Below are 461,373 nucleotides of genomic sequence, written 5' to 3' on the forward strand. Positions count from 1 at the left end.
TGCCACGCGCATGCCCACCATTAAACCAGTTCCATCCAGCGCACCCTGTGCGGCATCCTCGATAACTCCTGCTGCCTCGAGGCCAGGCAATCGGCCTTCAGGCAACTTCTCCGAGGGGTTGGAGCCTTTTGCGGCGATCAACTGGAGATCACCCGGATGAATCACGCTTCTTGCAACTCTGACCAATACTTCGCCTTCGGCGAGCTTATAGTCAAAAGTTGTAGACTCCACCTCAAGAACCTCTTGAGGATCACCGAAGCGATACTGGATGATGCGTTGCCCTTTGCGTGCCATATCATGTCCTCCTTGCAAACAACTCAATTTTTTTATACAGAGTTACGTTAGTAACATGCCAGCTTTCAATCTTCAACTTTAGAAAGGGATATTTGTTTTTTAAAGAATTCCTTATATGTCATTGGTTTTCGGCCAATCAGACGTTCAAGATCCCCAGACGTTTCCGAGAATTCTCCAGTGTTAATTGCTCGCACCCAACCTAATAAGAATTCATTCCTAAAATCAGGCCAGCCCATGGCGTCAATATATTCTTTTTCGCTAATGGCCTCATAGGGGATATTTTGCTCACTAATCTCCGAGAGGGCTTCAGCGATGTCTGCAAAAGAGCTTCCCTCGCTGCCACTTAGATGATATATATTATTTTCGTGCCCGTTTTGGGTGAGAACAGCCACGTTGGCTGCCGCCAAATCATCCAGAGATGCAGCGGCTACTTTACCGGAACCCTCTGGCACTCGCACGCCGCCGACTTTAATCACATCTCCGTAAAACAAATGCATGGCATCAAGATACGGTGGATTCCGCAGGATTGTATAGTCTAATCCGGATGCTTTAAGCGTTTGTTCAGCAAATAAGTCTGACATCGTTACTTCGGGCAAAATTAGATTTGAATTTTCTTTTCGTATGATCGACGTGAAGATGACTTGCTTAACCCCAGCCTGCTTTGCAGCAGCGATGACGTTGAAATGTTGTGTATTGCGATCGGTAAATGCTACCGCGGAAATGAGCATAACTTTTTCAACACCATCAAAAGCTCGTATAAGAGAGTTATAATCAAAATAGTCGCCCTGGTGCGCTTCCACACCTTCTTTAACAAATCTTTCTATTTTTTCAGATTCTGGATCACGTACCAATACAGCGACCTGATTTGACGGAACTTTTTTAAGAAGAAGATCTAGTGTCCTGCTGCCGAGATTACCTGTTGCTCCAGTAATAAGTATTTTGCCCATTTTAATTTCCCCTTTGAATATTTAATGTGTTAATTGCTTTAACCTTACAACCTAAAAAACTAATCGCAATTTTCCGAATCGTTCACCAGTGAAAGACCATATGATCGACTGAAAAGCCCTTTACATTAAATGGCATGATTGTCGAAGACGGTAAGGGTTCGTGATTTACAAGATATTTCAACCGATAACACTTGGTTTACACAGTTGCTGGCGCTAGCAGCCTTAGAATCTATCGTAACTGAAACCGTTACGGTTACACCAAGGTCTAAAAAAAAAGGCTTTTATCTTAATGTGCCTTTTTTAATAGATCATCTACAACATCTTGTATAGTGAAGCTAGCGAGAACATCTTCCATAGATATTTCAACTTTTTTAAATATAATCGCAAGAACATTTTGAATATTAGCTCCAACAATGCAGGACAGTTCTGTATTTTCATGAATCTGAAACAGGTGCCCCTCTTTCACAACATCAACCGCTCGATATACGTCAAGCAAGGTTATCTGGTCAATTGGCTTTAAAAGAGTTGTTCCCCCATAACCTAAACTCACATTGACCAAGCCTGCTTTTTTCAACATACCGGTTACTCGACGAATAACTACCGGATTTGTGTTTACACTGCTCGCAACTAGCTCAGAAGTACAAATAGTATTTTTCCCTATCGATAACATGCTCAGTATATGAATCGCTACAGAGAATCTAGCGCTGATTTTGACTTTGGTCACCCCCTTTATGTAACCATAATAGTTACACAAATGTTATTTGTCAACATTTGAAGACTGAAAATTTCTACAAATCTTTATATAACTGGATGATCAGATGACTTTAAAGGATAGCTACACTGTTTCAATAGTGAATCATGCAATACAGATAACATTTATCCAAGTAAAATAGGATAACCATTTAGAGTAAGCCTGTGATCGGGACAAGCTTCCTCCTTTTTTCGGCTTGTTCAGCTACTGCTGTAGCGCCGTACTCCTTGTCGAATCCTCCAGTAAGTTGGGTTAAAAAGGAGATATCTAAGAATTCTAGAGCCGTTCAGATTAATAATATAGGACAAATAATATTATCAATTACCGAGAAGTTAATGACTTCTAGTGGAACTGGGAAATGGGAGGATATTTCTCTACCCAGTCATCTCGCTCAGTTCCAGCTAATTAAAGGATAATATTATTTGCCTCTTTAAGGACACCTCTTTGGTAATTTACAATACGAATCAAAAAAAATGGAAGGAAGTAGATAATGGAGAAGCGATTAGCTTAATTCTTAAAGATAATGAAAACTTTTACGCGTTTTCTGAAGAACAGGGAGAGGTATCCGTGATTATGAATGAAGGTGATGCTACTGGTTGGTCTTCGGGTATTATCCATAAAATGAGTAAGGGGTATTTAACAAGCGTAAAAAGTTCAGAAGGAAATATCTATTTAGCCTCAATTCCCGCTTATACGAAAATTAAGGGCTATGAAATATACATACATGCGGAACCAAGATGATAGCAACATGAATAGCTTTATAAAGGTACAGTAGCTCAATAATAAATAAAACCTTATTTGTTTGGAGGGAGGAGATCCATATCGAAAGATCTATTAAAGACAAATTTACAAAAGAAATTCTTTTAGAGGCAACAGGTCGGTTTGGCATTAACTTTGCAGATACTATAGAACTTGACGGTTTTCAAAATTTTGTGTTTTTAGGGAAACCTTTTACACCTCTGATGAAAATCTCGATGCTCGTTATAAGTAACCCTGATGAAGAGAACTTAAAGCTACAAAAGTCAGTTGATAAATATGTGAAAGATTAAGTTTTTTATTTGTAGTAATAATAAAATGAAGGGAAGAACAACGACAATCGTCAATGGGTACAAGTTCTTGTACTCAGATATGATACGCGGTAGCACTGATATGTGAGACTCTCCGTACAAATTGTAAGTTTTCAAATGAAAACTCAACAATGTATTGATACAAAGATTCTTTTTTGGATTTTGGGAAAAATTATTATCCAATTTAGTGAGAATTTTTTCAATGCCTGGCTGGAGATAGCAGGGGAGAGAAGTTACGAAATTAGCGCACCTTCTTGGAATGAAATAAATGAGATGGAAATCGGTCTTTTCCAATAATAGCTTTTAAATATAATTTTATTGAGAAAAGCTCATCAAGTTGTGTTGAGTATCACCATTTAGAAAATGAAACTTACCAAAAATCAGTTGACGCTTTGTAGGATTTTGACACAAATGTGGTTACATTATGGAGGAAAGAACATAATCAACCTGAGCTTGATTAAGCTAACGGGCAGGATAGTTGAATAACACAGATTAATAAGCAGGCGCTGATGCCTGCTTATTCTATAATCAAAGTAACAATGTAAATCAAGATAAAGTGATAAATGAAATTGTTGAGATAGATCAGAGATAAAATGTCGGTGGACAAGAACATGGTCCCAGTGAAAGTCGCTATTAGCGGCTTTTTTTGTTTTATCGGTACAAGTTCTTGTCCCGAGCCAAGGACAAGAACATGTTCCGATTACCGATTAGATAAGCATTTAAGTACTGTTCTAATTTTTAAGCTAACGGCAGGGTAGTCCATTAATTTCGCGAATACTCTACATATGGAGTTATTTACGAAATTCGTGAATAAAACGTTATTCGTAATTATTGCTTCAATAATATGAAGACCATTAGTGCAAGAAAGGATTGGATAGATTATGAATAATCCAGAACTAATAACTAATTGGTTTGTTGAAGAATCGGAGTTTGAAACTGTACGTGAGGCGCATGAGTGGGTTTATAGTGATGCATATAACAAGATTGGATATTTATATGATGGGTACAAATCCAAGGATCCTAAATTAGCGTACGCATTACTTTTTGAATTAGTTAGATCAAATACAATTCATGAACATAGACATGATGTACATTGCGATGAAGAGTATTTGAATGGAACAATAATATATAGAGTCTGGGTAAGTAACAAGAAATATGAATCATTAATTTAGCAAATGTGAATGGACGATGATGAAATAAAGGCAATAGGAAATAGTTCTGAAGGTAAGTCTAGAAGCTAGCGTGGCAACATTCAGAAGATCGAAAGATAAGTGGATTTTGAAGTTGCCATCCTTCATACCATGAACTGTCATGAAATAAATCAAGACATACTTCCCTGTCAAATACCACCAAAAGATCTGATACATCTTCATAATGAATTATATTTGTTATTGAGTTTCCAATCAGAGCTTCCAGGCCAATTTTTTGTAGTCTCCACGCCAGGTGGGGGCTACTCATATTGTAAAGAATTTTAGAAATTCGATCTTGATATATCGAGCCAGAACCTGATAATGCGATACGTGTGTATCACAGAGTAGGGTTTCAATTGCTTGGCAATATGTTCGTATGGTGTAAACCTTGTTAGTGAAACTAACAGAGAAAGTGGTGGTATTTGTCCATCGCTCTTTATATAAACAACTCTATTCAATTAACGGGAGACTGCCGGCGAACGATTGGCAGTTTTTTGTGTTTATGTTCAGAACAGTTATAATTTATTTTTCCCAAAAAATAGGAAACTGTATTTGATATAATCATAAAGAACAACAAGGAGGTTATCTGATGGTTGATGTTTTTGCTGTAGCTGACATTATTGTAAAACATATTAAGACCCATTTCCCTCAAGATGTTGCTATTGTCGGATACTACGGATCATATTTACAGGGTCGAGCGACTGAACGATCGGATTTGGATTTCTTTTTCATTCCGGCCACTGCCAAAGGAAGAGAAGTGGAGTGCCAGTTTATTATCGACGGTATAAGTTTTGATTTCTGGCCAATCGCATGGGATCGTGCTGAAAGAATGGCAAAATCTGAGGAGTGGAGCACGACGATTATTGCAGACTGTGAGCTGTTATATGTTCGATCAGAAGATGATCTTGCTAGGTTCATGGGGCTCCGTGAGATAATATCCAACATGGGCAGTGAGTCCAAAGCAGCTGACTTGATCAGCAAAGCCGAATCCGTATTGAAGGATTGCCTGATCAACTTGGCTAAAATGCGGCTTACTGAAGCCTCCAAGGAGTTGGTCTATTGTCGAACCCAGGCTCAAGAGATCGCGGCAAATATTTTTAAGTCGCTTGGCTTCTTGAACCAAATTTACTATAAGCGCAGTTGGGGGCATTATCGCGAGCAAGTCAGAAATCTCCCCATTAAGCCGGATCAACTGGATCAATACCTTGATACCATTATGTTCAGCCGTACGCCAAATGAAATAATGTCAGCGTGTGAGAAACTAACTGGAGATACGCTTCGCCTTATATCGGAGCGACAAAACAGACGAGAAGAAATTCGCTCTTTCAGCGGACGAATGAAGGGGTATTACGAAGAGGAAAGGGGAATGATGAACAAACTGCTAACCGCATGCGACAAAGAACATTACGAAACAGCTTTCTTCGTAGCAATTGGCGTACAAGATGGGCTAGCCCGAATTTTGTACGCCGCGGAAAAGGGACGTTGGCCTAGTCATGTTGACTTGGGTGAGCATCGCGAGTTTTACGCTCGTTATGGGTATCCAGATCTTGTCGCGCTCTTGGATCCAACCGACTTTGAACCGTTGCGAATAGCCGTTCTGCAGCTTATTGAAAAGTTAGAGAATCATCTCAAAGCAGAAGGTGTATCATTAAACCAGTTTGACTCTGTTGGTGAATTCGAGACTTATTATGAAAGTAAAGTCTAGATGTCATAGCGCGTTGGTTTGAGAGCCGGGGGTGGTTTACATCATTTTTATCGTTCATGGGATTTGGGAACAAGCTATGCACATCCTTCGCCCGAATATGACAAAATTTGAAGCGATACGGCAAATTGTGGTGCAATATGGATATTAAACTTATGGGTGGGATAACGAGAAGGAAGGAATTAACCAAAATATGTCGAATACAATTGATTAAGCTAGTGAAAGGGGTATTACATATGTGGTTTTACAGTTACAGAAAACCAATAAGAATCCGTCACCTACCTCAAAATTAAAAAATTGAGGAGGATTAAAATGAAAATAAATGATAATTATTTGAAGGAACAATTAAAGCATGTATATTGGTTAAATGGTGGTTGTTGTGCAGGGAAGACCACAATGACAAAGAAATTTGTTAATGAGTTAGGATTTCAAACACTGGAAGATAATGTGATGAAGTACAGACCATTCACAAATCCAGTTGAATACCCTGCCTTACAGTATCCTCATTCGGGTTTAGATTGGGATAAATGGTTTAATAAACCCAATGATGAACATGTTCATTGGCTCTTTCAAATTGTTGAAGAGATGATGGAATTTTTTGTTGCGGATTTGTTAAAAATGCCTACCGATAAACCAATCATTATAGACTTAGGAATTATGCCTGAGCGTATATTACCGTTTATTCCAAAAGAAAGAATGATTTGCCTTCATACTTCTGACGAAGAAATAGAAAGGCTATATTTCTTTAGAGAAGACCATAAGATGATTTTGGATGTTATTAATCTTACATCAAACCCAGCGGCAACAATCGCAAATGGCAATAAAAACATGGTTAGATTTTCTCATGATGTAAGAAGTGCTTGCATTCGAAATGGCATCAAAACACTGGAAAGAACACCCGAATTGAGTGTTGAAGAACAGTTTAAATTAGTTTGTGAGCATTTCGGATTATGAGATGAAAACAAACAATCGTTGATTTCATTGGTTGGTAACACAATTAGTAGCCTGTTGAACTAACAAAGAACGATAGTGTAATAAAAGGAATGTCCGTTCAAAAACCCACTTCCCGTTAAAGGAGTGGGTTTTTGTTTAAATCGTTATGTAAACCTTGTGGTCAAACTGTACTTTGTGCTTAGATACATTGCGGTGAACCGTATCACAAATAGTGGTAAAGCGGAGAATGGAGTTATTGGTGAAAAGGATAAGACCGAAGCACAATACAGTAATTCGGTCTTGCCATTGCAACAATTATAGACGTTGAATTGAAGAAGGAGGGGCATATACACAGCAAATATTTACAATAAATACCTGTTATTATATGGATTACTCACTGTATAGTTGAGAGGAATATGCTGCCAATATATTATATTATTAGGAGAGGAATTGTTAGATGAATCAGAGGTATAGCAAACGTAATACCGCTGCTTTTACAGGGGCATCTTATTTTGCATTGAGTGCAGGTCTTTTTCTGTTCTGTCTGGGAGTGTATAACGCAGATTGGGAATTGAATGTGAAGGGCTATTATTTACTGTGCATGGTGCTAATTACGATAACATGTATCGTTGTTCAGAAAGTTGTTCGAGACAATACAGAAGATAAAGAAATTCGCTTACACAATCCGAAACATCGTATGAGGAATACAGTAGCTTTTACAGGCATGGCAATGGCAGGCTTGATTATCGGGTTTGCGATGTTCTTTGTTGGCTTGTACAACGCTCCATTCGAGTTAAATGTAAAAGGGTACTACATAGCTGTTATTCTATTGATATCATATAGCTCCATTAGCGTACAGAAAGTAATCAGGGATAATACTGAAGATAGGGAGATCCTTGCAGAGCAAGAATCTGGACGGGACCTTCAAGGATAAAGAGGAATAGGAACAATTAGTTATCTAACGTTAATGTGTTGTGAATGGAGAGCCGTTACCACAAGTAACGGCTCTCACGAACTCCGTGATGAGCTATTGAGATTAATATGATCCTTTTAAAGGCAGCCGGCTTTTTGGTCGGATGCCTTTTTTCTACTACGGGCGCCGTGATCAAATAAGGACAGTAAGAGGAGGCATGGAACGTTGTGCGTTCGTTTAAACAGGGTAATACGGAAGTAATTGTCGGTGGACAAGAACATAGTCCCATTGAAAGTCGCTATTAGCGGCTTTTTTTGTTTTATCGGTACAAGTTCTTGTCCCGAGCCAAGGACAAGAACTTGTACCGATTGCCGAAAAGGGCAAGAACATGTTCCGATTACCGATTAGATAAGCATTTAAGTATTGTTCTAATTTTTAAGCTAACGGCAGGGTAGTCCATGAATTTCGCGAATACTCTACATATGGAGTTATTTACGAAATTCGTGAATAATACGTTATCGGAAATTGCCCAGACATTTGAATAAAGAATGAGAGATGAAGTTTAATGAATATACAAAATGAAATTCATAGAATTTACAATAATAGGTTCATGAGAACTGAACAAGAGATCATTGACTTCGAAGACTCCTTAGAACAAATCCACAATCATTGTGATTACAAGATAATAGGGGATCTATGTAGTGTTTTCGAGGATAGCACTGAACAGCACGAAGTAATGTGGGGTTTATTGCATTTGATTGAAAAGTATGAAGGTAGAGAAGCATTGTTTGAATTAGTTAAATCGATGCCAAAAATGATAGAAAGTGCAAGAGAGTGGTTAGAAATTATTAATTACAGAATATTAAATCATCAAGAATATAGAGAATTGTATGGACAAGTTTTAAAGGAAACAGAAACAACAACGAAGGAAATAATAATTAAATTGCTGGAAGACATAAAAAAAGAGGATCCGATAAAATTCGAAAAATCTGTATTAGAAGTAATAAAGTATATTATGTAAGTATTTCAGTGAAGTGGGCAACATCCGATAACAACTTATTCACGCTGCGGGCCATACGACCCTTGGTCTGCAGAGGCATTCCGTGGAAGTGGATTCAGCAGACAACCTTGCACTGGCTAAGTCCGTCGGACCCGGGGCTAGCGCCCCTTAAGCCAGTGAGGGTTCGTGAATACAACAACGTTATATGAAATACCCTAAATGCATTGAAAACCAACTGTAAATATCTCAAGAGGTGAAATAATGACAAATGATTATAAAGATTTCGATGACCTCTCTTTATATGATTCCGTAATTGAGAGTCTGGAAATTAATCACAAGAATAAAACTATTGTTTTCAGAATTCTCAAAGTAGTAGGGAGACTAGACAGAAATGAAGGTAGAAATTTTACCTACAAGGTGAAGCAAGGAGCATTAATGTTTTATGGAGTTGTTTTTGGAAACACTCCATATAATATTGAGATCGGGGAATGGAGTGAATTTTATAGATCAGCAGTTCTAGATTCATCTCCATTAATAGATAAATTTATAAATAGGTCTGAAAAACCTTTGATTCATGTATACCTTGGAATAGATAATGGAAACGAGCTTAATAAAATAGATATAATTTGTAACACATATAAGTTGGAATTAGAAGATGAAGAATACATATTACATAATGACTTTGAATGGTTATTCGAGGAGTAGGGTACTTCATATAACAACTTATTCACGCTGCGTCGCTGACGCTCCTTGGTCCGGACCGAAGTAGAAGTGCAGAGTGTGGGTTCAGCCGGACAACCCTGCGAGGCTAAGTCTGACGACCCGTTCCCTCTGGTCACTTAAGCCTCTCGGGTTCGTGAATACAATAACGTTATAGGAAATTGAGGCAGCGGATTAATAAAAGAAGGTGATTTTCTTGAATCATAACATACTTATAGAATCGGAAAACCTATTAAAAAGGATTAAAGAAAAATATCCAGTGTATGAGGGTAGAAGAGCAAATAGAGTCGAGCTACAAGAATTACAAAGAAGATTAGACTTCAATTTACCCGACTGGTATTTCGATCTGTATCTCAATCATTCAATTATAGATTCAGAGTTTGGATTTCAAGAAGATGAACCAGAAGAGGATTATGATGGCATTTCTTTTGTGATTTGGGGGGATATAAAGTCAGTTATTCAGGAATCATTTGAGTTTGAACCTGGAATAAGCATGATGCAAATGGATATTTATTTGTTGCAAGTTGCTCTCATGGAAGTGGAGATCCACTGTTCATTAATATTCAATAAAGTTCAGATGATCCGAGCGTATATAGAATTTATCATGATGATTTTCAGACGGTTCAAGTTAGTATAAGATTATCAGAATTCTTTAGAAAGGCAGTAATTTAGTAAAGTCGAAGATGGCCTCAACATCCGATAACAACGTATCTACACTGCGGGCTACGCCCTTGGTTCACAAGATGGATAGCTTAGAAGCGAAATCGGCTCACAACCCTGCGAGGCTAAGTCCGTAGGACCCGGCGCTTACGCGCCTTAAGCCTCTCGGGTTCGTAGATACAAGAACGTTAGGCGAAATCTTCGAGAGATGGAAAAACTAATTTGATTTGGTAAGGTACCGACATGATATTTATGTTGAACCCACTCGATGGTACGCAGATATGATTATCAATGGCTCAGATACGATGCAAAAAGGGAGTCAGATGTTACTTGATTGGATAATAAATAAAGTAAATTGCAGTTGATGGGTTTATTATACTTACGAAGACGAAAAGTTGGACTAACGGGAAACGTTAATTCAAAATAGCATGGAGCAGTCCGCCGGTTGGCAGCTACTCCTTTTTCGTTAGGCTAACGGGCAGTATAGCTCAACAATGGTAGCTGAAGGCAGCCGACTTCTTGTGATCGGCTTCCTTTTCTCAACCAACGGGCAGTATAATTCCAACATATGGTACAATTAGGTAGAAAATATTCATTCTTTCGAAGGGGCTTATTATGAACGTTGTGAATGCTACAAAAGATGATTTGAACAGATGGTTGGAATTGGCTGCTGAAGTAGAATTCTTATTTGGTCCTATGGTAAGCGATCCAAAATTTATTCGTGCAATAGAGAAAAATATTAACCAAGGCAGTGCATTCTGTGTTAGGGAATACGATGGAGCTCCAGGATCTTGCTTACTCGGTGGAATATTATTCTCGTCAGTAGATTCACCAAGCTACAAGATCGGATGGTTAGCTGTTTCCTCTCGAGCGAGAAATAAAGGCATAGCAACTAAACTATTGAAACATGTACTGAAAGATGTTAATGTCCCAGCTGAAATATCAGTTACTACTTTTGGTAATGATATCCCGGATGGGCAGCCTGCAAGACGGTTATATCAAAAATTCGGATTTGTACCTCAAATAGAACCGATTCCGAATGGTCCTGAAGGCGGTAGTCGTCAAAAATTCAAGCTGATAATCACACAACAGGATTAAGCTAACGGGAAACTTTAGTTGAAGAAAATAAAATTGGACCATACATCTTAGACATATCTAATATGTGTGGTCCTTTTAATTTCAACAGTTTAACTTACTTAACCTAAATATAACATTGGTTGTACAAATACATGGATGATCGTGATGGTGACGGTATGGTAGGTGAGTAAGACTAAAATTAATTGAACGGAAGAAACAGAACATAATCCTGTTTGCCCGGTTATATTAAAAAAACAGCAGCTCATCTAAACCATGAGTGTTCAGTAGAGAAATTATAACCGTAAAATGAGGCATCATTAAGCTAACGGGAACGATAATTGACTTATAACACTAGACGTTATAGGGCCCAGATTTACGGATATGAGGTAAAAGACATGAGGCTCGAACGCGTAGTAGCCTAAAACAGAGAAATAAAGGAATTCATCATCATAATACAGAACTAATGATAATAAAGTATATATCATCTGAAGAGAGGGATATCGATATGAGGTATGTTCGTAAAACTATACTTCGTGAATCTTTACCGATGCACGGGTTGAAGACTCGCTCCATGCAAAGTCTATATGACATTAGTGCGGTTGTTTTCATGGAGCCTATTAATCTAACCGCATAACAAGGAATCAATGACAAGGAACCGTTTGTCATATAGGCTTTGCATCTTTCCATCGATATGAGATGAAGGGGCAGAGCCAATGAAATATATTTCAGCTGATGAGATTTTACCAGAAAAATTACTTCGTGAAGTACAATGTTATATCCAAGGTAAGACTTTATATATTCCCGCACCCAAAGGATCTAGAAAAAAGTGGGGACATGATTCAGGGCAACGTGAATTTCTTGTGAACCGAAATGCAGAGATTCGGAAGCTTTTCCAGCAAGGTGAGAATGTGGAAAAGCTCGCAAGTTCCTACTGCCTATCCCATGATAGCATAAAGAAGATCGTTTATACAAAACAGGCATAATAAAGGCTCGTATTGGATAAAACCAATACGAGCTTTTTTTGAAAATAGGGCAATGATAACTATCCGCCATAAATCTCTACAAAGTACGTTTGAATCGGATACATGTTCACCAATTGCTTCATCCAATTTTGTAGTCCTAGTCGGTTGTCTTATGTAATGAATGTATAGACGAATACTCTCCATATTCATGCTGTAATATTCCCTATATACTAACGCTAGAATGAATTATGGTGATTTAAGGGGGATGGCAATGGTATTTATATCGGATGAAGGTATTGAGAAAGCAATTATGCAATATAAGCAAGCAGCTTTGAAGGCGATTCAACATTATGATATAGATTGGGATCGGATTCGGTTTAATCAACTCTCAGATACATGCACTTTTGTTCTTGAAACAAGTAAGAGTGAAACCTTATTACTTCGAATCCACGTTGAAACGAGTGGCGATGAGATAGATTCTGAATTATTCTTGCTAGATTCACTTCATAACAAAATTGATGTTGTTATTCCAAAGGGTATTTTGAATCGTCATGGTTCAAGAACGACAAAAATAGATCTAGAAAATGGTTACCAATGTAATGCTTCATTAATGAGGTGGGTAGAGGGAGAGCATGACAAAGGGGGCCTTACGGATAATCAGATATTTAGAGAGGGAGTTCTCTTGGCAAAACTCCATCAAGCATCACAGAATGTTGAGCTGACTTCAAACTTCAAACGCCCTACTTGGGATGAGCATAGCTTTAGGCTAGCGATTACTCGTTTAACGAAATATTATAATCGCTTCTTGAATGATGCTGAATTCCAATTATATTTATCAGCCGCTGAGCAAATATCCGCATGGATGTCCATGCGTCATAAAGATAGAAATAGTTATGGGCTTATTCATGGTGATCTTCATCAAGGAAATATAATATTTCATCATGGAGAGCCTCGTCCGATCGATTTCGGAAGATGCGGGTTTGGATACTTCATTTATGATATAGCACATACAATTCTAGGGCTTTATCCCGTACAAAGAGAGTTAGTTATCAAGGGTTACGAGAGTATCAGGTATTTTCGTCATACTATGTGAAGTACATATGTACAAAATACGAGTTTTGTGATTATGTATGAAGAAAACCGCATAACCGCGCGGTTTTACCGGTCCATATTGTTCACTGCATTTCTCATCTCTTCATCTGTTAAGTGTGTATAAATCATGGTCGTCTGTATCGATGAATGCCCCAATTGATTTTTTAATCGCGGTACATCGTTATTCTCCAGGTGGTACCGTGTCGCAAAAGAGTGTCTTAAGGAATGCACCGTCAACGCCGGCTTTCCAAAAGCTGCAGCGTACTTTTCAATTAACTTCTCAATTGATCTTGGTGTTAACCGCCGGCTTTTTCCTTTACGACCGATTGGCGCTGCTATAAACAAATAATTTTCGGATTTTTCCGCTTCGTAACGCGTTTCTCTGATCTTCAGGTAATTTTCTAAATCAAGCAATGCTTGTTGGCTAAAATAAACATATTGCTCTTTATTGCCTTTACGCAATACACGAACCAAACCTTTATTCACATCCAAATCTTCAACGTTGATTCCTGCGACTTCAGATAATCTTAGTCCGGATCCCAGGATCAATGATACAATCGCCGTATCCCGTTCACGATTAAATTCATGAAAACGAAATATTCTAAGGTTGGATTGATTCAGCACCCCATAATCATGCGCGACAAATTGTCGGAATAATTCAAAATCGTCTTCACGGAGTATTTTGCCTTCAATGCGGTTAGCGATCGTTTCCTGGGTTTCTTTAACAGAGTTAAATTCGATTTTGGCCATGACATTACGCAGGATATATGGCTTTAAATCCGAAGTTTCCGCTTTATTCTGCAAATAATCAAACAGTGATTTTAACGCAGACAGCTTGCGGTTAATCGTGTATTTGGTATTGCCAAGTTGATATTCCAAAAACGACAAAAAGTTCTCAACCTCACGAACCGTTAAACTTTCTAATGCGCTTAATGAAACTTCTTTACGGGTTGTTGCCGAAAATTTCTCCGAAACGAGCCAATCAAAAAAGATAATGTAATCGTGACAATAATTCAGGAGCGTCGTATGCGATAATTTGCGTTTGCGGCTATCTATGTATTCAGTGACGTACCAAGGTAACCCGGTTAATTTATCGTCAATCCTATTCATGTAATGTGATTTTATGCTTTTATCCATAATCGGAACCCTCCTTATAATAGTATAATAATATATCTATTATTTATTCGTCAAATTATTATTTTACGTAATTATAATGTTGTGATCTGGAACGAATTGTTATTTATCTTGAACATTTAATTCTCGAATGATAATATTTAATGTGTTATTTTGGATAAAATTACACATATATTGAGGTGTCAAATGAAATTCTTAAAGCTTTTTACCATCTGTTTATCAATATTCGCTGTGGTACTCATAGGGGCAGTCCTATACATCAAACTGGTCGATCCGGATATCATAGTAATGAATAACAGATCAAACACTTTGGCATCTCCTCCAGTGACCCATAATAACGTGGATACCACTGTAGAACAGAAGTCATTGGAACCATCTCCGGATCCAGCTGCGGTTCCATCGTCTATGCAACCAGAGCCTTCTAATGTTGTACCAACATCTAATCAACTCGAGCCTTCTGAATCCGTGTCATCGTCATCATCAAAACCTAATAAGGTGCAGCCAACGCCGGATCCACCAAGCACAAGTAATGAATTGAGCATACCGGCTCCAAGTTCTAAGTCTGACCCAAGCAGTCTCATTATCGGTAGATGGAAAGTTGCTACTAAACCGAATGTGCGCATTGAGTTTTTTCAGGACGGCACATTTACAAAGGGACATTACCTTGGCAAAAAAGATTACAATGAATTTTCGGGTACATATTCTTTTAGCAGTAACTCGCGTTTGAAGCTACAGTATGAGAAATGGACAGTAGAACTTCCTTCAGGCTATAAAAATACGCGCCTGGATGATTCAAGTTATGTGTTCGACATTACCATTGAAGGCAATAAACTTGTAATTCCCGATGCCGTAGAAGTATTCGGCGACACCGTATTGGTTAAAGTCAATTAAAAAAAGGCTACTTTCAATGCAATCACAGGTTTTAAATAAAAACCCGCCCCTTTTAACTAGAAAAGGAGCGGGTTTTGTTATCTTTATTCATCGCATTCATTATTTACTTACCTATATGTGTTTCAAACATTATTCTGTTCCCGCTTCCCAAATGTCATGGCTGTTAAAACTTTGGTAATGTCTATTCTGTAGACATAATATCCGCGTAGCCGGAAATTCAGACTCCCCCGTTAATCATTTTTATAAATAAGGCTGCCATCAAGGCATTCATTGATGGAATAATCATTCGAACATTCCGTAATTAATAAATCCAACTCCTCTTCATATCTATCCATCCATTGTTTTGCTGAATCCAGAGATAACATATAATTTATTATGTAAACTTTAAATCCAATTCGTCATCCCCAGTGCTCTTTACAATGATCGAACCAAACAAATCCCGCCACGAACTTCCATGGCAGGACTAATAATCCTTTATATATAAAACGTCCTTCAATCTCCCCAACGTACTGATGGAGCATGCACGGCGTCATATGCTTGAGCCCAGTAGTAGCCCGGAGCCGTGATTCTTCTCGGTAGAAATCCGATTTCCCCTGAGAGCGTTGCGATCGCTTCAGAGCTCGCGCTGTAGCTTCCCGCAGAGGTGGCGGAACCATTGACGTATTTGCCGGCCATGTGCGTGAATCTTCCGGATACGGCAGCTGCGATGCCTTCACCGGAATCCAAGTCGGCGATTTGCAGGGTAACCGTAGCCTTACCCTCCCCATAACCGAGCTGCATTTGCGTCACGACCATGGGCTTCAGATCGGTATATTGCGTCGCCGCCTCGATCGGATCACTTGGAGGACCTTCGTTGCCGGAGGTGTCCACAGCCGTTATTTTATACACATAGGTCGTTCCCGGAAGCAGACCCGTATCCCGAAATTTCAGGTTCTGGGAGATCCCTGCAAGATGAGTGGCATCCGCCGCAAAGGAACCCTCAAGGCCCCGATATATATGATACTCTTCAATGGATGCATTATCCGAAGCAGGGCCATAAGACACATCGATACGCTGATAGTCAATAGCTTCTGCCTGCGGCGTACCGGTAACAGAAGATGGCGCATCGACGTCATTTCCTGGAAACCACCGTACCGCACCCGGTCCCCATTTGGAGGGCAGCGACCGGACCGTAGTGTAATGATGAAGTGCTATTCCGCCGAAAGCAGTATTGCCGGCGAAAGCTTCAGACACCTTATCCAGCTCTGCCTCCATGTACAGCCGCCCCTCATCGTTAAAGGTGATTGTTTCCGGATCTCCTCCGTCTGCTATATCTTTCGTTTCTACGCCGATAAGAACCGAATGCGGCTTCCCGATCGTATTCGCATATTCCATTTCTCCGAGAGCCTGCTGGATTATTCCCGCTCCGCCCTCTGCCTGGTCGCGGTAATCCATGATTGAGATATAATCGACTGTATCCTGGATATGCTGCGACAGCCATTTCACCGTTCCGTTCCAAGGGATTTCGCTGGCGTCTATGGAGGAATCGTACCAGCGCGGAATCGCGGCCCCGACTTGTAAAGTCAGTCCTGAAGCCTGTTTACGTTCCATCAGCTTCTTAAGCATGTCAAGGTATTGCACCTGGACGGACGGCTTACCGCTCTTGAAATCGGGCAAACTGTACGGCTCGGTATCGATATTCACGGCATCGAATCGCTCTTTAGGTTTAGAGGACAGATTATAGTTCAAAATCTGCTCAAATTCGGATAAGGCCTGCGTTTCATAACGGGAATAGGCTCCAAAATAAGGAGGCATGGTTCCACCAGCGATCAAAGCCTGCACACGGTATCCCCGTTTATGAGCCCAATCGATGAAATCCCGCACTTCCGGCCGCTTATCCTCCAGCATTCGAATCCCGTTATACCTTCCAACCGCTAAGTAGAAGGTCTTGATCAAGTCCTGGCCAAACGTCTCTGTATCGGAAGCCATCGCATCCAGCACGGTCCGGGAACCCGGATTCAACACGAGCGGATAGGATTCATTCTCCCAAATCCAGATGGCCCGGCCTTGATTATTAGATTCCTGCAGGTCTGTTTTAATATCCATTCCTTGTTCTGTATTTGCTGACATGGAATCCGTCAGATCCTGAGCTGGAATCTCTTCCGATGTCATGCCAGATTCGGGCGTTACACCTGGTTTCTTCACGACCCTGGCATACAATGACCGGCTGAATCCGGTGTTGCCGTTCACGTCCCGAGCACGGGCTTCCAGGCTGCAGATTCTACCACCATAAGGCTTTGTATCCCATATGAATGTATACGTGCCGTCCGATGGGCCTGCTTCCTGCCACGCGCCTCCATTGATCCTTACCTCTACCGCTGCAATGTCATTCTTGGCGGATACCTCAACCTTAACCGGGACTACTCCATACCATGTTTCCTGTTCCGATGGACTATTGATTCGCACCACGGGTGTGTTGGCAGCTGGATTATTGACTTCAAGATTCAGAAACGGCGACCAGGCTGCATATCGGGTAACGCTGTCCACTCCTCTTGCAATGATCTCCACAGGCCCGTCATACGAGGTTAAGTCAACATCCGTCGACCATGTACCTGTACCGTCGGCATCCGGGTCTTCCATTCGGGCTTCCACCCATAATTCTCCGTTAACCGCTAATGCAATGTCGTAAACACCGCTGAACGTTCCAGTAACATGTACGATCCCAGGTTCAAGAGGAGCGTTAGCATCCGGGTTCTGAATGGTAATTTGCGAGAACGCGCGTGCAGGTGATGGAGGCATGAACGTCAGCAGGAGAAGAGAAACCGCAGCAATGGCTCCAAGGGACCGACAAACTTTAGCGTTCCATAGATATTTCGTCCGATGAGTTTTTACCATAAGCCCTTTTCACTTCCTTACCATGTAATGTGAGCAGCTTAGACATCACAAATGAAAAAGGGAAACGTGAATAAGAATACTGATACTGTTTCATACGAACGAAAAGCGGACGTTAGAACTAAATGTGAAGCAATTGTCAATTTCCAAAGACATATGTTGTTCCATACGTTGTGCCTGCAAACATGCGCGTATGCGCATAGAACCAAAAGAACTCTCCGTCTGATCGGAGAGTTCTTCGGAATTGGTCCTTCGGTTTACCTGGGTAATCTGTTATGGGAATACGCACACATTTATATGAGTTACATTGCCGCTTCGGTTATAATTTCTCTTGTGATCGGCATTTTATGAATGGTACGGAGGAAGCTGATCAGTTGATTTCGGGAATGCATGATCACCGAATGGGTTTCCGCTTTATGATTCGGCAGGATTCGTACACCACTGAGGAAGTCACCGGATGTTACGCCGGTCGCGACGAACAGTACCCCATCACGACCGACCATATCTTCCATTCGAAGCAGCTGATGCGGATCCTGTATACCCATCCGCTTACAGCGTTCGAATTCTTCGATTCCGTCCGGCAGCAAGCGTCCCTGCATTTCACCACCCATGCACTGGAGAGCCGCTGCAGCCAATACGCCCTCGGGAGCGCCGCCTGATCCAATGTACATATCTACATCGCTATCCGATGCTGCATCGATCGCACCCATCACGTCGCCATGACTCAGCAGTTTAATCCGGACTCCGGCTTGGCGAAGCGCAGCGATCTGTGCCTGGTGACGTTCCCTGTCCAGAATCGACACCGTCATATCGGACAATGGTTTATTCAAAATGCTGGATGCTTTGGCGAGCGTCGTTTCGATCGGATCGTTCAAGGATAGATGCCCGGCAAGCGCAGGTCCGACAGCCAGCTTCTCCATGTAGATATCCGGAGCATGCAGCAGATTGCCCTCCGGTGCGGCAGCGATTACCGAGATGGCATCATTGAGACCCGCTGCGACCGTTTCCGTACCCTCCAGGGGATCGACGGCGATATCGATTTTGGGACCTCGGCGGTTGCCGACCTTCTCGCCGATGTACAGCATCGGGGCTTCGTCCATTTCACCTTCCCCGATGACGACCGTTCCATCTATAGCTACGGAGTTTAATTCTCTCCGGATTGCCGTCGTTGCGGCCTGGTCTGCGCTGTTTTTATCGCCTCTTCCCGTCCAGCGGGCCGACTCCATAGCGGCTTTTTCCGTAATACGTACCAACTCCAAAGCTATATGATGTTCCATTTCTTATTTCCCTCCATTTATAATCATTTATGCTACCTATTGATCTCTCTACCGATAATTAAAAATACTGCATGATAAGGCAGGCCGTTTCCTCAATCGCTTTATCCGTGACATCGATCACCGGACAACCCAACGATTCGTATAAGGAGTGCGCGTAATTCAGCTCCGACTTCACCCGTTCCAGCGAAGCGTAATGGTTCTCCACCGGGAGTCCAAGCGCCTTGAGCCGTTCGTAACGAATCTTGACCAGCTGCTGCGCATCTATGGTCAGGCCGAAGATTTTCCCGTTCCTAACCTCCCGCAATTGAGCCGGGGGCGTCAGCTCGGGCACGACCGGATAATTGACGACCTTTTTGCCTTTATGCGCGAGGAAGATCGACAGCGGCGTCTTGGATACCCGTGACACGCCAAGCAGGATTATATCTGCTTTAAGGATCGCTCCGACATCTTTGCCGTCATCGTTATTGACTGCGAATTCTATGGCTTCGATCCGCCGGAAATAATCTTCATCCAGTCTGTGGAGCAGTCCCGGCAGCCGCTTAGGGGTATCATTGAACGTATCGATGACAGCTTGCATCATCGGTCCCATGATATCGACTGTGCGGACGCCCAGCCGAATGGCCTCCTCCTTGATCGCTTCCCGCAGCTCCGGCTGCACGATCGTATAAATGACCATGCCTCCGCGACTCGCCACTTCCTCCATGAGACGCGTAATTTCATCTTCATGCCGAACATTCATAATCCGTTTAATTTCCGTGTTTGTTAACTCAAACTGCCGAAGCGTCGCCAGCGCAACCGCTTCTGCCGTTTCACCAATGGCGTCCGAGCAAATGGCTATCACACGATTTGATGCCTGTTTCATCCCATTCCTCCCATTAATCCTCTGCTAGCATCTCAAGTAATTTTCTGATGATATTGGTTTTGGAGATTCTTCCGACCACATTCACGTCACCCTCATTACCGGAGGGCGCCGGCACTACAACCGGCAAACTGTCGATTTGATGCGATATAATCTTCCGTGCCGCCTCGAGGACCGAATCCTCGGGTGATACCGTCACCACGTTGGCTCTGCGTGTCATGATAAAACTTACAGGCATCGCAGACGCTGCAGCATTGCCGAGGGTGACCTTCAGCATGTCTTTGCGTGACACAATACCCACAAGCTTGCCTTCCTCGTCCGTCACGATCAGATGGCCCACGTTTTCGAGAAACAAGGTCACCACCGCATCATGGATGGTCGTCGTTTCGCGGACAATGACCGGCACGCCATGAATGTCGCCAACCTTCATTTCGAGCAGGCTCTGTTTATCCTCTTCACTACTGGCCTTGCGCGTTCCCGGAAAATAACCTACTTTCGGCTTCGCATCGATATAATCGAGGCTTACCAGGATCGACAAATCCGAACGGATGGTTGGGCGGGTCAGATTCAGCATTTCAGCAATTTGTTCGCTCGTAATGGGAGCATGCTTTTTTACGATATCCAGAATTTCCAATTGCCGAGAAGTCAGCTTAATAAGAAATTCCTCCTCTCCGATGCAATATTACTGTCTGTATAATACGTCATATAAAAGCATTAATCAATATATAATACGTCCTATATATGAATTAATCAAATGAAATTGGTCGTTTACAGCACAATGGCTCTCTAATCGTTACTATATATAACAACAAAACGCCTTTAAATGAACTGCCGCTGTATTCATCGCCGGATATGAATATTTTTGCCGATTACGTAAATCATATGAATTAATCAAAACGATGACAGGGGAGAAATCAAATTGATGTATACAGTATTGATCGCCATTGCTGTAATCGCCTGCGCAATCTCGCTATACATGTCCGTGTCCATCATGCGCAAACAACAAAAACAAAGATACGATCATATCAGTCCCACGGTCGCCAAGCATCCATTGCTCGCCAATCCCATCGTCATCCTCTATCTAGTCTTTCCGATCCTAGTCGTCATCGGCGGATTGGTCTGGTGGTATCTCGAGGTCAAAGGATTAACTTAAATCGTTAGGAGTGTTCGTTGTTGGATAAAAAGACGTACTATATATCGGTACAATCCAGATACATTTCAGAACGCCAGGATGAGGCCCCGTATGAACTGGTCGTCAAAGCTACGCCGGAAGAGATTCAGCAGCTTCGCGATCTGTTCGGCTCCATGTATCATTTCGATATGGAAACCTATTTCCGCATGCACTATCCCGGCATTCCCGAGCATTACGACAACGATAACGATCTGTATGAACGCGATGTAAAAGACATTTACCAAATGCTGTACGACATCGGTACGAAGGAAACAAGAGACCATATCGCTTCCATGAATGTGCTGGACTAGCCAACTTCATAAGCAAAAAAAAGATCTGTCCCCTTCCGTTCCCGGAAAGAAGACAGATCTTTTAGCATTGCTCAGGACTTAAGTTACGATTCAGATGGAACAGCTCCCGCAGGCGCCAACTGCCGCATATAATCGTTCAATTCAATCGCCTGCCCGCCGCTCAGCCGAGAGGTTTCAGCTGCAAAAGCGATCATGTGGCTGCGTACGGAAGCGGATGCCGAAGTCATGCTCTCCTGGCCGCTATAGCCGCGAACCTGGTTCAGGAAATCACGGACGATGCCGCTGTCCCCGCCGCCGTGTCCGCTGGTCTGAACGGGTATATCGATTGTCGTTTTTTGATGCGTCAAAAAATCATACAACGTAATCTTGTCCTCTTCCCCGCGCAGTTCGCCCTGCGTACCCATGATCTGAATTCTCCGTTCCTGCTCATAGGTAAAGCCGCACATGCTGAACATGGCTGTCGCCCCGCCTTCGAATTCCATATTCACGACCTGATGGTCCACGACATTGTTGTCGCTTCGGAATACGCAGCGTCCATAGTCCGTATCCTGCAAGCCTTGAATGATATTTTGCCTCGTCAGTTCCGGTGTAAAATGGCCTGCCCAGCCCTTGTACTGATCGCTAAGATAGAACCGGGGAGCGGAATAGGCGCATGTCGGCTCGACGGCGCAGTCGAGGCAGCGGTCGCCGGACCCTTCCGGCGCATATTCTTCACGGAAGTATTTCAGCGATCCGAATGAGCTGACCCGGAGGCACGGACGGTCCATGAGCCAAGAGAGCACATCCATGTCATGACAGGATTTGGCCAGAATCATCGGACTCGACGTGTTCGAATTGTTCCAGTTTCCGCGCACGAAGCTGTGAGCGATATGCCAGTAACCCACATTCTCGTTTAATTGGATGGACACGACTTCGCCAATGCGTCCTTCCTGTATGACCTGCTTGATCTTGCTCCAAAACGGCGTGTACCGGAGCACATGACAGATGGTGAGCAAACGGTTTTGTTCCCGTGCCATGCGTTCCATATCGATGCATTCTGCAGGAGACGGCGACATCGGCTTTTCCAGCATCACATGGTAATTCTGCTTCAAGGCCTGCATCGTAGGCTCATAATGCATTTGATCCTGCGTGCAAATCATCGCAATCTCGGCAAGCCGCGGCTCCTGAAGCAGCTGCTCCCAGGATGTGAAGCATCGTTCGGGCGGAATGCCGTGGTCTGCGGCGAATCGTTCCCGGCGGATCGGATCAGCTTCCGCGACGGCAACGAACGTCAATTCATGCGGGTAATCCAGCGCGTAGCGGGCATAGCCTTTCGCGCCCCTGGCTCCCGCTCCGACTAATACGGCTGTCATAGGTTTCATCGTTATTTCCTGCCTCTCTGTAGGTGTTCTGATCAATCTGCCTTGGTATAGCGCTCCGCTGCAGACTCATAAATCGCGACATAGCGGTCCATACCCATTTTTTGTAAAGCAGCCACATATTTGTCCCAATTATCAAACGATTCGTTGCCGGTGATGAATTTATCCTTCATTTCAAGTACATAGGCATCGATGTCCGTCTGGATTGTAGTCAATTCGCTTTGCTCATCCTGCGTGAAGTTGAACGGCGGCCAGATGTCTTCCTGCTTCAAGGCATAGGGCTCGGCCTTTTTCGCATTTTCGACCGAAGTCGGCATGCCTTCCGCGCCTTTGAAGTATTTTTGTTTCACGAAGCCCGGATAGTATCCGCCCAGCCATACCAGATACTGTCCAACCGCCTGGTCGAGCGTGAGGCCGTTCGGGTTGTTTTTGATCTCCTCGACATAGTCCACATTGCCGTCCGCATCTTCCACATAGGTCTCGTCCTTCCAGCCCATGAAGAACAGCTTGATGCCTTCGTCGCTGTAGAAGTAGTCCATCCAGCGCATCATCGCCTCCGGATTTTTCGCCTTGTCCGTCAGCACGAACATGCCGATGTTGCCGAGCGGGGAGCCGAAGGCATTGTAGCTCTGATCGCCGTGCGGTCCTTTGAGTACATTCAGCCCCACGTAGCCCTTTTGATTATAAATCGCGACCGGATCCACGCTATCCGAGATGCCGAGCAGACCCTCCATGCCCTTGGCATCCACCTCGGTGCTTTTCACCGATACAATATCCTGCTCCAGCAGACCATCTTTGTACAGCTTGTTGACGAATTGAAGTAGTTCCTTGTATCGGGGATCAGCGGGAATGAAGCGCACCTTGCCGGTTTCCGGGTCCGTATCCACATTGACGTTCGACGTGCCATGTGTGTTCAGCCCGAATGAACCTCGAAGATAATTGACGATGCCGGCTGTTCCAATCCCGCCCCAGCCAATTTCATCCTTTTGGCCATTGCCGTTCGGGTCATTGTTCTTGAAAGCCTTCAGCAGGTTATAAAAATCATCCAGCGTTTCCGGCTGCTTGAGCCCCAGCTTATCCAGCCATTCCTGCTTCACCCATGGCGTACCGTACAGAACCGATTTAAACTCAGGATCATAGATCGTCGGCAGGCCGTAAATGTTGCCGTCCGGCATCGTGATGCCTTTGGCGATGATCGGATACTTTTCCATAAGAGCCTTGAAGTTGGGAGCATACTTGTCAATCAAATCGTTCAGAGGAATGAAAGCACCCTGTTTGCCGTACTTGAGCAAATCGGATCTGGAGAAGGCAGATGCATAAAACAGCTCCGGATAATCGTTGCCAGCGAGCAGCAAATTGCGTTTTTCCTTCAAGGCATCCGTCTGTACCGTATCCCACTGGACGTGAATATTGGTCTTTTTCTCGTAGTCGTTCCAAATCCGGATGTTGTTCCAATCCGCATTCGCGAAAAACTTGGCAGCAAAGGCATTCACCGTCATTTTCTCGTTTACGATCGGAAACCCGGTTTCGTTGATCTGCGCCTCATCGGCCGCTTTGGCCTTGCCGTCTCCCGAGTCTGCCGACTTACCGGAGCTGCATCCCGCCAGAATGGAAACCGAAACGAGGCAGGACAGCAGCATCTTTCCCCTTTTGCTGTTCATCATTTTCATTCCTCCCTTTTGTAAATCCTCATTTATCCATTCAAGGTCTACCCTTTGATGGCTCCAATCATGACGCCTTTCACGAAATACCGCTGCAGGAACGGGTACAGGATGAGCACCGGAATATTGGCCACGACCAGCACGGCGTATTTGATTCCCTCCACCTCGCGCTGCTGCTTGATTGCCGATTCGGTCGACATTTTGACCATATCGCTCGTCTGCCCCTGAATAAGGATTTCTCGCAGAATCAGTTGGAGCGGGAATTTGTTTTTATCAGACAGATACAGAAGGGCATTGAAGAAGGCGTTCCAGTGACTCACGGCATAAAAGAGAATCATAACCGCGATAATCGGCATCGACAGCGGCAAAATAATGCGGCTTAAAATCTGGATGTTGGTGCATCCGTCGATCGTAGCCGCCTCCTGCAGCTCATAGGGAATGGACTGCTGGAAAAACGTCCGCATGATTATGATGTTGTAGATCGATACCGCGTTAGGAATGATCATGACCCAAAAGTTGTTCAGCATGCCGAGGTCCTTGATCAGCAAATAGGTCGGAATCAGTCCGCCTCCGAAGAACATCGTGAAGACGAATATCGCCATAATGGCGTTGCGACCCACGAAATCTTTTCGAGACAGCGGGTAAGCGCCCAGGATCGTCATCACCAGATTGATCAGCGTACCGATGGACGTGTAGAGCAGCGTGTTGGAGTAACCTGTCAGGATGTCATGATTCTGAAATATTTTTGCATAGGAGTTCAGGTTCACGCCCTTGGGCCACAGCAGCATCTCGCCGCGCAGCACGGTCTGCGGATCGCTAAAGGAGGCGCTGAGTACGAACACGAGCGGGTACAGCACAATAAGGGTAATCACACTTAGCACAACATAGATCATGACATTGAATACGCGGTCTCCACGGGATTCCAATAGCATAAGGCTTCCTCCTTACCATAGACTCGTTTCACTCATGCGTTTCGAGACCCAGTTCACGGTGATCAAGAGAATGAAGTTAATGACCGAATTGAATAATCCGATGGCTGCGGAGAAGCTGTATTCGGCTCCCTGAATCCCTGCCCGGTAGACGTATGTCGCGATGATATCCGAGGTTTCCATGTTCAGGTTGTTCTGCATCAGGAGCACCTTCTCGAAGCCGATGCCCATGATGCTGCCGATATTCAGAATAAGCAGGATGATGATGGTCGGCCGAATGCCCGGCAGGTTGATATGCCAAATCCGACGAATTCTGCCCGCTCCGTCCACTCTTGCTGCCTCATGCTGCTGATGGTCAATGCCCGCAAGCGCCGCCAGATAAATAATCGAGCTCCAGCCCATCGTCTGCCATACGTCAGAGAAAACATACAACGATTTGAACCACGCCGGCTCCGCCATGAAATTGATCGGATGGCCGCCGAACATCGTAATAAGGTGATTCGCGATACCGTAACGAGGCGACAAAAATATCATCATCATGCCGACCACGACGACCGTGGATAGAAAATGCGGCGCGTACGTAACGGTTTGCACGAATTTTTTGAACTTGGCCGATTTGGCTTCATTCATGAGCAGTGCCAGGATAATTGGAATCGGAAAGCCTAATGCCAGGCTGTATAGACCGAGTCCCAACGTATTTTTGATCAGCCTCCAGAAAAAATAGCTGTGAAAGAAACGTTCGAAATGCTCTGTACCTACCCATGGGCTGCCGTTTATGCCTTTGGTAGCGATGAAATCCTTAAAAGCAATCTGAATCCCGTACATGGGCACATAATGGAAAAGAACATAGTAAGCGACAACCGGAAAAATGAGCAGATACAGCTGCCAGTTGCGCGTAATGCGGCTCCATTTCAATTTTCTGGAGTCTAGTTTGGCTTCCGGAGCCGTTCGGGCTAGCGCTGAAACCTTGATATTGGACACCAGGATCCCCTCCTTGTTTCGAGCAGAGCATGTGAGCATCGTCAATCATGCAGATCAGTGAATATCGTCGCTCTCGTTCTTTAACGGATCACTCCCTTCACGGAATAAAGGATGATATGGCCAAAGTTCGTAACCAAATTTATGTAAAGATAATTAACAAACAAATCGAAATACAAAAATCATTCTTTTGGCGAATATCGCCGTTATTTTTGGAATAATATTTGGATAGGGTTGAAGTGATAGACTTACATTGAGGAAGAAAATGTATTGGGATGATAGGCTGCAGATAGAGTTCGTCTAATTACATATTCAATATGATCAACTGTGTAAGCGCAATCATTTAGTGAACTAAAATAGAGGACAATTCAGAAATCCAGCGCCAAAAAATTTGGATTTAGCGCCAAGTAATGAATTTTTATCATCATAATATAGAATAATTTGGATTGTCAAACATTATTTTTGGCATAGTTTGGTATCCAACTCTATAAACCAGATGAAATTACAGCAAAAAAACCTGACACCAAATTGGCTGCCAGGCATTATAAAGTAGCTATATTAAAGAGATGTGTGAGTAAACATTACATAATCATCGCACTGGATTTCCCGTCTTCAGAGGGGCTGCCTTTTTTCCGGACGCTCATAATCCGACGATTCCCGGATGATCAATTCATAAGGAAGCAGAATTTTGGGGAGCGCAGGATAGTCTCCATTCAGATAATCTATCATGAATTGTGCGGCCACTTTGCCGATTTCGTATTTGGGAACATGGACGGAAGTTAATGGGGGATTCGTGTACTGTGCAAACGAAATATCATCCATTCCGACAAACGCAATATCCTGTGGAATACGGGCTTTCTGTTCGACGACCGCTCGCATGGCGGGAATCGCCAGCATGTCGCTTGCACACAGAATGGCCGTTGGCCACTCTTCCTTGGGACGATTGCCGAGAAGTTCGGTAAGCCTGCTATAGCTGAGGTTGACATTCCAGCCGGTGTTGATAATCCACTCATCCGGCAGAGGCAGATCCGCTTCCAGCATGGCGAATTTATATCCGACAAAGCGTTCATCGTTGTCCATTTTTCTCGAATAGGCTGGTCCCCCGATAAAACCAATCCGGCGGTGCCCCCGTTCAATCAAATGACGAACAGCGGCCCTGGCGGAGAAGATCCGATCGCAGTCCACCACAGGTACGGTAAGCCGGTCATCGTTCAGGCTGACACCCAGAACCGCAATTTTCTCTTTCTCAAGCAGCTCGATTAGCTCCGGATCGTACCAGCTGATGACCACGATGCCCTTAACCCCGGTCTCCCTGATAAGGTTCTTGATCCGATCGGCATCACTGACTTCATCCGACGTACGTACGATTGCAGGAGGGTGACCCAGCTCGTCCATCCGGTCATGAAACCCGGCCAATACTTCGGTAAAATACGGGTGGTTCTCGATCAACTGCTGCGGAACAACAATAGCGATATGTTTAGGAGTACCGCTGACGGGAGAACTTGGATGAGACTCCTCCTGAATCCGGTACCCGAGCTCTCGTGCCGCATCCCTTATTTTCCGCTTGGTCTCTTCGTTCACCGGCCGGTTCATGTCATTGCTGATTGCGCGGGAAACGGTCGATATGGATACGCCAACCCGCTCGGCAATGTCCTTCAGCTTCGCCATGGCTTACCCTCTCCTCTCTCTTTTGGTTTGTTTGGCGCCAAAAACTATTCTCCGCATGATCATATCATATTTTGTATAAATCTGACATGTGAATTGGTGAACAGACAAAAAAAGAAAGCCGCAAATGCGGCTTTCCTTGACCTTCTTATTAACAAACGAAATCAACTACTCTTCGAATTCGACGTTATGATACACTTGCTGAACGTCTTCCAAGTCTTCCAGCGTATCAATCAGTTTCTCGAACTGTGCCTGGGCATCCTCAGGAATCGTAACATAATTTTGCGCAAGCATCGTCAGCTCCGCAACGGTAAATTCGGTTACGCCTGCTGCTTTGAAGGCATCCTGAACCGCCTGAAATTGGTCCGGCTCGGCATAAACGATCACGGCCTCGTCCTCTTCCACGATGTCACGCACGTCAACGTCCGCTTCCATCATCAGCTCAAGCACTTCGTCGGCCGTTTTGCCTTCGATGCCGATGACCGCCGTTTGGTCGAACATGTAAGCGACGGAGCCGCTGACTCCCAGGTTACCTCCATTTTTGCTGAACGTGGAACGTACTTCGGAAGCCGTCCGGTTCACGTTGTTCGTCAGCGCATCGACGATGACCATCGAGCCGTTTGGCCCGAAGCCTTCGTAACGAAGCTCGTCGTACACTTCATCGGAGTTGCCTCTCGCTTTTTCCAATGCGCGGTCGATAATCGCTTTCGGCACATTGTAGGTTTTGGCGCGTTCCAGAACCACCTTCAGTGCACGGTTGGATTCCGGATCAGGCTCGCCTTGCTTGGCAACCACATAGATTTCGCGGCCAAATTTGGCATATATGCGACTTGTATTTGCATCTTTCGAAGCTTTCTTTTCCTTGATATTATTCCATTTACGACCCATATTTTCCGCTCTCTTTCGCTATTGATTCGATACCTCGGTCTTATAAATACACTGGTATATTATAGCTCGAAACAAGCGGATGGACAAGTTTCTGCCGCCGCATGTCGTCATTTGGCGTTTTTTGAGCGCTGGATAGGCAGCAAAAGCCGCCCTGCATTTTTTGCAAAGCGGCTTTTGGACTGATGCTTATGGAGCCTCTACCCAAGCTTTATTAAAGATGGCAAGAGAGATTTTTTGGGATGCCGGTTTTTCATAGAATACATAAATGGTTTTATTCGAGCTTACACCGATATCCGAGTAACCATTGGAACCTGCATAAATTTCCTTGGATTTGTACCAGGTAGCGCCATCGTCGTTGCTCATACGGATCGTCATATGATTACGGTAGGTAGGATCAGCTGCGTTCGTGAACAATATCGTCGAGTCATCGTAGCGCTGGATGCTGGCCTGGCACACCGGGTCGACCAGAACCTGGTCGGAATGAGGCGTACTCCAAGTCCCGGTAACGCCGCTCGAAGTCGATACCGCGCGGTAATCACTTCCCGGATTTCGCATATTTGCCATCAGGCTGCCATCCGAGAGCTGGACCATCATGTTTTCGTGGATTTTCGTGAACCCGGACGGGTTCGGCACTTTGGTACCCGCCTGCCACGTCAGACCGCCGTCATTGCTGTAAATCGTAGCTACGGTGCTGTTCGTCCAGTTCGGTGTCGTAAAATAGATCGGCACCATCAGCGTTCCGTCCTTCAGCTGAATGCCGTGTCCAGGTCCCATGCCGGCTCCGGACAAATTGGCAAAGTAATTCGGGTTGGCAGGATCCTTGTATGCGTTCAGCACGCTGGTAATGTCCCTTGCCGCATCCCATGTGATGCCGTTATCATGGCTGGTACGGATGAAGAACTGACAGTTGCCCCACTTCCAGCGGCTCCACAGCAGATGGACAGTACTTCCGGTATTCTCCGCGAGCAGCATCGGATTCATTTCCGCAAAGCCCTGTGACTTGCCCGGCGCCAGAATCACGTTGTCCGAGAAGGTCTTGCCGCCGTCCGTACTGCGTCTGAGCACAAGATCTGTTGGCGTTTGATCGCCGCCGGAACGGCCCTCAACAACGGTCAGAACCGTGCCGTCGGCCATGACCGCGATGCTGGGAATCCGGTACTGGGCGTAGCCTTTTCCATCGGCGATATCAAATAATACGGTATCTTGAAACATGCTGCTGATTTGCTTGATTTGAGCATCCGTGAGCGGACTCGAATACAGCTTTACGAAATCCAGCTCACCTTTATAGAACCACTGACTGCCGCCGTTATCGACGTTTTTGCCGACCCACATCCCTTTGAGATTCGTTACATTCGTGAAAAAAGCGGTCGATGGCGATGACACCTTCTCATACCCGTCAACATAAATTTTGGTCCCTGTACTACTCACATTGAGAACTGCCGTATGCCAGTTCCCGTCGTTATAGGTACCTGCGGCACTGATGCGGGTTGCATACGCATTATTTTCCCTGTTCTCGAAGTACACTGTCCCGTTATTCATCGTAAACGAAATATTGCTGGACGGATCCGATGTATCGGAAGCGCTTAGGAAGGTTTTGGCCTGCGCCGTGCTGGTCGTTTTGAATTTAACGGCTACCGAACCTTGGCTTAAGCCGGAAACCGTGCCCAGATCAGCGGTTTTATCAACAAATTCGCTCGTCCCGTTAAAAGAACGGTTCAGCGTGTAATCCAGCACCAGACCATCCGAGAGAGATGCTTTGGCTGTTTGTGCCAAACCGACAATACTGCTTGCCAACAGACTGACACCTAACACGATACGCAATATATGACCAGATTTCATTGGGGGCAGGACTCCTCTACATAATTTATTGGGCCATAAAGCTTTCGAATATAACAGGATCTCCTTTCTTTTCAAATTTTAAAAAAGCGCTTTCAAAACGTAATATAAGCTACTTTATACGATCATTAAATACCTCTTTTTTTACCTTTAAGGTCGTATTTTTACCTTATCGCAAACAAATGATCATCCATAGCACAAAAAAGGGTCTGCGATTGATCGCAAGGCCCCTGCGTGATGATCTGGTCAAACGAGTCATATGGGATGTTTCCTTATCTGGCAGTTAGAGTTAAAAAGCGTGGTCTGGCGATATATTATTCCTCATTCATTTTCTCTGACAAGTGATACTTTCCATCCATTTGAATGACGAGCTTATCAAGAGTTTCATTCATCTTTAATTTATAAATTTTACTGTCCTTGTTGGCACGATTCGATTCTCCATTTTCTTCAGGCATTCCTGCAATCTGATCCGTTATGATTCCAACCTCTTCTCCCGCTTGGGATGGGTCGATTGATGAACTTTCTATCAAATAAATAGCATCATTCCATTTATAACTGGCTGGATAATCGTCCAATGACATAGAACTGTTGCACGATATCAGTATTAGAGCAACCATCAGCATCAAAAGAAAAAGCAGATAGTGAATGTATCTCCTCAACTTCGATCATCTCCTTAAAATCTTCTGAGGTCCCACAAATGCTTTGATAACTTTCCAGCTCTGTATTTTATTACTATTATGTACATCTAGCTTAATGCATGGGATTATATACAGCAAAACGGACAGCCGAAGCTGTCCGTTCATTTATGCTTATTCTTGATCCTGTATCAGACAATCTATTTATAGGTTCTTGTCACCCTTAATGGTGGCATTTCCGGTTTGCTCCAGATGAGCCTCTTCCTTTTTCAGGGTATCACGAACTTCTTCGGTATCTTGAACCTGACGCTTATGAATTTCCACTTCACCAGTCACCACAGGACGTTTGTTGACTTCCACCTGCTCTTCCTTCACGGGAATGCGGATGGTTTCATCGTGGCCGATGGGTTCGCCTGTCGACTGATCCTGAACGGCTTTTTTCTCGATCACCACTTCTTCACGGTTTACCGGAACATTAATGGTCTGTTCATGCTCGACCACTTCCTTGCGGAGATTCACTTCACCGGTCGTTTGCTGTCTTTTCGAAATGTCCAGCTGCTCCTCACGAAGTCGCATCGTACGCTCTTGATCCGTCTCATTGTTCAATGTATCCACCGGGCGATCCATCGTAGCGATTTCCTGGTAGAAAGCAGGCTCTCTCGTATCTGTCGTTTTTTCCATGTCGATGGAGTCGCGCTTCAATTGAGAATCGGCATCGACGTTCGTATCGTTGTAATATTTGGCGTTCAGGGAATTGTGATTCCGGAAAATGGTATACACGCGATTTTCCTGCGTATCATCCGCGTCCACCATAACGAGGATGCGTCCGCTCTTCACGTCAGAGTCGTATTCTTTGGCCTGATCCTCCGGAATTCCGAGACCAACAAGTCCGCCGACAAGACCGCCGGTACCCGCTCCCACTGCAGCTCCTGTAAGGGTCGCAGCAATAGGACCAGCCGCTACGATCGGGCCGATGCCCGGAATCGCCAGCGCACCCAAGCCTGCCAGCAGTCCGGCGACGCCTCCAAGTACCCCTCCGGTAGCAGCACCAGCCGCTACGCCTTCAGGTGCTTTCGTTCCGGTTTCATCATGTATAGCATTCATGTCAGCCTTATTTTTTCCGATAACCGATATATCGTCTGCACGATAACCAATGTCCTTTAAGTTTTGAATCGCATCCGTCGCATCTTGTTCTGAAGCAAAAACACCAACTATTTTTTGAGTCATGTTCGTTACCTCCTAAGTTGTATTGGATTCAAATGATATTTAACCCCCTCTGTGAAGTTTAAACTCATGAATGAGCTGCACTTAGAAAATATTGTTAAACAGATGTTCAATTTATATTAGAGGCAAAAAAGATGGATTATATCTGATTTCTATTGCCGCTAATGAGACTTCACGTCAAAAATCTTTCAATAATTTTGGATGTTTTTACAATTTACTATCCAAAGCACCCTGGGTTATTTTTTAGCTTTATCGATGCGTCTATTGGTGTTTTTTATTTACATAATTATTTTTATGTATACTTTGTGCCAAACTACCTATTTCATTTTTTCAGGACTGATTAAACAAGTTTTAAAAACGTTTTTTTAGAAGTCGAAATCGACTGCTTCCATAAACTTCTTCGCTTCATCTCATGAAATCATCCATAAGTATAGGAAATCGTTGATTAATATAATTGTGGATCGCCATGGAATACGTTATTTTTATAATATCAATACTAATTATTACTATTTATAGATGATTCTGTGTTATTTTAAGTAACGTTCTCCGAATCCCCATCCTCCTAAACATGCAAGAAAAGTTATTGTTACCGCTCTGAATGTAAGCGCTTTTACAAACAAATATATAAGCTCTTCATAGAGTTTATATAAATGAACATCCTTGAGAATTTGCGAGATGTATTCCTCAACCGCTGGGTTCCAAGTCCGGGCAGATTGTTCACAAAGGAGGTGTTGCGGTCGGTCTTTCGGAAGCGATTCTCTCTTGGTAAACATCTTATAAAAATGGAGGAGATTAAAGTATGACAGCACTTCGTTTACCGAATCAGCGCCTGATGAAATGGGTAATTACCGGTGGTATTCTTATGTTTATGATGGCTCTAATGCTGCTCATCGCGGATCGCGCTTCTGCACACGGTTATGTACAATCGCCTGGAAGCCGCGCCTATCTGTGCAAGACGGGGGTCAACACCAACTGCGGTAACATCCAGTATGAGCCTCAAAGTCTTGAAGCCAAAAAAGGATTTCCTGCCGCAGGCCCCGAGGACGGTAAAATTGCCAGCGCGAACGGCGCTTTTCCAACCATGGACGAACAGTCATCCACACGGTGGACGAAAGTCAGCATGTCCCCTGGCACCAACACCTTCACTTGGAATCTGACTGCAAGACATTCCACAACAAGCTGGAAATATTACATCACCAAGCAAAACTGGAATCCGAATGCACCTCTCACTCGCGACTCATTCGATCTGACTCCATTCTGTTCCGTGAACTACACGGGTCAGCCGCCTGCAACCTATTCGGACACCTGCACCGTTCCTAGCAGAACAGGCTACCAAGTCATTCTTGCGGTATGGGAAATCGCGGATACGGCCAATGCTTTCTATAATGTGATTGACGTTGATTTCGGAGGCGGCAGCGGTACGCCTGCAGATACGGCAGCTCCTTCTGCTCCATCGGGTCTTGTGGCTTCCAATGTCTCCGCTAACAGCGCATCGCTCTCTTGGGGCGCTTCCAGCGACAATGTTGGCGTAACTGGATACAAGGTATACAACGGCTCCACCTTGGTCGCAACGACTGGCGGTTCCGCACTCAGCTATAATGTCACAGGTCTTACAGCGAGCACTTCTTATACCTTTACGGTGAAGGCCGTTGATGCAGCCGGTAACATTTCCGCAGCGAGCAATGCAGCCACATTCACCACATCCTCCCTTCCCCCTGTGGATACAACAGCTCCTTCTGCTCCAGCCGGGCTTCAGGTCAGCGGTACGCCCACCTCAACATCAATTTCTCTCATATGGAACGCAGCGACTGACAATGTAGGCGTAACCGGCTACCGCGTATACAAAGGAACAGCGCTGGCAGGTACCGTTGCCGGAACGACGCTGAATTACACCGCTACGGGCTTAACTGCCAATACATCCTATACGTTTACTGTCCGTGCCATCGATGCAGCGGGCAATGAATTCGCAAACAGCAACGCAGTAACTGCGACCACAGCTCAAGCTTCGACAGCAGCACCATGGGCGCCAAACGTCACTTACACAACAGGCACCCTTGTTTCTTATAACGGAGCAACATATGAATGCCGGCAGCCTCATACGTCGCTGCTCGGATGGGAACCACCGAATGTTCCCGCGCTCTGGCAGCTGAAATAACGATAATAAAAAGCGGCATGCCTTCTCTTCTTAAGAGATCGCCTGCCGCTCTTTGGTTTGGATGGAAACGTATTATTCCTCTGCTCTTTTGCCCGCATCCATTCCAGTCTCGGATACGGTCATGACCGGCTTGACCGTTAGATCACTATGTACACGAATCTGACAGGATAAGCGCACGTTTGGTTCAGTAATTCCTTTTTTCTCAAGAATTTCAGATTCCGCTGCTCCCATAGGTCCTGCATCGCCTTCGAGAATCTCTACGCGGCAAGTCGTGCATCTTGCGTTGCCTCCGCAGCGGTGCAAAATATCCACGCCGTTATCTTCAAGCGCAAGCACCAATTTCTTTCCCTCTTCCATCTCGATCGGTCCGCGGCCTTCCACAACGATTGTTGGCATTCTTATTCCTCCTCTGATGTATTCTTCATTTGTTTATAGCTGATCTTATCAACTACTCATTATTACCCGTCCCCGCAAAAAGTTCAAGCTTGGGCACTGTTCCTTTTCAGGAAGAAGTTGAAATGCCTGAACGCTGCGGCTTCTCCTTCGGAAGATAACGTCCGGATATTGCTACCGCAAGGCAAAGCAGGCAGCAAATGCCAAACAGCACCCGAAGCGGCATTCCGAAGCTTTCGCCCGCTTGCGGCTGGCTGCTCATCGTTCCCACCAGCAAGGTTGCAAGCCCGATACCGATAATTTGTCCGAGATAGCGAACCAAAGCCAGCAGACTGCCGGCCAGGCTGCTCTTCTCGGCAGGCGCAGAACTCATGACTTCGGCGTTGTTGGTTGCGTGGAACAGCCCCGTCCCGATACCAAACACGGCGAGATGCAAGCCTATGCTCCAGGCCGAAATGGATGGCATGAACATGACGAACAGCATGGATGCCGCACATAGTACGGCCCCGGCGTTGATGGGGAAATTCCCGCCGTATTTGTCCCTGAACCAGCCTGCGAACGGAGCCACGATGCCCATGACTAGCGGCTGCAGGATCAGCATTGCTCCCGTCCACCAAGCGGAGAATCCCAGCTCGCTCTGCAGATAGAAGGTAACCGGAATCAGTGTTGCCGTCTGTGCGAGGTTGATGATTAACGATGAGGTATTCCCCAGCCATACTTTCCGGTGGCTGAACAGCTCGCGGTCAATGATGCCGTAATCGATTCTTTGGGCTTGAACGATGAGCAGGCACAGCAGCAGAATGCCGCTTCCTCCTTCCAGCCATACCTTCCATGAATGTGATCCGTCCTTAACCGCCTCGGCAGCCAGCATCAGCAGGCACACGCCCGCTCCGAGCAGGATGGTGCCCAGATAATCAAAAGGACTTTTGGCTGCAGCCTGCCCGCTGCGCGGAAACCACCGGAAACCGAGCCAACAGGCCGCAAGAGAAATCGGCACGTTAATCCAGAAGAGCCACGTCCAGTCAACGACCTCCAGCAGCAAGCCGCCGAGCGCCGGGCCCGACAACGTCCCAACCGAGATGACAATGGCGTTATAGCCAAGCGCCCTTCCGCGCTCATGGTCCGGAAAAGCATGCCTGACCATGGCCTGGCTATTGGCCATAATCATAGTCGCTCCAATCCCCTGCAGACAGCGCGAGAGCAGCAGTAGCATGAAACTGTGGGAAAGGGCGATACATAATGAGCCAATCCCGAATATGAAAAATCCGTAGCTGTACACCTTTCTGCGTTCCATTCGGTCTGACATTTTACCCATGAAAGGCAGCAGGATGACCATGGTCAGCAGGTACACCGTGGCCACCCACTGAATTTGGGCAAGCGATACCGAAAATTGGCTCGCCATTACCGGCAGAGAGACGTTCACGATTCCGACGTCGAGCGTAGAAATCAGCGTCCCCATGTTAACGACCTGCAGAATTCCCCATTTGTTGCGAAGACCGGACAATCGTAACCATCCTTTCCTGTTATTCCTTTTTGAATTTATTGTACTGAACCCGGTACGGCTTGAAAAGAATTCAATTCAACGATTATTTGGCACTGCGCTATACACTGGTTTTAAATTTCAGTATAGTTAACTTAAGGTGCATTCTGCTTTATCAGTCATGATTTCCAGTCCAAATCAAGGAATCAAGGAGGCAGCTGCTATGGAGCCATTTTCAGAACATTTGCTGAAGGATAAAGTCGTATTGATTACGGGGGGTGCTACCGGGCTCGGACGCGCCATGGGGGAGAAATTTTTGAAGCTCGGGGCCAAGCTGGCGATAACCGGACGCCGGGAACACGTGCTGAAGCAAACCAGCGAAGAGCTACATGCAAACGGTTACAGCGTATTCTATAAATGCTGCGACGTCCGTGATCCCGCTCAGATCAGTGAACTCGCGGATGCCGTTTATGAACATTACGGAACCATAGATGTCCTTGTGAACAACGCGGCAGGTAACTTCATAAGCCCAACCGAAAGATTATCTCCCCGTGCCGTTGATGCCGTGCTTAACATTGTGCTGCATGGCACCTTCTATGCAACCCTGGAAATAGGAAAGCGCTGGATCGAGCAGAACCGGCCGGGAACCATGCTGAACATCGTGACCACCTACGCATCGAGCGGTTCCGGTTATGTCGTGCCCTCCGCAGCCGCGAAAGCCGGCGTTCTCGCCCTCACGCGCTCGCTGGCTGTCGAATGGGCGCAATACGGCATTCGTCAGGTAGCCATAGCACCGGGGCCTTTTCCAACGGAGGGCGCTTGGTCACGCTTGTCCCCTACCCCCGATCTGGAGGAGAAAATGATGGATCGCATCCCGCTCAAGCGTGTCGGGGATAAGGAGGAACTCGCCAATCTTGCGGCTTTCCTGATTTCGGAATATGCAGCCTATATCAATGGTGAAGTCATCACAATCGATGGCGGGGAATGGCTCCAGGGAGCAGGACAATTCAACGATCTTCGTCAAGTGACGGATGAACAATGGGATGTTCTGGCCCAACTGACCCGGAAAGGAAAATGAATGAGAACAGAACAAGAAATGATGGACTTGATTTTGAATGTCGCTAATCAAGATGAACGCATACGGGCCGTGGCGATGAATGGATCGCGTACGAACCCGAATGCGCCGATCGATCCTTTTCAGGATTACGACATCGTGTATCTGGTGTCGGAAATGGATTCCTTCTTGCAGGATCCCGACTGGGTGGATGTGTTCGGCGAACGAATCATCATGCAGACGCCGGAAAACATGTCCCTCTTTCCGCCTTCACTTGGCGGCCGCTTTACGTATTTGATGCTGTTTGCGGATGGCAACCGGATCGATCTCATGCTCGTTCCGATCAGCGAGAAGGACGCCTATTGCCAAGAAGATCAACTGACCGTTATTTTGCTCGACAAGGATCATGTGATGCCCGAGGTAGCGCCTCCTTCCGATGCGGATTATTGGGTGAAACGTCCTTCAGCCGCATATTATGCCGACTGCTGCAATGAATTTTGGTGGGTATCCACCTATGTTGCCAAGGGATTATGGCGCAGCGAAATTCTGTATGCCATGGACCATCTGAATAAGGTCATGCGACCGATGCTGATTCAAATGCTCGAATGGCAGGTTGGAACTCAGACTGATTTTTCGGTAAGCGCGGGCAAGAACGGCAAGTACCTCCAAAATTACATGTCGGAGCAAAGCTGGGAGGCCCTACTTTTCACGTTTCCGGGTGGTAATTATGATGAAGTATGGAGAGCCTTGTTCACGATCTGCGACTTATTCCGCAGCACCTCCCGTTTCGTAGCCGACCACTTCGGTTTCGAATATCCGAGACAGGAAGATGAGCGGGTATCGGCCTATTTGAAGCATGTAAGCTCCCTCCCTGCCGAGGCAAAGGAGATTTATTGATATTTTTTGAAATCTATTGAATAAATATTTATAGCGTTTATATTTAATGAGATTAATCATTAATCCGACAAAGTACACCGAAAAGCCCGAATTCTCGACCTTTCATGAGAAATCAGGCTTTTTCTTATTTCACATGATGAATTTATCCGGCATATTGCTTCAAGGTTTCCTGCAGCTTCAGAGCAAGACCGATCTTGCCTTCCACCTTAAGCGCCCCTGTCATAAAGGCCATCGTCGTATTGAGGTCGTCTTCGAGCAATTTGCGGAAGTTTTTCTCGGATAAGATCAACGTGCAATCGGCCTGGCTATCTGCTCCCATAGAGACAGCCACCTTGGCATGGTCGAAGGTAACCTGATACGTGCCGCTGTCGCCTAGATTAAACTGGTAAACGGCATGCAGGGATTCGATCGCCTTCGGATTAGCGTTCATCCGGTCCGCGAGCTGTTGGAGCTCTTTGGTAATGGACATACATTCCCTCCTTTTCGTGTTACAACTTCATTTTTATGTGCTCTTCCGATATGCACCTAACAAGCGAAAAGATAACGTCCAATCCACCATATCTGACTCATTCATTGTCTTTAGGTGCCGGAATCGGTTTATCAAGCACTCGGAAGGTGCCCGTGCCGAATGCCAGCAGATCGCCATTTTCTTTGCGTGCATAGGCCTGGGCTGTAATCAGCTTGCGGGAGCTGTGTATCAGTTCAGCCGTGACCAGCACCCTTCCCTCCGTCGTCGGAGCGACATAATTCATATTCAGTCCTACCGTAACGACGCTGGCTTCAGGCCTTGCTAGCATGACGATAATCCCCATCGCTGAATCGATGACGGAGGCATGCATGCCTCCGTGGAGAATACCGATCAGATTCAAGTGATGCGGCAGGATGTCGAAAGCGACGACCACCTGCTTCTCATTGATATCTACCGTTTCACAGCCGATAAATTCCCAGAAGGTATTCTTGGCTGCCCGCTCCAGACGCTCCAGATCGGGAATATTACCGCCGGATGCGTGTTCCATCGGTTAAGCCTCCTTTGTTGAAAGCATGCAAAAAAAGTGGATGAGTCCCATGTCAAATTTCATGTGCACGCATGGTTTTAAAGATCGACCTTCGACTGATTGACCAGCTTTTCATTCTCTTCCTCAATCAGCTTGCGGCGCAGCACTTTTCCGACAAGCGTTTTTGGCAAGGAATCGCGGAACTCGTAAATCTTCGGTACCTTATAGACAGCGAGCCGTTCCTTGCACCAGCTCTTTAGTTCTTGATCCGTCAGGTTCGAGCCTTTGCGCAGGATAATGTAAGCCTTTACATTTTCGCCGCGGTATGGATCGTTGATCCCGGCTACAACCGCTTCCTCCACATCCGGATGCTCGAACAATACCTCTTCCACCTCACGCGGATAAATATTGTAGCCTCCTGCAATAATGAGATCTTTGCGCCGGTCGAGAATGTAGAAGAAGCCTTCGTTGTCCATCCGGGCCAAGTCGCCCGTATACAGCCATCCGTCGCGAAGCGTCCGCTCCGTATCTTCGGGCCTGTTCCAATAGCCTTTCATGACTTGTGGGCCCTTCACGACCAGCTCGCCAATTTCGCCAAGCGGCATCTCTTCCCCCGTCTCAGGATGAACGACGCGAGCGATAGTATCCGGGAACGGTATGCCGATCGAACCGGTCTTACGCTTCTCCCAAATGTTATTGGCATGGGTTACGGGCGAGGCTTCCGTCAAGCCGTATCCTTCGATCAGCTTGCCCCCTGTGATCTTCTCGAAGCGTTCCTGTACCTCGAGCGGCAAAGGAGCTGCGCCGCTGATACAAATCTGGATGGAGGATAAATCAAAGTTTCCGACCTCCGGATGATGAATGACGGCAATATACATCGTCGGAGCCCCCGGGAAAACCGTTGGCTTTTTCTTGTGGATCGTTTTTAATACGTCATCGATTTGGAAACGCGGAATCAATAGCAGCGTACCTGCAATATACATCGCTTGGTTGAGCAGCACCGTCAGCCCAAAGACGTGGAAGAAAGGCAGTGCTGCGAGATACACTTCCTTGGCCACCTGTGACCGGTAGAACCAAAGCTGCGCCTGAATGGTATTGGATACCAGGTTCATGTGCGTCAGCATGACCCCTTTAGCAAATCCGGTCGTTCCTCCCGTGTACTGGATCAAGGCCAAATCGTTTTCAGCATCGACCGGAACCTCGCAAGGCGTTTCGCTGGAGTTTCTAAGAAAATGAACAAATGACAGGACGTGATCATCATATTCGACCGTTGCAGCCATGCCGTCCTTCTTGGCTTTGATCGGATACAGTACATTTTTCGGAAAGGGAAGATAATCCTTTAACGAAGTGACGATCACACGGTCCATCGGGTGATGCTCCATCGCTTTTTGCACCCGGGCGACCAATGCATCCAGAGTTACGATGATTTTCGCTCCCGAGTCTGTCAGCTGGTGCTGGATTTCGCGCGGAACGTACAGCGGATTCGTCATGACCGCTACACCGCCGACAAGGAGTGTGCCATAGTAGGCAATCACTCCTTGAGGGCAGTTCGGCAGCATGACGGCAATCCGGTCCCCTTTGCGAACGCCCAGCTGATTCAGGGCATTCGCAAAACGGTAGACGTCTTTAAGCAGGCTTGCATAAGATATTTTCTTCCCCAGAAAATCGAGCGCGATATGCTGAGGATATAAAGTCGCTGAATCGATGAGAAACCGTGCCAGATTTTGCTTCGGATAATCGTAACTGTGCGGGACCTCTTCCGGATATTGATCTAACCATGGATTACTCGTCATCCAGGCCACCCCATCTCACAAAATTACAAAACGTAAGCTTCTGCGTCGATTACTTTCGCTGCAATTTCACGTTTGATGCCAATCGCGTTAATCGGCGATTTGCGGACCAGCTTTTTCAGAACGGACAGCTGCGTACGCAGTGTATCCCCCGATTCCATGACGGCAAGCACTTCCTTGGCCCAGTTCTCAATTTTCGCGAATTCCTCATGGATAAATACGGTCGTCATTTGGATCGCGAGCTTCGCCTTGTCCTCGCCGGAGCGGTCCATGAGCTTCTGTGTCCGTAGCAGCGCGCTTTCCATTGCAAAGACGGAAATCATCATATCGGCCAAATTGCTCAGGATTTCCTGCTGCTCTTCAAGCTTCATTTGGTACTTCTGCACAGCCTGTGCACCGCACATCAGGAAGATTTTCTTGGACATCTTCAGCAGATGAGCTTCCTGCTCTAGCGTGCCGTCAAACAGCTGGTTCGGAATGGGTTCCATCAACTCGTTCTGCAGCGCCATCGCCTTTTGCATGAGCGGAAGCTCGCCCTTCATCGCTTTCTTCACCAGGGAGCCCGGAATTAGCAGGCGGTTGATCTCGTTCGTGCCTTCGAAAATACGGTTGATACGGGAATCACGATAATTGCGCTCCACGCGGTATTCCTGGGTGAAGCCGTAGCCGCCATGAATTTGCACGCCTTCGTCCACGATGAAATCCAGCACCTCCGAGCCGAACACTTTGTTAATGGAGCATTCAAGCTGGTACTCGGCAATCGCTTTGGCGGATTGATACCCGACCTGCGGGCTGCTGTGACCCACCTCGGCCAGGCCCACATCGAAGAGTCCGGCGGTCCGATATACCATGCTTTCGAGAACGAACGCTTTCGTGTTCATGTCGGCCAGCTTTTTCCCGATCAGCGGGAAGGACGAAATTCGGCGGCCGAACTGGGTCCGTTCGTTGGCATACTCGGCAGCAAGCTCGATCGTGTCTTTGGATGCGCCCACGCAGCCCGCAGCCAGCTTGAAACGTCCGATGTTCAGAATGTTAAACGCGATCAAATGACCCTTGCCAACCTCCCATAACAGGTTCTCTACGGGCACCTTCACGTCTTCCAAGATGAGCTGGCAGGTCGAGGAACCCTTGATGCCCATCTTCTTCTCCTCTGGCCCGATGCTCACGCCTTCCATAGTTCGCTCCACAATGAAGGTGCTGAAATCTTTGCCGTCAACTTTGGCATACACAATGAAGACATCCGCGAAACCGGCATTCGTGATGAACTGCTTCGTTCCGTTCAATACATAATATTCACCGTCATCGGTTAATGTTGCCGTTGTTTTGGCTCCCTGCGCATCGGATCCGGAAGATGGCTCCGTAAGGCAGTATGCGGAGATTTTCTCGCCGGTTGCAAGGAGCGGAAGGTACTTCTGCTTCTGTTCCTCCGTGCCGAAGTACACGATTGGCAGAGTGCCGATGCCGACATGGGCCCCGATGGAGAGCGCGAACGCAGATGCCTTCGTCAGGTTTTCATTAATCAGCGTCGAACTGACTTTATCGAGTCCCAGACCGCCGTAAGCTTCAGGCACATCCGCTCCGAGCAGGCCCAGCTCGCCGGCTTTGCGCATTTTTTCAACCGTAAGTTCGTAGTTCAGCTTCTCGATAGCTTCATCATGCGGCACGATTTCTCCTGCCACGAAGTCGGCTGTCGTCTCCGCAATCATGCGGTGTTCTTCGGTAAAATCCTCCGGCGTCACAATCTGATTGAAATCCGTATCCTCAATGATGTAACTTCCGCCCACCACTTTGTTCATCGTTGTACTCATGCTCTATCTCTCCTTTACGATTGTAATAAGATTCAATTGACATGAATTTTTAACAACATCAAAGCATTACTCCGGATACACCTCGAACACACCCGCGGCTCCCATCCCGCCGCCGATGCACATCGACACGACCCCGTAGCCCCCGCCTTGGCGCCGAAGCTCGCTGATGAGCGTCGTTGTCAGCTTGGTGCCGGTACAGCCCAGCGGATGGCCGAGTGCAATCGCGCCGCCGTTCACGTTGACCTTCTCCTCGTCAATGCCGAGCTCGCGAATGATATGCACGCACTGTGAGGCGAAGGCTTCGTTGATTTCAAACAACTTCACGTCGTCCTGGGAAATCCCTGCCATTTGCAAGGCTTTCGGGATGGCTTTCACCGGACCGACACCCATAATTTCCGGTTCCACGCCGCTAAGGGCGAAGGAACGGAACGCAGCGAGCGGCTTCAAGCCGAGCTCGTCGGCCTTTTCTCTGCTCATGACGACCACCGCGGCGGCACCGTCGCTCGTCTGGGACGAGTTGCCGGCTGTTACCGTGCCGCCGAGCTTGAATGCTGGCCTCAGCCTCGCCAGCACTTCCGGCGTCGTATCTGCGCGCACGCCTTCATCCATTTGAAACGTAAAAGATTTGGCATGAACCTTCCCTTTGTCGTCCACGCTTTTCATTTCAACCTGAACCGGAACGATTTCATCGCTGAATTTGCCTTCGGCGACCGCCTTAGCCGCATTCTTGTGGGAACGGGCTGCAAAACGGTCCTGATCCTCGCGCGAGATGCCGAAGCGTTCTGCAACTTCCTCCGCGGTATGTCCCATCCCCATGTAAACTTCAGGCATTTCCGCAACCAGCCGCGGATTCGGCGATACTTTAAATCCGGTCATCGGCACATGGCTCATGCTCTCCACGCCGCCGGCAATCAACACATCAGCATAGCCCAGCATGACACGTTCAGCCGCGAACGCGATCGACTGCAGACCGGACGAGCAAAATCGGTTGATCGTGAGAGCTGGCACGGTAACCGGAAAACCGGCGTACAGCGACATGATCCGGGCAAAGTTCAGTCCCTGCTCTCCTTCCGGCATCGCGCAGCCAATGATGATATCCTCCACATCTTCCTTCTTCAGGCCTGGCGCACGGTCTACCACCGCTTCCAGGACGGCTTTGCCGAGATCATCCGCCCGGGTTTGGGCCAGGCTGCCTTTTTTGGCTCTGCCGATGGCAGTACGGGCCATAGATACGATTACTGCTTCTCTCATTCGAATTCACCCTCCCCTGGGATCTTAATTTCGCAGTGCTTTGCCTTTGGTCAGCATGTGGTGCATACGCTGCTGGGTCTTCGGTTCTCCGCACAGGCTGAGGAACGCTTCGCGCTCCAGATCGAGCATGTATTGCTCAGTCACAAGCGATCCGGCAGGGACATCGCCACCCGCGAGCACATGCGCTAATTTCTTCGCAATAAGCAGATCATGGTCGCTGATATAGCCGCCGCGTTTCATTTCAATCGCTCCCAGCTGCAGAACGGCTTTGCCTTCAGCGCCTGCTACGCGGATTTTCTCTTCCGGAATCGGCTTATAATCCGTATTGGCGAGTCCGAGTACGGACTGTTTCGCTTCGTAAATTGCAAAGTCCTGATTGGCAACGACACGGTCGGATGGACGCAGGTATCCGAGCTTCTTGGCGTCATAGCCGCTGCTGGATACCGTCGCCGTGCCTACCGTTTGGAACACGTGATTGATGTACGGCTGGAGGTCCACGCCTTCGACGTTCGCCTGCTGGCTGCAGCGGAGCGCGAATTCCTTGCATCCGCCGCCGGCCGGAATCAGTCCGACGCCGACTTCAACCAATCCATAGTAGGTTTCTGCAGAAGCGACGACCTGATCGGCCGGCATGCAGGCTTCGACGCCGCCGCCAAGGCACATCCGGTGAGGCGCGGCCACAACCGGTTTTTCAAACCGTTTGACCTTGTACATCGTATTTTGGAATAAATGAATAATGTCGTTAATTTCATCCCATTCTTCATCCTGGGCTTCCATGAGCAGGAGCATGATGTTGGCCCCTACGCAGAAATTGCGCCCCTGATTGGCGATGACCATGCCTTTATAATTCTTTCTGACCTCATCAAGGCTCTGCGTGATCATGCTCAGGATATCTTCTCCGATCGCGTTGTTCGGCGAATGGAATTCCAGGCAGGTCACGTCATCCCCCAAATCGATCAAGCTGGCTCCGCTGTTGCCCTTGATGACTTTATTCTGTTCCTTCAAGCTGCGCAGATTGATGATTTCCGGCGCGAATTCCACTTCCTTGTAGGCGGACGAGCCGATATGGATGGAGTAGAGCTTTCCTTCTTCATTTTTGTAGAAAGATGTGTTGCCTGCCGCAATCCAATCCTTTACCCAAGCCGGGACACTCAAGCCTTCGGCTTCCATGCGCTCTACCGAACGGGTGAGACCAATAGCATCCCATGTCTCGAACGGTCCAAGCTCCCAGGAGAAGCCCCATTTCATGGCGTCGTCGATTTCCCGAATGGAATCCGAAATTTCGCCGACCTTTTCCGCCGAGTAAATGAGCACCTGCTTCAGAATGTTCCACGCCAAGTCGGAATAACGGTCCTTCGCTCCAAGCAGCGCCTTGGTTTTCTCCCTGGCTCCCTTCGCGAGCTTTGCAGCTTCCAGCGAAGCCGATTTGGGCTTCTTCTGCGGCACATATTCCATCGTCGTCAGATCGAGCGCGAGAATTTCGCTGCCTGCAGCGCTCTTTTTCTTCAAATAAAAGCCCTGACCCGACTTTTCGCCGAGCCATCCCTTCTCCACCATGCTTTTCATCTGAAGCGGAACGGTAAAGATCCTTTGCTCCTGCTCATCCGTTACATTGTTGTATACGTTGTCGGCAACATGTACGAACGTATCCAGCCCGACCAGGTCCAGCGTGCGGAAAGTTGCGCTTTTCGGACGGCCCATCGCCGGACCCGTTACAGCATCCACCTCTTCCACGGTAAAGCCGTTTTCGGTCATCTCCTTCATCGTGACGAGGAGTCCATACGTGCCGATGCGGTTGCCGATGAAGTTCGGCGTGTCCTTGGCGAGCACAACGCCTTTGCCGAGCACTTTTTCGCAGAATCCCTTCATATAGGCCACGAGCTCCGGATCCGTATGTTCCCCTGGAATAATTTCAAGAAGCTTCATATATCGGGGCGGGTTGAAAAAATGCGTCCCCATAAAATGCTTTTGGAATGCCTCGCTGCAATCCGCAGCCATGGCATTGATCGAAATGCCCGACGTGTTGGAGCTGACGATCGTTCCCGGCGTCCACACCTTTTCGATTCTTTGCAGCAGGCCCTTCTTTACGTCCAGATTCTCCACTACGACCTCAATGATCCAGTCCACGTGGGCAAGCTCGGACAGATGATCTTCCAGGTTGCCGGGCGTCATGCGGCTTGCGAACGCGTTATCGAAGAGCGGAGCCGGTTTGGTCTTTGCCAGCTTGGCAATGGCCGTTGATGCAAGCCTGTTCCGTACAGCCGGATTCTCCAAGGTCAAGCCTTTCGCTGTTTCCTCTTCTGTCAGCTGTCTCGGCACCATATCCAGCAGTAAGCACGGAATACCGACGTTAGCCAAGTGGGCCGCAATGCCGGAACCCATGATTCCGGAGCCGATGACGGCCGCTTTGCGAATGGATTTATTCATTTTGTGCTTGCCTCCATTTCTAGTCCTTTATTGTGAGCGGGATGATCGCCGAATACGGAGAGCTCCAGTATTTCCGCGATGTCCTTCGCTTTCACACGGTCTTCGACTTCCTTCATTTTCGTCCCGTCCTCCATCATGGTCAGGCAGTAAGGACAGGCGCTGCTGATGATGCCGGGATTCACTTCGAGGGCCTGCTCGGTGCGCGCCAGATTGACGCGTTTGCCCGAGGTTTCCTCCATCCACATCATCCCGCCGCCGGCGCCGCAGCACATCGCATTCTCCCGCGTTCGCTTCATTTCGACGAGCTCTACGCCGGGGATGGCCTTCAGCACGCTGCGTGGCTGATCGTACACGTTGTTGTACCGGCCAAGGTAGCAGGAATCGTGATACGTAATGCGTTCTTTCACTTCATGATGAGGAGTCAGCCTGCCCTCGCGGATGAGTTGGTCAAGAAGCTGAGTGTGATGCAGTACCTCCACGCCTTCGAGGCCAAATTCCGGATACTCATTCTTGAATGTATTAAAAGTGTGTGGACACGCGGTCACGATTTTTTGGACACCGTATTTTTCGAAAATTTCGATGTTCTCCATGCACAGCTGCTGGAACAGCATTTCATTGCCCATCCGGCGCGGCGTATCGCCCGAGTTCTTCTCTTCGTTGCCGAGAATGGCGTAATTCACGCCCGATTCGTTCAGCAGTCTGGCGAATGCCCGGGAGATCTTGCGGCTGCGAAGATCGTAAGAGCCCATGGAACCGACGAAAAACAAATATTCGAAGGTTGGATTGTCCTTAACCGTAGGCACCCGGATGCCTTCCACCTCCCCGCTCCAATTGGCTCGGTCATTACGGTTCAGACCCCAAGGGTTGCTCTGTCTTTCGATGTTCTGCAGGGCGCGCTGGCCTTCGGCCGGAACGCTGCCTTCCATCAGTACGAGATGCCTGCGCAGATCGATGATTTTGTCGACATGCTCGTTGCCGACAGGACATTGGTCTTCGCAGTTGCGGCACGTTGTGCAGGACCATATTTCTTCTTCGGTCATCACATCGCCGATCAAGTTCAGCTCCTGCGGATTTTTCTTCTGATGAGTCCAGGTGGATTTCTGCCAGGCTAGCGTCGGTTTGATGTCCGTGATGCTGTCTGCGTTCCAATCAGGCTCCGTGCCTGAGGCGGACAATGCATGGGCGCCATCCGTCGCAAAAGCAAATTCGGGCACGTATGGCGATTTACCGGTGATGGAGTTACCTTTTTCCGTTAAGTGGTCACGAAGCTTGACGATCAAATGCATGGGTGACAGCACCTTACCGGTGTTCGAAGCCGGACATACGTTGGTGCACCGGCCGCATTCCACGCAGGCATAGAAGTCGATCATCTGCTTTTGGGTGAAGTCCTCGATTTTGCCGACGCCAAAGGACTCTGCTTCTTCATCCTCCAAATCCAGCTTGCTGAGCTTGCCGACAGGTTCGGAGCGACCAAGGTAAATATTGACCGGAGCGGAAATCAAGTGAAAATGCTTGGATTGAGGGACATACACAAGAAAAGAGAGCAGAATGAGCAAATGTGCCCACCAGAATACGTAGAACATGACTTTCGCTGCCGTGGCGGACATCCCGCCGAACCATGCAGCTAACAGGGAAGAGATTGGTGCGTAACCCGACGCTTCCTGATCCAGCCAGACTCTCTCGAAGCCCAGGGACAGCACAACGGACAGCATGAGGAAGAAAATAAAGAAGACGACCAGGCTCGGCTTCCAGCCCTTTTTCAGCCTGGGAAGCTTCTCGACGTATCTGCGGTATGCGGCATATCCTACGGCAACGAGGATCAGGAACACGGTGATCTCCTGCAGCAGGCTGAACACGTCATAGGCCGGAAGCGGCAGATGGCCGCCATTCGTCAGGCCCTTAATGATCAGATCCAGTGCGCCGAACTGCAGGATGATAAAACCGTAAAAAATAACGAAGTGCATCACGCCGCTTTTCAGATCCTTGAACAGTTTCTTCTGCCCGAAGACCTGCGACAGAAATTCACCCCACTTCCCTTCGCGCTGTTTCCGGAAATCGGCCGGCTTGCCCAGCTTCACGTAGAGGATCCGGTGGTAGACGGCCTTGTAAAAGAGGTAGATGCCGTAACCTGCCACAGCGATAAACAAGAGTAAGTTGACCATTTGCCACACCATTCGCCATCCGTCCTTTCATAGAATAAAAGTAAATTTATTACTTGTTTACAATAGAAAGCGATTACAAATGACTTGTAAAATTAAGATTCTGCAAAAATCGATCCCGTTACCTTGACCTTTACAAAATCCTTCACAACAAATCTTATCTGAATGATTGACAATTGACAGCGTTTACCATAAGATTGAGAAAAAATGAATGAGCATTCATTCAGTCAATTGAATTCTAACACCGGGGTGGCCTGATGACAAGTAGAAAAATGGAAAAATATGAGTTAATTTTGGATGCAGCATTAAAAGTCATAGCGGAAAACGGGTTTCATGGCTCCCAAATTTCCAAGATCGCAAAGGAGGCTGGTGTCGCGGACGGTACGATATATCTATATTTTAAAAACAAGGAAGATATCCTTATTTCCCTGTTCCAGGAACGGCTCGGAAACCTGGTCGCAATGTTCCACAGCAGCGTCAAGGAAACCAATACGGCGGATGACGCGCTGCGCAAAGTATGCGAGATCCATTATACCGAGCTGGAAAATAACGTGAACCTTGCTTACGTGACGCAGGTCGAGCTGAGACAGAGCCAGCTGGAACTCCGTAAAGCCATCGGCCTTGTGGTAAAGCCTTATATTCAGCTGATTGAGCATATTGTGGAAAGAGGCATTGCGGAAGGTTCCTTCCGCAAGGACCTCGATGTCAAATTGACGCGTCATCTGATATTCGGTGCCATGGATGAGGTCGTCACCTCCTGGCTGATCTCGGACCGGAAGTATTCGCTCACCGGCCAGGTCGATAAGACGGTTGAATTTTTCTTGAAAGGCTTGAAATAATCCAATTCATAAATTGAGAGGAGCTTGCCACATGAATATCTTTGTACTGCTGAAGCAAACCTTCGATACTGAGGAAAGAATCGTCATTGAGGGAGGCGAAATCTCCGATGACGGCGTGAAATACGTGATGAACCCTTACGATGAGTATGCTGTCGAGGAGGCACTGCTTCAAAGGGATCAGCACGGCGGATCGATTACCGTCGTGGGCGTTGGACCGGAACGTACGGCCGAAGCCCTGCGGACCGCCCTGGCCATGGGCACGGATGAAGCGGTTCTGATCGGCAGCGAGGGTCTTGCCATCGACGAATATACGGTCTCCCGCCTGCTCGCCGCTTATCTGAGTCAGCAATCTTACGATCTCATTCTTGGCGGCAATTTCTCGGTAGACAGCGGCGGCGGCCAAGTCGCAGTTAGGCTGGCGCAGCTGCTGGATATTCCGCATACCTCTTCCATTACAAAGCTGACGATCAGCGGACAGCAGGCAGCCGCGGAACGCGATGCCGAGGGCGACACAGAAAAGCTGGAGGTCACCCTCCCTGCCGTCTTTACGGCACAGCAAGGCCTCAATGAACCCCGCTATCCATCCTTGCCGGGGATTATAAAAGCCAAGAAGAAGCCCTTCCACCGCATAGCGGCAGCGGATTTGGGCGTCAGTGACAGCGATGCGGCCGCCAAAACGAAACGCATCTCCCTCTCCCTGCCGCCGCAGCGTCAGGCGGGAAGAATCCTGCAAGGCGATTATGCGCAGCAGGCCGCCGAGCTCGTAAGCCTGCTGCGCAACGAAGCCAAGCTGATCTAATCCGGCGCAGGCATCAGGAGTTACCGGCATTCAAACGTCTTACAATTCATGGATCTTCATACCTAAGGAGGAATCTGAAAATGAGTAAAACGGTTGTGGTGATAGCGGAGGTACGCGGCGGAAGCCTGCGTCAGGTCACGCTGGAAGCGCTTCAGGCGGCTTCGATCGTCAAGGAGGACGGCGACAGCACGGCAGCAGTTCTAATAGGCTCCCAAATTACGCCGCTGGCTTCAGAGCTTGCAAAGTACGTGGATGGCCAAGTCTTTTCCGTCGATCATCCCGATCTGGAAATATATAATCCCGAAGCCTATCTCAACGTGATGAAGACGGTATTCGAACGCGTAACACCTGACATCGTTGTTGTTGGGCATACCGCTCAGGGGCGGGACCTGGCGCCGGCGATAGCCGCACATTTGGGTGCAGGACAGATTTCGGATGTGACCACCATTGAGAAGAACGGCGACGATGTTCTCTATACGCGTCCGCTTTATGCCGGCAAGGCATTTGAGCAAAAGCAGTTCAACGGCGGACCTCAGGTCGTCACGGTACGCCCGAACAACATCGAACCCGTGCAAGCCTCTTCCGATCCGGCCGAGATCGTCGAGCTTGAATATGCTCCTGCCGGCTCCCTCCGCTCGGTTGTCAAGGACGTCGTGCGGAAGACCTCCGGCAAGGTCGACCTTACCGAGGCGAAAATCGTCGTCTCCGGCGGACGCGGCGTTAAAAGCGCGGATGGCTTCAAGCCCCTCGAGGAGCTTGCTGACGTGCTGCACGGTGCGGTGGGCGCTTCCCGGGCAGCCTGCGATGCCGGTTACTGCGATTACTCGATGCAGATCGGCCAGACTGGCAAGGTGGTGACCCCTGAGATTTACATTGCGTGCGGCATCAGCGGCGCGATCCAGCATTTGGCGGGCATGAGCCAATCACGGATCATCATCGCGATCAACAAGGATCCGGAAGCTCCGATCTTCAAGGTCGCGGATTACGGCATCGTCGGCGACCTGTTCGAAGTCGTGCCTCTGCTTACGCAGGAGTTCCGGAAGGTTCTGGTCTGATCGGATATATGTAAACTGAACTTTATTTATCGAAACGAAACGCATGCCAAAAAGGTCGGGAATATCCTCCATGCTGGTGGATTAATCCCGACCTTTTCATTTTACTGAAGATTAGGCCTGCTGATAAGCAAGAACGAACTTCTCGATCACCTTCGCCACGCCGTCGTTCATGTTCGTATCCGTGATGTAATCGGCTGCTTCCTTGATTTCATCACGTGCATTGCCCATCGCTACGCCCAGTCCGGCGAACCGGATCATCGCCAGATCGTTGAAGCTGTCGCCCATGGCAATCACTTCTTCCTGCTCGATGCCCAGATGCTGAATCAGCTGATGCAGGCTCGTCCCCTTATCGACCCCGGCTTCCGTGAATTCGAGGAAAAATGGCTTGGAACGCATGACGCTTAGTTCTCCTGCCAGTTCGGACTGAAGCTTCTTCGCCGCGACAGCCAATGTCTCCGGCTCATCCACCATCAATACCTTCACGACCGGCTCCTGCACAGCCTCCACAAAGCTCTCCACCTCGCGAATGCTCATGCCTGTCAGACCCGATTCGATATCCGTGAACTCATTTCGGTCTTCGGTAACGATGTGGTCACCCAAATAAGTCAGCATGGACAAGTTTTCCCGCCGGCTGATCTCGTAAAGTCTACGTACCGTCTCCACGGATAAAGTGCTGGTGAATACCTCGTCACCCGTCTTGCAGTTGATAATCTTGGCCCCGTTAAAAGCCAGGATGAAGCTTCCGAATCTCTCCAGCTCCAATGCCTTGGCAATATCCTTCATTCCGTATGTGGGACGTCCCGATGCCAATACGACCTTAACACCTTTCTCCTGCGCGTTCATCAGTGCTTCTTTTGTGCGGGGAGATATCGATTGGTCGTCGCGGAGCAGCGTATCGTCAAGATCCAGAACGATCATTTTGTATTTCATGTTGATTACACCCTTTTCTATATGTCTAGTACAAGCCGTCTATTTACTATATCATGATTGCAGCGCGAGGAAAAAAAATATCTTAATTTCAAACATTTTGTGAAAGTCATCGCTAAAAAAGCAAAAAAGTAAGTAATTTAGGGTTGCGGAATTTTTGAAAGTTGCTTACAATTCAATATGTAAGTTGAACTGAGAGAAAGTAAATTTCAGTTCATTTTATAAATGCCACATTCATTGTGCAAAATTATATTCGTTAACACAAGGAATTCAAGCTAACCGGATTGACATCTATTTGGTTCCGCATCATCTTTGTGTTCAACCATTGGAGGAAAAATACAGCATGAACGTATTAGTCGTAAAAGCAAATAACCGCCCGGCATCAGAGGCCATTTCGAGCAAGATGTACGAAACATTCATGGAAGCCGTCAAGGATACCAAAAACCTGAATGTGACGACCTATGATGTGTTCGAAGAAGACACACCTTACTTCGGTCAAGACCTGTTCAACGCATTCGGCAAGCTGCAAAGCGGCGCAGAATTGACAGACCTTGAAAGCCGCCTTTTGGCTGCCAAGCAAAAAGCCATGGACGCCCTGACAGCAGCGGACGTTGTCGTATTCGCATTCCCGCTCTGGAATTTGACCATTCCTGCGAAGCTGCAAACCTTCATCGATTATGTGTATGCTGCAGGCTTTGCATTTAAATATGACGCAGAAGGCAACATGGTTTCGCTTATGCCTGAGAAGAAGGCTATCTTCCTGAACGCACGCGGCGGCTTCTACTCCGCTCCGGAAGTAGCTCCGATGGAAATGGCCGTGAACTACATGCGCAACGTATTCGGCGGCGTGTTCGGTATGGAAATCATCGATGAAGTCATCATCGAAGGGCACAACGCACAGCGTGACAAAGCGAACGAGTTCATCGAAGAAGGACTTCGCCAAGTCAAAGAAGTGGCCAACAAATTGGTTCTTCAGCACGCTTAATCTATATTTCATCCAATCCCTTGGACGCGGGCAACAGCCTAGGTCCAAGGGATTTTTGTCTTTGGGTTCCTTGCAAGCAGGAAATACAATACATCCGATGGTTCATCAGCAAGCGGGTATTCACTTCCTTGCAAGTTGTGCTATAATGAGCCCTGCGCCATATGAGCGCAACTGAAGAAAGTCCGGCTGCGGCCTTGATGCCGCCTCCGGGAGAGGTTCGCGAACTCCCTCTATAAAAAACTAAGATGGCTCACCCGGGTTTATTTGGTGCTGGGCCAGGTTTTTCGAGACAGTTCATGAACCCTCTCTCTTCGAAAAGGTATAGACGCATTCACGCGTTTTTACCAACACAATTTGAAGATCGAGAGGTTTTTTTATGCTCAAAAATGAAAAAGCGGTTGTCGTGTTCAGCGGCGGCCAAGACAGCACCACCTGCCTGTTCTGGGCGATGCAGCAATTCGGCGAAGTCGAAACGGTCACGTTTGATTACGGACAGCGCCATCGCCTCGAGATCGAGTGTGCGCAAAGCATTGCGAATGAGCTTGGCGTGAAGAACACCGTGCTCGATATGAGCCTGCTGAATCAGCTTGCTCCGAATGCGCTGACCCGCACCGAAATCGATATTACCCAGGAGGAAGGCGAACTGCCGAGTACGTTCGTTGAAGGACGCAATCATCTCTTCCTTAGCTTTGCTGCCGTTTTTGCCAAAGTTTCCGGCGCAAGGCATCTTGTAACCGGTGTATGCGAGACTGATTTTAGCGGATATCCGGACTGCCGGGATGCCTTCGTCAAATCTCTGAACGTTACCTTGAATTTGGCCATGGACTATAATTTCGTGATCCATACCCCGCTTATGTGGCTGGATAAGGCTGAAACCTGGGCCATGGCGAATGACCATGGCGCCTTTGAGTTCGTTCGCGAGCGCACGCTGACCTGCTATAACGGTATTGTCGGCGACGGCTGCGGTGAATGCCCATCCTGCGAGCTGCGCCGCAAAGGACTGCAAATGTTCCTGGAAAGACAATCCGGGGAAATCCGCCGATGAAGAACAACCCGGGAACCTTTCATATTGTGGATCATCTGCAGCAGCTTGGCACGGATATACAAACCTCAGATTTAAAGTATAAACACTGCCGCGTGATGGTCAGCAAGGAATTCACCTTTGACGCTGCTCATCACCTGCACGCCTATGAAGGCAAATGCAAAAACCTCCACGGTCATACGTATAAAGCCGTTTTTGGCATCAGTGCTTATCCGAATTCGATCGGCATTGCTGCTGATTTCGGCCTCGTCAAAGACATCTGGAAACAAAATATCGAGCCGCATCTGGATCATCGGTATCTGAATGAGACGCTACCGCTCATGAATACAACAGCGGAAAACATGGTGATCTGGCTCTATGAGCAGATGGAAGCAGCGCTCCGTTCTGATGCATATGCCAATCAGATTGATCATGGCCGCACGGAATTTGTGCGATTGTACGAAACACCGACCAGTTATGCCGAATTCCGCCGGGAGTGGGTAGAATGATGAACGCAGAAGCTTCAAATTCCCTCAAGGCGGCGCCTGCCATACCCGTATTGGAAATATTCGGGCCTACCGTGCAGGGCGAAGGCATGGTGATCGGCCAAAAGACGATGTTCGTCCGCACGGCCGGCTGCGATTACCGCTGCTCCTGGTGCGACTCGGCTTTTACCTGGGATGGCAGCGGCATACGAGACATCCGCAAAATGAGTGCAGAAGATATATGGAACGAATTGAAGCGCCTTGGCGGAAACCGCTTTTCCCATGTGACGATTTCTGGAGGAAATCCGCTCCTGCTTCCTCAGCTCTCCTCCCTCGTATCGCTTCTGAAGGCAAACGGTGTCCGGCTGGCTGTCGAAACACAAGGGAGCCGCTGGCAGGACTGGCTGCTGGATATTGATGAAGTGACAATCTCGCCGAAGCCGCCAACTTCAGGAATGCATACGAAATGGGATGCGCTGGATGAAATCGTAAACAAAATCGCGAACCGCCCTGCCGCTTATGCTTACAGCCTGAAGGTTGTCATCTTCGATGACAGCGACTTGCTGTACGCTCAAACGGTTCATCAGCGTTATCCCGCCGCTCCCATGTATTTGCAGGTTGGAAACTCGGACGTGACCCGGATGGACACAACCCATCATGCCGCAGAACTACTGAAGCAGTATGAATTGCTGATCGATAAAGTGATGGCATCCGATTCGTTGAATGAAGTGAGGGTGCTTCCGCAGCTGCACACGCTGGTATGGGGCAACAAACGCGGCGTATAGACCGCCTTAGGAGGAATTTCAAGTGACAGGAAGACAACCTGAAGAAATGGAAGATTTAACGCTGCTCGGCAACCAGGGGACGAAATACGTGTTTCAATATGCCCCTGAAGTGCTGGAGAGCTTCGACAATAAACATGCTTACCGCGATTATTTCGTGAAATTCAATTTCCCTGAATTCACGAGTCTATGCCCGATCACCGGACAGCCGGATTTTGCCACACTGCACATCAGCTACATCCCGGATAAGCGAATGGTCGAAAGCAAGTCGCTGAAGCTCTATCTGTTCAGCTTCCGCAATCACGGCGATTTTCATGAGGACTGCATGAACATCATCTTGAACGATCTCATCAAGCTGATGGAGCCGCGCTACATCGAGGTATGGGGCAAATTCACGCCGCGGGGCGGAATTTCCATCGATCCATACTGCAACTACGGCAAGCCTGGAACGAAATATGAACAAATCGCTGAACATCGCCTGATGAACCACGATTTGTACCCGGAGAAGATCGACAACCGGTAAGCCAGTGCATGCACTGTTAAATAAGGCCGCAGAAATGCGGCTTTTTAATTACTGGCGAAAGAATGCCTTTTCTTCGGGTCATATATAGTTACATTTCGTCCGGTTAAAGTGTCAGTTGGGCAGGTTTCGCATACCTTGTAAAAGTAATTCTCGTTGATGATGCTTAACGCTAGAAAGGAGCCTACATGATTGCTTTTATCGTCTCAGACGGACGCCTTATGAATACGCTCCAGACTGAATGGTCGATTCGGGATATCCTGCCTGATGTGACTGTGGTGCGCTTGGCTGAGGTCGAAACCGGGAAGATGCTGAATGAGACACTGGCTCAATACACAGAGCCGTTTTTTCTCACCTTTCATGCAGGGGATACCGTCCGATTGGGCTTCCAGGAAGTGCTCCAGCAGTGGAAGGCCGGGCTTAATTACGGCTTAGCAGGTGTTATCATCATGCCTAAAGGAATCTCTCGCAAGCATGTTTCTCCATTCGAAAATAAGCATGCTGCTTATTGGCGGACGTCAGCCGTCATGGCGGATCCGGAAGGCGGATTTCGTGAACGAAGTCATCTTCCCTTCGACCATTATGTACTCACAGATAAGCAGCTCCAGCTCTTATCCAATCAAGGGTGGCATTACGCAGAAACAGAATCCTACACCCCATCCAGAGCAGCGGCGATGCCATTAACCCAGGTCGAGCCGCAGGAATTGCTCCCGCTCTTGAAAAATTTCTATTCGCACGAAATCCATCGGCCCCATCCATCCAAGCTGCCCCTCATTTCCATCGTGTTGTGTACGTACAATAACGCCGGCTACCTGCCGTGGGCTGTCCGTTCCGTCATCGCCCAATCGTATCCTGCGTGGGAGCTGATGATCGTGGATGACGGCTCTACGGACGGGACGGCGGCGTATCTGAACACACTCCAGCCCAACCCAAGGATTCGCAGCTTGATCATGGAGAGTAACCAAGGCAAGGCCGTTTGCTTGAATGAAGCCCTGAAGCATGCCAAAGGCGACTGGCTGCTCGAGCTTGACGCCGATGACTGGCTGACCGCCGACAGTCTGCTTAAGCTGGCTGAGCAGGCTCATATGAACGATGAAAAAGGAATCCTATACGCCAACCATTATGAATGGGAGGAACGAAGGAACGGACAGCTGATCTTCCGGGGGGTGAAGCATACGCCGCATATCATTACTCATCGCAGCCTTTTGGAAGAAGGCATGGCGATTGCTCCCCGAATGTATCGCACCGATCTGCTGAACCAAGCCGAAGGCTGGAACACTTCCGTACCCTGGGGAGGAAGATTGTATGAGGATATCGAACTGCTGGTCCGTTTAACCGCGAGTGAAGCTTGGCATCATATCCCCTTCCCCCTGTACAATCGGAGAATACGACAGAACAGCATGACCCATGCCTACGATCAACGCTATGAAGAATGGAAAGCCTGGATGTTGAAGCATCATTCAGAGATGTTGACGTGATTATGCAGTTGCTCCCCGATACAACCTATGGAAGAACGCGGACATAAGTGATATTGTTGCCTATTGCCGTGACTTCCCGGGATGCAGGGATATAATTCGAGCTGACAAGTCCGACGGTAACCAAACCGCCGGCCGCTGCCGTCAGTTGTCCCTGCAAAAACTGCCCGGGCTGGACGATTTCGACCGATCTGCCGACAAAGGTATTCAGCGCCTCTATAAAATCCATAAAATTCGACTCCTCCTTACCTGCTCAAAGTATTCTTTTTCGCCATCAGACAAGGGATAATATGTTTCGCAGCGGCAGAAGCACGATGCTTCCATCCGGCTCCCGCAGTTGAATGAAATCCTCTCCAACATTCGTCAGCGTACCGAATAATGTACCCGCTGGCGTCTCAAGGGTCACTCTCGTTCCCACTCGGCTGATAAGGAATGCTCTGGTTCCCGCTTCGTTGTTAGAAAGGGTGTCCACTTGGTCCTGAAGGGCATTGACATGGGCGGACAGGCGGTTTACGCGTAGTTTGAGTTTTCTGACTTGCTCTGTCAGCCGCTCCAAACTGGTAAGAAAGAGTCTTCTAAGCTCTCTCAGCTTTCTTTTAAATGAGCCTGTCTTCTTGCCTAGGGAGGACGGGTTCTTTTTGCGGACTGCGGTAACGCAACTGGTATCATGCAAACTTTTTCTGTGCAGCTTCACGGCTCTGCCTCCTTTAATTAGTCATGAGTACCATATGTTGCTGTTAAGGAAGCGGCAACCTGTATGCGGAAAGTTGATTATTTTGCCTACCAGACCCGGAATACGGAATGCAAGAATGGGAGAATTTCCTGCTTTTATACTCCGGCATGGTGTTTCACCCAAGCGTATATCCGCTCTCATACATAGTTTGAACATAGACAATGGTTTAGGGAGGAGAATCGCGTTGAACAGGAAGAAAACCCGGAAGCCCATAACAAAATCAGCATCTCCCTCTATTTTGAAGCCCCGAAAAAGAAAAAGGATTATACCTAAAAGACGTCGGCCTGCCCCCGCTCCGCTTCTGAGCCCTGTAATTACGACGCAAGTTTCCGATCCAGGCCCGCCGGCTATAGAAGCCATCGATCCTTTGAATAAAAGAGAAGCGGAGAAGACTTCCCAATGGAATCGCGTATGGGCCGAGGAGCCAACTTCTTATGACGTGTTCCGGTTTCCGGTTATTGACTGGGATTTCAGGTGGCAGCGTCCTCAGCAAATCTCGCAGCAGTTTGCTACCCACGGCCACCGGGTCTTTTATATGATGACGAACGTCTCGGTGCTTCCAAAGCAGCATGCTACCTATGAAGAGGTCTCTCAACACGTCAAAATCAAACGGATCGCCCCGCATATTTGGCTCATTACGCTTTGTGCAAGCCGCAGGCTCAATTTGTACAGAGACCAAATGAACGAGATGGATATTCAATATCTGAACTGGTCGGTTGATTATATCAGAGACCGGTTCCATATCGAGCATCTGGTATCCATCGTCGATCTGCCTTTCTGGACCCCGCTCGTTACGGTCATGGAAAACCATAAACTCATCTACGATTGCATGGATGAACATCACGGATTTTCAACCAATGACACGGCAGTACTTCGGCAGGAAAAGAATTTGGCACAAAGTTCCGACCTCGTTCTGGCTTCCTCCCTGCTCCTGTACGAACGTATGAATGCTCTGCATTCCAACACGCTGCTGCTCCGCAATGCTGCTGACGCTTCTCATTTTGCTGCGTCCGTTTCCGCTGCACCCGAATTGGCAGTTGTTGAAGGTCCCGTCATCGGATATTATGGAGCCATTTCGGACTGGTTCGATGTGAAGCTTGTTGAAGCCTTGGCCAAACGCAGGACGGACTGGACCTTTGTACTGATCGGACACACTTTCGGCTGCGACACCTCGGCGATCGAGCAGCTTCCAAATGTATTGCTGCTTGGCGAAAAGCCTTACGAACAGCTGCCGTCCTATCTCCACCGGTTCGATGCGGCCATCATCCCTTTTCTGCAAAATGACCTGACCCGCGCAACCAATCCTGTGAAGCTTTACGAATACTTGTCTGCCGGCAAGCCAGTTATCTCGACGTATTTGCCGGAGCTTGAGAACGTCGCTGCCGGGCTCACTTCGATCGCCGATACGCCGGAAGCCTTCGAACACGCGATAGATCAGGCACTTCAGGAAGATGATGCCGAAAAAGCGGAGATACGGCAGGCGTATGCGCTGACGCAAACCTGGACCGATCGATACCAAGAGCTGCACCAAACGATATTGAGGCTGCTTTTCCCAAAAGTCAGCGTCATCATCCTTACGTACAATAACTGGTCTTACACCCGCCAGTGCCTGCTAAGCCTGCAAAAGGCAGGACATTACCCCAACATGGAAGTACTCATCATTGACAATGGATCGACGGATGAAACGCTGCATCATCTGGAAGAGCTTGATCCCGAACTGTTCAGGATCATTTATTCCTCAGCGAATCTCGGATTTGCCGCCGGAAATTCCCTCGGCTGCCGCAAGGCGACGGGTGAATATATCATTCTTCTGAATAACGATACGATCGTGCCGGACGGAAGCTGGATCCAGCGACTGATCCGTCCGTTTGAGAATGACCCAACGATCGGCATGACGGGTCCGATGTCTAACTATGTCGGCAACGACCAGGTCGTCGACCATTTTGTAGGTAATCCGGTGGAAGGAGCCAATCCTTATTGGTTGCGCGACTTCTATGATCTATACAAAGGCAGCTACCGGTTTACGGAGCTGCTGGGCTTCTTCTGCGTAGCCATGAGGCGAAGCGTTTTCGATGAGGTCGGCGGATTGGACAGCAAATACGGCATAGGAATGTTCGAGGATGACGACTACTGCGAACGGGTAAAGCGTGCAGGCTACAAGCTGGCCATTATCGAAGACGCCTTTGTCTACCATCATGGCAGCGCCACGATCAAGAAACTGAATCCGGGTGAGTACGAGGAGCTTTGGCGGAGCAATAAAGCCTATTATGAACAGAAATGGAATACAGCCTGGCAGCTCCCGAAGCGGCCGGAGAACCTATTCTTCGAGGCAGATACTCCCGAGAAGGTTGCCGGCAGGCTCGAATCGGACCCGCATCCATGCGTGCTTGTGCTCGGAGGCAGGGATTGGTCCAGAATGAATAGCCGGTTGCAGCAGATCGTCAAGCAGCTTGCAGCCAAGCGGGACCGGGTCGTCGTTGTGCATCTGACGAAATATTATCGTCATGATATCATCGGCATCCGGAAGGCCGGACCGCAGCTCTATCTGACCAACCGTCCCGATTTGCTCAGGGATATTCGGTTCGATCACATCCTGTACTGCGGGGAAACGGAAATCGATTCAACGCTTACTTCAATGCATCCCGTGATAGACGCGCCGTCCTATCATGCCCATCAACTTGCGGTTTTGACATCACAGCTCAAGAATGCAGTTGTTATTGAAGATCATGATGTTCCTTCCCTCATTCAAGCTTTGAAGAACAAGAAAGGGACGACATTCATAGAAAGCTCGCAGTCATAATAAAAAGTCTTCACATCCCGGGCACCATGCTTGCTCAGGATGTAGAAGACTTTTAAATATTCCTTCCAACAGGCTCGAAGCATGCCATCCGGCTAATTCTGGTTTTTCTTCAAATACCGCCGGATCACTTCCGGATGGGTTCCGCTGAACGGGAGGGTCGCGATGCTGTACTCTGTATGCGAATAGCTCCAGTCCGGATTTCCTACGTTATCGGGTACATTCAAGTCGCCGCGACGGTTATCGTTGAATTTCACTTTTCTTCCCAAGGCGTAATGATAATGGTAGATATTCATATCCTCCCTCGCGCGCGGAAAGCTCCAAATGCTTTCGCCTCCGCTGCCTTCCAGGGTGCAGTGATGCCTTTCATCTCGGTAACGAATTCCCTTACTTGATCTCCACATCCGGGTTATGTCATTGGACCAGCGCTCATCACCCGGGCTGTTCACGCGAATCGTCCATGGGTCGCCCCAGAAATTAACGAACGGAAATTGAAAGATGTCCGCGTCTGTTCGCTCCATAAGCGCGGGGAGCCTCTCATGGAAACAATCATCCAATATTTCGTCGATATCCAAATTCATGATCCAGTCTCCGGAAGCCTGTTCGATCAGAAAATTCCGGACCCTGGATTCGTTCCAATCGTCGGAGTATGGCAAACCGGTTTGATGCATATGAAATAAACGGATCGGGAGCGTTTCCTGGTAGGACTCAATCAAGGATACCGTCCGGTCCGTGCTGCCGCCGTCCACGATGACGATTTCATCGGCGTATGCCGCTGCGCTTTCGAGGTAAAGCGGGACGAACGTTTCTTCGTTCAGCACCGGGACGATTAAGGACAATCTCATGGCAGTCATGCTCCTTTCCCTTCTTTGTCCTGTAATAGGCGGCTCATTTGAGCCGGATTTCCAAGCGCCGCCTTGTACGCGCTGTACAAAGCATAGTTCGCCTCGTAGTTCGGATTACCTGATGGTCCGACGAAAGGATGCCAAAAGTGAAGCAAATTCCCTTCCAAGCGAACATGCTTGCCTACCAGCGTATCCAGCGAATAAGCAAAGGCCTCGTCTTCCCCTCCCCATCCCACAAAGCGTTCGTCATATCCCCCGACGGATTCAAAGGCTGCCCTTGACAGTACATTCACCCCGCCGACAAAATAACGGGCTTGATCTGCTCTTGTCTCAAGGGATACAGGAATCGGCCACTGCGCCTCCTGGTCGTAAGCTGTCCGCGAGTTGCTCCGGGTCATGCGTGTAATGCTGCTGAATGGGATCACCCACCGATCCTCTCGAACCTGATTCAATGCTTCTCTCATCAGCTCCGGATCATAGATGATGTCTCCATCGGCGATAATGAACAGGCGGCCCGTCGCGGCCGAAGCCGCTTTGTTAATCGCCTTGGATCTGCTGAACAGCTCATGCTTTAGCTCCCCCACGCACACTTCCGCCTCCGGCAGCAGCTTGTGATAGAATTGCTTGACATAGCGTAAGGCTTCATCCCGCGGGCCGCCATCCGGCTGATACGGAATAAGAACAGAAACATCCCTAGGCATCGGTTTAAACCTCCCACGATAATGGCTTTCGATTATTTCAAAAATACGCCAAGTTCCCTGTATTTCCCCGTTCCTGCCGTATCCGCCAGTTTTTCATAATAGAGAAAACCGGTGTTCGCCATCAGAAGTCTTTTCTCTGCTTCGATTTCGTCTCCCGATTCCCAGAACAGCAGATGTGCAACAGATTCGTCGATTTTACGGAGAAAGGCGCGGCAGTCCTCCTCATCCTTCATGACATGGTAGAGTACCGTCAGCAGCACACCGATATCGAACTTTCCGACTTCCGCCTGCTGAAACGGCTGGGGAATGACATCAAACCAGGTTCGTTCCAGGCGATTTAATTCGTTCAGCATTTCTACATGTTTCGGATCGTGCTCGACCCCGGTAACCTTGGCTCCCTCCCGCGTAAAGCACCTTGCATGATAACCGATGTTACAGCCGATATCGATTACGCGAGTACCGTGCAGCGAGTAAGGGCCCAAATACTGCAGCATCATATCAAGACGAGAGGGAAACGTTTCGTCTCTCTCACTGTCCCAGTCATAGAATGCCGGATTCAGAATTGGCGTGTATATCAGTCGGCGCTGTTGACGCTCGATCAGCATTTGAACAGCAGCTGCCTGCCCATCATTCCTCCACTGCCGGTAATCTGATGCGCTCATCTTCACGAACACACGACGAAGACCGCTACAGTATAAGAAAGCCGCCCGGTGGTGACCGTCTTTAATGTTGAAGTAGCCTGAGGGATTATAGCTTGCCTTGATGGGGTGATCCCGATAAAAAGAGCTTTTGGCGGACAACTCATTGTTCATATTCATGAATTCCATTTTTCGCTGCAGCAATAATTGATCGGGAACCATTGGTGGAGCAAGGCCTCTTGTCGAGTAGATTTTGTCGTACCAGTCCTGATACACGGCTGCGGAAGCGGATTGTCCCAGGAAATACCGGAACAGTTCCCTATGAGGGGTAAAGCGCATGATGGAAATGTTGCTGTATTGAAGGTGGTGTTCGTACCAAGCGTCGGTGAAACATTCGATCAGGTGAACCGTTTGCGAGGAGATGACATCCAGGTCGGTAAAAAGCAGCTCGATCGGTACTTCGCAGATCACATCAGAATCATCCCATTCTCCCCGATCAACCATGCATTCGCCTCCTATCTGGTATCCATATTCTTAGAAAATTGGTATCAACTCAATGAATAATTATGTTGACCCTTGCAGTAATATCGTCGCAAAATCACGTTGGATATAGTCTTTGAACATTCGTTTCTCGGCAACAGGAAAAGCATTGAAATCTTCTTCCGTCCACACGCTTCGGTGAGTTTCGTAGGCATTTCCGTATTCGCTGCCCTGCGGCCAATCCTGTCCAATTGGGATGTTAAGCAGCACGTATCTGCACAGCCCTAGGCAGGACCTGAGAAGCTCCGCTCCCTCCAGCTTGTTGAAGTGTTCCAATACATCGCCCAGGATAATAAGGTCATACTTCGGCAGCGCCTGCCGTTTCACCAGCAATTCGTATGCATCGGCCCGGTAAATGTGGTTGTAGAAGCAGGCATGATAGTCATCGATGCTACGCTCGAACACCTCGATCCCTTCGACGGTCGTCGTCCACTGCTCCCTGAATACCCTTCCCTGCCATACATCGAGGAACTCGCGGCAGAGCATTCCCCAGCGCCCGAACCCCACGCCGACATCCAGTACCCTTGAAGGACCCACCAGGCGAATCAATTCCACGCAGTACGAAATATTTTGCCAATTGGACGTTCCCATCGTTTCACCTCCCTACCTTCCAAACAGATGCCTGGTCCAGTGATGGACGGCCGTGTCTATGCTCCATCGCATTTCCATTTCGGACCGGCATTTCATTCCGATGGCCTCAAGCTCCCCCCTTCGGTTCATCCATGCCTGTATGGTCTCAATAAATGCCCCGGGGTCATCGCTGTCCAGGATCAGGGGGTGCGCATCCCGATGTGCCGCTTCCTTGATGTATCCCACATTCGTCGACAGCACCGGCTTACCGCAGGCAAAAGCTTCAAGTGCCGGCGCGCCGCCGCCTTCGTTCGCGGATGTCATCAGCAGCAGGTCCAAACCATGGTAAAACAACGGCATGTCATCGTATGCGTATTCGCCCGAGGTTTCCAAGAACTGCACACCGGAGTCATGTTTAAAGTACTGTTTGATCGGCTGCAGCAGTGATTCGTAATTTTTCGACTTCTTCGCCTTGTCACCAGCCCAACCGATAACCAAAGGCTGCGATGAATCACGCCTTGAAACGGCCGGAGTGAATTTGTCCGTATCGACAAAATGACCTATGAAATGGACTTCGGCATTTGGAGCAATATCTTTCAGCACGGCTGCCAGCTTGGTGTTCATTGCTCCGATTACGGGTATACGGGAAAGCACCAGACGCAGAAAATCCGGGTCCGGCAGCACCGGGTCCTTCCACTCCCTAAACGTTTCATAATTCCGGCTGAAATAGTAATAAGAAACTGCTGCGGAAGCGTCAATGCGGATATGCTTGAAAATTGCCCATGCGGCAATGCCCAGACACATTGCGCAGATCGAGGAATATCGCCGGTTAACCTCTTCGCTGCCTACTGTCTGAATGAGAGAATCAAGCTCTGCTGCCGAAATCAGCGTCAGATCAGGTTGATGTAGCTGAATGACTTTGGCAGTCTTCCCCAAAATCCACCAGTCAACGTCGTAAATAAGCAGATGCTTTGCCAGGCTGATTCCCCCTTTCATGCTTTCGCGCTTCTTTTGGATTATATTCCAGGGTTCTTCTCCTAGTTACGAGTGGGACAAAATTGATGAATTGGTCTATCCTTCATGCGACTTTGAAGATGTTCTGCGCTTTCGGCACGTTAAAATCAGTCTCTTGTAGGAGACGAGAAAAGGAGGCGCCACTCGCCTAAACGGCCCGTGTATGCCTCCTTTTTTTTACTCCTATTTCAATACCGTATAATGCAGCCTGGCGATGTCGCCGAGTGATTCCATGTGCCGAAGTTCAAAGGCGGCCGGACGGACCCCTTCAGGAAACAGCGGAATTCCTCCGCCGAGAACCTTGGGAATCACCGCGATCACAGCTTCGTCCAGAAGCCCTTCTTTCATGAAATCTTTTGCCAAAAGGCCGCCCCCTACGAGCCACACATCCCCCTCGGTCTGGGCTTTGATCCGAGGCACAAGAACCGATAATGGCTCATCTGTAAAGAAGACATGCGGCTTAAGCTGGAATTTATTCGGCGTACGGGTCGTGACGTAGCATGGCTTACCTTCGTAAGGAAATTCATCGGTTAGGGTCAGCACGACATCATACGTTTTGCTGCCTGTAATCAGAGCGCCGACCGTCTTGTAAAAATCCGCAAAGCCGTTATCTCCGCCATCCCCCTTCACATCGTTTAACCAGTCTACCGAATCATCCTCCCTAGCAATGTAGCCATCCAGACTCATTGCAATGTACAGAACGACCTTGTTTTCCTTCTTACCATTCATTTGTCCATCTCTCCCTTCTATACATTATGTTATAATGCGTTTATGACATTATTTGTCGTAAATATAGAATTGTTATATCTAAAGGAGCCGACTCATGAATGAACGCCGGATTACATTGATGCGCATGCTGGATTCCCGTAAGAAATATACGGCCCGCGAGCTCGCCGAGAGGTTTGACGTTTCCGTACGGACAATCCAGCGGGACCTGGATTATTTGCAGCAGAGCGGATTTCCACTCTATACCGAAACGGGTCCACACGGCGGTTACCGGGCACTGCCTAACAGACTGCTGCCCCCTCTTCAGCTCTCGAGGGACGAAGCCTTAGGCCTCTTTTTGATGCTGAAGCTGCTGGAGCATATCCCGGATATGCCTTTTGGAGCGGTTCGCGAGCATTTATCCGAGCAATATTACGCCGGGCTTCCGCAGGATGTCCAGGAAAGCATCGATCTCCTGAAAAATTACGTTTCCTTCCGCATGATGCCTACCCAGGCAGCGTCGCCCTATACTTCCCTGATTCTGGAGGCAGCCATGAATAAACGGCGTATTCAAATGAAGTATCGCTCCGCCTCCAAAGAGAGAACGACACAGGTGTTTCCCGTCGGCCTGTACTTCGAACAGGGTTACTGGTACATGCCTGCGTTCAGCAGGGACCGGATTCTGCTGTACCGTGCCGACCGCGTCACGGGTCTCGCGCTCATGGAGGAAACGATGCCTGATTTGCCGACGCTCCAGCAGTGGTTATCAACTCCTGAAGATCGGGCTGGAGAACAAGCCCATATCCGATTTACGGCGTTTGGTGCACGGCTTGCCGAGTCCGATCCGTTGTTTCAGCATCTCAGCGATCATCAGTGGCGAGGGAACATTCCGGCGGATGAATTCCCCTTCGTTGCCAGGCTCCTATTGAAATACGGTCCGGATGCCGAAGTCATCTATCCGGGCAGTCTTAGGGAACAAGTAAAGCAGCTGTTTCTGGACAGCCTCCAACCCTATATCACAAGCGAAATTTCAAGCAAAAATGGAGAAAACAAAGAGACCTGACCTTAAACCGGCCATGTCTCCTATTAGATTAATCGATTCTTATGGTAATTTCCGTTCAATTATAGCATCCCAAATCCTTCCGATTTGAAGGGCGCCTTCTGTTTCTAGCTTCTTTGCCTTTTGCAGCAGGGCTATGGCTTGCTCCGCGCACACGGATGATTTTGAAGATGCGTACCAAACAATAAAACCGCGCACCTGCGCGGTTATGTGTAATTAAACATGCATATGCGGCTCTATAAGGAGTCCGTAGGAAAAACCTTGAAACTATCTCCCTCTCTCTTTCCGGGCGAGACCACGTCCATTTGTCCGAATCCCGTAACCGGTGCATATACGCCGTCTTTAACCGGATCGACATATTTGCCGTACCACTCGCCCAAACGCTGGCGCAGTGAATCCCTGATCTCCGTGCAATGGCGCTCATCTATCCTATTCACTTCCTCATCCGGATCATGGACCAAATCATAGAGTTCATGCGGCCCATAAGGATAACGGTGTACATATTTCCACTCATCCGTCCGGATCATGCGAACGGGGCCGTATTCATCAAATACAACAATATCCTCCCGCTTCGAGGCCGGTTCGCCGTGTAACAGATCTGCAAAGCTGATTCCGGGGAGCGTCTTCGCTTCCGGGTTGGCAACTCCCGCATACTCCAGTAATGTAGGGAAAATATCGTATTGGCTCACCAGCTCGCGATTGACATGTCCCTGCGGAATGACTCCCGGGTGGCTGAATATGGCCGGAACCTTCACCGACGTGTCAAACATGTTCAGCGGAAACGTCGCGTTCCCCTTCCCCCACACGCCATGGTGGCCCATATTCATTCCGTTATCGCTCATGAAAATCACGAGGGTATCGTCCCGCACCCCCTTGTCATCAAGCACCTGCAGCAGTTGTCCGATTCCATGATCCATCGCCGATATGGAGGCGTAGTATCCTCTGAGAAGCTCCTTTCGGTGCTCCCCTTCGCCATGAGGCGCCGTATTCACCTGGCTCGGATGAACTGGCAGATCCGGAGCGGAATGGAATGCACAATCCTTGTACATGTCTACATAGTGCTCCGGATGCTCGGAACGATCCCAGGGAGAATGAGGTGCCGTATAATGAACGCCTAAATAAAATGGAGCTGACTCCTCACACAGTTCTTCCAAGAAGCCGACGGCATGCTCCGTGATGAGTTCCGTAATATAGCGATTTTCGATCCGAACCTCGCCATTCTCCACGATATCCGGCTTCATGTATGAACACCCACCCCGGGCAATGGAGAACCAGCGTTCAAATCCCTTTTGCGGAACGCGGCTGTTGCCTAAATGCCATTTCCCGCTTAACGCACAGGAATATCCCGCATCCTTCAAAAGCTCTGTATAGCCGGTTTGCCCTTGCAAATACTCTATGGCTGTCCGTTCGTCCTGAAAGAATGGCTTCGACCGTATATGTTCAGGCAGACTCTGCTTATCCAGATTGCCGGAACGTATCCAATCGTGAACGCCATGCTGTGAGGGGATACGCCCGGTAAGGATCGATGCCCGAGCCGGCGAGCATACCGGTGATGCACAGAAAAAGCTGTCAAACCGCATGCCTTCGGATGCCAACCGGTCCAAATGGGGCGTTCGTATTTCATCGTTGCCCGCGCATCCCAGTGCCCATGCCCCCATATCGTCAGCTAGAACAAACACGATGTTCGGTTTAGTAATGTTACCGTGATTCATAACGTCTCCATCCCTTCGAATTATGGTGTAGTTCGTTTGATCAGGTTCTATTTCAAAAAGCCGGTTGTCTTATGACAACCGGCTTGGCTTGCATTCGATTCAATTGCCGGCATACACAAAGCGTTCGTCTCGTACTTCTTCCTGGAGCCGGTACAATTCCTTTTCCATCACTTCAACGATATGCTCGTAATCCGGATCGTTGTATACGTTAATCATTTCCTGCGGATCCTTTTTGAGATCGAAGAGTTCCCACTCAGGCACCTTCGGTTCATCGACCGAACCGTTCGTACCGAGGGCATCCGCATAATAATAAATCAGCTTATATTGTTCGGAGCGTACGCCGTAATGGGCATATACGCCATGCTCGGACAAGTGCTCCCAATAACGGTAATACATCGATGTACGCCAACTCTGCGGATTCTCGCCCTGCAGAATCGGCCTGAAGCTAACGCCTTGCATGGATTCTGGAATGTCAATTCCGGCATAATCCAGGAACACCGGTGCAAAATCCACGTTCAGTACGATATGCTTATCGACGCTTCCCGCGGCGATTTCGCGCGGATACCGGATGACGAACGGCATGCGCAGCGATTCCTCGTACATGAACCGTTTGTCGTACCATCCATGGTCGCCAAGAAAGAATCCCTGGTCCGACGTGTAAATCACAATCGTGTCCTCGCTCAGCCCCTCCGTATCCAGATAATCCAGGAGCCTTCCCACATTGTCGTCCACCGAAGCGATGCAGCGCAGGTAGTCTTTGATGTAACGCTGGTATTTCCAGCTTTTGAGGGCTGCACCTTCCAGATGCGCCGGCGGGTCTATTTTCAGGTCGCGCTTCGTCAAATCCCGGTCGATCCGCATGATCGCTGCTTCCGCCGCGCTGGCACGCCCCGAATAATCGTCGTTAAACGTTTCCGGCTCCGGAATATCCATATCCTCGTACATCAGAGCATGCTTCTCATCCGGAATCCAAGGCCGATGAGGAGCTTTGTGATGGCACATCAGGAAAAACGGCTTATCTTTATCGCGCTGCTCCAGCCATTGGATGGACTTGTCGGTGATGATATCTGTGGCATATCCCTTTTCGGAAATCGTTTGACCCATTTCAATGAAATTCGGGTCATGATAGTCGCCCTGGCCCGGGAGCACGCTCCAGTAATCGAAGCCTGTAGGATCGCTGTCCCCGCCGTGGCCCAGATGCCATTTGCCAACGATCGCCGTTTGATAACCGTTCTGCTGAAGCAGCTTCGGCATGGTCATTTGACGACCGTCCAGGCGGTCGGACAACGTGCGGACGCCGTTCACATGATTATATGTACCCGTCAGAATGCTTGCGCGGCTCGGCGTGCATATGGCATTTGTGCAGAAGCAGTTATCCATCCGCATGCCTTCATTGGCAATCCGGTCTATATGAGGTGTCTCGTTAATTTTGCTGCCATAACAGCTCATCGCATGAGCCGCATGATCATCACTCATCACAAATACAATGTTAGGACGTTTACCAGGATTCGAATTCATCAGAAAAGATTCCCCTTTGCTAAGTTATTGGGATTGCAGCATTTCTCTCCGGTACTGGTCCGGAGTCTTGCCTGTTGTCTTTCTGAACATGCGTATAAAATAATTCGTTTCCATGCCGACATGTTTAGCGATATCCTTCACCGGCATGCCGGCTTGGCTTTTCATCAGATCCACGGCCCGCCCGAGCCTCATTTTCTGAACATACTGCAGCATGCTGAGGCCGTATGTCTGTCTGAAGAGCCGGTTGAGGTACTGGTGCGAGTAGCCAAGCGATTGCGCGACATTGGATAAGGAGATGTTTTTGGTAAAATGCTCATTCAAGTACTGCGCTGTTTGACGGACGACTGCCCCTGCAGGATCCGTTTCCGCGGGTGCGGCCATTTCCTGTTCCGGCAATTTCGCCAGCTTCATTTTTTCAAGATCCAGCATAAGTCCATATAATACCCTGGCTCCATCCCACTCCACATGCTCCTCATTGGCATCCGCAAGCTCCCACAGCTCATCTAGCGAGCTCCAGACCGTTTCGACATCCGGGCAGTCCGCCGGTTTACAAGGTTGAATGCCGAAGTGGTCCAACAAGGAAGGAATTTGCGTACCTGCAAAGGAGACATAACCGACCCACCAAGGGTCGTTGCCTATTGGCTCATACTCATGAGGCAGCTCTGCCGGAAGGAACAGATACTCCTTCGGGCCCAGCATCATTTCGTCGTACCCGTCTATACTTAGCCGGCCCGTTCCCGATCGCGAGAACAACAGCTGGTGCGTCGAAAAGCCATTCGGCCTTTGAAGCGGGGGCTGCTTGTTGTAGCCAACGGTATGAACGAACATCGGCATCGGCTGCTCCGGAGAGCGGAACAGACGGACAATCCGAACATCGATAGGAATCACCTCTCTTTCTCTACATATTCAATTCGTTATACCATTTTCAAAAAGTCCGCTATCAATAAAATCAAGGTTATTATAATATTTATATAAGTTTTTGACAATCATCAAAAAGGAGTTTATTCAAAATGTTATATGGTTCCTGCTATTATCCCGAACACCGTAACCCTGAAGAGTGGATCGATGATTTGAAGCTGATGGAGGAAGCCGGGCTGAATGCCGCACGCATCGGTGAATTCGCTTGGTCACGCATGGAGCCGCAAGAAAGCTGTTTTGATCTCGATTGGCTGGATTCTTTTCTTGAAGCTGCAGGGCAGTATTCCGTTCGAATGGTGCTGTGTCCCCCGATGCGAACAGTCCCGACATGGCTTGTTGAAAAAGATCCCTCCATCCTGATCGAAACCAGTGCAGGAATCCGCTTAGAGCATGCCAGCCGTTATACGTTCTGCATTAACCACCCGCTGCTGCGAAAGAGAGCAGCTCAGCTTGCATCCGTTTTGGCAGAAAGATACGGTAACCATCCCCTGATCGCAGGCTGGCATCTGGATAACGAAATCGGAGATGAGCCGGATTGCCACTGTTCCTATTGCAAGCAGCATTGGCAGACGTGGCTAAAAGACAAATACAGGGATATTGCAGTCTTGAATGAAGCTTGGGGTACGGTGTTCTGGTCGATGGAATACAATCACTTCGGGCAGATCGCGACCCCCAGAGTATCCAAGACGGTGTACCACCCCGCAATGGTTCAGGCATGGAGGCAATTTCGCAGCGACTGCAACGTCGAGGCTGCAAGCCTGCTGACGTCTGCCCTGAAACCCCATCTCACGAACGGCGCTTATATATCTACCAATCACCAGCTGTTTTGGAACAACCGTACCGATTATTACGATATGGCCGATCTGCTTGATGTTACGGGCACCAATTACTACCCTCCCTACGGAGATAACTGCAGATCGCTCGCATTCGGGCTAGCGGCGAACCGAAGCCTCAAGAAGGCGCCTTTCCATGTTTACGAACTTCGCAACGAAGGACATTCCATTATCGGCGCCAATTCGAATACACCTGATCCGGGGGAAGTGGAACGGCTCACACTCCATACGGTCGCGAACGGCGCGGACGCTGTCTTTTATTTCCCTTGGAAGCGGTTTCGTTATGGAGCCGAGCAAAACCACGGCGCCCTGACCGACTATGGGGGCAATCCTACGCGAATTTACCATGAATGCTGCCGTATCGGACGTAAGCTGCACCGGATTGCCCCTCTGCTTACGGGTTCGATGATCATGAGCGATATCGCGGTTCTGTATGATTTTCCTTCCCGTTGGCATGCCGAAGAAACTTCGCCTTGGACAGGTGATACCGGTCTATACATGAGGCAAACCAATACGCTTTACCATGCTGTCCGGAATCTGGGCTTCAACTGCGATGCGGTTGGGCGAAAAGGCGATTTCGCCGCCTATAAGCTGCTCCTGGTACCCATGCTGCCGCTGGTTGATGACCCGCTTATACGCAAGCTGGAAGCGTTCGTGGAAAGCGGCGGGACGGTCGTCTTCCATCCGTTAACCGGCAGCAAAGACATGGAAGCCAGCTACTATCCGGATCAAATGCATCCAGGACTTCTCAAGCTGCTCGGAACGCGTCTAGTGGAAACAACCACATCTTCTGCACAGCATCCGGTAAGCTTCCATTGGGGGAACGATACCTTTCAAGGCGGGTTGCTCCAGGAATTGATCCGGCCGGATACATGCCGGGTGGAGGGTGTCTTTGCCAGCGAATGGTATGCGGGGTATCCTGCGGTAACCCGCAACGCTTTCGGCAGCGGAGAAGCATGGATGATTACGACATTTGCGGAACCACGCTTTTACACGGAACTGATCGAACAGTTGACAGGCAAGCTTGGCATATTCTCCATTCTGGGGATGACGCCTCCTCCGGAAATTGAGGTTACTATGAGACAGGCAGCTGACGGCAGCCGGTACATTTTCACGCTCAATTGCTCCAAGAAGGAGATGGCGTCCAGCATACAAGGATCGTACCGCGATATTTGGAACGAAGAAGATATAAGCGGGAACGTGGTGTTTGGTCCGCATCAAGTGCGGGTTTTGCTGGAGCTAAACCGATAACCGATACGACAAAGACCCGGACAAATGTCCGGGTCTTCCTTATGTGCGCTTAATACGCAAGCTTCTTCAGGACCTTCGCGGCGGTCTCTTCCCCGTTCGCGATGCAATCCGGAATGCCCACCCCGTAATAGGAGCATCCGGCGAGCAGCACGTTTGGCATCAGGCTCTCCATTTTGGCTTCCAATGATTTAACGATTTTTTGATGCGTAATATGATAATTCGGCATCACCTCATGCCATTTGGTCACATCGTAGGTAAGCGGCTGACTCGTGATCCCGAGGCTCGTTCGAATATCATTCATCCCGACCTGCAGCAGCTGATCCTCGGTCATCGTCACGAGTTCGTCATAATGGGGATTGATGCTCTTGTAAAAGAGTCTGACAAGAAGCCTGCCTTCCGTCGAAGTATGCTCCCATTTGCGGCTTGTCCATGTGCAGGCATTGCATTTGACATCTTCGCTGTTTGACGTGATAAAGCCGGTCCCGTCTGCCGGAAGCTCATGATCCGGCACGTCAAACCCCATATAGACGCTGATCAATGAGCTGTTTCGGAACTGATCGAACTCCTCGTCAAGCGAAGGGGTTGCCAGCAGCTGCTGTGCGGCAGCCGAAAGCGTACTGACCACGACGGCATCTGCTTCGAATACGCGGCCGTCTTTCAACGTTACAGCGTATCCGCCACCTTCCCGCGGCTTAAGCGATTCGGCAGCCGTGCCCTTCACGATATCCGCCCGTGATAAATTCCGTTCCAGGCCGTCGATCAGCTCGGATACGCCTTGCTTGAATGACAGGAACTTCTTCCCGCCTCCGCTTTGGAACTTGGCTTTGTTCTCCGATAAGCCTTGGATAATGCTTCCGTATTCGTTTTTGTAATCGATGAGGTATGGCAGCGTGGATGCGATTGTCAGATCGCCCAGCTGGCCGGAATATACGCCGGAGAGCACGGGAGCGATTTGCTTTTCCACCAATTCTTTGCCGAGAAAGGCTTCGAGGAAGGCGCCGACCGAATCGTCCTTCGTAAAGCGCTCATTGGGCGTGTACAGATCCTTAAGCGCTTCGACCTTGCCTTCGGCCGATACCAGCTCCGTCGTTGCGAGTGACTCAATACTCGTCGGAATGCCAAAGACAGCATCCTTGGGAATCTGCTTCAGCCTGCCATCGGAATAAATATAGGAAATGCCTGTCGCGTTATATACCACTTCGTCCTGGAGTCCAAGTTCCTCGATCAGAACCGCCGCATTGGTCTTGCGGGTAACAATTGAATCCGCGCCGGTCTCCATCGTGAATTCCCCATCGTGAACCGTTCTGATTTTGCCCCCCAGCCGATCACTCGCCTCGACGACCGTAATATGAATGTCAGCGCCCATCTCTTTCGCGCTTTTCTGCAAATAATAAGCGGTGGAAAGACCCGTAATGCCCCCGCCGATGACCACAACCTTTTTCAAATTAAGGCACCTGCTTCCGTCGTAATGTTCAATGATTGTATTATAACACAGCGGTTTTGCCGGTTAAGCATGCTCATATGTGACGGTACTCCGACAAAAAAGAAGAACCGGCACGAACTGCCGTCTGGCAGCCATACCGCTTCCCCTTTAACCCCTCAGATCGCAAGCTTGAGGCTCGCATGAATCGGATGTTGCCTTCACCGTGCCTGCTGGAACCTTGAGCTTTATGCCTTTTCCTTCTTGTCAGGCTTGTCCTTCAAGCCTTTCTTTCCGTTCTTTTCCTTCTCTTCTTCATCTTCCCGTTGACTGCTCTTCACCACACCGTAAGCGATATAACCCATGAGCCCCATGAAGAGGCCCGTGCCGACGACAATATAGATCATGGTAAAGATTTTGCCGAAGGAGGTTTGCGGCACAAAATTCGGATGCCCGACCGTGCTGAGCGTCGAGATGCAGAAATAAAGCGCATCGATGACGGACAGCCCTTCTTCACGGGTATAGAACAAGGTTCCTGACAGCAGCACGAATACGATCACGACAAACAGCACCTGAAAATTCTTATGTTTGAATGCATGAAACAATCCGCCCAGAAGGCGCTTTAACGTCAGCAGAAATGAAATCATCGTTGCCTGTTCACACTCTTTCTTCATAAAATGAACCAAAGCCGCAATCTGGCTTTCATTCAATTTATATGTAGTCTCATTTCAGCAGTAAGAAATGTAAGGAACATTATATCAAAAAAACCATCTTCCATGCACATCCGAACTTAAATCCTAACCGCACCATTGATTCCGGGTCCCGCTCCGCTAGTATGATAAGCGAAACGTCAATTTCTCATTGACGATGACTTTGCCCGTCTCTTGATCCGTAATTTCAATCCTGTCTTCATTTCCGCTTCCCAATAAACGAACCGGTAACAGCGTCCAAAGGACGAGCCGGTTATGATCGGCGACAAAGGTGGTCTCCTCCTCAACATGCCCAACTTTCAGGTTGCTAATCATGCTGCCGAAGAGCACGCCATGATCTTCCTCCCCCATGAATTTGATTTGGACTTTAGGATGCCGAGGCAGGTTAAGATCGAGCACCAGATTGATGGCATGGTTATCCACTCCGTACATGATGGAGCCGATCCATTTACAGCATCAGAACCCAATACAAACCGATCAATGTAATAAACAAGGTCGGAATCGTCAGGATGATGCCTGTTTTAAAATAGGTTCCCCACGATATCTTTACTCCTTTGGATGAAAGAACGTGCAGCCAGAGCAGCGTTGCCAGGGAGCCGATTGGCGTGATCTTCGGTCCCAAATCAGAACCAATTACATTCGCATAGATTAAGGCTTCTTTGACGGCACCCGTGACATGGGCAGCATCGATCGCCAGCGCATCAATCATGACGGTCGGAAGATTGTTCATCATCGAAGACAGGAACGCGGCTATGAAGCCCATGGACAGCGTAGCTGCGAATACCCCGTGCTGCGCGGCACTGCGTATGACATCGGCTAAGAGATCGGTCAAGCCGACATTCCGGAGTCCATACACCACGACGTACATTCCGATAGAGAAGAACACGATGGCCCAAGGCGCTTCGCTAACCACTTTTTTAACCGGAATGGCAGGGCTGCGTCTGGCGATGAGCAGGAACAAGGCCGCAATCACGACCGTTACGATGGATACCGGAATATTCAGAAACTCGCAGACAAAATACCCGACCAGCAGCAGCCCCAGCACAGCCCAGGACAGCTTGAACAATTTCGGATCCTTAATGGCCGCACTGGGGTTCTTGAGCTGGGACGTTTCGAACCTTCCGGGAATGCTGCGGCGAAAATACAGGTACAAGACGGCAACGCTGGCCAGCAACGCCATAAGATCCGGCACGAGCATTTTACCGGCATACTCCATAAAGCTGATGCCAAAAAAGTCGGCGGATACGATATTCACCAGATTGCTCACGACAAGTGGCAACGAGGTGGTGTCGGCAATAAACCCGCTTGCAATGATAAACGGGAACACCTTTTTCTCGTCAAGATTCAGCGCTCTTACCATGGCAAGCACAATAGGCGTCAAGATAAGCGCCGCCCCGTCATTGGCAAAGAATGCCGAGACGATAGCGCCGAGCACGGAAATATAGACGAACATCCGAACGCCGTTCCCTTTCGCGGCTGCAGCCATATGCAGCGCCGCCCACTCGAAAAGCCCGATCCGGTCCATAACAAGCGAGATCAGAATGATCCCTATAAAGGCAAGCGTCGCGTTCCACACGATGCCGGTTACGTCCAGCACATCATGGAAATCCACCACGCCCGCGAGCAGAGCAACGACAGCTCCTCCGCAGGCAGACCACCCGATCGATAATTGCTTGGGCTGCCAGATGACAAGCGTTAATGTAATGATAAAAATAACTACCGAAAGTATGACTGATAGCAAATGATATCCCCCGATTCTGTCTATACCCTATACCCTATATCCGAGCTTACTTACAAATTTGGCCCGGATCGTTTTTGCCCAGCAAATGTAAAGTACCCGATGTGCCAGGCATGCAATCAAGTACGCATTGGATATAGGGCATGTCCTGTACCCGGAGCGAATAATAAACCCATTGCCCTCTTCTCGATTCATTCACGAGACCATGCGACTTCAGCTTCCTCATATGCTGACTGATACCGGGCTGCGAAATGGATAACACTTCTACCAGCTCGCACACGCACCATTCCCGGTCTTTCAACAAGCAAAGAATCGTAAGACGAGTCTTGTCTCCAAGAAGCTTCATTTTCTCCGCGGCCTCGTTAATCTGATCCATGCTCGCACCTCCCTGCAATTTATATAAAAATAGCATATAAGCATATGTTTATATTGTAGGGCTGCTGAGCTAATTACGCAATCCTAAATATCCATAATCGAAGCGTCAGGGGAGGACAAAAAAACCGCCTGGTATGGGCGGTTTCTTTGCTTTATAAGCTATATGTTTACTCGGGCTGTATCCAGTTTACGGCTTCCCTTCCTGCCTGATAATGCATCGGCAACGTTTCGCGTAAATGGATAGAGCATAGACAGATTAAGCGATAACAGCACTGCACAGACGACATTCACGAGCGGGGGCATCGCCATAAACAGAAGGTGGAACAGCGTCGTGAACAGTAAAACGGGCACAATCGCAAGTAACATGATGACCCAGCTTTGGCGAAGCACCGCCGACGGCTCCTTTGCTCCGAGCAGAACGGTCAGCACAATGCCATGCGCCGCAACCGGCAAAGTGAACATATAGCTCGCCCCCGGCATGAGAAAGTTGACGATGAAGATCAGAACAAGAAACATATACGAAGCGGACATCACCATCTCGAGTTCACTGCGGCCCCGGCGCAGCATCAAAGACAATAATACATGGACGATCAGGGTTATGAACAGGAAACTCACGTGGTAAAACTGCATGTTAATATCTTGGTTAACGAGGTTTATCAACTCATAATACCCTAGGCTAACCAGTGCGGATATGATACACCCAAGCACAATCCAGAAGAAACTTACAGCAATTTTCGCAAACCGCGCCTGCTTTCTTCTAACGTATAGTACCGTCAGCAGGATCAGTCCTGCCGCAAGTATAATCGCAAGAGGAAAATTCATTGTTTGTGGGTAATGGATGATTTTCCCGTACAGATTGAAGTATTCCACATCGCCGGACTTCAGGTTGCCGAGATCCATTGATCCGAAATGCCCGGCGACAGCAAGCGCATTTTCACCGTGGTGCTGGAGCGTCGCCCGCGAAACATTGTCCACAGTATCCTCTGCCGTGTGATACTTATTCCAGGAGCCGACATATGCAAAATTGATTCCGGGAACGCCTTCGCGCAGGGAAATGGTCAAGTCTGTGTCATTCGGCATTTTGCTGTAAATATCCGCCAGAAAAGAGTTGCTTACCGGTGCAGGAGCGATTGCCGCAAAATTTCGGATCAATTTACCGTTTTGAGGGCTCGTCTGGAACATCAGCGATGGCCCGCTCGCACCTCTCGCCTCGAAATTCGCGACCATCCCCACGCGTTCCTTGAATGCCGAAGCTTTCCAGAACTCCTTCGCCCCGAGCAGTCCTCCTTCTTCCCCGTCCGTGATGACAAAGAGAATATCATGCTCCGGCTTCCCCTGTGCCTGCAGCACCCTTGCTATTTCGATCAACGAAGCAACCGCTACGCCGTCGTCATTCGCTCCCGGACCCTTTGCGACGGAATCGTAGTGGGCCGACATCATCAGCGCTTGTCCCTCCGTAGACCCTTTGAGCGTAGCGATAATGTTGTTTAGCGTAGCCTCCTCGTTGCCGTTTCCGCGGTCATATTGAATCGGGTACGATTCCACTTCCACGCTTAGGCCTAAACCTTTAAACTGATCCACTATGTATTGGCGAACTTTCTCGTTTTCAGGCATATAAAACGTATGAGGCTCTTGGGCAATATGAGTTAGGTGAGCAAATGCCCGCTCCGATGAAAACGAGAGTTCCGGCTCATCCAACCCTTTGCCTTTTGGCGGGTTTTCAAACCAAAGCACGGAACCGACAAGCAAGACAATAAATACGAATACGGCGGCGATTCCCGTGAGCCTCCGTAGCAAGCTTTGATTCTTATAGGTGTGCGAATGCATTCCTTATCCTCCATGGAACATGATGTGAATAAGCCGGCTGTCTTAGCTTGCAGCCGGCTAATGTGACTTCGAGTTTCAGAAGGTAACTGGCGTATCGACCTTCCCTTGGATATGTGCCAGCAATACAAGGAATTGGGCCGCTTCGGCCTTGGTTACCCCTTTATTCGGTTCGAATTTCCCGTCCTTCGCCGACATGAGGCCCAGCCTCATGACGAACTCCACAGCCCCTTTGTTTGGGATCGATGCGGCATCGGATAAAGTCATTACCGAGGGAGCCGTGTCGTAAAACTTAGCGAGACGGTCATAATGCAGAATATCGACGATCACTTCCGCCAGCTTGCCCCGGGTGAGCTTTTGTTCCGGATGAAGCTCGCCACCTTGTGCATTTCGCAGCCAGCCGCGCTCAACGAACATCTGGACAGCCTCCGCATAAGGGCTATCTGCCTTAACATCAGCAAACTGATTGCCGACTCGGCTCTCATCGTAATACAAACGATCAGGATACACGGCCTTCGACAACATCACCAATAGATCCCCGTAAGTCAGTTCCGCGTCCGGATGAAGCATTCCATCCGTTCCCGGCGAAATGACGTTGTACTCCAGGAGCGTGGCGAGATCCTTGCTCGCGCTGTGCGACGCCGCGTCTGAAGGAAGGCTGGCTTTCGGTTTGTCGGCAGAAACCGTTCCAAGCCGTTCCGTTTCTCCCGAAACTGCATTGATATAAGGAATGCTGCGTTCACCATTGAACGTCGGCACATAGGACAACGTTACTTTGGGTTCAAGATACTCCGCATCCGAATAATATCCTCCGCTACGGGTGTATCTCAGCTCGGCACCGAGTCCGGCCTTCAGCTTGCTGAGCGCGTCTTCCTTCGTAAATTTTGGCGACAGTGCGGCTAAATCCTTTTCAAACTCTTTATCCGGCTGGCCGCTGGTGTAGTATGAATGGACTTTGCCATCAGCGTCCAAGACGAGGTTCACCTGATGATTGAAAATCGGAAGCTCTCCATAAAACCTCTGGAATACGTACCGGAAGGACGTTTTCCCACCTGATTTCACAATGCCCGATTCGCTGGATAGCTTTAACGTCTTCTGGGCATCCGGATAGTAGCGCTCGACGAATTCAATCGCTTTTTCGCGCGCTTTCGCTTCTGTAATTGCCACCGCGTCACTTTTGGAAGTGTTGTCTGCACTGGCCGCCATCGGATAATCAATGTAGTTGAAATTCAAGAGCTGACCCGTTTCGGCTTCCACGTTCATACTCACGCTATCACCAGGCTTGCCTCCGCCGATGTCGCGCTTATTCCAATAGATGTTCCATACCTGCTTGTCGGAATTCATCCATCCCTTCGAAAGATAAGAAGACATCGTGTAATCCTTGCTGGACGGCGCCAGATCATTGTACAGCTGAATCGTTTCTTTGGATGTCAATAGCTTGCCTGTGTGCGGCTTAAAGGAAAGATTGCTTGGAGGCAGTGCCGAATACGTGATGGGGGATGTTGAGATCGGCTCCAGTGCCGGATCGGTCATGATTTTCTTGCCGGTTTTGGCGTCAATCTGCAGTAAATTAGGCTGGACTATGTATGCAAGCTGCCATTTCTTTTTCGTGTTGTTGCGAAGGCCGTTATATTCATCGTTCGAGACGTAGGCCAGCTGGATTGACAGATCCTTTTTGAACGCGAGAGTTGCATCCGAAACTGAAAGGGAGGTCTGTTTGGTAGGATAGTTCTTATCAAAGGATGTTCTGTCATAACTGAATACCCGCCCTTTGCCATCGACTGAGACGTTCAGCATTTCACCGTCGGCCGGTATCCCGTTTACCTTTACGTTATAAGAGAAGTTGTACGTAACGGGTCCGAGCAGCGCCTTGGTCGTACCGTACAGGTAATCGGAAGTGATCAGATCATCGCTTTTAAGGCTGGGGGCTGCTTTCCGGATGAAATCCTGAACGACCTTTTCAGCCTGCTCCCGGGTGATTTCTGCGGGAAAGTATGCGGTTTCGTCACCGGACAAATTCATTGGCTGATTGTAGTTCAGCACCTCGCCAGTTACCGCATCAATGCTCGTGTTGAAGTAGTAGGTGCTGCTTCCTTTGGTGATGGCCCAATTCAACATCCAGGTGGAGCCGCTTCCGGAACCTTGCTCACTCTCCGAATAGCTGACATTGTCCAGCTTGGCGTCTTTTAGAGCAGGGAATAGCAGTCTGATCTTTTGCTCTGCCTGCTCTTTGGTTATTTTAGCATTCTCCTCCGAAGACCGGGCCGCAGCCTGGGACTGGACTTCGGTTGCAGCCTTGTTCACGCCGCTTGCCGGCACTACTACGGTTTCCCTGACTTGGACGTTATTCGCTGATGCCCACATCGGCACTTGAAGCAGACTGAGACCGATCGTACCCGCAATCACGGTTTTGGTGACTGATTGTGCCGGGGTTCCTCTACGGGCTTGTCTGCCCGGTTCTTTCCGCTTTTTCATGTTCCTACCTCCCATTTTCCATATTAAACCAAATTGATTATAGCATACCCTTTCATTTTACGCAGTTCGCTTGAGTTCATGTTAAAAATGTTTTATTCTGGGATAGACCACAGCTTTCAAAAGGGGAGATTTGAGATGAAGAAATCAAAACTAACGCCGACCAAGTCCAATCCGGCAAAGCGTTCCGGAGCACCTGTTCTTGGGGGTCGCAATACCTGGAACCGCAAACCGATGACCCAGGTCGTAGCCAACAAAAAAGCAGAGCAGCGCCGATCATGGTGCCGAAAAGGCACTGATGACGGCGCTATTTTTTTAACGGCGGAATCCTTCCCTCAGCATGTTGCCTAAGCGGCGAACCCCCTCTTCGATTTCTTCACGGCTGATGGACGCATAAGTTAACCGGAGCTTATCACCCGCCTCTCCAAATACCGATCCCGGGTAAAACGTAATCCCATGCCGAATGGCCATCTCAATCCATTTCATATCGGAAATACGCCCCGGCTCATTCTTCAGCTGCAGCCATACATAATATCCTCCCGCAGGTAGAGCTGGCATTAAAACTTCGATGAATTCCCCTGCTTCCTTCTGCAATGCCTCTAGCATAATCGTCCTTTTGAGTTCCAATTCCCCTCTCAATCGGTGTAAGTGCTCATCCAGGCCTGGGTCGTTCAAAAAGGCATCCGCCAGGCGTTCACCCATATGACTTGAGCTATAACCTGAACGGTTTTTGGCCTCTGCCAGTCTGCCGATGATTTGTTCCGGTCCCGCCACGAACCCTATTCTCATTCCAGGCGTAGCGATTTTAGAAAGTGTGCTTAGATAGATGACGTATTGCCCTTGCTGGTCCAAGGAATACATCGCCGGAAGCGTTTGGTCCGTGCCTTTGAAATGTAGCAGACTGTATGGATCGTCCTCGACCAACGGAATTTGCAGCTGTTCGCATATTTCAACAAGCTTTCGCCGGCGGCTTACCGGCATGCTGGTCCCTGTCGGATTTTGATACGTTGGATTGGTGAATACCATCCGGATGCCGAATTGCTGATAGAGTCTTGGAAGTTGCTCGGGAATCAGACCCTCCCGGTTCATCTCGAGCTTAACCATCCGGAGCCCCTCTTCCGCGAACACCTGCATCGAGTACAGATAAGATGGACCTTCAACCGCGATGGCATCTCCCGGATTCAGCAGCGTACGCGCAATCAGAGACAGGGATTGTTTTACGCCGCTAGTAACCAGCATATTCGCTGGATCGCACTTCACGTCCAAGCGTGAGGTAAGGAACGCGGAGAGCGTCGCTCGCAGATTCGCGTCACCTCTCCAATCTTCAAAATAACTATAGGGAATTTCAGGGTTCAGCTTCATCGAAGCTTGCTGAAGCAGCTTTAAAGGCATCAAATCGGGAGAGAGTTCGCCCCGAATCATATGGATGATATCTTTGCTCCCTAGGGATTGGTGAAGCAGACGGCGAACCGGTTCGGAGGGATCATACATCTGCTTGCGGTTGTAACGCTGCCAGTGGGGCAGCTTTACGGGCTTTGTTTCCCACATCAATCCGCTGACGCGCGTGCCGCTCCCCTGCCTTGATTCGATCAAACCTGTGGAACGAAGCTCATCGTACGCCGTCGTCACGGTGCTGCGGTTAACCGACAGCAGACGCGCGAGTTCCCGCTCGGTCGGCAGGCGTGTTCCCGTCTGCAGGCTGCCGCTTCGGATCTGATTCTCAAAATAGTTATATATTTGTATGTAAATCGGTGTTTCACTAGTCATTTCAGGCATCCATTGCATCGTCTCTCCCCCTCAGCACACATTATATATGCAAATGGAATTGGTTGGGGGAATATTCTTCCAATTGGCTGGCTGCGCACGTAAGGAATCATTGTATACTTACAAAAAAAACAAATCCATCACAGTGGATGGGAGCATCTCTTGGGAGGAGTCTTTGTTATGCTGTGGAATGAGAAGAAGTACGCCTGGTTTCTGCTGCTATTTTTATGGTGCTTCGGTTTTGCCGGATCCCTTAGTAGATTTGTCATTTCATATTACCAGGGTGACATTACTGCGAGTCTGGGCGTGGGAAGAAACTTTCTGGGAACAACATGGTCGGCCGCAACCTTTATCGGAGCGCTGTGCGCCCCGCTGGGCGGGGTTCTCGTGGATCGCTTCGGCGTCAAAAAGGTGATGCTACTGGTCAGCAGCTTCCAATTGCTTTCGCTGATTACGGTGCTCACTATACGAAATGAGGCTGGATATTTTATCGGCAATGGATTGTTTGCAGGGTTTGTCGGTCTGGGTGCTTCGACAAGTTATGTCCTGATTACGGGGTGGTTCAGGCATCATCGGGCCAAGGCGCTGGCCGTGCTTGGAAGTTCAACCTCACTCGGATTTGCCGTATTGGTGCCAGTACTCGCCCAATGGGAAGGATTGAACTGGATCCGCGTCTATGAAGCCTTGCTGCTCATCAGCCTGTTGTTTATCCCCTGTATTATATTCATACTTCGCGAACATCAAGAAGCAACCGATCTTGCCGCTCCCGCTGAGGCACCTGAAACAAAACCGGCTTCTACTCCACCCGGCAAAGCTGTGAGAAATGGGCTGGCAGGTGTACGCATGTTCTTCATGATGCTCCGGCATCCGGTATATCTGATCATAGCCTTCGGCATCTTCACATGCGGCATCAGTATGGGAACGGTGGAAATGAATCTTGTCGCCATTCACCAGACGGCTCATGTCTCTACAGGCATGATATCCTCGGCAATGAGTATGCTCGGATTGCTTGAGGTATTTGGCGGCATCACGTTTTCTTTCCTGCTGGACCATACCTCGAGAACCAAGGCACTGGCCGTTTTATATCTGCTTCGGACTGCAGCGTTCATGCTGCTGATTCTTCATTTGCCGGTATCGCCGATATTATTCTCGCTGATCTTCGGGGCGACTTACGTTGGAGCCGTGCCGGGGGCTATCCTCGTTGCGAGGGAATCCATGGCGGACGCGGACAAAAATATGGGACTTCACACAGGCATTCTGCTGCTCGTGCACCAGCTTGGTGGCGTCGCGGCTGCTCTCGCCGGAGGATACAATTTCGATTTGGCCCACAATTATCAGCTGCTGATCGGCATCAACCTGCTGATGAGCCTCACCGTCGGGGCACTTTATTTCAAAGTTCAATCACAGCGCAAAGTGGCTCCGTCTTCCGGAACCCTGACTCAATAATCTTATCATCAAAAAAACAGGGCTTCTTCCTACAGGCTGCGTACAGTCTGTAGAGAAAGAGCCCTGTATTCTATCAAGTATCGTACACGATACTCCTAACCTTATATGATTAATAAGCCGTCCAGCCGGCATCGGCTGTAATAACGGTTCCGTTTACGAAGCTGGAATCGTCGGAAGCCAGGAACAACGCAACTTTGGCAATTTCAGAAGGATGTCCGTTTCTTGGATTCATGCCAGTGCCGGACATTGCCTTTTTCAAACCGCGGCTTTCCAGGTTCATGTCGCTTGCGTCAGCCATAATATTCGTTTCTACGCCGCCCGGAGCGATCGCATTACAGCGAATGCCGGCATCCGCGTATTGAAAGCCGACGTTTTTCGTTAAACCGATGACGGCATGCTTCGATGCCGTATAGGCAGCGCCCGCACGGGAACCGTATAGACCGCCGACGGAAGCGGTGTTCACGATAACGCCTTTGCCCTGCTTTATCATGATTGGCAGTGCTTTACGGATCGCGCGCATCGGACCCGTAGTGTTGATGGAGATCACTCTCTCCCACAGTTCATCCGTTACATCTGTAACCGGTGTCATTTTATCCATAATGCCTGCGTTATTTACCAGCACGTCTAGGGAGCCGTAAGTGTTGACCGCAGTATCGATCATGTTCTGCACGTCTTCTTCTTTGGCAACATTGGCCAGGACGCCTACCGCGTTTCCACCGTTCGCCTTCACTTCGGATACAACCTGATCCAGCGTAGCTTGCGAGATGTCCGCCAGCACCAGCTTGGCTCCCTCTTGCCCGAACAGCAGCGCCATTTCTTTGCCCATACCGGAGCCTGCGCCCGTGATTACTGCAACTTTGTCTTGAAGTTTCATCATTATTACCTCCCAGGCATTTAAATTAGACAACAGAATGTCTATAATAATTGTAAAACTTGTGCTTCGCAGTTACAAACATCATTTTGTCCCGAAATGTCTATTTTAAGAATAAAGATCACAACAAGGAGTTGACATTCATGAATCCGCGGGTGCTGAAAACCAAAAGCTCCATCATGGGCGCTTTCCTCGATCTGATGACCGAGAAAAAATATGAATCTATCACGATTCGCGATATTGTCCAGCGTGCAGGCATCAACCGCTCCACATTTTATCTCCACTTTCTCGACAAGGAGGATTTGATGGACCAAAACTCGGCCTACGTGCTGGATAAGCTGCGTGCGGCGTTCCAATATCCTTCCTTCAATCTCGAAAAAGCAGTGACGGACTATAAGGAACGGCAGCAGCCGATCTCTTCCCTGCTAGCCATTTTTCTGCACATTGAAGAATATTTCAAATTCTATTCCGTGATGCTCAGCGAAAAACAATTTCCGCAGCATCTGGAAGAAATGATCAAAGAGGAGCTATTCAAATTTTCGATCAACAAGATCCGTTGTGCGTATAATGCCGGCGGGCTGCTCGGACTCATCCGGTACTGGGTTTCCTCCGAGATGCAGGAGTCTCCGGAGCACATGGCCAAATGGGTGACTCACGTCATTCTTTTCCCTCACGAGAATGATCCGGAAGAATGAATCCGACATCTATCACCAAGTAAGCACACCGGGACTAAAATGGGAGTTTATTAATGACCTATTGGCTCTTTAGTTGCTGCGTAATATCGTCCGAAAACAACAGAATAAGCCAACAAAAATAAATGGTTGGCTTACTCTTCATAACTCTGTTAATCATCTTCCTCGTTAGCAGAATGGATTATATTTTGTTTGGCAGCCATTCCGTACAAGCGTCTGCACGTAATTGAAGCTCATTATATAGCACGGAGGCGTGGTAACCGTCGCAAACGGCATGATGAAATTGTCCCGATAGTGGCAGCAATATTTTTTCATTTTGACGATCATACTTCCCTATCGTAAAGATCGGCTGCAAATAATTCCCCTCGTTAACCAAGTTCAGGTTAAAACTCGTGAAGCTGACCCACGGGATGCTAGAGATGGGGAACGTGTTTGGTGGTTCCTTTTCTTTAGCGAACAATTGTTTAACACTTCCGTACACTTTCATATCATCAAGATACCGGCTGTAGAACTCATTAAAGTCTTCACTGTACAAAGTCCAGATGCTTGAGAAGGTCTTTTCATCATCATGGAAAATGGTAAAACTAGGCGACAAGCTGTCCCGATAACCTAATCTACCCTCCGCATCCAAACACGTGCGAAATTCACTGTGGCGATTTATCACTGTAGTTATCATATGAATGAGTGCCGGGTACAGCTTCATTCCCTTATCCTTGAGTTTTGACACTAAAATGGTAATTTCAATATTTGCCGTCATACTGTAGGTGCATCTGACATGGTTTAAATAATGCTCAAAATAGGGTTTTCTACTCCAGTTATCCATGTCAATCGGATTGAATTTCATATGTTATAACCTCCAAAAATGATTTATTTTTCGTTTTTGGAGGTTTGATCCACTGCTTTAACCATATCCTCATCCCAATCCCAACATTTTTGTACTACCAATACGAATCCTACCCAAGAACCTTTGTTGTATCAGCCCGCTAGCTTATCGACTGTCGGAATTCATCTTCGAGTATAGACATGGTGATCATATCATGAAATGTTCCATCTATATAAAGAGCATCCCGCTGTAACCCTTCTCGTTTAAAACCAATCTTTTCGTAGACATGGATCGCTCGTGGGTTAAAAGGATAGACTCCTAAATGAATTCGATGCAGTTTTAATGTGTTGAATCCATACCCGAGTGTTTGAATCATTGCTTCCGTGCCATATCCTTTCCCTCGATGCTGTGTTCCTTGAATCCCGATACGGATATTCGCACTCCGGTTAACTAAGTCTATTTCATTCAGCACGACCTCACCAAGCAGCTTGTTTGTTCTTTTCAATATAATCAAAAAATCAACACGATCGTTGTTTACAACACTGATTTTCTTGATCCAAGCAGCAATGTCATCACGGGTGTATTCTCCTTGTGAGCCCGTTAGGCGAGTCATCTCAGGATCATGTAAAAAGGTAAAATAATCATTCAGGTCGGATTCCTTAGCATATCTCAAAAGAATATCACGACCATGGATCTGAATCTCGGTCAATTGACCATTCCCATTGTTGATTGTCATCATGCGATCCCTCCGGAAGATTAAATGAATAAATTTGGTTTATTATACCATGTGAATCGCATGCTTTTTCATTTTCCCGAATTTTTACACTGTATAAATACATGGTAAATGGTATGACTTTAAACTCTAAGTAACGTTGGCTGACCAAGTGCCATATCCGACACTCAAACGAAATGTACATTTTTCTAGTGATCGGGTACGCTCATCTGCAAATCTTTGCCGTTTAGCATCATTTGCCCCCTTATTTATACATATAATTCCTGATATTCTATGAATAGTATAATATAAACCGAAGTGCAGGCCCCAAACATTGATCTTTTCAAAAAAACCTGCATGGTTTCCCTCTCGCCCATCGTCTAAATATATAGACAACGAAAAAGAACCTGTTCCCCGACCTTGGTCCAGCATGAAACCGGACTGCGGTCCGTTTTGAACAATTCGAATCCGTCATACACTTAAACCAATGGAAAACACGGTGCATACATAAGAACGAACTCTCAAGATCATTAACAGGATGAAACTCTCCCGTTAGAACATAAGCTGCCTTCCTGAATGAAGGAGCATCCAATATATAATGAGTGAAGGTGAAACGTAATGCGTAAGAAAAGAGTATTGATCTTGTCCGAAGGTTTCGGAAGCGGACATACCCAGGCTGGCTATGCGCTCGCTGCAGGCATGAAAAAGATGAATCCCGATATTCAAACGAAGGTCATCGAGCTCGGCTCATTCTTGAACCCGACGGTGGCTCCATGGATTCTCTCGGCTTACCGCTTAACCATTCATACCAATCCCGGGCTTGTCGGCATGCTCTATCGCAAGCAGCACGACAAACCGTTAAGCAAATTGACGACGATGGCGCTTCACCGACTTTTTTACCATCATACCGCTGAAGTCATCGAGCAATTGAGACCGGATCTGATCGTGAGCACGCATCCGATTCCGACCAACATTATTTCCAGATTAAAGGCTGCCGGTTTGAATGTACCTTTGTATACCGTCATCACCGATTATGACGCGCACGCCTCCTGGATTAATTCCGAAGTGGACCGTTTCCTTGTCTCAACGGACGCCGTTCGCAAGCTCCTCCTTGAGCGCGGCGTGTATCCGAACCACATTCAGGTCACAGGCATTCCGGTCCATCCGGATTTCTGGTCCAGGGAAGACCAAACATCCGTCAGACAAACGTTGAACATCAAGGATATGCCTACCGCATTCATCATGGGTGGCGGCTGGGGCCTGGTCGCAAGCGACCAACTGATCGAGCAGCTCTTGAGCTGGAAAGAACGCGTTCAGCTCGTATTCTGCCTCGGAAGCAACCGAAAGCTGTTGGATAAGCTGAGAAATGACCCGCGGTTCCAGCATGAACATATCGTCCTCATGGGACATACGCGCGAAATCAGCAAGTGGATGGATGCTTCCGATCTGCTCATTACCAAACCTGGAGGAATGACATGCACAGAAGCTCTCGCCAAAAGTCTGCCGATGCTCTTCTGCGAGTCCCTTCCCGGCCAAGAAGAAATGAACCGTGAATATTTCGTTACCCGCGGCTACGGCGAAGCGCTCCAGAACGAGAATGTGCTCGAAGATTGGCTGGGCAAGCTTGCGCGCGGCGAGAAAATACAGCTACGGAGGGGCTCACAGCTTTCACGCTTCGACTCGCCCGGAAGGGATTACTACAGTCCGAGCCGCTGTGCGACCGAGGTGGTCAGAATGCTGGATTATCCCGAGCAAAAGGCAAGTTTGCTTGCCGCTCACGGTATTCCGGTAGGAATTTGAGATGGATCCGGCCGAATGAACAGCTTGTAAGAATTCAGCTTCGCTGAAAACTTTATCATCTTAAAAAGAAAGAGGAGCGCCTTTAAGGCCTCCTCTTTTTCTCTATCGTTATACGCCGGTCTGCATTGAATGCTCGGCATCATTTCGTTGTATCAATTCATCGATGCGCCGCTCCACGCGTACAACAGCATCTTCTAACGTCTCAAACGCAATCGGGATCGTCTTGGCAAACTCCTCGCCGTAATGGTTGGAGGTATGAGCATATCTCGGGTCATAATAATATTTCAGCAGCAGCTCGACAGCCCTGCCAAATTGCCTGGACAGCAAGCACGCCTCAATTTCCTGGGCGATCGGCGTATGAATGCGACTCTTGATCTGAAGGAAAGCCTGCAGACTTTCCTCGGCATGCTCCTGCGGACGGTAATCGTTCAGAATATTCTCCACGCGCAGCGCTGTCGGGGCTTCCAGCAGAATATGGATCCCCTGTTCCTTTTTGTTGATCAAAAACTCTGGCAGAACCACCTTGCCAATGCGCTTGCTCTCCGCTTCGATCAAGATATAAGGCTCTTCGCGATAACGTAAAACTTCCTCCAGCAGCGTTGAATCAAAGGTCTTTTGATTATGGCTGTCCATGCCGATCGCACCGAAAATCGATCCCCGGTGTCCTGCCAATCCTTCCAGATCCAGAACCGGGTATCCTTTTTCTTTCAAGGACTTCAGAATTTCGGTCTTCCCGGTTCCCGTGTTCCCGTGAAGTACAAAGACCTGCGGAGCGAACTCCAAAGTCTCAAGCGTTTCCACGACCCATTTACGGAAGGAGCGATATCCTCCATCCAAGCGGTACACATGGATCCCCATCAATGAAAGCACGGTTGCGGTCGTACGGCTGCGCATGCCTCCGCGCCAGCAGAACACCGTCTTATTCCCCGGTATTTCCGCGAAGCGTTTGACGAATGTCGGCAGCTTGGCGGACATGATCTCGAGGCCACGCTCCTTGGCTTTCTGCGTGCTGACCTGTTTATACAAGGTTCCGATCTCGGCCCGTTCTTCATCCGTGAAGAACGGGATATTCAAGCTGCCCGGAATCGTCGATTCCGCATATTCGGATGGCGACCGGACATCAATGACGGTCATTTCATTATTGGAACGAAGCTCATTCAGCTTCTCTATAGATATGTCCTGAAACATAAGGCACTCCCTTACTCAATTACAATTTGGCCGCTACCGCTCGCGGTAACCTCGCCGATAATTTGGGCTTCGACGCCGGCATTTACCAGCTCCTGATGCAGCTTATCCGCCTCATCCCCGCTAACGGAGATGAGCAGGCCGCCCGATGTCACCGCATCGCAGAGAATCCAGCGATCGATCTGATCCATCTGCTCAGGAAAACGAACGCTGTCTTCGACATGGGCATAGTTGTTCTTGGAGCCCCCAGGAACCAAGCCTTGTTCAGCCAGCTCGCGAACACGCGGCAGGACAGGTACATCCGACTTGCGGATGCGGATCTCCACGCCGCTGCCTTTGGCCATCTCCAGGGAGTGACCCATGAGACCGAAGCCGGTTACGTCTGTGCAGGCATGCACATCGTACCCTTCCATCACTTCAGCCGCCGTTTTATTCAGCGTGGACATGACCTGGGTAACACGCGTAATTTCTTCCGTTGAAAGCTTGTCGTTTTTAATGGATGTGGTCATGATGCCGACACCAATCGGTTTGGTCAAAATAATTTTGTCCCCTACCTTGGCTCCCGCATTGCTCCGTACTTTATCAGGATGGACAAGTCCGGTCACGGCTAAACCAAATTTAGGCTCCTTGTCATCAATGGAGTGTCCGCCGACAAGCGTGGCTCCCGCTTCCTTGACTTTATCTCCCGCGCCGCGCAGAATCTCCGACAAAATACGCTTATCAAGCGTAGAAATCGGGAAGGCCACAATATTTAATACCGTTAAAGGCTTGGCGCCCATCGCGTAAATATCGCTGATCGCATTCGCCGCGGCGATTTGTCCGAAAGAATACGGATCGTCCACGATCGGCGTAAAAAAGTCAAGTGTCTGTACCAAAGCAAGCTCATCATTCAGCTTGTAAACACCAGCATCGTCGCTTGTGTCCAAACCGACGAGAAGATTGGGATTCGGCTCCGCAGGCGGCAGGTTGCGAAGAACCTGACTCAAATCGGCTGGGCCGATTTTGCATCCGCAGCCTCCTTTGCTTGATAAAGAGGTTAATTTGACATTGAATTCAGAATCCATATATCTGCACGACCTTTCATTTGATAACTTCTTATTTAATGTCGTTAAATTGTAAATATCCGCTTCATAAAGCGTACACACCTACCGGAAAAAAGGCAAATCCATTTATCAGCATTAAGCATGCATGAACAGCAAAGAGCAGGACCACCGGTACTCACGAACGACGCGTGATTCCGATGATCCTGCATATGCTTCCCCATTCTCAAGAAAATGGCGACATCCTAAATGCATTTACTTGGTCACGGGTACCGCGCTTCCGAAATACTGCTCTAGCGTTGTGGAACGGCTCGCCACCGCCTCAGCGACCTTGGTGCCGACATAACGCAAATGCCAAGGCTCATACTTGTAACCTGTGATGGAATCTTTCCCTTCCGGATAACGGATGATAAATCCGTATTCATGGGCGTGCTTGTCCAGCCATTTGGCTTCTTTGGTCCCTGCAAAGCAGCTTTCAGCCGCGCATTTGCCGGTGCTCCCCGATACATCGATCGTCAAACCCGTTTGGTGCTCGCTGTGTCCCGGACGGGCGCTGTACGTATCTGCAGCTTTGACACCGTCTCGTTTGACATAGTTATTATACAAGGTGGTTTGGCGGGACTCCGAGCGGTATCCGGACACGCCAGCCAGGCTGACACCGTCCTTTTTCGCGCCTGCGAACAGCTTCTCAAGCGCCGTGGCTGCCTCTCTGCGCATTTTACGCTTATCGATCTTTTCCGAGAAAGTAAATGGAACGTTAGGGTATACGAGATCCGACGGCACGTAGCCGGCAGGAAGCCTATAGGTTTTGTTCACTAGCACCGTCATGCTTTCCGGATTGGACACGACATGTTCTACCTCGTACGTATTGACGAACTTCGTTTTGCCGCCCGTTTTACTGGAGCCGGCCTTTGATTCTCCCGAATCCTTTTGAGAACCGGAGGATGCTTTTACAGCCGACCCGCCTTTAGAAGTTGAGCTGCTCGGTGGTTTGGCCTCCGTCTTGTCCGGCTTATTCTCTCCTGATGAAGCTCCCGTATTGTTCGGAGCCTGATCTGCTGCGTTGCCATTGTGATCAACCGGATCCCCCTTATCGCCGGGTTTATCCTGATCACCGGTCATCTGACCCGTTGTCGGAGTATCATCCTCGCTGATCTGGCTGTCCGAGGTAATCGGTTGTTCGTCATCCGGGGGATTGCTGCGCTGCGCCAGTGCCGGTGTTTTCTCGATGGTCTCGCCTTCCGATGCTGGCGTGCGATTGTTGTCCCAAGCCCAAAGGGCTCCCCCTACGATGAGAACGGCCACGATAAATGTGACCACATATTTACGCATATGCGTTCACCTCTCTCTCCCATGTTGAAACGCAGCTATCGAATTCTCTGGGTCTATGAATCTTCTAATCTATGAACCTATGATTTCATTATACGACAAAAAAAGACCCGATCAAACCGCGGATCGGATCTTTTGCAAGAAATGATCGATATGTAGATTACTCTACCGATTTCAGGCGCTTCTGCATGAACACAAGCTCAGAAGCGAGACGCTGCATTCTTTCCAGAACATCAAGATCTTTGATTTCCCTGAATTCGTTGAAATGATCGTCATGTACATACACGTAACCGGGTGCCACATAAGATCTGAAGAAGCCAGCTATCGGCTTCAGCTGATTCTCGATGACGAGATAATGTTGGTATGTCCCGCCCGTAGCCACGAATCCGATCACCTTTTGCTGCAAAGCCGAAGGCGGAATAAGGTCAAACAGATTTTTGAGCACTCCTGACATCGATGCTTGATAAATCGGCGTTCCGATCAGGCAAAAATCACTCGATACAACACTGTCGATAACCTTCTTCGTATCTCCCGTGTATGCCGACGGATCGCGTCCGTCACAAAACTGGACATCATAATCCTTCATATCGAGCAGTTCCGTTTCAATTGAAGGATCCAGTTTTTTAACCTCTTCCAATACTTTTTGCACGACGATCGCGGTTTTGCTGCCGATGATCGCACCTGATATTCCAACCAGCTTCATGAAGACAATCTCCTTTTCTGATGTATTTTCCTAGAGTTTGCCGGTAAACGGGAGTGTCCTTCAGCGGTTGTCTGCCATGTCAGTCCGGATGCACGGATATGCATCTGATTCCCTTTTCCGTCAAATTGCAGCTTGTTTAATGCTCTTGAATATTTCGGGATGACTTAGCTTTGCGCTTCGTGTTCATCCGTGTTTACAAAAAAGTAAGCCGTCATGGCCAAACGTTCCATCATCTGCTCGCGCAGCATTTTATCCTCAATGACCTCGTCCATGGCCTGCTGCATGCAGCTGAGCCAAGCTGTCGCACGATCCGGCGTGATCGGAAACCGGATATGCCTAGCCCGCATGCGCGGATGGCCTTCCCGCATCGTATAGAGCTGAGGTCCGCCAAAATACTGCGTTAGAAACAATTCCTGCTTCTCCATCACCGGATAAATGTCTTCCGGAAATAATGGAGCGAGCAGCGGGTGCTCGACAACCTTCGGATAAAAAGCTTCGACGAGCGCACGGATCGTTGGAGCGCCGCCCACCTGCTCGTAATAAGATGTCGGACGTGCCGTGCCCGGGTTGTTATTTTCTGAGTTCAAAACGTTAATGAGCCTCCTCCCGTAATAAACAGCCTGTATTGAATATATGGATGAACGCAGACATTCCAATGGATCTCGTTCCTATTCGTCATTGAATCCGTTCCGATCACCGATTCTCATGAGCGTCCTTATTTCAGTTCCAATTAGTAAACATAAATGTATATTAATTATTATAATCCTGGAAACGCTTTGTCAAGAGTCCGAAGCGAATATTGTTTAACTTTTTATACGTATATGTTGACTATATGCGAAGCGTGTTCTACAATTACCGTGTCATAATTGCGCTGAACCCTGTTATTTATGAAAGCTTAATTGCCTGTATTCACATGGCCATGCCTTCATAAACGTGGTAAAGTCAATTTATTAACTGAAGATTGCACGACAATTATGGCCATACTGTGTTTACAGATAGACAGAGAATTGAAGGTGAACCCCATTGACAAAAGATGAACTGGTCGCAGCCATCGCCCATATCAAAGATGAAGAGCATCAGCTTCCCTTGACAGAAATCGGGCTGATTCGCGACATTACGACGAACAAGGATCGTGCAGCTCTTACCGTGCTGTTGGCACCAGACCTGGCTTCCCGCGAAGGGGAATTCCGGGACCAGATCACCAGCTCGATCCAAAAGACAGGAATTACCGATGTTCATATCCGTTTTAAACATATTTCAAATGAAGAAAAAAATGATATTATAGCTATTAAGCTTAACAAATCGGTGCGCCGTGCTCCAACATTGACGGATTCGCCAATGGTAGCCGGGGACTCCGGCGTGACCTTCATAGCCATCGCAAGCGGAAAAGGCGGTGTCGGCAAATCGACCGTTACCGTCAATCTTGCGGCTGCTTTGGCCAAGCAAGGCAAGCGCGTGGGCATTATCGATGCTGACATTTACGGATACAGCATTCCGGAAATGCTGGGGATCAAGGAACTGCCGCAAAAACAGGGCAACAAGATTGCTCCGGTGGAAAGCTCTGGCATCAAGGTCATTTCGACCGGATTTTTCGTACAAGGCAACAAGCCCGTGGTTTGGCGGGGTCCGATGCTCGGCAAAATGCTCGGTACCTTCCTTAATGAGGTGGAATGGGGTCCTCTCGATTATATGATCCTGGATCTGCCTCCGGGAACAGGCGATATTGCACTCGACGTCCATAACCGGATACCGCAGTGTGCCGAAATTCTGGTGACCACCCCTCATCCGACAGCGAATCATGTTGCGGCTCGGGCCGGTGAGATGGCTGTTCAAACGAACCATCCGATCCTCGGCGTCGTGGAGAACATGTCTTATTTCACGGATCCAACGGGAGAACGCCATTATCTGTTTGGTCGCGGCGGCGGTCAGAAGCTCGCTGACGAGCTGGGCACGAAGCTGCTGGCAGAAGTGCCGATTCAATCGGCGGATGCCTCGGCAGCAGATTCGGTCCCTACCCTGTTTGCGGAAAACAGCGAGCAGTGGGACATTTTTATGAAGCTTGCAGCAAACATCATTACATCACAAAATGCTTAACTAAAATGAAAGGGTGAAACGAACATGTCTTACATTATTACTTCGGCTTGTATCGATGAAAAAGCGGCCGATTGCGTTGACGTTTGTCCAGTAGATTGCATCGAGGAAGGTCCTGACCAATATTTCATCGACACGGACATTTGCATTGAATGCGGCGCTTGCGAGGTTGCTTGCCCGGTTGGTGCGGTGTATTACGATACGGATCTGCCGGAAGAAGAAAAAGGCTTTATCGCAAAAGCAGAGAACTTCTTCAAATCCAAATAATATTTTCGATCCATTTCGAGTGGTTACAGCCTGCCTATATCCATGTCGGCAGGCTGTTTGTTACTCGGCCGGAGCTTAAACAATATAGCGCTCAGAACAGGCGGTGATAATCATGGACCAACAACTGGACATTTCGACCCGGGACAAAATCCTGCAGCTGCTGAAAACCAAAGGCGATCTCAGCGCAAAGGAAATCACCGAATTCATAGGCATTACCAGCATGGCTGTCCGCAGGCATATTAACACCCTGGAAAAAGATGGCCTGATCGAGTCGAAAACCATTCGTCAGCCGATGGGTCGCCCTACCGCCATCTATCATTTAACGGAGCAAGCAGAGACCTTTTTCCCGAATAAATATCATACCCTGACGCTGGATCTGCTCGGTGAGCTTGAGCTTGATGCCGGCTCAGACATGGTTGACCGGTTGTTTGACCGCCGCGGGGAATCCTTGCGGAAGAGCCACGCAGCCAAGATGCAGGGGAAAACCTTTGCCGAGAAAGTCGAAGCGCTGGCTGAAATCCAGAATGAAAACGGCTATATGGTCGAGCTCCAAAAGAACAACGAGCATGAGTACACATTAATGGAATACAACTGCCCGATCTCTCAGATTGCCAAGAAGTATAATCACGCCTGCACCTGTGAAATGAACATGTTCGAATCTTTGCTGGATGCGGAAGTCGGACGCACGGAATGCCTGGCAAAGGGCGATAAGAAATGCGTCTATACGATCAAAAACAAAAAGGAACTCTCGCTTTGATCCGGAAAGCTTTCCGGCATATCAAGTGCGGAGTTCCTTTTTTTGACCTCTTATTCTGTCGATTCATCCGATTTCAGTTCCGATTCCGATTCCGATTCAACCAAGCGCTGCAAGGCTGCCATTTTATTCTCCCAGAAGCGGTCGAAATACGAATACCATTGCTGCAATTCCCGAAGCGGTTCGGGATTAAGCCGAAAACGGTTTTCCCGCCCTACCCTTCTCTCCCTCACCAATCCTGCTTCGGATAAAATCCGAAGATGTTTGGATACTGCGGTCCGGCTCATCGGAAAATGGCTGCTTATCGTCGCGATCGGCATCTCCTCATCGGCAAGCAGCTTCAGCATCCTGCGGCGGCTGGGATCCGCGATGGCCTGGAACACGTCATGCTGCTTCTTGATTAGAGGTTCGCCCATATTCAAGCCTCCACGTATGCGCCCAGCTTACGATGCAGTCCGGCCCATCCCTGGTCCATAACGCCGCGTACGGCTGGATGAGGCTGACCGAACTCCGTAACCGTATTCTCGTTCCAGCCTGAATGGATGATGGTAACCTCCGTTTGGCCATCTACTTCCCTCAGCTCAAATGAAAGCGTCCAGTCTTTTCCCCAGCGAAAAGAAAGATGCCGAGGCGGCTCCACCTCAATAACCCTACACGGCGACATGCCGAATGGGCCAGCATTGATATGAAATTCATATCCGACGATCGGCTCGAAATCATTGGGCATAAACCAGGCTTCCAGTCCATCCGATGTGGCGACGGCATCCCATACTTTGTGGATTGACGCGTTGAAAATTGCTGTATGCCGGATGTCCGGCAGTATACCATGACTTGAAGAACTCATCATTTTTACCTCCTAAATTATGGCCTCGTTATGTAAAAAGCCATTGATGCATCATGAAACCGAATGGTTTTACTTTATTATATACAACCAATTGGTTTCGTTTCAAGCTCCATTTTTTTCTTACTTGGTCCCTTTCATTCGTTCAATTTATACAGACTAATTTGGAGAAAAGGCTCATAGGCTGGGTTGAGGTTATTTTTGGATGTCTGACCTACATTGTGCCGTCTTGCAGCTTTTTTTAGCTAAGGAGGTGAAATTATTCCTCTTATCGTCAGAGCAACCTTCAATGCTACAGGTGCCGTCACGTTTACGGGAAACACGCTGGGTCTGAGCCGTTCGGAAACGGCTGGCGTACCCGGAGCCTTGGACAGTATCGGAGCGTTCATCACAACCAATGCGGCTTCCCAGTACGGTACGTATCCCGCCGGAACCACAAGCGCTTACCTGAATAACAGCTCCTCAGCGCAGCTGGTTCTGCCATCCGGAAGCACCATCTTGTATGCAGAGTTGATCTGGGGCGGTTCTTATATTATTACGGGAACGATTAATCTTAGCAGCTTTATCAACAATCCTGTCACCTTTACGACGCCCGCAGGGACTTTTTCGGTCACGCCCGATTCAGCTACTGCAAACTCTATCGATTTCGGAAATAATATGACAGCCTATGTACGTTCGGCGAACGTAACCTCCCTGGTTCAGCAGGGCGGTGCCGGAACTTATACCACAGGGAACGTAGTGGGTACCATCGTGATCTCCAATGATCCGACAGGCAACCACGCCGGATGGACCCTGGGAGTCATATACCAAAACCCCTCTCTTCCCTTCCGTAACATGTCCATTCGTGCGGGAGCTGTTCTGGTGCAAGCAGATTCGGGTCCAGTGACAACAACGTTAACGGGTTTCGCTACACCTGTCACGGGAGCGCTTGGCGGCAGGGCTTTGTTCAGCGCTCAGGAAGGCGATGCCAACCGAACAGGCGACCAGGCACTATTCGGCCCCACATCCGCCGCAGCGAGTGCATTATCAGGTCCCAACAATTTCGCGAACAACTTCTTTGCCTCACAGATCAATAATGATGCGGGAAGCCTCAACACAACAGGAACGTTCGGTAACCGCAACCAGACGAATGGGGCACCAGGAACCAACATTTCAGGCGGACGGCAGGGCTGGGATATTACCAATGTGGATGTATCGTCGCGTCTGATCAATAACCAATCCTCGGCCGTACTGATCTTAACGACATCCGGGGATGCGTATGCGGTTAATGCCAATGCCATACAAGTGGATATCAACGCTCCCAAAATCAACGTCGTCAAAAGTGCCAGCACCAGCAGTGCTATCGTCGGGGATACGATCACGTATACTGTCACGGTGAGCAATACGGGTACGGCCAGCGCAAACAGCGTTGTCCTGTCCGATGCCCTGCCGACCGGGCTAACGTTCGTTTCAGGGAGTGTAACGGTGGCCGGCATTCCCAGACCCACTTACGACATTGTTGCCGGCGCTCCGCTGGGCACGGTGGCGTTCGGCTCTTCGATCACGGTTTCATACAGGGCAACCATCACGTCCAAACCCTCCACCAATACGCTGGTAAATACCGCTAACGCTGCTTTTGCATTCCAAAGCGTAGCCGGTGGTTCAACGATCACCGGGGTGATTCCTTCCAATGCGGTGACCGTTACGGTCTACGCCCCGAATTTGACGTTAGCCAAAAGCGCGAATAAAGCCAATGCCACGGTAGGCACCTCTCTGATTTATACGATTTTGGTCAGTAATTCGGGTAACATCGGTGCATCCATCACCTTTAGCGATAATATTCCTACAGGCAGCACCTTTATTGCAGGAAGCTTCACGGTTAACGGCACGGCGATCCCGGGAGCGAACCCGGCAACTGGAGTCGCAATCGGAACGGTTGCAGCCGGAGCTTCGATCCCGGTTACTTTCGCTGTAACGGTTAATAATCTGCCTTCTCCTTCGCAGCTCGTCGACACCGCAACGGCGGCTTATACCTTCCAGCCTCCTGATGGACGCACCATTTCCGGTTCAACAAATTCCAATACCTTGACCGTTCCTGTCACGCTGCCGAATGTGACCGTCGTCAAAAGCGCCTCTGTAACGGATGTGGCGGTCGGTGAGACGTTTACTTACACTTCTGTTGTCACGAATAGCGGGTCTGAAGGGATATCGAACGGTATTCTGACGGATATCATTCCGCCTGGAACTGTATTCGTTTCAGGAAGCGTATCCGTTGGCGGCACGGCACTTCCATCGGCTAATCCGGCGAGCGGCATTTCGGTGGGAAGTTTGGCAGCCGGAGGCTTTGTCCCGGTCGTCTTTCAAGTCACGGTGACTTCCCTGCCCAATCCGGCCCAGCTATCCAACAGCTCCAAGGTATCCTACAATTCAGGAACATTTGCCGGCACGTCGTTATCCAATACCGTTATCACGCCCGTCTATCAGCCGGTGGTGGCCATTACAAAAAGTGCTACGACTTCCAAAGCTACCGTAGGAGATACGATCCAATATACCCTTCTTGTCAACAATAGCGGGAATTTGGCCGCACAGGTGACTCTTACAGACAACATTCCGGCAGGAACGTCTTTCGTGGCGGGTAGCGTAACGATCCAAGGCACAGCCATACCGGGCGCTTCTCCGGTCACTGGGATTTCCGTCGGAACGGTAGCGGTCGGAGCAACCCTTACTGTTACTTTTAACGTTGTATTAAACAGCTTGCCCAATCCGGCAACCCTAACCAATACAGCAAGTAGCACATTTTCCTATCAGCTGCCGAGCGGGCGTACACTAACAGGTTCCAGCATCTCTAATACGGTCACCATCCAGGCTTCAGCTCCAAATGTCACGGTTTTAAAAAGCGCGGATACAAGTTCTGCGGCTGTGAACGATGTCGTAACCTATACCCTTACGGTTGTAAATAGCGGCGCCAGTGCAGTGAATAACGTCGTTGTTTCGGACAATATTCCTGCCGGTTCCGTATTCGTTAACGGAAGTGTTAAGCTGAACAACAATCCTGTTGTCAACGCTAACCCGCTTAATGGCGTTCAAATTGGCAGTCTCACCGCATCGGCTTCAGCAACCGTAACCTTCCAGGTTCAGGTGTCTTCGCTACCGAATCCTGCGCAGCTGGTTAATCAGGCCAGCGTGGCGTTCAACTCGGGGACTTTCCTCGGAACGTCATTGTCAAATACAGTTACGATTCCCGTTTATCAAGCAATCATCTCCATCAATAAAAGCGCCAGCACAACGAACGCGACCGTAGGCGACACGCTCACCTACTCTTTTGCAGTCAACAATGCCGGAAACATTCCGGCCGTCGTGACCTTAACGGATAACATTCCAGCAGGCACGGTCTTTGTGGAGAACAGCGTACTCGTGAACAACACCCCGATTCCGGGAGTCACACCCATCTCTGGGATACCCGTAGGGACGGTAGCCGGCGGAGGCACCACAACCGTCAGTTTTGTCGTCACGGTTACCTCTTTGCCTCCATCCAGACAGCTCGTTAATCAAGCCTCAACCGCTTCGGTATTCACGCTTCCCGGCGGCAGGCAGGTTTCCGTTAACAACGTGTCCAACACCGTTACAATTCCGGTGGCAATTCCGAATGTCAGCGTCGTGAAAACCGTATCGGCAATTGATGCCGTGGTTGGCGACACCCTTCTATTCACAAGCGTCGTAACCAACAACGGTGCAGCCAATGTAAACAATGTCATACTAAATGACCCGCTGCCTTCCAATGTCTCATTTATTACCGGAAGCGTAATTGTGAACGGCGCTTTGCGCCCGTCTGCGGTTCCGTCCGCCGGCATTTCAATAGGTACCCTGGCCCCTGGTGCTGCGGCTACCATTACATTCGAGGTGAGGATAACCATGGCGATTCCTTCACAGATTAACAACCAGTCAACCGTCAGTTTTACATCGGGTACATTTTCGGGATCTGCTTCATCCAATATCACGACGACACCCGTCACACAGCCGCAAATCTCATTATTGAAAAGCGCCAGCATCATCAATGCAACCGTGGGTGATTCGGTCACCTACACCGTAACGATCAGTAACAATGGTAATCTGGCGGCAAACGTTATCTTAACAGACAATATTCCAGCCGGTACCACGTTTACACCGAACAGTATCATTATTAACGGCTTTCCGTTCCCGGGCGAATCTCCTGCTGCGGGAATCAGTCTGGGCAGCCTTGCACCCGGAGCGACCACCGTGGTATCTTTCTCCGTCGTCATTACCACACTGCCTAACCCGCAGACGCTGGTTAATCAGGCAACAGCAAATTATACCTTTACGCCCCCGGATGGCAGAACTCTGACGGGATCCGCCGCTTCCAATACGGTGACGATTCAGGTGTCTGCTCCGAATGTTGTCGTCGTGAAAGCTACCCCTTCATCGGCCGCTACCGTTGGCGATACCATTGTTTATGCGGTCACGGTCACGAATGCTGGAATCGAAGCCGTCAACAGTGTGCAGTTGAGCGACCCGATACCCGCAGGCGCTGCGTTCGTGTCCGGGAGTGTGACGATTAACGGCACCCCGGCACCTTCGGCGAATCCTGCCACCGGCATTACCATCGGCTCCATCGCAGCCGGCTCCTCGGTGAATGTGGTCTTCAGCATCCTTGTCACTTCCATACCGACGCCCGCATCGCTGAATAATACCGCGACGGTATCATTCACTTCCGGCGCATTCTCTGGTTTGACCAATTCCAATACGCTCAGTACACCTGTGTATCAGCCTGTCATCACCTTAACCAAAAGCGCCAGCACTACCAACGCGACTGTCGGAGACACGGTAAGCTACACGTTCAACATCGTCAATTCGGGCAATTACGGCTCGCAAGTGACTGTTACTGACAACATCCCGTCAGGCACAACCTTTGTACCGAACAGCGTGCTCGTCAACGGCACCCCGCAACCCGGGTCAAATCCAGTCACCGGCATTAATGCCGGGGTCGTTAATCCGGGCTCGCCTACTATCGTCGTCTTCTCCGTCACGATCGACACACTGCCGTCTCCCCAGCAGCTCGTGAATCAGGGAGCTGGCGCTATTGCATTCACGCTTCCCGATGGAAGGACCATTAACAGATTGGTGTCGTCCAACGTCATCACCATCCCAGTTTCGTCACCGAACGTGGCCGTGGTGAAAAGCACCGCTTCCACTGCCCTCTCTATCGGTGATACCATCACATATACCACGTCCATTACGAATAACGGCATCGCGGCCGTCAGCAATGTTCTGTTCACCGATCCGATTCCTCCGGGAGCCTCGCTCGTGAACGGCTCCGTCACGATCGACGGAACGCCGCGGCCGGGAGCGAACCCGGCAAGCGGCATCATCATCGGAACGATTGCGCCTGGAGGCATCGTTACGGTCGTGTTTAATGCCCTGGTTACTTCCCTGCCGGCATCCGCCTCACTCAGCAACCAGGCGTCCGTAAGCTTTTCATCCGGTGCTTTCTCAAGCGTCACGTTCTCCAATACGGTGACTACACCAATCTATCAGCCGGTCTATACAGCGCTCAAGAGCGCCAACACCGGGAATGCCACCGTGGGAGACACGGTCGTCTATACGATCAGCATCAACAACACCGGCAATTTTGGCGCAGCCGTAACGCTGTCGGATACGATACCTGCCGGAACAACGTTCCAGCCCAATAGTGTGCTGCTGAACGGCCAGCCCCTTCCCGGAGCTGATCCATCAACAGGGATTTCACTGGGCGTCGTGGCTACCAGTGCAGTGGTGGTGTTCTCTGTCGTGGTTAACTCCGTTCCTCCGGGACAGCTACTTAATAACCAGGCATCCGCAGCATATACGTACACGCTTCCGGACGGACGCGTGATTAACGGCTCCTTCACTTCCAATAACGTTAGCATTCCGGTTTCTTCACCTAACGTCACGCTGGTGAAAACAAGCACCTTGTCAGACGCCTCATTAGGGACGGTCATTCCTTATTCCATCACGGTGACCAACAATGGGATTGCGAATGTAACGAATGTCGTGTTCTCAGATAGCATTCCGCTGCAGACCACATTCGTACCGGGAAGTGTAACGCTTAACGGAAGCCCGGCACCTCAGGCGAACCCGTCGACAGGTATTATCCTGGGCACCATTGCACCCGGCGCCACAACGACGGTTGCTTTCAATGTAAAGGTCGTCAGCGTTCCAAGCAACGGCCAACTGGCCAATTCGGCATCCGCAAGCTTTACATCCGGCGCCTTCTCAGGCTCCTCCATCTCCAATGTTCTCATTCTGCCTATTTACCAGGCGGTCATCGGAGCCGTGAAAACAGCCAATGAAACCAATGCCACCGTCGGGGATACGATTGTGTACACCGTTACCCTGACCAACACCGGCAACCTGCCTGCGCAGGCTACTGTCCTTGATCCTGTGCCCCCAGGTGGTGTGTTCGTTCCGAATAGTATTCTTGTCAACGGTGTACCGCAGCCCGGTGCAGATCCTTCGGTAGGAATCAACGCAGGAAGCGTTCCACCGGGTGCGACAGTTACCGTCAGCATAACGATGCAGGTCAGCATCCAATCCCTGCCGCCGCAGCAGCAGCTCGTCAATCAGGCTACGGTAAACTTCACGTTCCAGCATCCCGATGGTGAAATCATTTCTGGATCAACGCTTTCAAATGTGTTAACGATCCCGGTTTCTTCGCCGGATATATCCGTCGTGAAAAGCACGCCATCCATCGATGCGGTTGTCGGCGACATCATCACGTACACGATCGTGGTGACGAACAACGGAATTGCTCCTGTCAACAATGTTGTTCTTGTTGACCAAGTCCCTGCTGGTTCCGTTTTCGTTACCGGCAGCGTGACGGTTGACGGTGTTCCGAGACCGGCGGCGAATCCGAATTCGGGAATCCAGATAGGTACGATTGCCGCAGGCGCGTCCGCGACCGTGACATTCCAAGTGCAGGTCACTGCATTATGAACCAGGATTTAAGGTCTGAATTCATTCTCAGAAACCAAACGATGGTCCGATTTCAGATCGGGGCTGAGGACGGGGTCGCTTATTCGAATGTAGTGGATACTCCTTGGGTAGGTCCCATACTCCAAATAACCAAAGGAGCCAACGAACAGCAGATTACCCTGAACCAGCCCGTCACTTTCTCTTTAACTGTAACTAATCAAGGCAACCGCGATGCGCAGATGACGCTGTTTGACATCCTGCCGGATGGATTGGCTTTTATTCCGAACAGCGTTATCGTAAACGGTGCTCCGCTTCCCGGAGCGAATCCCGCATCAGGCATTCAGGTGGGGCTAGTTCGCAGTCTTACATCGGTTCGAGTCGTCTTCCAAGCAATTCTGGTATCGATCCCTTCCACCTTGACTCTCGTCAACCAGGCAACCGCCAACTATTCATTTCAATCTATGGAGGGGCGAACCGTTACGGGATCGACAACGTCCAATGAATTGACGTTGTCGGTTCTCCCCTTCTATGTCTCGGTCGTGGCCGGTATCAGCACGAATCAAACGTTTGCCGGCGATGTGATCACCTACATGCTGACGATCACCAATCTCGGCAACGTTCCCCTGCAAAACCTGGTTATCTTTATTCCGTTACCTCCTGGCGTCATGTTTGTACCTGGCAGCGTCATGATCGGCGATATCTACTATCCTTCCATAGATCCATCGGCAGGAATCCCGATCGGAACGCTCCTTCCAGGGGTAACCATTGTCATCCGCGTCCAGCTTCGCATCGGAAAAATGACAGGCAGCAACCCATTTACCCTCCAAGGATTGTTGTCCTACTCCATTGACGGCGTCCAGTATAACGAGCCTGCCAATGCGCTGCTGATCACGGTTATTCAACCCGAAGTAAGCATCCGTAAGACTGTCGATAAAGAACGGGCAGCCCCCGGATGCGTGCTCCATTACGTCAACCGGATTGAGAATACCGGCAGCTTCGCCATTGATGTCAGCTTCAAGGATACACTTCCCTCTGAACTTCAGTTCCTGTCAGGCAGCCTACTCGTGGATGGGGTGCCCTATCCAGGTTCCAACCCGGCGGCAGGATTATTTCTTGGCACCGTGAGACCGGGGATAACGACTGAAATATCCTTTGACACGGTGGTTCAGGAGGGCAAAGGGATTTTGCCGGACAGGACCGTCAACCAAGCTTCCGCTTCCTTTACCTTCCGTCTTCCCGACGGACGCATGGTTCAGCAGACGGTTATGTCAGACCCTGTTTTCGTGACCCTGTTTGCGCCGGACATCATTGTAAGTGCCGTTTCTGCTCGGAGTATTGTGGAGGCGGGGGAGACATTGGATTTCGAACTAACACTCACAAATCAGGGCTCGCTCGCTGCTTCCATCAAGCTGGTCGGATGGATTCAGAACAAACCGGTGTTTGGTCAAGGGCTTCTGCACATCAACGGTAAAGCAGTACTGTATGATCATGGATTTGAGATGGGCACGCTGGCTCCTTCCGAGCAGTTAAAGGCGATCTATACATCACAAACGGCAGCCAATTTGCCTCATACGATTGAAGACGTGAGCGGCAGCTTCCTGTTCACCATCCATTCTCAGGTCGATGAATGCAGCTATGATGGCGAGATTAGTTCTGAACGCTTGACCATCATCGTGGATGCAGGCGATGAGTAACAAGCACGAAAAAACAGTGGCCATGTACGGAGGTCAAATTCCGTGAACAAGCCACTGTTTTTGGGTTATTCATCGACTCTTTCTTACAGACCAACCATCATTTTCTTCGCAAGCGCCGACAGTTTTTGATTTTTCAAAAAGTCCTCCATCTTCTCTTCCGCCTCTACCATAACCTTTTGAATCAAGCACTCAGATCCGTGATTCATGTCGCATTCGAATAAAGAGGCCGTTCCTTCAATGGCATGAATCACGTCAAGAAAGGATATTTCCTCCCAATTCCGTTTTAAACGATAGCCGCCATGGGCTCCAGATGTGGATTCAATCATCCCCGCCTTGACGAGCTTGGTAAGGATTTTGGATAAATACGTTGGAGAAACCTCCTGCCTCTCCGCCAATGGCTGTACGCCAATCAGTTTATTCTGCGGGGATGCGGCAAGAAAGAGCATGGTGTGAAGAGCATAGTTTGTCGCTTTTGAAAATTTCATAACGTGATGTTCACCCCCATCATGGACTTTATGTGCCCATGATAACTTTTTACATCAGGGGATGTCAAATTAAGAATAAGGAGTACCTCCGCCAAAAGCAGCGGGGGTACTCCTTATCGAATTTCATTCGGCAAGCTGTGCTGTTACCCTTGAGCAACATACTTCGGACACTATCCTCTGAACTGCTTCAGGAATTGTACGGCTTTTGAAATATCCGCCTCGGGATCTTCGCCTACCTCGCGCTCGATCGTCAGATATCCCGTATACCCGATGTCCTTAAGCGCGTTCAGGTATTGCGTCCAATTTACGCCGCCTTCCCCGAGAGGCACCTCCGCGAAATATTGCCCTTCTCCTGGTACGAACGTGTTGTTCTCATTAGCAGGAGCCTCATATCCCAGAGATTCATATATATAATGCGCGGGAACTTCACGCAGGCGAACGCCGTCCTTCGCGTGCGTATGCACAATGTAATCCTTCAGGTTATATACGCCTTGGGCTGGATCGTCTCCGGTTACCATCACCATGTTGGCCGGGTCAAAGTTAACCGAAACGCCCTTGGAGCCAAGACCATCGAGGAATTCCTTCAGTCTCGCCGAAGGCTCCGGACCCGTCTCGATCGCGAAGAAGGCGTTCATGCTCGTAGCGTAGGAAGCCAGCTCCTCGCAGGCATCATGCATCGTTTGGTAAATTTCACTGTTCGTATCTTCCGGAACGATTCCGATATGGGTCGTTACGACAGGCGTGCCCAGTTCGACGGCCAAATCTAGAATGCGTTTGGATTTCTCGATCTTTGCTGCATTAACGCTCTTGTCCTGAAATCCGTAGCCTCCCAGGTCGCCAACGAGCGCGGAAATCTCCAGCCCAAGCGAAGCGATGTATTCTTTTAGTTCTTTACGCTGCGCGCCAGACAGGTTTGCCGGGTCCATTTCGCCGCTTACCGCGTAGATTTGAACACCATCCGCTCCGACCTTTTTCGCCCGCTGCAGCCCTTCCCTAACGCCGACACGGAAGCTGTCTACGATAACACCGATTTTATTGTTCATGTATGCCTCTCCTCCCTTGTATTATACTTCGTCCCAAAAGCGCTTGACGTTATCCATACCGATTCGGGTTCCCTGGTAAGCATCTTCCATGCCCTCGAATTCAATCGACAGGTAGCCGTCAAATCCGGACTCTTTGATCGCACGGATGGACTCACGCAGATTGATGTCGCCATGACCGGCAATAGCGCCTCTCAGATAATTGCCGCTGGCAGTTTTGAACCAGCCTTCTCCCGGGTTTTGCGCTGCAGGGCGCAGGTAGAAGTCCTTGATATGCACAATCGAAGCAAAAGGCAGATTTTTCTGTACCGCCACCACGGGATCCTCGTCAACGCACATGAAGTTGCCTACGTCGAGCGTCGTTTTGAAATTCGGACGATCTACAGCTTGCACGAGCGTTTGCACGCGATCGCTTGCCTGGATGTAGTAACCGTGATTCTCCACGCTTGTCGTAATGCCGTATTGTACGGCATAGTCCGCGATTTGGCGGCATGCTTCGGCCAGTCGTCCAACCTCACTGTTGAACTGCTTGATCGAAGTATCCTTACGACCAGCCACGTCATGGCGCATCAGCTTTACGCCAAGCCGGGCCGCGATATCGACTTCTTTTTTGACGCGTTTGATTTCATTAGCCATTTCTTCATCCGTATCAACGCCGAAGTTGGCGTAAATGGCATAATTCGAAATCTCAATGCCCACTTCCTTGGCCTTGGCGACAATTTGATCCACTAATTCCGGATTATCCGTTAATGTATACCCGATCGGTACGATTTCAACATGCTCTCCGCCCATTTCTGCGATTCTTTCGATCGCGTCCAGCACCGTAATTTCGCCGGCATGGATCGGACGGAATAGACTGTACGTGCTTACTCCGATTTTCATAGCTGGATTTCCACCCCTTTTTCAGCAGATTCATAAATCGCCGTCAGCATTTTCATGAGCTCGAGACCATCTTCTACAGGACTGATTGGCTCTCTGTTATTTTGGACGTTCAGAATGAACTGGTCGATTTCGTTCTGGAACGCCGCAGCGAAGTTGAACCCTTTATTGTCGATTTGCGGCTCGATATTGAGCATGACGTCGTTCTTCTCCGTGACGATGATCAGAGCAGGATCGATTTCAAAACCGCCCTTCGTTCCGAAAATCTTCACGGCCGTTTCATCCTTCTTGGCATGCAGAGAGAAGCTGACGTCCACCATGAGCGAAGCACCGTTTTCAAACCGGATCAGGGCGTTAGCCAAGTCCTCGACGGTATTCTTGCTGGCATCATAATCCGCTGCTTTATAAAAAGACAGATGCTTGACGTTCGAACGGTTGCCGAGCTTGTTGTATACATTGCCTGAAACCGATTTCACTTTCGGTCTGCCAAGCATATACCAGCACAGGTCGATGACGTGTACACCGATATCGATCAGCGGACCGCCGCCGGAACGTTCCTTGTCCGCGAACCAGCCTCCCGGATTGCCCAAGCGGCGAAGGATCGAAGCTTTGGCGTAGTACAGCTCGCCGAACTCATCCTTGTCGATAAAGCTTTGAAGCAGTCCGATGTTTGGATCGTAACGGCGCACGAAGCCAACCTGAAGCAATTTGTCGCTATCGCGAACGGTTTTTTGAATATGTAACGCTTCCTCTACGCTGCGGCAGAGCGGTTTCTCAACCAATACATGCTTGCCGGCCTGGATGGCGGCGATGCTGATTTCTGCATGCGTATTGTTCCAGGTGCAGATGCTGACCGCATCAATTTCCGGGTTCGCCAGCAGTTCCTTGTAATCGGTATATGTGTGCTTGGCGCCGTATTTCTGTGCTGCCGCCTTCGCTCTATCTTCTTTCAAATCGCAAATGGCCACGATTTCTGCATCCGGGTTGTTCTGATACGAATTCATGTGTGATTCTGAAATGGAGCCTGCTCCGATAATGCCCACTCTAACTTTGCTCATTCGTATTCAACTCTCCTTTGAGTCATCCTTTTGTGTTTCTACATATTGAATTATAATATTTATAAGAAAGTCCGCCATGCAGAGCCTTGCTCTTTATTTAGACAATTGTGCGATTTAGAGGTGACAGTTATGGAAAGACCCCCTTCCCTCCAGGAACCGATGGATATGCCAGATCGCTTCTTTCCCATCAAGGTGCATTATTGTACCTCGAATGAACACGGAAAGACGCTGTTCAACCATCACTGGCATAACCACATGGAATTTTTATATTTTACCAAAGGCTCCGCCATGGTTGAACTGAACTCGGTTCCCTATGAAGTGTCCGAGGGTGATCTCGTGGTCGTGAACAGCAACGATCTCCATTACGGCGTCAGCCGATGCGATGATTTGGTCTATTATGCGATGATCGTGGATATTAAGCTGCTGCACAGCCACTCCCTGGATGCCATCGAAACCAAGTTCATTACGCCGATTACGCAAAACCGGATTCTGTTCGCCAGCAAAATATCCGGGGATGACGAAATTATAAGCTGCATCTCCTCGCTCATCCACGAGCTGAGCCAGCGTGAGCTGGGATATGAGCTGTCGATCAAATCCTACCTGTACCGGATCATTACGATCCTGCTGCGCCGATACGGGACCCATAAAATGACTATGGAGGATCACCAGCTGCGCCTGAAAAACCTGGAAAGGTTCACGCCCGTATTCCAATTCATCGAAGACCATTATCAGGATGATCTGACTATCGACCTTCTGTCAGGACTTGCGGGCCTCAGCCGCTTCCATTTTAGCAGGTTGTTCAAGGAGCTAACTGGGCGTACCGTCATGGACTACATCAATACGCTGCGCATCAACAAATCGGAGTATTTGCTGCGTAATTCACGGATGAACATCTCGGAAATCGCCTTATCTACCGGATTCAAGGATATCTATTACTTCAGCCGTTCTTTTAAGAAGTATAAGCATATTTCGCCTTCCGAGCTGCGCAAAAGCTTTTGAGAATCAGCTTTATCGCATCTTGAAAAGGACGGTATGATGCCTCGTGAAAAAAATGTCGAATTAAAATTGGTTTTTTGCATAGTCAATCTCCTTATTTCTGGGTATAATAATGCTGTATGTTTGATATCTTTTATACATAAAGTATGTTATTTGAGGAGGAACAGACCTTTGGATCCATATTCATCGGGACAACAGTTTAACCAGTTTCAGCAAATGCCGCCTATGCAGCCGCAGAAGACGAACGGAAAGGCCACGGGAGCCCTTGTGCTCGGCATTCTTAGCCTTATCATTCCTTATGTAGGCTTTATTCTCGGTATCATCGCCATTGTGCTCGCGACGCTTGCCTTCAAGGAGATCAAGAGAAGAAATGAAGGCGGACGCGGACTTGCCATCGGCGGCCTGGTATGCGGAATCTGCGGAACAGCCTTATACGGCATCATTATTCTGATCGTAGTCATTGCCCTTGTAGCAGTAGGTGCTTCCGATAGCTATTATGATGTACTCTCCACGATTCCGGATTGGAGAACAGCGTAATTATCCATAACCTTTGAGAAAGGATTGAGGGCCGGTAACGGCTTCAATCCTTTTTTGATCTTCCAAACGCTTAAAAGGCCGGCCGCTCAACAGATGAGCGGCCGGCCTTTTCGTATACCCTTTATATGTGAAGGTTACTCCGTGATGATGCCGTGTACCAGTACTGGTGCTTCGGCATGATCGGCGATGCGGATGTTTTCGTAAATTTTGTTCATCACATCATCCACATTTTCGCGGTTGGCATGAATCGTCACGAGCGAATCGCCCTTTTTCACGGAATCGCCGATTTTTTTGTTGAGCATAAGGCCCACAGCCAAATCGATTTCGGACTCTTTAGTCGCGCGACCGGCGCCAAGCAGCATGGCTGCTGTTCCAATTTCGTCCGCCACGATCTCGGCAACGACGCCATCTTCCTTGGCTGGAACTTCGATGAGGTACTGGGCTTGAGGCAATTTCTCAGGATGATCCACAACATCAGGATTTCCGCCCTGATTCTGAATGAACTCCTTGAATTTCTCAAGCGCCTTGCCGTTGCGGATAACTTCCTTCAGCATGTTCTCCGCTTCTTCGAGGGAGCTTGCTTTGTTCGCCAGGAATACCATTTGGCGTCCAAGCGCCATGCACAGCTCTTCCAGATCCTTCGGTCCCTCGCCTTTTAGCGTGTCGATCGCTTCTTTCACTTCCAGGGAATTGCCGATTGCAAGGCCAAGCGGCTGGCTCATGTCGGAGATCACCGCCATCGTTTTGCGGCCCACGTTGTTGCCGATGCTCACCATGGCATGTGCCAGTTCTTTGGCATCGTCCACGGTTTTCATGAATGCGCCGGCGCCTGTTTTCACGTCAAGCACGATCGCGTCGGAGCCCGCAGCAATTTTCTTGCTCATGATGGAGCTTGCGATCAAGGAAATGGAGTCGACCGTACCCGTTACGTCGCGCAAAGCGTAGAGCTTCTTGTCCGCAGGTGTCAGGTTGCCGGTTTGACCGATGACCGCGATCTTATGTTTATTGACCAGGTTCACGAACTCTTCGCGTTCGATTTCCACGTGGAAGCCTTCGATGGATTCGAGCTTGTCGATCGTTCCGCCGGTGTGGCCCAGGCCGCGGCCGGACATTTTGGCTACCGGGATGTCGAGCGCTGCAACCAGGGGTGCCAGCACCAGAGTTGTCGTATCGCCTACCCCACCCGTCGAGTGCTTATCAACCTTCACGCCCTCGATTTCGGACAAGTCAATCGTATCGCCAGAGTTCACGATGGCCATCGTCAAGTCCGCGCGTTCGCGCTGGGTCATGTCTTTGAAGAATATTGCCATAGCCAAGGCACTGACCTGGTAATCCGGAATATCACCTTTGGTATAGCCTTCTATGATGAAATTGATTTCTTCTGTTGTCAATTCTCCGCCGTCACGTTTCTTTTCAATCAAGTCGACCATTCTCATGGATGCAATGCCTCACTTTCAAAATTTATGGATTCTTTTACAGGGTAATCGCGGTTTCGAGAGCCACTTCCATCATCTCGTTGAATGTGGTTTGACGTTCTTCTGCACTTGTCTCTTCGCCTGTCAGCAAGTGATCACTTACGGTAAGGAGCGTCAGTGCGTTCACGCCGAATTTGGCAGCCAATGTGTACAGGGCTGTCGTTTCCATTTCGATCCCCAAAATGCCGTGCGCCATCAATTTCTCCACAACGGATTTGTCGTCGCGATAGAAAATATCGGAGCTGAATACGTTGCCGACATGCAGCTTCAGGCCTTTTTCCACGCCTTTTTCATAAGCGGTTTTCAGCAGGTTGAAGCTGGCGATTGGCGAGAAGTCGTATCCGCCGAAATAGTGGCGGTTCGAGCCGGAGTCTGTGCAGGCGGCCTGGGCCAGGATCACGTCGCGCACATGCACGTCTTTTTGCATACCGCCGCAAGTACCGACGCGCATCAAATTTTTCACACCGTACTGGCTGATCAATTCATTCACATAAATGCTGGTGGACGGAATACCCATGCCTGTTCCTTGCACAGAAATGCGCTTGCCTTTGTATGTTCCCGTGAAGCCGAGCATGCCTCTGACTTCGTTGTAGCAGGTTACGTCCTGCAAATATGTTTCAGCGATGAATTTTGCCCGAAGCGGATCTCCAGGCAATAGGATCGTTTCCGCGATATCTTCTGCTTTTGCTCCAATATGAGTGCTCATTGATTGTCCTCCTGACAGGTATAAGGTTGATGATAGGTTTTATTTCAAGTCGTTAAGGAAGCTTGTGCCGTATTCAGGCATTTTCACGCCGAAGTTATCGGCTACCGTTGCGCCAAGGTCAGCGAACGTATTGCGAAGCGCCAGCTCGCTGCCGCCCTTCTTGAAGCGTGGAGAATAGACGAGAAGCGGCACGTATTCACGGGTATGGTCGGTTCCGCGATACGTCGGGTCGTTACCGTGATCTGCGGTGATGATCAGAAGATCCTCATCCGTCATTTTTGCGAACACCTCCGGCAGACGCGCATCATAATCTTCCAGTGCCTGCGCATATCCCTGCGGGTCGCGGCGATGACCGTACAAAGCGTCAAAGTCAACCAGGTTGAGGAAGCTGAGACCGGTAAAGTCCTCGTCCATGGTGGAGATCAATTTGTCCATGCCGTCCATGTTGGATGCGGTACGGATCGCTTTGGTGACCCCTTCCCCATCATAAATATCGGAAATTTTGCCGATGGCGATCACGTCGAAGTCCGCATCCTTCAGCTCGCTCATTACCGTGCGGTTGAAAGGCTTCAGGGCGTAGTCATGACGATTCGGCGTGCGTTTGAAAGCCCCTGGCTCACCGACATAAGGGCGGGCAATAATACGTCCCAGCATGTACGGATCTTCCAGCGTGATTTCTCGGCAGAATTCGCAAATTTCATACAGCTCTTTCAGAGGAATGACATCCTCATGAGCTGCAATCTGCAGCACGGAGTCTGCAGACGTGTAGACGATCAGCGCTCCGGTCTTCATCTGCTCTTCGCCCAGCTCATCCAGGATTTCCGTTCCGCTTGCCGGCTTGTTGCCGATCACCTTGCGTCCGGTCTTTTCCTCGATGCGCTGAATCAGCTCGTCAGGGAATCCGTCCGGGAACACGCGGAATGGCGTATCGATGTAGAGGCCCATGATTTCCCAGTGGCCCGTCATCGTATCCTTACCTGCGGATTTCTCCTGCATCTTGGTGTAGTATGCCATCGGCTGAGCCGCCTTCTCGATCCCTTGGATTTCGCGGATGTTGGAAAGTCCCAGCTTGCCCATGTTCGGCATCTTCAGACCTCCGCGCTCTCTTGCGATATGTCCGAATGTATCCACATCAAAATCATCAAACTGAGCGGCATCGGGAGCTTCACCGATACCGACCGAGTCCATCACTATCAAGTGCACACGTTTAAATTCTGCCATTATTTATCACTCCTCCGTTTAGAGTATAACTCATGCTATGCGATTATAGAAACAGGCCGGCGAGCGTTGCGGACAACACGCTGACAAGCGTAGCGCCATAAAGCAGCTTGAGTCCGAAACGGGCAACCACGTTCCCCTGCTTCTCATGCAAACCTTTGACGGCACCGGCGATAATGCCGATGGAGGAGAAGTTCGCGAAAGACACGAGGAAGATCGACACGATTCCTGTCGCACGCGCAGACAAAGCCATTTTGCCAAGATCCAGCATGGCCACAAATTCGTTGGATACCATTTTGGTAGCCATGATGCTGCCTGCATCGACGGCTTCCTTCCATGGCACGCCCATAACGAATGCAAACGGCGCGAAGACGTAACCGAGAAGTTCCTGGAACGAAATACCGAAGATACCGTTGAAGATGCCATTGATCATCGCGATCAACGCAACGAAGCCGATCAGCATGGCCGCAACCGTGATTGCTACCTTGAAGCCGTCCATGATGTACTCGCCGAGCATCTCGAAGAAAGACTGCTTCTCCTGCTCTTCCTGAACCTCCAGCTTATCCTCTTCGGGAGTCACTTTGTAAGGGTTCAGGATCGAAGAAATAATGAAGCCGCCGAACAGGTTCAGTACCAATGCCGTTACGACGTACTTCGGATCGATCATGGTCATGTAAGCGCCGACGATCGACATCGACACGGTGGACATGGCGGAAGCACAAAGCGTGTACAAACGGTGCTTCGGCAGCTGCCCGATTTGTTTCTTTACGGAAATGAACACTTCGGATTGACCCAGGATCGCGGAGGCCACGGCGTTGTATGATTCCAGTTTACCCATGCCGTTGACTTTGCTGAGAACCAATCCAATGAAACGAATGATAATCGGAAGAACCTTGATGTACTGCAGAATCCCGATCAAAGCTGAAATGAAGATAATCGGCAGCAGCACGTTCAGGAAGAACGGAGCCTGCCCTTCGTTCGCAATGCCGCCAAAGACGAAATTAATGCCTTCGGACGCATACGTAAGCAAATTGTTAAATACATCGGAAAATCCCTTGATCAGAACGGTACCGACAACCGTATTCAGGAGAAAATACGCCAGAATAAGCTGCAGGACAATCATTACGATAATCGGGCGATAACGAATACCGCGCTTGTTGTTGCTGGCCACAAAAGACAGTGCAAACACGACGAGTAATCCTAATATCGCAATCAAAAATTTCATGGCTGTCTCCCCAGTTGTATTGTTTTGAAAAGCATTCATGAAGCGCTTCCACGGCTTTCATAGAAAAGCGGAAACTACGAATATGAGTCTCCCGCTTTTGCTGCCGTTTCAGCGCTTCTTATGATTAGTAAGAAGCCGTAGATTGGCCGCCTTCCATAATCTTGACTCCAGAGCTGGCTCCGATTCTTGTTGCTCCTGCTTCGATCATGGCATTCATGTCTTCCAGGCTGCGCACGCCGCCGGAAGCTTTAACGCCGACATTCGGACCAACCGTTTGACGCATCAGGCGAACGTCTTCAGGTGTTGCCCCGCCAGTGGAGAATCCGGTAGACGTTTTCACGAAGTCGGCACCGGCTTGAACCGACAAACGGCTTGCGCGTTCCTTTTCTTCGTCCGTCAACAGGCAAGTTTCAATAATGACTTTCACGAGCGCTTTTCCTTTAGCGGCTTCAACTACTGCTTTAATGTCATTTTCCACCACATCGTCCTGCTTGTCTTTCAAAGCACCGATGTTAATGACCATATCCACCTCAGTTGCGCCATTGGCAATCGCGTCTTTGACTTCAAATGCTTTCACAGCGGAAGTCGTCGCTCCCAGAGGAAAACCGATAACAGTACATACCTTAACTTTGGTGCCGTTCAATTGTTCAGCAGCGTATTTCACCCAAGTTGGGTTCACGCAAACAGAAGCAAACTCGTATTTTTTTGCTTCTTCCGTCAATTTGGCAATTTCACTTTTCGTTGCATCTGCACGCAGCAGCGTATGATCGATCATACCCGCAAGATTTGTCATCATGTCATCTCCTTCGATATTCGGTTACCCTTTATTTATCCAATTTCAATGAATTGAAAAGGTTTACGCGTAGAACGAACGCAAGCATTGTCGAGCTTCACATCATTCTATTTCGCTTTGCAGAAATATCATATCACTCGCTTGAACATATGTAAACACGGTTATGAAATTATGTTCATGAACGATTTGTGAAGCATCGCTCCGGCTATTTTGCACAAAAAAAATCTGCCATATGTGCCTATGACAGATTTTTCTATATTTAAGAAAGCAAGGCCTGCGCCGTAAATTGATCGGTAACGAGGATATTCGCATATTTGCCTGCAAGCGCAGCCTGAATGGCTTCGACCTTACGCTGCCCGCCGGCCACAAGAATGGATTTCTCTTTCTTGCGAAGCTCGTACAGGTCGATCCCTACCGTTCTGTTGTTAATCTCCTCGCTGCAAATGTTCCCGTCCTTATCGAAGAATCTCGAGCAAATATCTCCCGCCCCGTTCTTCTTCAGAAGCTTCTGCTCAGCCTCGTTGAAGTAACCCAGCCGGAACAGCAGCGCGTCCTCCTTCACAGTACCTACCGTGAACACCGCAATGTTGGCCTGTTTTCCGAGTTCGATGATCCGGTTGATGTGCCTGTCCTCTTCCACGATGCGTTTAAGCGCGATATTGTCGAAAATGACGGGCAGCGGCAGGTACCTGGCGACCGTCTGATAAGCTTCTGCGAATAAATTGACGGTATCCGCAGCATACGTATTGACATGAGAATGGCTGACGCCGCCTTTCAGCTGGACGACTTCTACACCTTTGACGCTCTTCGGCTGCAGCTGCATGGCAACCGCATGCATCGTCGTCCCCCAAGTCACGCCTATAATATCTTTATCCTGTATCGTCTCGTACAGGTAATCCGCCGTCAGCTTCGTAATATGCTTCTTGATTTCTTCATACGTGTTCAGCGGCGAATAACATACCAGTACCGTATCCAGTCCGAATTTTTGCTGCAGCTCCCGCGAGAGCACATCCAAATCTTGGTGAGGATCCACGATGTCAATCCTGACATAGCCCTGTTCCTTGGCGAATTGCAGCAATCTGGATACCGTCGGCCGGGAAACGCCAAGCCGCGCGGCGATATCCTGCTGACTGTAATCCGACTGGTAATAGAGTCTGGCCGCTTCAATCGATAATCTTTGCTTTTCAATGTCCATCTACTTTTTTCACCCGTCTCTATGTCTATAATCGGTACTCTTGATGTTAAACATTTCAAGGAACGATTGCCGTTTTCCTGCCGCCTAGCAATCTGTGCTTTTTCCGGCGCGCTTTATTTGATAAGATAGTAACTGCGGAATTTTCCGTTCCTGATCAGTATATAACATAAACGAATGCAGAAAACTCCTATTTCCGGTATTTTATCAAAAACCTGCCGTTTTGCAGCAGGTTATCAGCCCAGGATAGAAAGCGAGCCTATCATGAACAATACATATTCTCCATATTTTGAATTCGACAGAACCGCCTGGGCCTTGTCCCGCGACCTCCCCTCCTTGTCCTTATCAGAAGAAGAATTCGAGAAGCTCAAGGGACTCAACGAAAAGATCGCGATCGAGGAGGTGACGAAGGTCTATCTCCCTCTTGCCCGCCTGCTTCATTTGTACGTCACTGCCTACCAGCAGCTGCAAGCCAAGATGAATTGCTTTCTCAGTGTGCCCGCCCCCAAGGCCCCGTTTGTCATTGGAATCGCGGGCAGCGTAGCCGTCGGCAAAAGCACGACCGCCAGACTGCTGCAGAATCTGTTATCACGCTGGAAAGAGCATGCCAAGGTCGATCTCGTCACCACAGACGGCTTTTTGTATCCGAACCGGGTGCTGGAAGCGAAGGGCATCATGAACAAGAAGGGATTCCCTGAGAGCTACGACATTAACAAGCTCATGCACTTCATCAGCAGCATCAAATCAGGAGAGCCTGCACTTGAAGTGCCTGTGTACTCCCACCTGGCCTACGACATCCTGGATGATCAGACCTTAATCGTGGATCAGCCGGACATCTTGATTGTCGAAGGCATCAACGTACTGCAGGTCAATACGCAGGAGCCGTTCTTCGTCAGCGACTTCTTCGACTTCTCCATCTACATCGATGCCGATGAAGAGGATATCCGGGACTGGTATATCGAACGGTACCAAATGCTTCGCGACACGGCGTTTCAAGACCCGCGCTCGTATTTCCACAAATACGCATCCCTTACGGAAGCGGAGGCCATTGAAACTGCATCGACTATATGGAGGGATATCAATGCCCGTAACCTCCACGAAAACATCATGCCGACCAAGGAGCGCGCCAAGCTGATCATCAAAAAAGGCGCCAACCATATGATCGAGCAAGTGCTGCTTAGAAAATAAATATTCTTATATAAGGAGGCCCGCGACTGGTCGACGGCTTAGCGGCTCGAACGAAGCCAGCGCGGACCCCACCAATTGTAACGCCCCAGAAGCTTCATCAGCGACGGGACCAACAGTAGACGGATCAGTGTAGCATCGATGAATACGGCTGCTGCGATTCCAACCCCCAATTGCCTGACGCCTTCAACCTCTCCAAAAGCAAACGGCAGCGTGACGGCAATCATGATCGCCGCTGCGGAAGAGATCAGCTTTCCGGTGGAAGCCATGCCTTCCCGAATGGCCGTCTCCGGATTTCCGCTTTCTTCATAGGCTTCCGACATACGTGACAGCAAAAACACCCCATAATCCATGCTAACGCCAAACACGAGTCCGAACACAAACACGGGAATCATAACCGCAATGCGCCCGGGTTCCATCCCGAAGATTCCGGTTTGAAATACGAGCACAAGCACCCCGAATGAAGCTGTAATGCTCAGCAAGTTCATGATGATTGCCTTGATAGGGATCAAAATGGATCGAAATGCAATTAACAAAACGACAAAATTGGTCAATACGATAAAAATGATCATTTCGGGCAGGGCATTCGCTACCGAGTCCTTTATTTCCTGCCTAAACTTCGCTTCACCTCCCAGCAAAACGTCAAGCCCCGTCCGGCCTGCAGCCTTTTCCGTGCTTCGCAGCCATTCGTCCACTTCCTCCGATTCCAATGGTCCATTTAATGTCACGGTAAAGACGGCCATATCATCCGCTTCTCCTTGCTTCCGGGCCCGCTCGGGCATGAAGGGCGTCTTTACGCTGAGGACTAGAGGTTCACTCTTCAACTCGCTTAACCACGTATAAATCTTCGTCCGTTCACCTTCCGAAAAGGAATCGTTCACAGAACGGATTACCAGCCAAATGTCCGAAGTGCCTTTTTGCCGAAAATGAGTTTTAAGCGTTTCATCAGCTTGTCTGGACTCATATCCGATGGGCAGCGAGCCTGCATCCGGGACCGATGTGGCGAGCCCGAAAGCAGGGATGAGCATCGCTAATAACCATACCACTGCCGCCATGAACATGCGGAAGGGTCTGCGAATGACCCTCTCCGCCCAGGTAGACCACAACAAGTAACTGGATGTAGGGTATAAACTTTTTCTTTCCTTCGCCTGCAGCCAGGGAGCAGTCAACCGCAGTATGGCGGGCACCAGACTCAAGCTGACCACGGTCGCCAGTGAGACGACAACGATGGACGACAGCGCGGAGGTCACGAACATGGGCATGGGGATAAACGCTACAGCGACGAGCCCGCAGATCACGCAGGCAGCCGAGTAAAAGACCGCTCGTCCCGAAGTCAACAGGGTTGTTCGAACAGCGGTGTCCGCATGGCCTTGCTTGATTTCTTCCTTAAAGCGGCTCGTGAGGATAAATGCGAAATCCAGACTTAACGCAAGTCCGGTCATCGGAATCACATTGAGAATAAAATTGGATAACTCCAGTTCATATGCCCTGCCGATCACCGCCATGATCCCCATTGAAGCCGATACGGTGACAAGCCCTGTCAGAACCGGAATAAGCGCGTAGAGTATTCCGCCGAATGCGATCCACAGGATGAGAAAAGCCACCGGGATTCCGATTCGTTCCACCCGTTTAAAATCCTGCATGCTTGCCCGGTTCACATCCTCTTGAACGATGCCTTTTCCGGTCAATTGGATCGAAACGCTTGGGGATACTGGAAGCAGACTGCGAATGTGCCTGATTGCGGATGCCTGTCCCTCGGAAGATTGTTCGACTTCAACAACCGCATAAGCGGCATTCGCGGATTTCAGATTTGGATGCTTCAGAGGGGAAAGCACGAACTGTAAGCCCTTGACGTCTGACATTCTCTTCAAGGTATCGGAGATCACTTTATCAAATTCGTTCCCGCTCGTGGCATCATTTCGTTCAAAAACGACCCATATCGGTTCTTCCGGTATGCCGGCCCGTTCCTCAAGCAGCTGCTGCACGACAATCGAAGATCCTTCCGGTTTTAAACCCGGACCGCTTACGATGGAGGGCAGCCCTGATGAAAAGGAGCCGAAAATAATAAAAAACGCCGTCCAGCATGCCACAATCACACCCGGATGGCGGTTAATCCAAAAAGCCAGCAATCGGTAGCCCATCATTATTCTTCCCCTTGAAAAAACGGCATCTTTCCGTTCAACCGGGTGGATTGAACCATCCATCCGCCAAGCCGCGGAAATATCTTGGTCCCCGCCGTCCACAAGCGGGGTAGGATTGGCATGCTTGCAGCTGTATGGAGCACTCGTCCCCATCTCAAAATAGAGGCATACTCGGCGTTCACCGCCTGGCTGTAGAATTGTTCCCACGCCTCCATGCTTATCTCGCCGCGAAGAAAGAGATCTCCATAACGGGCGCAAATCCGGGCCGTACGGAGCGCGGCCGACATGCCGTCGCCAAACAAAGGCGGGATCATCGCACATGCATCCCCGATATGCGGGATGTCACTCCAGCCTTGCGGACGATCCGACAAATAAACGGGGGCCGAAGAAACCTGCGAACCCGGGAGAAGCGTTCCCTTCCGAAGCCTTTCCCCCAGCTTCCCGTTCTCTGCTGCGGCCGCGATCAGCAGCTCGTAAATGGACCCTCCGCGCCCCTTAGCCTGATCCAGCGGAAGCAGTCCTGCCACATTCACCAAACCGTTCTCGATCGGAGCCAGACCAACATACCCGCCCCGCGTAAAGTAAAGCTCTACCGTGCGATCAAGATCGACTCCCGACAAATGGGCTTTCAATCCGATGTATGCTCGCTTGCCCCGAGTAGCTTCAGACTTAGGTTTACCGGTAAGTTCCATACGCGGACGGGCTCCCCAAGCTGCATAGGCGGTTCGGGAATGCAGTATTTCGGAAGCCCCCTTTGAGCGGGCTGTGATCCGGAAGTTTTGAGGCTCGGCAGAAATGCTCGTGACGGCCGTCCCGGTCTGAACTTTAACGCCTGCTGCTTCCGCAGCCTCCAGCAAGATGTCGTCCATAGCCCATCGGCTCAAGCCCCATGCCGGTCTATCCAGATTCGCTTCCACGACGCCACCATGCCTGAAAACAAGACGGGTGCATTCAATCGATCCGGGATTCAGAGCCTCCAGCCGGTCATGCACACCGATTTCCTTGAATATGTCGCGGGTTTCCGGTGACAGAAATTCTCCGCAGGCTTTATGCCTGGGAAATATCTGCCGATCCAGCAATATTGTTTCCCAGCCAAGTGCTGCGAGACGGATCGCCAAGCTGCTACCGGCCAGTCCGCCCCCGATCACTACCGCATCAGGCATACGGATACCTCCTTCCCCCGCTTAATACGCGGTTAATCCCCTTTTCTGGAAATCACCACGCTATAACGGAACAGCGGCTTCCAAGCATAATCAAGATCATAACTCCCATGCTGAGCCAACGCTTGTCTCAGCTTGATCCAATCACCTGACGTAAACCCTTTGGCAACGGAGAGCGGCCCGTCATGGCGAATATAACGGTTCGTCGATATCAGATGAGCCGTCAGCCATACAGCCGACCAGGAGATCCAGTGGCGGTGAATGTCACTGATGATGACTCCGTACCGCGAGCTATTCAGCATCTGGCAAGTCACCTGCGAAAGCTGCTCATCCGGAAAATGATGAAGGAATTGAGAGGATATCACCATGTCGGCAGCCTTCTCCCCGATGTCGAACACATTCCGTTTGACGGCCGTCACCCTGGGTTCATTCTTGAATATTCCCCGCGCTTCCATGCAAGCCTCCTCGGTCATATCCACCAAGGTAATCTGCATGTTGATTCCCGTCCGGTCTGCCCAGCGAAGAATATGCTTGTTGATTTCACCCGACCCGGCTCCGATATCCATCAGATGCAGGTCTGCCGGGCATCCGGATTGCAGCCATAATTGGTGAATGCCGCTTACCAGCGGGCCTGCGGCACCGAATATCCGGTTAAGCCTGCGGAGATGCCGAAGCGCTACCGTCAATTCCTCTCCGCCTGAGCTGAAGTCGTCCATGTATTCTTCTTTCACCGCCCGCCGGCTCAGCTGGCTAAACATAAGCAGCTTCGTGTCCTGCAGAGAGCGGTTCTTGGACCCTGTGCGTGTAAGAGAAGCAGAGCAGCTCCGCCGTCAGCCCCGGACCGAATGCAAGGGATACGCCTTCTGCTTGCCCGATCCCCCGCTGCATCAGATCGTCCCTCATTCGCTTCCATACGAATAATATCGTTGCCGACGATAAATTTCCGAAGTGCTGCAAAATATCACGGCTGTATGAAACTTGTGCATCGTCAAGACCAAATATGTCCTGTACGGAGTCCACGATTCCCCTGCCTCCGGGATGGATTGCCCAAAGAGAAGGGAGCGCATCTTCTGCCAGGAGCCGGTTGACCTCTTCGCCCAGAAACGTCCGGAGCAGCTTGGGGATGGCTGGCGATAAATACAAGTCAAATCCATGATCGCCGACCTTCCATATCATTTCGGATTCCGAATCGGGAACAAGTACCGAGTTCCCCTCTCCGAGCTGAATGACATCCCGCTGCCCTGGCGACAACGGGCTGACGATGCAGGCGGAAGCTCCGTCACCGAAAAAGGATGCGCCGAACAGATTCTCCTTGGAGGTCGGAGGCTGAAAATGGATCGTGCACAGCTCGACGCATACGACGAGTACCTGGGAGGCAGCGCTGCTCTCGGCAATGCTTTTAGCCAACTGCACTCCCTTCAGTCCCGCGCTGCAGCCCTGGAACGTAAGCGGAATACGCTGAATTCGCGGTGAAAGATGCAATTCCTTTGTTAATAGGGTGTCTAAGCCGGGTAGAAATTGACCTGTACAACTAACCGTAATCAAATGCGTGATCCCAGAGGGGGCGAGGCCTGCATCCTCCATCGCTTCCCTTGCCGCCCGTGCTGCGAGAGGCACAGATTCCCTCTGATACACCTCCATTCGCTCGGAAGTCGAAGGGACTTCTCGGTCTTCTTGGCCTGGCAAGTAACGGCAGACGCCTGCTGGCAGCAACAAGTCAGGCTCGCAGGTATACCTGGTATCGACGCCGCACTGCCGGAATATTCTTCGGGCCCAGCGCATGATATCTGAATCCTTTTGACAAGATTCCTCGATTCTTTGAAATACGTCGCCCTGCACCAGCTTATATGACGGTATGCTTGTTCCGATTCCGGTGATGCCTGCTTTTCCCCGAAACTTTGAATCCTTCATCCGCTTGCTGCACCTCCCTTGACCGATTCCGTAAAACCATCGTGAGACAAGTCTATTCGGAAGGCTGGGCAATTATTCGATAACATAGAAAAAACGCCTGCCCTTTCGAAGAAGGACAAGCGTTGTCTTATGAATTACAGTTTTGAATCGTCCACTTGATTCAGCCAGCCTTCGATCTCTCCAATGACCGAAGCCACGCAGCCGTCTTCGAATGGAGACTTCAGCCCCGCGTATTGGGCGAGGCCTGTGAAAGACTTGCTGCCTCCGGCCTGGCACAGCTTCAAATAGTCTGCCCATGCGGATTTCCAGTCTTCGTTCATGCGCTTCCAGAACTGGAATGCGCACAACTGGGCCAGCGTGTAGTCGATGTAATAGAATGGCGATTGGAAAATATGCCCCTGCTTCTGCCAGAAGCCTCCGCGCTCCAGGTAATCATTCTCCCCATGGTCACGGTGAGGCAAATATTTCTTCTCGATGTCGCGCCAAGCCTTCTTGCGCTCCGCCGGAGTCGCTTCCGGATTCTCGTACACGAAATGCTGGAACTCGTCAACGGAAACGCCGTAAGGTACGAACAGCAGCGCGCTGCTCAGATGGTCGAATTTATATTTGTCCGTATCTTCCTCGAAGAAGAGATTCATCCACGGCCAGGTGAAGAACTCCATGCTCATCGAATGTATCTCCGCGGATTCATACGTTGGCCAGTGATATTCCGGGATGTCGAAATGACGGCTGGAATATACCTGGAACGCATGACCCGCTTCGTGCGTCAGCACGTCGATATCGCCGGAGGTGCCGTTAAAGTTCGAGAAGATAAACGGAGCTCCGTATTTGCTGATGAACGTGCAGTATCCACCGCCCTGTTTCCCTTTTTTGCTCACCAGATCCATCAGGCCGTTATCGACCATGAACGTGAAGAATTCATTCATCTCAGGAGCCAGTTCGGAATACATTTTGATCCCGCGTTCCAAGATCCAGTCCGGGTCGCCCTTAGGTACGGCATTGCCGGATTTGAAGCTGAAGTTTTCATCGTAAAAGTACAGCTTGTCGACGCCGATCCGGGCGCGCTGTCTTTCTTTGAGCTTCGTGGCGGCAGGAACGATATGTTCGAGAACCTGTTTGCGGAAATTGGCGACCATGTCGGCATTATAATCCGTGCGGTTCATCCGCGCATACGCGAGTTCGACGAAATTTTTGTATCCAAGCTTTTGGGCCATGCGGGTACGCGTTTTGACGAGATCGTCGTAAATGCGGTCAAAGTCCGCTTCATGCTCGGCCATGAACTGGTATCTGGCTTCGGCGGCTCTCTTACGCAGGTCACGGTCCGTCGACAGCTCGAACGGCGTCAGCTGGGTCAGCGTGCGCTCTTCTCCCTCAAACGGGATTTTTGCAGAGGCGATCAGCTGGGTATATTCGGTAGCCAGCTTATTTTCCTGCTGCAGGTCTTCGATAATCTCCGGACTGAAGGCTTTCAAAGCCATTTCCGCCAGCAGGAATATCTGCTTGCCCCACTTTGCTTCCAGCTCGGATCTGAACTTCGAATGGACCAGCGCGCGGTAATAATCGGTTATGTATTCCTGGTATACCGGACGAACCTCGTCCATGTAGTCTTGTTCAGCTTTATAATAAGCATCATTGGTATCGACGGAATGACGGATGGTCACGATCTCGCCCATGGATTCGACTTCGCTGCGAAGATGGTTGATTTCGGCCATCACCTTCTCCTGGTCGGAAAGCTGTTCTGCAGACTCGAATTGCTGCACAAGCTGTTGGAATTGTTCCTTAACCTTCTGGATATCCGGACGCTCATACGTGTATTCGCTGAATTTCATGATATGGCACTTCCTTTCATAACTAAGATCATGCCTATTATACATGGAGAGGGGAAGAATATTCTACCGCCGTTCAAAAAAATTTAACGTTTATTTTATTCGAACGATTAAGCCGCCATCCAAAGGATGATCACTGCAGCAATCTGAATGCAAAAAAATAGGCCAAGCATGAAAAGTACGGCCATCGCCGTCCATTTTCCTACATCCATCCTCATCTTTTTCCATGAACCCCCTGGCATCTGTCCAACCTCCATCATCATACATTAATTACCATTAAAAGCTATGTGCTCCTTATCGTCAAATTCTCCTTTTTCGTCAAATTATGGTTTGTCTTTCGCCTTGGCCTCGGATATAGTTAGGTAGTACATAAATTGTTTAGGCAGCACCTAATATTGTAGGCGAATACCTTAACAGAAAGGTGGCATGACTTGAATGCTGGTCTGGATGCTGAGGCAGGTCATGGCAGAAAAAAACATATGGACGGGAGCTCAGCTTGCCCGTTTATTAAAGGAAAAGGCAGGCTATGAGCTCTCCCCGCCTTCGGTCAGCGCCCTACTGCGCGGCCAGCCCAAACAAATGAAGGCCGAAACGTTGGATGCACTTTGCACCGCGCTTGAATGTACTCCAAGCGATCTGTGGGTTCACACCCCTTCCCGAATACCAGGCGCATAAAATGAGATCAGGAGGCATGACAAGTGGCAGAGAAAGAAATTCTTCCTTTTGGTGATCCGGTGCTCCGCAAAAAAGCGAAGCCCGTTGATGAGCTGACCCCCAAGATGCTGCGAATATTGGATGATATGGCCGAAACGCTTTATGCAGAGCCCGGCCGCGCCGGGCTCGCTGCACCCCAGATCGGCATTTTGCGCCGACTGATCGTGATGGACTGTGGCGAAGGGTTGATTGAACTGATCAACCCGGTGATCTTGAGCTTGAAAGGTGAGCAAACCGGCCCGGAGGCCTGCCTCTCCTATCCGGGTTATACCGGCATCGTAAAGCGTGCCAATGAAGTAAGAATATCGACGCTCACACGAACCGGCGAAACGGTCTACCTGGAAGCTCAGGCCTACCTGGCCCGCTGCATTCAGCATGAAATCGATCATCTGAACGGCATTTTATTCATTGATCATGTTCAAGAAGGCCAGCTGTACCGGGATCAAACCAGACAGAAGGCTGATCTTATGGAAGCTCTCCGGCTGTCGAGAAACCTTCGTTCCTGAAGAAAACCGCCCCGCTGCTGCGGGACGGTTTTCTTCTACTCGCTATTGTTTTATCGATGTACTTTGTAAACATTCGGACGACTGATAGAGCGGATCCATTCCAGTTCTGCTGGCTCCAGCGCGGGCGATGCTGCGGCTTCAACATTATGAACCAGCTGCTCCAGCGAGCTGGCTCCCGGAATTGCTGCGGCAACGGCCGGATGCGACAGGGAATACCGGATCGCGGTTTGCGCCATGCTGCGATCCTCGCGATGCAAAGACGCTAACTTCTCCCGAATCTCCTGCAGCTCATCGGCTGCATAATCCAGATATCCCTTATCCACCTTCCGGGCTCCCGATTCCGCCAGCACGCCGGAAGCTACCGGCCCGCGTGCAATGACGCTGATCCCCTTATCCGCAAGCAGCGGAAGAACTTCCTCTTCCGGCCTGCGATCCAGGATGCTGTATTGGCTCATCACCGACACGATATTCGATCGCTTAACGTACTCGCGGATGACGTTCGGCCGGATCGAAGATATGCCGTAATAGCGGATGAGTCCTTCCTGCTTCAGTTCCTCGAACGCCTCGATCGTTTCGTCAATCGGATCATCCAGTGTCCCGCCATGTAGCTGATACAAATCAATATAATCGGTTTGGAGACGCTTCAGGCTCTCTCGGACAGCCGCTTTGATATGCTTTTTGGAGGGATCCCAGCTTAGGCCTTCCTGCCCGGAAATGCGGCGATTGCCTACCTTCGTCGCTATTACGACCTCATGGCGCCGCCCTTTTACCGCTTTGCCTACAAGCTCTTCATTCCGCCCGGCGTCATAAATATCCGCCGTATCCAGAAACTGAATGCCCCGTTCCAAGGCTTCATGCACGAGCCGTACCGCTGCCTGTTCCTCCGTCCCCAGCGACATGCAGCCAAGTCCGATTTCGCTGACTTGCAAATCGGACGATCCCAATCGATTCCTTCTCATCTTCATGCTCCTCTCCGCAATTACGTTTCACTTTATAAAAACAATATGACCCGATTCAAGCAATAAGCATGTGAATGACCGTCAAAACGAGCCCGATCAAAAAACCACATATGGCGCCGTTCACGCGAATCCACTGCAGATCGCCGCCAACCTTATCCTCGAGCATTTGAACCAAGGATTGGTCATCCAGCTGATCCAGATTTTCGCGAACGAGCAGACCAATACGGTAGTAATTGGCTTCAACCGCTTTGACGATAAGCGAAAGAATGCCCTGCTCCCAGCGGTTCATCATGTCCTCCCTGCCACGCAGCATGTTCGTTGTCCAGCGGAACACCTTAATCACTCCGCGCCCCCCGTTGTCCTGTTCCTTTTCCAGGATCAGAAGGATCCGGGCTCTGAGCTCTTCCAGCTTGCGCAGCATCCACTGCTCCGAACTCGGATCGGCCACTTTCTCGCCGATCATGCCCTTCAAACGCTCCGCTACTTCGGGGTTCCCGGCGAAATCCGACACCTGCTGGCGAACCTCGGATAGGATCCGCTGCCGGAAGGGGCTGAGGTCCTCCTTCATTTCGAGAAGAGAGGACAGAATCAGATTTTTGAGGATGTTACCCAGCTTCTCCTCGCTCATAAAGCCCAGCATCGCCTGCAGCGCGAAGCCCTTCATGCCGCTCAGCTGAATCTCCTGCAGCTTGTTATGTGCAAGCTGTCCCAGCATATACTCGTTCTGGGGATTGCTTACCCATCTGCCGGCAAAATTCAGTACGTAATCCAGCGCCTTCTCGTCTAACCGGCTGCGATAGGCCTGCCGTGAAGCGGCCTCGAGTAGCGGCGATAAATCCTGGCTTTGCAGCAGGTTCACCAATGATTTCTGCACCTGGGGAGTTATCTGCTCCAAGGGGATTTGACGAACCACGTCACTGACCGTGCCGATGAGCTTAAGCCGGTTCTCTTTCCGGCCGATCAGCTTGAGCACTCCCGAGGACAAGCCCTTGAACAGCTTGACTTGGCGCAGCCTTTTGGTAATACTCTCCTTGTTCAGCAGCTCGGTTTCCAATGCGGAAATGAGCGAATTGACGATTTTATTCCGGTTCTTAAGCAGCAAGGAGGTATGGGGAATCGGAATCCCCATCGGATGGCGGAACAAAGCCGTCACCGCGAACCAGTCGGCAAAGCCGCCGACCAGCCCCGCTTCGAATCCTCCCTGAAGCAGCCGTACCGCGATATTCTGCGGCAGGAACAGGGTAATCAGAAATCCTGCTCCCATAACCGCAAGAGAAGTACCTGCCAAATATCTGGTTTTCATGTTGAATCCCTCCGCTATGTATCACTTCCATCGTTACATTTCATATATTTACCCTATTGTATCCATTTTTGACCCGGAATCGACCTTTCGCAACCCTCTATGAATAGAAAAACTCCCGATCAACCGGGAGCTAGAGGTCAAATTTCGGTTCATACACGGTAAATTTCTCTTCTACAGGCGTTCTCGGCTGAGCCGCAGGCGCTTCATCGAAAAAACCGAGATGCAGAAAGCCGGCGATTTTTTCTTCGGGCAGCACGCCAAGCATTTCCTTGACGCTCGGATCGTAAATATGGGGATTGGTTTTCCATACCGAGCCGAGACCACGTTCCCACGCCAGAAGCTGAAAATTCTGGATCATGGAAGCGACGGCCCCGTAATCTTCATCCTGCTGTTTCCGGTTTTCACTGTCCGGCATGACGATAATCAGGTAGGCATCCGGTTCATTGAAATATTTGATGCGGTTCTCGAACATCTCTTCCGGGTAATGCTGCGCCATCTCGAGTGCGAATAATTGCTTGGATCCGGTCGGCACGAAAATGAATCGCCAAGGTTCCCGAAGCTTATGGTTGGGTGCATAGACGGCATCGTTCAGCAGTTCCAGCACAAGCTCCTGCGGAACGGGGATATGCTTATAGCCGGTCTTGACGGACCTTCTCTCCCTGATAATGCCGGCCAACGCCGATGGTTTGCTGTTATTCATCAATTCCTTGTACGCTCCTTGCGAATGAAATATCGAGTATCATTTTATTTGAAGGAATACGAACGCCGCTCGCTCCAGCTGCGCAGAAGGGTGCCCACGATCAGGAGCAGCACGCCGGCATTAATCGCCAGATCCGCGATATTCATGATGCCGGAGCCAGATCCCCAGACGAGAAAATCGGTCACTTTGCCGAATACGAGACGATCGATCGCATTCCCCAAAGCCCCTCCCACCAGGAAGGCTGCCGCCGAATCCAGCACGATGCCGCGGATCGTCCCTTTTTTCCGGTAATATATAATACAGGCAACGACGATCACCGCTAAATAGGCGAACCATTTGCCGTACCCCTGAAAGGAGCTGAAGGCTGCGCCGGTGTTCTGGTAGTATTCAAAGTGAAGATAGGGGTCCAGCACGCCTCGGATCTCTCCTACCGACATATGACCGCGAACCCACCATTTCGAACCTTGATCGATAAGCAAAACGATGAGTGATAATATGTAAAAAAGCATAATTCCCCCTCCTTTCGCCTCTTTAAAGCTGATGCTGCACTGCAGCCTTAGCGGCTCTTAATGAGCAGTTCCACCGCTTCTTTCACCAGCGTGCCGGTATCATTCCCTTTGGCATGTTCTTCGAGTATGCATTGCTCGAGGTTCATCGCCACAATGTACGCCATGGCTTTATCCGTCGCACTGCGTACCGCAGACAGCTGAGCCACGACATCCTTGCAGTTCTTGCCTTCCTCCATCATGTTCAGGACGCCTCGGACCTGACCCTCAAGCCGCTTCAAGCGCCGGACGACATTATCGTCGTATTGCATGCTGTATCATCCTTTCCTTGTGCCTCAGCAGGGCTGGGCATAGCGTTTGGCATTTACTGTTCCATCGAATCCAGGGCAGCGTCCAGGAGAGCGTCGAACAAATCGTCGTCTTCCTCAAGCAGCTCGTCCATCTTCAGGAACTCTTCTTCTAAACCGGATTCTCCGGCGAAATTCAGACTGTAGTCCCACTCTTTGCCTTTCTTGCTGAACAGGGTGATTTCATATTGGGAATGATGACCCGCCAACGTAAAAGTGACATGCCCGATATACTGCTTGTCCTCATCCTGCTTCATATCCGTTTTGATAATTTGCAATTCCATGTAAACATATCTCCTTTAAATGCGTCTCAATGTATCTATAGTATACCATGAGCGGTATTCTTTCCATCCGGAGTGCACATATTTTCAATATGTCGTTCGATTTAGTACAATACGATCAGGGGATTTACTTAAACCCCGGCTGCAACATTAATCATAATTGGAGGGTTTATAATCCATGGCAGATTTTCAGCAAAATTTGAACAAATATGCCGATCTGGCCGTCAGAGTCGGTGCTAATGTCCAAAAGGGACAAATTCTCGTCGTGAACGCCCCTGTCGAATCGGCAGAGTTCGTGCGTATGATTACCGAGAAGGCCTATAAAGCAGGCGCAAGCGATGTCAGAGTCAACTGGAACGATGAAAAGGTTACCCGGTTGAAATACGAGCATGCCGCAGATGAAGTATTCTCCGAAGCTCCCAAATGGTTTGCCGGCGAAATGACCGAGCTTGTGGAAAAAGGAGCCGCTATTCTGCACGTGCTTGCCGAGAACCCGGATTTGCTCAAAGGCATTGAACAAGAGCGGATCGCCGCGAATCAAAAAGCCAAAGGACAGGCAATGGCTAAATATCGCGCGTACCAGCAGGCCGACAAATTCAGCTGGTGCCTCATCGCCGTGCCGTCGCCGGAGTGGGCCGACAAAGTATTCCCGGATGCGCCCAAGGAAGAACGCGTGCAAAAGCTTTGGGATGCCATTTTCCATACAGTACGCGTGGATCAGGACAATCCAGTGGAAGCTTGGACCAAGCATTTGGAAACACTCGATCACAAATCCAAAATCCTGAACGCAAAGAAATATAAAAAGCTGCATTACATAGCACCGGGAACGGATCTGACGATCGAACTGCCTGAAGGGCACATCTGGGCTGCAGGCGAGAGCTTTAACGAAAAAGGCCACAGCTTCGTCGCCAATATGCCTACGGAGGAAGTGTTTACGGCTCCGCTGAAAACCGGGGTAAACGGTTATGTCAGCAGCACGAAGCCCCTCAGCTACGGCGGCAACATCATCGACAACTTCACCGTTACTTTCGAGAACGGCCGCATCGTGGGCGTCGAGGCTGAAGAAGGACAAAAAGTGCTGGAGCGTCTGGTCGAAATGGATGAAGGCTCCCACTACCTTGGCGAGGTAGCCCTTGTTCCGCATCAATCGCCGATTTCGGATTCCAACATTCTCTACTTCAACACGTTGTTCGATGAAAATGCCTCCAATCACCTGGCGATCGGCAGCGCGTATGCCTTCTGCCTCGAAGGCGGCAAGGATATGAATCAGGAGCAGCTTGCGGAGCATGGACTCAATACCAGTGTTACTCACGTTGACTTCATGATCGGGTCCGGGGAAATGGACATTTTCGGCATAACCGCCGATGGAAACGAAGAACCGGTATTTAAAAAAGGAAACTGGGCATTTTAAGCTTTGACTTCAAAAAACCATCAATGCTCGTCATTCATTTCTGCATAAGATGTAGCCTTGGAGTCCGACAGAGCCTTTCCTGCAGCAGCGGGAAAGGCTCTATTTCTGGATGACCGGACGAATTTCCGGACACATACGGGTTCTATTTGACCTTCGGTTGATTTACAATAGAAAAATAACCCATCATTTGAACTATCAACTGATGCACTGATATACAGGAGGGATATCAAGATGTTAACTTTTCAAGACAAATTAAACAACTATGCAGAGCTCGCCGTGAAAATTGGCGCCAACGTGCAGCCTGGACAAACGCTCGTCGTCAGTGCTGCCATCGATGCAGCCGAACTTGTACCCCTCATCGTCAAAAAAGCATACGAGGCCGGAGCCAATCTGGTGAAAGTCAATTATACGGATGAAGTCGTCACCCGTCTTCGATATGACTTGGCGCCGGAAGAGTCCTTCCACATCCCTCCCACCGCCCAAGCCCGGGAATGGACTGAGCTGGCCGAACAGAATGCCGCTTTCCTGACAGTCATCTCCTCGAATCCGGACCTGCTTAAGGGTGTGAGCCCCGAACGCATTGCTAACCATCAGCGTACCTTCGGACAAGCCATGGCGAAATACCGCCAGTATCAGCAGTCCGACAAAATGAGCTGGACGGGCGTCGCCTTCCCGTCACCGGATTGGGCGGCCAAAGTATTCCCTGACGTGCCGAAGGAAGAGCAGGTATCCAAGCTGTGGGATGCTATTTTCCATGCGGTTCGCGCTGATCAGGAGGATCCGATCGGGGCATGGCATAAGCATATTGAGACCCTGCAATCCAAATCCGACGAGCTGAATCATAAGAAATATCAGAAGCTTCACTTTACAGCCCCCGGAACCGATTTGACCATCGAGCTGCCGACAGGTCATATATGGGCGCAAGCCGGAAGCGTCAATGAGCAGGGTACGACGTTCGTAGCCAATATTCCTACCGAGGAAGTGTTCACGGCCCCGCTCAAATCCGGTGTAAACGGCTACGTCACCAGCACGAAACCGCTCAGCTACGGCGGCAATATTATCGATCGTTTCAAGCTTACTTTCGAAAACGGCCGCATCGTGGATTTTCATGCTGAAGAAGGCCAAGATACCTTGGCCCGCTTGATCGGCATGGATGAAGGCTCCCACTATCTCGGCGAAGTGGCGCTCGTTCCTTACCACTCCCCGATCTCGCAAAGCAATATTTTGTTCCTGACGACGTTGTTTGACGAGAATGCCTCCTGCCACTTGGCTATCGGCAGCTCTTATGCATTTAACCTCGAAGGCGGTAAAACGATGTCTGCTGAAGAACTCGCCGCTCACGGCATGAATGCAAGCATCACTCACGTCGATTTCATGATGGGTTCCCCGGAGATGAACATTACCGGCATCACGCATGACGGCAAGGAAGATCCGATATTCGTAAACGGAAACTGGGCTTAAATCCGCCTGGAATCGTTTCAAGCCACATCCGAAGGGTTATGGTACACAACAAAAACCGAGCTTTAAGCTCGGTTTTTTACATGCATTCATTTGACGATTAGGAGAAGCCGGTGTTACCATAAGACCAATTTCATGATGCTAGGAGCTGATCAGATTTGATATCTATTGATTTGGCGGGAAAAACCGCACTTATTACCGGAGCAACCGGCCAGTTGGGCCGTGTGATGGCCCGTACGCTGGCTGAGGCGGGCGCGGATATTATCGTTCACTATCATGGCAACGAAGCCAAGGCGAACGAATTGAAAGCCGAAATCGAAGCGCTTGGCAGAGCCTGCTGTACTGTCCAGGCTGACGTCACCGATTTTGAATCGGTAAAGCTCATGAGTGAAAAAGCGGTAAGCGCTTTAGGCAAAGTGGATATTATCGTAGCCAATGCGGTCATCCAGTATGGATGGAAGAGCATTCTGGAACAGCCGCTTGAAGACTACCAAAGCCAGTTCGATTCTTGCGTTCTTCAAAGCGTACATCTGGCCAAGGCCTTCGCACCCGCGATGATCGGACGTGGACAAGGCCGCTTCATCGGCATCAACACCGAATGCGCCATGCAGAACTTCCCGGGCCAATCCGCCTATACGGCAGGCAAACGCGGCATGGACGGAATTTACCGCGTGCTCGCCAAAGAAATCGGTGAGCACGGCATTACCGTCAATCAGGTCGCGCCAGGCTGGACGATCAGCGAAAGGGACCGCGATAACGACAGCGAAGTCCAGGAATCTTACTCCCAGCACGTCCCGCTGAAACGCCGGGGAACCGATCAGGAGATCGCCAACACGGTTCTGTTCCTGGCTTCGGATTTGGCCAGCTACATCACCGGGGCGTATATCCCGGTATCGGGCGGAAACGTTATGCCTGCGATTTAATCCAATGACAGGCATCCGTACGCCTTCAGGGTCATCAGGCGGTCCAAGGTGATCATACTCCGCCATTCTGCCTGATTTCCTGGACTCAGCGCTGGAAAGCTCATCGTCCATCCGCCGTCATCCTGCTGCTGGCGGACCAGATCAACTAAATGCCTGCGCACTTCTTCTTCATCGATCCATTTCTTTGCATAACAGCCGGGGGCCGGAGCCCATTCCAATACCTTATGTACATATCCCTCCGCCTCCGGATTTCTTTCGATCGTTCCCGGCTGCTGCAGCCATTCGTCCACCCGCCTCCATTCGACCGCAGATCGGTCCGGATCCTTTACATGCTCCAGGAACGAGATGCACTGAACCACATCGTGGTAATCCGTGCCGTCGGCATGCGGGATGCTTTTCCATACGTAATCAACGGCATGTTTAAACCACCCCTCCTCCATTAAATCCGGAAATACCTGCTGCTTAAGCAATAATCCAACGATTCGCCCTGTCGGATTCAGCGATCCGAGACGGTCATTCTCTGTGTTCCACCATGGAGCATGAGGATAGTCGCCCACATCAATCACAGCCCGAGGCAGTCCTCCATCCGCTCTTACGCTATTTGATAGATAACGAAGCACTCCCTGAAGCATTTCGGCATCGAACTCTCCAACCTCATCCATAAGCATCAGGGCATATTCCGTTGCAACCGGCTGGCTGCCCGGCGTGCGCATATCCGGCTCCAGCGCATTCCCGAACCCGCCATCGGGATTCTGATAAGGACGCAGAGCACTCAGAACGGACTCGGCGCTTCCTCCGGTAAAATGAAATTCGAATCTCTTGCGATCCAGCAGTCTTCCATTAGCATACATAAAGTCCCGAGCCTTCCGAAATTGCGTACTGGTTAACTTCATGCGAGTTCCCTCCTAGGGATGAAGTATTTTTCTGAAACTAGTAATGGCCTTGTCACTGCACCGAGGCTGCAATCGGGACAACAGTTCATCCCGAGCTTCACTCTTCGTCCTGCTTATGTCCTTGATCCCGCTTCTCCCCATCCAATGCGCTGTTGTTTCGTATGAGGTGCTGCTCCAGCCATTGATCTCGCCCTGTTCATCCACCTTGGGCTTCACGCCGGATATGACAACCAGCATCGCGCCCTGCAGCTCGGCAACCGCCTGGTCGAAAGCCTTCTTGTCTTCCTTTGCTTTCATCTGCGCCCGATCCCGAAGCACGCGCGTGTCGATGCCCTGCTCGATTTCGATCAATTGATACAGCTGCCACGCCGTAGGGGACAGCAGTCCATTCTTGTAGCATTGGTCGGCATCTTCTCCAAGGCGCAGACAGGCATAGACCCACGGAAACCATTCGGCTGAAATCAAAACCGCCTTCTTCCTGAAAAACTTGCCGTAAGCCGCTTTTCCTTCAAGCGGAAAACGCGTACGCCAGCCCCAAGGATCCCGTTCGGTGCCGCTGTGCCAGCTGTCCTTCGGCGTAATGCGATCCAGGGAGGGGTAATCCGGAATCAGGGATGCCAGCGGCAGAATGCCGATTTTTTCGATATATTCCGCGGCCTCCTCGTAGTGATTGAGCAACACATGCTCTTCCATGTTTTCAATCATGAGTTATCCTCCTTTGCATTGGCATGACTTATGCTTGGTTCATAACGGTTATGAAGCTGTTCAGCCTTATGGCGGATTTCTGTCCTAAGCTGCTCCGGGACGATGACGCGGGCCTCCATGCCCAGTGAAAAAAACAACTGAACGGCCCAGTCCCACTCGCTCTCAGGCAAATGAATATCGACGATCCAGATGTCGTCGTTCACCTGCTCGATGCTTTCACCAATATGCTCGTCCCGTTCCACGCGCAGCATACCTCTATAGGTAAGCTCGGCCCGGATGTGCACCGTTCGGACTTCGCTTTTATGGGCTGCGGGTTCGGTATAATCCATTGGTGCAGCAGAGAGGACCATATCGCTCATCCGGTCTATACGCAGCCTGCGCTTCTCGCCATGGGTAAAGGATAAGCAGTCGCAGTACCAGAAGCCATGGGCCGCAAAAAGCTTCAAGGGCTTGATCAGCAGCCTTCTCCGATGGTTTTGCGATTGATAGAAAACGGTTATCCAGTTACCGCTAGCCGTTATTTCGAGCAGTTCCTCCAGATGGGGAAGATGGTATTTCCGCTTAGGCACCTCGACTTCCATGCTTCCCAGAAGCGGATCAATTTGCCTGGCGGTATCCTGAGGAAGGATGCTCCGAATTTTGTCCATGACGGTCCAGCGCTCCCCGTTAAACGGCGTATCCGTATAGCCGGTCAGCCCCTGAAGGGCAAACAGGACACATAGGGCTTCCCTGGCACTGAGCTGCAGCGGTGGCAGCTGGAAGCCTTCCATCAGCGAGTACCCGCCATGGGGGCCACTCGCCGCGGCAAGAGGCACGCCGATCTCCGAGAGCAACTGAATATCCCTCAATATGGTACGGCGGGATACCTCCAGCCTTTCGGACAGTGACGAAGCCGTCTGGCTGCCCTGCTGCAAAGCGATAATAATAGCCATCAAGCGGTCCATTTTCTTCACTTGCGCCCTGCCCCTTTGCATGTTGGTAAACCCATTATAGCAGTCTATTGGTGACATCATATATGTCACTGATAATCAAACTTCGCAATCTTTAAACGGAATACCCATGGTCCTTAATCGTAAGGTTGGCCTTGTTCGCAACAAGCCGGAGCTTTAAAGCAGCTGATCCCTCGCTGCAGCCCAAAAAAAACGGGTATTTCCCTCTTCCATGTACTCGGTTATAATGCCATAAGATAAGCCATACATTATTACTACTAGAAAGTATCCATGAGTAAGAGAGCCGGGATGGCCTTCGGCCCAGTCCCCCTTTTGCAAATTCCTGTAAAAAGATGGATACAGAAGCGGATGAAGGAGGAGAACCACCGTTATGTCCAACTTTTTAAACAAGCTCAAACAGGGTGTGTCAGATGCGGGCAAAAAAGCCCAGCAAACCGTGGAATCCACAACGCTCAAGTTTCAAGTGTCATCCAAAGAAAAAGATATCGAAAAAAACTATACCGAAATCGGGCGCATCGTATACCGTTCGCTTGAAACGGAGTCCAGCTTCATTCCCAATGCGGAATTCCAGACATACCGGGAAGCCATTCTCGGTTTGGAGCAGGAGATCGAAGAATTGAACCGTAAAATTCAGCATTTGCAAAATCTGAAAGAATGCGGATGCGGTAAAATGCTGCCTGCGGACGCTTCCTACTGCCCTTTCTGCGGTCAGCAGTTCCAGACTCTTGTCGTTCAACCTGCTGCCGTGCAAGTACCCCCAGCGGATAAGGCAGCCTTTTGTCCTCGCTGCGGCGAACCTGCAGCGCATGACGATCATTTCTGCCGCGGCTGCGGATTCCGCTTACATGAATAAGCGCGTCTAATGCCAAAAACCGCCGATCCGGTCCGGATCGGCGGTTTTTGCTATCGATTAGGCATTACTTTGTACGCTTCATGGCATAAAACATGCTGGTTTCTTCCCATTTCTCGCCTGGCGCCAGCCCGATCAATCCGATCTCTTCCGCCGGAAGGCCCTCAATGTTCGGAGCATTCACCAAATTCATTTGCGGTTCAGGACAGAAAAACTTCCCGCCGGCTTCGTTATTCCAGATCATCCAGTGTTTATATGCCGTTCCGACATCATACACGAGAACATCACCGGTACGGTTATCCGTCAGCTCCATCCGGTTGCGTCCATCCTGTGGAGCCGCGGTGTAATGATTATCCATGGAAGCGAAATAAGGACTTGCGCCCGTCGTTTTCATTTGCTCTTCTTCTGTACTGAGCGGCTGGAAATTGCCAGTCGGCAGCATGCGTTCGCTCATTTCCCGGCGCTGTCCGATCGTCACTTTGAACGTATAATCCGACGCTTCGCTTCCCGGTACGAACGGCGCGTTGATCGTCGTATGGAAAGCCAGCAGATTCGGCATGTTCTGCGTGCCGTCATTCGTAACGGAAACCTGCTGCTGCAGGCCGCTCGCATTTAGCGTATAACGAAGCGTAATCGTAAATTCAAACGGGAAAAACTGCTTGTACAAATGGCCTTCCCTAACCCGCTGGGAAAGCACGACCACGCTTTCATATTCGTCTCCCTTTATGTAATCGACATCCCAGGGCAGCTGGTGCATAAAACCGTGCAGATGGTTGCCGCGATCCGTTTCATTAACGGGAAGCTCATACACTTGCCCTTCCCAGGCAAATTTCCCGCCGTCAAAACGGTTCGGCGGAAACAGTACAGGAATCCCGTAAATGCCGGGGTTTTCCAGAAAATCCTTCATACCGTCCGCTTCCGGCTCCCGTAAATAGCGGAAACCGTTCTCGAGATCTCGGAACAGGATCAGGTTCGCTCCCCGTTCCGGCAAAACGGCTGCCTCATAACGGCCATGCTTGAGCCAGACGGCACGCTCACCGTGAAAATCGCCTTCATATGCTGCATATTGTTTATCCATGATTGCTGATTGCCTCCTTCAGGTATCGGAAAATACACTGCTTGTATTAATATACCACGGCAGGCAGTCCAGCGAAAACGCTTATCCATTTCGCTTCAGTACGTATTTTCCGGATTGGATACGAGAAGAACGTCCAGATCCCTCGCCAGCCGGATCAGTTCCCTTACGACCCTCCTGCGCCGGATGGTTTGGCCGCAAACCGCCTGGCCGACGATAATCTGCGTAGCTTGCACGCGGTTAGCCTTATTCATGACCATGGAAGGGATCCCCTTCCAATTATCCACCGTCGTTGCTTCGAACGAGCCGCCAAAGCTCTCAGCCAGCTTTTGGCATGCCTCAATTTTGGCCTGTTCATCTTCTGCGGATTTCACATGAATGTAATTCACGTACCACGTAGCTTTCAGGCGATAAGCGATCCGGAAACCGCGCCGGATCAAACGCTCGCTGTTGGATCCCGGCACGATACAGACATAAATCGCTTCTTCTTTCCGCCATGGACCCCGGAGCGAAAACTGTCTTTCCCAGGCCTCCAGCCGTTCATCGACATCGTCTGCGATCTCGCGGAGGGCGAGCTCGCGCAGCGCGATCAAATTGCCTGTTTTGAAAAATGAACTCAGCGCCTGCTCGACTTTGCTTGCCGCATAAATTTTGCCGTCTCTCATCCGCTGCTGCAGCGATTGCGGGGTGACGTCGATCAATTCAACCTCGTCCGCCATGGAAAGCACGTAATCGGGTACCGTTTCCCTGACGCGTATGCCTGTAATTTGTTCCACAGCGTCGTTCAGGCTTTCCAGATGCTGAACGTTTACCGTGGTAATCACGGAGATGCCATGCTCCAGCAGATCGACGATATCTTCGTACCGTTTCTTGTGAATGCTGCCCGGCATGTTGCTGTGCGGCAGTTCATCTACGAGAACCAGCTCCGGATTTCGCTTCATAATGGCCGTGACATCCATCTCCCTTAATATCGTGCCCTTGTAAGCAATCTCAAGCGCGGGAACCGTCTCCAGATTCTCCACCTGCGAAGCCGTTTCCGCTCGCCCATGAGTTTCCAGCCAGCCAATGACCACGTCCACGCCCTTGCGGAGACTCTCGTTGCCTTCCCGGAGCATCGTGTACGTTTTCCCGACTCCCGGAGCGGCGCCAATGTAAATTTTAAAGCGCCCCCGCTTGATGCGTTCCACTTTCCTCTCCATCTCTTCCTCGCTGAGCCGGTGGTACAATTCGTGATCTCCCTGCTGCTGTCTGCGCGTAGGCAGAATTCTAGGTCCACCTGCTGCCGTACGGTCGGCAACCCAGAAGATATCGATCCCCTTGGCCCGCTTAAGGATGCCATCCGTAACCGAGCCCTGCCATAATTCCTGACGGCGGCTTTTTTTGGAATGGCCTAGAACAATACGCGTAACTTTCTTATCCACGGCGTAACGGATTAACTCCCCTGCGAATTGCCGTGTTGAACGCAGCGGAAGCTCTTCGAACTGCGCATCGGTCTTTTTAGCCATTTTTTGCAGGGAGCGCTTGAATGCCGCAGCTTCCTTCGAAAGCTTGCTCTTTGCCTGCATGAAAATAACGACCAGCAGGTCTCCGTTTAACCGCTTGGCGATCTGCTGCCCCCGCCGGATATAAATCGAGCCGTTCCAGTGATATTGAGCGGAGACGAGAATCCGTTCCGACGCACCGGATGGTCCAAGCAGCCCTTGCTCCTCCCGATGCTTCTCCAGGGTCGTGTTGACATCCTCGGCCACCAGCCGCAGGGACAATTCCCTGAGAACGGCCAAGTCCTTGCGCGTGAACAGCCCCGTATCCATGCTTTGCTCCAGATGACCCTCCTTCAGCCGGTTGATCAGCGTTTCTGGCGTCACGTCAATTAACCGGACCTCATCGGCCAAGCTTAACGTGCCGAGCGGCACGGTCTCCCTTGCTTCCATTCCCGTCCATTTCCGGGCAAGATCATGTACGCCTTCAAGCTCATATACGTTAAGGGTCGTAATGACACTGATTCCTTGACCCAGCAAAAACTCAATATCCTTCAGCCGGTTTGGAAACCTGGCATCCCGCCGGTTTCGATGCGCAAGGCCATCGACCAGAACCACTTCCGGATTGCGTGCAATCAGTCCTTCCAGGTTAAGGTCCTTCGTTTCTTTCCCCTGGTCCAGCCAATGAATGCTGGGCACGCGTTCCAAGTCCGCAAGCTGCTTGACGGTTTCCGGACGCTGCAGCGTCGAGACGGCACATATCACGACATCTATGCCTTGATGCTGTAAGATCTGCCCCTCCCGCAGCATGTGATAGGTTTTTCCGCTTCCGCTAACAGCCCCGATGATGATTTTCAGGTTGCCGCGTTGAAGCCTGCGAATGTCCTCCAAAATTTGCTCCGGTGATTTTCTTTTATATCCATCCATTAACCTGTTCTCCCCGCCTTCTTGGCTTCCTGTTCCGTGAATCGTACGCCGGAATGCCATATAAGTAAAATCCGTCCGGCGTGATTTCCGGCATTCGAGACGGAGAATTCCGGAAAAATGACTCATTCACTTACAAAAGGCATATATTTGAAACGCTATCTTGCCGAAGCTTGGTTTCTCTTATTTTGCTTGGATTAAGCTTAAAAAATATTAATGCCAAAAATTAGGCTAAGCATCCAATAATATTGTAAAATGGGATGTAAGCGAATTACAGGAAGACGGGGGTTTCGGGAGGGGGAATACCATGTCCAACATGATCAGACTGCTCGCCACTTCGGATTTTAGCGCCATCAGTCAGGATATGCAGGAAGAAATATATTATGAATACTATGATTTTGCCTACGGCATGATCCTTTATATCGTCAAAGATCACGCAGCGACCGAGGATATTATACAGGACTCTTTTATTAAAGTAATCAAAAACAAGCCCGTGTTCGAGAATGAAGGCAAACTGCGCGCATGGCTGAAGGTCGTGACCAAAAACACGACAATTAATTATTTGAGAAAAAATAAAAACTACCGTAACCAACTGGATGTTGAAGGTGTTTTTATGTATAAAGAGGAAATTTCCAAGTCACCTGTATCGGTAGAAAACACGGTAGAAACCAAGCTGATCGAAGAATCGATCATGGAATACCTTCAGAAATTAAAGCCGGAGTACAGCGTCCTGATTGAGTACCGCTGGAAACAGGGGCTGACGTATAAGGAAATCTCGAATATGTTGGATCTGAGTGAGGATGTCGTCAAACAGCGTCTATTCAGGGCCAGGGAAAGTATCAAAAAAATGCTGTTTAAAGAGTGGGGGATTAAGGATGAAAAGCGAAAAATATGAAGAGTGGTTTGACGTCGCTTTTGACCGGGCAGTTTCTTCATCCTCGTTGACTACCGAAGAAGATAAAAAAGCTTCCTGGAAAAAGGTTCAAGCCAAGCTGCAGATGGATAACCGGAAGCGCAAACGCAGGCGCCGCATGCAGCTTAGCGGCATCGTCGCCGCTTCATTCGTTGCCGGAGCGTTTCTGTTTAGTCCTCCCGGCATCACCAAAGCCGTCTCCCCGATCGTCAAAACGGTGGTCGACATGGGCAATGGAGTGATGGGTGTCGTGATTCGAAACGGCGAGGTCCCGCCAACAGTAGCCGATCCCCATACGGACACACCAGCGAATTTATATCCGGATGAGAATATTGACTTTAATGAGAAATTGCTCTCGTCCGAGGTCATGGACAGCGTTAGCGGACCTTTAAACTTGGATGAGTTAAAGAGTAAACTTACGTTTGCTTTGCCCAATATAAACCAACTGGGAACCGATTATACCTTCGAGAGTTATACGCTATCGGAGCCGACATCCGATAACAAAAGGTATGATAAGGTAACCTTGAAATACACAGACAAAAATCAGCATCCCCTATGGATATACTTGCTGAACTTGAGGATTTATCAATCCAAAGTAACCCACCTTTCCAAAGACATCGAAATATTCAAAGTAGGTCAGGATGACGTCTATTATCAACCTGGCGTTCACAATGAGCTGCTGGGACTCCAACATGCGTTGACCATTCAAGTCGGCAGCGATCTGCCTAAAGAAGAACTGATTCGTGTGTATAAACTTCTCGTGCAGGAGGATGATTAACACAAAAAAGCGGCAAACCAATAGGTTTGCCGCTTTTTTTTAATAACAGAGGACGTAGTCCGTATACTCGATATTTTGCTCATACACAGCACCTTTGTTGATCGAATGAACGACCTTAAGGCGATAGTAGAATCCTTTTACACCGGTAAAGGTAGCATTACCAGCAACATAATCGGTGCTGCTCTTGGAGAAATTCGTGTTGCTCACATCGACATAGGCCGCGCCGGTATAACGTTGGAGCGTCACGTAAGCCGTGACCGTATCCACTTTCATTGTGGCTGTCGTATCCGCACTTACGCTCATTTGTCCATTGCCGATCGGTGACAGATAAGCGGAGCCATTGGCTAAGTATAGATAATTACCGGTAATGCTTAAAGGATTGACTGTTTGAGGTGGAGCTGCAGTAAGAGCACCCGGCTCTAAGGCTGTAGAAGAAGCTGAAGCATTGTCGGCTGCGATCGATTCGGCTCCTGCTCCGGTAGCCAGCAGCATGCTGAGTGCGGAAACAGCAACGGTCATGGTCAATAGTTTACGAAAATTAGATTTCTTCATTCTCTCACCTTTCCCTTTTTGGGTAATATTGGAATACAAATCATATAACGTTTTAGAACCGGACAAGTTACGACCCTTTTCAAAGTTTTTTTAAAATTTCGATAGGTTTATTTGTCTGTTTATTTTCGATAAACCCTACAACTCTGATATATAATAGATTTAAGCTTTTCTCAGGGGGGATGATTCGTGATTTTACAACAAGAAAAGGACATCATTCGACTGGTGCGGGAAGATGCCTGGATGATGGACATTCTCCGAACCGCCAAAATGCTTCAGCTGCCGGATTGGTGGGTATGCGCAGGATTTGTGCGATCGAAAATTTGGGACCATCTGCATGGATTCGAAGAGCGCACCCCGATGGCGGATGTGGACGTCGTTTATTTTGATCCTTCCTGCTGTGACGAAAGCGTTGAGAAGGAACTTGAGCAAAAACTCTACTCACTCCGTCCTGCCATCCCCTGGTCCGTGAAAAATCAAGCCCGCATGCATGTCATTAATGACATGCCGCCTTTTACCTCCTCCGTGGATGCCATCTCGAATTTTCCTGAAACCGTGACCTCCCTTGGTCTGACGCTGGATAATAACGATGGCCTTGTATTGACGGCACCACATGGCACCCGGGACGTCATCGAAATGGTCGTTAGAGCTACGACCTACTATTTGCAATCCCCGGATCGTGCACAAATTTACGAGAAGCGTATTTCGAAGAAACAATGGCATCTCATCTGGCCGCAAGTACAGATCATCCCTATTCAGGAGGCATCAACCTGAAATCCAAAAGGCATGCTTCGTTAACGACGAAGCATGCTTTTATTCTGCCGGTTGAATTATGCCAAATGGCAAGCAACAAAATGACCTCCGCCCGCATCGCGAAAGATCGGAACTTCCTCCTTGCAGCGGGCTACGGCATAGGGACAGCGAGTATGGAATTTGCAACCGCTGGGCGGATTAGAAGGGCTTGGAATATCCCCCTTAAGCACGATGCGTTCCCTTTTCAGCTTCGGAACCGGAATCGGAACCGCCGACAGCAGCGCCTTGGTATACGGATGAAGCGGATTTTTGAACAATTCATCCCGGGATGCGGTCTCCATCATCGAGCCCAGATACATCACACCAATTCTTGAACAGAGATGCTCCACCACGCTGAGATCATGCGAGATGAACAAATACGTCAAGCTTCGCGTTTCCTGCAGCTTGCGGAACAGATTGATGATCTGTGCCTGAATAGATACGTCCAGGGCGGACACCGGCTCGTCTGCGATGATCAGGTCCGGGTTCAAAACGAGCGCACGCGCGATGCCGATCCGTTGACGCTGTCCGCCTGAGAACTCGTGTGGAAATCGGTCGATATGATAGGATGACAAGCCGCATGACTGCAGCACTTCGAGCACTCTGTCACGGATTTCCTCTTTCGGTACCAGACCATGATCCAGCAGCGCTTCACCGATGGCATCCCCCACCCGAACCCGCGGATTCAGCGAGCTGTACGGATCCTGAAATATCAGCTGCATGCTAGGACGGATCTTGCGAAGTTCTTGGGGAGACAATCCGTATAAATCGATCCCCTTGAACCTGACTTCTCCTTCCGTCTTTTCCGTCAGCCGGATAATCGTTTTGCCGACGGTGCTTTTACCGCTGCCGGATTCGCCGACTAAACCGAACGTTTCACCTTTTTGAATCGTGATGCTGATATCGTCGACTGCTTTTACATGTCCCACCGTACGGTTCAGCAGTCCTTTTTGAATCGGAAAGTACTTCTTTAAATGATTGACTTCCAGCAGTGCATCAGACATGAACCAGCGCCTCCTCATACAGCCAGCAGGCGGTTTTTTGCTGCTCGGCGACTTCTTTCAGCTTCGGCTGCTTCGTTCTGCAAATATCCATGCAGTGCTCGCAGCGGTCATGGAAATAGCAGGATTCGGTCAGCTCCAGCGGATTAGGCACCTGCCCCGGAATGGAGTATAGTTCATCCTGACGCTGATTGATAACCGGTTTGGATTTCAACAACCCTTGGGTGTATGGATGCTTGGGAGATTGGAAAAGCTTGACGACCTCGCCCTCCTCCACGATTTTACCTGCGTACATCACGATGACGTAATCTGCCATTTCTGCGACAACGCCGAGATCATGGGTGATCAGCAGAATGGACATGCTCGACTGCTCTTTAAACTGGCGCAGCATATCCAGGATTTGAGCCTGTATCGTCACATCCAGCGCCGTGGTCGGCTCATCCGCTATCAACAGCTTCGGGCTGCCGGAAATGGCTATCGCTATCATGATCCGCTGCAGCATGCCTCCGCTCAGCTCGTGCGGATAGGAGTCCGCTATTTGTTCGGCACGGGAAATCCCGACCTGCTCAATCAGCTGGATAGCCTTTGCCCGGGCCTCTTTTTTGCCTAGCTTTTGATGTGTAATAAGCGGCTCCATTATCTGCTGTCCGATTTTCAGTACCGGATTCAGAGACGACATCGGCTCCTGAAAAATCATGGATATATCGTTGCCGCGTATGGTACGCAGCTCGTTTTTGCTTAACTGCAGTAGGTCTTTGCCGTCAAATAATATTTGCCCATGCACAACTTTGCCGCCAGGTTCCTCGACGAGTCCCATAATCGACATCGCGGTTACGCTTTTGCCGCAGCCGGATTCCCCTACGATGCATACCGTTTCTCCTTCCCGCACGCGCAGGCTCACGTCGTCCACAGCCTTCACCTGCTCGGTTCCCTGGACGAAATAAGTGCTGAGATGGTCTATTTTCATTAAGTCTTTCATATGGAATCTCCCACCTACCTCTTCTGTTTGGGATCAAGAACGTCCCTGAGTCCATCGCCGAAAATATTAATGGCTATTACGGTAGCGAAAATTGAAAAGCCCGGAGGAATCCATAGCCACGGACGTTCCTGGAAATCGATTAAATTATTCGCCGCATCGATCATGTTGCCCCATGTCGGCGTAGGAGACGTCACCCCCAAACCGAAATAGCTGAGAACCGATTCGCTCAGGATCGATCCGCCGATGTTCAGGGTCGCGATGACGATGAGCAGCGGCACGATGTTCGGCAGCAAATGATTGAACAGCTTTCTCCGGTCACGAAGACCCAGGACGACAGCTGCCTGCATAAATTCACGTTCCCGCAGGCTCAGCATCTGCCCCCGAACCATCCTTGCAAGCCCTGGCCAATTGACGAAACCGAGCATGAACATGACGATGTACATCCGGTATTCTGACGGCACCTTCCATTCGGACAGCAGCGCCCCAAAAATAAAAAGCAGAGGAAGCCCCGGAATCGTCAGCAGCAAATCGGCGATCCGCATAATGATTTGGTCGACGATGCCTCGATAATACCCCGCAATCGCGCCGAGCAAGGCACCGATGAATACGGACAGCACCATGGACGCCAGTCCCACGGTCAAAGAAATACGGCCCGCCTGCAGTACTCTTGTAAGGACATCCCGTCCAAGCGCGTCGGTACCCAGCCAGTGCTTGAAGCTTGGCGCTTTGTTCATCATCGCCATATGGACTTTATTATCAGCGTATGGCGAGAAGAACGGCCCGATAAAGCAGGCTATAAACATCATGACGACGACGATCAATCCCGAAATCGCAAGCTTATTCTTCATCAATCTGCGCATCGACTGCCCGAAGAGGGAAGCGGATTTCGCAGGTGGCTGCTTAGCCAAAGCCGTTCCCGGCAGCGGCGTGCTGTTCAATGACATGAATGACTCCCCCTTCCCTAATGCAGCCGCACGCGCGGATCAGCAATATGATACAGCACGTCGGAAATAAGCGTGCCGATGACCGTCAGCACGGCGATCAGCATCGTGAATCCCATTAGCAGCGGATAATCGCGTTGTCCGAAGGACTGCATATACAATTGACCAATCCCCGGCCAATTGAAAATTTTCTCGATAATGAGCGAACCGCCGAACAAGGCCGGCAGTTCAAAGCCGACAAGCGTGATTGCCGGCAGCAGCGCGTTGCGCAGCGCATGCCGGAACAACACTTTGCTTTCCGTGAGACCCTTCGCTCTTGCAGTCCGGATATAATTCTGCTTAATGACATCGATCATGTTGCTCCGGAAATATCGGGTAAGCGAGCCGACGCCGAGCAGCGTCATGACGACGACGGGCAGCGTCATATGACGTGCGACTTCCTTCAGATAAGCCAAGCCGGCTGCGTTGCTTCCTGTCGTGAGCATGCCTCCCGGTGGAAGCCACTTCAGATCGACCGCGAATATCTTAATCAGGAACAAACCGATGAAAAATGATGGAAGCGACATGGCCGCAAATATGATGATCATCACCAGTGTATCGAACCAGGAATACTGCTTGTAAGCTGATACCACCCCGATAATGACGGCGATCAGCCAGGTCAGAAAGGTCGAAACGATTGCCAGTAGAAAGGAATTCCATATGTATTCATTAAACAGCGTTAGGACCGGTTTCTGCTGAGCGAGCGAGTATCCAAAATCGCCATGCAGCGCATTTTTCATCCATAATCCATACCGTTCAAGCAGCGGCTTGTTCAAGCCGTAGATCTCACGCAGCTCCGCCTTGCGCTCCGGGCTAAGCTTGATGTTGCTGCTGATATAATCTCCTGGCGTTAAGGCATACAGACTAAAGATCAATAGCGAGGCAGCCAGCAAAATAATAAGCATGTAACTGATCCGTTTCGTCAAATAAGCACTCATCGTTAGCCTCCTAATGGCATGGTCCCCCGCTACTGCGGCATGGCCGCTTTCTCGCGAGGGACGCATGTTTAATATGGATTATTCCGCCGGCTTCAGCGACCAGTCTGGCAGACTGTTGGCCAATCCGACGAATGGGCTGACGGCAAGGTTATCAATACGTCCGTTGTAGCCGTAAACGGTTTTCTTATAACTGGTGAAGATGATCGGAAGCTCATCGTTCAGAAGCTGGAACGCTTCCTTGTAAATCTTTTTGCGCTCTTCGATATCCGATGTTGCCAGCCCTTTGTCGTACAGCTCTTTCAGCTTCGGATTGTCATAGGCTTTAATTTCACCATCCATGAACTGCACCAGACCATCCGACGGATCGGTAAGCATCGGCGTTGAGAAGGACACGAGATCATAGTCGCCGCTTTCCATTTTGGACACCAGGGAGTTGAAGTCGGCGAATACCTCCGGTTCGAATTTCACGCCGATCGCCTCGAAGTTCTCTTTGGCAACCGCGATGAAAATATCGGTTTGCTTGCTCTTCGATCCAAGGAAATGGATGCTGAGCGGCTTGCCATCCTTCTCGCGGATGCCTCCCGCCCCTTCTTTCCAGCCGGCTTCTTCCAGAAGCTGCTTCGCTTTGTCCGCATCATATTTGTACGGGTTGATACCCTCTTCGGTATAAGCCCATGAAATCGGCGATGACGGAATGTTCGCTACCGCGCCCGCTCCCTGATTCGCATCGACGTAGATGCTTTGCCGATCCAAACCATAGGTCAGAGCCTGACGCACCCTTTTGTCCTTCAGGGATTCATGCTCCAGATTTACTTGTAAATATCCATAAGTGCTTGGCGTATAAGGAATGATATTGACGAATCCGAGACTTTTCAGCTTATCGATGTTTTCCGTCGTAGCGCTGAAGGAAGCGTAGTCTACCTCTCCCGTTTCAAGGTACTGCCAGGTGTCTCCTTCCGAAGTTTTGTAAATGAAATGCTCCGTTTTCGGCTTCCCTTTGTAGTAATTCTCGTTGGCTACAAACCGGACTTCCTGTCCCGGAATGAACTTTTCTAGCTTATACGGGCCGTTGCCAACGGGCGCCCCATGCAGTTTTTTGATGTATTCCAGCTGTCCGAATTGATAATCCTTCCCGTAGTAAGCTTTGGACAAAACTTTATCTCCCAGCATAACCAGGGCCGTTGCGTTAGGCTTTTCGAGCGTGACGGATATCGTTTGCGGATCGATGACTTTGATGCCCTCAATGGTCTTTGCTTTGCCTTCCTTGTAGGCCTGCGCACCTTTGACTGCCAGTGTCGGTACCATGGAGTCTCCGTCGTAGGATTTATCGAAGAGAATCGTCCATATAAAAAGCCACGTCGTCCGCCGTCATTGTTGAACCGTCGCTGAATTTCAAACCCTTGCGAAGATGATATGTATAAGTCAGTTGATCGTCGGAAACATCCCATTTTTCAGCCAGGTCCGGAATTGGAAGGCCTTTCTCATCAACCGTTACCAATGAACTGAACAACAGCGAATTCACGTTGCCGTCATAACCGCTCTGCGTAAAATATGGCGTGAACGCGCCGCTTGGATCCGTCAATCCGACAATAATGGTATCGGTACGCTGCTTCGCGACAGCCGGAAGCTTCGACATATCTGCCGCGTTATAAGGCTCATTCAAGCCCGAATCTCCGGCTACTGCCTCGACAGGCTTATCATTGGACGCTCCTTGTTCCTGGTTTGTAGCGTTAGTCGGAGCAGCAGTGTCCTTGGAATCTGAACAAGCAGAAAGCACCAAAGAGCCGACGATCAGCAGCGATGTTAACAAATAAACGCCCTTCTTCATAAAACAACCTCCTCATATTTTCCCATACCAATCATCCTTATGTGATAAGTAGGAATTATGGTCGTATTTGTTATTTTTTATTATAGGAAGCATTTGGAGTTCTGTAAATAGAGAACTTAAAAAGTTTTCAGAAAAATATTATTTTCCTTTTTATTGCTTTATTGGATGTATGCATGAAAAAACGTGACAATCAATAAAAACCTCCCTTATGCCAACAGCATCAAGGAGGTTGAAAATAAACTGTTTATCCTTCTTCGATATATTGCATCAGGCGATCCTGCAGCTGAACCAACGCGCGCCTGCGCAGGCTGTATTCGGTCAAATTCTCCCCCTCGAAATGGGCATACAGCACCCCGGCGCTTCGCAGCTTGGAAATGTGGTCGTGGGTGATTCCCTTGGAGAGCTTCAAGTGGCTTACGATTTCCGTAAACGTTCGCGGACCCTGGTGCAAATACCTTAATATTTTGAGACGGTTTCTTTCGCCGAGACTGCGGATCGTCCGCAGGTCATGTGTCGGTATGAGATCCTCGTCCCCTAAATAAATGCGGGCATTATAGTGGCAAATTAATGTATTTCCATATTGCGATACGATATTCAGCGGCTGGAAATGATACTGCGGGACCAAAATCAGATTCGATATGCCTTCTACAGACTTGAACAGCATCCCGTTGGTCGTCTCGTCGATGAATTCCTCGCCTTGGATGCTGCCCAGACGGCTGACTCTTTGCTGCTTTTCCTGTTCGAGCGCGGTCAAAATTTGCGGATCAACCTCTTTAAAATACTGTTCGTACCACTGCTCAAACATGGAGTATGTCTTCTTTTGAAAAACTTCGATATCCTCTTCGGGATATTGGTTGCCGTGTGCCGAGAAAAGCTCGATGAGCTGATGCACGCTTAATTGGCCAAACCAGGAAATGAACTGCCCGACATCTCCGCCTTGCGGTGCAACAAACGCCATGAGGTAAGCAAAGCTCCAATCGCCGCCCACCAGCATATCGTCCAGTGTCCGGGCAAACTCCGGTGTGAGCTTCGCTTTCGTCTCCTGGGCCCAGCTGGGAGCAAGATCTATCTTTTTGTGTGATTTACGGCATATGTAGGAATGCAGGCTATTCATGAATTCATGAACGGGTTCAAACTTTAACTCAATATTGCGAAACAAACTGTGCACCCTCCTCTCCATTAGAATGAATACATTATAGCTTGAACGTTTCAATACATTCCACTATTTTCCGATCCAAATCCTTAGGAATCCGGTAAAAGGACTGGGACTTTCATATCATCTTATCGGCAATGCCATGACTGCCATCATATCAGATGAACCTGATCCGGTACAACCATGCGAAAAGGCACGATGCAAATGCACCGTGCCCTTCTCTATGTTCACACTTTATGCGCCCGCTTCCTCCATCATCAATTGCGGTTTCAGCAGCTTAATCCTTGCTATGCGCTTTTGATCCGTTTCTTCCACTATGAAAATATGACCGTCGAGCTCAGCCGATTGCCCCTTTTGAGGAGGAATGGCCTCGATCCGGGAATACAGCCAGCCGCCAACGGTGTCGTAATCCGTCGTATCGAGTTCAAGACCGAACCGGTCGTTCACTTCATCAATGAGCATCAATCCGTCAATCGAATATTCATTCTCACGAATCTTTTCAATGCCAGGACGCTCTTCATCAAACTCATCCTGGATTTCACCGACGATTTCTTCCATAATGTCTTCCAGGGTTACAAGACCGGATGTACCGCCGTATTCATCTATCAAGATGGCGATCTGGGTCTTGCCCCGCTGCATCAGCTTCAGCAGTGCGCTGATCTGAATGGATTCCGGTACAGCAAGGATGGGACGAATTAAAGCATTATATTCAGTCGCAGTGGAACGCAGCAAATCCTTGATATGAATAAATCCGATAATGTGGTCTTTGTCGCCATCGCATACCGGGTACCTTGTTCTCATGCCTTCATAGGCGATTTCGAGATTCTCTTCCCGGGACATTTGCGTGTTCAGACAAATCATCTCCGTACGTGGGATCATGATCTCGCGTCCGGTCGTTTCGGCAAAATCGAAAATATTGTCAACCAATGCCAGCTCCGTATTATCAATGAGTCCGTTTTTATTGCTTTCCTTCATCAACACCCGAATTTCTTCTTCGGTATGGGCGGAATCGGATTCTGACGCTGGCGCGATGCGCATCATGCGCAGCAGTGCATTAGCGAGTCCGTTAAGCACCCAGATGAAAGGATACATCAGCTTATTAAAATACACCATTGGAGCCGCCGACATCAACACGACGGATTCCGACTTGCGGATCGCCATCGATTTAGGCGCGAGTTCTCCGAGCACAATGTGCAAAATGGTAATCAGGAGGAAAGCGATGACAACGGCTATGCCGTGCACTGCAGCTTCTCCAAAGCCCAAGGCATGTATCAGAGGTCTAACCAGACTTGCTATGGCAGGCTCACCAAGCCATCCAAGTCCGAGCGATGCGAGTGTGATGCCCAGCTGGCAAGCAGACAAATAAGCATCCAGGTTATTTACGATCTTTTGCGCGAACAATGCGCCTTTGCGTCCTTCGTCAACCAAGGTTTCCACCCGGCTGCTCCGAATTTTCACCATGGCGAATTCCGCCGATACAAAAAAGCCGTTCAATATTACCAATACCACTACCCAAATCAAATTTATCAAACTCGGTAAGGGGTCAGCCAATCTTTTTTCCTATTCACCGTACTTCTTAATCGGCAAATAGGTACACCTCCTTCGTATAGTAAAGTTGTAAGTCATGTCATGCATGTATGAAGGAATCAGCGTCAACTTCCCAATGGATCCATCTCCTGTCTCAGTGTATGATTTTGGTACATATCTTTAATTATATATTTATACACTACACAGTCAAACGGCAAGGTATGACTGTATATTACAGCGACCCGCTGTATTTTTAAGCAAACCTCCGGTTAGCAGGCTAAAAGAGCCGTCCTGTGCCATTTATGACAACAGAGACGGCCATTTCGGTTTTTTCCTGTAAAACGAAAGATTACAGATGCGCAGATGAGGTTTATCTGCCTTGTCCAGGGTTTCCGATAACACCAGGATATTGGTATATCAGTGGTTCATTAAATGTAATGTAATCCAGATTAAGCGTCAGCAGGATGATCCGCTGTCCTGTCGTTCTTTCCGAAATGATGATGTGATCACGCCCAGCCGCTTCAATCACGCCTGTGAAGACTTTGGCGTTCCATTGCGAGTTGTTCTCATACGTCATATAGAATGTTCCGGTCTTGCCTAAGTTCAGGCGCAATATGTTCTCGATGTAGGATTGCTCGAATTGCTGTGTCGGAGGGGCTTGCACGACAGTCCCGCCAGGTCCCATCGGACTGCCGCTGGTCACTTGCGGGGGAACCGTTCCCATACTGCCCATCGTCATACCGCCAGGTGAATGCGTTCCTCCGGGCATGCCCATACTGCCCCCTTGCAGGCCGGGATAACCGGACCCCATATTCATGTTATAAGCAGCCGGGCGAAAAGGTTGAGGCATCATTCGTATAAAATCCTCCTTATAAGTACATTTACAATCATGCTTACGTACTGCCGGTCACGCGAGTATAGAGACGTGAACGGCGCTTGTGATGCTGAGCCCTCGGTTAATACACGTTCGGGCAATCCGTGCTAGATGGACTGAAGAAGCAGTGGGCTTTGAACCGTCCAGTATTGGCCTGATTGTACCAGGTCGCCGGGCATTCAGCAGTGGGCCGGAAAAACCATAATGCATTCGAAGCCGGCCAAAACCGTTCGCCATTAATCGCACGCTGGGCAAGCCTGATATCCGAATCTCGGGCCTTTTGATAAAAATACCCCTTCTGAGGAGCTTCAAAACCCCCCGGGCTTTGGTATACCATATCCTGAATACTGCGGATATTGTTGAAATCGAGACAATTCCCGAGTATTCGGTTCACTCCAACGTTGCCGACCATCAGCATGCCTAGATTTCCTTCCCCCTCGGCTTCAGCCCTCATCAAACGAGCGAGCAGCCTGGTTTGCTCCGAGTTCGTTTTGATAACAGCCAAGTCTCTACCTCCCTACTTGATTGATTTTCCTTATAAGTGTATGTGCATCCGCCCAGTTGAGTGACAAAAAATGTTGCCTACTTGTACTTAAATGCGACATATTTTGTCCTTCTGAGACATTTAACAAACAAGAAAAAAGCTTTACATACGCCTGACGCCCCCCTAACAACCGGGCTATATACTGATGTCGACGGGTTGGAATCACATAACCCAAACATCAGAAAGCGAGGTCTTTAATCCCATGGAGAAAGAAATCACACTGGCTCCCCCGCTTCCGAGGGAAGGAATCCGGCGCGATAGGGCAGCTTCGCTTTGGACAAGCCGCTGGAAGGAAAGATCACTGGCCTACTTCTTATTGGCCCCATCCTTGATCCTGTTCGGTATATTCCTGTTTTATCCGCTGCTCAAATCCGTCTATCTGAGCCTGTATTTGACCGATCCGCAGGGCAGGGTCGCTTCCTTCGCAGGACTCGGCAATTTTAAGAGCATCTTGACATCCGACGTTTTCTACAACAGCTTGTGGATCACGGTCAAATTCATTCTTTTGACGGTACCGACGGGTGTTGCCGCTGCGCTGCTGCTGGCCGCCTTATCGATTCCCAAATTAAGGTTCTCCAAGCTGTTCCGGTTCTTCTTCTCGCTTCCGATGGCCGTATCCGTCGGCACCGGTTCGATCATTTGGATGGTGTTGTACCATCCAACCTTAAGCATTCTGAATTATGGCCTGAGTCTGGCGGGAATCAGTCCGATTGCCTGGCTGACAGACCCCAAGTGGGCCCTGCTGTCCATTGCCCTCATGACGGTCTGGCTGAATCTCGGTTTTAATTACATCGTCATGCTGAGCGGCATGCAAAGCGTTCCCGAGGATTTATACGAAAGCGCCAGGATCGACGGATCCGGTTCCTTCCGGACCTTTTTCCGGATTACACTGCCGCTCATTTCTCCCTCGCTCTTCTTTATTAGCGTCGTATCGATGATCAGCGCATTTCAGTCCTTTGCCCAAATTAACATCCTGACAAAAGGCGGACCGATGAACAGTACCGATGTCCTTGTCTACAACATCTATCAGGACGCGTTCATGAATTACCGGTTCGGCATCGGCAGCGCGCAGGCGCTCATCCTGTTTGTTCTCATTACGCTCTTGACGATCGTTCAATTCAAATTCGGCGAAAGGAAGGTGCATTACCAGTGAGCATGCGTTCCTTACATCAAACGACCCTGTATATCCTTCTAAGCATTGCCTCGCTGTTGATTTTGTTTCCGCTGCTTTTTACCCTATCCTCATCGTTCATGAGCAGCGCTGAATCAGCCACCTACCCGCCGCGCCTGCTGCCTTCCGGTCTGCACCCGGATAATTTCCTCCAGGTGCTCAATACCGTGCCGGTGATCCGGTTTATCACGAACAGCTTTGTCGTTTCGACGGCGATTATGCTGGGACAGCTGATCACGGCAAGCATGGCCGCCTATGCATTCGCATTTTTGCGTTTTCCCGGAAAGGCCGTCATTTTCTCGCTGTTCCTCTCCACCATGATGATCCCTTGGGAAGTCACCATGATTCCCAACTATCTCACGGTGAGAAGCTGGCATTGGCTGGATTCGTATCAAGGGCTGATCGTGCCCTTCCTGGCATCGGCGTTCGGCACGTTTCTACTGAGACAGTATTTCCTGCAGCTGCCCAGGGAACTGTTCGAAGCTGCCAGAGTCGATGGCTGTGGACATATCCGTATCTTTATCCGGCTCGTCCTGCCTCTGTCATTGCCTTCGCTCGCAACGCTCGCCGTATATTCGTTCCTAACCAATTGGAGCAATTATTTGTGGCCGCTGCTGATCACGAACCAAGAGAGCATGCGTACCGTCCAGATCGGTATCGGCATGCTCCAATTCGAAGAAGTCACCGCATGGAATGTTGTGATGGCCGGGATCGTGATCATGCTCCTGCCTTCCCTCCTTCTGCTCCTTGTGGGCTTAAAGCCGCTCGTGCGAGGGATAACCGCAGGCGCCTTGAAGGGTTAACTAGCCAAACTATTAATTGTATTAATTAAATAGGTGTCGACATTGTAAGCTCTCGCCGGACACGGCAGAATTTACAATTTCACAATAAATGAACCATTCAAAAGGGAGAGAAGAGAAACATGAAACCATTGAGAAAAAAATCGCTGGCTATGCTTCTGATATCCTGCATGATGCTGGCAGCTTCCGGCTGCGGCTCCAAAGGTGCAGACAAACCGGAAGGCACTGCAGCGGCGGCAGAAGCTCCAGCTAATCAGGCACAACCAGTCAAGGTCGTATGGTGGCATTCCATGAGCGGAGACGTGGGCAAAGCAGCACAAAGTCTCGTGGATAAGTTTAACGCGGAGCACAAGGAGATTGTCGTTCAGGCAGAATATCAAGGCAAGTACGATGAGAGCTTGAACAAGCTCAAAGCCGCGCTCGGTTCCGACAGCGGCCCTTCCCTGATCCAAGTGTACGAAATCGGCAGCCGCTTCATGATCGACAGCAAGGCCATCACGCCGGTACAGCAGTTTATCGATGCCGAATCCTATGATACATCCAGTCTTGAACCAAATATTCTGAACTACTATACCTTCGACAGCAAACTGTATTCCATGCCTTTTAATACGTCTAATCCCATCCTCTATTACAACAAGGATGCTTTCAAAGCAGCAGGGCTGGATCCGGAAAAACCGCCTGCAACCTATCAGGAAGTTGCCGATGCGGCCAAAAAACTGACAAAAGCGGGCCAGACCGGCGGTTCCTTCGCCCTTTACGGCTGGTTTATGGAGCAGCTGTTTGCCAATCAGGGCGCAGAGCTGCTCGACAACGGTAATGGACGTACGAAGCCGGCTACGGCTTCACTGCTCGCCAGTGAAGCGGGCGTGAAGACGCTGGACTGGTGGAAGCAGATGATCGATGATCAAACCATGCTTAACCTGGGACGCAAAACCGACGATACGTCCAAAGCTTTTGCGGCCGGCCAAATTGCCATGACGCTGGATTCCACCGCTTCCCTGCGCAGCATCGTCAAATCGGCCGAAGGCAAGTTTGAAGTCGGCACAGGCTTCCTTCCCAAAGCCGATAGCCAGGTGCAGGGCGGCGTAATCGTCGGCGGGGCGAGCAACTGGATTCTGAATAACCGCCCGGAAGCCGAGCAACAAGCGGCTTGGGAGTTCATCAAGTTTTTGGCAGAGCCGCAGTCACAAGCCGAATGGCACATCAATACGGGATATTTCCCCATCACGCAAAAAGCCTATGACGAGCAGAACGTGAAGGATAACATGACCCAATATCCACAATTCCAGACCGCCGTCGATCAGCTTCACCAAACGACGCCAAGCCTTGCTACGCAGGGCGCCGTGATGGGCGTCTTCCCGGAAGCAAGGCAGCTAACTGAAACCGCGATCGAAGAAGTCTTGAATAACAAAAAAACGTCCAAGCAGGCTCTGGATGACGCAGCCAAATCCATTACGGCTAAAATCGGAGAGTATAATCAAACCGTCGGCAAGTAAACACGGAATTCCCCCTTCAGTATAAGATGAAGGGGGAATTTTATTTCATCATCGTTACGTCGTTTTATTTATAATCATTAATCGTTAGGTATACTGGCTTCGTTCGTCAGGTTCTCCACCTGCTGAATGATTTCGACGACCAGTGCTTTCAAGGCCGCCGGGCCGATGGCTGCATCGTAAGCATTCCAGATCTCATCCCGAAGACGCTTCGCATCCGCCAATAATCCGATCGACTGTTTCATGGAAGCCGTATATCTGGAGCGAATTTCTTCTATTTCATCTGCATAAGCCTCATCCGTCCCAGCTTGAATGGCCAATTCATATACATCAAGGATGCTGTCGCCTTCGCGGCTCGGGAAATGCTCATGCGGTGCCGTGCTATCGAAGATGCCAAGGCTGAGCTCCGGGAAAATAAGCATATCCAGGCTGTTCGGATCAAACCCGCAGTGATAAATCTCTGTATCGATTCCACGCGCTTCGGCTTCCTTGGCCAGCTTCTTGAACATGGTCGATTTGCCTGAACCGGGACGCCCTTTCACAAAAATACGCGTGGCGAGCGAATCCGTCAGGTTCGGCACATAATCCACTGCCCCCTGCCATGTCGCTGCGCCGAGAAAGCGGCGTGTAACCCTGGCTTCTTTGGAACCGGTTGGAATCAGGTATTCCTCGGCCAGGTCCGCCGTCAATTGGTTCGCGCTGTTCCGGTCCAAATGCTCGATGTAGAATTTCTCCCATTCATCATGAATCCGCAGCGTCTTCAAGAAAGATTCATACGCTTGGTTGTATATCGCTGCCATTTCCTGTTTCAATTCTATCGTCTCCGCCTCGGCTTCCTTCATCAGCTCTCCGAGCTGCACCCGGCTAGCATCCAGTACACGAATCTCCGTGCCTTCCAGCACCGGGTCCGCACTCCAGACGTTCCCGTCGAGGATGGCGACTCCCGTTTCCTCGAGCACGATCCCTTCGAGCCGATCCTGATCTAATGCATCATGTATATACTGCTTGCTCCCCCCGGTCTGGCGCCAAGCGTCGGCCAATTCATCCAGCAGCCGTGACGGTCCCGAGCCGGCCAAACCGTTAATTACAATAACCGTATCCAGCCCGTTTAAGACAGAATCGTATAAGGTGTATAAGCCTGCAGCGGTATTGCCACGGGCAAAATAGTGTTTTTCCTGACCTGCCATCCTTGTGTTCACGCTCCTTCTTCATCCTTTGAATGCTCACATCTTCAGGTTATGCACGGCTTCTTTTCTGTGTGAATGCCCATGTCAATCAACCTTTTCCCGCAAGAAAAAAGAGCCCCTGCAGGGCTCGAGCGGAGTGAACAGGGGCTCTTCAATCATTTACGGTTTGGCATTCTTCCAATAATCATAGGCGTGCACAAGATTGCCCGTATACGAAGGAGAATCCTTCAGGAGCTCAGGAAGCTTGGCAAGCTCTTCTTCCATGTAAGAGGAACCTTCCTCGAAGAAGGTAATGTGATTTCCTTCATGGCTCTCCTTCATCTCTACCGAGATCAGGAGCGGCTTGCCCAGTTCGTTAGCGAAGGCCATTTCCTCCTTCGACACGCTGACGATGCCATTCGATCCGCCAGCGGTGTCGCGGAACGCCATTAGAGATACATGGTCCATCCGATTGATCATCCACTTGCTTAAGGAGATGTCCTCGCCCGGAACCTTGTATTTATCCAGCCAAACAGCGAGATCCATGCTGGCCTGCAAATTAGAATCCTTCTTGAGCTCGGTGACGAATGCGTCCAAATTCGAGGTCCACTCTGCGATGACCTCGGCCGAGTCCGTCTTCCAATCCGGCAGTACGTAAGGCTCGATGTCCAAATGTATGCCATGGAAACGTTCGTCTCCTTCGGCCATCCGGTTGTATTCTTTTACATACTTGACCAGCTTCAACATCTTCGCCTGGTTTTCAGAAAGCGCCCAAATCGGGTGTCCGCCCATGGCATGCACTTCGATGCCCGCGGCCGAAGCTTGCTTCACAAAATCTTTGTAAGCACCAAAGGGCTGCTGCAGATCAAGCCGGACGTATAGCCAGTTCAGCTTCTTCTCCTTGGCGAAATCCAGGATTTCCTGTCCGTTCTGCAGAACTTCGTTGGCTTCCCAAATATACGTCCCTCTTACCCGCTGATCCCTGTCGACTGGCGCGGGATCCGGAACCTGATCCCCGTCTCCCGGTTCCGGCTGCTCACCGCCGGGCTCTGATCCTTCCCCGCCGTCAGGCATGTTCTCCCAGTTGCGGAAATCATGAACCGCTATTCCTCCAAACGAAGTATAGGAGCTCAGCTCGCTGGTTAAGTCCTGAAGAGACACATTCATCTGTTCTTTGCTGCGTCCATAAAATGACGTATGGGCTTCTCCGGGCATTTCTTTCGTATTGACTCCGACAAGAACTCGCTTGCCTAAACTGTCCGCCAGTTTGAACTCGTCTTGTGCAAGCGTGACAATCCCATGCTCGGAAGCCACCTCACTGCGGTATGCCAGTACGGTGACATGATCGAAGGCATTCATAAGCCATGCATTCAGGCTTCCGCCTTCGGATGTGGTATAGGAATCGAACCAGAACGGGACATCGACCCCCAGCTCCAGCCCCGTATCCGAAGTCTTGTCGAGAAAAGCCTTCATGTTGTTTTCCCAAGAAGAGATCACTTCGTTCGGTTCGCTGTCCCACTGCGGGAGGACGTAAGGTTCTATATCGAGATGTATGCCGTCGAACCGGTTATCGGGAGCTGCGCCTGCGTTGTAGTCCAACGTCCAATCGGCGAGTCCGAGCATGCGGTCCCTGTGCTCCAGCAATGCCCATCTTGGATCTCCTCCCAGTGCATGAACGGCAATGCCTCCCGCATGCGCATTCTGTATAAACTGCTCATAGGTTCCTTTCGGCAAATCCCGATTGATTTGCAAGTAAATCAGATTGATGCCTTCCTGACCCGCAAAATCAAGCAGGTGCTCCCCACCATCCTCGATTAATTCGGTTTGCCATACCCAAGTCGCTTTGACTCCTTCGGTCGGCGACTTAAAGCCGACCAGCAGCACAGCGGTCAGGAACAGCAGCCCCGCAAGCCATCGAGAATTTTTGACAATCATAATTTCCCTCCATTCCTATGCGAGGACAATATCGATTCGCCCTCAATTCTGAATATGAGCTGCGATTGGTTTCGCCATTTTCTCCAGGTTTTCCGGTTATGTAAGGGACCAAACGGCTTGTCAAAAGCTCATATGATGCAGTAAACGGAGTTATTATAGCATTGATTCCGTAAAAAAAGATGAGCCCATATCCTTATAGGACAGGCTCACCTCCAGGTCCGCAACTTCCATCTGCACAAAAGGAACTATCCCGAATTGGAATTTTTTATCCCTTTTTCTTCCCAAAGTGAAAATATGGAAGGCTTTAGGGCCAACTGCTCAGGAGAAAAGTTACGGTTCGTAAATCATTTTCCGTGTCATACCGCCATCGATCACCAAATGTGTCCCGGTTACAAAGCTGTTGTCCGGATCTGCCAAATACAGGCAGGCTCTCGCAATGTCATCCGGTTGACCTACGCGGCCGGCAGGATGCTGTTCATGATCTTCCTTTCGGAGCGCTTCGTAATCCCCCGTCTCAATCCAGCCGGGACTGATGCAGTTCACGCGGATGCCGTCACCTCCGAGCGACACCGCCATGGCATGCGTCAGTGCCACGATCGCTCCTTTTGAAGCCGCATAGGCTTCGGTATCCGGTTCGCTCATCATGGCTCTGGTAGATGCCATATTGACGACGGCTCCGGTGCCTCCATGCTTTTTCATGTACCGTGCCGCTTCCCGTGTCGCGAGGAAACAGCTTCTCGCATTCGTATTAAGAATGTCGTCCCACTCCGCAACCGACAATTCATAAGGTGACTTCCACCGGGAAACCCCTGCATTGTTAATCAAAATGTCGAGGGTTCCGTATTCTTCTTCAGCCGCTTTCATCAGCTTCCGGATATCGTCCTCTTCGCGGACATCACAAGGTACAAAGACGGCTTGTCCCCCGCCGCTGCGGATGGCTGCCGCTGAAGCAGCTCCTTGCTCCGCGTTATTGTCCCCCAGCACTAACCGGGCACCCCTGTCGGCAAAAGCCTTTGCTACGCCATAACCGATGCCCTGAGCAGCCCCGGTCACGACTACAACGAGATTTTCAAAAGCCATTTCCATTCCTCCTTGTCCTACCTGCTGCTTATACTTTAAATTCACCCGTAGTTTAAATCAAGAAACCCAGCAAATAAACAGAAAGACCGCATCCTAAAGGACACGGTCCAATCTAAACCGTCACGATTCCACATCAATGCTCGTAATCGCGGTACAAAGCAGCGGGCTGTGCTTCCCGGGCTAGCCGCATATTTCGTTCGAAGCCTTTGAACCGCGTTCCCTGAAACGTGAGCCGGCCGTCATCGCCTTCGGCGCATAAGCCGTATTGCTGCCCGTTTACGCCAAATTCCATGCGATCGCCACTGTCCAATTCGAAGGTAATGTAATATGTAGTGTTCGTATGGCTGGATACATGGTCGTTAGGCTCGTGACGGTGGTGCTGGTTAATCTCGGTGCGTTTACTGACAATCCGGGAATCCACGGTGAGTACAGGCTGTTTGTTATTCCGCCCCCACTGAAGCAATCCCCTGCCGGCAGACAAGACGATGATACCGATAATGACGATCAGAAAAATCGGCATGACTTTACCGAAGAAGTCAAACATCCAAAACGTTCCTGGCATGCTTCTCCCCTCCTCTTTTGACTTTAGGCTAAGGCGCTTGCGAAGATCTTTAGCGGGCCTGTTCATAACAAGTATATGCAGCGTGTATGACAAAAAAACCTCCACTTCGCTTTTCAGCCCGTGGAGGTTTCAGGTGGAAGAGTATGCTGTTTTACGCATGAACCTGGTCCAGATAGTAGCGGGTTTCCTCTTGCGGATCTTGGGCAAGAAGTCCCTGGGCTTCCCAGCATGCCTTGCATTTCTCTTCTGTGTCGCAAGTACAAGCATCCTGGCAGGTATAGCAGAACTGAAGCAAATATTCGGTCGTTTTATCCTGAGTAAAGTTTGTCATGGTTCTCACTCCCGTTATTAGGTTCTCCTTACACTCTTAGAGTATCATACAATGGATACAGAGATTGTGATTTAATTCACATATGAATTCAAATTTTAAATATTTTTTCATTCCCCCTTGTTGTTCCTCCTATACTTAACAAAAAAGCTGGAGAACATATCGTTCTCCAACTTTTTATAGGACTCTCCAGTTGAGCCCTCCATCCGTCGTTTGAAGTAAGCGGGAGCTTTTCTGCTCATTGTTCTCAACCAATATCCACCCTACGAGCGGGGAAGAAAACTGCAGCTTGACGACTTCCGGATACTCGGCAAGCTTCTCCTTGATCACCTGGTTGTCAGCTACACTGGACCATGTTTTCCCTTGATCCAGGGTATGGTAAATTGTGCTGCCGAGCAGTGCCCATCCCTCATTTGCGCTGATAAAAACCGGACGGATATCTTGATTCATGCCTTCACTGCTGCCCAGACCGAAATTGACAAAATTCCATGTCGCGCCGCCATCCTGCGTAAAGTACCCGTTATATTTCGTCGAATTCCCATTTTTGCAGCCGATCGGGATGAAGCCTGCTTTGCGGCCGATATCCAAAAATTGCGGACGGTCCGTCGTGTAGGAAACACAGTTCTTGAACTTGTCCCTGTTAAAAAAGGTCGGGCCGGACGCCCACTTGTTTCCCCCGTCCAGCGTCTGATACATCTTAGGCTCGCCAAGCTCCTGCACCATCGTATAGCCGCGCTGCGAATCGACGAAGGTCATGCCCAGCGTATACCCCAAATGCGGAATGGGACTCGTTACGGTCGCTTTCGCAGGGTTGTACTCCGTATTTTGCATGACGACTTTCCACAGTGAGCCTCCGTCGTCCGTCCGGTAGAGGACCTTCATTTCTTTGCCGGTGGTCGAATCCTCCGTCGCCATCAGCCAGCCCCGATCAGGGGAATCAAATGTAATGGCGGAAATTTTGTTTTTTTGCGCAATGGAAGAAATGTCCCAGCTTTCCCCTCCATCACTTGTATGAAGCACGATCGTTTCGGCTAAACCGGAAGGATCGCGGACGATCCAGCCATGATTCGGGTCTGTAAAATAAATATCCTTGCCGTAACGCGGATTCGCCGGAAATTGCACGTTCGCGGACGGAGAAATGTTCACCCAGGTCTGGCCGTTATCATCCGTCAAGTACATGCGCAGCTCATTGCGCGTCAGTCCCCAGGCGATCCCCTTCGTTTCTGTTAGCAGCTGGAAATCCGTGAGCTTGGTTTGGATCTGGTATTTGCCTGTATCCTTCGTATTTTTCTTGGCCGTATCCGGGGCTACAACGGTTAAGGTCTGACCTAGATCAGCGACCGAATCCGTCGTATCCTGAGCGGCAGGAGCTGACTCCGGCAATACGTTCTGTTCATCATGCGATGAGCATGCACTCAACAATACACTGAACAATACCGTAAGCGAAGCGAGCTTTTTGGTCCATTTCATTCAAGTTCCTCCTCTCCCAAAGGACGGCTTGTCCTTCAAAAGAAAACTCCAATCCAAATCATATAACAAGAAGAGGGGTTTGCGCCAGTTTACATCGGGGAAAGGAATGAAATGCTAGAAAGGACAGGTAAACGTCGGTAGATTTCATCGTGTTTCCAATCCATTTATTCTTCGGACTTCCCTGTTGGATGATTTAGTAGGCTGTGCTTTTTGCCGTAAAGAAAATAAATCAGCAAACCTACTGCCATCCAGATCACAAATCCGATCCATGTGATAGCCTGCAAATTGATCATTAAGTAAATACAAGCTGCAGCGCTGAGCAGTGGCAGGAAGGGTACCCAAGGCACGCGGAAGCCGCTCTTGATCCCTTTATTGTTCTTCCGCAAAGCAATAATGCCTAACGACACCACTGCAAATGCGAATAACGTACCGATACTTGTCAAATTGGCCAGCTTGCTTAGCGGCACAAATCCGGTCAAAATCGCGATGAGTGCGCCGGTCAGCCATGTGCTTTGGGCCGGCGTCTGGGCTTTGCCGCTTACGTTGGACAGCTTGCGGCTCAGCAAACCGTCCCGGGAGATGGCAAATAGCAGTCGTGTCATGCCGAACAGCATCACGAGCAATACCGTGGTCATGCCGGCGATCGCACCTACAGACGTCAGCCCCGCAAGCACGTCCTGATTCACGAAACGCAGTGCAAAAGCAACCGGGTCGCCGACATTCAGCGACGCATACGGCACGATTCCCGTCAGCACCAGAGACACGGCTATATACAGCACCGTGCAGATCGCGAGAGAAGCAATGATGCCGATCGGCAGGTCACGCTGAGGTCGCTTAACCTCTTCGGCCGCTGTCGCTACCGCATCAAATCCGATATATGCAAAAAACACCGTCGCCGCACCATTGATCACCCCACCGACTCCAAAAGGAAGAAAAGGCGACCAGTTCTCCGGCTTCACATAAAAGGCGCCTACACCGATGAACAGCAGTACGATGACCAGCTTGACGATGACCATAATTCCATTAAAGCGTGCCGTCTCCTGTACGCCCCGGTTCAGCAAATATGTAATGACGAAAATAATGATCACCGCAGGCAAGTCGATAATGGTTCCTTTGGACGCGTCATAAGCTCCCGCAATGGCCGTCGGAAGATGAATGCCGAAACCGTCAAGCAGCCCCATGAAATAGGATGACCAGCCGCTCGCCACGGCAGCCGCAGCCACGCCGTATTCCAGGATGAGATCCCATCCGAGAATCCATGCGATGATTTCCCCGAACGCCACGTAGCTGTAGGCATAAGCACTGCCAGAAACCGGCACGCTTGAGGCAAATTCGGAGTAACACAGAGCCGATAGGACGCAGGTCAAAGCTGCGATCGCAAAGGAGATGATCAGTCCCGGACCGGCATGCACCGCCGCCGCAACCCCTGTGAGAACGAATATCCCCGTACCGATGATGGCCCCGACTCCTAACGCGGTTAAGTCCAACGCCCCCAAGGTTCTTTTCAGCTGGCCAACCGACTCGTCCATGTTTTCCACCGTTTTTTTACGAAAAATATCCATTTTTTCCTCTCCTCGCTGTCATTTTTTCGTTTTTAACGGTTTAGTTGATGGGTTTTAATTATGAACTCAAAAGTATTTTTCTGTCAATGAGGCATACCATGGAAATCGTTTACACATCATATTTTTTTATGCGAAAAACTCCCAAGGATCCGATTGCCCGCTTCTTGGGGTATCGGAACCTGGGAGTATAGTCGAAGGTCATGCTCCAAATCACTTAAATACTTTTACTCGCTCTTCAATCGGCATGAATTCCTTCTCCCCTGGCTGCGCTGTCGGTTTGCCAAATGGCATTTGGGCGATCAGCTTCCAGGAAGCCGGAAGGCTCCATTCCTTCTGTACCTGTTCGTCTATAAGCGGATTATAGTGCTGCAGGGATGCCCCGAGACCTTCCTGTTCAAGCAGCGTCCACACGATCAGTTGAATCATGCCCGACGTCTGGTTAGCCCATACCGGAAAATTGTCCTTATAAAGCGCAAATTGCTCCTGCAGGTTCTTCACGATATCCATGTCTTCAAAAAACAGCACCGTTCCGTACCCGCTTTTGAACGATTCGATCTTCTGGTCCGTATTCTTGAACGCTTCTTCGTTATTGACAACCTTACGCAGTGTTTCCTTAGTGAGGTCCCAAAGCTTGTCATGGTTTGCCCCTAACAGCAGAACGACGCGGGAAGTTTGAGAGTTAAAAGAGGAAGGAACATACTTCACCGTCTCTTCAATGATCTGCTGAATCCGCTCGTCGGTGCTAACATTCTCCTTGCTGATGCCATAAATGGAACGTCTCTTCTTCAGTGCTTCAATCATAGGGTTATCCATCCCGTCACTACCTCCGTATGGTATGCAAAATGCAAAATGATGAGTTCTGATTCAAGGACCGGGTAGGCCGCTAATTCTTAAAATTCCCCACTTCCTTTCAAATATGCCTTACGGCCTTGATGGACTTGCTTCCAATAAAAAACGGTTCTGCCATCGCTCCTGAAGAGCAAACAGAACCGTTATATGAACGGGTTGCGAATTTACTGCTTGACCCAGGCGGTCTTCAGATCCATTTCCCGGATGCATTCCGAGTTGTCATGATCATCATTGCCGATCAGCGGAGTAACCGGATAATAATCCATTTCGCTGTCGGAATAGGTCTGAAGCAGCGAGCTTAACGAATGAAACGCCGTGTTTTCTTCATTCAACCAGTCTTGGATGGCATCCTTCGGCAGAATCGCCGGCATGCGCTTCTCTTCGAAATTGCCGATGAGACGATTCGACTCTGTCATGACGAGCGTACAGGTACGAAGAGGCTCCCCTTTGTAATCTTTCCAAATTTCATACAGCCCGGCAACGCCGAACATCTCCCGGTTCTTCAATACAACACGCACCGGATGCATTTTCTTGCCTTCCTTTTTCCAATAATACAGTCCGTTGCACGGAATGACACAGCGCTGGCGTTCGATCATTTTCCGGTAAGACGGGTTCTCCTTGACGGTTTGCAAGTCGGCATTGACCGCATCCTTTCCCCAATAGGGAATGAATCCCCAGCGGAACTCGTCCAGTACCCGCTCACCATCCTGCTGCAGAAGCACCGGGGCGGATTGGGTCGGACTGATATTGTAACGGTTTTTGTAATAATACATCACGCGGTCCACTTGAAAATGCTCCAGCACGACCGGCAGGTCGGCGGCCATTGAATAACGCTGGCACATGCAGCATCACCCTCCTCTATGTGATGTTAATGTCTGCATAAAGGAGGAAAATTATTCATGGATGCTCTAACGCCCCTCCTCCTTCATACTCGCTATAATTGGTTTCATCCGTGGGAATCATTATGAGGAAAGGGGGCATTCCGATGGAGCCGGAGTCAAAATGCAGAGATCTCTATCCGCAGATGAGCGAAATTAAAACGCGGTTAGAGATCATATCCAGCGAGATTCATACATTAATCACTTCCTCCGGGCAAGAGGATATCGATATACTAAAGGATCTTACAACACTGTCCAAAAAAGTGATGGAGACAGCGAACATAGCCTCTTCTTACCATTTAAATCGCTTGTTGGGACCTTACACTCATCAATGCAGTATTATTTTCAAAGCCATAAGACAATTGAGCACCAAACGTAAGGGAGCACTGATAGTCATCCAAAGGGAAGATTCGCTCGATGATCTCATTACGAAGGGCATTCCTCTTTCTGCGGAAATTTCAATCGCGTTGCTCGATTCCATTTTCCATGTGGGTACTCCGCTTCACGACGGGGCCGTATTGATCCAGAATGATGTGATCATATCGGCAGCGAATATCCTCCCCCTCACCCGCAAAGCTTATAAAGGGGTGAAATTGGGAACCCGTCATCGTGCGGCCATCGGTTTGTCGGAGAAGTGCGATGCACTGATATTTATCGTATCCGAAGAGACCGGCAAAGAAGCATTCGCTTACCGGGGATCCATGTATCCATTTCATATGTCAATCTGAAGTGAACAATGATGGAAGGAGTGATGCCACGAATGGATCAGCACTACTGTAAGGGGGATTTTCCTTTGTTACGGAATGACCTGACCGCAAAACTCACGCATATCGGCACCATCCTTGAACAGGATATCGCTAACCTTGAGCAAAATGATATTCAGATCTTGAATGATATCGCATTGATTTCAAAGGAATTGTCCGATTTAGAATCGATGACATCTACCTATTTTTTAAATTGCCTTCTTTCGGAATATACAAGTTACAGCCAGGAAATCTCCCGTTCGATCCATCGGATGACCCCGAAAGGTCAGGATGCCCTGATTGTCCTGGAAAAGAACGACCCCGTATCCCCTCTGATCACGGAAGGTACGCCGATCCGAGCCAAAATTACAAGCCAGCTTATTGAATCCATATTCCATCCGGAAAGCCCTCTATCCAATGGAGCCGTGCTGATTAAATCCGATATGGTGGTCTCTGCATCGAATGTGCTGCCGCTATCAAGCCAAATCTTTTGGGACCGTCTCTTTAATGTTCGTGAGCTGTCCGCCTTGGGTCTGTCGGAAATAAGCGACGCATTGATTCTCGTTGTTTCCAAAGAAGCTTCGACGTTATTCTGTTTGAATGGACAACTCTTCCCCTTTTCTACGCGTTTCCCTTGAGCTTAAAACCCAGGTTACATAACATGGATTCAGATGAGCAAATACATCCGTCTATCGATTGTCCCCGGAGCTCCCATGAGATATATTAGATGCAACAATAACATGAGAATCGCCTATCCATGATTGGAGCTGAATCAAAAAAATGGCAACCGTATACTCAGCACTACTCCGAGGCATTAATGTGGGAGGACATAACAAAATCAAGATGGCGGAATTGAGGAGAGTCATTGAAGAAGCAGGCTGCGAGCAGGTTCAAACCTATATTCAAAGCGGAAATGTCGTCTTGAAGTCGGGATTGGAGCCTCAGGCTCTCCGGCAGCAGCTTGAAGAAACCATTCATACGTCCTTTGGCCTCATCGTTCCCGTCATCGTCCGCAGCAGTGCGGATATTGAAAACATCATCCGGCAGTGCCCGTTTGACGCGACCGCTCTGCTCGAAGGAGAGTCGATTCATGTATCAATGCTATCGGATGCTCCTGATGAGGAAGGCATTATGCGGCTCGCTGCAACCGATCATGGCGATGACGAATATCGGATCATCGGCTCTGACGTCCATCTCTTGTTCCGTCAAGGCAACCGTGATTCCAAATTAGCTGTGAACCTCAAGAAGCTAGGCATTCCCGGCACGGTCCGCAACTGGAACACAATGAATAAAATTCACAGCATGCTTCTTGATGCACAGGGATGATGAATCATTCTCCTTCTCACTGAATGCTTTCCATCGGCTAAATCAAAGAACCCGCTGATCGATTCCGGATCGAAGCGGGTTCTTTGATTTAGCAGGTTAGAATTTCTCTTGCTATGCGTGTTTATTTCATGATGATTTACTTCATCACGTATTTCAGTTGGCGCTCTTTCCCCGTGAATGGACTGCGATAAGAGAAGTTGAGGGTCCCTTCAGGGCTCTCACCAACGAATTTTAATTCGTCGCCGTAATAAGGGACATCGTTCATTTCCGAATACTCCTGCTCCTCAGGGGTCAGCAGTTCCTTATACAGCAGGGTTGCCGAGTTATCCTTCAAGTTAATGAGCGTGAGCAGGCCTGTCTGGTTCGGACGAATCAGCAAATAGGAATCACTGATGGCTTGGACCGAGTATACTTCGTTTTTGCCGCCGAGCTTCTGCAGATCGTATTCTTGGGTCACGTCACCGTTTTCGGTCAGCAGCGTCAGTGTTTTTCCGTCATTTAAAGCTGGTTTGCCGTTAAATGTAACTACGCTTTTCTCGAATCTCTGGAAATAATGAGCCTGGGTCTGCTTCACGATCTGTTTATTTTTATTTATAAAAGCCGTATAAACCGTATTATGCACATGGGGCTCCCCGTAATTATCCGTTACGTACAGCATAATGCCGCCGCCTTCCAGATACTGCGCCTCGATGCTGACGTACTCCTGGATGTCCACATTCAATTTACCGGAAGCTGTCGGTATCGATTCAAACGGATGAGCTGTATATACCTCTCCTGTCTTGCGGTTCAACCATACGGAGAGGTTAACGCCTTCCCCTTTAATGTACGCAGTCGATTGCGTAATCGCAGCCGTCTTTTTCGAGCCTTTCCACTCGACTCCGGCGCCAATGGCTTCGGAGAAAAACCGCAGCGGTACGTATGTGCGTCCGTTTATCACTTTGACCGGAGCGGTTAATTTGACTTTTTGGCCATTGATATCCGCTTGAGCCGATCCGGATTTCACCATAACCTTTCGTGCCGGATACGTCATCGTTACGGTTTTCGAAGCCGAATCCCAATATACGACGGTACCTAGTAATTCGCCGATATCACGCAAAGGCAGATAGACCGAGCCCTTTTCCATGAACGGTGCCGAATTCGGCTCGAACTCACTGCCGTTTAAAGTGACTTTAATCTGTGATTTAGTGTTCTCTGATGCGCTTGCGGAAGGTGCTGCGCTTACGGAAGATGCTCCTGACAAAAGCGGTGCTGCCGTTAACATCAAGGCAAGTCCCCATACAGCCGTGAAAGCTGCAGCTCGGGATGTGAATCGCTTGACCCGATTCCTCCCTGTCTCATGTTGTGTTGATCGCATGTCACGATTCCTCCTCGTTTCCTGTTGGTTGGGTTCCAATATGATATCTGGCATTCCCAACCAATACAGACGCCCGAGGTACCCGAAAAGTTGCGCATTGCATCTCTTTCGATGAAATAATGCAGGCAAGGAATGTGTAAATCCCCCCTGCCCGCTGCTGTTATCTAATCGTCCAAATAGTCACCCGGCATGGACTATCCCTTGGTTCCGCCCTGCATGCTGAAGCCTTTGGACATAAAGCGCTGCGACAAGATATACAGGATAATGGATGGCATCGCATATAAGACGGAGAATGCCGCCAGGCGGCCGTAATCGACCATGCCATACTGCCCGAAAAATTGATATAGCTTCAAAGAGGCCGGAAACTTCTCCGGATTTTGCAGCAAAATATAAGGTACGAAGAAGTTGCCCCAGCTGCCGGAGAAGGTGAATATTGCGACTGTGCAAATACCTGGTACCATAAGCGGTGCGATAATCCGGCGGATACCGGCCATGACAGAAGCGCCATCCACCCATGCCGCCTCCTCCAGATCCCCTGGGACCGAGTCCATGAAATTCTTCAGCATCCAGATGCCGTACGGCATGGACGAAGCGACATAAAAAAGCACGACGCCTACATTGTTATCATACAGCTTCAAGCTCAGGAACAACTGATAAACCGGCACCATCACGGCCGTAATCGGCAGCGAGGTCATGAATAGGATTGTCAGCATGAAAGGCTTCTTGTATTTGAGCTGATAACGGGATAACGGATAGGCAGCAAGCAGCGCCAGCAGGACGACGATCACGGCTTGGCCGAGGGACATCAAGAGGCCGATCACGAAAGCCCGCTGATTCTCGCGGCTGGTCAATACGTCAACGTAATTTCCGCCTGTCAACTGCTTGGGCATTTTGAGAGACTGCATCGCATTGGGATCTACGGAAGCCACCAGCACCCACAGCAGAGGCAGCAGGAAGCAGATCCCGATGAACGTGAGGATGACGTAAGGAAGGATTCGGTAGATAAGCTTGCACTGTTTCGTATTCATACGAAATCTCCTTTACACAATTACTCTTTTAGCGAGCGAATATAAAACAGGCTGAGCACAATGCCGATGAGCAGCAGTAAAAGCGAGATCGCCGTGCCATAACCGAGCTGGTAGTTTACAAACGCCTGGTTGTACATAAAAATCGGCAGCGTCGTTGTTGACGTACCCGGGCCGCCTCCCGTCATCGCATAGATCAGCCCAAAAACACCTAGGGTTTGCAGCGTCACGAGCATCATATTCGTCGTAATGGTTTCCCGGATATACGGAATGGTGATCCGGAAGAGGATTTGCAGGCGGGATGCCCCATCCACGACCGCTGCTTCTTCGATTTCGTTCGGTACATCGTCGAGCGCCGCTTGAAATACGAGCATTGAAAATGCCGTTCCGTGCCAGATGTTGGCGAGGATGACCGTCAGCATCGGAACCGTAAAGAGCCAGGTCACGGGCGAGATGCCCAAAAAGGAAATGATCGCATTCAAGGTTCCTTCATCCCCGAAAAAGCTGTAAAGGCAAAGCGCGCACACAATTTCCGGCGTTACCCATCCTGCCAAAACAACGGTCCCGATGATCCGGCGGAAGACCTTCTTCTTATGCTTCATGAAAAGCGCAATCAGAAAACCAAGAACCTGCTGTCCGATGACCGCCGATCCAATCAGAAATACGAGCGTGTTCCAGATGCTCACCCGCACCGTCGGGTCCTGAAACATCCGGGTATAGTTGTCAAATCCCACGAATTTCAGTTCTTTGGCCGCTTCGCCGGTCAAGGCTAGATTGGTAAAGGAATAAAAGAATGTCAGCAGAATCGGATAAATGAAAAACAACAGCATGATGGCGATGGATGGCAGCAAGAAATAAAGCCAGGTTAAATTCCTTCTTTTCAAGTTCGGCGTCGTCACCGTAAGTCCGCCCATGCGCGCCTCTCCTTTCCTCAGTGAAAAAGAACACCTCATGCCCGCGCCTCCCGCCTAGTAGGCGGAGGGCGCAGGCATGAGCAGCAGCGTTATTTTTCCAACGTATTGTCCTGCCCGACGATGCGGGTAACGTCCTGCGCATACTTCTTGGCGGCATCCGCTGCCTTCGTTCCCGTGGCAACCGATTCGACCATCGTTTGGATCTGCGTGGAAACTTCCGGATATTTGTCCTGAGCCGGTCTGAATTCGGCATTTTTCAAATACTCGGTCGCAATCTCGTTAAACGGCATCTGGGTATATCCGGGGTCCTTGGCAACATCCGCACGTACCGTAATATTGCCTGAAGACGTGACCAGCTTTTGCGTATTATCCTTGTTCAATGCGAATTTGATAAAGTCCCATGCTTCATCTTTGTGCTGCGCATTGGCGGGAATAGACAGGGCCCAGCCTCCAGCAAGCGTTATCGAACCGGGTTCCTGACCCTTGTTCGTTGGCATCGGAGCAAATCCGAGTACATCCTTGTATTCAGGCCATGGAGCAGCTCCACCTTCCAGATAGTTGCCTGTAATCCAGGAACCGTCAAGCGAAATCGCGAGTTTGCCTTTCGGCAGATATTCGCGCGTAGCCGTGTTTCCGGCCTGCCCGTTTAACACTTTGGATAGCGGAGGTCCCAGCTTTTCCTTGGCAATGGTCTCGATGAAGGTCAGGGCATCATTCATGCCTTGGCTTTTCGTGATCCACTTTTTGCCCGCATCATCGTATAGGCGTTCTCCTGTGCCATAGAGCAGCATCTCATAGGTTTGCATCGAGGTAGCTTCCCCGGTTGCCTTGCCCATGTTCATCCAGATCGGAACAACATCGCTTCCAGCCTTTTCCTTGATGGTTCTCGCGGCGTCCAATACTTCATCCCAGTTCTTCGGCTGCCAGTCTTCCGGAAGTCCTACCTTTTTGAAAATGTCCTTGTTGTACCATAGGCCCCTGGAGTCGGTGTTGTATGGTACACCGTATACCTTGCCGTCGCTCGCTGTAACACCTTTTTTCATCGCTTCGATAAACGATCCGTTAGTCCAGTCCTCCCAGCCTTTCAGCCGCTCATCCAGCGGTTCAAGGAAACCCGCGCTCGCATCCGAATTCAGCATGAACGTATCTTCGGTCACGATATCCGGAGCGGTATCCTTGGATTTCAGGGCAAGAGCTATTTTGGCGAAATAGTCGCCTTCCGAAGCCTGGATTGGAGTCGGTTTAATTTCCACGTCCTTATTCGGATATTGCGCAGAAACCTCCTTAATCCATTTGTACAGCGTCCCCTTCTCGCCTGTGCCGTCGTCGCGGTAGGTAATCGTAATCGTTTTCTTCTCGGTTGCGGCAGGCTTTTCCTCGGTTTTGGCCTCAGGCTTCGTCTCCGGCTTTGCGGCTGGAGTTTGCGTTTCTGTCTCCTTGCTGCTGCAGCCGATACTAAAAGCAAAAACGGCTGTCGTGGACAGCAGCAGCATTCTCTTTAATCCCCTCTTCATCTCAAACCCTCCTTATGGTGAAAGCAGTGATGTGGACGGCTCCACGTCCGTAGCAAGCGCTTCCATAATTTAAATTATTTGAATGTCCCGGCAAATATGCTCCGATCTTAGGAGGGTGTATGAGGTTTATTTCGGGTCTTCCGCTGAACTATGAGTTAAGCCATTTCTTATGTAAATTTAAGGTATTTTATTGTGTTCTCTTTTCTATTCATTAAGTCTATGAACCTACGATTTCTCCATGGATAGAACCAGCTCCGACAGATTGGAAGAGGTCTTCATTCACATTTCTGGAACCAAAACCGAACTTTCGCTTTCTTCTGACACGATAAAATGACAGCAAATCGCCTTTGCTGCTCCTATAGACTTCCTGCCTTAGGTCTCATCCCATAAAAATGTTAAAAATGTAAAATAGTTTTGTATTTTACTGGTGTTCAATTAACGCTCTCAAAAAGGGGGATCGCCTTAAGCATCATACCATTTCAGCCCGTTGAAGGAGGATATCATTTGCAAAAACGCCCATCGATCATTCGGACTTATTCCACCCTGATGTTAAGCACCATTCTCGCTGTGGGAATTATTAATCCCCAAGCAGCTTCCGCATCCCCGGCCTCTCTCCAGCTGACGCCGGACATGAAGGCCCAGTTGAACGCTCTTTTGCAGCAAGGCAGCCTAAAAGACAAATTGCAGCAGCAGCCATCGAGCCTGTCGGTAAAAGGACTTTCCGGACCGAACGGAGCCCCGAAGAATTATGTTCAAAATGACGGCAGCAGCGAGCAGGTCACGGTAATCGTCCAGTTGAAGAACGACCCGATCAAAGTCGTTGAAGCGAATCCGTCCTTACGCTCGCGAGCTTCCATCGGAAGCTACAGCAGCATTGTGAATCAGGAGCATGCAGCATTCAAATCCGCGGCGATCGCCAAGACCGGCGCTGCATTCAAACGCGAATACTCCAAAGTCTTTAATGGCTACGCCGTCACCCTTCCCGCGAATCAAGTGGAGAAGCTGCTGACGCTGCCGAATGTCAAGGCGGTATTCCCCAATGAAGAGGTTCACGCCCTGCCGATCGCAGACGGCCATGAAGTGAGCCCGAACATGGACGAAAGCGCGCCGCTCATCGGGGCGAATGACATGTGGGATTCGGGTTACCAGGGCGAAGGCATTAAAGTCGGCGTCATTGATACAGGTATCGATTATAAGCATCCCAGCCTCCGAAATGCCTACCGAGGCGGCTACGACTTCGTGGATAATGACACGGACCCGATGGAAACACTGCCGGATTCTGCAAAGCCGCCAAGAGCCGACGGTACTCCATACGAAACGCTGCACGGTACCCACGTATCGGGAACGGTCGCCGGCCGCGGAAATCCCGAACAACCGGAGGAGCACGGCTGGGTACGCGGCGTCGCTCCCGCTTCCGATCTATATGTATACCGGGTGCTCGGTCCTTACGGCAGCGGCAGCACGGAAAACGTTATTGCCGGCATTGAAAAAGCGGTCAGTGACGGCATGGATGTCATTAACCTGTCCCTCGGCTCCAATTTCAACAATTCATATACACCTGATGCCATTGCCGCGGACAATGCAGCACTTTCCGGTGTAACTGTTGTCTTGTCCAACGGCAACGAAGGACCGGATGCGGAAACCGTTGGCAGCCCGGCAGCCGCGCAGCTGGCCATTTCGGTCGGCGCTTCGACGCCGCCGCTGCAAACGCCGATTTTCAAGTCGGACGTTGCGGGTACCGTGTATGCTCAGCTTGCTGCGGGCTCGAGCAAGCTGGATGAGGATGCAATCGGCAGCCAGCTTGACCTTGTATTCGTGAGCAAAGGTTTGGTATCCGATTATACGGGGGTAGACGTTAAGGACAAAACGGCGCTGATTTCTCGCGGAGACATCACCTTCGCTGAGAAAACCGAGAATGCTGCCAAAGCCGGTGCCAAAGCCGTCATTATTTTCAACAATGTCGCGGGAGAAATCGGAGGAGCCACCATCGAAGGCGCTGATCCCGTTGTCCCGACCTATACGGTCAGCAAAGAACTCGGAGAGAAGCTCCGTGACGCGGTCCAAGCCGGAAAAAATCAAGTCATTTTTAACTATGAAGCAGAAAAGGATCTGCTCGCCGATCTAAGCTCTCGCGGTCCTGCCCTGCCGAATTATACGATCAAGCCGGATATTACCGCGCCAGGCGTCGGCATCAGATCTTCAATCCCGGCATTCGAGGTAGACGGAGATTACTCTAAGGCTTACGAGGATTTGCAAGGCACAAGCATGGCTTCCCCGCATGTGGCCGGATCGGCCGCACTGCTGCTCGAAAAGACCCGTGAGCAAGGTCTTGAGCTCAAGCCGGAGCAAATCAAGGCGCTGCTCACGAACAACGCAAAGCTGATCAAAGATCGCTACGACCGCACGTATTTCGTGAATGAACAAGGCGCCGGACGCGTGGATATCAAAAATTCGGCGGAAGCACAGGCGATCGTCAAAGTTGAAGAAATTCTGCCGAGTCAGCTTCAAGACGATACGCATGCCACTTCATACTCGGGCAGTCTGTCATTTGGGCAGCAAGGTGCAGGCACTACCCTCACGAGAAGGCTCTCATTCGATAACATCGCACATGCCGACCAATCCTATGACATCGAAATCCAGTGGAATCATAACAGCGGCATCGAGCTTACTCCTAACGTTCAGAAGGTTCAGCTTAACGCGGGCCAGGATTCGTCGGACACGGAGATCGAATTGAATATTCCAGAGGCCACACCTCAAGGCATGTACGAAGGTCAGATCACATTTACCGAAGCTGCTTCGCAGCACCAATTGCATGTTCCGTTCAGCGTCTACGTCGGTGAGCAGTACGATCTCGATGCCATCACGGATCTTGATTTCGATCCGCTGTACTTGTCGAATAGCGAAGGAGGACATGGTACCAAGGTATATTATGCGGTGAATCAAAATCTCAAGGATTACATGTTTGGTGTATTTGGCTTTGATGAAAATGATGACCTGGCCCTTGCAGGCTTCATCGATAAACCGGAATTTGATGAAGCTCTTGATCCGTTCTATTACTCATTTGATTGGGATGGCACCGTTTACTCTCCAGAAGAAGGCAAGGCTGATGAGACAATCAAGCTTGACCCGGAAGGCATTTATGCGATGGTCCCGTTAATCGCGGATTCCAACGGAGAATATATTCTTGTTGAGGACACCGCCAAGGCTTTTCTCTTGGATACATCGGCTCCCGAAACAAAGCTGCCTGACAAAATCACGGCCGACCCCGGGAACCCGTACATCGGAATTTTACAGGGAACCATTCAAGACGATCTGCTGCTGCAGAACATAGAGGGAACCTTTGATGAGTTGATGGATGTCAAAGTCATTACGGACAATACCGACCCCACCTGCCGCGAATACGTAGGCACGATTGACGAGGAAGGCAACTTCATAATCAAGTTCCCATTGAAAAAGGGAATGAACAAAGTGAAGCTGTTCGTTTCAGATGCGGCCGGAAACGGATCTGCGGCACCAGCGAAGACGTATGAATACAATACCGAAAAACCGAACGAGCCGGCAGGAACCGATGCTCAGCTGACATCCGTCCAAGACAGCGTGTATGCGAATGAACCGTTCGATATTGACGTAAACTTTAGCGGCGAAGAAGAGCTTCACTCCATGACGGTGGATGTGACCTATGACGCTAAGCTGACTCTTAACAGCATCACTCCGGCTTCTCCTGAGATGAAGCTTAGCAAGTCTGAAGGAGAAGCTTCCGAACAGGTTGAAGTTCAGGCAGGCAAGAAAAAGGTCACGTTCGGAATCGAGCTGAATGAACCCGTACAACAAGGTACACTGGCTCACTTCAATTTTACCGCAGCCGAACCAGGGACCTTTGCATTGGATATCCAAAACGCGAAGATGCTGAATGGAAAGCAAAAAGAAGTAAAAACGGGGAACTTGACAGGGGTTAAGGTGGAGGTCAAGCCGGCAAAAGCACCTGCAGATGAACCGGACCAAGGCAACGATACAACTACGCCAGTCGAACCACCCACGAGTCATGAACCTGATCCGGGTACAGATCCTGAGCCTGGCAATCCAGCCGATCCATCCGGCGGTACAGCGCCGGGAGATCAACCGCAACAGCCGGAACCGGGCACAGACGAAGGGACAGACAGCGACCCTGAACCATCCCCTGCATTAACGCCTGACCCGGATCAAGTATCCGGTTCAATGCGGGTAACGCCTGCCACATTCGAAGCCGCGCAGACCGCTCAGAATGCAGAGGAGTTGGTCGAACTTGCATCCAAGGCGATCCCTTGCTCGAACCCGAATCCCGACCCGGGTACTGATCCAGGCACTGACCCAGGCACGGGTCCAGATCCGGGCACTAGCCCTGGCGGTTCCGGTTCGGCCGGAAGCTCACCTGTTTCTTCTGCACCAAGTGTTCCGGCGGGCAAAAAATCGACAGCCGGAATGTTAACGGAAAAAGGAACCGGAGACCAGAAATCGGCGATATTGAATATCGATTCTGCGTATGTTACGGGACTACTGAATAATGCCAGCAACCAAACGATCACGCTGGACATCTCCGACGTTACCGGCGAGTCCTATCATCCTTTGAGCATTCAATTCAGCAGCTCGGTTGCAGATCAGCTCCAAAAGAGCGGCAAGCCGCTGGTAATCAAAGGCAAAGACTTTGATATTTCGATCTCGTCTGTAAATATCAAGAGCTTCATGACGAAGGACGGATTCATCGTAAGCCTCAGCCGTAGCGGCAGCCCTGCCGGCTCGCCGCAGGCACCTTCCGGCGGAACCGCGAGTTTTGTTGCCGGTACACTGACCGTGAGCGAACCAGCTTCCGCTTTGTCAGCGCCCGTGACGATTACGCTTGGCATCGATCCAGCCAAAGTATCCAGCCGCAGCAAGGTCGGCATCTTCTCGCAAGGCAGCGACGGCACATGGACATATCTCACGGCAGGCAGCAACGCCCCTGCAGCCGTCTCATTCCAAGCTTCGAAGCTGGGCACCTTCAGTGCTGCAGAAACGACCAAAACGTTCAAGGACATGGTCAGCCATTGGGCACAGCAGGAAATTGAAGTCATCGCATCGCATGCGATGGCGAATGGCAAAGATTCCACCGACACCTATAAACCGAATGACCAAGTCACGCAGGCCGAATTCCTGACCCTGATCGACCGATTGCTCGGCAACGGCAAAACCTGGAGCGACCGCGCAGCAGAGACCGGCGCGAATCACGCGCTGACTCGCCAAGAATTAGCTGTCCTTCTCGTGAACGCCCTCGGCGCCGACGTTTCTCAATCAGGCGCAGCCGAGCTTTCGTTCAAGGATCAAGACCGCATTTCTCCAGATTCAAAGCCAGCGATCCAGTATGCCGTGCAACAGGGCTATCTGAAGGGCAATCCGGATGACACATTCAAGCCCGAAGGGAACCTGACGCGCGCGGAGGCAGGCGTTATTCTATATCGTGTGCTGCAGGACCGTCAATCCAAATAACCTACAAAAAAACAGCAGGCAGCTGAACTTCAGCTCTCCTGCTGTTTTTTTGTTTGAACCGTGCATTAAGCATTACTTTTTATCCACTTGCAGCAGCGTGACCTGCTTGAGGTCATACGTATCTTGAACCCGCTCTTCCTGAATGACGCCCAGCTTGATCAGACCGGCGATCTTCGCCGCGTCCGATTTGGACAGCAGGCGCCACAATTCCAGATCGGGCAGTGCTTCAAACAGCTTGGCGTCATCATATTCCTTCCGGGACTGCGAAATGAGCCTGATCCGGTACGGTCCGGCTGTACATTCCGAGGTTTCCTGCTCCATGCAGTAAGCGATGAGTTGTTCCCGGAGCTCTTTGAGCTCCTGTTCAGTTTCCTTTTGCTGCTGCTTCAGCTGAAAATATCTTTTGGCGATCTTGTCCATGTCGTTACCACTCTCCCCTCTTCCCCATGGATATGCGGAGTCGGGCTCGGATTAGGACTGTTATGCCAAACTATTCATTCCTTCTTACTGCATTGCACTGCTCCAGCCATCAAGCTGTTTTTCCACATCTCCCATCACAATAAACCGCGATTGGCGGAAAACCTCCTTCCCTTCCATGAAAAGTATCAGTGTAGGCGCTGTGAACACAAGATATTCCCCGGATACTTCGAGTGCTTCTTCCATCCGGATATAAATGTCATTCACCCTCGGATAGGAAGGCATCAGCGTATCCAGTTTGGCCATGACGCTGTCGCATACTTTGCAGTAATCTGTTTTGATGAGGAGCAGGGTTAATGGATTGTTTTGAATTTCGTCTTTTACTTCTTGAAGACTACCTACATGCTGCATGATAGCACCTCTTCATAGTTTACATAATAATATTTATGTTTATTTAGAGCTCCCTTGTTCCATGATTTGTTGATTGGCCACTGATATTGGTGGGTTTAATAGCTGGATCTAGAAAGGGATTGTTTTTAGGTTTTACTATTATGAATTTTTCATATGTTGAAATATTTACTTATTGGCGTAATCTTATTAACGAATGCCGTCAATTAGGAGGATTTCAAAAGGGTTCATTTCAAAGGTTTTTGTACACGACGCTACCATCCACGACGGTCATTTGAACCACATCCCGAAGCAGAACGTCCGGATCTTGTTCAAAAGGATCCTCCTTCAGGATCGTAAAATCGGCAGCATACCCCACCCCGATCACACCGCGGTCCGCTTCATGGCAGATGGCAAATGCGCTTCCCTTAGTATAAAGGGATATGGCTTGGTACATTGAGAGCCGCTGTTCTTCCCCATATACGGCAGATGGATACGACTTGGTGCGCGTGACTGCCGCATGAATGCCTTTGAGCGGGGAAACATTCTCGATCGGTGCGTCTGATCCCCCGGCACATGGAATTCCCTCCTCCATCAAGGATTTCCAAGCATAAATCAGCAGGTCTCCGGGCTCCCCGATGCGGTCCATTACCCATGGGAAATCCGAAGTCACGAAGCTGGGCTGAATATCGACAATGACCGGCAGTTCCTTCATTTGTTCCAACAGCTCCGGCCGCAAAATTTGCCCGTGAATCAGGCGGTCCCTTTTTCCTTCCGGGCAAGGATGCTTTTCGAGGTAATGTAGAACCTTGGCCGCCGCCCCGTCTCCAATTGCATGCGACGCCACGGCCATGCCAAGGCTTCTCGCTTGTAGAATCAGCTTCTCGAGATCCTCATCGCTGTGTACGGCAACGCCACAGGTGGAAGGTTCATCGGCATAGGGCCGTCCAAGCAGCGCCGTTCTTCCGCCGAGAGCTCCGTCCGCAAAGAGCTTCATCGCGCCGAATTCCAGCAGTTCTGACTCGAATGCCTTGCCTTTGTCTGCCTCCAGCCACTCATCCAACGCCAGATGATGGACAAGCAAATGCGCCCGAAAAGGCATGCCGTGCTTATGAAGAACTGAATCAAAAGCACGCATCGTACGCAAGCCGCCCCCATAGTAGCTCAAATCCTCGGTATGGCAGCCGGTAAGACCTTTGGACCAGCTATCGGAGATGGCTGCCGTCAACGCAGCTTCCAAATACGCTTCCGTGACTCCAGGGACAGCCGACAGGACCAGTTCCTGAGCCTGTTCCTTGATTATTCCGTTTAATTCTCCCGTTTCGTCCCTTTCGAGAACCCCGCCTGTCACTTCCAGCCGTTCATCTCCGATGCCTGCTGCATTCAAAGCGGCGCTGTTTACCGCAGTGACATGCCTGCATACTCTCCTTAAAAGAACAGGATGATTCGGTGCCGCTTCGTCAAGCCGCTTCCTCTCCGGAAGAAGCGGCTCTGTCCAATCGTTTTCGTTCCACCCTTCCCCGATGATCCACATGCCCGGAGGCATCAGCTCCGTTTGCGCCCGTACCGCCTGAAGTAATTCCTCCCTGCTGCTGCAGTGGCCGAGCTGCAGCTTCAGGAAGGTTTCCCCGTGACCGATCAGATGCATGTGGCTGTCGACCCAGCCCGGAAACATGACCCCGCCTTGCAAATCCTGAACTTCAGTCACTTGCCCCCGGTATTTCCGCTCAAGCGTGTCGGCTGAGCCGATATCCTTAATGATTCCCTCTTCCGTATAGACAGCCTCAATCGTTTGACCTTCTTGCTTCATTGTATAGATCGTTCCGCCTTTCCATATCGTTCCCATACACTTCCCCCCATTCTTTTGTTCATCTGCATCTAAACCGGTGTATACACTATTGTGAATTTTTCATATGTTGAAATATTTATTTGTTTCCCGTTAAAAAATCGTGGCCTGAAAGCCACGATTTTTTGCGTTCCGACACCAGGCAGAACCATCAGGTTTTGCCGACCCAATCGTCGCCGGCGACTTCCTTCCAACGCGCACGAATGTACTCGTATTCTTGTTCCTGAAGGATGCTGGTCTGCAATAGCTTGGCGTTCTCGGACCATCTTCCGGGCTTCTGCGTTCCGACAATGGCCGTATGGACGCCGGGTATCGTCAGCGGAAAACGCAGCGCCGTCGTCACCACCCGTTCCGGATCTGACAGAAATTCGTATTGAAGCTCTTTCAAACGCTGCCAATAGACATAGGGATAGGCTTTCTCGGATAAGGACTCATACGTCCAAGCGACATTAGCCACCGGGCGTTTAGCGATGATGCCCATTCCTCTTTCGACAGCTTCTGGCAGGGTCAGGTCGATCGCCTCCTGATCGGCGATGTTCAGCGATATCATCAGGCTGTCAAACAAGCCCGTTTGAACCGCATATAAGGCGTCCGTCCGGTCTCCGCTGTAGCCGATGAACCGGGTTTTACCCTGGTCTTTCGCCTTTTGCAGCACCTCGATTACCGCACCTTGGCGCAATATTTTTTCCGAGCAGCTATGCAGATGAATCACATCAACATAATCGGTTTGAAGCCGCTCCAAACTCCGGTCGATGCTTTTTTCCAGCATGTGCGGGTCCCAGTCTTCTTCCTCAAAGCCGGCAGCGTGGCCGCATTTCGTAAAGAGATAGTAATCGTTTCTGCGGCCGGACAGCGCTTTGCCGATCAGTTCCTCGCTGTCGCCATAGCATTCTGCCGTATCGATCACATTCAGTCCTGCATCGAGCGCATGGTTCAGGAGATCTTCCACCTTGGACAGATCGGTTTCCTTCCCAATTTCGGCTCCGCCGAAACCCAAAACGCTGACTTCCATTCCCGTTTTACCAAAAGATCGTTTTTCCATACTCTTGCCTCCTTATTCATACCTCAGAGAAACTATGAAACAGGCGTCGTCTGCATACTCGGCATCGTTCAGCCAGTGAGGAGTCATGTTGTTCCGTCAAACAAATGCTAAGGAACCCATCAAACTGCATTTCATTTAATTAACAGCATTTATCTTTCGTGTCGTGAAATATTGACTGATATGTCCATTGAGAGGATTCACGCTTTCTTCAAACTGCCGATCCGTATATGTACCGATAACTTTTCGCCAAAAAGCCTGTGCAGGCTCGTTTTTTTTCACCTGCGTGACTTTCCATCGGCCCTGAAACCGGTCGAACAGCTGGCTCGCCGCCCAGCTGCCCATTCCTGTACGGCGGTACTTTTGCATGACGAAGAATTCCGTCATATAATAATCACCCTCCCCCGGGTCGGCCAAACGGTCCACCAAAGCAAATCCTGCTGGTGTGCTTCCACTTGTCATTAGAAAAGGGAACTTCCCCATTCCTTTTCTCCAATAATCATCCAGACCCGGATACTCGGGAAACACGCCGTCCGGATTGACATCCAGGTTCTGAAACAGCGTAAAGTCATACAAATAGAATTGCATCAAGCCGCTGATCACATGCTTTTTTCGAGCTGGAACCAGATCCATTCTGAAATCCACGAGTTCACCTCATTTATGTACATCGATTCATATCCACTATATAACTTTGAGCCATGAGGAGCAAGCGCACGCAGCGATCGGTCAAAGCGTGGTTCACACAGCAACTCATGATCCAATATGGTAAAATATACGAGATAGACCAAACTAAAGCACCCGAGGTGATGCCCTGTGAACGTACAAAAGGAACTCGACCGGATCAAGCTGGATGACAAGGTGCTGGGCATGCCGTGGTTTGTCCAGCAATTTATCGACTACAAGCTTCCGGATCTCTCCCCTTCCACCCTGCTCGAATACGTCAGGGATTACGAAACCTTCTTCAACTGGCTTCGGAGCGAAGGACTGTCCCTGGCGCAAAGCAATACCGAAGTCACGCTGAAGGAACTGGAAGTCCTCCGGATGGAAAACGTGGTGAGCTACCGCATCTTCCTGACGACCAAGAGGGAAGGCACCAATTCACGTATTACGGTGTCCCGGAAGCTGTCATCGCTGCGTTCCCTTTTTCATTATTTGAGCCAGATTGCGGAGGACGAAGAGTTCTATCCGCTCTTGAAACGCAATATTATGGCCAAAATCGAAATCAAGCGCATTCATAAGCCGAAAGATACCGCCGCCAAGCTAAAGGGCAAAATACTCGAGGAAGACGAGCTGCTGGAGTTTATCGGCTACATCCTCGACGGGTATGCCAAGGATGTGGAGAAGAACAAACAAGCCCTGTATTCACACGAGCTGAACAAGGAACGGGACGCCAGCATTACGAGCCTGATTCTGAACTCCGGGCTCCGTGTATCCGAAGTCGTGAACTTGAATGTCGACGATATCGACTTGAACAACAAAATGTTGTATGTGTACCGCAAGGGCAACAATGACGAAACCTTCAAGACGCCGGTGTATTTCCGCGAGCAGGCAAAGGATGACCTGAACAACTACATGAATCTGCGCCAGACCCGCTACAAAGCGCCGAAAAAAGAAAAAGCGCTGTTTCTTGCTCTGGCGAATGGTCAAAGCGAAGGAAGCCGCATGACAAAGCGGGCCATCCAGGCCATGATCATCAAATACGCCAAAAGATTCGGCAAGCCATACCTTACAGTCCATAAACTGCGCCATTCCTTCGCAACAGACTATTATTTGCAAAACGACATTTACAAAACAAAAGAACAGTTAGGCCACGCCTCGACCGAAACGACGGAAGTGTACGCTCACCTGACAGACAAAACGATGTCTGAAGCGATTGAACGGAGAACGGATTCATAAGGCTCCTTATTCCCTTCAGACATCTTGAAACACAAGAAGCCGGCTCCCTATCAGGGAACCGGCTTTCTCATATTTATATCTGATGCTCCAACCAATCGATCACGGCCGCGATCTCATCCTTACCAAATACGGCAAGACGGGATGCCTTCTCCTGGCCCGCAGCGGATAGCTCTTCTTCCGCAGCCATCCACGTTACGACCCCCTTCACATTCTCCAACCGATGGATCAGCTCCCGGTCCCCTTCTCTGCGGACCATCACCAGTTTGGAGTAGCTTTCCTGCTTGAAGCCTTCCACCAGAACGATGTCATATGCGTCAAAATCATGAATCAGTTTCTGCAGCGTGAGCTCCTCGTTCCGGATGACGGCCGTCTGGCGGGAAGAGACGAGTGCAATGGCCGATGCGCCGGCTGCCCGGTGCCGGTACGTATCCGTTCCTGCATGATCCATTTCGAAATCATGCGCATCATGCTTGATAACAGCTACGCGGTACCCCTTCGCTTTCAATTTTTCCACGAGCGAACACACCAGTGTAGTTTTGCCGCTGTTCTTATAACCGACGATTTGTAAAACAAACGGCGTTCCTGATTCAAGGTCCGCAGCGCGTTTTGTTCCGTTATTCACAGCGTGTTTCCTTTCAGGAGCAGAATCTTCACCTTTTCACCCGCTGGCGTGACGCCTTTGGCAGGCGGAATCACGATCAGGCAGTCGCTGTCTTTAATCGTCACCATCACGCTGGATTCATCCACTTTCGCCGGAATGGCATAGAGTACCCCGTCTCTTGCCTCGAATCTGCCTCTGACGTATCTTGTAAAAGCGTTCACCTTGGTATATTCCTGTTCCAGCACAGCGGTCCATTCGGTTAAATACGGCGAATGACTGCCAAGTGTCCGCTGGATGAAAGGCCGGACGAACAGCTCAAAACCGACAAAGCATGCCCCAGGATTGCCGGACAGCGCGAACAGGAGTTTTCCGTCTTTTACGGCTGCCGTCGTTACGCTGCCGGGCCGCATGGCAATCTTGTTATAGAGCATGTCGACACTGTCGCTTCGCACGAAATCTCCCATAATATCATAATCGCCTACAGATACGCCGCCGCTTGTCACAACCGCATCAAACTCCTTCATCGCCTTTTCCACTTTGGCTTTAGCCAGCGGCAGGTCGTCCATGACCGCTTCAAGGATAAAAGGTTCTCCGCCGGCTTCACGCACCTGGGAAGCGAGCATGTACGTGTTGCTGTTCCGTATTTTTCCCGGCTGAAGAGGCTCGTCCACGGTCAGCAGCTCCGACCCTGTCGAAAAAATGGCAATTCTCGGTTTCTTGTACACTGTTACCAAATGAACGCCAAAGGAAGCAAGAACAGAAATTTCTCCTGCCCGTATCCGCCGGCCAGGTTGAAGAAGCTCCTCTCCTTCCCGCACCTCAAAGCCGATTGGAGTGACGTTCTTTCCTTGTTCCATTTTCCGCTTCAGCCCGACTTGCGTTCTTCCAGCTTCTTGACGCAGCTCCGTCATTTCGAGCATGACCACGGCATCCGCTCCCTCGGGAACCTGTGCCCCCGTCATGATTCGCGCTGCCGTTCCCTTAGTGATTGATTTTCCCGATACCGTACCGCATGGTATTTCGTCGATCACATCGAGCCACACCATCTGCTCTGCCGAACATCCCTCCGTGTCTTCCGAACGAATCGCATACCCGTCCATTCCTGAGCGGCGAAACCGCGGAAACGGATGGGGGGCACGGACCTTCTCGGCCAAATAACGACCGTGGCTCTCCTGCAAAGGAATCTGTTCTGTCGGGCCCGGCGGACCGTATTGCGACAACAGTTCCTGCGCATGCTGCACCTGCAGCGGTTTCCGGTGAAATTTATCGTATTCATCCATGGTTTGTTTCAATGTCAATGCACCTTCCTCTGTCTCATTGCGACCAGCTTGATAAACATATACACCTATCATGACACAAAAAAACGCACGAATCCATGTTTCGTGCGCTGCTTTTTGTGTTATCTTCGTGATCTTCGCTTAATTTTGCCGGACCCGATCCTCGTTTTCGGCTTGGTAACCGAACGTTTCGGGGAATCGAACAAACCGCCCGAGCCGTCTTTATCCCGCGAAATGCTGCCTTTGCTCGGATTCGAAGAGTCCGTTTTCCGGTCAAAAATGCTGCCGCCTGAGCCAACACTCGTGTCTTTATTCGTGCCGCCGCGGCGGAGAATTGAGCCTTTCTTCTCGACGGTCAGCGGTGGAGCGAGCTTTTTGTCGCTCGCGGTGGGTGCATGATAGGTTCCCTGCTTCGGCTGGTAAACATCCCGGCTGGAGTAGCCCCTGTACCCGCCTATTCCACCGCCTAATGAATCGAACAGCTGCCCAATGATAACCGCTGTTAAATAACCCTTCAGAAAGCTTGAATCGTAGTTCTGCTGAACGTATTCCTGCGAGTCGACTTCGATCAGCGTATCACTTGCCTTGGCAGGGTCCTTTTGCAGATGATAGTACTCTTTTCCATAGACGAGAAACATCCGCTCCGTGTCCTCTTTGGACATTTGGTCCGGCTTTTTCTCATCCGAGAGCTCTTTAGCCACTTCCGGGACGGTCTTATCCGCAGCCCGGTATACGTAAGAGGTCGCACTTCCGTCCCGGTTCACCGACTCCAAAGGATAGGTTTCCTTGACGTTCGGCGAGCCGATACCGCATCCGCTTAACAGCGACGCCACTAAGCTGATGACGAGCAGGATTTTTAGACTGAGCAGCGACCGTCCCTGACGTCGTTTCATGCGATCACTCCTAATTGGCCCTGATGACTTTGACATCCCCAGGCAGCACTTTCTCTCCTTCGTACAGCATAAAGCGTCCATTTTGCCATTCGATGCGCACCAGGCGGTAATCATCGGATTGATACTGCCATACATGCTGCGCTCCGCCTTGGGTAAACGGCGTTTTGCCATTCACCATCACATGGCCTTCGTATTCCTCTTCCAGGAAGAAGGTTCTGTCATCCAGATCGAGCTCTGTCGGTACTTCGCTGGGGTTGTCTAATCTGCCGTCCAGCGGGCTATACAGCGCGTATTGAAGCGTTTCGCGTTCTTCGATATGCAGATACATAATCGTGCTTCCGTCCTGAAGCGTCAGCACCACCGCATTCCGCCCGCGGTTATGCACTCTTCCCGTTACTTCATACGTAACGAGGGACACTTCGCAAATATCGCCTGGCATGAGAGCCAGCATGCTCTTCTCAACCTTCGGAGGTTCAGGCTTGGCAAACAGGTTGCCGATTCGTTTAAATACACCCATATGTTATAACTCCTTATGTTCCATACTTAGTCTGTGATGAACGGTCGCATTATAGGCATGCGGTAATAATTAACGCACCTACCAAATGGAGCGAACCTGCAAATAAACCGTAGCCCACTTTTCCCTGCTGGGTCCCTACGTCGAGTTCCAGCTTGGCCCATACTCGCAGCAATACGCGAACGATCGCTTCAAGCACAAGCAGAATCAGGAAAGAAATAATCGATACCATCACGGCATCAAGGAGGTTATTCGACGTTCCGATCGATACCGAGAGAATATAGCCCTGCGCCAGCAGCTTCAGTACAAGCCGCGTCGTCACGGCCATGTTGCCTGCCTTCACTTCTTCAAAATCCTTATATTTTGTGAATAGGGAATCCACAAACATCAGAAGAAAAAGGAGCACAGCCCCGGATCCCGTCCAGACCAGAATCCCCATAATCGTATTAAAGTCCATGCAACGTGCCTCCACGATATCAGCTTTTGATCATTTAGAGCAACAACAGCGAAGAAGGACACATACATGTCATCCCCCTTCGCTGCTTCTTTCATTTTACGTTATGCGCAGACGTTGTATTACTTGTTTTCGTACTGCTTCATCAGTGCAGCGAGTTCGTCCTCGACTGCTTTGTCTGTGCCGAGCTTCTCGAATTCATCGTCAAGGGATTTGCCTTTGGAGGACATTTCGTTGCTCGCCTCGGCTTGCGCCTCCATCTGCATCATTTTCTCTTCCATGCGTTTCATGCCGCTCGAAGCACTGTCCGTACTGAAGCCTTGCATCGCTTTGTTGATTTCGGTCTGAGCTTTGGCTGCATTGTAACGCGCTACCAGCGTTTCGCGCTTGTTTTTCATTTCGGTAAGCTGTTTGCGCATTTCATCCAGCTTGTCGCGAAGATTATCGGCGGACGCTTTGTTCTGGTCGTAGCTTGTTTTATATTCAGCCATTTTTTGTTCCGCGGCATTCTTTTCTTCCAAAGCACGGCGGGCAAGCTCCACGTTTTGCGCCTGAGCTGCCGTATGGGCCTGCTGCGTACGTTTTTGAACCAGGGCTTCCTGCTCTTCGTACAGCTGCTTGAATTTCTTCTCGATGGCGATTTGGGCGGCTACCGCTTTTTCCGCATCCTCAAGGTCTTCGGTCATGTCACGGATATATTGGTCAGTCATTTTAACCGGATCTTCCGCTTTGTCGATGATTGCGTTAATGTTGGACATAGTCAGGTCACGTAATCTTTTAAAAATAGCCATTTTGTTATTTCCTCCTAGGAAAAGGTTTAATGTTGTTCTTATGATATTCATTTACGCAGCAGTTTTGAAGTCGTTTCAAAATTCGCAAAAAAATTTTCAATCTACTTTTCCAAGCATTGTTGCGAGATACTCATCAAACGCTGAATCGGCTTCTGCCACGATCTCTGCAATGTCGTCCCGTGAAATGCCGTCGTAATGGATGCCTGCCGCCACGGTTACAGTTCTGCGCAGCAAATGGGATGCCCTCTTCGCCATGCCAGCAGCCAGCTCATGCTCCCGGTGCCCAGGCACGTTGATCGTCTGCGTCTCTACCTCCTTGGCGGTCTCGCTAAAGTACGCGGTTGCAACAGAGCCGATATGCGCTTCTCCTCCCGTCACAACGAAAAGCGAGTCCCTGCCGACGGAAGCCTCTCGGATCTGTATTCCCCATTTGCCGGATGCCATCCTACCCCCCGTTTCCCGTCCATCGTACAAGATGAAGATGCCTCTTTTCCATTTTATAGGACTCGAATGATTTCCGACAAGCCTGATTAGTCAAAAAGGGCACCGGCAGACTAGCCTGCCAATGCCTTCTGTCACATTCATTAAAAACCGCGCAAATACGGCTTCGGTATCTTCTCATCGCCATGGAGCGCCTGTGATGCATGCAAGGCCCAATACGGATCCTTCAGCATCCCTCTCCCCACAGCGACGAGATCCGCTTTCCCGTCAAGAACAACCTGCTGCGCATCCTCGAACCGATCCAGCCTGCCGACCGCGATGACCGGAACATCCAGCTTGGTTTTGATCTCTTCCGCGAGTTCCACCTGGTAACCCGGCCCTGCTTTCGGTCCGCCGTTCGCCCCAATATGTCCTTCACCGCCCGAGGAGATATGAAACACATCCACACCCGCTGCTTGATATCGGCGGCAAACTTCGGCAATATACTCGACGTCGTACCCTCCATCCACATATTCTTTGGCGGATACGCGCATGATCACAGGCATGTCTACCGGTACGGCCTCCCGCACGGCCTTGACCACTTCTTCGCCAAAGAGCGGAAGGTCCTTGCCATAAATATCATCCCTCTTGTTGGTTAACGGGGAATGGAACTGATGAATCAAATAGCCGTGAGCGCCATGGATTTCGATCGTGTCAAAACCGGCCTCGACGGCTCGTCTTGCTGCTTCTTTGTATGCCTGTACCATATCTTTCACTTCATCCGTGGAGAGCGCACGCGGCACACTGTATTTTTCATCGAAACGGATCGCTGAAGGGGCTACGGGCGGATTCGCATCCTCCGCTTTTCGGCCGGCATGGCCAAGCTGGATTCCGATTCGGGTACCGTAGGTATGTACCTCGTCGACAATGCTGCGATAAGCAGGAATCTGTTCATCGCTCCAAAGCCCCGTATCCTGGCTCGTAATGCGTCCGTCAGGACGGATGGCTGTCATTTCGATAATTATCAGGCCTGCTCCGCCGACAGCCCGGGATACATAATGCACAAAGTGCCACTTGTTTGGAATTCCATCCTCCGCCTGCACCGAATATTGACACATCGGCGGCATGACGATCCTGTTTTTCAATGATAAGCCCTTTAGGACATAAGGTGTAAATATATCAGCCATGTGTTCAGTCTCCTTTCCGAGAGCCATAATCTGAAGATACCCATATTTATGCAGGTCTAATATGAAACACCTATATATTATATACGCTTTTCAAGTATTTATGGAAACGGGCGAGAGAGCCTTGGTCCATCTATAATCCTTTCCATTTCGGGGCATAACAGTATAGACAATCCAATGGCTCTGCCAGCATTCCCCTAGAAAGGAGTCCGTGCCGCATGATCAGAACTTATTTCAGCAAAATATGCGCGGTAACGCTTGTCTTTACTCTGTTATGTCCCGAAGCCGCTTTGTATGCGGCAAGCCCGGAAAATCCCGCTGCTCCGCGTCCGGTACAGGAAACCAGCACGATAGAAAAAGCGGAAAAGCATCAGGAAAAACAGATACTGACCCTCGGCCAACTGATTAAAAAATATCCGGATACCTTCAAAATTCATGGCCCCCATGTGAAACAGATCGCGCTTACCTTCGATGATGTACCAGATCCGCGGTTTACACCGCAAATTCTTCAAATTCTCTCGGAGAACGGCGTCAAGGCAACCTTTTTCGTTGTGGGCAGCCGGGCCCAGAAGCATCCGGAGCTGGTGGCACGCATTGTTCGCGAAGGTCATATCATCGGGAATCATTCCTACAACCACCCCCAGTTTCACAAGCTGACGATGGCTGAATATATGGACCAAATAGTGCGTACGGAAAAAATACTCTACGGCATTACCGGCTACAAGCCGAAACTGATCCGTCCCCCATACGGGGATATAACGGAAAGTCAGCTGCGATGGGCCAAGCGTGAGGGCTACAAAATCGTTAACTGGAATGTCGATTCCCTGGACTGGAAAGGCATCGGCAAAGAAGCGGTGAAACGGAACATCATGGCAACGGCAGGACAGGGCTCCATTATTCTTCAGCATGCCGGTGGCGGCACGACCTCGGATCTATCCGGCACGATTGGCGCTCTGCCGGAAGTCATCCGTGACTTGAAGAAAAAAGGCTACACCTTTGTTACATTACCCAAACTTCTCAAAGTGCTAAAGGACAAATAAAAACAAGCAGCCTCGACCATCAAATGGTATAAGGCTGCTTGTTTGCGTACATGCGTATGTGGGTAATTAGTATAAAGATAACGATTATTTAATAAAGTACAATTCTACGTTCTGGAAACCAAAGTTGCTTACTGACTGCTGGCTTCCTGGAACAAAGATATCGATGCGGTTGCCCTTGATGGCACTGCCTACATCTTTTGCGGTAGCGACGAAAGCTTTTTTGGGAAGACCCGCAAAATCATGTCCAGTGACAAGCACTTTCGTTCCGAGCGGAATAATGGATGGGTCCACGGCGATGGTACCGAGTTCGAGCGGATTACCGAAATAGTCGACGGCACCCCATTTGCCATTTTCGCTTGCCGCAGCAGAGTATGCTGTAGCTTTGACTTTCAGGGTTTTATTATACGTAAAGGTTTTACCCCATGCTTCCACGATTTTTTGCTCCGAATCCACGCTAAGCGAAGCCGCGGTGATCGATGCCGGCGCGGAATCCGCGTAGGCCTTCATGGTTTCAACTCCGGGAATGTTAAGCTTCAATCCTCCATAGATGTTCGTGGCTTGTACGTTAGGATTAGCATTCATCAATTGATTTAGGTTGACGCCATATTGTTTCGATAGTGTGTAGAAGGTATCGCCTTCCTTGGCCACATGTACAGAGTCCGCATGGACAGGAACGGCTTGTACCGCCAATGTGATGCCGATTGCAGCTGCGATAAATTTCAATCCTTTAAATCTCTTCTTCATAGTTCCTCCTTAAAATCCTTCAGTGCCTGCGAGGTTAGCTGTCGGGTTCGGATTGAGGAGACAACCCTACGTTACAATCACGATTCACCCCAAGTGACTAAGTCTTTCACGGTAAAAATAATCCCCCGCACTTTGTGTTCCAAAGTTTTGGCTTACTCAATATATCACAATTTTGTAACCAGTGCGCATGAAAATGTTACCATATTGCAACTATTAACACTATAACTTCCGTTATCAGAGTTAGAAAGTTACTAATTGCTTAAAAATTTAAATCGCGATTTGCGTTAAAATGATTACAAATTCTTCATTACATACGAAATAAGCCCCGGCGAGAAATGGATTCTCGCCGGGGCTTATTTCGTATGTGCTAGAGTACTTTGCTCAAGAAATCTTTCGTACGTGCATTCTGCGGGTTGCCAAATACCTGGGACGGTGTTCCTTCTTCCATGATCTGACCGCCGTCCATAAACAGGATTCGGTCTCCTACCTCACGGGCAAAGCCCATCTCATGTGTGACAATGACCATGGTCATGCCGCCCTCAGCCAGCTTCTTCATGACTTCAAGAACCTCTCCGACCATCTCGGGATCCAGCGCCGAAGTCGGCTCGTCAAACAGCATGACATGGGGCTGCATCGCCAGAGCACGCGCGATAGCAATGCGCTGCTTCTGACCGCCTGACAGCTGCGAAGGATACGCATTCTTTTTATCGGCGAGGCCGACGGTACGCAGTAAATCCACCGCGATCGTCTCGGCTTCCGAGGAAGCCATTTTTTTCACCTTCAATGGGGCAAGCATAATATTTTGAAGCACAGTTTTATGCGGAAACAGGTTGAACTGCTGAAATACCATGCCCATTTTCTCACGGGTCAAGTTAATATTATGTTTACGATCCGTAATGGACTCGCCCTCAAACGTAATTTCGCCGCTCGTTGGCGTTTCGAGCAGGTTGAGGCAGCGGAGGAACGTACTTTTCCCCGATCCGCTGGGTCCGATCACGACTACGACTTCCCCTTTGGCGATTTCAACGTTAACGCCTTTTAATATTTCGAGCTTCCCGAACGATTTGTGCAGATCCTTAACGGTGATCATCCGTATTCAGCCTCCTTTCGAACAAACCAAGCAGCTTGGACAGCGTGAAGGTCATAACAAAATAAATGGCGGCAATGATTAAGAGCGGCTTCAACGACTCATAAGTAATGGTCGTGACAGCCTGCGCTTGATACATCAGATCGGTCACGCCGATAAACGATACGATCGAGGATTCTTTAATGATGGTAATGAATTCGTTGCCGATGGCCGGCAGCACGCTTTTGACGGCCTGCGGCAAAATAATGTGCCTCATGGTCATGGCTTTACCCATGCCGAGAGAACGGGCAGCTTCTGCCTGCCCTCTGTCCACGCCCTGAATGCCGGCGCGGAATATTTCCGCCAGATAAGCCGAGCTGTTGATCGAAAGCGTAATCGCTCCGGATTCAATGGGAGTCAGCTTGATGCCGAACGATACCAAACCGTAATGGATGATGAATAGCTGCACGATCATTGGGGTACCCCGGAGGAACTCCACCCATACGGTTCCCACAAAACGGAGCAGCCCGAACCGGGACATCCGCAGCATGGACACGAGCATGCCCAGAATGAAGCCGCAAATGACTCCGATCGCTGCAAGCAGCAGAGTATATTGGATGCCCGTTCCGAAATAGGAACGATACGTCCAGAACGTCTCGAATATGTTCATGAAATCCTTACTTCCTTCCTCGATGCCGCAAACAAAAAATAGCGAAGGATATCCGCTATTTTTCGCGTTCGATTATTTTTGAGCCGCAAGATCGCTGGCTTCGGATACGAATTGTTCAATTTTCTTATCGGAGTTCAGCCGGTCGAGTGTTTTGTTGATTTGCTCCACCATCTCCGTATTTCCCTTTTTCACGCCGATCGCATATCCGTCTTCCTTGTAATCAGGCACAGCATCAGCAATCGCAAGTCCCTTGACGTTCTTCAGAAAGGCTTCGGCAACCGGCTTTTCCATGATGGAAGCGTCGACACGGCCGGAGTTCAGCTGCATGATGATATCATTGATCTTTCCGAGTCCTGTAATTTTCGCTTTTGGAATGGTTTTGGCAATGTCCTCTTGAATCGAGCCGGTCTGAATGCCGAAGGATACTCCTTCAAGCGATTGCATCGTTGTGTACTTATCTTTGTCCTTTTCGCGGACGACTACAGCCTGCTCAGCTTTATAGTAGTTGTTTGAGAAGTCAATTGCTTTCTTCCGTTCCTCATCGGGTGTCATGCCCGAGATGACGAAGTCAACGCGGCCGCTCGAAAGTTCTCCAAGCAGTGCCTTGAAATCCATGTCCTTGACCTCAAGCTTCGCGCCCATGTCCTTCGCGATCTCTTTGGCAATCTCAATGTCGAAGCCGACGATTTGATCCTTGCCGTCAATCATTTTATGGAACTCGTACGGAGGGAAATCGGCGCTTGTCCCAAGCACGAGCGTTTTGGCACTGGCATTCGTTGCACCGTTATCCGGTGCGGCTGCCTCATCCTTGTTCTTATCTCCGCATCCTGCAAGCAGACTTCCTGCGAGCATCAAGCATAACGTTAAAGTACCCCATTTTTTCATCATCTATCTCTCCTGTCCATATCCTCATGTTGTTGCGCTTAGTATGGTCATGTTTGCGATTCATCATTACCCTTACGAAAGCATGTTTTATACTACAACAAACTGCATGATTATGCAATGTAATTTTCATACAAAGCAACTCGTTTTCAACAAATTGTCAATAATAATGAATTGTCCATAGATTAATATTCCTTTGGTCGATAAAAAGGGTTCTTTAAGTTCGACCAATTCCAATATCATGTTTAAATAACAATCAATTTTTCACTACTTAATTTTAACATTTATTGGTGGTTTATTTTGCTGATATGTAAATAACTATCGTATTTATTTCACCCCGTTGTTTAGCCTTTCAAACAGTCCATTTCGTATTTATTCATTTCTATACATTTCAAGGTGAATAATGCTAAAAATGGAGCTTCAAGCATGACCCTCTCCCCTAACGGAGCATAATAACGTAATCCATGGCAGTTTGCGGCAATGGTTCATTCTTCCTAGTTTCCGGTTATTAAATAGCTAGACATTATCAGGAGGTGTAGTCATGCTGCTCGAAGCTTTATATCATGTGCCCCGCGACAAGTGGGCTTATGCTTACGATCCCAAAACCATTCATCTGCGTGTCCGCACCAAGAAAAACGATGTGGACTCCGTTGTCGCCATGACCGGAGACAAATATGACTGGGACTCGACTTATTTTGAAATCACGATGGAAAAGGCGGCATCCGATGAGATGTTCGATTATTGGGAGGCTTCCGTTCTTCCCAAATACAAACGTTTGAACTACGGATTTCGGGTTACGGCAGGAAGCGAATCGGTTTACATGCTGGACAACGGAATTTATCATGACTGTCCCGCTCCTCCGGGCGGTTATTACGAGTTCCCCTACATACATGAAATCGATGTATTCAAGGTGCCGGACTGGGCTAAGGACGCTGTATTTTATCAAATCATGCCTGAACGTTTCGCGAACGGCGATCCGAACAATGACCCGGAAGGGACAGAAGCCTGGGGCGGCCAGCCAAAAACAGACAACTACTTCGGTGGAGATTTGCAGGGGGTTCTGGATCATCTTGACGATTTGGTAGACCTCGGCATCAATGCGATATATTTCACTCCGTTGTTTAAGTCACCTTCAAATCATAAGTACGATATCGTGGATTACAAACAGGTAGATCCTCATTTTGGGGACAACGCCCTGCTCAAGGACGTTGTGGAAGCCTGCCATGAGAAAGGCATCCGCGTCATGCTGGATGCGGTATTCAACCACTGCAGCGAGAGCTTCCCACCATTCCAGGACGTGCTCAAAAACGGAGAACAATCAAAGTATGCCGACTGGTTCCATGTGAATCAGTTCCCTGCACGCGTCGAAAATGGCATCGCCACATACGATACCTTCGGCTTCTTCGGCAACATGCCAAAATTTAATACGGCGAACCCGGAGGTCAAAGAGTATCTGCTCGACGTAGCCGAATACTGGATTAAGGAAATCAAGCTGGACGGGTGGCGTCTGGATGTGGCGAACGAAGTGGATCACCACTTCTGGCGCGACTTCCGCAAGGTCGTTAAGAACGCTAACCCGGATGCTTATATCGTGGGAGAAGTATGGAGCGATTCCCTTTCCTGGTTGGTCGGGGACCAATTCGATTCCGTTATGAACTATCCATTCGCCGATAAAGTACTTGAGTTTTTCAATGGAGGGATGGATGGTGCAGCCTTCTCCGACCGCATGAGTTCTCTGCTGATGCGTTATCCGCAGCAGACCAACGAAGTGGTATTTAATATGCTGTGCAGCCACGACACCCCCCGCCTGCTGACTCGCCTCGGCAGCGACAAACGCAAGCTGAAGCTCTCAGTCGTCTTCCTCTTCACCTATATGGGGACGCCATGTATCTTCTACGGCGATGAGGTTGGTATTGCAGGCGATGGAGACCCTGACTGCCGCAAGTGCATGGTCTGGGATCCGGAACAACAGGACCGCGAGCTTTACGATTTCTACAAAATGATGATTCATTTGCGCAAATCCAATAAGGCCCTTCGCGAAGGCCGCTTCCGCTTCCTGAAAGCCGAACCGGGCAACCCATGCATCATCTATGAACGTGCGGACGATTCCATCCATTTCACGATCTGGATGAACAACACGGATCAGAAGCAGACCCTCTCCCATCCGATGGTCACCACCGATTGGCGTGACGCCTTGACGAACGAGAAGGTTAAACCAACGGACGGTATGATGAATATTTCCCTGGATCCGTTCGGATACCGGATTTTGTACCGGAACATTACCAAATAACCTTTATCAGAATAAAGAAAGGAGCATCCGAAAGTCTTGGGCCAAGACTTCAGATGCTCCTTTTTTGGTGCCTGAATCGTTATTCCTGATTAACCTTTGCCGCTGATGCGCTTATAAATATTGCTATACTCCTGGGCCGAGACATTCCAGCTGTAATCTCCGCTCGTGGCATTTTTTACAATTTTGTTCCAATGATCCGGTTCCTTGTAAAAAGACATGGCGCGGCGGATGGTATGCATCATATCGTGCGCGTTGATATTCGTAAAGGTGAATCCGTTCCCCTGCCCCGTAAACTCGTTGTATGCGTGTACCGTATCGTTAAGTCCTCCGGTCTCCCGGACGACCGGAATGCTTCCATATCGCAGCGCCAGGAGCTGGCTGATACCGCAGGGCTCAAAGTTCGATGGCATAAGGAAGATATCGCTCGAAGCATAAATTTTACGGGATAACGCATCACTGAATGTAATTTGGGCTGACAGTTTTTCCGGATGACGCTGCTCGGCTTCCCTGAACCAATGCTCATATGCGCTGTCTCCCGTCCCCAGGATAACGAACTGCATATCATCAAGGGTCAGCATTTCGTCCAGCACCCTCACGACCAAATCCAAGCCCTTGGAATCCACCATGCGTGTAACCATCGCAACCAGCGGTGTTTCGGCGGATACGGGCAGATTCAGTTCCTCCTGCAGACGGACTTTGTTTTCTTTTTTCTTCGCGATGCTTGACCGGTATTTGACAGCAAGATGCGGATCCGTGGAGGGATTATAGCTTTTGGTGTCAATGCCATTGACGATCCCGCTCAGCTTCGGGCCGAGGGAATGGAGTAAACCTTCCAGTCCGTATCCAAAGTGGGCCGTTTGAATTTCATTCGCATAGGTTGGACTGACTGTCGTGACATGATCGGAATAGACGATTCCGCCCTTCATGTAATTGACGTTGCCGTAGTATTCCAAGCCGTTCATCGTGAAATAGCGGTTGCCTAGCTCAAGCAGTTCCCCCAGTACCTCGTAAGGGAAGACGCCCTGATACAGCAAATTATGAATGGTGAATACCGTCCGGATTTCATAGTAAAAAAGATCATGACGGTAGTGAGCATCCAAAAGAACGGGAATCAAGGCCGCATGCCAGTCATGGCAGTGAATCACGTCGGGTTGAAAATCGATGATCTTCAATATTTGCAGCACACCGCGGTTGAAAAATGCGAAGCGTTCACCGTCATCCCCGTATCCGTATACCGCGTCGCGGCCAAAATAAAACTCATTATCGATAAAATAATACGTAATGCCGTCATGCACGAGCCTTTCAATGCCGCAGTACTGGCTTCGCCAACCCACCGGAACATAAACCTCACCTAAATGCTCCATCTTGTCCCGGTACTGTGATGGGATGCCGCGATACTTGGGCAGAACGACACGGACATCGGCACCGCTGCGGGAAAGTGCCTGCGGCAAAGCGCCGATGACATCCGCAAGTCCTCCTGTTTTAATAAATGGTACCGATTCCGCTGCAGCAAATAATACCTTCATGCTTCTTTTCCTCCTTTGGCCGTATTTCTGGATGTCGTAGTTGCTGATGATGGTTGTAAAGCCTTGGCTTTGCGGGATGCCGTTCCGGCTCCCTTGGAGCGGCGCGGCTTTGATGCTGCAGTGCCGTCCTCCTTCGCCCGGCTCCCCGCCTCCCTTTTGAGGATGATAAAGCTCAGCGGCGGCAGGTTCAGCTCGATGCTGTGTAATTGATCATGCCATGGAATTTTCTCGGAAGGTATAGACCGTGTAACAGATGCCCCCTGCCCGCCGTATTTAGCATCCTCACTTTGAAAAATCGGCATATAACTGCCTGAGCGCGGCACGCCAATCCGGTACTGCTGTCTTTCCACAGGCAAAAAGTTAATCAGCACGAGGAGCGTATCCCCGGCCCGTTTTCCTTTACGCATATAAGAAATGACGCTTTGCGAGGAGTCATGCGGACTGATCCATTGATACCCTTCAAATTCATGGTCCAGTTCCCACAGGGCCCGCTCCTCAAGATACAAGCGGTTCAGATCCGCCGTATATGCCTGCATCTGCCGGTGACTGTCATACTCCAGCAGCAGCCAATCCAGCTCGTATTGGTCCCGCCATTCGATGAACTGTCCGAATTCACCACCCATAAACAGCAGCTTTTTGCCCGGATGCGTCATTTGGTAGCCGATAAGAATCCGAAGCCCGGCAAACTTCTGCTCATAATTACCGGGCATTTTGCTGAGAAGCGATTTCTTTCCGTGTACCACTTCGTCATGACTTAACGGAAGGGCATAGTTGTCTGAATAGGCATAGGCAATCGGGAACGTCAGCAAATGATGCTTGGCGGGGCGAGCGTCGAACGGCGCCTCCACGTAATCCAATGTATCGTTCATCCAGCCCATATTCCATTTGTAGTTAAAGCCAAGCCCGTTCTCGGACACCGGCGAAGTGACGCCTGGCCATGCGCTCGACTCTTCTGCCATCATTAATGTATAGGGATAGTATTGAAAAACGGCTGTATTCAGCTGCTGCAAGAACGATATGGCTTCCAGGTTTTCTATGCCGCCCTGTTCATTCCGCTGATACTGTCCTTCTTTTTTCTCAAAATCCAGGCGCAGCATGCTTGTCACCGCATCCACCCGGAGACCGTCGATATGGAACAGCTCAAGCCAAAAGAGGGCGTTCGAGATCAGGAAGGAACGTACCTCCGGCTTGCCGTAATCGAAGCTGAGGGTTCCCCACCCCGGTTTCTCGGCTTTGAACGGATCCGCATATTCAAATAAAGGCGTGCCGTCAAACCTGCGAAGACCGTGTGCGTCCTTCGTAAAATGCGCCGGAACCCAGTCCATAATGACGCCTAGATCGGCCTGGTGGCACGCATCGACAAGATACATAAAATCATGCGGAGAACCAAAACGGCTGGTGACCGCAAAATAACCCGTACCTTGATAGCCCCAGGATAAATCATATGGATGCTCGGCCAGCGGCATGAATTCAACATGCGTGTAATTCATCTTCTTCAAATAAGGGATCAGCAAATCGGCGATTTCCCTGTACGAATACAGCGATCCGTCCTCCTTCTGCCGCCAGGTTCCAAGATGAACTTCATAAATGTTGAGGGGCTTGGAGTAAAGTCCCTTCTTCTTACGTCGCCAAGCCGCATCCTGCCATGCATACCCGTTCAAATCGGTAACGACGGACGCCGTTGCGGGACGCACTTCTGCACCGAATGCATAAGGATCTGCTTTCAGAAAACGTTCCCCATTCATTCCCGTGATGTCGTATTTGTAAAAAGTACCTGTGGTGAGGCCGGGGAAAAAGCGACTCCAAATGCCCGAATCGGGTATCTTATGTAGTGAATCTTCATCACCGTTCCAACCGTTAAAGTCGGATGCCAGCCCGACCTGCCGGGCATGCGGGGCCCAAACGGTAAACCGGACGCCTTCCAGTCCTTCTTCCACAGCAGGATGAGCGCCCAAGATTCTGTAACTGTGGTAGGAGGTCCCTTCATGAAATAAGTATATATCTTCATCTGTAGGCGGGAGTCCGGGTATTGTATGCCTTTTTGCCAACAAAATCACCTGCTTTTAGATTATAGTGCACCTAAACCATTACCCTATTCCGGCCGCTTTAAACGCGAAAATGACTCCTGAAAAATAAAATTGTAATTTTTCAACTTTATTTCAATATAATCGTTTCAGATGGGCCGGCAACCGTTTATGTATGTACTACATTGACAAATTTTTGGGAGGGAAACGACATGTTTAAGAAAGATTGCATCGCCATGTTGCTTGCCGGAGGTGAAGGCCGCAGACTCGCACCTCTGACATCGAAACAGGCAAAGCCGGCTGTACCTTTTGGCGGCCGCTACCGTATTATCGATTTTCCTCTCAGCAACTGTGTGAACTCAGGGATCGATACCATCGGTGTCTTGACACAGTACGAGGCAGAATCACTTCATCAACATATCGGAGAAGGCGAGCCGTGGGGGCTCGAAGGCAAGGATGAGGACGGTATTACCCTGCTGCCTTCTTACAATACAGGATCCGCAGAATACTTAGGAACAGCTGATGCCATCTATAAAAACATCGAATATATAGACCGTCAACAACCTGAACACGTGCTAATCCTCTCCGGCGATCATATTTACCATATGGATTACAACCAAATGCTTCAGTTCCATAAGCAGCAGGAAGCCGAAGCAACAATATCCGTTATGGAAGTGCCTTGGGAAGAAGCAAGCCGCTTTGGCGTCATGAGCGTGGACGACGAACTTCGGATTTCCGATTTTGCCGAAAAGCCAGAGGTGCCGGAAAGCAATCTTGCCTCCATGGGCATTTATCTTTTCCAGTGGGAATACTTGCGCCGCCACCTGCTTGAGGATGCCGCCAATGAAGCTTCCAGCCATGATTTCGGGAAAGATGTCATTCCAAAAATGCTGAATGAGCAAAATCGCATGTTCGCCTACCGCTTCGACGGTTACTGGAAGGACGTGGGTACGGTCAACAGCTTGTGGGAAGCACATATGGACCTTTTGGCCGGCAATGCCTCCTGCAACCTGGAGAACAGCGAATGGCCGATGTATTCCCGCCCGTGGCGTACGAAGATCGGTGCCCATAAAGCGAGAACGGGAACGACTGCCAATTGCATGATTTCCGATACAAGCTTCATGGACGGATCTGCTTACCAGTCGGTGCTCTTCTGTGGTGTCGAAGTTGGCAGATTCTCGGAAATTAAAGACAGCATCGTGATGCCGAACGCGAAAATTGGCCGGAATGTTCATATCGAACGCGCCATTATCGGCGAAGGAGCCGTTATCAAGGATGGGGCTATCATTAAAGGCACATCGGATCAAGTGGTTGTGGTCGGGCCTTATGAAACGGTTCTTCCAAAACCGACAGTACGTACCCAGCCTTCCCGCTTGCTGCAGGAAGTATACGAAAAGACCGGCAGACTCCGTGCCGAAGGACTTTCTTCGTAATATCGATGGATCAGGTTGCTATATACAAAAGAGCGAAACCCGCCTTTGCGGTTTTCGCTCTTTTCCTGCTGTCATGGATATGATGTTGGAATTACGGAAGCTGCGGTGCCGAAACAGCAGGATCGGGTCCCGAATCCGTATTTTCGAGCAATCTCGGCAGTCGGACCACAATCGTGGTACCTACCCCGAGCTCGCTTTGAATTAACAGGATGCCGTGATGAAGCTCAACCAGCTGCTGGGAAATGGCAAGTCCGAGTCCGGTCCCTCCGTTGAGCGGGTCTACCTGGAAGAATCGGTCCTTCACTTTAATCAGATGATCTTCGCTGATCCCGATACCGGTATCATGCACCTGGACGACCACGTTATTCCCCTCAAAGGATACGAGGAGATCAATGGCCGAGTTCTCATGCGAGAATTTGATGGCGTTGTCCACCAAATTGAGGAACACCTGCTTCAGTCGGTTGGCATCCCCTTCGACCAGCGGTTTGTCGACCGAATCCAGGCGCAGCTCGATGGATCTTTTCTCGGCTTTGGTCCACAGATTAAGCATGATTTCCTGCAGCAGCTCCTTCAAATCGACCCGTGCGAAGGATACCTTCATTTCGTTTTGCTGCAGCTTCGAGAAATCGAGTATTTCTTCGACCAGGCCGATGAGGCGCTCCGTTTCCTTCGTGATGATCTCCATCCCGATTTTCGTCTCTTCCGGATCATATCCTCCGGAATTGATCGTCTCACTCCAGCCTTTGATGCTGGTCAGCGGCGTGCGGAGTTCATGCGAAATGGAAGAAATAAAGTCATCCTTTACCTGATTGCTGCGTACAATTTCCTGTGCCATGTAATTCAGCGTGGAAGCGAGCTCGCCAAGCTCATATTTGTAATTGCCCTTGATCCGGATATTGAACTTTCCCTTCGCCATCTGCGCCGAGACGGCAGTGATGGTATTCAGGGGTTTGACGATGGAATTGGCGAGCCCAAGACTGAACGCCAGCACGAGCGCCAGCACGGCGGCCGCTACGGCCGTCGCAATCATCGTGACTTGAAAGAGTTTCGCGTTTACACTTTCCAGTGAGGTAACATAACGTACGATATATGCATCACGACCGTTGTCCTGCTGCATTTTGGAGACGGCCATCACGTCTTCGCCCGTATTCGGCTGCCGGCCCACCCATCTTCCGATGTTTCCCGATTGCGCCTGTGATATATCGCTCGTCTTCATCGAAATATCAGGCTGGAAATCCGAAGAGTTAATGAGAACGTCACCCTGAATGTTGAGAATTTGCATCTCGGTGTAATTCAGCTTATAGACCATAAGCAAATTGCCTAAGTCCCTGCCATTATTGGATGTGGTCTCAAACTTCTGATACTCTTCCACCTGTTTGATATGATTCGTAATATGGCTATAGATGCTGTCGTAGTAATAACTTCGTATAGCCAGCAAAAAAATGACTTCAGCCAGCAGCAGCGTCGAAAACACGACGATGAAGTAATGCATGACGATTTGCCGGCGAATGCCTTTCTTGATCATTGTCCCTGACCCTTCCATTTATACCCGTGACCCCATACGGTCTGGAGAAACTCGGGCTCGGAAGGGTTATCCTCGATCTTCTGGCGGAGACGGCGGATGTTCACGTCCACGATCTTCGGATCACCCATATATTCCTTGCCCCACACGTGATCGAGAAGCACGTCCCGGCTGAGCGGGGTATTTTCTTTTTCCAGGAAAAACTGTACCAGCGAAAATTCCGTAGGCGTCAGCTCGATGCTGTGCCCATTCTTCTTAAACTGCTTCGAAATCAGGTCAAGCGCAAAAGGTCCCGATTGGAAGCTGACCTTCGCTGAGGTCTCGCGGTGAACGTTCACCCGGCGCAGCAGGGACTGAATCCGTGCAATCAGCTCGGTCGGGCTGAACGGTTTGCTGACATGGTCATCCGCGCCAACCGAAAGAGCATACACCTTATCCTGCTCCTGCACTTTGGCCGTCAGGAAAATAATGCCGAGGCGTTCATTCGTTTCCCGAATTCTGCGGCATACCTCAAACCCGTCAATGCCCGGCACCATAACGTCGAGCAAGGCGATATCGATATCCGGCGTGCCCATCAGAATGTCCAGCGCTTCATTGCCGTTCGATGCCTCGAGTACATCAAACCCGTTTCGCTTTAAATTAATGACGATAAAACTTCGGATGGAATCTTCATCTTCCAATATTAATACTTTACTCACTTTGCTTGTCCTTCCTTTCTATCGGCGGTACTTCATCCTTTGATTTGTTCTTGTTGCCGTTAAAATCAAAGTCCACGCTTTTTTTGTAGCCTATGACCTTCCCGCTGTTGCGGGACAGATACTTCCAGTCCTCATGCTGCTTTTCCCATTCATTTTGCGAGAAAAACTTGATCTCCGCGACCGTCTTCCCCGTCTCGATCATGTAAAAGCGCAGGTATTTATCCTTTTGCGATTTCGTATCAATCGTCACTTTGTTATGCCACTGGGTCGGGAAAAAACCAAAATCGAAGTCGTTTTTCGTATCATGGTACTTCTCGGCGACAAACTTCAGGCCGCTTTTGCCGTCCCATTGATAGTAGGCATAGAAATAAGGGACTTCCTTCTGGACGAAATTCTCCCAGCCGACCGGCGTTTCCAGCAGCGGGATTTCAATCAGACCGTCGTTATTAATATCTTCACTGAAGATCCGGGACTGCCTGAAGGTCTGATCGTCCTTCTCGAATACCGATTTCAGCTTGCCGTCCTGCATGACAATAATACTGGTAAAGGAGGCTTCGCCGACCGTGGACAGAGTGGCATCCAATACAATTCCTTCGATGCTGTTTCCTTCGGGATCCGTGAACACTTTCCCTGCGACAATATTGTAATAATTGTAGATATACGGCTTCATCTCCAAGCGGTCCAGCTCCATGAAGCTGCCCTCTTCGAACTGGAATGTCGTAATGAAGTTGCTCTCTCCATGCTTCAGATCGACAATCGTCAGATCATTGATATGATCCTTGTTCATATCGCTGATGACGAAATTCGTATACGGACGCTCCAGCACCCTCTCAAGGCTTTTGCCATTGTAGCTGTAGATGAAGACACGGTTCTGGGTCTCTTCGTTGGCCATGGAGAAGCCTGCAACGATATCCACTTTGCCGTCATTCGTCATATCCTTAAAATACAGCGATTCGAGCACTTTGCCTACGCCGTCAAACGTGATTTGTTTGACCCAGCTATCGTTGCTTTTCTTGAAGATCATGCCGTGTATGCCGATGGTCTGATCCGGCGTTTCATAAAATATGATTGCCTCACTTGCACCATCGTTGTCCAGATCCACAAAATGTATTACGTTCGTGTCGTCTTCTTCATTCGAGCGGATCAGGTTGGCATCCTCCGGCAGCTGGGCCATTACGATCGCCCGCAAGGATTCCTTCTCTGCCGACAACTGAGGGGTCTTCATCATCAAGACCGGGTCGCTAATAAAGGAACATCCGCCAAGCAGCAGCATCAGGAACAATGCGGCAGGAATATAAATCCAGTAGCGTTTTACCAAAAAGAATCACTCTTTTCTATCCAAAGCCTGCACGAGGCTTTATAGCATATTTCGTTCGCGGACCGTGAGCCGGCGGCCGGAAATATCGAAGCCGATTCCGCCGCCAGATAAGCCAATGATCCGCGTTGCGTAACGTTCTGCAAGCTCCAGCGGCAGCACCGTCAATACGCTGACCCGCTCCTCTTCGCACAGCTTTCTGAGCGTCTCCATGACGCTTTCCTGCGACTTCGGATCCAGCCCGATCACGGGCTCATCGGCAAGAATCACTTTCGCACCATGCACAAGGGAACGCGCGATGGCGATCCGCTGCCGCTCACCGCCGCTCAGCTTTTCGCACTTATTATGCGCTTTTTCCAGCAGCCCGAGCTGTTCGATGACATCCATCGCGCCCATGTAATCGTCCGAACGAATCATGCCCGTCGCCATTCTCCATACCGGCGTTTGACCGGACTGGCCAATCAGCACATTTTTGAGCGCGGTACGGTTCAGGTTCAAATGCGGATTTTGTTCTAAGTATGCCCATTCGCGTTTAATTTTTCTTTTTCCGGGGAACGGGTCCTTCAATATATCTACGCCGTCAACCACGAAGGTGCCTTTGTCCCATTTGTCTTTGAGCGCAAGACAGCGAAGGAAGGTGCTTTTCCCGCTTCCGCTGGCTCCGACGATCGCGATCAGTTCCCCCCGCTGAAAATCAAGCGAAATGTCCTTGAGTACAGGTATTTTATCGACTCCGACGGACTTGGTTAAATGCTGGATTCTAATCATGACATTTCTCCTCTGGTCTCTCGTTCTCTTTCTACTATCATAAAGCATTCGGTTTCAGGAGTACAGCTATAGGCCGTCCCCCTCAGTCAAAGTTTTACTCCTGACGAGGACGCCAAGTAGACCAAATGCCATGAAGCCGAGACCAAGCACGATAAACATCCCGGCATTCCAGCCGTACTGCATCAAAGTGCCCCCTATATTGGGTCCTGCGATGCTCCCTATATTAAAATGAAAGGATGCGATGACGTTGGCTGCGGGCAGCAGCAGTTTTGGAAGAATATCCGCTGCATAAGCAAGCCCGAGCGAGAAGAAGGAGCCGATCATGCCGCCCGCCAGCATCAGCAGGATCAGGATCGCTGCCGTTGAGGTGCCGGCCAAAGGCACGAGTGTAAAGGCCAGGCCGCCAAGGATGCCGCAAATGATCAAAACCCTCTTTCTTCCGAAACGGTCGCTTAGCAAGCCTAAAGGAAGCTGAAGCACCAAGCCGCCGATGCCGATGAAAGGCAGCAGGAAGGCGATCTGCTGTTCACTGAGACCGACACGCAAGCCATAGACGGGAAAATTGCTGTTGATACCCGATTCCATATAACCATAGAGCAGGGCCGGAATAAGGGCATACCACGCAAAAGCATAGCTGCGGCGGAAACGTTTCGTCGGCCGCTCCTCCCCTTTCAGCTTCTCCGGCCGCAGGTCCGGCAGCTTGATCAACACGAGCAGAAGTACCAGGAGAACGAGCACTGCGAGCGCAATGAAAGGCACGCTGCTGCCGAAATACAGCAGCGGAATCCCGAGCGGTCCCAGACTGAAGCCGAGGCCGTAGGACATGCCGTAAATTGAAATATTTCTGCCCCGGTTCTCTTCCGGGGTGACCAAGAGTACCCACAGCTGTGCTGCATAGTGTACGGCGCTGTCGCCGATGCCTACGAGCAGGCGAAGGATGAACCAGAATTTCACATTGGGAAATACGGGGAACAATATGACGGAGAACAGGACGAGCACAAGCCCGATGCTGACCAGCTTTTTAAAACCGAGTGCGCCGAGCGTACGTTCCGCCACCAGGGTCATCGCAAATGAGCCCACGTACAGCGCAGCTGCATTCAAGCCGTTCATGGCTGAAGATACGCCCATTTTTTCAAGGAAAATAGACAATACCGGCAGCAGCAGCCCTTGGCTGACCCCCGCCGCTACAATTACGATGAGCAATATGACATAATGAAAAGATGAGCTGCGATTCATGCTGTTAGATTGAGACAATGAAAATTTCCTCCTTCGATCGATCCGGACAAACTACTTGAACATTATAGTAGACAACCCGATACTCAACAAGCCATAATGAAGGAGATGCACTGATTTCATAGGAGGTTACCCTTTTCATGAACTATGAAGTGAAAGTTGATGTTTCGCCCATATATGAACTGCTCGGCAGTTTCATGGTATATACATCCAAGAAATGGGTCCGCAATCTGGACATCGGACCGGAATGGATCAGTGAAGTAAGCGGCAAGCTGACGCCGGAAGTGACGGCTGCCCTTTCCGAGACGGCGAAGTGGCCTTTCGACGATTATGATGTCTTGTATGCCTGGGCCATTCACCGGAACAACGGGGATTCCGTTCCTTCTTTTCTGGAGTGCTTGCGGGAAACGCCCGATGAAGTGCTGCTGGCAGCCGCCTCCCCCTATCTCCCGGAATTAACGATCGGAGAAACGCGCCGGATTCGGGAGCAGTATACCCCGCTCCTGACGCTTTGGTATGAGCATTATTTCAAAAACGTGGAGCCGAGCATTATCCCTCTTATCGAGGAAGATGCCAAGGAAAAGGGAATGCTCCTTACCAAGATGGATCCGATGAGCCTCGTGGAGTACGCCTCCGGCGGACTCGTCATCGAAAACGCTCCCGAAATTCAGACGATCGTGCTGTTTCCGACGGTTCATAACCGTCCGATCAATACGTACTGTTTCTATAAAAAAATGATGCTGATTCAATACCCCGTTGATGTCCCCGAAGAGGATGAGGACGAGCCCCCAACCTGCCTGCTGCGAATGACGCATGCCCTGTCTGATCCCAAGCGCCTCCGCCTGCTTCGTTACGTTGCGGAAAAGCCTCATTCACTGGACGAAATGATCCGTGATTTGGATCAGACGGAGGAATCGCTTAAGCATCATTTGATGATCCTAAGAGTAGCGGGACTGCTGCGGATTCATCTCGGAGCGGGAGACACGGAGAAATTCAGTATCCGTCCGGACGGTGCGTCGGAGCTCCAGATGTTTCTGGAATCTTACATGCGTCTATAAGGAGAGAAGCTTGTTGAATAACACGTTAAGACAGCATATTTTATTTGATTTGGACGATACGCTCATCCATTGCAATAAATATTTCGGGCTTGTCCTGGGGGAATTCTTTGAGCTTGTGCATCACTGGCTTGGAGAGGAGCGTCTATCAACCGAAGAAATACGCGAGAAGCAAATCGAAATCGATGTTGCCCAGGTGAACCGGACCGGTTTCAGCAGCGGCAACTTTCCCAATTCGCTGATCGAGACTTACCGTTTTTTCTGCCGGAAACTTGGCCGTCCCATCCATCTGGAGGAAGAGCGTCAGCTGAACAAGCTGGGGCTCAGCGTATATGAACAAGAGGTTGAGCCATATCCGGGCATGGTGGAAACACTTGAAACCCTGCAAAAGGATGGTCATCACCTCTATCTCTACACGGGCGGAGAAACCGCCATTCAGCAGCGTAAAATCGACCAAATGAAGCTGAGCACGTATTTTGACGACCGCATCTATATTACGCAGCATAAAAACGAATCCACTTTGGAGCAAATATTGCGGAAAGGCTCATTCGACCGTTCCTCCACCTGGATGATCGGCAATTCGCTGCGGACGGATGTGGTGCCTGCGCTAACCGCAGGCCTGCAAAGCATATACATCAAACAATCCAATGAATGGGTATACAATATGGTCGAGCTGGAGCAGCAGCCCGGTTCATCCCTGTATACCGTGTCGTCCATCGAAGAGATACCGGAGATTATCGACATCAAAATCAAGCAAGAACAACAACGGCCCCTGAATTAGGGACCGTTGTTTTGTTTGATATCATTATTCTAATGGACAGCTCCGGCCGATGCAGCAGCCAAAGAATCAAGCTTGCTGAGCTTCAGGCGTGTCGTCATGATGTACGGTGCTCTGACATCCTGAGCATCAAAGTATCCATAGGACGTAAGCACGTAGGTTCCGTCAGGCAGCACGACGTTCCCTGCATATCCGGTGTCGCCGCTGCGGACGGACGGCGTGAAATCCTCGATGAGCCGCACCCGGTATTGACCTTCCCTGAAGTTGACCAGGTCATCGTAAGTACCAACCCACGCCACCCAGTCTCCTGCGACCCAATCGTTCAAATCGGCCGCGCTTCTGCGGATGATATCCCGGAAGGTGATCAGGAGTCTTCCCGACACCGGATCGTATTCCGCCTTATGTCTTTCCCCCATCAGTGCTCCCTGCATTTCTTTAGGTTCGGTCCATGTGTTCCCTTCGTCATTAGAAAAAGCGATCATCGCGTTCGTTTTCTTGAACTGGGCTCTGGCAAGCAATGCCAGCTGCCGACCGTCAGGTGAACGGACGACTTCGATTTCGCACAGGCCGGCGCTCTTTTCAACGGCATTGTGTTCCGCAAGCAGACGAACAGGTACACTCCACTGCTCGTTGCCGCTGGCATCAAACGTCAAGTAGGTCTTCCAGTTATTGTAGCTGCCATCATGGAAAATCCCCATCCATTTGTTGTCCCAGCTGCCGTCCGGCTTTTTCAGCTGTGTCAGACTGGCCATCGCTACCCAGCCGTATTTGCCCGTATTCGCAAAATAGGAAGTGAATTCGGACCAGGTTTGCCCTTCATCGTCCGAGTAAGCCGTCTTGAAGCCGCCCGGACTTGCGGGTAACCCGCTGATCAGCTCCAGTCTCGTCGTTCCGTCGGGCTTGGTAACTTTATAAATAGTCGGCGTTTCCTGGCTGGTCTCCCATGATACAGGCGTCTGCAGTCGGTCACTCCAGGACCGTCCGCCATCCGTGCTTTTTTTCATCAGAATCGGTCCTTTGCCGTGACCTTTCGGATAGACGGTGATAATGGTCTGGTTGTCGTCCAGAAGCACCGAGTCCGGTTGACCCAGGTATTGTCCCGGCTGCCTGTCTGTCAATACCATTCTGCCAGTGTCCTTGGACAAGTCGATGAAAGGAATGGTGTAATCCAAACGCACGTATGGAATGCTGCTCACCTCACTGATTTCCTGCGCATTGAGCGGTCTGTTATAAACCTTCAGAAAATCCATCTCACCGGAATAATACCATTCGGGTCCTGTGCTGTCCTGGTTCCTTCCGACGTACATCGCGTTAATATGATTCACGGCCGGGAAAAAAGCAGCCGACGGGCTCGAACCCTTCTCCACGGTATCCACGTAGATTTTGGCTCCTCCACTGCTAACATTGAGCACTGCCGTATGCCACTGGCCGTCGTTATACTTGCCTGATGCACTCATCCGCGTAGTATACACATTGTTTTCCCTGTTCTCGAAATACACGGTGCCTCCGTTCATTGTAAAAGACAAATTGCTGGAGGGTTTGGTTGTATCGGTTGCGCTGAGGAATGTTTTGGCGATGGCTCCGCTCGTCGACTTGAACTTCACGACAATGGCTCCTTGCGTCAGCCCGGCTACCTTGCCGATATCCGCCGATTTATCGATGAAGTCACTTGTGCCGTTAAAGCTCTGGCGTATACCATAGTCCAGGACAATTCCATCGCTCACGGATGCTTCTGCCGTCTCCCCCCCTGTTTGTATCGATACCGCAATAAGGGACAAACATAACATCATGATCATAGATTTCCGGATTCGGATTCCCATTTTACCCTCCTATAGGGATGCATTCGCATCGTTCATGATCAGTTCTTTGTTCTGACCCTTTACTTTTACCTTCACCTTCACGGTGTAACTGCCAGGCTGCGTCAGGTTCGTGAAACGGATCACACCATCCTTCTTAAATGTGGTCATGGTCATCGTATTCTGGTTCCCCAGATTGATAGATGCGGTTACGCTTTCCACTGCGCCTGCCCCTCCAGCCGCGGTTACGATGGAAGGAACATCAACCGTTATGGTTTGATTGGCCGCAGTGACGGACGGAGTTTGGTTTAAAGCTTGCGTTGCCGGTGCCACGATATACCGTAGACTGGCGATATAACTATTGGGATCGTCCAGCCCCAGCGTGTGGAATATCGCCGCAGCCATGTGGGTTGATCCGACGTAATTGGGATGAATGTTGTCATTCAGCCAGATGCTCTTGATATGACTTTCTTTCTGTTCTGCTTCCGTCCAATATTGGTAATGATCAACGAGCAGCTCCTGCTTCTCCTGTGCCACACTGCGAATCGCATCCACGTAGAGAGGCAAATTGTTCACGCGCCCTCCATCCGCCGGCTTGATTGTGTTGATCGTCTCAAGCACGGGGATCGCCCCAAGCTGCCTTACCTTGTCTACGGCTGTCCGCAGGTTGTTCTTGAATTCTTCAAGCGGAACCATTTGATTGCTGCTGTCATTCATGCCAAACGCAATAAACACCACATCCGGTTGGTTGACGGTCACCCAGCGGTCGAAATTCGCGAGCAAATCCCTTGTGGTCATGCTGGATACGCCTGTATTCAGCACGATATCGTCAGCCCGCGCCGGATTGACGGCTGACAGCTCGCCTTTGACCCGTTCACCGAACAACTCGGCAAACGACTTGTACCCTTTTGTATGCAGAGCGCCGTGCGTAATGCTGTCTCCGCTGAACAGCCATGTGACCGGCCCGGTTCCCTGAAGCAAGGACTGTATTTCTGACGGTACCTGAACGGGAGCCGGCGCACTGCCATGAATATATGCAGTCTGCAGCTGCGTCCAAACGGCTGATCCTGCCATTTTTGCTTTAACCGTTAAGGTGTACGGTTTTGAGGAGACGACGCTGCCCATGGATACCGTCCCCGTCCCGCTTGCGGTCTCGCGAACGACCTGCTCCTCATCAGAACGAAGTGTCACCATAACCTTCTCCACCGTTCCGAGACCGGTTAAGCTTGTTGTCAAATTAACGGAAATGGCGCTGCCCGATTCGGTATACGCGACATTCCGGTTTATGACTTGACTGGCAGGTTCTTTGGTGTCCGTATATCCGTTGATTCCCCAGGTATACCCGCTTCCACCGACACCGAACAAGCTCATTAGCTCTTTGGCAAGCCTGAGATGCCCAAGCTCATTCGGTGTCACGCCGTCAGAAGCGGTCAATGCAGCCCTGTCTGTATACCCATTCCACGTTTCGTAATGGTTGATGAGCACGACACCGTCTTCTGCGGCAATCTGCTTCAGCGTGTCCACATAAGTGGATACCTTGGCTGCGAAAGTCGAGCTGATCGGAACGATACTGCTCTCGAGAACCGGGATGGAGCCTGCATTTCGAATTTGGCTTACAATCGTTTTGACATTGCTTTTAAATGTCGCCAATGGTGTATTGCTCGCCGCATCCTCCTGTCCCAATGACACGAACACGGCTTTGGGCTGTAACCGGGTGACGCGTCTGTCAAAATCAGCCAGGAGGCCGGCTGCCGTCATCCCCTTTTTCTGCGTATTGAACACGAAATTCCGCCGCTGAAGCGTGCCTCCCAGCTCCCAGCGAATCCGTTCCTCGAAATGCTGCATATAATTCCGGTACCCTTCCGCAGCTCCTGGCGAAAACGTCATCCCGCCCCCCGTAAACACGAAGGTGGAAGAAGCCGCATTCGAAGTGATAGCCTGTTTAACAGCATTCAGGTCAGCAGCCGAGCTGACGGTTCTCGTCATATTGATCAGCGTCTGATCATCAAGAGGCTTACTGTACACTTCAGCATAAGCAATGCTGCCCGTAAAGGGGTATTGAAAAGCTCCGCCGGCTCTTTCGGTAATTCCCAGTTTCGAGCTGTTCGGAGCATAGATGTTGTTTAAAAATTTTCGGGGTGAAACGCTATCTTCTTTAATGAGAACACCATCCAGGAAATACTTGTATCCGGCCGCCTTGTCCATCACCATGGCCACCGTATGATCCACATTTGGCGTCAGCGTGATTGTATTGCTTTTAATATGGGTGTTGGACTTGGTTTTACCCGGTTCGGCATAGCGATTCTCGCTCCCGATCAAGGTCGGCGTAATGTAGAGATGGAAGTGCCCATCCGCTACGGTGTTATTGCTGAGAGAAAATAAAGACATGATCGAATTGCCCGTGTAGCGGAACTTCACGACAATGGTGCCTTGATCCAGCGTTTTCAGCGTATCGACTTTGTCGTTCAGATCAGGGTACGGACTGCCGTTAATGTCCTGATTTTCCATGCGGAATATGAGACTGGGGTCGGAAGCTGCATCCACTCGTTCGTTTAACAATGACTTAGGCAGCAGCCCCCATAAAAGCATGAAAGACAATAATATCAGTGCTCCTTTTTTCACAAAAATTCACTCCTCTCATATTCACTCTTCACCCGGACTCTTGATGCCTGTACAGTTATGTTCGCCACCAAACCTCCTCTCTACTGTGATGTAGTCTCATTTTATTGACAATAACCACGCGATGAAATCCCTTTACTTTTACATTTAGGGTGCATTTTTTACCTATTCGCGTTTTGATGTAACAAAAAAAAGAACAGCCGCTTGGAAATAGCGACTGTTCGACTTTCTTTGCCATTGTGATATCAAAAGTTAATAACGATTAATTATGCATCGATGCCGATTGTACCCGTATCCGGGTCTAGCAGAATCAATTTTCCTTGATGCACTTGTCCGTCATCGCTCAGTGTAAAAGCCCTCGCCGTTTTCCCGCTGCCTGCGAGTGAGGCAATATCTGATGGCTCCAGCGAAACACCGAACTGATCCCTCCAAATGACGAATGTGCACCCCGTCTTATAATGAGAACATCCGTAACCACGCTTCCCCATGATCAGCGTTCCTCCGCAGCCCGCCCTCGGGCAAGGCGCAATGCCGGACACGGCGGTACGCGGCTCGGACGCTGCTGCTACGGGCGCGCTTGTCCGTTCGCGCGGTTTAACGGCGGTAGCGGCTTTGCTGGAAGAGGCTTTGCTGGAGGCTCCCGTTTGGCCGGCATTGCCTTCCCCACCTGCTTTGGCAGCCGGCTTCTTCCGGCTCCGCGAAGATTTGGCGGTGCTATCGGTGGATTGATCTTCAAAGGATTCCTTCGCGACCCGCGGCTGCATTTTCACTTTGCCGATAATCATGGTCGCAAACTTTTTGACGTTGGCCATGAAGACTTCGTCGGATGCGGAACCCTTGGCGATTTCGTTCAGCCTGCGTTCCCATTGTCCCGTCATTTCGGGAGACGTCAGGAGATCGACGCCCGCGCCCCGGATCACCTCGACGGCCATTTTCCCCTTTTGGGTAATGACGATGCGCTTCCCCTTCATCACCATATACCCCACCTGCTTGAGCCGTTCGATGATCGCTGCGCGCGTCGCCGGCGTCCCAAGACCGGAATCCTTCATGGCATCCCGCAGTTCTTCATCCTCAATCTGCTTGCCCGCGCTCTCCATGGCTTTTAACAGCGTTCCCTCAGTGTATGGCTTCGGGGGCTGGGTCTCTTTTTCCTTCGCCTCGCTGCTTATGCAGGTTACCCCTTCTTTGGCGTTTAATTGAAAAGGGGCCGTGACTTCTTCCTCCTGCTGTACATCGTCCTCTTCCTCTTTATCCTTCTTCGCGCGGGATTTCTTGGCGTCTTTTTTCTGATCGGCATAAATCACCTTCCAGCCTTCCGAAAGCAGCTGTTTGATGGTCGTTTTGAATTCTTCTTGTTCTACGGCCGTCATGATCGTATGCACCTTATACTCCGCCGGCGGATAAAAATGGGACAAAAAGCGCCGCACAATCAGGTCATAAATTTTGGCTTCGTCCGGCGCCAGGTTTCTTGCCATTTTATTGGTTGGCAGTATGGCATGGTGGTCCTCCACCTTGGCCGGGTTGCAGACCGATTTATTGTTTTTATGAACGAATTTTTTGTCCGCATGCTCGGCAAACTTGGCGTAATCCGTTCCTCGCAGTTGGTCCAGCGACTTGTACATCTGCGGGATATTCTGCTCGGTCACATAGTTGGAGGTGGTTCTCGGATAACTGATCACCTTATGTTTTTCATACAGGGCCTGAGCAAGATCGAGCGTTTTTTTGGCAGAAAAGGAGTATTTGGCGTTAGCCTCCCGCTGCAGCAGTGTCAAATCGTAAAGCTTGAACGGATACTCTTTCGTATCCTTGATATCATAGCTCAGTACTTTACCTTCCTTGCCTTGCACTTTCGCCGCGATTGCCTTCGCTTTGTCCTCATTCTGAATGCGTTCGCCCTGCCAGAGTCCTTTGTACTCGGAGTCTCCTTGCTTAAATATGGCCTCGACATCATAAAACTTCGCAGAATTAAAAGCTTCGATCTCTTTTTGGCGGTCATAGACGAGCGCAAGCACTGGCGTCTGAACGCGGCCGACCGAGAGCAGCACATTATGCTTGGTCGTAAAAGCTCGCGAGCCGTTCATCCCGATCAGCCAGTCCGCTTCGCTGCGGGCTCTTGCCGCCATGGAGAGGTTCTCATACTCCCTGCCGTCCTTCAGCTCATCAAAGCCTTTGCGGATCGTTTCGGGCGTCAAATCCGAGATCCATAACCGTTGAACCGGTTGGCGCATTTTTAGATGCTGCTGGATCAGAGAGAAAATATGCTGGCCTTCGCGCCCGGCATCGCAAGCATTAATCAGCCTGTCGCTTCGTTTGGACAGCTCGGCAATTACTTTAAGCTGATCTTTCGTTTTCGGATTGGGCTTCAGCTTGAACTGCTCGGGGATAATCGGCAAATCATTGATATTCCACTTCTTGTATTTGTCATCATACGCATCCGGCTCAGCCAAGCCGATCAAATGTCCGATCGCCCACGTAATGATGTAATGCTCCCCTTCGATGTAGGTGCGGGCGTTTTTGGCCTTCGGCTCAATGACAGCCGCGATATTACGTCCCATATCCGGTTTTTCTGCAATCACTAGTGTTTTCAAAAGTACCGTCTCTCCTCAAATGGACGTTCATATTCCCATGAAAAAGGCCGAGAAAAGAAAGCCTCCCCCGACCTTGGTCCGATCATTTCATAGAATCGAATACTCATAATAATAGCATACAAACACCTTGGTTTCAACGAAACGAGGGCGTGGAGCCCGTAAGTAAATATCATCTTCACGTCTTTATCATCTATAGAAAAGCTGCACAACGACAAAAGAAGGCCTCCCTAATAATTCGGGAAGCCTTGGAGTAAATTCCATATTTACATATTCACTGCCGCATTAAACGAGAACTGTGGAACCCATCAAATATTTATCGACTTCGCGTGCCGCCTGACGTCCTTCGTTAATGGCCCATACAACCAAACTCTGTCCGCGGCGCATGTCCCCTGCCGCAAATACGTTATCGACGTTCGTTTGATACTTGCCGTATGCCGCTTTAACGTTCGATCTCCGGTCCGTTTCAAGGCCCAGTTGGTTTACGATCGTTTGTTCCGGACCGTCGAAGCCAATGGCGATCAGCGCCATTTGGGCGGGAAATACCTTTTCGGTACCCGGTATCGGCTGATAAATTTTCCGTCCTGTTTCATCAACCATACGCTTGATCTGTACCGTATGAAGTTCTTTCAGGTTGCCCTCATCGTCGCCCACGAATTTGGTGGTCATGATGGAGAACTCACGCGGATCTTTGCCATACAGCGCTTTGGCTTCCTCCTGTGCGTAATCCAGCGTATACACGTTCGGGAACTGCGGCCACGGGTTGTTGATCGGATCCCGCTCCAGCGGAGCCATGTCATGCGTACCGAACTGGGTCACGCTGCTGCATCCGTGACGAAGGGATGTAGCGACGCAGTCGGATCCGGTGTCACCGCCGCCGATGACGATAACATCCTTGCCTTCCGCCGATAGGTACTTGCCGTCAGCCAATCCGGAATCGAGAAGACTCTTGATCGTTCCGTTCAGATAATCCATCGCGTAATGGACGCCGTTTAAATGACTACCTTCGATATTGAACTCGCGCGGCTTCGTAGCCCCGCCGCACAGTACCACGGCATCATAATCGTCGGCGAGCTGCTGCGAGGAAATATCCTTGCCGATTTCGGTATTCGTGACGAAGCGGATGCCCTCTGCAGCCAGCAGATCCACACGGCGCTGCACGACAGCTTTGTCCAGCTTCATGGAAGGAATGCCGTACATCAGGAGTCCGCCAATACGGTCAGACCGCTCATATACGGTTACGCTGTGCCCTGCTTTATTCAGCTGAGCCGCTGCTGCAAGTCCTGCAGGTCCTGAGCCGACGACGGCGATACGCTTGCCTGTACGCTTTTCGGGCGGATTTGGAACAACCCATCCTTCTTCAAAGCCTTTATCGATAATCGCCTGCTCGATCGTCTTGATGGTGACCGGCTGGCCGATCAGACCGACGGTGCAGGATCCCTCGCAAGGCGCCGGACAAATACGGCCCGTGAACTCCGGAAAATTATTCGTTTTATGAAGGCGGTCAAGCGCTTCTTTCCAAAGTCCGCGGTAAATCAGGTTGTTCCATTCCGGTATCAGGTTGTTCACGGGGCAGCCGGAGGTGCCTCCTGCCATGTCGATGCCCGTGTGGCAGTAAGGAGTGCCGCAATCCATGCAGCGTGCTCCCTGTGTGCGCAGTTCCTCTTCGGATAAATGCTTGTGGAATTCTTCCCAATCTTTGATCCGTTCAGCCGGCTCGCGATCCGCCGGAAGCTGGCGGCTGTATTCCATAAAACCTGTTGGTGTAGACATGACGTGTTCCCCCATCCGTTCTTTTCCTGATGATTCTCTATCTGCCGCTATCGACACAATGATATTTCAATTATAGTAGCATCTCAATCTTTGTATATTAAATGGATTATCCGAATAATTATTTGCACAATTTGACACGCTGCTTACATTCGGATGGAAGTGATACACGATATTTACCGGCGTGTATACGTACAAAACCGGTAATCATAAGGATTCTTCTCATCACGGATTCCTTGTACTTCCTGAACACATTTCCATTCGGACATATCGAATTCCGGAAAAAAGGTGTCACCGTCGAAGGCTTCGTCAATCTCCGTAATGACAAGACAATCCGCGTAAGGAAGCAGTACCCGGTAGATCTCTGCTCCGCCAATAACCATGATTTCCTCTCCGTTTCCGATTTCGAGAGCCTCATCCAGCGTATGAATGATCCGGGCGCCCGGTGCAGCATAATCGGGATCACGCGTGAGGACGATATTGGTACGGCCCGGCAATGGCTTTGCTCCGAAGGACTCCCATGTCTTCCTTCCCATGAGCACCTTTTTACCCATCGTTTGTTCTTTGAAAAAGGCCATGTCTCTAGGTAGGCGCCATGGCAGCTTATTATCTCGGCCGATGACCCGATTCTCTCCCATTGCCCAGATAAAAGTCATGCTCATCGTACATCTGCTCCTTTATGCAGGAATTATGGACCTCTAATCGTTAAATGGCTACAGGCGCTTTAATGCCTGGGTGATGCTTGTAATTCACGAACTCGAAGTCTTCAAACGTGTAATCGAAAATGGAATCAGGCTTGCGTTTGATCACAAGCTGCGGAAGCTCGTAAGGCTCGCGTTCAAGCTGTGTTTTGACCTGCTCCAGATGGTTTGAATAAATATGCACGTCTCCGCCTGACCATATGAATTCTCCCGGCTCCAGGCCGCACTGCTGCGCTACCATATGCGTTAGTAAGGCATAACAGGCAATGTTAAACGGTAGCCCCAGGAAGGTGTCTACAGACCGCATGGTCAGCATGCAGGACAGTTTGCCCCCCGCTACATAGAACTGGAATACGAAGTGGCATGGAGGAAGCTTCATCTGTTCGATTTCCGCCACATTCCAAGCGCTGACGATATGCCGGCGGGAATCGGGATTCTTCTTGATGGATTCGATCACGTTCGCGATCTGATCGATATGCGACCCGTCCGGTGCTTCCCAGTTACGCCACTGCGACCCGTATACCGGCCCCAGATCGCCGTTCTCATCGGCCCATTCATCCCAGATGGATACGCCGTTCTCCTTTAAATACCGAATGTTGGTTTCGCCGCTCAGAAACCACAATAGCTCATGGACGACGGATTTAATATGAATCCGTTTGGTCGTCACCAAAGGAAAACCCTTCGCAAGATCGAATCTGAGCTGTCTTCCGAATACCGATATCGTTCCCGTTCCTGTCCGATCTTCTTTCGGCGTACCGTTCTCCATAATGTCTTCAAGCAATTCCAGGTAATTCCGCATGTTTCGTCCACCCTCTCGATTCTTGTCTTTCTAGTTGTTCGTTCGCCCAGTCTAGCTCTTGTGTTTCATTTCATATAGTTTACCATGCTCTCCAAACCAGAGAAATAGCAAAATTAAACTGCCCTGGCACCATACCAACCGTGATACTAAAAAAGCAGAAGCCCTGCTAACGCAAGGCTTCTGCTCCAGTACATGCATATGGTATTCGTTCTTATTTGCGAGGCGCGATCACGTGAATCGGATTGCCAAGCGCAAGCTCAGCGGTTTCCATCACGATTTCGCCCAGTGTAGGATGCGCATGGATCGTCAAAGCGATATCCTCGAGCGTAGCGCCCATTTCGATCGCGAGTCCGAGCTCTGCAATCAGGTTGGATGCTTCGATACCGGCAATGTGGCAGCCCAGAACCAGCTGGCTTTCTTCGTCAAAAATCAGTTTGACGAATCCGTCAGGATTGTTCAGGGACAGCGCACGTCCGTTACCCGCAAACGGGAACTTCGCAGCTTTGGCTTTGTAGCCTTTTTCTTTGGCTTCTTTTTCGGTGTAACCAACGCTTGCGCATTCCGGATCTACGAAAGCGACAGCAGGTACCACTTTATAGTCCACCACGGAAGGATGACCGGAAATGGCTTCCGCGGCCACTTTACCTTCGTAAGAAGCTTTGTGAGCCAGCGCAGGTCCGGCAACGATATCGCCGATCGCGAAAATGTTTGGTTTGTTGGTACGTCCTTGATGGTCAACCTTAACCAAACCGCGGTCAGTCATTTCGATACCAACCAGATCAAGGCCCAGGTCTCCATCGGTGTTAGGACGGCGACCAACGGTTACAAGCAGGTAATCCGCCGTCACTTCTTTGGTTTCGCCGTTTACGGAATATTTAACCGTAACGTCTTTATCCGTTTGCTCAGCACTTTCGGCTTTGGCATTCGTGATAATTTCAACACCGGTTTTGTTCATGCTCTTCACAACAAGCTTCGTCATGTCCGGATCAAATCCGTTCAGGATCGTATCCAAGCCTTCCAGGATCGTCACTTTCGTGCCGAATTTGGAGAACATTTGACCCAGCTCTGCTCCGATATAGCCGCCGCCGATTACGACGAGGCTCTTCGGAATTTCAGGCAGGCTCAGCGCTTCCGTGGAAGACATGATGCGTCCGCCAAACGGGAATGCTTTCAGCTCGATTGGGCGGGAGCCTGTAGCAATGATGCAATGCTTGAAGCGGTAACGTGGGGATTCATGCTCATTGAAGCAGCGAGCTTCGTTCTCGCTGATGAACATGCATTCGCCGTTGAAAACTTCAACCTTGTTGCCTTTCAGAAGACCGGCTACGCCGCCAGTCAGCTTTTTCACAACACTGTTTTTGAATTCTTGGGTTTTGCTGAAATCCACTTTCACGTTCTCGGCCGTTACGCCGAAAGCTTCGCCGTGTTTTGCAGACTCATATTGGTGAGCAGCGGCAATCAGGGCTTTGGAAGGAATACATCCGCGGTTCAAGCACACGCCGCCGACTTCGGATTTATCCACGATCAGAACTTTTTGTCCGAGCTGAGCGGCACGAATGGCTGCTACATATCCGCCGGGACCTGCACCAATGACTAATGTATCGATATCGAGAGAAGCGTCACCTACTACCATATCTTACACCTCCATAACCAGCAGCTCAGGATTGCTGAGCAGTGATTTAATGTAATTCATAAAGTGTTGCGCCGTTGCTCCATCGATGATGCGATGGTCAAAGCTTAGGGACAATGCCATTACGGGAGCAGCTACGATTTCACCGTTCTTAACAACAGGCTTCTCGGAGATGCGTCCAGTACCCAGAATCGCAACTTCAGGGAAGTTAATGATCGGAGTAAAGAACATGCCGCCAGCGGAACCGATGTTCGTGATGGAAATCGTACTGCCTTTCATTTCGTTCGGAGCAAGCTTGCCGTCGCGGCCGCGTGCTGCCAGATCCCGGATGCTGTCGGCGATCATCCAGATGCTCTTGCGGTCAGCATCCTTGATAACCGGAACGATCAAGCCGTTATCGGTATCGGTAGCAATACCGATATTGTAGTATTTTTTGTAAACAATTTCGTTGTTTTCTTCGTCAATCATGGCGTTCAAGGCAGGGAATTGGCGGGAAGCCGCAACCAGCGCTTTAACGATGAATGGCAGGTAAGTGATCTTGGTGCCTTTTTTCTCGGCGATTGGTTTCATGCGGGTACGGAATGCTACGAGTTCAGTAACGTCCACTTCGTCCATGATCGTTACGTGAGGCGCAGTGTAAGCCGATTTAACCATAGCGTTCGAAATGGCTTTGCGAATGCCTTTGAATGGTACGCGTTCTTCTTCGGCGCGCTGATCAGCGGCTGCGGAAGAAGCAGCGGATGCTGCCGGAGCTTTGTCTTCGCTCTTCGCGGATGCTGCCGGAGCAGAAGCCTGGCCTCCACCATTTATGAACGCTTCAACGTCCTCTTTCGTAATTTTGCCGTTGCTGCCGGAACCGTTCACTTGCGTGATATCGATGCCTTGCTCGCGAGCAAATTTACGCACGCTTGGCGTTGCAAGTACGTCTTTGTTCGGAGCTGCCGGAGCAGAAGCGCCTTCGCCGCCTTCTTTGGCTGCTTCAGGACTGCTTTGCGCTGGAGAAGAAGTGGTATCTGCGCTGCCTTTGGCTGCGTCAGCTTCCTGGGAACCATGATCTGCAGCAGGTGCCTCCTGTTCAGGAACTTCACCCTCTGCATCAATAATTGCAACGACTTCGCCGACACGGCACACTTGTCCGTCCTTGGTCAGCACTTCCTGTACCGTACCGTTAACTGGGCAAGGAACCTCTACAACCGCCTTGTCGTTTTGTACTTCCATGATGATGTCGTCGTCTGTTACCTTATCGCCCGGTTTGATGTGCATTTTAATAATTTCGCCTTCATGCAAACCTTCGCCGAGCTCAGGGAAACGATATTCAAATTTTGCCACCTTTACTACCTCCAATCAAATGACTGCTTTTCTTAGAATTCCATAACTTTGTTGACTGCAGCAATTACACGAGCCGGTGTAGGGAGCCAAGTATCCTCGATTTGTGCGAACGGATATACAGTATCCGGACCCGCTACGCGGAGTACAGGGGCTTCCAGGTGCAAAATGGCCTTCTCGTTAATTTGAGCAATCACTTCTGCGGCTACGCCGGAAGTTTTTTGAGCTTCCTGAACCACGATGGCGCGGTTCGTTTTCTTGATGGATGCCACGATTGTATCGATATCCAAAGGATTCAGCGTACGCAGGTCAATCACTTCCGCCTTGATGCCTTTAGTTTTCTCGAGCTCTTCAGCAGCCTTGGTTGCCGTATGAACCATCATGCCGTAAGCGATGATCGTTACATCGGAACCTTCGCGAACAACGTTGGCTTTGCCAAGCTCTACCACATAATCTTCCTCAGGAACTTCTGCACGGAATGCATGGTACAGGTTCAAATGCTCCATGAAGAATACAGGGTCGTTGTCGCGAATGGAGGCAATCAGAAGACCTTTTGCGTCATAAGGGTTCGACGGCACTACCACTTTAATACCCGGAGTCTGGATCGCCAAACCTTCCAGGGAATCCGTGTGAAGCTCTGCCGCTTTTACGCCCCCGCCAAATGGCGTACGGAATACGATCGGCGCATTGTAGCGGCCGCCGGAGCGGTAGCGCATGCGAGCTGCTTGAACGAACATTTGGTCAAGAGCTTCAAAGATAAAACCTACGAACTGGATTTCAGCTACCGGACGGAAGCCCTGAATACCCAGACCGACTGCCATACCGCCGATTGCGGACTCTGCCAGCGGCGTATCGAAAATGCGTTCTTCGCCAAACTCTTTTTGCAGGCCTTCCGTTGCACGGAACACGCCGCCGACATTACCTACGTCTTCACCAAAAACGATGACGTTAGGATCACGTTTCATCTCCACGCGCATCGCGTCGCGGATCGCTTCTTTCATATTCATTTGTGCCATTGCTTCTTTTCCTCCTTAAACATTCACTGTTCACGTTGCTTAAGCCATGCGTCAATCGATTTATTGGAAATCGGCTTTTTGTTCTTCCAAATGTTTCGGGGTTTGCTCGAACATGCTGTCGATCAAGCCAGGAACCGTCATTTTTGCGGTTTGTTCCGCCTTTTTGATCTCTTCGTTCACTTTCGCTTTGGCTTCATCTTTCACGCGGGCTGTGTCTTCTTCCGTCCACAGTCCTTTTTTCTCGAGGTACTTCGCCATGCGAGCGATCGGGTCCTTCTCGTTCCATTCGCCTTCTTCGTCCTTCGTGCGGTACTTGGTCGCATCGTCAGACAGGGAATGCGGACGGAAACGATATGTCACGGCTTCGATCAAAGTCGCGCCTTCGCCATTACGGGCAAGCTCGGCAGCTTCCTGAACAGCACTAATAACAGCGAGCACATCCATACCGTCGATTTTGACGCCGCGGATGCCGGCTGCTACTGCTTTGTGGGCAATAGACAATGCTGCTGTTTGTTTTGCAAAAGGAGTTGTGATGGCATAGCCGTTGTTTTGCACAAAGAAAATGACCGGCAGCTTAAAGCGGCCTGCATAGTTCAGACCTTCGTAGAAGTCGCCTTCCGAAGAACCGCCGTCACCTGTATAAGTGATCGCAACTTGCTTTTGTTTTTTCAGTTTGAAGCCCATGGCAATACCCATCGCATGCAGAATTTGCGCACCGATGATAATTTGCGGCATCAATACATTCACGCCTTCAGGGATTTCTCCACCATGCTGGTGTCCACGGGAATACAGGAATGCTTGATAAAGCGGCAGTCCATGCCATACGATTTGCGGCATATCACGGTAGCCCGGACATACGAAATCTTCTTTTTCAAGAGCGTATTCGCTGCCGACCATCGTTGCTTCTTGTCCGGATACCGGAGCATAGAAACCAAGACGTCCTTGGCGGCCCAGATTGACGGCACGGTCGTCCCAAGTGCGGGTAAATACCATGCGGTACATAATTTCTTTTAACTGATCATCAGTAAGGTTAGGCATTTTATCTTTGTTAATGATTTCACCTTCGGGAGAGAGCACGGAAAGCGCTTCGACTTCCTCGGTATACACTTCATAAGGCACCTTGCTCATTATCTTCACCTCAACAAAAAAATTTGAATATCAAGTGCTGCTGTTATAGAATTATTATACACCTGTTTTATTCGATTCGTCAAAGATATTGCGGATAAAATTTCAGAATGTTGCAGGTTTGTATGTATAACAGCGACACGGTTATTATATAACAGTCGGGGAATTTTTGACGAAATCGTGAACGATTCCAGATGATGGATGAACTATTGATCCAGCTATCCGGCCGTAAAATCAACTGCGAGAAGGGTGAACATGTATGACTGATTCAAAGTATCTGAAACGCACCATTCATAAAGAAGAGATCGCAAGTCAATTTCTGAATGAAACACGCAACCTGCGGGTTTACCTCCCACCTGGCTACAATGAAATTTTGAGCTACCCTGTCGTATACTGCCAGGACGGAGAGGAATTTTTCAACTTCGGCCGCATCGCGACGACAGCCAACCATTTGATCTTAGATGGAGGGACCGATCCGTTTATTATTGTCGGCGTTGAAGTCGATACCTCGATCCGTACGGAAGAATACGCTCCCTTCGGAAGCCGGTTCGATGCCTATACGCGCTGCTTTGCAGAAGAGATTATTCCCTTCATTGAAGCCAAATATCCCGTTCGCAGGGACGCATCCGAACGGATCCTTGCCGGGGACTCTCTCGGCGGAAGCGTGTCGTTGCACCTGGCCATCCGCTATCCCGAGTTGTTCCGCCGCGTCATCAGCCTCTCCGGCGCCTTTTATCCCGCTTCGCAAGACATCTATGAGGCTCAGGACGATCTGTCCGGGCTCGACATCTTTATGATCGTGGGTCTGCAAGAGACGGCGTTCAAAAGCGATCACGGCATTCATAACTTCGTCGAACTGAACCGCAAGACACGGGAGCTGCTGCTCGATCGCGGTGCCAAAGTGGAATATTCCGAAAAGGACGGCAAGCATATTTGGGGCTTCTGGCAGAAAGAGCTTCCCGATGCGCTTAAGTACTTCTTACACGTCTAGCCGCAAAATAAACAGCACAAAAGGTGAGTCAATGACATGGGATGCTGGGACCAGCAGGAATTGTCGATGACTCACCTTTTTTATTTTCATAAAATGATTGCGTTTTCATTGTTTTTCCGAAAAAAGGCACCTTGTGCCTTTCTTCCACCATATTATTTAGAGCTTTTCTTTTATGATTCGATCCAGCAGTACCTCACAGCCCGCCTTCATCAGTTCGTATACTTGTTCAAAATTCCCCGTGTAATACGGATCGGGAACTTCCCGCAGCTCATGCTCCGGCAAAAGGTCCATAAATTTGATGAGCCCTTCTTCCTTCGCCCCCGGCAGGTTCTTGACGTTCCTCCAGTTGCTGTCATCCATGCACACGATATAATCGAAAGTTTCAAAGTCAAGGCTTCCGAACTGCCGTGCCTGAATCCCTTCGTAACCCACCTGATGCCGATCGAGCAACTCGCGCGTTCCCTCATGAGGGATATGACCGATATGCCAGTCGCCGGTTCCCGCCGAGTCCACGCTCACCTTTGTGTCAAGCCCGGCATCCTTTACCTGATGTCTCAGGATCGCTTCGGCCATCGGCGAACGACAAATGTTCCCCAGACAAACAAATAATACATTGATCATGATGTTAGCCCCCTCTTCCATTAAGCTGTCTTCCGGCTGCTATTGTCTTTCTGGCTGTTATTAACGGATAGACCGGTCGAAGAAGACACGTGCAGCGTACGCCGCGGCAGCTTCCATTTATAATAGACGGAAAGCATCCGAAGCACAACAATGACCGCAAACAGCAGAACGGCCTGCCAAGTCGTATGGACCCAGTTCAAACCGACCACAACGCCGGCAATCATCGCCCAGACAGCATAAATTTCATCGCGCAGCACGAGCGGTTTGCGTCCGGCCAGCAGATCCCGGATGATTCCCCCGCCAACGCCTGTCATCACGGCAGCCACAGCCACCGCCGACAGCGGATGGTGCATGTTAGCCGCGTACAGCGCCCCCTGGATGGCAAAAGCGGAAAGCCCTATGGCATCAAACCAGGCTTCCGTACGTTTCCAATGCTTGATCCAGCCTAAAGGAAGCAGAAATGCAATGATCACTGACAAGATCGCCAGTTTAATCAGCAGCCCTTGGCTCCAGAGCGTGGTTACGGGTACTCCGATGAGGATATTCCGAATGACTCCGCCGCCGAAAGCAGTGACCAGGCCCAGCACCAGGATGCCCAGGATGTCGTAATCTTCCTCCATGGCGACAAATGCGCCCGACATCGCAAAAGCAATCGTTCCGATGATGCTGAAAATTTCAAAAGCATGCATGTCCAATTTCTCTCTAACCTCTCCCCTATCCGATATCCTCCCTATTGTAGTCGCGGCTGACTGAATTGTGCAACCATGTTTTCTCATTTATACTGAAGAAACAATCCACGACAAATGAAATCACCTTTTTATAGAACAAGAACGAAATGGATTTAGGGGGATACACGAATGAGCTTTAAACGCGTTGTTATTTTTTCGGGTGGAGAGCTCCACCCACAATATATAAAGGAGATCCAGCCAGGGGACTATGTCATTGGAGCCGATAAAGGGGCACTTTTCCTCATCCGGCACGGGGTGAGCCCCGAGCTTGCCGTTGGCGATTTCGATTCTATTTCTCCGCAGGAGCTTGCGCATGTCCGTTCCAAGTGCGGGAGAATCGTTGAATGCGACCCGGTCGATAAAAATTTGACGGATACGGAGCTGGCCTTTGAGATGGCTATACGGGAGCAGCCCGACTTCATTCTTCTGATCGGCGGCACGGGGACCCGGATGGATCATACCCTTGCCAACGTTCAAATGCTGAACCGGGCTTTGCAGCATCATATCGGCTGCGCGATCATGGACCGGAATAACTACATTACGATCACCGGCTCCAAACTCGAAGTTGAGGATCGCGGATACACATATGTATCCTTGCTCCCCATGACGCCGGAGGTAACGGGGATTACGCTCGAAGGCTTCCAATATCCGCTTCATAACGCCACGCTCAAAATCGGGGAGTCGCTCGGGATCAGCAACGTTCTGCTGGACTCGTCGGGTCGGGTTACCGTGGAAGGCGGTCTTTTACTCGTTATACAAAGCAAGGACTGAACAATATTGAGGTTCTTCGGCATTTTGAAATGTCAGCCTTCAACAATTTCTTACGAAATCTAAATATGCTAAAAACCCTTGATATCTCAAGGGTTTTTCTTGTTTATAAAGCGAGTGGACGAGCTATTTCTTAAAGTTTTGTAACTTTTAATGGTTTTTTAATAAAAGGGATTATCCCCTGTAGCCGCAAGGGTTTGAAGGTCCTTATCCATAATTTAGGCTGTTACAAAACTGTTATACTCGGAAACGAGCCAGACAGAAAACGAAATTTGGAGGTCATACAAACATGAATCAAAAACATCTATTCCAAAAATTAGTAGCCGTAGGGTTATGTGCATCGATAGGTTTTACTGCAGTGATGGCAACCGGAGCCGAAGTTACGGAAGCATCTTCATCTAAATCCGTCTCCGCATCACACGCTACTTCTTCTAAAGGATCTGCTGTTGTAAGCTATGGCAAAAAGTTCATGGGTACACCATATAAATTTGGAGCATCGACCAGCACTACGAAAGTATTCGACTGCTCTTCCTTCATGAAATATATCTTTGGCAAATACGGTGTAAAACTTCCACGTACGTCTGTAGCGCAATCTAAAGTAGGCGTAGCGGTATCGAAATCAAATTTGAAGCCGGGAGATCTCGTCTTTTTCTCCAGCGGCAGCAGAGCGAATGGTAAGAACGTAACGCATGTTGCAGTATATGCCGGCAACGGTAAAATCCTGCACACTTATGGTTCCCCGGGCGTAACGATTTCCAATCTCAACTCCGGAAACTGGAAAAGAACGTATCTGAAAGCACGCCGCGTGCTTTAACCAACAGCCTAATACGGAAGAAGGCGGGTAAGCTTAGGGACTTACTCGCCTTCTTTTATTATATAACCCACTCCACGCACCGATTGAATCAGCTTTGTACTGAATCCCTTATCCATTTTCGTGCGGAGATGCCGTATATATACATCCACGACATTGGTTCCCATATGAAAATCATAATCCCACACTTTTTTTAAAATTTCTTCCCGCGTACATACCCTGTTGACATGCCTCGCCAAATAGAGCAGCAGATCGAACTCTTTGACGGTGAGAGACAGCTGCCTATCTGCTCTGCAGGCCTTACGGCTGGCGGGGTCGATAACCAAGTCGGCGACGGCTACCTTTTGGTGGCTGCGTTCATGTTCCATATGGAATATGCCGAGCAAATTCCGAATTCGGGCCAGAAGCTCATCCCCCTCAACTGATCTCGCGACGACATCATTCGCTCCCGCCCCGAGATCCTCGATGACAACTTCGGCTGTCAGCTTTTCCTCGAATAACATAATGGGAAAATGCCTGTCTCCTTGTTCCCTCAAAAGCGCTTTGATGACTTTATGTAACGACCCAGGACTATGCCCCGAAACGGAACGATCCATCAGCAGCATATCAATCGGTTGACGATTGATGGCACGGAGCGCTTCATGCTCGGATTGAACGGTTTGTACCTCGTATCCTCCCTTTTCAAGCTTGCCCAGCAGCTCCTCATCCTGTAAAAAGGTACCCATTACCAGTAGCCGTTCCTGCATCCTATCACCTGATTTCGCTACAAAGTCCTCTTGCTTCGACATCCTGTACTTAGGGTTGCCGTTCAATAAAAAAACCATTCCTGATATAAAAAGAACTAAGCTCCCCTTGATTTCATCCGGAATACAGACAAGTGCCTGAGCTTTATTCGTTCAATTTTATTTCATCGGAATGGTTTGTTTATGATGTTCTTCGTGTTCATCCAAAATAACGATGATAAACCGTCCTGGCCTCGGAAATATCCTTCGTCCCATGGATCAGCGCCCTGCCGTCCGCAAAGATCACGAGCCTGTGTGCGCCAGTGGCAAACGAAACCAGGAACGGGTTGCTCTCCACCTTGCCTTCGCCGAGCTTTGCCAGCCTGTCCGCTGTTTCCTGCAGGTTCAGGGTCTGTTTTTGACCTGGTCGGATTTGAACGGTGTCTCTGCCGCATAGCACATCGGTTTTCTCCAAATTAGAGGAAGACAGATACGGGTAAGTCCGATGGTTCCCGCACGAGAGGCAGTCTTCTTTTTTGGCATGCTTGACGCCCATCGACATCGATTCGTTCCGCCACAGATCAAATGTTAACAGCTTATCGCGAAGGGCTTCGCGGTGACCGCTAAGCAATTTCATTGCCTCCGTGGTCTGATGTGCCGTCACGACCTGCACCGCCTGCGGGATAATGCCTGCCGTGTCGCAGGTATCTCCTCCCAGCGGTACGGTGCCCAGCAGGCAGTTCAAGCAGGGCGTCTGCCCGGGCAAAATGGTATACGTGATGCCGTAGCTGCCGACGCATCCGCCATAAATCCAGGGAATCCCGTGTTTTTGGGCTATGTCATTGATGAGGAGCCGCGTATCAAAATTATCTGTACCGTCCATAATCAGATCCACGCCGCTTATAAGGGTTTCCAATTCGTCAAGCTTAACATCCATCACATGACTGTCGATTTGAATCGACGAATTAATCGCCTGCAGCCTGTTTTTAGCGGCGATGGCTTTAGGAAGCCTGCGGGTTGCGTCTTCTTCCGAGAAGAGCTGCTGACGCTGCAGGTTGCTCCACTCGACGTAATCCCGGTCCGCAATCGTCAAATGTCCGACGCCCGCTCTCGCGAGTGTTTCGGCTATGGATGTCCCCAAGGCTCCTGCGCCTATGATCAGTACGTGGCCGGCCGAGAGTTTACGCTGACCTTCGGCGCCAAACGGTGTGAAGCGCTCCTGTCTGGAATAACGGTCGTCTCCGGTGTTCATGCCTTCATCCCCTTCGATAAAAAGCCGCATTCCCTTACGGGAATACGGCAGCAGATTGTACTTGAATGACACATCATGCGTTCTGATGGGACCATTCTTCCACGTTCCAGGTTTTCGTTACCCAATCCTCGTAGAAATCCGGTTCATGGGAAACGAGCAGGACTGTACCCTTAAACTCCTGCAAGGCGCGCTTCAGTTCAGCCTTCGCAATGACGTCCAGGTGATTCGTCGGCTCGTCAAAAAGAATCCAGTTCGCTTCGCGCATCATCAGCTTGCACAATCTGACCTTTGCCTGTTCGCCGCCGCTCAGCATGTTGAGGGGACGGGTGATATGTTCGTTCTTCAAACCGCAGCGCGCCAAATGCGCACGGACTTCATGCTGATTCAGGGAAGAGAACTCGTTCCAGACATCATCGATCGGCGTCACGCTGCTAGGTCTGACTTCCTGCTCGAAATAAGCCGGATGCAGGTAATCACCAAGGTAGGTCTTGCCGCTGATCGGCGGAATTTTCCCCATGATGGTTTTCAGCAGCGTCGATTTGCCGACCCCGTTGCAGCCAACAATCGCGATCTTGTCGCTGCGTTCGATGGTCATGCTCATTTTGGGCAGCAAAGCATGGGAGTATCCAATTTCAAAATCGATTCCCTCAAACACGGTTTTGCCGCTGGCACGGGCATCCTTGAAATGGAATACGGGCTTAGCCGCTTCCTCCGGCTTTTCAATCAGGTCAATACGGTTCAGCTGCTTCTCGCGGCTTTTCGCACGACCGGATGTGGATGCACGAGCCTTGTTCCGCTGGATAAAGTCTGCCTGCTTCTTGATGTACTCCTGCTGCTTCTCGTAAGCGTTAATATGCTGATTCTTCGAAATATCGGCCATTTCCAGAAACTTATCGTAATTGGCCGCGTATCGTGTCAGTTTAGCGAACTCCAGATGGTAGATCACATTCACAACCTGATTCATGAATTCCGTGTCATGAGAAATCAGCATAAATGCATACGGATAGGTTTTTAAATATTGGGTCAGCCAATCAATATGCTCTACATCCAGGTAGTTCGTCGGTTCGTCGAGCAGAAGCACGGTCGGCTTCTCCAGCAGCAGCTTGGCTAAGAGAACCTTGGTTCGCTGGCCGCCGCTAAGCGCGGATACGTCCTTGTCGAGTCCTATTGCCGTGAGTCCCAGACCCCGGGCCATCTCTTCAACCTTCACATCGATCATATAAAAATCACCGATTTCAAGCTGCTCCTGGATTTCGCCCATTTGCTCAAGCAGAAGCTCCAGTTCTTCCGGCGTCGCGTCACCCATCTTAGCCGTGATTTCCATCATTTCCTGCTCCTGCTCCAGCAGCGGCAGAAAGGCATCTTTCAGTACATCCCTTATCGTCTTGCCCGGCGTCAGCTTGGAATGCTGGTCCAAATAGCCGTAACGGATTTTCGGTGTCCACTCTACTTTACCTTCATCTTTAAGCAGTTTTCCGGTCAGGATGTTCATAAGCGTGGATTTCCCGACTCCGTTCGCACCAACCAGGCCCACATGCTCGCCGGCCAGAAGACGGAAGGATACATCTTTGAACAATGTGCGTTCCCCGAAGTTATGGGAGACATTCTCTACTGTCAACAAGCTCATAAAACGTTCTGTCTCCTGTCTATGTTAAAAAGTTCTGATTTGCCTAAAACGTTCGAAAACGGGCATTCAAGATATCATTTTATCATAACTTGGAGTTTTCCGAAAATAAGAAGATGTCTGCCTTGTGAACGAGCTTATGGTTAGGGAGCCTTGCCCGTCTGCAGCTTCGTGCAAAATAACCTCTGCTTGCGGCTTCGAACGCTGAGGAGAACGTTTCTTCAACCATTAATCCGCTGTGGCAGGAGCTTCGCTCATAATACCGGATTCCGCTTAGAGGATCCCTTCCGGCAACAATATCCTCTTTTTTTACCAATCTGCCTCCACCCAGCGCATAGTTGTTCAAGTAATCCTTGCCCACAGGAATCCCCTGAATAAAAGCCATCAGGCCGATATCTTGAATGGAGTTGTTCCATTCCTCCCCCGGAATAACCGGTAGCGTAAAGTCATAAGAAACGCCCTGCTTAACTGCAAATTCATTATGACGGTTGATGATGTTGGCCAAATCCTTCTCGATCGTGCGGACGATGGTCGTACGTCTAACCTGATCGAATAATGCCGGCTCGGTTAATAATCGGATGCCCGTCTCATCCTTCATGTCCCTTTGCAAGCCGTGAACCCAGCTGCCTGTACCCGCTTCGAAGGCTTCGATGCTGTCGTCCAGCGTGAACCGGATCAGATTCCCCGCCTCGTCTCGATAAGCATATGGCTTCTTCGGGCTCCATACATGCTTGATCAGCGTCTCCTGCCCTTCCCCGGTAAACTCCTCATCCGCATAAACGTAATAACCGTCATAGTCTACAACTGCAATGGCCGGTATGTAGTAATCCAGCGCTTTTTGGGCTTGTAAATCCTCTTCGATACCCAGGTTTGCGTACAAACTTTTGTAGAAAATCGAAAGGGCCAGCTCCTTGTCGGCGCGGAAAAATTTTGATGAGCCATAGCCCGCTTCCCACTCCTGCCTTACATTCGTGTTCAGCACGCTGGCCCCGTCCTGCACAGCCGTCCGCAGTGCCGTCACGTACTTCATTTCAAGCAGCTGCACGTTTCGCTCATCCCTGATTTGAAATCCGCTCAACATAAATACCGGTACGAAAAGGATGACAAATACGATGGAGAAATCAGTAATCTTCATTCAGTATCATGCCTCCGTACGGATATGCCAGCGCGGAGGCATCGCCCGAGGCTGTTCCTGACACAAAATCCATCATGATCATCCCCGCCGTACGATCCATGTTCGTGACGACGACTTTAAAAAAGTCGCCTGTATTCATTTTATATTTCCGATCCTCAGAATCTTTGGTTTCAGCGGTTTCCGGATACAGGACGGACATCACATCGGATGTATAATAACCGTCATACGCCACATCAATCTCATGCTGAAACGTACCGGGATCGGCAGCGTCCGTGTACACAGGCGTGTATTTTTTATGCAAATGCTCCATCTGGACGTCGAAGTCATGACCTGTTGCCTGAATCTCGTTCAGAAAATCCTGATACATGACCGGTGTCACATATCCTTTGTTTCTGACCGCGTCCACAAACTGCGTGACCGCATGATAGACAATGAGCCTGGAAAGATCATCCTGCTTCTGGTAAGCATCGGCAGCGGGGTACACGAACAGCAGGGCAGCAGCGAGCAGGACAGCAACGAATTTGGATACCATGCTGCTCATCCGTTACCTGCTCCGATCGATTCAAATCGAATTTCTGTTAGATTGCCGTGAATGTCCCTTATGTAAGCCGCATGATATGCATCATTCGCTTGAAAAATAGATAGACTCACCAGCTTCGCAGGGTCATCCTCATCGACAACCAAGCCGTTCACCCGAATCCGGACACCCTTTTTGACATGATCCATTGTCATCAAAATGGCTTGGGGACTGCTGTATGCATCCCTGTGAGCGGTTTGGAGCGTTGAATGTACGCTTTGAGGTTGCCCCGAAACGGCTGCGGACGCTTCATTCAGTGCCAGATTGATGTGTCCGGTAAGACTTAAAGCAATAAAGCAAGCACTCAAAAATAAAGCAAGGATCACGCTAAGAGATATCATGTTCTGCACATTTTCGTTCATCAGGAGTCCATCCTCCCCTTCTGTACATTACTGCACAAAAATAAGTCCGCGAACGACATTGGATCGATCCTTCACGATGCTGGCTTTAAATTTGCCGCTTGGATTGACATACTCGTTGCTCGACTCCAGGGTCGTGTTCCGTAGATCACCAGTCCTGTTTTTGAGATCGTCCACGGCTCCGTAACGGTCATCCGTTAGATCGTCTTCAATGAACAGCGTGTTACCATACCATTGTCCGCCTCTGTTCTTTCCTGTTTTGACCAGTATGCCGAATTGATCCTTATCCCTGAATTTGCGCAGCGCATTGGTCACCTGGGAACCACTGATACTGGTACCGTCATAAACCGTGAACGAGGCCTGGGATAACTCCGTTTGGATATCCGAAAAATTGTTTTGCGCAGTCTTCGTGGCTTCTTGAGCTGAAATAAAAAGAATCACGACAATGGTAATCAGTGCGATCGTCAAAAAAATGCCTGCGGCGACCTTCAGCGCGCTTGAAGCGTTATTCATTCACAGCAACCCCTTAAATTTTTTGAATTTGTTCATAATACACATTCATTTGCATAAAGCTGATCGTGATCAGAGGAATGACCAAATACATGAAGATCAGTGCATACATCGGCGCAAAACCAAGCATTTTTCCCAATCCTGCTTTGGTATCGATCATCTTCTCGTACTCCTGCTTGCGCTGTTCAAAGTAAAAAGACATCTCGTTCTCCAGATCGTCAAACGCCTGCGCGATCGGAATTTTTTCAACGCTTAATAGCAGCTTATCTACGATTCGCTGGAATTCATTCAAACGAACCTCTTCCCTCAATTCATTCAGTGCTATCTCTGCTCCATGATCGTAATGCAGCAGGCATTTCTGAATCGGAGTTTTAAAAATAATCGCAAACCGGTTCATCCATTCCAATATTTCTTCCACTGAAATCCGTTCCATCTCCCTCAGCATCGCGATCACCGTTTGAAATTGATAGACCTCGTGCTTCATGTCCAAATACCGGATTTTTCGCTGGAAATACAGAAGCCACAGCGGAAACTGATATCCGGCACAACCAATTAATAAGGCGGCTAGGAGCTCCCACCATTTCAAATATTCCTGGTTATAAGCCTTGAGCTTAAGGAGAACTCGATTCGTTTCTTCCTTTAAGGCCTCCTGATTCGCATTCCGTTTCTCTTTGCGGCCGATTCTCTCGGCGATCTCATCATAGCTGGCGGAAGAAGACATACCGAGTTCTTTCATAATCATCCAATCCTGTTCGCTAAGCTCGGAGCCCTTCTCCCGTTGATCTGTAGATATCTGTCCGAAAAGGGAAGTTCCCGCGACGGGATCATGAAGAATATGTTTCTTGGCCGTCTCATGCAAAATAAGAGCGGTAGTCAACGTAACCGCAAAGGCGATTACAAAAAATATGATTCTGCGGATATAAAACCACTCGTATTTCAGGTTCGTATTGCTTTCCTTCAACAGATGCAGGATTCGGGCATACCCCTGGGTGGCCGGCCTTGGGGCCATAAATGCCGCAATACGCCTCACGATAGCGATCGAATAGAGCTTTTGTTCCCATGACCGGGTTCCGCCTTTGGCACGATAGGTTGTTTCACGTTCCTGCTGCAGCCTCTGGAGCAATAAGAAGGACAATATAATGACGACAAAAATCACGATCTTCGTGACGTAGCCCCATTTGCTGGTGTAAAATGCATCCATCGCCGGAAAACTGCTGCGTGCCCATCTTTCGATCGGTTTTGTGAAGAATACCGGGACCAGCGCAATGACGTTTAAACCTTTAAGCAGATAATCCAGCCTGTCCCTGCGTAGGATTTCAAGATGAATTTCCTTCGTCAAACCGCTGAGTCCCTGCAGATAAATCGATCCCTGCTCCCTTACCTTGTCGCCAAACTCCATGACCATATAAGAAATGCCTGCAAATGCTTTTAAAAACCGGTTAGGAGCCGTTTCATAATAGTCTTCGAGCTCCTGTGAAGGATCTTTCCCGTTCAAGGCTTCGTAGATTTTGAGCGTGTGGGCTGATGCCTCATAGCCTGCAGCCGACGCTGCTTCGTACAAAGCCTCATCAATCATTTCATGCTGCTGGTACCGGTGCCGTACTTCAGAGAACAAGTCGACCAATTGCACCAACAATCTTCTCTCCAGTCGATAGATATACATATCGATCAGTAAGCTGTTAATAATCACTGCCGTAAGCACAATCAAAAATAAAAAGCTGACGCTGGGATTCAGCAAAAATAGAATGATGACCGACAGCAGCAGAATACCGAAAACAGACATCGTGATTTTCGCCGTTTCCCGGCGCAGCCTGAGCTCATCGTACGCATGAACGCCGGTTAACCTTTTTCTGATTTTATGCAGGTAAGCGGACAACCATGGGATTCTGGACATAACTCCATAGGATCTAAGCAAAAGTACATTCACCCGCTCGCGGATGCTTGCCCCCTGGATTTTTGTGTGACCATGAAAATGGTGTTGGAGGGCATGCTTTTGCCGGCTTTTAAGCCAAGAAAGAATGGCAAAGGTCACTGCGTACAGGAACAGGGAGAACAAGAGAATGAACAACAGCACCGATTTAATATTCATAGCATCCGTCCCAGTAATGATTTAGAAAGCCGCGGAACATCAGCGCATCCTCTTCTCCCATTTGCTCATGCATCTGCTTTACGTTCTCTGCTGAGATCGGATTCACGGCAACATAATGGCCGTCCTTGTACTCAATGATATTACGCGAGACAAATGCCTGCCGCCCAAGCTTCCTTGTTTCGTACTGCAAATTCAGCATCTCCTCCAACAGCTCCTCAAGCGTACGATCTTGATTGCTTTCACGCGCCTCCAGAGATATCTGTTCCACAGGGACGCATTCGGTAATTCGCTCGATGAATCTTTTGCCATCCGCATCCCTTTTCATGTGAATATCGAAGTTGAGAACCTGAACGACCTGCTCCTCGGCAATCGTTTCGTTATGAAATACGCCGATTTTCAAAAGCGAATTCCGGAGCGAAAACACGAGATCCCGAAAGGTTTTGGCATGATGCGTAAATACGGTGAAAAGGCTGGCTACCTGAGACATTTGGATCATCCAAGCCGCAACCTCATCGCTTGCGACTTCACCCAGAATATTGACCGTGCCATCCGTCTTCTTCTGCAAATCCAATCCCTCTTGACCCGAAATCCGCTCGGTTTCGCGAAAGGAGAGAATATTTCTGCGGCTGTATATTTGCCGAAGATGAAGTTCGAAAGCCATTTCTTGTACCCTTAAGGTATATGTAGGATGGATGTGCTCGACCATGGCCATCAGCAATGTCGTCTTCCCGGAGCCCTGCGCACCTGTCACGGCGGTGATCCGGCAGCCCTTCATCAAGTAGGTAATCAGGTTAATGGCCAGCTCCGCCTGTTCTCCGGTAATCAGCTGCTGAAGTGAAGCGTTCGGGATGTCAAACTTTCTGACGAAAAAAGCCCATGACTCCGCAAAGGGAGGCCTCACGACAACGACCCTGGAGCCGTCTTTCATTTCATTGACCTTGTAACCGCTTGATTCCGACAGCTGTCCGGGATGGTTATACTTATAAATGTTTTGGCATACCCTCTTAAGCTCCAGCTCCGACCCGAACGACAGGAAGGACAGATGCACCGACTTACCTTTGTAAAACACCCATACGCTCTCTGTTGAAAGGGTAGGGATATGATCATAAGGGTCTTCCAGGAATAGAAACGGATGCCTCATATTCTCAAAAGGCTGCGGATTGCCTCCATCGTTCCAAATGCCGTTCACGCCGCCACTGACCCCGTCAATACGTTGGTCACGCAGATCATCCACCACGGAAAACCCTTTATATTGCTGATATATGCGCTGTACCACGATCTCGAGTTTATCTTCAAAGCTAAGCTCGCAATACTCCGCCATGAAGATGTGATCGATATCTTCTTTGGTTACGGCGTAAACCGGCTGCTCACCGTAACCCTCTACAACTTTCGGTTCAGCCAACTCATAGTTCTCGAACAAGCGGGTTAAAGCTTCTTGCCCATATTGCTGCTGATAAAGATAAAATATGATTTCAAACTGGTCCTGGGACGTTAATTCCCCGATATCGCCGAACGGAATCGCTTCATCAATATTGTGCTCGGATAGTCCGAAGCTTTTGACGAGCAAATCCGCCATGAATTGCTTCACATACCTTTTCTCGCGCAGATCGCCGGAAATACAGTCCTTTAATGCCTTCCGGAGCTCGCTTCTTTTATGTAATCTCCGCTTGTGTTCTTCTTCATGCAGTCCCAGATCACTCAGCTGGCTGTGCGTTAATTCATGCAGGGTTTCCTTCACGAATGCTGTCATGTTCTCGATCGTATAGCTTCCCGCGAGACCGCTCCCTACGCTCACGGGCCGGCGGTAATCCAGCCATTTCACATAGAAAAGCAATGCCACAAACAGAACAATCACCGCGATCAGAAGGATGTTCACGATCACTCCGGAGACCATTCATGCCCCCCTTTCAACCAGCTTCAGTGCGGAGTTCATCTCGAGCTGTGTTAATATGTCCTTGGCCAAACCGCGAACGCTGTCCAGAAATGCCGCCGAAGGCTGCCGGTTGTTCAAATTGCGGCTGCGCTGCAGAAACGGCAGCACGCTCCGCATATTCCAGGCGTCGAGAAAATCCGTTGTATACGGAATGCCGTGTATCGTCCCTTTATACCCAAAACGCCGCTTCACGTTGTTCAGCGTACAGTGCGAATGCTTATCATAACGTCCGAGTACAACGATATACGGCTTGTCATGGACGATTGCATGGCAGCTCTCATCCTTAAAAAACAAATCCAAGCCTTCAATGGACTGATTCAGGTTAACCACGACCAAATCCGCGCTTTCCAGCAGAGCCTGATCGCCGCTTCCTTCGTTTGGCCTTCCATGCCCGGCATCCGCCAACACCAGATCGTAGCATTGATTGGCCACCGTACACATGGACTGAAGCAGCTGTTTGCGATAGCCCGGCATGGTTCCTTCCTGTTTGGCATTTCCCTGCACGATATCCAGCCGGTCAGACAGCAGCGGAAGCGTGTAATCCTGAAAGTTATCCCGAGACAGCCTCCGGTTCAGACACAACCTTTCGAGGGCGTCCATCCCATGGTCCTGAAATGTAATCAGTGAATGATCCAGCGAATAGGCGGAAGCCTGAAAAGCCCCTTCCACTCTCTCTTTCGCCATGCCGCCATGCGTTAATAACAGTTTCAAACGATAATCCATGGCCAGTGTAATAGCTGATGCTGCCGTATGAGCGGAATTGCCGCTCCCCCCCTGCAGCGGACTCCAAAATGCTACCGTACTCATGCTCTTCTCCTTTCCGCAGCCCGAAGCACGCGGTTAATCTGTTTCTGATCCCAATCCGTTAGCATTTGCATCAATAAGCATACTTTCCGTTTATACCCCCGGGTTAGCGGCTTCATCTGCACACATCGGGAATGCTCGTTCCGAAGCCTTAAAGAACAGTCCGCCTCATTCCATGGAATGTAGACCGGATCGCCCTTCCAACGAATGGGCAGGTGACTGAAATACCCTTCAAGATAAGCTTCATCGAACCACTCATCCACCGCCCGGACGATAACCTTGTACATCTCAAGCTCGAAACCATTGATATGATAGCGGCCGACGGCTTCTCTCAACCAACGTCTTCCCTCTTCCAATGTCCATATTTCATAGTCTGTTACCCATACCCGAGCCGACGCGCCTTCCCATGTCTTCGAAGAGCAAAACTCGGGGAGTTCCAAATCATAGATAACGTAATCATATTTCGCCAAGCTGCTGCCGGAGTTTGCGAGATGCGCTTCCAAATGGACTTCATCGTCAAACCCGCATGCGACATCAAATCCCGAAAATTCCGTAATCAATAATTGCTGGTCCAAGTGGCCGATGTAATATGGGTATTTCCTTCTGTCCGTCGCATCAATCAACAGCACCCGGGCAGAACTCGAGGACAGCATTTTGCATAAATAGAATAAAAGCTCGCTCTTGTCACACATTCCCGCAAATATCCAAGTAATCAACTTCCCTTCTCCTTTCTCCCATTGGCATCGCATGAAGCCTGAGGTCTGAACTAAGGATGTCCCGCTCTCTCTGTTTCTACGGTTTCTCCTGCCTTATTATCCTTCTTGCTTTGTTCTAAGAGCGCATTCGTCTGGGCACTACCAAGGGAGAAGGAATCGGAAGTTTGGCCGGCAAGCGGCTGAATTCCGTCTCCAGCAGCATTTTCGTCTTTCTCGCCTGAAGAATCTCCGGTCTGCTTCAAGTCACTGAACAGAGGCTCTGCAGCATCCATAGGAACCGAGGTTTGCCCTATGAACGTGTTTCCATTGTCATACGTTGGAACTGTTACCGTATCTGTGAAGCTTTGGCTATCATTCATGCGGGATGGCATTTTGGACAAATCCTTCTCCAGGGAAACGCGCACCGCTTCAGACAATTTTTGCTCCGCCTTTGTAACGATGTTCGGATCGCTGTCGATCAGCTTAAGCACTTCTTTGTTGACCGGATAATTCGGGATCGCTTGATCCTGCATTTCCGGCTCGACGTAGGTAACGGCATACAGCTTTGCATCATGGAGGTATGCATCAACCATCGCACTCGAAAAGGATAGAATTTCCTGCTCGGTCATCGTTATCCAGATGATGGGGCTTGTCAGCTTATCAATCCTTTTCTTGGACAGAACGATATAGTCCTGACCGGTAGAAAACTGGATTCGCACATCAATAACTTCATGCTCACGAAGATTGGAGGGCAGGGTCACCACTTGAAGCTCCCTGTTTCTAAGGTCGGACCGTAGAGGCTCCTTCTCATAAACCATCGCGTCCGTTAATGCGGTTCCCTTCCTGAGCTCAATTTTCGCGATCTTGACACCGCCTTGTTCATTACCTTGAACCAGATTCACCGGGGCCGCTCCCGGCGGAAGCTTCACCTGAACAAGATCCTTCTGCTGAATGACCTCGCCTGCTGCAATGTCACGCGACAATACCCAACTGGATGACAAGCGCTTTTCCTCCTCCAGGCGTGCCTGCTCCAACTTGGCGATTTGCTCCCGATAATCATCCCTGATTCTGTTCTCCCTGGCATGATGCTGCATGCTGCTGAATACCGCATATCCCACAAAAGCTATCCCCATTACTGCGGCTCCGGCCAGTGCAGCGTAGATCATATGCCTTGTTCGCCGTCTCAGCTTTGACATGATACCTGTTCATTCTCCTCTCACGGGTAAATTCAGCTGAGCCCGAACCTGAATTTCCTTCTCCGCTGAATCCCGTTTAACGTCCCTTCAAAAATACGGTTTAGCGCCCGATCCATATCCTCGCTTTGGTCGAAAGGGTCCATATGCAGAGGCAGCGTATACACCTGGTTCGTGTTCAGCTGCTTGCGAAGTCTATGAACCGCATCCGACTGGGCAAGCGGCAGGAAGTACATCCACTTTTGCCTAGGATATTTGGACAAGCCCTGTACCAGATCCATGACGTCCTGCTGACGCCATTCCGCGCCTGAAGCGACAATGACGGATGCATCCGCTCGCAGGAACTCCTCCAGTCTTTCCCTTTCCCGGTAGGCTCCCAAATCAATGACGACAAAATTGTAGCTTCCTGACAACAGCATGATCACATCCGCCCTGGCTGTCTGCCGCCAATAATCCACGCCGTTCACCTCAAACTTGCGCGTGCCTCCGCCTACATCCCCACCTTCCCTTTCGACGATCTGCTGAATTCTTCTGAACGTAGGCGACCTGACGTTCATCTCGACTAATGCCACTTTATGATGACCGCGTGCCAGAAAGTGGCTGATCGCAATGGCCGTATGCGTTGTGCCTGTACCGCTGCCTGCCCCCATCACAGCTATGACCTGCGTCCCCGTCTTTCCACCTGCCCCCCGCGTCCTTCTCGCATCAAGCATCGACTCCTGGCGTACTGCCGCTGCAAGCTCCTTCCGCGTTTCGCCGGCCGAAGGATATCGATCCTCGGGTTTGAACTGCAGAAGCTTTCGAATGACCGGTATCACTTTCCGCGGCAAATCGGTTCGAATGCTCCTCATTGCCTTTTCAGACCATTCACTATGGGCTCCTGCCGTCGACAGGTAAAGCAGCAGTGCTCCAAAACCGTATAGATCCGATCTTGCGTCGCTCTGGCCTGTGCCATATTGTTCAGGTGCCGCAAAACCGACCGTTCCGAGCTTAACGGTATCCTGCGACTTCTCCTGCTTGAAATTGCGGGCGATCCCGAAGTCGATCAATCTTAAGTCCAATTGTTCCGTGATCATAATGTTTGAAGGCTTCAAGTCTCTGAAAATAATCACGGGGTCATGCGTGTGCAGATAATCGAGTACCTCCAGCAGCTGATCCGCCAGTTGGAAAATCGTGTCCGGAGGAATCCTGCCCCGGTATCCTTTAAAATACTTTTCAAGCGTGATCCCCTGAATGTAATCCATGACAAGATAGGTGTACCCATCCTGATCAGGGGCAAAAAAATCCACGACCCTCGGTAGCCTGGCATGACTCAGTGAAATAAGCAGCTGCGCTTCGTCCCGGATGCTGAGGCGCTGTCCCGGATCATAGACGCTTTCCTTGACAGCCCACAGTTTGCCTGGAAGTTTCAAATCTTCGGCGAGATAGACATGACTCATGCCGCCTTCCCCGATTTTTCTAATGACTCCATATCTCCCTCCAATCGTCTGACCGATAAGCAATTTGGAAGGATGATCCATCCCTGTTCCCCCGCTTTCCAGATAAAAAAAGGAAAGCATCCTGGAGCGGCTGGCTACGGATGTCCGTATCGCCTTACTCCGGGATGCTTTCCCTAATATTATCGTTTGGTTAATTTGGTATCATTATATAGCAGTGGCAATATCTGTGTAAAGAGGCAACTTGAAGAACTGTTATCCAGGCACACCCGGAATGCTTTTCACATCATTAATATTTAATCATATAAAGAGTAATTTCATCCCGGTTGTGAAACAGCTGTTTTGCCCGCTGAATCTGCATGTTCGCGTCTTCGAAGGAAGAGATAACGTCATCGATCAACGCCATCGGCTTTTTATGCATCAGCTTCACCGTTACTACGGCGGTCCCCCCCGGTCTCAAGCTCGGAAGCAGTTCCGTTACCAGCTTGACCATCTGTTTCGGACTCCAGCTCATATCGCACACGAGCAAGTCGAACTCGCCGTCCTTGAAATGCACCTCTGAAGCGTTTTTTTTGTAAATGCGCAGGGAAGGATGATTTTGCAGCGATTCATGCATGAATGCCGGATCCACAGCCGTAACACGCAGGCCCCGTTCCAGCAAAAACGAAGTCCAGCCCCCTGGCGCCGCCCCGATGTCGAGCCCGGTATCAAATGATGCAAAATCAATTCCGAAGCTCTGTTCGGCCTCAAGCAGCTTGAACTTGGCTCGCGAAATCTGCCCTTCTTCCCGTTGAAAACGGATCGCCCCGCCGCTCCAATCGGATAAATTATTCTCCGGCTCCGAAACTCCGACAAATACCATTTCTGCGGAAGCAAAGATCGATATGACCCATTCGGCATCGCGTACGACGAACTCGGCTTTCAGTCCGTCGAGCAATTGCTGCATGTTCTCGCGGATCTGACCCGCGCTTTCTTCGAGAATGCTGTCATCCGCTTTTCTGACCTGAAGAGAAACCTTGGCTCCCTGCAGCTTATCCTGACGCGTCAAATACTGTACGAGCCGGTCAAACGTATCTTCAGCATCAGCATGCAGTTCCAGCTGTACAGGCTGGATATGGCGCAGGAATATCGGAGGATTGGACACGATCATGTCCACGGCACGTTGTGCATCCTCAAAAAATGTAGCCAAAAAGGCTTCGCCCGATATCAACGTTTTGCTTTTCAGCTTACCGAATCTGCGGCGCAGCTCCTCCTGCGCATAAGGCGCAAAGCCGTGATTTGCCGTACATATGAACCGCGATGTTTCGTTATTCGTTTCTTCGTTCATCAATTGTTTATCATCCAAAATGGATTACCCTCCAGAAACCACTTTAATCCAAGGACGACCGCCGTCCCATTCGATCTCGACCGGAATATCGTAGGTTTTTTTTATCATTTCTTTGTTCAGAACCTCTTGCTTCGGTCCGAAGCCTGCTATCTTCCCATCACGGATCAAGGCCGCATGCGTAAACATCGGCATAATTTCCTCCACATGATGGGTCACGTATACAACGGTGATGTCCCGTCCGCCGAGCCGCTCGACCTCTGCAAGCATGTTTTCCCGTTCATACAGATCGAGTCCGGCGCAGGGCTCGTCCATGATCAACAGCTTGGGCTCGCTCATCAGACTGCGTGCAAGCATCACTTTCTTGCGTTCCCCTTGCGACAAGGTTCCCAGCGGGTGATGCGACAGTTTGCCCAAATTCATGTCATCCAGCAGCCTAAGAGCTCGATCTTTCACATCATTCGGAATTTCCTGATAAAAGCGCAAAAACGCATAAGCACCAGTAGCAACGACTTCCCATACCGGGTCGCTCAGGTTCAGCTTCTCAAGAAGATTGGGGCTGATATAGCCGATTTCTTTGCGGACTTCCCGCACATCGCATTCGCCATACGTATTTCCCAGCACTTCGATCCGGCCTTCACTCGGAAAGAGATAACCTGTCAGCATTTCCAGAATCGTTGTTTTACCAGAGCCATTCCGTCCCAATATGACCCAGTTCTCGCCTTTTTCTATTTCAAGTGTGACATGATCCAAAATTTGAGTTTCTTCTCTCCGCAAACACACGTCCCGCATCGAAATCATGAGATCACTCCCCTTATTTGAGCTAGTATATCCGCGACAGAGCCCATGGAATAGACGATTTCGGGCTTTCGGCTCCGATCCTCTGTGGCCAACAGCAGCGCCGGAACGCTGCGAATTTTATACTGATCCACTACTTTGGGCAGCATATTCACGTCCGCCTCGGCCAAAAGCCCCTCGGGCAGCATGTGCTCCGTAACCTCAAGCATGCGGCGCGCCACTTTGCAGGTACCGCAAAAAGGAGTGTGTAAAAATACGGCCAGCGGCTTGCCCTTGCTCCACAGTTCTTCGAGCAGCTGCTTTTCATTCAGCGTCCTCATGACCGGACCTCCTTCGCGATCCGATCGAGCACGTCTTGCGGCATCGGGCCGTTGTGCAGCTTCACATGACCGGGCAGCGCCTGATAGAGCAGCTCGTACATTTCTCTTTTTCCCCATATGCTTGACGTATGTAGATAGATTTCCCTCGGAAACAGCCTTCTTGCAATCATTCCCATGACGACCGTTTTGCCTGAAGTTTCTCCTGGTCCCAGGTCATAATCAAGCGATAATATACCGACCTCGCACTCCTCCAGCATCAGAAGACATTCCTGCGCGTTCTTCGCGAGTGCAAAACCTTCCGGGCAACGACGGCAGTCGTCCAAATAAACATTCAACACAGCCGCTCCCCCCTTTCATCCGGCTAAAGCGTCGTGGATTCAATCCTTCTCGTTCAAAGCTTGGTATACGCGTTCGATTTCATCGGCATGCGTTCCGTCCGTGCCTGGCTCCGTTTCTAGAATAATCGGCATTTCTTCAAACTCCCTAAAAGAAAGCAAGGCTGCTATAGCCTCTATGCCGATGTATCCTTCACCAATCCGGGCATGGCGGTCCTTCCCCGAACCTGCCGGGTACCTCGAATCGTTCAAATGTACCGCGTGCAGCTCATTCCAATAGCCCAGCTCCCGTCCCCGTTCCATCATGTCGTCCGTTTGTGCTGGTATCCATGTCCCTGAGGCAAAAGCGTGGCAGGTATCCAGGCAAAAGGCTATTTTATGAGGCTCATCGGCCAGATTGCGTACATTTACCAATTCCTCCAGCGTGATGCCCATGGAACCGGGTACTCCAGCCTGATTCTCAAGCAGGATTTTGGCGTTGCCCTGCCAATCGGCCAGCGTTTCATTTAAACATTGTATTATATTTTTGTAGCCTTGTAACGGGTCACGGCCTTTGAAATGGCCAAAATGAACAACAATACCGACCGATCCGCAAGCTTCAGCTATGTTTAAATCGTTCTTGAGCGAAGCCACGGTTGCTTGGTACAGCTCATCTCCGCGTGTTAGTCCTGCCGCGATATTAACCGGGTAAGGCGTATGGGCGATGCTGGGCATCCCCTTTTCCTTGCAGAAACGAAAGCAATCCGCCGCAGCGGCGGCATCAAAATCTTTCCTTGCCAAGCTGCGCGGATTTTTGGGAAAATATTGAAAGGCTCTGGCTCCCATGTCCCACGCCCGCTTCGCTGCTCTCCCGAAGCCTCCGCGGGTGCTGACATGACAGCCGATCCATCGTTTACTGTTCATGCTGGCAGGACGGACAGAAAAAGACTTTGCGTCCTGTTAACTCCGCTCTGTTCACGACACCGCCGCAGCGTACACAGCTTTCCCCTTCACGGTCGTAAACCTTGCACATATTGTCGTAACCTCCGGTCAATGTATCTCCCTCCATAAAAGGAGCTTCCATATAACCGCCGTTCGCCAGCGCGTCAGGCAGTACTTTAACGGCTGCTTCGTATAATCTGCCAATAGCATCCGTGGATAAATCCTGGATTTTCACGGAAGGCAGCAGTCCGGCTTCAAAGGCAATTTCATCCGCATAGCAGTTGCCGATGCCTGCGATCACATGCTGGTTAACAAGCAGGCTCTTCAATGCGCCACGACGGCCTTTCAGCAGCTCGACGAAACGCTCCTTGGTCATCCGGCGGTCAAACAGTTCTGGACCGAGCGGCTTAAGAATTTCCTCTACTTCCTTGGCAGACAAAAGATGCAGATAGCCGAGGCGAAGCCCGATGAAATAGAGGGTGTGCTGACCAAACGTAATTTCTACCTGCGTGCTCCGGGTTGGACGATCCTCCTCCGTCCCGTAATACAGCAATCCGCCCAGCATCAGATGCAGCAATAGACGACGGCCGTTATTCAAGTGGAAAATCAGATGCTTTCCGCGTCTCTCTACAAAAATGGCACGAAGCCCCGTCAGCTCCTGAATGAACTGATCTGCAGGCACATTGACCGATTTCTCCCGATTAATCACGACACGGGTTATCGGTTGGTTTATGATGTTCTCCGAAAGCAATCTTCGGTAATTTTCCATTTCCGGTAGTTCCGGCATTGTTTCATCGATCCTTTCATATGCGACAATGATGGCTTTTCATTATACAACATTCTATGTCACGAACACACCAGTTCCATTAATTCCTGCAAGTCTTTGCAAATGATATCAGGTTCAAGTCCTGCAGCCTGAATATGGGCATTCAGGTTCGCTTCCGTCGTCAGTCCTGTCAGCATCAAGATCGTCTGACAGCCCGCAGCAGCTCCTGCAGCGATATCCGTAAGCATGTTATCGCCGACCACCGTCGCTTCCTCCGGTGAGATGCCCAAACGATCCGTAGCATACTTCATTAAGTGGCTGGCAGGTTTGCCGATAATAACAGGTTCAACACCGGAAGCTGCCTGGATCGACGCTCCCAACGCTCCGGCTCCCGGCACGAATCCGGCATCGGAGGGCAGAAGCAGGTCCGGATTCGTCAATACATATACAGCTCCCTCCCGAATCCAGCGAACGCTTTTGGCCAGCGTCTCATAGGTAAACGAGCGATCAATTCCCTGTACAACGAACTGAGGATCTTCATCTACGATATTCAGTTCCGCCTTCAGCAGCGCTTGGCGAAGCCCTTCTTCCCCTAGCATAGCCACCGAAGCTCCGGGAGATTCTTCCGAGATATATTTTGCGGCTGCTAACGAGGATGTGCATACCTCATCGGCCGTAGCCGGAATTCCCATCGCATTTAAATGGTCAGCGACACCTTCTGGCGTCCTGGAAGAGTTATTCGTGACGAACATGTATGGAATGGCACGTTCCTTTAACGCTTGAATCAGCACGTCGGCATATGGAATCCGATTCACGCCATGATAAAGCGTTCCGTCAAGATCGATCAGCAAACCTTTTGTTTCTTTGTATGTTGTCATCGCATGGCCTCATTTCCAAAGATTACGTAACTTCTATTGTAAGAAATATGGAGAACCACCGCAACTCATAGAATCATGGGTCCGTACATCACGACGGTTTTGACGGTTTTTCAGCGCCGTTCGTCAAACAATCCTTCAAAGCGCGTACACCCTGATGCCTTGTGTCATTTCCTGCGCTTTCCCGGAAAATAATTCATTTCCTCAGAGCTGCAGCCTTTCTGATCCCTTAAAGAAAAAAGCTCCTGACGGAGCTCCCCCTTTACTGCTGCTTGCAATGGATCTTATAGATGCCTCTGAATTGGAAACAACATCAGCTCTTCAGCCAGTTTGGTGTTTGGAAATACCGATTGGGCTTCCGCCAGCAGCGGCTGCAGATGCTCCATATCCTTATACCTCGAACTGAAATGCGTAAGTATCAATTCTTTGGCTCCGGCCTGGCGCGCCGCTTCTGCCGCCTGAATCGAAGTGCAGTGATGGTAATTGTACGCGGATTCTTTGAGATCATCCATGAATGTAGCTTCATGAACCAGCAAATCAGCGTCCTTGGCAAGCGGAATAACGTTGTCACATGGACGTGTATCGCCTAAGATCGTAACGATTCTCCCCTTTTTCGGAGAGCCCAGCACGTCTTCAGGCTTCAAAACCTGCCCATTTCCAAGATCCAGGCTTTCCCCTCTTTTTAAACGTCCGTAGGCCGGCCCCGGCTTTAACCCGTAATCGGCGAGACGCTTTAAATCCAGACTGCCCGCCTTGTCCTTTTCCGCAATGCGATAACCATAGCTGTCCACCCGGTGATCCAGCAGCAGGGATTCAACGGTAATATCCTGATCTTCATACACCATTCCGCCCGTATGCTCAACAACTTCAAGCTCATACTCGATTCTTGACTGACTGAGCGTCAGGCTGACATCTACGAATTGTTTCAGCCCCGGCGGACCATAGACGGTCAGCTTGGTTGTCCCCCCCTGGTACGCACGGCTGGATAAAAGCCCGGGAAGACCGAAAATATGATCCCCGTGCAAATGGGTAATAAATACCTTTTCCAGCTTGCTGAGCTTTAACGAAGATCGCAGGATCTGGTGCTGCGTCGCCTCCCCGCAATCGAACAGCCAAAACGTGCGCCGCTCCTCAAACATGCGCAGGGCCATAGACGTCACATTCCGCTGCAAGGAGGGCACTCCCGCATTGGTCCCCAAAAATTCAAGTTCCATAACTAGCAACCTTCTTTCTATGTATGTAAGAAAAACGTGTCAGGATGGATTTGTCTCGAATAGTACTCATTTCGAATATTACTCATTCTATCCAAAGAAAAAGAGAAACGGCTGCTCCTTGATGAGCAAGCCGCTCCGAATCGAAATGCCCATCAGTTATGCGGGCAAAAAAACCTCCGGGAAGGAGGAATTTTTGCCTGCATCATCCATAGGACGATTATATCACTTTACTTTATCCACATTAAAGTAACGGGCTTCGGGATGCGCGAATACCATGGCCGATACCGACGCTTCCGGCTCCATCATGAAGCCTTCCGTCAGTTGAACGCCGACATCCTCCGGCTTCATGAGTTTGAACAGCGGCTCTTGATCCTCGAGATCAGGGCAGGCCGGATATCCGAACGATACCCGGATGCCCTGGTAACGGGCGCCGTGACGCTGCTTCATCGTCATATCCGCCGGATCCGGGAATCCCCAGCTGTCGCGCATCATATGATGCACGCGTTCAGCAAGGGCTTCGGCCGTTTCGAGCGCGACTGACTGGAGAACATGGGATCTGAGATAATCTCCTTTGTCTTTCCATTCGGAGGACAGGCTCGAAATACCCTGGCCGGCAGTCACAACCAAAAATCCGACGTAATCCATCTGACCACTGTCCACAGATTTCAGGAAATCCGCCAAACAGAGGAACGGAGGCACATGCTGACGCGGGAAACTGAACGTATGAAGCACCTTGGAGGTATCCTCGGGATCATAGATGATGATTTCATTCCCTCTCGATTGGGCAGGGAAGAACCGGTACATGGCATGTGCCTGAATGATCCCTTCGGAAATCGCCTGATCCAGCAGACTGTCCACCGTCGCTTTAAGTTCAACGGCCTTCTCATTGCCATCGGCCAACAGCTGCTCGACTTGTCCGCGCAGGCCCAAATGATGGCCAAGCAGCATTTGCATATTCATATAAGGAACAATATGGCCTATCGGATAGTTCCGGATGATATGACGTTCAAGGTCCGGCGGGATGAACACCGGCACGTCCGTGGACACGCTTGACTTGGCTGCTCTGGTCGGCTCCGGCATCGCCTGGGGTTTGTCGCCCTCTGCGGCCAGCGCTTCCAGCTCAGCCTCCATCTCGGTCTGCATGATCTGGCGCTGGGCCGGATCCATCAGCTTATTCGCGATATCCAGGCCGTCCATGGCATCCTTCGCGTACACGACCATGCCTTGGTATTCCGGCCGGATCCGCGTCTTCGTGAATTTACGGGTAAGGGCGGCGCCGCCGACCATAATCGGGACGTCCACACCCGCGTTTTTCAGGTCCTGTGCGGTCACGACCATCTGCTGCGCAGATTTAACAAGCAGTCCGGACAATCCGATCATATCCGCCTTCTCTTTACGGTAAGCCTCGATAATTGTTTCCGGTGCTACTTTTATACCCAGATTGACGATCTGATAACCATTGTTGGAAAGGATGATCTCCACCAGGTTTTTGCCGATGTCATGCACATCGCCTTTTACGGTCGCAAGCAGCATTTTCCCTTTTACGGAGGACTCGTTCTTTTCCATAAAAGGCTCCAGGTAAGACACGGAAGCTTTCATGACCTCGGCGCTTTGAAGCACCTCGGCAACGATCAATTCATTATTGTTGAACAAACGTCCTACTTCTGACATGCCAGCCATCAAAGGACCGTTGATGATCTCCAGTGCCCCGTACTTTTGCAGTGCTGCATCCAGATCGGGGATGAGTCCTTCCTTGGAGCCCTCGACAACGTAGGTTGCCAAGCGTTCCTCCAGCGTGAGGTTGGACAGCTTCTCCTTCTTCTCGACCTTCTTGTTCCGGAAAGCGGCCACGAAAGCAGCTAGAGTTTCATCGTTGGTTTCATAGATCAGCGCCTCCGCCAGCTTCCGCTCTGCTTCTGGAATGGAAGCGTAACGCTCCAGCTTTTCCGTATTCACGATGGCATAGTCCAATCCTGCCTTCGTACATTCGTACAAAAATACCGAGTTCAGTACTTCGCGACCGGCTTCAGGCAGTCCAAAAGATACGTTGCTGATCCCGAGAATCGTCTGGCATTCCGGCATTGCTTCCTTAATGAGCCGGATGCCTTCGATGGTCTCCTTCGCCGACCCGATGTATTGTTCATCTCCGGTTCCTACCGGAAATACCAGCGTATCAAAAATCAAATCTTCGGCATTCAGCTTATATTTATTGACCAGAAGATCATAGGAGCGCTTGGCTACCTTCAGTTTGTCGTCCCGGTGAATTGCTTGACCCGTTTCGTCAATCGTTCCTACAACGACGGCAGCTCCATACTTATGGATCAAAGGCGTGACGCGTTCGAATTTTTCTTCACCATCTTCAAGATTAATGGAGTTAATAATTGATTTGCCTTGAGAATATTGGAGTGCCAAGTCAATCACATCAGCATCCGTCGTATCAATCATCAGCGGAACCTTTACCTTTTTCACGACCAGCTCCAGGAACAGCTTCATATCATCGATCTCATCGCGATCCGGATCCTGTACGCACACATCGATGACATGCGCGCCATTCTTCACCTGGGCACGGGCAATTTCAGAAGCTTCCTCATATTTTCCTTCGACGATCAGGCGTTTGAATTTGCGGGATCCGAGCACATTGGTCCGTTCCCCTACCATATACGGCCGGTTCTCCGCTTCAATATACACAGGATCGATGCCTGAAATCGCCGGCGAATGGGTTCCTTCCATCTGACGCGGTTCATACCGGCTCATGACGTCGTGCAAAGCGCGGATATGTTCAGGCGTCGTGCCGCAGCAGCCGCCCGCGATATTCAGCCAGCCCTGCTTGGCGAAGTCCTCCATTTTGCGCGCGAGCGAATCTGGCGATTCATGATAGTTTCCGTTCTCATCCGGCAGTCCCGCGTTCGGGTAACAGCTTACACCCGTTTTGGCCATGGCCGACAAGGAGCGGATATGATCCCGCATAAACTCGGGACCCGTTGCGCAGTTCAATCCTACCGAAATCGGGCTCAAATGCTCCAGCGAGATATAGAAGGATTCAATATTTTGCCCGGCCAGGGTCGTACCCATCGGTTCAATCGTACCCGATATCATGACAGGCAGGGTTATGCCGCTGTTGTCGAACGCACGCCGAATGCCAATGCTTCCCGCTTTGACGTTCAGGGTATCCTGACTCGTTTCCAAAAGCAGCGCATCAACGCGCCCCTCGATTAAAGCAAAAGCCTGCTCTTCATAACTGATAACCAATTCCTCGAACGTTACCCCACCGGTCACGGATAAGGTCTTCGTTGTGGGCCCCATTGCTCCGATGACATATCTCGGTCGATCCGGCGTACTGAATTTATCAGCGGACCGGCGTGCAATTTCAGCAGCCTTCAGATTGATTTCTCTTGCTTTTTCAGGTATGTCATATTCCGCCAGCACAACGGAGGTCGCACCGAACGTATTCGTCTCGATTAAGTCTGCGCCTGCCTTCAGGTATTGGTCATGAATGTCTTCAATAACATCCGGACGCGTAAGCACCAGCATTTCATTACAGCCTTCGAGTTCTTCTCCGCCAAAATCCTCCTGGCCGAGATCAACCTGCTGTATCATCGTACCCATGGCACCATCAAGTATTAATATTCGTTGTTTCATCATTTCCTGCAAGCCAGGTCTGTCCATTCCTATTTCCCCCCTGCAAAACGTTAGCTCTTAGTTTAACAGAAACCCTTCTATTAGAAAAGTACAAGAAAACGCTACAGTCCTGAATTTATCGCGGAAGACGGCATCGACAAAGAAAGGTTGCTTCGTTATAATATGAATTAATCCAAGTGGAAAAGAGGGGTAAGCGTATGGCAGAAATCGTAATCCGCAATACGAACGAAAGAATCTCCGGCGACGATAATGTTCGTGATTTCCTAAACAACCAACACGTGTTATATGAAAAATGGGATGCATCCAAGCTTCCTTCGGAGCTGCAGAACAATTTTCAGTTGAATGATGAACAAAAAACGCAAATCTTAAGCGTATATGATGAAGAAATCCGGGATTTGGCTGCGCGCCGTGGCTATCAGATTTGGGATGTGATCACGCTGTCCGATTCGACTCCGAATCTTGACGAGCTGCTGAATAAATTTGAAGAGGTCCATACGCATACCGAAGACGAAATTCGTGCAATCGTAGGTGGCAGAGGCATTTTCGTCATTAAAGGCAGCGGTGATTTGGGTTATTTTGATGTGGAGCTGGAAGCCGGGGATGTCATCTCCGTGCCAGAGAACACAAACCACTTCTTCACGTTGATGGACAACCGAAAGATCATTGCCGTGCGTCTTTTCATTGAAAAGAACGGCTGGGTCGCTTATCCCGTGGAAGATCCCAGCTTCCAAAAGGCCTAATTCTTTATGGAATGATTGGTTAATTCCATTAATTTAAGAACAAAACCTGCCCTTAGAGATACCCAAGGCAGGTTTTTTGATATGGATCTATGGATCGTCAAGCGACGACTTTTACTTGCTGACCGTCAGCTTCTTGGTAGGCATCGTATGCTGCGGACCGTAGGTGACATGGGACGTAATGCTATAGGTTCCTTCACTCTCGAACGTTTTGTGGAGTATGTACTTCCCTTCTCCTTTATTCTCGGCAGTAACCTTCTCGTGAGCGGCGGTGTCTCCATCTTTCACGATTTCGATCAGGACCTCGTCGGCTTTCTCCACCTTCTTGTCCTTCTGAGTCACGTTTACCTCGATGGAAACCTCCTCTCCAACCTTCACCTGTTCAGGTGACCAGCTTAAGTCCACGCTAAGCGGATCCATCATGCCTTCATCCATATTCATGCCGTCATGTGCGCTCTTGCTGCCGCATCCCGCCAGGGCCAATATAACAAGCAAAAGCACCCCTGTCAGCAACCATTTATTCTTCATATGCCGTCACTCCCTAAATCATGATCATGGATGATGAACGCATATCATGACGCGTCTTCCTTATTATACATGCTTTGTTCTTTTTCCAAACGCTGGCTTGTTCACAATTTGGTGACAAAAGTCACTGCAAAGAAAAATCCGCTCCGGGCCAAACAACCTGCCCAAGCGGATGTGAAATGCTTGTATTCCTTATCATACTATAGGCCTTGCAAAATACTATGAAGCTCGGAAAGATGCTTGATCTCATAATCCGGTTGAATGTCCGGATCCTGCGGCTTGCCGGTGCGGTTAATCCAGACTGTCTTGATCCCGGCGCTCAATCCGCCTTTAATATCCGTTGTCAATTTGTCTCCGACCATCACGGCATTGCTTGATGATATGTTGAAACGGGAAAGGGCATGTTCGAAAATGCTTTTGTCCGGCTTACCTTTGCCGAAGCTGCCTGAAATGACGATTTCGTCAAAATAAGGCGCCAGGGCTGGCACGCCGTCGAGCTTCTCCTGCTGCAATCCTGGACAACCGTTTGTAAGAAGCAGCAGCTTGTACTTCTCCTTTAATTCGTCCAGCACTTGGAAGGTTTCTTCATATACATGCGGACGAGCACGTCTTTCGGCGGCAAATTGCTCAGCCAGCCTCTGCGCCAGCTGCTCGTTCTCCACGCCCAGTGCCTTCAGTCCGCGATTCCAAGACTCCTTCTGGTACCCTGGAATGATTTCGGCCATTCGGCGGAATTCAGGCTGGCTGCCCGCTGTAAATTGTCCCCATAGGCCTTCAAAAGGGTTAATACCGATCATTTTCGTGAAGTCAAATGTATCATAGGATTCGTACAAAAGCCTTGCCTCACGGCGAACGGCTTCCTCCAAAGCCTCGGGATTGACTCCTGTTTCGGCTGCAGCGGTCTCGCAGGTCGCCCGAAAGGATTCTTCCACACTTCGTTCGTCCCAAAGCAGCGTGTCATCCAAATCAAAAAATACAGCAGTAGCCCCCATCTTCTTCCATCCCTCTCCCATGGTTTGATCGTTTATTTTTCAAAAGGAATATCAAACGTATTCGCAAAACGCTCCAGTCGTTCTCCTATGGCTGCCGTGTCGTAACGGTTAATCAGACGGGTGAATACCCAGTTGCCGCCCTTGCTGATTTTACCGTTTCTTCCTTTCGATCCCTTCAATTCAATAACAATCGAACCGGAACCCGCTTTAATCTTCGCGATTTGGTCAGCGGTTAAACGGCGGTCCCGATTGAATTTGATCGTGGAAATCGAATTTTTATCCACTTTAATGAACGGACGCCGCAGGAAAATAACGATAGCAAGCAAAATATACAGACCGACCACAATCCAAGTCAAGGAAGTGTTCATGACCTGCTGGTCACTGGCCATACCCAAAAGAACATAAATCGCCGCAAGAGCTACCAGCGTGACGGGTAGAACGAAATTGCGGCCTTTAAATACATCTGCTGAAGCGGATCCATTTGATGCGTAGAGCGAAGGCTTGCCTTCCTTTTTACGCTGCTTGTTTAATTGCGAGGTATTCTTTTGAACCATTCTTTCCCAGGAACGGGACATTGCTTTTCCCCCTCAAACATTCTTGTCGTGTATTTTACTTGCCCTTACCGTCCGGTTGATCCTCTACCCACTCGATGGTTTCCAGTTGAGCTTTGAAATTCCGGCGGACGTTCTGAAGATATTTTTCACGCAGTTTGGCGCGTTCCTCGGTTTCTTCCTTTGTCAGTCCCGTTTCCTTATGTTTACGGGCAAGCTCATTAATCCGCTCTACTAAGCTGTCGATATCCATTTGCTACTCCTCCATTATTCAATTCATACCTAACTTTGCCATGAGAAAAAGAGCTTGTCAAGGTATGCACCTTTCCAAGCTCTTGTCGGCAAAAAAACATTAATATATAGGAAGAGACAGGACATCTCCGGCTTCGATCTCGCTCGTCTTCAGCTGGTTCATTTTCTTGATTCTGTGAATGTAGTCCCGGGTATCCATATCCTTCGGTTTATAGTCGACTGCAATCTCCCATAGCGTATCGCCTTGTGAAACGATCACTTGTTCCATCGGAATCTCATCATGAGACGAACTCGCGAACACGCGAACCATTCCCGTACATCCAGCAATAATAATCGCAACTGTAATTAACAGCTTGAAAAGCATTTTTCGAGAAAACATGGCTCGCAAAGCCGGGAAGCTTCCAGCGGTTCTATAGCCAATGTTCCCAGCCTCGATCACTTCATTATTATAAATACTTTGATATGTAGTATATTTTAGCATAATGTGTTCCTCCAAACGTTTGTTCTTGTTATGAGAACAATATAACACGAACACATGTTTTGTTCAATACTTTTTTCGAACGATTGTTCCCTTTTTTTTCGAAACTCCGCGAACTGAGTTGCTTAATTTCTTTCTAACCTACTATATATGGATGATTGACTTATTGAGGCGAATATTTTGAGAAGGGTTCAAGCGGGTGTCAAAATGAGATTTTCTTTTTAGAACTTGTGTTTGTACGAACGGAAGTTCTATGTTATAATTTTACCAAACGTTACTAATGGGGTTGATGGGGAATGTCGAAGATATCTAGCCGGCAGCAAGCGATATTGGAATTTATCAGAAACGAAGTGCGGGCCAAGGGTTATCCCCCTTCCGTCCGCGAGATCGGGGAAGCCGTTGGTTTGGCTTCCAGCTCAACGGTCCATGGTCATTTGGACCGCCTTGAGAAGAAGGGATTAATCCGCAGAGACCCTACGAAACCTCGTGCCATTGAGATTTTGGGTCAGGAAGAATCCGAGAGCAGCAACCTGTTTACACATACGATCGCAAGAGTGCCTGTAGTCGGTAAGGTGACAGCCGGTGTCCCGATTACCGCTACAGAGAATATCGAGGATTATTTCCCGCTTCCACAGCATTTTGTGGGTGATGAGAAAGTGTTCATGCTTTCTGTCATGGGAGACAGTATGATCGAGGCGGGCATTCACAACGGTGACTACGTCATCGTCCGCCAGCAGCAAACCGCTGATAATGGCGACATCGTCGTCGCGATGACAGATGAGGATGAGGCTACGGTGAAGACGTTCTATAAAGAAAAGGATCACATTCGTCTGCAGCCGGAAAATCCGTCTTACACGCCTTTACGTCTGAACCATGTCACTATTTTAGGTAAGGTAGTCGGGTTGTTCCGCGATATTCATTAATTTTCCGTACAATTGTACAAGCCCTTGTTCTTTCATCAGAGAGAACAAGGGCTTGCTATTTTTCTCTATGCAAACTGCCCTTGCTGCCATAATGCGGAGATTTGACCAAGCAGGCTCTCGGATTGATGTATGCCAGGATCTATATTCATCATCAACACCGCTCCGTTCCCGGTCCCCGGATAAGCGACCGCCAAGCTTTGAAATCCCGATCCCCAGCCAAGGGAGGATATTTCTACGCCTTGATTCGAGGAATCCAGAAAAATGCCAAGCCCTGCCCACCGGAAATCACCTTGAGAACGGATCATTTCGCTGGCGGTATCCGCCGTAATTCCCAGCTTGCCCTCTCCCCGAAGCGATGCCAACAGCTCTGCCATTAATACAGCAAGATCCGTAGGCGTCGACCATAATCCGGCTGCAGCCGGATAAGGATATATCGTATAGGGCTCCTGGAGCCTAATTCCATGTTGATCATGGCCGCATGCAAACTCGGGGCGAATCTGCGACTCATTCATTATGATACAGCTGTGGTTCATATGTAAGGGTTCAAAAACTCTTTGTCGCAGCAATTCGGAAAATTTCTCGCCGGCCACATCCTCAATGAGAAGCTGAAGTATGCTGAATCCGGTGTCCGAGTATATGAATTCGCTGCCCGGTTCCACCGTCAATGCGGCGGGTTCGGGAGCATAATATGTAGTGCCGGCCAACAGTTGAGGCAGCTCGGGAACCCCATGTTCACAAGAGTATTCGCCAAAACCACCCTTGGGGTCGGCAAAGCCGGCTTGATGGCTGAGAAGTCTTCGCAGCGTAACCGAACGGGAATAAGCCGGATGCTCGGGGATCGACCAAGAAACAAGGAGGGGCGATATGTCTTCGTCCAACCTCAATACTCTTTCCTCCACCAGAATCATCGCTAGTATGCCGGCTGCCAGCTTACTGATCGAGCATGCGTTAAACATCGTATCCCGTTGAACCGCCCTGCTGCTCCCCGCCTCCGTTTCTCCATAACAATCCTGGCGTTTCAGCACTCCGTCTTCTATAAAAGCCATGCTTAGTCCAGGAATGTGCCCCTTCCTCATCTGCTCGATCAGATTCCATCTCGGCAAGTTCAAAATCGCATGCCCTCCGTTTCAACTCAGCATCCTTATGTACTTATAAATCTATTATAGAACATTTGTTCCTATATTACAATATACGAACATGATTGATTCAGAATGATTGTTCATAAACGTCCTCTACTGAGGTACGGCAAGTAACCGGCCAGCAGAAATCGGAACACAAATAAAGCCCTGCCATAACAAAAGCAGAGCTCTCCGGACACCAATTAGGACGCCTTGAAACTATCACAATCTCATGGACATGCTTGAATGCGATCCGAATTCGATGCTAACTGCTGACGGTATTCGGTAGGTGTCACCTGCATCCGCTTGCGGAATACCTGCGTAAAATGTTTCACGTCCTGATAGCCGATTTTTTCGGCAATATCGACCAGCTTTAACGGTGTGTGCTCCAGCAGGTGAACCGCCTTCTCAATACGAAGCCCGGTCACATACTCCTTGAATCCGCTGCCGGTCTTTTGCTTGAACACTTGACTGAAATATGCCGGATTTAAAAAGACGACGGAAGCGACCTTCTCCAAGGTGACGTCGGTATTGTAGTTCGCACGGATATACTGAACCGCAACTTCCATGGCGCGGTTTCCTCCCGGTGCGTAGTAGTCGAATTCCAGACTGCCTGAATCCTTGCCCATCTCCCGAATAATATCCGGAATGCTGTGGAAATCTTCAATCACATCCGAGAGCTGAATCTGAAAGGGCACCTTCACATACTTTTTCAAATGCATCCGCAGTTCATCAGCCAGGCTTTTCATCTGATCTCTGGTATCCACCGTAATCAAGCCGAGCAGGCTTTTCCCGTCAAGGCTTGTGACGAACCCTTCCCCATATCTTTCGATCAGTTCTGTCAGCACATTTTCGACGATGTAGTGCTCCAAATGAACCGTATGTTCAGTTTCCATTTTGATCAGCGCCAATTGAAAGTGAGGATGCCGCTCAACGAACGGTGCGATATCCATATTGCCGATATCAAGCCCTGTTGCCCAGCGCTGAAACACTGCTTCCCTCACAAATTTCAGGTTGCTTTGGAGCATTTTGGCTTCCTGCACCTGTCCGGCTTCCTGCTCCACCTCCTCACCAAGCTCCGTGATCATAGATACGACCAGCTCCTTGCCGATCGGCTTCAGCAAATAGTCCTTGGCTCCCAATCTGACCGCTTCCTTGGCATAGGCAAATTCCGAATAGGCGGAGATAATGACCCATTTCACATGCGGATAGCTGCTTCTCGACAGCTGCATGAATTCAAGGCCGGTCATGCCCGGCATCAATATGTCCGTCAGCACGACATCCACGGGGCCGCTCCGCAAGATCTTCACGGCTTCGTCAGGACTTTCCGCCAAATGAACCGCATGATCGGGAAAAGCCTTCAGGATCGTTCGCTTTATTCCCTCCCGAATGACGCTCTCATCATCTACGATCAATATATTCATCGAACTGCCTCCCCTCTGAAGGAATAGGGATGGTAATCGTTACGACGGTCCCTTGGCCGTATTCACTATCGATATGCAAGCCGTATGCTTCTCCGAACATCATAACCAGTCGGTCGTGTACGTTCCGAAGTCCGATTCCCCGCCTAAGACCGCTATCGGAGTTATCGCTTGTTTCCTTATGCTTCAGCATTCCATCGATTCTCGCCAACGTCTGTTCATCCATGCCGGCACCGTTGTCTTCAATTCGGATCATGAATCGGCTTCCGCGGGCTTCCGTGCTGACTTTCAGGTATCCTAGGGCGCCCTTCGGTTCGAGTCCATATTTCACCGCATTCTCAATGATCGGTTGAATGGTCATCTTCGGCAGCGTTACATCCACCCATGCCTCATCCGCCGAAATCTCGGTCCGCAGCCTTCCTCCCAGTCTCGTTTCGATAATCGTCAAATAGTGACGAATCTGTTCAAGCTCGCGCCGCAGCGTCGTTTGCGAGGCCTCTTCCCAATTGCTGCTGTACCTGAACATTTGCGACAAGGATAAGACGACTCGGCTTAACCGCTCATTCTCCTGCTCATCCAGCATCCAATAGATCATGTCGAGCGTGTTATACAGGAAATGGGGATTCACTTGAGACTGCAGTGCCTGCAGCTGGGCGTTTTTTTCGCTCACGGTCGAAACTTTGATCGTCTCGATCAATTCGTCCATCCGGTGTACCATGCGGTTAAAGGAGGATACAAGACTGTTGATCTCATCGAAAGAATTTACGTTCACCGATCCGCTGAAATTGCCCATCTCCACTTTTTTCATTTCCCGGATCAGCATTTTCAGCGGCGAAGCGATATTACGCGAAACAACGGACGCAAGCACCGTAGACAGAATAATCAGAACGAGCACGACGATCAGCAAAAATCTCGTCGTTTGAAACACTTCGGTCCGGATATCCTTTTTCGGCGTCAATCCATAAATCGTCCAGCCGGCCATTGAGGTGTTCGCCGCAACGATGAGCTGGTCCGAGGTGTTATCGACCATGATCCTTTCGTCGCTTGATGGCTGCGGCAGCTCACTCAGCTCCGGCCTCTTGCTTCCGTTTCCCCCGGAGGATGCAATAATTTTTCGATCCTCGCCCAGGATGTAGACTCTTGTGCCCGGACTGATGCTGACGTTAGATAGCGCTTCCATAATGGGAGAAGGGTTGGTTTCGATGACGATAATACCGATCTCCTTATGGTTGGTCAGATCATAGAGCTTGCGTCCGAATACGAACACCCTATCCTGCTGCTGCATGGTATTGATCGGCGAGCCCGGGTACAATCCCAGCCATACCATGTTGCCTGAGGATTTCGCGAGCTTTTTGTACCAGTCGGTTTGGGCATAGTTATTGTCGATGACTCCCGCAAACTGTCTTTCATAGCTGTATACCTTCCCGTCCTTCGACAAAATATGAATGCCCACCACTTCGTTACGTGAATAGTAAGCCGCACCGATAATATTCGTGATCGTACGTTCGTTAATGACTGCAACCGCGGGATTGGATGCCGTTTCTTGAAGCAGGCGCGTCAGCTCATAGTTGCTGTTTAACGATTTGGACAAACTGTTGTATCCCTGCAGCATTAAATCGAACAGACCCGCGGTTTGTGAAATATTCTTCTCCGCAATATCGCTTACTTTAGCATGAATAATGTCTAACGTCCGATTGTAATACAGAACGCTGACCAGAATCAGTATGCCTGTCATGCATCCCATAAACAGCAGGAACAAGCGGTTGCGTATGGACCGGAAGCGTCTCATGGATGATGCGTTCCCCTTTCGGCAAATCGACATTTCGTGTCCATTTTAGCATACACTCCGCTTGTTCTAAACGATCTTTTGCATAGGACTATCCCTTGACGGCTCCGGCTACCATCCCCTGCGTGATTTTATCCGCAAGCAGGAAATAAATGATGATGACCGGCAGCGCACCCAGCACCAGAAAGGCTCCGATCGCACCATAATTGACCGAATATTGGCTGACAAAGCTGTTGACTCCAAAGGGAAGCGTCTTGAGCTTTTCCGACGAAATGAATGTCGCCGCCAGGATATATTCATTCCAGATGTTGATGAACGTAAGAATGCACACCGTCATGACGGGAGGAACCGACACGGGAAGAATGATGCTGCGGAAAATCCGCCAAATACTCGCGCCGTCCATGACGGCAGACTCCTCGATTTCATGCGGGATGGTCCTCATGAAGCCGCTCAGAATAAACACAGCGATCGGCATGGAGAATGCAACATAAGGCAAAATCAGCGATAGATGCGTGTTCAGCACGTGCATGTTTTTGAAAATAATCATCAAGGGGAGCAGCGTTGCCTGCATCGGAATCATCATGCCGACGAGAAATAGAAGCATCACAGCCTGGCCATAGCGCCAGCGGAACCTGCTGATGGCATAAGCGCACAAGGCGCTGAGCAGAATTACCGCTGCCATCGTGACCGAGGTGACGAACAAGCTGTTCAGTAAATACCTGAAATAGTTTCCTTCCAATGCGGCGCTGTAATTGCTCCACTGCGGCGTATGCGGCAGGGCGAAGAAGCTCCCCGACAAAATTTCTTCATTGGACTTGAGCGAATACAGAATCAGCCACAGCAGCGGATAGACCTGCGTCACCACAAGGATGGACAGGAACAGGGTCACGATCGTCTTCGCGATGGAAAAGCGTCCTCGTCCGGAACGCACCGGCTTATTCAGTGTAACGGCAGAGTTTGTATGCATCGGGTGTGCCTCCTTTACGAGAATCGTTTCTCCAGTTTGTTGAATATCAGATTGATCAGGAATGTCGCGGCCAGGCACAAAATGACCAGAAAGGCGGCAATCGAACTGCCATAACCGTATTTCATGGACAGGAATGACATGTTGTACATATGCGTCGAGATGACATCGGTCGCGTGGGCCGGGCCCCCTCCTGTCATGACCATGACCATATCGAACGCCTGCAGCGAGCCGATAAACGCCAGCACGATGGATATTTTGAAAATAGGAATGATATTCGGAAATGTAATGTAGCGATCGGCAGTGAAACCTTCAGCTCCATCGATTCGCGCGGCCTCGTAGATCTCTTCCGGTACGTTCAGGATGCCCGTATACTGGATCAGTGTATGGTAGCCGAGGTACTGCCAGAGGGCAACGAAATACAGCGAATACATCGCCACAGACGGATCGGTAAGCCACGGATGCGCCCAAGAGCCGAGCCCGACCGCTTCCAGTACCTGATTCAGCATGCCCCCCATCGAAGCGGGGTTGTAGATCGTTTTCCACAGCTGCCCAACCACGACGACTGATAAAATCACAGGCAGAAAATAGCTGGATACGAGAAAATTCGGTCGGCGAACATATCGTCTTAATAAGATGGCCACCAAAAGCGCAACCGGAATCTCCGCCATGGAAAAGACCGCAAACATCAGGGTTCTGCGCACGGACGGCCAGAAGACCGGATCATGGAAAAACAGGTTTGTGAAGTTTGCGAGTCCGATGAATTTGGACTCTCCGATCCCGTTCCAATCGAGCAGACCGCTGTACATGGACACGATGATGGGTACGAACACAATTCCTACATAAATGATTAAGCAAGGCAGTAGAAACGCGGCAATCGTCAGGCGGGAAACCTTCAGCACGTTCATCGTTTACCCTCTCCTCTTCAAACTGTTAATGCATGGAGCGAAAAGGGAACGGCATGCAGCCTTCAGCACGCGTTCCCTTCCACGGTCCTGCTTATTTGTTGTTTGCCTCGAATGCAGCCTGGTGCTCTTTCGCAACTTCAGCCGCATCCTTTTTCTGAGCAAACAGATTTTGGATGCTGGTCAGGTGAACTTGTGCCGTACCCGGATTCATCGTATTATCGAATGCCAGGTCTCCGCCTTTCACTTCTTTGAACAGGTTCAATACTTCCATCGCCATATCGGAGTAACCGGCTGCTTTGAAGTCGCCATCCACTTTTTGTCCAATGCCTACGGCGCCTTTGGCTTCAAAAGCTTCTTTAGGGAAGTTCAGCATGAACCAGTTCAAAAACGCCTTTGTTTCCTCCAGATGCTCGCTGTCTGCGGAAATCGCAAACGCACTGCCCGGCGCCAGCATAAATTCGTCGGGATTCCCTTTGCCGTTGATCGTAGGGAACTTGAATACGCCAACCTTTCCGTTCACCGAAGACGTTTCGATCCCACCCGTGGCCCAGGTGCCCATGAAATACATCGCTGCTTTCCCTGTCTTGAACAGGTTCTCGCCTGCATTGTAATCGAAGGAAGTCGCCCCTTCCTGGAATGCGCCGGCCTGCACCAAGTTCTGGAACGCGTCTACCGCTTCCTTGAAAGCAGGATCGTCAAACGACTTCTTCTTATCGAGCACATCCTTCAGGAAGCCAGGCCCGCCGTTCGTTCGAAGCAGCATGTTCATGAACAGGAACGAACCTGTCCAGCTGTCTTTCTCCCCGATCGCCATCGGCTGGATGCCTTTGGATTTGAGCGTTTTAACGGTTTCGAGCATTTCCTCGAACGTAGTCGGCACTTTTGCTCCGGCTTGATCGAACAGCTCTTTGTTGTAATACACCACGGCGATGTTGTTGCCGTCAGGAAGTGCATATGTGCTGCCGTCGAAGCTGTACCAATCGAGCAGCCCATCCTGGAACGTTGCCTTCAGGCCATTCTGGTCCAACATGTCGTTCAGCGGCGCCAGAAGCTTCGCCTCAACGAAAGGCTGCATCTGCGCAGCCGGATTCACGACCGTAATATCCGGCACCTCCTTCGAGGCTGCCTGGGTTTTCAGCTTCAGCTTCTGCTGGTCGGTATTCAGGGAATCCAGCTCGATTTTAATATTCGGATGTTCGGTTTCATACTGCTTCACCAGCTTGTTCATCAGCTTGTTCTTTGGATCGGTCGGGTCCGGATAAATATTTTGGAAGGTGATCGTCACGTTCTTTTCTTTAACGGTCTCCGTGGCACTGCCAGTCGTTCCTGAAGCATTGGATGAGGAGCTGCCTTCGTCGCTCTTACCTCCGCATGCCGCCAAGCTGAGTGCCAGCGTGCCTGTCATGACCAGGCTTACCCATTTCGACATTTTCGCCATCGTTTCATCCCCTTTATGTTTGGTATGAACCCATTATGCAGGCAAAAAACAATATTAGGGAGGTGTGAAATTCAGGTTTTAGGTAGGATTTCTATAGATTCCTTTTCTACTACACAAAAAAACCTCCCTTTCGGGAGGAACAATGTTAAAAAAGGATCAGGCATGATTCAAAACTAAAAATCGCTGGACATCGATTTGGCGTTTGATTTCATCGGCCACATCCTGTATTTTATCGCTAAAAAGGATCGTATCCTGCTGAATGATGTCGAGCACGAAATCACAGCTGTTTATATATTGTCCGAGATAAGGAGATTCGATTTGTTCCAGTTGTTCGTGTACCAAACCAATAACAAATACATAATCCTTATATAGCTCTTGCTGAACGGTTTTTCCCTCGGGACATAGAGCTTCCCATTCATAAGCGCCGTCGCTGACGACGTCCGAAGATCCCTGAAGATACTTTATGCTCGACAGTTCCTTCACCAGAAAATGGATTTTCTCCTCTATCTCACGGTAATACCTGTTCATATCTTCCTTCAAAACGCACCCCTAACTAAATGTAAGAAGGGATCCTTCATGATGTATAACTAATGAAAGATCCCTTGGTGTGAATATCACACTTGTATAATACATTCATTATACGCCTCATCCACTCGAAAGTATATATGACAACACTGTAATGTATTTGGCGTTTACATTTTTCTTTTTTCGTTTAATATATTTTTGACTTACCAGAATGACAGATGTAAGGGGAAATGCATGATGATTAACCATGGTATCCAGCAAGCATTCGAGAATCAGACAGATACGATCGTTCACTTGGTGAGCGGAGAGTTTTATCAAGGAGTATGCCAGGAGAACGATTCCAGCACCTTCAAGATGATAACCAGCGAGAACCGGACGATCACCATTCCTTATTGGACTGTAAAGCGAACCGTTAAGAAATAACTGGCCCGTACCCTCAAGCGTTGAGTTGTCGGGCCTTTTTTTATTTTTATGACCAATAGGAAAAGCCCTGACGGCTAATGCCGACAAGGCTTCGATATGCGGATTGTATAGGATTAGAAAATGAAGGCTTTAGAAATGATGACCAGCAGAATGAACAGAACCAGAATGGCCCCGATGCCGCCGCCACCAAATCCGCCAACACCATAACCGCCGCCGTATCCCCCTACAACTTCACCCATGTTTGCAACCTCCTTTGTTTTAGACACATCATATCTTATGGAAAAATAAGCAATTGGTAAGGGCGAATCGGCAACTTTAATTCCGCTTGTAATCAAGCAGTACATTTGTCCGTGGTGGATGCATGCACGGCCAGTGCAATAGACATCCGCGGTCTCAGCTGGTAATATCATTTCAAATATGACTGGAGGTACTGTTCATTATGGCTAAATTGTTGAGCACGATGGGATGGATCTGGGTCCTGCTAGGTATACTGCTCGGATTCATTTTCGCATTCGGTGATGGCGGGTTTCACCTGCTGCCTGCTTTATTCTGGTGGTGCGGCGGTGTCATTGCCGGTATATTGTTTGTTGCATTCAGTATCATGCTGGACTACCTCGAAGAGAACAATGCCTACCTCAGAGAGCTGCTGGATCGTACTTCAGGCCAAGCCGAACCTCCCCGCAAGCCTTTGGGGAATTCCAAAGCCTCGATGAAATCGCTGCGGGGATTCACCATGAAGTCACATGATTGATCCGAACCAGACACAGTTTCTACATCGTTAACATAATTTTGTTTTTGTTACCTATTTCATACATTTTGTTCGCCCTCGCCCGTTCATTGTTTCGAATCTGTCAGCCCCATGGTAAATATAATGAACATTACAAAAAAAGAAAGGAGGAATCAGATGAAAATCAACAAGATGTGGATGGCCGTTCTTGCCAGCGTGCTTCTGGCGGGATGCTCGATGATAAACGGAGATCGTACTTTCAGACATGCCGCATGGGGAATGGACATGGATGAGGTCAAAAGCTCGGAATCGTCCGACGCCGTCCTGATCGAGAAATCCAAAAAATTCAAAGAATTTCGAATTGACCCCAAGCCGGAGGAACTGGTATATACGTCCACCCTATTCGATCAGCCCGTGATCATTAGGTACAATTTTAATCAAGGCGAACTCGTGGCGGCCTCATACACAGCGGATGCACAATACTATACATATACGGAAGAGGATATGATGAAGTTTTCAAAGCGGATCAAGGAGAAGCTGACGGCAAAGTATGGACAGCCCGAAACGACGGAGGACGGCGCTGTCGTATGGGAAAACAAGAAAACCGTGATTACGATATGGGATGAGCCCGAAATGGGCTTCGTGAATATCTTTTATTCCAGCCAAGAATACATGGATCAGGTCAATAGACAGATCGAAAAGTACGAAGAAGATAAAAAGCAAGAACAACAGGCCGTGGATGCATAATACACGTTCTCACACAAAACTCTTAGTGACCCTAACACATAAGCAAAATAACCCCGCAGGCTTGATGCCGCGGGGTTTTGTTGTGCCATGATGCGGATGAACTCAGAATAAGCCATTTCACCCCACTAACTTTTGGTGGTTTGATGCGTTCTTATTAGAAAGGTGGGGATAAGAATGCTCATGATACAGCTGCTTTGCGGCGTTGGATTGGTTGCCCTTGGCGCTTTAGCAAGGAAGATGCCCAACACGAAGTGGTTTCGGACGGCAGACGATTCAATCGAGCAGCGAATCCGTAATTCATGTTTCCTCGGCGAGCTGTTCATCATTATAGGCGTATTGACCGCCATGATCAGCATCTTCAGGTTATTTTAACGAACCTTTAACTTCTTCAGGAACAGGGCTGCCAGCAGGCATAACGGAATCAAGACTCCCAAGCTGCTTTCTATGTAAAGAACGTTCTGCATAAGCTCATCGGATTTTAATAGAGTTTGGGGAAAACATCCGATCACGAACACCATCAACACGATCATAAACTCCATTCTTTTGGGCTTCATGCGTGGGATCATCTGCCTCCAAGTGGATAAAGCGGCAAAACTGAACATATACGTTACAATCAGATTCGCGAGCATAAACAATGCCAGCACCATATTCTCGATACGGTTAGAAAAGGAAAACTCGATATAATCCAACAAGTTCACAACCGGGTATGAATACGTTAAAAGCTGACCAAAACTGAAAAAGCCAAACGATATGATAATCAGCATCAGCAAAGACAAACTGATTAGGCAATGCCCGAGGATCACCCCTTTAAACAGCTTGCTCTGTTTGTTGACATAGGGAAATAGAAACACGCAAAACTCAAAGCCAACAAATGAGGTGTAGATTTCCCAATAGTTAATGAACGAGTGCTTTTCAGGGTTATCCGTAAACCAAAAGGTGGTAAAACGAACCGTTTCCCAATCCTTCACATGCGTGAAACAGAGCATCATGATCCAGAAGGTCATCAAGAAGAAAACGGTGTTTGCTTTGCTGACATTGTAGATCGGCTTGATCAGAAGCGTAAACAGCATAAAGCAAAACAATAAGTAAATATAGTTGGGGTTCGTTGTAGGAAATACGGACATCCGATAACCAAGAAAGAAATTTTTGCCTATACATGCCGCCGCGACAATCCAGAAACAAGACAAAAGGATATACATCGGATATAGAAGAAACCTGGGAAGCACAGATTCCAAAATTTCAAAAGCAGAAGAACCCCTGCCTAATCGATACACGACCCAGAACAATAAAATGTTAACGACCGCCACCATGGACAACAGGATGAAAATGATCCACCCGTTCGTTCCGATATTGGCTGCCACCTGACGGGGAAGTGAAAAGAACGTAACATTTTTTTCAGCCATGTAGATCAGCATCATAATATGAAAAAAGTTCAGTTTTTCTTTCACGTGTATAACACCAACTTCAAGAATTTTCTGGATATATCTTTGGTTATCATCTCCAGAAGCATGCTATATATGTATGATGCGGCCGCTCCCTTCTCTTTGTATCATCGCTTCATCAGCAAGGTTCATCCACTTTTACAAGCTCCGAATTTCCAAAGGATGTTAGATGAATCATGCATTTATCAATAAAGGAGTTAATACCGATGCATAAAAAGAAGTACTTTACTCTTTTGCCACCGTTCGTTATATTAGCGATCATCTTGGCTTTCACGCATCCGAATGATCAAACGTCTTATGTGCTACTAGCCATGATCGCGTTTTGGACTGCTTATTATGTTTTGGATTTATATTGAAAAACAGATACATAAATAACCGCTTATCACTACGATTATGCTGATGATCCGTTCTGATCGCTGCCGCGCACATGTGTTATATATTCAATGCTACTCGTACAGCCCGTTGTATCAGCATTCACTGTTGATACAGCGGGTTTTACTTTTTAAATGATGATTTGATTTTTCCCTTCATTGCTTTATGAGCTTCGATTAATGGGTAAGAAAGAATAACTAAATAAAAATGAGGTGCTGTTGATGTGTGGACGTTATACTTTAGTTGCCAGCTTAGAAGAGGTTATCAAAGCCCTCGATATTGCAGATGTACGATATGAACATTCACCACGTTACAATATAGCTCCTACCCAAACGATTGCTGGAGTCATGATCAATGAGGAAGGTGAACGCTCTTTGCAAGGATTTCACTGGGGACTGTTACCTTTTTGGGCAAAGTCAAAAAAGATTGCTTATAGCACTTTTAATGCCAGAGCAGAATCGATTCAAAGCAAGCCTGCATTTCGTTCCGCTTTTCCCGGTAAACGGATGGCTGTAGTATCTGACGGATTTTACGAGTGGTCTCATACTGGAAAGGACAAGCAGCCTTACCGATTTCGCGTTAAATCAAGCGAAGTGTTTGCATTTGCTGGCCTTTATGATCATTGGAAAAGCCCTCAAGGAGAGTTGATAACCAGCTGTACGATCATTACCACAAAGCCAAATGCCATCACCGAGAAAGTCCATGATCGTATGCCGGTGATCCTAGGGGATGAGGAGCTAAAGGTGTGGCTTGATCCAAATATATCGGACAAGGATATGTTGCAAAATTTGCTGCGTCCTTATGAAGATAGGGACATGATCTCCTATCCGGTCTCCAAAGCAGTGGGAAACGTCAACAACCACGGGGCTGATCTGATCGAGAAAATCCAGCTAAACTCTAAGTAAATCAAAGGACCTCCGGGAAACTCCGGATGTCTTTTTTATGTGCTTGCTGAAATTATATTTTCGAATTTATTTGTTACATTGGCCTAATTAGCTGTTTGTGTAATTATTCATATTTTATTTGAGCCATAACTCCATCAAGTACTCGGAATGATATTCCCTGCGTTGTCTCCTGATGTTGATGGCAGACAGTCCCCAGTATTTTGAAATCGCTATTTCTCACTCCATGTCTGTTTTACAATAGAGAACCAGTTAATCAAAGTCACATCACTCCATTGTGTTATAAAAAAGGCTACCTATAATTTGCAGGGGAGCCTTTATACCGATAATTATTGGAATGATCCACTCCGTTTTTAGACTTTAATATCGATTCTCCCCAAAAACAAAAACCCCTCACGCCATACGGCGCAAGGGATTTCCATCCTAGTACAGAGTCATGTATTGATCGCGTTCCCATTGGTGAACTTGCGTGCGGTACATGTCCCACTCGATTTCTTTCAGTTCGTAGAAGTGGGCCAGCGCGTGCTCGCCGAGCGCTTCGATGATCACTTCATCGCGAACCATTTCGTTCAATGCTTCCTTCAGGTCTGCTGGAAGACTTGGGATGCCTTCCTCAATGCGCTCTTCCTCGGACATCACATAGATGTTGCGGTCGATTGGAGCTGGAAGCGGCATTTCTTTGCTGATTCCGTTCAAACCGGCACGCAGCATCACGGCAAGTGCCAGGTAAGGGTTCGCTGCCGGATCCGGGTTACGGACTTCGACGCGGGTACTCAGACCCCGGGAAGCCGGGATACGGATCATCGGACTGCGGTTGCTGCCGGACCATGCCACGTAGCAAGGCGCTTCATAGCCTGGTACGAGACGCTTGTAAGAGTTCACGGTCGGGTTCGTAATCGCAGCGAAAGCACGTGCATGCTTCAGGATACCCGCCATATAGTAGCGCGCTTCTTGGCTGAGACCAAGCTCGTCGGACTCATCATAGAATGCGTTAACGTCGTCTTTGAACAGCGATTGGTGACAGTGCATACCGGAACCGTTCACGCCGAACAGCGGTTTAGGCATAAAGGTTGCATGCAGGCCGTGCTGGCGGGCGATCGTTTTAACAACCAGCTTGAATGTTTGAATCTGATCGGCTGCTTTAATCGCATTTTCATATTTAAAGTCGATTTCATGCTGGCCTGGAGCCACTTCGTGGTGGGAAGCTTCAATCTCGAAGCCCATTTCTTCCAGCGTAAGCACGATTTCGCGGCGGCAATTCTCGCCGAGGTCTGTTGGCGCCAAGTCGAAGTATCCGCCTTGGTCGTTCAGTTCCATCGTCGGGTTGCCTTTTTCGTCGGTTTTGAACAGGAAGAATTCTGGTTCTGGGCCTACGTTCATGGAAGTGTATCCCATCGCTTCTGCTTCCTTAAGGTTGCGTTTCAGAATACCGCGCGGATCTCCGGCAAACGGCGTGCCGTCCGGCATGTATACGTCACAAATCAAACGAGCAACGCGATCCTCGGTTACCCACGGGAAAATCACCCAGGTGTCGAGGTCCGGATACAGATACATATCGGATTCTTCGATACGAACATAACCTTCGATGGAAGAACCATCGAACATCATTTTATTGTCAACCGCTTTTTTCAATTGGCTTACCGGAATTTCAACGTTCTTGATTGTTCCGAGCAGGTCGGTAAATTGTAGACGGATAAACCGTACATTCTCTTCCTCTGCAATACGAAGAATATCTTCTTTAGTGTAGCTCACTGGATCCTCTCCCTTTCCATGGTTGAATCTGATTATTTTTTATTAAAAAACCGGGATAATTCACCTTGAATCAATGATACTTGTCCCGGTCTCTTACCCGAAACGAGCTGCTGCTTCAGCAGGCGGTGCAGTTGGGATTCTGACATTTCTTTTCGTTTCACTTCGGTATCCGGCGTAATGACGGTAGCTTCCTCGGATTCTTTGGACACCGGGTTCATCACCTGTTTAATGCCGGCGATATTAACGCCCTTCTCGATCAGAGATTTGATTTCCAGCAATCTTTCCACATCGTTAAAGGAGAACAAGCGCTGATTGCCTGAGGTTCGCGCAGGCACAATCAAGTTATGCTGTTCATAGTACCGGATCTGCCTGGCAGACAAATCGGTAAGTTTCATCACAATACCAATTGGGAACAATGCCATGTTTCTGCGGATCTCATCACCCATGACTCATCTCAACCTTCCAGTAAACTTTTCTCACTCATATTGTACATTTCCTGATCTCATGCGTCAATAACATGTCAGATAAACTTACAATAAATTTTGATCTTTCATCTTTTGCAGAGCTAACATGACTCCAAATTTAACATGAGAGTATGTCAGGCCGCCTTGCATGTAACCGATGAAAGGTTCCCGGATCGGTGCGTCTGCTGATAATTCGAGGCTTCCGCCTTGGATGAAGGTGCCAGCCGCCATAATGACCGGATGCTCGTATCCCGGCATATCCCACGGTTCTGGAACGACATGACTGTCTACAGCTGCTGCGCGCTGAATGCCCTGAACGAACGCGATCAGATGGTCTGCGCTCTTGAACGAAATGGCCTGTATCAAATCGGTCCGCGGCTCGTTCCATGCCGGCTTCGAGACGAATCCTGCCTGCTCGAACATGGCCGCTGCAAAAATGCTCCCTTTTAACGCTTGTCCAACTAGCGTTGGAGCGAGGAACAGCCCTTGATAGATTCCGCGCGTGGTTCCCAGCATGGCCCCGACCTCGGCGCCGATTCCCGGGGCTGTGAGCCGATAGGCGCATAGATCCACGTATTTCTGCTTGCCGCAAATGTACCCCCCGGTTTCGGCGATGCCTCCTCCAGGGTTTTTAATGAGTGAACCGGCGATCAGATCGGCTCCCACCTCCGTCGGCTCCATTTCTTCGGTAAACTCCCCGTAGCAGTTGTCGACGAATACGACCACATCCGGCTTCATTTCCTTGACCCGCTTGACCATTTCGCCGATTTCTTCCACCGTAAACGAAGACCGCCAATCGTACCCGCGCGAGCGCTGGATTCCGATTACTTTCGTGGATTCATGAATACCTGCACGGACAGTGTCCCAGTCGATACCGCCCTCGGCCGTCAGCGCTGCTTCCCGGTATGTAATGCCAAAGTCCTGCAGCGAGCCGGTTCCGTCGCCCTTCTTGCCTATTACCTTATGAAGCGTATCATATGGTCGACCCGTAATGTAAAAGAGCTCGTCCCCTGGTCTCAACACGCCAAACAAAGCAGTGGAAATCGTATGCGTGCCCGACGCAAAATGCGGGCGTACCAGAGCCGCTTCGGCTCCGAATACGTCCGCATATACGAGATCAAGCACTTCCCTGCCCCGGTCATTGTACGCATAACCCGTAGAACCTGCAAAATGAAAATCACTCACCTGATGACCCTGAAACGCCTCGATGACCTTCCACTGGTTGTGGTCGATCACGCGGTCCAGCTTGCGAAATTGCCCTTCAATCCGCTCTTCGGCGGCCTGCTTCCATTGTTCCAATTCAACTGCAAATTGTTTCATGTCTCCGAATTTCTCCTCCAAGTCATTCCATTCAATCTCTTACCAGATAAGGATCCAGCATGTGTCCCCATTTCTCGTAATCAGGCTTGTGAACCTGTACCTTATAGATCATATCATGTTCTTCGGCCTGTTGTCCCAGCACATCCCCGACACGGTAGAGCAGCGCCATCGCATTGCCGTCTTCCGGCGGGATCCGAAACTGACGGATTCCGCCTGACAAACGGTTCTGAATCTCTTGTTTCAGCATCAGCAAATCACGTGGATTCAGCGCGCTGATTTTCATATAGCCTGGGCCCGTGGGCAGCATCTCCAGCTGCTCCTTCGAGCATATGTCCGTTTTGTTAAAAAGAATGAGCTGCGGCTTATCCGCCGCCCCAAGCTCTTCCAATATGGCATCGACGACCTTCATCTGTTCATCCCGCATCGGCGATGAGGCATCCACCACATGCAGGATCAGATCCGCTTCGTTGGCTTCCTCAAGCGTCGCCCGGAATGCGGCAACGAGATCATGGGGCAGGTTCTGGATAAATCCAACCGTATCAGTCAAAATGACCTCGCTGCCTCCCGGTAGCTCCAACGTGCGCGAAGTCGGGTCCAGCGTGGCAAACAGCTGATTCTCGATATATACCTCGGCGCTCGTCAGCTGCTTCAGCAGCGTGGACTTACCGGCGTTCGTATATCCCACCAGTGCGATCTGGATGGCACCGCTCTTTTGCCTGCGGCCCCGATAGAGCTTGCGGTGCTTGATGACGGCTTCCAGCTGCTTTTTCAAATCGCCGATCCGGCCCCGAATATGGCGTCTGTCCGTCTCGAGTTGGCTCTCGCCCGGTCCCCGCGTCCCGATCCCGCCGCCGAGCCGCGACAGATTTTTGCCGTGCCCCGATAACCGGGGCAGCAAATAGGACAGCTGTGCCAGCTCCACTTGGATGATGCCTTCCCGCGTTTTGGCGCGCTGAGCGAAAATATCAAGTATGAGCTGCGTCCTGTCAATGATTTTGACGTCCAGGCTCTGCTCCAGGTTGCGGACTTGGGCTCCCGACAAATCATGATCAAAAATAGCGGTGTTGGCTTGCACAGATTCGATGGAAATCCGGAGCTCTTCCACCTTCCCTTTACCGATCAGCCAGCGGGCATCCGGCACGTCGCGGTTTTGACTGATGACATCCAGCACCTCGACGCCCGCCGTCTCGGCCAAGCTGACCAGTTCCTGCAGGGAATGCTCCGGATTGATCCCGCTGCGCTTCACTTCATCCGTCACAAGACTTACCAGAACTGCCCGGTCGCGTATTTGTGTGTTCGTATCATGAATGGTGTGTGCCAAGGTAGATTGCTCCTTTTCGCGTCAGCAGTTCAAGCTGTATTTTTAAATCGTTCCCTTGGGCTCCAGCTTAAAATCTTCCGTTCTTAGCGTCATAAGCTCAAGCTTTCCAGGATTCGTGTTCGAATACAAGTTCAGCAGTCTCACGGCTTGATTCCGGATCGATTTTTCAATCGTATTCCGCACGTATCTGGCATTGCTGAAGGCATGCTCGGTTTCATGCTTCTCCTGAATGAGATGCTGCCTAAGTTTCATTATCGCCTGCGGCATCAAAATGTAATCCCGTTCTTTGGCCATAAGCTCCGAAATCTGAATCAGCTGATCCACGGAATAATCCGGGAATTCCACCTGGATCGGAAAACGGGACGGAAGCCCGGGATTGGTCTGCAAAAAATAATCAATTTCGTCGGAATACCCGGCCAAAATCAGGACAAATTGGTTTTTGTGGTCCTCCATCGCTTTGACCAGCGTATCGATGGCCTCCTTGCCAAAATCCTTTTCCCCGCCGCGGGCCAGACTATAGGCTTCATCGATAAAAAGAATGCCGCCGAGCGCCTTTTTCACCAGGTCCCGGGTCTTCTGCGCGGTGTGCCCAATGTATTCCCCGACCAGATCCGCACGTTCCACCTCGATCAGATGTCCCTTGCTGAGCACGCCCATTTTCTGAAAAAGCTTTGCGACGATACGGGCCACAGTCGTTTTCCCGGTACCCGGATTCCCCTTGAATACCATATGATATACCTGCCCTCCGCAAGCCAGACCCGCCTCTTGGCGCATATGGGCAATCTGCAGCAAGGCATAAATTTCAAAGACAAACTCTTTGATATTCTCCAAACCGACAAGCTTCTCCAGCTCTTTCTCGATCTCCTGGTACAACGTGTGCTGAACTATGCCTTTGGCGGCGGGCGCAGGTTCTTTCTCTGGTACTGCGCTGCTCAATACAGGAGGCTCCTGGTTGCGTAGAATAACATTGATTTGTCTGGATGGCCTGCCTTCCGGCCGGCCGTTCGCGGCCGCAACACGCCCGTTCATGCATCCATCACCTCATATTCAAACAAGATGCTTTCTCTATTCAATGTATTCTACTTAAACAGCGGTTATTAGCAGTTTCAGCCCTTTTTCCAGCCAAGCCGTAACAGCAGCTCATCCGCCTTCCATTTCGTATAAGCGAGAACTTCTCTGGGCTTATGGTACTTCATCTGCAGCGTCCGTGATTCGGTCAATCCCAGCTTGGGATCTTCATAATGCAGATAATCCGCAATATCCTTGGAGCGCATGCCATGATACTGATGCGTAACAATGACGGCACTGACGAACCCTTGTTGCCTCATGATCTCTTGACTGAACAAGAGATTTTCATAGGTGCTGCGGGCTTTATTTTCCAGAAGGATGGACGATTCCGGCACGCCATGCTCAATCAGATAGTTCCGCATGCCTTCCGCTTCCGTATACTTATACTCCGGTCTGTCCAACCCACCGCTGACAATGATATGGCTGAATTTCTTTTCCCGGTACAGCCGCAGCGCTTCCTCCAGCCTTTCGGTGAGACCCGGACTCGGGGAATCCCCCCACATGGCGGCTCCCAAAATAATGCCTACATCGCTTGGCTTGTCCAGGTCCGAGCTTCGCGCGCTTTCCATCTTCCACCATACGCTGCCGGTCCACAATAGACCGAGAACGAACAGGACAGCAATGCAATAGAAAGTGATTTTCAGCGGGGTGCGCTTTCTTCTTGTCGACAGCACAGCCCTCTGTTCAGACATATTCATGGTTTCCTCCTGAAATCCCCATTCTCGAACAGCCGTTTCCGGTGATCCAGCGACATGACGAAATAAGGAAATTGATGCGCCTTAATATCATGCAGCAGCTCCCTGGCCGTGTCAGTCGCGAGCTTGTAGTCTTCCTGCGTAATCACCCCGCGCGTTAAGGCTTCCTCCAGCTCATCCTCATCCAGCAGGAAAACTTCACCGTTCCGCAAGACGACGATGTCCAGATACAGATCATCGAACCAGGGAACGCCCTGCTCGGTGACTCCCTGCGTTTTGCAGGTGTCTATGTACCACTGTATGATCTCCTGTCGTTCATCAAACATGGCTGTGACGATGTAATGGCTGTTCTTAGGAAAATACTGCAGCCAGGAATAACCTTTATCGGCAATCCGATACGTATGGGTGCCGTAATGCTTCCAAAGCGGCTCTTTCAAGTTATAGATGGTATAGAGCGTGATGTACCCGGTGAATGATTCACTTTCGACATAACGGCAGGCAAATCGCCGGCGGGAAATCCGGCGCCAGTTCGCTCGATCTCCAAATTTACGTTTCATGGAAATTTCCCTCTCCAATATGTTAGCTTCAGCTTATCACATTTAGGAAACACACTCAAAATGTATAAGTTAAATATAGCGCAAGAACAGGGGATTGGTTAAGCAAAAAATAAAAAGGGCCCCCGCGGGGAGCCCTTTTCATAAAGTTCAGTTTCGGTCAACATTACGGATTCGTGTCTTCGAACGGTCCGGAACCGATATTATCCGGCTTTCTGCCGCCATCTCCGGTGCTGCCGGGATCGGTCGTACCACCGCTGCCGTCATCCGGCGGCGTGATCGTTCCGCTATCGGCTCCTCCATTGTCGGTACCCGGCCCTTGATTGCCTTGACCATTGCCATTGCCATTGCCGTTACCGTTATTGCCGTTCGAATTTCCGTTTCCGTTATTGCCGCCGTTATTTCCATTATTGCCGTTAGGATCGTTATTACCTTGGTTATTGCCCTGATCGCTGCCGTTACCTTGGTCTATATTTCCTTGGTCATTGCCATTGTTTCCGTCCGGATTCCCTTGATCGATTCCACCCTGGCCGTTATCGCCTTCATTCTCTTCAGGCGGAACTTGTTCATCAGGCGCTCCTTGGATCGTAATGGACACCGTGTTCGACGGGTCCGATTCGATGCCGGATTCCGCGGAAACCGCCGTCACGTAGTATTCGTACGTAAGACCCGGCAGTGCGCTCATATCGTCTGCACTCGTATCGCCGATACCATCCAGAACTAAGCTGAAGTTAGCCTCAGACGATTCCTTCCGGTATAAGCGGTATGTGGCATCGCCGCTGTCCACGCCGTTCCAGGATAAGGAAACGGTCTGCGTTTCCGGACTATAGCTTGCTGCCAGTCCGCTCACGTGTTCGGTATTCTCCTGCTCAGGTGGCGGTTCCGGCTGTTTCATGTTGTCCGGAACGGTGAATTCTCCCTTGGAAGGGAAGCCCTCGAGGGCCTGCTTCATCACTTTGCCCCAGAATGCGGCCGCGAGCGGACTGCTGTTGTGGAGCAGATGATTTTTATCCGGCTTGTCATAACCCATCCATACTGCTGCAGTGAGCTCCGGCGTATAACCGACGAACCACACGTCACGGTTGGATTTCAGTCCGGAAATGCCGCTTTGGGTCGTTCCCGTTTTACCGGCAACAGGACGATCGATTCTAGCCTTCTTACCGGTACCGCTGTTCACGACCTCCTGCATCATTTGGGTCATTTGGTAAGCCGTGTTTTCCTTCATGACCTTCTCGCCCTTGTCCTTGTGCGTATAAACAGGTTTATCATCACTGTCAAGGATCTGCTTGATCGAGAAGGCTTTATTGAATGTGCCGCCATTGGCAAAGGCGCTGTAAGCCTGAGCCATTTCCAGCGTATTGGTGCCTTTGCTGATGCCGCCAAGCGCCATCGCCAGGTTCTTGTCTTCGTCTGTCAGCTGAATGCCGAGCTTCGTCGCAAAGTTGAAGCCTGTTTTCACGCCGATCTCGTTCAGCAGCCATACGGCAGGAATGTTCTCCGATTTCGTAATGGCATCCGCCATCCCGATCGTATCGGAGTATCCGTGAAGATTGCCCGGGCAGTAATTGCCGAAGCACTGCTTTTTATTGCTCAGCGGGGAACTCATATCATATTCACCGCTATCGAGCGCCGGAGCGTAGGATACGATCGGCTTGAATGCCGAACCCGGCTGACGACGGCTGTTCGTGACGCGGCTGTACCCCTTGCGTTCATAATCACGTCCGCCGAGCAGAGCGACCAATGAACCGTTCTCCTGGTTCATGATGACCATGGAGCCCTGCACCGGCTGATCATCCTTGCTCTTCTCGAAGTTGGATGCGTCGGCAAATTCCTTCTCAAGCACCTTTTGCGCATTGGCATCCATCGTTGTGTAAATTTTGTATCCGCCGATGTTCAGATCGTCTTCGCTGAGTCCAGTCACTTCCTCGGCTTCGTTCATGACGTAGTCCATAAAGTTCTGATAGTTTTGCTTCTTCTTCGGCGGTTCGTAATCATAGACTTTCTTCTTCGCCTCTTCCGCTTCCGCCTGGGTAATGTACCCCTGATCTGCCATCAGATTCAGGACGACCGCACGGCGCTGCATGGAAAGCTCCGGATTGCGGAGCGGATTATACTTGGATGGGCCCTTGGGCATCGCTGCCAATGTAGCCATTTCCCAGACTTCCAGTTTACTCAAGTCACTTTCACCGAAATAATATTTGGAAGCTTCTTTGATTCCGTAAATCTGTCCGCCGAAAGGAATGCGGTTCAAGTACATCGTTATGATTTCATCCTTAGTCAAGTTACGATCCAGCGCGAGTGCAATGGACACCTCCGTCGCTTTGCGGAAAAATGTCTTGTCTCGGGTAAGGAAAATATTTTTGGCCAGCTGCTGAGTAATTGTACTGCCGCCTTCGACCTTGGAACGGGCCATGACGTCCTTCACCGCCGCGCGGCCGATGGACCACAAATCGACGCCGCTATGCTCATAGAATCGTTTATCCTCCGTTGCGATAAAGGCATCCTTCAGCAGCTTCGGAATCTCCTCGCTTTTGACCGGATCACTCTTTTGCAGGGACAGCTCGCCCATAAGCACGTTGTTGCGGTCATAGACCTTGGATGTTTCGTTGACCGTAATTTTATCCTTATTCGCCTGATAGAGACGCTCGCCATTGACGGAAATATACAGATAACCCGCCAGGGCGCAAAATACCGCAATCGCGCATGTGAAGAACAAAATCCAGAATACGCGTTTGCCTGTTAGTTTTCTTTTTTTCTTTTTTGGTGTCTTGGAGGGCTGTTCTTTATTTCTGTTCCCCGTCCGCGACAGTTTATTGTTATCCATGGTGCCTCCTGACTCCCTTTCGGATCATTCTGGTTTTGGAATGAAAAGAACAACCTTGAAAGGTTGCTCCGCTCCGGTTCCTATGCCTACAGACATCAGTGATGGCGGCCAACGCCTTGCCAGCAGTGAGATCTATATACTTAAACGAAAATCATCCAAAAAAGTTTCAATTTAAGTCCGTTAGCCTTCGTTTGGCGTTTCCTGCATCAATGAAACGTTGCGCTGAGGCGTAACCGTAGAGATCGCGTGCTTGAACAGCATCTGCTGTTTGCCGTCGGAGTCGACGACAACCGTGAAGTTATCGAACGCTTTGATGGTGCCGCGGATCTGAAATCCATTTACGAGAAAAATCGTCACTGGGATATTTTCCTTGCGCAGCTGGTTTAAGAATGTATCTTGGATATTAATGGATTTGTTCATTTACCCGTACCCCCAACGTTTCATTTAGATTGTTTTGAAGTATATTCAAGATTTGAGAGAAACTTTCCTGCTATTATATCACGGATTTCCGCCAATTTAGCAGAAAAATTTACGGGTTCCGTGACGTCCACCCATGAGATATCCTTCATGTGGCGGAACCAGGACAGCTGGCGTTTGGCGAACCGGCGGGTGTCTCTCTTCAGGATCGTAACCGCCTCATCCAAAGACTCGCGGCCTTGAAGATAGGATATGATTTGCTTGTAGCCCAGTCCCTGCATTGAGACCAGATCTGTTCCGTAGCCCTTGTCCAGCAGTGAAGACACTTCTTCTACCAAACCCTGCTTCAGCATTTCGTCAATGCGGGCTTCAATACGTTTATATAGCATTTGCCTATCCATTGTCAAACCGACGAGGCACAATTGATACGGAGACTCCCGTCTTTGCCCTGCTGACTGGGCCGAAAGAGGGACACCCGTCAAATGGTAGATTTCCAAAGCCCTAATAATCCGTCTCTGATCATTGGGATGGAACTTTTCGGCAGTGGGAGCATCGACGGCCGCAAGCTTCGCATGCAGCGCTTCCGAGCCGTGCTCTTCGGCAAATGCAGCCTGTTCGTCCCGGTACGCCTTGTCCTCCCCCACTTGGGCAAACTGGTAATCATAGCAGACCGATTCTACATACAAACCCGTTCCGCCCACAATGAAGGGAAGCTTGCCCCTTCCATGAATTTCCTGGATCAGGTGGTGGGATTGCTCCTGGAATTCCGCGACGGAATAGGCCTCATCCGGGGTATGGATATCGATCAAGTGATGCCGGATACCCTGCATTTCCGCTGGAGTGATTTTGGCCGTTCCAATATCCATATGCCGGTAGACCTGCATGGAGTCTCCAGAGATGATTTCACAGTCCAGCTCTTTCGCAAGTTCGATGCTCAGCCGGGTTTTGCCGACGGCCGTAGGACCGACCAGCACGAGCAGTCTCGGTTTATTCTCGATTGTATTACTTTCTGTCAATGCGGATCACTCCATATGAGATTTTAGAATGGGCGCGCTCCTGCTCCGTGAACCCCAGCCGGGCAAACTCCCCGCTTCCCCTTTTCTCCTTCACAACCACCGTTTTCCTGGCAACCCTGACGGCTTCCTGAATGCTTTCTGCCGCGAGCGGCTCACTGTTGGCGAACCACCGCAAAGGCCGGATGGCGGAGGAATCCATCAACGGCTCGCGAAACATTGGATCGAAATACACAATATCCACGCTTTGATCCGGTAAGGAGCGGAGCACCTCCAGATGGTTTCGGTTCAAGACTTCCACACGCCGCATGGCATCGTTAATCTCGCTGACAGCCGAGGCATAATTCGCCAATCCTTCCTTGAGCAGGGCAGCCAGTGACGGGGAGCTTTCAACTGCCGTTATCTTGGCATTCGGTCCGCCTTTGACGGCAAACACTAGCGCATCTGTTCCAAGGCCCGCCGTGCAATCCAGCACGCTGTCCCCCTCTGTCATACAGGATGCATCAAGCATCGGATCGCTTTCGCCTTTCAGGATTCGTTTCGCCCGGATGAACCCCATGCTCGGATGGAATTCCATCGGTTCCTCACCCGCTCGGATGAGCCTTGCACCTTTATCCAACACAACAATGATATCGGGATCTACGTGCTGCTTCGCCATTCTCGGCAGCGAGGTATGGCGTCTTGGAACGTACAAACTGCCTGTGATGAAGGCAAGGGCTTCTGCGCGGCTGACGATTTCTTCTCCGGCCTTGTCCCCTGTCGTTATAATCATGTCTATCTCCATTCATGTTCCATTATCGTTTCGTTACCTTTACATAAGCTTAAATCTTGCATACCTTTCAACTACATCACCCGCTTGAACAGCTTTTCCAGGTCGTAAGTGGAAAATGACACCACGATCGGGCGTCCATGCGGGCATGTATAGGGCTGCCTGCACGCGCCGAGCCGGTCAATCAGGGTGTTCGCTTCTTGTTCCGTCAGCTTCTGGTTCGCTTTGATGGACGCTTTGCAGGAACAGAGTATTGATGATTTCTCCCGGAGCTTCGCCAGGTCAATCATGCGCTCACCCAGCACCCACTCCGCCATCTCCTCGATGATCTCCTTCTCTTCGCCCTTCGGAAACCAGTAAGGATGCGAGCGCACGCGGAACGTTTGGCCGCCGAAATGCTCAAGGTACACGCCCACCTGCTCAAACCACTGCAGCTTATCCTTCAGCTGGTTCGCTTCTGAAGGCGTAAATTCCAGTGTAATCGGCAAAAGCAGCTCCTGTGAGGCATCGGCAGGCGTACCGAACTTTTCATAATAAAATTCATAATTCACGCGTTCATGCGCCGCATGCTGGTCGATCAGGTACAGACCTTGATCGTTTTGGGCGATCAGGTAGGTGCCGTGATGCTGACCGATAAGTGTCAGCTCCGGAAATGGCGGTATTTCCGCATGACTGTCCGCGGACGAGGCCAGAAGCCTGCTCGCCAGCTCCGGATTGGAGCTTTGGCTGTACCGCTGCTGCGGAATCGGGTTCCCGCGATAAGGGATGGCCGATTCTTCCCTGACCATGCCGCTTCCTGACTTTCGCTGTCCTAGAGGGTTCATGTAGCTGCCCAAACGGTCCGGTTTCGGCTGATTGTCACCTCTAACGGACATTGCCGCTTGGCTGCCCAACGAATCGCCGGCTGGTGACTGTTCACGGGACAACGGGATTGCAGCAACCTCGGAAGAAGCAGCAGCCTCTCCCTTGGCATCGGCCGGTGCTGCTTGCGAGCTCCGGTTTGGAAAATGGAACTGTTCCTGCACGAACGAGCTGCTGTTCTTGCCCCCGATATTTTGCTTCACGGCCTGGGGAATCAAAACCTCCTGACGCAGCACTTGATGTATGCTTGCCTCCACGAAAGGATAGAGCTCCTGCTCTTTACTGAAACGCACCTCCAGCTTGGCCGGATGGACGTTCACGTCCACCAGGGAAGGATGCATTTTGATCTCCAGTACCGCGAGCGGGTAACGGTTAATAGGAAGCAAGGTATGATATGCCCTTTGGATGGCCTGATTCAAACCGTAATTCCGGATATATCTTCCATTAACGATGGTTGAGACGCCGTTTCGGTTCGACCGTGTCCATTCCGGAAGGCTTACATACCCGCTGAGCTCGAAATCCAGGTTCTCCGCTTTGATCGGCAGCATCGCTTTGGCAGCATGCGTGCCGTAGATCGCGGCAATGACCTGGAGCAAATCGCCGTTGCCGAGCGTTTTGATCAGCTGGTTCTCGTTATGCCGCAGCGTTATGGCGATTTCCGGATGGGACAGAGCGATTCTGTACATAAAATCGGAAATATGACCCAGCTCCGTTTGAATGGTCTTCATGTATTTCAATCTTGCCGGTGTATTGAAGAACAGCTCCTTCACTTGGATGTCTGTTCCGCGCGGTGCCGGCGTATCTTCCTGAACGAGCAGCTTGCCGCCTTCAATGCGGATCCGGCGTCCCATGCCGTCGTCACGATTCGACGTCACCAGCTCAACCTTGGCAACGGCCGCAATACTTGGAAGAGCTTCGCCGCGAAAGCCTAGGCTCGTGATATGGAACAAATCCCTGCTGTTCTCGATTTTGCTCGTCGCGTGGCGGTAGAAGGCGGTCCCGCAGTCATCCGGTTCGATGCCCGAACCGTTGTCCGTCACCCGGATGCTGTCGAGGCCCCCTTCCTCCACATGTACCTCGATGCGGGTCGCGCCGGCGTCGATAGAGTTTTCCACAAGCTCCTTCACCACGGAGGCAGGACGCTCCACCACTTCCCCGGCAGCAATCTGGTTGGCAATATGCTCATCCAATATATGAATCTTTGCCATATCCGTCACCCCTTATATCTAATCCTTGTATAAATCAATTAAAATGCGGGACAAGTAATATACTCCGTGTTCAAAAAGCGGACTTTGGGAAGTATCTCTTACAGGTCCTTCGCTTTCATTTTCAGATCGTTAAGCAGCTGCATGGCTTGCAGCGGCGTCATGTTCATTACATCGATGCCTTTGATCGTCTCCACGATATGTAGCAGCGATGGATCCGGTTTGGCGTGAGGTTCTGCTGACTTCGCCGCTGGTTTGACATCCTCTTCGCCAAAAATGGACAGCTGCACCACTTCCTCAGCAGCTGAATGATCACCCTCTTGGCTCACGGCCGTCTCGACCTCAATAGTCGGAACCGGTGCGCTCATCGGCTTTACATCCATCTCTGATGCCACGGCGGCTTGGGAGACACTCTGTTCCACGCTTTGCTCCAATCCCTGCAGGAGCGTATAGGCTCGTCCAATGATCGACGACGGGAGCCCCGCCAGACGCGCGCAATAGATGCCGTAACTGCTGCCAGCAGGACCCGGCACAAGCTTGCGGAGGAAATGGACGTTCTCGCCGCTTTCCTGGACCGCCATAGAGACATTCTTCAGACCCTTCAGGCTTTCCTCCAGGTGGGCCAGTTCATGAAAGTGCGTGGACACCAGCGATTTGCATCCGATCGTATCATGCACGTACTCGATGACCGCCTGCGCGATCGCCATGCCCTCGCTGGTCGAGGTTCCGCGGCCCAGCTCGTCAATGATGATCAGGCTTCGAGGGGTCGCTTTTTCCGTCATGACCTGAATATCGGCCATTTCCACCATGAAGGTGCTTTGCCCGCCAATCAGGTCATCGGCAGCGCCGATCCGCGTGAAGATGCGGTCGATCATCGGCAGCTCCGCCTTGCCTGCCGGTACGAAGCAGCCGATCTGGGCCAGTATGGAAATGAGCGCAACCTGGCGCATGTACGTGCTTTTGCCCGCCATATTCGGTCCCGTAATCAGCAGGATCCCCGCTTCTTCCCGGGTAAGCCGCGTTGCGTTGGCAATAAACGAAGAATCCTTCATGACAGCCTCGACAACCGGATGCCGTCCGGCCTCGACGACCAGATCATAACCGTCGGTAAGCACTGGCTTCACGAAGCCTTGCTCTGCGCTGACGGCAGCCAGCGACTGATACACATCCAGCTCCGCCACCTTTTCCGCCAGCTGCTGTAATCTCGATATTTCCGCAGCAAGCTTCTCTCTCAGCTCGGTGAACAGCATATATTCCAGATCAACCATCTTATCCTGAGCTTCAAGAATCAAGCCTTCCTTTTCTTTCAGCTCCGGCGTGACATAGCGTTCCGCATTTGCCAGAGTCTGTTTACGCTCATACCGGCCTTCCGGAAGAGAAGCAACATTCGCTTTGGTCACCTCAATATAGTAGCCGAACACCTTATTGAAACCGATCTTCAGCGAACGAACCCCTGTCACCTCGCGTTCCTTGGATTCGAGCTCGGCGATCCAGCGCTTACCGTTGACGCTGGCTTCCCGCAGCTCATCCAGATGCTCATGGCAACCCGGTTTGATAAGCCCCCCGTCCCGGACGGATACCGGCGGATCCTCCACGATGGTATGCTCGATCGCTTCGCTGAGATCCTTGCATTCGTCCAGTTCGTCCGCGATGCGGCGCAGCGTGGAGGAGGATGACGTTGCACACAGCTCCTTCAATGCCGGAATTTGTTGCAGGGACACTTTCAATGCATTCAAGTCACGCCCATTCGCATTGCCGAAAGCAATCCGTGCCACGAGTCTTTCCAGATCATATATTTCATTCAACGAAGCCTTAAGATCCTCCCGCAGTATAAACTGGTTATACAGATGATCCACAGCTTCCAGACGCTCTTCGATCGGTTTGCGGTTCAGGAGCGGCTTATCGATCCATCTTCGAAGAAGGCGAGCCCCCATGGATGTCTGGGAACGGTCGAGCAGCCACAAAAGCGAACCCTTCTTGGAGCGGTCGCGAACCGTCTCCACCAATTCCAGATTACGGCGCGTAAAAGGGTCCAAAATCATGTAGTTGCCGGGCTCGTAAGGGGAGAACTGCGTCAACTGTCCCAAAGACCGGCGCTGCGTCTCGCTTAAATACGAAATCAGCACCGATACGCATTGCTGGCGCTCCGGATCCAGTCTGGCCCAAGCCGCTTCGCCGAATTGGCTGCGTACCAGCTTTTCGTCCCTCTTCTCCCAAGGTGTGTATACCACGGGCCGGCTCCACTGCATCTGCTCCGCCTGGATCAGCTCCAGCATGCCGCTGTCACCGATCATCTCGGCCGGTTCGTAGATGCCGATTTCGTCCCGAAGCCACTCCACCGAGGATGGAACCGAGGTGACATACAGCTCACCCGTCGAAATATCGCATGCAGCCAGCGACATCATGCGATCACTTTCGGTGACACATACCAGGTAATTGTTGGATTTGTCGGCAATGGTTTTCCCTTCCATAATTGTACCGGGGGTGACGACACGGACAATTTCGCGCCGGACCATGCCCTTGGTTACCGCGGGATCATCCATCTGCTCACAAATCGCGACTTTATACCCCTTCTCGATCAAGCGCTGGATATATCCTTCAGCGGAATGATAAGGGACACCGCACATCGGGATGCGTTCTTCCCCGCCGCCTTCGCGGCCTGTCAGGGTGATCTCCAGCTCCCTTGATGCCCGAATCGCATCTTCAAAAAACATTTCATAAAAATCGCCTAAACGAAAAAAAAGGAAAGCGTCCTGCGCTTGTTCCTTCACTGCCAAATATTGTTCAATCATTGGCGTATACTTTGCCATGACTTACCTCCAAACCTTGACTTTGCTCATGCCCTATTATAGCAGAAAACAAAGAATATCATCATCAAGGCTGAAAGGGAATATTCCAGAGCGGCCGGATATCGCGATATTCATTCCATATGCCCCCTTCGCGAATCTGGCGAAAAAGAGGCTCGATATAGTCTTCCGCGTCCTTATATCGATCGAGTGCCCGTATATCCGACATGAGCGGTGCAACGCATTCCTTGATGCGTTCCCTGTCCCCCTGGTAGTAAGCCCGGTGGATCGAATCGTCGTCATCAAGCGGCCGCAAATTCAGTGTGCGGTACTGCGTCACGATCAAATATGCGAGATACACGATGCCTTTGGTGAGCAGCGGGGATACCAGAAAGCTCGGCAGCGTCCTGTATTCGAACCCTCCGTGCGGCTGCCGCCTGAAATCGCCAAGAAATCCATACTTGGGACGCCGCTGCTGGCTGGTCGGCGCTTCAAGCACAGAAACCGGTAGCGTCAGATAATTGTCCAGCGTGCGCAGCAGCTCCGCGGTGAGCGGAATCCCGCTGAAATGAAGGTGCCCGCCGAGAGGAAGACCTGACTTCGGCATGCCTCCCGCCACCCACAGCAGGGAGCGGTCCCTGATCATTTCGCCAGCCATGCGCATCGTTCGCATCAGCCCGACAAGCAATTCGCGCGGATGTGCGCTTGGAAGCGGCCGCAGCTCAGCAATCGGATACGTGGTGACTCCATCGCCATGTACGGCATCGCAGCCCACTTCACCTTCCTTGTCCAGAAACCTTGAAGCAGGGACGATTGCGCGATCACGGGAATCCAGAATGAGAAACTCGGGATCCATGCCGAGCAGTAACGTAGAGTCATCGTTCAGTTCAAGTTCCAGCGAGCGCTCATGTTTGTTTTGCGTCCGCCTGTAAAGCCGCTGGAGCCGTTTGCTCTCGATCCATACGGACGGCGTGACCTTTTCGACTGCGTATTTCCGGTCGCCACCGCCTGACACCAGCTGAACCTCACCGGAGCTGAGACCCAGCGTATACAGCGCGCGGACCGCCATCTTTTCAAGCTGGCGGAGCAAAGATGGCGATAGAAGGACCTGCTGCGCATTCGGCTGCATCGGCAGGTGGAAAGAAGGGTTGGCGCCATCCGCCCTGCTTATTTCAATCGCGCGCATGCCGGATACTTGAACCGCATAACGGATGCGGTACATGCCATGATCCTGGGGCTTCGCTTTGCCATTCCAGAGCAGGGAGCTCACGCCGGAGCGTGTTAAACGCGCATGCCGGAGAGCGGCAGACCAGCCGGCAAAGCGCTCCGCTTCGTGAAGACTCATCATTCAGGCCTCCCTTGAATTATTTGTAATAAAAATAAAAAAGGAGGGCATCCGCCCTCTACGCCGCCGCCCTCGCGTCATATAGTAAATCATACCTCTTTTCCAGACCTGCTGACTTACAATTCATCATCCAGCGAATCAGGGTCCAGATCGTCATAATCCCCGTCATCCCCGAAATCGAATTCCTTGTCTTCGTAATCGCCATGGCCTCTGCCGCACACCAGAACCCGAACCTTGGTCTCGGCCACAAGCTCCACGCTGAACTCCCGTTCGACCCGGATGATGACATTGCCTCCCCCGGAAGAAACACTGGCTTCAACACAGCTCGGTTCCTGCGTGGCCTCCGCAGACACCTCCACGGTTGAAGCCCGGTGCTTCGGATCCAGGTAAGAGAGCGGAACGAGCTCTACATAGGATACCGTTTCTTTTGCAACGTCGGTTTGAGAGTTTTTGTCATAGGAATACCAAATGTTGCAATCGTAAGTACCAATAACTTCAATTCCGTCGCCTGCGGCAACCGCTTCGTACTGATGGTTTATAATCCATGCCCCCAAGATGCTGGTCGGATTATGAGGCGGAGTCACGGTATGTGTTACGGTAGAGAACTTACGACCCTTGCCGCAGATCGCCTTCGTGATGATCTCTCTACATTGATGTTTATCGCTTAATGACATCTTTGAACCTCCTCCATACAATCATTCACTTAAGTGTATGCAGGACATAGGCATTTGTTGATTAAACGAGCATAAATGAATGAAATATTATTCTTCCTCTCCCAATCGCGTACGGTTCACAGGCAGATAGCCGCAACCTTCCTGTTGTGGTCTGCGTTTAATAATTACTATTATTGAAGCTTCATTCTTCCTTATGAAAGGGAGGGTCCGCATATGAGAAGAATACTGGTTCGTATCTGCCTGACACTTCCGCTTATTGTGGTTGCTCTACTTCCTTGGATGATGTCCCCAAACCTAAATTTACTTCGGACGAGGCCATAGCCAAGACGGTTCAGGAAATGCACAATGACGATTTTCCCGCCAAGCGCGGCAAAATTTCCGGAATTATACATGGCGGCGGCCCGGCGCCGGGAATCCGCGTGAACGGCAGCTTCGAATCGGAGGCCGCGAACCAAGGGGACTCCACTTATATCGTAACATTGACGGAATATTGGAGTACGAACGTCTTCCGGACGGAGGACAAGCGTACGGCCGACACCTCCCGTTATTATTGGAAGTATCTTGTGACCCCCGAGTCGGTAAAAGCGATTGGCGAGGGAGGGGATTTCCCTCCGGACCACGTGGAATAAGAATCATAGTTCTATAAAAAAGAACCCCCTGCCGGGAATGTCAGCTTCATGATTAAGATGCCTGACAATCGGCAGGGGGAGCAGCCATTCACCATATGAATCCGGTAGGGTCTGAAATGACTTGGATAGGAATTACTTCGATGCAATCGCAGCCTTCCGGGCTGCAACTGAGGTTGGTGCTTTATTCTTTTTCGCCAGTTTGAGATACAGAGACAGTTCGCGAATCAACTGCAGGATGGCTGAGCGGATCTCGAACTCCTCCCGGGTGGATGGCAGCTCCATCGTTTTGAATTCCTTCTCCAGCTTGTGGAGCAAAAATTCCGTGCGCCCCGTATACACCTCTTCCGTCACGTCAAGGCTAAGCTGCTCGAAGAGCTCCGCCACGTCATCGGCCTGCGGCATTTTTTGATATACGTGGGATATCAGCTGCATCATGTTCTGGATGGATTCCAGCTGTTCCTTGCGCATGTAAAAGTAGATGCTCCATACTTCGTCCGGATGAAGCATCTGGTTCTCCATCGCGCGGTGCGAAGCTTCCTTGCCAGCCTGAATTTCTTTCCCTGCCTCAATCAATTCGTTTCCATCCCACACATCGTCTGGATCCCGCAGCGACTGCGCGATCCGTGAGAAAATAATCGAGAACTGCTTATCCACCCGCTTGCGGATCGCGATCATCTGATCGGCAGCCTGGGGCATATAAGCCAGATTGACGATCAAAGCCGACCCCAAGCCGATCACAAGCAGCTCGATTTGAGTCAGCAGCGTACTCCAGCTGATGCTGCCGTTCCCGTATACCCGGAACACGACCACGGAACTGGTCACAATGCCTTCTTTGAAATTCGCACGGGCAATCGCCGGAAAGGCAACCAGAATGTAAATGGCGAGCACCCAGTAATGGTAGCCCAAAATTTCGAACAGGACGCATGCAAAAGCAAGCCCAAGCAGCGATGCGAAAAAACGGGCAGATATGGTTCTTATGCTTCGTTTGCGGGTCACATCGACCCCAAGCACAGCCAGCAGTCCGGCTGACAGCGGCCCGGTCACCCCGAGTGCATCCGCTATGAGGATCGACATGAGCGTGGCAATGGCTGTTTTAATGACACGAAAGCCCATGAAACCGCCTCTTTCATACACATTTGACGTATTCCATGGTAGCGGATTTTGCCCTTGGACACAATGTCACACGCCCTTGTCAGCGTTTCAGGCGAATGAATTGTTCCTTTTCAGTAACATTTTCCGGGACTTACCGCCTGTGGTTCAGCAGCTTCCGTTCCGCATATACGACCAGCTGATACATACCCGTTGCCACGACGGCAATGATCAGCAGGCTTGACATCACGAGCGTAAAGTTAAATACCTGAAAGCCGTATATAATTAAGTATCCCAGGCCGTTTTTGGCGACCAGAAACTCACCGACGATGACGCCGACCCAGGCCATGCCGACATTGACTTTGAGCGTCGATATGATCGTGGGAAAAGAAGCCGGAAGGATGACCTTGCGGAATACCTGCGTCCTCGTTCCCCCGAACACGCGCACGACCTTGATCAGATTGGTATCCACTTCGCAGAAGCTGTTGTACACGACAAGCGTCGTTACGATAACGGTGATCGACAAGGTCGTAACCGTGATGGACAGAAACCCGGCCCCGAACATGACGATGAAGATCGGCCCCAGGGCAACCTTCGGCATGCTGTTAAAAACGACCATGTATGGATCAAGCACCTTTGACAGAAACGGCGACCACCAGATCAGCACCGCCAGTAGCGTTCCAAAGAGCGTCCCCAGCACGAATCCCGCGGCTGTTTCCCCCACGGTAATGCCCAGATGCCCCCACAACTCGCCGCTGACGATATCCTTCCCGATCTGGGAGAACACTTTTGACGGGTAGCTGAACAGCAGTACATCGATCCATTTCAGTCTGCCGGCAAGCTCCCAACAAGCAAAAAATAAAAGCAGCAATGCCATTTGCACGGAAAATACCTGAGCACGCTGTTTCTTTTGGCGCTTCAGATGCGCTTGATGCAGTCCGTGCAGGCTATCGTCCGGAGGAGCGGATATAGGCGCGTTCAAGCGGGCGTCCGGCACTGACATGTCTACTCACCCCTTCTCTCCGGCGCTCTCCATCTCGCGCCATATTTCATGAAACAGTTCGTTAAATCCAGCCAATTCCCTGGCCACAAGGGGCCTTGCAAGCCGGATATGCTCGGGTACCGCAAAGGTTCTGCGTATTCTTCCCGGATGGCTTTCGAGCAAAATGACCCGGTCGCTGACGGCGACCGCTTCGGACAGGTCATGCGTGACGAGAATCGCCGTTTTATTCTTTTCGCGGAGCGTTTCGGAGATCAGATCCTCCAGCTGCAGCTTGGTCTGGTAATCCAGGGCCGAAAAAGGCTCATCCAGCAGCAGCAGTCCAGGGTCCGTGGATAGCGTCCTTACGAGCGCCACGCGCTGCCGCATGCCGCCGGATAACTGCTGCGGATACAAATTCCTGGCCCCCTCAAGACCCATCTCTTCCAGCAGCTCGGAAGTTCGTGCCAGATGCTTCTCTTCCAGCTGCCCTGTCAGCTCAAGCCCAATGGAAGCATTCTCAAAAATCGTCCGCCACGGGAATAAATAATCCTGCTGCAGCATGTACCCGACCTCCGGCGTCGGTCCTTCCACTTTCCGGCCGTACACAAAGGCTCCGCCTTTCGTCGGCTGGAGCAGTCCGGCAATGATCGAGAGAAGCGTCGTCTTGCCGCACCCGCTCGGTCCGACAAGACTGACAAACTCCCCCGGATATACCTTCAAATCCAATCCGTCAAGGGCCAGCGAGGCTTCGCGGTCACTGACGTAAACATGCGTGAGATGTTGTAATTCGACTACCGGCTCCATGCTTCCATTCTCCTTTCGGCGCTGGAATGCTATTTCACGGAAGATTTGGCCTTTTCTGCAAAGCTGTTATCCACGATGGATGCTGCCGGAACCTTTTCCTTGAGCTCTCCGGCCTGGCTCATGACGTCAAGCAGGTTGTTCCATTCGGTTTCGTCCACGATCGGATCGGTTGCGTACGTACCTTGATCCTTGTAGCGTTTGACAGCTGAAACGATGATTTCCTTATCCGCATCCTTAAAATAAGGGAGGATCGCATCCGCGATTTCTTCCGGGCTATGCTGCTGAACCCAGTTCTGCGCTTTTTGCAGCGCGTTCGTGAATTTCTGTACGGTGTCGCCGTTTTTCTTGATAAAGCTCTGCTTGCTCATGAAAACCGTGTAGGGCAAATGACCGCTTTCTTCCCCGAAAGACGCCACGACGCGGCCTTTTCCTTCTTTTTCAAAAATCGATGCCTGAGGCTCGAACAGCTGCACGTAATCCCCCGTACCCGATAAATAAGCGGACGCTATGTTCGCAAAATCGATGTTTTGGATCAGCTTCAAGTCCTTCTGGGGATCGATATCATGCTTGCGGAGCGTAAATTCACCTGCCATCTGCGGCATGCCGCCTTTCCTTTGACCAAGGAAAGTGCTCCCTTTTACCTGATTCCAGTCCACCTTGCCCTCGCCGTTTCTCGCCATCAGGAACGTACCATCGGTTTGCGTCACCTGACCAAAGTTGATGACCGGGTCGTCCGAGCCCTGCTGATACACATAAATCGACGTCTCCGAACCGACAAGAGCCACATCGATCGCACCCGATAACAAAGCCGTCATCGTTTTGTCGCCGCCGGGAATCGTCTGCAGCTCCACATCCAGTCCCTCTTCTTTAAAAAATCCTTTTTCCAGCGCCACATACTCCGGAGCGTAGAAAACGGACCTCGTCACTTCTCCAACCTTCACCTTTACCGTCTGGCTGCTCCCCGAGCAGCCGGATAAGATCAATCCGCACAGGACCAGGGAGAAGAGTCCGATCCATACCCCGCGTTTGTTCTTCAGCATATCCCTTCCTCCATCCTCTTCAAAGCCTTACGCCATCATATGCGTCCGCCCAGAAAAGGGTTAAACGTTTGTCACGTTATGCCGGAACTCTTTTATGCACAGCACAAAAAAGCCCCCGTGCCGTCCACGGGATGTGGACATTGCACAGGAGGCTCTTCGCTCGAATGATTACGCCATGCTACTTACGCAGAGAGATTACAGCTTGTAAATCGCCTTGTATTTTTCTTCAAGGTAGTCTGCCAGATAATCCGGATTCAGCTCCTCACCGGTCACCTGCATGATGATCTCAGCCGGCGTGAGGCTCTTGCCGAAGCGGTAAATTTTCTCCGTCAGCCACTCCTTGATCGGCATCAGATTGCCATCTGCAATATATTGGTCCAGCTCCGGAAGCTCTTTTTTCATCGTATTCATGATTTGAGCCGCATACATGTTGCCCAGGGAGTAGGATGCGAAGTACCCGAACATGCCTCCGGACCAATGGACATCCTGCAGGACGCCAAGGCTGTCGTTCGGCGGCGTGATGCCGAGGTACTGCTGATACTTCTCGTTCCAGACCTTAGGCAGATCCTTGACCTCAAGGCCTTCATTAAAGATCATTTTCTCGATTTCGTAACGAATAATGATATGAAGGTTGTATGTCAACTCATCCGATTCGATGCGGATCAGTGAGTTTTCAACGCGGTTCACAGCACGGTAGAAGTCTTCCACCGATACGTTCTCAAGCTGCTTCGGGAAATGCTTTTGCAGATCCGGATAGTAGCGGTCCCAGAACGCGCGGCTGCGGCCGATGATGTTCTCCCACAGACGGGACTGCGATTCGTGGATGCCCATCGAAGTGCCCGTGGCGAGCGGCGTACCGGCCAAGTCCTTGCTGATGTTCTGCTCGTACAAGGCATGTCCGCCCTCATGAAGCGAGCTGAACAGCGCGCTGGTCACGTCGTCCTGAAGATAATGGGTCGTAATCCGCACGTCGCCGGAATTCAGGCCTGTCGCGAATGGATGCACGCTCTCGTCCAAGCGGCCCGCATCGAAATCATAGCCCATTTGGCCGAGGATGAAGAGGCCCATTTGTTCCTGCTGTTCCTTTTCAAAAATTTGGTCCAGGAACGTCGTATCCGGCTTGTTCGGAGATTCCTGAATGGCTGCGACGAGCGGCACCAACCGGTTGCGCAGCCGTCCGAATACTTCGTCCAGCTTGTCCACGGTCAAATCCGGCTCGTATTTGTCCAGCAGCGTGTCATAGGTCGTTCCTTTGACGCCCCAATACTGGATCAATTCCTTCAGCAAAGCCACGATTTTGGTCAAATTCGGTTCAAAGGAAGCAAAGTCATTGTTTTCCTTCGCTTCTTCCCAAAGGGTCTCCGTATGTGCGGTCAGGACGGAGAATTCCTCAATTTTTTTGGCCGGAATGCTATGGTTCTCTTCGTATTCCTTCTTGAGTTCCTTCACCAGGCGGCGTGTCGTTTCATCCAGCTGGCTGTCCACTTCCGGGCTTGTAAAATAGGATATGTACGCTCCCATTTCATCCGACACCTGCAGCTTGAACTGCTCTCCTGCCAGGGTTCCGATCACGCCGGACCGGAGCTTGGCACCTTTGCGAGGCGCTCCCGTACGAAGATCCCAGTGCATCAAGGAAATCGCTTCGGTATATGCTTGAATTTTGCGGACCAGTTCCATAAATGATTCCAGTTTTGCTTTTACTTCATTGTTCATTTCCAAAATTCACCTCGCCACGTATTTTCGTCCTACCTCTTGATGATACTTTTTGCGGAAAGTATAATCAATATTTAATACGAATCGTTCGTCTTCAAACCGGATGCCTTAAAAAAGGAGCCGGGAATTAGGCGAATATTCGGATGACCGAAAGTAACGCGCATGATTCGGACATACATAGCAATGGAGTTCCCTTTGTCATCGACCGGATTTATGCCGTATACTTCGAAGTGAACCTATGCCTAAACTCCGAAGAAGGTTATTTCCTTCGGCACCATGGGAGACAGACAGCCAGCTGTATGGTCAGAAGATCAGAAGTCTGGACAAGCGTGGAAAGTGTATTGTAACTCATATTTACTAGAAGAAAGGTAGTGGATGCAATAATGAGCCATATTTCAGAAATCTTGGAGTACAACCGTCAATTCGTCGATGAAAAACAATATGAACAGTACCTGACCGGAAAGTTCCCGGACAAAAAGCTCGTTATCATCACCTGCATGGATACGCGCCTTGTTGAACTTTTGCCGAAGGCAATGAACCTGAAAAACGGCGATGTCAAAATCATTAAGATTGCCGGCGCGATCGTCTCCCATCCATTCGGAAGCGTTATGCGCAGCATACTCGTCGCCTTGTATGAACTGAGCGCGGACGAGGTCATCGTCGTGGGCCACCTCGACTGCGGAATGGCGGCGCTGAACGCCGACCACATGATCCAGGAAATCCGCAGCCGCGGCATTTCGGAGGAAGTGCTGTCCACCCTCGAAAATTCGGGCATCAAGCTGGACAACTGGCTTCAAGGCTTCAGCAATATCAAGGAAGGCGTGGCCGGTACCGTCAACCTGATTAAGAAGCATCCCCTCCTGCCTTCAGACGTTCCCGTACACGGCATGATCATCGACCCGAACAGCGGCGCGCTTGAGCTGGTCGTCGACGGATACGACAATAATTCACACAAATAACACTTTACTTTTGCATACAAAAACACGGATACAGGTATCCGTGTTTTTTTGCGTCTTCGGTTGCAAAACCATACAGTTTAAGTGTACACTTTGGGGTGAAAGAACATATCACGTATGGGAGACATTGCAAATGAATACGTTATCCTACGGATTATTGGCTTTTCTGGCCAGAGAACCTGGATCGGGTTATGATGTCATGCTCAAAATCCAGCCGTTCTGGCAGGCCAAACACAGCCAAATTTATCCTCTCCTTGCTCAAATGGAGGAAAACGAACTTCTTACATCTTATTGGGTCAAGCAGTCGGAGAAGCCCGACAAAAAAATTTACTCGATTACAGACAGCGGCATACGCAAATTGAAGGAATGGATGTACATGGCCCTTCCCGATCCGGTGACGCGGGACGAGCTGTCCATGAAAACATTCTGCATGTGGATGACCGACAGGGATAACGCGATTGAAATCGTGGAGACTCGCAGAGCCTATTTTACCCGCAGACTGGAATTCTTTCATAAAATGCTCCAGAACATTCCGGAAGACAAGCGTGCTTATGGCAATCGCGAGTTTTATGACTACATTCTCATCCAAAAGGGAATATTTAATGCAACGGCCGGGCAGGATTGGTGCAACTGGGTGCTGGGCATGCTCAGGGAGCAGCAGGCCAATGAAGCATCGGTGCAACCGGCGCAGTAGTCATCAAGCCTCGGTTTGAATTTGAGACTAAGCACGGGGAAGCTCACAAATATTTGCGTCAACTGAAAATTATTTAAATTGTTTTATATTTTTTCTTCGAAAAATGAAACTTTAAGATACTAAGCACGTAAAGCATAGTAGGCAAACCAAATCTATGCCACCATAATACTCAGGAGGTATTTTACTACATGAAGAACAAATCGTTGAAGAAATGGATCATGATTATCATGGCGTTTACATTCTTCTTCGCCATTTCCGTACCGGCAGATAGCGCGGACGCAAGACGCGGCGGCGGCTCCGGATTCAGATCCGGCAAAAGCAGCTTCACTAACACGCCGAAGAAGTCGACGACGACCGATAACGTCAAAAAGTCGACCAATACGAACAATTCTACGGCAGGAACGACAGCCAAACGCGGATTCTTCAGCGGCGGCGGCTTCATGAAAGGCCTGATGATCGGCGGTCTCGCGGGCATGCTGTTCGGCGGCATGTTCGGTAACATGGGCTTCCTTGGCAACGTATTCGGACTGATCATTAACCTGCTCGCCATTTACGTCGTGATCATGCTTGTCGTCGCAGCCGTCAGGGCGTTCAAGAACCGGCGGAAACCGGATTCTCGTAACGGACGGTACTAATTATGTTGATACTCACAATGGATGAAATTATTAATGCGATATGCCTGCATATGGCAGAACGCAAACGGATTCGCCCCCAGGACGTTGAAGTCGAACTTCTATGGGATGAAGAGACGGGCTACTCCGCCGAAGTTTGGGCAGAAGGCCGTAGCCAGTTTCTGGTCGAATCCAATATGATCGAAGCCATTATGCGGTATCTGCAAAGCGAGTACGGCATCCGGGCATATCGCGAGCAGATCACCCTGGATCTGGACGAAGAAATTACCGCACAGATCGACGTGGAAGTACAGCAAACGTATTGAAAATAAAAGGTAGACATCATAACGATGTCTACCTTTTTTGCTGCGGTTATCAAGCATGCATGTCATGCGTTATGTTGCATTTACCAAAGCCTCACGCAGCGCTTCCAGCGTCGTCACCGGCTCCTTGCAGCTGAAATGCTCGCAGATATAGGCTGCAGCTTTGCCGGACACGGGCTTCATCTCCCCCACATGGGGCAGCAGTTCGCGCAGCTTCGCTCCATCTTCTCCCTCCCAATGGATCAAGACGGCGGTTCCAGGCAAATAGGATTGCTGCACGGCAGCGATCATTTCCTGCATGAGCAGATCTTCCTTTTTGCCGCTGATCACGATTTCTCTGCCTCCCTGGAAAGGCTGCATCGCAGCAAGCAAATACATGGAATATCCCATCGGATAATCGGCTGCCGTTCCGGCAAATACCTGCAGCTGCTTATCCACAATCGCCTTCAAATCCGCATCCTGTGTCATCGCTGCCAGCTTGCCAAGCTGAAGCGCAGCCACGGAATTCCCGGATGGAATCGCTCCGTCGTAAATCTCCTTGGAGCGATTTAACAGCTCTTCCCCTTGCTTGCTGCTGAAGAAAAAGCCGCCAGCTTGTTCATCCCAGAAATCTTCGATCATGACGTCCTTCAGCTGAATGGCCATCTCGACATACTCTGCATTCCCGGTGGCTTCATACAGCTCGATCAGCCCCCACATCAAAAAGGCGTAGTCATCGAGATAAGCCGTAAAGGCGGCTTCCCCTTCTCGATATCTTGCCAACAGCCGTCCGTCTTCCTGCCTCATTCGTAACCAGATAAATTGGGCTGCTTGAGCGGCCGCTTGATTATAGGCTGGATTTTGCAGCACTTTACCCGCTTTGGCGTAAGCCGCGATCATCAGTCCGTTCCAGGAGGCCAATACCTTGTCATCCTTGAATGGATGCACACGCTTTTCGCGGTAATCAAATAGCTTCTGTCTGGACTCTTCTAGCTGGGTCGTGAGCGCAAGCAGATTCAAATTGCGTTCCGCTGCGTAATCCTGCGGCTTGGCCTGAATCAAATTCGGAATATTGCTGCCCTCGAAGTTCCCCTCCGGCGATATATCGTAAATATGGCAGTATGTGTGCATATCCTCCAGACCGAGAGCTTCCTCTACGTCCTCACGGGAGAGGAGATAGAACTTCCCCTCGACACCTTCGGAATCGGCATCCTCAGCGGAATAGAAGGCCCCTTCCGGGGAGGTCATGTCCCGCTGGATATAAGACAGCACATGTTCCGCCACCTCGCTCCACAGGCGATTGCCTGTCAGCTGATAGCCTTCGAGATATGCCATGACCAGAAGCGCGTTATCGTACAGCATTTTCTCGAAATGCGGCACCAGCCACTGCTCATCCGTAGAATACCGGGCGAACCCAAACCCCACATGGTCATACATTCCGCCCCGGTACATCCCATCCAGCGTTTTCTCCACCATCTGCAACGCCTCCCGCCGATCGTAAAATTGGGAGTAAGCCATCAGAAAGAGGAGGTTATGAGGGGTTGGAAACTTAGGAGCGGAGCCGAAGCCTCCATACCCGGAATCGAAAGTCCTGGAATAGTCCTCAAATGCCTGATCGAAGAGATCCTCGCTCAGCTCTTCATACTCAAGCTTTGATGTATGTTCATGAATCTGGCGTATAATGTCCTCACTGACCTCTATGATCTGCTGGGGGTTCTCCGACCACTTACTGTGAAGCTGCCCGAGCACCTCCATCAGGCCCATGCGGCCGTACATTTGGCGTTTGGGAAAGTAGGTACCGGCAAAAAAAGGTTTCTTGTCAGGTGTCAGCAGCACGGTCAGGGGCCATCCCCCCGAGCCGGTCAGCGCCTGGCATACCGACATGTAATAATTATCGATGTCCGGCCTCTCCTCACGGTCCACTTTGATCGCCACATAATGCTCGTTTAGCAGCGCAGCAACCTCTTCATCCTCGAAGGACTCCCGCTCCATGACATGACACCAGTGACAAGTTGAATAGCCGATCGATAAGAAGACAGGTTTATGATCCCGCCTGGCGACTTCGAAGGCCTCTTCCGACCAAGGGAACCAGTTCACCGGATTATGAGCATGCTGCAGCAAATACGGGGACTTTTCCTTTGCTAATCGATTGGGTACTTTCGGTTGGGTCATGGGGGCATTACCTCTTTTCGGTAGATTGGGTTAAAGATATGTTTAGTGTTAGTTTACCCAATTCAGCTGCGATCCCGCTAAACAGGTATTCTGTTGCCCGTTTATAGAAAAAACACAAAAACTCCCGCCAGAATTCCGGCAGAAGTTTCTTTAACGAATGGTTTCACACGAACTTATCAAATCACGGCTAATGCTTAAAGGTCTCCTTAATAAATTGCAGCTCTTCTTTCTCCGATAGAATTCCCGTTGCCTTGCCGATCGAGCCGTTCTCGACCTTCCAGAAAAAGTTGTGGTCTTCATCTACTTTGGCAAAGTCTCCGTTTTCCCATTTACGGGCAATTTCAAGCATTTTATTATGATTCACCCATCCGGTTCCTTTGGCTTCGATCATCTGAATCAGCAGACGAACCCGCTCGGGCGTCATTTCAACAGAGGTCCACTTTTCTTTTGCTTTGACCTTCTGGTGGGTCATATGGTGCATGACGTCAATGACGTCCTTTTCAGCAACGATGATCTCCGGCTTTAACGCCTCTTGCAGAACCTGGTCAACCTTCGCGTTATCCTGGGTGCGGAGCGTGCCGAGTCCGCTTCTTGTCTGTCCTTGTTTCGGCGATGGGGCAGGTGCATATTCCACCGTTTCTTTCTCTTCCGGATTCAGGATTTTATCTACAAAAAGTACGGCATATATTCCGCCCGTGACGATGAGTCCGACAGACAGCATGATGATTATGGCGATCGTCCATTTCTTTTTAGCAGACATTGACCGTCCTCCTGGTATGTATACTTTGAATTTTCCCTTCCTCTTCTTGATTTCCTCGGAACACGACGGAAGCCTATTGCCCCATTTCGTATCAGGAAGGGTTTGAGGCAAAGAAATAAACGATGACAAAAAAAACGCATATAGCGATAATCGTCCAGATCCATATGTTTTTGTTCACGGCTTTCCCACCTCGTTCTTTAGTTCATATTCTGCCTTGCATGTACATATTACCCAAATACAATGGTTTAATCTCCATCTATGGGAGGTTCTGGATCGAACAACCCTCTCTTGGCGCACCATAAAAAAACCGACTTTAGCCCTATTTCACCACAGTTAATCTTGTCGGGAACCCATCGACGTAATTGACCACCATTCGATTCATAGATATACTCTCTTTATGGGATATTTAGGGGGTTATTACATATGAAAGAAAATTCCGCCTCGCTTCATTCAAATCCGGATAGCCTGGTAACGATGCTGCGCATGGCACACTCATTTGAGAATTGGGACAATGTCATCCGTCTTTCCTCTGCTTTACATGAAACGGCAACCCGCTTGTCTGCCGAACCAGCGGTTGAAACATCCGACTTGAATAAGCCATTAGTCTATTACATAGGCTTCAGCAGTTTAATGAAGGGATATGCGTACGAGAAGAAAAAGCAATATGCGGAGGCTTTGGCATGCATCAGCAGATACCAAGACCTCAGTCCGTTCACGGACGGCAGCCCGCAAAGCCAATCCATCGCGGAACGATTTGAGTTTCTTGCCAAAGCGAACCGCTTCGCGAATGAGATCATGTCCGGCGATATGAAGGATCTGAATCGGTATGCCGTCTTCCTTCAGCAGCATCCTGCGGAAACTTTATCGGGCCTGATCACGGTTTTGGATTACGCGAACTCGTATGACGTAGTGGTCGATGAAATGATCTCACCATTACTGGACATGTTTTTCAAGACGGTTGAGCAGGGGGTAATTTCCGAACGGCGTACCGTTTATTTTTCGATTATGTATTCGCTGGCCGTATACCGGTTTAAGAACCGCAGGTATCTGGAAGCTATAGATACGGTTGTACTGCAGTTGGATTATTCCGATCAGACCGGGGATGATCTGCATTTCAAGAAGGCGATGGCATTGTTTGAAGAATTCAGGTCCCATGCCTCCACCGCGCAGCTTGAGCGTTACAATTCTATTTTAAGAAATTTTCTCCTGACATCGGTCCAAGAGGAAGAAGGCTTCAGACTTGATCGCGAAATTATCGTAAGCGAACTCCGGTAGCTCTAGATATGTCCCTCTGAGACTGAATAATTGTAAAAAAATAACATGCTGATTCCAAAAGAAAACTCCATTCTCTATCGATTTCCTGCGTGAATTCGTACTTTCGAATAATTGACCTGCCTTACATTAACATATAGTATAGACTCAAGTGTAGGAAGATTTAAGGGAGGAGACCGAGTTGGAAACGGAGTTAGCATTAATTAAAAACAGCGCAGATTCTTTGGTATCTATGCTTCGTATGGCGTATTCCCTGGAAAATTGGGGTAACCTGATCATTTTGGCAGACGAATTGCTGAACAGAGTGTATACTCCTTATCAAGAAAAAACCAAACTGCAAATACCCAAGACCGAGAAACCATTGGTCTATTATATTGGCTACGGCAATCTGATGAAGGGCGTCGCCTTCCAGAAGAAAAAGCGTTATGAAGAAGCGCTGGTATGCATCGAAAACTATAAAAACCTCCAGCTGTTTTCAGATGGAAGCGAAAGCAACACCAAAATCGTGGAAGACTTCCGTTTTTTTGCCGTCGCCAACACGTATACGGTCGATATATTATCGGGTAAAACGGATCGGCTGGCGGAATATGCGCAGTTCATTCAGAAGTACCCATCGGAGACGTTGCCCGGCCTTGTCACGATCCTGGAATGTGCCAACACCAACAATATCGATGTCGACGCGATTATCAAGCCTTTATCCGATTTTGTAACGAATTTGAAATATGAAGATTTAAGTTCCACGGACTGCACGTACTATCTATCCATTCTTCATTTGCTTTCGATTTACTATTATAAGAGAAGCTACTTTGAAGCCGCATTAAATTTCACTATACAAGCATTGATTTTTTCTGATAAAATTGGAGATGACAAGCAGTTCAAGAAATCCGCTGCTCTTTTCGAAATATGTAGGCCGCGCGCTTTGCCGGAACATCTCGAAAAGTATTACAAAGTACTACAAGACTACTTATTAGGAGTGATGAAGAATGAAGAATGTATTACTCTCGACATTGTTGTTGCTGGGAATCATTAGTGCAGGAGCCGTTACAGGACCAAGCACCTCTTCTCCTGAAATCCAGCCGCTGAACCATGGCGTAGGTTATGACGGCAAGTAAGATGCTTCCATGAAGAATCCATGGACTGGTCGATCTAGAATTACATACATACGAATTTCCGAGACAGCGCCTGCTTCCAGTCCATGGCTCCCACAGAAGCCATATCCATTTGAACTAAAGAAAGTAAGTTCGTTCATATTAACAACATAGTAATAAGCCCTGTGATTCTTCACAGGGCTTTTCCTTATTTAAGAGACAGGGTTTCTCTTCTATTTTAGAAATACACGTATTTAAAATCGATCCGGCTGACCTTCCAGCCATGATCCACGAAGCGGAATTCCATCGTTCTCGAAACCCATACCAGCGAATCAAAATGCGCAACCTGCGAAACCGTGGCTGTAGACCGATACATATCACCATATTCCACAGAACCGTGACTCGCGGAATTAAACTCCGTTTTAAAAGGCAAGCCCTTATACCATATAATATTCCCCAGCATTTCGCTCGTAAAATAAGGCTTGTATCGCTTTTTGGCATCCGAGGCATTCGTAATGACAGCAGCCTGGTTCGCTATATCCGAAAAAATTCTGATCTGCCCTTCCGTCAGCTTCGGAACCGGCGGGATCGTGGTATAAATGAGCAAATCCGTATCGGCATATATGACGTGCGCCGCTTTAAACGGCGAAGACCAGCTAACGTTCGCTCCGAATGCATCCCCCAAGAACTTCAATGGAACGTACGTAACGCCCTGGATGATCTGCGCGGGTATGTCCAGCATGACTTCCCTCTCGTTCACCTTGGCTTTTGGCGTACTCAGCTGCAGGTCGATACGCGTAATGTCATCGCGGATGATTACCGTCTTCGATTCCTGATGCCAGTCTACCTGGAACCCGAACCGGCTTGACACGATCCGAATGGGGATCATCGTTCTGCCGTCCACGATTTTTCCGTTCTCTACGATGTCCGGTTCCTTGAGATCCTCTGCCGCTGCCACAGTGAACGGCGCGCCAAGCATAGTCAACAGAAGGATCAAAATAAGGAATGTACAGCTTTTTTTCATCATGTGTGTTCTCCCAGTTGTTGTAATGTAAGCAAATAAGCCTAGCAAATTATACCGGGTTGTTTCCATTTATACAAATCCAAAATGTAGAAATCATTGAGGTCCGAAACAAGCCCGCACGTTTCCCTCAATCTTTTAATAAATTGGAGGATAGAGCGATAAAATGAACTAATGTTCAAACCTTGCTTCTCCTCAATTCCTTCTCGAATGGAATAAAGGCGAAGTGCGTTCCCTTTCTTTAATTCCATTTATTTATAAAGGCGGGATGCGCATGATGACCAAAGATGCCGTGGAGCAAAAAGCCATCTTTTTGGCAGCCGTCTGCGGACAGACCTACGACCAGTTCACGAATGTAGACGGTTCATTCGTCGTTCCCTTGAACTATACCGTTATACAAACCATTGAAGCCAACTCTATCACCAGAGAGTGGGAGCGCTTCGGGTTTATACTGGAGTCTCCGCAGGAGATTATCATTGCCTTTCGCGGAACGAGTTCCACCACCAACTGGATCGCGGATGCCATGGCCTCGCAAAAAAGGTTTCCTTATACACCGGAAGAATGTTATACTCACCGCGGATTTACGGACATCTACGTATCTGGCCGGACCCAAATCCTCGCTGCTTTGGCTGCGGCCTCTTCCGATAAAACCATGTACATTACAGGCCATAGTCTTGGGGCTGCACTTGCCACATTATGCGCCGTAGACGTCGCGGCCAACACGGTCTTCAAATCTCCCCGATTGTTCACGTACGGCTCGCCGCGTGTCGGGGATCCGGCGTTCGCCAAAGCTTTTATCACATACGTTTCAAACAGCTACCGATATACCAATCTGTTCGACATCGTCACCTATACGCCCCCGTCGGTCTATAAGCTTCCGAAGCGGGACAAAAAGTATTATTACAGTCATGTGCATACCTCTCGTCCGCTTGGCTTTCAGAAAGGCTCGGTCGGCGGCAACCATGTCATCGGAAGCTATTTCGCCGAGCTCTCCAAGCTTCAACGGGACTACGCAGCTCAGATTTGTGCCGAGAATCCAGGCTTCTGCCGTCGTTCCGATCCCAAAGGATAAACGATTGCCCACTTCCAAATGTCAACATTTTCATATCCTCTTCATGATTTCGTTACCCAAACGCTCTCCCGCTTCGTTATGATGTCATATAAACGGGTTGTCTGTTTGATAACGAAACCATGTGGTAAGTACATGGAACAAGGAGAGGATCATCATGAATAAACCATTTGCAAAGAAAGTTATGCTGGCTGCTGCCTTGTCAGTCTTTATCGGTCTAAGCGCATTCGGAGCGAATCCATCTGTTCTTCCATTGGATCGGGTTAACGCGGCCGCCACGGCAAGCACAAGCAGTAATGATGCTAAGCAGGCGCTTCATACGCTTAACAGCTTTTACAAGCCGGCCTTGAAAGGGCAGTTTCCAGGAGCGGTCAGCGGACTGACCGTCGGAAAAAGCACCAAGCAGCATGTCATTCAAACCATCGGCGAACCGACGATGCCCGGCAAACAAGCCAGCACGTTTGATCTCTATGGAGCCAACATGGGCAACCCCGGTTACGCATTCTCTTATCAAGCCAATAAAATCGCCGAAATGCGCTACTTCGGCACCAACGTGGAACGTCAGACGAATATCGGCGGCATTACCATGAAGATGGTGAAGCAGCATTGGTATGCCCCTACCTCTACATCCACCTTTAAAAACGGAAAATCGACGCAAACCAAGCTCACTTACAATCGTGGGGATTATAAGCTTGAATTTATCTTTAACAGCAGTACCGATCTCGATCATATCAATCTGTTACAAAAATAAAATAAATGAACGATGAGAAAAAAGACAGCGGGAAACGTTGGTTTCTCTGCTGTCTTTTTCGTTGTGCTTCAAAGCTCGGATGCCCTTATAAACAAAGTATTTGGGATTATACTTGGCATAAGCCCGTATTTTTAGCGAAGTCAGAATCCCAAGTGTTCTTTCAAATAACGTCCTGTCAGCGACTTTTCGCATGCGAGCAATGCCTCGGGTCTTCCCTCGAACATGATCTGTCCCCCTTCCTGACCCGCACTGGGGCCAAGATCGATAATCCAGTCCGCCTGCGTCATGACGTCCAGATTATGTTCGATGACGATGACGGTGCTCCCTTGGTTAACCAAACGGTCAAAGATATGAATCAGATTTCGGATATCCGATATATGCAGACCTGTTGTGGGCTCGTCCAGCACATACACTTCCCCCTGATTTTCCATCTCCTTCGCAAGTTTCACGCGCTGCAGTTCTCCTCCGGATAGCGTACTTAAAGGCTGACCCAGCGTCACGTATCCCACGCCCGCATCCAGCAGCTTCTCCAGCACGTCTATAATTTCCTGCTCCAGAAAATATTCCAGGGCTTCTTCCACGGTCATCTGCAGAACATCGCTGATATTTTTACCCCGGAACGTGTATTGGAGCACCTCCTGCTTAAACCGGCGGCCTTCACAAGTTTCACATACGATCTCAATCGCATCCATAAAAGCCAAGTCGGTCGTTACGCTTCCCGCCCCTTTACATTCCGGGCAGGCCCCTCGGGAATTGAAGCTAAAAAGGGAGGCCTCGATATCATGGTGCTGGGCAAACAATTTGCGGATCCTATCAAAAATGCCGCAGAAGGTTGCCAGATTGGAGCGGTTCGAAGCATGCGCGGCTTCCTGATTGATATATACCGCTTCAGGAACGACTGTCGGAAGCACATGATGGATAAGCGAGCTTTTTCCTGAGCCCGCAACTCCCGTAACGACCGTCAACACGCCCATAGGAATGCGGACGCTGACATTCTTGAGGTTATGCAGCGATGCATGCGAGATATCGATCCAACTCGATGCGCTTCTCGGCTCTTTTTTTAATGTGGGCTGATGATTCAGGTATTTCCCGGTTAACGTCTTGGCCTCAAGGAGTCCTGTCAGGTCACCCTCATAAACCACTTCACCACCGTGAGTGCCTGCTCGAGGTCCCATATCAACCACATGATCGGCAATCCGGATGATATCCGGGTCATGCTCAACAATCAGGACGGTATTGCCTTTATCTCTTAACTGCCGCATGAGCGTATTGATTTTGCCCACGTCATGCGGATGGAGACCGATGCTGGGCTCATCGAATATATACGCAAGTCCCGTTAAACTGCTTCCGAGCTGTCGGACCATTTTGATGCGCTGAGATTCCCCGCCGGAGAGCGAAGCCGTTTCACGACTTAACGTCAAATAGCCGAGTCCGATGGACGTCAGCTGCTTCAGTCGCAGCACGATCGCTTCGATGACGGTTGCGGCATGCCGATCCGTAATCTCTTCCATGACGCTGACCAAGTCACTGACCTGCAAAGCCGCGCAGTCGGCAATGTTTCTTCCGTTGATCCTGCATTCCAGTACATGAGGATTCAGCCGGGCGCCCTGACAGACGGGGCATTCGCGGCTGACGACGACACGTTCAATGTCCTTTTTATAAAGCTCAACGCCTTTCGATTCTTTGGCCAAAAAGCTGCGCTGCAGCCTGGGAATGACACCCTCATAGGTGGACGTTTCCGGCCAGCCCTCTGTCGGATGAGGGGGTTTGAACCCCGACTTATGGAGAAGCGTGTCCCATTCGTCTTCCGTGAAGTCTTTCAGCTTCTTATCATTATCGAACAAGCCTGTACAAACATACCTTTTCCACCTGAATTCTCCCGGCCTGAAGGTCGGGAAGCGGATGGCACCTTCGTTTAACGATCTTTCCTTATCGATCAGACGTTCCACTTGAATTTCCTGCACATAACCGAGCCCATCGCAGTTCGGGCACATCCCCTGTGGATTATTGAAGGAGAACATTTCTGCTTCGCCGACATGGGGCTCTCCGACCCGGGAAAACAACAACCGCAGCAAGGAGTATATATCCGTGATCGTGCCCACGGTAGACCGCGAGTTTCCTCCAATCCTTTTCTGGTTGATGACAATGGCGACAGACAGATTATGCATGGTATCGGCATCGGGTTGCCCGTAATGTGGCAGCCGATGACGGACAAAGCTCGAATAGGTTTCATTGAGCTGCCGCTGTGATTCCGCCGCAATCGTATCAAAGACAAGCGCTGATTTTCCTGAGCCCGATACGCCGGTAAAGACCGTGATCTTGTTCTTCGGAACGGTGACACTGACATTTTTCAAATTCTTTTCTCTGGCACCGATGACCCGGATGTTCTCGCTAACCTGCGCTTCACTCATGATTTCTACTCTCCCTTCCGTTTTGACCCTTCGTCCTCTCTAGCATATACTTTAAACATGTCAAATCATGGCTTGTTTAGAGTGAATTTAACGATGATCCGGAGGTTAGCATGTCCAAAACCAAGCTGTTATTCGATCTGATCATGTTCGTGAACACGAAGCGGAGCTTTACGGCTCAGGATGTCGCCGATGAATTTCAGGTGTCCATCCGGACGGCACATCGCTATTTGATGGAAATCAGCGAATTAGGCGTGCCGATGTTTACGGAGCAAGGCCGGGGCGGCGGATACCGGGTGCTCAAAAATAGGGTGCTGCCTCCGATCTTATTCGACGAAAATGAAGCGTTGGCCATCTTCTTCGCCTTTCGTTCCCTGGCCTTTTATGAATCCCTGCCCTTCGAAACCGACATCGAGTCGGCTTCCCGCAAACTGTTTGTCCGTTTGCCGGAGGATATCCAGCGTCAGATCCATAAGCTCGAATCCGTGCTTGCATTCTGGAACCCTCAAAGAGGCGTAAGCTCACCTTATCTTAAAGAAATTCTCATGGCATCCATGGAAAACAGCTTGCTGCGCATCACCTACCAATCCCAAGCCGGCAATACGCAGAGAGAAATCGTACCCATTGGCATTTACGCAAATGACGGCTTATGGTATATGCCTGCCTATGAGGTGAGGCACGATCGAGTGCGGCTGTTTAGGGTAGATCGGATCGCATCCTTGGAAATCACAGGGATAACGCACGAGATGAACATAAAGCTTCCGGATTGGCTTCGTTCATACCCTGTAGCTTCGCCTGTGCGTCTACAGGTGGAACTGACGAGAGAGGGATTGCGGCAGTGTCAGAGCCAGCCTTGGTTCCATCCACAGGAGCTGAATCATGAAGCGGGGACAGCGACACTGGATACGATTATCGACGAGAATGATATCGGGTTCATGGCTTCATTTTTTGCCAAGCTGGGCACGGAAGCGAAGGTTCTTGAACCTGGCCGAATGATAGACCGGATCCGGAACCATGCCCTCTCGCTGCTCAGTCATTATTCATGAGTCTCTGGATAAACGAAAAAAGCAGCCGATCCTACCGATCGGCTGCCTCCACCTCTTCATTCTCCATTCCACACGACTTTCAAGTACTTTCGGAATACCTTGTCCAGCTGCTCCGTCGGATCATCTTGCTCGGACTGCATGGAATTCGCAAACTCCGTCAACGCTGCGAGCTCCCGATCGATGAAATCATGAATGACAGCGACGCGGTGTTCTGTATTCAGCTCTTCCCCAGCGATTTTCCGCCTCAGCAGGTCCTCGATCGCCTCAAGCAGTGTAGGCTCCGTCACTAAATCGCGGACCAAATCCTGGTATCCGATCGGCGGACTCTCGTTGTATTTTACGATCCATTTCCCTGCTAAAATCGGCCTCAGCACGTAAAAGTATTTTTTGATTTTAACTTCTTCCCCCTGCAAATATGTTCTGAAGTTTCCTTTGGCCATATGAACATAATGATGAAGGGACGCTCTTGGCGAGAAAACACGCTTGCTAAGCTCCAGCATATCCTCTTTAAATCCATATGACTCATCATACACGGTGTCGGAAACCAGCCACTCCAGAAGTGGCGGGTTCGATTTTCTGAACAGCTTGAGCGCCTTGCGGATATCCCAGCCGCTTATGTCCAGCATGTCACTCACCGGTAACTCGATGACATCCCGTTTCTCATCAATCGCCAAGTACCACTCGGGTCGGTGTATATACACAAAACGAACGTCGTAATCACTGTCACGGGACGGAAATCCCCACGCACGGCTGCCGGATTCGACCGCAAACAGCACTTTGACCTCATGTTCGTTTTCAATTTCTCGCAGTTTTTCTACTATGATCTCATTCATTCCTCACAAATCCTTTCTGCAAAACGGAACCCAGCGCTCAGCTTCCCCAATTGCGTTGACGCGGCTGGCTTCTTTTGGTGGCGTTGATCAACTGCTGAATGGTCTCGATCACATTCTCCTGTTCCTCGATAACTTTTTGTAAACGCCGGACTTCCCTTTCGGCTGCAAAAAGCCTGCTTTTGGAACTAAATTCAAAGCCGGTGATGATCCAATCCAAGGAAACCTTATACGCGTCCTCAAGCTTGGACAATGTAACCAGGTCTGGTTCAGCCTGAGCCGTTTCATATAAAAAGAGAATATCGGTGCTGATTTGTGTACGGCCGTATACTTCCACTTGAGTCAGTTTCCTTTCGATTCGTGCACTCTTCAATCGATGTCCCATTTCCTCCAGCTGCGTCTTCGCCATACACTCTCACCGCTTTCCTTCGATTCTTACCATATATATTCGCGTTTATTGTCCATTTTTCCTGTGAAATCACTCATCGGATGTCCATGATTACAACAAAAAAAGAGTCCCTTCGTGGACTCTTTTTTTTACTTCAGGGTTCAATCTCTGGGGTTCCATGAGGCAACCACCTTATTTTTGCCCGTCTTCTTGGCCCGGATCTCAGCTTCATCCGCAAGCCGTACGAGCTCCTCCGGCGTCTTCGCATTGCTGAAGGAAATCGACGATACGCCTAGGCTTGCCGTTACCTCAAAAGGCTTGCCGGCCGAAACGATCTTATGGATGCTTAATCGTATTTTCTCGGCCATGCGAAGCGCAGAAATTCCGTCCGTTTTCGGAAGGACCACCAAGAATTCCTCCCCGCCATAGCGTCCCGGAACGGCGTATGGACCCATCATGGACTGGATCAGGTCTGCTACCTCCTTAAGGACACGGTCCCCTTCCTGATGCCCGTACTCATTGATTCTTCTAAAATTGTCAAGATCGATCATAATGACAGATAAATCGAGTCCCGATTTCGTGGAAAGCTTGAATTCGAGTTCCAAATGCTTCATAAAGTAATCCCTGACATACAATCTCGTCAAATTATCAATCATCATCTCCCGGATAAGGACCGATGCCGAAATATGCGGCTTGATCATGTGCATAAAGGAATCCAGCAGCTTCCAGCTCTCCGGGTCCATACGCTGGAGCTTGGCCTCTACGGAAATTTTCCATGGCGCCAGGTGGTAAAGCTCGGTTTGAACCGTCACCGAATCGGGATCGGACCGATATTCCTTCAGCATGCTTGGATGAATGACACCGCTTGCGGTATAGAACTGCTTGCTCTGTTTTAAGCGCAGCTGGCAGTCGATAACGACATCTTCCACCGGGAAAAATCCCATCAGCAGCTGCACGAACTTTTCCAAAGCCTGTTCGATATCCATGGTTTCCGGCAGCTGTTCGCTAAGCCGCAGATGGAGAGCAAAATTCAAGGTTTTCAGTAAGAAACGCTTGCGGTCCTGCAGCAAAAGCTGAACCTTCGGTTCCTGAAGCAATGAATCGCTTTCTTCGAGATAAGATGGCGTTAACAGCTCCTGAATCCGCACGAGAAGACGCTGCGCCTCCGATTCCTTGCCCTGCAGGCGATAGCTCTTGACGGCTCGGTTCATGAGCACGATGCTTTCTTCATCGTCTCCGTTCTGAATCGCACGTACCGAAGAGAAATAATAGTAATCAGGCAAAAAGAGATAATACCCGTATTCCGTAATATGACGATGAAATGCTTCGAGCCATTGATCGGCTTCGTCCGGCCGATGAATGAGCAGGCAGCGAATGTATTCACGGTATGACCAGCCAGTCATCATCCGGATGCCGTTCAAACTGTTCCCTTCCGCAAGAATCGATGCTTCCCACCATGTCATGGCCTCGGCATCTTCCTGCCGGCTCGCGGCATGAAGTGCCTTCATGAAGTAAAACTCCTGATGATCTCCCGTTGGAGGTTCTGGCTCCGCGACCGGTCGGTGGCGCAAGAAATCGGCGTATCTGCTCGTCACCTCCCAATGAGCCTTACAAATCGCATTCACTTGATTCAAATCAATCGTGGAGGCAATTTGCGAGTAACGGTCCCAATCCTTCCATTCCACACTGTAGAGCAACATGTACTCGATAGAATGTGCGCTCCAATCGATCCTCTCCAGCTTGCCCGTACGTTCATGATGGTACCAAAACGCCCGGATATCCCCCATATACAAGGCGAGCTCGGCACCATTGGATTGAGATATTCCTACCAGCTTGTGTATTCCCAGTCGCTTCGCACCTTCAATGAGCTTCAGTATCGAGTTTCGCGCGGTTCTCATGTCTCTGTGAAACATGTATGCCGTATGCACCCTTAGTTTCATCAAATACTTACCGGTATGCTCTATCAATACTTCCAGGCTGCCAAGCAACGTGAGAGCCCACTCTTCCTGATCCGGAAAAAACTCCAATAAAAACTGGGCATAATGAGTCGATATCTGCAAATACAGCTCCCTGTGCAGCAGCCGGCGGTTAGGGAAAAGAACCTTAACATACCATTCGTGGAGAAGCTGTTTTTCATCCTGTTCCAGGTTCACCATTACCCACAAAACAATCAGCACATAGAAGGCGTAAGCTCGATTATGGAGCCCATTGCGTTCGTCTGTTAAATAAGCAAACAACTCAGGCTTCCGGAGCTCCAAATCCAGCTTGTTCTGAAACAGCTGCGAATGCCATAGGAGAAACCGATCAGAATCCTGGCCGGTCAGGTCATAGATTGTCTTGGCGGTTTGTTCGGCCGACTCCCAATCGCCCGTCAATTGATATATCGTAATCTGCTTGCGCAGCCAATAGACGGCTGGCTTCCGCTTCAATGCATATTGCAGCTGTACAATCCGCTCCAGCAGTTCTTTCGCCTGTTCGATCATAAGCACGGAACGGTTTTTACGGTAAAACAAGATGAGGTAATAATATTCAGCTGTCTCGTCCTTCATGGCCGTGGCCATGGCCAGGAGGGTTGAAAAAGCCCTGGGCTGCCAGGTCCGGTACCATTGAAAAGCCTCCTGCACGGATGCTTGAAGCAAAGATTCCGGAACCCATAGGGCCAACGCAGCTCTTACGTGTTCGGGGACGAACAGTCTTTCGTCATGATAAAAATCAATCAACCCTTCCTCTGTTGAGAGCCTCAGCAGCTGGGGAAGAATCTCATCTATGGATAAGCCGTTGGCTGCAGCAATGGAGTGAAAGCGTATGGCTCCCGGCAGATGCGACAGCACGCAAAGCAAATGCAAATCCCCAGTGCTGAGCTGCTGAATCCGACTCCCTGCCCATGCCGCGGGCAATAACGACGGGGGAGAAGACAGCGAAGAGCTTGTCCATCCCCGGGGTCCGAGCTGCAGCCGGCCCGTGGATATCCACTGCAGCAGCATGGTGCGACCATACATGGGGTGAATTTGCTGTGACATCAAAGCTTCAGCCGCTTGTTCAGCAGCACTTCCACTTACTTCTCCCTCTCCCAGAAGGCTTCTCATCGTCCATTCGTAATGGCGTCGATCCGCGGGCATCAGCTCGATCCGTGTGATTGTGCGCGTTTTCAAACCTTCAGGCATCTCTTCCCCGCTATACACGACATGCAGCTTAGGCATTTCTTGTCCATATTTCTCTATGAAGTGTGTAAACACCTCCAGTGAACCCTCGTCGATCAAATGACAATTTTCAAAAATAAAAAATAAATGCTCTTCCGTTGACAATGCCAGGATACGGTTCATCAAACCCATCAGCCAATCTGCCAGGCTGTCAAGCATATCTCCACCGGAAAAATAGTGGTCAAGTAAATATTCGAATTGGCTGGACAAAGGCAGAAAAGAGTCCGCAGCCCCCGGATAATAGCTTTGAATGTCCTGAATCAGGCGCTCGATACCTTCACGCAGGGTCGATAGCGGAGGCTCCGTGCATTGAATCATGACATATAGATGGGACTCCAGGTTCGCTAGCGTGTGCTGGCGCAAAATCCGGGTGCGAAGCTGCGGATCCTTCATCATCACTGCGATGTGAAAATCATCCCCCTGCCTGAAAAAGGATCTCAACGTTTTGTGATGATGGACCGTTACCGGCGCTACGTCCGGATGCAGCCAGAACGGCGAAGCGCTTGGCGAAGGGTGTTTGACAGCTGGAAGCGATTGCTGATAAAGCGCCCCTGCTTCGCTTGCCACGCTTTCCAGATACAACAACGACTCGGGATGACTCTTCAAACGGTCGCGGATCGGAACGAGCCGTTCCGGCAGTCCGCTTGTACCGAATAACGTATCCAGCATGATCGCAGCAGCTTCCAGATCCGAAAGGCGCGGCATTGGATCAAAGCGGGAATGCCAGGATAAATCGTCGTAAGGAAATTCCTTCAACAGAAAGTTCACGAAAGGATACGTCGAATAGAACGGCTGTACATCCAGACAAATCTGTTTGGTCACCTTATGAACATGGATCAATCCGGGTACGACGAAGCCATAAACAAATTCATGACGATGCAGTTCACCTAGGGCAAGGCAAAAGGACACAAAAATGCGCACTCGATCTTCCTCGGTCCAGTTCTCCTGCAGGAGATCGGGAAAAGACATCCAATCTTCGGGCAACCCAGGCAGCTGGATCACCAGTTGCTCTTCATTGACTTCGCAAGCAACCGGAATGCGAAGGAAGTCTTGAGCCGGAATCCTGCGCCATTGTTGAATGCGCTCTGTGATTCTATGAAAGCTAAAATAACGGCAAGCAGCTGGCTGCACTATCAATTGGGAGTCGCTGCCGGCATCCCGTATTGATAGGAAAGAAGTCTTTATTTGACTCATGTTGACCCACCCAATGAATAGTTAGTTGTATGTAAGGTTGTTCCCTAAAGCCTTTGTATCCCTTCGTGCATTCGTTAAATCCTTTGTTTATATTGTTGGTTTATCCTAAGAATACATCAAATTCTCTTCCATAACTAGTTCTATAGTTACACAAATGAACAATTCACCATTCCGGTAACTGCGCATTGCGCATATTCCTTGCTCCCTCGGCAGCATTTTATTTCCTTTTCATCAAAGGAAAACCCCTGGGCCAAATGGCCCAGGGTTTCTTGTCATCGGGTGCGGGGTTGCCAATCTGTCAACCATTGGGTAATTGCAGCGGATAGTTCACCCGCGTGGGCCTCTTGAAGCCATTCGTCCGGAATCGTCAGTACGCGTCCGGAATGCTGAGCGATATAGCTGTAAATGATTTGGGCTTCATCGATCTCTTCTCTCCCGATTTCCGCCGTATATGCCTCCTCATTTCGCGTAAAGCATTCCCGGCTCAGCTCCATGACCTCGGTATGCAGAGGCATTGAAGGATCACCGGCAGATAAGAACTGTCTGCTGAAAAGCACCGAGCTTCGTTTGATCCAGAACACTTTGATCGTTACCTCATCAATTTGCTCATAAATGACGATATTCCGGTTTTGCTCGGCGAAGCTGATCACCTTTTCCTTATGTTTCAGGAAATCAGCGGACCTGATGGCGTCCCGGAATTTTGCCGCCTTTTCAAAGTCAAAATTCTCGGCCGCCTCCATCATTTGCTGCTGCATATCTTCAAGCAAGCTCTCGTCTGAGCCGTCCAGCATTCCGATGAAACGGGTCATGAGCCGGTTGTACACGTTCAGCCCGTCGCCGCCCAGACACATGCCGAGGCATAATCCGAGTGAATAGTTCAAACAGGGTGTCAGCGCACCACCGGCCGTGTGGTTACAGGCGATTTTGAAGCAATCATAGATGGCCTGCACCGCCTTTTCGACGGTATTCCTGCTGGCAGTATAAGGCCCGAACACAACACAGTCCACGGCGGGTAACGGAAGATGGGTGATCTCAGTCCGGCGCAGCCCATCCGCTGTAGGAATGACGATATACGAATAAGAGCTCGGATTCTTCATCTTACGGTTATACATCGGCTTGAACGCGTGAATCAGGCTGCACTCCAGCATCAAAGCCTCAAACTCGGTATCCGTCTGTCGAACTTCGATCTCCTTCACATGACGGACGAGCTTTTTTATTTTCGGCGCATGCGATGCGTTCTCATAAAAATAGGACTGCACCCTTTTGCGCAAACATTTGGATTTGCCTACGTAGATAATTCCGCCCTGCGCGTCTTTCATGAGGTAGACTCCCGGCGTCAGGGGAAGCTGGCGTACTGTGGTCTGAAGATCCGTCACAGTAATAGCCCTGCAATATATCCGGTTCCCTGCCTGCATTCTCGGACGATGTCTGCCATGCTCTGCATCGACATCTAAACACCTCCGGTCATTTTGTTACAAATAAGAGATTTGAAATACCATGAATGATGACAAAACTACGAAAATAGTTTACTTAAGAAGAAGCCCGCATGCAAGAAATTAAAGATCGGAGTAATTTAAAATAACGGCTTCCCGCGTTGAATCATCGTAAGCTACCCACAGCTCGTCTCCTACCAACACACCGTAAACAGGCTCAATGGACTGCTCAACCGTATAGGAAACATGATCGCGCTCGATCGTGATTCGCGCTATAGGCCGCTCGCCGGTTGTCCCAATATATTCCACATTGGTTACTTTGCCGCTGCCCTGCTTGCCTGCCAGTAATCTCTGCTCTTTCGACAGATCGGACTTCTTCGCGACGACCGGCAATTTCATGCCTGTCTGTAACGACGTGCCTGCGGGAACAAACTGACTGCTTGTTTTCCGCAATCTAAACTGCTCATAAGCCACCATCATTTCAACAATCGTCAGCCTCCGCTGGTCAATCACGATGTCCATTGGACGGATGCCCGTCACTTCCCCCTGCAGCGTCAGCTGTTCCTCTTCGACTTTCGGGGTATCCGTACGACCGTATCGGAACAATCGAGTCACTCCCCCCATAATGATCAGTTCAGCCCGTTCACCGATCCGGTATGCAAATCCTGCAGGCTGAACGACCGGTACATCGTAATGCTGAGAGCCTGCCTCGAAATGAAGGAGCAGAGCCTGTCCGCGATTCACGCTGCCATAGGCATCGATCTTCGTGAGCACCGCTTCGATGATCTGATCTGTTGCACTCACTTCCGGCACGTCGCTTGATTCGACGAACACCGCTTTATTCTTTCTGCGGTTGTAGCTGATCACAACGGAATCTCCGGTACGGATCGGATCCAGAAAGGAAATCACTTTCTTGATCGTTACCTCCCTGACCTGTCCCTCATCCTGAAAACGTATCAAGAACCGAACGACAGGCTGCTCATTTATATAAGTTCCCGTTTCGGACATCGAGACGATTGTCCCCTGAACCATAACGCCATTTTCCAGCTTATTCCGATGAATTGCCGTCAAGATAACCGAGAGTAGAGGTATAAGGAAGAACATGAATACGGGGATAACGATCCACAAAGCCCAGTTCACAACGAGCGCGCCGCCCTGCTTAATATAGCGTGCAAAGCTTTTTAACGAGATTCGATCCTCTCCTGCCTCCAGCTGCCACTGCTTTACGGCTTCGCTGCTCAGCGTTCCGATGCTTCCTTCCTTCATATTCATCCAGCCTGCCGATGTTTCGCGGCCGGAGTAATACAGCAGATCATCTCCAGCCTGCTTGTAAAAATGCAGGTTATTCCCGTCTAGTTCGTCATATGGCACCAGGCCGACAATAGCCGTCACGTCCGTAAATTGCTTGGACCGTTCGTTATATACATATCCCAGCACCTTGCCGTCTGCTTCGTCTTTGGCAGTTGAACCGGCAATCAGCACCTCATTGTCATTCAGCAGATACAGCTGAGCCTGATAGACTGGCTGTGGTGTCGGTACGATCTTTCCCCATTTGTCCGACAAAGCGTTATAGAATTTGGCTTGTTGGGGGTATTCGGAATCTACACGTATCAAAGAAGCTGCAGAGCGACCTGATTTTTTGGCAAATTCTAGAGCGGCACGATCTTCTGCATCAAAACGGGTTTCACCCTGACGTTGAACGGAAACGTGGGCCTGTCCTTGCGACGGGATAAGCCCGCTGATAAATCCCGTGCGCTGATCCTTCAGATCCACCTGGAACATCGGAACGGCCGTTTCATTCTTAGAGATGCCGTTATCGACCCGCATATAGGTCGGCCTGGAAGGAAATAAGCCTTCTTGGTTCAAATTTACTGTGGTGAGCTTCCCTTGATCCACTTGAGCAATGTACAAGGCAGATCCTATCGTTTCCCCCGAGATCAGCAGCCGGCCGCGCCAAGGAATGACATTGCTGTCCAGAAACCCTGAAAAATGAAGCGTCCCCAGGGCCAGCTCTTTCGCCCCGCCCTCAGCGTCGATCATGTTGATTTGCAGCCCGCGACTGTCCTCATAGGTGACCACGGCCAATCGGCCGTTCTGGTACGATGAAACAATCTGGTTATGTATATTAGACTCCAATGGTATTTCTGTGAGCTTAACTTGGCTTTTTGCATCATAGAGCACACCTTTTAAACCGGTACTGTCGCTATCCATAACGCTTAGCACTTTGTTTCCCCGATCGATGTAAAACAACTGATAGACACGGGATAGGGATTCGTTGATGTTCTTCATCTGGCCCGCATAGTCTCTCCAGAGCATAAAGCTCAAAATGATGGCGGGAATGAAAAACACGAGAATCCCCCAGTTCATCCTACTCTTTCTCATCTGGTCCTCTCCTTCTGTCTGATATGCTTTCAAAGCAAAAAGGCGGAAATGATCCGCCCTTGATTTCATCTCATATATTTTACCAAATGAATAGAAAGACATCAAAAATATTTACTTATTTGACTAGAGACTCCATTCACTAGTGATGAATCTTCGGCGATGAAACGACGTAAATATAATCCGGCTCTCCTCGTTCCTGAGGAACGGCCTCGACGACCACCTCATCAAAGAACAGCTTCAAAAAGTCCACGAATTCGGTGGATGCTGTTGCGCTCCAAAAGGACAGGATCCCCTGCGGCCGCAACAGCCTAATCAGTCCGGAAACTCCCCTCTCCGAGTATAGACCCGTGTTCGATTCCGAAACGGTCCAATCCGGCCCATTATCGATATCAAGGCAAATCACATCATATGTTTCGTCGGTACGGCTCATCCACTGCAGCAGGTCGGTATGAATCACATTCGTGCGGGGATCATCCAGCGCATACCCGGAGACGGCAGCTAAATGCTTGCGGTTCCACTGAATAATTACTTCCTCGATCTCAACGACATCCACTTGTGTGACTCTCGGGTCGGACAAAGCTTCCTCCAATGAAAAGCCTACGCCAAGGCCTCCGATGAGTACTTTGTGCGGACCACGGCTTCTCCCCAGCGCTCTGCTGACGAGCAGTCGTTCCGACTCTCCGTTATACGTTGCCATTAAAAAAGTGCCGTTGTAAATGATCTCGTAGTGATCCTCTCTTTTTTGCAGCTGTATGTCTCCACGTTCCGTGTGACTGCGTTCAATGATTTCCGGTGCATTATTCATGGTTCCTACCTCCCATTCTGGTTATAGCTTACAAGCTTATCATTCTTCATTATACCCCTTTGAGCATCTGATAGTCTTGTTTCGTAGATGAACAGCGTTCTCTGAAGCCGAAAGACGTTTATTCCTCTCCATATAAAACAGCCCATCTCCATGTCAGGAGACGGGCTTGTTGAGTTAGTTCGGGAATGAAAATATCTTGCCGCCTCATTCTCTTTAGGCCAATTTGGCATCCAATCTCTTCACCAGCTCTGTCATGTCCATCCCTTTTAAAGCCCCTTCGACCAGCTGTGGAAGGAGAGCAGGCGTGCAGGCAAAGCAAGGCGTTCCATCCTTGGATAAGGTTTTCGCAAGCCGTTCATTGTAAAAAGGTTTGCCTTCGTCAGATAAAGCAAGCAGGCAAAGCGTCTTGACGCCTGATTCTTTCATTTCGCGCATACGGCGGATCAACCTCGACTGGTTGCCTCCTTCGTAAAGGTCGGAAATGATGATGAACAGCGTTTTTTTCGGCTCCTGAATGAATTGCTCGCAGTATGCCACAGACTTGTCGATATTTGTACCGCCGCCAAGCTGGATTCCAAACAGCATATCCACTGGATCATTGGCGCATTGTTCGGTCAAATCCACAACTTCCGTATCGAATACCACGACCCGGGTATCCAGTGCCGGAATGCTGGCGAATATCGACCCGATGACCGAAGCCCAGATCACCGATTCGGCCATGGAACCGCTCTGGTCGATATCCACGATGACCGTCCATTCCTTATTCCGTTTCGCGCGGTCGAAATAATAGAATTTCTCGGGTATGATCCGCCGCAGTCCCGCATCATAGTGCTTCAGGTTCCGCTCAATCGTGCGTTTCCAGTCCATACCGCTCAAGGAGGATAACGGGGTATGTTCCCTGCGGTTCAGCGCGCCGGTTACGGCCCGGACAATGTCCTGCTCCATCCGCTGGATCAGCTCATCCACGACAGCCTGAACGAGCATCCGGGCCGTGTCCTTTGTCTTCTCCGGTATTTTCCCTTTCAGTGACAACAGCGTGCCTACCAGCTGAATATCAGGTTTGACGCTGGCAAGCACTTCCGGCTCGAATAAGAGCTGCTTCCAGCCTTTGCGCTCCATGGCGTCGTTCTGTATTACGGAAACGACATCCTCCGGGAAAAACGAGCGTACATCACCCAGCCACTGTGCGAGGCGGGGAGCGGATTTGCCTTGTCCGGCTCCGCGCGCTCCCGTACCCGTCGTGCCCGCATCATACGTACCGTTTGTCTCATCATAAATAGCAGCAAGGGCACGGTCCATGATCATTTCTTCATCAGTCATTTCCACATGTCCCCCGCTTCCGTAGCGGCTTAGTTCTTCCTCAGCTGCCGTGCCCAGAATAAGCCGCCAACGGGATAACGCCTGGCGTTCTGCCCCCTGTTCCATATTAAAAGTCCTCAAAATCAAAATCGTTTAGTTCATTCAGCATCTGGGCTTCTTCCTCCTTCAGATCATCCATGAGTATTTCGGCAGCCTGCTGTACATCCACGCCCCATATTTCGCCAAGGAGCTCGGCAACCATCGTCTTTTCCTTGGGACTGAATGAGCTGAAGGCCCGCCGCAAAAACACTAAGGAACGCACAAACTCATCGTCCTCAAGCGAACAAATGTATTCGTTCAGCTGTTCCCATAGGCTCATACGCGACAGCAGAGCATATCTGTTGCGCATGGCCAGTCCTTCAAACCACCCTGCGCCCAGATCGGCCGGAATGCCGGGAGATAATCGCCGGGACACTTCCGAGGCGCATTGCTGCGCCGAAAGCTCGCCCCGTTCGAGCAATATGGCGCAGGCCAATCCGGATAATCGCGGATGGACGTCGTCGCGGTCGGACAACCGCAGCAGCTCCTGTATCCACAGCTCTCCGTCCGTTTCGCCACCGTGTTCGGAGGCAATATGGTTCAGCTCGTTCATCGCGGGCGCCATGGCCTGAGCCACTTCGTCATTACACTGACTTGCATCCTGAAGGAACAGGCATGCCCGTGTGAACAGCTGCTGAAGAAGCGGGACGAGCGGAGACGTATCCATTCTCCGGACGCCGCCATACAGGATAAGCTGCGACAATCCGCGGGATGCCGCCGCAATCTGCACGACGTCCCGGCTGTCGACGGCGATCCGCTGAAGCGTTTGCCTGCCAGCCTCCATCTGATGGATCATCCCGCATTCATACGCTTCGGTAATGAGCTTGGAAGCCTTTTGTATAGTGTCGCAGCTTTCGAGCCGCTGCTGCAGGACATATCCTGCAGCCGTTTCTACCGTTTCGCCGAGAAGCGTTGATTCTACAACTTGTATCTCCACCTCTGGCGTCCACTGAACGATCCAGTGCTCTGCCCAGTCGGCCTCATCTCTGGTGGCGGTCTTTTCCCTGACGAAATGAATGCCCAGAAGCTTCAGGCGATGAAACAAGAAGGAGCGGTTCAGGTCCAGATAAGCGGCTTCCTCGGAGGATACTCGGCGATTTTCGCGCAGATCGAGTACCATGTCGTTTGCAACGGAGGTTTTGTATTTGTCCAGCTTCAGCCGCTTCAGCTGACGATTCATATCATCTTGTATCGGCGTCTGGCTGACGCCTTCCGCCAAAGCTCCAATGGCCGTCCCCACCTCGATGCGCGCCAGTGACTCCGCAACGACCGAGAGCTCTCCCCGGCCAAGCAGGGTTTTGGCCGCATCCCTCAGGTCTGTGAGCGCAGGCGCCTGACCCTCATGAAGCGCGGCCAGCGATTCCGCCAGCCTCACTCCTTCGATGACCTCGGCAGTTGAACGGTGCGTGCCCGCTTTCCGCAAATCCCGTGCCGCGAGCGAGAGATAATGATGAGGCAGCTCCGCGAGCGTGCCTTGGCGCATATGCTGCCACATCATCTCGAAATAATAGGGGGCAATATTGCCAGCGCCATAGCCGGAAAGCGATGAGAGCTTGTAATAGGAATACGGCATAAGCGTCCGTTTCGTCCTGCGGAAAGGCAGCCGCTCCAGTTCATCGTTGCTCATGGCGTTCGAGAGATCCGACAACGCGGAAGCATGATATGCGCCGCAGATCACTACAATTTGTTCAGGGCGATGGCCTGACGCCAGAGTCTCTTCGATCTGTCTGCACATATAGGCTTCACGAACGGCATTATAGGCATACTCCAGCCGCTCATTCCTGCGCTCGGATTCCTCTGTGAGTGCCCTCATCTGGCTTGAGTAAGCCAGAATGGCTTGTCGGTAAGCATCCGGACTTAAATTATGCTCGAAGTTCCGCTCCCAATAGGTGTCATAGTCTGGCTCACCGGAAATTTCGGCAATTCTGCTGTATAGCGAACCCTGTAATTCATATGCCTCAGACATGCCGTCAACATCTGGGGTCCGATCCCCGGAACCGGGCCTCTCCATATCATGAGCTTCCTCCGCTTTATCGGAAGCAGATGGCGGCTCCGCATGAAATGCGCCGCGAACATCCTGTAAGCATACGGCTGAAGAGGAAGGCAAATCGATAAAAGCGCAGTACGCCCCTTGCTTGCGAGCCCAAAGCATCGCCTGATACTCCGGCGAGTACTCTGCAAACGGCCACAGAACGGTACGAACCGGCAGTTCTTCCGTAAATGCGAGAATGGCTACGGGCGGCTTCGTGGAAGGATTCGTCAAATGCTCGATTTCAGCCGTTGCATCCGACGGACCTTCGATCAATACCGCCGTCGGGCGTACCTGCTCCAAGAATTCCAGGACGTGATAGGCACCGGCCGGCGACAGGTGCCGGACGCCGTATACATGCACCCCAGCGCCGAGAGCCGTTGTCATTGATTCATCTCCTTGCACGCCGTATAAAGACCGCGCCAATGGGTACCGCGTTTTTTCATCACGTTGTCCAGGTATTCCCGCCACACGAGCCGATCCTTATCATCATCCTTTACAATGGCGCCCTGCAGCCCCGCGGCCAAATCCTCGTCCGTAATTTCGCCGCTGCCGAAGCTTGCGGCGAGCGCCATGCTGTTCGTCAGAAGCGAAATCGCCTCAGCCGTCGAGATGACGCCCGCGGGGGATTTGAGCTTCTCCTTCTTATCAAGCGTCATTCCGCTCCGCAGCTCTCTAAAGATGGTCACGACCTTGTGCAGAGCTTCATCTGCCGGAACGGACGCCTGCAAATCATAGGAAGCAGCGATTTCGGCAACCCGCTTTTTGACGATCTCCACCTCGGTTTCAAGATCGGTTGGAGCGGGGAGAACAATGATGTTGAAGCGGCGCTTAAGCGCCGTTGACATTTCGTTGACGCCGCGGTCGCGGGTGTTGGCTGTCGCTATGATGCTGAACCCTTTGCGCGCGTTCATTTCCTTGCCGAGTTCGGGCACGGAGATCGTTTTTTCCGACAGAATCGAAATCAATGCATCCTGCACCTCGGAAGCGCAGCGGGATATTTCTTCAAAGCGCGCGATTCCGCCGTTCTCCATTGCCCGCATGACCGGACTTTTCACCAGCGCTTCCGGTGTCGGGCCTTGGGCAAGCAGCATGGCGTAGTTCCACGAGTATCGCACCTGTTCCTCGGTCGTACCGGCCGTTCCCTGCACGACCAGTCCGGAGTTGCCGTTAATCGCAGCCGAAAGATTCTCGGACAGCCAGGATTTGGCCGTCCCCGGTTCGCCGATAAGTAGCAGCGCGCGATCCGTCACGAGCGTTGCGATCGCCATTTCCACCACGCGCGGATTTCCGATATATTTGGGCGTAATGACCTGTTTGCCAGCGACACCGCCTATAATAAATTTCAATACCGACTGCGGAGACATCTGCCAGCCTGCCGGAATTTTGCCCTGATCCGCCCGAATTAAAGCGTCTAATTCGTCCTGATACAACTTTTCGGCCGGAAGGCGCATGATGTCCTGCATGGTTTGTTCGGCGCTCATTTATTTAACACGCTCCTTGTTCGATGGGTTTCATAGTCTTCAATATATACTCAAGCTGCTGCTCCGCATGAGATGTGAATTTAGGCAGAGCTGCCTTGATTCGTTCTGCGTAAGAGACCGGAAGTCGGCACAGCTGCTCGAACAAAAACGGCTCGATCTCACGGCATTCGGTATTCCGTTCATCCTCCATCGCCTGCATAAGCGCCTCATGCAGCCGCGTTTCCTCCAGGTCTGCGCGAACCAGACCCATGACAGCCAAATTGGCGAAGCGGTTGCGGAATTCCGGCGAATTTCGCAGCTTTCGGAGCAAGAAAGCGGAAGCCTCCTCATGATTCGGTCGTGCAAACGCGCTGACCAGCGCCAAGTGGTCCCGCTCGATGAAATGGTCGAGCCATCGCGCATCCCATTTCGTTTCCATTTCAGACGGAGGAGGCATTTCCACAATGTAGGTATAAGCTTCCGTATTACCGTCGTTCCATATCTGCTCATATGCCTGATATCTCCGGGTGATGACCATATCCTCAATGGTATCCAGCAGCTGCTTCGCGTTGTTGACGCTTCGGCTGACGGCAGAAGCCTTTGCCAGGTTCTGGACCAGAACGGAATATTCCTCATACAACCTTTCGGGCGCCAAAATCGGCTGGGCCTTCCTGAAAGTTTCGCGCGCATAGGAATGGGAGCCGGCAAATTTCTTCAAATCCATTTCCACGGCGCTCCTCATGAGCTCCGCTCCCTCGGCGGAGCCGGTCTTTCCGATGTAATCCATCGCTTCGTTTGCGAGAAATACCCATCCAAGCTTGAACATGTACAGATTGTATTGACGAAGAACGCCCAGGTACAATTGCTCCAGTTCGGGGCTTTTTTTCTGGTGAAGCGACCATAAATACCTTTTGGTCCGCGTCCATATCTCCTCTGTTTTTTCTTTGCTGTCCAACACTTCCGGAAGCGACGCCATCAGCTCCGCAAAATCCCTGATCAGCCATCCGTTCAGCTTCTCCGATTGGCAGCGTGCTAAAGACGAATTCACAAGCTCGGAATCCTTGTCTTTGGAAGCCTCATAGAGACGCTCAGCAGCGCTGTCCCACCCGCTCTCCGCGAGAGCGTAAAATGCAGCCTCCCGAATTCCTTTTTTCTTGTCCCGGCTGAAATCCAGAAGCGCCTGTTCATATTCCGAATGTCCTGCAAGCAACCGAATGGCGGTTGTACGGACCTCATTCGAACCCGTCAGTGCTGCATCATAGACGACAGCATATGCACTTGGATCGCCGCTTCTTGCCGCAACCGTCAGCTTGCGGGCTTCAAGCTTGCCGCCCATCGGATCAAAGCTTTCAAGCAGGTGCACCGCGACATCAGGGCCGTAAGAAGGCAGTATATCCGTCATTGCAAGCTCGGCGATTTCCATGTAGGGATCATTCAGCGCTTCGATCGCCAGAGGCAGCAGCCGCAAGTCATTGAACAGACCCTCGCGGTATGCCTCCAATATCACTTCATGACGTCCGCCCCCCCGCGTCGTCAGCGCTGTCCGCAGTGGAGAGCATTTGCGGTAAGAGAGGCGGGTCTGAAGCGCTATCGGCTTGCTCTTAAACGGTACCGTATGCTCTGAAGTTCCTGCTTGCCCTTGCGTACGCAGCACCGACTGCAGCAGCAGATTCACGTCCTGCAGCTGCCGGGCGGATTCCGCAGCGCCAGACTCAGGGCTTGCAATCAGGGCCTCTACACCTTCCCCAAGCTTCTTGAAGACGGGGGCCCGTTCGCCGAGCTGCTGCAAGGTCGGCAGCAGCCGTTTCAGCCTGTAATCCCCCGCAGCCAGATCGCTTCCCGCGATATATAAACGCCGGATTTCTTCATTTAATTCGTTTAACAAGGTCTGACTCATTGTTGATTCTCCTTCCTACACCCACAGGTTAATACAGCAATCGGATAATCTCATGCTTATTGACGATGCTCAGCGGCTGCGCGCGCAGCTGACCGGTTAATGGCAGTTGGCCGAATGTCACAAGCATGGCCACATTGTTCAAGCTATCTTCCGGCAAATAGCGCAGCAGCTGAACGGTAGCGTCTCTGCCAACATCCTGAAGCCCTATCTTCTCCCCGTGTGCATCGGTGATATACAGCAAGCCGCTTTCGTCCGCGACCACCATATCCACATGCAGAAGCATGACCGGATTCGGGTCACCCAGCGGGTTTTTTAACTGATTTTTCACTTTTTTGACGGCTTCGGCATAGGATGGGGCAGCCCAATCCCTGATTCGGGCCAGATCCTGCTCCTCCACGGCTCTTGCGGTATAGGATTCATATCTTACGCGTCGGTTCATGTCGCCAGGATACCGGTATAACGCAGGAACGAGCGCTGCATCCAAAAAACTGTCTTCCTCCCGCATCAGCTTGGCGGCTTTGTACGGCCGGTATTGGACTGTGTTGTGAATTTCTCCGCTGTCCAGCTGAATCCAATAGCCGCTGTCGACGAATTCCAGGCGCGATGGATCATCGTAGCTGGCAAACGACAGCTGGATCAGCTCCGTTTCCGGACTGACCAGACCCGCTTCCCTCAGCTCCGAAAGCTGCCATGCGTGGCCGAGCCATTCCTCGATGGTGGATTCATGATCCAATGCCAGCTCTGGATCCGAGAGCTTTGCATTCAGGTGCGCTCGCCCTTTTTTAATAAAAGCATGAATGACTGCGAACTGTTCCACCGCCAGGCTGTATGTATGCTCCGGGTGGCTCCCGTCCGATAAAATGGTCTGAAGCTTGCGCAGCTGAATCTGAGCCCCGTTCAAGTAGAAGCTTCCCATTTGCTTCACATGGTCCTGAATCACTTTCAGCTCTTTGGCATCCAGCGTCCCGAGTCCGCGCCGAATGAGCGAATGCGTCAGCTTCTCCAGCACGTCCAGCCCTTCCAGCTGAGCCATCACTTTTTTCTTCAGCGCCGATTTGTTCACTTTTTTAGGCTTATCGCTCTTCCCCTCGGCAGCCTCTTTCGCCTTCTTCTCTTCCCTCTTCTCGGCTTTATCCCGTTTGGCAGCCAGATCATCCGGCACGGGCGCGTGCTGGAAAGCCTTTCCCTCCGCATAGGCGTACAGCAAACCGAGGACATGCTTGCAAGGAATTTGCCGGCTCGGACAGCTGCAGCGCATGACAGGCTTATCCGGAATGACAAAGTCGGCGGACGGCGTATACGGCGTCTTCCCGCTCCCGGCACACTCCCCGAACAAAACCTGTTCATCTTCGGACTGATGGAGCAGGGTAAACTTCCCTTTCTTTACGAGATCATGTGCGTTTTTAATCGCAGCGCTGTTAGGCGCCGTTGAATCAATCCAAGTTTCCGTTAAATCGATCAAGCCCGTTCCCCTCCAGCTCGGTTTATGAGATACCAAGATTATGATATTGAAATGACCTATATAAAATGAACTAAATACCTTCCCTTTTTTAGTTCAAGTTATGTCCTAACATAAATCATACCTAATATTTTGATATCCCCCTACCCTCTTTAGACCTAATTAAGAACATGCATTCCTATTTTTAAGCCGTGGGACTTATGGCAAAAAAATAGATTGATTCAAGCTTTTAACAGCCTTAACCAATCCTTTATTTACTACGGCACCGAAATAAAAGGTTATATTCTACCAATTTTGTCGTCATGTACCTGCACATTTACGAACTTCACCTATCCACGCGGAAACAATAAAAGCACGCCCAAAACGATAATGATCACAAACAAAATTCGTTCAAACCTTTTGGCGGGAATCCTTCTATTAAGGAACACCCCCAGGATCGTTGCCAAGAGAATGGCAGGAAGCGAATACGCATATAGCACGAACGCATCAGCCGTCCATAAACCTCCCAAGGCATGTCCTGCTACAACCAGTACGCCGGAAATCAGAAAATGGGCCTGCAGCGTGCCCCGGAGCCGCTCCGGACTCCAGCGACGCAGTGTTCCGTAAATCATGACCGGCACGCCATTGATGTTATAGGCGCTGCCCAGTACGCCCGAAGCGAAACCGAACGGCCATATCCACCCGGAACGGTTCAACAAAGGCGCCTCGATTGCGTTCGATAATTTTCTCTTCAAGAAAGAATACGCACCGTACAAGATGAGAAAAATGCCCAACCCGGTCGTGATGATATAGGAAGGAATTGAATTCAAGACATAGAGTCCGACGGGTATGCCGATCACGGTGGAAACCGCGAGCTGGATGAGGACGGGACGCTCAATATACTTCCAGCCGCTGAAGACCGTTAATACAGCAACCGTTAATCCGGCCAGTCCAATGAGCGAAACGGACGTCTGGAGAGGAATCGGTAGCAGGGCGAGCAGAGGCATGCTCACGATCGCTTCCCCAAAGCCGAACATCGATCTCATGAGCGCACCAGCGAACACCGCCATTGCGGCTAACAAAATCAGTGATAAATGCAAATGCATGACCCCCTTCGTATGTCATAACACATTAACATAACGAATATCCTGTTGAAAATACCGATTTTAACGCACTGAAGACGGGTCCCAGTGCCTCCGGATTACCGTTTTTATGTAGGTACTCATACTGGATGCAATAATTGATTAGAACGTATCTACAACCCGTCTAAAGCGATGGTTCGTTTTCGCATTTTCACTATCTTCACAAAAAAAAGACCGTCCGTTTCCGGACCGTCTCTCTCCCCGCCCAATCTCATGGTCATTCTTTCGAAGCATTACGCTGCTCAATCTCGGGATTAGCGTTCATAATCCGTTCCGCGATATCCCATAGTTTAGGCATATAATCCAAAGCAGCTTGGCCCCGCTGAATAAAGTCTTGTTTGGCAGTCATACCCAAGTCGGCAAGTAAGCTCTCAAAAAGAGAACGAAGCCGCTGATGTTCTTCCGGAGCGTCCACCGCCAATATGTGCAGGCACCTGGCATAGGTCGCTGCGATCCAAAATACCGCCTCGCGGTGATTGCCTTCCTGGATCAAAACCCGGCTGCCGTCGATGGCGATCGGTCTCGCTTGGGGCGTAATATCCGAGCTGAAAAAGAACTCAGTATGGGCGAACTTCGCAGCCGCATCGAAGGTCTCTTCCAGTCCAAGCAAGTGATGTTCCGTCTGCTTTGCAGTCCAATCCGCACTACCGAGAAAACCGAGCAATTCCTGATGGATATCAGCTAAACCGTATCCTTCGAGCACTTCGCGGGCTTTGAGATAACGCAGTCTCACCGTTGGATTCCGGAGCGCAGCAACCAAGACCACATGGGTCATCACCCCCGTCGGGAATAACCATGACATGGCGAGCTCGTGCAAGGGGGCTCCGACGTTCAGCGAGCGAAGCCCGCTTTCGGTTCGGTTTCGCGCCTCCATGCACCGGTGCACGATCCAGTTGGATTCATTGAAATGCTGCGAAACCTGCTGCTGCAGCTGCCGCAAGCGTCCCGTAGGATCGTCAATCAACGTATCGGTCCGAAAGCTTCCTGCAAGATGATAGGATCGCAAAACCTGTTCGGCGGAGTCCAGCTGACCGGAAGAGATGTAGGTCACCTCAATCAGCGTGTTCTGATAGATCAGCTTCCCCAGCTTCGGCGGGGGTTCCTGGCCGTCCCTTACGACGACGACATCCACATCGGAGCCGACAGGAAGCGTATCCTGATCAAGCCGTCCCACCGTAGAACCGCTGAAATAAGCTCCCAGATATCCTTTCTCCTTTCGTGCATGCATTCTCACCCATTCGGTTGCAGCTTGCCGTGCCAATCCGATCTTCATTAACACTCAGGCCTCCCTCATTGCCTAATACCATTGCTTTTCCACTGTAATACCAGATACCGATCCCCATGCTCAGGGCACCTTTATTTCTCGGGCAATCGCAAAATATCTATTCATTCGACGCTTTTTTTCAGTTTGTTCGCAAATTCTATTTTGAAAAGAAGAGATTCACGACATAAAAGATAAGCTTAAACGCATTAAATATAGCATGAACCGAATCAAAGACGATCTGAAAACCTACATCTGAAAACGATGGTCCGCCTTAGTGTTGACATAAAGGATATTACATTCATGTATATCATGATGATCTTAGCCGTATTCCCGGGTCAATACATTTTGATCTTCACAGGAAAACATGGCACAGCAGATGGAGAAAGCCATACTCGCTCAGCCGCAAGGTGCAACTTATCATCGCATCCGGATGATTTTACGATGTAGGCACAAGCTCATAGCAGTCTCCTTGGATAGCTTTCCAACTCCAGACGTCATCTCCCTGCCTTTGCGCAACCACCCTTACTCCATTCCGGAGCAGCTCGAAGCTGCATACCATACGGATGCTGCACCGGCCATCATGCCTTGCACGAATGATCGCGTGTTTCAGTTTGCCGTCTGTCCACATCAAGTCAACCTCAAAGTCCCCTCTTGCCCGTAAACCTTTGACTTCTCCGTCCCTCCATGACCTGGGAAGGGCCGGAAGCAGATGCAACTCGCCCAAATGACTCTGCAGCAGCATTTCGGCAATACCTGCGGTACCTCCAAAATTGCCATCGATTTGAAACGGAGGATGGTTGTCGAAAAGATTAGGCAGCGTGGAATGCGTTAAAAGCGCCCTCACGTTCTCGTACGCCTTGTCCCCATCCTGCAGCCGAGCCCAGAAGTTGATGATCCACGCCCGGCTCCAGCCGGTGTGTCCGCCGCCGCTCGCCAGCCTGCGTTCCAGCGTCTTCCGGGCGGCCCGAGCCAGCTCCGGCGTACCCTGTGCGCTGATCGCTTCGCCCGGGTATAGAGCGAATAAATGGGAGATGTGACGATGCCCCGGCTCCACTTCCTCGTAATCCTCCAGCCATTCCATGAGCTGGCCGGATTTGCCGATCTGCGGTTCAGGGAGCCGCTTCAGGGCGGCGGCCAGCTCGTTGCGGAAGTCCTCATCCCGTCCGATAATTTCCGCGCTGCGGATACAGGCGTCAAACAGCGCTTGTATAATCTGCAAATCCATCGAGGCCCCGGCGCAGAGCACCCCTGTCTCACCATTCGGCAGCCTGTATCTGTTCTCCGGCGAGACCGACGGACAAGTGACCAAGCGCCCTTCCTTGTCCTCTATCAAATAATCGAGCAGGAACAGCGCCGCTTCTTTCATAGTCTCATATGCTCGCGCCAGAAAAACACGATCTTGGCTGAACCGGTAATGCTCCCACAGATGCAAGCATAACCAGGCGCCGCCCATCGGCCAGAAGGAGGCCGGAAGGTATGTGTCCTGCGGTGCTGTGTCCGCCCATATATCCGTGTTGTGATGGGCTGTGAATCCCCGGCAGCCATACATAATCCTGGCTGTTACCCGGCCAGGCTCCCGCATCCGCGCGATCAAATCAAACAATGGCTCATGACATTCAGTCAGATTGCAGTTTTCCGCCAGCCAATAGTTCATTTGCGCATTGATATTAATCGTAAATTTACTGTCCCATGGCGGAGTGAAGCTGTTGTTCCATATCCCCTGAAGGTTGGCAGGCAGTGAACCCGGACGGCTGGAGGCCATGAGAAGATAACGGCTGAATTGAAAATACGTTGCGATCAGCCCGTGATCGTCTTCATCCTGCCTGAGCAGGGCCAGCCTTTCGTCAGTGGGCAGCGCGCTTTTGCCGGAGCTCTCCGGCAGCTTCAAGCTGACTCGACCGTACAGCTCGCGGTAATCCGCGGTATGCCGGGCCAGCAGCTCGGTGTAAGGAACCCGGCTCAGTTCATTCAGCCGGCGTTTGCCGCTAAGCTCTGGGTCGGGAGAACGAAATGTCGTTCCTGCGGCTAGCAGCAGCGTAACCGAATTTGCTCCCTCTACCCATAAATACTCGCCAATCGTCCGGCAGGCGCCGCCTTCCGGGACCGCCTTCACCACCGCGCTGAAGGAGCTGCCTCCTTTGCCGCCGCATTCTCCGCGCATGACCAACCCTTCTTGCTGCCACTTCTCGTTCTTCTCCAAATATCTCCAGTTGTTGCGGTTAAACCTGGCTTTAAGTGAAACCGCCCCTTCAATGTCGGCGGAAATCCGCATGATGATCGCCTGATCCGGATAACTGGCAAACATCTCTCGCGTATACCGCACCTCCCCGATCCGGTAGCTGACCCGGGATACACCGTCCTCTAAATCTAACTCCCTCATATAATCCTCGACAGGCTTTTCGTGCATGCTGAATGACAGCAGCAGATCGCCGAGCGGCAAGTAATGGCGCTGCGCTTCGGGCTGCCCGGCCATTGCCATTGCTGCCAGCTCCTCCGCTTCACTCACCCTACCCTCCATAATCAGCTCGCGTATTCGGGGCAAATGAGGCAGCGCGTCCTCGTTATTTCGGTCGCGCGGCCCGCCATACCATACGGAGTCCTCGTTAAGCTGCAGCTTCTCTTCCGCCGCACCTCCGAAAATCATCGCGCCCAGCCGCCCGTTTCCGATGGGCAGGGCCTCGTTCCAATCCGCCGCAGGTTTTCTGTACCATAACCGATGCTTTTGCTCCATACGAACGCTACTCGTCACGTTCCACCTTCCTTCCGCCGGATTTGCTCCCCGCCCCATTCGGGCCGTCCGCTTGGCCACGCCTTGCCGTGGATCGGCTTCAGGATCTCCAGCACTTCCCGCAGCAATGATTCATCCATTGGTTCTTCCGTCCACAAAATATTGTTGCGGATATTTTCCGGGGTCGCCGTACTGACCAGTGTTGTCGGAATGCGATCTTCCGCCGTGGCGTACTGGACCGCCAGCTTCACGATGTCCGTTCCTTTGCTCCGGCAATGCTCGGCAGCCCGTCGGCAGGCTGCTCTGATATCCTCTCCTGCGGGATGCCAATCCGGTACGTCACGGTTACTCAGCAGGCCCATCGACAGCGGCGACGCATTGATCAGACCGGTTCCTTGTTTCTCCAGCAGCGGAAGCAGACCGAGCAGTGCTGTATCGTTCAGGGAATAATGGCAGTAAGACAAGATGACATCCAGCTCGGTATGTGACAACACCTCTTCGAAGATGCGTAGTGGCAAGCCGGATACGCCGAAGAAACGGATTTTTCCGGCTTCTTTCAACGCTTCGAGGGCAGAAATCCCCTCCTCCAGCACCTGATCCGGCGAGCCGAACTCGATGTCGTGCAGCAGCAAAATATCGAGGTAGTCGGTCCCCAATCGCTGCATGCTTTCTTCCGCGCTTTGGATTACCCGCGCTTTCGAGAAATCAAATTTGTCCTGCCCGTAACGTCCAGCCTTCGTTGACAGTACATACCGGTCCCGCGGAATCGTCCGCAGCGCTTCGCCCAGCACGCTTTCCGCTTTCGTCAGACCATAGTAGGGGGAGACATCGATCAGATTGATGCCCATGTCCAAGGCGGTATGGACCGTTCGTATCCCTTCGTCCTTCCGAACGTCCCGGAAAACGCCCCCAAGCGAAGATGCTCCGAAGCTCAGTGCAGATACGCTTAATCCTGTGTTCCCAAGTTTTCTGTATTGCATCTCCTCGTTCCCCCATTTCTAATGTTCATTCAACTTGTAGAACTTCGCCGCATTGGCGCCGAAGACAGCTTCAATCGCTTCCGCAGGCAGCCGCTCCTTCAGTGCCTGCATTAGTATTTCAACGACTTCATCATAGGTTGCCGCCTGGAGACACACGGGCCAATCGCTTCCAAACATCACCCTTTCAGGTCCAAACCGTTCCAGCGTATCATGAATGTATGCCGTAAAATCCTCGCTTTTCCAGCCTTGATGGTCGGCTTCCGTTACCATTCCCGAAAGCTTGCAGTAGATGTTCGGATACTTTGCAATTTCCGCCATATGGCTCCTCCACGGCTCCATGACACCCGAAGCAATCAGCGGCTTCGCCAAATGATCAACGACGCCCCGCAGCCGAGGGATTCGCTCCAATAATCGGACCAGCTGCGGCAATTGATTTTCCGTTACAAGCAAATCGATGGGCAAATCCTGTTCCGCCAAATATGAAAGCGCTTCTATATAGGCAGATGCTAATACGGTGTCCAAGTCGCCCATATCCTGGATCATCACGCGTAACCCGATGAATTTCGGATGCCTGCAAAACCGTTCATATTGCTTCTTATATGAGGGGTCCGCCAGATCCAGCCACCCGACCACGCCTGCGATGATATCGGCCGATTCGCTTAATTCAAGCATATATTCCGTTTCCTCCACCGTTGGAGCTGCCTGCACCAGAATCGTTTTGCTGATGCTGTTTTTGTGCAAATGCGATTCCAGGGCCGGTGGCAAATAATCGCGGTAAAGTACTGGGTTTGCCGGTGTGATCCACCCATAGTCGTTTCTGCTGATCTTCCAAAAATGCTGATGAGCGTCAATACGCATCAAACCGCCTCCATCCCACCTTATTGTAACATCCGATAAAAGAATAATAATGCTTAAGCAGACAAATTGATACCTTCTACAACCATAGCAAATAGCCGGCTTGATTCCGCGATGATGGTAAGGCTGCAAATGCTAAAAAGCAGTTCCGAATGATCCTGAACTGCTTGTGTTATTTCTTACGGGAGCCGGCAATCACAAGACGGATTACTCCAGCGTAAACGAAGCGAGATCAGCCCCTCCGCTGCCCTTATAAGTTAAATACAAGGCATGTATGCCGTCTGGTATGATAACTTCTGCCGAGCATTCCGTCCATATATTCATAAAGTTCACCGGTATTTTGCCGAGGACCGGGCCGTCCCAGGTTGTCTTGACCTCAAATTCGCCATGGCAATATCCGCGCACCTTGATTTTAACATTTCGGATTCCGTTGCAATCAAAGTACTTAAAACCCGCCGTGGCGGAATCGGTCATATTGGCAATGTACCCGGGTTCTTCGTCACCGTCTCTTCCTTCCTGGGTTATCTTCGGAAAACGGCTGTCCATCCACGCACCAAGGCCGAAACCGCCTGTATATACTGCCTCGTCTTTACCAAATAGATTGCATGCCAGATACGCGGGGTATTCTCCCCGCCCTGCAAGCGGCCCGCCATTCGGACCGCAGGAGGTCATCTCCACCTGAGGAATCGTACCGTCCCCCTCGAATTCGATCGGCTCCACACAGCCCTGTCGGCAGAAAGCCGTACCGTTGGTATGTCTATGATAAAAAATGTACCATTTCCCCTGGATTTCAATGATGCTGCCATGGTTATTACCGCCGTAATACATCGGTTTGTCCGCCGGTTTATAGGAATCGATATGAAGATCATTATTGCTTACGATCACGCCTTGATATACGAAGCCCTTTGTCGGATATTTACTCGTGGCATAGCATAATTCATGCATGGCAATCGATGAATAGATTAAATAATAGATGTCTCCCCGTTTCCGGATGGAGGGAGCCTCAAAAAATTCATGCCCTTCAAATCCGCTTCCCTTGCTGTAAGGCTCGCTTGGTGCGACAAATACGGGTTCTTCTATGATCGTGAGCATATCCGGGCCGAGCATCGTGGCCATTGAACCGTGCCTGGATTTGTCTCCAATTGGACAGAAGCCCGTATACAAGTAAGTCTTCTCTCCTTCGGTCAACACGCCCGGATCAAATTGATGTTCATCCCCTTCTCTGTCTCCAAGGTTCGTACCGTCGGCATATGTAACATAACCGTAGAATTCGAACCTGCCAGCCGGAGAATCGCAGACGGCTACCGAAATAGCCGAAACTTTGTCAAGAGCGTAATAGAGATAATACCGCCCATCCGGCCCGACAGTAACGTCAGGGGCATACAGACACATCCTGCCATCCGCATTGAGCGGGTCATCCGTTTTCTTGTAGATGACACCTTCATAACGCCAGTTGCCCAGTTCCTCCACGTCGGCAGACCAGCATACATAGTCGTTTAAACAGAACGCATGACCGTTAAAACGATCATGCGAGCCATATACATACACCCTGCCGTTAAAAACATACGGTTCGCCGTCAGGTATGTATTCCCATGAGGGCAGATAGGGATTCAAACCTTGCTGCTTCATTACATTGTGTCCTCCTTCCCGTTTATTTCTTCCCATTTGTCCAGGGCCAACTTGTCGATCATCCGAATGCCGTACACGCCTCCAGCCACACCGTCGTTGGCCGACGCGAACTTCACCCGGACATGCTCCTTTTCGTTCAAAAGACGATCCGGAATGTCATAAAATACATCAAAGAGCTGCCCCGGCCGCTCTGCTTCTAACTTCTGTCGTGCTATAAAACAGTCGTCTATCAAAATATCAAACTCTCGCTCATGATGGCCATGTCCGTCGTGGAAGGCGCCTTCACTTCCGAAGTATGTGACTTGCAATATCATTGTTGAGCCTGGGTTTATAGTCATTCTATAGCTAAAAAAGCCACCTAGATCCGTCGTTCGATAACCTTTCTGCGCGTGGACGGAATACCCCGATTTGGATTGCTCCGACTGGAGCAGATGTTCAACTTCAGATTGCTGCTCATGCGGATGAACGATATCTGTGGTAATCGCATGGAGCCGGTTCCTTTCTTTCTTCTCGTGATCGGCATAGTTCGCATACTGCGCTTTATTCATTAAAGTCCAATAAATGGTATAACGCTGGTGATGCAGCTCATAGAACGGAACAAGGAGCAAACGCTTCCCGCCCGGCTCGCCCACCGCATCGGTTATGAACGTTAAGGCCTTGCCCTGAGCGGGTTTGATCCACTTTGCAACATCGTCTTCATCCGTAACCAGAACGGGAACATCAATCAAACGATGCGAATGCAGCTTGAGATGATTATCAACGATATCGCTTTCCGGGAAGTCCTCCTTGCCGAGTGCCCCGGCAAGCACGATGGGACCGTACATGAAACCAACCTTGTTCTCATCATCTTTTGCACGGTAAACGTGAAGATCCATGGGTAAAGTGACGTTGATGATATCCCCCTTATTCCAAGCCCTGTCTATTTCTAAATATCCGGGCTCCGATCCCGAATACACTTCCGCGTCCCCCTCAACGGTGGCTGTAACCGGCCTGGCCGTCCAATAAGGAATGCGGATCCGTAGCTTGAACCGTCCCTTCGGCGCTTCATCCAGGATAATCCTCGTGCGACTGGATCGCGGGAAATCCGTTTCCTGCCGCAAAACCAGCCCCCGTTCCGGTAGAGTGGTTCTGGAGGCGATAAACAGATTGACATAAATACCCTGTTCATCGAAGTGATAAATATCCCGCGGATACAGGGCGGGGTTCTCCATCCCGGTGCCAGTGCAGCACCAGAAAGACCGGTCGTGTGTCCCGTACACTTTAAAGTGGCCCGGTTCCGTCGAGATGAAATACATTTTGGCACCGGTTTCCGGATCTTGTGATGCTAGAATGTGGTTATACAGCGCCCGTTCATAATAATCCATGTATTCGGCTCTCGGCGACCATTTAAACAGAAGGCTGGTTAGTTTAAGCATGTTGTATGTATTGCAGGTCTCCGCTGTTTCGACACCCAATTTCTCCTGCGGTTTCGCCTGGAAGTGCTCGAAGATGCTGTTCCCTCCCATGATGTAGGATCGTTCTTGCGCGACCACCCTCCAGAAGTACTCCGCCATCTTCCGGTATTGCTCTTCGCCAGTTATGTCGTAGAGTTTGGCGGCTCCGATGACTTTCGGAATCTGCGTATTCGCGTGCTTCCCATCAAGTTCGTCAACCTCGCGTGCAAGAGGCTCCAGGACCGCCTGGTGGCAGAAGCGGATGGCAAGCTCCAGATAGTCATGATTGCCTGTGATCTGATAAAGATCGGCCATGGCTTCATTCATGCCGCCGTGTTCGCAGATCAGCATGCGTTGAAACTGGTCGTCCGACAGCCGGTCCGTCCCCTTCTTCGCCCAATCGGCAAGCTTGGTGACAACATGCAGCGCTTTCTCGTTACCTGTTCTTTTATAAACATCAATCAAACCTGCATAAATCTTATGAATACTGTACCATGGCACCCAGGAACCGCCCAAGCCGAAATGATGTACTTCGAACTCTCCGCCACCATAGAACACATGATCAAAACAGTCGCGGGAAAACCCGCTGACATAACCTTCCGGATCATGCGATTGCACCCAGGCCAGCTCGTCTACCGCCTCCTTCACACGCTGCAGCAGCGCTTCCTCTCGGGTTAAGGAATACATGGCTGCAGCGGCGGACAGCCAATGACCGATGGAATGGCCAGCGATTTGGGTCGATTCCCAGCCCCCATACCGCTTCTTTTTCGGCTTTAAATTTGCCGCCTCGTAACAAGGCGCAACCAAGCGGTCGATATCAAGGGACAGCAAATATTGGTTTCCTGTTTCTTGCGAATTCCGGAATAAGCCATCGAGCAACGCCGTTTGATTGGCAGCCTGCACGGAAGCTTTGAGCATGATGAAAATCCCCTTTGCATAATTTTTGTAGTTATCCCAAGGTCTTCAACACTTCCTGAAAAGAAGGCTTCGGCTGATGCTTCATGTCGAACAGAAAAGGCCAATTCTTCCGATCCCTTACGGGAAAATGGTCAAGCCAGGTATAATCATCGGCAGCGCCCCAAAAGGTGACGGAGGTAATATATTTGCTGTATTCCTGAAACAACCGGAAAAATTGCCCGTAACGTTCCGCTTGAAGAGCCAGCATCTCATCGGTCGGAGCCGTGAGGTCGGTCCGACGGTCGTCAAACGCATACATCGAAACGTCAAGCTCCGTAATATGCAGTTTCACTCCCAAACTGGCATATTTCTCGATTGCCCGGCGGATATCATCCAGCGACGGATGATACAGGCTCCAATGGGCTTGAAGCCCGATACCGTGAATCGGTACGCCCTGATCGAGCAGCGATTTGACGAGCGTATAGATTTTCTCGCTTTTCACCGGATCGGCCTCGTTATAATCGTTGTAGAACAGCAGCGCGTCTGGGTCGGCTTCATGGGCATACTCAAACGCCTTGGCGATGAAATCCTCGCCAATGATATCGAGCCATTGCGACGGCCGCAGGAGTTCACTGCCGCTGTCGGATACCGCCTCGTTCACCACGTCCCAGGCATAGAGCTCACCCTTGTAACGGGAAACGACCGTGTCGATATGTGACTTCATGCGGGCCAGAAGCGTCTTCCTGTCCGCTTGGCTCCCGTCTTCATTTTCAAACACCCATTTCGGCGTCTGATTATGCCACACCAGCGTATGGCCCCTTACTCCCATGCCGTTAGCTTTGGCCAGGGTCACCATACGGTCTGCCTCCTCAAACGTATACCGATCCTCCGCGGGATGCACTCTTTCAAATTTCATTTCATTTTCGGCCGTCACGCTGTTGAAATGTTCGATCAGCAAAGCTCGCTGCGAATCTAACGTCACCGGATTGACGGCGGCTCCGATCAGAAAATGTTCTTTAAAGGCTTCATGCAACCTCATGATCTTCATCCTCTCCTAGAACGTTTCAATGCTCCAATGCTTCTTAAAAAGCATCTTTACCCCAAAGTGTAAGCCTCCTCGTCATCTTGCAACAACCTGCCGTTAGCCGTGTGTTCACCCTGCAAAACAGGGTTCCTTGGGGCCCGTACCCTGCACCTGATATTGAAAACGAGAAAAGTCTGCCGCCCCTCCGGCCTCCCGGGTGGAAAACAGAAACAGACCGATACGGCAGCCCATAAAATGGTCCAGCTTGTATATCATTTTGTGCGCAGTCCCGAGCTGCTTCCATTCCGCCCCATCCTGGTAATAAAACATGCACTCGTCTGCATTATTCACAAAATGGCCGGTCGCCTTGAGGGTGACGATATCTCCTGAAACGGGAATTCTGGCAAGTTCGGTCCCTGGCTTCCCGTCGACCAATTTACTGAAGATGGAGCCGTCTTCGGCCTCTCTGGCCAGCATAACCAGATAGGACCGGCCGGCTTCCTTGGTCAGGGCGATTAAGCCGTACGTGCCGATCAGAAAGCACAGACCCGCATAATCGCCATCGTTAAGTCCGCTGCCGTCCAGCGTAACCGTCGCCTCGCAGGCCGGTCCCATGGCGCGCTGCGTCAGCGTGTTGACCGCAAACGTCAAATTGGGACTGATCTTCCCGGAAGTGATCCGGTAGACTCCCGGTTTGTCCGTTACGGACCATAACGCATCGTCAGGCGTATGATTCCACTGCCAAAAGTCCTTCAGGCGTACTTTACCGTCTTCGCCCGGCGTGTAGTCAAAGTTATCACTTCCAATCAGAGGCTTGTAGGCATAACCCGGTCTCGTGCTTGGCAGTTCGATCATAGGGGGTGCTGCTTTGGCGAATACCGGAAAACCGTTCTCAAAGCGCAGCGGAACGAGCACTGGAATCCGGCCGACAGCTCCATGATCCTGAAACAGTACTGCCACCCATTCCCCGTCCGGCGTGTCCACGATGCCGCCCTGCGCTACGCCTGAATTGATATACCCCATATCGTCATTAAAGACTTCTCCGCCCGTAAACTCGCCCTCCAGGGAATCCGCCGCAAAGCAGGCCTGCGTTCGGCGCCCGGCAGCCTTTGAAATATGGATAAAGAAAGCATAATACCTGCCGTCGATCTTATAAAAGTGGGCGCCCTCGTAACCGAGATGGTACGGCTCCCGTTCTTTGACGATGATGCGGTTCAGCCCGCCGGGCTTTGGACCGGAAAGATCCTCCTTCAATTCAAGCAGGTGTATTTCGGTATTGCCGTATATCAAATACGCCCGGCCGTCATCGTCAAACAGCAGGGAGCAGTCATGATAGAAGCCCTCGATGTATTGTTTCGTCCATGGACCGGCTACGGTGTCCGCCGTGTACAGGTAAGTCCGGCGGGTATCGTTCGCCGCGAAGATGACATAGAATTTTCCTTTGTGGTAACGAAACGAGGGGGCCCACATGCCCTGTGCATAAATATGTTGGCGGTCTTCGAGCCGCTGTGCGGGCGTATTATCCAGTATGTCGTACACATGTGTTGCTACTTCCCATTGAATCAGGTCGTATGATCGCAAAATGACACAGCCTGGCATCATGTGCATGGTGGTGCTGACCATATAGTAGGTATCCTCTACCCGGATCACGTCAAGATCCGGGTAATCGGCCCATATAATCGGATTTGGATACATCTCATCTCTGCTCCTTCCTAGTCGGGTTTTACAATCACTTCGATTGACACCTCAGCCAAAGCCGGGTTCAAATCCCTCTCTTCCGTCAAATCAAGCACCGGATATCCGTCTATGTCAAAATGAACGCGGCGGATCCCCGAGCATCTGGGCTCCTCTACGCCAGGTCGGGCATGGTACACATTCCAAGTGACGCCATCGTCATCGGTAATATAAGAATTGTGTCCCGGACCGTATTCGCCGGGAACGCTTCTCGACGTGAGCAGCGGGTAATTGCCATTCGTCCAGCTGCCTGAATCCAGCAGGTCCGCATTCGCGTCTGCGGTCAGCAGACCTACGCAATAAGTTGCGTCTACCGCCGCGCTCGAGAAGGTAAGAAAAATTCTGCCGCCGCGGATCAAGGCAAACGGCCCTTCATCGACAAACCCATGGTTATTGGCCCATCCAAAGTCGGGCTGGGTTAAGAGCACCGGGTCGCTTGTCAGCCTCCACGGCTCTTTCGGATCTAATTTCGCGATATAAATCCAGGCGCCAAAATCTGCGGGCACGAACTTTCGCTCCGACCAGGCCGCGTAACATTCCCCGTTCACCTGGATGACCGTCATGTCGAGCGAGATGACCTTGCCCGCCTCGCATAATTCGGCTCCGTCTTTCTTGACGACGCGTCGGGGCATTGACCAGTCAGCGGCGCAAGCGGGGTCCCCTCCCTCGCGCAGCTTCATCACATGACTCTCTTCGTAGAAGAATTCTCCTGTTGTTGCCGCATGAAAGATGTACAGCTCGCCATCAATAATATGAAACTCGGGTGCCCATAACAGCCCTTTAATATGGGCATAGGTTTGCGTGTCCAGAATTAAGGACTCGCTGGCCTGAACAAGGCCGGGTATCGTGTCCGCTTCCCTGATATACAAGGTTTGATTGCGGTCGGCATCGTTGGTCGCAATGAAATAATATTTGCCGTTCCATTTGGCAATGCAAGGATCAGCCCGGTTCACCGCAATCGGAAAAGCATAATGCTCCTGACGAATCGTTCCCTTCACCCGGTAGTTTCCGGCCTGATCCCAGCGAACCGTATCCGTATCCCAGTCCACGGCTTTGGTTGCCGTGGTTCCGTCGCTGTATATCGCGGTTGCTTGAAGCGCTTTCAACTCCTCGTCCGATGTCGCCTGGATGGCATCCGGAAGTTCAATGGCGACATTCTCAGGAACCGTAAGCCTGCATACCAGACGGTGCGCCGTTTCCTTCGGAACACGGATTATGTTTCGAGGCTGAATGCCTTCAATGTCTGCCGATACGGTCTTAAGAGCAAACGCCTCCGCAATTTCCGGAGTTCCGGCGCCAGTCAAATCAAACAGCTCCTGAATTTTGTTTCGGTAGCTGCGGCCGTTCCCATCGCTCCAGTAGATAATGTACGCTTGGCTTGATTCATTGTACTCGCATGCGACGTCGTGGACATCACGCTCGCTCTTCAAATCGATCAATCCGATTTCTTGATATTGCAGCAAATCGTCCGAAGTAAAAAATAGGACCGCCCCCCGGCTCTCTTCATCCTGCTGCCCATCCGCTTCCGTTCGTACGGCAACAACGCCGAATCTGCCGTCGGCCATGGGGAAGAGATACGGATTTTTCAAGCTTTTGGCTTGGAGCATCCCATCTTCATGTTGTGTAGCCTTGGCAAACAGGACACCCGAATTATGATTCAACGCTTGAAAATGCTTGCCGTCTTCGCTATAGGCAAGGTGCATGCTTGTGCGCCAGCCTGGAAGCATAGATAATGTCCTCCTGCGGGGTGCGTGTGTAGCATAGCACGTCGATATATTCGCTTTGTATGATCATGGCATGGACCTACCTTTATAGATAATTTGGATTTCGGGTAACGATACGGAAGCTCGCCATGTTCTGATAGTTTATGGACTGATGGTTCTATGGACTGAAATGACCTGTATGTTGAAATTATAAAGGAGGGCATCTCACCAATGAATGATCTATGCTGATAGAAATTTGATTTATTCCAAGATGCGGCTCGCGACGAAATCGGATTGACCATGTTCGAAACGTGGCAGGCACAGCCATACAGAAACGCCTTTCAGGCACCAGCCCGTTGCAGGTTAGTTCCGAAAGGCGCCTTTAATGTACTGAGCGTTACCCTACGATGCCGGTACGTTCGATGCTTTCCACAAAGTAACGCTGCACGAACAAATAGATAATGATCAGCGGCAGAATCGCCAGCAGTATGCCGGTATCCTGGACCATGCTCATATAGAACGGATCCTTGTTGGTCGCCACCCCGCCTTCGAGCATGATGGAGAGATTGTGCGGCAGCGACGCCAGCTGCGTAGACATCACCTTGCTGGAGGTCAAATACGTTGTCGTGAAGAAGCTGTCGTTCCACTGCCATACGAACGAAAACAACAGCACGGTTACGATGGCCGGAACGGCATTGGGCAGCATGATGCGCAGAAACGTTTTACTCACACCCGCTCCATCGATATAAGCCGCTTCCTCTACCTCTTTGGGTATTCCCCGGAAGAACTGCCTGAAAATAAAAATGTACAGCCCCGCCTTCAGCGAGTTTGCGGTGACCGAGGTCAGAATGAACGGCCAATAGGAATCCAGCAGGTTCACCGATTTACCGGTCAGGAGCGGAATCAGCCCCATCAGGCTGAAATCCTTTAAATTCATGTAGATCGGTATCAGTATGGTCGTTGGCGGCACCAATATAGTCAGGATGACACCTCCAAAGAGCACATTGCTGCCTTTGAATTTAAGCCGTGCAAAGGCGTAGCCTGCAAAAGCGCAGGACACGGCCGTGAGGATCGTGGTCACTGCTGATAACGTAAACGTATTGAACAGCGTAGGCCAATAATCCATGATGGAGATGGCTTTTTTGAAATTGTCCAGCGAATAGTGCTCCGGTATAAAAACGACGATGGGTGAATACAGATCGCTTTTGTCCTTGATGGCCGTCGAGATTTTTTGAAGAATCGGATACAGAATCACAAACGACAGTCCTGCCATCAGGACCAGCCGCACGATGGTCCATAACCAGCGCTTCCATGTTTCGAGCGACGACAAACGGGCGATGATCAACGCTCTCACGCTCCTTCTACTCTTGATAGAAAATCCTCTTGGAAATGATCCATGTAATAATCAGCAAAATCACCATGATCGCCAGGAAATAGATCCAGGCCATTGCAGAACTCAAGCCAAAATTAAAATTTGTGAAACCCGTCTCCTTGATCAGCGTCGTCATTTCGCTCCGGGAGAAAGAGTCAATGATCGTATAAATCACGTTGACCAGAATGAGCGGGCTGACCATGGGAAGCGTGATTTTCCAGAACGCTTCGTAACCTGTCGCTCCTTCGATTTTGGAAGCCTCGTACAGCTGAGGGGATACCGATTGGATCCCCGCCAGAAAGATCAAAATCTGCACGCCCGACTGGCTGACAATCTGGTAGATGCGGTCCACAGCGCTGGTCAGATACGTCACGATATTTTCACTGACGCCGGAATTCATCATGATACGCGTCAGCTCGCTGGTTCCAAGGCCGCTCACGGCACCGCCTGCATTCTGCTCATTAATGGCTTGAACCAGACTGGTCGTTTCTAAATTGGCGATAACACCGGAGGCCAGGATGACGGGAAGGAAAAAGATCGATCTGGCAAGAGCTCTGCCAACAAATCTCTGATTCAGCAGCACCGCCAGAAAAAGGCTGAAGATCACGATGAGCGGTACGTTGATGACCATGTTTACGATCGAAGTCGTCAGCGAACGGTTAAAGCTTGTATTGACCGTAAGAGCTTCCACATAATTGGAAATGCCGATAAAGCTGATTTTCATACCGCTCGCGTTGGCCTCAATGGAGCTGAGGCTGTACCTCAAGGACGAGATCAGGGGTATCAGAAAAAACAGGAGGAAGCCCAGCAGCCAGGGCAGAATATAGATAAAGCCCCAGAGTGCCTTCTGTTCCGCGTACGTACGCCGCTTCATGTTGAATTTTAGTATAGACTTCAAGAATGCTCACCACCTGTCAAATAGCTCTCAGCTTTCACCGTCTGGCCGCCCACCGTCACATCCGAGCGGTTATAATTCACAATGACGTAGACGCCATTTCCGTACACGGTTTTGAACACGCCCTCGCCAAGCTTTTCATGTCCTGAGATCGGCTCGTTTTGGACATTCTTCAGCACGCTGTTCACCTCGCGGTACATGTCGGCGGCCTGATCGATCCACTGCTCGTAGTAGACGGCATACAAGTCGTTATATTCCGTTTCCTTCACTTTGTCATTCGGCTCGTGGATCCATTCGAAGTACACGCCTGATCCATACTCGAGACATTTCAGGATGTACTGCCGTTCGTCCGTATAATTAGACAGGTTGAACGGGCTTCCCGTGTAATCGACATATCCCCGGACGACCATTTGATAAAACGGGATCGACTCATCTTCTATCTTAAATTGACTGCCGGACATCGGCGCATTCGTAATATCAGACAAAAACGGAAGTGCGTAAGCGTTGCCTCCATCCGCCATGACCTTCAGGTTCTCTTTCGGGAAGCTCCCCAGCGCTTGGACGGACAGTTTCTCGGATTCGGCACGATCCAGCTGATGATGTTTGCGGTAATCACTGTTGAGCTGATCAGCGAGATCCCGGAGAGAAATACCGCCCGTCTGGTATCCTTGCAAGCCCTTCAGCAGCGATTCGGTATAGGATACGGCAAGCCGAGGGGATACAACGTAAGATGGCGGCTTATTCCGGTCCCTCCGGTTGATTGCCTGATCCAGCGGGTATAGCGCTGCAGGTATCCCCCTCAATGTTCTCGCAGCATTGGCGTTCTCATTGAATCTCTTGCCCGTCTTCGCGGTCAGGATTGCAGCATCAGGATAGAAAGATACCCCTTGCTCCTGCGCAAATGATATGAGGCCCCGCAATCCTTGGCTGCCGCCGACCGCCTTGTCGACCGAAATGCCGTCCGGAACCTCATGATTCATTCCGCCATTGAACCAGCCTGAATATTTTAATTTAATGTTAGAAATGTTCAGGTTCTTCATTTGGCTGATGATGTCCTTCGATTGCTCGAACGTCGTCAGAGGCTCAATCGTCCGGTAAGGGATGCCTGCGATATGCTTCTCTTTGGCGATGCCGCCAACCAGCTGCAGATAGAACGGGGTATCCGTCGATCGTGCGTCCGGATTATGCTGGGTAAGCCCGCCACGCTGCTCCAGATAATGCTGGTAGTAGCGGGCCAGCCCTTGGTAAGTTGCCTCCTTTTTGTCCAGGAATGCATACCTGACCGTAAAATCCGTTTTCATCGCTTGTTCCTGGAACCTTGGCAGCGTGCGTTCTTGCCCATTCGCCTGCAGCGTCACATCTCCTTTGTTTATGACATTGAAGCTGGGATATACGTAGTTATAACTGTTCAGTTTGCCGCTGATATCGGCATGGATGGCTGCAGCCGGTGCGCCTTCCTCGATAATGCCGAGCATCGCGCCGTTTTCGCGGATGATCCCGAATACCGGCAATCGGACCGTTTGTTCGGTCTTCGCATCCTCCGTCGTCTTCATCGTCAAGTCTTCACCGTATACCGGTTGCTGATAGGCGGGATACTGCTTTTTCCCGTTGTTGAAATGAATGAGCGCGCCTGAGCCGTCAGGAACGAAGAGCGCCCCCTGCTCCTTGGAACTGCCGGCGCCAAAAAAGCTTAGGAACGAAATACTACCGATCGGGTACGCACTCGGATATTGAAGGCCGGATGCGGGAATTTTGGCGACCAGGCTGCTGCCATCCAGGGTATATTCGATCGACGCCAGAAAAATCCGCGCTTCCGGCTTCTCCTGCGTGAAGTGGAGCTCCTCCATGTCCTTTGCCAGGTCCTCTTCGGTATATCCGGCGTCATCGAATGCCTTGAAGGCACGATCAAGCTGAAGCCCGTTTAAAGCGCTGTCGTTACGCACATATACTTTTTTATCCGGATCTTCTTTATAGGCGATCTTCAAAGCCCGCTGACCTGTTTTGTCCAGCTTGCCGAGCATCGCTTCGACCCGCTCGCTGCTGAGCATCATCGGCAGATCGGCTGCCGATTTCACAGCCGTACCGAACTGGTACGTTACTCTGACCCCGTTTGATATCGGTTCGAACTTGATCTGCTTATGAGAGACACTATCCGTGAAGGTATTGATGGAATTCAACTGACCGAAATTGTTATAATAATCGATCTTGAGCTGGGACGACAGGTTGGCCTTGTTCACCCCGGAGGCGAGCGGGTCCGTGTCTTGTTCCGGCGGGTTGCTGTACCATATCTCGCCCGTTAGCTTATTGATGACGGCGATAGCGCCCGTCTTCTCATCCACGAACAACCGCAGCTGTTCATTTTCGGCTGCGCCTTTCATGCCTGCTGCCCGGGTGTCGGTAAAGGCAGCTTTCAAGGGCTGTCCTTTGGTAAATTCGACGGCCGCCGGGGCATCGTTCGCACCGGAACTCACCGCGTTTGAACCGGCACAGCCGGCCAGTGTGATCCCCGCGAGCAGCACCGGGAGCCACAGAACATTTCTGGCTTTATGCATGTTTTCTCCTCCTTTCGTTAGTATCGGAGCATGATTTCCTGATAGATCACATGCACGAACGAGATCATCTGCTGAATCAATCCGAAGAACAACAGGCAGATAAAAGCCATGAATCCCATCGCCACGACGGTCAGCAGGATCGTTCCGATCGTCTTCGACGGCGAATATTGGTGCACGGTCATGTTGCCGACGAACAACAGATACGCCGACCACAAGACGGCAGCACTGTTGCAGAAGTAATAAAATGCCGTCTCCTGCAGTGATATGACGTTGCTGAGCCAGATCCAAGGAAAGTTGATGATCATCATGGGAACGAGAGCAAAACAGGTCGAAGTAAAAATTTCGACGAACTTCCCTTCGCCGTCCATTAATGTCGTCAGCGACCAGTTGGCTACGCACCAAAACAAGACCGGGATAACCATGTACACGACTTCCATCAGGCTGTTCATATCATCCGGATTGGTCAGGTTGACCAGAAAGCCGCTGTACTGGTTGCTCAGGACATTCGTTAGGATCAGCAAAAATAAAATGATCAGCGAAGCAATCAAGGTATGACGCTTGTTTCGTTCGTATTTCAGATCCCAGTATGCGTTAAAGGGATGAACTATAAGATAAAGCGGGTATTTTACATGCTCACGATTCAATCGTCACACCTCCTTGTCTCTTCATTCGCTTGCGGAGCTTTTTGAAGAGCAGAAGTCCTGCGATCAGCACGATCAAGCCCGTCATCACAGAGGGAAAGTATTCTCTGAGCACCTGCTTGCGGTAAAGCAAGTAGGCCTTTGAATAATTGGCATGATCGTAGCTCTCCTTGAAATAATGCATTGCCCTCTTATAGTCCCCTTTCCGAAGAAGAGCCTTCCCTACGCCGGAGTAAGCAAATTCCAGGTTCGCATTCTTATTGATCACCTGCTGATAGAGATCAAACGCCTTCTCTTCATCACCGCTGTAGTAGCTCCGTACCGCTTCGTTCAGCAGGCGGCCGTACGAGGTGGTCTGAAATACCGTAATTTCTCCGAATGCCTTATCCAGCACAATAAAATCGTCACCGATCCGGTCAATCGCCGCAGGGCTGTTGAATTGGCCCATTTGATTGCCAAGGCCGCCGAATATATACAAAAGATGACCATCTCCGCTGTAAGTGAAGATCCTGCCCCGCTTGGAATCGAGGACGGAGTACATTTCACTGTCCGTGACGTCGATATCGATAAGCCTTGAAGGACCGATGTCACTTGAATACCGGGTATCCCCCACCAGGCTGAAATATCCCGTACGCCGCAGGATGTCGTTGCCTTGAGCGTTCAATTTTTTGATCGGGTTATTCGAGTAGTCACCGCTCGTTGCATAAATGAAGCCCTCGTCATCCATATCCAGGTTGGTGAATTCGGTAGGCGTAAACATCACCATCTGGCTCCGCTGCGCCTTCGTGGACATCCTTTTCCAGAACAGCTCCACCGGATCGACGGTCACCCGGTTGGCGCCGATGAACGAGGTAAACGCCCCGTCCGGATTGAATTCCATGAAACCGTCGAATACGCCGGTCGACATGACGTAGATCCGCTGGGCCTTGTCGACAACCACCCGTACCGGCTGGAAGTCAAAATTGGCCTGCAGCAGGTCCGACTTGGGCGCTTCAAGCACCCCTGCCATCCTCAAATCCGGATCCAGATGCACGACCCGTTTATTGCCCGTATCGGCGACAAACAGCTCTTTCCGATCGGTCACGAAGATCCCCTGCGGGTTATTGAACGTATCCTTCTTCCCCCCACGGTCAAAGGAGTCTATCACTTCAACCGGCTTCCACTGCTCATCGAGGACAACGATGCGGTTGTTGCCGGAATCGAGTACATAGATCTGCTTATCAGCCGTCACATGAATGTCGCTCGGGTTTTTAAAGGGCCCGACGCCAAGCTGCGCGCCGTTCAGCAATAACACAGGCTCATAGGCGGCAGGGGCCGGGGTGGTGTCATTCCAGAAGGAATAGTTGTAGGAGGCGCTGCCTTCCGCGTGAGCCGCATTTACGCCTATACTCGTCCCCAGCAGGCAGCAGAGGGCAGCCACCAGAAGGTACATTTTTACTACTTTCGGTATGCTCTTTCGCATCGTGCTAGTCTCCCCTCTATTCTTTCATTCCAGAGGTCGCCATCGTCTGAAGGACGTTGCTCTGCGAAATGATAAAGAGTGTAATCGGCACGACCATCAAAATAAGTGCGACGGCGGCACCCACCCCGGCACGGGCAATTCCTCCCGCGGTAATTTGGCCCAAGGCGTAATGCAGCGTCTTCAGGTTCTCACTGTATATGAAGTTTCCCCCGTCGGAACCCCAGAGCATCGGAAATTGCAAAATCATCAGCGTTAACCATGCAGGCTTCACATTGGGCATGACAATCGTCCAATAAATCCGGTATTCGTTCGCTCCGTCGATTTTGGCCGCTTCCATCAGGGCATCCGGAATTTGTTCCATGAACTGCTTCATCAGGAATAACCCTAACGGGAACGCAAGCGACGGAACGATAATCGATGCGTGCGTATTGATCCAGCCCAGCCAGGACATCACCATATAGTTGGGAATGGCGGTGACATGACCTGAGAACATCAGGGACATGACCACGATCGAGAACAGAATCCTGGACCCGGGAAAACGGTATTTCGCCAGCGGGTAAGCCGCGGCCGACGAGAGCAGAATATGCCCGACGGTTCCGACGATAGTAATCACGAGCGTGTTCACAATATACCGGGACAGCGGAACCCAGGAATTCCCCATCAAGGCCACCAGATCGTAAAAGTTGTCCATCGTCGGATTGTTCACGAAGAAACGCGGCGGAAACAGGAATAGTTCATTCAGCGGTTTAAAAGCATTATTAACGGCATAGATCAAGGGCAGCGCCATGAACGCGCCGAAAACGGCCAGAAAAGCGAACAGCGCGAAGCTGACAGTAAAAGAGCGGTTCAACCTGCGCGGCATGCGTAAGGAGCCCATCATTCTCGTAACCAAATCACTCCCCTACCTTTCTGAGCAATCGCTGCGTCACTTTGTTGGCACCGAGCATCATGGCGAACAGTACCGTTGCAATGGCGGACGCATAACCCATTTCGAAACGAATCGTGCCATAATCCATCAAATGAGTGACGATCGTATGCCCGGCGTAGTTAACGCTCGGAAATCCGGCGAGCGCCACTGAAATATCGGCTACCGCAAACGAGCTGGTAATCTGCATGACCGCCCCGAACATCAGCTGCGGTCTCATGGAAGGAAGCGTAATGAACCACAGCTCCTGCCAGCGGTTGCGTATGCCGTCGATTGCCCCGGCTTCGATCAGGGATTTGTCGATCGTCTGCAGTCCGGCAATGAATGCCAGAAAGCTCGTTCCCAAGCTGAGCCACAGCTGGACGACCATGATGATCGGCAATATATATTTCTCGTTCGTCAGCCATTGGATCGGCTCCAGCATAAAACCGTATTTGATTAAGAAACCGTTCAAATAGCCGTATCGGTCGCCTGAAAAAATAATGAGCCAAATCACAAAGACGTTGCCGGAAATCGACGGCGCATAGAAAACAAGCGTCATGACCGCACGGACCTTCGGGAATAGCTCATTGATAATCCATGCAAAAAGAAAGCAGGCCAGATAGCTGATCGGTCCGCAAATGACCGCGAACAGCAGCGTGTTTTTCAAAGCGATCATAAAGACGTCGTCATTCAGGAATAATCTGGAGTAATTCTGCCACCCGACAAACCGAGGGAATTCCAGCATATTAAAATAAAAAAAGCTGAGAACGATCGAAAAGACGACCGGAACCACGGTAAAGGCAAAAAAGATCAGCATGTATGGGCTCATTAAGATGTAATAATGCTTGTTTTTTTTCAGTTCTCTCCATGTGTCCACGATCCGCGATTGCTTTTTCGGCTGCGCGAGGTTCGAAACGGCGGCCTTGCTGGTTGTTTCCGCTTGCATCCAATGCCCCCCTCACTGTTAAGGTAAATTGAATTCATTTCGCTTGACCGCAATTTCGTCATTGATGTACAAGAGGTAATCCGACAAAGCCTCGCGTGGATTCTGGCTGGCATTCACCACTTTACGGAATGCGTTGTCCAGGTGCCTGCCGGTAAAATAACCTCCGGGAACCTGCGGAATTCCCTTAACCCATTTCCACTGATTCTCCAAACTGCGATAGTCCTTGACCGGCCAGGGCAGCTCTTCAAGTGCCTCAACGTTGGCAGTCGGATAACGAGCTGCTTCGCCCATAAGTCCTTCCATCTCGCGTCCGTACGCAATTTGGGTGTCCTTATCCGTCCACCATTTCATAAATTCCCATGCCGCCTCCTGATCCCGTGCACCCTTGAGCATCATTACGCCGGTTGTGTGACTGGCTACCTCATGATGGATCGTTCCGTTGTTCTCCGTGCCGGGCACCATGGTAAATTCCCATAAACCCTTGATTTCCGGTGCCAAGACAGTCAGCATGTTGTATGTCGTATAATCCGCAATGCCGATCGGCATTTCCCCTGTCCGGAACCGGTTCGGAAAGTCGGCCAGCAGCGGAAATTTATAGCTCGTATAGAACTGCGTCCATTTCTTGAAAGCATCCATGGAAATTTCCGAATCCAATGCGCTTTTTCGCCCGCCGTCGCGATAGAACTCTCCACCATTTTGATATAGCATCATGGAGAATGTCGGGTTCGGCACCAGGCTTGCGTTGGCAGCCTCGATCGGCAGATAAAACTCCATATTATGCTTCTGCAGAACCGAAATCATGTTATATATATCCTGCCATGTTTGAGGCGGCTCCAGGCCCAGCTCCTTCAGGATATCCTTGCGGTAAAAGAGCATCGGGAACGACTGCTGCTCCGGCAGTGCGTAGACGCCCCCGTCATATTCGTATGGAACCAATCCGCTGGCCCGGAAGCGGGATGCCACAGCGTTATAATCGGCAAACGTCGACAGGTCTGCGGCAGCCCCCCGCATGGCATAGTTTACGGGCACGTCTTCGCCGATCTGCATGGCCACGTCCGGCCCTTCCCCGGCGAGCGTCGCAGGGAGAAGAATGTTGGCGGGCACGAGCTTCAGATTGACCGAAATGTTCGATGCCGGAGTAAACGAGTCATCGATCAGATTTTTGAGTACCTGCGCCTGATCCCGCCCCGTTGTAATCCAGACCGTTGTTGATCGCTTCTGCTTGGCGGTATTGCCGATGCTGTCGTAATCCTCGGTATAAGAAGCGGTGAGCGAGCCTGCTTCATGCTTCACCACCTGCAGCAACGTAGCATCCGCTCTCGGGAGCTTATGATCCGGTGAGGAAACGACCAGATAATCCAGCGTCAGAGGCTGTTCACGAACGGTCAGAATCCAGGTCCCCAGGGCTCCGACATTGGTTTTGAATGCCTCCAGACGATTTGCAACCGTATCCGGCCGTTTGGCCATATCTTGGAGCTGCTTGACCATCGTGTGCAAAATGGCGACTTTATCGCTCTGTTCACCTGTCGCTTGTTCCAGATAATCGGCCACGCTTTGAATCGTGTCAGCCTGCTTATGGAATACCTCCACCATTTCCGGAATCCGCTTCTCCAATTGATAATCACGGTACGGGTCAGGCTTATTGGACGTAATCATCAGAATGTTGCGGTACATTTCGTTCAGCTGCAGTACGCTGGACTCGATCGTCTGTATTAGTGGGGCCAACTCGCCAAGGGTAACCGACATACGAAGCCGATGCTTGCCTTTCGTCAAGTGGAACAAATACGGTTCCTCTCCCTCCAATACATACATGCTCCAATCCCTGCTGAATTCAAAAGGAATCCGCTTCATTTCCTTAAATGGTACTTTCCCGTCAATTGCCAGGCTTCGCGTGGCGAAGACGCCGCGCAGCTGGTTTTGCTTCTCTTTTACAGCGATTTGATACAAGCCGTCCTCCGGCGCTTCGAATTCCCACTCGATCCACTGTCCCGGCAGCTTCCAGTTCAGCCCTCCGATCGTGTTGATCCGAATTTTGGACACATCGTATGGAATAACCGTCGGGCTCGACCGGTCTGAAAGCGGATACAGTGTTGGAGAAGATTTATACACCGCATCCTCTGCCTGAATCACAATGTATTGGTCTTTGACCGGCTGCAGCCCTTCGGCTGAATAATCGCTCTTCACTTCTGCATACGTCTTTAACGCATCTTCCTGGTACAGCTCGATATAATCGATGGCCATAGGCTCACGCAAAGCCGTCAGAGATATGCTTTGATGGCCTTTGTCAAAATAGAAAGCATAGGGTTCATCATAATAACCGTTTCGGTCGGTGACGGATTCGATCTGCCATGTCGGCTTCTCGATCTGGCTTGGTCGCAGATCGTTGCCTCTGTCATCGCGCCCGATCTTGTCATCCCGGTTGCCCCAAACCCGATCAAACGTTACCAGGTCGGCTCCTTTAAAGGGAAGCTGTTGATTAATCCTAACCTCTCGCTCAATCGCAGAGCTTTTTCCTTCGACGGGAAAATATCGGATTCTCATATTGTAGAGACCCGGGTCTTCAATAGGGACTGTCCAGGTGATGGACCCCGATTCCGGCGTGTGGACGGCGTTTTCTCCTGACGGGTGGACAACTTTGAATCCCGGTCCTTGAGATTCGGAAAAGCTCTCGCCTTCGATCCGAATGACCCGATCCGGACGCTTTGCAGCCGAATGGGATTGTAAATACACATCGTAGCCGCCGTCATCGTCACCTGATCCCGTAACGGCCGCAAAATCGGCCATCGCTTGAACGCTTCGGACATCGGAAGATCCCGAAGGGTAGAAGACCCAAACGGACGCGAATATGGCAAGGACGAGCAGGACAGCAATGTAGCTCTTCTTTCGGTTGATCACTCTTCTCCCTCCTGAAGCACAAAAGACTTGTCATTTCAATAACAGTCCCGATTAGAAAGGTTCTAATGGGGACTGTCGCTTGAACAAATGAGCATTATTTCGAACCGTAAACCTCATCAATGGCTGCCTGGAAAGGAGCCTTATATTTCTCCACGACAGTAGACACCGAGGTTCCGCCGACAATCTCACCGAGGAAATCATAGAACTTCAGATTCGGGAACGTGCCATGATCGAGGACAGCCAAATTTGTGGCGACCTCCTTCGCATTGTTTATGTCATTTTCGTCCGTGAACAGGGTTTCATAGGAGGCTTGGTCCGGATAGTCATACATCGAATCGATGTCATTGATTTTCTCCCAAATATACAGCAGCTTATCCGGGTCCTTTGCAGACTTAGGGATGAACAAAGATTGATAAAGGCCTTCGAAAGAATGGTACGTGCTTGCGCTCGGGCCTTTAGGGAACGGAACGAATCCGATATCCGCATCCGGCATATCTTTCTTGATGCCGCTAAGCTCATGAAGGGCTCCGGTATACATCAGCACATTCCCCTGACGGAAAAATTGCCCCGGCTCGGTCCAATCCCCGCCTTCCGTTGGTCTGGCCACTTTTTCGGTCGCGATCTTGGAGATAAAATTAAGCGCTTCGATCGTTTTGGGATCTTCCAGGTTTTGTTTGTTCTCCTTCGTCAAGCTCGTTTCGTTGGAAGCGAGCGCAAACTCAAGCGGTGACGGATTGGCCAGCCCCCAGGAATCCAACTTTCCGTCGTTATTCGTATCCTTATTGGCTTCTTTGGCCACTTGCAGGAACGTATCCCAGTTCCAGCTGTCTTCATTGACATAGTCTTGAAGAGACTTCAAGCCCAGCTTGCTCATGAGTGTCCGGTTGTAAAAAACGCCTTGAACCAGATTGGCCTGGTTTTCCGTGAATCCGTACCCCCTTCCGTTATACTGCATGAATTGGCCGGTCACGTTTTGGTTAAAGGCTACCGGATTCTTCGTGTACTCATCGACGGGTGCGAGCAGGTCCTGTTTTACCAGTGTTGGAATCGTATAGTTTTTGCCCAGTCTGACGATGTCGCCCAGCGGCTCGCCGGCCAGCAGAGAAGCGGTCACTTTTTGCTGGTATTCGCCGTAATCAATCGCGACGTATTCCATTTTGAAATTATGCTTCTTCTCCAGTTCCTCCAGATTTTTTTTGCGCTGGATGTTATCTGGGTTATCCTCCGGAATCGTCATATCCCACCACGATACGACCTTGATCGTTCGGCCGCCCATGTCGAAATCCATGTCAGGTGTTTTGAACGTTTGCTCCGTGTCTTTCCCTGTTCCCTTCTGCTCCGTATCGGTTGCTGCCGTTTCGTTGCTCGTCTTCGTCTCTGTCGTCGTTCCGGTACTTGGCCCGCTTTTGGAACCGCCGCCGCTGCAGGCCGAAAGCATAAGTGTCAGCGAACAGAGCAGCACCATCATGTGTCGAATACGCATTCCTCAAATCCCCCCGTTAAAATGATATGAATCCGAATTACACTCAAAGTGTAGCGCTTACATAGAAAGGGCAACAACCTGTGGTAAATTAGGTAATCTACCCGTCAAAATATAGATCGCTTGTAACCCCTTACATAGCTAAAAGCCAATAAGTAAACAACGGTTAGCAATATAAAGAAAAGCACATTGTTTGCGCATCGGGTTCTTTTTCATAATGAAAGGGAAGCAACTGTCGCCAAAGCCAACGATTTCAACGAGAAAGAAACAGGGGGGAATATCGTGTATAAGGTGCTGATTGTTGATCCTGATCATCATGCGAAGGAATGGATGGATTGTATGCAGGACAGACAAGCGAAATTTGAATTGGAATGCCATGCCGCTGCTGCTGCTGAGGCGGTGTCGATGCTCTCCTCCCAGGACCACCAGCTGGTGCTGATCAACATGAGAGCCTCTGAGGAAGAAGGACTTCAGCTATGCGGCCGCATCCGGGAGAAAAGCCGTATCCCGATCGTTCTGGTAGGGGGACGCAACGAATTTCAGCTTGCGCGTAAGGCTCTATATTATCAGGTGAAAGACTATCTGCCTGATCCCGTATTGCCCGAGGAGCTTACGGCGAGCCTGGAGAACGTGAAGCGGGAGCTGGACGCAGTATCGGTTTCCGAGGAAGAATTATTACCGGGAGTCGAGGCGATTCAGCAAGCTGCCGCGGTCTCCTCGTCCGGCATTATCGACAAGGTGAAGGGGTATGTGGCGGAAGCGTTGCATCAGAACATCACACTGAAGGAAATCTCCCATATTTTTCACTTTAACTATTCTTATCTCGGACAGAAATTCAAGGACCAAGAGAAGATGACATTTAAGGAATATTTGCTTCAGCAGCGCATGGAGAAGGCTAAATTCCTGTTGGAGAATACGGATATGAAGGTATATGAAATCGCAAACGAGGTCGGATACACGGAGATGGATTGGTTCTACAAGAAATTTAAAACGTACACTGGTGTAAGCGCTAACAACTACAGGAAGGGGATCAACATTACGGCATAAAAATGAAGACAGACCGCATTTAAAGGCCGCTTCCCGGTTGTTTATCCGGGAGCGGCCTTTATTCGTCCACCCACTCGCTGGGGTTATTCCAATGTTAACAGTCCGATGTTAGACAGGTTTTGCCACGTTCTATCGGACGTATCATTCCAGATCGCCACGCTGTCACGAACCCCGTCGTCATTTCCGTCATTATTAACCTGCACATCAAATCCGATAAGGCTGCCCGCCTTAGGAGGTGTTCCGACCCAATCGACAGCGGCCTCAATGATGTAGCCGGTCGGGGTCCGCTTCGCGGCGGATGTCAAATTGGCGCCTAGCGACCCAGGGTTAACCGACGGCTCGTTATCGAAGTTCACACGATACTGACCGTCGTCGCTGTCATAAGAAGAGGCTCGTGCGTTGTTCTGATCGACGAAGATTTCAACCGAATCCTGCTCCCACGAATTGGCGCTCCGCTTGGTCACCAGAGAGTCGGTCACCTCGGCCAGCACGTACAGACGGTGATCGTCCCAGAGCGTCCGAACTTTGGCTGTTGAGCCCGAGGATCCGCTGACCCAGCGATCGGTTACGATCTGCTCGGCTTTGTTCCATATGTCATCGATGTTTCCGTCGATGACCGCCGTTCCTTTTACAGCTTTGGCGGTTCGCGGACCTTCCACCATCGTCAATACGCCAAACCCGGACGTATCTGTATCCTGCCTGTGATGAATATCGTTCCAGGACGCCAGCTCTTCCGCTGAACCGGACCGGTCGCGAATGCGGACGTCAAAGCCGATTTCCTTACCGGTTTGCGTACCGTCGACCGGGATCGCGGCTTCGATCCGGTATCCCTTCTCCATTTTCACCACGTTATACTCGGCCGGTTTATGCGGATTCGCGCCGCTTCGCCGAAACGTATACTTTTTGTCGTCCGCTTCATATGCACTCGTCTTGCCGTTATTGCCGTCAATGTACACTTCGACGGAATCATTGCCGTTGACTGTGGCATCATCGACATCGACCCATAGATACAGATGTCCTGCGTCCCATAATGTCTTATATGTGGCTGCCGCTTTGCCGCCAGTCTGGATCGGTACCGCCTGCGCCACATTCCATACCGCTTCCGCCTGACCGTCAATCTTCACACCGGCCTCCAAGGCTTTCGTGCGTTTCGTTTCAACCGGAACCTTCTCCGGATCGACGAGCGCCCAGTATGCGTATTTGGCCTGCAGCCGTTCGTCGAACAGCAGCGGCCAATTGTTGCGAACGACCGGGAACGTGCGCAGCCAGGTGTTCAGGTCATCCTTGCCCCAGAATATGACAGCGCTGAGCTGATCCGAATGCTTCCTGAATACGTCGAAGATCTCCCTGTAACGGTTGGCCTGCTTGATTTGCAGCTCGGTTGGGAACGCCTCATAGGCCTCCGTGTCATTCGTATAGATGCTCATGTCCAGTTCGGTGATTTGCTGATCGATGTCAAGATCCCGGAACGCCTGAATCATATCGTCTAATTCCTGCACCCGGGGATATTCGATCCCGATATGCGTCTGGTGGCCGACGCCGTCAACCGGAATCCCCTTGGCCTTCAAACGCTGAATCAGATCATGCAGAAACTGCCTTTTCACGGGATCATTCGTGTTGTAATCGTTGATGAACAGCTTGGCGTCCGGAACGGTCTCATGTGCATAAATGAATGCCTTTTCAATAAATTCCTCACCTGCAATTTGATACCACAAGCTGTTGCGGAGGCCCCCCGGCTTCTGATCGCCGGGCTCAATGACCTCGTTCACGACGTCCCAGGCATAAATTTTCCCTTTGTAGCGTCCTGCGACGGTATCAATATGCTTCTTCATCCGCGCATAGAGAAGCTCCTTGCTGGCAAGGTTGCCGCTGCTGTCGTAAAACACCCATTTCGGCGTCTGGGAATGCCAGATGAGCGTGTGGCCCCGCATGGCGATCCCGTTATCCGTAGCAAAGTTTACAATTTTATCAGCTGCCGTAAAATTGAATTGGCCCTCCGTGGGCTCCGTAGCGTCCCACTTCAGCTCGTTGCCGGCCGTCAGACTGTCGAAATGTTTCCGGACCAGCTCCGCATCAGGGCTGTTCGGATTCTGGATTTCATTGACCAGCACAGCCGTCCCCAGCTTGAATTGGCCGGCAAACACGTCCTTCAGGCTCGGAATGTCCTTCTGAATCTCGATCGGAACCGGATCCGGAGCTCGCTCCATCACGACATCGTCCACGTAATAATCAAGTGTCGGAACATCGAAGGATTCGATATAAACCGCCAGGCCTTCAATCGGCTGTTGTAAGGTATATTCTCCGCTGAGCTTGACCCATCCGCTGTCGCTCGCCTGAACTGTTTTGACGAGCTCATAGGCATTGGCTCCATCCGTCGTGCGCTGGACCACTATCGATACCGGCGAGCTAGGCGTTCCGGCCGGCAGCTTGATCCAGGCGGATAACTGGTACGTCTTTCCCTTTTCCATGATTGGCGTTACGTCGAGCTGCGGGCCGTTCCAGCCCTGGGTTCTGCCGGTGACCTGCATGCCGTAAGAACCCGTATGGGCCGCAATCGGGGAAACCGTCAGGATTTCGCTGCCGCCCCGCCCGTACCAGCCTTGAAGCGTCCCATCCTCGAAATCTTTTGAGATGCTTGCCGGAACACTTGCAGCCGCATCGCCCTTCCCGGCTGTTTCCACGCGGTCTAGGGATTGCAGACCGGGCGACTCCTGCTCAGCACGGGCCAGCCCCGGCCGTGTGCCGAGCGATAAAGGGGCCAATACGAGAATGAGTGCGAGCAACAGCAGTGCGGTACGTTTGATTCGATGTTCCTTCATGAATCCACCTCTCCTCATGTCATCTATTCCATTAAAACGCCTCATAACGGCGTTCCATGGTCACTTAATGGATCGCTTTACCACCCAGTTGTGGCTTGCCTCTTATAAACAGACTGGATCCGAGGGTCATATCGAGTTCAGACCGTCTCCCTTTCGTTTGCCGGGTACAGAATGATACGCCCGTCTTCAAGTTCGACACGCACTTTGTTGCTGTCCTTGAAGTTCCCCGTTCCCAGGTAACCGGCAGGAATTTGCAGCCGGCCAGCCTTGTCGAGCACTGCATACTCGATATGGCTCTCGCCTTCCGTCCGGGCGTTGTCGGCATCCATTTCCGTCAACACATCAGAATAAGAGATCCTGCGGATCATCTCGGCGGAAGTCTTGCCGTCGCGGATTTGAACAACCCGGTCCACCTTGCGGGCCAGCTCCGGATCATGGGTCACGATCACAATCGTGATGCCAATCGCCCGGTTCAACGAGCGGAACAAATCGAGAACCTGATTCGACGTGCCTGTATCAAGCGATCCGGTTGGCTCATCGGCCAGCAGCAGCCGCGGCTCATTCGCCAGCGCGATGGCGATAGCCACCCGCTGCTGCTCACCGCCGGACAATTCGCTGAGCTTGTTCTTCACCCTGTGGCTCAGGCCGACCGCTTCCAGGAGCTCGAGGGCGCGGGCCCGGCGTCTTCGGCCCCGCAGGAGAATCGGCAGCTCGACATTTTCGATCGCGGTCAAATAGGGAATCAGGTTGCGCGCGTTATTTTGCCAGACGAACCCGACCGACTCCCTTTTATATTGCACCAGGTCGCGCTCGCTGAACGCGAGCAGGTCCTTGCCGTCTACGAACAGCTTGCCGGCCGATGGTTTGTCGAGACCGCCCAGCATGTTGAGCAGCGTCGATTTGCCGCTGCCGGAATTGCCGATGATCGCCATGAATTCACCGTTCTCCACCTGAAGGTCCAGGCCCTGAAGGGCCACGACTTCCAAATCCGCCGTTTTATAGATTTTGACGAGCCCCTCGCATTGAATCATAAGCTATTCCTCCCCGAGCTTCAGCGCCTGCGCAATGCGGATTCGTGTCAGCCGGTACCCCAGAATGAGCAGCCCGGTCGCCAGCGTGAAACCGATAATACCGTACAGCTGCAAATAATCGCTGAGCTGATATGTAATCGTAAATGGAGGGACTTGTTCTTTGGACGCAAACGACATTTCGAACAGCGGCACGAATTTCATGCTCGTGACGTTGCCGATGACCACACCGATGAGGACCGCAGCCCCCGACGTGAGCAGCTGTTCACTGACGAGCATGCCGATCATTTGGGGGAAAGAGATGCCCATGGCCCGCAGGACCCCGTATTGAAGTGTCCGGCCGGATAAAGTCAGCACCCAGAACAGCAGGAACCCGATGAAGCTGACCAGCATCGAAATGGAAAAACCGAGCGTCATCACGCCGTTCATCGCCAATCGGAACGGATCATTCCTGGATTGAACCAACTCCTGGGTCGCGTCCCGCAGGCTCGCCAGCTGCAGCTTCTTCTCCTGCAGCTGCCCGTAGATTTGTTCGCTGTCCGTGTCTTCCGCCAGCTTCAGCCATACTTCATACGGCTCGACGGCCAGCCTGTTCTGAATCGTGCCCAGATGTCCGATAACGAGATGCGGCTGCTCGGGTTTTCCGCTTCCCTGATCGGACGGCAGCGGGCTCCAGCTGGGCCAATAATCGATGATGCCGTACACCGTGAACGTCGCCCCGTCCAGGCTGTCCCAGTAAACCCGGATCGGATCGCCGGGCTTCAGCTTGGCATCCTCTGCGAGCGACCTCGAAATGAGCACGGCCTCCGGATTCGGGGCAATCAGATTCAGGTAGCTGTTGATCGGATACTGCAGCAGCCCCTCCTTCATCCAAGCAGTACTGCCAAAATCCTTTGTGTCGATGCCAAAGAGAGCCGTTTTGCCGGACTTTTCATTGCCGACGGCACTGAACCTGGCCTCCTGCTTCTTGAACAACTTTGCTGTCGCTTGCACGCCGTCCATCTCCTCAAAGGGCTCGAAGGGCGGCTCCGTATACTGAACCCGTTTCTGCACGGTTGTCGTTGCCGGCTCAGCCGGAGGCTGCCCTCCCGCCCCCGGGGATACGGGTGGAGGCGCATCGCTTTCCCACTTCGTCGTCAGCGCAATGTCCGTGCCGACGGCATACCGAACCTTGCTGTCCATATTGTCGTTGATGGTTCTGGCCGCGTTCGCGCTGAACAGGCCCGTCGCCACCGTCATGATCAGGAACACCTGAATGGTCAAATACTGCCCGGACGAGCGGCTGATCTGAACGAGCGTATGATACAGCGCAGGCGGCCACCCGTTCCGCCCCAGCCAATAAACGAGCCGGACGAACCAGGGGTATACCCGCAGCACCAGCAGGCCGCCTCCAAGCGCGAAAAGAGCCGGGGTCAGGAACAAGAGAGGATCGACCTGCAGGTCGGCAGATCCCAATGCAAGCCTCCGCAGATCTTCCTGGCGCTGGTTGAAATTGTACAGCAGGTAAGCTGCCAGGCAGACGAGAACAAGATCCAAACCTGTCCTGTGCCAGATCGACAGCCGGGTGAGGCGCGCCGTCTGCTGCTTGTGGCTTACGATGCTGACCCGCGTTGCGAGGAAGGCCGGAATGAGGATCAGGATGATCGCTCCCGCCACAGCGGCTGCAGCCACTTGATAGGCGCTGCTCGTCATGCTAACCTTCAGCGCGGAGCGCTGCACGAACTCCAGAAACCCATTGGAAGCGCCAAGCAGTTTGGTGAACCATACGCCGAGAAAAGGCCCGGCGGCCAGCGCGCTCAATCCGAGCAGCAGGCTCTCCAGCAGGTAGGCAGCCATAATCTGCAGCCGGCTTGCTCCCCGGCTGCGGAGCACGGAGATTTCCGTCTTTTGCCTGTCAATGATCAGATTGGCGGTCATATATAAGTAGAATGCAAGCATCAGCATGACAGGGGTATACAGCGAAAGCGTCACCGTATCGAGCTTCTCCTGTTTGCCCTGGTACGATGCGATGGTCGGGCTCGCCGGAATTTTGATTTCGGCTACCCCCAGCTTGCCTTTGAAATAACGCCGGACCTCCCGGTCCGCCTGGGTGAACGCATCGACCTTGCCCAGCGACAGCTGTTCGTAACTGAGAGCGAGCCGCCATTCCATGCTGGAGACCCTGGCTTTGCCGCCCTGCGTAAATTCGCGCTCGAACTGCTGGAATGGGATCAGGAATCCGTCCTCGTTCTCCGTGGTCAGAAACGGCAAATACCGGTCCGCCTCCGGATTCGTCTCTGCGATGCCGACCGGGATGACCCGAAAGCGGGTCTTCCCGTCCTCCTGCGGCTCTAAGGTCAGTTCCTCGCCAAGCTTCCGCTTGGTCGCCAGCTGGAACTTCTGCGTGACCAGCGCCTCGATGATCCCGTCCGAACGATCCGCAGGCATCCGCCCCTCGATCAGCCGGACCCGTTTCTCCAGATCAGACAGCGACATCAAGCTTCCTAACGTCTTTTGCGATTGCTTCTCTTGGGCCGAAGCATCGGCGCCGTATACTTTCATCTTCTGCGTGAACCGCTGCTGATAGAAAGACATTGCTTCCAGCCCCATGCGCTCCGGAATCGTCTTCACGAACCGGTCGGCGCTTTCGATAGCCTCCTTCGTCTTTGCGTCCATGGATGATGCCGAGACTGTCGTGCTTATCCGGAGAAAGCCCGGATACACGCCGTTCCCGGTCTGCACGGACTGCAGCTCCTTCTGTAATGTCCGCTGCAAAATGGCCTGCGAATAGAGCGGCATGGAGCTGAACAGGGCCACGCATACGGTAAGGCCGATCCACAAATTCAGCTGCAGCCACTTGTTGTTGGCCATCTTGCGCAGGATCATCGTCCACAAAGCCAATACATACACCTCATCCCTCATGCCCGGGTCGGTCCGGGCTGTAGCTCTTTGGTTAATTGCTCAGAATGACCTTCTGACCTTCCTCAAGTCCTTTGACGATCTCGACTTCCGTCGGCGTCGTCAATCCGATCTCGATGTCAATCTCCTTGCGGCGTTCTCCTTCGGCGATCTGGACATAGGATCGCCCCATGTAGGAGCGGACTGCAGAGCGGGGCACAATAACGGCGTTATCCCGCTTCTGAAGCTCGATCGTCAGCTCGGCGCTGTCGCCGACCTTGACGTCTCCCGGAGCGTTGTCCATACTCATGAAGATCGTTACCCCGTTCTTCTCGGCTTTCGAACTGTCTGCGGCTGCCGGCAAATCCGAAGGGGCCTGAAGGACCTTCCCCTTATAGTCCTTGCCTTTATATTTGAGGCCGACAGGCATGCCAGCTTTGACGGGGTTCAGATCCTTGCTGTCTGCCGCAACATAGGTCAGCTGTACTTTGGAGGGGTCAGAGACGGTAACGATTGCTTGGTAAGTGTTCACATTGTCTCCCGCATTCAGCTTCTCGACGAACGTCACCGTTCCCGAGACGGGAGCGTACAAGTGCGATTGGCCAAGCCGGGCCTTCATCTCCTGCAGCGACATCCGCTCGCGCTCCAGGTCGATTTCCTTGAGCCGCAGGTCGACGGCGCCGGCACCTGCATCGCGTGTCTGGTTGTACAGCAGCTGCGCGCGCTCTACATTCAGCTGCTGCAGACGCACCTGAAAATCGAGGTCGCCCGTCTCCAGCTCGGCCAGCAAATCGCCCGCCTTCACCTCCTGGCCCACCGTCACCGGAATCGATTTGAGCCTTCCGCCCATCTCCTTGAAGGACAGCGCTTCGGATTGGGCCGACACAAAATAAGCTGTCCCTTTCAGGAAGGTCTGAATCTTCCCGCGGCTGGCCTGCACGAGGTTAAATTGTTCTTTGGCCGGCTCGACCAAAGGCGGCTGCAGCGCTTCCGGTTCGACCGGAAGCAGCGAACAGCCCGGGAGCAGCATCAGCGCTGCCAGCAGCGCGGCTATTCGCCGCAGGCGCCCGTTTCTTTTAGATAAGGGGAGATTCGTTCGTTGTCTGCGATACAATATTTCCATCCTCCAATGCGATAACGTGATCAACAAGCTCCATCATCCCGGGGTCATGCGTCGTGAGAATGACCGTCATACCCGATTCCTTCACCAGCTCGCGAAAAATGCGGACGACCTGCAGCCCCATCTTGCTGTCCAGTTCGGCGGTCGGCTCATCCGCAATCAACAGCTCAGGCTGGTGCACGATGGCGCGGGCAATGGCTACGCGCTGCTGCTCGCCTCCCGACAGTTCGGACGGCCGATGCTTCATCCGCTCCCGCATGCCGACGCGGTCAAGCGCTTGCTCCACCACCTCCCGTTTCCCCTTCAGTCCCGCGATACGCAGTCCGAATTCAACATTCTCGTAAGCCGACATCAGCGGAATCAAGCCATACGACTGGAACACGAGACCGATCTCCTTGCGCCGGATCTGGCTGCGTACGGAGCTGGATAATCCGGTCATTTCCCTCCCTTTGAAATACACCTGTCCCTCCGTCGGATCGTCTAATGCGCTGAGGATGTTCAAAAGCGTGGTCTTTCCGGAACCCGAGCGCCCTCGCAGAGCCACAATCATTCCTGGCGGAATGTTCAGATGGATATTTTCCAGCGCGGTAACGGCTGTATTCCCCCTGCCAAAAATCCGTCTGATCCCGCTTGCCTGAAGAATCGGCCCGCCGACCGCACCCTTCATCTCCGTTTTCTTACCGGTCATTGCACTCGCCTCCTTCGATATGGTCCGATTCGATAATTTTGAGCGTCAAAACCGCAGCTGTGTAGATTTTATACGAACCAGTGCAAAGCGCAGGCGCCATCACAACCCCATTGTAGCGCTTTCATTTGAAACGAGATACCCGTTGATTCCCGTTCGTTTACCTGAGAAAACCTAGCATTATGAGGTACGTAGGCTTGGCGGGCTTCTTATATATAAGGATCGGATATCGGTTTTGGAGCTTTCTTCCATCACTCAGCAGCGAAGGTCCAATAAAAAATGCCGCCCGTTGAAACGGACGGCATTCTTACAGCTCTCAAATAATGATCACCGGCACATTACCGAAATTGCCAATAATTGATCTGGAACAGCTCGATATCCGGCTTCCCTTTGAAGATCAGGAACAAATCATGCACGCCCTCCGCACCGCTGACAGGCGTCGCCATTTCGCTCCAATGTCCGCCGGTCGAAGGCACTTGAAGCGTACCGATCGATTTGCCTTCAGGACTGTCCAGGCGGAGCTCGATGACTCCCCCATCCTTCGCGCAGAATACAGACGCTGAAAACGCTGAGGCCCCGGCGCCGAAATCAACGCCGGACACGGAGGTCCAGTCCCCATGATGAATGTCTGTTAAAACCATGAGGTCTTCGGCCTGTTCCAGTCCATCCGTCTGAAGCTTACGCACATTCACGCCTGCGCACCATGCGATCGTCTCCGCTCCAACGCGGTCATATGGATTGAGCGGCTTGATCTGCTCAACGCCGGCCATGTCCGCGTCAATGGATTGAATCACACCTTCTTCGTCCATGATCACCCGGTTGAGGTGGGTCGACCGATACCCCTTCGCCACGCCCATAGCCTTCGACAATGTCTGCGCGTGATAAGCGATATACCAATCCCCGTGAAACTGGAACATGGCATGGTGGTTGTTGCCGCTGACACCAAAAAAATGGCCGGGATTTCTAAGGATCGCTCCCTGGTACGTCCATGGCCCCATGGGGCCGGTGCTGGTCATATAGGCTATCTCCCCTGCCGGAGGACTTCCCTCCGGCCGATCGCCATTGTAGAAGTTGGAGCAATACGAATAGTAATATTGACCGCCTGCCTTATGAATGCCGGCATCCTCGAACATAAACGGAGCCGGGATCGGCTCGGCTTCGCCGACCACGCTGATCATATCGTCACCCAGCCGCATCATCCGGGCGGTCCCGGGATTCTCATCCTGGCCTTCCGGCACGCCCCCGCCAAAGTAAATATAGCCTCTGCCGTCATCGTCCACCAGCACGGCCGGATCGAAGAGCCATACGACGCCTGGAACGCCCGGCGTGTCTCTTGCGATAAGCGGCCTGCCAATCGGATCGGTCCACGGGCCGGTCGGACTGTCGCTGGTCAGCACGCCGATGCCGCTGGCGTTGTTGGCAAAGTACAGGAAGAAGCGGTCTTCGCCGTCTATTCTTTTGTGAGCCGCCGCGGGAGCCCAGGACTGCGTCGCCCATTTGGCTGCTCCATCCGGACCTGCCACTTGAATGGCGCCATGGTCCGTCCAGTTTGCCAGATCCTCCGAGGAAATCACCGATATGCGATTGATGGTGCCATAGCTGTTGTCCTTGACCGCTCCTTGCTCGTCATACTCCAATACATCGTCTGTATTGTAGAGGTATACGCGCCCATCGAACACCAGCACATAGGGGTCTGCTCCAAACTTATGGGCGACAAGCGGATTTCCGTTTCGCGGCTGCTTGCCGATCGGTGCATGAACAAGTTCATTCATTTTCGTGTCAACTCCCGTACTCAGCATTTTTGGTATTAACCTAAACTCTCTTAACAGAGTAAGGCTTGCGTTCAGCGGGAACAACCTGTCTGATCCGTCCGGATCACCCGCCAAACTCTAGTTTTCGTAGCTTCAATTCAACGCAAGCGTATCCCGATATTCCTGCGGCGTGAGCCCCGCTGCTTTTTTGAAAAAACGGGTGAACGAATGGGCTGCCTCATAACCGACGGATAGCGCCACCTCACGCACTTTCAAATCGTTGTCCCGCAGCATCTCCTTGGCTTTTTTCACCCGGCATTTGTCGATAAAATCAGATAAGTTGATTCCTTTCTCCTGCTTGAAGAACCTTGACAAATACGACGGATTGAAATAGTGGATTTCCGCGAGGCGCACCAGGGACAAATCCTCACTCAGGTGCTCTTCGATGTACTGGCAGATCCGGTCGGCAATCAGCGAGGCCCTGTCCCTCTCCTGCGTTTGTCTGCTCAGGAAGATGGATTCCGCGACGCGCTTCAAATAACCGAAAGCCTCCTCTATCGAGGGATGATCGTTCAGCTGCAACAATTTCCCGGTATCGTCGATATGTCCGTGCATCCCCATTCGGCCTATGCAGGAATGCAGCATCAGCGCAATCGCATAATAGGTTTCGATCGTTAACTGTATCTTTCCGTTTATCTGCAGCGCTCTGGCTGTTACCTCCTCAAGCACTTGGAGAAAATCATCGTTTCTCCCCGATTCAAGATAAGCCGACAGCACCTCCGCTGTCTGACCGTCCGCAAAACTTTCTTTACAGGCCAATCCATCCAAGGCATCACAGCCGTCGCGTACAATGATCGCTCCTCCGCTTCCCATTCTTAACTGCTGCAGCTCCCTCAGTCGCCCGTACTGTCCGGACACACATTCCCACCTGCACGCCTCGCGGCTCATCGTAAATCCGATGTTTAATCCCAGCGAACTGAGACATGATCCCTGAATCAGCTCCATTGTCCCTTCCACAAAACGGTCAAAATGGTTATCGAGTCCGCCTTCAGCCGGCACGGACGGTTGAAGAAACCAAAAAACGTCGCCATGCTTGTCAATGATTCCCATACTCCGGGCCCTACCCGAAAAATAGGAGTCCCATATCCTTCTCACGGACAACAGAATGTTGCATCTTTCGGTGTAAGACTTATCTTCGGGATGGGAAATCCGGCCAAGGACCAGAACGACCGGCTGGGCAGGATCAAGCTGGATCTCCAGCTTGTTGAATTCGCTGAGCAGCATTTCCGTATCTTCGCATATCCTGCGGCTGTTTTGGAGAAGGTGCCTCATATAATCTCCTTGCGCCATGAACTGGAATGCCAGCCGCTGTTCCCGGGACTGCTCCAGCAACAGGCTGTCGATTTGGGCGCGGTCCAATTCGTCAAGAACGTCCTGCACGGTATCGGTCACTTTTCCGTACCCTTCTGTCTTCAGCACATACCTGACATTCGCCATTTGAATGGCGCGGTACGCAAATTCGAACTCGCTGTGCCCGCTCAGGAAGATGACTCTGCATCTCGGCCAGTATTTCTGAATTTCCTCTGACAACTCCAGTCCATTCATGCCGGGCATGGCAATGTCGGTTAAGACCACATCGATTCTGGTACGCGACATCCAAGCCAGCGCTTCCTTGGCGGAATAGGCTTTGCACACATCGAGCCTCTCCGGTTGATGGCCGCTAAATACTTCGTAAAGCCCGTCTGTAATGATATCTTCATCATCAACGATAAGCAGTCTGTACATCCTCTTTCCCCTCCCAGGACTTGATGCGAATGGCAGCCTGCAGCCCTCCCAGCGTGCTTCTCGACAAGAATAGTCCGCTGCCTTCCCCGTAAGTTAACAGAATTCGCCGATGAATATTAATCATTCCGGTCATTTCATGGGATTCGGCAGGATCGGACACCCGTTGCTGCAAAGCCCCAAGGCCGGCATCGTCCATGCGGTTCCCGTTATCCTCAACCTTGATCAGGATTTCAGAATCTATTCGTTCAAACGTGACGCGAAGAATCCCTTCGTCCGGCAGCTTCTCCAGACTGTGTTCATAAGCATTCTCGATCATCGGTTGGACGATCAGTCTCGGCACTTTGATGCGCTGCATGTCATCCGGCAGCTCGTCAAAATGGACACGGATTCGGCGGGAGAAGCGAAGCTGCTGGATCTCCGTGTACATTCTCGCATGCTTGATTTCCTCCGACAGCGTGACATGTTCCTCCCCATTGCGGGCGATGAACCGGTAATACTCGCCGAGCATGATCGTAAACCGTTCGATCCGATCCGTATCGCCTGTCTTTGCCAGCGAATTCAGGATAAAGAAGCTGTTATACAGAAAATGAGGTTTGATTTGCGACTGCAGCTGCTTCAATTCCGCCTTCTGCATCATCAATTTTTGCTTGAAATCCTGGTCGATCAAGGATTGGAGCTTGATTAGCATCTGGTTAAACCGGTCATAAAGGTAGCCGAACTCATCCTTTTGCCCATGCTGGATCGGAATATCGAGGGTTCCTCCCTCCATCCGGCGAAAGCTTTGTACAAGCGATAGCAGCGGACGATGCACGTAGCGGTATGTCGAAAAGGCATAGACCACAATCGCAAAAACCGATGTCACTGCGAAAACCCACGCCCATAAATTGAATTTGATGAGCGGCCTTTTGACCGTTCCTTCCGGTAAGTACGAAACGAGGGTGAGTTCCAATTTGTCGGACTTGGCGATATCAAAATGGTATTCCCTTCCTCCGATATCGAGCAGCATCGTATTGCCTGCCAAGTCCCGGGCTGCCTTCATATAATCATCCAGCAGTTCTGGTGGCGTGCCCGTGCTGGATAATGTGAATCCAACCTTCTCCGCGATCAGAATCGTGCCGCTTTCAGGATACACGCCAAGCGGTTTCATGGAATCCCTCAGCTTGTTGTTATCCAAATCGATTTGAACGAGATACAGCGGATCCTCTTCATTCTTCCCGCCGAACTTGGATGCGGTCAACTGCAGCGAATCGTCCTGCCGCACAAGCCGGCTGCCGTTTTGTTTCCCAATGGATCGTATCTGGTCATACCGATGCCGGTCCAGGGTGCGAACCGCGTTACTTGCAGAAATCGTTTTATCGATGGAGGAAATATGGACATAAATGTCTTGAATGTAAGGACTGCTGTTTTTTATGGATGTCAGACGGTGGAGCAAATAATTCACACTGGACCTTTTCTCTGCGCTGTCCATCATTTCCCAGGTGACGGCAATTTTATTCAGCTCGCTTTCCTGCAAAATATCGAACTGCTGAATTTCAAGCCATTCGATTTCGCGGTTCAGCCCATCGAGATAGGACGATAACTGCGCCAGCGCATTTCTCGATATATCTTCGCTTGCATTCTTGTAACTCCAATTGTATAAGTAAACGCCGAGCAGAATAAGCGGGAGGATCACCACCAGGTATACGAGAACGAGTCTGGCCAGGATGGTATGACGCAATGAATACACAGGAATCCTTATCAAATCAACGCCTCCGTTGCCCTAATCTTTCTGTTTGTCCTAATACCATGCATTGACTTCAGCTGTCATACTGTCACCGCCCAGACGATGCCACTCCTCGACAAAGCGATCAAATTCCTCAACGGGGTGGCCTAATATAATGTTGGTGAACGTATCCATCGTCAGTGAGTCGAGGATGGATTGTTTTTCGATCATCGTATCGGTTGGCGCACCTACAAAACTCTCATACAACAACTGGTTGTTCCTTCGATACCGATCAAGGATGGAGAAAGCTCCCGACGGGCCATAGGTTCGTTCCCAGCCCCAGCCGGACGGATCGCCCCGTGTCTGATAAGCCTCGATATTTTTTTGAATCGCTCTCGCCTCATCCCTCAGCACAGAAGGATTTCCGGTTCGGCGGGCCTCTTCCATTTGATGGTAGGCATCCAGATTCTTGAGTGCAGGATACGGAGTAACAGGTGAAAGCTGCCATGCCGGATAAGGAGTGCTGTAATAGGTTTCAAACTCCGCCGTTGCTCCCCAGTTCTTTTCCAGGTGCAAATTGAACAGCTTGATAATAGCCTCGGAATGCGCAGCCCCCTTGCGGACGGCAAAGAACTGATGGGTACCGAAGCGGAGTGGCACTTTCGCAGTCTTTCCTGTCGCCGATACGATGGGAAAAGCCTTCCACCTTGCTTGCGGATCCCGCTCATGATTGGCCTGCACGATAAACGAGCCCCATTGTTCGCCGTACATCAGGCCGTATTTGCCGGCGGTGATCTGTTCTTTGATCTTGATCCCGTCTTTAAACATAAATTCCTCGTCAATTTGGCCATTGCGGTACATGTCCTGGAGAACCTTAAGCGCGTTTTTGACCTCCGGCTGAACAGCCCCAAAGACCAGTTTTCCGGATGAATCTTTAATCCAAATATTAGGAAAGGCTTCATAGCCAGCCATGAAAGCCGACAGTCCCATTGTGGGATCCCACAAATATTGGGTTACCGGGAGCCCCCATGTATCGTTTCGTCCGTTTTGGTCCGGATCTTTCTCTGTAAACGCTTTCGAAATATTAAGCACGTCATTCATAGTTTGGGGCGGCTGCAGACCAAGACGATCCAGCCAATCGGTCCGGATCCAGATATACTGCGCTCCCTCAATCGATGCACTTGTCTCGGGTATCCCCATCAATTTTCCGTCTACGGTAGCCGCTTCGAACGGTCCATTTCCTTCCTGGCTCAATATTTCCTTCGTGAACGGCGTTGCATATTTCTCATAGTCTTCGGACAAATCCTGAATCAGGCCTGCTCGGCTCAGCTGGCGCAGCTGCTCCGCATTGACTTTCACGACATCAGGCAAATTTCCCGCGGCAAGAGCCACGCCCAGCTTTTGGTTATAGAGGGTGCCTGTTGCCGTCCATTCATATTTGATGTGGATGCCCAGAACTTGTTCATACAGGCGGGTCCACCGATTGTCTTCAAGCGTTTCTCCTGGAAAAGCATGGATCAGGTTCTCTAAATCATCACTCATCTCCCGTACGAAAGTAAGCTCGATCGGCGGGTTGTACTTACTTAAACCCAGCTCTCTGTATCCTTCACTTTTTACCGATAAGGCGCCTTGCTTCTTTTCTGCGCTTCTATCACATGATGCCAGAAAGGACAAAGGGAAGGTTACAGCAAGAAGAAGCGAAATCATGCTTATTCTGGAAATACGCATGTGTACACCCCGTTTCATTTCTTCATATTAAAAGCGCATCAATTTCATTATTCACCGATCTTGTTATTAACACAATCCGCATCTCTTTACCTGTATACCTGATTTTTACATTTTCCCCTTTCTGAATTCGGGAATTTATGTTGAAATGGTTCAAAGCCAGATTGTCCTGTCCTTCCCTTGCGGCTACCACGAATAATTCAGGTTTGTTAAGATTCGAGTAGCAGGACATAGCCGCAAACGAGCCGTACAAACTCGATGATCATTTCGTGATCGAAATCTATTAACTAGCTATTAGGAGGCTGTGTACGTGGATATTGAGCAACATCCCCATCTTGTTCCGAATATCTTTCTGTTTATCGATCGCAGATGCTTTCCCGAATGGTCGATCCAAAAGGCGGAAATCAATTTTCATGATCTAACGTTTGTTGTGGAAGGCAGGGCGAATTACTATATTAACGGAGAGAAATTCACTGCCGAAGCAGGCGATATGGTCTATGTCCCTGAGGGAAGCATCAGGGAGGCTCATACGTTCAAAGAGTCGCCCATGCATTCGTATCCGTTCAATTTCTTTTGGGCCGAGCCCCACAACCATGTTCATCTTCCGTTTGATGGCGTCACCAAGAATGTGCTCACCAAGGAGATCCTGGGATATATCCGCGAATTCAACCATGTATGGATGAGCAAACAACCGTTCTATCACATTCAAGCACGCGCCTTGTTCGAGCTCATCCTCCACCGTTTACTCATTAACCATAGCCGGAAAATGCCCGTGCCGATGGATCCGCGGATCCAGAAATTAACCGAATACATTGCGGAGCATTACTCGGACAATCTCTCAATCTCTGAATTGGCCGAATGGCTGCAGCTTCACCCCGTTTATCTGGGCAAGTTATTCAAGCAAAATACCGGGACGACGATCAAGGAGTTCGTCAACCGCATTCGCGTCAACAATGCCGAAATGATGCTGTCTTCCGGTGACTTTACCGTGAAAAATGCCGCAGAGATGTGCGGAATAGACGATATTTACTATTTCAGCAAGCTCTTCAAGGAAATGAAGGGCTATCCTCCATCTGCGGTCCGGAAGCATGCCGGGCTGAGGCGTTCTCCTAAATGAGGAATACTCCATTTCGTATGTTAAATCGATTTCCGGGAAACCGCCATAGAGGAACTAAATGGCATTTGTAAGTTTTAAACATGACTTTCGCCAAGAAAAAGTGATCAAAAAAAAGAAACCCTTCCAACCAAAGGTCAGGCTTCTCTATGATATACGTCTCTAGGCTCGAAACAGCAGCTGAGAGAAATGATACAGATCATTCTTCCAAACCGGCCAGTCATGTCCGCCGTTGTCCTCGTACCACACATGAGGCACTTCGTGATTGGCCAAATAAGCGTGCGTCCGGTCACTGATATGTTTCAGGTCATCACGATCGCCGCAGGAAAGCCAAAGCAGCCTGAGAAGGTTTGTTGTTTTATCAGGGATCGGTACGAGCAGCTCGGGGGCCTTGGTATTGGACGCCGGAGAAAAAGCACCGATCCAGGCAAAGCGGTCTAGATGATTCAACCCGATATTCAATGCCTGCCCTCCGCCCATGGATAACCCGGCGATACCATAATTCTCTCTGCCTGTGAATACAGGGTACTTCGATTCTATGAAAGGAATCAGATCATGAAGCAAATCAAACTCGAAGGTCTCAAAGGCTTTCACCTTGTCGGGATCAAATAGGTTTCCTTCCGCCCTGTCGTTCGGCATTGCGCGGCCATTAGGGAGAACGACGATCATGGGCTCGAGCTTGCCGTCGGCGTATAGATTATCGAGCACCACCTCTATATGGCCGTGATTCTTCCATTCGGCTTCATCCCCGCCTATGCCGTGCAGGAGAAAGAGCACGTTATACTTGTGCTGCTCTGAGTATCCGGGCGGGGTATATATGAACGTTTGACGGGGACAGCCGACGGTTTCCGAATTATACTCCAGAATTTCGATTTGTCCGCGGCTGATGTTTTCCCTGTATTGGTCAAAATCCGCTGGCGCTGCTTGTATCTCTATCATTTTCTATTTCCTCCCCTGTTCTGTTGTCTCTGTTCTCATCGATGGCATATCTTACGGGACGAAACCAAATCCCAGAATGGTAAACCGTTTATGTTCGCTGCCCCCGGTCATGCCGATCTCCACAGTATGCTCCCCCGTCTGCTGCTCATCGTATAAAATAACCGCACTGCAATGCGTCCAGTTTACTTCATGCGGATCAGCGAACATCTTGTGCTCCCCGTCAACCCGAATCTCGGCGGTTCCGAAAGCGCTGCTTCCCGAGTCTTTGAATACAAGAATGAGGCGCTTGCTCCGGAGTGTAATTGAAAACCGAGCGTCCCCAGATACCTCTGTATGCATCCAGTTATGGGGAAATTGAGGTGTGCCGTACTCATGATCGTCCATTTCCGCGAGCTGCAGGTCCATATCGGTCTCCAGAAAACCACCAACATCAATCCGGGCGATGCGGTCACCGTTCTGACGGTCCAAAAGCCGGGTGTGGACGTAATCCCGACCGATCAGCGGCAGCTTATCCGTCAGGATATGCTCTTTGTCGGGAGCAGATCGGTCTGCGTTTTCGAACAGCCGGTCCAGACAATCCGCCATGATCTGATGCCCGCTATTCGTCGGATGATAGATATCGTAGAAAAATTGCTTTTTCGAGATGACGCCTCCCTGGTCCCTGGCCAACCCGAATTGCCTCACAACGGCGTCTTTTATGCTGACCATGGGCAGGTCGTAATGCCATCCGACCGGAGCGAGCCTATCCTGAAGATTCCAGTCGTTCAGGAACACGCTAAACAGCAAAATCACCGCAGGCTGATGATCGCCTCCAAGCGCCTTCAGCACTAAACTCTCGTAGCAATTGCCCCGCGTCTCGTCTCCTGCGTCATTGACGGCAAACTCCACCACCACGATATCCGGACTTACTGTGCCTTCCCGGAGCACATCCCGATCATAACGCACGATTCCCAGCTCCGAGGGCGTCCCGCCTACTCCCGCTTTGATAAGACGGACCGTATTCTCAGAGGGAGCAAACCGCTTCCTAAAAAGCTCACACGACCTGTATGCATAACAATGGGTATGAAGCGGGACGGCCCCGGCGCCATGGGTGATGGAGCCTCCGATGTAGGCGATGGTCACCTGCTCGCCTCTCTTCGCTTTTTCGATGGCCGCTTTCAATCGCTTATTGTTCCCCCTGTGCAGGAGAGACTTATCGATCATGTCGCGATAGGATGGCGAATCAAATTCAACGGGGGCATCCCGCAAGTCTTCGGCAGCTTGATCTTCCTCAATCAAGTATTCCGGGTCACGCGGTGCCGCCGGGCCTTCCGCTTTATTTATGAATGAGATTGAATGATCGGTCATGGGTATTCCCCTTTTCGTTGAAATTGCATCATGTTACATCTCATCCCGATGTTTGCTTATTAGCTCTTTCGGGGAGCCATCCTTCTCTCTATCTTCAGGTTTTCCTCATTATGGTATAGTAGAGACACATGCCAAGGAGGGATAAGGATGGCCCATATCCATTTCGTAGAGTGCAACACGACACACGCAAGCAATTTTGTTATCGATGTTCCGATGGGCTATCACTGGCTCCTGGTCGTCACCAAGACTCCTGCGGAGTTTTGGGTCAACGGAGAGCTGAAGCAATACCCTGCGCATAGCGTGATCCTTTATCGTCCGCAGCAGAAGGTTTACTATCGGGCATGCGCAGATCATTTCATCAATGACTGGATACGCTTCGAATCCGATGAACCCTATATTACGGAATCGCCGCTGCCGCATGGAGTCCCGTTTTCCCTGGAAGATCCGGAATACTGCCAGAAGCTGTTTGAACTGTTAACCATCGAACATAAGTTTCACCGGGATTACAGGGCATCTTCCATAGACTGTTTACTGCGGACGCTGTTCAACAAGCTGCTGGAATCTTATTTTCATGAGCGTATTACGCCTCAGTACTATCATTTATTGAAACTCCGAACGGCGATCCAGACCGATCCGGGCGAATATTGGACGGTTGCGAAAATGGCAGATTATCTCGGAATCAGTCCAGGTTATCTGCAGAGCATCTACAAAAAAACCTTCAGGGTCTCCTGCATGGAAGATGTGATCAACAGCCGCATCCGCTTGGCCAAGGAATATTTGATTCATAGCACCCAAAGCGTTGCTGAAGTCGCCTCCCAATGCGGATACCAAAATGTGGAGCATTTTTGCAGACAGTTCAAACAGATGACCGGCTCTTCGCCAAGAAAATTCCAGGAGTCTGTAAAAGGATAAGACCCGAACGTCTTAACGCTAAGCCTTGGGTTGCACGGATAGCCTGTTTTTCTTGAAAAATTGGTCCACCAGAAACTTCATGATCTCACTCGGCTGTTCTCGGGAAAACCCTGCCTGATCTGCAAAAAGCATCCCATACGGGGCATCGGGAGTATAGGGCTCCCAACGCGGCAGCTCCTCTCCCGTTGAATCCAGTCCGTTCGGGTCACCGGAGCGGATGAAATTCGCCCAGTAATTGCACATTTGCCGGGCCAAATCGTAATGTTTGCCGACAAACGGCCTCCAGCATTTAGCCAGCGTTTCAAAGAAAAACCAGAGATCCACCGAGTGGAAGGTGCCCGGATGATCCCAGCCGGGGATCTCCGCATCAAAATTGTAATAATACAATGGGGTGCCGGGGCCATTCTCGGCATTGGCCTGTGCGGCGATGCGAATGGCATATTCGATGCCGCTCACCGCAGCCTTCTTCCGGCATTCCTCGATGCTGCCCGATTGCGCGCCGCAAAGCTCCAGGAACGCATCTGCATCGTCTCCGAACATGTCCGCGGCCAGCTTCTTCAGATCCTCAGACGTTTCGGCATCCGGAACGCTGAAGAACTCGGAGGACGTGTGACCGAGCATAACCGGCACCTTCCAGCGCTTGTGATCAAGGAACAGATCAAACGGGTTGCCTGTGCTGAACACCTGATCCCCGACGGTGCCCCAAAAGCCTTGGTACTGCACTGCCTTATCACGGAGAACGGCAGCATCCAGCTGCCGGGCTTCCGCAAGCGACGTTACGCCGAGATAGTCAAAAAATTTCACGCCATCCTGCTCGGCTTCCGCCAAATGATTCCGGAGCGGAGGCGTACGGGTTCCCGGATAAAGCTTCGTAAAAATCCCGCTTTGGACAATCGCCTTCTGAAAGAGCCCTTCGTTCTGCGGCGAAGTCAGCTGCGTCATCACGCTCCCTCCGCCGGCGGACTGGCCGCCGATCGTGATGTTATCCGGATCGCCGCCGAAAGCCGCAATATTGCGCTTGACCCATCTCGTCGCCGCCTGTTGATCGAGGTTGCCGAAGTTAGCTGGAGCCTCCGGCGCTTCCGCCGTAATTTCGGGATGGCATAAAAATCCGAACACATTGAGGCGGTAGTTGATCGTGACGACTACGATCCCTCTCCTGGCGATACGTTCACCGTCAAACTCCATTTCAGCCGTGTGGCCAACCTGAAGTCCCCCGCCAAAATACCAGACATATACCGGCAGCTTCTCATCGGTACGTTTGGCCGGTGTCCACACGTTCAGGTAGAGACAGTCCTCGTCCATGGCGATGTCCGGTTCCACGGCCCACTCCCGGGTATAGATATTGTTGTCGTCGAGCTCCTGCCTCACCTGCATCGAGATCGGCGCAAATTCATAGGCTTTAAGCACGCCTGCCCAATCCTTGGCCGGCTGAGGGGCACGCCATCGGTTTTCGCCTACAGGCGGAGCGGCGAACGGAATTCCCTTGAAGCTCGTAATCCGTGGATCGGCTGCCGGCAGTCCCTGCACCAACCCGTTTTCAACCTCTATAATTCGAAGCATGATTTGATTTCCCCCTTCATTTACCTGCTGTAGCATCCGCGCGCATTTTCACGATTTTTTGCGCCTTTGCCGTATCCGAGGCAAGTACCTCATTCCAGCCGAGGCCTGCCACATCGGTCTTCATCTTGGCCCACAGCTGGTCAAACTCCGCCTGATTTTTTGCAAACACCATTTTCCAGGATGCATTCTTTACATAGTCCGAAATCTGACTTCGTTTGTTTTTGATATCCGACGAATCGACGCCGAAGCTCGTATTAATGTTCGGTACGATGTCGATCATCTTATTTTTCTGGTAGTAGTCTGTTGCGTTCTTTGCGCTATAGGTGTTCTGCCAATCCGTGGTCAAGGCGGTCTTGTTCGCTTCCAGGGTAGTACTCCAGTAGTTGTTGTTATAGAATTCGCCGGTGTCCGGGTCCTTCACAAAATCGCTCATGATCATGCTATTGATCTTGCTCTGTCCGTCCTGGTAACCGCCGCCCCCATATTGATCCGGTACGGGGGTGTTCTTCTGAAAAGCGGTTTGTCCTGCTTCGGTCAGCTTGAACTTCCCGCCCTCCGTCTTTTCGTAGTTGAATCCTTCAAAACCGTTCGTGTAGTAGCGCAAGCCCTCTGGAGAAACCGACCAGTCGAGGAATTCCATGATTCTTTCCGGGTTCTTCGCCTTAGAGCCGATGGCAAAGACCCTTCCGTTGCCGTAATAGGCATCACTGGTCTGAATGATCCGGGAATCTGCGATCGGGACGGAAACATAGCCATCGCCGTTTTTGCCTCGTTCAATGGAATTGTAGAAGCCTCGTTGCCAGGAGTACCATAACAGAAGCACCTGCTTGTTCGTCAGCTTTTCCGAGACCTTGTTCCAGTCCTGCGATGCGGAATCCGGATCGATCAGCCCCATTTGATTCGCCGTAAAATAGAACTGCAAAATCTTTTTGTACATGCTGTTGTCATCGATCAGCGGAACGACATCCCCTTTGGCGTTCAGCTGGATGGTAGTCGTTCCGTCCGGCTGCTCAAAGCCGTACCAGTTGCTCAGCCAGCGCACGTTTTCCATCCCTCCGCCATCCCAATCCTTCCACAAGGTGATCGGAACAATCGGTTTTCCGTCCGGGGTCCGGGGATACTTTTCCTGCATCTTTTTGAGTGCATTCAACAGATCGGTCAAATTGTTCAGCTTGGGAGCTCCTATTCCCTTGTAATAATCCCAAGGCAAAATCGGGCTCGAGTAGGGCTGATCTTCCGAATACGTCGTGGGCGAAGTATCGGCCACAAACGTCGGCATCGCATAAATTTTGCCGTCCGGATTGACTTTGTCAAAAGCCTCGTTGAACGGCTTGAAGTGATTATCCACATATTTGGACAAATACTTGGTATTCTTGACCTTGTCCGAGATGTCCATAATCAGGCCGGCCGGGATGAGTTCTTCCAGCTGACTGTTATCAATGATCAGGAGATCCCCCAGATTTCCTGCTGCCGACCTGGTCTTGTATAACTGATCGCCGGCAACCTGCGGAGCCAGAATGTTCAGCGTCAGATTGAATTTGTCCTTGAGCAGCTTACCGTACCATCCGGTCTGCTCTCCCTGGTAATTCGCCGCGTTATCGAACACCGTAATCGTCAGCGGCTTACTGTGGTCTATGGCTGTTTTATCTTGGGAGTTCGAAGCTTCATTGCCTGCTTCCTCATTGGATGCGCTTCCACATCCGGCAAGGCTGGCCGAGGCCATGAAGAGGCAAACGAACAGTGTCACGATCGATTTTTTGGCTGCTTCCCTGCTCTTACTCATTAGCAATCCTCCTGATCCATTGTTTAATTCTCATGTACATATCAGCAATCACCCTTTGACCGCCCCGATCATGATTCCCTTGACGAAGAACCTCTGGAAAATCGGATACACAAGCAATATGGGTGCGACGACGATGATGGTGACCGTCATGCGGATGGAAGTTGTGGTTTGCTCTGTGGCCAGACTCGCCATGGCGGTTGAACCGGCATTTTGCAGATTGACCATGGTCGATAATGAGCTTGCCTGATTGATGTAGTTATAAAGAATGAATTGCAGCGTGTACAATCTACTGTCCGTCACGAGCAGCAGCGTATCCTGGAAGGAGTTCCACTGATCCACGGCAGTGAATATGGCAACCGTAGCTAGTATAGGCTTGCTTAACGGCAATATGATTCTGAAGAAGATCGTCATCGTTCCCGCCCCGTCGATGCTTGCCGCCTGTTGCAATTCCTTTGGCGTCGATTCCACGAAGGTTTTGACAAGAATGATGAAAAACGGGGCAACGATCGTCGGCAGAATATAGGCCAAAAAGTTGTTGGTCAAATGCAGGGATCTCATGGTGAGGTACCACGGAATAATCCCGGCATTAAAAAACATCGTAATCACGGTGAAGCGGTACCAGAACCTCCTCCCCCACATATCCTCCTGGGAGAACATGAATCCCAAAAAGGCGGAAGCTCCAACCGTCAGCAGCGTTCCAATCAATGTTCTGCCAAGAGAGACCAAGGCTGCATTCCACAGACCCGGTATTTTAAAGACATCCAAATAATTCTGGAAGTGGATTTGTTTTGGATAAAAGACGACATCCCCTCTGGCACTGATATCGTTAGCACTGATCGTATTAATGATGATGGAGTAAAACGGATAGACGCAAACGAAGGCAAACAGGGAAAAAAGGACATATATCAAAACGGTGATCATTTTGTCGGTCGCACTCGTCGGAACGGCTTTTCTCATACAATGCCCTCTCCTCTTAACAATTTTGACATTCCATTCACCGAAAAGAGAAGAATGACACTGATCAGACTCTTCAGCATGCTGATCGCGACCGATACGGAATAGCTGCCGCCTCCCATCGCCTGGTTGTAGACATACAGATCCAGCACTTGTATGTTTTCCTTGTTGAATGCATTCTGAAATACGAAGTACTGCTCCAAGCCATTATTCAGAAAGCCCGCGATTTGCAGCATGAGCAGTACAAAATACGTCGGGAGCATGCTCGGGAGGATGACGTTCCATATCACCTGCATTCTCGTCGCTCCATCGACATGAGCCGCTTCATACAGGGAATCATCGATACCTGTGATTGCCGCTATGTACAGAATGGCGGACCATCCGAGTGTTTTCCAGATCGTCCATAACCACATGGTCATCCATACATGATCCGTGTTCTGAAGGAATAAGATCGGAGAATCGATCAGACCCAGCTGCCTCAGCAGACCGTTCATGATGCCTTCGCTGGAAAACATGGTAAACGCCAGAGAATAGACCAAAACCCAGCTGATAAAATTCGGCAGCGTCGTCACCGTCTGCACAAACTTCCGAAATCGTACCGCCTTCATCTCATTCAGGAATATGGCGAAGATCATGGGAAGCCAAGAGAACAGCAGCATCAGACCGCTCATGCCAAACGTATTCTTGATGACTTGAAGAAGCTGGTTAATTTTGACCTCATTTTCGATCAAGGAACGAAACCATTGTAATCCTACAAATGGCGATCGGGACAGCGGAATCGGCGGCGTGTAGTCGAAGAAAGCATAAACCCATCCGTATAGCGGGTAGTACGCAAAGACAGCAAGCATAAGCATGAACGGGAGTATATACAGGAATTTCCTCACAGACATGCCTCTTCTGCTGTAATTTTGTATACGCATCATGTCACCTTCCCATAGAATTCGTCTTTATGCGGCGTTGTCATGTAATCGCTTTCAAAGGCATGCAGAGAACGGATTCCATTCACTATGAATACTCTAGCAAGCAGCTTCATCGGCTTATCTGGAACACCTCCATCCTAAAAATGTGGTCCACACAACTTCAGATTCAGTTTAGAGCTTAGCGCTAAATTTTAAAAAAATTGTAAATGACTCCCTTGATTTAAACAATGATGTATACCAACAACTAATTGATATATAGTCACATGGGTCAGCTAGACTGTGGAACGGAAATTTCATGCGGTCCTGGAGCGGTTCGGCTCTTCTCTACAAAATCATTCAAACGATCATCCTGACAAAAAAGGAAGCCTATCTTTAAAAAGATAGACTTCCTCTCATCATTTCTGCAGCCTGTACGCCGCCAAACAAGAACCAATAACGGATAAATCAAATGCATGAAGGATTCATTCCGTTATGATCCGGAATAAAGCGGCTCCATGAGGAGCAACCGTAGCAGCCAAAGTGCCGGCCAGCTCCCGGCGCTCCTCTCTGGTCCACAGATTGTCCGCATATGCCGGGCCAGAAATGCCTAACTCTGCCAGTGCTACGGAAATGTCAGCAGTTTCCTCACCGATATTGAACAGCGCGGCGTAACGCTCCCCATGGGGGCCCTCAGCAGCCCATATTACCCGGCCTGCAGTCCGACTCACCAGCCGGGCGCCAAAGCTGTTCCGGTGCATGTCCAGCACATCCCGGTTGGTCAGAAGCGATAAAGTCCACTCGTCGTTATTGCGCATCTCGCCGCCGAACATGAGCGGCGAACGGAAGATCGTCCACAGCGTCATCATTGTGAGCTGCTCGTCTCGCGTAAAGCTTGTCATACGGTCGGGATGGCTGCACCGCACGCCGATACGGCCCAGCGGGAGCATGTCGCAATCCGGCCAGCAGCCGGGCTTAGGCCGCCCCTGCCAAGTCTCGCAGCGGTCGAACATATCAAGCAGCAGCGGCCAGCGGTCCCAGAAATCGTCGGTCATCCGCCACATGTTGGCGTTGGCTTCAAGGAAATCAGCATGCTTGACGGGTGCAGGACCGGGGGACAGGCTGAGCACCATCGGACGGCCGGCATGGTCGATCGCCCTCCGGATCAGCTCCATTTCCGCCAAATGCGGTCCCCCGTGCAGCCAAGAATCCGCAATATCATCCACCTTGACGTAATCGACACCCCATTCGGCATACATTTCAAACAAGGAATGATAATATTCCTGCGCCCCTTCCTTGCTTGCATCGACGCCGTACATGTCCGTGTTCCACCCGCAGAAGGAGCAGGTATGGGCGATATCCCGTGCCGTCACCTTCGTTCCCTTGATCGGCGTATGATCATGCACAGCCTGCCGCGGAATGCCGCGCATCATGTGGATTCCAAATTTCAAACCGAGGCTGTGCACGTCATCCGCCAAAGGCTTGAAGCCACGCCCCCCCTCTGCGGACGGAAAGCGGTTCACCGCCGGCACGAGCCGCGAGTAACCGTCCGTTTCGAGCCGGACGAAGGGTCTGTAAAGGTCGGATACGGCTCCCGGTTCATACCATTGAATGTCCACGACAATGAATTCCCAGCCGTATTTCTTTAAATGCCGCGCCATATATTCGGCGTTGCCCCGGACTTCCGCTTCCGTAACCGTCGCGCCGTAACAATCCCAGCTGTTCCACCCCATCGGGGGTGTTGGTGCAAACGAATGATGCTGCATGACGTTCCTCCCGAAATGATTTCGTAGAATAATATTGCTTTACGCCTTTCATATTACGCCCGGGAAGAACAACGTCTCCATAGTAATCTTTCGTCTATCACAGTACAATATTGCTGTCCAAAGCACCATTAATCATTAAAACGCTTATCCACGTTATAATCTTCAAGAAACATCCGGCTGAACGTCAGCTGCCCCTCTTCGGAGCGGAAACCTCCGGGCGTCAATCCGGTCATTTTCCGGAACACCTTGATCAGGTAACTGCCACCGGAATAACCAACTTGTTCGGCGATCTGTTCAACGCTCATGTCCGTCTCTCGCAGCAGCCGCATCGCCTGTTCAATCCGGACCCGATTCAAATATTCGCTTGGCGTCTGACCTACCACCGCCGCAAACGTGCGCAGCAAATGGTATTTCGACCATCCGAGCCGATCCGACAGCTGATCCAGGCTGATCATCGAGTGGTAATTCGTATCCATGTACTCGGCGGCCTTGCGCACTTTATCGGGCCAGTTCCGCTGTTCGTCATGCGGCGCTACCGCATACCGGCACAATTCAGATATGAAAGAATATACGCATGATGAGGCCGTGTACGGGTCGGTAATCCTGCCGTGGCCCGCTTGATTCCAAATCTCCTGCAGCGCCCGGACGGGACGACTTGCGGGCAGCAGGAAGGGGGCCTCCCCCAACCGGAGCTTCGCTTCTTCCCAATTCGGCAGGATGAGCGCCGGCCGCATCAGAATAAAGACGAAGGACCAATGCGTTCCGTCAGACGGAAAATAATAGCGGTGATTGCCGGGAATTTCTGCCATGATCGCACGGCCCTGACCGATTCGGTACGTCTCCGTCCCCGATTCGAATACCCCCTCGCCTTCCAGCGTGTACTGGAACAGCAGCAACGGGCCATCCTTCCGCACGTCGCCATCCCATCGGTATGACGGGTGCCTGATCTCATCCCGTCCGACCGCAAACAATTCGCACAGCGCCAAGTGTGAAGGCGCAGAGAAACGAAAGCCGTATGTGCCAGTCCCCGTACCGGATGCCAACCGGTTTCCTTCGTTGCCGTTTTTAAGAACCATGGGAACTCCCTCCTTTAGGCCCGGATTATTTTCATCATTTCACTGTGATCCGTACAGCTGACCGCATGCTGCGTTGATCTCGGAACCAAACTGGGTTCTGACGGTAACATGGACTCCTTTTGCCTTTAAGATTTGAAGGAAGAGGTTGATTCTGCTCCGATCCGATTCTTGATAACTTCGCGAAGTCGCAGAGGTGGAATTGTAAGGAATGAGGTTAACATGATACAAATGTTCCCATGAGCCTCTTCCCTGCAGTAAATCAGCAACAGCTGCGGCATGCGCGGCTGAGTCATTGACCTCCCGGAGAAGGATATAAGCAATGTAGACTTTTCGTTTGGTCGTTTGAATATGCTCATCGAGCAGCCCCATCACTACTTCTAACGGATAATGATGATTGATGGGCATGAGCTCGCTTCTCTGATCCGGAAAGGGAGAGTGAAGAGAAAAGGTGAGATTCATCTGTGGAAATTCCTTCATTAATTTCTTGATTCCCGGAAGAATGCCTATGGTTGACACCGTAATTCTCCGATGCCCCAAGCCGAAAAGATCGGGATTGGTCAGTACCTGTAAAGCCTCGAATACGTACGGATTGGCAAGCGCTTCCCCCATCCCCATAAACGACACGCTATCCAGTGAGGAATGATGCAAGTGAAAATACAGCAGCTGATCCGTGATTTCATCCGGCGTCAGATTTCTTTTTAGCCCAAGGGTACCCGTAGCGCAAAAGGTACAGCCAAATCCGCAGCCGCATTGGGAAGAAATGCAGTAAGATTCCCAGTCATTTTTATAACTTAACTTTACGGTCTCGATATGTTCGTCACCCGGAATCGCAAAAAGAATCTTGCTCACTTGCTTGGATTGCTGCACGATTTTGGGTGTAATACTCAGCACATCGTCACCCATTTCCTTGATCAACTCGTGTCTTACGGCTTTGGGCAAGCAGCTCATGTCATCATAATGCCTGATTTTCTGTTTGAAAATGGCTTCCGTTAGCTGCTTGTATCTATAATCCGGCTGCTTAAGGGCCAAAAGAATCCCGCGGATTCGCTCATATTTAGAATGTTGCTTCATCGTTAACGATCTCCTATTACACGGAGACAAAGCAAAAGAAAGCACCGATGCACCGGTGCTTTCCTGCAATACATTAACCAAGCTATACAAAAACAAGCGACCAGCTTAAAAACAAGTCACTTCCGATATCTATGCATAGAAGGATAAAGCTCCGGTATCTGATTTGTGATTGGGTGAACCTTGCCAAATGTTGCTCTCAAAGACAGGCTCACCTGATCATCTACAAGCTCGGAAATTGTCATGCTTTATCCCTCCCTCATTTTTATATTGAAGAAAGTATCATAAGATGGTTCATGCAGTCAAGCATGCTGCCGCCTTTAAGCGAGACCCGGTTTGTTTCATTAGCGGGACCCGTTTGGATCCAATTTTCTTTCCATGGATGGCGTGATCCCCAGGTGCTTTTTATAAAGCTTCGTAAAATAATTCGGATTGTCAAAGCCCACTAGCAACGCGATTTCCGTCACGGACTCGTTGGTTTCGGTCAGAAGCCGGCGGGCCTCCTTCACTCTGCAAATATGGATGTATTCAATAAAGGTCCGGCCCGTTAACCGCTTGAACAGCTTGCAGAAATAATACGGATTCAGGTTGACCTGCCGGGCTGCCTCCTCGACGGTAACCTTATCCGAAAGGTTCGATTCGATCTGCCTGATCAGCTGCTTAAATCTCTCCCGGTTGGGGAAATATGCACCACGCGCATCGGCTTTTTCTGCGCTTGGCTTATTCTCCCTGGCCATCAGCGTCAAGAAAAGGTGCAGCCTGGATTTCACCGTCAGCTGGTAAGCCGGAAGCCTGAGGCGGAGCTCCGTGATGCTCTCCTCTAAGAGGGCCACATATCCGCTATGTTCTTCATGGCGGCAGATCTTCACTGGAAACTGAAGCCTGCCTTCCAAATAAGGCGCGACAAATTGATGATGAACGGGATCATGCAGCCAGTCATTAAACAGGGAAGCGTTGACGACAATGCAGTCGTAATGGAGGTCGCCTTCAACGAGGGAGTAACCGACGTGCAGGCTCCCCCCGGGAATCATGAGGACATCCCCTTTCGCTACCGTATAAGGACGGCTGTCAACATGGAAGACGGCGCTGCCATGCCTCATGACGAGGAGTTCAAAATGCTCGTGCCAATGCAAGTACAAAATGCAGTGACCGGCGTGAGTGCCGGAGCAGCGGTTCTGAAAAAGTTGAAACGGGTATACCGTGTTCTCCAGCGCGGTATTCTCCCATAAGTCCCTAGGATAGGTCACGCCCATACCCCCTCAAAATCAGACTAGTATTCCACAAGATCGGTTAGAGAAAACAGCTTGCCTCCCCGCTATAATGGTGGTGTAACGAATACGATATGTCAATATAGGAGTGATCACAATCATGGACACCAACAACTTGCGGATCGGAACGCTGGTCGGCGGCGCTGACGCGGTACGGGTAATCCCGCAGATAGCCAAGTACGGCTTCGAATCATTTAATCTCACGTTTTGGCAAACCTCGGGGGGCACTGACCTGAAGGAGCTTGCTGCACGGATGAAAGAATTGGGGGATGAGCATGATTTTGTGATTTCGGCTATCAGCGTGTTCGGTAACCCTTTGACCGGTAAAGGCGACAATGCGGACACGCTGGCCACCTGGGAGCGGCTGATCGATCACGCCCATTTGTTCGGCACTGAAATTGTATCCGGTTTCACGGGCCGCTTGACGGGATGCCCCATTGACGAATCCATCCCGAAGTTCAAAGAAGTTTTTGGAGAGCTGGCAAGACGGGCGGCAGACCAAGGCGTGAAGCTGGCTTTTGAAAACTGCGATATGGACGGTACCTGGAAGACCGGGGACTGGAATATCGCCCATAACCCGGCGGCATGGGAAATGATGTTCAATGCCGTGCCATCAGACAATCTCGGGCTGGAATGGGAGCCGTGCCATCAAATGGTCAGCCTCATCGATCCGATACCTCAGCTCCGCAAATGGGCGCCTAAGGTGTTCCATGTGCACGGTAAGGACGCTACCATCGCATGGGATGTCATCAGAGAACATGGCGTACACGGCAATCAGCCGTTCGTCTGGCATCGCACACCCGGATTTGGTGACAGCAACTGGTCGGATATTATGACCATTCTGCGGCAGAACGGATATCAAGGGACAATTGATATTGAAGGCTGGCATGATCCGGTCTATTCAGGAGAGCTGGAAATGACGGGCCAGGTCCACGCATTGAATTATTTAAAACGTTGCCGGGGCGGGGATTTCGTTCCGAATCCGGTGTAGGGGGAAGCAGGATGACTGCAAAGTATAAAGTCGTCGTCGCGGGCTGCGGCGGCATGGCGAATGCCTGGGTCGAATATGCGGCCGGACGGGATGACACCGAGATCGTCGGATTGGCGGATATCCAAAAGGAATCGGCGCTCGCGCTGGCTGAGCGCAAATCGCTCGATTGCCCGGTATTTACGGATGTGAAAGAGGCCATCCGGGCTTCGGGAGCAAATCTGGTTTTTGACGTGACCGTTCCTTCGAGCCATCATGGCGTGAGCACGGCCGCTCTGGAACTGGGCTGCAACGTGTTTGCGGAGAAGCCGCTGGCGGAATCGCTGGAGGATTGTCTCGACATCGTCCGGATCTCGGCGCTGACCGGGCGCACGCATGCCGTGATGCAGAATCGGCGGTACGATCCTCGGATCCGCGCCCTCCGCCAGCTGATTGCCGATGGTGCCATCGGACAGCCCGGTTTCGTCGGGGCGGATTTTTTTATCGGCGCCCATTTCGGCGGCTTCCGCGAAGCGATGGCCAGTCCCCTGCTCCTGGACATGGCGATCCACACCTTCGACCAGGCACGGCTCATCACAGGAGCCAATCCAGTCTCGGTATACTGCCATGAATTCAACCCTCCGGGGTCCTGGTACGCAGGGAATGCCATGGCCATCTGCATCTTCGAAATGTCCGACGGCTCTGTGTTCAATTACCGCGGCTCCTGGTGCGCAGAGGGGATGCCGACCTCCTGGGAGGCTTCCTGGCGTGTGACCGGTGACAAGGGTACGGCCGTTTGGGACGGGCACGGCGAACCTTACGCCGAAGTTGTCACCGAGGGGGATCAGGGCGGCAAATTTATCCGCGAGTATACGCGCGTGCCGGGTGTGCTGGAACCTATGCGCAGCACCTTTCATCACGGGTGCCTGGATGAAATGTTCGCGGCCCTTGAAGCGGGGCGCAAGCCGGAAACGGACTGCAGTGACAACATCTACAGCATGGCTATGGTACTGGCAGCACTGGAAAGCGCGAAGACAGGCAGCAAGGTGCTGATTCAGGAAGCCTTGGAAGCCGGTGCACGGCCAGAAGATTAAACCGTTGTCCCTCACGCGAATGGCCTGTCCCTGTATTTTCGCTCCCTGTTCAAGTGGCCTTATCCCATATTGCTCCATATTAAGGCATTCATATAGTAAAAAGCCCCCGGGTAAGGGGCTTTTTCGGGCTTCCGGGTATTTGATCTAGGAGCGCATCTTCACCCGGTTCACAACCTCCTGTATGTCTTGGTTCAGCCGAACCAAGGATTCGTGATGCGAACGGAGCACGGGCAGCAGCGGCAGCCTCGGCTCGCCTGTTTCGATGCCGCGGAGGCTTAGTATATATTTACATGCTCCATATAGCGAAGGATAGCCGAGGAGCCGCTTGATAAATCCGTTGATTTCAATTTGCAGTTTCCGGGCATCCGTCAGGCGGTTATCCCTGAATAACGCGTCCAGTTCGCAGAACAGCTCCGGCATGACGCCATACGTGCCGCCGATACCGCCATCGGCGCCCATGATTCTTCCTGCCAGAAATTGTTCATCCGGCCCGTTGAAGACGAGAAAATCATCGCCACCCGCTTCTTTGAGCTGCTGCAGTTCAAACGTGCTTTCCCCGGACATTTTGACGCCAATGACTTTATACTGCCGAGCCAGCTGTTTACACAGTTCGAAGGAAAGATGAAATCCGGTCGTCTGCGGAATGTTGTAAATGATAAACGGCAGGCTGGTGCTGTCGATCATATGCTGCCAGTGGTTCTCCACAGCCTGTTCCGAAAGTCTGTAATAAATGGATGGCACCGAAGAGACGGCATCTGCTCCCGCTTGTTCCGCGTGCCGGCACAGCTCCACGCTCTCGCGAGTCGAGTTGGCTCCGACATGAACGATAACGGTCAGCTCTCCCTTAACCTCCTCCATAACCGCTTCGAGCACCTGCTTGCGTTCCTGTGCGTTCTGCAGCATGCCCTCGCCGGAGCTGCCTCCGACATACAAGCCTTTGACCCCTGCCGATGCGTAATATCTTGCAAGCTGTTTGACACGTTGCTTGTCTACGTTTCCTTCCGCATCATATGCGGAATACATGGCGACATAAATACCCGCAAACTTAGTAATGCTGCTTTCCGTCAACGATCCCACTCCCTTTCTTGATCAAAGCCCTATTCAAACATTGGTTAAACCGGGATTTTATAAACGAACTTCTCTACAATCGCTGCCGTATGTTCGTGTGCCCCCACCAAATGCGCATCATCCGGAAAACAGACGAGAAATCTTCCCGGCTCCAGATACCCTGTGAGCTTTCCCCCTTCCCCTTCTTGCATATCTCCGAAAAGGATGTCCTGATCCGGATCGTATTCCGTCCGGTTCGTCAGAGAGGCCGCGCTTCCGACTTCCACGTATTCACGTCCCTTCAGGACAATATGGATGTCTATATATTTCCGGTGGGATTCAAAGCGCTTTTCGCATTTTGGCGCGGTCGCAAACTGAATCCGGCTTTTTTTATACACCTTTGAGGCCATTTCATCCGGATGCAAATCCGCATGCAGACTGGATTCTATATCCTTAAAGCATTGCGACAAAACACTGTTATCCGAAGCGTATTGATGGATATTTTCGAGTTTGTCATAAATCATCGCGGTTTAGGCTCCTTTTTCCGTGATCTCGCTTACGCTGACCTTACGGTCTTCCTTCAGGGACAATGTCAGCGCATCCGCCGTGGCGATCGCGGCCCTTGCTGCCGTTCCGTCAAGCAGTGGACGGAATTCATCCTCGACAGCCGCACCCTGCATGATTTGATGGAAATATGCCATCTCTTTGATCATAATTCCCTGCAGCCATAACGGAGGTTTCGCGCTGGGTTTGCCGTACATAATGGCGCCATCCATCTCCAGGCCTTTATAAATTCGCGTCCGGTCTTCGTCCACTTCCCTGGATTCATGCAGCAGGAATCGCTCCTCGCCTTCCGGCGTCTTGAGGACGACCTTCACGTCCTGCATATCGATCAGAATAGCTCCCTCGCTGCCTTGAATCTTCACAAAATGATCCGGCCAGCGGAAGGCCGATCCATATTGCAATGTGGCGTACCGGTCACCGGGGAATTCGAGCGTCAGGAACAGCATATCGTCTTCATCCCCGAACTGCTCTCCTTTATGCGCCACGTTGCCGCCTACCATGGTCACGCGTTCGGCCGGACCCATGAGAAACTGGATGAAATCCAGCTCATGAATATGATGGTACAAATGCCCGCCCGAAATATTCCTCATCTTCTTCCAGCTTACTTGAGGCTGCGCTTCCTCCCACCCGTTGCGCTCGGCGTGACAGAACAGGATTTCCCCGATTCTTCCGCTGTTGATCAGCTGCTTGGCCGTCCGCACGCCGTTCATGAAATTCATGACATGTCCGGCCATGAATACCCGTCCATGCTCCTTCGTTTTCTGGATCATTTCATTGCAGTCCGCATAGGAAAGAGCGATCGGCTTTTCGCAGAAGACATGTTTACCATGTTCTGCCGCGCAGAGCACCGGGTTTTTGTGATAACCGTTAGGCGAGGCTACGATCACCGCATCGACGTCGTCTCTTGAACAGAGCGATTCCACGCTCTCTTCCAAATCGCAATTCAGCTCCCTCGCGACGGGCTCCGCATGGCTCGGATCATAGACCGCAACCACCCGGGCACCCTCTATTTCATTTAGGATACGCGCAAGCCCCGCTCCAAAATAACCTGTTCCCACAATGCCGTAATTGACTGTTTTCATTCCTATTAGCTCCTCTCGAAGTTGTTTTTTTATTTGACCGATCCGTCCGACAATCCTCCGGCAATCTTTTTCTGAATCAGCATGAAGAAGATGATCGATGGCACGATGACAATGACGGAAGCGGCCATCATTTCTCCCCAGTCCAGAATCTCGGAGCCTGTCAGGGAATAGAGCGCAACGGAAATCGGCATTTTCTCCGAAGTGTTGATCAGCAGCAGCGCAAACAGAAACTCATTCCATGTATTGATAAAGGTGTAGATCGCCGTCGCTACGACACCCGGAGAAACGATAGGCAGTACGATTTGCAGAAACACCCGGACTTTTCCCGCTCCATCCACATGGGCCGCCTCTTCAATCTCAAGCGGAACCGTCTGGAAGAAACCGATCAGCATCCAGATCGCATACGGAATGGAGAAGGACAAGTAGGTGATGACAAGCCCCGTCCACGTATTAACCAGCCCGATTTTGATGATGATGATCGAGTAAGGAACCGCCAGCAGAATCGGTGGAAACATATAGGTCGTGATGAGCAGCTTGGTCATCTTTTTCCCTGCCTTCGGAAAGAAGCGGACGATGCCGTAGGCGGCGAGAGCGGATACGACGATGGTGACCAGCGTTGCCGACAGCGATACGATCAAGCTGTTTTTGATGTTCGTCGTGAAATGCAGGTTATGAAGCACCCGGCTGTAATATTCAAGGGTAAACTGCTTCGGGAGCATCGATAACGGATGATTGGCCATCTCCCCCGATGTTTTGAAGGAAGATAGAATGATCCAGATCAGGGGAAAGACCGCGATCAGGGATAACAATGACAGAAACACATACATCACGGCGATATTCAGCTTGCTTTGTCCCACGTTGTTCATTAGCGGTCCTCTCTTTCCCATTTATTCAGAAGCTTGAAGTAGAGCATGCATATGGCCAGCAGGAAGAGCAGCAAAATGACGGTGATGGCGGACGCAATCCCCAGCTGTTTCATTCCCCAACCGGTTTTGTAAGCGAAGATCGGCAGCGTTGTCGTCAAATCCGATGGTCCTCCGCCCGTCAGAAGGTACAGGAGATCGAAGTTGTTGAAGATCCATATCGTTCTCAGCACCAGCAGCAGGCCGATGACCCCCCGGATATGGCGTACCGTAATGAACCAGAAGGATTGCAGAGAGGTCGCCCCATCCATCACGGCTGCTTCATACTGGTCCGAGGGAATCGTTTTGAGGGCCGACAGAATGTTGACCATGAACAGCGGCGCACCGAACCATACGTTGATGAACACCGCCGTGCCGAACACGAATGCCGGATCCGCAAGGAAATTGATGTTTAAATGTGTCAACCCGAGCTGCGTCAGCAGATTGGGCACAAATCCGTATACGTCATTCAGAATCCATTTCCACGAAAACGCGATGACAATCGCAGGGAATGCCCAGGGGATAATCAGTAGCGTCCTGAAAAACCCGGAGTATTTCGGTATTCGGTTCAAGGCCAGAGCGGCTAGAAAGCCGATAATCAGCTGGCCGGCAATGGAATAGATCGTCCACTTGATCGAATTCAGGAATGCGATATAAAAGTCGGCGTTCGTAAGCACGAATTTGAAGTTGTCCAACCATACCCAGTCGTAACGGGGCCGGATCAAATGCTTCGAAGTAAAGCTGACATACAAGCTTGACAGGATCGGATAAATTAACAAAAGAATGACAATCAACACGGCAGGCAGAATGAACAGTACACCTGTCGTATTGAGCGATTTAAATTTACTGCTGATCGTCCTCATCTGCTTCACTCCATTTCGGCTATGGTCGTCGGAAGGGACTTCTTCCTCCTGCCGATGTTATTGTCCCATCGAAAAGAGACTGTTCAGTTTTTTCTCCGCCTTGCGGGCAGCATCTTCCACAGGCTCATCTTTGAGCACGATGTCTTGGAACATCTTCTCGATGACGCCCTGGCTTGTCAGGATGCCTGACTGCAGTACCGGGCTGTATTCCATGCCGATGGCCGTCCCTTTATCCACGGCGCTGCTGATGACGTTAACCGCGCTGCTGAATTTCTGAATCGTCGGATTGTTCAGGTATTCCGGATCTTCCGCGATATCCTTCAGTGCCGGCAACATCCCCGCGGGTACCGAATGGAGGAATTGAATATACCGTTTCTTCTCGAACAGGCTCTCTACGAATGCTTTCGCAATGTCCGGGTGCTTGCTCTTCTTCCATACGACGACAGGAACATTTGAGGTTTCGATTCCCCGGTCCGGATCGTTCGCATGAATTTTGGGAATCGGAGCGGCATCGATCTGGTCCAGCAGAGCCGGCGAGTTCGTCTCAACGCCTCCGATCTGGAAACCGCTGTTGAAATCAAACGCCGTTTTCCCCTGGTAAAAGAGGGTCGCCTGGTCAAGTACTTTGAAGTTCACTGAGCCTGACGGTGACGCTGCCTTGTACATATCGACCCAATAGTTGATGCCCTCGATCGCAGCTTTGCTTGTCAGATTGGCCTTCCCTTCCTTCGTAATCAAGGTTTCGCCTGCCGAACGGACATAGAAGTTCAGGAAGCGCGTGGCCATCATGTCGCCTAGTCCCATCGGTACGGACAGACCATACACATTCGGCGGTTGGTTGATCGCTTTGGCAGCCGTGAGCAGCTCGTCCCAAGTTTTCGGCACTTCGAGATTAGCCTTCTTCAAGAGGTCTTTCCGGTACCACATGACCTGTGCATGAGAGTAGAGAGGAATGGAATAATTTTGTCCATCCAACGTGGCTTCCGCTAGCGGCGCACTGTAAAAGCGGTCTCTTCCGATGTTGTCGATCACGTCGTTAAGCGGAACAATCGCCTCCGCATCGAGCATCTCCACCACATGGTTCGGCAGTGCGGTGCTGACGTCAGGTACCTGGCCGGATTGCACGCCCGTCGTCCATTTTGTATAAAATTCGGACCAGGCAAAGGTTTCGATCTTGATTTTTACGCCCGGATGCTTGGCCATGAAATCATCGGCCGCTTCCTTCATAAAATCGTTCCGCGCCCCTTGGGTGAAGGAATGCCATAGCACAATTTCACCCTTCATCTCACCATTGCTGTTCCCATCGGATGAAGCCTCCGAATCCCCGTCGTCGTTCCCGCAGGCCCCAGCGAACAGCATGCAGAGAGACAGCAATATCAGCGGCAGCTTTCTTTTCATAAGTATGACCCCCTTCAAATCAATCAAATGGTTGAACATTCCGTGCTTTATTCGTGCTACTCCTGCATGACGAAAAAGACACATCACTCCTCTGACGGAATACGCTTTCATCCCTTCTGTTCATTGACTTCTTCGTTTTCTATAACATTAACAATACCGGGATTTCCGAAGACATTGAACATAGCAAACCACTCAAAACTAGTACAAATCGCTCAAAACTGCCGAGTCCAAACTTAATCCCTCGCGAGCTGCCTGTACGCTTGAGGAGTGACTTTATAATGCCGCTTGAATAATCTGGAAAAATAATTCGGGTCCTCGATCCCCACATAATAGGCGATGTCCGAAATACGTTCGTCGCTTTCGATAATTTTTTTGGCGGCAACCACCATTTTCAAATCGATCAAAAATTCCCGTGGAGACTTCCCCGTATGCTGCTTGAAGAGCCTTCGCAGGGATGAGACGCTTAGATTGACCATTTGTCCCATTTCTTCTACGGTGAGGTTCGCGGAAATATGGTTCATCATGAAATCCAAAATAATTTCGACGCGGTTGTCGTTCTTGTTGTCCTTCGGCACCCGCTTCAGCCTGCCGGTACGCTCTGCTCCAGGTTCAACCGAATTGATCAAATACCCGACGATAAGCTCCAGGTAGCCCCGCAGCATAAAGTTTTTTCCTTTGCCTGCAGAATCACGCTCATGGACGATACTATGAAAATAGTGACGAATGTAGGGATCCCCGCATTTGAATTTGGTATCGAAGCCCATGATCCCCGACCACACTTCGTTGTCGCTGAGAGGGAAAGCTGCCGTAAAACGGATGCTGATAAAGATCAGGTCGTCGGACAGCGCTTCACAGGCGAGGCTGCTTCCTTGGGGAATGTAGACGATGTCGTTCTCTTCGGCCACATACTCGGTGTCGTCGACCGTGAATTTGGCACAGCCCTGCTCAATAAACCGGATCATGGAATAAGGGATGGCGGATTCGCTATAGGTCCACTTGCGGGAAAAGGAATACCGTTCTGCAAAAAGATAGTTGAGCCGCAATGCCTGCAGCAGTTGATTGACGCTCATGCACACACTCCGTTTCATCGATGATTGATGTCATCATATTGAAAAACTTTGAAGGTTAAACATGCTTGTTTTTTCATTTTACCTTGAAAGCCTTGCACGCTTTTACTGTTAAAATCTTACTGGGGATGCTTTCTCCCTGAATTCCAATTTGATTCCTCGATGAAATAAAGTTCGTGAGCCAAAAAAAGACCGGGGATAAATTCCCCGGTCTTTATAATGCAATGATCTTATTCGGATGAAAGCTGCTCCAAAGCCATGAAGACAGCACCCATGGAGGCATCGCTTTTAGGAATAATGCATTCCATGCTCGGGTAGCGCAAGCGAAGCTTCTCCACGAACATCGACCTCACGAACGTATTCTTGAGCAGGACACTTCCGGCCATCGCCAGGCTGTCTTCCTGAAGCTGCAGCGCCTCAGCTACCGGAACGACAAGCCCCAGGAGCGAAGCGGCATGATTCTCAGCAATGGACAAGGCTGCGCGGTCCCCTGCTTCGCAGGCGACCGACAGGACCGGCGCAATCGCGGCAATGTCCTTTTTATTCGTTCGCTTGTCGTACACGAAACCGACGATTTCCTGCACCGAACGAAATTGCAGCTGTTCATATACGAGCCCGGTGATTGCCGTGGCCGGTATACGGCCGTCGTGGGCTTGCACCACTGCGCTGAGCAAATCCCTGCCGATCGCATATCCGCTCCCTTCGTCGTCGATCAGATGGCCATACCCGCCCGTGCGATGTGATTGACCAGCCTTGTTCTTGCCAAGACCGATCGAACCGGTGCCCGCGATCAGGATCATGCCGTACGGTCTTTGATGAGCTCCGTATAATGCCGTCTCATGGTCGCCGGTAATATGAAGGGATCCTTGATAACCGCCGCTTCGGATCTGCGCCGTTAAGCGGCTGACCACGGTCGGATTGCTGACACCGGCCGCTCCGACGCATAGGCTCACGCAATGCTCGATGCCTCCGCAGGCTTCGCCGATCTTCTTCACGATATCGTTCAAGCTGGCGCCGACGCTCGCTTCATCTTGACCATTATAATTGATGGCACCGGAGGTAAAGGTCTTTACCACGCTGCCCCGTTCATCCGCGACGGTCACAGCGGTTTTGGTGCCGCCGCCGTCCAAACCGGCTACATATTTCATGGCTGCCACATCCTTGCTATATAAACTTCAGAATTCCGAGGGGATTAATTCTGCAAACTCAGACGGCCTGTCGGCTCGGCTTCTCCGCCGAGAACGCGAATCACCGATTGGATCGCGAGCTTCGTGTACTCAAAAGCGGCCAATCCGCATGCTGCGTCTTCAAGCATTTCGAGGTCATACGGCTTGCCCAGTGCCACCACGGTTACTTGGTGGCCTGCACGCACGAGACGGTTGACAAGCTCCAGCTGCCCCGGATGATCGCAGCCGTTGTACAGGCCGACGACGATGCTCGCAAAGCCTTCGGCCTTCCCGAGGATGCGGTCCTGTTCCTGCGTATCCGGATCGAGATCCATCATGCAGTGCTGCGTTCCTAGGGCCGCTGCGGCTTCCACAGGGAAGCTGAGCTCCGTGCTCGCATGACTGGAAGCCTGGTCCGGTCGGTTGGGAAGACTGCCGATGACCAGTGTCCCCTTCGGACCCTGCTGAACAGGGTTCAGCTTGCCGCGAACCAGGCAGATGCTTTCCAGGCTGATGGCTTCGGCCGCGCGGCGGTTTACTGATTGTTCCGCATCCGTCATCCCTGCATCCCCGACCTGTCCGTATTTGGTTTTGTAATGAAGCACTTTCTCCACGGCTTCATCCACGATCGCCATCGGCAGCTCTCCGGATGCCACGGCCTGCTCGATCCGCTCCACCGCTTCCATGACGAGCTGGCCGGAATGGCTGATGAACAGCAGATGGACACCGGCTTTCAGTGCGCCAACGGCCCCTTCCGCCGTTCCGTAGAATTTCTGGATGGCGTTCATTTCAAGGCAGTCCGAAATGACAAGCCCTTGATAGCCCATTTTATCTTTGAGCAGGTCCGTTATGATCGTTCTCGACATCGTGGCGGGAACCTGGTTTTTCTCGATGGACGGGAACAGAATATGCGCGCTTGTCAGCGCCTCTGCGCCGGCGTCAATCGCTGCTTGGAAAGGCTTCAGCTCAAGCTCAGCAAGCGCCTCGAGCGATTTATCGATCGAAGGCAGCCCCAGATGGGAGTCGACCGCCGTATCCCCGTGACCCGGAAAATGCTTGATGGCCGCGAGCACGCCGCCTTCCTGAAGTCCGCGCATCATTTGCAGTCCGAACTCGGTGACGACTTCTGCCGTGTCCCCGTATGAACGTACGTTGATAACCGGATTGTTCTTGTTGTTGTTGATGTCGAGCACGGGAGCCAGGTTAAAGTTAATGCCCAGCGCCAGCATTTCCCGTGCGGTAATCCGCCCGGCAGCGTATGCATTCTCCGGGCGTCCCGTCGAAGCGACCGCCATTGCGCCGGACACGTTGACCGCATCCTTCGGCAAACGCGTCACTCGTCCGCCTTCCTGATCGATCGAGATCAGAGCCGGATGTCCTGTGTTCCCGGTGATTTGTTCCTGAAGCTCGGAACACAGGCTCTTCACCTGCGCCTTATCCTTCACGTTATGCGCGAACAAAATGATATTTCCGATTTTATAGTCGGCAAGCAGCCGCTGCGTTGCTTCGTCGATACCTTGACCGGGAAAACCCGCAACGATGAGCTGGCCGACTTTTTCTCTTAACGTTAACTCTTTCATATGGAAATCGGCTCCCTTTTATGTCGAATGTCTGGAATGTGCCTGGTTTAATAGAGATGGTATTCGGCTTTCAGCTTCGCGAACTCGCGGCTCTCATCGTGGAATTGCTCGAGAAGAGCGTTCACATCAAGGTTCTCTTCGCGGTACATCTTGTCGCCGCCAAGGAGATCGATGAACGGTCTGGAATTTTCCTTCAGCGGCGGCAGGAACGAGAAGGCCTCATAGTTGTTCTTGATCATGAACAGCAGCTTCACACCCGTCTCCAGCGGCTGGACCGCGCGGTAATCCGTCATATGGATTTGCACGCCGCCGCACTGCTCTCCCTGGAATTTCGAGAAGGAAGGCTTGAAGTATACCGGCCGGAAAATCACCCCGGGCAGCTTCATGCCGTTCATTTCGGAAGCAAGCTTCTCCGCATCAATGAAGGGGGCGCCGATCATCTCGAACGGAGCCGTCGTTCCTCTTCCCTCCGACAGGTTCGTGCCTTCGAATAAGCAGGTTCCCGGATAGATGAGGGCCGTTTCGAAACGCGGAATCCCCAGAGAAGGCATGATCCACTGACGGCCGGTTTCAGGGAACAGCATGCTGCGCTCCCATCCATCACAGCGGATAACATGCAGTTTGGCGTTCCAGCCCATTTGCTCATTCGCCATCGTCGCGACTTCTCCCGCCGTCAGACCGTAGCGGACCGCCAGCGGATAACCTCCGACGAATGACTCATAGCCTGCCTTCAGGATATTCCCTTCTACCGTAACGCCGTCGAGCGGGTTGACCCGGTCCAGGATCACGATCTCCTTGCCTGCCTTGGCACAGTCTTCAAGCGCATACAGCATTGTATAAATAAAGGTGTAATATCGGGTGCCCACGTCCTGAATGTCATAGACGACCACATCGACCTCATCGAGCATTTCCTGGCTTAAGCGTTTGGAATCCTTCCGGTACAAGCTGTATACCGGAACGCCGGTAATGGGATCCTTATACGTTTCAACCATGGCGCCTGCGGCCTGATCTCCGCGAACACCATGCTCCGGCGAGAACAGCGCAGCCAGGTGAAAGTTGTCGTGCAAAATCTGAATTGTGGATACAAAATCCCGATTTAAACCGGTCGGTGAGGTAATCAGTCCAAGCTTTTTCCCCTTCAATACATGTGCTGCTTCCATGATCGTATCAATTCCGTTCAGAATCATCGCTGCTTCCCCCTTGGAATGGATAAATGAATGAAAACCATAAATGGAACTAAAGAAATGAACCATACATCTCCTGTATTCCAGATGGAATCAAGGTGAAGCAAGGTTTAACTTTAGTTCATTACAAAGATGGTTTTGAAAAAAATGACTGCCGCTTTGCTGGCAGTCACCTTCGATTATGTTGTCTCATACATGAACTTCATTGAATTATAACAGGTCGCTCTTAAGCACGCGCTTCGTTTCTTCCGGAATCATGAAGGTCTCGGCATACTCCTTGCGCGCTTCGATACCGCGTACTCTCGCCAGATGCTTGTAGTACTCCAGGTATGGGAAAGATTTGCTGTTGGTTACGAACCAATGCTGTTCGGTCGCCTTCACCCACAGATCGAAAGCTTCCTTCGAAAAATCCACGTAAACATATGGCTTGTATTCAACGGCATCTTCCCAGTTCTCGGCATAGTACAGTTTGGAGGCAAAGTGAGCCGGAAGTTCTCTTTCGAATGAAGCCAGTCCCGCAAAGAAACGAGCATCGTTCACGATGTGATGCGTGGTCGCATGATCTTTGTGCATACTGTTTTTCCAGTGCGTGATGATCACGTTCGGCTTGACCTGACGGATCACGTCGCAAACGCGCAGACGCATTTCCTCGGTATCCTTCAGTTCGCCGTCCGGAATGTCGAATACGATGGATTCTCCGCCCAGCATATCCGCGAAGGCCTTCGCCTCGTTCAGCTTTTGCTGACGGTATTCCGCCATGTCCTGGCCTGCAGGCACGCCGCGTTCTCCGGCCGTAAGCGCCAGCGTTACGATTTTATCCCCTTTTAAGGAGTGGCTTGCAAGCACACCGCCTGCTGTTAGTTCTGCATCTCCTACATGTCCGCCTATCGCCAAAATCGTCAATTTCTGTTCACTCATTATGAAAACTCCCTTCTCATGATTGCAAATTGTTTTACCGTTTGAAAGCCCGCTTTTTCATAGATCCGGATCGCCGGGTTCGTTAAGCCTGTATAGAGAGACATATAATCGGTTCCGATGGATTGGAAGGCTTCACAGAGCTTGAAGAACAGAATCGTTCCGAGGCCGTGGCCCTCATGCTCCGGATGTACCCCGATGCCTGCAAAATAACCGCGTCCGTTATTCTGACGGATGACCGGTCCGGCAAAGCCGACAACCTGCCGTCCGTGCGCTGCGACCACGACAGGCGTACCATCGGAAGTGCATTTACCGATTTCCTTTTCCCATAACGGGTTGTTCAGGCCTTGAAGCATGGCCGCGACGCCTTCATGCTTGGCCTTGTCAAACAGCTCGACGCTGTAGCCGCTAGTCGAGGCTTTCGCTTCCTTCTGACGGATTTCATCCGGCATCAGGAAGCGGTCCAGATTCAAGTACATGGCGCATTCCTTGGCGCGCTCCACATACCCTTCCTGCTGCAAAAAGGAATGCAGCCTGCTGTCTACCGGCACGCCCGGCGCGTTATTGTGTTCATGCTTCGGTGTATCCGGTATGTACCACGGCAGCATCATCGGATTGAAGAACAGCACATCTGACTGCTTTTTGCCAAGCTCCTGAAAACGATTTTCGAGCGCATCCAGCAGCTGTTTATAGTTCTCATCGGTTTGGCTGTTCTCATCCAGAACGATACAGGTGATGTAACCCGCGATTTGCCCCAGCGGCAGGTCGTCGCCGGTGCATCCGCAGGCAAAGCCGGTGATCTGGTCGTTAGCGATCAGAACGAACGTATTTTTCCGGTCGAAATAGGGATTCGAAGCAAATATCGTCCCGAAGGTTTGCTCGGTCAGCTCCTTGTACCCATCTTTCACGGCTTCCTTATTCCATAGATCGATTACCGCTTGAGCATACTTCTCATCCCAAGTGTTGATCATGATCAGCGGCACCTCCGTCCCTTATCAGGATTAGTAGCTTATTTTGCCCATCACAACAGGCCTTTCGGCTCCCGTCACGCTCGGGAGATTGTTGGGTTTGCCCTTCAGCGTGTAATCGGCAAGCATGGCGAACGCAACCGCTTCTTTCGCATCACTGCTCTGCCCGATCTGCTCCTGCGTCAGCACCTGAACGCCCATCGGCTCCATCTCCTGGCGCAAATATTCGATCAGAACCGGGTTGTAGCTTCCGCCTCCGCCCACTAGGAGCACATCCGCCGGATCCTGCTCCTTGACATAACGGCGGTACGCATCACCGATCGACCACGCGGTCAGCATTGTGACGGTCGCCGTCACGTCCTCGGCTTTGATGCTCTGAAGTTTGGCCTGCTCCAGCAGCCAATCTACATATGATGAACCGAACTGCTCTCTGCCTGTTGATTTGGGAAGAGGCTGCGCATAGTAAGGCTCCTGTTGAAGCCGTTCAAGCAGCTCCTTATGAACCGTACCTGTTCGGGCTATAGCTCCCCCAATGTCCATCGTAAGTTGCCCGGGATACAGCCGCTCGACGACACCGTCGATGATCATGTTTCCCGGACCCGTATCAAAAGCGTAGACCTGCTCTTGTGAACATCCGGCAGGAATGACTGTCATATTGCCGATGCCGCCGATATTTTGCAGAAGAAGGGTACGATGCGCCTCGCCGTACAGCAAATATTCCGTGAACGGAACAAGCGGCGCTCCCTGCCCTCCGGCTGCCATATCCGCCGGCCGGAAATCGGACACGCACGGGACGCCCGTCCGTGCTGCAATGACCGATCCTTCGCCGATCTGCACCGTATAATGAATGCCATAACCGTGCAGCTGTTCAGCTTCCGGAGCATGATAGATCGTTTGCCCGTGCGAGCCGATGACCGCGATGTCGGCTGGCGTAAGCCCCGCTGCCGCAATGACGGACAAAGCCGCTTCGGCATAAAGCTCGCCGAGCAATACGTTCATGCTGCCGATCTTGCATACTGTCGCCTGCAGCGGATCGAACAAGGTGAAGATGTCCTGCCTGACGGCAGCCGGAAACGGGGTGTTCTGAAATGCAACCAGCTTTGCGCTGGTTTTCCCGTCCGGTCCGTCCGTTAATTGAACCACTGCTGCATCTATTCCATCCACTGAAGTGCCTGACATCAGTCCAACGGCATAGCGGTTTGAATGCATATCCATGGGTTTGCTGTCCATATCAGCCCTTCACCGCGCCTACAGTTACGCCTTCAAGGAAGTACTTTTGCAGGCTGAAGAACAGAATGAACATTGGCAGCGCGGAAATTGTAGCGCCCGCCATCATTGGCGCAAATAAAGTCGTATTCGCAAACTTGAAGCTCTTGAGCCCGACCTGGATTGTCTGCATATCCATGGAGTTCGTTACCAGAAGCGGCCAGAAGAACGTATTCCAGTTGTCCATAAATGTAAGAATCGCCATTACCGCAAGTACGGTTTTGGATAGAGGCAATATAATGCGGAAATAAATCTGGAACTGATTACAGCCCTCAATCTTTGCACATTCCAGAATCTCGTTCGGAATGCTGCCCATAAACTGCTTTGCTAGAAAAATGTTATACACCGTAACGAGTCCCGGCAAAATCAAAGCGGTATACGTGTTTTGAATATGGAAGACGTTTACGATCAGGATGTACAGAGGTACCTGTGTGACCTGATAAGGGATCATCATGGCGACGAGCATCACCGAGAACGTAATGGCTCTGCCTCTGAATTTGATTTTTGAGAAAGCATACCCTGCCATGCTGGCGAACACGACGTTAGTCACCATAACGGAGGTGGCCACAATCAGAGAGTTCAGCAACCAGCGCCAAGTGTAAGTATTGAATTGAAAGAAGAACTTGTAAGATTCAAGCGAGAAGCTGCTCGGAAATATTTTGTAATCCATGGCCCCGGCTGCAACGGGTTCACCAAAGGAAGAAATAATCATAAAGTAGATTGGGAAAATCGTTGCCAGGGCAAACAGCAGAAGCACGGTGAAAAGAGCCGTATTTCTGATGTTTCTGGCAGCTGGTTTCCCAGCATGTGCGTTATAAAGAGCCATAATTGCTGCATCTCCCTTCCTTTAATATTCCACGTCTTTGCCCAGGAATTTGAATTGGATTACCGAAATACCTGCGATAATTGCGGCCAAAATCAGAGACTGTGCTGCTGCCTTGCCGAATTCGAAGTATTTAAATGCGTTATTAAAAATGAGCAAGCCTACCATCGTTGTTGCATTGTCAGGTCCGCCGCCGGTCATCAGATATGCATTCTGGAATACCTGGAACGAACCGATCACGCCTGTAACAAGCAAGAACAAGGTTGTTGGTTTCAAGCAAGGAACAACAATGTACCACAGCTTTTGGAAGAAGTTGGCCCCATCAAGCTCAGCGGCTTCATAGTAGCTTCCATCAATGCCAAGCAAAGCTGCAAGGTAAATAATGATGCTCGTGCCGTGGCTGGACAACCAAGCCATCAAAACGAGCGAAAACATCGCATAAGCGCTGGATCCGAGCCAGTTGTGGGTACCCATACCGAAGAATGCAGTAATTTTGTTGAAAATGCCCTCAGGCATCGGATCGTAGATCCACAGCCAAACCACGGATAGTGCCACGCCTGAAGCGACAGCAGGAAGATAATATACGGCTTTGAATACGGTTTGCATTCTTTTCTTAAACGGCAAGATCAGGATCGATACGGCAAAAGATAAGAAAAGCGATACCGGAACCGTCAACAAGGTATAAATAATGGTATTTACAACAGCCTTCCAGAACAAAGAATCCTTGAAGGTTTCTGTATAGTTGTCAAATCCGATAAACTCGGAACCTAGCGGCTTATACTCTTGAAAGCTGATAATCAAGGCACTGACAACCGGATATGCGGTAAACATCGCAAAAATGATGAGTGCCGCCGCGATAAAAGCATATCCCCAAGCTGCATCGCTATTGAACTTGCGTCGTTTGATCGGTTTAGCATATTCTGTCATATCTGCGAAACCCCTTTCATACTAACGTATCACAGGTAAATTGGAGGAAAGCCGTATGGAAATCCATACGGCTTTCCGGTGTATTCTCTCTAGTCTTTTACAATGCCGTCTTCACCGAAGGCCGATACCGCTGCGGATTTCACCGCATCGTACATCGCTTCCGGCGTAATTTCGCCTGCGATAAGTGCTTGGAGCTTAGGAACAATCACTTCGTCCTCAAGCTTGATAGCTTTAGCGCCGAGGTCCGTAGGGATGTCCGGACGAGCTGGAACGGCTGTTGTCAGCATTCTTTCTACAGCTGCCTTGTTGTCCGGATCGCGGTCAACTTTCATGCTTTCGGCAGCTTTTCTGCTGCTTTCCGTGATTTGAGCAACGAACAGCTCATTGTTGGTTGTCGCTGCGTTTGCTCCGCTGGACAGGAAGTTAGCCGCTTTAACGACGTTCGCCTTGTGGGCAGCCGTAGGCTCTTTCGTGCCGCGGAATGTGACGTAACCGTCGACTGCCACACTTGCTTTTGCTTCAGCGCCTGCAAAGGCTGGTACAGGAAGCACAACGTAATCAACAGGAATGGAACCTTTAACCGCACTTGCGTCTTTGTTCTGCAGCTTCTCGTTGTTCAGCTTCGCGGATCTTTCGAAGCCTGCGAGACCTTTACCTGTGATCATCGTTTGACCTGTCAGGAACATATTCCAGCGTTTGCCTGCATCGATGGAGCTAAGTTCTTTCGGCATGGAGCCGTCATCGATCATCACGCGGATGTCTTTCAGCACTTCAAGGAAGTTCTTGCTTGTGTAAGCATATTTCAGGTCCTTATCAAAAGCCGCTGGCATGCCGGCGCTTTTCACCAGAATCCCGAGGTAGTCTTTGGAAGTAACACCAGCTGTTGCGAATACAAAACCGTAACGGGATGTTTTGCCGCCTTCGGATACGACGCCTTTTTTGATGGCTTCGCGGAACTCATCGAAGGTCCATCCTTCTTTTTGTACCTTTTTGTAGTCAATGCCGGCTTTTTCCATAAATTCTTTGTTGCCGCCGATGGCATGAGCTTCCATGTATGCCGGGAAGCCGTAAAGACCTTTGCCGTTCTTCATGTACTCGAGAGGAGCTGGGTCATAATCTTTGATCATTTCATCTGTTACTGTATCCGAGATATCCATGACCATCCCTGAATCTACATATTTCGAAATACCGTCAGACCCAATAAATGCGATATCCGGCGGGCTGCCCGCGTTTACTTGCGTGTCCAGCTTTTGCGTCATGTCTTCCCAGCTTGCAGGTTCAATTTTGAGCGTCAGGTTCGGATATTTCGCATTGAAATCCTTCGCCATTTGTTCAAAATTGCTTTGGAAGTTTGCAGATACCGGTGGCAGCAAAGCCGTGATGGTGTCTTTTGCGTTCGGGTCATCTGCATTCGATGATTTGGCATCATCCTTGCTGCCGCAAGCGGAAAGGGTCGTCAATGCCATGCTGAGCGCAAACACCGTTGCCATTACTCGCATTTTCTTTTTCATGAAAAACAGGCCTCCTTGAAAATATAAATGTTTTTTTAGACTACATGATTAAAGTTGCGTATCGCCTTTTTCAAGCTTCCTTCGGCCCGGTTCAGCGCCTCTTCGGCAGGACCTGCTTCAAGCCCGGTTTCGATCATCATGATAGCCAACTTGCAATTCATGGAAGCGCTTTCTAAATAGGCAGCAGCCTTGGCGTCATCGACCCCCGTCGCCGACTTGATGATCCGTATGGAACGGTCGCGAAGCTTGATGTTGCTCGCTTTCAAGTCAACCATTAGATTGTCATAAGTCTTCCCAAGCTTAACCATAGTACAAGTGCTAAGCATATTCAAAACCAATTTCTGGGCAGAGCCTGCTTTCAGCCTCGTGGAACCCATAATGACCTCGGGTCCGACAACCGGTGCAATGCAGATATCACAGACGTTCTCTAATTTAGATGGCTTGTTATTCACGACGCCGATCGTCGCCGCTCCAATCTCACGCGCTTTCTGAAGAGCCGCAATGACGAATGTCGCGCTTCCGCTCGCCGTAATGCCGATAACCGCATCTTTGTCTGTGACTCCGCACTGCTCGATTAATGCAACCCCCTCCTCCGCACTATCCTCGCAACCTTCCACAGCCAGTCTCAGCGCTCCATCGCCTCCGGCAATGTGACCTTGCACTTTCGAAGGATCAATGCCGAATGTCGGCGGACATTCAGATGCGTCCAGAACGCCAAGTCTGCCTGAAGTTCCGGCCCCCAGATAAAACATTCTGCCGCCATTTTTAAGCACGTGGTGCAGTACATCAACCGCTTTCGAAATCTGCGGGATCTCCGCTGCCACCGCGACAGGAACCTTGGCATCTTGTTCATTCATGAGACGAAGCATTTCTTCTGTGGTGCATTCATCGATCATCCGAGTCTGCTCATTGATCTCTTCCGTTGTCAGCCCCGCCAGATACTCATCCATTGCGATCCTCCTATCCATGTTTGATTTCTGGAAGTCGCAAATCCTAAGAACGGGATCAAGGCACAATATGTAGTTGTTTTCATATAATGTCTCACTACATGGTGTGTATCAAAACCGCACTTTTGATATTTGCCAAATCCTTTTCTTGATTTCATATTAACGATAAATTTCATTTTGGTCAACAGTTTTTGAAATATTATTTTATTATAAAATAAACTATTGTTTTTTAATTTTAGCTTATCCAACAAAAAAAGACACCGTCCGCCATCTTGGCAGCCGATGTCTTCGGTAATCTTTACCGGTGTTTGCTTGCAATAATGTTGTGCGTCTTGGTTAAATATTTCTTGACGTTCTTGTATTCCGCGCTTGCCACACCTGCAAACAGGATGTCAATGACGGTCAGCATTGCGATCCGGGAACCCATAGCACCGCTGCGGATCGTGAGCTCGGGCGTCGAAATATTCAGCACGATGTTGGCTTTGTCGGCCAGCTCGCTTTTGTTGTATTTGGTGATGGCGATAATGGTTGCGCCGCTTTTCTTGGTGATCTCAAGGGACTCCAAAATTTCCGACGTCGAGCCTGAATTGGAAATGAAGACGGCGACATCCCCTTTATCCAACAGCGTGGCCGCGGTGAGCTGGCTGTGCCCGTCGGTATACGTATGGCACATCTTGTTGATGCGGGAAAATTTCTGCTCCGCATCGATGCCCACGAGTCCTGAGGCTCCGATCCCGAAGAAGACGATGCGATTGCTCTGCCGGAGCACCTGCACCGCCCGGTCCACCTCATTTTTGTCGATGACGCTCAGCGTGTCCTCAATCGATTTGATGTTGTTTCTGGACGTATTCGAAATAATGACGGACAGATCATCCCCCGGCTGAATGTCGGTGTACGGATCCTTCTGTTCCTCCATCGAACCCAGCGATGCGGAAATGCTCACGATGAAGCTTCGATAGCCCGAATATCCCATCGTTTTGCAGAAACGCAGTACGGACGCATCACTGGTTTTCGTCAGCTGAGCCAAGCTTTTGATCGAAAGATGCGGAATCTCCTCCAAATTCTGAAGCACGTATTCCGCCACCATTTTCTCAACCGGCGTCAGGCTGTCTTTCATTTCACGGATTTTAATTAAAATATTATCATGAATTGACATATGTATTCCCTACTATCACTGTTTAATAGAAGCCTCTTTTACATCATAATGAACCCTTTACCGAAAAACAAGAACGACATCCAACGGATTCCTGGTTTAACATTTTTATGCAGATAAAATTAAATTTCAAAATTAATCCATCAACATAAAATTTTAATTCTATTTTATATTACATAAGATAAAATTGCAATAAACCTTACACGTTACGTTCGTTCGTTTAAGTTAAAGCGCATACAATTTCTTGGCTGGATATCCCCTTTTGAGTGCATTCCCTCCCGATCTTCGTCTCGATTTCAGTGCGTGAATGTCTGAACATCCTTTCCTGTATCATAACCGATAACCCGGTCCGGAATCTATCACAACCATGATAACACTTTAATAACGAAGGCAGGGTTAACTGCCGTTACCATTTGTCCAGCAGGTTCATATGATGCCTTGTCAAAGGAAGGAGTTGATGAGGTGGACGTATATCATAACTGCATGCAGTGCATGAACCGGAAGGTTCGGATATTAACCTCTGACGGTAAAATCCATGAAGGAAAAATTGTCAAAGTCGATAGAAATCATGTGTACTTGGAGCAGGAACGCAGGGGCGGTCAGGTTACGACTTCGGCCTTCGGCCCCTACGGTTACGGATATGGATATAGAAATTCGATCCTGACGTTAAGCTTATTCACGCTGCTTGCCATTGCCTTAATCTGATGCATAACCGTCTCCTCGGCCTGAGGAGATTTTTTTGTAGCAGACGACAAAAAAACACGAAGCACCTCTGCGATGCACCTCGTGTTGTCCGGCTGTCATTATAATAGGTCAGCTCTGCTATTCCATACCATTATCCTACGATTCTGTCTGGTTAACAAGTGACAACTGCATTAGAAAGCGAGTAAACTGTGGTTCGTGAGCTTCAACCAAAAAAAGGCCGTTCAAGGTTTACGCTTGAACGGCCCTTTTTCATCTATCTGCACTCTATCTATTACAATGAACATGATTTATGAGGCTTCGTTCAACCTTTTGCTTACCAACGTTACACAAAGGATACCGGTTGACCTGTTTTGGCAGAATCGTTCGCGGCCAGCGTCACCTCCAGCGTTCGCATTGCCTCACGATACGGAGCCAGGATCAAGCTGCGGTCCCCGGTCTCCACTGCCCGGATGAAAGCATCGTCCTGTGCCTGGTAGAAGTCCCCTTTGCCTTTCAGAATGGACGTCTGCTCCGGTTCCATGATCGTCAGGTTAGCCCCTTCCAGGGTGAGACGGAAGTTGCGGCCCATCACTTCCAGCGATGCGCGACCATCCGGCTGCGGGAAGAAGCCGGTATCGATGTGTCCGAGCGCCCCGGATTCGAATACCATGTTCACCGATGCAGCATCCGGTGTCGTAATACCCGGTACGTCACGGCTCAGCAAGAGGGCCATGTCGGCGGATACTTTCCGGACATCCCCTGCCAGATACAGCATCATATCCAGGTTATGCGTGCTCTGTTCAACCAGTTGGCCGCCGGATTTGTCATGATCCACCCACCAGACATTCGGCGGCAATCCGCCGAAACGGTATGCTCGAACCATGGCAATCTCCTTCCCTTCCAGATACTGCTTGGCCCGCTGCACCGATTCCATATAACGCAGGCAGTAACCCGAGCCGGTAATGATGCCGGATTGTTCAAGCACTTCCGCTTTCCGCCGGACTTCTTCCATATTCAGTCCGAGCGGCTTTTCGACCAGCAGATGGATTCCCCGAGCAGCTGCCTTCTCCTCCATCTCCCCATGGGCAAAAGGCGGAACGCACAAAAACAAGGCATCCAGCTGTTCCTGTTCCAGCATGGCATCATAATCGGTGTATGCCGTGCCTCCATACTGCCGGACTGCCGCGGCGGCAGCCCCTGGAGCAACGTCGCATACGGCAGTCAGCTCGGCGCGGTCATTCTGGTGAATATGCTTCATGTGCTCGGCGGCAATGATGCCGGCACCCACGATTCCAACTTTAATCATGTACCTGATCTCCCTTCATATCGAGTTCTGTGACGCATTTGCATTCAGTGAGGATTTTTCCCCATAATAACATCCAAATGACGCGAAGTGTCAAAAATTAATTGATCCGGGAAGCTGGAATATGGTTCGAGCTCCGCAGTCAGGCTATCCCGATACGGGATTTCGCTGAGCGCAAGCCTCACATTCAGCCAATCCACATCCCCCGACAGCAGGGGTACGAAGCCATGAGCACTGGCAACCTGAAGCCGGAAGTCTTTGACATGAACTTTCCGGATTCTCTTTCCGAGTGAACGGATCCAGTGCTCCGGCCTGCCGAAAGCCAGCGTATTGCCTACATCGAAATACGCTCCGACATGATCGGATTCAAACTGGTCAATGTATCGGGCCATCTCGAGCGGGCTCCACAGGAACTTATTCCATACGTTTTCAATTGCGATGCTTACTCCGCTTCCGTCCAGTTCATCTATTAAAGGCTGCAATGCCCTCTGCGACCGGTCCCATACCTCTTCATAGGTGACCTCCGCTTCGATCCGTCCGGGAACGACCAGGATAGTATCCACCTCCAGCTCGCGTGCCAGCTCGATCTGTTTCCGGATCGATTCGACGCCCTGTGATCGAACTTCGGAATCGGCCGAGCTAAGCGGATAACGACCAAGCATCTCGGTTGACAAGCTGCTGATGGAGAGTCCATAGCTGCGCACAAGGCGTCTCATTGCCTTCGCCTCCTCCGGCGTCGTATCCATCGTTAAGCCGACGCCGCCGGATGCGTACAAATTGAGCTCTATCGTATCGAATCCTGCGGCCGCGCTTGTACGCAGCACCTTGCCAAGCGGTGTACCCGCTGGAAAGCACCACTGATTGATTCCCTTTTTCATTGTTATCCTCCTCTGGCCATGGCGTGGTATATTAAACGGGTGAGTGCAAAGCCCTCCTTGGGCTTTGCACTCGCTAGGTTTACTTTAAGTTAGCGGACCATTTCTCGGCACGCGCCTGCAAATCATCCAGGAATTTCTGAATGTCCGGCGCATTGCCCGTCGCCGCTTTGCTGATAAAGCCGTTTACGGCTGGAACAATGTCGCTCATGTAGAACGGATTGGCTTCATCCATCAGCTCCGAATGTCCCACTTCGGCAATTTCGAGCGCTTTCTTCACATATTTGTCTTCAGGGGACACGAAGTCCGCGTTTTTCAAGGTCGGCGTCTGTGAAAAGTTCTCATACATATATTTTTGCGTCATCGGACTCGTCAGGAATTTGAGCACTTCCCACGATGCCTTGACGTCTTTGGCGTTCTTCGCCATGATGAACGGATCGACCGCTACCCAGCCTTCACCCTTCGGTCCCATGTTCAGCACGGGCACAAAACGGTCGAGCAGATCTTTGTTTTTCTTGGTGAGATATTCGTTCATCGTAGCTCCACCCGTCGAGTCTAGCGCGATCGCGATATTGTTCTTCTCCAGGCCGAAATTTTCCGCACCTTGGGCATTGACGAAGCCCGCAGGCGGCAGTTTGGCCGCTTCCTTCAGCCACTCCATCACTTTCACCATTTCAGGCGTGTTTAACTGCCACTTGATGCTTTTCACATCCTTCAAGGTTCCTTCCGCACCTTTGGCGCCAAAGGCAAGTGTCAACGCCACGAAGGTGGATCCGTTCAAGGCGTTGCCGCTCCAGTATAAACCGTAGTTGTCCTCGCCCGTTTTCGGATTTTTTCCCGTCATTTTCTTGGATTTCTCAAGAATCTCTGCAGGATCGGCCTTGGCAGACAGCGGTTCAACGCCCCAATCCTCGAACAGCTTTTTATCGTAAATAGTCATCCGGCGGCCCAGCGCTACCGGAATACCAAACTGCTTGGTACCGTCCGGAGACTTGGTGCTGTATGAATTGTTCATGATGCCTTCCAGATAAATGCTCGGGTCAAAGCTGGTGTCTTCCTTGATCAGATCATCCAGATCCCGGAGCAGTCCCTCTTGGTACCACTGGGAAGCAAAGGCTCCGCCTGTATACATGATATCCGCATCCCCGGAGAGCAGCATGGCGGATTGCTTGGCCTTGACGTTCTCCCAAGGAATTTGGTACAGCTCCAGCTTGATGTTCGGGTACATTTTTTTGAAGGTTTGATCCAGGTAGTCATTCAGTCCGATCGTAGGATTTCCCGTCTGGGCGTTAAGCCCGTTATCCAGCTGCCAGCCCGCCAAAGCCACGCGGACCGTTCCTTTCATGTCCGAAACCTTGTTGATTTCCACCCCGCCCGTCACATCCGTGTCCGAACCGCCCGAGCATGCCGCAAGCGACAGGACCAGCATGCAGGACATGACCAACATGAACAGTTTTTTCATTTCCGCTCCCCCTTTTTCATCATGCTTCCGAATGAGTACTTTCTGGATCCGTCATCCTTCATTTGGCCGATACAAGGCGCGAACGCTGCTTACTGCTTGATTCCCGATAAGGCGATGCTTTCGATAATGTAACGCTGCAGGAACATATATACGACGACGACCGGAATGAGGCTTACAGTCGTAGCAGCCATAATAATGGAAGGCTGTTTGTCGATCCCGTTGTTGTAAGTGAACATGGCCAGACCGATCTGGATCGTATACTTGGTCGCTTTTTTCAGAATCAGCAGCGGCCATAGCATGTCGTTCCATACCCCCAGGAAGAGGAGGATCACCATCGTGGCGATGATCGGCGTGCATAACGGGAGATACACCCGGCTGAACACGGATACTTCTTTGGCGCCATCCAGAATCGCTGCCTCTCTCAGCGTAGTCGGCAGCTGGTCAAAGAAGGCTTTAGCCAAGAATGTTCCGAAAGCGTAATTCAGGGCCGGAAGATAAAAAGCCAGGTAGTTGTCGACGAGACCAAGCTTGCTGAACAGCAAGTATTGCGGAATCATGGTCATCTCAAATGGAATCATCATGGTGCTCAGCGCGAGCAGCAGGACGATATTCGACCCTTTAAAACGCAGCTTGGATAAAGCATATCCCGACAGAAGAGCCGACAGGGCGCTGATGACGATAACCCCGACGCTCACGACGATCGAGTTGGTAATGTAACGGAGCATTTTAATGCTTGTAAATGCCACCTCGAAGGTTCTGATCGAAGGTTCTTCGGGCCAGAGCCTTGGCGGAAAAGTGATATGGAGCCGGGCTGCCCAGTCGAAGCTCGTGACAAGCATCCACAGAAACGGCACGATCATGACGAAGGATCCCAAAAACAGCACGATTGTCAGCAGCCATTGGTTAAACGATATTTTTTTGCGCCGCTGTGAACGCATGACCTTCACAGTGTCCATCCAGTGACCTCCTAACTTGGATTGATTCTGCTTCCCTTGTTCAACCTAATTAATCAAAGCTGTCTTTGCGGCGGTTCAGCAGCATCAATAATGCGGTAAGCATAAAAATAATGATGAACAGCAGGTACGAGGCAGCCGTCGCCATTCCCATCTGTGAAGCGAGAAACGCATTCCGGTAAATATAGAGGACGACGGTCATTAAGCTTCCTCCCGGATTGCCTGCCGTGCCGCCGATCAGCCATACATCCGTAAATCGCTTCATGCCGCCGATCGTACCCATAATGAGCATGAAGACGAATATGGGGCGCAAATACGGTATCGTAATATACAGCCATTTGCGGTAGGTTCCCGCCCCGTCCACCTCGGCTGCTTCGTACAGGTCGCGTGGAACGCTCTGCAGTCCGGCGAGAAAGATAATCGTATTGTAGCCAAGCGCGCCCCATAAGCTCATCAGGACGATACTGTACCTGGACACCTCGGGATTGGTGAACCATCCCACCGGATCGATGCCGAACAACCCGATAACAAAGTTGAGAAGCCCTTCCTTGGAAGGAAAAAACAAAAAGGAGAACAGCAGTGTGGTGGCTACGCCCGAAACGACGTTCGGCAGAAAAAATACAGCTTTGAAAAAGTTCTTGCCCGTGTTCCATTTCAGGTTGTTGATCAGGCTCGCCAGTACGAAGGATAAAATAATGCCGAGCAAGACGGACCATATGCCGATAAAAAACGTATTTGTAAGCGCTTGCCAAAATAAGGAATCCTGAAGCACGTAATCGTAATTGCTGAAGCCCACCCATTTTCCGCCGACAGAGAGTCCCGAGGTCTGATGAAAGCTCATGATCAGCGCGGCAATCATTGGATAGATGGCAAAAGCGAGCACCCCAATGATCAAAGGCGCGCTGAATAAATACCCAGTCCAGTCGTTTCGGGTAAACCGCCTCTTCCGTTTGACCGCGAACTGCTGATTTGTATCCGTTTTCAATTTAGCGTTGGATGACAAGCCGTTTTCCTCCTTCCGATTCCGTTCCCATGCAGAGCTTTGTTGATCCTTAGGTGTATTTTTTAAAATATGTATGTGTGACCCGGATGGGAATATGTCCATTTTTTCGAGAAAGAAAAAAGGAGCCTTACGGCTCCCTTTTTTGTCCTATTGTTTCGGTTTGTCATGGTTTCCTGCAAGTGTGATGATCATGACGACAAGCGTTAACAGTGCAATCAATTGGTCGATCGTCAACCCGTCCGCCCCCTCTAACTTCAGGATGGCTCATTCGGACGGCTTCTTGTTCCCATGAACTGTCAGACTTTACGTTTCCCCGATATATACCTATTCGCACACATTCGGGTTTATTCGTCTTTTTGGCCTAAAAATGCTTTGATTTTGTTGACGTAAGCTTTCTTATCCGTTTCTGTATACGATTGATACAGCCGGTTAACGACGACGGAGGTGTCGCCAAAGAAGAAGCGCTCATAAAGCGTTTGCCTGCCCCCGAATCCGCTGGAGCTGAGATCCCAGGCCAGCCGGAATAAGGCCGTTTTGGAAGAAGCGTTGACCGTATTGCCACGGAGATACTTATCCAGATAAGGCTTCGATTCGCTTGCGAAGTCCAGCTCCGAGGGAATCATGATGATGCTGCTGCCCCCCACAAGCTGAATGATCTCCATCATTCTCGGATATATTTTCGGAAACAGGACATTCGCCGTCCACAAAGGCTTGCGGTCCGGAAGCATGCTTCCGAAGCGGTCCGGCCCCGCCCCTGCTTCTGAAGCGATCAACAGCGACTTCAGCGTCTCCAGCTGCACCATGACCTCCGCCACTTTCTCGATGGTCGCAGGATACGTGGAGCGGTCCAGCGTTTCAGCCATATACAGAATAACCCCGAGCGTAAATTCCAGCTTGGCGACATATCTGCACAGGACCTGATGCGCCGAATGGACGTGGTATCCGCTTTCCGAGAACAGACGCATTGACAAATGGTCGTTTCCCCGAATGAATACCCGATCCCAGGGCACCAGCACATGGTCAAACAAGACCAGGGTATCCATCTCATCAAACCTTGAGCTTAACGGATAATCATAGCTGGAACTACCACCCGCCAAGCTTTCCCGGCATATCCAGCGGATACCCGGCAGGTTATTCGGAACGGCAAACGCGAATGTCCGCGGGTTGTCCTCCTCCGGCATGTAGGATGAGGCAGGCGGATACACCAAAATTTCATCCGTGGTTATCCCCTGCGTCGCGAGCAGAAAAGCGCCTTCGACGACGATCCCGTCGGCGTTCTCCTCGACGATCCTTGCCGCGCAGCTCTCGATGCTCCCGTCCTCCAGTAGTTCGTCAAAGCGGCTGGCATGGGGCTGGACGAAAGCATGGGACAGGGTAATGTCGTTATCCCGGCAGTATTCGTAATATTTCCGCAAATTTTCGGCAAAACGCGGATCACTCTCTTCCAGCAGCTCTGCCGCTGCATAAAATGCCATTAACCCCGTGTTCATATAATCCGGCGACCGGCCAAGCAGCCCGTGATGCTTCTCTCCCCACAGCATGGACATCCGTCTGCGCTTCTCCAAATCTTCCTTCGTTCGGGGCTGCAGAAAAGACATCCCGACGGGATCGCCGGTCGCGGGGGAAGCATAGGTCATCCTTTCCTTCAACCCGGAATCATGCTGCATGTCATACAGCTCCGCCTGAGCTGCCATCAAGCCGCAAAAAGCCGGATGGTCCGAGATTCTCCCGTCGATTTGTTCTCCACGAAACCAAACGCTCGGTTTGGCATGATTGATTCGGTCCAAGAACTGCTTTCCGTTTTTTGCCGGCACAGGCGAGGCCCCCTTTTGATGAATAGTTACCGTATCCTATTCAGGGGGATGCCGTTCAGAAAGGGCTATATGCCTAATTGAATATCACACTCTTTCGGCGTTCATCTTCTCCTCCACGGATAAAAAGGATTGGAATTCATAGACAAATGCTCCGTTGTCCGCGACTTTTAACTGCAGGAAGCCTCTTCTTCGCAGCTGCTCCAGCGCTTCGTTCGACTGCTCCATATTCAGCGGGGTATATAATGCCACATCGGCAGCCGTCAGCAAATTATGGTGGTTCGCGGCTAGCCTGAGGATCTGTTTTTCCATATGCTCATATGCCTTTCTCCGGTAACCCTTTTCGAGCACGATACCGTATGCTGCAGGCAGCACGGCGAAAAGTAGCAATCCAAAGAAATCCCATGTGCCGTAAATGACTGCTATGTATCCGTACAACAATAAACTGAGCACGCCAAGGCCGATGAGTATCTTGGGTATGATCTGTCTGCTCTCCACGTCATCAAAGCTCCTTTCGCGAATCAGGGTTCTTTTGCTTATATTTACCCAATGTCGGGCCAAGAAAGTGCATTGTTGCCGCCAAATGTTGTACAATATAAGCTAAACGAAAAATAGCGCAGAAGGATGGAATGTACATGTATGTAGCTCGTGATTGGCAAGATTACGAATTGATTGATACGGGAGCCGGCGAGAAGCTGGAACGCTGGGGAGACGTGATTCTCCGCAGACCGGACCCGCAAATTATATGGCCACTCGAAAAAGACAGCGGATTGTGGCGGCAAGTTCACGGGCATTATCATCGCAGCTCCTCCGGCGGCGGACAATGGGACATGAAAAAGCAGCTTCCCGACCGCTGGACGATCTCCTACGATCAGCTGAAATTTTATATCAAACCGACCAACTTCAAGCACACGGGGCTGTTCCCCGAACAAGCAGCCAACTGGCGCTGGATGATGGACAAGATTGCGGCTGCCAAGCGACCGATCAAAGTCCTGAACCTGTTCGCCTACACGGGCGGCGCAACCGTCGCAGCGGCTTATGCCGGTGCCGAGGTGGTCCATGTCGATGCGGCCAAAGGAATGGTGCAGTGGGCTAAGGAAAATCTCCAGCTGTCCGGGATCGGTGATCGTCCCGTCCGCTTCATTACCGATGACGTCTTCAAATTCGTGCAGCGTGAAGAGCGCCGCGGCAACAAGTACGATGCCATTATCATGGATCCGCCGTCCTATGGGCGCGGCCCGGGCGGAGAAATGTGGAAGCTTGAGCAAAGCCTGTATCCATTCGTGGAGAGCTGCATGAACATCCTGTCGGACCAGCCGCTCTTCATGCTGATTAATTCATATACGACCGGCATTTCGCCTACCGTTCTTCACAACATTCTGTCCATGACCGCTGGACGCCGTTACGGTGGAACCATCTCCTGCGGAGAACTGGGACTGCCGATCACCGCGTCGGGCCTTCAACTTCCGTGCGGAATCTTGGGCCGCTGGGAGTCTTAGGGGACATGATGCGTCAAGAACATGTTTCCCATATTCCGATTTTATATGAAGATAACCACCTTCTGGGCGTTGTGAAGCCGGTCAACATCCCGACACAGGCGGATGTCTCGGGTGATCCCGATGTGTTAACCCTGCTCAAGGAGGACATCAAGGAGCGTTACCAGAAACCGGGGAACGTATACCTGGGTTTGGTCCATCGGCTGGACCGGCCGGTGGGTGGCGCCATGATTTTCGCCAAAACGTCCAAGTCGGCTTCGCGTTTGTCCGAAGCGGTTCGCAGCCGGAGCTTTCGGAAGGTATACGCCGCCGTCGTCCATGGACAGCTGCCTTCCCCGCGCGGCACCTTGAGGGACATGCTTCTCAAGGACCCGAAGACAAATATCGTCTCCGTGGTCCGGAAGGGCACGCCGGGTGCAAAAGAAGCGGTCCTGGACTATGAGGTGCTGGGTACGAGTGGCGGCTTCAGCCTCGTACGGATCGAGCTTCACACCGGACGCTCGCATCAAATACGCGTTCAGATGAACCAGGCCGGTTGTCCCTTGTACGGCGATCAAAAGTACGGAAAGCTCGTCAATAAGCCGGGACAGCAAATCGCCTTGTGGTCGGTCATCGTTGGGTTCCCTCATCCGGTAACGAAAGAAGATATCAAACTGACCTCACTCCCTCCCGAGGAACACCCATGGAATCAATGGGCTGAACCAATTATGAATCGCCTGATTATGGATCAAGACTGATTATGCCATGGATAAAGAGAAAGCCGGAGCTGCTTAGCCAGCTCCGGCTTTTTATTTTCTATTCCTTTCGCCGCAGGATCAATACCTGATCGGCATTCTCTTGAAAATGATAAGGCGCGGACTGGATCTCAGCGGACCAGCCCTCCGCACCGGCATATTCCATCAGCTGATCGACCAAGGCAGGCCGCCGGCCGTGCTGATCCACTAGAGGAAAGATTCGGACCTCTTTCCGGGTAACCCGCAGCAGTTCATGCAAAGTCCGCCGGTGAAAATCAGCATCAAGCTTGTCGGCATAGGTGAACAGGAAATGTGCCGATAGCGTCAAGTCAAACTGGCCCTGTTCAAATGGGAGCAAAGGCAGCGTAACCGGAACATATCGACCCGGGTTAAGCCGCATGTCCTTGATGCATGACTCCAGCGCTTCCGTTCGCGCCTTGCGCAAGTCATCCACCGATGAAAACTCAGTCCAAATATAGCGTTCTTTCCCAGCTTCGACATGCTCCATGGCGTGCAGGATATCCTGCAGCCCCTTATCATGCAAAAGATTCATTTCATGATGGTAAGCGATGTCTGCCGCCGTAACCAGGCATCCGAGCCGATGGGCAACCGCCGTGAACGAGCATGCTCCTCCGGGGCAATCCAGTATTTGGCGTCCGGATAGCTCCTCCTCAGTCAGGGCGAACATTCGCATATATTCTTCGAATGTCCGGCCGATAAACACAATCCGCTCCAGCTCTGCATGACCAGCGTGCTCTTCCTGCTTCTTTAACGCTTTCTCATCCTCGTCTCTTCTCATCTCTTCTCAGCTCACCTTCCGGTATCTATGATCCGCCTGCAATCGTCAAGACTGCGGCTTACCGAGATGGTAGCTTATTCGAAGTGATAAGTCCAGAATTTTTCGTAGCTGAACCGGCTTTTAATGTGCTCGTCGTTCTCGCTGTACGAGCCCAGCATATCCTTCCAGCGAAACTGCGAGCTGTGCGCCTTAATCGATCCGAATTTATTCGGCAGATAATCCCGCACGTCAACGCTAACGTCCGGTTTGCCCAGAATTTTCTCGCAGCCCTTCGAGAACGCGACGCAGTTCACTACCGGGCGCTTCTCCTTCGGCATGGCCGCCACCGTGCGAATGACCGCAGCACCTGTGGCATCATGGTCGGGATGCACGCTGTAACCCGGATAAAAGGTGATGATCAGGGAAGGTTTGACTTCATCGATCAAATCGCGGATCATTCCGTCAAGCAGCTCCGGATCCTCAAACTCGATGGTCTTGTCATGCAGTCCCATCATGCGGACATCCTGGATACCGATGGAACGCGCGGAAGCCGCCAGCTCATTGCGCCGAAGCTCCGGCAGGGTCACCCGGTTTGCCATCAGCGGTTTCCCCATGTTCCGGGCCATTTCGCCCAGCGTCAGGCAGGCATATGTTACCTTAGCACCTTCATGTATTCGTTTAGCCAGTGTTCCGGAGGTACCGAACGATTCATCGTCCGGATGCGGAAATACGACCAGTATATGATTCTCCATTTCTCTTCACCCTTTCTCTATTGATGACCGGTAAATCGCTTAGAACGGCTCTCTGCCGAGCTGGAGAGCCACGACCAGCTTGCCTTCGCTGTCATGTCCCGCCATGATCAACCGTTCCGTCTCCGTCTCGTCAAAATGCGTGAGCCCTTGGGAGTAGATCCAACCGTTCTCCATTTTAAGGCCGACACGATAAGGCCCGAAACCGGCAATCGTGCCGTGGTCGTACCGCACGACTCCGTTTTTGATGAAAGTCGAAGCCGTAAACTTGGATTCATCCTCATGCGAAGCATAAGCGCCGGTCGTCATTTCCAGATGTATATAAAGATCCTGATCCTGTAATTTGTCGAGAAGCTCCTGAACCATTTGCGGATTAATCAGCTGCACATAAATCCCTCCGTTTCAATAACGTCTGTATCGATAAATTTCATGTCTTAGAACTGCAACATATTTTATTATAATTCAAAGCATGTCGTTTTCACAAACTGGTTTTCGCATATTTGTCATTGAACATTTCGATAAGAGCCATAAGACGGCAAAAAAAGGCGGCCTTTCGGCCGCCCCTTCAACGTCATTACGTGAATCAATCCGTTAATTCCTTGCCCTTCGTCTCGGTTCCAAGCAGCAGCACGCCTATAGCGCCGATCAATATGATGACGAAGAACATCATGAAAATCGTGCTGATCCGGATGTCATGCTGAACCAGATAACCGACCAGGAACGGCGCGATCACACCGCCAATCCTGCCGACCGAAGTCGCCAATCCGACGCCGGTCGAACGGACCGATGTCGGGTACAGCTCTGGCGTGTAGGCGTAGAGGCCGCCCCAGGCTCCGAGGTTGAAGAAGGAAAGGCATATCCCCGCGGCGACGAGCATGCCTGCAGAATCCGCGTTTCCGAACCAGGCGGCGCTCACGGCCGTCAGAACCAGATAGGTGATCATTACGAATTTCCTGCCGAATTTCTCAATGAAGTATGCGGCAGTAAAATAACCGGGGAGCTGGGCGATGGTCATGATCAACACGTACTCAAAGCTTTTGATCAAACTGAAGCCTTTCATCGTCATCACGGAAGGAAGCCAGAGAAACATGCCATAGTAGGAAAATACGACCGTAAACCATAAAATCCATAGCATGACCGTATTGCGTCTGTGTTGGCTGGTCCAGATGGACCCGAGTTTCTCTGCAAAGGACCGGGAAGCGACCTTGCCCTGATTGCTTTTGTAGATCGGGGAATCATCAATCGCCCGGCGCAGGTACAGTGCATACAGGGCGGGCAGCGCTCCGATTACGAATGCGATCTGCCAGCCGTAGGTCGGAATCAGGAAGTACGAGATCAGGGCAGCCACCAGCCAGCCGCCAGCCCAGAAACTCTCCAGCAGGACCACCGCGCGGCCGCGCTCCTTAGCAGGCATGCTTTCGGATACGAGAGTCGATGCGACGGGAAGCTCTCCTCCGAGCCCGATTCCCGTGATAAAACGGAGCAGACACAGCACCCAAAAGCTCGAAGCGAGCGCTGACAGGCCGCTCGCCACGGAAAAGATCAGCAGGGTCCACAGCAGCACCTTCTTGCGTCCAAAGCGGTCTGCCAAATACCCTGCGGCTGCGGCGCCGAATACCATACCCACCGAATTCATGCTTGTTAATATGCCGACTTCTTGGGGAGTAAGCTTCCACTCCAGGGTGAGGGCGGTCACGATAAACGAAATAATACCGACGTCCATGGCGTCAAAGAGCCAGCTGAACCCGGCGCTGAAAAGCAGTTTGCGTTGTTTGGGATGTTTCAATAGCGAAGCGTTGTTCATCTCGTTGACTTCCTCTACTTTTATTCTTTGGAGCTTGTTATGGCGCGATCGTCAGCTTCCCGAGCAAATAGATGAGGAGCTGCTGATTATGTGCGGAAATGCGGGAGAGAATGCCTGCAAGAAACGCATCGCGGATTTGCACGCCCCGCGCCACCTCCTGGCGTCCCTTGTCCGAGATGGACACCCAGACGATCCGGCGGTCGCTGCCGTCGCGCTCGCGCATGATGAGGCCGTTCTTCTCCATCCGGTCGAGCAGCATCGTTACGGCCGCCGGGCTGGTAGCAAGCAGCGGCGTCAGCTCGGAGGGCTTCATCCGTTTCTGCTCCCCGAGCACCTCCAGAACTGCAAGCTGTGCTTCGGTTAGCGCGGGGGCTAATTCATTCTCCATATGTATTTTGTAATCTTTGCTCAGCTTAGACCATATTTTCGCAAATTCGGAAGTCTGCACGGGATTACCTTCCTTTCGCAAGCAATCTTTTACAGGATTAACTTTCGCGCATATTCATTGCAAATCCTTCCTCTTGCCGAAAAAATTTTGAGAAAAAGGCATCCCCGCCCGGAGCGGGCGGAGACACCTTTTCAGGGTTCCGAATGGACGGCTGACAGGGTTCATCAGGATGATTCCGGATGTACCAGCAAAGCCGAAATTTCGTCTTTTTTCTCGAGGTGAACAAGCAGTTTTCCTGTCGATTTGCGATCCGCGATCGGCGCCTGCTCTGAACTGAAGGTATAGCTCGAGCCATCGCGGCTGATGGCCGTAATTTGCAGCGGCTCCCTGCAGTAGAATGCCCCTGCGATACGGGTGCCGTTCGGCTTCACCCTTTTGCCTTCCTTGAACTCGAAGCTCGCGACTCCTTTGCCTCCCCGGCTCTGAGGCTGATAATCCGCCAGCAGAGACCGTTTGCCGTAACCGAGATCGGTCAGCGTCAATATTTCGCCTTCGTCCTCTTCGACCCATAGAGCCGATACGACCTCGTCCCCTTCACGCAGCTGAATGCCCTTGACGCCTGCAGACACGCGTCCCATGGCATTGACATCGCTCTCCCTGAACCGGATGCTCATGCCGTCCTTGCTGACCAGCAGAATGTCTTTGGTGTTGTCGCTGAGGGTTACCGAGACGATTTCGTCATCAACTCCAACCTTGCAGGCGGCGACGGCCCCTGAACGATTGGTCATGTATTCCTTGAGCTCTGTCCGTTTCACCTGGCCTTTTTTCGTAACGAATACGAGCGACCGGTTCGGCTCCTCAAAATTGTTAACCGGGATCACCCCGGCGATCACATCTTCCTTGGATAGATGAATGACATTGACGATCGCAGTCCCCGGGTCCTTCCACTTGAATTCAGGGATTTGGTGAACCGGCAGCAGGAAGAATTGGCCTTTTTGCGTAAAAATCAGCAAATTGTCGAGGGTATTGATCTCCATGATCCGGGAGACATAATCCCCTTCCTTGACCCCCGAGCCGCCGCGTTCTCCGCCCGATCTTGTAAAGGACAGCATGCTCGTGCGCTTGATATACCCTTCCTTCGACAGGGTCACAAGCACGTCTTCCGAACTGACCATGACTTCCAGATTGACTTTGATTTCCTCAACTTCGCCCTGGATGGAGCATCGGCGATCGATGCCGTATTTGTCGCGTATCTCAAGCAGTTCCTTGCGAATAAGCGCGACCAGCTTCTTATCGCTCTCCAGAATCGAGCGGTAGGTGTCGATCTTTTTCAGGAGCTCATCCAGCTCTTTTTGCAGCGTCGTGATTTCCAGATTCGTCAGACGGTATAATTGCAGGGTCAAAATCGAATCCGCTTGGCGTTCGGTAAAGCCGAACATCCATTGCAGATTGTTTTGGGCGTCCTGGCGGTTCTTCGACGCTTTGATCGCCGCGATGACCTCGTCCAGGATGTTAAGCGCCTTTACAAGGCCTTCCAACACATGCGCGCGGTCTTCAGCCTTTTCCAGGTCATACCGGATGCGATTGCTGACAACCTCACGCTGATGCGCGATATAGGCTTCAAGCATCGCCTTGAGGCCGAGCTGCTGAGGTGCTTTGTTAACGATGGATACCATGTTGAAATTATAGGTAACCTGAAGGTCCGTCTTTTTCAGCAGGTAAGCCAGAATGCCCTGAGCATCTGCTTCCTTCTTGATTTCCACGACGATGCGCAGGCCTTCGCGTCCGCTTTCGTCCCGGACCTCGGCGATACCTTCGATCTTCTTCTCAAGACGAATGTTCTCCATCTGGGTCACGAGACGGGACTTGACGACCTGGTAAGGAATTTCCGTCACGACGATCTGCTGCTTGCCGCCGCGCAAAAATTCGATTTCGGCTTTGGAGCGTAAATAGATGCGGCCCTTGCCTGTCCGGTAAGCCTCCTTGATTCCTTCTTCACCCATGATGAGGCCGCCCGTAGGGAAGTCAGGGCCTTTGATAAAGGTCATGATCTCATCCAGTTCGATCTCCGGCTTCTGCATGACCGCGACGCAAGCATCGATGACCTCGCGCAGGTTATGCGGCGGGATTTCCGTGGCAAACCCGGCCGAAATCCCGCTGACACCGTTGACCAGCAGGTTCGGATAACGCGAAGGAAGCACGACCGGCTCTTTCGCGGTATTATCGAAATTGTCCTTGAACTGCACCGTACGTTTGTCGATGTCGCGCAGCATTTCAAGCGCGATCGGCGACAATCTTGCTTCGGTATAACGCATGGCTGCCGGCGGATCATCGTCGATCGATCCCCAGTTGCCGTGGCCGTCAACAAGCGGATGTCCCATTTTCCATGGCTGAGCCATCCGGACCATGCCGTCATAAATGGACGTATCCCCGTGGGGATGATAGTTGCCCATGACGTCTCCGACGGTTTTGGCCGATTTGCGGTAGCCCTTATCCGGCGTATTGCCCGATTCGTACATCGCGTACAATATGCGGCGCTGAACGGGCTTTAAACCATCACGGACATCGGGAATGGCCCGATCCTGGATAATGTATTTGGAATACCGGCCGAAGCGTTCACCAACGACTTCCTCAAGAAAAGCCGGCAAAAACTGTTCTGATAAACTCATGCACTCACCTTCTATTCCTCGAGCTCTCTAAAATCGACGTTCTCCACGATCCAGCGCTTACGCGGATCGATCTTGTCGCCCATCAGCGTGGACACGCGGCGTTCGGCTTTGGCCGCATCCTCGATCTGAACCTGGAGCAGCGTCCGCGTTTCCGGATTCATGGTCGTTTCCCACAGCTGCTCGGGATTCATTTCTCCAAGGCCTTTGTAACGCTGAAGCTCGTAATTTTTGCCGAATTCCTTCAGGTAGTTCTGAAGCTGCTCGTCGCTGTAAGCATAGCGGACCGTCTCCAGCTTACCGGACTTGCGTGTGATTTTGTATAAAGGCGGCTGGGCGATGTAGACGCGTCCCGCATCGATCAGCGGCTTCATGTACCGGTAAAAGAACGTCAGGAGAAGCACCTGAATATGCGCTCCGTCCGTATCGGCATCCGTCATAATAATGATTTTGGAGTAATTGCTGTCCTCGATTTCGAACTCGGTTCCGATTCCCGCACCGATCGCGTTGATGATGATGCGGTACTCTTCATTTTTCATAATGTCGGCGAGCTTTGCTTTCTCTGGATTCAGCGGCTTGCCCTTAAGGGGCAATATCGCCTGAATCTTGGAGTCACGGCCCTGCTTGGCCGAACCGCCGGCAGAGTTTCCTTCAACCACAAACAGCTCCGTGCGGGTAAAGTCCTTGGACTGGGCCGGACTGAGCTTGCCGCCGAGGCTTGCGCTCTCGCTCCGTTTTTTGCCGCTGCGCATGTCGTCCCGGGCTTTGCGGGCCGCTTCCCGGGCCTTGGATGCCTGGATCGCTTTTTTGATGAGCGTCTGCGCCACCTGCGGATTTTCCTCAAGGAAGATCTGCATTTTCTCGGTCACGATCGCATCGACGGTGCTCCGCGCCGAAGCGCTTCCGAGCTGGTCCTTCGTCTGACCGACGAACTCGACCTCGGCCATTTTGACGCTGATGACCGCCATCATGCCTTCGCGCAAATCGTTGCCTTCAAGGTTTTTGTCCTTTTCCTTCAACATCTGGTTCTTACGGGCATAGTCGTTCATGATGCGTGTATATGCCGTCTTAAAACCAGTCTCGTGCGTACCGCCGCCCCGGGTCGGAATCGAGTTGACGAAAGAAGCAAGCGTCTCGGTGTAGCCCGCGTTGTACTGCAGCGCCACCTCGACCTCCACGTCATCCTTTTCGCCGTAGAAGTGAATGACTTCGTGGAGGACATCCTTACCTTCGTTCAAAAACTCGACGAACTGGCTGGCCCCGCCTTCGTAATAAAATTCATCGGCATTGCCGGAACGTTCGTCCTTCAGCACGATCCGCAGTCCCGAGTTCAAAAAGGCGATCTCCTGCAAACGCTCGGCCAGCGTGTCGTAGTTAAACTGAATGCCTGCATGAAATACGCGTATATCGGGCTTGAATGTGACCTTGGTGCCGGTTTTATTCGTATTTCCGAGCACCTCAAGGCCGGTCACGGGCTCTCCGACATGCTCTTTACCCTTCTTGTCCTGCCAGTATTCAAAGCGCTGACGGTGGATTTTACCGTCCCGGTATATTTCGACTTCCAGCCACTCGGACAGCGCGTTCGTCACCGAGGCGCCAACGCCGTGCAAACCGCCCGATTTCTTATATCCTCCGCCGCCGAACTTGCCTCCTGCGTGCAGGATTGTGAAAACCACCTGCGGCGTCGGTATGCCTGTCTTATGCACTCCCGTCGGAATGCCACGTCCGTTATCAACGACGGTAATCGAACCGTCTTTGTGTAAAGTAAGATCAATTCTCGTGCAGTATTTGGCCAAATGCTCATCGACGGCATTATCCACAATTTCCCATACCAGATGATGAAGCCCTGATGAACTTGTGCTGCCAATATACATGCCTGGCCGTTTGCGTACTGCAACCAGGCCTTCGAGCACTTGAATGTCGTCAGCATCGTATCCAGTATGGCCATTATTGCCGCCGCCCTGTGATGACTCTGCAAACATATCGACCTGCTCGACCATTCATGCTCCCCCTTTGTGCTTCTTTATGTAGGATCTATAAGAGGTAATTCAAAAAGTCCGCTTTTTGAACTCGCACTTGAACCCTAAAATGCAAACAGATGTTTTGTTATCCTTGTCCATTTTAATTCAAGATATCCCTTTTCGTAAAGACAAGGAATGAGATTATAAGCGCGGCAGCAGCCCAAATTGACAAAACTGCCAAAGAAAATGACAAATTCATTCCCTCGATCGGTGCCGGCGTGCCGGACAGGTAGTCCGTCAGCTCCAGATTCACCATGAATAAATATTTGGCGCTGTTCCATGCCGAAGCCATGTTAGTCAAAATCGTACCCGCAATCAGCGCTGCCATCATAACGACGATACTGGCCGCAGTGCTCCGTACCAGCACAGACACCATAAAAGCGAGTGAAGCGACGGTCAGGCTCACGAACCAGACGAGTCCCCCCTGCATCAGCAAATACTTCCACTGCGGAACGCCGTGCACCGTTGAAAGATCGACATCCGTGCCCGACATCTGAAAGCCCGTAAACACCGGCAGATCGAACCCTTTATAACCGAATACGGCACCGGAAATGACGTACGTTATGACGAAAGCGGCCAGGACGATCAATGAGGAGAACATGAACAGCGTAATCAGTTTGCTGAGCAGCACCTTCCATCTTTTGACCGGCCGGGTCAACAGCATCTTGATCGTGCCGTTTGTCCGCTCCCCAGACACAATATCGGATGCAATCGCCATAATCAACAGCGGAATGAAAAGCGTAATGGAATTCGCCATGAACTCACGCGTGAACGTGACACCGTTCGGTTCATTCGGATTAACATCGTGATCCAGATAATACTGGAGCTGCTGCACGAAGATTTTCCTGAACTTTTTCCACTCGTCCGGCACCCGGTCACTGCCAAGCGAATTTTCATTATCGGTGATCTGCTGCTGGACTTCAAGCCGCCAGTCGCCGTGAAACTTCTCCTTCGTCCGTTCCGCGGAACGCATTTGCGCATAGGTGAAGATCGGCACAAGCACAAGCAGGATCAACAGAATGACATAAAATCGCTTCTTTTTGATGATTTTAACCGTTTCATTTTTGATCAGAGGCAGCAGGCTAGTCAATGCTCTCACCCTCCGTCATCTTCAGGAACAGCTGTTCCAGAGTCGGATTGATTTTATGAACTCCCTGAACAGCTACCCCGGCTTGGACTAGCATCGATACCGTCTCGGCGATCCCTTCCTCTTCCATGCGCGTGACGACGCTACCTGATCCCATTCCTGCAATGATTGTGTCGTCCAGCACGGCATCCGCGTGTTCGACAACTTCAATTCCTCCCCGCCGGGCAAGCTGAAGCCTGCCGGCATCGGCGGGTTCAAGGTCCCAGATCACATATTTCGCGTTCGCCGCCACCAGATCCTCCACCTCGCCGACCGCAAGCACCCGTCCGCGGCTAATAATGGCCACCCGGTCGCACAGCAGCTGGATTTCGCTCAGCAGATGGCTGGATACGAACACAGCGAGTCCATCTTCTGCCAATTCCCGAATGAACTGGCGAAGCTCCTTAATTCCTTTCGGGTCCAGGCCGTTCGTCGGTTCGTCGAGAATGAGCAGCTTCGGTCTGCCTAACAGAGCCTGCGCGATGCCGAGACGTTGACGCATGCCAAGAGAATAAGTCCTCACCTTATCATGAATCCGCTGGTCAAGCCGGACAATATCGACGACCTCTTGAATCCTGTTCTTGTCGATGCCGGGCTGCATGCGTGCAAAATGCTCCAGGTTTTCCCATCCGGTCAGATACGTGTATACTTCCGGGTTCTCGACGATGGAGCCGACATAACGCAGCGCTTTTTCCTGCTGCTTGTTCACGTCATACCCGCATACCTTGATTATGCCGCTGCTCGGCTTGATCAGGTCCACAAGCATCCGGATCGTCGTCGTTTTCCCTGCTCCGTTCGGCCCCAGAAATCCGAAGATTTCGCCCTCCCGGACATCAAACGTTACATCCTCGATAATCCATTTTCTTCCGATCTTTTTCTTTACATGCTCCACAGACAGAATAATTTCGTCTTTTCGGCTCCGGTTGACCGTCATAGACATCAGATGTTCACTCCTTTCCTCGTACGCTACCGGATGCCTTGGACGATCCGATTCGCGATTTGCTGATAACCGTCACCATTCGGGTGAAAGTGATCCGATGACAAATATTTGCCTAAATTATGCTGAAAAAGATCAAAAGTAGGCACAAGCGTCATATTGCCGTATTTATTGATCGTCTCGAGCGCCGTCTGATTCCACTTTGAAACGGCTTGATTCCCCGGAACCTTCAAATCTTCGATATCGCCAAAGGGATTGTACAGCCCGACATAAACGATCCAAGCGTCGGGGTTTATATCACGAATGCGTTCCAGGATCGATTTAAGCTGCGTGGATGCCTTCGGCAGCCCTTTCAAAAGATCCTCCGGATCCAGTTCCTGCCCCGTACCCGTAGAAGAAGTGCCCGAAATGCCTTTTGAAGCAAGATCGGCGCCTTGAAAGAGGTCGTTGCCTCCGATTGATAAGAGGATCATGTCGGCTTGCCCCAGAACATACTTCGTTCCCCGCTCGTCCAGTTTCGGCAAAAGTCCTGACGTCGTCAGTCCGTTGATGCCCAGATTGTTCAAAAGCGTCACGTTCTTATTGGAATCCTTCGAAAGCTCCTTCACGGTCCTCCGGGCGAAACCCATACCCGAGTTATCCCCTGTACCTTTGGCGAGCGAGTCTCCTATAACCGCAATTTTCAAATCCTTCTTGGCTTCTGGCGTCCCCGTCCCGCCATTCTCTTGAGGTTTTGACGATGGAGCAGCTTCATTAGCCACAGCCTTTGGATTCTGAATATCCTTGACCGCATATACAAAGCCCACGAGCAGTAGTACCGTCGCCAAGATGGAAACGGTGCTGACAACACGCCAAATCCACTTCGATGAATTCAAACCAATCCCTCCATGTCCATCCGTAATGGCCTTCGAATCATATGTACATAAACATAAAACTTCTATGAAAAATTTGCAAATTCGGTTTGCTGTTCTCTCCATCTGTCCGCAGATTCCCTGTAGTCCTATCTTTACCACGAAAGAAAGCCGTATTTCCTGCACGCAAAAAAATATTTTATGAAGGTTATGTGAATGGAGTGGATTATTTAAATCGATAGGAGTATAATAGTCCATATAATCCGATGCGGGTTATTAGCTTAGCTGGTAGAGCAGCCGACTCTTAATCGGCAGGTCGCAGGTTCGACCCCTGCATAACCCATCATGGCAAGAAACCATGCGAGAAATCGCATGGTTTTTCTGTTTTTATGTTCAGAAAAGCCTTGCGAGTCATCGCATGGTTTTTTTGTTTTTATGTTCAGAAAAGCCTTGCGAGAAACCGCATGGTTTTTCTGTTGTCTCTAACCCAATAACACGAAAAAGCCTTCTCCGTCAGGAGCAGGCTTTTTCTTTTAAATACGAATTAGTTCGCAATAAATTCTTGTACCCAGTATCCGTTATAGTAGGCTACGCCGATCGTGGTGTAGTTGCTGTTCAGGATATTCGCGCGGTGGCCTTGGCTGTTCATCCAAGCTGTCATGACGTCGGACGGAGTCTTTTGGCCTTTGGCGATATTTTCACCCGCATAGCTGTAAGAAATACCGTATTTCTTCATCATGTCGAACGGAGAACCGTAAGTCGGGGAATTGTGGTCAAAGTAGTTGTTGTTGCTCATGTCTTTGGCCTTGTCCATAGCCATGCCGGACAGCTTTGTGTTTTCGCTGAGCGCCTTCAGGCCGGCTTTGGCACGTTCCTGGTTCACCAGCTTGATCACTTCAGCCGCAAAGCTCGATTGGTTCGAAGTCGTTCCGGTGGAAGGCTTCGACGTTTCGGGTTTCGTTGTCTCCGGCTTGGACGTTTCGGGTTTTGAAGTTTCTGGCTTAGAAGTTTCTGGTTTCGAAGTTTCTGGTTTGGATGTCTCTGGCTTCGAGGTTTCCGGTTTGGATGTCTCTGGCTTCGTTACTTGTCCTGCACCAGGCAGCTGAAATTGATATTTAAAAATATAAGAACCGCCATTGTTGCTCAGCCATTGCTGCAAATAGGATTGCAGATCCTGCAAGTTTTGCGGGCTGTTTGTTTGTGTATTTTGCTGGGCGGATGCGGCCGATGCCGGTCCGGCTCCCATGAGTCCTACTGCCAATACGGCTGCACATGCCGTGCTGATCAATGTCTTCATTACTTTTTTGTTTTTCATGGATACATCTCCTTCTTGTGGTGTGCAAACCAGAATCGGTGATAGCTCCGGTTACAAAGTTGTCATCTCTTACGAAAACAGTGTAACATAATTGTTTCTTTTGTGGAGTCCTCAAATATTGGAAATGGATTTCCATATTCGGCAAACACGAATAAACCGCAACCTGTTGGCTGCGGCCATTCGAACAAAATTTTGAATATTATTTTTTTGCAGCGTATTTGCGCATGTCGAAGGCAACAGCCGCCACAATGATTAAGCCTTTGACGATCAGCTGCCAGTATGGACTGATTCCGATAAAGGTCAAGCCGTAATTGATGATCGTGAAAATCAGCACGCCGACCATGACGCCTGGAACCGTACCGATGCCTCCAGTCGTTGATACGCCGCCTACGACGCACGCCGCGATGGCATCCAGCTCGTACATGTTGCCGTAGTTGTTCGTCGCTCCCCCGGTTCTGGAGGCTTCAAGCACGCCAGCCAAGCCATAAAGAGCACCGGCAATCATGTAGATATAAATCAGATACTTGGCAACGTTGATGCCCGACACCTTGGCCGCCTGAACGTTTCCGCCGATGGCGTACATGTTTTTCCCAAGCTTTGTTTTATTGAAAATGACCCAGACGATAAAGGCGACGAAGATGGCGATGAGAACGATGTAAGGGACGGAATATTGGCCTGAACCGATCGATCCCGAGCCGATATTCGTAAAGTCCTTTCGCAAGCCGCCGATCGGCTGCGAATTATTCGGATCCATGTCAAAGTACATGGAGTTGAGGCCGTATACGGCGACCATCGTACCAAGCGTTGCGATAAAGGGCGGCACATTAAGCTTCGCCACGACCAAACCGTTAACCAATCCGCATAACAATCCCACCAGGATCGCAAGGATAATGGGGACAATAACATGAAGCTGCGGCAGATCCGGAAAAAACCGGTTGGCATAAGTCGCAGTTTGCAGCATCGATGCGGATACGACGGCCGTCAAACCCACAATCCGTCCGGCTGACAAGTCCGTGCCTGCCGTAATCAGGATAAATGCGACGCCCAAAGCAATGATGGCCCGCGTGGAAGATTGGATCAGAATATTGCGTAATGAATCGATGGATAAAAATGACGGGTTATAAATCGTAATGCCGATGACCAGCAGCACCAGCACGATATATATCGCATACTGGGATGTGAATCCCTGCATTCGACTGCTGCCGCCGAGTTTTTTCGTATTCAGCATGGGTTCTCCTCCTTTGATGTCCTTAATGCTGTGCAGCCAGCCGCATGATTTCTTCCTCCGAAGCAGCATCGCCCTCCAGCATGCCGGTTAGGCGTCCTTCGGACATCACCATGATTCTGTCAGACATTCCGATCAGCTCAGGCATCTCCGAAGAAATCATGATGATACTCTTGCCCTGCTTGGCAAGATCCTTAATAATCGTGTAGATCTCGAACTTGGCTCCTACATCGATTCCTCGCGTCGGTTCATCGAGGAGGAGGATTTCAGGCTCGGTGAGCAGCCATCTGGCCAAAAGCACCTTTTGCTGATTTCCGCCTGAAAGGTTCATGATGAGGGTGTTAGACGTCGGCGTCTTGGTGCGGAGCTTCTGCACCATGATATCGGCTTCTTTTCGTTTCTTCTTTCCGTCCAGGAAAAGCAGCAGCTTGCGGTACCGGCTAAGGTTCGCAATGGAGGCGTTCTCGTGCACCGGCAGCACCGGAAAAATCCCCGTAACCCGCCGTTCCTCCGTCAAAAGCGCCATGCCCTGCTTGATGGCATCCTCCGGCGTTCGGATCTTCACTTCCTTGCCATGGATCTTGATGTGACCGGATGCAATGCCCCTAAGTCCGAACAAGGCTTCGATCAGCTCAGTGCGCTGGGCTCCCACGAGGCCGCCGATTCCGAGAATTTCGCCCTTCCGGAGCTCAAACGAAATATCTTTGAAGGACTTCGGAAGCAGGGAAGTAATCCCGTTAACCTGGAGCAGCACGTCGCCTGGAACGTTCTCGCCATCCGGGAAACGCTGCGTGAGATCGCGCCCGACCATCTTCGATATGATCAAATCCGTGGTCAGCTCGGCTGCAGGCCAGGTGCCGATTTTTTGGCCGTCACGCATGATCGTGACCTCGTCGCAAATCTGCAGAATCTCTTCCATTTTGTGCGAAATATAGATGATGGCAACGCCGCGCTTCTTCAAATCGCGGATAATGCGGAACAAATGCTCCACCTCGACGCTCGTTAAGGAAGAGGTAGGTTCGTCCATAATGATAATTTTGGAATCGAAGGAAACCGCTTTGGCGATCTCGATGGACTGGATCTTGGATACCGACAGCTTGCCGACGATGGTGTCCGGCTTCAGATCGATGTCCAGCTCTTTAAAAAGCTTCTCGGTATCGCGAAACATCTTCTTATGATCAATGAACTGGACGGGGCCAAACCCGAAGGTAGGGAAACGTCCCAGCCAGATATTTTCCATGACATTGCGGAACGGCACGGGATGCAGCTCCTGATGAATCATGGATATGCCGTAATTCAGCGCATCCTTGGAATTTTGGATTTGAACCTTTTGTCCATCCAGCAGAATCTCTCCCGCATCCGGCGAGTAGATTCCGTACAGGCATTTCATCAGCGTTGATTTGCCCGCCCCGTTCTCTCCCATCAGGGCATGAACCGTGCCGGGCCTTACCTTTAACGTGACATTGTCCAGTGCTTTAACACCCGGAAATTCCTTGGTAATCCCGTTCATTTCCAAAAAGTACTCGCTTTGAGCCATCGATTTCCGCTCCCTGCTCCTCACCCCGCCGGATGGAAGAGCGGCTGCGTGCAGCCACCGCTTCCGACAGGATGGTTATTTATGTTTGACGCACTCAATACAGCCTATTTGGCGTCGTTAATGTTGTCCTTCGTAATCTTTTTGTAAGGAATCCATACATATTGGTTGTCTGTGATATCAAACCCGATGTTATCCTTGGAAGGCGTTTCGCCTTTTGCCAAAACGGAGGCGAGCAGCACGGAAGCTTTACCCTGGTTGTTGGCATCGTTCAGCACCGTTCCGAGCAGCGTTCCTTCCTGAAGCGCTTCCAGAGCCGGAGCCGTCGCGTCGACGCCTACGACCGGCATCGTTTTGTCGCCTTTAAAGTATCCTGCGGCTTTCAATGCCTCAATCGCGCCAAGCGCCATGTCGTCATTGTTGGCAAGCACCGCTTCGATTTTGTCACCATGCGATCCCAGGAATGCCGCCATTTTCTCCTGGCCTTTTACGCGGTCCCACATGGCTGTGTCTTCTTCTAATTTTTCCACCTTGATGCCGGCCTTCTCAATGGCTTCGATGGAATATTTGGTGCGCAGCTCGGCATCCTGATGTCCAGGTTCGCCTTTCAGCATGATGTACTGCAGCACCCCGTCCTTGTTTTTGTCCGCTTCGGGATGGGCCTTCCAGTAATCGGCGATCAGCTCACCTGACATCGTGCCGGATTCCTCGGCTTTAGCGCCGACATAGTACACTTTATCCCATTTCTTCATGTCTTCCGGAAGCGGTTCACGGTTCAGGAATACCACCGGGATGTCGGCGGTTTGCGCCTTGTCGATAATGACGCCGGCCGCGGTACGGTCAACCGGATTGATGACGAGAGCATCGGATTTCTTCGAAATGAACAGATCAACCTTGTCGTTTTGCGTCGGCTGGGAGTTTTGGCTGTCTACGATGTCTACTTTCGCTTTGCCTTCCGCGTTTGACTTGATGGAATTGCGGACGCCTGTCATGAAGGTGTCGTCAAACTTATAAATCGCTACGCCAACGGATGGTTCTTTGCCGCTGTCCGCGGTTTTGGTTCCGGCGTCACCTGTTGCAGCTTTGTCGTCGCCGCTTGAGCAGCCGGCCATCACCGTGCCGAGCAAAGCGCCTGCGAGCAATACGGAAGTGATTTTTTTCATCGTAATCATGACCTCCTGATTATCTACTGGTTTGTCGCATCCCCTTGGATACGTTTTCATTATGCTGGATTGACGTGCGGATTCGAATATAAAATTCTCATGTGTTCTATAAAAATTCTCATGCCTTGAAACGGGTCTCTACGCTTCCAGGATTACTTCACGAAAGGAAACAGCAGCTTCTGGTTATCGGACTGCAGCATGTTCCCGAGATCAATGAGTGTGGACTTGGTATCGATCCTCTCTTTGACCTCCACCCCCTCGATCAGCTCGACGGCGCTTCGAACCGCAAGGTACCCGTTGTTAAAAGGATTCTGTACAACGGTTCCTTGAACAATCCCCTCCTGCAGCATTTCCATGACCTTGGCGGTACTGTCGAACGTGATGATCTTAACCTTTCCGCCGTATCCGAGCGCCTTAATTTCCTCGGCCGTGCCGATAGAAGCGACCTCGTTTAAAGCTACGATGCCGTTAATATCGGGATGCTCCGTCATCATGTTCCGGGTCAGCTGCCTTGCAAGCTGTTCGTCCGATTCGCAGTATTCGATGTCCACAACCTCCACACCGGGGTATCTTGCTACGTAATCCATGAAACCCTCCTCGCGCTCATCTGCGTTTTTGGCGCCTTTGACGAAATTCATGACCCCGATGCGGCTCTCGGGCCCGGTCAGGTCGATCAGCCGCTTTGCCGCTTTTTGCCCGGCCTCGTAATTGTTCGTGCCCACGAATATTTTGATCCGCGCAGATGCCACCTCTGAATCCATGGAGACCACAGGAATTTTGTAATATGCAGCCTTGTCCGTCACCTGGGCGAGTCCCATGTAATCGCTGGCGGACAGAATAATAGCGTCCGCTTTGTTCGCAATAGACTCTTCGACCAGCCGGACCTGTTCATCGATGTCGCTTTCGTTCTGGGGAGCTTTGAAGGTTAAATGAACGTTATATTCCTTAGCCGCGACTTCAGCGCCCATTTTCACCGTTTTCCAGAAATCGCCGTGGTTCATCTTGACGATCATCTCCACGTTTCTTGGCTTCTCCAGCACGTACAGGCTTGGTGCCGCACCGCCGCAGGATGTCAACATGACCGTCAACATAAGCACTAGATATACTCTCCGCCGGACCGTACGAAGATTTCTCATGATATCCCTCTTTCCTGCTGCTCGGCTTCCATTCTTATTGCCGGCATCGTTATCGTCACGGTGGTGCCTTCTTCCAGCTCGCTCTCGAAGCTTAGTCCGAAGCTTTTTCCGTAATACAGGCGAATCCGTTCATTCACATTCTTGACGCCAACCCCGGAACCTCCGCTCCTTACGCTTCCGGTGAGCAGCTGGTCCATGATCTGCTTAGTCATGCCGAGTCCGTTGTCAGCGATTTTAATGACCAGTTGTTCCTCTTGCAGCGCTGCCGTGATGCGGATGAAGCCTTCATCGGACATCTTTTCGATGCCGTGATGTATGGCATTCTCCACGATCGGCTGCAGGATCAGCTTCAGCGTGACGCAGGAAAGCGCACCTTCCTCGCATTCGATGGCATAATGGAATTTATTTTTAAAACGGATTTGCTGAATAATCAAATAATGGCGGACATGCTCCAGCTCTTCCTCGAGGGGGATAATGTTTTTGCCTTTACTCAGGCTGATTCTGAAAAATTTGGACAACGACGTGATGGTCGCCACAATTTCTTCCTTCTTCCCTTTCTCCGCCAGGCGTACGACCGAGTTGAGCGTATTATAAAGAAAATGCGGATTGATCTGCGACTGCAGCACGTCGAGCTCGCTTTTCCGCTTGGCCTCCTGCTCATGAATGATCTGATCCATCAGCTGCCGGATGCGGTGAAGCATGAAATTAAACCGTTTGGATAACTGAACTACCTCGTGCGCTCCGCTGACATGGATCGGCGTGCTGAAATCGCCCTGCCCGACGCTTTGGACTGATTTTTCCAGCCTCCGAAGCGGCTGCGAAATTTTGGCCGATACGAATATCGCCAGCACAACGACGGCTGCGCATACGACCAGCAGGAACCACAAGATGAACTGGTTGAGGTCCTTTTTCGTCGTAACGATTTCATCGGGGTAAGCGACTCCGACAACCTTCCATTTGATCGGCTCCACGGTCCGGATTGTGATGTATCTGGGTTCGCCCGCCGGCTTGTCGGTGTAACTTCCGTAAGCATACTTTAATACAGGCTCCAAGTTCTCATATTTCAAGCCTGCATAGATCAGCTGCTGCTGCGGATGATACACCAGATTGCCGAGGTCATCGATGATATACGCATATCCTCGTTTGCCCAGGCTGACTTTGCGGCTGAGCTCATCGATCGTCCGGAAGTTGGCATCGACGAGCAAAATGCCCTCTTTGACCGTTCCATGATCCTTGTACTTGATGATCCGGCTCAGTGATACAACCCATTTATATTGTCCTTTGTATAAATTCTGGATATGGGGAGCTGAAAAAGAGAGCTTCTGCGGCTGCGAATGGGCGGATTCGAACCAGCTCTGCTCCTCTAGCATTGTGTTCTTGCGCATATCCAGATCGGGAACGTCCAGTACTAGGTCGCCCGCAGGCGTAAAAAGCCCGACAGAAACCAAGTCCTCCCGGGTATGCAGCAGCGTACTCAGCTGTTCCCGAAGCAGCGGACTCGAAATATCCGGCGCATCATTGATCTGCCCTTCCACCACTTCATAAATATCCTGCATTCCTTTGACATAAAGCTCCAGATGGTAGTTGACCTGTTCAATGATTTGATGAATGTTCAGATGTGCATTTTCTTCTGCCGTCTTGCTGAATTTGTTGTACAGCATCAAGCTGACGACGACCACGACCAGAATTGTCATGAGCGTGAAGGAAACGGTAATAATCGTCTGAATGCTCTGCAGCCGGAAGGATTCCCGGATCCGGGGCATCTTCGGCATGTTCCGTTTAGGCTGGATGTTCACTCGTTTATGCACCCCCGGCGCCGCTTCGGTATTCTTTCGGCGAAATGCCGAATTTTTTGCGGAAGCAGAAACTGAAATAGTTCGGGTCTGAAAAGCCGACCGCTTCGGCGATCTCAAAGGTTTTCAAATCGGTTGTTCTGAGGGATTCCTTTGCTGCTTCCATGCGAATATGCATGAGGTAGTTAACGAAAGTCATTTTGACTTCCTTTTTGAAAATGCTGCTGAAATACCCCGTGCTGATATGCAGATGCTTGCACACCTTATTGATCGAAATATCGCTGTCCTGATAATGGAGACGGATATATTCTTTTGCGCTTTCGACCAGCTGGTTGTATCCGGTTTGCCTTCCCTGGGCGATGGCGTTCATCAGCTTCACGCTAACGCTGCCGATCCACTGCCTGACCTCCTGCATATTGTTGTATTTGTAGATTTCCGCGAACGGGTAAGCTCCCACTCCGAACAATTCCTCCAGATCCACGCTGAATTCTTTGGCCACCTTCATGATGCAGGCGAGAATTTCCATCAAATACACCTGGCAATCCTGCACGGATAGCTGCGCGACCTGCATATTGCTGAACAGGTTGCCGAGAATGACGTCCAGCTCCTCGGGCGTGCCTACCTTCAGGCAGCGGATCAGCGACTGTTCCTTGAGCTCGTCAAAGCTGAGTGATTCATACGGCTGCGATTCGACATCCCCGATCCAGATGACACGGTCATTGCCGAGAATGAGACGGTAATCCAGCGCCTGCATCGCTTTTTGATAGGACGAATGGATTTCTCCGGGGTGGCCGCATACCGTGCCTGCACCGCATGTAAGCGTAAGCTTCAAATATTTGAATACGTTGAGCCGGATCTCTTCCAAAACGGCTAACGTCATTTGCGCCGCGGCTCCCGCCTCACGCTCCGGCAATGTCGACAGCAGCACGCAGTCCTCCAAATGGATGAATACCTTGTAGTTCCCCGATCTTTCGCATATTTCATCCGCTATATTCAATACGGCGAACAGCTGAAGGTAACGGTCTTCCGAATATTTCAATGATCCTGCGGAGGTTCCCGGCCCACTGACCCCAGCTTCTTCGGGAAGATTGTGAACATAGTCAATACGAAGCACAGAGGCCATGAAGCTTTGACCACCCAAATCCAGTCCATAACTGCGTCCCTTATCGTGTATTTCTTCGAGCGGCATCCGGCGGGAAACCAGCTGAGACAAAAAAAGCTCCCTGAGCACAGGAATGCTTTTGCGATAATGCTCCAACAAGACATGGACGTTTTCCTTTTCGGATGCTTCTTCGTCCATCTGCCGTTTTACCTTCAGCGCGACTTCGATGAGTTCCTGTGAAGAGAACGGTTTAAGCACATATTCGTCAATTTGCAGCTTGATCGCCTTTTGGGCATACTCGAATTCGTCGAATCCGGTCAAAATAACAATTTTGGTCGTCGGATAATGCTCGCGAATCCACCCGGCAAGCTGCAGCCCGTCCATAAAAGGCATCTGAATGTCCGTGACCACCACGTCCGGCATATACTTTTCGAACAGCTCGGCCGCTTCCCTGCCGTTCTCTGCCGTATCCACCACCTGAAATCCATGGCTTTCCCAATCGATTTCTTCCACGAGTCCGTCGCGCACGTCTTCCTCGTCTTCTACCAACAGCAGCTTGTACATGTTCTCATCCATCCTTTTATCTTTCTTGGCTTCTTCCAAGCTAAGCGCAGCATTTCATGGAGCCGGCCATTGTAAACGCTTACTGATTTTTACTAAGGTATTCTATATCACGGAGCGCAAAGTTGTAAATAAAAAAACGTTCCCTTTTATGGCATGGCGCGCGCAAAACAAAAAGTCCGCCCCTTGAACAGGGACGGACATATTATCATGTAGCAGTTTATTTGAGTCTTCTGACAAACTGATATCCGATTTTCTCAAAACCGATATGTTCGTAGAATGCATGGGCAGGCGCACGCTCAACACGGTTGCCGCTCGTCAGGAACAGGATATGGCTTCCTTGGCTCTGTCCCCATGCTTCGGCGCTGCGGATCAGCCTTTTGCCGATCCCTTGTCCGCGGTGCTCCTCCGATACGATAAGCGCGGAAACCTGCGTCGCCGTCTCGCTTCTCGCGTAGGACTTCACCTGATTCAGGGCGATCATACCGACCACCTTGCCGTCAAGCTCGGCCACCATGGTGCACAGCTTCGGGTTGTTCTCGGAAGCCTGAATACGTTCACGCATCACATTGATCGTGGTTGGATAATTCAGTTCCCTCATCAGGGAGATTACCGCTTCGAGATCACACTCACAGTCGGAATTGCGAATTTGCAGAGCAGGAGCCAAAATGTTACTGTTCATGATCATATTCCTCCACTTGTAAAAGACTGGCGGCTTGCTTAGCCGTATTCCGTGCTTTTTGAAGATCCGTATCCGCGCTTAAGGCGACAGCCATTCTCCGGCCAGTCCTTGTTTCAGGCTTGCCAAAGACTCGAACCTGGGTCCGGGGCAAGCTGAGCGCACCCTCCACACCACCAACAGCAAAATTCATGCTTGCATGCTTCGCTTTCAACGTTGCCGATGCACCCGGCGTTAGCAATTCGACCGACGGAATCGGAAGACCGAGAATCGCTCTGACATGCAGGGCAAATTCCGATAAATCCTGGGTGATCATAGTCACCATCCCGGTGTCATGCGGACGGGGCGATACCTCACTGAATATGATTCCTTCTTTGGTAACAAACAGTTCTACTCCGAAAATGCCATATCCCCCGAGTTCATCCGTGATGGCTTTAGCAATCGCTTCGGCTTCCTGCAGCTGCTCCCCATTCATGAAATGAGGCTGCCAGGACTCGACGTAATCGCCATCCTTTTGAATATGACCAATCGGCTTACAATAAATGGTTCCGCTTACGGATCGTACCGTTAACAGCGTAATTTCACTATCAAATGAGACAAAAGCTTCCACGATGACCCGGGTGCTTTTTGCACGGCCGCCTTCCATCGCGGTATTCCAGCAGGCTTCGACATCTGCTTCCGTATGGCATACGCTCTGGCCTTTACCGGAAGAACTCATAATAGGCTTGACCACACATGGCGTTCCAAGTGCGGACACGGCGCCTTTCAGCTCCTCCAAACTATCGGCAAAACGATAATCTGCCGTAGGCAGACCGAGCTTCTCTGACGCTAACCGGCGAATTCCCTCCCGGTCCATCGTCAATCGGGCCGCTCTGGCCGTCGGAACGACATGGAATCCTTCTTCTTCAAGTTCCAGCAAAGCATGCGTAGCTATAGCCTCAATTTCCGGTACAATGATATCCGGTTTTTCCTGATGAATGATCTGTTTCAGGGAATCGGCATCGAGCATATCAATCACATGGGACCGGTGGGCAACCTGCATGGCAGGCGCATTGGCATAACGGTCCACGGCTATGGTCTCCACACCCAGTCGCTGGGCTTCGAGCACCACTTCTTTTCCCAATTCTCCGCTGCCCAGCAGCAGCATCTTCTTGGCATGTGCAGAAAAAGGAGCACCCCACACCACTTCCCAATTCCCCCCTAATCATATACCACATCTGTATACCACTATAACTATTTTCAGGGTTAAAGAGAAAGATTGCAAGAGTGCTCCGACAATTTCCACCAATGTTCACAAACTGTCCTTATTTATAGGCCTTTCGACTGTCGATATTTAGGAAATGTTTATTGATTTTTCCGCAAAATGGTTCCACTTCCGCTTTTACCACTAGATGAACCGGAACTGTGCTTCGATCAGGCCGAAATAGGTTCCGCGATGCTGCATCAGCTCCGCGTGGTTGCCCTGTTCCTTAATCTCGCCGTGATCGAGGACGATGATTTTGTCCGCGTGGCGGATTGTCGACAGACGATGCGCCACGATGAAGGAGGTCCGGCCCTTCAGAAGCACCTTGAGTGCTTCCTGGATTTTCAGCTCGGTTTCCGTATCAATGCTGGCCGTTGCCTCGTCAAGAATCAGGATTCGCGGATCGGCCAGCAGGGCACGGGCAAAGGATAGCAGCTGACGTTGTCCCATGGACAGCATGTTGCCTCGTTCTTCCACCTCGGTTTCATAGCCGCCCGGCAGCTTCTCGATAAACTCATGCGCATTGACGGCTTTGGCCACAGCCTCGATTTCCTCATCGCTCGCATCCAATCGGCCGAAACGGATATTATCGCGGATCGTGCCGGAGAAAATGAAGGTGTCCTGCAGCACGATGCCGATCTGGCTGCGCAGCGTTTCCAGCTGGACATCCCGGATATCCAAACCGTCAATGGTGATTTTCCCGCTCGAAATATCATAGAATCGGCTCAGCAAATTAATGATCGTGCTTTTGCCCGAGCCGGTATGACCGACGAGAGCGATCGTCTGCCCGGCTTCCACGTCCAGATTAATGCCCTTGAGCGCCTGCCGTCCCTTTTCGTATTCGAACACGACGTCCTGAAGCTTGATGTCGCCTTTGATCTTAGGCATCGGCACGGCATTCGGCTTGTCGTCGATGTTCGGCTTCTCGTCGATGAATTCGAAGATCCGTTCGGAGGAGGCCATTGCCACCAGCAGCTGATTGTACATCTGGCCGAGGCGGTTGATTGGCTCCCAGAAGTTGCCCACGTAACTGGAGAATGCGACCAGCAGACCGACTTCGAGCTGTCCGTGCTGAATCAGATAAGCACCGAACCAGAACAGGATCAGCGTGCCGACCCCGCCGGTAATTTCGATCAGCGGCCCGAATGCCTGGTTCAGCATAGAAGCGCGGTCCCAGGATTTCTTGCTCTGCAGGTTCATCTGGTCGAAGAACTGGATATTTTCCTGCTCCTGCGTGTACGCTTGCGTAACACGGATGCCTTGAATGGCTTCGTTCAAGTGGGAATTAATCCGGGAGTTCTTCATCCGCACGTCCTGCCATGCGCGGCGGATCCGTACCCGCAGCTTCGTGGAGATCACGAACATGACAGGGACCGTGAGGATAACGGCAAGCCCCAGCTTCCAATTGATGAGGAGCAGGATGACGACGATGCCCACCAGCTGCACGCAGTCAATCATTAAATTCACGACGCCGCTGGTGAACAGCTCCTGCAGCGAGTTGACGTCGTTCGTTACGCGCACCAGGACGGATCCGGCCGGCCTTTTATCGAAGAAGTTGAAGGATAGCTTCTGAATATGCTTGAACAAATCACTCCGAAGATCATATATGACCCTCTGTCCGATAATATTCGTGAATTTGATCCGGTATGTACTTGCCAGCCACTGGATAATGTACAGGACAAGTACGATCGCCGTGATTGTGTATAACATTTTGACGCTTGAAGATCCATCCTCCGGCGAAATAGCCTTATCTATGGCCATACCCGTCAGATAAGGGACGGTCAGCTTCGTGACGGTTCCGAGAATCATCATGAAAATGACCAGCGGCAGCAGCTGCTTCGCGTACGGCTTCATGTAGGCAAATAGCCTTGTCAGCTGCGCCCAGTTAAAGGGCTTTTCGATGATTTCATCATCCTGATATACGAAACGTTCGCCCGTCTTACCCGGCATTTTGCCTTTTGGTTTGCCAGGGTCGTTCTTCGGGCGCTTGTCGGTATTCACGACCGTGCTCATGAGCTCACCTGCTCTCCTGCATTACCATTCATCCGGGCAATGTGGTCTGCATATTGTATATTGTAAACATCCTGATAAGGTCCCGCCTCCGCGATCAATTGATCATGCTTGCCGCGCTGCACGACTTTGCCTTCGTCCAGAACGAGAATCTCGTCGGCGTGGCGCAGGGACGAAATGCGGTGCGCGATGATGAAAGTCGTGCGGCCGCGCATGACCTCCTGGAATCCGGATTGGATTTCATGCTCGGTTTCCATGTCGACGGCGCTTGTCGCATCATCCAGAATGAGAATCTTCGGATTCTTGAGCAATGCGCGCGCAATCGCGATCCGCTGCTTTTGTCCGCCGGACAAGCCCATCCCCCGTTCACCAACCACCGTATCATACCCGTCAGCCATTTCCATGATGAAATCGTGGGCCTTCGCCAGCTTCGCCGCACGAATGATCTCATCCATCGAAACATCCTTGATGCCGTAAGCGATATTGTTGCGGATGCTGGAGGAGAACAGGAAGGTCTCCTGGAACACGGAAGCGATTTGGCTCCGCAGGCTCTGAACCGAAATATCATTAATATTGACCCCGTCCAGCTTGATACTGCCTCCGTTCACGTTATAGGCATGCATCAGCAGCTGAATGATCGTGGATTTACCGGAGCCGGTTCCTCCAAGCAGGCCGATGACCGTTCCCGGCGGCGCATCCAGACTGATGTCCTGAATGGCTGCGAGCTTGTTGCCGTAGGCAAAGGTGACATGGTCGAATGTTACATGGCCTTTTACTTCATCGGAATTCAAACGGATCGCATTGTCCTTGTCCTGCACGTCAATCGGCTGGTTCAGCAGCTCCATGACACGTTCGCCGGATGCCTCCGACTGCGTATAGTTGTTGATCAGGTAGCCGATGTTCCACATGGGACCGATGATGTACCAAATCAAGCTGAAGAACGCGACCAATCCGCCGAGCGATAATGTTTCATGGATAACCATCCTGCCGCCGACGCCGAGCAGAATGACGACGCAGACGGAGGCCAGAAGCTCCATGAGAGGGAAATAGCGGCTCCACAGGCCCGACGCAAAAATCTGGTTGCTCTTGTACCGCTCGTTGCGCAGCGAGAATTTATCCACTTCATAAGGCTCGCGCGCGAAGGACTTTACCGTCCGTACCCCCGTAATATTTTCCTGAACCGAGGTGGTCAGTGCGCTGAGTGCCAGCCGCATTTCCTGAAAGGCCGGATGAATGCGATTCTCGAACTTCAGGGCGACGATAACCAGAAACGGGATGCTGATCATCGTGAGAAGCGTTAGCTGCCAGCTGATCGTCATCATGACGACGGCACCAAATACCACCATCAGTATCGTATTTAGGATTTGCGGGATGCCGAAAGCAATGAATTGGCGGATCGCTTCGAGATCCCCGGTCAGGCGGGACATCAAATCACCCGTTCTGGCCGTGTCGTAATACCGGAAAGACAAGACTTGCAGTTTCTCGTAGCAGCCGTTCCGTAAACGGTATGCCAGATAGTTCCCCATTCTTCCGCCAAGAAGACCGCTTAAAAACTGCATAAGCGCTTTCACAATGACAACACCGATTACAGTGAGTGCCAGTGCGGGAACTTTGTCGTATTGCTGCGGCAGGATTGCATCATCAATCAGCGCGCGCAGCAGGTTTGGGGTTACTAACCCCAAGGCAGTAGCTATGGCGAGGCAGAGTATAGATAGATATAAAAAACTCCGCTTCTCCCAAAAAAAGCTCTGCATTTGCCTGAGAACATTCATGGTTCTCCTCCTTCGAGTCATCTCAAACTTGATCACTTCAACCGGGAAGTGATGTTGAATATTTATGAAGTTTAACATCGTCTTTCCAAGGCGGCAAAGAGGATAACCGGGCATATTTTCGCGGCTTTGGCAACGAATGGGCATTACCTTTGCATAATCCCGAAATCCTTATCAAATCATTGGAAATACTCGATATCTCTGCCCAACCCGGCAAAAAAAGAATTCCGCCTGTCAATACACTTCCATTTCGCCTATTTGCTGCAAGTTTTTAACCGATTCGCTACCCATGATGGATGCGAAATCCATCCCTTCAGGGACAAATTCATAGGAGAAAAAAATGATCGCTTTACATCATTATCATTACCGTCAACTTCGGCCACCCGGGAATCGCGAACGACCTGAACGCCATTATCAAAATTCAGTACAAACCCGGTCTGATGTCCAACACGTGCAGCAAAAAAAGGAACGTCATCAGACGTTCCTTTAAGCTTCCGTTCCTATGTCATTAAGCCAGTGATTGTTCCAGCTGCTGCAGCTGCGCGGCAAGCTGATCCCACACCTCAGCCTGCTCCCCGGAAGACAGCGAATCCGTTGCCGCTTCCATCGCCTCCCGAAGCTGCTCTTTCAGCTCTTCTTCCTGCCTCGACTGCGCCGTCTTCACCAGACCGCCATAGAACGCAGCAAGCACTTCTTGCTTGGCAGCCGCTTCGCTGCTCACGGCTTCCTTAATTACGGGCTCAATTGCGTTTCTCAGCTTCTCCCTGCCGCCGTCCTCAAAGAAATGCTTCGGCGATTTGAAGAAGGAACCATACGCCGACCAGTCCACGAATCCGGTCTGTCCCGCATCATTCCAATCGGGCGCGGCCCACTGCTTTTCTTCCGGAGGCGTCAGCAGGATGACCGCATCATAGCCCCGGATGTCCTGCACAGCGGCTTCGGCTGCCGTATGAAGAACGGCTTTCCCCTTGTTCTCTAGGCGAAGCGTCGTTGCCCACAGCTCCTGCTCCAGCTCATGAATAAGGGTACGCTCCAGTTCCCTGCCGCAGTCTGCAAAAATTCGCTTCAATTGCCCGGCATCTTCCCGGAGTACCGACGGATGGAACGCTTCGGCAAAAAACTCGCCCAGGTTGAAGCCGATGCGCTGGCGGACATGGAACAACAGTTCACGTGTCTCCTGCTCTACTTCGCGCGCCAGATCCTGACTGCCGAAAGCCCCGATCCGTTCAAGCGCCCGGTCATTGACTACGCTGAGCTGCTGGCGGCGCTGCTCTCTGGTACCTGCATCCTGACGCGCCATCCGTCCCCATTCAATGACGCGCTGGCGGACACCGGAAATCTCCTGCACGGCGCTGGCGAGAGACAGCTTCGGCAGCTCCTCCCCGGCAAAAGCACCCAGCGCTTTCTCGAACGATTCGAAGGAGGATTCTGCATAGAGCGCAGCGTCGCCCTCCATTTTGCCTTCCAGCGCCTTCATGCTTGAAACCGGATAAATATGCGGAAGCCGTATGCCCCTGGCTTTCAGATTCGTTTCCACATGCTTCACGACCTGGCCGAGCTCTTCCTCCGAGGAAGCCAGATCCGCGGCATTGACGATAAAGAACATTTTATCCAGCGCAAAGCTGTCCTTTACTCTGCCCAGCTGGGTCAAAAACTGCCTGTCGCCTTTGGAAAAGGCATGGTTATAATACGTCACGAACACGATCGCGTCCGCGTGCTTCATGTATTGGAAAGTAACGCCTGTATGCCGGGCGTGAAGCGAATCCGCCCCCGGTGTATCCACCAGAACGATGCCCTGCTCGGTCAACGGACAGCTGTAATACAAATCAATCCGTTCAACATAGCAGGAACGGGTCTCATCGGCGACAAAAGACTTGTAGCCGTCCATATCCACTGTCTGCACAGTTCCGAGCAGCGGCTGCGCTTCCTTCCAGCCTGCAGCGGCCGCCTTCAGGAAGCCATAGTGCGGCAGACCCGCGGGATGGATTCCTTCAGGCTGCAGCTGTTCGATCGCCTGCAGCCAGTTATCCTCTGCCGGCGTACCCAGCTGCAGCACGGAGAAGGAATAGGCCAGATCCTCTTGGAATGTGTCCGGCGATTTCATCATGACCTGGGCGGTCCCATGGGCAAAGCCTTCCTGCGGCGCCAGTATGCGGTTGATCGCCGCCGTGGTCGGATGCGGCGATACGGGCAGCACCCGTTCGCCGAGCAGAGCGTTGGCGAATGATGACTTGCCCGCGCTGAACGCACCGAACAGCGCGAGCGTGAACGAGCCGCCGGCCAGTGCATCGGCACGGCTGCGCAGTCCCCGCGCGGCGGAAGCCAGCGCGGGATAGCGCGCGAGCAGCGCAGCCGCGTCCTGCAGGCGCGCTGCCGCCGCGTCCAGCCGCTGGCGGCGGCCGAAGGCCCCGCCGCCGAGCGGCTCCGCCCCGCTGCGCGGGGCCTTGGCTGGCGCGGCCGTCCGCGCGCCAGCGATGCCCTGCGGCTGCGCAGCCGCAGGGGAAGGCGCGCTCACCGTCGGCAGGAAGCCGGGGGTGAGCGCTGCTGGCGCCGGCAGCTGCTGGCGTGCTGCTGCCGCGCGCGCCGCGATGTCCCGCTCCAGCTCCATATAGCGGGACATCGCGGCGGACTGTGCAAGCAGCGCGTTCAGGGATGCGATGACGCGCTGCTGCTCTTCCTTGGCGGATGCGGCCACATCCGCCAGCATGCCCTCCGCCGCGTTCATGGCGGCGCGGCGGTATAAGCCCTTGATGTCTGCCGACAGCATGCGACAGTAATTCAGCACATATTCACCGGAGAGGACCGCATCCGGTTTCACCGAATTCTCCAGCATATCGCCGCTGATTTCCGGCATCGATGCCGCGAGGCTTTGCTCCCGCTCTTCCGTCCATACGTTCTGCGACTTGCCCCACGTTTTGAGCAGCTCCGCCAAATGCCACTCGACCTGAGAGGAGGATTGCTCCCGCAATGCTTCCTTAAACCTGGAGAGCCGTTCTTCCTTTTCCTGCTGTGTCTTCGCACCGGCGAACAACAGTCCTACCTTGAAGCCGCTCTTCCGGCTTTCCAGAAACCGGCCAGCCGTTTCTCTCAGCTCCGCCGGCGTTAAATTGGCGTTGTCCAGCAGCTTATCCACCTGCTTGCGTACGCTTTCGCGCTCGGTTTGCGGCAGATCCTTCAGACGCTCCAGCTCTTTCCGATAGGCCCCGATTTCTGCCTCGAGCCTTGCCGCCTGCTCCTCTCCGCCCATTTCTTTCAGCAGCTGCTGCTTGTCATCCTCCCGCGAATCCGCATAATTCTTGACATGCTGTTCCACGATATGACGGGCCGAGCAGTCCAGGCTGTAATGAAGGATCGGATCCCGCTTATCGATCAGATCGGTAATAAGCTCTTGGATCTGCTTCCATTGGTTATACGGATGCTCAGGCTCCTTCAGCGTCGTGAACAACAAGCTTTCATAACGAACTTGCCAGCGCTTGAATGCTGCTTCAACTTCCGCTCTATATTTTTCGAAGGAAAGCTCTTGCTCCCGGTGCTTGTCGATCTGATTGACGACCAGATACAGCGGCTTGCCCCAGTCCGACAGGCTTTTGGCGAAAGCGAGATTGTTCTCCGACTGCACATGGTTGTAATCCATGACATACAGCACCGTGTCCGCCAAATGCAGTGCCGAATGCGTCGCCTTCTGGTGGCTGTCATCGGTTGAATCCACGCCCGGCGTATCCATCAGTACTCCCCGGCCGCCTAGAAGCGGGATGTGATCCCAGACTTCTACCGAAGAGTACGCGCCTCCGTTGGTGGCGTATGTATAAAGCTCATCCAGTGAGACCTCCTGCGGTTTCGCCTTCCGATCAGCGGCTTCCCCTTCGATGACCGGATAGATGAGGGCATGAGGCTGTCCGTTCCGGATCGACACCACGTTGGCGCTCGTCGGAACCGGACTGGACGGAAGCACCTTTTTGCCGCACAGGGAATTGATGAGACTGGATTTACCCGCGGAAAAATGGCCGCAAAAAGCAATCGTCATTTCACCTGCAGACGCCTTTGCCAGCAAATCATCCATGAGCTTCGAGGACTTGTCGTCCCCCCATGCTTGCAAGCTCTCCTGCAGCCGCTGCAGGGAACCTTTATCTGATTGAATCGTAGGACTCGATGTCGACATGCTTGCCTTCTCTCCCCTTCATGTCTGTTCAATGAACGATGCGATGTTTGTCGCGATATCATACATTATGCAGATTCTTCAAATAGTTACATTTTAACATCATGCGGGATGAATGAGAAACATTTTAAGCCCGAGCCGTTACTTTCTTTCCAAAAAAAATAAAACCGAATAGCTTCGGTTTTATACTTGGTAAATTCATTCGTTTTTTATGCGCTTGCGTTTTCCAGTTCAGGCACGAGAATCTCGAATACCTTGCCGTGCTGCAAAATGGTTGTGCCGCGGGACTTGTCCTTCATCACGACAACCTCGGGCTTGGTGGACATGCGGTCCAGGTAATGCTCTGGCACGTCGCCGGAATGGCTGACCGTAATGCCTTCAAACTCTCTCTCTTCGTTTTCGGCAAGCTCGGTTTCCATTACCTGATCCATAATATCGGAAAAAATTTCGAAATTGTCAGTATATACTGAGATGCATTTCATGATTATCCCATCCTTCTCCATCTTTGTAGTTCCTATCCTTCTTCATAAAATGAACTAAAGCAAAGCAGCCTTTCTTTAGTCCAGTTTATATCCTTACTTATCTTTTCTGATTTGGGAAGTCTTCATACGTTTTTTTCCTTCGCGGCAAACATCCAGCAGCGGGCATACTTGGCATTTCGGATTCTGGGCTTTACAGTGATAGCGTCCAAAAAAGATCAGGCGGTGATGCGTCAAGGTCCACTCTTCACGCGGCACCTGCTTCATCAGCTTTTTCTCCACTTCGAGCACGGAATCTTTCCAATTCGCCAGCGCCAGGCGTTTGGATACCCGTTCCACATGCGTGTCTACAGCAATGGCAGGTACGTCAAAGGCGTTGGAAACAACGACATTGGCAGTCTTGCGGCCAACGCCAGGCAGTTTCACCAGCTCATCATGCTCCCGCGGTATTTCACCGCCGTATTGTTCCATTAAAAGCATGCAAAGATTACGGATATGCTTCGCTTTGTTGCGGAATAATCCGATCCTGCGGATATCCTGCTCGAGCTCCTCCAATGGAACCGCCACATAATCCTCCGGGGACTTGTACTTTTGAAACAAATCCTTCGTTACCTTGTTCACCGTTTCGTCCGTGCACTGTGCGGACAGCAGAACGGCAATCGTCAGTTCGAAAGCATTGCTGTGGTTTAATTCACAATGGGCGTCGGGGAACATGTCTCCGATCGTATCCAGTATATAACGTACGGTTGCTGCCTTCATCGCTACCCTTACCTCCTGCAAAAAAAACGTCTTGATACGGGTAAGACTCCCCGTATCAAGACGGTGTATCTCATGACCATTCCCAAAGCATACTATTGTTTCTGTATCTCGACAATCATTCCATTGTTTAAATACAGTACAATATTATCATTTTCTTTGAGGGATTGCACGGTCAAAGTGGTATCTCCTTGATGAATGTATGCGGCCGGTGACAACGCGTAATGCCCGATATCATTGACATTCTGGCGTTTCACATAAATTTCCTTCGCATAACTGTCATATTTCCAGTAGCTTTGCGTCGACATATTCAACACTTTCACAACATAATTTCCATCGGCATCTTTGCGAACCTCAACGCGATTTCCTGCGGAAACGTTGCTCAGGTTGAGCGCGGCTCCGGCATCGTTCATCACTTTGGACGAGCTGTCCAGCTTGAAGGTTTCCGTCGCTCCGCCGTAATTTTTAACGGTAACGCTCTGCGAGCCGGCAGCAGCATTGACCGATGTGACTTCGCCTGTTGTCAGCTTCACGACCTGAACGGAAGCCGGATTTATACCGTTAAAGGTCACGTTGAGCAGCTGACCGGAACTGAGATCCTGAACTGTGATCGTCTGCCCGCTGTCTCCGGTCAAAGCCGATTTATCCACGTAGAACTGACTGGTTGTGCCGTCTTTCTTCACGGTGACGCGGGAGTTGCTGTAATCGACGCTCACGATTTCAAATTGAACGTTCGATTTGACCTGGATCGATTGAATCGCATCCTGTGTGGCAGTCAGAACGGCGGCAATGTCGCTGCCCACCTTGATGTCGGACAACGAAGCATTCGTCTTGCCGTATACCTGCACGACCGGATTGCTGAATGGCAGCGTCATGCTTTGTCCGTCAGCGCTCACCAAGGTCAATTTTTTACCGCTTAGATCCACCGCGGATACTTTACCCTCATATTGATAAATGACATCGAGAGACAAAGCCCGGTTGGTCAAATACGTAATATTTACTTTACGTCCGTTCACCAGGTAAGGCTCGATGCCTGCCAGCGTCGGATTCACCGAGTTGTAGACGAGTTTCGTTTTTTCGTCAAGGGATACGACGTAAGGCTTTTTGTTGGAATCAAGCAGGGTCAACAGCTTGCTCTTAGGCTCGTATTGAACGATAGTCGCCCCTTTTTTCTGTTCCATTTGACGGTTGAGAACCTGGATCTTCGTTACCTGATCCTGCGGATTCAAGGTGATTTCCACCTGATCCCCGTTGCTCGAGTCCGCGATTAAATCACCAAGCGTCGGAGCCGCGATGCCGCTGATCACAAGCTCGGGTTTTTCGGCAAGCAGCTTCACTTCCAGCTGTCCGCCTTCACGTTTGTATGTAATGGTGGCATTGTTAGCCCCGACTTCATACAGAGAACCGCGAATCGTTCTTTCCACGCCCTGGGTCACTTCGATCGATGCGACGATATTGTTTTTAACGGTATAATTGATGACCGCTCCGTTTTTCAGCTCGGAAGGCGACAGCAGCTGATTTTGGTATTTTACGATCAGGCTGTCATCCCATGTATAGCTTTCTACGGCGCCGGAAGCATTTTTAATGACCAAAGATTTCGTGGCCGAGTCCACGCTTTGAAGCGTGCCTGTACCGCTTTTGTTGATGATGCCGGATTTAACCTGTATGATGACGGGCTTTTTCGCCGAGCTGAAGGTCTCCTGCTGAATCTGGATTTTGCTGCCGACAACCAATGCGGATGGTTCGATTTTGGTCCCGTTTTGATCCAGGAATGTGGTTCCTGCATCATACGTAAACTCTTTGAACGTGCTTCCTGTCTCCAGCCATAGAACATTGCCCGGAGAAAGCTTCTGGAATGTGCCTTCGGTGCTCTCGAGCTGCGGCTTGGAATCGGTGACTTCCACATAAGCCGTTTTGTTCGTGCTGCCGATGACCATGACTTTCGTATATGGCTTCAAATCGGAGAAGCTGATCTTGTTGTCCGAACCGCTGGTGTAATACACCGTGGAGCTGTCCAGGACATAGGTACGGATGCTTCCGTCTACATACAAATCAAGCTTGTTTGTTCCCACAGCGGTCACGATGCCCTCAGCGGAATTGTTATACTTTACGTCGTTGAATGCTTCTGCCCGGCTGAAGAACGTGGCGAGCTGTGCACGGGTAACGGACCCTTGCGGATCAAAGCGGTTGCCCTCGATGCCGTTGGTAAGCCCAAGTTCCAAAGCAGCGTTCACGAAGCCCCGCTTGGCAGCGGATATTTTACCGTTATCGGCAAACGTGGTCGCCTTGGCGGCCATGGATGCTGCGTCGTCTTCCTTGCCGAGCGCACGGATCAGAACCTCCGTAATCCATTCCCGGGATGCCTTTCTTTCTCCCCAAGTTTGCTTGGAAGTGGACGCCGCGTTCTCCGAGGTTTTATCAAGCAGGTTCTGCTGGAGCGCCAAGGCTACATAAGGTTTGAAATAGTTGTTCACCTTCATATTGGCAGGGAGTGCTACGGCGGAACCGCCGGAAATTTTATCTTCCAGGCCTGCAAAACGGATGGCCATCGTCACGGCTTCCTGCTGGGTAACGGAATCGTTCGGACGGAACAAACCTTTGTCGCCTAGCAGAATGCCTTGGGAAGCCAGCTTGTAAATATGCTTTTCTGCCCAGTATCCGCCTTTGACATCGCTAAAGAGCCCGCTTGCTGTCACGGAAGCCGCCGCGGTTGGCGTTACAGCTGCGTCCGCGAATACGGAAGCGCCTGTACCGAATGCCATCATGCCGACCATAACGGCTGCTACCGCTTTTTTGGAATGTGATGTTGAGTTGCTGCGTTTGGAAACCATTCTTTTTCCCCTTTCTCTAATGAAGGACGGTGCCCTGCAAGGCTGCATCCTGAAAATAAACAGAAAGAACTAAAGAGAAGACGCCCCCGTCCAGAAACCTTTAGGTTCTCAAACGGAACGGGAGCGTAAACTTTAGTTCATTTCATATCCACAAAAATCACGCCTATATGATGTTCGACAAGAAGGCCCTAAGCTCCTGCTTTTGCCCTAATTTTTTCAATGTCTTGTCAAAGGATGTTCCAGGTCGACATGTCCCATGAGACTTTCCACCTTGGCACCATCCACCAGCAGTTCCACCGACTTGATCTCATCGAATTGGAACATAGTCTGGGAGAGTGCGTCCAGAGCGTACTGCTCTCCGCCGGCTCCCAGTCTTGCTTCATCCGGCATATGGACGTCCAGGGTGATTTCGCCGTTTTTCACATCCAGCTTTTTCAGTTCGATTTTGCCCCAGAGCGGAACCAGTTCATCCTTACCGCTGGACTGCAAAGCCTTGTAGGCTTCCGCATATTTGTCATTCTCGGTTTTGTAGCTGATTTCCTTTTGGGATTTTTTCAAATCGAGCTCCTGCGGATCGGTATAATAAACATCGATCATTTCTTTTTTAGCCGCAGTCTCCGTTGTTTGGGAAGGTGTATCCGTCTTCGGTGAGCCGCTCGGCTCTTCACCTTTCGGCGTCCCTTCATCCGCTTTCCCGCCGTTTTCATTGCCCGCATTCTCTTCAGGAGCGGTCTCGCTGCCGCTTCCGGTCGTTTGCTGCTGCTCCCCGGAGACTGTTTCTTGCTGCCCGCTTTCCGGCGCGGTTGTCGGCTTCTGGCCGCAGCCGGCCGAGGCAATCATCACCAAAGCCAAAATGCCTGCACACCACAATTTCCTACTCATTCACTGCCGCCTCCTTTAAGGGGAATTTCCTTATTTAACGCCCAAATATTCCTTGATGCCATTTACGACCCCTTGAGCAACCTTCTGCTGCACGCTCTCCGTGAAGAGAGTGGCTTCATCCTTCTTGTTGCTGAGGTATCCAACTTCGAGAAGCACGGCAGGCATTTTCGTTTCACGAATCACGTGGAAATTGCCGTAGCGCACCCCCCGGTCGGATAGGCCGGTAGCTTTTACGAGGTACTTATGCATCACATTGGCTAACGCCTTGCTGGCCTCGCGCTGGTAATACGTTTCACTGCCCGAAGCGGCCGAGGATCCGGCGCTGTTGGCATGGATCGAAATAAACACGTCCGCCTTCAGATCATTGGCGATCTTGGCACGTTCCTTCAACTCAAGGAACGTATCATCGCTGCGAGTCATCACCACGTCAATGTTCGGCTCCTGCTTCAGCAGCTTTTCAACCTTCAGGGCAACAGCCAGATTGAAGTTCTTTTCTTTTTTGCCCGTTACGCCGGTTGTACCCGGATCATGGGCGCCATGGCCTGCATCAATCACAACGATTTTCTTGCCGTTTCCGCCTACCGGCTTCGACGGCGTACCGCTGTCGGTCGTATTCAGGTCAACGATATATAAGCCGTTCTCATTGCTCAGCTTATAATTTTTCGCATAGTTCAAGTCAATCACGACTCTTACGGTCGAAGGGCTGTCGCTGTATAGCGAATATCTGACTTTCGACACGTCGGGATAACCGCTCACATCCAGCGATCCCGTGGAGTTCTTGTCCAGCGAATTGCTGCTGCCGAACGAATCCGAGAATCCCGTATTTTCCAAATCGACGACAATCCGGTCAGGACCGCTCATTTTGAAAGCATTGACCTTGGCTTGTCCGGAAGTGGCAATCATCAGGCGGTTATCGCTGAAGCTCAGGCCGTTCACCTTCGCTGAAGCAGTCGTACCTCCATGATTGCCGCCATTGCCCGTTCCAGGGGTAGCCTCTTCTCCATTCCCTGCACCAGTTCCGGCATTTCCGTTTCCACTCCCGGATTCTTGGGTATATAAGTATACGACCTTCTTCATATTGTCCCAATTGACCTTGAGACCCATTTGTTCACTTACGAAACGCAGAGGTACGATAACCGTATCCGTGCGCAAAATAGGGGCGATGTTCATGGAAACCTTCTTTCCATTTACATCGGCCGTTTTTTGATTAACAACGAGTTTAATGACATCCGAATCTTTTTTTATGGTTACCGTGCGCGTCTTTTGTTCCCATGCGACGTCAAACCCCAGATTCTCTCCGACGACACGAAATGGAATCATGATATTGCCATTCACATTTTCCACTTTTGCATTTCCTGACAGATTCAACGGTTTGTCATCCAGAACAACTTTGGCACTTCCCGCCGCAGCCTGTCCATTGTGAGGAAACGCCAAAATGAAGACAAATAACAGTACCGCCATAAATCCAAATTTCTTCATCCTTCACCCTTCCATTCTAAAATTTTTGTCCATAGCTCTGACGTTTCGGCGTTGGCTTCCTTCGACATCACCAGACATTTATTAGACGCGCTTGTCTCTGAAAAGTTGCGAATATATTCCTCTTTATGCAAAACTTAATCTATGTCTTTAGGTAGACAAAGATAGGCGTATATGCATGCCTTGCTCTATCGTTTCTAGTGAAAAAGCCTGTTGGCGCAGTGTCATTCACCGTACCAACAGGCTTTTTCCTTGTTATAGCTACCTTTGAATCGGGTGCTCCAGATCCATGTGTCCCATCAGGCTTTCCTGCTGCTGGCCGTCCACAAGAAGCTCGATCGTCTGGACTTCCTTGAACTGGAACATCGTTTGTGTAAGCGAATCCAGCGCAAACTGTTCACCACCGGCTCCAAGACGCGCTTCATCCGGCATTAGAATATCAATCGTCATGGCCCCGTCTTTCACTGCCAGAGACTTCAGCTCCACTTTGCCCCATAACGGAACGAGTTCCGAGCTCCCACTGCTCTGCAGTGCCTTAAAGGCCTCCGCATACTTGTCGTTATCGTTCTTGAACTGGATTTCCTTCTCGCTCTTTTTCAATTCCATTTCCTGCGGATCCGTATAATAAACTTCGATGGTCTGCTTCCGGATAGCGGAATCCTCCGGCTTCTGATCCGGCTTGTCCGTTTGCGAAGCGTTGACGGGCTTACCCGCATCGTCGTTCTTCGGCTCTGTCTCG

393 protein-coding genes, 1 tRNA gene, 1 pseudogene and 2 riboswitches (2 of these 397 running past the window's edge) are annotated in these 461,373 nt (G+C 50.5%); of the genes and pseudogenes, 92 read left to right on the forward strand and 303 right to left on the reverse strand.

From position 1 onward, the window contains the following. From ACTHPM_RS05965 to ACTHPM_RS05975, 3 genes are all read right to left on the reverse strand, one after another. On the reverse strand, nt 1-294 hold the start of the coding sequence (locus ACTHPM_RS05965) for an alcohol dehydrogenase catalytic domain-containing protein (protein ID WP_440394277.1). 717 nt of this gene lie to the left of the window's left edge; 294 of the gene's 1,011 nt are visible here — the first part of the coding sequence; the start codon lies at nt 292-294; the stop codon falls past the left edge of the window. A 65-nt stretch (nt 295-359) separates the two neighbouring features. After that, nucleotides 360-1,241, reverse strand: coding sequence for an SDR family oxidoreductase (locus ACTHPM_RS05970; RefSeq protein ID WP_440394278.1), 882 nt, complete (start codon nt 1,239-1,241; stop codon nt 360-362). A gap of 286 nt (nt 1,242-1,527) precedes the next feature. Next, on the reverse strand, nt 1,528-1,965 hold the full coding sequence (locus ACTHPM_RS05975) for an Rrf2 family transcriptional regulator (RefSeq protein ID WP_440394279.1): 438 nt from the start codon (nt 1,963-1,965) through the stop codon (nt 1,528-1,530). A 471-nt stretch (nt 1,966-2,436) separates the two neighbouring features. Here ACTHPM_RS05975 and ACTHPM_RS05980 point away from each other — a divergent pair, with 471 nt between their 5' ends. From ACTHPM_RS05980 to ACTHPM_RS06030, 11 genes are all read left to right on the forward strand, one after another. Next, nucleotides 2,437-2,733, forward strand: a complete 297-nt coding sequence (locus ACTHPM_RS05980; RefSeq protein WP_440394280.1) for a hypothetical protein — start codon at nt 2,437-2,439, stop codon at nt 2,731-2,733. Between the two features lie 1,207 nt (nt 2,734-3,940). Next, complete coding sequence (locus ACTHPM_RS05985) at nt 3,941-4,231, forward strand: hypothetical protein (protein WP_440394281.1); 291 nt, start codon at nt 3,941-3,943, stop codon at nt 4,229-4,231. Nucleotides 4,232-4,838: 607 nt separating this feature from the next. Continuing rightward, nucleotides 4,839-5,954, forward strand: a complete 1,116-nt coding sequence (locus ACTHPM_RS05990; RefSeq protein ID WP_440394282.1) for a hypothetical protein — start codon at nt 4,839-4,841, stop codon at nt 5,952-5,954. 309 nt (nt 5,955-6,263) lie between these two features. Continuing rightward, on the forward strand, nt 6,264-6,905 hold the full coding sequence (locus ACTHPM_RS05995) for a hypothetical protein (RefSeq protein ID WP_440394283.1): 642 nt from the start codon (nt 6,264-6,266) through the stop codon (nt 6,903-6,905). Nucleotides 6,906-7,341: 436 nt separating this feature from the next. Further along, nucleotides 7,342-7,818, forward strand: coding sequence for a YiaA/YiaB family inner membrane protein (locus ACTHPM_RS06000; RefSeq protein ID WP_440394284.1), 477 nt, complete (start codon nt 7,342-7,344; stop codon nt 7,816-7,818). 589 nt (nt 7,819-8,407) lie between these two features. Continuing rightward, nucleotides 8,408-8,818: an Imm30 family immunity protein gene (locus tag ACTHPM_RS06005; protein WP_440394285.1), complete on the forward strand. Its 411-nt coding sequence runs from the start codon at nt 8,408-8,410 to the stop codon at nt 8,816-8,818. A 240-nt stretch (nt 8,819-9,058) separates the two neighbouring features. After that, nucleotides 9,059-9,502 (forward strand): hypothetical protein, encoded by a 444-nt coding sequence (locus tag ACTHPM_RS06010; protein ID WP_440394286.1) that lies wholly within the window; start codon nt 9,059-9,061, stop codon nt 9,500-9,502. 211 nt (nt 9,503-9,713) lie between these two features. Next, the gene (locus tag ACTHPM_RS06015) at nt 9,714-10,154 is read left to right on the forward strand and encodes a hypothetical protein (protein ID WP_440394287.1); all 441 of its coding nucleotides are present in this window, start codon (nt 9,714-9,716) and stop codon (nt 10,152-10,154) included. 638 nt (nt 10,155-10,792) lie between these two features. Continuing rightward, nucleotides 10,793-11,275 (forward strand): GNAT family N-acetyltransferase, encoded by a 483-nt coding sequence (locus ACTHPM_RS06020; protein ID WP_440394288.1) that lies wholly within the window; start codon nt 10,793-10,795, stop codon nt 11,273-11,275. A gap of 692 nt (nt 11,276-11,967) precedes the next feature. After that, a complete protein-coding gene (locus tag ACTHPM_RS06025) occupies nt 11,968-12,237 on the forward strand; it encodes a CD3324 family protein (RefSeq protein ID WP_440394289.1) in 270 nt (89 codons plus the stop codon). Between the two features lie 250 nt (nt 12,238-12,487). Continuing rightward, nucleotides 12,488-13,309 carry a phosphotransferase enzyme family protein gene (locus tag ACTHPM_RS06030; protein WP_440394290.1) on the forward strand — a complete coding sequence of 274 codons (822 nt, stop codon included), beginning with the start codon at nt 12,488-12,490 and terminating at the stop codon, nt 13,307-13,309. Between the two features lie 65 nt (nt 13,310-13,374). Here ACTHPM_RS06030 and xerS (ACTHPM_RS06035) read toward each other — a convergent pair whose 3' ends face one another. Beyond that, nucleotides 13,375-14,445, reverse strand: coding sequence for a tyrosine recombinase XerS (gene xerS / locus ACTHPM_RS06035; RefSeq protein ID WP_440394291.1), 1,071 nt, complete (start codon nt 14,443-14,445; stop codon nt 13,375-13,377). Between the two features lie 285 nt (nt 14,446-14,730). Here xerS (ACTHPM_RS06035) and ACTHPM_RS06040 point away from each other — a divergent pair, with 285 nt between their 5' ends. Then, nucleotides 14,731-15,333, forward strand: a complete 603-nt coding sequence (locus tag ACTHPM_RS06040; RefSeq protein WP_440421470.1) for a hypothetical protein — start codon at nt 14,731-14,733, stop codon at nt 15,331-15,333. A gap of 492 nt (nt 15,334-15,825) precedes the next feature. Here the strand turns inward: ACTHPM_RS06040 and ACTHPM_RS06045 are convergent, their stop codons facing one another. From ACTHPM_RS06045 to ACTHPM_RS06060, 4 genes are all read right to left on the reverse strand, one after another. Continuing rightward, nucleotides 15,826-18,207, reverse strand: coding sequence for an Ig-like domain-containing protein (locus tag ACTHPM_RS06045; RefSeq protein ID WP_440421471.1), 2,382 nt, complete (start codon nt 18,205-18,207; stop codon nt 15,826-15,828). 299 nt (nt 18,208-18,506) lie between these two features. Then, on the reverse strand, nt 18,507-19,481 hold the full coding sequence (gene glpX, locus ACTHPM_RS06050; RefSeq protein ID WP_440394294.1) for a class II fructose-bisphosphatase: 975 nt from the start codon (nt 19,479-19,481) through the stop codon (nt 18,507-18,509). 58 nt (nt 19,482-19,539) lie between these two features. Further along, nucleotides 19,540-20,343, reverse strand: coding sequence for a pyruvate, water dikinase regulatory protein (locus ACTHPM_RS06055; protein WP_440394295.1), 804 nt, complete (start codon nt 20,341-20,343; stop codon nt 19,540-19,542). A 13-nt stretch (nt 20,344-20,356) separates the two neighbouring features. Continuing rightward, complete coding sequence (locus ACTHPM_RS06060; protein WP_440394296.1) at nt 20,357-20,974, reverse strand: helix-turn-helix transcriptional regulator; 618 nt, start codon at nt 20,972-20,974, stop codon at nt 20,357-20,359. Nucleotides 20,975-21,262: 288 nt separating this feature from the next. Here ACTHPM_RS06060 and ACTHPM_RS06065 point away from each other — a divergent pair, with 288 nt between their 5' ends. Both ACTHPM_RS06065 and ACTHPM_RS06070 read left to right on the forward strand, forming a co-directional pair. Beyond that, nucleotides 21,263-21,493: a hypothetical protein gene (locus ACTHPM_RS06065; protein ID WP_440394297.1), complete on the forward strand. Its 231-nt coding sequence runs from the start codon at nt 21,263-21,265 to the stop codon at nt 21,491-21,493. A 20-nt stretch (nt 21,494-21,513) separates the two neighbouring features. After that, nucleotides 21,514-21,822: a hypothetical protein gene (locus ACTHPM_RS06070; RefSeq protein WP_440394298.1), complete on the forward strand. Its 309-nt coding sequence runs from the start codon at nt 21,514-21,516 to the stop codon at nt 21,820-21,822. An 83-nt stretch (nt 21,823-21,905) separates the two neighbouring features. On the opposite strand, the gene ACTHPM_RS06075 is transcribed toward ACTHPM_RS06070, so the two are convergent. From ACTHPM_RS06075 to ACTHPM_RS06115, 9 genes are all read right to left on the reverse strand, one after another. Next, on the reverse strand, nt 21,906-23,183 hold the full coding sequence (locus ACTHPM_RS06075; protein ID WP_440394299.1) for a Gfo/Idh/MocA family protein: 1,278 nt from the start codon (nt 23,181-23,183) through the stop codon (nt 21,906-21,908). Between the two features lie 32 nt (nt 23,184-23,215). Next, nucleotides 23,216-24,841, reverse strand: coding sequence for an extracellular solute-binding protein (locus ACTHPM_RS06080; RefSeq protein ID WP_440394300.1), 1,626 nt, complete (start codon nt 24,839-24,841; stop codon nt 23,216-23,218). Nucleotides 24,842-24,888: 47 nt separating this feature from the next. Continuing rightward, a complete protein-coding gene (locus ACTHPM_RS06085; RefSeq protein ID WP_440394301.1) occupies nt 24,889-25,773 on the reverse strand; it encodes a carbohydrate ABC transporter permease in 885 nt (294 codons plus the stop codon). Between the two features lie 12 nt (nt 25,774-25,785). Then, nucleotides 25,786-26,751 (reverse strand): ABC transporter permease, encoded by a 966-nt coding sequence (locus ACTHPM_RS06090; RefSeq protein WP_440394302.1) that lies wholly within the window; start codon nt 26,749-26,751, stop codon nt 25,786-25,788. Nucleotides 26,752-27,360: 609 nt separating this feature from the next. Beyond that, nucleotides 27,361-28,416: a LacI family DNA-binding transcriptional regulator gene (locus ACTHPM_RS06095; protein WP_440394303.1), complete on the reverse strand. Its 1,056-nt coding sequence runs from the start codon at nt 28,414-28,416 to the stop codon at nt 27,361-27,363. Nucleotides 28,417-28,581: 165 nt separating this feature from the next. After that, complete coding sequence (locus ACTHPM_RS06100) at nt 28,582-29,301, reverse strand: YebC/PmpR family DNA-binding transcriptional regulator (protein ID WP_440394304.1); 720 nt, start codon at nt 29,299-29,301, stop codon at nt 28,582-28,584. 186 nt (nt 29,302-29,487) lie between these two features. Then, on the reverse strand, nt 29,488-31,140 hold the full coding sequence (locus ACTHPM_RS06105; protein WP_440394305.1) for an exo-alpha-sialidase: 1,653 nt from the start codon (nt 31,138-31,140) through the stop codon (nt 29,488-29,490). A 311-nt stretch (nt 31,141-31,451) separates the two neighbouring features. Continuing rightward, nucleotides 31,452-31,760 (reverse strand): hypothetical protein, encoded by a 309-nt coding sequence (locus ACTHPM_RS06110; RefSeq protein ID WP_440421473.1) that lies wholly within the window; start codon nt 31,758-31,760, stop codon nt 31,452-31,454. 216 nt (nt 31,761-31,976) lie between these two features. Next, nucleotides 31,977-32,999 (reverse strand): YsnF/AvaK domain-containing protein, encoded by a 1,023-nt coding sequence (locus ACTHPM_RS06115; RefSeq protein WP_440394307.1) that lies wholly within the window; start codon nt 32,997-32,999, stop codon nt 31,977-31,979. Nucleotides 33,000-33,795: 796 nt separating this feature from the next. Between ACTHPM_RS06115 and ACTHPM_RS06120 the strand changes: the two genes are divergently transcribed. Then, nucleotides 33,796-35,151, forward strand: coding sequence for a lytic polysaccharide monooxygenase (locus ACTHPM_RS06120; RefSeq protein ID WP_440394308.1), 1,356 nt, complete (start codon nt 33,796-33,798; stop codon nt 35,149-35,151). Nucleotides 35,152-35,223: 72 nt separating this feature from the next. Here the strand turns inward: ACTHPM_RS06120 and ACTHPM_RS06125 are convergent, their stop codons facing one another. Further along, nucleotides 35,224-35,547, reverse strand: coding sequence for a 2Fe-2S iron-sulfur cluster-binding protein (locus ACTHPM_RS06125; RefSeq protein WP_440394309.1), 324 nt, complete (start codon nt 35,545-35,547; stop codon nt 35,224-35,226). A gap of 106 nt (nt 35,548-35,653) precedes the next feature. After that, nucleotides 35,654-37,048 carry an MFS transporter gene (locus ACTHPM_RS06130; RefSeq protein WP_440394310.1) on the reverse strand — a complete coding sequence of 465 codons (1,395 nt, stop codon included), beginning with the start codon at nt 37,046-37,048 and terminating at the stop codon, nt 35,654-35,656. A 199-nt stretch (nt 37,049-37,247) separates the two neighbouring features. Between ACTHPM_RS06130 and ACTHPM_RS06135 the strand changes: the two genes are divergently transcribed. Both ACTHPM_RS06135 and ACTHPM_RS06140 read left to right on the forward strand, forming a co-directional pair. Then, nucleotides 37,248-38,102, forward strand: a complete 855-nt coding sequence (locus ACTHPM_RS06135) for an SDR family oxidoreductase (RefSeq protein WP_440394311.1) — start codon at nt 37,248-37,250, stop codon at nt 38,100-38,102. Next, the gene (locus ACTHPM_RS06140) at nt 38,103-38,975 is read left to right on the forward strand and encodes an aminoglycoside 6-adenylyltransferase (protein ID WP_440394312.1); all 873 of its coding nucleotides are present in this window, start codon (nt 38,103-38,105) and stop codon (nt 38,973-38,975) included. Nucleotides 38,976-39,117: 142 nt separating this feature from the next. Here the strand turns inward: ACTHPM_RS06140 and ACTHPM_RS06145 are convergent, their stop codons facing one another. The 7 genes from ACTHPM_RS06145 to ACTHPM_RS06175 all read right to left on the reverse strand — a co-directional run bounded on the left by ACTHPM_RS06145 (nt 39,118) and on the right by ACTHPM_RS06175 (nt 49,420). Beyond that, nucleotides 39,118-39,444 carry an SCP2 sterol-binding domain-containing protein gene (locus tag ACTHPM_RS06145; protein WP_440394313.1) on the reverse strand — a complete coding sequence of 109 codons (327 nt, stop codon included), beginning with the start codon at nt 39,442-39,444 and terminating at the stop codon, nt 39,118-39,120. Between the two features lie 97 nt (nt 39,445-39,541). Further along, nucleotides 39,542-39,991 carry a PaaI family thioesterase gene (locus ACTHPM_RS06150; RefSeq protein WP_440394314.1) on the reverse strand — a complete coding sequence of 150 codons (450 nt, stop codon included), beginning with the start codon at nt 39,989-39,991 and terminating at the stop codon, nt 39,542-39,544. Nucleotides 39,992-40,068: 77 nt separating this feature from the next. Further along, nucleotides 40,069-41,763: an AMP-binding protein gene (locus tag ACTHPM_RS06155; protein WP_440394315.1), complete on the reverse strand. Its 1,695-nt coding sequence runs from the start codon at nt 41,761-41,763 to the stop codon at nt 40,069-40,071. A gap of 23 nt (nt 41,764-41,786) precedes the next feature. Then, entirely contained in the window at nt 41,787-43,568 is a 1,782-nt protein-coding gene (locus ACTHPM_RS06160; RefSeq protein WP_440394316.1) for an acyl-CoA dehydrogenase family protein, read from the reverse strand. A 66-nt stretch (nt 43,569-43,634) separates the two neighbouring features. Next, nucleotides 43,635-44,819: an acetyl-CoA C-acetyltransferase gene (locus ACTHPM_RS06165; protein WP_440394317.1), complete on the reverse strand. Its 1,185-nt coding sequence runs from the start codon at nt 44,817-44,819 to the stop codon at nt 43,635-43,637. Between the two features lie 24 nt (nt 44,820-44,843). After that, nucleotides 44,844-47,246 (reverse strand): 3-hydroxyacyl-CoA dehydrogenase/enoyl-CoA hydratase family protein, encoded by a 2,403-nt coding sequence (locus tag ACTHPM_RS06170; protein WP_440394318.1) that lies wholly within the window; start codon nt 47,244-47,246, stop codon nt 44,844-44,846. Continuing rightward, on the reverse strand, nt 47,243-49,420 hold the full coding sequence (locus tag ACTHPM_RS06175; RefSeq protein WP_440394319.1) for a heterodisulfide reductase-related iron-sulfur binding cluster: 2,178 nt from the start codon (nt 49,418-49,420) through the stop codon (nt 47,243-47,245). Before ACTHPM_RS06175 ends, ACTHPM_RS06170 begins: the two co-directional genes overlap by 4 nt. Before the next feature lie 242 nt (nt 49,421-49,662). On the opposite strand from ACTHPM_RS06175, the gene ACTHPM_RS06180 reads away from it, so the two are divergent. The 3 genes from ACTHPM_RS06180 (at nt 49,663) to ACTHPM_RS06190 (ending at nt 52,098) form a co-directional block, all read left to right on the forward strand. After that, nucleotides 49,663-50,244, forward strand: coding sequence for a TetR/AcrR family transcriptional regulator (locus ACTHPM_RS06180; RefSeq protein WP_440394320.1), 582 nt, complete (start codon nt 49,663-49,665; stop codon nt 50,242-50,244). Nucleotides 50,245-50,275: 31 nt separating this feature from the next. Further along, nucleotides 50,276-51,043: an electron transfer flavoprotein subunit beta/FixA family protein gene (locus ACTHPM_RS06185; RefSeq protein WP_440394321.1), complete on the forward strand. Its 768-nt coding sequence runs from the start codon at nt 50,276-50,278 to the stop codon at nt 51,041-51,043. Nucleotides 51,044-51,123: 80 nt separating this feature from the next. Continuing rightward, nucleotides 51,124-52,098, forward strand: a complete 975-nt coding sequence (locus tag ACTHPM_RS06190) for an electron transfer flavoprotein subunit alpha/FixB family protein (RefSeq protein WP_440394322.1) — start codon at nt 51,124-51,126, stop codon at nt 52,096-52,098. 111 nt (nt 52,099-52,209) lie between these two features. On the opposite strand, the gene ACTHPM_RS06195 is transcribed toward ACTHPM_RS06190, so the two are convergent. Beyond that, on the reverse strand, nt 52,210-53,028 hold the full coding sequence (locus ACTHPM_RS06195) for a Cof-type HAD-IIB family hydrolase (protein ID WP_440394323.1): 819 nt from the start codon (nt 53,026-53,028) through the stop codon (nt 52,210-52,212). A 340-nt stretch (nt 53,029-53,368) separates the two neighbouring features. Here ACTHPM_RS06195 and ACTHPM_RS06200 point away from each other — a divergent pair, with 340 nt between their 5' ends. The 6 genes from ACTHPM_RS06200 to ACTHPM_RS06225 all read left to right on the forward strand — a co-directional run bounded on the left by ACTHPM_RS06200 (nt 53,369) and on the right by ACTHPM_RS06225 (nt 58,296). After that, complete coding sequence (locus ACTHPM_RS06200) at nt 53,369-54,010, forward strand: FMN-dependent NADH-azoreductase (RefSeq protein ID WP_440394324.1); 642 nt, start codon at nt 53,369-53,371, stop codon at nt 54,008-54,010. A gap of 206 nt (nt 54,011-54,216) precedes the next feature. Further along, a riboswitch (PreQ1 riboswitch) is annotated at nt 54,217-54,255 on the forward strand. 131 nt (nt 54,256-54,386) lie between these two features. Next, nucleotides 54,387-55,055 carry a 7-cyano-7-deazaguanine synthase QueC gene (gene queC, locus ACTHPM_RS06205; RefSeq protein WP_440394325.1) on the forward strand — a complete coding sequence of 223 codons (669 nt, stop codon included), beginning with the start codon at nt 54,387-54,389 and terminating at the stop codon, nt 55,053-55,055. Continuing rightward, the gene (queD, locus tag ACTHPM_RS06210; protein ID WP_440394326.1) at nt 55,052-55,540 is read left to right on the forward strand and encodes a 6-carboxytetrahydropterin synthase QueD; all 489 of its coding nucleotides are present in this window, start codon (nt 55,052-55,054) and stop codon (nt 55,538-55,540) included. Before queC ends, queD begins: the two co-directional genes overlap by 4 nt. After that, nucleotides 55,540-56,301, forward strand: a complete 762-nt coding sequence (gene queE / locus ACTHPM_RS06215; protein WP_440395363.1) for a 7-carboxy-7-deazaguanine synthase QueE — start codon at nt 55,540-55,542, stop codon at nt 56,299-56,301. Before queD ends, queE begins: the two co-directional genes overlap by 1 nt. Nucleotides 56,302-56,323: 22 nt before the next feature. Further along, nucleotides 56,324-56,821 (forward strand): preQ(1) synthase, encoded by a 498-nt coding sequence (gene queF, locus ACTHPM_RS06220; RefSeq protein ID WP_440394327.1) that lies wholly within the window; start codon nt 56,324-56,326, stop codon nt 56,819-56,821. A gap of 185 nt (nt 56,822-57,006) precedes the next feature. Then, nucleotides 57,007-58,296, forward strand: coding sequence for a glycosyltransferase family 2 protein (locus tag ACTHPM_RS06225; protein WP_440394328.1), 1,290 nt, complete (start codon nt 57,007-57,009; stop codon nt 58,294-58,296). Nucleotides 58,297-58,321: 25 nt separating this feature from the next. Here the strand turns inward: ACTHPM_RS06225 and ACTHPM_RS06230 are convergent, their stop codons facing one another. Together ACTHPM_RS06230 and ACTHPM_RS06235 are read right to left on the reverse strand one after the other, a co-directional pair. Then, complete coding sequence (locus tag ACTHPM_RS06230; protein WP_440394329.1) at nt 58,322-58,522, reverse strand: hypothetical protein; 201 nt, start codon at nt 58,520-58,522, stop codon at nt 58,322-58,324. 45 nt (nt 58,523-58,567) lie between these two features. Further along, on the reverse strand, nt 58,568-58,987 hold the full coding sequence (locus ACTHPM_RS06235; protein WP_440394330.1) for a hypothetical protein: 420 nt from the start codon (nt 58,985-58,987) through the stop codon (nt 58,568-58,570). 406 nt (nt 58,988-59,393) lie between these two features. Between ACTHPM_RS06235 and ACTHPM_RS06240 the strand changes: the two genes are divergently transcribed. Then, on the forward strand, nt 59,394-61,826 hold the full coding sequence (locus ACTHPM_RS06240) for a glycosyltransferase (protein ID WP_440394331.1): 2,433 nt from the start codon (nt 59,394-59,396) through the stop codon (nt 61,824-61,826). Nucleotides 61,827-61,918: 92 nt separating this feature from the next. Here the strand turns inward: ACTHPM_RS06240 and ACTHPM_RS06245 are convergent, their stop codons facing one another. The 6 genes from ACTHPM_RS06245 to ACTHPM_RS06270 all read right to left on the reverse strand — a co-directional run bounded on the left by ACTHPM_RS06245 (nt 61,919) and on the right by ACTHPM_RS06270 (nt 66,860). Further along, nucleotides 61,919-62,668 carry a glycosyltransferase gene (locus ACTHPM_RS06245; protein WP_440394332.1) on the reverse strand — a complete coding sequence of 250 codons (750 nt, stop codon included), beginning with the start codon at nt 62,666-62,668 and terminating at the stop codon, nt 61,919-61,921. A 5-nt stretch (nt 62,669-62,673) separates the two neighbouring features. Next, the gene (locus ACTHPM_RS06250) at nt 62,674-63,369 is read right to left on the reverse strand and encodes a galactosyltransferase-related protein (RefSeq protein ID WP_440394333.1); all 696 of its coding nucleotides are present in this window, start codon (nt 63,367-63,369) and stop codon (nt 62,674-62,676) included. A 32-nt stretch (nt 63,370-63,401) separates the two neighbouring features. After that, the gene (locus ACTHPM_RS06255; protein WP_440394334.1) at nt 63,402-64,511 is read right to left on the reverse strand and encodes a class I SAM-dependent methyltransferase; all 1,110 of its coding nucleotides are present in this window, start codon (nt 64,509-64,511) and stop codon (nt 63,402-63,404) included. Nucleotides 64,512-64,571: 60 nt separating this feature from the next. Next, nucleotides 64,572-65,138, reverse strand: coding sequence for a methyltransferase domain-containing protein (locus ACTHPM_RS06260; protein WP_440394335.1), 567 nt, complete (start codon nt 65,136-65,138; stop codon nt 64,572-64,574). A 12-nt stretch (nt 65,139-65,150) separates the two neighbouring features. Next, nucleotides 65,151-66,113, reverse strand: coding sequence for a glycosyltransferase family 4 protein (locus ACTHPM_RS06265; RefSeq protein ID WP_440394336.1), 963 nt, complete (start codon nt 66,111-66,113; stop codon nt 65,151-65,153). Between the two features lie 201 nt (nt 66,114-66,314). Next, complete coding sequence (locus tag ACTHPM_RS06270; protein WP_440394337.1) at nt 66,315-66,860, reverse strand: dihydrofolate reductase family protein; 546 nt, start codon at nt 66,858-66,860, stop codon at nt 66,315-66,317. Between the two features lie 94 nt (nt 66,861-66,954). Here ACTHPM_RS06270 and ACTHPM_RS06275 point away from each other — a divergent pair, with 94 nt between their 5' ends. Beyond that, the gene (locus ACTHPM_RS06275; protein WP_440394338.1) at nt 66,955-67,899 is read left to right on the forward strand and encodes a helix-turn-helix transcriptional regulator; all 945 of its coding nucleotides are present in this window, start codon (nt 66,955-66,957) and stop codon (nt 67,897-67,899) included. A gap of 233 nt (nt 67,900-68,132) precedes the next feature. On the opposite strand, the gene ACTHPM_RS06280 is transcribed toward ACTHPM_RS06275, so the two are convergent. From ACTHPM_RS06280 to ACTHPM_RS06290, 3 genes are all read right to left on the reverse strand, one after another. After that, on the reverse strand, nt 68,133-69,608 hold the full coding sequence (locus ACTHPM_RS06280; RefSeq protein WP_440394339.1) for a sulfatase-like hydrolase/transferase: 1,476 nt from the start codon (nt 69,606-69,608) through the stop codon (nt 68,133-68,135). A 99-nt stretch (nt 69,609-69,707) separates the two neighbouring features. Further along, nucleotides 69,708-71,126, reverse strand: coding sequence for a sulfatase family protein (locus ACTHPM_RS06285; RefSeq protein WP_440394340.1), 1,419 nt, complete (start codon nt 71,124-71,126; stop codon nt 69,708-69,710). A gap of 24 nt (nt 71,127-71,150) precedes the next feature. Continuing rightward, a complete protein-coding gene (locus ACTHPM_RS06290) occupies nt 71,151-72,014 on the reverse strand; it encodes an AraC family transcriptional regulator (protein ID WP_440394341.1) in 864 nt (287 codons plus the stop codon). A 122-nt stretch (nt 72,015-72,136) separates the two neighbouring features. Here ACTHPM_RS06290 and ACTHPM_RS06295 point away from each other — a divergent pair, with 122 nt between their 5' ends. After that, nucleotides 72,137-74,128, forward strand: a complete 1,992-nt coding sequence (locus tag ACTHPM_RS06295; RefSeq protein ID WP_440394342.1) for a beta-galactosidase — start codon at nt 72,137-72,139, stop codon at nt 74,126-74,128. 49 nt (nt 74,129-74,177) lie between these two features. Here ACTHPM_RS06295 and ACTHPM_RS06300 read toward each other — a convergent pair whose 3' ends face one another. The 7 genes from ACTHPM_RS06300 to ACTHPM_RS06330 form a co-directional block, all read right to left on the reverse strand. After that, on the reverse strand, nt 74,178-75,572 hold the full coding sequence (locus ACTHPM_RS06300; RefSeq protein WP_440394343.1) for a protoporphyrinogen oxidase: 1,395 nt from the start codon (nt 75,570-75,572) through the stop codon (nt 74,178-74,180). A gap of 224 nt (nt 75,573-75,796) precedes the next feature. Continuing rightward, nucleotides 75,797-76,195: a potassium channel family protein gene (locus ACTHPM_RS06305; RefSeq protein WP_440395364.1), complete on the reverse strand. Its 399-nt coding sequence runs from the start codon at nt 76,193-76,195 to the stop codon at nt 75,797-75,799. A gap of 183 nt (nt 76,196-76,378) precedes the next feature. After that, nucleotides 76,379-76,690, reverse strand: a complete 312-nt coding sequence (locus ACTHPM_RS06310; protein ID WP_440394344.1) for a hypothetical protein — start codon at nt 76,688-76,690, stop codon at nt 76,379-76,381. 16 nt (nt 76,691-76,706) lie between these two features. Then, nucleotides 76,707-77,999, reverse strand: coding sequence for an arsenic transporter (locus ACTHPM_RS06315; RefSeq protein ID WP_440394345.1), 1,293 nt, complete (start codon nt 77,997-77,999; stop codon nt 76,707-76,709). A gap of 46 nt (nt 78,000-78,045) precedes the next feature. Beyond that, on the reverse strand, nt 78,046-78,372 hold the full coding sequence (locus ACTHPM_RS06320) for an ArsR/SmtB family transcription factor (protein WP_440394346.1): 327 nt from the start codon (nt 78,370-78,372) through the stop codon (nt 78,046-78,048). Between the two features lie 158 nt (nt 78,373-78,530). Beyond that, on the reverse strand, nt 78,531-80,198 hold the full coding sequence (locus ACTHPM_RS06325) for a M20/M25/M40 family metallo-hydrolase (protein ID WP_440394347.1): 1,668 nt from the start codon (nt 80,196-80,198) through the stop codon (nt 78,531-78,533). Between the two features lie 75 nt (nt 80,199-80,273). After that, nucleotides 80,274-82,670: a YcdB/YcdC domain-containing protein gene (locus ACTHPM_RS06330; RefSeq protein WP_440394348.1), complete on the reverse strand. Its 2,397-nt coding sequence runs from the start codon at nt 82,668-82,670 to the stop codon at nt 80,274-80,276. 135 nt (nt 82,671-82,805) lie between these two features. Between ACTHPM_RS06330 and ACTHPM_RS06335 the strand changes: the two genes are divergently transcribed. Further along, nucleotides 82,806-83,018, forward strand: coding sequence for a hypothetical protein (locus ACTHPM_RS06335; RefSeq protein ID WP_440394349.1), 213 nt, complete (start codon nt 82,806-82,808; stop codon nt 83,016-83,018). On the opposite strand, the gene ACTHPM_RS06340 is transcribed toward ACTHPM_RS06335, so the two are convergent. Then, nucleotides 82,983-84,452, reverse strand: coding sequence for a PLP-dependent aminotransferase family protein (locus tag ACTHPM_RS06340; RefSeq protein ID WP_440394350.1), 1,470 nt, complete (start codon nt 84,450-84,452; stop codon nt 82,983-82,985). The two genes, ACTHPM_RS06335 and ACTHPM_RS06340, sit on opposite strands and share 36 nt — an antisense overlap. Nucleotides 84,453-84,611: 159 nt before the next feature. Here ACTHPM_RS06340 and ACTHPM_RS06345 point away from each other — a divergent pair, with 159 nt between their 5' ends. After that, complete coding sequence (locus tag ACTHPM_RS06345) at nt 84,612-85,877, forward strand: MFS transporter (protein WP_440394351.1); 1,266 nt, start codon at nt 84,612-84,614, stop codon at nt 85,875-85,877. A 109-nt stretch (nt 85,878-85,986) separates the two neighbouring features. Here the strand turns inward: ACTHPM_RS06345 and ACTHPM_RS06350 are convergent, their stop codons facing one another. After that, entirely contained in the window at nt 85,987-86,751 is a 765-nt protein-coding gene (locus ACTHPM_RS06350; protein ID WP_440394352.1) for an SDR family oxidoreductase, read from the reverse strand. Nucleotides 86,752-86,891: 140 nt separating this feature from the next. Between ACTHPM_RS06350 and ACTHPM_RS06355 the strand changes: the two genes are divergently transcribed. Next, a complete protein-coding gene (locus tag ACTHPM_RS06355) occupies nt 86,892-87,443 on the forward strand; it encodes a TetR/AcrR family transcriptional regulator (RefSeq protein ID WP_440394353.1) in 552 nt (183 codons plus the stop codon). Between the two features lie 178 nt (nt 87,444-87,621). Here ACTHPM_RS06355 and catA read toward each other — a convergent pair whose 3' ends face one another. After that, the gene (gene catA, locus ACTHPM_RS06360; RefSeq protein ID WP_440394354.1) at nt 87,622-88,284 is read right to left on the reverse strand and encodes a type A chloramphenicol O-acetyltransferase; all 663 of its coding nucleotides are present in this window, start codon (nt 88,282-88,284) and stop codon (nt 87,622-87,624) included. Nucleotides 88,285-88,423: 139 nt separating this feature from the next. Further along, on the reverse strand, nt 88,424-88,999 hold the full coding sequence (locus ACTHPM_RS06365) for a GNAT family N-acetyltransferase (protein WP_440394355.1): 576 nt from the start codon (nt 88,997-88,999) through the stop codon (nt 88,424-88,426). Between the two features lie 594 nt (nt 89,000-89,593). Between ACTHPM_RS06365 and ACTHPM_RS06370 the strand changes: the two genes are divergently transcribed. Further along, a complete protein-coding gene (locus tag ACTHPM_RS06370) occupies nt 89,594-90,775 on the forward strand; it encodes an MGDG synthase family glycosyltransferase (protein WP_440394356.1) in 1,182 nt (393 codons plus the stop codon). Nucleotides 90,776-90,883: 108 nt separating this feature from the next. Here the strand turns inward: ACTHPM_RS06370 and mnmH are convergent, their stop codons facing one another. From mnmH to ACTHPM_RS06395, 5 genes are all read right to left on the reverse strand, one after another. Further along, nucleotides 90,884-91,963: a tRNA 2-selenouridine(34) synthase MnmH gene (gene mnmH / locus ACTHPM_RS06375; RefSeq protein ID WP_440394357.1), complete on the reverse strand. Its 1,080-nt coding sequence runs from the start codon at nt 91,961-91,963 to the stop codon at nt 90,884-90,886. An 11-nt stretch (nt 91,964-91,974) separates the two neighbouring features. After that, nucleotides 91,975-93,024, reverse strand: a complete 1,050-nt coding sequence (selD, locus tag ACTHPM_RS06380; RefSeq protein ID WP_440394358.1) for a selenide, water dikinase SelD — start codon at nt 93,022-93,024, stop codon at nt 91,975-91,977. A gap of 231 nt (nt 93,025-93,255) precedes the next feature. Continuing rightward, on the reverse strand, nt 93,256-94,332 hold the full coding sequence (locus tag ACTHPM_RS06385; RefSeq protein ID WP_440394359.1) for a M15 family metallopeptidase: 1,077 nt from the start codon (nt 94,330-94,332) through the stop codon (nt 93,256-93,258). Nucleotides 94,333-94,489: 157 nt separating this feature from the next. Beyond that, nucleotides 94,490-95,032, reverse strand: coding sequence for an NADPH-dependent FMN reductase (locus ACTHPM_RS06390; RefSeq protein ID WP_440394360.1), 543 nt, complete (start codon nt 95,030-95,032; stop codon nt 94,490-94,492). A 164-nt stretch (nt 95,033-95,196) separates the two neighbouring features. After that, nucleotides 95,197-95,619, reverse strand: coding sequence for a globin domain-containing protein (locus ACTHPM_RS06395; RefSeq protein WP_440394361.1), 423 nt, complete (start codon nt 95,617-95,619; stop codon nt 95,197-95,199). 436 nt (nt 95,620-96,055) lie between these two features. On the opposite strand from ACTHPM_RS06395, the gene ACTHPM_RS06400 reads away from it, so the two are divergent. The 3 genes from ACTHPM_RS06400 to ACTHPM_RS06410 all read left to right on the forward strand — a co-directional run bounded on the left by ACTHPM_RS06400 (nt 96,056) and on the right by ACTHPM_RS06410 (nt 98,147). Continuing rightward, nucleotides 96,056-97,126 (forward strand): Mrp/NBP35 family ATP-binding protein, encoded by a 1,071-nt coding sequence (locus ACTHPM_RS06400; protein WP_440394362.1) that lies wholly within the window; start codon nt 96,056-96,058, stop codon nt 97,124-97,126. 24 nt (nt 97,127-97,150) lie between these two features. After that, nucleotides 97,151-97,390 (forward strand): DUF362 domain-containing protein, encoded by a 240-nt coding sequence (locus tag ACTHPM_RS06405; protein WP_127602719.1) that lies wholly within the window; start codon nt 97,151-97,153, stop codon nt 97,388-97,390. Between the two features lie 112 nt (nt 97,391-97,502). Further along, nucleotides 97,503-98,147, forward strand: a complete 645-nt coding sequence (locus ACTHPM_RS06410; protein ID WP_440394363.1) for a helix-turn-helix transcriptional regulator — start codon at nt 97,503-97,505, stop codon at nt 98,145-98,147. A 50-nt stretch (nt 98,148-98,197) separates the two neighbouring features. Here the strand turns inward: ACTHPM_RS06410 and ACTHPM_RS06415 are convergent, their stop codons facing one another. Beyond that, complete coding sequence (locus tag ACTHPM_RS06415) at nt 98,198-98,560, reverse strand: ArsR/SmtB family transcription factor (RefSeq protein WP_440394364.1); 363 nt, start codon at nt 98,558-98,560, stop codon at nt 98,198-98,200. 2 nt (nt 98,561-98,562) lie between these two features. After that, nucleotides 98,563-98,988: an SRPBCC family protein gene (locus tag ACTHPM_RS06420; protein ID WP_440394365.1), complete on the reverse strand. Its 426-nt coding sequence runs from the start codon at nt 98,986-98,988 to the stop codon at nt 98,563-98,565. 363 nt (nt 98,989-99,351) lie between these two features. Here ACTHPM_RS06420 and ACTHPM_RS06425 point away from each other — a divergent pair, with 363 nt between their 5' ends. Then, the gene (locus ACTHPM_RS06425; protein ID WP_440394366.1) at nt 99,352-105,954 is read left to right on the forward strand and encodes a DUF7507 domain-containing protein; all 6,603 of its coding nucleotides are present in this window, start codon (nt 99,352-99,354) and stop codon (nt 105,952-105,954) included. Further along, nucleotides 105,951-107,627, forward strand: coding sequence for a hypothetical protein (locus ACTHPM_RS06430; RefSeq protein ID WP_440394367.1), 1,677 nt, complete (start codon nt 105,951-105,953; stop codon nt 107,625-107,627). Before ACTHPM_RS06425 ends, ACTHPM_RS06430 begins: the two co-directional genes overlap by 4 nt. Nucleotides 107,628-107,710: 83 nt before the next feature. On the opposite strand, the gene ACTHPM_RS06435 is transcribed toward ACTHPM_RS06430, so the two are convergent. The 4 genes from ACTHPM_RS06435 to ACTHPM_RS06450 form a co-directional block, all read right to left on the reverse strand. After that, on the reverse strand, nt 107,711-108,112 hold the full coding sequence (locus tag ACTHPM_RS06435; RefSeq protein WP_440394368.1) for an Rrf2 family transcriptional regulator: 402 nt from the start codon (nt 108,110-108,112) through the stop codon (nt 107,711-107,713). A 170-nt stretch (nt 108,113-108,282) separates the two neighbouring features. After that, nucleotides 108,283-109,155 carry a sugar phosphate isomerase/epimerase family protein gene (locus ACTHPM_RS06440; RefSeq protein WP_440394369.1) on the reverse strand — a complete coding sequence of 291 codons (873 nt, stop codon included), beginning with the start codon at nt 109,153-109,155 and terminating at the stop codon, nt 108,283-108,285. A gap of 21 nt (nt 109,156-109,176) precedes the next feature. After that, a complete protein-coding gene (locus ACTHPM_RS06445) occupies nt 109,177-110,034 on the reverse strand; it encodes a sugar phosphate isomerase/epimerase family protein (RefSeq protein ID WP_440394370.1) in 858 nt (285 codons plus the stop codon). Then, the gene (locus ACTHPM_RS06450) at nt 110,031-111,089 is read right to left on the reverse strand and encodes a Gfo/Idh/MocA family protein (protein WP_440394371.1); all 1,059 of its coding nucleotides are present in this window, start codon (nt 111,087-111,089) and stop codon (nt 110,031-110,033) included. The genes ACTHPM_RS06445 and ACTHPM_RS06450 overlap by 4 nt, the downstream gene beginning before the upstream one ends. A 165-nt stretch (nt 111,090-111,254) precedes the next feature. Here ACTHPM_RS06450 and ACTHPM_RS06455 point away from each other — a divergent pair, with 165 nt between their 5' ends. Further along, nucleotides 111,255-112,088, forward strand: coding sequence for a helix-turn-helix domain-containing protein (locus ACTHPM_RS06455; protein ID WP_440394372.1), 834 nt, complete (start codon nt 111,255-111,257; stop codon nt 112,086-112,088). A 168-nt stretch (nt 112,089-112,256) separates the two neighbouring features. Continuing rightward, nucleotides 112,257-112,622 (forward strand): DUF4190 domain-containing protein, encoded by a 366-nt coding sequence (locus ACTHPM_RS06460; RefSeq protein ID WP_440394373.1) that lies wholly within the window; start codon nt 112,257-112,259, stop codon nt 112,620-112,622. A gap of 134 nt (nt 112,623-112,756) precedes the next feature. Here ACTHPM_RS06460 and ACTHPM_RS06465 read toward each other — a convergent pair whose 3' ends face one another. The 6 genes from ACTHPM_RS06465 to ACTHPM_RS06490 all read right to left on the reverse strand — a co-directional run bounded on the left by ACTHPM_RS06465 (nt 112,757) and on the right by ACTHPM_RS06490 (nt 119,234). Beyond that, the gene (locus ACTHPM_RS06465; RefSeq protein ID WP_440394374.1) at nt 112,757-114,058 is read right to left on the reverse strand and encodes a pyrimidine-nucleoside phosphorylase; all 1,302 of its coding nucleotides are present in this window, start codon (nt 114,056-114,058) and stop codon (nt 112,757-112,759) included. Between the two features lie 37 nt (nt 114,059-114,095). After that, nucleotides 114,096-114,803 carry a purine-nucleoside phosphorylase gene (gene deoD, locus ACTHPM_RS06470; protein WP_440394375.1) on the reverse strand — a complete coding sequence of 236 codons (708 nt, stop codon included), beginning with the start codon at nt 114,801-114,803 and terminating at the stop codon, nt 114,096-114,098. A gap of 39 nt (nt 114,804-114,842) precedes the next feature. Continuing rightward, nucleotides 114,843-116,027 carry a phosphopentomutase gene (gene deoB / locus ACTHPM_RS06475; protein WP_440395365.1) on the reverse strand — a complete coding sequence of 395 codons (1,185 nt, stop codon included), beginning with the start codon at nt 116,025-116,027 and terminating at the stop codon, nt 114,843-114,845. Nucleotides 116,028-116,067: 40 nt separating this feature from the next. Continuing rightward, the gene (locus tag ACTHPM_RS06480) at nt 116,068-117,246 is read right to left on the reverse strand and encodes a NupC/NupG family nucleoside CNT transporter (RefSeq protein WP_440394376.1); all 1,179 of its coding nucleotides are present in this window, start codon (nt 117,244-117,246) and stop codon (nt 116,068-116,070) included. Nucleotides 117,247-117,370: 124 nt separating this feature from the next. Then, nucleotides 117,371-118,042, reverse strand: a complete 672-nt coding sequence (gene deoC, locus ACTHPM_RS06485) for a deoxyribose-phosphate aldolase (RefSeq protein ID WP_440394377.1) — start codon at nt 118,040-118,042, stop codon at nt 117,371-117,373. Nucleotides 118,043-118,298: 256 nt separating this feature from the next. Then, the gene (locus tag ACTHPM_RS06490) at nt 118,299-119,234 is read right to left on the reverse strand and encodes a sugar-binding transcriptional regulator (protein ID WP_440394378.1); all 936 of its coding nucleotides are present in this window, start codon (nt 119,232-119,234) and stop codon (nt 118,299-118,301) included. Between the two features lie 261 nt (nt 119,235-119,495). Between ACTHPM_RS06490 and coaA the strand changes: the two genes are divergently transcribed. Beyond that, the gene (gene coaA / locus ACTHPM_RS06495) at nt 119,496-120,419 is read left to right on the forward strand and encodes a type I pantothenate kinase (RefSeq protein ID WP_440394379.1); all 924 of its coding nucleotides are present in this window, start codon (nt 119,496-119,498) and stop codon (nt 120,417-120,419) included. A gap of 38 nt (nt 120,420-120,457) precedes the next feature. On the opposite strand, the gene ACTHPM_RS06500 is transcribed toward coaA, so the two are convergent. The 5 genes from ACTHPM_RS06500 to ACTHPM_RS06520 form a co-directional block, all read right to left on the reverse strand. Continuing rightward, nucleotides 120,458-122,557 (reverse strand): MMPL family transporter, encoded by a 2,100-nt coding sequence (locus ACTHPM_RS06500; protein ID WP_440394380.1) that lies wholly within the window; start codon nt 122,555-122,557, stop codon nt 120,458-120,460. A 2-nt stretch (nt 122,558-122,559) separates the two neighbouring features. Continuing rightward, on the reverse strand, nt 122,560-123,720 hold the full coding sequence (locus ACTHPM_RS06505; protein ID WP_440394381.1) for an NAD(P)/FAD-dependent oxidoreductase: 1,161 nt from the start codon (nt 123,718-123,720) through the stop codon (nt 122,560-122,562). A gap of 32 nt (nt 123,721-123,752) precedes the next feature. After that, nucleotides 123,753-124,475 carry an SAM-dependent methyltransferase gene (locus ACTHPM_RS06510; protein WP_440394382.1) on the reverse strand — a complete coding sequence of 241 codons (723 nt, stop codon included), beginning with the start codon at nt 124,473-124,475 and terminating at the stop codon, nt 123,753-123,755. Then, a complete protein-coding gene (locus tag ACTHPM_RS06515) occupies nt 124,468-125,628 on the reverse strand; it encodes a type III polyketide synthase (RefSeq protein ID WP_440394383.1) in 1,161 nt (386 codons plus the stop codon). The genes ACTHPM_RS06510 and ACTHPM_RS06515 overlap by 8 nt, the downstream gene beginning before the upstream one ends. 134 nt (nt 125,629-125,762) lie before the next feature. Beyond that, nucleotides 125,763-127,460: a M3 family oligoendopeptidase gene (locus ACTHPM_RS06520; protein ID WP_440395366.1), complete on the reverse strand. Its 1,698-nt coding sequence runs from the start codon at nt 127,458-127,460 to the stop codon at nt 125,763-125,765. Nucleotides 127,461-127,889: 429 nt separating this feature from the next. On the opposite strand from ACTHPM_RS06520, the gene ACTHPM_RS06525 reads away from it, so the two are divergent. Both ACTHPM_RS06525 and def read left to right on the forward strand, forming a co-directional pair. Beyond that, nucleotides 127,890-128,129, forward strand: coding sequence for a helix-turn-helix domain-containing protein (locus ACTHPM_RS06525; protein ID WP_440394385.1), 240 nt, complete (start codon nt 127,890-127,892; stop codon nt 128,127-128,129). A gap of 23 nt (nt 128,130-128,152) precedes the next feature. Further along, nucleotides 128,153-128,674 (forward strand): peptide deformylase, encoded by a 522-nt coding sequence (def, locus tag ACTHPM_RS06530; RefSeq protein WP_440394386.1) that lies wholly within the window; start codon nt 128,153-128,155, stop codon nt 128,672-128,674. Between the two features lie 50 nt (nt 128,675-128,724). On the opposite strand, the gene ACTHPM_RS06535 is transcribed toward def, so the two are convergent. From ACTHPM_RS06535 to ACTHPM_RS06560, 6 genes are all read right to left on the reverse strand, one after another. After that, nucleotides 128,725-129,633: an aldo/keto reductase gene (locus ACTHPM_RS06535; protein ID WP_440394387.1), complete on the reverse strand. Its 909-nt coding sequence runs from the start codon at nt 129,631-129,633 to the stop codon at nt 128,725-128,727. Between the two features lie 55 nt (nt 129,634-129,688). After that, the gene (locus ACTHPM_RS06540) at nt 129,689-130,936 is read right to left on the reverse strand and encodes a DUF445 domain-containing protein (protein ID WP_440394388.1); all 1,248 of its coding nucleotides are present in this window, start codon (nt 130,934-130,936) and stop codon (nt 129,689-129,691) included. Between the two features lie 130 nt (nt 130,937-131,066). Continuing rightward, nucleotides 131,067-131,636, reverse strand: a complete 570-nt coding sequence (locus tag ACTHPM_RS06545; protein WP_440394389.1) for a nitroreductase family protein — start codon at nt 131,634-131,636, stop codon at nt 131,067-131,069. Nucleotides 131,637-131,680: 44 nt separating this feature from the next. Beyond that, nucleotides 131,681-132,145 (reverse strand): signal peptidase II, encoded by a 465-nt coding sequence (lspA, locus tag ACTHPM_RS06550; protein WP_440394390.1) that lies wholly within the window; start codon nt 132,143-132,145, stop codon nt 131,681-131,683. A gap of 47 nt (nt 132,146-132,192) precedes the next feature. After that, entirely contained in the window at nt 132,193-132,453 is a 261-nt protein-coding gene (locus ACTHPM_RS06555) for a metal-sensitive transcriptional regulator (RefSeq protein WP_440394391.1), read from the reverse strand. Nucleotides 132,454-132,506: 53 nt separating this feature from the next. Next, the gene (locus ACTHPM_RS06560; RefSeq protein ID WP_440394392.1) at nt 132,507-132,773 is read right to left on the reverse strand and encodes a hypothetical protein; all 267 of its coding nucleotides are present in this window, start codon (nt 132,771-132,773) and stop codon (nt 132,507-132,509) included. A gap of 175 nt (nt 132,774-132,948) precedes the next feature. Between ACTHPM_RS06560 and ACTHPM_RS06565 the strand changes: the two genes are divergently transcribed. From ACTHPM_RS06565 to ACTHPM_RS06575, 3 genes are all read left to right on the forward strand, one after another. Beyond that, nucleotides 132,949-134,181: an aminopeptidase gene (locus ACTHPM_RS06565; protein WP_440394393.1), complete on the forward strand. Its 1,233-nt coding sequence runs from the start codon at nt 132,949-132,951 to the stop codon at nt 134,179-134,181. Nucleotides 134,182-134,412: 231 nt separating this feature from the next. After that, a complete protein-coding gene (locus ACTHPM_RS06570; RefSeq protein WP_440394394.1) occupies nt 134,413-135,642 on the forward strand; it encodes an aminopeptidase in 1,230 nt (409 codons plus the stop codon). Nucleotides 135,643-135,800: 158 nt separating this feature from the next. Next, nucleotides 135,801-136,562, forward strand: a complete 762-nt coding sequence (locus tag ACTHPM_RS06575; protein ID WP_440395367.1) for an SDR family NAD(P)-dependent oxidoreductase — start codon at nt 135,801-135,803, stop codon at nt 136,560-136,562. On the opposite strand, the gene ACTHPM_RS06580 is transcribed toward ACTHPM_RS06575, so the two are convergent. The 3 genes from ACTHPM_RS06580 to ACTHPM_RS06590 are packed head-to-tail and all read right to left on the reverse strand — an operon-like array spanning nt 136,559 to nt 139,104. Beyond that, nucleotides 136,559-137,455 (reverse strand): hypothetical protein, encoded by an 897-nt coding sequence (locus ACTHPM_RS06580; RefSeq protein ID WP_440394395.1) that lies wholly within the window; start codon nt 137,453-137,455, stop codon nt 136,559-136,561. The two genes, ACTHPM_RS06575 and ACTHPM_RS06580, sit on opposite strands and share 4 nt — an antisense overlap. Before the next feature lie 12 nt (nt 137,456-137,467). Next, nucleotides 137,468-138,160, reverse strand: coding sequence for an AlkZ-related protein (locus ACTHPM_RS06585; protein WP_440394396.1), 693 nt, complete (start codon nt 138,158-138,160; stop codon nt 137,468-137,470). Next, nucleotides 138,157-139,104 (reverse strand): helix-turn-helix transcriptional regulator, encoded by a 948-nt coding sequence (locus tag ACTHPM_RS06590; protein WP_440395368.1) that lies wholly within the window; start codon nt 139,102-139,104, stop codon nt 138,157-138,159. Before ACTHPM_RS06590 ends, ACTHPM_RS06585 begins: the two co-directional genes overlap by 4 nt. 376 nt (nt 139,105-139,480) lie before the next feature. On the opposite strand from ACTHPM_RS06590, the gene ACTHPM_RS06595 reads away from it, so the two are divergent. After that, the gene (locus ACTHPM_RS06595; RefSeq protein WP_440394397.1) at nt 139,481-139,963 is read left to right on the forward strand and encodes a double zinc ribbon domain-containing protein; all 483 of its coding nucleotides are present in this window, start codon (nt 139,481-139,483) and stop codon (nt 139,961-139,963) included. Between the two features lie 64 nt (nt 139,964-140,027). Here ACTHPM_RS06595 and ACTHPM_RS06600 read toward each other — a convergent pair whose 3' ends face one another. Further along, nucleotides 140,028-141,038, reverse strand: coding sequence for an aldose 1-epimerase (locus tag ACTHPM_RS06600; RefSeq protein WP_440394398.1), 1,011 nt, complete (start codon nt 141,036-141,038; stop codon nt 140,028-140,030). 95 nt (nt 141,039-141,133) lie between these two features. Continuing rightward, nucleotides 141,134-143,440: a histidine kinase gene (locus ACTHPM_RS06605; protein ID WP_440395369.1), complete on the reverse strand. Its 2,307-nt coding sequence runs from the start codon at nt 143,438-143,440 to the stop codon at nt 141,134-141,136. A 304-nt stretch (nt 143,441-143,744) separates the two neighbouring features. Between ACTHPM_RS06605 and ACTHPM_RS06610 the strand changes: the two genes are divergently transcribed. Further along, nucleotides 143,745-144,332: an RNA polymerase sigma factor gene (locus ACTHPM_RS06610; RefSeq protein WP_440394399.1), complete on the forward strand. Its 588-nt coding sequence runs from the start codon at nt 143,745-143,747 to the stop codon at nt 144,330-144,332. Further along, nucleotides 144,313-145,128: a hypothetical protein gene (locus ACTHPM_RS06615; protein WP_440394400.1), complete on the forward strand. Its 816-nt coding sequence runs from the start codon at nt 144,313-144,315 to the stop codon at nt 145,126-145,128. The genes ACTHPM_RS06610 and ACTHPM_RS06615 overlap by 20 nt, the downstream gene beginning before the upstream one ends. Before the next feature lie 39 nt (nt 145,129-145,167). Here ACTHPM_RS06615 and ACTHPM_RS06620 read toward each other — a convergent pair whose 3' ends face one another. Then, nucleotides 145,168-145,653, reverse strand: a complete 486-nt coding sequence (locus ACTHPM_RS06620; RefSeq protein ID WP_440394401.1) for a hypothetical protein — start codon at nt 145,651-145,653, stop codon at nt 145,168-145,170. Nucleotides 145,654-145,866: 213 nt separating this feature from the next. Here ACTHPM_RS06620 and ACTHPM_RS06625 point away from each other — a divergent pair, with 213 nt between their 5' ends. Then, nucleotides 145,867-146,451 carry a nucleotidyltransferase family protein gene (locus ACTHPM_RS06625; protein ID WP_440394402.1) on the forward strand — a complete coding sequence of 195 codons (585 nt, stop codon included), beginning with the start codon at nt 145,867-145,869 and terminating at the stop codon, nt 146,449-146,451. Nucleotides 146,452-146,507: 56 nt separating this feature from the next. Here ACTHPM_RS06625 and ACTHPM_RS06630 read toward each other — a convergent pair whose 3' ends face one another. The 9 genes and pseudogenes from ACTHPM_RS06630 to ACTHPM_RS06670 all read right to left on the reverse strand — a co-directional run bounded on the left by ACTHPM_RS06630 (nt 146,508) and on the right by ACTHPM_RS06670 (nt 156,254). After that, on the reverse strand, nt 146,508-147,473 hold the full coding sequence (locus ACTHPM_RS06630; protein WP_440394403.1) for an ABC transporter ATP-binding protein: 966 nt from the start codon (nt 147,471-147,473) through the stop codon (nt 146,508-146,510). Beyond that, entirely contained in the window at nt 147,466-148,449 is a 984-nt protein-coding gene (locus ACTHPM_RS06635; protein ID WP_440394404.1) for an ABC transporter ATP-binding protein, read from the reverse strand. Before ACTHPM_RS06635 ends, ACTHPM_RS06630 begins: the two co-directional genes overlap by 8 nt. A gap of 14 nt (nt 148,450-148,463) precedes the next feature. After that, a complete protein-coding gene (gene opp4C / locus ACTHPM_RS06640; RefSeq protein ID WP_440394405.1) occupies nt 148,464-149,393 on the reverse strand; it encodes an oligopeptide ABC transporter permease in 930 nt (309 codons plus the stop codon). A 17-nt stretch (nt 149,394-149,410) separates the two neighbouring features. Beyond that, a complete protein-coding gene (locus tag ACTHPM_RS06645) occupies nt 149,411-150,367 on the reverse strand; it encodes an ABC transporter permease (protein WP_440394406.1) in 957 nt (318 codons plus the stop codon). A gap of 78 nt (nt 150,368-150,445) precedes the next feature. Next, nucleotides 150,446-152,195 (reverse strand): annotated as a pseudogene (locus ACTHPM_RS06650) (ABC transporter substrate-binding protein). A gap of 244 nt (nt 152,196-152,439) precedes the next feature. Then, the gene (locus ACTHPM_RS06655; RefSeq protein WP_440394407.1) at nt 152,440-153,363 is read right to left on the reverse strand and encodes an ArsR/SmtB family transcription factor; all 924 of its coding nucleotides are present in this window, start codon (nt 153,361-153,363) and stop codon (nt 152,440-152,442) included. Between the two features lie 219 nt (nt 153,364-153,582). Then, nucleotides 153,583-154,878: a hemolysin family protein gene (locus ACTHPM_RS06660; protein ID WP_440394408.1), complete on the reverse strand. Its 1,296-nt coding sequence runs from the start codon at nt 154,876-154,878 to the stop codon at nt 153,583-153,585. Nucleotides 154,879-155,245: 367 nt separating this feature from the next. Next, nucleotides 155,246-155,728, reverse strand: a complete 483-nt coding sequence (gene gerQ / locus ACTHPM_RS06665; protein WP_440394409.1) for a spore coat protein GerQ — start codon at nt 155,726-155,728, stop codon at nt 155,246-155,248. 103 nt (nt 155,729-155,831) lie between these two features. Next, complete coding sequence (locus ACTHPM_RS06670) at nt 155,832-156,254, reverse strand: cell wall hydrolase (RefSeq protein WP_440394410.1); 423 nt, start codon at nt 156,252-156,254, stop codon at nt 155,832-155,834. A 241-nt stretch (nt 156,255-156,495) separates the two neighbouring features. Here ACTHPM_RS06670 and ACTHPM_RS06675 point away from each other — a divergent pair, with 241 nt between their 5' ends. The 3 genes from ACTHPM_RS06675 (at nt 156,496) to ACTHPM_RS06685 (ending at nt 159,760) form a co-directional block, all read left to right on the forward strand. After that, nucleotides 156,496-157,446 carry a carbohydrate ABC transporter permease gene (locus ACTHPM_RS06675; RefSeq protein ID WP_440394411.1) on the forward strand — a complete coding sequence of 317 codons (951 nt, stop codon included), beginning with the start codon at nt 156,496-156,498 and terminating at the stop codon, nt 157,444-157,446. Nucleotides 157,447-157,448: 2 nt separating this feature from the next. Further along, entirely contained in the window at nt 157,449-158,267 is an 819-nt protein-coding gene (locus tag ACTHPM_RS06680; RefSeq protein WP_440394412.1) for a carbohydrate ABC transporter permease, read from the forward strand. Nucleotides 158,268-158,386: 119 nt separating this feature from the next. Next, the gene (locus ACTHPM_RS06685; RefSeq protein WP_440394413.1) at nt 158,387-159,760 is read left to right on the forward strand and encodes an ABC transporter substrate-binding protein; all 1,374 of its coding nucleotides are present in this window, start codon (nt 158,387-158,389) and stop codon (nt 159,758-159,760) included. A gap of 77 nt (nt 159,761-159,837) precedes the next feature. Here the strand turns inward: ACTHPM_RS06685 and ACTHPM_RS06690 are convergent, their stop codons facing one another. The 9 genes from ACTHPM_RS06690 to ACTHPM_RS06730 form a co-directional block, all read right to left on the reverse strand. Beyond that, nucleotides 159,838-160,956 carry a hypothetical protein gene (locus tag ACTHPM_RS06690; protein WP_440421476.1) on the reverse strand — a complete coding sequence of 373 codons (1,119 nt, stop codon included), beginning with the start codon at nt 160,954-160,956 and terminating at the stop codon, nt 159,838-159,840. A 147-nt stretch (nt 160,957-161,103) separates the two neighbouring features. Next, the gene (locus ACTHPM_RS06695; protein WP_440394415.1) at nt 161,104-162,858 is read right to left on the reverse strand and encodes a hypothetical protein; all 1,755 of its coding nucleotides are present in this window, start codon (nt 162,856-162,858) and stop codon (nt 161,104-161,106) included. A 330-nt stretch (nt 162,859-163,188) separates the two neighbouring features. Further along, the gene (locus tag ACTHPM_RS06700; protein WP_440394416.1) at nt 163,189-163,938 is read right to left on the reverse strand and encodes an SDR family NAD(P)-dependent oxidoreductase; all 750 of its coding nucleotides are present in this window, start codon (nt 163,936-163,938) and stop codon (nt 163,189-163,191) included. A 133-nt stretch (nt 163,939-164,071) separates the two neighbouring features. Further along, on the reverse strand, nt 164,072-164,500 hold the full coding sequence (locus tag ACTHPM_RS06705; RefSeq protein WP_440394417.1) for a DUF2500 domain-containing protein: 429 nt from the start codon (nt 164,498-164,500) through the stop codon (nt 164,072-164,074). 151 nt (nt 164,501-164,651) lie between these two features. Next, the gene (locus ACTHPM_RS06710) at nt 164,652-164,831 is read right to left on the reverse strand and encodes a hypothetical protein (RefSeq protein WP_440394418.1); all 180 of its coding nucleotides are present in this window, start codon (nt 164,829-164,831) and stop codon (nt 164,652-164,654) included. Between the two features lie 174 nt (nt 164,832-165,005). Beyond that, nucleotides 165,006-166,298 (reverse strand): WD40/YVTN/BNR-like repeat-containing protein, encoded by a 1,293-nt coding sequence (locus ACTHPM_RS06715; protein ID WP_440394419.1) that lies wholly within the window; start codon nt 166,296-166,298, stop codon nt 165,006-165,008. A 164-nt stretch (nt 166,299-166,462) separates the two neighbouring features. Then, nucleotides 166,463-167,860 carry an amino acid permease gene (locus ACTHPM_RS06720; RefSeq protein WP_440394420.1) on the reverse strand — a complete coding sequence of 466 codons (1,398 nt, stop codon included), beginning with the start codon at nt 167,858-167,860 and terminating at the stop codon, nt 166,463-166,465. Between the two features lie 210 nt (nt 167,861-168,070). Continuing rightward, nucleotides 168,071-168,673: a nitroreductase family protein gene (locus ACTHPM_RS06725; RefSeq protein ID WP_440394421.1), complete on the reverse strand. Its 603-nt coding sequence runs from the start codon at nt 168,671-168,673 to the stop codon at nt 168,071-168,073. Nucleotides 168,674-168,873: 200 nt separating this feature from the next. Continuing rightward, nucleotides 168,874-169,551, reverse strand: a complete 678-nt coding sequence (locus ACTHPM_RS06730) for an SOS response-associated peptidase (protein ID WP_440394422.1) — start codon at nt 169,549-169,551, stop codon at nt 168,874-168,876. 182 nt (nt 169,552-169,733) lie between these two features. On the opposite strand from ACTHPM_RS06730, the gene cdaS reads away from it, so the two are divergent. From cdaS to ACTHPM_RS06745, 3 genes are all read left to right on the forward strand, one after another. After that, nucleotides 169,734-170,315, forward strand: coding sequence for a sporulation-specific diadenylate cyclase CdaS (gene cdaS, locus ACTHPM_RS06735; protein WP_440394423.1), 582 nt, complete (start codon nt 169,734-169,736; stop codon nt 170,313-170,315). A 32-nt stretch (nt 170,316-170,347) separates the two neighbouring features. Continuing rightward, entirely contained in the window at nt 170,348-170,968 is a 621-nt protein-coding gene (locus tag ACTHPM_RS06740; RefSeq protein ID WP_440394424.1) for a diadenylate cyclase, read from the forward strand. Nucleotides 170,969-171,110: 142 nt separating this feature from the next. Continuing rightward, a complete protein-coding gene (locus ACTHPM_RS06745) occupies nt 171,111-171,656 on the forward strand; it encodes a DUF1697 domain-containing protein (protein WP_440394425.1) in 546 nt (181 codons plus the stop codon). Between the two features lie 136 nt (nt 171,657-171,792). Here ACTHPM_RS06745 and ACTHPM_RS06750 read toward each other — a convergent pair whose 3' ends face one another. From ACTHPM_RS06750 to ACTHPM_RS06765, 4 genes are all read right to left on the reverse strand, one after another. Next, nucleotides 171,793-173,010: a copper amine oxidase N-terminal domain-containing protein gene (locus tag ACTHPM_RS06750; protein WP_440394426.1), complete on the reverse strand. Its 1,218-nt coding sequence runs from the start codon at nt 173,008-173,010 to the stop codon at nt 171,793-171,795. 194 nt (nt 173,011-173,204) lie between these two features. Next, nucleotides 173,205-174,038, reverse strand: coding sequence for a carbohydrate ABC transporter permease (locus ACTHPM_RS06755; RefSeq protein ID WP_440394427.1), 834 nt, complete (start codon nt 174,036-174,038; stop codon nt 173,205-173,207). Between the two features lie 20 nt (nt 174,039-174,058). Further along, nucleotides 174,059-174,949 carry a carbohydrate ABC transporter permease gene (locus ACTHPM_RS06760; RefSeq protein ID WP_440394428.1) on the reverse strand — a complete coding sequence of 297 codons (891 nt, stop codon included), beginning with the start codon at nt 174,947-174,949 and terminating at the stop codon, nt 174,059-174,061. An 89-nt stretch (nt 174,950-175,038) separates the two neighbouring features. Next, nucleotides 175,039-176,463: an ABC transporter substrate-binding protein gene (locus tag ACTHPM_RS06765; protein ID WP_440394429.1), complete on the reverse strand. Its 1,425-nt coding sequence runs from the start codon at nt 176,461-176,463 to the stop codon at nt 175,039-175,041. Nucleotides 176,464-176,967: 504 nt separating this feature from the next. Between ACTHPM_RS06765 and ACTHPM_RS06770 the strand changes: the two genes are divergently transcribed. After that, on the forward strand, nt 176,968-181,962 hold the full coding sequence (locus ACTHPM_RS06770) for a S8 family serine peptidase (protein WP_440394430.1): 4,995 nt from the start codon (nt 176,968-176,970) through the stop codon (nt 181,960-181,962). Nucleotides 181,963-182,034: 72 nt separating this feature from the next. On the opposite strand, the gene ACTHPM_RS06775 is transcribed toward ACTHPM_RS06770, so the two are convergent. From ACTHPM_RS06775 to ACTHPM_RS06795, 5 genes are all read right to left on the reverse strand, one after another. Continuing rightward, nucleotides 182,035-182,382 (reverse strand): hypothetical protein, encoded by a 348-nt coding sequence (locus ACTHPM_RS06775; RefSeq protein WP_440394431.1) that lies wholly within the window; start codon nt 182,380-182,382, stop codon nt 182,035-182,037. A gap of 84 nt (nt 182,383-182,466) precedes the next feature. Further along, nucleotides 182,467-182,790, reverse strand: coding sequence for a thioredoxin family protein (locus ACTHPM_RS06780; protein WP_440394432.1), 324 nt, complete (start codon nt 182,788-182,790; stop codon nt 182,467-182,469). Nucleotides 182,791-183,019: 229 nt separating this feature from the next. Beyond that, a complete protein-coding gene (locus tag ACTHPM_RS06785) occupies nt 183,020-184,612 on the reverse strand; it encodes an amidohydrolase (protein WP_440394433.1) in 1,593 nt (530 codons plus the stop codon). A gap of 151 nt (nt 184,613-184,763) precedes the next feature. Then, the gene (locus tag ACTHPM_RS06790) at nt 184,764-185,654 is read right to left on the reverse strand and encodes an aldo/keto reductase (RefSeq protein ID WP_440394434.1); all 891 of its coding nucleotides are present in this window, start codon (nt 185,652-185,654) and stop codon (nt 184,764-184,766) included. Nucleotides 185,655-185,789: 135 nt separating this feature from the next. Beyond that, nucleotides 185,790-186,284 (reverse strand): GNAT family N-acetyltransferase, encoded by a 495-nt coding sequence (locus tag ACTHPM_RS06795; RefSeq protein ID WP_440395370.1) that lies wholly within the window; start codon nt 186,282-186,284, stop codon nt 185,790-185,792. 180 nt (nt 186,285-186,464) lie between these two features. Here ACTHPM_RS06795 and xerS (ACTHPM_RS06800) point away from each other — a divergent pair, with 180 nt between their 5' ends. After that, entirely contained in the window at nt 186,465-187,547 is a 1,083-nt protein-coding gene (xerS, locus tag ACTHPM_RS06800; RefSeq protein WP_440394435.1) for a tyrosine recombinase XerS, read from the forward strand. 73 nt (nt 187,548-187,620) lie between these two features. On the opposite strand, the gene mobB is transcribed toward xerS (ACTHPM_RS06800), so the two are convergent. The 8 genes from mobB to ACTHPM_RS06840 form a co-directional block, all read right to left on the reverse strand. Further along, complete coding sequence (gene mobB / locus ACTHPM_RS06805; protein WP_440394436.1) at nt 187,621-188,169, reverse strand: molybdopterin-guanine dinucleotide biosynthesis protein B; 549 nt, start codon at nt 188,167-188,169, stop codon at nt 187,621-187,623. Further along, complete coding sequence (locus ACTHPM_RS06810; RefSeq protein WP_440421536.1) at nt 188,166-189,440, reverse strand: molybdopterin molybdotransferase MoeA; 1,275 nt, start codon at nt 189,438-189,440, stop codon at nt 188,166-188,168. The genes mobB and ACTHPM_RS06810 overlap by 4 nt, the downstream gene beginning before the upstream one ends. Before the next feature lie 107 nt (nt 189,441-189,547). After that, a complete protein-coding gene (locus tag ACTHPM_RS06815) occupies nt 189,548-190,318 on the reverse strand; it encodes a DUF4247 domain-containing protein (RefSeq protein ID WP_440394438.1) in 771 nt (256 codons plus the stop codon). Nucleotides 190,319-190,328: 10 nt separating this feature from the next. Beyond that, complete coding sequence (locus ACTHPM_RS06820; protein WP_440394439.1) at nt 190,329-190,835, reverse strand: DUF4178 domain-containing protein; 507 nt, start codon at nt 190,833-190,835, stop codon at nt 190,329-190,331. A 49-nt stretch (nt 190,836-190,884) separates the two neighbouring features. Beyond that, the gene (locus tag ACTHPM_RS06825; RefSeq protein WP_440394440.1) at nt 190,885-191,289 is read right to left on the reverse strand and encodes a DUF350 domain-containing protein; all 405 of its coding nucleotides are present in this window, start codon (nt 191,287-191,289) and stop codon (nt 190,885-190,887) included. Between the two features lie 119 nt (nt 191,290-191,408). Continuing rightward, nucleotides 191,409-192,077: a PspA/IM30 family protein gene (locus ACTHPM_RS06830; protein WP_440394441.1), complete on the reverse strand. Its 669-nt coding sequence runs from the start codon at nt 192,075-192,077 to the stop codon at nt 191,409-191,411. Nucleotides 192,078-192,173: 96 nt separating this feature from the next. Continuing rightward, on the reverse strand, nt 192,174-192,521 hold the full coding sequence (locus ACTHPM_RS06835; RefSeq protein WP_440394442.1) for a hypothetical protein: 348 nt from the start codon (nt 192,519-192,521) through the stop codon (nt 192,174-192,176). A gap of 140 nt (nt 192,522-192,661) precedes the next feature. Next, complete coding sequence (locus ACTHPM_RS06840; protein ID WP_440394443.1) at nt 192,662-193,684, reverse strand: NADH:flavin oxidoreductase/NADH oxidase; 1,023 nt, start codon at nt 193,682-193,684, stop codon at nt 192,662-192,664. A gap of 215 nt (nt 193,685-193,899) precedes the next feature. Between ACTHPM_RS06840 and ACTHPM_RS06845 the strand changes: the two genes are divergently transcribed. Further along, nucleotides 193,900-194,721: a polysaccharide deacetylase family protein gene (locus ACTHPM_RS06845; RefSeq protein WP_440394444.1), complete on the forward strand. Its 822-nt coding sequence runs from the start codon at nt 193,900-193,902 to the stop codon at nt 194,719-194,721. A gap of 84 nt (nt 194,722-194,805) precedes the next feature. On the opposite strand, the gene ACTHPM_RS06850 is transcribed toward ACTHPM_RS06845, so the two are convergent. From ACTHPM_RS06850 to ACTHPM_RS06865, 4 genes are all read right to left on the reverse strand, one after another. Beyond that, nucleotides 194,806-195,465 (reverse strand): 3D domain-containing protein, encoded by a 660-nt coding sequence (locus ACTHPM_RS06850; RefSeq protein ID WP_440394445.1) that lies wholly within the window; start codon nt 195,463-195,465, stop codon nt 194,806-194,808. An 8-nt stretch (nt 195,466-195,473) separates the two neighbouring features. Then, nucleotides 195,474-195,628: riboswitch (cyclic di-AMP (ydaO/yuaA leader) on the reverse strand. 204 nt (nt 195,629-195,832) lie between these two features. Then, nucleotides 195,833-196,555, reverse strand: a complete 723-nt coding sequence (locus ACTHPM_RS06855; RefSeq protein ID WP_440394446.1) for an amino acid ABC transporter ATP-binding protein — start codon at nt 196,553-196,555, stop codon at nt 195,833-195,835. Next, on the reverse strand, nt 196,542-197,201 hold the full coding sequence (locus ACTHPM_RS06860) for an amino acid ABC transporter permease (protein ID WP_440394447.1): 660 nt from the start codon (nt 197,199-197,201) through the stop codon (nt 196,542-196,544). The genes ACTHPM_RS06855 and ACTHPM_RS06860 overlap by 14 nt, the downstream gene beginning before the upstream one ends. Before the next feature lie 72 nt (nt 197,202-197,273). After that, nucleotides 197,274-198,086 carry a transporter substrate-binding domain-containing protein gene (locus tag ACTHPM_RS06865; protein ID WP_440394448.1) on the reverse strand — a complete coding sequence of 271 codons (813 nt, stop codon included), beginning with the start codon at nt 198,084-198,086 and terminating at the stop codon, nt 197,274-197,276. 538 nt (nt 198,087-198,624) lie between these two features. Here ACTHPM_RS06865 and ACTHPM_RS06870 point away from each other — a divergent pair. Next, nucleotides 198,625-200,373, forward strand: coding sequence for an alpha-glycosidase (locus tag ACTHPM_RS06870; protein ID WP_440394449.1), 1,749 nt, complete (start codon nt 198,625-198,627; stop codon nt 200,371-200,373). A gap of 89 nt (nt 200,374-200,462) precedes the next feature. Here the strand turns inward: ACTHPM_RS06870 and glgA are convergent, their stop codons facing one another. Together glgA and glgB are read right to left on the reverse strand one after the other, a co-directional pair. Then, nucleotides 200,463-201,899, reverse strand: a complete 1,437-nt coding sequence (gene glgA / locus ACTHPM_RS06875) for a glycogen synthase GlgA (protein WP_440394450.1) — start codon at nt 201,897-201,899, stop codon at nt 200,463-200,465. Next, the gene (gene glgB, locus ACTHPM_RS06880) at nt 201,896-203,947 is read right to left on the reverse strand and encodes a 1,4-alpha-glucan branching protein GlgB (protein WP_440394451.1); all 2,052 of its coding nucleotides are present in this window, start codon (nt 203,945-203,947) and stop codon (nt 201,896-201,898) included. The genes glgA and glgB overlap by 4 nt, the downstream gene beginning before the upstream one ends. A gap of 188 nt (nt 203,948-204,135) precedes the next feature. Between glgB and ACTHPM_RS06885 the strand changes: the two genes are divergently transcribed. Further along, the gene (locus ACTHPM_RS06885) at nt 204,136-205,356 is read left to right on the forward strand and encodes a glucose-1-phosphate adenylyltransferase (RefSeq protein WP_440394452.1); all 1,221 of its coding nucleotides are present in this window, start codon (nt 204,136-204,138) and stop codon (nt 205,354-205,356) included. 91 nt (nt 205,357-205,447) lie between these two features. Here ACTHPM_RS06885 and ACTHPM_RS06890 read toward each other — a convergent pair whose 3' ends face one another. From ACTHPM_RS06890 to ACTHPM_RS06910, 5 genes are all read right to left on the reverse strand, one after another. Beyond that, nucleotides 205,448-206,881 (reverse strand): HAMP domain-containing sensor histidine kinase, encoded by a 1,434-nt coding sequence (locus ACTHPM_RS06890; RefSeq protein WP_440394453.1) that lies wholly within the window; start codon nt 206,879-206,881, stop codon nt 205,448-205,450. Next, the gene (locus ACTHPM_RS06895) at nt 206,878-207,576 is read right to left on the reverse strand and encodes a response regulator transcription factor (protein ID WP_440394454.1); all 699 of its coding nucleotides are present in this window, start codon (nt 207,574-207,576) and stop codon (nt 206,878-206,880) included. The genes ACTHPM_RS06890 and ACTHPM_RS06895 overlap by 4 nt, the downstream gene beginning before the upstream one ends. Next, nucleotides 207,569-208,894, reverse strand: a complete 1,326-nt coding sequence (locus ACTHPM_RS06900; protein ID WP_440394455.1) for a hypothetical protein — start codon at nt 208,892-208,894, stop codon at nt 207,569-207,571. The genes ACTHPM_RS06895 and ACTHPM_RS06900 overlap by 8 nt, the downstream gene beginning before the upstream one ends. Before the next feature lie 39 nt (nt 208,895-208,933). After that, nucleotides 208,934-209,659, reverse strand: a complete 726-nt coding sequence (locus tag ACTHPM_RS06905) for a phosphonate ABC transporter ATP-binding protein (RefSeq protein WP_440394456.1) — start codon at nt 209,657-209,659, stop codon at nt 208,934-208,936. Between the two features lie 66 nt (nt 209,660-209,725). Next, complete coding sequence (locus ACTHPM_RS06910) at nt 209,726-210,895, reverse strand: MFS transporter (RefSeq protein ID WP_440395371.1); 1,170 nt, start codon at nt 210,893-210,895, stop codon at nt 209,726-209,728. A gap of 137 nt (nt 210,896-211,032) precedes the next feature. On the opposite strand from ACTHPM_RS06910, the gene ACTHPM_RS06915 reads away from it, so the two are divergent. Both ACTHPM_RS06915 and ACTHPM_RS06920 read left to right on the forward strand, forming a co-directional pair. Next, entirely contained in the window at nt 211,033-211,950 is a 918-nt protein-coding gene (locus tag ACTHPM_RS06915) for an ArsR/SmtB family transcription factor (RefSeq protein WP_440394457.1), read from the forward strand. A 13-nt stretch (nt 211,951-211,963) separates the two neighbouring features. Next, the gene (locus ACTHPM_RS06920) at nt 211,964-212,728 is read left to right on the forward strand and encodes an HAD family hydrolase (RefSeq protein ID WP_440394458.1); all 765 of its coding nucleotides are present in this window, start codon (nt 211,964-211,966) and stop codon (nt 212,726-212,728) included. Nucleotides 212,729-212,757: 29 nt separating this feature from the next. Here the strand turns inward: ACTHPM_RS06920 and ACTHPM_RS06925 are convergent, their stop codons facing one another. The 10 genes from ACTHPM_RS06925 to pdhA form a co-directional block, all read right to left on the reverse strand. Then, nucleotides 212,758-214,521, reverse strand: coding sequence for a LamG-like jellyroll fold domain-containing protein (locus tag ACTHPM_RS06925; protein WP_440394459.1), 1,764 nt, complete (start codon nt 214,519-214,521; stop codon nt 212,758-212,760). A gap of 33 nt (nt 214,522-214,554) precedes the next feature. Next, entirely contained in the window at nt 214,555-217,143 is a 2,589-nt protein-coding gene (locus ACTHPM_RS06930) for a GDSL-type esterase/lipase family protein (RefSeq protein WP_440394460.1), read from the reverse strand. 263 nt (nt 217,144-217,406) lie between these two features. Then, a complete protein-coding gene (locus ACTHPM_RS06935) occupies nt 217,407-219,728 on the reverse strand; it encodes a DNA topoisomerase 3 (protein ID WP_440394461.1) in 2,322 nt (773 codons plus the stop codon). A gap of 282 nt (nt 219,729-220,010) precedes the next feature. Continuing rightward, on the reverse strand, nt 220,011-221,498 hold the full coding sequence (locus ACTHPM_RS06940) for a glutamate synthase subunit beta (RefSeq protein ID WP_440394462.1): 1,488 nt from the start codon (nt 221,496-221,498) through the stop codon (nt 220,011-220,013). A gap of 173 nt (nt 221,499-221,671) precedes the next feature. Next, nucleotides 221,672-222,157 carry a dihydrofolate reductase gene (locus ACTHPM_RS06945; RefSeq protein WP_440394463.1) on the reverse strand — a complete coding sequence of 162 codons (486 nt, stop codon included), beginning with the start codon at nt 222,155-222,157 and terminating at the stop codon, nt 221,672-221,674. Nucleotides 222,158-222,200: 43 nt separating this feature from the next. Further along, a complete protein-coding gene (gene thyA / locus ACTHPM_RS06950) occupies nt 222,201-222,995 on the reverse strand; it encodes a thymidylate synthase (protein WP_440394464.1) in 795 nt (264 codons plus the stop codon). A 211-nt stretch (nt 222,996-223,206) separates the two neighbouring features. Next, a complete protein-coding gene (gene lpdA, locus ACTHPM_RS06955) occupies nt 223,207-224,628 on the reverse strand; it encodes a dihydrolipoyl dehydrogenase (RefSeq protein WP_127602595.1) in 1,422 nt (473 codons plus the stop codon). Between the two features lie 3 nt (nt 224,629-224,631). Continuing rightward, complete coding sequence (locus ACTHPM_RS06960; RefSeq protein ID WP_440394465.1) at nt 224,632-225,954, reverse strand: dihydrolipoamide acetyltransferase family protein; 1,323 nt, start codon at nt 225,952-225,954, stop codon at nt 224,632-224,634. 32 nt (nt 225,955-225,986) lie between these two features. Continuing rightward, a complete protein-coding gene (locus ACTHPM_RS06965; protein ID WP_440394466.1) occupies nt 225,987-226,967 on the reverse strand; it encodes an alpha-ketoacid dehydrogenase subunit beta in 981 nt (326 codons plus the stop codon). Nucleotides 226,968-227,027: 60 nt separating this feature from the next. Further along, nucleotides 227,028-228,095: a pyruvate dehydrogenase (acetyl-transferring) E1 component subunit alpha gene (pdhA, locus tag ACTHPM_RS06970; RefSeq protein ID WP_440394467.1), complete on the reverse strand. Its 1,068-nt coding sequence runs from the start codon at nt 228,093-228,095 to the stop codon at nt 227,028-227,030. 256 nt (nt 228,096-228,351) lie between these two features. Between pdhA and ACTHPM_RS06975 the strand changes: the two genes are divergently transcribed. After that, complete coding sequence (locus ACTHPM_RS06975) at nt 228,352-229,083, forward strand: alpha/beta hydrolase (protein WP_440394468.1); 732 nt, start codon at nt 228,352-228,354, stop codon at nt 229,081-229,083. A 156-nt stretch (nt 229,084-229,239) separates the two neighbouring features. Here the strand turns inward: ACTHPM_RS06975 and ACTHPM_RS06980 are convergent, their stop codons facing one another. Next, nucleotides 229,240-229,704 carry a low molecular weight protein-tyrosine-phosphatase gene (locus ACTHPM_RS06980; protein WP_440394469.1) on the reverse strand — a complete coding sequence of 155 codons (465 nt, stop codon included), beginning with the start codon at nt 229,702-229,704 and terminating at the stop codon, nt 229,240-229,242. 20 nt (nt 229,705-229,724) lie between these two features. After that, nucleotides 229,725-230,393 (reverse strand): trimeric intracellular cation channel family protein, encoded by a 669-nt coding sequence (locus tag ACTHPM_RS06985; RefSeq protein ID WP_440394470.1) that lies wholly within the window; start codon nt 230,391-230,393, stop codon nt 229,725-229,727. A gap of 168 nt (nt 230,394-230,561) precedes the next feature. Between ACTHPM_RS06985 and ACTHPM_RS06990 the strand changes: the two genes are divergently transcribed. Beyond that, nucleotides 230,562-231,203: a thiamine diphosphokinase gene (locus ACTHPM_RS06990; protein ID WP_440394471.1), complete on the forward strand. Its 642-nt coding sequence runs from the start codon at nt 230,562-230,564 to the stop codon at nt 231,201-231,203. A gap of 286 nt (nt 231,204-231,489) precedes the next feature. Next, complete coding sequence (locus ACTHPM_RS06995; RefSeq protein WP_440394472.1) at nt 231,490-232,014, forward strand: C40 family peptidase; 525 nt, start codon at nt 231,490-231,492, stop codon at nt 232,012-232,014. A gap of 41 nt (nt 232,015-232,055) precedes the next feature. On the opposite strand, the gene ACTHPM_RS07000 is transcribed toward ACTHPM_RS06995, so the two are convergent. The 22 genes from ACTHPM_RS07000 to metH all read right to left on the reverse strand — a co-directional run bounded on the left by ACTHPM_RS07000 (nt 232,056) and on the right by metH (nt 256,559). Further along, on the reverse strand, nt 232,056-232,757 hold the full coding sequence (locus ACTHPM_RS07000; protein ID WP_440394473.1) for a response regulator transcription factor: 702 nt from the start codon (nt 232,755-232,757) through the stop codon (nt 232,056-232,058). A gap of 196 nt (nt 232,758-232,953) precedes the next feature. After that, nucleotides 232,954-233,985 carry a MoeB/ThiF family adenylyltransferase gene (locus ACTHPM_RS07005; protein ID WP_440394474.1) on the reverse strand — a complete coding sequence of 344 codons (1,032 nt, stop codon included), beginning with the start codon at nt 233,983-233,985 and terminating at the stop codon, nt 232,954-232,956. Nucleotides 233,986-234,058: 73 nt separating this feature from the next. Continuing rightward, entirely contained in the window at nt 234,059-235,612 is a 1,554-nt protein-coding gene (locus tag ACTHPM_RS07010) for an ABC-F family ATP-binding cassette domain-containing protein (protein WP_440394475.1), read from the reverse strand. An 82-nt stretch (nt 235,613-235,694) separates the two neighbouring features. Continuing rightward, complete coding sequence (locus ACTHPM_RS07015) at nt 235,695-236,744, reverse strand: hypothetical protein (protein ID WP_440394476.1); 1,050 nt, start codon at nt 236,742-236,744, stop codon at nt 235,695-235,697. Further along, complete coding sequence (locus ACTHPM_RS07020; protein WP_440394477.1) at nt 236,731-237,285, reverse strand: hypothetical protein; 555 nt, start codon at nt 237,283-237,285, stop codon at nt 236,731-236,733. The genes ACTHPM_RS07015 and ACTHPM_RS07020 overlap by 14 nt, the downstream gene beginning before the upstream one ends. Further along, nucleotides 237,282-237,683: a hypothetical protein gene (locus ACTHPM_RS07025; RefSeq protein ID WP_440394478.1), complete on the reverse strand. Its 402-nt coding sequence runs from the start codon at nt 237,681-237,683 to the stop codon at nt 237,282-237,284. The genes ACTHPM_RS07020 and ACTHPM_RS07025 overlap by 4 nt, the downstream gene beginning before the upstream one ends. A gap of 27 nt (nt 237,684-237,710) precedes the next feature. Further along, on the reverse strand, nt 237,711-238,193 hold the full coding sequence (locus tag ACTHPM_RS07030; protein WP_440394479.1) for an ABC transporter permease: 483 nt from the start codon (nt 238,191-238,193) through the stop codon (nt 237,711-237,713). Between the two features lie 13 nt (nt 238,194-238,206). Then, nucleotides 238,207-240,279 (reverse strand): hypothetical protein, encoded by a 2,073-nt coding sequence (locus ACTHPM_RS07035; RefSeq protein WP_440394480.1) that lies wholly within the window; start codon nt 240,277-240,279, stop codon nt 238,207-238,209. Continuing rightward, a complete protein-coding gene (locus ACTHPM_RS07040; RefSeq protein WP_440394481.1) occupies nt 240,269-242,173 on the reverse strand; it encodes a pilus assembly protein CpaF in 1,905 nt (634 codons plus the stop codon). The genes ACTHPM_RS07035 and ACTHPM_RS07040 overlap by 11 nt, the downstream gene beginning before the upstream one ends. Continuing rightward, nucleotides 242,174-243,019, reverse strand: coding sequence for a hypothetical protein (locus ACTHPM_RS07045; RefSeq protein WP_440394482.1), 846 nt, complete (start codon nt 243,017-243,019; stop codon nt 242,174-242,176). It lies immediately after the preceding gene. Beyond that, a complete protein-coding gene (locus tag ACTHPM_RS07050; RefSeq protein WP_440394483.1) occupies nt 243,016-243,732 on the reverse strand; it encodes a hypothetical protein in 717 nt (238 codons plus the stop codon). Before ACTHPM_RS07050 ends, ACTHPM_RS07045 begins: the two co-directional genes overlap by 4 nt. Nucleotides 243,733-243,782: 50 nt before the next feature. Further along, nucleotides 243,783-244,907: an SAF domain-containing protein gene (locus ACTHPM_RS07055; RefSeq protein ID WP_440394484.1), complete on the reverse strand. Its 1,125-nt coding sequence runs from the start codon at nt 244,905-244,907 to the stop codon at nt 243,783-243,785. A 32-nt stretch (nt 244,908-244,939) separates the two neighbouring features. Next, nucleotides 244,940-246,424, reverse strand: a complete 1,485-nt coding sequence (locus tag ACTHPM_RS07060; RefSeq protein ID WP_440394485.1) for a protein kinase domain-containing protein — start codon at nt 246,422-246,424, stop codon at nt 244,940-244,942. 205 nt (nt 246,425-246,629) lie between these two features. Continuing rightward, the gene (locus ACTHPM_RS07065) at nt 246,630-247,667 is read right to left on the reverse strand and encodes an SAM-dependent methyltransferase (RefSeq protein WP_440395372.1); all 1,038 of its coding nucleotides are present in this window, start codon (nt 247,665-247,667) and stop codon (nt 246,630-246,632) included. 24 nt (nt 247,668-247,691) lie between these two features. Next, on the reverse strand, nt 247,692-248,465 hold the full coding sequence (locus ACTHPM_RS07070; RefSeq protein ID WP_440394486.1) for an ABC transporter ATP-binding protein: 774 nt from the start codon (nt 248,463-248,465) through the stop codon (nt 247,692-247,694). Further along, nucleotides 248,462-248,782, reverse strand: coding sequence for a thioredoxin family protein (locus ACTHPM_RS07075; RefSeq protein WP_440394487.1), 321 nt, complete (start codon nt 248,780-248,782; stop codon nt 248,462-248,464). Before ACTHPM_RS07075 ends, ACTHPM_RS07070 begins: the two co-directional genes overlap by 4 nt. After that, nucleotides 248,779-249,120 carry a cyclic-phosphate processing receiver domain-containing protein gene (locus ACTHPM_RS07080; protein WP_440394488.1) on the reverse strand — a complete coding sequence of 114 codons (342 nt, stop codon included), beginning with the start codon at nt 249,118-249,120 and terminating at the stop codon, nt 248,779-248,781. The genes ACTHPM_RS07075 and ACTHPM_RS07080 overlap by 4 nt, the downstream gene beginning before the upstream one ends. A 39-nt stretch (nt 249,121-249,159) precedes the next feature. Beyond that, nucleotides 249,160-250,020, reverse strand: coding sequence for a deoxyribonuclease IV (locus tag ACTHPM_RS07085; RefSeq protein WP_440394489.1), 861 nt, complete (start codon nt 250,018-250,020; stop codon nt 249,160-249,162). Continuing rightward, nucleotides 250,010-250,825, reverse strand: coding sequence for an Fpg/Nei family DNA glycosylase (locus ACTHPM_RS07090; protein ID WP_440394490.1), 816 nt, complete (start codon nt 250,823-250,825; stop codon nt 250,010-250,012). Before ACTHPM_RS07090 ends, ACTHPM_RS07085 begins: the two co-directional genes overlap by 11 nt. Nucleotides 250,826-250,884: 59 nt before the next feature. Further along, nucleotides 250,885-251,682 carry a TIGR01457 family HAD-type hydrolase gene (locus ACTHPM_RS07095; protein ID WP_440394491.1) on the reverse strand — a complete coding sequence of 266 codons (798 nt, stop codon included), beginning with the start codon at nt 251,680-251,682 and terminating at the stop codon, nt 250,885-250,887. 281 nt (nt 251,683-251,963) lie between these two features. Next, nucleotides 251,964-252,893 (reverse strand): ribonuclease Z, encoded by a 930-nt coding sequence (gene rnz / locus ACTHPM_RS07100; protein ID WP_440394492.1) that lies wholly within the window; start codon nt 252,891-252,893, stop codon nt 251,964-251,966. 222 nt (nt 252,894-253,115) lie between these two features. Then, nucleotides 253,116-256,559, reverse strand: a complete 3,444-nt coding sequence (metH, locus tag ACTHPM_RS07105; RefSeq protein WP_440394493.1) for a methionine synthase — start codon at nt 256,557-256,559, stop codon at nt 253,116-253,118. A 170-nt stretch (nt 256,560-256,729) separates the two neighbouring features. Here metH and ACTHPM_RS07110 point away from each other — a divergent pair, with 170 nt between their 5' ends. Further along, entirely contained in the window at nt 256,730-257,272 is a 543-nt protein-coding gene (locus ACTHPM_RS07110; protein WP_440394494.1) for a 1,2-dihydroxy-3-keto-5-methylthiopentene dioxygenase, read from the forward strand. Nucleotides 257,273-257,383: 111 nt separating this feature from the next. On the opposite strand, the gene ACTHPM_RS07115 is transcribed toward ACTHPM_RS07110, so the two are convergent. The 5 genes from ACTHPM_RS07115 to yneA all read right to left on the reverse strand — a co-directional run bounded on the left by ACTHPM_RS07115 (nt 257,384) and on the right by yneA (nt 260,070). After that, on the reverse strand, nt 257,384-257,797 hold the full coding sequence (locus ACTHPM_RS07115; protein WP_440394495.1) for a FixH family protein: 414 nt from the start codon (nt 257,795-257,797) through the stop codon (nt 257,384-257,386). Between the two features lie 197 nt (nt 257,798-257,994). Continuing rightward, nucleotides 257,995-258,786 (reverse strand): HAD family hydrolase, encoded by a 792-nt coding sequence (locus tag ACTHPM_RS07120; RefSeq protein WP_440394496.1) that lies wholly within the window; start codon nt 258,784-258,786, stop codon nt 257,995-257,997. 32 nt (nt 258,787-258,818) lie between these two features. Next, entirely contained in the window at nt 258,819-259,361 is a 543-nt protein-coding gene (locus tag ACTHPM_RS07125; protein ID WP_440394497.1) for a hypothetical protein, read from the reverse strand. A gap of 34 nt (nt 259,362-259,395) precedes the next feature. Then, nucleotides 259,396-259,590 (reverse strand): DUF896 domain-containing protein, encoded by a 195-nt coding sequence (locus tag ACTHPM_RS07130; RefSeq protein WP_440394498.1) that lies wholly within the window; start codon nt 259,588-259,590, stop codon nt 259,396-259,398. Nucleotides 259,591-259,689: 99 nt separating this feature from the next. Then, nucleotides 259,690-260,070 carry a cell division suppressor protein YneA gene (gene yneA, locus ACTHPM_RS07135; protein WP_440394499.1) on the reverse strand — a complete coding sequence of 127 codons (381 nt, stop codon included), beginning with the start codon at nt 260,068-260,070 and terminating at the stop codon, nt 259,690-259,692. Between the two features lie 293 nt (nt 260,071-260,363). On the opposite strand from yneA, the gene lexA reads away from it, so the two are divergent. Next, complete coding sequence (gene lexA, locus ACTHPM_RS07140; protein ID WP_136605957.1) at nt 260,364-260,990, forward strand: transcriptional repressor LexA; 627 nt, start codon at nt 260,364-260,366, stop codon at nt 260,988-260,990. A 65-nt stretch (nt 260,991-261,055) separates the two neighbouring features. Here the strand turns inward: lexA and ACTHPM_RS07145 are convergent, their stop codons facing one another. From ACTHPM_RS07145 to ACTHPM_RS07175, 7 genes are all read right to left on the reverse strand, one after another. Beyond that, on the reverse strand, nt 261,056-262,093 hold the full coding sequence (locus ACTHPM_RS07145; protein ID WP_440421478.1) for a serine hydrolase domain-containing protein: 1,038 nt from the start codon (nt 262,091-262,093) through the stop codon (nt 261,056-261,058). Nucleotides 262,094-262,338: 245 nt separating this feature from the next. Then, nucleotides 262,339-263,532 (reverse strand): response regulator transcription factor, encoded by a 1,194-nt coding sequence (locus tag ACTHPM_RS07150; protein WP_440394500.1) that lies wholly within the window; start codon nt 263,530-263,532, stop codon nt 262,339-262,341. Further along, nucleotides 263,510-265,318: a sensor histidine kinase gene (locus ACTHPM_RS07155; protein WP_440394501.1), complete on the reverse strand. Its 1,809-nt coding sequence runs from the start codon at nt 265,316-265,318 to the stop codon at nt 263,510-263,512. The genes ACTHPM_RS07150 and ACTHPM_RS07155 overlap by 23 nt, the downstream gene beginning before the upstream one ends. An 88-nt stretch (nt 265,319-265,406) precedes the next feature. Continuing rightward, nucleotides 265,407-266,282 carry a carbohydrate ABC transporter permease gene (locus ACTHPM_RS07160; RefSeq protein ID WP_440394502.1) on the reverse strand — a complete coding sequence of 292 codons (876 nt, stop codon included), beginning with the start codon at nt 266,280-266,282 and terminating at the stop codon, nt 265,407-265,409. 14 nt (nt 266,283-266,296) lie between these two features. After that, nucleotides 266,297-267,187: a carbohydrate ABC transporter permease gene (locus ACTHPM_RS07165; RefSeq protein ID WP_440394503.1), complete on the reverse strand. Its 891-nt coding sequence runs from the start codon at nt 267,185-267,187 to the stop codon at nt 266,297-266,299. A 91-nt stretch (nt 267,188-267,278) separates the two neighbouring features. Further along, nucleotides 267,279-268,625, reverse strand: a complete 1,347-nt coding sequence (locus ACTHPM_RS07170; protein WP_440394504.1) for an extracellular solute-binding protein — start codon at nt 268,623-268,625, stop codon at nt 267,279-267,281. Nucleotides 268,626-268,781: 156 nt separating this feature from the next. After that, complete coding sequence (locus tag ACTHPM_RS07175; RefSeq protein WP_440421480.1) at nt 268,782-269,165, reverse strand: hypothetical protein; 384 nt, start codon at nt 269,163-269,165, stop codon at nt 268,782-268,784. A gap of 222 nt (nt 269,166-269,387) precedes the next feature. Here ACTHPM_RS07175 and ACTHPM_RS07180 point away from each other — a divergent pair, with 222 nt between their 5' ends. Then, the gene (locus ACTHPM_RS07180; protein WP_440394506.1) at nt 269,388-269,573 is read left to right on the forward strand and encodes a hypothetical protein; all 186 of its coding nucleotides are present in this window, start codon (nt 269,388-269,390) and stop codon (nt 269,571-269,573) included. Between the two features lie 113 nt (nt 269,574-269,686). On the opposite strand, the gene ACTHPM_RS07185 is transcribed toward ACTHPM_RS07180, so the two are convergent. Further along, on the reverse strand, nt 269,687-269,812 hold the full coding sequence (locus tag ACTHPM_RS07185) for a YjcZ family sporulation protein (protein ID WP_440394507.1): 126 nt from the start codon (nt 269,810-269,812) through the stop codon (nt 269,687-269,689). A gap of 200 nt (nt 269,813-270,012) precedes the next feature. Here ACTHPM_RS07185 and ACTHPM_RS07190 point away from each other — a divergent pair, with 200 nt between their 5' ends. From ACTHPM_RS07190 to ACTHPM_RS07200, 3 genes are all read left to right on the forward strand, one after another. Next, complete coding sequence (locus tag ACTHPM_RS07190; protein ID WP_440394508.1) at nt 270,013-270,324, forward strand: hypothetical protein; 312 nt, start codon at nt 270,013-270,015, stop codon at nt 270,322-270,324. A gap of 153 nt (nt 270,325-270,477) precedes the next feature. Next, entirely contained in the window at nt 270,478-271,047 is a 570-nt protein-coding gene (locus ACTHPM_RS07195) for a hypothetical protein (protein WP_440394509.1), read from the forward strand. Between the two features lie 174 nt (nt 271,048-271,221). After that, nucleotides 271,222-271,419, forward strand: a complete 198-nt coding sequence (locus tag ACTHPM_RS07200) for a hypothetical protein (RefSeq protein ID WP_440394510.1) — start codon at nt 271,222-271,224, stop codon at nt 271,417-271,419. On the opposite strand, the gene ACTHPM_RS07205 is transcribed toward ACTHPM_RS07200, so the two are convergent. Continuing rightward, nucleotides 271,416-272,495, reverse strand: a complete 1,080-nt coding sequence (locus ACTHPM_RS07205) for a GerAB/ArcD/ProY family transporter (RefSeq protein WP_440394511.1) — start codon at nt 272,493-272,495, stop codon at nt 271,416-271,418. The two genes, ACTHPM_RS07200 and ACTHPM_RS07205, sit on opposite strands and share 4 nt — an antisense overlap. 587 nt (nt 272,496-273,082) lie before the next feature. On the opposite strand from ACTHPM_RS07205, the gene ACTHPM_RS07210 reads away from it, so the two are divergent. Then, on the forward strand, nt 273,083-273,766 hold the full coding sequence (locus tag ACTHPM_RS07210) for an SOS response-associated peptidase (protein WP_440394512.1): 684 nt from the start codon (nt 273,083-273,085) through the stop codon (nt 273,764-273,766). A 420-nt stretch (nt 273,767-274,186) separates the two neighbouring features. On the opposite strand, the gene glnA is transcribed toward ACTHPM_RS07210, so the two are convergent. The 15 genes from glnA to ACTHPM_RS07285 form a co-directional block, all read right to left on the reverse strand. After that, nucleotides 274,187-275,515: a type I glutamate--ammonia ligase gene (gene glnA, locus ACTHPM_RS07215; RefSeq protein WP_440394513.1), complete on the reverse strand. Its 1,329-nt coding sequence runs from the start codon at nt 275,513-275,515 to the stop codon at nt 274,187-274,189. 32 nt (nt 275,516-275,547) lie between these two features. Then, the gene (locus ACTHPM_RS07220; RefSeq protein ID WP_440394514.1) at nt 275,548-275,961 is read right to left on the reverse strand and encodes a MerR family transcriptional regulator; all 414 of its coding nucleotides are present in this window, start codon (nt 275,959-275,961) and stop codon (nt 275,548-275,550) included. Nucleotides 275,962-276,045: 84 nt separating this feature from the next. Beyond that, on the reverse strand, nt 276,046-277,299 hold the full coding sequence (locus tag ACTHPM_RS07225) for an aminotransferase class I/II-fold pyridoxal phosphate-dependent enzyme (protein WP_440394515.1): 1,254 nt from the start codon (nt 277,297-277,299) through the stop codon (nt 276,046-276,048). Between the two features lie 31 nt (nt 277,300-277,330). Further along, complete coding sequence (gene hflX, locus ACTHPM_RS07230) at nt 277,331-278,620, reverse strand: GTPase HflX (protein WP_440394516.1); 1,290 nt, start codon at nt 278,618-278,620, stop codon at nt 277,331-277,333. Nucleotides 278,621-278,662: 42 nt separating this feature from the next. After that, the gene (locus ACTHPM_RS07235) at nt 278,663-279,649 is read right to left on the reverse strand and encodes an AAA family ATPase (protein ID WP_440394517.1); all 987 of its coding nucleotides are present in this window, start codon (nt 279,647-279,649) and stop codon (nt 278,663-278,665) included. 77 nt (nt 279,650-279,726) lie between these two features. Continuing rightward, the gene (locus ACTHPM_RS07240) at nt 279,727-280,380 is read right to left on the reverse strand and encodes a YdcF family protein (RefSeq protein WP_440394518.1); all 654 of its coding nucleotides are present in this window, start codon (nt 280,378-280,380) and stop codon (nt 279,727-279,729) included. Nucleotides 280,381-280,382: 2 nt separating this feature from the next. Next, a complete protein-coding gene (locus ACTHPM_RS07245) occupies nt 280,383-280,940 on the reverse strand; it encodes a DUF402 domain-containing protein (RefSeq protein WP_440394519.1) in 558 nt (185 codons plus the stop codon). A 163-nt stretch (nt 280,941-281,103) separates the two neighbouring features. Continuing rightward, nucleotides 281,104-283,761 (reverse strand): PBP1A family penicillin-binding protein, encoded by a 2,658-nt coding sequence (locus ACTHPM_RS07250; RefSeq protein ID WP_440394520.1) that lies wholly within the window; start codon nt 283,759-283,761, stop codon nt 281,104-281,106. A 180-nt stretch (nt 283,762-283,941) separates the two neighbouring features. Continuing rightward, the gene (hfq, locus tag ACTHPM_RS07255) at nt 283,942-284,181 is read right to left on the reverse strand and encodes an RNA chaperone Hfq (RefSeq protein WP_127602544.1); all 240 of its coding nucleotides are present in this window, start codon (nt 284,179-284,181) and stop codon (nt 283,942-283,944) included. Nucleotides 284,182-284,201: 20 nt separating this feature from the next. After that, nucleotides 284,202-285,194, reverse strand: a complete 993-nt coding sequence (gene miaA, locus ACTHPM_RS07260) for a tRNA (adenosine(37)-N6)-dimethylallyltransferase MiaA (protein ID WP_440394521.1) — start codon at nt 285,192-285,194, stop codon at nt 284,202-284,204. Beyond that, nucleotides 285,181-285,963: a class I SAM-dependent methyltransferase gene (locus ACTHPM_RS07265; RefSeq protein WP_440394522.1), complete on the reverse strand. Its 783-nt coding sequence runs from the start codon at nt 285,961-285,963 to the stop codon at nt 285,181-285,183. Before ACTHPM_RS07265 ends, miaA begins: the two co-directional genes overlap by 14 nt. Nucleotides 285,964-286,034: 71 nt before the next feature. After that, nucleotides 286,035-288,029, reverse strand: coding sequence for a DNA mismatch repair endonuclease MutL (gene mutL, locus ACTHPM_RS07270; protein WP_440394523.1), 1,995 nt, complete (start codon nt 288,027-288,029; stop codon nt 286,035-286,037). A 98-nt stretch (nt 288,030-288,127) separates the two neighbouring features. Further along, a complete protein-coding gene (mutS, locus tag ACTHPM_RS07275) occupies nt 288,128-290,836 on the reverse strand; it encodes a DNA mismatch repair protein MutS (RefSeq protein ID WP_440394524.1) in 2,709 nt (902 codons plus the stop codon). Nucleotides 290,837-290,900: 64 nt separating this feature from the next. Then, nucleotides 290,901-292,157 carry a putative amidoligase domain-containing protein gene (locus ACTHPM_RS07280; RefSeq protein ID WP_440394525.1) on the reverse strand — a complete coding sequence of 419 codons (1,257 nt, stop codon included), beginning with the start codon at nt 292,155-292,157 and terminating at the stop codon, nt 290,901-290,903. Between the two features lie 116 nt (nt 292,158-292,273). Continuing rightward, nucleotides 292,274-292,831, reverse strand: a complete 558-nt coding sequence (locus tag ACTHPM_RS07285) for an outer spore coat protein CotE (protein ID WP_440394526.1) — start codon at nt 292,829-292,831, stop codon at nt 292,274-292,276. A gap of 275 nt (nt 292,832-293,106) precedes the next feature. Between ACTHPM_RS07285 and ACTHPM_RS07290 the strand changes: the two genes are divergently transcribed. Further along, complete coding sequence (locus ACTHPM_RS07290) at nt 293,107-293,460, forward strand: hypothetical protein (protein WP_440394527.1); 354 nt, start codon at nt 293,107-293,109, stop codon at nt 293,458-293,460. Nucleotides 293,461-293,592: 132 nt separating this feature from the next. On the opposite strand, the gene ACTHPM_RS07295 is transcribed toward ACTHPM_RS07290, so the two are convergent. The 5 genes from ACTHPM_RS07295 to ACTHPM_RS07315 all read right to left on the reverse strand — a co-directional run bounded on the left by ACTHPM_RS07295 (nt 293,593) and on the right by ACTHPM_RS07315 (nt 299,088). Then, entirely contained in the window at nt 293,593-294,573 is a 981-nt protein-coding gene (locus ACTHPM_RS07295; protein ID WP_440394528.1) for an aromatic acid exporter family protein, read from the reverse strand. A gap of 130 nt (nt 294,574-294,703) precedes the next feature. Beyond that, on the reverse strand, nt 294,704-295,552 hold the full coding sequence (locus tag ACTHPM_RS07300; RefSeq protein ID WP_440394529.1) for an ABC transporter permease: 849 nt from the start codon (nt 295,550-295,552) through the stop codon (nt 294,704-294,706). A gap of 6 nt (nt 295,553-295,558) precedes the next feature. Continuing rightward, nucleotides 295,559-296,335 carry an ABC transporter ATP-binding protein gene (locus ACTHPM_RS07305; protein WP_440394530.1) on the reverse strand — a complete coding sequence of 259 codons (777 nt, stop codon included), beginning with the start codon at nt 296,333-296,335 and terminating at the stop codon, nt 295,559-295,561. A 29-nt stretch (nt 296,336-296,364) separates the two neighbouring features. After that, the gene (locus ACTHPM_RS07310; protein WP_440394531.1) at nt 296,365-297,375 is read right to left on the reverse strand and encodes an ABC transporter substrate-binding protein; all 1,011 of its coding nucleotides are present in this window, start codon (nt 297,373-297,375) and stop codon (nt 296,365-296,367) included. A 195-nt stretch (nt 297,376-297,570) separates the two neighbouring features. Further along, entirely contained in the window at nt 297,571-299,088 is a 1,518-nt protein-coding gene (locus ACTHPM_RS07315) for a carboxypeptidase M32 (RefSeq protein ID WP_440394532.1), read from the reverse strand. Between the two features lie 383 nt (nt 299,089-299,471). On the opposite strand from ACTHPM_RS07315, the gene ACTHPM_RS07320 reads away from it, so the two are divergent. The 4 genes from ACTHPM_RS07320 (at nt 299,472) to ACTHPM_RS07335 (ending at nt 301,675) form a co-directional block, all read left to right on the forward strand. Further along, nucleotides 299,472-300,047 (forward strand): beta-class carbonic anhydrase, encoded by a 576-nt coding sequence (locus ACTHPM_RS07320; RefSeq protein WP_440394533.1) that lies wholly within the window; start codon nt 299,472-299,474, stop codon nt 300,045-300,047. Between the two features lie 130 nt (nt 300,048-300,177). Beyond that, nucleotides 300,178-300,738 (forward strand): PadR family transcriptional regulator, encoded by a 561-nt coding sequence (locus ACTHPM_RS07325; RefSeq protein WP_440394534.1) that lies wholly within the window; start codon nt 300,178-300,180, stop codon nt 300,736-300,738. Between the two features lie 188 nt (nt 300,739-300,926). Continuing rightward, on the forward strand, nt 300,927-301,373 hold the full coding sequence (locus tag ACTHPM_RS07330) for a hypothetical protein (RefSeq protein ID WP_440394535.1): 447 nt from the start codon (nt 300,927-300,929) through the stop codon (nt 301,371-301,373). Between the two features lie 5 nt (nt 301,374-301,378). Beyond that, nucleotides 301,379-301,675, forward strand: a complete 297-nt coding sequence (locus ACTHPM_RS07335) for a YxcD family protein (RefSeq protein ID WP_440395374.1) — start codon at nt 301,379-301,381, stop codon at nt 301,673-301,675. A 69-nt stretch (nt 301,676-301,744) separates the two neighbouring features. On the opposite strand, the gene ACTHPM_RS07340 is transcribed toward ACTHPM_RS07335, so the two are convergent. Both ACTHPM_RS07340 and ACTHPM_RS07345 read right to left on the reverse strand, forming a co-directional pair. Further along, entirely contained in the window at nt 301,745-303,823 is a 2,079-nt protein-coding gene (locus tag ACTHPM_RS07340) for a thioredoxin domain-containing protein (RefSeq protein ID WP_440394536.1), read from the reverse strand. A gap of 187 nt (nt 303,824-304,010) precedes the next feature. Next, complete coding sequence (locus tag ACTHPM_RS07345; protein WP_440394537.1) at nt 304,011-304,583, reverse strand: DUF6241 domain-containing protein; 573 nt, start codon at nt 304,581-304,583, stop codon at nt 304,011-304,013. 423 nt (nt 304,584-305,006) lie between these two features. Between ACTHPM_RS07345 and ACTHPM_RS07350 the strand changes: the two genes are divergently transcribed. Together ACTHPM_RS07350 and ACTHPM_RS07355 are read left to right on the forward strand one after the other, a co-directional pair. Continuing rightward, nucleotides 305,007-305,858, forward strand: a complete 852-nt coding sequence (locus ACTHPM_RS07350; protein WP_440394538.1) for a hypothetical protein — start codon at nt 305,007-305,009, stop codon at nt 305,856-305,858. A 178-nt stretch (nt 305,859-306,036) separates the two neighbouring features. Continuing rightward, nucleotides 306,037-306,885, forward strand: coding sequence for a hypothetical protein (locus ACTHPM_RS07355; protein WP_440394539.1), 849 nt, complete (start codon nt 306,037-306,039; stop codon nt 306,883-306,885). Nucleotides 306,886-307,181: 296 nt separating this feature from the next. On the opposite strand, the gene ACTHPM_RS07360 is transcribed toward ACTHPM_RS07355, so the two are convergent. Continuing rightward, nucleotides 307,182-307,922 carry a copper amine oxidase N-terminal domain-containing protein gene (locus tag ACTHPM_RS07360; RefSeq protein WP_440421538.1) on the reverse strand — a complete coding sequence of 247 codons (741 nt, stop codon included), beginning with the start codon at nt 307,920-307,922 and terminating at the stop codon, nt 307,182-307,184. A gap of 316 nt (nt 307,923-308,238) precedes the next feature. Between ACTHPM_RS07360 and ACTHPM_RS07365 the strand changes: the two genes are divergently transcribed. Together ACTHPM_RS07365 and ACTHPM_RS07370 are read left to right on the forward strand one after the other, a co-directional pair. Continuing rightward, nucleotides 308,239-309,036: a lipase family protein gene (locus ACTHPM_RS07365; protein WP_440394541.1), complete on the forward strand. Its 798-nt coding sequence runs from the start codon at nt 308,239-308,241 to the stop codon at nt 309,034-309,036. Between the two features lie 154 nt (nt 309,037-309,190). Beyond that, the gene (locus ACTHPM_RS07370; RefSeq protein ID WP_440394542.1) at nt 309,191-309,784 is read left to right on the forward strand and encodes a YjgB family protein; all 594 of its coding nucleotides are present in this window, start codon (nt 309,191-309,193) and stop codon (nt 309,782-309,784) included. A gap of 140 nt (nt 309,785-309,924) precedes the next feature. On the opposite strand, the gene ACTHPM_RS07375 is transcribed toward ACTHPM_RS07370, so the two are convergent. After that, on the reverse strand, nt 309,925-312,195 hold the full coding sequence (locus tag ACTHPM_RS07375; protein WP_440394543.1) for an ATP-binding cassette domain-containing protein: 2,271 nt from the start codon (nt 312,193-312,195) through the stop codon (nt 309,925-309,927). A gap of 110 nt (nt 312,196-312,305) precedes the next feature. Between ACTHPM_RS07375 and ACTHPM_RS07380 the strand changes: the two genes are divergently transcribed. Further along, a complete protein-coding gene (locus tag ACTHPM_RS07380) occupies nt 312,306-313,238 on the forward strand; it encodes a helix-turn-helix transcriptional regulator (RefSeq protein ID WP_440394544.1) in 933 nt (310 codons plus the stop codon). Nucleotides 313,239-313,294: 56 nt separating this feature from the next. Here ACTHPM_RS07380 and ACTHPM_RS07385 read toward each other — a convergent pair whose 3' ends face one another. The 30 genes from ACTHPM_RS07385 to ACTHPM_RS07530 form a co-directional block, all read right to left on the reverse strand. Beyond that, nucleotides 313,295-314,071, reverse strand: coding sequence for a nucleotidyltransferase domain-containing protein (locus tag ACTHPM_RS07385; RefSeq protein ID WP_440394545.1), 777 nt, complete (start codon nt 314,069-314,071; stop codon nt 313,295-313,297). A gap of 37 nt (nt 314,072-314,108) precedes the next feature. Continuing rightward, on the reverse strand, nt 314,109-314,477 hold the full coding sequence (locus ACTHPM_RS07390) for a helix-turn-helix domain-containing protein (RefSeq protein WP_440394546.1): 369 nt from the start codon (nt 314,475-314,477) through the stop codon (nt 314,109-314,111). Between the two features lie 140 nt (nt 314,478-314,617). Beyond that, nucleotides 314,618-318,850 carry a diguanylate cyclase gene (locus tag ACTHPM_RS07395; protein ID WP_440394547.1) on the reverse strand — a complete coding sequence of 1,411 codons (4,233 nt, stop codon included), beginning with the start codon at nt 318,848-318,850 and terminating at the stop codon, nt 314,618-314,620. 272 nt (nt 318,851-319,122) lie between these two features. Beyond that, complete coding sequence (locus tag ACTHPM_RS07400) at nt 319,123-320,226, reverse strand: GIY-YIG nuclease family protein (RefSeq protein WP_440421482.1); 1,104 nt, start codon at nt 320,224-320,226, stop codon at nt 319,123-319,125. A gap of 180 nt (nt 320,227-320,406) precedes the next feature. Further along, on the reverse strand, nt 320,407-322,665 hold the full coding sequence (locus tag ACTHPM_RS07405; protein WP_440394549.1) for a hypothetical protein: 2,259 nt from the start codon (nt 322,663-322,665) through the stop codon (nt 320,407-320,409). Nucleotides 322,666-322,804: 139 nt separating this feature from the next. After that, a complete protein-coding gene (locus ACTHPM_RS07410; RefSeq protein WP_440394550.1) occupies nt 322,805-323,470 on the reverse strand; it encodes a spermine/spermidine synthase in 666 nt (221 codons plus the stop codon). A gap of 213 nt (nt 323,471-323,683) precedes the next feature. Continuing rightward, entirely contained in the window at nt 323,684-324,895 is a 1,212-nt protein-coding gene (locus tag ACTHPM_RS07415) for a VWA domain-containing protein (RefSeq protein WP_440395375.1), read from the reverse strand. 1 nt (nt 324,896) lies between these two features. Then, nucleotides 324,897-327,284, reverse strand: coding sequence for a DUF5682 family protein (locus ACTHPM_RS07420; protein WP_440394551.1), 2,388 nt, complete (start codon nt 327,282-327,284; stop codon nt 324,897-324,899). Beyond that, nucleotides 327,281-328,381, reverse strand: coding sequence for an ATP-binding protein (locus ACTHPM_RS07425; RefSeq protein WP_440394552.1), 1,101 nt, complete (start codon nt 328,379-328,381; stop codon nt 327,281-327,283). The genes ACTHPM_RS07420 and ACTHPM_RS07425 overlap by 4 nt, the downstream gene beginning before the upstream one ends. A 4-nt stretch (nt 328,382-328,385) precedes the next feature. Continuing rightward, a complete protein-coding gene (locus tag ACTHPM_RS07430; RefSeq protein WP_440394553.1) occupies nt 328,386-330,257 on the reverse strand; it encodes a HEAT repeat domain-containing protein in 1,872 nt (623 codons plus the stop codon). 28 nt (nt 330,258-330,285) lie between these two features. After that, nucleotides 330,286-331,719 (reverse strand): SWIM zinc finger family protein, encoded by a 1,434-nt coding sequence (locus ACTHPM_RS07435; protein WP_440394554.1) that lies wholly within the window; start codon nt 331,717-331,719, stop codon nt 330,286-330,288. Nucleotides 331,720-332,045: 326 nt separating this feature from the next. Next, nucleotides 332,046-332,801, reverse strand: a complete 756-nt coding sequence (locus ACTHPM_RS07440; RefSeq protein WP_440394555.1) for a sulfite exporter TauE/SafE family protein — start codon at nt 332,799-332,801, stop codon at nt 332,046-332,048. 253 nt (nt 332,802-333,054) lie between these two features. Beyond that, nucleotides 333,055-334,110, reverse strand: coding sequence for a hypothetical protein (locus tag ACTHPM_RS07445; RefSeq protein ID WP_440394556.1), 1,056 nt, complete (start codon nt 334,108-334,110; stop codon nt 333,055-333,057). A 427-nt stretch (nt 334,111-334,537) separates the two neighbouring features. Further along, the gene (locus ACTHPM_RS07450; protein WP_440395376.1) at nt 334,538-336,832 is read right to left on the reverse strand and encodes a glycoside hydrolase family 95 protein; all 2,295 of its coding nucleotides are present in this window, start codon (nt 336,830-336,832) and stop codon (nt 334,538-334,540) included. Between the two features lie 14 nt (nt 336,833-336,846). Beyond that, entirely contained in the window at nt 336,847-337,809 is a 963-nt protein-coding gene (locus ACTHPM_RS07455; RefSeq protein ID WP_440394557.1) for an aldo/keto reductase, read from the reverse strand. An 18-nt stretch (nt 337,810-337,827) separates the two neighbouring features. Further along, entirely contained in the window at nt 337,828-338,667 is an 840-nt protein-coding gene (locus ACTHPM_RS07460; RefSeq protein WP_440394558.1) for an amidohydrolase family protein, read from the reverse strand. 204 nt (nt 338,668-338,871) lie between these two features. Then, nucleotides 338,872-340,293 carry a family 43 glycosylhydrolase gene (locus tag ACTHPM_RS07465; protein ID WP_440394559.1) on the reverse strand — a complete coding sequence of 474 codons (1,422 nt, stop codon included), beginning with the start codon at nt 340,291-340,293 and terminating at the stop codon, nt 338,872-338,874. Next, entirely contained in the window at nt 340,293-342,644 is a 2,352-nt protein-coding gene (locus ACTHPM_RS07470; protein ID WP_440394560.1) for a beta-L-arabinofuranosidase domain-containing protein, read from the reverse strand. Before ACTHPM_RS07470 ends, ACTHPM_RS07465 begins: the two co-directional genes overlap by 1 nt. A gap of 31 nt (nt 342,645-342,675) precedes the next feature. Beyond that, a complete protein-coding gene (locus ACTHPM_RS07475; RefSeq protein WP_440394561.1) occupies nt 342,676-343,671 on the reverse strand; it encodes an endo-1,4-beta-xylanase in 996 nt (331 codons plus the stop codon). A gap of 105 nt (nt 343,672-343,776) precedes the next feature. Then, nucleotides 343,777-345,342: a glycoside hydrolase family 43 protein gene (locus ACTHPM_RS07480; RefSeq protein WP_440394562.1), complete on the reverse strand. Its 1,566-nt coding sequence runs from the start codon at nt 345,340-345,342 to the stop codon at nt 343,777-343,779. Nucleotides 345,343-345,359: 17 nt separating this feature from the next. Next, nucleotides 345,360-347,108 carry a family 43 glycosylhydrolase gene (locus ACTHPM_RS07485; RefSeq protein WP_440394563.1) on the reverse strand — a complete coding sequence of 583 codons (1,749 nt, stop codon included), beginning with the start codon at nt 347,106-347,108 and terminating at the stop codon, nt 345,360-345,362. A 373-nt stretch (nt 347,109-347,481) separates the two neighbouring features. Then, nucleotides 347,482-348,429 carry a carbohydrate ABC transporter permease gene (locus ACTHPM_RS07490; protein WP_440394564.1) on the reverse strand — a complete coding sequence of 316 codons (948 nt, stop codon included), beginning with the start codon at nt 348,427-348,429 and terminating at the stop codon, nt 347,482-347,484. Between the two features lie 16 nt (nt 348,430-348,445). Beyond that, complete coding sequence (locus ACTHPM_RS07495) at nt 348,446-349,354, reverse strand: carbohydrate ABC transporter permease (protein WP_440394565.1); 909 nt, start codon at nt 349,352-349,354, stop codon at nt 348,446-348,448. Then, the gene (locus tag ACTHPM_RS07500; protein WP_440394566.1) at nt 349,351-351,903 is read right to left on the reverse strand and encodes a DUF5696 domain-containing protein; all 2,553 of its coding nucleotides are present in this window, start codon (nt 351,901-351,903) and stop codon (nt 349,351-349,353) included. The genes ACTHPM_RS07495 and ACTHPM_RS07500 overlap by 4 nt, the downstream gene beginning before the upstream one ends. Before the next feature lie 17 nt (nt 351,904-351,920). Continuing rightward, entirely contained in the window at nt 351,921-352,547 is a 627-nt protein-coding gene (locus ACTHPM_RS07505; protein WP_440394567.1) for a Yip1 family protein, read from the reverse strand. Next, complete coding sequence (locus ACTHPM_RS07510) at nt 352,537-354,006, reverse strand: hypothetical protein (protein ID WP_440394568.1); 1,470 nt, start codon at nt 354,004-354,006, stop codon at nt 352,537-352,539. The genes ACTHPM_RS07505 and ACTHPM_RS07510 overlap by 11 nt, the downstream gene beginning before the upstream one ends. A 16-nt stretch (nt 354,007-354,022) precedes the next feature. Continuing rightward, the gene (locus tag ACTHPM_RS07515; protein WP_440394569.1) at nt 354,023-354,886 is read right to left on the reverse strand and encodes a carbohydrate ABC transporter permease; all 864 of its coding nucleotides are present in this window, start codon (nt 354,884-354,886) and stop codon (nt 354,023-354,025) included. Between the two features lie 13 nt (nt 354,887-354,899). After that, nucleotides 354,900-355,859: a carbohydrate ABC transporter permease gene (locus tag ACTHPM_RS07520; RefSeq protein WP_440394570.1), complete on the reverse strand. Its 960-nt coding sequence runs from the start codon at nt 355,857-355,859 to the stop codon at nt 354,900-354,902. Nucleotides 355,860-355,877: 18 nt separating this feature from the next. Continuing rightward, nucleotides 355,878-358,754, reverse strand: coding sequence for an extracellular solute-binding protein (locus ACTHPM_RS07525; RefSeq protein WP_440394571.1), 2,877 nt, complete (start codon nt 358,752-358,754; stop codon nt 355,878-355,880). A 94-nt stretch (nt 358,755-358,848) separates the two neighbouring features. Then, on the reverse strand, nt 358,849-360,237 hold the full coding sequence (locus tag ACTHPM_RS07530; protein ID WP_440394572.1) for an ABC transporter substrate-binding protein: 1,389 nt from the start codon (nt 360,235-360,237) through the stop codon (nt 358,849-358,851). Nucleotides 360,238-360,516: 279 nt separating this feature from the next. Here ACTHPM_RS07530 and ACTHPM_RS07535 point away from each other — a divergent pair, with 279 nt between their 5' ends. Next, entirely contained in the window at nt 360,517-361,281 is a 765-nt protein-coding gene (locus tag ACTHPM_RS07535) for a helix-turn-helix domain-containing protein (RefSeq protein ID WP_440394573.1), read from the forward strand. Between the two features lie 83 nt (nt 361,282-361,364). Here the strand turns inward: ACTHPM_RS07535 and ACTHPM_RS07540 are convergent, their stop codons facing one another. From ACTHPM_RS07540 to ACTHPM_RS07580, 9 genes are all read right to left on the reverse strand, one after another. Then, nucleotides 361,365-364,100, reverse strand: coding sequence for an endo-1,4-beta-xylanase (locus ACTHPM_RS07540; RefSeq protein WP_440394574.1), 2,736 nt, complete (start codon nt 364,098-364,100; stop codon nt 361,365-361,367). Between the two features lie 137 nt (nt 364,101-364,237). Beyond that, the gene (locus ACTHPM_RS07545; protein WP_440394575.1) at nt 364,238-365,131 is read right to left on the reverse strand and encodes an ABC transporter ATP-binding protein; all 894 of its coding nucleotides are present in this window, start codon (nt 365,129-365,131) and stop codon (nt 364,238-364,240) included. Between the two features lie 3 nt (nt 365,132-365,134). Continuing rightward, nucleotides 365,135-368,029: an ABC transporter permease gene (locus tag ACTHPM_RS07550; protein ID WP_440421484.1), complete on the reverse strand. Its 2,895-nt coding sequence runs from the start codon at nt 368,027-368,029 to the stop codon at nt 365,135-365,137. 31 nt (nt 368,030-368,060) lie between these two features. Continuing rightward, nucleotides 368,061-369,119 (reverse strand): efflux RND transporter periplasmic adaptor subunit, encoded by a 1,059-nt coding sequence (locus ACTHPM_RS07555; protein ID WP_440394577.1) that lies wholly within the window; start codon nt 369,117-369,119, stop codon nt 368,061-368,063. Beyond that, on the reverse strand, nt 369,082-369,813 hold the full coding sequence (locus ACTHPM_RS07560) for an ABC transporter ATP-binding protein (RefSeq protein WP_440394578.1): 732 nt from the start codon (nt 369,811-369,813) through the stop codon (nt 369,082-369,084). Before ACTHPM_RS07560 ends, ACTHPM_RS07555 begins: the two co-directional genes overlap by 38 nt. Nucleotides 369,814-370,148: 335 nt before the next feature. Beyond that, nucleotides 370,149-371,609, reverse strand: coding sequence for a glycoside hydrolase family 43 protein (locus tag ACTHPM_RS07565; RefSeq protein ID WP_440394579.1), 1,461 nt, complete (start codon nt 371,607-371,609; stop codon nt 370,149-370,151). A 105-nt stretch (nt 371,610-371,714) separates the two neighbouring features. Continuing rightward, the gene (locus ACTHPM_RS07570) at nt 371,715-373,346 is read right to left on the reverse strand and encodes a response regulator transcription factor (RefSeq protein WP_440394580.1); all 1,632 of its coding nucleotides are present in this window, start codon (nt 373,344-373,346) and stop codon (nt 371,715-371,717) included. After that, the gene (locus tag ACTHPM_RS07575) at nt 373,324-375,087 is read right to left on the reverse strand and encodes a sensor histidine kinase (protein ID WP_440394581.1); all 1,764 of its coding nucleotides are present in this window, start codon (nt 375,085-375,087) and stop codon (nt 373,324-373,326) included. Before ACTHPM_RS07575 ends, ACTHPM_RS07570 begins: the two co-directional genes overlap by 23 nt. A 36-nt stretch (nt 375,088-375,123) precedes the next feature. Next, entirely contained in the window at nt 375,124-376,590 is a 1,467-nt protein-coding gene (locus ACTHPM_RS07580) for an extracellular solute-binding protein (protein WP_440394582.1), read from the reverse strand. Nucleotides 376,591-377,083: 493 nt separating this feature from the next. Between ACTHPM_RS07580 and ACTHPM_RS07585 the strand changes: the two genes are divergently transcribed. Beyond that, nucleotides 377,084-377,890 carry a helix-turn-helix domain-containing protein gene (locus tag ACTHPM_RS07585; RefSeq protein WP_440394583.1) on the forward strand — a complete coding sequence of 269 codons (807 nt, stop codon included), beginning with the start codon at nt 377,084-377,086 and terminating at the stop codon, nt 377,888-377,890. Nucleotides 377,891-378,049: 159 nt separating this feature from the next. Here ACTHPM_RS07585 and ACTHPM_RS07590 read toward each other — a convergent pair whose 3' ends face one another. Both ACTHPM_RS07590 and ACTHPM_RS07595 read right to left on the reverse strand, forming a co-directional pair. Beyond that, nucleotides 378,050-378,826 carry an alpha/beta hydrolase gene (locus ACTHPM_RS07590; protein WP_440394584.1) on the reverse strand — a complete coding sequence of 259 codons (777 nt, stop codon included), beginning with the start codon at nt 378,824-378,826 and terminating at the stop codon, nt 378,050-378,052. Nucleotides 378,827-378,877: 51 nt separating this feature from the next. After that, nucleotides 378,878-380,173 carry an SGNH/GDSL hydrolase family protein gene (locus ACTHPM_RS07595; RefSeq protein ID WP_440394585.1) on the reverse strand — a complete coding sequence of 432 codons (1,296 nt, stop codon included), beginning with the start codon at nt 380,171-380,173 and terminating at the stop codon, nt 378,878-378,880. A gap of 147 nt (nt 380,174-380,320) precedes the next feature. Here ACTHPM_RS07595 and ACTHPM_RS07600 point away from each other — a divergent pair, with 147 nt between their 5' ends. Further along, nucleotides 380,321-381,085, forward strand: coding sequence for a helix-turn-helix transcriptional regulator (locus ACTHPM_RS07600; RefSeq protein ID WP_440394586.1), 765 nt, complete (start codon nt 380,321-380,323; stop codon nt 381,083-381,085). Nucleotides 381,086-381,103: 18 nt separating this feature from the next. On the opposite strand, the gene ACTHPM_RS07605 is transcribed toward ACTHPM_RS07600, so the two are convergent. The 8 genes from ACTHPM_RS07605 to ACTHPM_RS07640 form a co-directional block, all read right to left on the reverse strand. Then, nucleotides 381,104-382,648 carry a carboxylesterase/lipase family protein gene (locus ACTHPM_RS07605; protein ID WP_440394587.1) on the reverse strand — a complete coding sequence of 515 codons (1,545 nt, stop codon included), beginning with the start codon at nt 382,646-382,648 and terminating at the stop codon, nt 381,104-381,106. Nucleotides 382,649-382,664: 16 nt separating this feature from the next. Beyond that, nucleotides 382,665-384,431, reverse strand: a complete 1,767-nt coding sequence (locus ACTHPM_RS07610) for a hypothetical protein (protein ID WP_440394588.1) — start codon at nt 384,429-384,431, stop codon at nt 382,665-382,667. A gap of 48 nt (nt 384,432-384,479) precedes the next feature. Further along, on the reverse strand, nt 384,480-385,388 hold the full coding sequence (locus ACTHPM_RS07615) for a carbohydrate ABC transporter permease (RefSeq protein ID WP_440394589.1): 909 nt from the start codon (nt 385,386-385,388) through the stop codon (nt 384,480-384,482). Then, on the reverse strand, nt 385,385-386,239 hold the full coding sequence (locus ACTHPM_RS07620; RefSeq protein WP_440394590.1) for an ABC transporter permease subunit: 855 nt from the start codon (nt 386,237-386,239) through the stop codon (nt 385,385-385,387). Before ACTHPM_RS07620 ends, ACTHPM_RS07615 begins: the two co-directional genes overlap by 4 nt. A gap of 527 nt (nt 386,240-386,766) precedes the next feature. Then, the gene (locus ACTHPM_RS07625; protein ID WP_440394591.1) at nt 386,767-388,047 is read right to left on the reverse strand and encodes a glycoside hydrolase family 27 protein; all 1,281 of its coding nucleotides are present in this window, start codon (nt 388,045-388,047) and stop codon (nt 386,767-386,769) included. Between the two features lie 128 nt (nt 388,048-388,175). Then, on the reverse strand, nt 388,176-389,123 hold the full coding sequence (locus tag ACTHPM_RS07630) for an AraC family transcriptional regulator (protein WP_440394592.1): 948 nt from the start codon (nt 389,121-389,123) through the stop codon (nt 388,176-388,178). Between the two features lie 39 nt (nt 389,124-389,162). Continuing rightward, on the reverse strand, nt 389,163-390,194 hold the full coding sequence (locus tag ACTHPM_RS07635; RefSeq protein WP_440394593.1) for a Cfr family 23S rRNA (adenine(2503)-C(8))-methyltransferase: 1,032 nt from the start codon (nt 390,192-390,194) through the stop codon (nt 389,163-389,165). 341 nt (nt 390,195-390,535) lie between these two features. Next, nucleotides 390,536-391,438, reverse strand: coding sequence for an AraC family transcriptional regulator (locus ACTHPM_RS07640; protein ID WP_440394594.1), 903 nt, complete (start codon nt 391,436-391,438; stop codon nt 390,536-390,538). A gap of 121 nt (nt 391,439-391,559) precedes the next feature. On the opposite strand from ACTHPM_RS07640, the gene ACTHPM_RS07645 reads away from it, so the two are divergent. Next, a complete protein-coding gene (locus tag ACTHPM_RS07645; RefSeq protein ID WP_440394595.1) occupies nt 391,560-392,450 on the forward strand; it encodes a sugar phosphate isomerase/epimerase family protein in 891 nt (296 codons plus the stop codon). Nucleotides 392,451-392,461: 11 nt separating this feature from the next. Next, nucleotides 392,462-393,520, forward strand: coding sequence for a Gfo/Idh/MocA family protein (locus ACTHPM_RS07650; RefSeq protein ID WP_440394596.1), 1,059 nt, complete (start codon nt 392,462-392,464; stop codon nt 393,518-393,520). A gap of 144 nt (nt 393,521-393,664) precedes the next feature. Here ACTHPM_RS07650 and ACTHPM_RS07655 read toward each other — a convergent pair whose 3' ends face one another. The 18 genes from ACTHPM_RS07655 to ACTHPM_RS07740 form a co-directional block, all read right to left on the reverse strand. Continuing rightward, complete coding sequence (locus ACTHPM_RS07655; protein WP_440394597.1) at nt 393,665-394,588, reverse strand: dihydrodipicolinate synthase family protein; 924 nt, start codon at nt 394,586-394,588, stop codon at nt 393,665-393,667. Nucleotides 394,589-394,632: 44 nt separating this feature from the next. Further along, complete coding sequence (locus ACTHPM_RS07660) at nt 394,633-395,091, reverse strand: YhcH/YjgK/YiaL family protein (protein WP_440394598.1); 459 nt, start codon at nt 395,089-395,091, stop codon at nt 394,633-394,635. A 6-nt stretch (nt 395,092-395,097) separates the two neighbouring features. Further along, nucleotides 395,098-396,213, reverse strand: coding sequence for a Gfo/Idh/MocA family protein (locus ACTHPM_RS07665; protein ID WP_440394599.1), 1,116 nt, complete (start codon nt 396,211-396,213; stop codon nt 395,098-395,100). A gap of 29 nt (nt 396,214-396,242) precedes the next feature. Then, complete coding sequence (locus tag ACTHPM_RS07670; RefSeq protein ID WP_440394600.1) at nt 396,243-397,079, reverse strand: carbohydrate ABC transporter permease; 837 nt, start codon at nt 397,077-397,079, stop codon at nt 396,243-396,245. Continuing rightward, a complete protein-coding gene (locus ACTHPM_RS07675) occupies nt 397,079-397,978 on the reverse strand; it encodes a carbohydrate ABC transporter permease (RefSeq protein ID WP_440395377.1) in 900 nt (299 codons plus the stop codon). Before ACTHPM_RS07675 ends, ACTHPM_RS07670 begins: the two co-directional genes overlap by 1 nt. A 57-nt stretch (nt 397,979-398,035) precedes the next feature. Then, nucleotides 398,036-399,376: an ABC transporter substrate-binding protein gene (locus ACTHPM_RS07680; RefSeq protein ID WP_440394601.1), complete on the reverse strand. Its 1,341-nt coding sequence runs from the start codon at nt 399,374-399,376 to the stop codon at nt 398,036-398,038. 233 nt (nt 399,377-399,609) lie between these two features. After that, nucleotides 399,610-400,446, reverse strand: coding sequence for an AraC family transcriptional regulator (locus tag ACTHPM_RS07685; protein ID WP_440394602.1), 837 nt, complete (start codon nt 400,444-400,446; stop codon nt 399,610-399,612). 227 nt (nt 400,447-400,673) lie between these two features. Further along, nucleotides 400,674-401,591 carry an N-acetylglucosamine kinase gene (locus tag ACTHPM_RS07690; protein ID WP_440394603.1) on the reverse strand — a complete coding sequence of 306 codons (918 nt, stop codon included), beginning with the start codon at nt 401,589-401,591 and terminating at the stop codon, nt 400,674-400,676. A gap of 44 nt (nt 401,592-401,635) precedes the next feature. Next, nucleotides 401,636-403,189 (reverse strand): glycoside hydrolase family 3 protein, encoded by a 1,554-nt coding sequence (locus ACTHPM_RS07695; protein ID WP_440394604.1) that lies wholly within the window; start codon nt 403,187-403,189, stop codon nt 401,636-401,638. A gap of 47 nt (nt 403,190-403,236) precedes the next feature. Further along, nucleotides 403,237-404,376, reverse strand: coding sequence for an exo-beta-N-acetylmuramidase NamZ family protein (locus tag ACTHPM_RS07700; protein ID WP_440394605.1), 1,140 nt, complete (start codon nt 404,374-404,376; stop codon nt 403,237-403,239). 207 nt (nt 404,377-404,583) lie between these two features. Further along, the gene (locus tag ACTHPM_RS07705; RefSeq protein ID WP_440394606.1) at nt 404,584-405,291 is read right to left on the reverse strand and encodes a PIG-L deacetylase family protein; all 708 of its coding nucleotides are present in this window, start codon (nt 405,289-405,291) and stop codon (nt 404,584-404,586) included. Continuing rightward, entirely contained in the window at nt 405,291-406,259 is a 969-nt protein-coding gene (locus ACTHPM_RS07710; RefSeq protein ID WP_440394607.1) for a GNAT family N-acetyltransferase, read from the reverse strand. Before ACTHPM_RS07710 ends, ACTHPM_RS07705 begins: the two co-directional genes overlap by 1 nt. A gap of 30 nt (nt 406,260-406,289) precedes the next feature. Continuing rightward, nucleotides 406,290-407,486, reverse strand: coding sequence for an anhydro-N-acetylmuramic acid kinase (locus ACTHPM_RS07715; protein ID WP_440394608.1), 1,197 nt, complete (start codon nt 407,484-407,486; stop codon nt 406,290-406,292). Between the two features lies 1 nt (nt 407,487). After that, nucleotides 407,488-408,348, reverse strand: coding sequence for a carbohydrate ABC transporter permease (locus tag ACTHPM_RS07720; protein ID WP_440394609.1), 861 nt, complete (start codon nt 408,346-408,348; stop codon nt 407,488-407,490). A 21-nt stretch (nt 408,349-408,369) separates the two neighbouring features. After that, nucleotides 408,370-409,272, reverse strand: coding sequence for a carbohydrate ABC transporter permease (locus tag ACTHPM_RS07725; RefSeq protein WP_440394610.1), 903 nt, complete (start codon nt 409,270-409,272; stop codon nt 408,370-408,372). An 89-nt stretch (nt 409,273-409,361) separates the two neighbouring features. After that, a complete protein-coding gene (locus ACTHPM_RS07730; protein WP_328278601.1) occupies nt 409,362-410,783 on the reverse strand; it encodes an ABC transporter substrate-binding protein in 1,422 nt (473 codons plus the stop codon). Nucleotides 410,784-410,818: 35 nt separating this feature from the next. Then, on the reverse strand, nt 410,819-411,733 hold the full coding sequence (murQ, locus tag ACTHPM_RS07735) for an N-acetylmuramic acid 6-phosphate etherase (protein WP_328278602.1): 915 nt from the start codon (nt 411,731-411,733) through the stop codon (nt 410,819-410,821). A 295-nt stretch (nt 411,734-412,028) separates the two neighbouring features. Continuing rightward, nucleotides 412,029-412,886 (reverse strand): MurR/RpiR family transcriptional regulator, encoded by an 858-nt coding sequence (locus ACTHPM_RS07740; RefSeq protein ID WP_440394611.1) that lies wholly within the window; start codon nt 412,884-412,886, stop codon nt 412,029-412,031. Nucleotides 412,887-413,345: 459 nt separating this feature from the next. Between ACTHPM_RS07740 and ACTHPM_RS07745 the strand changes: the two genes are divergently transcribed. After that, the gene (locus tag ACTHPM_RS07745) at nt 413,346-413,588 is read left to right on the forward strand and encodes a hypothetical protein (RefSeq protein ID WP_440394612.1); all 243 of its coding nucleotides are present in this window, start codon (nt 413,346-413,348) and stop codon (nt 413,586-413,588) included. A gap of 322 nt (nt 413,589-413,910) precedes the next feature. On the opposite strand, the gene ACTHPM_RS07750 is transcribed toward ACTHPM_RS07745, so the two are convergent. From ACTHPM_RS07750 to ACTHPM_RS07780, 7 genes are all read right to left on the reverse strand, one after another. Continuing rightward, the gene (locus tag ACTHPM_RS07750) at nt 413,911-414,873 is read right to left on the reverse strand and encodes a Gfo/Idh/MocA family protein (protein WP_440394613.1); all 963 of its coding nucleotides are present in this window, start codon (nt 414,871-414,873) and stop codon (nt 413,911-413,913) included. A gap of 44 nt (nt 414,874-414,917) precedes the next feature. Then, the gene (locus ACTHPM_RS07755; protein ID WP_440394614.1) at nt 414,918-415,748 is read right to left on the reverse strand and encodes a sugar phosphate isomerase/epimerase family protein; all 831 of its coding nucleotides are present in this window, start codon (nt 415,746-415,748) and stop codon (nt 414,918-414,920) included. 79 nt (nt 415,749-415,827) lie between these two features. Further along, nucleotides 415,828-417,207: an ABC transporter substrate-binding protein gene (locus ACTHPM_RS07760; RefSeq protein ID WP_440394615.1), complete on the reverse strand. Its 1,380-nt coding sequence runs from the start codon at nt 417,205-417,207 to the stop codon at nt 415,828-415,830. 89 nt (nt 417,208-417,296) lie between these two features. Further along, nucleotides 417,297-418,163, reverse strand: coding sequence for a carbohydrate ABC transporter permease (locus ACTHPM_RS07765; RefSeq protein ID WP_440394616.1), 867 nt, complete (start codon nt 418,161-418,163; stop codon nt 417,297-417,299). A 49-nt stretch (nt 418,164-418,212) separates the two neighbouring features. After that, entirely contained in the window at nt 418,213-419,163 is a 951-nt protein-coding gene (locus tag ACTHPM_RS07770; protein WP_440421487.1) for a carbohydrate ABC transporter permease, read from the reverse strand. A 344-nt stretch (nt 419,164-419,507) separates the two neighbouring features. Next, nucleotides 419,508-420,977 carry a 4-hydroxyphenylacetate 3-monooxygenase, oxygenase component gene (gene hpaB / locus ACTHPM_RS07775; RefSeq protein ID WP_440394618.1) on the reverse strand — a complete coding sequence of 490 codons (1,470 nt, stop codon included), beginning with the start codon at nt 420,975-420,977 and terminating at the stop codon, nt 419,508-419,510. Nucleotides 420,978-421,061: 84 nt separating this feature from the next. Next, nucleotides 421,062-421,472 (reverse strand): hypothetical protein, encoded by a 411-nt coding sequence (locus ACTHPM_RS07780; RefSeq protein ID WP_440394619.1) that lies wholly within the window; start codon nt 421,470-421,472, stop codon nt 421,062-421,064. Nucleotides 421,473-421,609: 137 nt separating this feature from the next. Between ACTHPM_RS07780 and ACTHPM_RS07785 the strand changes: the two genes are divergently transcribed. Continuing rightward, the gene (locus tag ACTHPM_RS07785) at nt 421,610-422,473 is read left to right on the forward strand and encodes a class I SAM-dependent methyltransferase (RefSeq protein WP_440394620.1); all 864 of its coding nucleotides are present in this window, start codon (nt 421,610-421,612) and stop codon (nt 422,471-422,473) included. Between the two features lie 5 nt (nt 422,474-422,478). Further along, the gene (locus tag ACTHPM_RS07790) at nt 422,479-423,207 is read left to right on the forward strand and encodes an RluA family pseudouridine synthase (protein WP_440394621.1); all 729 of its coding nucleotides are present in this window, start codon (nt 422,479-422,481) and stop codon (nt 423,205-423,207) included. A gap of 58 nt (nt 423,208-423,265) precedes the next feature. Here ACTHPM_RS07790 and ACTHPM_RS07795 read toward each other — a convergent pair whose 3' ends face one another. The 10 genes from ACTHPM_RS07795 to ACTHPM_RS07840 form a co-directional block, all read right to left on the reverse strand. Further along, the gene (locus tag ACTHPM_RS07795; RefSeq protein ID WP_440394622.1) at nt 423,266-424,003 is read right to left on the reverse strand and encodes an SAM-dependent methyltransferase; all 738 of its coding nucleotides are present in this window, start codon (nt 424,001-424,003) and stop codon (nt 423,266-423,268) included. 74 nt (nt 424,004-424,077) lie between these two features. Beyond that, nucleotides 424,078-424,734, reverse strand: a complete 657-nt coding sequence (bshB2, locus tag ACTHPM_RS07800) for a bacillithiol biosynthesis deacetylase BshB2 (protein WP_440394623.1) — start codon at nt 424,732-424,734, stop codon at nt 424,078-424,080. Nucleotides 424,735-424,773: 39 nt separating this feature from the next. Continuing rightward, nucleotides 424,774-425,118 carry a YojF family protein gene (locus ACTHPM_RS07805; RefSeq protein WP_440394624.1) on the reverse strand — a complete coding sequence of 115 codons (345 nt, stop codon included), beginning with the start codon at nt 425,116-425,118 and terminating at the stop codon, nt 424,774-424,776. Between the two features lie 196 nt (nt 425,119-425,314). Next, nucleotides 425,315-426,535, reverse strand: coding sequence for an MFS transporter (locus tag ACTHPM_RS07810; protein ID WP_440394625.1), 1,221 nt, complete (start codon nt 426,533-426,535; stop codon nt 425,315-425,317). A 37-nt stretch (nt 426,536-426,572) separates the two neighbouring features. Next, the gene (locus ACTHPM_RS07815) at nt 426,573-426,983 is read right to left on the reverse strand and encodes a MarR family winged helix-turn-helix transcriptional regulator (RefSeq protein ID WP_440394626.1); all 411 of its coding nucleotides are present in this window, start codon (nt 426,981-426,983) and stop codon (nt 426,573-426,575) included. A gap of 164 nt (nt 426,984-427,147) precedes the next feature. Then, nucleotides 427,148-429,592 carry a DNA gyrase subunit A gene (gene gyrA / locus ACTHPM_RS07820; RefSeq protein WP_440394627.1) on the reverse strand — a complete coding sequence of 815 codons (2,445 nt, stop codon included), beginning with the start codon at nt 429,590-429,592 and terminating at the stop codon, nt 427,148-427,150. An 11-nt stretch (nt 429,593-429,603) separates the two neighbouring features. Next, nucleotides 429,604-431,589 (reverse strand): DNA topoisomerase IV subunit B, encoded by a 1,986-nt coding sequence (gene parE, locus ACTHPM_RS07825; RefSeq protein ID WP_440394628.1) that lies wholly within the window; start codon nt 431,587-431,589, stop codon nt 429,604-429,606. Between the two features lie 121 nt (nt 431,590-431,710). Next, nucleotides 431,711-432,700 (reverse strand): ABC transporter permease, encoded by a 990-nt coding sequence (locus ACTHPM_RS07830; RefSeq protein ID WP_440395378.1) that lies wholly within the window; start codon nt 432,698-432,700, stop codon nt 431,711-431,713. Further along, the gene (locus ACTHPM_RS07835) at nt 432,693-433,676 is read right to left on the reverse strand and encodes an ABC transporter ATP-binding protein (protein ID WP_440394629.1); all 984 of its coding nucleotides are present in this window, start codon (nt 433,674-433,676) and stop codon (nt 432,693-432,695) included. Before ACTHPM_RS07835 ends, ACTHPM_RS07830 begins: the two co-directional genes overlap by 8 nt. A 26-nt stretch (nt 433,677-433,702) precedes the next feature. Further along, complete coding sequence (locus tag ACTHPM_RS07840) at nt 433,703-434,548, reverse strand: GDSL-type esterase/lipase family protein (protein WP_440394630.1); 846 nt, start codon at nt 434,546-434,548, stop codon at nt 433,703-433,705. Between the two features lie 246 nt (nt 434,549-434,794). Here ACTHPM_RS07840 and ACTHPM_RS07845 point away from each other — a divergent pair. Next, nucleotides 434,795-434,867: transfer RNA gene (locus ACTHPM_RS07845), tRNA-Lys, on the forward strand. 201 nt (nt 434,868-435,068) lie between these two features. Here the strand turns inward: ACTHPM_RS07845 and ACTHPM_RS07850 are convergent. From ACTHPM_RS07850 to ACTHPM_RS07935, 18 genes are all read right to left on the reverse strand, one after another. After that, on the reverse strand, nt 435,069-435,839 hold the full coding sequence (locus ACTHPM_RS07850; RefSeq protein ID WP_440394631.1) for a CAP domain-containing protein: 771 nt from the start codon (nt 435,837-435,839) through the stop codon (nt 435,069-435,071). 199 nt (nt 435,840-436,038) lie between these two features. Then, nucleotides 436,039-437,067 carry a galactose/methyl galactoside ABC transporter permease MglC gene (gene mglC / locus ACTHPM_RS07855; protein WP_440394632.1) on the reverse strand — a complete coding sequence of 343 codons (1,029 nt, stop codon included), beginning with the start codon at nt 437,065-437,067 and terminating at the stop codon, nt 436,039-436,041. A 22-nt stretch (nt 437,068-437,089) separates the two neighbouring features. Then, nucleotides 437,090-438,601 (reverse strand): sugar ABC transporter ATP-binding protein, encoded by a 1,512-nt coding sequence (locus tag ACTHPM_RS07860; RefSeq protein ID WP_440394633.1) that lies wholly within the window; start codon nt 438,599-438,601, stop codon nt 437,090-437,092. Between the two features lie 104 nt (nt 438,602-438,705). Then, a complete protein-coding gene (locus ACTHPM_RS07865; RefSeq protein ID WP_440394634.1) occupies nt 438,706-439,761 on the reverse strand; it encodes a galactose ABC transporter substrate-binding protein in 1,056 nt (351 codons plus the stop codon). Nucleotides 439,762-439,913: 152 nt separating this feature from the next. Then, nucleotides 439,914-440,852, reverse strand: a complete 939-nt coding sequence (locus tag ACTHPM_RS07870; RefSeq protein WP_440421489.1) for a substrate-binding domain-containing protein — start codon at nt 440,850-440,852, stop codon at nt 439,914-439,916. Nucleotides 440,853-440,893: 41 nt separating this feature from the next. Continuing rightward, nucleotides 440,894-442,660 carry a sensor histidine kinase gene (locus tag ACTHPM_RS07875; RefSeq protein WP_440395379.1) on the reverse strand — a complete coding sequence of 589 codons (1,767 nt, stop codon included), beginning with the start codon at nt 442,658-442,660 and terminating at the stop codon, nt 440,894-440,896. Between the two features lie 37 nt (nt 442,661-442,697). Further along, on the reverse strand, nt 442,698-444,356 hold the full coding sequence (locus ACTHPM_RS07880) for a response regulator (protein ID WP_440395380.1): 1,659 nt from the start codon (nt 444,354-444,356) through the stop codon (nt 442,698-442,700). A 217-nt stretch (nt 444,357-444,573) separates the two neighbouring features. After that, the gene (locus ACTHPM_RS07885; protein ID WP_440394636.1) at nt 444,574-445,035 is read right to left on the reverse strand and encodes a GNAT family N-acetyltransferase; all 462 of its coding nucleotides are present in this window, start codon (nt 445,033-445,035) and stop codon (nt 444,574-444,576) included. Beyond that, nucleotides 445,025-446,215 carry a formate-dependent phosphoribosylglycinamide formyltransferase gene (purT, locus tag ACTHPM_RS07890; RefSeq protein ID WP_440395381.1) on the reverse strand — a complete coding sequence of 397 codons (1,191 nt, stop codon included), beginning with the start codon at nt 446,213-446,215 and terminating at the stop codon, nt 445,025-445,027. Before purT ends, ACTHPM_RS07885 begins: the two co-directional genes overlap by 11 nt. Before the next feature lie 204 nt (nt 446,216-446,419). Next, nucleotides 446,420-448,225: an ABC transporter ATP-binding protein gene (locus ACTHPM_RS07895; RefSeq protein WP_440395382.1), complete on the reverse strand. Its 1,806-nt coding sequence runs from the start codon at nt 448,223-448,225 to the stop codon at nt 446,420-446,422. Between the two features lie 59 nt (nt 448,226-448,284). Further along, nucleotides 448,285-450,057: an ABC transporter ATP-binding protein gene (locus ACTHPM_RS07900; protein WP_440394637.1), complete on the reverse strand. Its 1,773-nt coding sequence runs from the start codon at nt 450,055-450,057 to the stop codon at nt 448,285-448,287. 505 nt (nt 450,058-450,562) lie between these two features. After that, complete coding sequence (locus ACTHPM_RS07905; RefSeq protein ID WP_440394638.1) at nt 450,563-454,213, reverse strand: dynamin family protein; 3,651 nt, start codon at nt 454,211-454,213, stop codon at nt 450,563-450,565. A gap of 206 nt (nt 454,214-454,419) precedes the next feature. Further along, nucleotides 454,420-454,692, reverse strand: coding sequence for an NAD/NADP transhydrogenase alpha subunit (locus tag ACTHPM_RS07910; RefSeq protein WP_440394639.1), 273 nt, complete (start codon nt 454,690-454,692; stop codon nt 454,420-454,422). 93 nt (nt 454,693-454,785) lie between these two features. Continuing rightward, entirely contained in the window at nt 454,786-455,448 is a 663-nt protein-coding gene (nth, locus tag ACTHPM_RS07915) for an endonuclease III (protein WP_440394640.1), read from the reverse strand. Between the two features lie 92 nt (nt 455,449-455,540). Then, on the reverse strand, nt 455,541-458,276 hold the full coding sequence (locus tag ACTHPM_RS07920; RefSeq protein WP_440394641.1) for an S-layer homology domain-containing protein: 2,736 nt from the start codon (nt 458,274-458,276) through the stop codon (nt 455,541-455,543). Nucleotides 458,277-458,492: 216 nt separating this feature from the next. Continuing rightward, nucleotides 458,493-459,158: a GerMN domain-containing protein gene (locus tag ACTHPM_RS07925; RefSeq protein WP_440394642.1), complete on the reverse strand. Its 666-nt coding sequence runs from the start codon at nt 459,156-459,158 to the stop codon at nt 458,493-458,495. Nucleotides 459,159-459,188: 30 nt separating this feature from the next. Next, the gene (locus ACTHPM_RS07930; RefSeq protein ID WP_440394643.1) at nt 459,189-460,637 is read right to left on the reverse strand and encodes an N-acetylmuramoyl-L-alanine amidase; all 1,449 of its coding nucleotides are present in this window, start codon (nt 460,635-460,637) and stop codon (nt 459,189-459,191) included. A gap of 258 nt (nt 460,638-460,895) precedes the next feature. Continuing rightward, nucleotides 460,896-461,373, reverse strand: the 3' portion of a protein-coding gene (locus ACTHPM_RS07935) for a GerMN domain-containing protein (protein ID WP_440394644.1). Its footprint extends 164 nt past the window's final position; 478 of the gene's 642 nt are visible here — the last part of the coding sequence; the start codon falls outside the window, past its right edge — the gene reads right to left on this strand; its stop codon occupies nt 460,896-460,898.

It is taken from the genome of Paenibacillus sp. SAFN-054, assembly GCF_051966755.1.
Classification (GTDB): Bacteria; Bacillota; Bacilli; order Paenibacillales; family Paenibacillaceae; genus Paenibacillus_AQ.

Excerpts from the sequence above, each read along its gene's own strand:
- ACTHPM_RS07700 (WP_440394605.1), bottom strand. The coding sequence starts at position 404,376 with ATGATTCTGAACGGAATTGATACGATCATGGAAGCAGCACATGTATTG.
- ACTHPM_RS06165 (WP_440394317.1), bottom strand. The coding sequence starts at position 44,819 with ATGAGAGAAGCAGTAATCGTATCTATGGCCCGTACTGCCATCGGCAGA.
- metH (WP_440394493.1), bottom strand. The coding sequence starts at position 256,559 with ATGGACAGACCTGGCTTGCAGGAAATGATGAAACAACGAATATTAATA.
- thyA (WP_440394464.1), bottom strand. The coding sequence starts at position 222,995 with ATGCGGAATTACCTGGAATTGCTTGAAGACATTATGGAGAACGGTACG.
- ACTHPM_RS07185 (WP_440394507.1), bottom strand. The coding sequence starts at position 269,812 with ATGGGTGAAGTTGTAGGGGGATACGGCGGCGGTTATGGTGTTGGCGGA.
- ACTHPM_RS06125 (WP_440394309.1), bottom strand. The coding sequence starts at position 35,547 with ATGCCAACAATCGTTGTGGAAGGCCGCGGACCGATCGAGATGGAAGAG.
- ACTHPM_RS07225 (WP_440394515.1), bottom strand. The coding sequence starts at position 277,299 with ATGAAACAATTTGCAGTTGAATTGGAACAATGGAAGCAGGCCGCCGAA.
- ACTHPM_RS06945 (WP_440394463.1), bottom strand. The coding sequence starts at position 222,157 with ATGAGCATGACTTTTATCTGGGCAATGGGAGAGAATCGGGTCATCGGC.
- ACTHPM_RS07305 (WP_440394530.1), bottom strand. The coding sequence starts at position 296,335 with ATGGAGCCGGTAGTCGAATTACAACATCTCACGCATGTTTACGTCAGT.
- ACTHPM_RS06420 (WP_440394365.1), bottom strand. The coding sequence starts at position 98,988 with ATGAGTTCTTCAAGTCATGGTATACTGCCGGACATCCGGCATACAGCA.
- glgA (WP_440394450.1), bottom strand. The coding sequence starts at position 201,899 with ATGAAGGTATTATTTGCTGCAGCGGAATCGGTACCATTTATTAAAACA.
- ACTHPM_RS07095 (WP_440394491.1), bottom strand. The coding sequence starts at position 251,682 with ATGACAACATACAAAGAAACAAAAGGTTTGCTGATCGATCTTGACGGA.
- ACTHPM_RS06645 (WP_440394406.1), bottom strand. The coding sequence starts at position 150,367 with ATGAGTGCTTATTTGACGAAACGGATCAGTTACATGCTTATTATTTTG.
- ACTHPM_RS06540 (WP_440394388.1), bottom strand. The coding sequence starts at position 130,936 with ATGAAAACCAGATATTTGGCAGGTACTTCTCTTGCGGTTATGGGAGCA.
- ACTHPM_RS07765 (WP_440394616.1), bottom strand. The coding sequence starts at position 418,163 with ATGGACACTGTGAAGGTCATGCGTTCACAGCGGCGCAAAAAAATATCG.
- ACTHPM_RS06595 (WP_440394397.1), top strand. The coding sequence starts at position 139,481 with ATGTCCAACTTTTTAAACAAGCTCAAACAGGGTGTGTCAGATGCGGGC.
- ACTHPM_RS06525 (WP_440394385.1), top strand. The coding sequence starts at position 127,890 with ATGCTGGTCTGGATGCTGAGGCAGGTCATGGCAGAAAAAAACATATGG.
- ACTHPM_RS07670 (WP_440394600.1), bottom strand. The coding sequence starts at position 397,079 with ATGAACAACGTGGGACAAAGCAAGCTGAATATCGCCGTGATGTATGTG.
- ACTHPM_RS06105 (WP_440394305.1), bottom strand. The coding sequence starts at position 31,140 with ATGAAATCTGGTCATATATTGCGTATCGTGTTAGGTGTCAGTCTGTTG.
- ACTHPM_RS06155 (WP_440394315.1), bottom strand. The coding sequence starts at position 41,763 with ATGACGAGTAATCCATGGTTAGATCAATATCCGGAAGAGGTCCCGCAC.
- coaA (WP_440394379.1), top strand. The coding sequence starts at position 119,496 with ATGAACAATACATATTCTCCATATTTTGAATTCGACAGAACCGCCTGG.
- ACTHPM_RS06450 (WP_440394371.1), bottom strand. The coding sequence starts at position 111,089 with ATGAGCAAAGTTAGAGTGGGCATTATCGGAGCAGGCTCCATTTCAGAA.
- ACTHPM_RS06860 (WP_440394447.1), bottom strand. The coding sequence starts at position 197,201 with ATGAACATATTCGAGACGTTCTGGACGTATCGTTCCTATTTCGGAACG.
- ACTHPM_RS07425 (WP_440394552.1), bottom strand. The coding sequence starts at position 328,381 with ATGAGCGCCGAACAAACCATGCAGGACATCATGCGCCTTCCGGCCGAA.
- ACTHPM_RS07870 (WP_440421489.1), bottom strand. The coding sequence starts at position 440,852 with ATGTTGACGGTCATGTTGACATCCTGCGGCGGTGCGGCACCAAGCCTG.
- ACTHPM_RS06635 (WP_440394404.1), bottom strand. The coding sequence starts at position 148,449 with ATGAAAGACTTAATGAAAATAGACCATCTCAGCACTTATTTCGTCCAG.
- ACTHPM_RS07395 (WP_440394547.1), bottom strand. The coding sequence starts at position 318,850 with ATGAGTCAAATAAAGACTTCTTTCCTATCAATACGGGATGCCGGCAGC.
- ACTHPM_RS06500 (WP_440394380.1), bottom strand. The coding sequence starts at position 122,557 with ATGGGCTACCGATTGCTGGCTTTTTGGATTAACCGCCATCCGGGTGTG.
- ACTHPM_RS06730 (WP_440394422.1), bottom strand. The coding sequence starts at position 169,551 with ATGTGCCAGCGTTATTCAATGGCCGCCGACCTGCCGGTCGTGCTGGAG.
- ACTHPM_RS06680 (WP_440394412.1), top strand. The coding sequence starts at position 157,449 with ATGCGTTCCTTACATCAAACGACCCTGTATATCCTTCTAAGCATTGCC.
- lspA (WP_440394390.1), bottom strand. The coding sequence starts at position 132,145 with ATGCTTTTTTACATATTATCACTCATCGTTTTGCTTATCGATCAAGGT.
- ACTHPM_RS07030 (WP_440394479.1), bottom strand. The coding sequence starts at position 238,193 with ATGAATAACGCTTCAAGCGCGCTGAAGGTCGCCGCAGGCATTTTTTTG.
- ACTHPM_RS06780 (WP_440394432.1), bottom strand. The coding sequence starts at position 182,790 with ATGCAGCATGTAGGTAGTCTTCAAGAAGTAAAAGACGAAATTCAAAAC.
- ACTHPM_RS06685 (WP_440394413.1), top strand. The coding sequence starts at position 158,387 with ATGAAACCATTGAGAAAAAAATCGCTGGCTATGCTTCTGATATCCTGC.
- ACTHPM_RS06345 (WP_440394351.1), top strand. The coding sequence starts at position 84,612 with ATGCTGTGGAATGAGAAGAAGTACGCCTGGTTTCTGCTGCTATTTTTA.
- ACTHPM_RS05995 (WP_440394283.1), top strand. The coding sequence starts at position 6,264 with ATGAAAATAAATGATAATTATTTGAAGGAACAATTAAAGCATGTATAT.
- ACTHPM_RS07085 (WP_440394489.1), bottom strand. The coding sequence starts at position 250,020 with ATGAACAGTAAACGATGGATCGGCTGTCATGTCAGCACCCGCGGAGGC.
- ACTHPM_RS07630 (WP_440394592.1), bottom strand. The coding sequence starts at position 389,123 with ATGGTTCTTAAAAACGGCAACGAAGGAAACCGGTTGGCATCCGGTACG.
- ACTHPM_RS07065 (WP_440395372.1), bottom strand. The coding sequence starts at position 247,667 with ATGAACGAAGAAACGAATAACGAAACATCGCGGTTCATATGTACGGCA.
- ACTHPM_RS07055 (WP_440394484.1), bottom strand. The coding sequence starts at position 244,907 with ATGTCAAAGCTGAGACGGCGAACAAGGCATATGATCTACGCTGCACTG.
- ACTHPM_RS07755 (WP_440394614.1), bottom strand. The coding sequence starts at position 415,748 with ATGAAAAAGGGAATCAATCAGTGGTGCTTTCCAGCGGGTACACCGCTT.
- ACTHPM_RS07125 (WP_440394497.1), bottom strand. The coding sequence starts at position 259,361 with ATGTCCCGTTCCTGGGAAAGAATGGTTCAAAAGAATACCTCGCAATTA.
- ACTHPM_RS07790 (WP_440394621.1), top strand. The coding sequence starts at position 422,479 with ATGATGCGTCAAGAACATGTTTCCCATATTCCGATTTTATATGAAGAT.
- ACTHPM_RS07480 (WP_440394562.1), bottom strand. The coding sequence starts at position 345,342 with ATGTATCCAAATCCGATTATATGGGCCGATTACCCGGATCTTGACGTG.
- ACTHPM_RS06785 (WP_440394433.1), bottom strand. The coding sequence starts at position 184,612 with ATGGGAACGATATGGAAAGGCGGAACGATCTATACAATGAAGCAAGAA.
- ACTHPM_RS07430 (WP_440394553.1), bottom strand. The coding sequence starts at position 330,257 with ATGAGTCAGACCTTGTTAAACGAATTAAATGAAGAAATCCGGCGTTTA.
- ACTHPM_RS06185 (WP_440394321.1), top strand. The coding sequence starts at position 50,276 with ATGAATATCTTTGTACTGCTGAAGCAAACCTTCGATACTGAGGAAAGA.
- ACTHPM_RS07045 (WP_440394482.1), bottom strand. The coding sequence starts at position 243,019 with ATGAGTACGGTAGCATTTTGGAGTCCGCTGCAGGGGGGGAGCGGCAAT.
- ACTHPM_RS07120 (WP_440394496.1), bottom strand. The coding sequence starts at position 258,786 with ATGGGGGCTACTGCTGTATTTTTTGATTTGGATGACACGCTGCTTTGG.
- ACTHPM_RS07910 (WP_440394639.1), bottom strand. The coding sequence starts at position 454,692 with ATGAAATGCATCTCAGTATATACTGACAATTTCGAAATTTTTTCCGAT.
- ACTHPM_RS06440 (WP_440394369.1), bottom strand. The coding sequence starts at position 109,155 with ATGAACAATAAAATCGGTGTTATCGTAGACAGCTTCCGTGTCGGCGTT.
- ACTHPM_RS07450 (WP_440395376.1), bottom strand. The coding sequence starts at position 336,832 with ATGGAGCAAAAGCATCGGTTATGGTACAGAAAACCTGCGGCGGATTGG.
- ACTHPM_RS06405 (WP_127602719.1), top strand. The coding sequence starts at position 97,151 with ATGTCTTACATTATTACTTCGGCTTGTATCGATGAAAAAGCGGCCGAT.
- ACTHPM_RS06695 (WP_440394415.1), bottom strand. The coding sequence starts at position 162,858 with ATGATTGTCAAAAATTCTCGATGGCTTGCGGGGCTGCTGTTCCTGACC.
- ACTHPM_RS06055 (WP_440394295.1), bottom strand. The coding sequence starts at position 20,343 with ATGAAACAGGCATCAAATCGTGTGATAGCCATTTGCTCGGACGCCATT.
- ACTHPM_RS07310 (WP_440394531.1), bottom strand. The coding sequence starts at position 297,375 with ATGCTGAAGAACAAACGCGGGGTATGGATCGGACTCTTCTCCCTGGTC.
- ACTHPM_RS06095 (WP_440394303.1), bottom strand. The coding sequence starts at position 28,416 with ATGGCGAAGCTGAAGGACATTGCCGAGCGGGTTGGCGTATCCATATCG.
- ACTHPM_RS07500 (WP_440394566.1), bottom strand. The coding sequence starts at position 351,903 with ATGCATAAAGCCAGAAATGTTCTGTGGCTCCCGGTGCTGCTCGCGGGG.
- ACTHPM_RS07155 (WP_440394501.1), bottom strand. The coding sequence starts at position 265,318 with ATGAGACGCTTCCGGTCCATACGCAACCGCTTGTTCCTGCTGTTTATG.
- ACTHPM_RS06725 (WP_440394421.1), bottom strand. The coding sequence starts at position 168,673 with ATGGATAACCCTATGATTGAAGCACTGAAGAAGAGACGTTCCATTTAT.
- ACTHPM_RS06065 (WP_440394297.1), top strand. The coding sequence starts at position 21,263 with ATGTATACAGTATTGATCGCCATTGCTGTAATCGCCTGCGCAATCTCG.
- gerQ (WP_440394409.1), bottom strand. The coding sequence starts at position 155,728 with ATGATGCCTCAACCTTTTCGCCCGGCTGCTTATAACATGAATATGGGG.
- ACTHPM_RS06355 (WP_440394353.1), top strand. The coding sequence starts at position 86,892 with ATGAATCCGCGGGTGCTGAAAACCAAAAGCTCCATCATGGGCGCTTTC.
- ACTHPM_RS07835 (WP_440394629.1), bottom strand. The coding sequence starts at position 433,676 with ATGTCTATGACGGTCAACCGGAGCCGAAAAGACGAAATTATTCTGTCT.
- ACTHPM_RS07345 (WP_440394537.1), bottom strand. The coding sequence starts at position 304,583 with ATGTCTGCTAAAAAGAAATGGACGATCGCCATAATCATCATGCTGTCT.
- ACTHPM_RS06975 (WP_440394468.1), top strand. The coding sequence starts at position 228,352 with ATGACTGATTCAAAGTATCTGAAACGCACCATTCATAAAGAAGAGATC.
- ACTHPM_RS07375 (WP_440394543.1), bottom strand. The coding sequence starts at position 312,195 with ATGAGTGAAGCGCAGGTTAGCGAGAACATCCGGGTCATCGGTGCCAGA.
- ACTHPM_RS06385 (WP_440394359.1), bottom strand. The coding sequence starts at position 94,332 with ATGCGTAAATATGTGGTCACATTTATCGTGGCCGTTCTCATCGTAGGG.
- ACTHPM_RS06225 (WP_440394328.1), top strand. The coding sequence starts at position 57,007 with ATGATTGCTTTTATCGTCTCAGACGGACGCCTTATGAATACGCTCCAG.
- ACTHPM_RS06965 (WP_440394466.1), bottom strand. The coding sequence starts at position 226,967 with ATGGCACAAATGAATATGAAAGAAGCGATCCGCGACGCGATGCGCGTG.
- ACTHPM_RS06750 (WP_440394426.1), bottom strand. The coding sequence starts at position 173,010 with ATGCGATCAACACAACATGAGACAGGGAGGAATCGGGTCAAGCGATTC.
- ACTHPM_RS07785 (WP_440394620.1), top strand. The coding sequence starts at position 421,610 with ATGTATGTAGCTCGTGATTGGCAAGATTACGAATTGATTGATACGGGA.
- ACTHPM_RS07900 (WP_440394637.1), bottom strand. The coding sequence starts at position 450,057 with ATGAATGTTCTCAGGCAAATGCAGAGCTTTTTTTGGGAGAAGCGGAGT.
- ACTHPM_RS07470 (WP_440394560.1), bottom strand. The coding sequence starts at position 342,644 with ATGCTCAAAGCTTCCGTGCAGGCTGCCAATCAAACGGCGTTGCTCGAT.
- ACTHPM_RS07520 (WP_440394570.1), bottom strand. The coding sequence starts at position 355,859 with ATGCAAGCGGAAACAACCAGCAAGGCCGCCGTTTCGAACCTCGCGCAG.
- ACTHPM_RS06135 (WP_440394311.1), top strand. The coding sequence starts at position 37,248 with ATGGAGCCATTTTCAGAACATTTGCTGAAGGATAAAGTCGTATTGATT.
- ACTHPM_RS06020 (WP_440394288.1), top strand. The coding sequence starts at position 10,793 with ATGAACGTTGTGAATGCTACAAAAGATGATTTGAACAGATGGTTGGAA.
- ACTHPM_RS06025 (WP_440394289.1), top strand. The coding sequence starts at position 11,968 with ATGAAATATATTTCAGCTGATGAGATTTTACCAGAAAAATTACTTCGT.
- ACTHPM_RS06990 (WP_440394471.1), top strand. The coding sequence starts at position 230,562 with ATGAGCTTTAAACGCGTTGTTATTTTTTCGGGTGGAGAGCTCCACCCA.
- ACTHPM_RS07530 (WP_440394572.1), bottom strand. The coding sequence starts at position 360,237 with ATGCGTATTCGACACATGATGGTGCTGCTCTGTTCGCTGACACTTATG.
- ACTHPM_RS06715 (WP_440394419.1), bottom strand. The coding sequence starts at position 166,298 with ATGAAATGGACCAAAAAGCTCGCTTCGCTTACGGTATTGTTCAGTGTA.
- queE (WP_440395363.1), top strand. The coding sequence starts at position 55,540 with ATGAACGCAGAAGCTTCAAATTCCCTCAAGGCGGCGCCTGCCATACCC.
- ACTHPM_RS06765 (WP_440394429.1), bottom strand. The coding sequence starts at position 176,463 with ATGAAGAGGGGATTAAAGAGAATGCTGCTGCTGTCCACGACAGCCGTT.
- ACTHPM_RS06110 (WP_440421473.1), bottom strand. The coding sequence starts at position 31,760 with ATGCTGATGGTTGCTCTAATACTGATATCGTGCAACAGTTCTATGTCA.
- ACTHPM_RS07415 (WP_440395375.1), bottom strand. The coding sequence starts at position 324,895 with ATGGAACAGGGGGCAGAACGCCAGGCGTTATCCCGTTGGCGGCTTATT.
- ACTHPM_RS06890 (WP_440394453.1), bottom strand. The coding sequence starts at position 206,881 with ATGATCAAGAAAGGCATTCGCCGGCAAATCGTCATGCATTACTTCATC.
- ACTHPM_RS06030 (WP_440394290.1), top strand. The coding sequence starts at position 12,488 with ATGGTATTTATATCGGATGAAGGTATTGAGAAAGCAATTATGCAATAT.
- yneA (WP_440394499.1), bottom strand. The coding sequence starts at position 260,070 with ATGCTAAAATATACTACATATCAAAGTATTTATAATAATGAAGTGATC.
- ACTHPM_RS06760 (WP_440394428.1), bottom strand. The coding sequence starts at position 174,949 with ATGGGCGGACTTACGGTGACGACGCCGAACTTGAAAAGAAGGAATTTA.
- ACTHPM_RS07250 (WP_440394520.1), bottom strand. The coding sequence starts at position 283,761 with ATGGATAACAATAAACTGTCGCGGACGGGGAACAGAAATAAAGAACAG.
- ACTHPM_RS06555 (WP_440394391.1), bottom strand. The coding sequence starts at position 132,453 with ATGCAATACGACGATAATGTCGTCCGGCGCTTGAAGCGGCTTGAGGGT.
- ACTHPM_RS06305 (WP_440395364.1), bottom strand. The coding sequence starts at position 76,195 with ATGATTTCATTTCTGCTGACGTTAAAGCGCCTTCTGGGCGGATTGTTT.
- ACTHPM_RS07405 (WP_440394549.1), bottom strand. The coding sequence starts at position 322,665 with ATGAGAAAGAGTAGGATGAACTGGGGGATTCTCGTGTTTTTCATTCCC.
- ACTHPM_RS06835 (WP_440394442.1), bottom strand. The coding sequence starts at position 192,521 with ATGGCATCCGGCAAATGGGGAATACAGATCCGAGAGGCTTCCGTCGGC.
- ACTHPM_RS07390 (WP_440394546.1), bottom strand. The coding sequence starts at position 314,477 with ATGGCGAAGACGCAGCTGGAGGAAATGGGACATCGATTGAAGAGTGCA.
- selD (WP_440394358.1), bottom strand. The coding sequence starts at position 93,024 with ATGGATTCTGAATTCAATGTCAAATTAACCTCTTTATCAAGCAAAGGA.
- ACTHPM_RS07200 (WP_440394510.1), top strand. The coding sequence starts at position 271,222 with ATGCTCATGATACAGCTGCTTTGCGGCGTTGGATTGGTTGCCCTTGGC.
- ACTHPM_RS06915 (WP_440394457.1), top strand. The coding sequence starts at position 211,033 with ATGAACTATGAAGTGAAAGTTGATGTTTCGCCCATATATGAACTGCTC.
- ACTHPM_RS06455 (WP_440394372.1), top strand. The coding sequence starts at position 111,255 with ATGCCAGATCGCTTCTTTCCCATCAAGGTGCATTATTGTACCTCGAAT.
- ACTHPM_RS06270 (WP_440394337.1), bottom strand. The coding sequence starts at position 66,860 with ATGAATGGTAAGAAGGAAAACAAGGTCGTTCTGTACATTGCAATGAGT.
- ACTHPM_RS06195 (WP_440394323.1), bottom strand. The coding sequence starts at position 53,028 with ATGAAATACAAAATGATCGTTCTGGATCTTGACGATACGCTGCTCCGC.
- ACTHPM_RS06925 (WP_440394459.1), bottom strand. The coding sequence starts at position 214,521 with ATGATCATGATGTTATGTTTGTCCCTTATTGCGGTATCGATACAAACA.
- murQ (WP_328278602.1), bottom strand. The coding sequence starts at position 411,733 with ATGGATGAGTATCTGGCGGGGCTGACAACGGAAGAGATCAATGAGCAG.
- ACTHPM_RS06265 (WP_440394336.1), bottom strand. The coding sequence starts at position 66,113 with ATGAAAGGGGGAATCAGCCTGGCAAAGCATCTGCTTATTTACGACGTT.
- ACTHPM_RS06605 (WP_440395369.1), bottom strand. The coding sequence starts at position 143,440 with ATGGATGGATATAAAAGAAAATCACCGGAGCAAATTTTGGAGGACATT.
- ACTHPM_RS06865 (WP_440394448.1), bottom strand. The coding sequence starts at position 198,086 with ATGAAAAAATGGGGTACTTTAACGTTATGCTTGATGCTCGCAGGAAGT.
- ACTHPM_RS07070 (WP_440394486.1), bottom strand. The coding sequence starts at position 248,465 with ATGATTTCGATGCGGGACGTGTGTTTGCGGAGAGAAGAAACTCAAATT.
- ACTHPM_RS06720 (WP_440394420.1), bottom strand. The coding sequence starts at position 167,860 with ATGGATATTTTTCGTAAAAAAACGGTGGAAAACATGGACGAGTCGGTT.
- ACTHPM_RS06170 (WP_440394318.1), bottom strand. The coding sequence starts at position 47,246 with ATGAATAAATCCATTCGCAAAGCGGCCGTCATCGGCTCCGGAATCATG.
- ACTHPM_RS07265 (WP_440394522.1), bottom strand. The coding sequence starts at position 285,963 with ATGATTATAACGACAGGGGACAAGGCCGGAGAAGAAATCGTCAGCCGC.
- ACTHPM_RS06415 (WP_440394364.1), bottom strand. The coding sequence starts at position 98,560 with ATGGGCGAACCTCTAATCAAGAAGCAGCATGACGTGTTCCAGGCCATC.
- ACTHPM_RS06040 (WP_440421470.1), top strand. The coding sequence starts at position 14,731 with ATGAATAACAGATCAAACACTTTGGCATCTCCTCCAGTGACCCATAAT.
- ACTHPM_RS07515 (WP_440394569.1), bottom strand. The coding sequence starts at position 354,886 with ATGATGGGCTCCTTACGCATGCCGCGCAGGTTGAACCGCTCTTTTACT.
- ACTHPM_RS06430 (WP_440394367.1), top strand. The coding sequence starts at position 105,951 with ATGAACCAGGATTTAAGGTCTGAATTCATTCTCAGAAACCAAACGATG.
- ACTHPM_RS07750 (WP_440394613.1), bottom strand. The coding sequence starts at position 414,873 with ATGATTAAAGTTGGAATCGTGGGTGCCGGCATCATTGCCGCCGAGCAC.
- ACTHPM_RS07005 (WP_440394474.1), bottom strand. The coding sequence starts at position 233,985 with ATGAACACCGGAGACGACCGTTATTCCAGACAGGAGCGCTTCACACCG.
- ACTHPM_RS06005 (WP_440394285.1), top strand. The coding sequence starts at position 8,408 with ATGAGAACTGAACAAGAGATCATTGACTTCGAAGACTCCTTAGAACAA.
- ACTHPM_RS07795 (WP_440394622.1), bottom strand. The coding sequence starts at position 424,003 with ATGAGAAGAGACGAGGATGAGAAAGCGTTAAAGAAGCAGGAAGAGCAC.
- ACTHPM_RS06510 (WP_440394382.1), bottom strand. The coding sequence starts at position 124,475 with ATGTTTAGCCAGCTGAGCCGGCGGGCGGTGAAAGAAGAATACATGGAC.
- ACTHPM_RS06000 (WP_440394284.1), top strand. The coding sequence starts at position 7,342 with ATGAATCAGAGGTATAGCAAACGTAATACCGCTGCTTTTACAGGGGCA.
- ACTHPM_RS07710 (WP_440394607.1), bottom strand. The coding sequence starts at position 406,259 with ATGATCAACACTTGGGATGAGAAGTATGCTCAAGCGGTAATCGATCTA.
- lexA (WP_136605957.1), top strand. The coding sequence starts at position 260,364 with ATGTCGAAGATATCTAGCCGGCAGCAAGCGATATTGGAATTTATCAGA.
- ACTHPM_RS06330 (WP_440394348.1), bottom strand. The coding sequence starts at position 82,670 with ATGAAAAAGCGGAAAGAACCGGGCAGACAAGCCCGTAGAGGAACCCCG.
- ACTHPM_RS07920 (WP_440394641.1), bottom strand. The coding sequence starts at position 458,276 with ATGGTTTCCAAACGCAGCAACTCAACATCACATTCCAAAAAAGCGGTA.
- catA (WP_440394354.1), bottom strand. The coding sequence starts at position 88,284 with ATGAAATTCAATCCGATTGACATGGATAACTGGAGTAGAAAACCCTAT.
- ACTHPM_RS07110 (WP_440394494.1), top strand. The coding sequence starts at position 256,730 with ATGGCAGAAATCGTAATCCGCAATACGAACGAAAGAATCTCCGGCGAC.
- ACTHPM_RS06245 (WP_440394332.1), bottom strand. The coding sequence starts at position 62,668 with ATGAGATTGTCCTTAATCGTCCCGGTGCTGAACGAAGAAACGTTCGTC.
- ACTHPM_RS06845 (WP_440394444.1), top strand. The coding sequence starts at position 193,900 with ATGATCAGAACTTATTTCAGCAAAATATGCGCGGTAACGCTTGTCTTT.
- mutS (WP_440394524.1), bottom strand. The coding sequence starts at position 290,836 with ATGGCAAAGTATACGCCAATGATTGAACAATATTTGGCAGTGAAGGAA.
- parE (WP_440394628.1), bottom strand. The coding sequence starts at position 431,589 with ATGGTCGAGCAGGTCGATATGTTTGCAGAGTCATCACAGGGCGGCGGC.
- ACTHPM_RS07650 (WP_440394596.1), top strand. The coding sequence starts at position 392,462 with ATGACTGCAAAGTATAAAGTCGTCGTCGCGGGCTGCGGCGGCATGGCG.
- ACTHPM_RS06820 (WP_440394439.1), bottom strand. The coding sequence starts at position 190,835 with ATGGGTGTATTTAAACGAATCGGCAACCTGTTTGCCAAGCCTGAACCT.
- ACTHPM_RS07605 (WP_440394587.1), bottom strand. The coding sequence starts at position 382,648 with ATGCTTCGAATTATAGAGGTTGAAAACGGGTTGGTGCAGGGACTGCCG.
- ACTHPM_RS06710 (WP_440394418.1), bottom strand. The coding sequence starts at position 164,831 with ATGACAAACTTTACTCAGGATAAAACGACCGAATATTTGCTTCAGTTC.
- ACTHPM_RS07280 (WP_440394525.1), bottom strand. The coding sequence starts at position 292,157 with ATGAGTCTTCACGAAGCGGAGCGCTTTGCCGGCTGGTCTGCCGCTCTC.
- ACTHPM_RS07040 (WP_440394481.1), bottom strand. The coding sequence starts at position 242,173 with ATGGTCTCCGGAGTGATCGTGAACATCCTTCTGATCGCGGTGATTGTT.
- rnz (WP_440394492.1), bottom strand. The coding sequence starts at position 252,893 with ATGGAACTTGAATTTTTGGGGACCAATGCGGGAGTGCCCTCCTTGCAG.
- ACTHPM_RS07245 (WP_440394519.1), bottom strand. The coding sequence starts at position 280,940 with ATGAAACGTAAATTTGGAGATCGAGCGAACTGGCGCCGGATTTCCCGC.
- ACTHPM_RS06850 (WP_440394445.1), bottom strand. The coding sequence starts at position 195,465 with ATGAAGAAGAGATTTAAAGGATTGAAATTTATCGCAGCTGCAATCGGC.
- opp4C (WP_440394405.1), bottom strand. The coding sequence starts at position 149,393 with ATGTCATTGAACAGCACGCCGCTGCCGGGAACGGCTTTGGCTAAGCAG.
- ACTHPM_RS07025 (WP_440394478.1), bottom strand. The coding sequence starts at position 237,683 with ATGAACGAAAATGTGCAGAACATGATATCTCTTAGCGTGATCCTTGCT.
- ACTHPM_RS07730 (WP_328278601.1), bottom strand. The coding sequence starts at position 410,783 with ATGAAAAAGAAAATGCGAGTAATGGCAACGGTGTTTGCGCTCAGCATG.
- ACTHPM_RS07895 (WP_440395382.1), bottom strand. The coding sequence starts at position 448,225 with ATGCCGGGTAAGACGGGCGAACGTTTCGTATATCAGGATGATGAAATC.
- ACTHPM_RS07420 (WP_440394551.1), bottom strand. The coding sequence starts at position 327,284 with ATGACAACGGCTCTCGGCGCTGGGGTGCATGTATACGGCGTCCGGCAC.
- ACTHPM_RS06190 (WP_440394322.1), top strand. The coding sequence starts at position 51,124 with ATGAGTAAAACGGTTGTGGTGATAGCGGAGGTACGCGGCGGAAGCCTG.
- ACTHPM_RS06465 (WP_440394374.1), bottom strand. The coding sequence starts at position 114,058 with ATGAGAATGGTCGACTTGATTGAAAAGAAACGTGACGGCGGAGAATTG.
- ACTHPM_RS06280 (WP_440394339.1), bottom strand. The coding sequence starts at position 69,608 with ATGAATCACGGTAACATTACTAAACCGAACATCGTGTTTGTTCTAGCT.
- ACTHPM_RS07850 (WP_440394631.1), bottom strand. The coding sequence starts at position 435,839 with ATGAAAAACAAAAAAGTAATGAAGACATTGATCAGCACGGCATGTGCA.
- ACTHPM_RS07925 (WP_440394642.1), bottom strand. The coding sequence starts at position 459,158 with ATGAGTAGGAAATTGTGGTGTGCAGGCATTTTGGCTTTGGTGATGATT.
- mnmH (WP_440394357.1), bottom strand. The coding sequence starts at position 91,963 with ATGTTTCAGGACATATCTATAGAGAAGCTGAATGAGCTTCGTTCCAAT.
- ACTHPM_RS06435 (WP_440394368.1), bottom strand. The coding sequence starts at position 108,112 with ATGAAATTTTCAAAAGCGACAAACTATGCTCTTCACACCATGCTCTTT.
- deoD (WP_440394375.1), bottom strand. The coding sequence starts at position 114,803 with ATGAGCACTCATATTGGAGCAAAAGCAGAAGATATCGCGGAAACGATC.
- ACTHPM_RS07610 (WP_440394588.1), bottom strand. The coding sequence starts at position 384,431 with ATGAGTAAGAGCAGGGAAGCAGCCAAAAAATCGATCGTGACACTGTTC.
- ACTHPM_RS07615 (WP_440394589.1), bottom strand. The coding sequence starts at position 385,388 with ATGAGAAAAGCCGTTCCGACGAGTGCGACCGACAAAATGATCACCGTT.
- ACTHPM_RS06255 (WP_440394334.1), bottom strand. The coding sequence starts at position 64,511 with ATGGTTGATCGGGGAGAATGGGATGATTCTGATGTGATCTGCGAAGTA.
- ACTHPM_RS06275 (WP_440394338.1), top strand. The coding sequence starts at position 66,955 with ATGAATGAACGCCGGATTACATTGATGCGCATGCTGGATTCCCGTAAG.
- ACTHPM_RS06335 (WP_440394349.1), top strand. The coding sequence starts at position 82,806 with ATGAAGAAATCAAAACTAACGCCGACCAAGTCCAATCCGGCAAAGCGT.
- ACTHPM_RS06045 (WP_440421471.1), bottom strand. The coding sequence starts at position 18,207 with ATGGTAAAAACTCATCGGACGAAATATCTATGGAACGCTAAAGTTTGT.
- ACTHPM_RS06740 (WP_440394424.1), top strand. The coding sequence starts at position 170,348 with ATGGATCAGCACTACTGTAAGGGGGATTTTCCTTTGTTACGGAATGAC.
- ACTHPM_RS07150 (WP_440394500.1), bottom strand. The coding sequence starts at position 263,532 with ATGAATATATTGATCGTAGATGATGAGAGCGTCATTCGGGAGGGAATA.
- cdaS (WP_440394423.1), top strand. The coding sequence starts at position 169,734 with ATGAGCGAAATTAAAACGCGGTTAGAGATCATATCCAGCGAGATTCAT.
- ACTHPM_RS06615 (WP_440394400.1), top strand. The coding sequence starts at position 144,313 with ATGAAAAGCGAAAAATATGAAGAGTGGTTTGACGTCGCTTTTGACCGG.
- ACTHPM_RS07590 (WP_440394584.1), bottom strand. The coding sequence starts at position 378,826 with ATGATAGAGATACAAGCAGCGCCAGCGGATTTTGACCAATACAGGGAA.
- ACTHPM_RS06085 (WP_440394301.1), bottom strand. The coding sequence starts at position 25,773 with ATGCTATTGGAATCCCGTGGAGACCGCGTATTCAATGTCATGATCTAT.
- ACTHPM_RS06910 (WP_440395371.1), bottom strand. The coding sequence starts at position 210,895 with ATGAATCGCAGCTCATCTTTTCATTATGTCATATTGCTCATCGTAATT.
- ACTHPM_RS07235 (WP_440394517.1), bottom strand. The coding sequence starts at position 279,649 with ATGAACGGGCGTGTTGCGGCCGCGAACGGCCGGCCGGAAGGCAGGCCA.
- ACTHPM_RS07360 (WP_440421538.1), bottom strand. The coding sequence starts at position 307,922 with ATGCTTGGCGCGCCGTTCACTGTGGCAGCGGCAGAGGATCTCAAGGAA.
- ACTHPM_RS07690 (WP_440394603.1), bottom strand. The coding sequence starts at position 401,591 with ATGAAATATGTAGCCGGTTTGGACGGCGGCGGCACCAAAACCGCTGTG.
- queD (WP_440394326.1), top strand. The coding sequence starts at position 55,052 with ATGAAGAACAACCCGGGAACCTTTCATATTGTGGATCATCTGCAGCAG.
- pdhA (WP_440394467.1), bottom strand. The coding sequence starts at position 228,095 with ATGAGCAAGGTGCCTTATGAAGTGTATACCGAGGAAGTCGAAGCGCTT.
- queC (WP_440394325.1), top strand. The coding sequence starts at position 54,387 with ATGCTCAAAAATGAAAAAGCGGTTGTCGTGTTCAGCGGCGGCCAAGAC.
- ACTHPM_RS07240 (WP_440394518.1), bottom strand. The coding sequence starts at position 280,380 with ATGTCTGAACAGAGGGCTGTGCTGTCGACAAGAAGAAAGCGCACCCCG.
- ACTHPM_RS07685 (WP_440394602.1), bottom strand. The coding sequence starts at position 400,446 with ATGAGCGTCAATCAACTGCTGCAGGCATTGCGGCTCAACTATCTTTTT.
- ACTHPM_RS07015 (WP_440394476.1), bottom strand. The coding sequence starts at position 236,744 with ATGAAGATTACTGATTTCTCCATCGTATTTGTCATCCTTTTCGTACCG.
- ACTHPM_RS07695 (WP_440394604.1), bottom strand. The coding sequence starts at position 403,189 with ATGAAAGAGTTAACGTTAAGAGAAAAAGTCGGCCAGCTCATCGTTGCG.
- ACTHPM_RS07620 (WP_440394590.1), bottom strand. The coding sequence starts at position 386,239 with ATGCTTATGCTTGCTGTCTTTGCGTACTACCCGCTATACGGATGGGTT.
- ACTHPM_RS07560 (WP_440394578.1), bottom strand. The coding sequence starts at position 369,813 with ATGACCGGTAAGAAAACGGAGATGAAGGGTGCGGTCGGCGGGCCGATT.
- lpdA (WP_127602595.1), bottom strand. The coding sequence starts at position 224,628 with ATGGTAGTAGGTGACGCTTCTCTCGATATCGATACATTAGTCATTGGT.
- ACTHPM_RS06080 (WP_440394300.1), bottom strand. The coding sequence starts at position 24,841 with ATGAACAGCAAAAGGGGAAAGATGCTGCTGTCCTGCCTCGTTTCGGTT.
- ACTHPM_RS06490 (WP_440394378.1), bottom strand. The coding sequence starts at position 119,234 with ATGGACATTGAAAAGCAAAGATTATCGATTGAAGCGGCCAGACTCTAT.
- ACTHPM_RS06705 (WP_440394417.1), bottom strand. The coding sequence starts at position 164,500 with ATGCCAGGAACGTTTTGGATGTTTGACTTCTTCGGTAAAGTCATGCCG.
- ACTHPM_RS07320 (WP_440394533.1), top strand. The coding sequence starts at position 299,472 with ATGAGCCATATTTCAGAAATCTTGGAGTACAACCGTCAATTCGTCGAT.
- ACTHPM_RS07000 (WP_440394473.1), bottom strand. The coding sequence starts at position 232,757 with ATGCAGGAACGGCTACTGGTAATGGGTACCTTTTTACAGGATGAGGAG.
- ACTHPM_RS06830 (WP_440394441.1), bottom strand. The coding sequence starts at position 192,077 with ATGGCTATTTTTAAAAGATTACGTGACCTGACTATGTCCAACATTAAC.
- ACTHPM_RS07385 (WP_440394545.1), bottom strand. The coding sequence starts at position 314,071 with ATGAATGAGATCATAGTAGAAAAACTGCGAGAAATTGAAAACGAACAT.
- ACTHPM_RS06600 (WP_440394398.1), bottom strand. The coding sequence starts at position 141,038 with ATGGATAAACAATATGCAGCATATGAAGGCGATTTTCACGGTGAGCGT.
- ACTHPM_RS07165 (WP_440394503.1), bottom strand. The coding sequence starts at position 267,187 with ATGAACGTGCTGAAGGTTTCCCGCCTGACGATTGCCGCGTTTCTACTG.
- ACTHPM_RS06260 (WP_440394335.1), bottom strand. The coding sequence starts at position 65,138 with ATGGGAACGTCCAATTGGCAAAATATTTCGTACTGCGTGGAATTGATT.
- ACTHPM_RS05985 (WP_440394281.1), top strand. The coding sequence starts at position 3,941 with ATGAATAATCCAGAACTAATAACTAATTGGTTTGTTGAAGAATCGGAG.
- ACTHPM_RS06200 (WP_440394324.1), top strand. The coding sequence starts at position 53,369 with ATGAACGTATTAGTCGTAAAAGCAAATAACCGCCCGGCATCAGAGGCC.
- ACTHPM_RS07130 (WP_440394498.1), bottom strand. The coding sequence starts at position 259,590 with ATGGATATCGACAGCTTAGTAGAGCGGATTAATGAGCTTGCCCGTAAA.
- ACTHPM_RS06350 (WP_440394352.1), bottom strand. The coding sequence starts at position 86,751 with ATGAAACTTCAAGACAAAGTTGCAGTAATCACGGGCGCAGGCTCCGGT.
- ACTHPM_RS07485 (WP_440394563.1), bottom strand. The coding sequence starts at position 347,108 with ATGCTTCCAGGCTGGCGCACAAGCATGCACCTTGCCTATAGCGAAGAC.
- ACTHPM_RS06075 (WP_440394299.1), bottom strand. The coding sequence starts at position 23,183 with ATGAAACCTATGACAGCCGTATTAGTCGGAGCGGGAGCCAGGGGCGCG.
- ACTHPM_RS06120 (WP_440394308.1), top strand. The coding sequence starts at position 33,796 with ATGACAGCACTTCGTTTACCGAATCAGCGCCTGATGAAATGGGTAATT.
- ACTHPM_RS07460 (WP_440394558.1), bottom strand. The coding sequence starts at position 338,667 with ATGCGTATTGACGCTCATCAGCATTTTTGGAAGATCAGCAGAAACGAC.
- ACTHPM_RS06565 (WP_440394393.1), top strand. The coding sequence starts at position 132,949 with ATGGCAGATTTTCAGCAAAATTTGAACAAATATGCCGATCTGGCCGTC.
- ACTHPM_RS07210 (WP_440394512.1), top strand. The coding sequence starts at position 273,083 with ATGTGTGGACGTTATACTTTAGTTGCCAGCTTAGAAGAGGTTATCAAA.
- ACTHPM_RS06310 (WP_440394344.1), bottom strand. The coding sequence starts at position 76,690 with ATGTACGGAGTGGATAACCATGCCATCAATCTGGTGCTCGATCTTAAC.
- ACTHPM_RS07195 (WP_440394509.1), top strand. The coding sequence starts at position 270,478 with ATGAAAATCAACAAGATGTGGATGGCCGTTCTTGCCAGCGTGCTTCTG.
- ACTHPM_RS06790 (WP_440394434.1), bottom strand. The coding sequence starts at position 185,654 with ATGGAAAAACGATCTTTTGGTAAAACGGGAATGGAAGTCAGCGTTTTG.
- ACTHPM_RS07625 (WP_440394591.1), bottom strand. The coding sequence starts at position 388,047 with ATGCAGCATCATTCGTTTGCACCAACACCCCCGATGGGGTGGAACAGC.
- ACTHPM_RS06010 (WP_440394286.1), top strand. The coding sequence starts at position 9,059 with ATGACAAATGATTATAAAGATTTCGATGACCTCTCTTTATATGATTCC.
- ACTHPM_RS06145 (WP_440394313.1), bottom strand. The coding sequence starts at position 39,444 with ATGTCCATTACCAAAGAGCTCCAACAGCTCGCGGACCGGATGAACGCT.
- ACTHPM_RS06630 (WP_440394403.1), bottom strand. The coding sequence starts at position 147,473 with ATGTCTGATGCACTGCTGGAAGTCAATCATTTAAAGAAGTACTTTCCG.
- ACTHPM_RS07565 (WP_440394579.1), bottom strand. The coding sequence starts at position 371,609 with ATGCTGAGTACGGGAGTTGACACGAAAATGAATGAACTTGTTCATGCA.
- ACTHPM_RS07160 (WP_440394502.1), bottom strand. The coding sequence starts at position 266,282 with ATGCATACAAACTCTGCCGTTACACTGAATAAGCCGGTGCGTTCCGGA.
- ACTHPM_RS07570 (WP_440394580.1), bottom strand. The coding sequence starts at position 373,346 with ATGTACAGACTGCTTATCGTTGATGATGAAGATATCATTACAGACGGG.
- ACTHPM_RS07370 (WP_440394542.1), top strand. The coding sequence starts at position 309,191 with ATGAATAAACCATTTGCAAAGAAAGTTATGCTGGCTGCTGCCTTGTCA.
- ACTHPM_RS07010 (WP_440394475.1), bottom strand. The coding sequence starts at position 235,612 with ATGAGCTTGTTGACAGTAGAGAATGTCTCCCATAACTTCGGGGAACGC.
- ACTHPM_RS07680 (WP_440394601.1), bottom strand. The coding sequence starts at position 399,376 with ATGAAAAGAAAGCTGCCGCTGATATTGCTGTCTCTCTGCATGCTGTTC.
- ACTHPM_RS07410 (WP_440394550.1), bottom strand. The coding sequence starts at position 323,470 with ATGAATAATGCACCGGAAATCATTGAACGCAGTCACACGGAACGTGGA.
- mutL (WP_440394523.1), bottom strand. The coding sequence starts at position 288,029 with ATGGCAAAGATTCATATATTGGATGAGCATATTGCCAACCAGATTGCT.
- ACTHPM_RS05970 (WP_440394278.1), bottom strand. The coding sequence starts at position 1,241 with ATGGGCAAAATACTTATTACTGGAGCAACAGGTAATCTCGGCAGCAGG.
- xerS (WP_440394291.1), bottom strand. The coding sequence starts at position 14,445 with ATGGATAAAAGCATAAAATCACATTACATGAATAGGATTGACGATAAA.
- ACTHPM_RS06505 (WP_440394381.1), bottom strand. The coding sequence starts at position 123,720 with ATGCCTGATGCGGTAGTGATCGGGGGCGGACTGGCCGGTAGCAGCTTG.
- ACTHPM_RS07315 (WP_440394532.1), bottom strand. The coding sequence starts at position 299,088 with ATGAACAATGAAGTAAAAGCAAAACTGGAATCATTTATGGAACTGGTC.
- ACTHPM_RS07905 (WP_440394638.1), bottom strand. The coding sequence starts at position 454,213 with ATGTCGACATCGAGTCCTACGATTCAATCAGATAAAGGTTCCCTGCAG.
- ACTHPM_RS06905 (WP_440394456.1), bottom strand. The coding sequence starts at position 209,659 with ATGATTAGAATCCAGCATTTAACCAAGTCCGTCGGAGTCGATAAAATA.
- ACTHPM_RS07715 (WP_440394608.1), bottom strand. The coding sequence starts at position 407,486 with ATGGACAGCAAACCCATGGATATGCATTCAAACCGCTATGCCGTTGGA.
- ACTHPM_RS07540 (WP_440394574.1), bottom strand. The coding sequence starts at position 364,100 with ATGAAGGAACATCGAATCAAACGTACCGCACTGCTGTTGCTCGCACTC.
- ACTHPM_RS07295 (WP_440394528.1), bottom strand. The coding sequence starts at position 294,573 with ATGGGCTTTCGTGTCATTAAAACAGCCATTGCCACGCTCATGTCGATC.
- ACTHPM_RS07090 (WP_440394490.1), bottom strand. The coding sequence starts at position 250,825 with ATGCCGGAACTACCGGAAATGGAAAATTACCGAAGATTGCTTTCGGAG.
- hfq (WP_127602544.1), bottom strand. The coding sequence starts at position 284,181 with ATGAACAAATCCATTAATATCCAAGATACATTCTTAAACCAGCTGCGC.
- ACTHPM_RS07020 (WP_440394477.1), bottom strand. The coding sequence starts at position 237,285 with ATGAGCAGCATGGTATCCAAATTCGTTGCTGTCCTGCTCGCTGCTGCC.
- ACTHPM_RS07860 (WP_440394633.1), bottom strand. The coding sequence starts at position 438,601 with ATGGCTCAAAGCGAGTACTTTTTGGAAATGAACGGGATTACCAAGGAA.
- ACTHPM_RS07635 (WP_440394593.1), bottom strand. The coding sequence starts at position 390,194 with ATGAAGCAACATTCTAAATATGAGCGAATCCGCGGGATTCTTTTGGCC.
- ACTHPM_RS06870 (WP_440394449.1), top strand. The coding sequence starts at position 198,625 with ATGCTGCTCGAAGCTTTATATCATGTGCCCCGCGACAAGTGGGCTTAT.
- ACTHPM_RS07170 (WP_440394504.1), bottom strand. The coding sequence starts at position 268,625 with ATGGCGAAAATGTCGAAATGGGTAAGCCTGGTCATGACAGGCACGCTG.
- ACTHPM_RS06150 (WP_440394314.1), bottom strand. The coding sequence starts at position 39,991 with ATGGAACACGCATCCGGCGGTAATATTCCCGATCTGGAGCGTCTGGAG.
- ACTHPM_RS07180 (WP_440394506.1), top strand. The coding sequence starts at position 269,388 with ATGATTAACCATGGTATCCAGCAAGCATTCGAGAATCAGACAGATACG.
- ACTHPM_RS06775 (WP_440394431.1), bottom strand. The coding sequence starts at position 182,382 with ATGGACAAGATCGCCAAAAGATATTTTCAGCTGAAGCAGCAGCAAAAG.
- ACTHPM_RS06230 (WP_440394329.1), bottom strand. The coding sequence starts at position 58,522 with ATGGATTTTATAGAGGCGCTGAATACCTTTGTCGGCAGATCGGTCGAA.
- ACTHPM_RS06140 (WP_440394312.1), top strand. The coding sequence starts at position 38,103 with ATGAGAACAGAACAAGAAATGATGGACTTGATTTTGAATGTCGCTAAT.
- ACTHPM_RS07445 (WP_440394556.1), bottom strand. The coding sequence starts at position 334,110 with ATGAAGATCGGATTGGCACGGCAAGCTGCAACCGAATGGGTGAGAATG.
- ACTHPM_RS06700 (WP_440394416.1), bottom strand. The coding sequence starts at position 163,938 with ATGGCTTTTGAAAATCTCGTTGTAGTCGTGACCGGGGCTGCTCAGGGC.
- ACTHPM_RS06180 (WP_440394320.1), top strand. The coding sequence starts at position 49,663 with ATGACAAGTAGAAAAATGGAAAAATATGAGTTAATTTTGGATGCAGCA.
- mglC (WP_440394632.1), bottom strand. The coding sequence starts at position 437,067 with ATGCTGAATACGAAAAAACTCGGCGGCAGCAGTCGAATGCAGGGATTC.
- ACTHPM_RS06855 (WP_440394446.1), bottom strand. The coding sequence starts at position 196,555 with ATGATCACCGTTAAGGATCTGCACAAATCGTTCGGGAAGCTCGAAATA.
- nth (WP_440394640.1), bottom strand. The coding sequence starts at position 455,448 with ATGAAGGCAGCAACCGTACGTTATATACTGGATACGATCGGAGACATG.
- ACTHPM_RS07705 (WP_440394606.1), bottom strand. The coding sequence starts at position 405,291 with ATGAGTGAACAGAAATTGACGATTTTGGCGATAGGCGGACATGTAGGA.
- ACTHPM_RS06840 (WP_440394443.1), bottom strand. The coding sequence starts at position 193,684 with ATGGCTGATATATTTACACCTTATGTCCTAAAGGGCTTATCATTGAAA.
- ACTHPM_RS06160 (WP_440394316.1), bottom strand. The coding sequence starts at position 43,568 with ATGAGTACAACGATGAACAAAGTGGTGGGCGGAAGTTACATCATTGAG.
- ACTHPM_RS07580 (WP_440394582.1), bottom strand. The coding sequence starts at position 376,590 with ATGAGTGATGATTTAGAGAACCTGATCCATGCTTTTCCAGGAGAAACG.
- ACTHPM_RS06795 (WP_440395370.1), bottom strand. The coding sequence starts at position 186,284 with ATGGATCTGGTTCCAGCTCGAAAAAAGCATGTGATCAGCGGCTTGATG.
- ACTHPM_RS07380 (WP_440394544.1), top strand. The coding sequence starts at position 312,306 with ATGTCCAAAACCAAGCTGTTATTCGATCTGATCATGTTCGTGAACACG.
- ACTHPM_RS07465 (WP_440394559.1), bottom strand. The coding sequence starts at position 340,293 with ATGAAGCAGCAAGGTTTGAATCCCTATCTGCCCTCATGGGAATACATA.
- ACTHPM_RS06995 (WP_440394472.1), top strand. The coding sequence starts at position 231,490 with ATGAATCAAAAACATCTATTCCAAAAATTAGTAGCCGTAGGGTTATGT.
- ACTHPM_RS06370 (WP_440394356.1), top strand. The coding sequence starts at position 89,594 with ATGCGTAAGAAAAGAGTATTGATCTTGTCCGAAGGTTTCGGAAGCGGA.
- ACTHPM_RS07865 (WP_440394634.1), bottom strand. The coding sequence starts at position 439,761 with ATGAAAAAAATCACTTCCGTATTGCTCGCAGGCGCTTTGCTCGGCACG.
- ACTHPM_RS06940 (WP_440394462.1), bottom strand. The coding sequence starts at position 221,498 with ATGTCTACACCAACAGGTTTTATGGAATACAGCCGCCAGCTTCCGGCG.
- ACTHPM_RS06340 (WP_440394350.1), bottom strand. The coding sequence starts at position 84,452 with ATGCAATGGATGCCTGAAATGACTAGTGAAACACCGATTTACATACAA.
- ACTHPM_RS07725 (WP_440394610.1), bottom strand. The coding sequence starts at position 409,272 with ATGACAGAATATGCTAAACCGATCAAACGACGCAAGTTCAATAGCGAT.
- ACTHPM_RS06515 (WP_440394383.1), bottom strand. The coding sequence starts at position 125,628 with ATGAAGGATTCAAAGTTTCGGGGAAAAGCAGGCATCACCGGAATCGGA.
- ACTHPM_RS07600 (WP_440394586.1), top strand. The coding sequence starts at position 380,321 with ATGGCCCATATCCATTTCGTAGAGTGCAACACGACACACGCAAGCAAT.
- ACTHPM_RS06365 (WP_440394355.1), bottom strand. The coding sequence starts at position 88,999 with ATGACAATCAACAATGGGAATGGTCAATTGACCGAGATTCAGATCCAT.
- ACTHPM_RS07075 (WP_440394487.1), bottom strand. The coding sequence starts at position 248,782 with ATGAGGACGCTGAATGAAAAGCAGCTGCTCGAAGAACTGTGGAGCAAG.
- ACTHPM_RS07475 (WP_440394561.1), bottom strand. The coding sequence starts at position 343,671 with ATGAAGATCATGAGGTTGCATGAAGCCTTTAAAGAACATTTTCTGATC.
- ACTHPM_RS07325 (WP_440394534.1), top strand. The coding sequence starts at position 300,178 with ATGAATACGTTATCCTACGGATTATTGGCTTTTCTGGCCAGAGAACCT.
- ACTHPM_RS07885 (WP_440394636.1), bottom strand. The coding sequence starts at position 445,035 with ATGAACAGTAACATTTTGGCTCCTGCTCTGCAAATTCGCAATTCCGAC.
- ACTHPM_RS07550 (WP_440421484.1), bottom strand. The coding sequence starts at position 368,029 with ATGAGGGATGAGGTGTATGTATTGGCTTTGTGGACGATGATCCTGCGC.
- ACTHPM_RS06825 (WP_440394440.1), bottom strand. The coding sequence starts at position 191,289 with ATGGACTTTAATACGATTATGGGGATTCTGGTCTGGACGGGATCCGGG.
- ACTHPM_RS06675 (WP_440394411.1), top strand. The coding sequence starts at position 156,496 with ATGGAGAAAGAAATCACACTGGCTCCCCCGCTTCCGAGGGAAGGAATC.
- ACTHPM_RS06755 (WP_440394427.1), bottom strand. The coding sequence starts at position 174,038 with ATGAATACGAAACAGTGCAAGCTTATCTACCGAATCCTTCCTTACGTC.
- ACTHPM_RS06115 (WP_440394307.1), bottom strand. The coding sequence starts at position 32,999 with ATGACTCAAAAAATAGTTGGTGTTTTTGCTTCAGAACAAGATGCGACG.
- ACTHPM_RS06885 (WP_440394452.1), top strand. The coding sequence starts at position 204,136 with ATGTTTAAGAAAGATTGCATCGCCATGTTGCTTGCCGGAGGTGAAGGC.
- ACTHPM_RS06390 (WP_440394360.1), bottom strand. The coding sequence starts at position 95,032 with ATGAAGCTGGTTGGAATATCAGGTGCGATCATCGGCAGCAAAACCGCG.
- ACTHPM_RS06535 (WP_440394387.1), bottom strand. The coding sequence starts at position 129,633 with ATGAGAAGGAATCGATTGGGATCGTCCGATTTGCAAGTCAGCGAAATC.
- ACTHPM_RS06175 (WP_440394319.1), bottom strand. The coding sequence starts at position 49,420 with ATGGTGTGGCAAATGGTCAACTTACTCTTGTTTATCGCTGTGGCAGGT.
- ACTHPM_RS07455 (WP_440394557.1), bottom strand. The coding sequence starts at position 337,809 with ATGCAATACAGAAAACTTGGGAACACAGGATTAAGCGTATCTGCACTG.
- deoC (WP_440394377.1), bottom strand. The coding sequence starts at position 118,042 with ATGATGACAAATCTTGCGGGTATGATCGATCATACGCTGCTGCGTGCA.
- ACTHPM_RS06320 (WP_440394346.1), bottom strand. The coding sequence starts at position 78,372 with ATGGATCAGATTAACGAGGCCGCGGAGAAAATGAAGCTTCTTGGAGAC.
- gyrA (WP_440394627.1), bottom strand. The coding sequence starts at position 429,592 with ATGAGTTTATCAGAACAGTTTTTGCCGGCTTTTCTTGAGGAAGTCGTT.
- ACTHPM_RS06985 (WP_440394470.1), bottom strand. The coding sequence starts at position 230,393 with ATGCATGCTTTTGAAATTTTCAGCATCATCGGAACGATTGCTTTTGCG.
- ACTHPM_RS06285 (WP_440394340.1), bottom strand. The coding sequence starts at position 71,126 with ATGAATTCGAATCCTGGTAAACGTCCTAACATTGTATTTGTGATGAGT.
- ACTHPM_RS07875 (WP_440395379.1), bottom strand. The coding sequence starts at position 442,660 with ATGCCCCGGATCCGGGAATCCTTCCGGCTGCAGAGCATTCAGACGATT.
- ACTHPM_RS07035 (WP_440394480.1), bottom strand. The coding sequence starts at position 240,279 with ATGAATATTAAATCGGTGCTGTTGTTCATTCTCTTGTTCTCCCTGTTC.
- ACTHPM_RS07220 (WP_440394514.1), bottom strand. The coding sequence starts at position 275,961 with ATGGGTGATGAGATCCGCAGAAACATGGCATTGTTCCCAATTGGTATT.
- ACTHPM_RS06545 (WP_440394389.1), bottom strand. The coding sequence starts at position 131,636 with ATGAATAACAGCAAACCATCGGCGTTGGCCGGCATTATCAGGGAGAGA.
- ACTHPM_RS06445 (WP_440394370.1), bottom strand. The coding sequence starts at position 110,034 with ATGAAAATCGGAGTAAGCACGTACAGTCTATTCCGTCCGATCCATGCC.
- ACTHPM_RS07115 (WP_440394495.1), bottom strand. The coding sequence starts at position 257,797 with ATGAAGAATAAATGGTTGCTGACAGGGGTGCTTTTGCTTGTTATATTG.
- ACTHPM_RS07510 (WP_440394568.1), bottom strand. The coding sequence starts at position 354,006 with ATGCGAAAGAGCATACCGAAAGTAGTAAAAATGTACCTTCTGGTGGCT.
- ACTHPM_RS07340 (WP_440394536.1), bottom strand. The coding sequence starts at position 303,823 with ATGACCCAACCGAAAGTACCCAATCGATTAGCAAAGGAAAAGTCCCCG.
- ACTHPM_RS07720 (WP_440394609.1), bottom strand. The coding sequence starts at position 408,348 with ATGGCTCTTTATAACGCACATGCTGGGAAACCAGCTGCCAGAAACATC.
- ACTHPM_RS06325 (WP_440394347.1), bottom strand. The coding sequence starts at position 80,198 with ATGCATTCGCACACCTATAAGAATCAAAGCTTGCTACGGAGGCTCACG.
- ACTHPM_RS07595 (WP_440394585.1), bottom strand. The coding sequence starts at position 380,173 with ATGACCGATCATTCAATCTCATTCATAAATAAAGCGGAAGGCCCGGCG.
- ACTHPM_RS07880 (WP_440395380.1), bottom strand. The coding sequence starts at position 444,356 with ATGTACAAGCTGCTGTTGGTAGAAGACGAGGAAGACGTGCGCGACGGA.
- ACTHPM_RS07545 (WP_440394575.1), bottom strand. The coding sequence starts at position 365,131 with ATGATTCAATGCGAGGGGCTCGTCAAAATCTATAAAACGGCGGATTTG.
- ACTHPM_RS07665 (WP_440394599.1), bottom strand. The coding sequence starts at position 396,213 with ATGAAAACAGTCAATTACGGCATTGTGGGAACAGGTTATTTTGGAGCG.
- ACTHPM_RS06480 (WP_440394376.1), bottom strand. The coding sequence starts at position 117,246 with ATGAAATTTTTGATTGCGATATTAGGATTACTCGTCGTGTTTGCACTG.
- ACTHPM_RS07930 (WP_440394643.1), bottom strand. The coding sequence starts at position 460,637 with ATGAAGAAATTTGGATTTATGGCGGTACTGTTATTTGTCTTCATTTTG.
- ACTHPM_RS06610 (WP_440394399.1), top strand. The coding sequence starts at position 143,745 with ATGTCCAACATGATCAGACTGCTCGCCACTTCGGATTTTAGCGCCATC.
- ACTHPM_RS06590 (WP_440395368.1), bottom strand. The coding sequence starts at position 139,104 with ATGGACCGCTTGATGGCTATTATTATCGCTTTGCAGCAGGGCAGCCAG.
- ACTHPM_RS07810 (WP_440394625.1), bottom strand. The coding sequence starts at position 426,535 with ATGAACAACGCTTCGCTATTGAAACATCCCAAACAACGCAAACTGCTT.
- ACTHPM_RS07675 (WP_440395377.1), bottom strand. The coding sequence starts at position 397,978 with ATGAGGACGATCAGCAGTAAATTTAAATCGCTCAATACGACAGGTGTA.
- ACTHPM_RS06585 (WP_440394396.1), bottom strand. The coding sequence starts at position 138,160 with ATGATTGAAAACATGGAAGAGCATGTGTTGCTCAATCACTACGAGGAG.
- ACTHPM_RS07330 (WP_440394535.1), top strand. The coding sequence starts at position 300,927 with ATGAAGAACAAATCGTTGAAGAAATGGATCATGATTATCATGGCGTTT.
- ACTHPM_RS07760 (WP_440394615.1), bottom strand. The coding sequence starts at position 417,207 with ATGAAAAAACTGTTCATGTTGGTCATGTCCTGCATGCTGGTCCTGTCG.
- ACTHPM_RS06980 (WP_440394469.1), bottom strand. The coding sequence starts at position 229,704 with ATGATCAATGTATTATTTGTTTGTCTGGGGAACATTTGTCGTTCGCCG.
- ACTHPM_RS06570 (WP_440394394.1), top strand. The coding sequence starts at position 134,413 with ATGTTAACTTTTCAAGACAAATTAAACAACTATGCAGAGCTCGCCGTG.
- ACTHPM_RS06815 (WP_440394438.1), bottom strand. The coding sequence starts at position 190,318 with ATGAAACGACGTCAGGGACGGTCGCTGCTCAGTCTAAAAATCCTGCTC.
- ACTHPM_RS07285 (WP_440394526.1), bottom strand. The coding sequence starts at position 292,831 with ATGTCATTAAGCGATAAACATCAATGTAGAGAGATCATCACGAAGGCG.
- ACTHPM_RS07660 (WP_440394598.1), bottom strand. The coding sequence starts at position 395,091 with ATGATTTATGACAAACTCGAAAATATCCATCAATACGCTTCGGATAAC.
- glpX (WP_440394294.1), bottom strand. The coding sequence starts at position 19,481 with ATGGAACATCATATAGCTTTGGAGTTGGTACGTATTACGGAAAAAGCC.
- ACTHPM_RS07300 (WP_440394529.1), bottom strand. The coding sequence starts at position 295,552 with ATGTCAGTGCCGGACGCCCGCTTGAACGCGCCTATATCCGCTCCTCCG.
- ACTHPM_RS07365 (WP_440394541.1), top strand. The coding sequence starts at position 308,239 with ATGATGACCAAAGATGCCGTGGAGCAAAAAGCCATCTTTTTGGCAGCC.
- ACTHPM_RS07645 (WP_440394595.1), top strand. The coding sequence starts at position 391,560 with ATGGACACCAACAACTTGCGGATCGGAACGCTGGTCGGCGGCGCTGAC.
- ACTHPM_RS07350 (WP_440394538.1), top strand. The coding sequence starts at position 305,007 with ATGAAAGAAAATTCCGCCTCGCTTCATTCAAATCCGGATAGCCTGGTA.
- ACTHPM_RS06580 (WP_440394395.1), bottom strand. The coding sequence starts at position 137,455 with ATGAAGTTAACCAGTACGCAATTTCGGAAGGCTCGGGACTTTATGTAT.
- ACTHPM_RS07190 (WP_440394508.1), top strand. The coding sequence starts at position 270,013 with ATGGCTAAATTGTTGAGCACGATGGGATGGATCTGGGTCCTGCTAGGT.
- bshB2 (WP_440394623.1), bottom strand. The coding sequence starts at position 424,734 with ATGGAGAATCATATACTGGTCGTATTTCCGCATCCGGACGATGAATCG.
- ACTHPM_RS07440 (WP_440394555.1), bottom strand. The coding sequence starts at position 332,801 with ATGCATTTGCATTTATCACTGATTTTGTTAGCCGCAATGGCGGTGTTC.
- ACTHPM_RS06745 (WP_440394425.1), top strand. The coding sequence starts at position 171,111 with ATGGCAACCGTATACTCAGCACTACTCCGAGGCATTAATGTGGGAGGA.
- ACTHPM_RS07740 (WP_440394611.1), bottom strand. The coding sequence starts at position 412,886 with ATGTCAATTCATGATAATATTTTAATTAAAATCCGTGAAATGAAAGAC.
- ACTHPM_RS06295 (WP_440394342.1), top strand. The coding sequence starts at position 72,137 with ATGTTATATGGTTCCTGCTATTATCCCGAACACCGTAACCCTGAAGAG.
- ACTHPM_RS06100 (WP_440394304.1), bottom strand. The coding sequence starts at position 29,301 with ATGGGTCGTAAATGGAATAATATCAAGGAAAAGAAAGCTTCGAAAGAT.
- ACTHPM_RS06250 (WP_440394333.1), bottom strand. The coding sequence starts at position 63,369 with ATGCCTAGGGATGTTTCTGTTCTTATTCCGTATCAGCCGGATGGCGGC.
- ACTHPM_RS06560 (WP_440394392.1), bottom strand. The coding sequence starts at position 132,773 with ATGGAATTGCAAATTATCAAAACGGATATGAAGCAGGATGAGGACAAG.
- ACTHPM_RS05990 (WP_440394282.1), top strand. The coding sequence starts at position 4,839 with ATGGTTGATGTTTTTGCTGTAGCTGACATTATTGTAAAACATATTAAG.
- ACTHPM_RS07060 (WP_440394485.1), bottom strand. The coding sequence starts at position 246,424 with ATGGATCATCCTTCCAAATTGCTTATCGGTCAGACGATTGGAGGGAGA.
- ACTHPM_RS06410 (WP_440394363.1), top strand. The coding sequence starts at position 97,503 with ATGGACCAACAACTGGACATTTCGACCCGGGACAAAATCCTGCAGCTG.